General features: G+C 55.3%; 319 protein-coding genes, 1 tRNA gene and 1 pseudogene (2 of these 321 only partly in view). 158 read left to right on the top strand and 163 right to left on the bottom strand.

Annotated elements, in window-relative coordinates:
- A protein-coding gene (locus tag F5984_RS03570; protein WP_152122827.1) for an outer membrane protein assembly factor BamB family protein crosses the window boundary here: on the bottom strand, nucleotides 1-1,670 show its 5' portion. It extends 190 nt beyond the left edge of the window; only the first 1,670 of its 1,860 coding nucleotides appear in the window; its start codon is at nucleotides 1,668-1,670; its stop codon lies beyond the left edge, outside the window.
- 189 nt (nucleotides 1,671-1,859) lie between these two features.
- Between F5984_RS03570 and F5984_RS03565 the strand changes: the two genes are divergently transcribed.
- The 3 genes from F5984_RS03565 (at nucleotide 1,860) to F5984_RS03555 (ending at nucleotide 5,571) form a co-directional block, all read left to right on the top strand.
- A complete protein-coding gene (locus tag F5984_RS03565) occupies nucleotides 1,860-2,459 on the top strand; it encodes an RNA polymerase sigma-70 factor (RefSeq protein WP_152122826.1) in 600 nt (199 codons plus the stop codon).
- A gap of 94 nt (nucleotides 2,460-2,553) precedes the next feature.
- On the top strand, nucleotides 2,554-3,585 hold the full coding sequence (locus tag F5984_RS03560) for a FecR domain-containing protein (protein WP_152122824.1): 1,032 nt from the start codon (nucleotides 2,554-2,556) through the stop codon (nucleotides 3,583-3,585).
- Nucleotides 3,586-3,657: 72 nt separating this feature from the next.
- Complete coding sequence (locus F5984_RS03555) at nucleotides 3,658-5,571, top strand: STN domain-containing protein (protein ID WP_152122822.1); 1,914 nt, start codon at nucleotides 3,658-3,660, stop codon at nucleotides 5,569-5,571.
- A 3-nt stretch (nucleotides 5,572-5,574) separates the two neighbouring features.
- Here the strand turns inward: F5984_RS03555 and F5984_RS03550 are convergent, their stop codons facing one another.
- The 6 genes from F5984_RS03550 to F5984_RS03525 form a co-directional block, all read right to left on the bottom strand.
- Nucleotides 5,575-7,605: a beta-L-arabinofuranosidase domain-containing protein gene (locus F5984_RS03550; protein WP_152122820.1), complete on the bottom strand. Its 2,031-nt coding sequence runs from the start codon at nucleotides 7,603-7,605 to the stop codon at nucleotides 5,575-5,577.
- Nucleotides 7,606-7,669: 64 nt separating this feature from the next.
- Nucleotides 7,670-8,557 (bottom strand): sugar phosphate isomerase/epimerase family protein, encoded by an 888-nt coding sequence (locus F5984_RS03545; protein WP_152122818.1) that lies wholly within the window; start codon nucleotides 8,555-8,557, stop codon nucleotides 7,670-7,672.
- A 130-nt stretch (nucleotides 8,558-8,687) separates the two neighbouring features.
- Nucleotides 8,688-9,464, bottom strand: coding sequence for an SDR family NAD(P)-dependent oxidoreductase (locus F5984_RS03540; protein WP_152122816.1), 777 nt, complete (start codon nucleotides 9,462-9,464; stop codon nucleotides 8,688-8,690).
- Nucleotides 9,465-9,660: 196 nt separating this feature from the next.
- Complete coding sequence (locus F5984_RS03535) at nucleotides 9,661-10,686, bottom strand: zinc-binding dehydrogenase (RefSeq protein ID WP_152122814.1); 1,026 nt, start codon at nucleotides 10,684-10,686, stop codon at nucleotides 9,661-9,663.
- Between the two features lie 12 nt (nucleotides 10,687-10,698).
- A complete protein-coding gene (locus F5984_RS03530; RefSeq protein ID WP_019987460.1) occupies nucleotides 10,699-11,406 on the bottom strand; it encodes an orotidine 5'-phosphate decarboxylase / HUMPS family protein in 708 nt (235 codons plus the stop codon).
- 175 nt (nucleotides 11,407-11,581) lie between these two features.
- Nucleotides 11,582-12,979 carry a glycoside hydrolase family 140 protein gene (locus F5984_RS03525; RefSeq protein ID WP_152122812.1) on the bottom strand — a complete coding sequence of 466 codons (1,398 nt, stop codon included), beginning with the start codon at nucleotides 12,977-12,979 and terminating at the stop codon, nucleotides 11,582-11,584.
- 226 nt (nucleotides 12,980-13,205) lie between these two features.
- Here F5984_RS03525 and F5984_RS03520 point away from each other — a divergent pair, with 226 nt between their 5' ends.
- The 6 genes from F5984_RS03520 (at nucleotide 13,206) to F5984_RS03495 (ending at nucleotide 19,398) form a co-directional block, all read left to right on the top strand.
- Nucleotides 13,206-13,538 (top strand): hypothetical protein, encoded by a 333-nt coding sequence (locus F5984_RS03520; RefSeq protein WP_246168799.1) that lies wholly within the window; start codon nucleotides 13,206-13,208, stop codon nucleotides 13,536-13,538.
- 9 nt (nucleotides 13,539-13,547) lie between these two features.
- A complete protein-coding gene (locus F5984_RS03515) occupies nucleotides 13,548-14,366 on the top strand; it encodes a universal stress protein (RefSeq protein ID WP_152122810.1) in 819 nt (272 codons plus the stop codon).
- A 239-nt stretch (nucleotides 14,367-14,605) separates the two neighbouring features.
- Nucleotides 14,606-15,709: an aldose epimerase family protein gene (locus F5984_RS03510; protein WP_152122807.1), complete on the top strand. Its 1,104-nt coding sequence runs from the start codon at nucleotides 14,606-14,608 to the stop codon at nucleotides 15,707-15,709.
- A gap of 128 nt (nucleotides 15,710-15,837) precedes the next feature.
- On the top strand, nucleotides 15,838-16,908 hold the full coding sequence (locus F5984_RS03505; RefSeq protein WP_152122805.1) for a M42 family metallopeptidase: 1,071 nt from the start codon (nucleotides 15,838-15,840) through the stop codon (nucleotides 16,906-16,908).
- 160 nt (nucleotides 16,909-17,068) lie between these two features.
- Nucleotides 17,069-17,857: a hypothetical protein gene (locus tag F5984_RS03500; RefSeq protein ID WP_152122803.1), complete on the top strand. Its 789-nt coding sequence runs from the start codon at nucleotides 17,069-17,071 to the stop codon at nucleotides 17,855-17,857.
- Nucleotides 17,858-17,946: 89 nt separating this feature from the next.
- Nucleotides 17,947-19,398, top strand: coding sequence for an MFS transporter (locus F5984_RS03495; protein ID WP_152122801.1), 1,452 nt, complete (start codon nucleotides 17,947-17,949; stop codon nucleotides 19,396-19,398).
- A gap of 100 nt (nucleotides 19,399-19,498) precedes the next feature.
- Here F5984_RS03495 and F5984_RS03490 read toward each other — a convergent pair whose 3' ends face one another.
- From F5984_RS03490 to F5984_RS03450, 9 genes are all read right to left on the bottom strand, one after another.
- A complete protein-coding gene (locus tag F5984_RS03490; RefSeq protein WP_152123152.1) occupies nucleotides 19,499-20,566 on the bottom strand; it encodes an AAA family ATPase in 1,068 nt (355 codons plus the stop codon).
- 95 nt (nucleotides 20,567-20,661) lie between these two features.
- Nucleotides 20,662-21,585 (bottom strand): PorP/SprF family type IX secretion system membrane protein, encoded by a 924-nt coding sequence (locus F5984_RS03485; RefSeq protein WP_152122799.1) that lies wholly within the window; start codon nucleotides 21,583-21,585, stop codon nucleotides 20,662-20,664.
- 173 nt (nucleotides 21,586-21,758) lie between these two features.
- Complete coding sequence (locus F5984_RS03480) at nucleotides 21,759-24,188, bottom strand: carboxypeptidase regulatory-like domain-containing protein (protein ID WP_152122797.1); 2,430 nt, start codon at nucleotides 24,186-24,188, stop codon at nucleotides 21,759-21,761.
- Nucleotides 24,189-24,383: 195 nt separating this feature from the next.
- Nucleotides 24,384-25,361, bottom strand: a complete 978-nt coding sequence (locus F5984_RS03475) for a PorP/SprF family type IX secretion system membrane protein (RefSeq protein WP_152122795.1) — start codon at nucleotides 25,359-25,361, stop codon at nucleotides 24,384-24,386.
- Nucleotides 25,362-25,366: 5 nt separating this feature from the next.
- Nucleotides 25,367-40,660, bottom strand: a complete 15,294-nt coding sequence (locus tag F5984_RS03470) for an SdrD B-like domain-containing protein (protein ID WP_185155406.1) — start codon at nucleotides 40,658-40,660, stop codon at nucleotides 25,367-25,369.
- Nucleotides 40,661-41,617: 957 nt separating this feature from the next.
- Entirely contained in the window at nucleotides 41,618-44,881 is a 3,264-nt protein-coding gene (locus F5984_RS03465) for a hypothetical protein (protein WP_152122791.1), read from the bottom strand.
- Nucleotides 44,882-45,008: 127 nt separating this feature from the next.
- A complete protein-coding gene (locus tag F5984_RS03460) occupies nucleotides 45,009-46,076 on the bottom strand; it encodes an NAD(P)/FAD-dependent oxidoreductase (RefSeq protein ID WP_152122789.1) in 1,068 nt (355 codons plus the stop codon).
- The gene (cmk, locus tag F5984_RS03455) at nucleotides 46,073-46,819 is read right to left on the bottom strand and encodes a (d)CMP kinase (protein WP_152122788.1); all 747 of its coding nucleotides are present in this window, start codon (nucleotides 46,817-46,819) and stop codon (nucleotides 46,073-46,075) included. The genes F5984_RS03460 and cmk overlap by 4 nt, the downstream gene beginning before the upstream one ends.
- Nucleotides 46,820-46,933: 114 nt before the next feature.
- Nucleotides 46,934-47,509 carry a GNAT family N-acetyltransferase gene (locus F5984_RS03450; protein ID WP_152122785.1) on the bottom strand — a complete coding sequence of 192 codons (576 nt, stop codon included), beginning with the start codon at nucleotides 47,507-47,509 and terminating at the stop codon, nucleotides 46,934-46,936.
- 182 nt (nucleotides 47,510-47,691) lie between these two features.
- Between F5984_RS03450 and F5984_RS03445 the strand changes: the two genes are divergently transcribed.
- Entirely contained in the window at nucleotides 47,692-48,276 is a 585-nt protein-coding gene (locus tag F5984_RS03445) for a DUF4126 domain-containing protein (RefSeq protein ID WP_246168798.1), read from the top strand.
- A gap of 84 nt (nucleotides 48,277-48,360) precedes the next feature.
- Here the strand turns inward: F5984_RS03445 and F5984_RS03440 are convergent, their stop codons facing one another.
- Complete coding sequence (locus F5984_RS03440) at nucleotides 48,361-49,251, bottom strand: SDR family oxidoreductase (RefSeq protein ID WP_246168797.1); 891 nt, start codon at nucleotides 49,249-49,251, stop codon at nucleotides 48,361-48,363.
- Nucleotides 49,252-49,339: 88 nt separating this feature from the next.
- Nucleotides 49,340-50,179 carry a crotonase/enoyl-CoA hydratase family protein gene (locus F5984_RS03435; RefSeq protein WP_152122783.1) on the bottom strand — a complete coding sequence of 280 codons (840 nt, stop codon included), beginning with the start codon at nucleotides 50,177-50,179 and terminating at the stop codon, nucleotides 49,340-49,342.
- Between the two features lie 184 nt (nucleotides 50,180-50,363).
- On the opposite strand from F5984_RS03435, the gene F5984_RS03430 reads away from it, so the two are divergent.
- Entirely contained in the window at nucleotides 50,364-51,491 is a 1,128-nt protein-coding gene (locus F5984_RS03430; RefSeq protein ID WP_152122781.1) for a trans-sulfuration enzyme family protein, read from the top strand.
- Between the two features lie 33 nt (nucleotides 51,492-51,524).
- On the opposite strand, the gene F5984_RS03425 is transcribed toward F5984_RS03430, so the two are convergent.
- A complete protein-coding gene (locus F5984_RS03425; protein WP_152122779.1) occupies nucleotides 51,525-51,827 on the bottom strand; it encodes a hypothetical protein in 303 nt (100 codons plus the stop codon).
- A 153-nt stretch (nucleotides 51,828-51,980) separates the two neighbouring features.
- Between F5984_RS03425 and F5984_RS03420 the strand changes: the two genes are divergently transcribed.
- Entirely contained in the window at nucleotides 51,981-52,580 is a 600-nt protein-coding gene (locus tag F5984_RS03420) for an NADPH-dependent FMN reductase (protein WP_185155405.1), read from the top strand.
- A 77-nt stretch (nucleotides 52,581-52,657) separates the two neighbouring features.
- On the opposite strand, the gene F5984_RS03415 is transcribed toward F5984_RS03420, so the two are convergent.
- Nucleotides 52,658-53,854 carry a cysteine desulfurase family protein gene (locus tag F5984_RS03415; RefSeq protein WP_152122775.1) on the bottom strand — a complete coding sequence of 399 codons (1,197 nt, stop codon included), beginning with the start codon at nucleotides 53,852-53,854 and terminating at the stop codon, nucleotides 52,658-52,660.
- A 389-nt stretch (nucleotides 53,855-54,243) separates the two neighbouring features.
- On the opposite strand from F5984_RS03415, the gene F5984_RS03410 reads away from it, so the two are divergent.
- Nucleotides 54,244-54,618: a sugar 3,4-ketoisomerase gene (locus F5984_RS03410; RefSeq protein ID WP_246168796.1), complete on the top strand. Its 375-nt coding sequence runs from the start codon at nucleotides 54,244-54,246 to the stop codon at nucleotides 54,616-54,618.
- A gap of 14 nt (nucleotides 54,619-54,632) precedes the next feature.
- On the opposite strand, the gene hemN is transcribed toward F5984_RS03410, so the two are convergent.
- The 3 genes from hemN to F5984_RS03395 all read right to left on the bottom strand — a co-directional run bounded on the left by hemN (nucleotide 54,633) and on the right by F5984_RS03395 (nucleotide 57,076).
- A complete protein-coding gene (gene hemN / locus F5984_RS03405) occupies nucleotides 54,633-56,009 on the bottom strand; it encodes an oxygen-independent coproporphyrinogen III oxidase (protein WP_152122771.1) in 1,377 nt (458 codons plus the stop codon).
- 160 nt (nucleotides 56,010-56,169) lie between these two features.
- A complete protein-coding gene (locus tag F5984_RS03400) occupies nucleotides 56,170-56,577 on the bottom strand; it encodes a group III truncated hemoglobin (RefSeq protein ID WP_152122769.1) in 408 nt (135 codons plus the stop codon).
- A 79-nt stretch (nucleotides 56,578-56,656) separates the two neighbouring features.
- Nucleotides 56,657-57,076, bottom strand: coding sequence for a hypothetical protein (locus F5984_RS03395; protein ID WP_152122767.1), 420 nt, complete (start codon nucleotides 57,074-57,076; stop codon nucleotides 56,657-56,659).
- A 288-nt stretch (nucleotides 57,077-57,364) separates the two neighbouring features.
- On the opposite strand from F5984_RS03395, the gene F5984_RS03390 reads away from it, so the two are divergent.
- The 14 genes from F5984_RS03390 (at nucleotide 57,365) to F5984_RS03325 (ending at nucleotide 76,866) form a co-directional block, all read left to right on the top strand.
- Complete coding sequence (locus F5984_RS03390; protein ID WP_152122765.1) at nucleotides 57,365-57,751, top strand: T9SS type A sorting domain-containing protein; 387 nt, start codon at nucleotides 57,365-57,367, stop codon at nucleotides 57,749-57,751.
- Between the two features lie 232 nt (nucleotides 57,752-57,983).
- Complete coding sequence (locus F5984_RS03385) at nucleotides 57,984-61,172, top strand: SusC/RagA family TonB-linked outer membrane protein (protein WP_152122763.1); 3,189 nt, start codon at nucleotides 57,984-57,986, stop codon at nucleotides 61,170-61,172.
- Between the two features lie 14 nt (nucleotides 61,173-61,186).
- On the top strand, nucleotides 61,187-62,704 hold the full coding sequence (locus F5984_RS03380) for a RagB/SusD family nutrient uptake outer membrane protein (RefSeq protein ID WP_152122761.1): 1,518 nt from the start codon (nucleotides 61,187-61,189) through the stop codon (nucleotides 62,702-62,704).
- 235 nt (nucleotides 62,705-62,939) lie between these two features.
- On the top strand, nucleotides 62,940-65,651 hold the full coding sequence (locus F5984_RS03375; RefSeq protein ID WP_152122759.1) for a c-type cytochrome: 2,712 nt from the start codon (nucleotides 62,940-62,942) through the stop codon (nucleotides 65,649-65,651).
- Nucleotides 65,652-65,735: 84 nt separating this feature from the next.
- Complete coding sequence (locus F5984_RS03370; protein WP_152122757.1) at nucleotides 65,736-66,509, top strand: 3-keto-disaccharide hydrolase; 774 nt, start codon at nucleotides 65,736-65,738, stop codon at nucleotides 66,507-66,509.
- Complete coding sequence (locus F5984_RS03365) at nucleotides 66,506-67,567, top strand: aldose 1-epimerase family protein (protein ID WP_152122755.1); 1,062 nt, start codon at nucleotides 66,506-66,508, stop codon at nucleotides 67,565-67,567. Before F5984_RS03370 ends, F5984_RS03365 begins: the two co-directional genes overlap by 4 nt.
- Before the next feature lie 57 nt (nucleotides 67,568-67,624).
- Complete coding sequence (locus tag F5984_RS03360; protein WP_152122753.1) at nucleotides 67,625-68,848, top strand: class I mannose-6-phosphate isomerase; 1,224 nt, start codon at nucleotides 67,625-67,627, stop codon at nucleotides 68,846-68,848.
- 116 nt (nucleotides 68,849-68,964) lie between these two features.
- The gene (locus tag F5984_RS03355) at nucleotides 68,965-69,990 is read left to right on the top strand and encodes a sugar phosphate isomerase/epimerase family protein (RefSeq protein ID WP_152122751.1); all 1,026 of its coding nucleotides are present in this window, start codon (nucleotides 68,965-68,967) and stop codon (nucleotides 69,988-69,990) included.
- A 93-nt stretch (nucleotides 69,991-70,083) separates the two neighbouring features.
- Nucleotides 70,084-71,247, top strand: a complete 1,164-nt coding sequence (locus tag F5984_RS03350; protein WP_152122749.1) for a Gfo/Idh/MocA family protein — start codon at nucleotides 70,084-70,086, stop codon at nucleotides 71,245-71,247.
- 314 nt (nucleotides 71,248-71,561) lie between these two features.
- Nucleotides 71,562-73,058: a sugar ABC transporter ATP-binding protein gene (locus tag F5984_RS03345; RefSeq protein ID WP_152122747.1), complete on the top strand. Its 1,497-nt coding sequence runs from the start codon at nucleotides 71,562-71,564 to the stop codon at nucleotides 73,056-73,058.
- Nucleotides 73,059-73,067: 9 nt separating this feature from the next.
- Nucleotides 73,068-74,054 (top strand): ABC transporter permease, encoded by a 987-nt coding sequence (locus tag F5984_RS03340; RefSeq protein ID WP_152122745.1) that lies wholly within the window; start codon nucleotides 73,068-73,070, stop codon nucleotides 74,052-74,054.
- Between the two features lie 49 nt (nucleotides 74,055-74,103).
- Nucleotides 74,104-75,051: a sugar ABC transporter substrate-binding protein gene (locus F5984_RS03335; RefSeq protein ID WP_152122744.1), complete on the top strand. Its 948-nt coding sequence runs from the start codon at nucleotides 74,104-74,106 to the stop codon at nucleotides 75,049-75,051.
- 40 nt (nucleotides 75,052-75,091) lie between these two features.
- A complete protein-coding gene (locus F5984_RS03330) occupies nucleotides 75,092-75,961 on the top strand; it encodes a ThuA domain-containing protein (RefSeq protein WP_152122743.1) in 870 nt (289 codons plus the stop codon).
- A gap of 14 nt (nucleotides 75,962-75,975) precedes the next feature.
- Nucleotides 75,976-76,866 (top strand): sugar phosphate isomerase/epimerase family protein, encoded by an 891-nt coding sequence (locus F5984_RS03325; protein WP_152122742.1) that lies wholly within the window; start codon nucleotides 75,976-75,978, stop codon nucleotides 76,864-76,866.
- A 165-nt stretch (nucleotides 76,867-77,031) separates the two neighbouring features.
- Here the strand turns inward: F5984_RS03325 and F5984_RS03320 are convergent, their stop codons facing one another.
- The 11 genes from F5984_RS03320 to F5984_RS03270 all read right to left on the bottom strand — a co-directional run bounded on the left by F5984_RS03320 (nucleotide 77,032) and on the right by F5984_RS03270 (nucleotide 94,826).
- On the bottom strand, nucleotides 77,032-78,312 hold the full coding sequence (locus F5984_RS03320; protein WP_246168795.1) for a sialidase family protein: 1,281 nt from the start codon (nucleotides 78,310-78,312) through the stop codon (nucleotides 77,032-77,034).
- A 122-nt stretch (nucleotides 78,313-78,434) separates the two neighbouring features.
- Nucleotides 78,435-79,208: an SDR family NAD(P)-dependent oxidoreductase gene (locus F5984_RS03315; RefSeq protein WP_152122740.1), complete on the bottom strand. Its 774-nt coding sequence runs from the start codon at nucleotides 79,206-79,208 to the stop codon at nucleotides 78,435-78,437.
- A gap of 128 nt (nucleotides 79,209-79,336) precedes the next feature.
- Entirely contained in the window at nucleotides 79,337-80,524 is a 1,188-nt protein-coding gene (locus tag F5984_RS03310; RefSeq protein WP_185155403.1) for a DUF4861 family protein, read from the bottom strand.
- Nucleotides 80,484-81,368: a 5-dehydro-4-deoxy-D-glucuronate isomerase gene (kduI, locus tag F5984_RS03305; protein WP_152122738.1), complete on the bottom strand. Its 885-nt coding sequence runs from the start codon at nucleotides 81,366-81,368 to the stop codon at nucleotides 80,484-80,486. Before kduI ends, F5984_RS03310 begins: the two co-directional genes overlap by 41 nt.
- Before the next feature lie 118 nt (nucleotides 81,369-81,486).
- Complete coding sequence (locus F5984_RS03300; RefSeq protein WP_152122737.1) at nucleotides 81,487-83,760, bottom strand: alpha-L-rhamnosidase-related protein; 2,274 nt, start codon at nucleotides 83,758-83,760, stop codon at nucleotides 81,487-81,489.
- A gap of 12 nt (nucleotides 83,761-83,772) precedes the next feature.
- Nucleotides 83,773-85,035 carry a DUF2264 domain-containing protein gene (locus tag F5984_RS03295; protein ID WP_246168794.1) on the bottom strand — a complete coding sequence of 421 codons (1,263 nt, stop codon included), beginning with the start codon at nucleotides 85,033-85,035 and terminating at the stop codon, nucleotides 83,773-83,775.
- 22 nt (nucleotides 85,036-85,057) lie between these two features.
- Nucleotides 85,058-86,176 carry a glycoside hydrolase family 88/105 protein gene (locus F5984_RS03290; protein ID WP_152122736.1) on the bottom strand — a complete coding sequence of 373 codons (1,119 nt, stop codon included), beginning with the start codon at nucleotides 86,174-86,176 and terminating at the stop codon, nucleotides 85,058-85,060.
- 69 nt (nucleotides 86,177-86,245) lie between these two features.
- Entirely contained in the window at nucleotides 86,246-87,874 is a 1,629-nt protein-coding gene (locus F5984_RS03285; RefSeq protein WP_152122735.1) for a RagB/SusD family nutrient uptake outer membrane protein, read from the bottom strand.
- Nucleotides 87,875-87,897: 23 nt separating this feature from the next.
- Entirely contained in the window at nucleotides 87,898-90,939 is a 3,042-nt protein-coding gene (locus F5984_RS03280) for a SusC/RagA family TonB-linked outer membrane protein (protein ID WP_152122734.1), read from the bottom strand.
- Between the two features lie 286 nt (nucleotides 90,940-91,225).
- A complete protein-coding gene (locus F5984_RS03275; RefSeq protein ID WP_152122732.1) occupies nucleotides 91,226-92,071 on the bottom strand; it encodes a 3-keto-disaccharide hydrolase in 846 nt (281 codons plus the stop codon).
- Between the two features lie 28 nt (nucleotides 92,072-92,099).
- On the bottom strand, nucleotides 92,100-94,826 hold the full coding sequence (locus F5984_RS03270) for a PQQ-dependent sugar dehydrogenase (RefSeq protein WP_152122730.1): 2,727 nt from the start codon (nucleotides 94,824-94,826) through the stop codon (nucleotides 92,100-92,102).
- 176 nt (nucleotides 94,827-95,002) lie between these two features.
- Here F5984_RS03270 and F5984_RS03265 point away from each other — a divergent pair, with 176 nt between their 5' ends.
- Nucleotides 95,003-99,247, top strand: coding sequence for a hybrid sensor histidine kinase/response regulator transcription factor (locus F5984_RS03265; protein WP_152122728.1), 4,245 nt, complete (start codon nucleotides 95,003-95,005; stop codon nucleotides 99,245-99,247).
- Here the strand turns inward: F5984_RS03265 and F5984_RS03260 are convergent, their stop codons facing one another.
- The gene (locus tag F5984_RS03260; RefSeq protein WP_152122726.1) at nucleotides 99,248-99,550 is read right to left on the bottom strand and encodes a rhodanese-like domain-containing protein; all 303 of its coding nucleotides are present in this window, start codon (nucleotides 99,548-99,550) and stop codon (nucleotides 99,248-99,250) included. It abuts the gene before it with no gap.
- A 128-nt stretch (nucleotides 99,551-99,678) separates the two neighbouring features.
- Here F5984_RS03260 and F5984_RS03255 point away from each other — a divergent pair, with 128 nt between their 5' ends.
- Complete coding sequence (locus F5984_RS03255; RefSeq protein ID WP_152122724.1) at nucleotides 99,679-100,128, top strand: DinB family protein; 450 nt, start codon at nucleotides 99,679-99,681, stop codon at nucleotides 100,126-100,128.
- Nucleotides 100,129-100,150: 22 nt separating this feature from the next.
- On the opposite strand, the gene F5984_RS03250 is transcribed toward F5984_RS03255, so the two are convergent.
- From F5984_RS03250 to F5984_RS03145, 22 genes are all read right to left on the bottom strand, one after another.
- Nucleotides 100,151-101,662, bottom strand: coding sequence for a sulfatase family protein (locus tag F5984_RS03250; RefSeq protein ID WP_246168793.1), 1,512 nt, complete (start codon nucleotides 101,660-101,662; stop codon nucleotides 100,151-100,153).
- A gap of 57 nt (nucleotides 101,663-101,719) precedes the next feature.
- On the bottom strand, nucleotides 101,720-102,907 hold the full coding sequence (locus F5984_RS03245) for an MFS transporter (protein ID WP_152122722.1): 1,188 nt from the start codon (nucleotides 102,905-102,907) through the stop codon (nucleotides 101,720-101,722).
- 110 nt (nucleotides 102,908-103,017) lie between these two features.
- The gene (locus tag F5984_RS03240) at nucleotides 103,018-104,343 is read right to left on the bottom strand and encodes a Gfo/Idh/MocA family protein (RefSeq protein WP_152122720.1); all 1,326 of its coding nucleotides are present in this window, start codon (nucleotides 104,341-104,343) and stop codon (nucleotides 103,018-103,020) included.
- Nucleotides 104,344-104,428: 85 nt separating this feature from the next.
- Nucleotides 104,429-106,588, bottom strand: coding sequence for a TIM-barrel domain-containing protein (locus tag F5984_RS03235; protein WP_152122718.1), 2,160 nt, complete (start codon nucleotides 106,586-106,588; stop codon nucleotides 104,429-104,431).
- Complete coding sequence (locus F5984_RS03230; RefSeq protein WP_152122717.1) at nucleotides 106,585-108,861, bottom strand: alpha-L-rhamnosidase-related protein; 2,277 nt, start codon at nucleotides 108,859-108,861, stop codon at nucleotides 106,585-106,587. Before F5984_RS03230 ends, F5984_RS03235 begins: the two co-directional genes overlap by 4 nt.
- A 28-nt stretch (nucleotides 108,862-108,889) precedes the next feature.
- Nucleotides 108,890-110,425: a hypothetical protein gene (locus tag F5984_RS03225; RefSeq protein WP_152122715.1), complete on the bottom strand. Its 1,536-nt coding sequence runs from the start codon at nucleotides 110,423-110,425 to the stop codon at nucleotides 108,890-108,892.
- 322 nt (nucleotides 110,426-110,747) lie between these two features.
- Nucleotides 110,748-111,089, bottom strand: coding sequence for a hypothetical protein (locus F5984_RS03220; RefSeq protein ID WP_152122713.1), 342 nt, complete (start codon nucleotides 111,087-111,089; stop codon nucleotides 110,748-110,750).
- 155 nt (nucleotides 111,090-111,244) lie between these two features.
- The gene (locus F5984_RS03215) at nucleotides 111,245-113,245 is read right to left on the bottom strand and encodes an NPCBM/NEW2 domain-containing protein (RefSeq protein ID WP_152122711.1); all 2,001 of its coding nucleotides are present in this window, start codon (nucleotides 113,243-113,245) and stop codon (nucleotides 111,245-111,247) included.
- A gap of 105 nt (nucleotides 113,246-113,350) precedes the next feature.
- On the bottom strand, nucleotides 113,351-115,600 hold the full coding sequence (locus F5984_RS03210) for a DUF7133 domain-containing protein (RefSeq protein ID WP_152122709.1): 2,250 nt from the start codon (nucleotides 115,598-115,600) through the stop codon (nucleotides 113,351-113,353).
- 14 nt (nucleotides 115,601-115,614) lie between these two features.
- Nucleotides 115,615-117,621: an NPCBM/NEW2 domain-containing protein gene (locus F5984_RS03205; protein WP_152122708.1), complete on the bottom strand. Its 2,007-nt coding sequence runs from the start codon at nucleotides 117,619-117,621 to the stop codon at nucleotides 115,615-115,617.
- Between the two features lies 1 nt (nucleotide 117,622).
- Nucleotides 117,623-119,155 carry an alpha/beta hydrolase-fold protein gene (locus F5984_RS03200; protein ID WP_152122706.1) on the bottom strand — a complete coding sequence of 511 codons (1,533 nt, stop codon included), beginning with the start codon at nucleotides 119,153-119,155 and terminating at the stop codon, nucleotides 117,623-117,625.
- A complete protein-coding gene (locus F5984_RS03195) occupies nucleotides 119,152-120,792 on the bottom strand; it encodes a glycoside hydrolase family 28 protein (protein ID WP_152122704.1) in 1,641 nt (546 codons plus the stop codon). The genes F5984_RS03200 and F5984_RS03195 overlap by 4 nt, the downstream gene beginning before the upstream one ends.
- Nucleotides 120,793-120,892: 100 nt before the next feature.
- The gene (locus F5984_RS03190; RefSeq protein WP_246168792.1) at nucleotides 120,893-122,503 is read right to left on the bottom strand and encodes an arylsulfatase; all 1,611 of its coding nucleotides are present in this window, start codon (nucleotides 122,501-122,503) and stop codon (nucleotides 120,893-120,895) included.
- Nucleotides 122,504-122,537: 34 nt separating this feature from the next.
- Nucleotides 122,538-125,570 carry a DUF6797 domain-containing protein gene (locus tag F5984_RS03185; RefSeq protein ID WP_152122702.1) on the bottom strand — a complete coding sequence of 1,011 codons (3,033 nt, stop codon included), beginning with the start codon at nucleotides 125,568-125,570 and terminating at the stop codon, nucleotides 122,538-122,540.
- A 75-nt stretch (nucleotides 125,571-125,645) separates the two neighbouring features.
- Nucleotides 125,646-127,973, bottom strand: coding sequence for a GH92 family glycosyl hydrolase (locus tag F5984_RS03180; protein WP_152122700.1), 2,328 nt, complete (start codon nucleotides 127,971-127,973; stop codon nucleotides 125,646-125,648).
- 7 nt (nucleotides 127,974-127,980) lie between these two features.
- Nucleotides 127,981-130,596, bottom strand: coding sequence for a glycoside hydrolase family 95 protein (locus tag F5984_RS03175; RefSeq protein ID WP_185155402.1), 2,616 nt, complete (start codon nucleotides 130,594-130,596; stop codon nucleotides 127,981-127,983).
- A gap of 13 nt (nucleotides 130,597-130,609) precedes the next feature.
- Nucleotides 130,610-132,313, bottom strand: coding sequence for a hypothetical protein (locus F5984_RS03170; protein ID WP_152122698.1), 1,704 nt, complete (start codon nucleotides 132,311-132,313; stop codon nucleotides 130,610-130,612).
- On the bottom strand, nucleotides 132,310-133,686 hold the full coding sequence (locus tag F5984_RS03165) for a 3-keto-disaccharide hydrolase (RefSeq protein WP_152122696.1): 1,377 nt from the start codon (nucleotides 133,684-133,686) through the stop codon (nucleotides 132,310-132,312). The genes F5984_RS03170 and F5984_RS03165 overlap by 4 nt, the downstream gene beginning before the upstream one ends.
- A 185-nt stretch (nucleotides 133,687-133,871) precedes the next feature.
- The gene (locus F5984_RS03160; protein WP_152122694.1) at nucleotides 133,872-135,749 is read right to left on the bottom strand and encodes a RagB/SusD family nutrient uptake outer membrane protein; all 1,878 of its coding nucleotides are present in this window, start codon (nucleotides 135,747-135,749) and stop codon (nucleotides 133,872-133,874) included.
- 26 nt (nucleotides 135,750-135,775) lie between these two features.
- Nucleotides 135,776-139,177, bottom strand: coding sequence for a SusC/RagA family TonB-linked outer membrane protein (locus tag F5984_RS03155; RefSeq protein ID WP_246168791.1), 3,402 nt, complete (start codon nucleotides 139,175-139,177; stop codon nucleotides 135,776-135,778).
- Nucleotides 139,178-139,196: 19 nt separating this feature from the next.
- Nucleotides 139,197-140,201: a FecR family protein gene (locus F5984_RS03150; protein ID WP_152122692.1), complete on the bottom strand. Its 1,005-nt coding sequence runs from the start codon at nucleotides 140,199-140,201 to the stop codon at nucleotides 139,197-139,199.
- Between the two features lie 34 nt (nucleotides 140,202-140,235).
- The gene (locus tag F5984_RS03145) at nucleotides 140,236-140,901 is read right to left on the bottom strand and encodes an RNA polymerase sigma factor (protein WP_152122690.1); all 666 of its coding nucleotides are present in this window, start codon (nucleotides 140,899-140,901) and stop codon (nucleotides 140,236-140,238) included.
- 222 nt (nucleotides 140,902-141,123) lie between these two features.
- On the opposite strand from F5984_RS03145, the gene F5984_RS03140 reads away from it, so the two are divergent.
- Complete coding sequence (locus tag F5984_RS03140; RefSeq protein WP_152122689.1) at nucleotides 141,124-141,363, top strand: hypothetical protein; 240 nt, start codon at nucleotides 141,124-141,126, stop codon at nucleotides 141,361-141,363.
- A 54-nt stretch (nucleotides 141,364-141,417) separates the two neighbouring features.
- On the opposite strand, the gene F5984_RS03135 is transcribed toward F5984_RS03140, so the two are convergent.
- On the bottom strand, nucleotides 141,418-142,857 hold the full coding sequence (locus tag F5984_RS03135; protein ID WP_152122687.1) for a sigma 54-interacting transcriptional regulator: 1,440 nt from the start codon (nucleotides 142,855-142,857) through the stop codon (nucleotides 141,418-141,420).
- 146 nt (nucleotides 142,858-143,003) lie between these two features.
- Between F5984_RS03135 and F5984_RS26890 the strand changes: the two genes are divergently transcribed.
- Nucleotides 143,004-143,132, top strand: a complete 129-nt coding sequence (locus tag F5984_RS26890; protein WP_262884504.1) for a hypothetical protein — start codon at nucleotides 143,004-143,006, stop codon at nucleotides 143,130-143,132.
- Nucleotides 143,133-143,274: 142 nt separating this feature from the next.
- Nucleotides 143,275-143,706, top strand: coding sequence for a DUF882 domain-containing protein (locus tag F5984_RS03130; protein WP_152122684.1), 432 nt, complete (start codon nucleotides 143,275-143,277; stop codon nucleotides 143,704-143,706).
- Between the two features lie 6 nt (nucleotides 143,707-143,712).
- Here F5984_RS03130 and F5984_RS03125 read toward each other — a convergent pair whose 3' ends face one another.
- From F5984_RS03125 to F5984_RS03090, 8 genes are all read right to left on the bottom strand, one after another.
- Nucleotides 143,713-146,685, bottom strand: a complete 2,973-nt coding sequence (locus F5984_RS03125; protein ID WP_152122682.1) for a type I restriction endonuclease subunit R — start codon at nucleotides 146,683-146,685, stop codon at nucleotides 143,713-143,715.
- A 32-nt stretch (nucleotides 146,686-146,717) separates the two neighbouring features.
- Nucleotides 146,718-147,905 (bottom strand): restriction endonuclease subunit S, encoded by a 1,188-nt coding sequence (locus tag F5984_RS26500; protein ID WP_185155401.1) that lies wholly within the window; start codon nucleotides 147,903-147,905, stop codon nucleotides 146,718-146,720.
- Nucleotides 147,905-149,368, bottom strand: coding sequence for a type I restriction-modification system subunit M (locus F5984_RS03115; RefSeq protein ID WP_152122680.1), 1,464 nt, complete (start codon nucleotides 149,366-149,368; stop codon nucleotides 147,905-147,907). The genes F5984_RS26500 and F5984_RS03115 overlap by 1 nt, the downstream gene beginning before the upstream one ends.
- A gap of 103 nt (nucleotides 149,369-149,471) precedes the next feature.
- The gene (locus tag F5984_RS03110; protein ID WP_152122678.1) at nucleotides 149,472-150,971 is read right to left on the bottom strand and encodes a type I restriction-modification system subunit M; all 1,500 of its coding nucleotides are present in this window, start codon (nucleotides 150,969-150,971) and stop codon (nucleotides 149,472-149,474) included.
- 73 nt (nucleotides 150,972-151,044) lie between these two features.
- Nucleotides 151,045-151,118: transfer RNA gene (locus tag F5984_RS03105), tRNA-Asn, on the bottom strand.
- A gap of 183 nt (nucleotides 151,119-151,301) precedes the next feature.
- Nucleotides 151,302-151,610, bottom strand: coding sequence for a hypothetical protein (locus F5984_RS03100; RefSeq protein WP_019987546.1), 309 nt, complete (start codon nucleotides 151,608-151,610; stop codon nucleotides 151,302-151,304).
- A 97-nt stretch (nucleotides 151,611-151,707) separates the two neighbouring features.
- Nucleotides 151,708-152,337: a 16S rRNA (guanine(527)-N(7))-methyltransferase RsmG gene (gene rsmG, locus F5984_RS03095; RefSeq protein ID WP_152122676.1), complete on the bottom strand. Its 630-nt coding sequence runs from the start codon at nucleotides 152,335-152,337 to the stop codon at nucleotides 151,708-151,710.
- Between the two features lie 111 nt (nucleotides 152,338-152,448).
- Nucleotides 152,449-153,609, bottom strand: coding sequence for a glycosyltransferase (locus F5984_RS03090; RefSeq protein WP_246168790.1), 1,161 nt, complete (start codon nucleotides 153,607-153,609; stop codon nucleotides 152,449-152,451).
- 94 nt (nucleotides 153,610-153,703) lie between these two features.
- On the opposite strand from F5984_RS03090, the gene tgt reads away from it, so the two are divergent.
- The 5 genes from tgt (at nucleotide 153,704) to F5984_RS03065 (ending at nucleotide 160,163) form a co-directional block, all read left to right on the top strand.
- Nucleotides 153,704-154,834 carry a tRNA guanosine(34) transglycosylase Tgt gene (gene tgt, locus F5984_RS03085; RefSeq protein ID WP_152122674.1) on the top strand — a complete coding sequence of 377 codons (1,131 nt, stop codon included), beginning with the start codon at nucleotides 153,704-153,706 and terminating at the stop codon, nucleotides 154,832-154,834.
- 77 nt (nucleotides 154,835-154,911) lie between these two features.
- Nucleotides 154,912-156,357 carry an OmpA family protein gene (locus tag F5984_RS03080; RefSeq protein WP_152122672.1) on the top strand — a complete coding sequence of 482 codons (1,446 nt, stop codon included), beginning with the start codon at nucleotides 154,912-154,914 and terminating at the stop codon, nucleotides 156,355-156,357.
- Between the two features lie 106 nt (nucleotides 156,358-156,463).
- Nucleotides 156,464-157,498 (top strand): Wzz/FepE/Etk N-terminal domain-containing protein, encoded by a 1,035-nt coding sequence (locus tag F5984_RS03075; RefSeq protein WP_152122670.1) that lies wholly within the window; start codon nucleotides 156,464-156,466, stop codon nucleotides 157,496-157,498.
- A gap of 2 nt (nucleotides 157,499-157,500) precedes the next feature.
- On the top strand, nucleotides 157,501-158,775 hold the full coding sequence (locus tag F5984_RS03070) for a nucleotide sugar dehydrogenase (RefSeq protein ID WP_152122668.1): 1,275 nt from the start codon (nucleotides 157,501-157,503) through the stop codon (nucleotides 158,773-158,775).
- A gap of 443 nt (nucleotides 158,776-159,218) precedes the next feature.
- Complete coding sequence (locus F5984_RS03065; RefSeq protein ID WP_152122666.1) at nucleotides 159,219-160,163, top strand: SDR family oxidoreductase; 945 nt, start codon at nucleotides 159,219-159,221, stop codon at nucleotides 160,161-160,163.
- A 166-nt stretch (nucleotides 160,164-160,329) separates the two neighbouring features.
- Here the strand turns inward: F5984_RS03065 and F5984_RS03060 are convergent, their stop codons facing one another.
- From F5984_RS03060 to F5984_RS03030, 7 genes are all read right to left on the bottom strand, one after another.
- Entirely contained in the window at nucleotides 160,330-161,109 is a 780-nt protein-coding gene (locus F5984_RS03060) for a 3-hydroxyacyl-CoA dehydrogenase (protein ID WP_152122664.1), read from the bottom strand.
- A gap of 21 nt (nucleotides 161,110-161,130) precedes the next feature.
- Entirely contained in the window at nucleotides 161,131-163,143 is a 2,013-nt protein-coding gene (locus F5984_RS03055; RefSeq protein WP_152122662.1) for an FAD-dependent oxidoreductase, read from the bottom strand.
- Between the two features lie 36 nt (nucleotides 163,144-163,179).
- A complete protein-coding gene (locus F5984_RS03050) occupies nucleotides 163,180-163,872 on the bottom strand; it encodes a YjjG family noncanonical pyrimidine nucleotidase (protein WP_152122660.1) in 693 nt (230 codons plus the stop codon).
- Between the two features lie 72 nt (nucleotides 163,873-163,944).
- The gene (locus tag F5984_RS03045; protein WP_019987558.1) at nucleotides 163,945-164,250 is read right to left on the bottom strand and encodes a (2Fe-2S) ferredoxin domain-containing protein; all 306 of its coding nucleotides are present in this window, start codon (nucleotides 164,248-164,250) and stop codon (nucleotides 163,945-163,947) included.
- Nucleotides 164,247-166,283, bottom strand: a complete 2,037-nt coding sequence (locus F5984_RS03040; RefSeq protein ID WP_246168789.1) for a tetratricopeptide repeat protein — start codon at nucleotides 166,281-166,283, stop codon at nucleotides 164,247-164,249. The genes F5984_RS03045 and F5984_RS03040 overlap by 4 nt, the downstream gene beginning before the upstream one ends.
- 159 nt (nucleotides 166,284-166,442) lie before the next feature.
- On the bottom strand, nucleotides 166,443-167,522 hold the full coding sequence (aroC, locus tag F5984_RS03035; RefSeq protein ID WP_152122658.1) for a chorismate synthase: 1,080 nt from the start codon (nucleotides 167,520-167,522) through the stop codon (nucleotides 166,443-166,445).
- 74 nt (nucleotides 167,523-167,596) lie between these two features.
- Nucleotides 167,597-169,153 (bottom strand): BatD family protein, encoded by a 1,557-nt coding sequence (locus F5984_RS03030; protein WP_152122656.1) that lies wholly within the window; start codon nucleotides 169,151-169,153, stop codon nucleotides 167,597-167,599.
- 108 nt (nucleotides 169,154-169,261) lie between these two features.
- On the opposite strand from F5984_RS03030, the gene F5984_RS26720 reads away from it, so the two are divergent.
- Nucleotides 169,262-169,465 (top strand): hypothetical protein, encoded by a 204-nt coding sequence (locus tag F5984_RS26720; protein ID WP_019987562.1) that lies wholly within the window; start codon nucleotides 169,262-169,264, stop codon nucleotides 169,463-169,465.
- Between the two features lie 59 nt (nucleotides 169,466-169,524).
- On the opposite strand, the gene F5984_RS03020 is transcribed toward F5984_RS26720, so the two are convergent.
- The 4 genes from F5984_RS03020 to F5984_RS03005 all read right to left on the bottom strand — a co-directional run bounded on the left by F5984_RS03020 (nucleotide 169,525) and on the right by F5984_RS03005 (nucleotide 174,699).
- A complete protein-coding gene (locus F5984_RS03020) occupies nucleotides 169,525-170,859 on the bottom strand; it encodes a dihydroorotase (RefSeq protein ID WP_152122654.1) in 1,335 nt (444 codons plus the stop codon).
- Between the two features lie 94 nt (nucleotides 170,860-170,953).
- Entirely contained in the window at nucleotides 170,954-171,937 is a 984-nt protein-coding gene (gene hemB, locus F5984_RS03015; RefSeq protein WP_152122652.1) for a porphobilinogen synthase, read from the bottom strand.
- Nucleotides 171,938-172,053: 116 nt separating this feature from the next.
- A complete protein-coding gene (locus F5984_RS03010; protein ID WP_152122651.1) occupies nucleotides 172,054-172,752 on the bottom strand; it encodes a response regulator transcription factor in 699 nt (232 codons plus the stop codon).
- An 81-nt stretch (nucleotides 172,753-172,833) separates the two neighbouring features.
- Complete coding sequence (locus F5984_RS03005; RefSeq protein ID WP_152122649.1) at nucleotides 172,834-174,699, bottom strand: sensor histidine kinase; 1,866 nt, start codon at nucleotides 174,697-174,699, stop codon at nucleotides 172,834-172,836.
- Nucleotides 174,700-174,893: 194 nt separating this feature from the next.
- On the opposite strand from F5984_RS03005, the gene F5984_RS03000 reads away from it, so the two are divergent.
- Complete coding sequence (locus F5984_RS03000; RefSeq protein ID WP_152122647.1) at nucleotides 174,894-175,652, top strand: T9SS type A sorting domain-containing protein; 759 nt, start codon at nucleotides 174,894-174,896, stop codon at nucleotides 175,650-175,652.
- A 194-nt stretch (nucleotides 175,653-175,846) separates the two neighbouring features.
- A complete protein-coding gene (locus F5984_RS02995; protein ID WP_152122645.1) occupies nucleotides 175,847-176,077 on the top strand; it encodes a hypothetical protein in 231 nt (76 codons plus the stop codon).
- A gap of 26 nt (nucleotides 176,078-176,103) precedes the next feature.
- Here F5984_RS02995 and nth read toward each other — a convergent pair whose 3' ends face one another.
- The 3 genes from nth to F5984_RS02980 all read right to left on the bottom strand — a co-directional run bounded on the left by nth (nucleotide 176,104) and on the right by F5984_RS02980 (nucleotide 177,716).
- Nucleotides 176,104-176,775, bottom strand: a complete 672-nt coding sequence (nth, locus tag F5984_RS02990; protein WP_152122643.1) for an endonuclease III — start codon at nucleotides 176,773-176,775, stop codon at nucleotides 176,104-176,106.
- A gap of 118 nt (nucleotides 176,776-176,893) precedes the next feature.
- A complete protein-coding gene (locus tag F5984_RS02985; RefSeq protein ID WP_019987570.1) occupies nucleotides 176,894-177,142 on the bottom strand; it encodes a hypothetical protein in 249 nt (82 codons plus the stop codon).
- The gene (locus tag F5984_RS02980; RefSeq protein WP_019987571.1) at nucleotides 177,117-177,716 is read right to left on the bottom strand and encodes an RNA polymerase sigma factor; all 600 of its coding nucleotides are present in this window, start codon (nucleotides 177,714-177,716) and stop codon (nucleotides 177,117-177,119) included. The genes F5984_RS02985 and F5984_RS02980 overlap by 26 nt, the downstream gene beginning before the upstream one ends.
- A 367-nt stretch (nucleotides 177,717-178,083) precedes the next feature.
- On the opposite strand from F5984_RS02980, the gene F5984_RS02975 reads away from it, so the two are divergent.
- Complete coding sequence (locus F5984_RS02975; RefSeq protein ID WP_152122640.1) at nucleotides 178,084-179,109, top strand: FAD:protein FMN transferase; 1,026 nt, start codon at nucleotides 178,084-178,086, stop codon at nucleotides 179,107-179,109.
- A gap of 31 nt (nucleotides 179,110-179,140) precedes the next feature.
- Here F5984_RS02975 and F5984_RS02970 read toward each other — a convergent pair whose 3' ends face one another.
- From F5984_RS02970 to F5984_RS02925, 10 genes are all read right to left on the bottom strand, one after another.
- Entirely contained in the window at nucleotides 179,141-179,980 is an 840-nt protein-coding gene (locus F5984_RS02970; protein WP_152122638.1) for a T9SS type A sorting domain-containing protein, read from the bottom strand.
- A gap of 14 nt (nucleotides 179,981-179,994) precedes the next feature.
- Nucleotides 179,995-180,849 carry a hypothetical protein gene (locus F5984_RS02965; protein WP_152122637.1) on the bottom strand — a complete coding sequence of 285 codons (855 nt, stop codon included), beginning with the start codon at nucleotides 180,847-180,849 and terminating at the stop codon, nucleotides 179,995-179,997.
- Between the two features lie 9 nt (nucleotides 180,850-180,858).
- A complete protein-coding gene (locus F5984_RS02960) occupies nucleotides 180,859-181,422 on the bottom strand; it encodes a hypothetical protein (protein WP_246168788.1) in 564 nt (187 codons plus the stop codon).
- Between the two features lie 59 nt (nucleotides 181,423-181,481).
- Nucleotides 181,482-185,852 carry an Ig-like domain-containing protein gene (locus tag F5984_RS02955; protein WP_152122634.1) on the bottom strand — a complete coding sequence of 1,457 codons (4,371 nt, stop codon included), beginning with the start codon at nucleotides 185,850-185,852 and terminating at the stop codon, nucleotides 181,482-181,484.
- 30 nt (nucleotides 185,853-185,882) lie between these two features.
- Nucleotides 185,883-188,933, bottom strand: coding sequence for a beta strand repeat-containing protein (locus tag F5984_RS02950; RefSeq protein ID WP_152122632.1), 3,051 nt, complete (start codon nucleotides 188,931-188,933; stop codon nucleotides 185,883-185,885).
- A gap of 810 nt (nucleotides 188,934-189,743) precedes the next feature.
- Nucleotides 189,744-191,093, bottom strand: coding sequence for a Gfo/Idh/MocA family protein (locus F5984_RS02945; protein WP_152122630.1), 1,350 nt, complete (start codon nucleotides 191,091-191,093; stop codon nucleotides 189,744-189,746).
- A 241-nt stretch (nucleotides 191,094-191,334) separates the two neighbouring features.
- Complete coding sequence (locus tag F5984_RS02940; RefSeq protein WP_152122628.1) at nucleotides 191,335-192,792, bottom strand: TolC family protein; 1,458 nt, start codon at nucleotides 192,790-192,792, stop codon at nucleotides 191,335-191,337.
- A gap of 59 nt (nucleotides 192,793-192,851) precedes the next feature.
- Complete coding sequence (locus tag F5984_RS02935) at nucleotides 192,852-193,955, bottom strand: efflux RND transporter periplasmic adaptor subunit (protein ID WP_152122626.1); 1,104 nt, start codon at nucleotides 193,953-193,955, stop codon at nucleotides 192,852-192,854.
- Between the two features lie 9 nt (nucleotides 193,956-193,964).
- Nucleotides 193,965-194,264, bottom strand: a complete 300-nt coding sequence (locus F5984_RS02930) for a DUF952 domain-containing protein (RefSeq protein ID WP_019987581.1) — start codon at nucleotides 194,262-194,264, stop codon at nucleotides 193,965-193,967.
- Nucleotides 194,261-197,440, bottom strand: coding sequence for an efflux RND transporter permease subunit (locus F5984_RS02925; RefSeq protein ID WP_152122624.1), 3,180 nt, complete (start codon nucleotides 197,438-197,440; stop codon nucleotides 194,261-194,263). The genes F5984_RS02930 and F5984_RS02925 overlap by 4 nt, the downstream gene beginning before the upstream one ends.
- 618 nt (nucleotides 197,441-198,058) lie before the next feature.
- On the opposite strand from F5984_RS02925, the gene F5984_RS02920 reads away from it, so the two are divergent.
- The 4 genes from F5984_RS02920 (at nucleotide 198,059) to F5984_RS02905 (ending at nucleotide 201,501) form a co-directional block, all read left to right on the top strand.
- The gene (locus tag F5984_RS02920; protein WP_152122622.1) at nucleotides 198,059-199,006 is read left to right on the top strand and encodes an aldo/keto reductase; all 948 of its coding nucleotides are present in this window, start codon (nucleotides 198,059-198,061) and stop codon (nucleotides 199,004-199,006) included.
- A 1-nt stretch (nucleotide 199,007) separates the two neighbouring features.
- Nucleotides 199,008-200,036, top strand: a complete 1,029-nt coding sequence (locus F5984_RS02915; RefSeq protein ID WP_152122620.1) for a zinc-binding alcohol dehydrogenase family protein — start codon at nucleotides 199,008-199,010, stop codon at nucleotides 200,034-200,036.
- A gap of 6 nt (nucleotides 200,037-200,042) precedes the next feature.
- A complete protein-coding gene (locus F5984_RS02910; RefSeq protein WP_152122618.1) occupies nucleotides 200,043-200,855 on the top strand; it encodes a sugar phosphate isomerase/epimerase family protein in 813 nt (270 codons plus the stop codon).
- A gap of 304 nt (nucleotides 200,856-201,159) precedes the next feature.
- Complete coding sequence (locus F5984_RS02905; protein WP_152122617.1) at nucleotides 201,160-201,501, top strand: L-rhamnose mutarotase; 342 nt, start codon at nucleotides 201,160-201,162, stop codon at nucleotides 201,499-201,501.
- Nucleotides 201,502-201,636: 135 nt separating this feature from the next.
- On the opposite strand, the gene F5984_RS02900 is transcribed toward F5984_RS02905, so the two are convergent.
- Complete coding sequence (locus F5984_RS02900) at nucleotides 201,637-201,894, bottom strand: hypothetical protein (protein ID WP_152122615.1); 258 nt, start codon at nucleotides 201,892-201,894, stop codon at nucleotides 201,637-201,639.
- A 161-nt stretch (nucleotides 201,895-202,055) separates the two neighbouring features.
- Nucleotides 202,056-203,063: a LacI family DNA-binding transcriptional regulator gene (locus tag F5984_RS02895; RefSeq protein ID WP_152122613.1), complete on the bottom strand. Its 1,008-nt coding sequence runs from the start codon at nucleotides 203,061-203,063 to the stop codon at nucleotides 202,056-202,058.
- A 277-nt stretch (nucleotides 203,064-203,340) separates the two neighbouring features.
- Between F5984_RS02895 and F5984_RS02890 the strand changes: the two genes are divergently transcribed.
- The 10 genes from F5984_RS02890 to F5984_RS02845 all read left to right on the top strand — a co-directional run bounded on the left by F5984_RS02890 (nucleotide 203,341) and on the right by F5984_RS02845 (nucleotide 223,588).
- The gene (locus tag F5984_RS02890; protein ID WP_185155400.1) at nucleotides 203,341-206,370 is read left to right on the top strand and encodes a SusC/RagA family TonB-linked outer membrane protein; all 3,030 of its coding nucleotides are present in this window, start codon (nucleotides 203,341-203,343) and stop codon (nucleotides 206,368-206,370) included.
- Between the two features lie 124 nt (nucleotides 206,371-206,494).
- Entirely contained in the window at nucleotides 206,495-207,970 is a 1,476-nt protein-coding gene (locus F5984_RS02885) for a RagB/SusD family nutrient uptake outer membrane protein (protein WP_152122609.1), read from the top strand.
- 205 nt (nucleotides 207,971-208,175) lie between these two features.
- Nucleotides 208,176-209,312: a hypothetical protein gene (locus F5984_RS02880; RefSeq protein ID WP_152122607.1), complete on the top strand. Its 1,137-nt coding sequence runs from the start codon at nucleotides 208,176-208,178 to the stop codon at nucleotides 209,310-209,312.
- A 1-nt stretch (nucleotide 209,313) separates the two neighbouring features.
- A complete protein-coding gene (locus F5984_RS02875) occupies nucleotides 209,314-211,119 on the top strand; it encodes an FAD-dependent oxidoreductase (protein WP_152122605.1) in 1,806 nt (601 codons plus the stop codon).
- A gap of 10 nt (nucleotides 211,120-211,129) precedes the next feature.
- The gene (locus F5984_RS02870) at nucleotides 211,130-212,089 is read left to right on the top strand and encodes an FAD:protein FMN transferase (protein WP_246168787.1); all 960 of its coding nucleotides are present in this window, start codon (nucleotides 211,130-211,132) and stop codon (nucleotides 212,087-212,089) included.
- Complete coding sequence (locus F5984_RS02865) at nucleotides 212,086-214,599, top strand: glycoside hydrolase family protein (protein ID WP_152122602.1); 2,514 nt, start codon at nucleotides 212,086-212,088, stop codon at nucleotides 214,597-214,599. The genes F5984_RS02870 and F5984_RS02865 overlap by 4 nt, the downstream gene beginning before the upstream one ends.
- A gap of 156 nt (nucleotides 214,600-214,755) precedes the next feature.
- On the top strand, nucleotides 214,756-216,483 hold the full coding sequence (locus F5984_RS02860) for a sodium:solute symporter family protein (protein ID WP_152122600.1): 1,728 nt from the start codon (nucleotides 214,756-214,758) through the stop codon (nucleotides 216,481-216,483).
- 24 nt (nucleotides 216,484-216,507) lie between these two features.
- Complete coding sequence (locus F5984_RS02855; protein ID WP_152122598.1) at nucleotides 216,508-218,556, top strand: glycoside hydrolase family 2 protein; 2,049 nt, start codon at nucleotides 216,508-216,510, stop codon at nucleotides 218,554-218,556.
- Nucleotides 218,531-220,885, top strand: coding sequence for an FAD-dependent oxidoreductase (locus F5984_RS02850; RefSeq protein WP_152122596.1), 2,355 nt, complete (start codon nucleotides 218,531-218,533; stop codon nucleotides 220,883-220,885). The genes F5984_RS02855 and F5984_RS02850 overlap by 26 nt, the downstream gene beginning before the upstream one ends.
- Nucleotides 220,886-221,122: 237 nt before the next feature.
- Complete coding sequence (locus F5984_RS02845) at nucleotides 221,123-223,588, top strand: outer membrane beta-barrel family protein (RefSeq protein ID WP_152122594.1); 2,466 nt, start codon at nucleotides 221,123-221,125, stop codon at nucleotides 223,586-223,588.
- Between the two features lie 93 nt (nucleotides 223,589-223,681).
- Here the strand turns inward: F5984_RS02845 and F5984_RS02840 are convergent, their stop codons facing one another.
- On the bottom strand, nucleotides 223,682-224,071 hold the full coding sequence (locus F5984_RS02840) for a DoxX family membrane protein (protein ID WP_152122592.1): 390 nt from the start codon (nucleotides 224,069-224,071) through the stop codon (nucleotides 223,682-223,684).
- Between the two features lie 131 nt (nucleotides 224,072-224,202).
- Nucleotides 224,203-225,255, bottom strand: a complete 1,053-nt coding sequence (locus F5984_RS02835; RefSeq protein ID WP_246168785.1) for a formylglycine-generating enzyme family protein — start codon at nucleotides 225,253-225,255, stop codon at nucleotides 224,203-224,205.
- Nucleotides 225,256-225,416: 161 nt separating this feature from the next.
- Here F5984_RS02835 and F5984_RS02830 point away from each other — a divergent pair, with 161 nt between their 5' ends.
- Both F5984_RS02830 and F5984_RS02825 read left to right on the top strand, forming a co-directional pair.
- A complete protein-coding gene (locus tag F5984_RS02830; protein ID WP_152122588.1) occupies nucleotides 225,417-227,306 on the top strand; it encodes an ABC-F family ATP-binding cassette domain-containing protein in 1,890 nt (629 codons plus the stop codon).
- Between the two features lie 104 nt (nucleotides 227,307-227,410).
- Nucleotides 227,411-228,040: a DedA family protein gene (locus tag F5984_RS02825; protein WP_019987604.1), complete on the top strand. Its 630-nt coding sequence runs from the start codon at nucleotides 227,411-227,413 to the stop codon at nucleotides 228,038-228,040.
- A gap of 315 nt (nucleotides 228,041-228,355) precedes the next feature.
- On the opposite strand, the gene F5984_RS02820 is transcribed toward F5984_RS02825, so the two are convergent.
- The 6 genes from F5984_RS02820 to fmt form a co-directional block, all read right to left on the bottom strand.
- On the bottom strand, nucleotides 228,356-230,041 hold the full coding sequence (locus F5984_RS02820; RefSeq protein ID WP_152122586.1) for a patatin-like phospholipase family protein: 1,686 nt from the start codon (nucleotides 230,039-230,041) through the stop codon (nucleotides 228,356-228,358).
- Nucleotides 230,042-230,147: 106 nt separating this feature from the next.
- Complete coding sequence (locus F5984_RS02815; protein ID WP_152122584.1) at nucleotides 230,148-230,660, bottom strand: gamma carbonic anhydrase family protein; 513 nt, start codon at nucleotides 230,658-230,660, stop codon at nucleotides 230,148-230,150.
- A gap of 113 nt (nucleotides 230,661-230,773) precedes the next feature.
- Nucleotides 230,774-231,787: a sll1863 family stress response protein gene (locus tag F5984_RS02810; protein ID WP_152122582.1), complete on the bottom strand. Its 1,014-nt coding sequence runs from the start codon at nucleotides 231,785-231,787 to the stop codon at nucleotides 230,774-230,776.
- Between the two features lie 184 nt (nucleotides 231,788-231,971).
- Nucleotides 231,972-232,484, bottom strand: a complete 513-nt coding sequence (locus F5984_RS02805; protein WP_152122580.1) for a dihydrofolate reductase — start codon at nucleotides 232,482-232,484, stop codon at nucleotides 231,972-231,974.
- A gap of 54 nt (nucleotides 232,485-232,538) precedes the next feature.
- The gene (locus F5984_RS02800) at nucleotides 232,539-233,543 is read right to left on the bottom strand and encodes a polysaccharide deacetylase family protein (RefSeq protein WP_152122578.1); all 1,005 of its coding nucleotides are present in this window, start codon (nucleotides 233,541-233,543) and stop codon (nucleotides 232,539-232,541) included.
- 80 nt (nucleotides 233,544-233,623) lie between these two features.
- Nucleotides 233,624-234,586 carry a methionyl-tRNA formyltransferase gene (fmt, locus tag F5984_RS02795; protein ID WP_394367376.1) on the bottom strand — a complete coding sequence of 321 codons (963 nt, stop codon included), beginning with the start codon at nucleotides 234,584-234,586 and terminating at the stop codon, nucleotides 233,624-233,626.
- A 379-nt stretch (nucleotides 234,587-234,965) separates the two neighbouring features.
- Between fmt and greA the strand changes: the two genes are divergently transcribed.
- Nucleotides 234,966-235,439 (top strand): transcription elongation factor GreA, encoded by a 474-nt coding sequence (gene greA / locus F5984_RS02790; RefSeq protein WP_019987611.1) that lies wholly within the window; start codon nucleotides 234,966-234,968, stop codon nucleotides 235,437-235,439.
- Nucleotides 235,440-235,540: 101 nt separating this feature from the next.
- The gene (locus F5984_RS02785; protein WP_152122576.1) at nucleotides 235,541-235,930 is read left to right on the top strand and encodes an HIT family protein; all 390 of its coding nucleotides are present in this window, start codon (nucleotides 235,541-235,543) and stop codon (nucleotides 235,928-235,930) included.
- Between the two features lie 58 nt (nucleotides 235,931-235,988).
- Here the strand turns inward: F5984_RS02785 and F5984_RS02780 are convergent, their stop codons facing one another.
- A complete protein-coding gene (locus F5984_RS02780; RefSeq protein WP_152122574.1) occupies nucleotides 235,989-237,275 on the bottom strand; it encodes an acetylxylan esterase in 1,287 nt (428 codons plus the stop codon).
- Nucleotides 237,276-237,496: 221 nt separating this feature from the next.
- Here F5984_RS02780 and F5984_RS02775 point away from each other — a divergent pair, with 221 nt between their 5' ends.
- Nucleotides 237,497-241,192 carry a T9SS type A sorting domain-containing protein gene (locus F5984_RS02775; RefSeq protein WP_246168783.1) on the top strand — a complete coding sequence of 1,232 codons (3,696 nt, stop codon included), beginning with the start codon at nucleotides 237,497-237,499 and terminating at the stop codon, nucleotides 241,190-241,192.
- A 30-nt stretch (nucleotides 241,193-241,222) separates the two neighbouring features.
- On the opposite strand, the gene F5984_RS02770 is transcribed toward F5984_RS02775, so the two are convergent.
- Entirely contained in the window at nucleotides 241,223-242,227 is a 1,005-nt protein-coding gene (locus F5984_RS02770; RefSeq protein WP_152122572.1) for an NAD(P)H-dependent glycerol-3-phosphate dehydrogenase, read from the bottom strand.
- 156 nt (nucleotides 242,228-242,383) lie between these two features.
- Here F5984_RS02770 and F5984_RS02765 point away from each other — a divergent pair, with 156 nt between their 5' ends.
- Complete coding sequence (locus tag F5984_RS02765) at nucleotides 242,384-242,779, top strand: hypothetical protein (protein ID WP_152122571.1); 396 nt, start codon at nucleotides 242,384-242,386, stop codon at nucleotides 242,777-242,779.
- A 57-nt stretch (nucleotides 242,780-242,836) separates the two neighbouring features.
- Here the strand turns inward: F5984_RS02765 and F5984_RS02760 are convergent, their stop codons facing one another.
- The 4 genes from F5984_RS02760 to F5984_RS02745 all read right to left on the bottom strand — a co-directional run bounded on the left by F5984_RS02760 (nucleotide 242,837) and on the right by F5984_RS02745 (nucleotide 247,449).
- Nucleotides 242,837-244,234: an efflux RND transporter periplasmic adaptor subunit gene (locus tag F5984_RS02760; protein WP_152122569.1), complete on the bottom strand. Its 1,398-nt coding sequence runs from the start codon at nucleotides 244,232-244,234 to the stop codon at nucleotides 242,837-242,839.
- A 126-nt stretch (nucleotides 244,235-244,360) separates the two neighbouring features.
- Nucleotides 244,361-245,899 carry a TolC family protein gene (locus F5984_RS02755; protein ID WP_246168781.1) on the bottom strand — a complete coding sequence of 513 codons (1,539 nt, stop codon included), beginning with the start codon at nucleotides 245,897-245,899 and terminating at the stop codon, nucleotides 244,361-244,363.
- 153 nt (nucleotides 245,900-246,052) lie between these two features.
- Nucleotides 246,053-246,715, bottom strand: coding sequence for an ABC transporter ATP-binding protein (locus tag F5984_RS02750; RefSeq protein WP_152122567.1), 663 nt, complete (start codon nucleotides 246,713-246,715; stop codon nucleotides 246,053-246,055).
- Nucleotides 246,716-246,861: 146 nt separating this feature from the next.
- Nucleotides 246,862-247,449, bottom strand: coding sequence for a fasciclin domain-containing protein (locus F5984_RS02745; RefSeq protein WP_246168780.1), 588 nt, complete (start codon nucleotides 247,447-247,449; stop codon nucleotides 246,862-246,864).
- Between the two features lie 710 nt (nucleotides 247,450-248,159).
- Here F5984_RS02745 and F5984_RS02740 point away from each other — a divergent pair.
- Complete coding sequence (locus tag F5984_RS02740; protein ID WP_152122563.1) at nucleotides 248,160-251,462, top strand: sialate O-acetylesterase; 3,303 nt, start codon at nucleotides 248,160-248,162, stop codon at nucleotides 251,460-251,462.
- 135 nt (nucleotides 251,463-251,597) lie between these two features.
- Nucleotides 251,598-254,618 carry a glycoside hydrolase family 3 N-terminal domain-containing protein gene (locus tag F5984_RS02735; RefSeq protein ID WP_246168778.1) on the top strand — a complete coding sequence of 1,007 codons (3,021 nt, stop codon included), beginning with the start codon at nucleotides 251,598-251,600 and terminating at the stop codon, nucleotides 254,616-254,618.
- A 189-nt stretch (nucleotides 254,619-254,807) separates the two neighbouring features.
- Here the strand turns inward: F5984_RS02735 and F5984_RS02730 are convergent, their stop codons facing one another.
- The gene (locus F5984_RS02730) at nucleotides 254,808-256,076 is read right to left on the bottom strand and encodes an AGE family epimerase/isomerase (protein WP_152122561.1); all 1,269 of its coding nucleotides are present in this window, start codon (nucleotides 256,074-256,076) and stop codon (nucleotides 254,808-254,810) included.
- An 85-nt stretch (nucleotides 256,077-256,161) separates the two neighbouring features.
- Nucleotides 256,162-256,395: a CBU_0592 family membrane protein gene (locus F5984_RS02725; RefSeq protein ID WP_152122560.1), complete on the bottom strand. Its 234-nt coding sequence runs from the start codon at nucleotides 256,393-256,395 to the stop codon at nucleotides 256,162-256,164.
- 62 nt (nucleotides 256,396-256,457) lie between these two features.
- Here F5984_RS02725 and F5984_RS02720 point away from each other — a divergent pair, with 62 nt between their 5' ends.
- From F5984_RS02720 to F5984_RS02695, 6 genes are all read left to right on the top strand, one after another.
- On the top strand, nucleotides 256,458-257,102 hold the full coding sequence (locus F5984_RS02720) for a deoxyribose-phosphate aldolase (protein WP_152122557.1): 645 nt from the start codon (nucleotides 256,458-256,460) through the stop codon (nucleotides 257,100-257,102).
- Nucleotides 257,103-257,162: 60 nt separating this feature from the next.
- Entirely contained in the window at nucleotides 257,163-258,605 is a 1,443-nt protein-coding gene (locus F5984_RS02715) for an energy transducer TonB (RefSeq protein WP_152122556.1), read from the top strand.
- A gap of 62 nt (nucleotides 258,606-258,667) precedes the next feature.
- Nucleotides 258,668-260,167: an energy transducer TonB gene (locus F5984_RS02710; protein ID WP_152122554.1), complete on the top strand. Its 1,500-nt coding sequence runs from the start codon at nucleotides 258,668-258,670 to the stop codon at nucleotides 260,165-260,167.
- Between the two features lie 62 nt (nucleotides 260,168-260,229).
- Complete coding sequence (locus F5984_RS02705) at nucleotides 260,230-261,693, top strand: energy transducer TonB (protein WP_152122552.1); 1,464 nt, start codon at nucleotides 260,230-260,232, stop codon at nucleotides 261,691-261,693.
- A 272-nt stretch (nucleotides 261,694-261,965) separates the two neighbouring features.
- On the top strand, nucleotides 261,966-263,057 hold the full coding sequence (gene gcvT, locus F5984_RS02700; RefSeq protein WP_152122550.1) for a glycine cleavage system aminomethyltransferase GcvT: 1,092 nt from the start codon (nucleotides 261,966-261,968) through the stop codon (nucleotides 263,055-263,057).
- 81 nt (nucleotides 263,058-263,138) lie between these two features.
- Nucleotides 263,139-263,849, top strand: a complete 711-nt coding sequence (locus tag F5984_RS02695) for a 2-phosphosulfolactate phosphatase (protein ID WP_152122548.1) — start codon at nucleotides 263,139-263,141, stop codon at nucleotides 263,847-263,849.
- A gap of 77 nt (nucleotides 263,850-263,926) precedes the next feature.
- On the opposite strand, the gene acpP is transcribed toward F5984_RS02695, so the two are convergent.
- The 4 genes from acpP to F5984_RS02675 all read right to left on the bottom strand — a co-directional run bounded on the left by acpP (nucleotide 263,927) and on the right by F5984_RS02675 (nucleotide 268,417).
- Nucleotides 263,927-264,166: an acyl carrier protein gene (gene acpP, locus F5984_RS02690; protein WP_019987633.1), complete on the bottom strand. Its 240-nt coding sequence runs from the start codon at nucleotides 264,164-264,166 to the stop codon at nucleotides 263,927-263,929.
- A gap of 194 nt (nucleotides 264,167-264,360) precedes the next feature.
- Nucleotides 264,361-265,674: a TolC family protein gene (locus F5984_RS02685; protein WP_152122546.1), complete on the bottom strand. Its 1,314-nt coding sequence runs from the start codon at nucleotides 265,672-265,674 to the stop codon at nucleotides 264,361-264,363.
- A gap of 2 nt (nucleotides 265,675-265,676) precedes the next feature.
- Nucleotides 265,677-267,257, bottom strand: a complete 1,581-nt coding sequence (locus F5984_RS02680; protein ID WP_152122544.1) for a DHA2 family efflux MFS transporter permease subunit — start codon at nucleotides 267,255-267,257, stop codon at nucleotides 265,677-265,679.
- 74 nt (nucleotides 267,258-267,331) lie between these two features.
- Nucleotides 267,332-268,417, bottom strand: a complete 1,086-nt coding sequence (locus F5984_RS02675) for an HlyD family secretion protein (protein ID WP_019987636.1) — start codon at nucleotides 268,415-268,417, stop codon at nucleotides 267,332-267,334.
- Nucleotides 268,418-268,579: 162 nt separating this feature from the next.
- Between F5984_RS02675 and F5984_RS02670 the strand changes: the two genes are divergently transcribed.
- On the top strand, nucleotides 268,580-269,098 hold the full coding sequence (locus F5984_RS02670) for a MarR family winged helix-turn-helix transcriptional regulator (protein ID WP_019987637.1): 519 nt from the start codon (nucleotides 268,580-268,582) through the stop codon (nucleotides 269,096-269,098).
- On the opposite strand, the gene F5984_RS02665 is transcribed toward F5984_RS02670, so the two are convergent.
- From F5984_RS02665 to F5984_RS02635, 7 genes are all read right to left on the bottom strand, one after another.
- On the bottom strand, nucleotides 269,093-269,731 hold the full coding sequence (locus F5984_RS02665) for a response regulator (protein WP_152122542.1): 639 nt from the start codon (nucleotides 269,729-269,731) through the stop codon (nucleotides 269,093-269,095). The two genes, F5984_RS02670 and F5984_RS02665, sit on opposite strands and share 6 nt — an antisense overlap.
- Before the next feature lie 344 nt (nucleotides 269,732-270,075).
- Entirely contained in the window at nucleotides 270,076-271,773 is a 1,698-nt protein-coding gene (locus F5984_RS02660) for a hypothetical protein (protein ID WP_152122541.1), read from the bottom strand.
- Between the two features lie 248 nt (nucleotides 271,774-272,021).
- Nucleotides 272,022-272,750 carry a dolichyl-phosphate beta-glucosyltransferase gene (locus tag F5984_RS02655; RefSeq protein ID WP_019987640.1) on the bottom strand — a complete coding sequence of 243 codons (729 nt, stop codon included), beginning with the start codon at nucleotides 272,748-272,750 and terminating at the stop codon, nucleotides 272,022-272,024.
- A 71-nt stretch (nucleotides 272,751-272,821) separates the two neighbouring features.
- Nucleotides 272,822-274,246 carry a DUF6056 family protein gene (locus F5984_RS02650; RefSeq protein ID WP_152122539.1) on the bottom strand — a complete coding sequence of 475 codons (1,425 nt, stop codon included), beginning with the start codon at nucleotides 274,244-274,246 and terminating at the stop codon, nucleotides 272,822-272,824.
- A 107-nt stretch (nucleotides 274,247-274,353) separates the two neighbouring features.
- Nucleotides 274,354-275,253 carry a DMT family transporter gene (locus tag F5984_RS02645; RefSeq protein ID WP_152122537.1) on the bottom strand — a complete coding sequence of 300 codons (900 nt, stop codon included), beginning with the start codon at nucleotides 275,251-275,253 and terminating at the stop codon, nucleotides 274,354-274,356.
- Between the two features lie 97 nt (nucleotides 275,254-275,350).
- Complete coding sequence (locus tag F5984_RS02640) at nucleotides 275,351-276,427, bottom strand: LptF/LptG family permease (protein WP_019987643.1); 1,077 nt, start codon at nucleotides 276,425-276,427, stop codon at nucleotides 275,351-275,353.
- 48 nt (nucleotides 276,428-276,475) lie between these two features.
- Complete coding sequence (locus tag F5984_RS02635; RefSeq protein WP_152122535.1) at nucleotides 276,476-277,135, bottom strand: metal-dependent transcriptional regulator; 660 nt, start codon at nucleotides 277,133-277,135, stop codon at nucleotides 276,476-276,478.
- Nucleotides 277,136-277,342: 207 nt separating this feature from the next.
- On the opposite strand from F5984_RS02635, the gene F5984_RS02630 reads away from it, so the two are divergent.
- On the top strand, nucleotides 277,343-278,665 hold the full coding sequence (locus F5984_RS02630; RefSeq protein WP_152122533.1) for an Nramp family divalent metal transporter: 1,323 nt from the start codon (nucleotides 277,343-277,345) through the stop codon (nucleotides 278,663-278,665).
- A 7-nt stretch (nucleotides 278,666-278,672) separates the two neighbouring features.
- On the opposite strand, the gene F5984_RS02625 is transcribed toward F5984_RS02630, so the two are convergent.
- The 3 genes from F5984_RS02625 to F5984_RS02615 all read right to left on the bottom strand — a co-directional run bounded on the left by F5984_RS02625 (nucleotide 278,673) and on the right by F5984_RS02615 (nucleotide 284,578).
- Nucleotides 278,673-281,549: a TonB-dependent receptor gene (locus F5984_RS02625; protein ID WP_152122531.1), complete on the bottom strand. Its 2,877-nt coding sequence runs from the start codon at nucleotides 281,547-281,549 to the stop codon at nucleotides 278,673-278,675.
- Between the two features lie 525 nt (nucleotides 281,550-282,074).
- The gene (locus tag F5984_RS02620; protein ID WP_152122529.1) at nucleotides 282,075-283,433 is read right to left on the bottom strand and encodes a sensor histidine kinase; all 1,359 of its coding nucleotides are present in this window, start codon (nucleotides 283,431-283,433) and stop codon (nucleotides 282,075-282,077) included.
- A 200-nt stretch (nucleotides 283,434-283,633) separates the two neighbouring features.
- Complete coding sequence (locus F5984_RS02615) at nucleotides 283,634-284,578, bottom strand: acyl-ACP desaturase (protein WP_152123136.1); 945 nt, start codon at nucleotides 284,576-284,578, stop codon at nucleotides 283,634-283,636.
- A 223-nt stretch (nucleotides 284,579-284,801) separates the two neighbouring features.
- On the opposite strand from F5984_RS02615, the gene F5984_RS02610 reads away from it, so the two are divergent.
- Nucleotides 284,802-285,539, top strand: a complete 738-nt coding sequence (locus F5984_RS02610) for a lysophospholipid acyltransferase family protein (protein WP_152122527.1) — start codon at nucleotides 284,802-284,804, stop codon at nucleotides 285,537-285,539.
- A gap of 215 nt (nucleotides 285,540-285,754) precedes the next feature.
- Nucleotides 285,755-286,195 carry a cold-shock protein gene (locus F5984_RS02605; RefSeq protein WP_019987651.1) on the top strand — a complete coding sequence of 147 codons (441 nt, stop codon included), beginning with the start codon at nucleotides 285,755-285,757 and terminating at the stop codon, nucleotides 286,193-286,195.
- 24 nt (nucleotides 286,196-286,219) lie between these two features.
- On the opposite strand, the gene F5984_RS02600 is transcribed toward F5984_RS02605, so the two are convergent.
- A complete protein-coding gene (locus F5984_RS02600) occupies nucleotides 286,220-287,605 on the bottom strand; it encodes a sigma-54-dependent transcriptional regulator (protein ID WP_152122525.1) in 1,386 nt (461 codons plus the stop codon).
- 267 nt (nucleotides 287,606-287,872) lie between these two features.
- On the opposite strand from F5984_RS02600, the gene F5984_RS02595 reads away from it, so the two are divergent.
- Both F5984_RS02595 and F5984_RS02590 read left to right on the top strand, forming a co-directional pair.
- A complete protein-coding gene (locus F5984_RS02595; protein WP_152122523.1) occupies nucleotides 287,873-289,135 on the top strand; it encodes an efflux RND transporter periplasmic adaptor subunit in 1,263 nt (420 codons plus the stop codon).
- Between the two features lie 128 nt (nucleotides 289,136-289,263).
- Complete coding sequence (locus tag F5984_RS02590; protein WP_019987654.1) at nucleotides 289,264-289,941, top strand: ABC transporter ATP-binding protein; 678 nt, start codon at nucleotides 289,264-289,266, stop codon at nucleotides 289,939-289,941.
- 2 nt (nucleotides 289,942-289,943) lie between these two features.
- On the opposite strand, the gene F5984_RS02585 is transcribed toward F5984_RS02590, so the two are convergent.
- Nucleotides 289,944-290,387: a hypothetical protein gene (locus F5984_RS02585; RefSeq protein WP_152122521.1), complete on the bottom strand. Its 444-nt coding sequence runs from the start codon at nucleotides 290,385-290,387 to the stop codon at nucleotides 289,944-289,946.
- Nucleotides 290,388-290,435: 48 nt separating this feature from the next.
- Between F5984_RS02585 and F5984_RS02580 the strand changes: the two genes are divergently transcribed.
- From F5984_RS02580 to F5984_RS02555, 6 genes are all read left to right on the top strand, one after another.
- Nucleotides 290,436-292,865: an ABC transporter permease gene (locus F5984_RS02580; RefSeq protein WP_152122519.1), complete on the top strand. Its 2,430-nt coding sequence runs from the start codon at nucleotides 290,436-290,438 to the stop codon at nucleotides 292,863-292,865.
- Between the two features lie 107 nt (nucleotides 292,866-292,972).
- Nucleotides 292,973-295,375: an FtsX-like permease family protein gene (locus tag F5984_RS02575; protein ID WP_152122517.1), complete on the top strand. Its 2,403-nt coding sequence runs from the start codon at nucleotides 292,973-292,975 to the stop codon at nucleotides 295,373-295,375.
- 123 nt (nucleotides 295,376-295,498) lie between these two features.
- Nucleotides 295,499-297,970: an ABC transporter permease gene (locus tag F5984_RS02570; protein ID WP_152122515.1), complete on the top strand. Its 2,472-nt coding sequence runs from the start codon at nucleotides 295,499-295,501 to the stop codon at nucleotides 297,968-297,970.
- A 90-nt stretch (nucleotides 297,971-298,060) separates the two neighbouring features.
- On the top strand, nucleotides 298,061-300,496 hold the full coding sequence (locus tag F5984_RS02565; RefSeq protein WP_152122514.1) for an ABC transporter permease: 2,436 nt from the start codon (nucleotides 298,061-298,063) through the stop codon (nucleotides 300,494-300,496).
- 113 nt (nucleotides 300,497-300,609) lie between these two features.
- Nucleotides 300,610-303,069: an ABC transporter permease gene (locus F5984_RS02560; protein WP_152122513.1), complete on the top strand. Its 2,460-nt coding sequence runs from the start codon at nucleotides 300,610-300,612 to the stop codon at nucleotides 303,067-303,069.
- A 53-nt stretch (nucleotides 303,070-303,122) separates the two neighbouring features.
- Nucleotides 303,123-305,492: an ABC transporter permease gene (locus F5984_RS02555; RefSeq protein ID WP_152122512.1), complete on the top strand. Its 2,370-nt coding sequence runs from the start codon at nucleotides 303,123-303,125 to the stop codon at nucleotides 305,490-305,492.
- Nucleotides 305,493-305,725: 233 nt separating this feature from the next.
- Here F5984_RS02555 and F5984_RS02550 read toward each other — a convergent pair whose 3' ends face one another.
- A complete protein-coding gene (locus tag F5984_RS02550; protein ID WP_152122511.1) occupies nucleotides 305,726-306,949 on the bottom strand; it encodes an ABC transporter permease in 1,224 nt (407 codons plus the stop codon).
- Nucleotides 306,950-307,185: 236 nt separating this feature from the next.
- Between F5984_RS02550 and F5984_RS02545 the strand changes: the two genes are divergently transcribed.
- Complete coding sequence (locus F5984_RS02545) at nucleotides 307,186-307,650, top strand: CHRD domain-containing protein (RefSeq protein WP_152122510.1); 465 nt, start codon at nucleotides 307,186-307,188, stop codon at nucleotides 307,648-307,650.
- Nucleotides 307,651-307,724: 74 nt separating this feature from the next.
- Here F5984_RS02545 and F5984_RS02540 read toward each other — a convergent pair whose 3' ends face one another.
- Nucleotides 307,725-309,320, bottom strand: a complete 1,596-nt coding sequence (locus tag F5984_RS02540) for a hydrolase (RefSeq protein ID WP_152122509.1) — start codon at nucleotides 309,318-309,320, stop codon at nucleotides 307,725-307,727.
- A 320-nt stretch (nucleotides 309,321-309,640) separates the two neighbouring features.
- Here F5984_RS02540 and F5984_RS02535 point away from each other — a divergent pair, with 320 nt between their 5' ends.
- The 3 genes from F5984_RS02535 (at nucleotide 309,641) to F5984_RS02525 (ending at nucleotide 315,779) form a co-directional block, all read left to right on the top strand.
- Nucleotides 309,641-312,004, top strand: coding sequence for an ABC transporter permease (locus F5984_RS02535; RefSeq protein ID WP_152122508.1), 2,364 nt, complete (start codon nucleotides 309,641-309,643; stop codon nucleotides 312,002-312,004).
- A 26-nt stretch (nucleotides 312,005-312,030) separates the two neighbouring features.
- On the top strand, nucleotides 312,031-314,445 hold the full coding sequence (locus tag F5984_RS02530) for an ABC transporter permease (protein WP_152122506.1): 2,415 nt from the start codon (nucleotides 312,031-312,033) through the stop codon (nucleotides 314,443-314,445).
- Nucleotides 314,446-314,549: 104 nt separating this feature from the next.
- Nucleotides 314,550-315,779 (top strand): exo-beta-N-acetylmuramidase NamZ family protein, encoded by a 1,230-nt coding sequence (locus tag F5984_RS02525; RefSeq protein ID WP_152122504.1) that lies wholly within the window; start codon nucleotides 314,550-314,552, stop codon nucleotides 315,777-315,779.
- 99 nt (nucleotides 315,780-315,878) lie between these two features.
- On the opposite strand, the gene F5984_RS02520 is transcribed toward F5984_RS02525, so the two are convergent.
- The 3 genes from F5984_RS02520 to F5984_RS02510 all read right to left on the bottom strand — a co-directional run bounded on the left by F5984_RS02520 (nucleotide 315,879) and on the right by F5984_RS02510 (nucleotide 321,032).
- On the bottom strand, nucleotides 315,879-319,112 hold the full coding sequence (locus F5984_RS02520; protein ID WP_152122502.1) for a TonB-dependent receptor: 3,234 nt from the start codon (nucleotides 319,110-319,112) through the stop codon (nucleotides 315,879-315,881).
- 178 nt (nucleotides 319,113-319,290) lie between these two features.
- Nucleotides 319,291-319,872: a Crp/Fnr family transcriptional regulator gene (locus F5984_RS02515; protein WP_152122500.1), complete on the bottom strand. Its 582-nt coding sequence runs from the start codon at nucleotides 319,870-319,872 to the stop codon at nucleotides 319,291-319,293.
- 53 nt (nucleotides 319,873-319,925) lie between these two features.
- Nucleotides 319,926-321,032 carry a TlpA disulfide reductase family protein gene (locus F5984_RS02510; RefSeq protein ID WP_152122498.1) on the bottom strand — a complete coding sequence of 369 codons (1,107 nt, stop codon included), beginning with the start codon at nucleotides 321,030-321,032 and terminating at the stop codon, nucleotides 319,926-319,928.
- A gap of 250 nt (nucleotides 321,033-321,282) precedes the next feature.
- On the opposite strand from F5984_RS02510, the gene F5984_RS02505 reads away from it, so the two are divergent.
- The 4 genes from F5984_RS02505 (at nucleotide 321,283) to F5984_RS02490 (ending at nucleotide 326,999) form a co-directional block, all read left to right on the top strand.
- Nucleotides 321,283-322,305: an alkaline phosphatase D family protein gene (locus F5984_RS02505; RefSeq protein ID WP_152122496.1), complete on the top strand. Its 1,023-nt coding sequence runs from the start codon at nucleotides 321,283-321,285 to the stop codon at nucleotides 322,303-322,305.
- 431 nt (nucleotides 322,306-322,736) lie between these two features.
- The gene (locus F5984_RS02500; protein WP_152122494.1) at nucleotides 322,737-323,960 is read left to right on the top strand and encodes a hypothetical protein; all 1,224 of its coding nucleotides are present in this window, start codon (nucleotides 322,737-322,739) and stop codon (nucleotides 323,958-323,960) included.
- A gap of 113 nt (nucleotides 323,961-324,073) precedes the next feature.
- The gene (locus tag F5984_RS02495; RefSeq protein WP_152122492.1) at nucleotides 324,074-326,200 is read left to right on the top strand and encodes a M3 family metallopeptidase; all 2,127 of its coding nucleotides are present in this window, start codon (nucleotides 324,074-324,076) and stop codon (nucleotides 326,198-326,200) included.
- A 274-nt stretch (nucleotides 326,201-326,474) separates the two neighbouring features.
- The gene (locus F5984_RS02490) at nucleotides 326,475-326,999 is read left to right on the top strand and encodes a hypothetical protein (RefSeq protein ID WP_152122490.1); all 525 of its coding nucleotides are present in this window, start codon (nucleotides 326,475-326,477) and stop codon (nucleotides 326,997-326,999) included.
- An 18-nt stretch (nucleotides 327,000-327,017) separates the two neighbouring features.
- Here F5984_RS02490 and F5984_RS02485 read toward each other — a convergent pair whose 3' ends face one another.
- Nucleotides 327,018-328,760 (bottom strand): M14 family metallopeptidase, encoded by a 1,743-nt coding sequence (locus tag F5984_RS02485; protein ID WP_152122488.1) that lies wholly within the window; start codon nucleotides 328,758-328,760, stop codon nucleotides 327,018-327,020.
- A 226-nt stretch (nucleotides 328,761-328,986) separates the two neighbouring features.
- Between F5984_RS02485 and F5984_RS02480 the strand changes: the two genes are divergently transcribed.
- From F5984_RS02480 to F5984_RS02460, 5 genes are all read left to right on the top strand, one after another.
- Entirely contained in the window at nucleotides 328,987-329,394 is a 408-nt protein-coding gene (locus F5984_RS02480; protein WP_152122486.1) for a hypothetical protein, read from the top strand.
- Between the two features lie 4 nt (nucleotides 329,395-329,398).
- Nucleotides 329,399-329,845: a hypothetical protein gene (locus F5984_RS02475; RefSeq protein ID WP_152122484.1), complete on the top strand. Its 447-nt coding sequence runs from the start codon at nucleotides 329,399-329,401 to the stop codon at nucleotides 329,843-329,845.
- Nucleotides 329,846-329,852: 7 nt separating this feature from the next.
- Nucleotides 329,853-330,752, top strand: a complete 900-nt coding sequence (locus F5984_RS02470; protein ID WP_152122482.1) for a winged helix-turn-helix domain-containing protein — start codon at nucleotides 329,853-329,855, stop codon at nucleotides 330,750-330,752.
- Nucleotides 330,753-330,806: 54 nt separating this feature from the next.
- A complete protein-coding gene (locus tag F5984_RS02465) occupies nucleotides 330,807-332,219 on the top strand; it encodes a glycoside hydrolase family 88/105 protein (protein WP_152122480.1) in 1,413 nt (470 codons plus the stop codon).
- A gap of 185 nt (nucleotides 332,220-332,404) precedes the next feature.
- Complete coding sequence (locus tag F5984_RS02460) at nucleotides 332,405-333,187, top strand: 3-keto-disaccharide hydrolase (protein WP_152122478.1); 783 nt, start codon at nucleotides 332,405-332,407, stop codon at nucleotides 333,185-333,187.
- Here the strand turns inward: F5984_RS02460 and F5984_RS02455 are convergent.
- Nucleotides 333,184-335,838 (bottom strand): PAS domain-containing sensor histidine kinase, encoded by a 2,655-nt coding sequence (locus F5984_RS02455; protein ID WP_152122476.1) that lies wholly within the window; start codon nucleotides 335,836-335,838, stop codon nucleotides 333,184-333,186. The two genes, F5984_RS02460 and F5984_RS02455, sit on opposite strands and share 4 nt — an antisense overlap.
- A gap of 302 nt (nucleotides 335,839-336,140) precedes the next feature.
- Between F5984_RS02455 and F5984_RS02450 the strand changes: the two genes are divergently transcribed.
- The 4 genes from F5984_RS02450 (at nucleotide 336,141) to F5984_RS02435 (ending at nucleotide 361,967) form a co-directional block, all read left to right on the top strand.
- Nucleotides 336,141-341,036, top strand: coding sequence for a putative Ig domain-containing protein (locus tag F5984_RS02450; protein WP_152122474.1), 4,896 nt, complete (start codon nucleotides 336,141-336,143; stop codon nucleotides 341,034-341,036).
- A 729-nt stretch (nucleotides 341,037-341,765) separates the two neighbouring features.
- Nucleotides 341,766-353,783 (top strand): putative Ig domain-containing protein, encoded by a 12,018-nt coding sequence (locus F5984_RS02445; protein WP_185155398.1) that lies wholly within the window; start codon nucleotides 341,766-341,768, stop codon nucleotides 353,781-353,783.
- Nucleotides 353,784-354,055: 272 nt separating this feature from the next.
- Nucleotides 354,056-357,010, top strand: coding sequence for an alpha-amylase family glycosyl hydrolase (locus F5984_RS02440; protein ID WP_246168777.1), 2,955 nt, complete (start codon nucleotides 354,056-354,058; stop codon nucleotides 357,008-357,010).
- A 430-nt stretch (nucleotides 357,011-357,440) separates the two neighbouring features.
- Nucleotides 357,441-361,967, top strand: a complete 4,527-nt coding sequence (locus F5984_RS02435; protein WP_152122459.1) for a putative Ig domain-containing protein — start codon at nucleotides 357,441-357,443, stop codon at nucleotides 361,965-361,967.
- Between the two features lie 230 nt (nucleotides 361,968-362,197).
- On the opposite strand, the gene F5984_RS02430 is transcribed toward F5984_RS02435, so the two are convergent.
- Nucleotides 362,198-365,284, bottom strand: coding sequence for a TonB-dependent receptor plug domain-containing protein (locus F5984_RS02430; RefSeq protein ID WP_152122457.1), 3,087 nt, complete (start codon nucleotides 365,282-365,284; stop codon nucleotides 362,198-362,200).
- A gap of 393 nt (nucleotides 365,285-365,677) precedes the next feature.
- Between F5984_RS02430 and F5984_RS02425 the strand changes: the two genes are divergently transcribed.
- The 9 genes from F5984_RS02425 to F5984_RS02390 all read left to right on the top strand — a co-directional run bounded on the left by F5984_RS02425 (nucleotide 365,678) and on the right by F5984_RS02390 (nucleotide 374,942).
- On the top strand, nucleotides 365,678-367,621 hold the full coding sequence (locus tag F5984_RS02425) for a KUP/HAK/KT family potassium transporter (RefSeq protein WP_152122455.1): 1,944 nt from the start codon (nucleotides 365,678-365,680) through the stop codon (nucleotides 367,619-367,621).
- Between the two features lie 22 nt (nucleotides 367,622-367,643).
- Entirely contained in the window at nucleotides 367,644-367,970 is a 327-nt protein-coding gene (locus tag F5984_RS02420; protein ID WP_152122453.1) for a Crp/Fnr family transcriptional regulator, read from the top strand.
- 161 nt (nucleotides 367,971-368,131) lie between these two features.
- Nucleotides 368,132-368,209, top strand: coding sequence for a hypothetical protein (locus F5984_RS27000; protein WP_394367383.1), 78 nt, complete (start codon nucleotides 368,132-368,134; stop codon nucleotides 368,207-368,209).
- Between the two features lie 486 nt (nucleotides 368,210-368,695).
- Nucleotides 368,696-369,241, top strand: a complete 546-nt coding sequence (locus F5984_RS02410; RefSeq protein ID WP_152122451.1) for a hypothetical protein — start codon at nucleotides 368,696-368,698, stop codon at nucleotides 369,239-369,241.
- A 65-nt stretch (nucleotides 369,242-369,306) separates the two neighbouring features.
- A complete protein-coding gene (locus F5984_RS26495; protein WP_185155397.1) occupies nucleotides 369,307-369,471 on the top strand; it encodes a hypothetical protein in 165 nt (54 codons plus the stop codon).
- A 63-nt stretch (nucleotides 369,472-369,534) separates the two neighbouring features.
- Entirely contained in the window at nucleotides 369,535-370,596 is a 1,062-nt protein-coding gene (locus F5984_RS02405) for an NAD-dependent epimerase/dehydratase family protein (protein WP_152122449.1), read from the top strand.
- A gap of 159 nt (nucleotides 370,597-370,755) precedes the next feature.
- On the top strand, nucleotides 370,756-371,565 hold the full coding sequence (locus F5984_RS02400; protein ID WP_152122447.1) for a TerC family protein: 810 nt from the start codon (nucleotides 370,756-370,758) through the stop codon (nucleotides 371,563-371,565).
- 89 nt (nucleotides 371,566-371,654) lie between these two features.
- Nucleotides 371,655-373,136 (top strand): NADH-quinone oxidoreductase subunit N, encoded by a 1,482-nt coding sequence (locus F5984_RS02395; protein WP_152122445.1) that lies wholly within the window; start codon nucleotides 371,655-371,657, stop codon nucleotides 373,134-373,136.
- Nucleotides 373,137-373,517: 381 nt separating this feature from the next.
- Nucleotides 373,518-374,942, top strand: a complete 1,425-nt coding sequence (locus F5984_RS02390; protein ID WP_152122443.1) for a tail fiber domain-containing protein — start codon at nucleotides 373,518-373,520, stop codon at nucleotides 374,940-374,942.
- Nucleotides 374,943-375,122: 180 nt separating this feature from the next.
- On the opposite strand, the gene F5984_RS02385 is transcribed toward F5984_RS02390, so the two are convergent.
- The 3 genes from F5984_RS02385 to F5984_RS02375 all read right to left on the bottom strand — a co-directional run bounded on the left by F5984_RS02385 (nucleotide 375,123) and on the right by F5984_RS02375 (nucleotide 378,011).
- The gene (locus F5984_RS02385; protein ID WP_152122441.1) at nucleotides 375,123-375,851 is read right to left on the bottom strand and encodes a glycosyltransferase family 2 protein; all 729 of its coding nucleotides are present in this window, start codon (nucleotides 375,849-375,851) and stop codon (nucleotides 375,123-375,125) included.
- Nucleotides 375,852-376,832, bottom strand: a complete 981-nt coding sequence (locus F5984_RS02380; RefSeq protein ID WP_152122439.1) for a glycosyltransferase family 2 protein — start codon at nucleotides 376,830-376,832, stop codon at nucleotides 375,852-375,854. It lies immediately after the preceding gene.
- A 222-nt stretch (nucleotides 376,833-377,054) separates the two neighbouring features.
- Nucleotides 377,055-378,011 carry a LytTR family DNA-binding domain-containing protein gene (locus F5984_RS02375; RefSeq protein WP_152122437.1) on the bottom strand — a complete coding sequence of 319 codons (957 nt, stop codon included), beginning with the start codon at nucleotides 378,009-378,011 and terminating at the stop codon, nucleotides 377,055-377,057.
- A gap of 210 nt (nucleotides 378,012-378,221) precedes the next feature.
- On the opposite strand from F5984_RS02375, the gene F5984_RS02370 reads away from it, so the two are divergent.
- From F5984_RS02370 to F5984_RS02360, 3 genes are all read left to right on the top strand, one after another.
- The gene (locus F5984_RS02370; protein WP_152122436.1) at nucleotides 378,222-379,112 is read left to right on the top strand and encodes a carboxypeptidase-like regulatory domain-containing protein; all 891 of its coding nucleotides are present in this window, start codon (nucleotides 378,222-378,224) and stop codon (nucleotides 379,110-379,112) included.
- A 48-nt stretch (nucleotides 379,113-379,160) separates the two neighbouring features.
- Nucleotides 379,161-379,949, top strand: a complete 789-nt coding sequence (locus F5984_RS02365; protein WP_152122434.1) for a CPBP family intramembrane glutamic endopeptidase — start codon at nucleotides 379,161-379,163, stop codon at nucleotides 379,947-379,949.
- A 184-nt stretch (nucleotides 379,950-380,133) separates the two neighbouring features.
- Complete coding sequence (locus tag F5984_RS02360; RefSeq protein ID WP_152122432.1) at nucleotides 380,134-381,288, top strand: hypothetical protein; 1,155 nt, start codon at nucleotides 380,134-380,136, stop codon at nucleotides 381,286-381,288.
- Nucleotides 381,289-381,342: 54 nt separating this feature from the next.
- On the opposite strand, the pseudogene F5984_RS02355 reads toward F5984_RS02360, so the two are convergent.
- A pseudogene (locus F5984_RS02355) lies at nucleotides 381,343-381,531 on the bottom strand (gamma-glutamyltransferase); the annotation flags it as partial.
- A gap of 232 nt (nucleotides 381,532-381,763) precedes the next feature.
- On the opposite strand from F5984_RS02355, the gene F5984_RS02350 reads away from it, so the two are divergent.
- The 24 genes from F5984_RS02350 (at nucleotide 381,764) to cobA (ending at nucleotide 407,045) form a co-directional block, all read left to right on the top strand.
- Nucleotides 381,764-382,060 carry a hypothetical protein gene (locus F5984_RS02350; RefSeq protein WP_152122430.1) on the top strand — a complete coding sequence of 99 codons (297 nt, stop codon included), beginning with the start codon at nucleotides 381,764-381,766 and terminating at the stop codon, nucleotides 382,058-382,060.
- A 1-nt stretch (nucleotide 382,061) separates the two neighbouring features.
- Nucleotides 382,062-382,397: a DUF6973 domain-containing protein gene (locus F5984_RS02345; RefSeq protein ID WP_152122428.1), complete on the top strand. Its 336-nt coding sequence runs from the start codon at nucleotides 382,062-382,064 to the stop codon at nucleotides 382,395-382,397.
- A gap of 67 nt (nucleotides 382,398-382,464) precedes the next feature.
- Entirely contained in the window at nucleotides 382,465-382,995 is a 531-nt protein-coding gene (locus tag F5984_RS02340) for a hypothetical protein (protein ID WP_152122425.1), read from the top strand.
- Between the two features lie 86 nt (nucleotides 382,996-383,081).
- Complete coding sequence (locus F5984_RS02335; protein ID WP_152122423.1) at nucleotides 383,082-383,495, top strand: hypothetical protein; 414 nt, start codon at nucleotides 383,082-383,084, stop codon at nucleotides 383,493-383,495.
- A gap of 103 nt (nucleotides 383,496-383,598) precedes the next feature.
- A complete protein-coding gene (locus F5984_RS02330; protein ID WP_152122421.1) occupies nucleotides 383,599-384,126 on the top strand; it encodes a GNAT family N-acetyltransferase in 528 nt (175 codons plus the stop codon).
- 129 nt (nucleotides 384,127-384,255) lie between these two features.
- A complete protein-coding gene (locus F5984_RS02325) occupies nucleotides 384,256-386,319 on the top strand; it encodes a helix-turn-helix domain-containing protein (protein WP_246168776.1) in 2,064 nt (687 codons plus the stop codon).
- A gap of 249 nt (nucleotides 386,320-386,568) precedes the next feature.
- Nucleotides 386,569-389,622, top strand: coding sequence for a SusC/RagA family TonB-linked outer membrane protein (locus F5984_RS02320; RefSeq protein ID WP_152122419.1), 3,054 nt, complete (start codon nucleotides 386,569-386,571; stop codon nucleotides 389,620-389,622).
- A gap of 80 nt (nucleotides 389,623-389,702) precedes the next feature.
- Nucleotides 389,703-391,298 (top strand): RagB/SusD family nutrient uptake outer membrane protein, encoded by a 1,596-nt coding sequence (locus tag F5984_RS02315; protein ID WP_152122416.1) that lies wholly within the window; start codon nucleotides 389,703-389,705, stop codon nucleotides 391,296-391,298.
- A gap of 99 nt (nucleotides 391,299-391,397) precedes the next feature.
- Entirely contained in the window at nucleotides 391,398-392,444 is a 1,047-nt protein-coding gene (locus F5984_RS02310) for a SusE domain-containing protein (RefSeq protein ID WP_152122414.1), read from the top strand.
- A gap of 212 nt (nucleotides 392,445-392,656) precedes the next feature.
- A complete protein-coding gene (locus F5984_RS02305) occupies nucleotides 392,657-393,346 on the top strand; it encodes a uracil-DNA glycosylase family protein (RefSeq protein ID WP_152122412.1) in 690 nt (229 codons plus the stop codon).
- 42 nt (nucleotides 393,347-393,388) lie between these two features.
- A complete protein-coding gene (locus F5984_RS02300; protein ID WP_019987708.1) occupies nucleotides 393,389-393,889 on the top strand; it encodes a Rad52/Rad22 family DNA repair protein in 501 nt (166 codons plus the stop codon).
- A gap of 106 nt (nucleotides 393,890-393,995) precedes the next feature.
- Nucleotides 393,996-395,135, top strand: a complete 1,140-nt coding sequence (locus tag F5984_RS02295; RefSeq protein ID WP_152122410.1) for a DUF819 family protein — start codon at nucleotides 393,996-393,998, stop codon at nucleotides 395,133-395,135.
- A 38-nt stretch (nucleotides 395,136-395,173) separates the two neighbouring features.
- On the top strand, nucleotides 395,174-395,746 hold the full coding sequence (locus F5984_RS02290; protein ID WP_152122408.1) for a YdeI/OmpD-associated family protein: 573 nt from the start codon (nucleotides 395,174-395,176) through the stop codon (nucleotides 395,744-395,746).
- A 142-nt stretch (nucleotides 395,747-395,888) separates the two neighbouring features.
- The gene (locus F5984_RS02285; RefSeq protein WP_152122406.1) at nucleotides 395,889-396,956 is read left to right on the top strand and encodes a sulfite exporter TauE/SafE family protein; all 1,068 of its coding nucleotides are present in this window, start codon (nucleotides 395,889-395,891) and stop codon (nucleotides 396,954-396,956) included.
- A gap of 101 nt (nucleotides 396,957-397,057) precedes the next feature.
- Nucleotides 397,058-398,263 carry a trans-sulfuration enzyme family protein gene (locus F5984_RS02280; protein WP_152122404.1) on the top strand — a complete coding sequence of 402 codons (1,206 nt, stop codon included), beginning with the start codon at nucleotides 397,058-397,060 and terminating at the stop codon, nucleotides 398,261-398,263.
- Nucleotides 398,264-398,403: 140 nt separating this feature from the next.
- Nucleotides 398,404-399,510 (top strand): Gfo/Idh/MocA family protein, encoded by a 1,107-nt coding sequence (locus F5984_RS02275; protein WP_152122402.1) that lies wholly within the window; start codon nucleotides 398,404-398,406, stop codon nucleotides 399,508-399,510.
- 21 nt (nucleotides 399,511-399,531) lie between these two features.
- A complete protein-coding gene (locus F5984_RS02270; protein WP_152122400.1) occupies nucleotides 399,532-400,245 on the top strand; it encodes a phosphoadenylyl-sulfate reductase in 714 nt (237 codons plus the stop codon).
- A gap of 91 nt (nucleotides 400,246-400,336) precedes the next feature.
- Complete coding sequence (gene cysD, locus F5984_RS02265) at nucleotides 400,337-401,233, top strand: sulfate adenylyltransferase subunit CysD (RefSeq protein WP_152122398.1); 897 nt, start codon at nucleotides 400,337-400,339, stop codon at nucleotides 401,231-401,233.
- Between the two features lie 89 nt (nucleotides 401,234-401,322).
- On the top strand, nucleotides 401,323-402,582 hold the full coding sequence (locus F5984_RS02260; RefSeq protein ID WP_152122396.1) for a sulfate adenylyltransferase subunit 1: 1,260 nt from the start codon (nucleotides 401,323-401,325) through the stop codon (nucleotides 402,580-402,582).
- 201 nt (nucleotides 402,583-402,783) lie between these two features.
- A complete protein-coding gene (locus F5984_RS02255) occupies nucleotides 402,784-403,098 on the top strand; it encodes a hypothetical protein (RefSeq protein ID WP_152122394.1) in 315 nt (104 codons plus the stop codon).
- Between the two features lie 187 nt (nucleotides 403,099-403,285).
- On the top strand, nucleotides 403,286-403,588 hold the full coding sequence (locus F5984_RS02250) for a nucleotidyltransferase family protein (RefSeq protein ID WP_152122392.1): 303 nt from the start codon (nucleotides 403,286-403,288) through the stop codon (nucleotides 403,586-403,588).
- The gene (locus F5984_RS02245; protein ID WP_152122390.1) at nucleotides 403,578-403,916 is read left to right on the top strand and encodes a HepT-like ribonuclease domain-containing protein; all 339 of its coding nucleotides are present in this window, start codon (nucleotides 403,578-403,580) and stop codon (nucleotides 403,914-403,916) included. Before F5984_RS02250 ends, F5984_RS02245 begins: the two co-directional genes overlap by 11 nt.
- Before the next feature lie 209 nt (nucleotides 403,917-404,125).
- Nucleotides 404,126-406,270, top strand: coding sequence for a nitrite/sulfite reductase (locus F5984_RS02240; RefSeq protein ID WP_152122387.1), 2,145 nt, complete (start codon nucleotides 404,126-404,128; stop codon nucleotides 406,268-406,270).
- Nucleotides 406,271-406,280: 10 nt separating this feature from the next.
- Nucleotides 406,281-407,045 (top strand): uroporphyrinogen-III C-methyltransferase, encoded by a 765-nt coding sequence (gene cobA, locus F5984_RS02235; protein WP_152122385.1) that lies wholly within the window; start codon nucleotides 406,281-406,283, stop codon nucleotides 407,043-407,045.
- Nucleotides 407,046-407,384: 339 nt separating this feature from the next.
- On the opposite strand, the gene F5984_RS02230 is transcribed toward cobA, so the two are convergent.
- Nucleotides 407,385-408,434, bottom strand: coding sequence for an alpha/beta hydrolase (locus F5984_RS02230; RefSeq protein ID WP_246168774.1), 1,050 nt, complete (start codon nucleotides 408,432-408,434; stop codon nucleotides 407,385-407,387).
- 123 nt (nucleotides 408,435-408,557) lie between these two features.
- Here F5984_RS02230 and F5984_RS02225 point away from each other — a divergent pair, with 123 nt between their 5' ends.
- The gene (locus tag F5984_RS02225; protein ID WP_152122383.1) at nucleotides 408,558-409,289 is read left to right on the top strand and encodes a carbon-nitrogen hydrolase family protein; all 732 of its coding nucleotides are present in this window, start codon (nucleotides 408,558-408,560) and stop codon (nucleotides 409,287-409,289) included.
- 44 nt (nucleotides 409,290-409,333) lie between these two features.
- On the opposite strand, the gene hisS is transcribed toward F5984_RS02225, so the two are convergent.
- Nucleotides 409,334-410,698: a histidine--tRNA ligase gene (gene hisS / locus F5984_RS02220; protein WP_152122381.1), complete on the bottom strand. Its 1,365-nt coding sequence runs from the start codon at nucleotides 410,696-410,698 to the stop codon at nucleotides 409,334-409,336.
- Between the two features lie 204 nt (nucleotides 410,699-410,902).
- On the opposite strand from hisS, the gene F5984_RS26490 reads away from it, so the two are divergent.
- Nucleotides 410,903-411,058, top strand: a complete 156-nt coding sequence (locus F5984_RS26490) for a hypothetical protein (protein ID WP_169578031.1) — start codon at nucleotides 410,903-410,905, stop codon at nucleotides 411,056-411,058.
- Nucleotides 411,059-411,153: 95 nt separating this feature from the next.
- Here F5984_RS26490 and F5984_RS02215 read toward each other — a convergent pair whose 3' ends face one another.
- Both F5984_RS02215 and F5984_RS02210 read right to left on the bottom strand, forming a co-directional pair.
- The gene (locus F5984_RS02215; RefSeq protein WP_246168773.1) at nucleotides 411,154-411,444 is read right to left on the bottom strand and encodes a hypothetical protein; all 291 of its coding nucleotides are present in this window, start codon (nucleotides 411,442-411,444) and stop codon (nucleotides 411,154-411,156) included.
- Nucleotides 411,445-411,763: 319 nt separating this feature from the next.
- Nucleotides 411,764-412,771, bottom strand: a complete 1,008-nt coding sequence (locus F5984_RS02210; protein ID WP_152122377.1) for a glycosyltransferase — start codon at nucleotides 412,769-412,771, stop codon at nucleotides 411,764-411,766.
- Nucleotides 412,772-412,929: 158 nt separating this feature from the next.
- Between F5984_RS02210 and F5984_RS02205 the strand changes: the two genes are divergently transcribed.
- The gene (locus tag F5984_RS02205) at nucleotides 412,930-413,319 is read left to right on the top strand and encodes a GxxExxY protein (protein ID WP_152122374.1); all 390 of its coding nucleotides are present in this window, start codon (nucleotides 412,930-412,932) and stop codon (nucleotides 413,317-413,319) included.
- 81 nt (nucleotides 413,320-413,400) lie between these two features.
- On the opposite strand, the gene hemL is transcribed toward F5984_RS02205, so the two are convergent.
- The 4 genes from hemL to F5984_RS02185 all read right to left on the bottom strand — a co-directional run bounded on the left by hemL (nucleotide 413,401) and on the right by F5984_RS02185 (nucleotide 420,557).
- Nucleotides 413,401-414,690, bottom strand: a complete 1,290-nt coding sequence (hemL, locus tag F5984_RS02200; protein WP_152122372.1) for a glutamate-1-semialdehyde 2,1-aminomutase — start codon at nucleotides 414,688-414,690, stop codon at nucleotides 413,401-413,403.
- A 91-nt stretch (nucleotides 414,691-414,781) separates the two neighbouring features.
- Nucleotides 414,782-416,506, bottom strand: a complete 1,725-nt coding sequence (locus tag F5984_RS02195) for an ABC transporter substrate-binding protein (RefSeq protein ID WP_246168772.1) — start codon at nucleotides 416,504-416,506, stop codon at nucleotides 414,782-414,784.
- A gap of 151 nt (nucleotides 416,507-416,657) precedes the next feature.
- On the bottom strand, nucleotides 416,658-418,511 hold the full coding sequence (yidC, locus tag F5984_RS02190; RefSeq protein WP_152122370.1) for a membrane protein insertase YidC: 1,854 nt from the start codon (nucleotides 418,509-418,511) through the stop codon (nucleotides 416,658-416,660).
- 363 nt (nucleotides 418,512-418,874) lie between these two features.
- Nucleotides 418,875-420,557, bottom strand: coding sequence for a CTP synthase (locus F5984_RS02185; protein ID WP_152122368.1), 1,683 nt, complete (start codon nucleotides 420,555-420,557; stop codon nucleotides 418,875-418,877).
- Between the two features lie 353 nt (nucleotides 420,558-420,910).
- Here F5984_RS02185 and F5984_RS02180 point away from each other — a divergent pair, with 353 nt between their 5' ends.
- Both F5984_RS02180 and F5984_RS02175 read left to right on the top strand, forming a co-directional pair.
- Nucleotides 420,911-421,360 (top strand): DinB family protein, encoded by a 450-nt coding sequence (locus F5984_RS02180; protein ID WP_152122366.1) that lies wholly within the window; start codon nucleotides 420,911-420,913, stop codon nucleotides 421,358-421,360.
- Between the two features lie 125 nt (nucleotides 421,361-421,485).
- Nucleotides 421,486-422,076 carry a hypothetical protein gene (locus tag F5984_RS02175; protein WP_152122364.1) on the top strand — a complete coding sequence of 197 codons (591 nt, stop codon included), beginning with the start codon at nucleotides 421,486-421,488 and terminating at the stop codon, nucleotides 422,074-422,076.
- Nucleotides 422,077-422,127: 51 nt separating this feature from the next.
- Here the strand turns inward: F5984_RS02175 and F5984_RS02170 are convergent, their stop codons facing one another.
- From F5984_RS02170 to pyrR, 3 genes are all read right to left on the bottom strand, one after another.
- Entirely contained in the window at nucleotides 422,128-424,440 is a 2,313-nt protein-coding gene (locus F5984_RS02170; protein WP_152122362.1) for an FdhF/YdeP family oxidoreductase, read from the bottom strand.
- A 64-nt stretch (nucleotides 424,441-424,504) separates the two neighbouring features.
- A complete protein-coding gene (gene fdhD, locus F5984_RS02165; RefSeq protein WP_152122359.1) occupies nucleotides 424,505-425,347 on the bottom strand; it encodes a formate dehydrogenase accessory sulfurtransferase FdhD in 843 nt (280 codons plus the stop codon).
- Nucleotides 425,348-425,390: 43 nt separating this feature from the next.
- The gene (gene pyrR / locus F5984_RS02160; protein ID WP_152122357.1) at nucleotides 425,391-425,939 is read right to left on the bottom strand and encodes a bifunctional pyr operon transcriptional regulator/uracil phosphoribosyltransferase PyrR; all 549 of its coding nucleotides are present in this window, start codon (nucleotides 425,937-425,939) and stop codon (nucleotides 425,391-425,393) included.
- A gap of 204 nt (nucleotides 425,940-426,143) precedes the next feature.
- On the opposite strand from pyrR, the gene pth reads away from it, so the two are divergent.
- Together pth and F5984_RS02150 are read left to right on the top strand one after the other, a co-directional pair.
- Nucleotides 426,144-426,704, top strand: a complete 561-nt coding sequence (gene pth / locus F5984_RS02155; protein ID WP_152122355.1) for an aminoacyl-tRNA hydrolase — start codon at nucleotides 426,144-426,146, stop codon at nucleotides 426,702-426,704.
- Between the two features lie 240 nt (nucleotides 426,705-426,944).
- Entirely contained in the window at nucleotides 426,945-427,385 is a 441-nt protein-coding gene (locus F5984_RS02150) for a hypothetical protein (RefSeq protein ID WP_152122353.1), read from the top strand.
- Nucleotides 427,386-427,532: 147 nt separating this feature from the next.
- Here the strand turns inward: F5984_RS02150 and F5984_RS02145 are convergent, their stop codons facing one another.
- Nucleotides 427,533-428,720 carry a hypothetical protein gene (locus tag F5984_RS02145; protein WP_152122351.1) on the bottom strand — a complete coding sequence of 396 codons (1,188 nt, stop codon included), beginning with the start codon at nucleotides 428,718-428,720 and terminating at the stop codon, nucleotides 427,533-427,535.
- Nucleotides 428,721-428,758: 38 nt separating this feature from the next.
- Nucleotides 428,759-429,751, bottom strand: coding sequence for a DUF2157 domain-containing protein (locus F5984_RS02140; protein ID WP_152122349.1), 993 nt, complete (start codon nucleotides 429,749-429,751; stop codon nucleotides 428,759-428,761).
- 27 nt (nucleotides 429,752-429,778) lie between these two features.
- Here F5984_RS02140 and F5984_RS02135 point away from each other — a divergent pair, with 27 nt between their 5' ends.
- The gene (locus F5984_RS02135; protein ID WP_152122347.1) at nucleotides 429,779-431,467 is read left to right on the top strand and encodes a VRR-NUC domain-containing protein; all 1,689 of its coding nucleotides are present in this window, start codon (nucleotides 429,779-429,781) and stop codon (nucleotides 431,465-431,467) included.
- Between the two features lie 14 nt (nucleotides 431,468-431,481).
- Here F5984_RS02135 and F5984_RS02130 read toward each other — a convergent pair whose 3' ends face one another.
- Entirely contained in the window at nucleotides 431,482-433,341 is a 1,860-nt protein-coding gene (locus F5984_RS02130; RefSeq protein ID WP_152122345.1) for a GEVED domain-containing protein, read from the bottom strand.
- Between the two features lie 172 nt (nucleotides 433,342-433,513).
- Entirely contained in the window at nucleotides 433,514-434,254 is a 741-nt protein-coding gene (locus F5984_RS02125; RefSeq protein WP_152122343.1) for a class I SAM-dependent methyltransferase, read from the bottom strand.
- Between the two features lie 228 nt (nucleotides 434,255-434,482).
- On the opposite strand from F5984_RS02125, the gene F5984_RS02120 reads away from it, so the two are divergent.
- Nucleotides 434,483-434,845, top strand: a complete 363-nt coding sequence (locus F5984_RS02120; protein ID WP_019987744.1) for a c-type cytochrome — start codon at nucleotides 434,483-434,485, stop codon at nucleotides 434,843-434,845.
- 82 nt (nucleotides 434,846-434,927) lie between these two features.
- Here the strand turns inward: F5984_RS02120 and rlmB are convergent, their stop codons facing one another.
- Nucleotides 434,928-435,713: a 23S rRNA (guanosine(2251)-2'-O)-methyltransferase RlmB gene (rlmB, locus tag F5984_RS02115; protein WP_019987745.1), complete on the bottom strand. Its 786-nt coding sequence runs from the start codon at nucleotides 435,711-435,713 to the stop codon at nucleotides 434,928-434,930.
- 90 nt (nucleotides 435,714-435,803) lie between these two features.
- Nucleotides 435,804-437,249, bottom strand: a complete 1,446-nt coding sequence (locus tag F5984_RS02110; protein WP_152122341.1) for a GWxTD domain-containing protein — start codon at nucleotides 437,247-437,249, stop codon at nucleotides 435,804-435,806.
- A gap of 165 nt (nucleotides 437,250-437,414) precedes the next feature.
- Between F5984_RS02110 and F5984_RS02105 the strand changes: the two genes are divergently transcribed.
- The 4 genes from F5984_RS02105 (at nucleotide 437,415) to F5984_RS02090 (ending at nucleotide 442,211) form a co-directional block, all read left to right on the top strand.
- Nucleotides 437,415-438,197 carry a class I SAM-dependent methyltransferase gene (locus F5984_RS02105; protein ID WP_152122339.1) on the top strand — a complete coding sequence of 261 codons (783 nt, stop codon included), beginning with the start codon at nucleotides 437,415-437,417 and terminating at the stop codon, nucleotides 438,195-438,197.
- A 245-nt stretch (nucleotides 438,198-438,442) separates the two neighbouring features.
- Complete coding sequence (locus tag F5984_RS02100) at nucleotides 438,443-438,967, top strand: phage tail protein (RefSeq protein WP_185155395.1); 525 nt, start codon at nucleotides 438,443-438,445, stop codon at nucleotides 438,965-438,967.
- 76 nt (nucleotides 438,968-439,043) lie between these two features.
- Nucleotides 439,044-441,845: a beta strand repeat-containing protein gene (locus tag F5984_RS02095; protein WP_185155394.1), complete on the top strand. Its 2,802-nt coding sequence runs from the start codon at nucleotides 439,044-439,046 to the stop codon at nucleotides 441,843-441,845.
- A 96-nt stretch (nucleotides 441,846-441,941) separates the two neighbouring features.
- The gene (locus tag F5984_RS02090) at nucleotides 441,942-442,211 is read left to right on the top strand and encodes a rhodanese-like domain-containing protein (RefSeq protein WP_152123130.1); all 270 of its coding nucleotides are present in this window, start codon (nucleotides 441,942-441,944) and stop codon (nucleotides 442,209-442,211) included.
- A 6-nt stretch (nucleotides 442,212-442,217) separates the two neighbouring features.
- On the opposite strand, the gene F5984_RS02085 is transcribed toward F5984_RS02090, so the two are convergent.
- The 3 genes from F5984_RS02085 to rplS all read right to left on the bottom strand — a co-directional run bounded on the left by F5984_RS02085 (nucleotide 442,218) and on the right by rplS (nucleotide 444,474).
- The gene (locus F5984_RS02085; RefSeq protein WP_152122333.1) at nucleotides 442,218-443,147 is read right to left on the bottom strand and encodes a bestrophin family protein; all 930 of its coding nucleotides are present in this window, start codon (nucleotides 443,145-443,147) and stop codon (nucleotides 442,218-442,220) included.
- Between the two features lie 53 nt (nucleotides 443,148-443,200).
- Nucleotides 443,201-443,974, bottom strand: coding sequence for a diaminopimelate epimerase (gene dapF / locus F5984_RS02080; protein WP_152122331.1), 774 nt, complete (start codon nucleotides 443,972-443,974; stop codon nucleotides 443,201-443,203).
- Nucleotides 443,975-444,111: 137 nt separating this feature from the next.
- Nucleotides 444,112-444,474 carry a 50S ribosomal protein L19 gene (rplS, locus tag F5984_RS02075; protein WP_019987753.1) on the bottom strand — a complete coding sequence of 121 codons (363 nt, stop codon included), beginning with the start codon at nucleotides 444,472-444,474 and terminating at the stop codon, nucleotides 444,112-444,114.
- Between the two features lie 328 nt (nucleotides 444,475-444,802).
- On the opposite strand from rplS, the gene F5984_RS02070 reads away from it, so the two are divergent.
- Both F5984_RS02070 and F5984_RS26485 read left to right on the top strand, forming a co-directional pair.
- Nucleotides 444,803-446,305 carry an NAD(P)H-hydrate dehydratase gene (locus F5984_RS02070; protein ID WP_152122329.1) on the top strand — a complete coding sequence of 501 codons (1,503 nt, stop codon included), beginning with the start codon at nucleotides 444,803-444,805 and terminating at the stop codon, nucleotides 446,303-446,305.
- Nucleotides 446,306-446,511: 206 nt separating this feature from the next.
- On the top strand, nucleotides 446,512-446,676 hold the full coding sequence (locus F5984_RS26485; RefSeq protein ID WP_185155393.1) for a hypothetical protein: 165 nt from the start codon (nucleotides 446,512-446,514) through the stop codon (nucleotides 446,674-446,676).
- Nucleotides 446,677-446,752: 76 nt separating this feature from the next.
- On the opposite strand, the gene feoB is transcribed toward F5984_RS26485, so the two are convergent.
- Entirely contained in the window at nucleotides 446,753-448,867 is a 2,115-nt protein-coding gene (feoB, locus tag F5984_RS02065; protein WP_152122328.1) for a ferrous iron transport protein B, read from the bottom strand.
- A 102-nt stretch (nucleotides 448,868-448,969) separates the two neighbouring features.
- Entirely contained in the window at nucleotides 448,970-449,194 is a 225-nt protein-coding gene (locus tag F5984_RS02060; protein WP_019987757.1) for a FeoA family protein, read from the bottom strand.
- 254 nt (nucleotides 449,195-449,448) lie between these two features.
- Between F5984_RS02060 and F5984_RS02055 the strand changes: the two genes are divergently transcribed.
- The 9 genes from F5984_RS02055 (at nucleotide 449,449) to F5984_RS02015 (ending at nucleotide 456,459) form a co-directional block, all read left to right on the top strand.
- The gene (locus F5984_RS02055; protein ID WP_152122326.1) at nucleotides 449,449-450,123 is read left to right on the top strand and encodes a heme exporter protein CcmB; all 675 of its coding nucleotides are present in this window, start codon (nucleotides 449,449-449,451) and stop codon (nucleotides 450,121-450,123) included.
- A 135-nt stretch (nucleotides 450,124-450,258) separates the two neighbouring features.
- On the top strand, nucleotides 450,259-450,918 hold the full coding sequence (ccsA, locus tag F5984_RS02050) for a cytochrome c biogenesis protein (RefSeq protein ID WP_152122324.1): 660 nt from the start codon (nucleotides 450,259-450,261) through the stop codon (nucleotides 450,916-450,918).
- 102 nt (nucleotides 450,919-451,020) lie between these two features.
- Entirely contained in the window at nucleotides 451,021-451,254 is a 234-nt protein-coding gene (locus F5984_RS02045; protein WP_152122322.1) for a CcmD family protein, read from the top strand.
- 31 nt (nucleotides 451,255-451,285) lie between these two features.
- Nucleotides 451,286-451,726, top strand: a complete 441-nt coding sequence (locus F5984_RS02040) for a cytochrome c maturation protein CcmE domain-containing protein (RefSeq protein ID WP_019987761.1) — start codon at nucleotides 451,286-451,288, stop codon at nucleotides 451,724-451,726.
- Nucleotides 451,723-451,920, top strand: coding sequence for a hypothetical protein (locus tag F5984_RS02035; RefSeq protein ID WP_152122320.1), 198 nt, complete (start codon nucleotides 451,723-451,725; stop codon nucleotides 451,918-451,920). Before F5984_RS02040 ends, F5984_RS02035 begins: the two co-directional genes overlap by 4 nt.
- Nucleotides 451,917-452,186: a type II toxin-antitoxin system RelE family toxin gene (locus tag F5984_RS02030; RefSeq protein ID WP_152122318.1), complete on the top strand. Its 270-nt coding sequence runs from the start codon at nucleotides 451,917-451,919 to the stop codon at nucleotides 452,184-452,186. The genes F5984_RS02035 and F5984_RS02030 overlap by 4 nt, the downstream gene beginning before the upstream one ends.
- Nucleotides 452,183-454,843 (top strand): cytochrome c biogenesis protein CcsA, encoded by a 2,661-nt coding sequence (gene ccsA, locus F5984_RS02025; RefSeq protein ID WP_152122316.1) that lies wholly within the window; start codon nucleotides 452,183-452,185, stop codon nucleotides 454,841-454,843. Before F5984_RS02030 ends, ccsA (F5984_RS02025) begins: the two co-directional genes overlap by 4 nt.
- A complete protein-coding gene (locus tag F5984_RS02020) occupies nucleotides 454,840-455,070 on the top strand; it encodes a hypothetical protein (protein ID WP_152122314.1) in 231 nt (76 codons plus the stop codon). The genes ccsA (F5984_RS02025) and F5984_RS02020 overlap by 4 nt, the downstream gene beginning before the upstream one ends.
- Nucleotides 455,071-455,163: 93 nt before the next feature.
- Nucleotides 455,164-456,459, top strand: a complete 1,296-nt coding sequence (locus F5984_RS02015) for a hemolysin family protein (protein ID WP_152122312.1) — start codon at nucleotides 455,164-455,166, stop codon at nucleotides 456,457-456,459.
- Nucleotides 456,460-456,548: 89 nt separating this feature from the next.
- On the opposite strand, the gene F5984_RS02010 is transcribed toward F5984_RS02015, so the two are convergent.
- From F5984_RS02010 to F5984_RS01990, 5 genes are all read right to left on the bottom strand, one after another.
- A complete protein-coding gene (locus tag F5984_RS02010) occupies nucleotides 456,549-457,637 on the bottom strand; it encodes a M20 family metallo-hydrolase (protein ID WP_152122310.1) in 1,089 nt (362 codons plus the stop codon).
- A gap of 36 nt (nucleotides 457,638-457,673) precedes the next feature.
- Nucleotides 457,674-458,561 (bottom strand): trypsin-like peptidase domain-containing protein, encoded by an 888-nt coding sequence (locus tag F5984_RS02005; protein ID WP_152122308.1) that lies wholly within the window; start codon nucleotides 458,559-458,561, stop codon nucleotides 457,674-457,676.
- A gap of 74 nt (nucleotides 458,562-458,635) precedes the next feature.
- Complete coding sequence (locus tag F5984_RS02000; RefSeq protein WP_152122306.1) at nucleotides 458,636-460,591, bottom strand: GEVED domain-containing protein; 1,956 nt, start codon at nucleotides 460,589-460,591, stop codon at nucleotides 458,636-458,638.
- 186 nt (nucleotides 460,592-460,777) lie between these two features.
- Nucleotides 460,778-461,041, bottom strand: coding sequence for a hypothetical protein (locus F5984_RS01995; protein WP_152122304.1), 264 nt, complete (start codon nucleotides 461,039-461,041; stop codon nucleotides 460,778-460,780).
- 124 nt (nucleotides 461,042-461,165) lie between these two features.
- On the bottom strand, nucleotides 461,166-461,373 hold the 3' portion of the coding sequence (locus F5984_RS01990; RefSeq protein ID WP_152122302.1) for an OmpA family protein. 1,127 nt of this gene lie beyond the right edge of the window; only the last 208 of its 1,335 coding nucleotides appear in the window; its start codon lies off the right edge, out of view; the stop codon is at nucleotides 461,166-461,168.

The raw sequence follows: 461,373 nt of genomic DNA, 5'->3' as shown, positions 1-461,373 counted from the left end.
ACGGGCGAGGGGCTTATTTCGTAGCCGTACCGGCAGTTGACAAACCACTCAGGCTGTAGCTGCGCCGACCGCGTCGACAGGGCCCAGAGCGTGTCGTTCATACACTTGACGTACACGAGCGAGCCATCTTCCGAAAGTCCACTCGACTCAAAGCCCTTGTGCTTGTTCGATTTCCAGATTTCGCGGCCCGTTTGGGCATCGAGTGCGGTCACGGTACGGTCGGGCGTTTGCAGGAAAATCCGCCCGCCCACTATCTGAGGGGTGCCGGCCGCGGGCGAGAAATTACGGCTTTTACCGTTGGTCCAGCTCCAGTCGAGGGCGCCCGTTTGGCGGTTGAGGGCGTACAACGTCGACCCCCACGACCCTACATACACCCGGTCTTTGTCGGCTACGGGTATCGACTCAATAAACCCGTTCACCTTGTCAAACGTCCATTGCTCGGCTCCGTTTTTAAGGGCCAACGCCCGAAATTTCCCTTCCGAACTGCCAATGTACACCGTTTTCCGGTCGATGAGTGGGCTGGCTACAATCGCCTTACCGGTTTTGCGGGCCCAGCGTTGGCGACCCGTGCGGGTATCGAGGCAGTAAATCGTACCGTCGGTAGAGGCAAATACCAGTCGGTTTTTGTGCAGAGCGGGGGTTGAGTACACCTTGCCGCCGGTCTGAAAACGCCATTTCACCGAGCCATCGGCCAGCGAAAGCGCCACTAGATTACCGTTGGTATTGGGGTAAAACGCATACGTCCCATCCGACACGATGCCCGCCCCTACATCGCTGCTGTCCTGCTTTTCCCAGACGGCCTGCACCTGCGGGTATTGCTCATTCACGGCATACGAGGGGCGTGGGTACGGTTTCGATGCTTGCCCGAACCGGTGATTCTCCAGCACGATAGTCCGCCAGGGCAGAGCCGTTTGCCCGGCCTGAGCACCCACCGTGGGCGTTCTGACGGCAAACGTCATGGTATCATTCCGAATAGTCACCAGATTATAACCACCCACCGCGTCTTTAGCCCGCAGATTCGAGCGGCCCATTGTGGCCGGAATTCCCTCGTAATTCATTGCCTTATTGGCGTGTCCATGCCCACACAAAGCAGCCTGTACGTTCGTTTTCTTTAGTTCGTCGGTGAGCAGGTACCAGTTGGCGAGGGCATCGTCGAGTGGGTAGTGATTCATAAAAATAACCGGCCGGTCGGTGCCCCGGAGCTTCTCGACCTCGGCGCGTAGCCAAAGCACATCTTCGCGGGCTACCAGTCCCGGCGACATCCGCATGTTGGGGCCGCTTCCGCACCCGATAAACCGGTACTTCCCAAAATCGAACGCAAACCGTTCGGCCCCGAACACCTCCCGAAACCGGTTGCAGCCATTTTCTGACCACTTCGTGTCATGATTGCCGGGAAAGATGTACCATTTGCGGGTCAGCCCATCCATAATTCGTTTGGCGGTGGTCAACTCCTCTTCGGTGCCAAAATCGGTCACGTCGCCCGTAAACACCACAAAGTCGATGTTGGGCAGGGCGTTGATGTCGGCCACGGTCCGGCGGAGGTCTTCGGCAGCGGTCTCGGGCGCCCCCACGTGGGTGTCGGTCACAAACGCGAACCGAATGGGCTGACCCACAGCGACTGTACAGAACCAACCAAAACAAATCAGGAAAGACAAACCGCGAAAGCGCATACAAAAGAGGGGTTGAGTGGTCGATAGCGGCCAGCCGAACGGCCCCGCATCAGGGGCAAAAATACCCCTATCCGGCCTGCCAAAAGGGGTTTCACCCGTTTTGTGCAAAAAATTTAGCGAAGCCGTGGGGGTAACCGCTTACTCAGTGGTCTTTCGGCTACAACCACAAAGGCCGGAAACGGTGTAGTTTTGCAGGAGACCATTCTACCATCGGTGCAGTTGACGGATCAGCAAACTCTCGACGCCATTCGGGAGGGCAACGAGCGGGTGTTCGAAACCTTGTTTCGCGAACACTACGCGGCCCTTTGCCAGTATGCCTTTACGCTACTGCGCGACCGCGATGATGCCGAAGAAGAAGTGCAGGCCCTGTTTCTGACGTTCTGGGAACGGCGCGAAACCCTGCTCATCAGCACCTCCCTCAAAGCCTACCTGTTTCGGTCGGTGCACAACCGCTGTCTCAACCGCATCAAGCACCTGTCTATCCGCGAAGAACACCGGCAGCACGTAACACATGTTGGCGAAGCACCGAGCCTCTCGCCCGTGGATGCCCTGGCGGGGCAGGAGTTGAGCGAACGGATCGACGAAGCCATGAAACAGCTTCCCGAACAATGCCGACGGGTGTTTTACCTGAGCCGGTTTGAGGAGCTGCGCTACGGCGAAATTGCCGAACGGCTGGGTATTTCGGTTAAAACAGTTGAAAATCAAATTGGAAAAGCCTTACGAATTTTGCGGCTTGAGCTGGCCGATTTTCTGGTTTTGTGGCTCCTTCTGGGGTTAAATGGTTTTTAGTTTATCGTTTTAGATGGCCGGAAAACAACGCCTTCACTACCGGCCAACTAACCAAAAACTATAAACCAAAAACTATAAACGTTACACTGCATTCATGTCAGACGAACTGCTGGGCAAATACATAGCCGGAGAGGCCACCGCCGACGAGCAGGCTGCTGTACGCCGGTGGCTCCTGGAAAGCCCCGACCACCCCGCCGAGCTGGCCCGGCTCGAACGCATCTGGGTGGCAGCGGGCAAGCGGTCGGGGCCCGAATCGGCCCCGGCCTTCGATACCGACCGGGCCTGGCAACGGCTGCATGGGCAGATGCACCGGCAGGCCACACCAGTGGAGTCACCGGCCCAGGTACCTACCCGCCGGGGGCAGCCCGGTTGGCTACGTGTGGCCCGCGTGGCTGCGGTGGCTCTGCTCATCGGCACTGTTGCGTTTCTGACGTATCAATCCTACCAAAACCCCGACGCTATCGACCCGACGACTACGTTACTGACCCAATCGACTACCAACCGTACCCAACGGCTTACCCTGCCCGATGGCTCAACGGTACTGCTCAACCGCCAAAGTTCGTTGCGGTACCCCGCCACGTTTGACGGCGACACCCGCGAGGTTACCCTGACCGGCGAGGCTTTTTTCGACGTAAAACCAAACGCGAACCAGCCGTTTATCATCCATGCTCAGGACACCGACGTGCGGGTGGTGGGTACATCGTTTGGGGTACGGGCCTACAACCGAAACGTGGAGGTATCGGTGAAGACGGGCCGGGTGGTGGTCCGAAAGAAACGACAGGAAGTAGCCGTAACGCCCGGTCAGCAGGTACAGGTCGACTCGACGGCCGATACCCTCCGGCGGCTCCCGACATTCGACGCCAACACGCTGGCATACAGCACCCGGCGGCTTCAGTTTACCAACCAGCCGTTATCAGGCGTAGTGGGAACGCTTAGCCGCTACTACGGAACCGATATTCAACTATCAGCCACGCAGCTCCGCGACTGCCGACTGACTGCCGAGTTCGAAAACGAGTCGGTCGAAACCGTGCTGGGCATTGTGGCCGAAACGTTGCAACTCACCGTGAAATCTACCGGCAACGGGTATGTGCTTAGTGGCACGGGCTGCGGCCCCTCGGCCCAATAAACCTCTTTTTATCGCTTTATCCACCGTCCTCCCCGCCTTACGTGTCGGGTTGGCCTCACCGCTCTTTGTAGTATGGTACGCTTGGTCTTCTTCTTTTTTCTTGTCCGAATTGTCTATCCGGCCGGGGCGCAACCGGCCTCACCCCTCGACCGGCTGGTGTCGGTTGATGCCCGCAACGAACGGCTCGCCGACGTGCTGCGGGCGATGTCACAACAAGCCAATTTTGGTTTCTCGTACAACCCAGCCGTGGTCAACGATACCCGGACAGTTACCCTCCGGCTCAGCAAGCAACCGGTGCGGGTAGTATTGGGTCGGTTGTTCGACGGGCAGACGGTCAGTTGGAAAGTACGGGGCAACCATGTGCTGCTGCTGGGCGAAGGCGAAACGCGGAAGGAGCCGTCGCATTTTTTTCTGGACGGATACATCATTGACGAGCAAACGGGCAACCGCATTGGTGCCGCGAGTGTGTACGAACGCACCTCGCTGGCATCGACCGTGAGTAATCCGTACGGCTACTACCGGCTCAAACTGGCCCGTGACCTGCCCACCAACGCCCGCGTTGAAGTTCGGAAACGGCTGTACGCCGGGGAATCGGTCACGCTGGGGGCGCGGCAGTCGCGCACGGTGGATGTTCGGTTGCGGCCTCTGCCCACCCCACCGGCTCCGGCTACCGTAGCCGCCAACAACACGCCACCGCCCCCCGCTCCGATAGCCACCCGACAGCCGCCCGTTGCGGCCGACACCACCCCCACCGACCTCGCCAACCGGGCCCCGACCCTGCCACCGCCCCCCGCCGACTCGGTCAGCGATACCAACCGCCGAACGGGCTGGGACCAAACCCTGCGCTCGCTCGAACGGGCGTATGAAGTGGCCCGGCAGATTATTCACCGCCAAAACCTCGACGCCGACACGCTTTACCGACCGTTTCAGATTTCGCTCCTGCCCTATATCGGCAGTAATCATCGGCTGAGTAACCACGTCATTAACCACCTATCTATCAACCTGTTTTCGGGGACAGCACTGGGGGTTACGGGTATCGAAGTAGGCGGATTTATGAACCATATCCGGGGCAACGTACAGGGCGTGCAGCTGGCCGGCTTTGCCAACTTTGTAGGGCACAACGTGTACGGTTTTCAGAGTGCGGGCTTTCTAAACCAAACGAAAGGCGACGTAGAAGGTGGGCAGGCAGCCGGGTTCATGAACGGGGTCCGGGGCAATGTAAGCGGCCTGCAACTGGCTGGTTTTCTGAACCTTGTTCGGGGCAAAGCTACGCATAGCCTGCAAGCAGCCGGGTGGGCCAACAAAACCGAGGGCGATGCCAACCGAGTGATTCAGCTGGCCGGCTTCTCGAACCGCACCCGCGACCTGAGCAATGGCCTTCAGGTAGCCGGGTTTATCAATCACGCCCGAGTGGTCAGGCGCGGGGTTCAGATTGCCCCCATCAACGTAGCCGACTCGTCGGGCAGCGTACCGATTGGGCTGCTGAGTTTTGTCCGGCAAAATGGTTTCCGGCGGTTCGAGGTGAGTGCCAACGAAACGTTTCCGGTCAACCTCAGCTACCGAACGGGCGTTCGGCGGTTTTACAACCTGCTCACCGTGGGGGCCAAACCCATGGACCTGACCGGCTCACCAGTTTGGCAGGCTGGCTACGGCGTAGGCACGGCCTTTGGGCTGGGCCGGACCTGGCTGGTTAGTGTCGATGTTAGCAGTCATGCGGTCTGGAACAGCCGTACCGAAGTCCTTTTCGACAACTGGAAGCCCGCCCTGCTGCTGCGGGGCACCCCTACCCTCGAAAAACGCTTCGGTCGGCTGGCACTCGCGGCCGGGCCGTCGGTGGTGTTTTACCATCTTAGCAACGCCACCAACCCATTGCAAAACACCCGGTTGCTCATTTCTGACAGCCCCGCCGTTGACCAGCTGACGTTCAGCAATCGGAACTGGACAAGCTGGATTGGCTGGCAGGCTGGCCTCCGCTGGACAAACTAACCCCTACCGAACCACCGGAAACGCCACCACCCGCAACTTGGTACACCCGTACGGAATAAGCGTAATTTCTTCCTCCTGCGGGTTTACCTCGCCCCGGTAAAAGCCCTCACGCGTAGAGATCGGCTGGTGCGCAACGCCGTTGACCAGCTTCCAGCCGGGAATCTCGCGCCCTTTGGCTCGTATTTCGACGGGGGCGTTGGCTTCATTCCAGACAAACCCTGTAGGAGCCGCATTACGCACGGTGACCGTTGTATTGGCCACCGGGTCTTTGACCACATTCAGCGACAGACCCACGTTCCAGCGGGCGTCGGGTTTGGGTTTAATCTCGTAGTAGATGCCTTCTTCCTTCAGCTCTTTCTGGGTCCAGTCGGCCGGAATTTTAAGGGCGTACACCAGTGGGCCCCGTTCAACAGCCCGCGAGTTTTTGGCCCAGTTAGAGGTGGTTACGCGCATGGGTAGGGTGAGCATGAGTCGGTCGCCGGGTTTCCAACTGCGTTGTACCCGCAACATAGCCCCCCCTTTGCCCGTACTCAACGGTTGCCCATTGAGCGTCAGCGTACCCTCAGAGCACCAGCCCGGCACCCTGAATTCGAGCGGGAAAGCCGCCGGTTTCGCCATATCCATTGTGAAAGCGACCGTTTCGCCAAATGGGTAGGCGGTCTCCTGCGTGATGGTCACGAGGGTGCCCGCCACGTTCGTTTTCAGCACCGACGGCGCGTACTCGACAGCGGCCAAACCGCCGTTGGTACCGTACCAGAGGTGCGCGGCAAACTTGGTCCAGCCCTGATGCATGTTGGCCGTGCAGCAGGTATAGCCCGCATACGGCCCAAATACGTGGTTCATGCCCCGCGTAAAGGGTAACGAGAAATTATAAACACCCCGCGCTACCTCTACCTGATTGGCCGTCTGGTAATACTGTCGGCTGTTGTAGTCGTCGGTAGTTTGGGTAGGAAGAGCGTTATAGGTCATACGTTCGAGGGCGTCCATGTAGGTCACGTCGCCCGCAATGGCAATAGCCTGTTCGAGCGAAAACATGGCTTCGACAATGGCACAGAGTTCTACCCCCTGCACCGGGTCGTTACCGTGCAGGTCTTCATCGCCCGAAAACATGCCGTGGGGCAGGCCGTGCAGCAACATCAAATCCGACCAGCCCGTTTTGAACGCTTCCAACTGTTTGGTGTCGCGCTTGCCATGGTACTCAATCACGGGCAACTTGAGACCCATTCCCACGTTTACGGCATGGCGGTCCATCCATTGCTGCCCATTTTGCTGGGCTGCGGCCTGCATCACCCAGTTGCGCTCGCCAAAATAACGGGTCCAGGGGGTTGTCTGCGTGCGGAGTTGCTCACCCAAATCGAGCAGAAACTTGTCGCCGGTGCGGTTGTAGAGCCAGTACACCAGCATCAGATTGTCGCCCCCGCGAGCCTGTGCCCATTCGGTCCATTTCACCAGCGGGTTTTTAGCCAGATGCTCGTGCTGATACCGGAAATATCGGGTCATGAACGGAATCACGCGGGGGTCGGCGGTGGCGCTGTAGTACTGCTGCAACACCTTGAGCATAATCATTTTAGGCCACCAGTCGTCGCCCTGTTCCCCCGAAACAACGGGCTTGCCCGTTTCGCGTTCGTACTTGGTGGTTGGGCCAAAATAGCCACTCGGTCGCTGATTGTCGAGAGTCCAGTTGATGTACTTCAGCACCTTAGCCTTCAGCGTGGGGTCATCGAGCAGGTACGCCAGTGGCACGGCCCCATCGAGCCAGTAAGGGGTTTCTTCCCAGCCATCGCCTTTACCGCCGAGCCAGCCATTGTCATTCTTGATTTTGGGGTAATACTCGTCCAGATGCCCTGTACTGCCCTGATTCATGGTTTCGAGCTGGGTAAGGAGCCAGCCCGTCGGCCTGATAGAGCCCAGCGGGAGCTCGGTGTACGGAGTTGGGGCCAGCGGAGCCCGGTTGGCAACAGGCGTGGTTTGGGCGAGCGCGGCTATGCTAACCAGAACACTCAGCGAAAGGGTTTGTAACGGACGGAATCGCATACAAGGTGACGGGGTTTGGTAGCTTTTGGATAAATCAGACTCACTTAGCAACAGGCCTCATTCTCTATTCTGGCCAGTACTCGGCCATTTTCCGGCGCAGAAACGCGACACTCCGTTCGAGCTGGGCCATGCCTTCTACGCCATCTTCAATGCTGATCCAGCCATCGAAACCCACCCGTTTGAGTTCGGTAAAAATGGCGTCGTAATCGTTTAGTCCTTTGCCAATTTCGCCGTGCCGCAACCGCCGGGCGTACCCCGCCGAACCGCCTTCCTCCCGGCGCAAATCGTCAATGGTTCCCTCGATGAGATAGCGGTCGCTGGCGTGCATAGTCACCACCCGACCCGACACCCGGTACAGCAATTCGAGGGGATCTTCGCCGGCCAGATAGGTGTTGCTGGGGTCATAATTAACCCCGAAGCCGGGCGCCTGAATCCGGTCGACGAGTTGGCAGAATACGTCCATTTTCTGGGCAAACTCCGGGTACTCCCAGAAATCGTCTTTGTAGTGATTTTCGATAATGAGCGTGATGCCGCGCTCACGGGCGTAGGGCAAACAGGCTTCGATGCAATCGGCGGCTAATTTGACCCCTTCATCGAGGGTCAGTTCGGGTCGGCGCTGCCCCGACAGCACCCGGCAGTAGCCCCCCCCGAGGGCGGCTGTCATATCAATCCAGCGTTTTTGCTTCTCGATTTCGGTTTGCCGAAACCGGGCGTCGGGGTGCGTAAAATCGGGCGAGCAGCACATCATCGGAATCACTTTACCGTAGTCTTCGACCTGTTGGCGAAAACCCGGCCAGGCCGATTCGTCGGCCATTTCCAGAAAACCGGCGTACCACTCCAGCCCGTCAATATCGAGCCGACAAGCCAGGTCTATCCACTCCGACAGGCGCATGGTGCCGTCTTTACAAAGTTGCTGCATGAAAGCTTTCGGGAAGGCAGCTAATTGAGGCATACTATTACTATAATGAGTGAATGAGCGAATTGGTGAATTGGCGAATAAAAACTGAGTACGATACAGAGTGAAACAGTGCCTATGAGTTGATACGGGCAACTATTCGACCAGCTATCGTAATTCAATCTCTTCAGTGCTTTGGCGGATTACGCCCAATCAGCGGGTATTGCTCCAAATCGACAACCTGACCGCTAATGGGGCCACTCTCGTCGGAGAGCCAGTACACAGCGGCCGCTGCCATTTCGGCGGGCCACAAAATCCGGCCCGCAGGCGCAATCAGGGGCGAAACTGTTTCGTACCAGTTGGATGGCTGCCCCTGCTCCTGTTTGCGTTGGGCTTCATTCTCGGTCAGGACCCAACCCGGATTTATCTGGTTGACCCGCACGCCAAACTCCCGAAACAAGGTATCGCCGAGGTTACGGGTAAGGGTCATCAGCGCCCCCTTCGACACACTGTACGCCAGTAGGTTAGGCTCACCACTCCACGCATTGACCGAGCCGATATTCAGCACACAACCGTTGGTTTTGGTGAGGTGGGGCAAAGCCGCCTGAATAAGCGCGAAAGGCGCTACAGTATTCACGTCGAGCACCCGCCGGAAAAAAGCCAAATCGGTGGTTTGTATGTTAGACGATACCACCATAGCCGCATTGTTCACCACGGCATCGAGCCGCCCGAACGTTTGCAACACGAGGTCAACCAGTTGATTGGGCGTTTCGGCATGAGCCAGGTCGGCATGGGCAAATACGGCCTTGTCGGGGCCGAGTTCCTGCACCAGAGCCTCGCCCCAATCAGATTCCAGACCATGAATCAGCACGCGCGCGCCCTCAGCTACGCACCGTTGGGCAATCGCTTTTCCGATACCGGTGCAACTGCCCGTTACCAGAATTACTTTACCGGCTAATCGCATACGGGAGTACGTTTATGATTTTGGGTTTATGGCTTTTAGTTGGTATCAGATTCACAATCTAAGTAGTCAGACAGAATTAAATGTAAAATGAATAGTGTAAAATGTACAATAAGATGGCTAATTGTCAGTAGGTAATACAATTGTTCATTATACATTTTACATTATTCATTCACTTAACACCCAACCCAAAGCCCGTTTACACAGGTTTCAGCACACTTTTGACCACGGCACCCGTGTGCATTTGCTCGAAGGCTTCGTGCCAATCGGTTACGGACCAAACCCCACCGATAATGGGCCGCACGTCGAGCTGCCCGCTAGTAAGCAGGGCAAGAACCCGCTCCCAGATAGGCCAGTTATGGCTGAAACTGCCTTGTAGGGTCACGTTTTTCTGCACCAGCGGGTCAAGTGAGAAACCGAGTGGTTGCGGCCCCCACCCTACTTTGGTGATATGGCCGTTGGGCCGCACCAGTTGCAGGGCTGCTTGCAGAGTAGCACTCACCCCAGCCGCGTCGATAACCACATCGGCACCGAGGCCGTCGCGCTGCCGGGCCCAGGCCGTCGCGTCGCCTACGATAGCTTCGCAGCCGTACTGCCGGGCAATATCCAGCCGGTGCCGGTCGGCTTCGAGACCCACCACGGCTACCTCGGCCCCGCACAACCGGGCCATAGCCGCGCACAGAATCCCGATGGTGCCGGGTCCCAGCACCAGCACCCGGTCGCCGGGTTTGAGCCGGGTATTTTCAACGACGGCATTGAAAGCCACGCAACAAGGCTCGGTCAGGCAAGCCTGCTCAAACGGGAGCGAATCGGGTACGCGGTGCAGACACCGGGCCGGCACCCGCACGTACCGGGTCATGGCCCCGTTGACCCCGTAGCCAAACCCTTTGCGGGTTGGGTCGAGGTTGTACAGCCCCTGCCGCGACATGGGGTTGTTGGGGTCGATGATGGCGGCTGTTTCGCTCACCACCCGGTCGCCTTCCTGCCAGCCTACCACCCGCTTACCTAACTGAATAATGTGACCGCCAAACTCGTGCCCCAGCACAACGGGGTAATTGACCGGCCAGCTATGGTCGGCGGTCCACTGATGGAGGTCACTGCCGCAAACGCCCACAGCGGCCACTTCGAGCAATACATCGTCATCGCCAATGGTGGGGCAATCGAGTTCGCGGATTTCAACCGAACCGCGTTCGGGAGCGTAGTTAACAACTGCTGCTGATTTCATGAATCGAGAAAATTAAGCCTGACCAACCGCTACATCGCCGTAAGCGTGTATTTTTTCGCAAATGAGCCGGAGTGAGCTTTCCAGGTCCCCGTCGGCCGTTTTAAAGGCGTCGGCATCAATGGTGAGCGGTGCGCCCAGTACCACAAGCGGAGCCCCAAACTCAGGGCACCGGATGGCCTGTTCGAGGGTAAGCCCCCCCACGGCCTGTACCGGCACCCGCACGGCCTGTACCACCTCTCGGAGTTGGTCGAGCGGGCTGGGCATTCGGTGACCAGCGGCCGCTATACCGCGCCGTTCGTCGTAACCGATATGGTGAATCACATAGTCGCAGCCGAGGTCTTCGAGCCATTTGGCGCCCTCCACCATGTCGGGGCATACCATATTGTCGCCCATAACCTTCACGCCAAAATCACGCCCGGCCTGCACCACGCACTTAATGGTTTCGGCATGAGCGCGGGCCATTACCACCACGTGGGTAGCCCCCGCTTTGGCCATCATTTCGGCTTCGAGGTAGCCGCCGTCCATCGTTTTGAGGTCGGCCACAATGGGCACGCCCGGAAACGCTTCGCGTAGTTTGCGAACCCCGTGCAGGCCCTCGGCCAGAATAAGTGGGGTACCTGCTTCGAGCCAGTCGACCCCGGCCCGCATAGCCAATGCAGCCGTTTCGAGAGCCTCGTCGATGTTGGTTAAGTCCAGTGAAATTTGAACAATGGGTTTCATTAGGTAGTGAAGCAAAATTAAATGTATAATGAACAGTGAAAAATGTACAGTGAAATGGCTGATTGTCAACGCAACTCAATTATTCATTGTGCATTTTACATTCACTTACGTTAATGAGTGACTTAGTGGTTAAATCACTCCATAATGAATAGTACTCGCGATGACCCTATACGGGCTATTGGGGGCGGGGCATGGGGTAGTTCCGGGCGGCTTCGTCGAGAATCAGCACCCAGTCTTGTCCGTAGCCACTGCTGGGCGGGGTAAACTTCTGAGGGCCCTTGTTGGCAAACACGCCCGCCGGTTTGGTTTCGCCCTTGCGTGGATCGTACCAGTTGGCCACCCATTGCCCCCCCGTCAGTTTACCTGCCTGCACCGTAAACGACCGACCAGCCGCGGTGTACACAAAGGCGTAATCTTTACCGCGTGTGGCCTGAATCCGGTCGGCGGGGCCGTAGTTTGCCTCCTGAATCAGCGACTGGTCGGGCACCCGGTCGAGCACAGGGCGCGAGGCCATCAGTTGCCGTACAAACCGCATCTGGTTAGCTGCGGGTAGGTTGAGGGCCTCATCCCACGGAATCCGGGCGCCGTTGATCGCCTTCCGGTTAGGCGCATACATCTGCCATACATCATGGCAACCGTACGTATGCCCGTGTGCGCCCGCAAACAGGTCGAGGTACGCGTACTTGCGCACGTCGTAGGCGTTTGACAGGCCCAGGTCGTTGACGTTGAAGCAAACGGGATGGTCTTCGTAAATCGGTTCGGCATCCATCACCGGCTTTGCGGGCGTGCGGTTGTAGACGAACGTAATTTTGTCGTAGGTAGGGGTATCGCGGCAGTGGCCGTTCTGAAGCATGTTAAAGTCGAGCCACGGGTCGGTATGAAACCAGTGCGACGAGCCCCCCATCTCGAGGGCGTTGGGCTGCGGGTGGAAACTCACGAGCGCCTTGTCGTGCCCACCCACGCCCTCGATCAGACCATCGGCCATAGCCCGCCAAACGGCCACATCGTCGGAGTTATCGCGGGGGGTACGGTCGCCCCCCAGAATCCAGACAATGTTGGGCCGGTCTTTATACCGATTGCCAATCCAGCGACCGTAGACCCGGGCATTTTGCACATTGAATATCTCGGGGCCTACGCCCCAGCCCGCTTTAAACAGTTTGTCGCCCCAGGTTGGCAACAGACCAATCACGAGCCCATTGGCCGCAGCCCGCTCAATGAGGTAGTCAACGTGTTTGAAATAGGCTTCGTTGGGTTTGGTGGGGTCGTTATCAATCAGCGGCTTGTCGCCCAGCGCATTGGGGTCGTTCAGCCCGTCGATTTCAGCCAGAGCCACGGCCTGAATCACGGTAAAGCCCTGTTCGGCCCGGCGTTTGAAATAGCGCTCGGCCTCGTCGCGGTTGAGCCGGTGAAACAGTTCCCAGGCGGTATCGCCCAGCCAGAAAAAAGGCGTGCCATCGCGGTGAACCAGATACCGGCTATTATCAGACACCCGCAGGGGGCCGTGCGACAGGGTACTCTGTGCATAGACGTAACTATGGGCTAACAGAGCCATCAGCGTGAGCCAACGTTTCATACAGTTTTGGAGATTTGAGCAGTCACAGGTACAAAGCGACAGACGACCCAAACTACCCTTTTGCCCCCGACAATTATTACGCGTTGGCGCCGTATCGCCCAGCCACAGATACCCGCTTCATTCTGGTGATAAATCAGGTTTTGAGCTGAGAACGGTCATGTAGTGCCGACCCACCAGATGCTTGTTTTGTAGTGTCAATCAGACGCAATCACAACGCAATACAGACATGGCAACGTTATCACACTCCGTTTCGACTTCATCATCGGCTACCTCCAATGGACTGATGGCCGCCTACAACGCCTTCGTTGAAAAAGCAGAGTTCAACCGCATTGGTTGGGCGGCTTCGGCCCTGATGTTTCAGGGTTGTATTCTGACCCCGGCCCTGCTGATTACAATGTTTTATTTCAACGGCAGCGACTGGCAACTGCTGGTGGGCAATCTGAGCTTTCTGCTCGTGCTGGTTCCTATTCTGGGCGCTATGCACGTGAAGTATATCTTTCCGTCGTTCGGGGTTAGTTTACTCATTCATCTTGCTTTAATTTTGGTCAACATACTCTAAGCATAGTATATGAAGACCATTGTTCTAGCCACCGACTTTTCCGACAATGCCGAACGGGCGGCCCGGTTTGCCCTCCAGATGGCGCAGGCCCATAATGCCCAGCTGGTACTGGTGAATGCCTACCAGCTGTTTCCCGAAAACCCCATTAAAGCGGGTGATTTTCCGCTGAGTATCACGGAAGCCCGCGAAGAGAGCCTCCGCGCCCTGAAAAAGCTGGGCGAGAAGCTCCGCACCCCCGAAAACGCCCACATTCATATTCGGGCGATTGCGAAAGAAGGGGGTACCCGCGAGGCTATTCTGGCCGTCGCGCACGACGAAAAAGCCGATCTGCTGGTGCTTTCGACCGTGGGTACAGCCCCGCAATCGGCGCAGGTCATGGGCAGTGTAGCCACCGATATGGTCGGCGAAACCGATGTACCTCTGCTGCTGATTCCGCCTTCGGCTCAGTACGGTGGCATCGACAACGTTGCGCTGGCTATCGACCTGGCCGGCACCACCAATGCTATTGCGCTCGATGCAGCCCTGCGCTTTGCCCGGACGTTTGGAGCGGTGGTTAATATTTTGTGTGTCAACGACAAACCTGACGACGAGGAAACCAAAAAACGGGCCGAGCACATCCGACGCCTGACTGCCGGGCAGCCGCATACGCTCACGATTGAATCGGCCGAAAACGTGTATGAAGCCATTCTGTCGTTTGCGCGCGCTCAAAAAGCCGATCTGATCATGATGCTGCCGCAGGAACACAGCTGGTTTGCCCGGTTATTGGGTGCTGGTGAAACCCAACGCGTGGCTCGTTTGACCGACATTCCGTTGCTCGCCGTGGTGTAACAGGTTCTTAAATATCTTGTAGGAGTAGGGTCCGGTTAAGCAGGAGGGTAACACCCCGGTCTTAACCGGCTTTTTTATGTCCAGGCTATTGCCATGCGCTTCCGGCAACCTCAAACCGGTTAGAAATTACACGCGCCGGGCTTCGTTGTACAGTGGTTCCGACCTTGCCGAGCCAATTCGGCCCTGTCTCCCCTTACCTGTTTGTTATGAAAGCCCTACTGTTTTTGTCACTTGCCGCCATGAGCCTACTTCCTCCCACTCCCCCAGCCGAGGCTACCCCGCCTAAAGCCGGTATCCAGAAAACCGTTTTTGGCCAACTCCCCGACGGCCGCGATGTCCACTTGTTTACCCTCCGCAACCGAACCGGCATGGAGGTGCAGATTACGAATTACGGCGGATACATTGTGTCGGTGATGACGACCGACCGGACCGGCAAGTACGACCCCGTAACGCTCGGGGTGCCTACCTTGGCCGATTACGTGAAAGGGACACCCAGCTTTGGGCCTATCATCGGGCGTTTTGGCAACCGGATTGCCAAAGGCAAATTCACGCTCAACGGGCAGGAATACCAGTTGGCCGTGAACAGCGGGGGCAATCATATTCACGGTGGCCGGGTTGGTTTCGACAAAAAGCTGTGGGCCGCCACCCCTGTCGACGGCACCGAGCCCGCCCTGAAACTGCAATACACCTCGCCCGATGGAGAAGAAAACTACCCCGGCACGCTGGCGGTGGAGGTGACCTACACGCTGCAAAAAGACAACGCCCTCCGAATCGACTACCGGGCCACTACCGACAAGCCCACGGTAGTGAATATGACTAACCACGCGTACTTTAACCTGAGCGGCATGAAGCGCGATGTGCTGGGCCACGAGGTCGTTATCAACGCCGACAAGTTTCTGCCCACCGACAAGGCGCAGATTCCGACGGGCGAATTGCGGTCGGTGGCTGGTACTCCGTTCGATTTCCGCCAGTCGACGCCGATTGGTGCCCGCATCAACGACACCACCGATGTGCAGATTCGCAACGGGTTCGGCTACGACCACTGCTGGGTATTTACCGACCCCTCCAACAAGCTTCGGCTTGGGGCCGTGGTGTATGAGCCCGTGAGCGGACGGGTGATGGAGATGTACACGACGGAGCCGGGCGTGCAGTTGTACACGGCTAACCACCTCAACGGTAAGTTGCAGGGAAAAGAGGGAGTTCCGTACACGCGCCGGTTTGGACTCTGCCTCGAAACCCAGCATTTTCCGGACTCACCCAACCACCCCAACTTCCCGACAACAACGCTGAACCCCGGCGAGACGTACCGCTCGACCACGGTGTATAAGTTCGGCACCCGGTAACGATTTGCCGTTTTTTTCGTTCATTTGGCAACGGGTCGGCCTACCAAGGGCGGGCTCGTTGCCAATTTTGTTTACCGCTATGGAAAAGCACTTAATGCATTTTTAGACCCATATTTCAGTACCCCACAATGACCGAACAAAGCAAAGCATTCCTGTACGAGTACCTCAATAATGCCTCCCCAACCGGCTTCGAATCGTCGGGACAGCAGATCTGGCTGAACTACCTCAAGCCCTATATCGACGAGTATCTGGTGGATACCTACGGCACCGCAGTAGGTATTATAGGGCCTGGTAAGGCCTACAAAGTGGTGATTGAAGCCCACTCCGACGAGATTTCGTGGTTTGTGAATTACATCTCCGACGACGGCTATCTCTACGTTCGGCGGAATGGTGGTTCCGATGCCCTCATTGCCCCATCAATGCGCGTGAATCTGCACACCAAAAAAGGTGTCGTTCAGGGCGTTTTCGGCTGGCCGGCCATTCACGTGCGCGACCTGGCGAAAGACACCGCTCCGCAGGTAAAAGAACTCTTCATTGATGTAGGAGCTGCTACCAAGGCCGAGGTCGAAGAAATGGGCATTCACGTGGGCACCGTCTGCACGTTTGTCGATGGGCTGACCGAAATGAACAACCGCTACTACGTGGGTCGCGCCCTGGACAACCGCATGGGGGGCTTCATGATTGCCGAGGTGGCCCGGTTGCTCAAAGAAAACAACGTGGAGCTGCCCTTCACGCTGTACATTGTGAACGCGGTGCAGGAAGAAATTGGCCTGCGCGGAGCCGAAATGATTGCCCGGCGGCTCAAACCCGACCTCGCTATCTGTACCGACGTGACGCACGATACGCAGTCGCCGAAGTACGACAAAAAAGAGCAGGGTGACCTCAAATGTGGCGATGGCCCAGTGCTCTGCTACGGCCCGGCTGTTCAAAACAACGTACTCGATTTTATGATTGAGGTGGCCCAGCAGAACGAAATCAAGTTCCAGCGACAGGCCGTCAGCCGGTCGACGGGCACCGATACCGACGCCTTTGCGTATGCAGCCGAGGGCGTGGCCTCAGCGCTGATTTCGTTGCCCCTCAAGTATATGCACACCACCGTCGAAACCGTTCATAAAGACGACGTGGACAATGTTATCAAACTGATGTACGAAGTACTGCTCAGCCTGAAAGGCAACGAGGATTTCCGGTATATCAAGTAAATAGGTTTAAAGCGAATTAGGGCGTGTAGAGATGTCATCTCGTTTGGAGAGATGACATCTCTACGCAACCATCACCACCGCCCACCTTGGGCAACCAAACGGCGCAATCAGTAGAAACGAGGTAGCTACGGGGTTTTAACACGATACCAACTCCCCGACCGTGATACGCTCTACGCTCTTTCTCTTCTTTGCTATTCTGTTCGTTTCGCCCCTACTGGCCCAGAATCCGCAGGCCCCGCAAACGTACACCTACCTCATTTACCACAAGCTGGCTCCGGGCATGACCATTCAGGATGCCCTCCCGGTCGAACGCGAATGGCGGGCCATCAATCAGGCCGCCGTTGACGAGGGCAAACTCATCGGCTGGCACATGATGGTCAAGCAGATGTCGTCGAACCCCAACCCGACCGAGTACGATTATGTGACCTGTATTGTGTCGCCGGAAATGGGCATAAAAGGGGCCTCTCCCGCGGCTATGGCCAAAATTTACGGTGACAGCGTGCAAACGCGCATGGCCAGTCTGCAAAAGCGCGACCGCCAAACCGCCCCCGTTGTGAAGATTGAAGTCTGGGAAAACCTGTCGCCCTTATTTGGGTCGGGTTTCCGGCCGGATAAGCAACTCAACGTAGTGGTCGATTTTCTGAAACTACGCGATGCTCAGACCGACTGGCGGCCTTCAGTAACGGCCCTAACCCGCACCGGCACCGACCTGACAGGGCAGAAACAACTCGCAGGCTGGGGTTTGTCGGCGCTGGTGGTTCCGAGCGCGGCCGAAAAAGGGTACAATTTTGCGCAGGTTCGGGCGGCTAGCTCGCTCGGGGTTCTGGCCCGCGTAGCCGACGCCAAACAGCTCGAAAACAGCCGTCAGCTCAACCGCACGTTTGAGGTGGTGCGGCAGGAGGTGTTCCGATTCGAGGAGTTTACGGTGCGGCCGTCGGCCTCCAAATAACCGGTAGCCGTCGAATAAACTTCCCGGTTCAGTTGATATTCGCCGACATACCCCTTTTTTTTGTCGTTTTACATCCTTTTCACGCAAGCATGAACGCAATTACCGAAACGCAACGGCCGCCCGCAACGGCCGACAACCGCTCCGCCCTATACACACTGATGACCGTCTGGTTTTTCTGGAGTTTTGTGGCGGCCTCCAATGGCATTCTGATTCCCCTGTTTAAAGCCAAGTTTGGTCTGTCGCAGACTCAGGCACAGTACATCGACTTTGCGTTTTATGCGGCCTACTTTGTGGGCTCAGTGATTTACCTGCTGGTATCAGCTTCCCTCAAAACCGATATTCTGAACCGGATCGGCTACAAAAACGGGATTATCTACGGCCTGCTCATTTCGGCTGTGGGTACGCTTATGTTTTATCCGGCGGCCGAGCTGAAATCGTACGCGCTGCTGCTGTCGGGCCTGTTTATTGTGGGTTTGGGCTTCTCGCTCCAGCAAACGGCCACGCAACCGTTCATGATTGCCCTCGGCGACCCAGCCACCGGGGCTCAACGCATCAACCTCGGTGGTGCCGTTAATAACCTGGGGGGTACCATTGGCCCCACGATCGTTTCGCTCGCCATTTTTGGTTCTATTGCCGCCGATGCCGCAGCCAACGCCAGTGTTGAATCGGTTAAAGTGCCCTACCTTATTGTGGGGGCCTTGTTTTTAGCTTTGGCTCTTTTCTTCCGGGTCTCTAAACTTCCCCGCATCACCAACGACGAGGAGGTAGAGGTAGGCACGGGCGTACTCAAATACCCGCAGCTGATTCTGGGCATGATTGCTATTTTCGTGTATGTAGGCGTAGAAGTGACCATCGGCAGTAACCTCGGCGAGTATCTGGCCGAAACCCGTAACCTGACTTCGTCGCAGATTTCGCCGTTTGTGTCGCTGTTCTGGGGTAGTATGATGATTGGCCGCTGGACGGCTTCGATTCCCAACTTCGACCTGAGCCTGACCACCAAGCGGATTCTGATGTTTGTGGTGCCGTTTGTGGCTTTTGGAATTGTACTCGGCGTAACCGCCATCAGCGGCTCCGACATCAGCGTCATGTATCCCTACGCGATCTGTGTTCTGGTGGTAATCGGCGCATTTTTTGCCAGCGACGAAAAGCCCGTTCGTACCCTGCTGATCTTTACCGGCCTGGGTGGTTTGGCCATGCTTATTGGCTTGCTCACCACGGGCGACGTAGCCCTCTACGCCTTCATTAGCGGGGGTCTGTTCTGCTCGGTGCTGTGGCCCAGCATCTTCTCGTTGGGCACGGCAGGTTTGGGCAAATACACCAATCAGGGTTCGGCTTACCTTATCATGATGATTCTCGGTGGGGCTATTATTCCGGTTATTCAAGGAAAAGTGGCCGACACCATCGGTATCCACAACTCATACGCAGTGGCCCTGCTTTGCTTCGGGTATCTATTCTTCTTCGGGTTCCGGGTATCGCAGGTACTCCGTAAGCAAGGCATCGACTTTGATCAGGCCGTAAAACCGGCTAAAGGCGGTCACTAAGACCTACTTTCGACAAAGCTAAACGGGGCTGGCAGCGGAATGTAAACCGACGCCAGCCCCGTTTTTAGTGTGTAGTTTATGGTTTACCCGAAATTGTCCGTCAAAATCCCACCTTTCCTCGGTCGGTACGTTCGCCGGATACGGTCTGGGTTTCGAGGTTGAAAATATCGGCCAGTGTCATAGGCTGGCCGGTACGGTAGTCATGGCCCAAGTGAGCCAGCAAGCGGTTGGCTTTGTCTTCGGAAAGTTTTCCAAAAGCATAGTCGACCATCAAACGGCCTTTCCGCAACAGGGCTTTATCGAGCAGGCTTTTACTGGCGTTGAACGTTGCAATTACCTGGATGTGCATACAGTCGGCCAGCAATCCATCCGTCAGGTTCAGAATATTGGATACGCTATTGGTATCGCCCCCGGCCTCGCGCGATTGCAGAATCCGCTCGGCATCTTCGATAATAAGTACCGATTCGCGGTGGTCCAGCAAAAAGGGAATAAACTCGGGCGATGTGAGGAAGTTGGTCATGTAAGGCGGCAAAATGAGCATGTCCTTCTTGACCAACGAACTGAGCAGTTTTATGTACGTTGTTTTGCCAGTGCCCGGCTCGCCATGCAGCAGCACCAGCCCCTTCGATTTAGGCAGTTGCAGCAGATTAAGCAGCCGGTCGTGAACGGGGGCAAAATCGTCGTTATAGTGCAGATTTACGTCGATGTCCGGCGGCACTATATCGACACGTTCGGTGTGTAGCCCACCAAGCCCGCTTTGAATGAGGTATATGTGGGTCTGATTCTCCTCGTGCTCGTACTTAAAGCTGTACGCCCCATCGAGCAGGGCTCGCATGGTTTGTTCATCACGGTACAAACCCTGCATCCGGCAAAATCGGTCGCCCAGAAACTCCAGCTTCAGCAACACCCCATTTTCATGCTGGAATATTTGCTCAGCCACCTGCCACCCGTGTTCGTTGAGCCGCATCGACGCGTTGATCGGTGCAAACTGCCGCTCCAGCAACAACCATTCGCGCAGGGCAGGCCGAAAATCATCACTGAAATAGATATAATTCGGGTACCCCCCAAACGTCTGCACAAAGTACGGCGCAATGGGAAACTCGCGTTCTAAGTCGTTCGGGATATACAAATTATGAATCGTAGCGGGTACGGGTGAGCTATCGTTCATCCAGTGAAGAGAGTGTTGCGCTTTCAACGGTTGACAGGCGTTGGGGCCATTAGACAGCCATCGTGACCCTTACGGACCCACGACGGTCTACAAAGTTAAAATGTAAATCCTTCCAGATTGGGCGTGTACCGAAACAGTAGCTCAACCACGCCCCGTTGAAACGTATTGACCGGGGCTTCGGGCGTTTGGGTATTGTACGTAATGCCGAGCCGGATCGGGTTGGTGAGCTGGTATTCGCCCGAAATTTGCAGATAACTAAGCGGTGTAAAGCCGAGGCTGTTGCGCCGGTACGACAACCCCACCCCTACCTTCTCCCGGTACCAGGCTTTGGCATTGAAATCGGTGCCAAGTGGGCGGCCCTGCGCCTGTGTGACCAGCACCGAGGGGTACAACAACAAGTCTTCGACCGGTTCGAGCTTTGTACCCAGTTGGACAAACAGGGGGCGCGCTGACTTGAACAGAGTTCGGCCCGCCAATTGGTATTCTTTGGCGATAAACTCCGGCATAGAGACCCCACCAAAAAACGTGTCCGACTGGTAATACACCCCAAACCCGACGCTCGGGAACGCTTTATTGACTACGGTGAGCAAATCACCTACAGGCAAAAAACTAACCCCACCCGTAGCCCCAACTGATAGGCTGGCGTCGTTGGGCAGGTTCATCCAGTAAGCCGCACTGGCGTAGATTCCGGTGGTGCTGAACGTGCTCATCCGGTCGTTGAGGGCTTGCAGCCCCAAGCCAATTTTAGCATCGGCCACAGCCCCGTCAATTGCCAAGCTTTGGGTCACGGGCGATGCGCCACCGCCCCGAAAACCCTGCCCCTGCGCCAGATTAAACATCTTCCGGCGAAACATGGCCGTCAGGTGCATGGTTTCGCGGTTGCCGGCATAAGCCGGGTTAATCGCCATCGGATTGAACTGATATTGATAATATAGAACTTCTTTCTGGGCTTTAGCGGGCACGGCCAAAGTACACCCAAGCAAAAGCAGAAACGCAATACGTTGGTAAACGGAAGCCATAGTTGAGGGATGAAACGTCCTGAAAATTCGCCTATACCGGCCAACTTTCCTATTCCTACCGGCAGATTATTCACAAAAACAGCGTGCGTACTGACAGGCTACCGGCCGAAATACAGCGCCCTGACGGGCTACAGATTTGAAACCGAAAGCAAATCAATACGCACGCAACGAGTTTACTTTTTCGCTCCTTCGCTAAACGACAGAATCTTAATTTCTGTCCGACGGTTCTGCTGATGATCCTCTTCAGGGCAGTTTACGCCGTCTTTACACTTGTTTACGAGCAGGCTTTCGCCGTACCCTTTGGCCACCAGTCGGGTTGGCTTAATACCTTTCGACTTCAAATACGCCACGGCCGCTTTAGCCCGGTTGCTCGACAGTGTTTTGTTGTACTGCGCACTCGACCGGCTATCGGTATGCGAGCGCATTTCGATGGTCATGGAAGGGTACTTTTTCATCAACTCAACCAGCTTGTCGAGTTCAGCAGCCGCATCGTTGCGGATGTTAAACTTGTTTAGGTCGTAGTAGATGTTTTCTACCTTGATAACATCGCCTTTCTTAAACATCACCAGATCCGTTGAGCCAACGCCCTCTTTAGTAATCTTGCTGCCCATCGTACCCATGTTGTCCTTCATGGCTTCCAGGGTGTAGTCGCAACCAGCTTTAGTCTCAAAGCTATATGAGCCATCTTCGCCCGTGATTACCTCCTGCGTGGTACCGTCACATTCGTTGCGCAGCACTACTTTCACACCCGCAATGGGCTTCTTGTCTAATTGGGTCGTTACGCGGCCCCGCAGGGTATTTTTGGTCACCACCGGTTCGGCGGGTACAGGCTTAGCGAGCGGAATCTCGAGCCGCGTTGGTTGATCGTCCTGTAATGAGTGGCTTGAGAAACCAATTTTATTGTCCTGATACCCTTCGCTGCTGGCCAGGAACCGAAACTCATTGTCGGGGTCGAGACAAATCCGTACGTTTCCTTCGGCATCTGTTTTCAACTCACGTTTATCACTTGTGTTATCGGCGTCTTCAACCGCCAGTGAGGCATTTGCCAACGGGGCCTTGGACTGCGCATCGACAACTACAACCACCAACTCACGACAGGGAAAGGCGGAGCCCTCGCGCCGGAAACGGTAAATATCATCGTCGGCACCCCCATTTCGGCGGTTGCTGCTGAAGTAGCCTAATTTGCGCTCACCATCCGTCACAAGCCCGAAATCGTCTTTATTCGAGTTGATCGGCTCGCCCATGTTGATAACCGTTTTAGCTTTCAGGCCATCATTCGACATCGGCGCGAAGAAAATATCCAGGTCGGCCAGACCGGCGTGCCCGTCTGACGAGAAGTACAGACTGCCTTTCTCGTCCACAAACGGGAACAGTTCATTCCCTTTGGTGTTCACTTCGGGGCCCAGGTTAACGGGTTTGCCCCAGCGGTCTTTCTCCCAACGCGACACGTAGATGTCGGTTCCACCAAATCCGCCGGGCATATCCGACGCGAAATAGAGCATCTGATCGGGCTCTCCGTTGGTGCCGGGTCCCAGCGAGGGATGGCCCGTTGAGTATTCGTTACTGTTTAACTCTAATTCTTTGGCATCGCCCCATACGCCATTCTTCTGCTCGGCAGCGTACAGTTTGAGTTTGTTGATACCATCCGACGATTCACGGTATTTGCCGTCCGTATAGTTGTTGCGGGTAAAAATCACACGCGAGCCATCCTTACTGAACGTAGCCGGCCCCTCGTGGTATTTGGTATTGAGCGATTGACTAAACCGCGCCGACTCGGTAATGGGCTTATCTTCATACCCCAGCCCCTCGCTCACATTGATACCACCGAAGTGTCCGACCGTTCGCGAATCGTTTGACGTGGGGGGCGTGTACTCGTCGCGGCCCAGTGCCCTTGCGCCCTTGTTTGTCCGTGCGGTTTGGGCTGATTCTTTCGTTCCGCCCACACTGGCTGTTTTCACTGCCTTTACGCTTTTCCGCTCCGGCATGTAGTATAAATCCAGAAAAGGCGTTTCGTTCCAGCTGAAAACCCGCTTCATTAGCTTGTTATCATTCCCCTGCGATGACACAAACACAAAGCCATCTTTGTAGAGCATGGGACTAAACTCCGCCTTGTTCGTATTGATGTTGAGAAACTCAACCTTGTAGCTACCCGCATTTCGCGACAGTACAGTAACGTCGCGGTAAAGTTTTGAGAAGGTAGGTCCGCGCGAGTCGTCTTTCTGGACAGCATTGTATTTCTCATAGGCTTCCTGAGCCTCACGATACTTACCATTGCTGGCCAGAGCCTGCGCATAGTACAGATAGCACTGTGCATACTCGGTGGGTAATTCGCCATCGGCGATCAGCTCCCGATACACACGCTCGGCCGACTGCGTATCGCGCACCTGCCGGTAGCTGTAGGCCAGCTTGGCGCGGGCCGCGCGTACGTCGGCTTTCGATACGACTGTGTTGGTTTGCAGGGCCTGCTCATACAGATCAGCCGCTTTGGAATACGCCAGCATATCGAACTGGCGGTCGGCTTGTTTGACAATTGACTGCGACATAGCCGGGGTAGCCAGCAGTCCCAGCCACAGCCAGAGGGCGTGTTTAGAGGTACGTAACATACACTTTAGGTGTTGGGAGTCGGTATACCGAACCGTCGGGCAACAAAAAAGGTATATTCTCAACAGTGCCTTTGGGGCATCTATGAAGAATATACCTCTGATTAAGCAAAAACAACGCCAAAATCAGCTGTTGTACGTTTCTTATAAAACGAATGGGGCTTCCGTTACCAGAAGCCCCATTCGAAGTAAAAACTGTTAGAAGTAGCGCGGAGTCAGAATCTTGCTCTTACCGAAACCAAATTCGTAGCGGAGCATCAATTCGTGCGAGCTTGGGGCGACCTGACCCAGGCGGCTCACCGTGCGGTCGTACGCGTAACCTAACCGGAACTGATCGCTCATTTGCAGCTCAACCATACCGACAACGGCATCGTTGGTGTAATCTGTGAACGAATAGAACTGGTTTTTACGGAGCGATACACCCAGTGCCACGCGGTCGTTGATCCAGAGGTTTACGTTACCGTCGAAACCCAGCGGAGCGCCCTCAGCGTACTTCACCAGCATCGATGGCTTCAGCTTGAGCACCTGGCTCAGCCCCACCACGAAACCGGCCGCTGCGTAGGCGTGCCGACGGACAACCGCCCGGTTGATACCCGAATCATAGTCGCTCAGGCGGTTTTTGATCAGGCGCGGCACCGAAACGCTCAGGTACGAGCGGTCGTTGCTGAGGTAGATCCCCGTACCGAAGTTAGGCAGCATCTTGTTGATGTTCTGCGCAAACGCCGGGTCGGCCGACACACCCGCCGGTACCAGCTGCACCTCAGTGAGCCGGGCGGTCAGGTTGGTAACGCCCCCTTGCAGGCCCAGGGCCAGCGTAGTCCGGTTTCCCATCTTGATCCGGAAGGCGTATGAAGCCATCGCCCCCGTTTCGTTGAAGAGACCGATTCGGTCGTTATACACCTGCAAACCAACGCCAACCCGTTCGCGGTTCAGGGGCATATCGATCGTGAAGGTTCCGGTTTGCGGTGCCCCTTCCAGACCAACCCACTGGCTACGGTACAGTGCCGTTGCGCTCAGAACATCGCGGCTCCCCGCATACGCTGGGTTCAACGCCAGCATGTTAAACATGTACTGGGAGAACTGCTTGTCCTGCTGCGCCCAGGCCCGGCTGCCGCCGGCCCAGGAGGCCAGCAGCAGCACGACTGCCCAAAGTTTAGTTGAAAACTTGTTAGACATCGGTATTAGCGGTTAATCGTCATGTAACGTACGTAAGTCCGGCCGTTCTCGAGTTTCACACGGTAGAAGTACGTGCCATCTGGCAAACCGGTGTTTCCACCCGTACGGATTCCTGTGTTCGACGTACCATCCCAATCGTTTTTGTAGTCGTCATTCTTGTAGACTACGTGGCCCCAGCGGTTGAACACTTCGAGTGATACCGTCTGGTTCTGCGCGCCCCGGATCACGAACACGTCGTTGATGTTATCACCGTTCGGCGAGAAGCCTTCTGGGATAAAGATCGCCGAGTCGGTTACACGGAGTGAGAGCGGAGTAGCCTCGCCTTCCATCGAGTCGGTCGGGTTCCGATTACCGTTGACGTCAGGGTTGAGGCCATTCGTCGAGATATCCGTTACCGTCATCGTGTTCGAGAGTGCGCTGGCGTAAGCCGTGTTGAGGAACGTAGTGGTCAAACCATTCGACCGCACATTCACCACAAACCGCAGGGTATCCGTCCGACCGGCACCGAGGGTGCTGCTTTCCGGAAGTACCAGGCGCACATCCGAATCACCGTTGAACGCTGGGTTCGGCTTGAGTCCACTTGTTGCTGATACAATTGGCGTGCCAATTACTCTAAACGAAGCGCCGGTTTGCTCATTAAATACTTTAGAGAGCGTATCGGTGATCGTCACGTTCGTCAGCGTTACGGTACCGAAGTTTCTCACAACGGCTTCGTACACCACATCGTAGCTACCATCTTCCTTCAGCAGGGTGTCTTTCACAGCGAGGGCGATACCGATAAACGAGCGGTTCGGTACGCTGTTCAGGATCACCGGCGTCGGCGTATTGCTGGTGCGTGGATCGAGCGTGTTCATCGGATCGGGGTTTGCACCGGCCGTCGATGTATCAGCTACCATCTCACCAGCCTGCGTACGGGCTGTAGCCACCGCTGAGTTGTAGAACGTCAGCGAGTCAGCATTCTTCACGTTCACCCGGACTACAAAGTTCAGGCTGCGGCTAGTGCCCTTGGGCAGTGTGCTCAGGGTATCAACCAGCATCTTCGTCATCAGACCCTGACCGGTGTAGAGCGAGTCTACGGCCAGTCCAGCGTCGGCCGTTGGCCGAATCCGGTTGCTCAGGATCAGAGCGCCCCGGTTGAAGGTGTTCGCGAGGTTATCAACTACCTGTACTTTGGTCAGGTCTGCCGTACCAAGGTTCGACAGCTTGATGGTGTACGGCACATCGAATACGCCCTCTTCAACCATTACCGGCGTACCTACCGACTTAGCCACACCCAGGAGGGCGTCGGGCAGATCGAAGCGTACCGGCGTTTTGAGTTCGCCAGCCGGAGCCGGGTTCACACCGTTGTTCGAGAGGTCAGTTACCGTCAGGGTCGTGCTGGCTATGGTAGCCGAGCCAATCACCTGTGAGTAGAACGGACCATTATTGCCATTCGGCGTGACGTTGATCGTGATCATCACCGAATCCATTTCGCCTACCGCCAGCTTGCTGTCGGGGAGAATCAGATTCACGTTGGTGCTACCGTTGAAGCCTGTGTTGGCGAGCAGGTTGCTGCCGGAGCGGGTAGTTGGACCACTCACCACAGAGAATGTTGCCGGAGCAAACGACTTAGCCAGGCTATCGGTGAGCGAAACGTTCACGAGTTCTTTCTCGCCGAAGTTCTTCACCGTTACCTTGTACGTCACGTTGTACGAGTTGTCGGGCTGCTTCACTGTCGATACCGCGGCCAGGGCTACACCAATCGGTGTAACAGGCGTGGTTGGCAGGTTCTGCAACGTGAACACCGTCGCACTGGCGTTGTTGTTCGGGTTGCCGTCTCCATCCGGATCAGCGTCCGCACCGTCAACCGAAGCATCTTCCGTAATCATTCCGTTGGCCATTGCCGAAGCCATTGCCGTGTTCGAGAACGTACGGTTCGAGTTGTTCGGATCGATCTTCACCTTCGCACTCACGAAGAAGTAGGTCGTTGCCGATGCTTTCAGAGTGCCTTTACCGTCGAACACTTTCGAGTCACCCGTGCGGAAGGCCGGGTTAAACGTCAGGTTGAAGTTGTTAGCATCTGTAGTCGCTACGGATACATCCTGGATCGTGTGCGTTCCGAAGACCGCTTTCAGATCATCCGTCACCTGTACATTGGTCAGGTCCGAATCACCGTAGTTGCGCAGGCGGAACGCGTACTCTACTTCGAAAGTACTATCGGTCAGCATTTTCTGGCTCACCAGCGATTTCGCCAGACCAATCATACCCGGACGAACGGCTGAGGTATCGGCTACCGTCGCGCTCGACTTGTTGTTGGCCAAGTTCGGATCGGTCTGATCTGCGTAGGTGATCTCAGCCGTGTTCACGATAGCCCCTTTCTGCGTAGCCCGTGCCTGGATGGTGAGGGTCTGCGTAGCGTTGGCCGCCAGCACACCGTACCACTTCGTTACGGCACCATTGCTTACGTTGTAGTCGCCTGGCAGCAGCTCCAGACCTGTCGGAATTACGTCACGTACTGTAACGTTGGTTGCCGCTTTAGGTCCTTTGTTTTCTACCGTGATCGTGTACGTTACTACCTCACCCCGGTTCAGTGCCGACTTGCTGGCCACTTTCGTGATCGCGAGGTCAGCCCGGTTGGTATCAGCAGCGCAGTTGAACGTCTTCACTTCGATAGCGGCTGGGGCACTTACGCAACCAGCAGCGTTCGTCTTGAATGCGTAGTAGGTACCATCGGTAACGGCATCGGGACGCATTACCAGACCAGAGGTTACAAGCGGGCCGGTCCGGAAGGCGTAGCTTACACCCGCGGTTGCCGTTTCGCTCAGCGCCGTAGTCAGGTCGACCGTCGTAGCCGGGCAGATGTTACGCTTGTTGGTAACCAGCGGAGCAGGCAGTTGCGTGCCTACCGTTACGGATACCGACTCCGACATCAGCGAGCTACAGCCAGCCGCGTCGAACACCTGCACACTGTACACACCGCTTTGTTTTACAACAATGCGGTTGGTCGTGGCCTTGTTGCTCCAGAGGTAGCTGCTGCCGGCCGAAGCCTGCAGCACTACCGAGTCACCGTAGCAGAGGTTCGTAGAGCCCAGCACCGCGATGGTCGGAACCTCTTTCACCCCTTCAATCGTCAGCACCATGGCGTCGGTGGCGGGCACACAGGTAGAGTTACCTGTGCGCACCGTCATCGTCAGCGTTACCTTACCCGCCTGTACATCGGCCAGTGACGGCGTGTACGTGGGGGCTGCGGAGAACGGATCGCTAAACTTACCAGTACCATTGCTGGTCCACTGGATAGCGATACCGTTTCCGGTTGCTTTACCATTCAGTTTGTACGTCTTAGCCGCACAAATCTTATCGTCACGACCCGCGTCGGCAGTCAGCGGATTCTCAGCGCATGGGATCTGCTGGCCTTCGCAAGCTACGATACCCACGTTGATCACTGAGCCGAGGCTGTAGCAGCCCGCAGTCGTTTTCTCAAATGCGTAGTAGACACCTGACGTGCTCACCGCACCTGGGTTGGCTACGCGAGTAGCCGCGCTCGGTGTTGCGCTGGTGTAGAATTCGAACACACCACCTTGAGTTGATGCAGTCGAAACAACACCCTGAGCCAGATTCACCGAAGTGAACGGACACGCGTTGGTCAGATCCTTCGTGGTCGGCGGTACTACTTTGCCACCTACTGAGATCGTCACTGGGTTCGAAGCTGCGCTCTTACAGTTGTTCGAGGTGCAGCACTGAGCCGTGTAAACCACGTTGCGTGCCGGTGTTACCGTGATCGAGTTGCCAACCTGCTCGTTTGACCAGATCGCGTAGGCACCAGCCGGGCAACCCGTTGCTACCAGTGTGATTGGTGAGCCGAAGCAGATCGATGCGCTCGTTACCGTCGTCGTACCCGAAGTCTGGATGCTGATCGTCGGTGCGTTTGGTCCACCTACCGTGATGGTGCATGACGGAGACCAGTCGCTTACGCAGGCACCCCGGATACACTTCACGCGGTACACATGGTCGGTTGCTGTCGGTGTTACCACGATTGAGGCACCCTTCATACCATTCGACCACTCGTACTGACCACCGGTGCAACCCGTTGCTTCGAGCGTTGTTTGCTCACCGGCGCAGATGACCGGCTTGTTGCAGGTTACAACTGGCGGCTGTGGCACAACCACTTCCGTATCGAAGCTATGCGACTCCTTGCTTGTGCAACCGTTGATCGTGCAGGTAGCCATGAGCCATACTGTCTGAACAACTGGTGCAACAACGATGGTCTGACCTGTCATACCGTTCGACCAGGTAACCGTACCGTTTTCGCAACCGCTGGCCGTGTAGGTCACCGAAGCACCCGCACATACCGTTGTCGACGAACCGTTGATTACCGGCGGAGCTACCACTTGTACAGCAACCGGAGCACCGGCCGCATCGAGCGATGCGCAGATACGGTTCTGAGCAATCAGGCTCAGTACTTCAGCTGCCTTCGTCACACCCGGCCGTACAACCGACAGATCGAGGAAGTTAGGCGTACCTGAAGTTGCGTTGTACACCAGGGTGTGTACGCGGTAGTTGGCGTTTTCAGAAGCCACTGTGAAGCTTGGCGTTGGGCTCGTAGCCTGGATAACCAGATCCGTGCCTTTCGTCAGAACATACAGGGTTGAATAACCAGCCGGTACCACCTGATTACCGTTCGGCGTAGCAGCTACTACTACCGAGTTAGCCGTTCCGGCACATACCGTACCCGACTGAGCAGTAAGCGTACCTGCCGATGCTGCGCAAGTCTGGCTCGTTACGATCGTGATCGTGTTCGACGGATCGCTCAGACACTGACGGTACTTGCAGAAGGCCTGGTAGCTCTGCGTACCCGATGCTGATACGACGATCGACGTTGTCGTTGCGTTGTTCGACCACAGTACAGAGCCGGCCGGGCAAGATGCCGTCAGCGTTACGCTCGTGCCGGGCTGAACCGCCGTAGCAGATGCCGTAATCGTCGGTGCCGTCGGTTTCACTACCGTGATCGAGTACACTGGCGAGCTGGCGCTTACGCAGGCTCCGTTCTGGCAAGTTACTGAGTAACCCGTGGTTACCGTTGGGCTCACCGTGATGCTGGTTGTGGTTTGACCCGTGCTCCAGCGTGGTGTGCCTGCGCAATTCACTACTTCCAGTATCACCGACTCACCTGGGCAGATCACTGACTCGCTGCATACCACCGTCGGGGTTGGCATCGGCGTGATCGTGACGCGGATGGTGTTCGAGCGTGGCGTACCACAAGCCGAACCTTCGCGGCATACTGCATAGAATTCATTCATTTGAGCCATTGGCGTCACCGAGATGATGTTGCCGATCTGACCCGTTGACCAAACTACCGTACCGCTGGTGCAGCCCGTAGCCGTCAGAGAGATAGGCTCATTACCACAAGTGGTCGTCTTCGAAGCGGCAATGGTCGGCGGAGTACCGTTGTTGGTGTTCACCGTTACCATTTCACCGTTCGAGCTGGCGCTGCGGCACGTACCGATCTGGCAAGATGCCGAGTAGGTCGTGGTCGTGGTTGGCATCACTACGATGCTTGAACCTGTAGCGCCATTGCTCCAGACAATCGTACCAGCGGCACATCCATCGGCTACGAGCGTTACGCTCTCACCTGAGCAGATGATTGGCTTGCTTGGGCGACGAACAATCGGAGCCGTTGGGTTCACGATCTGGATCGTGGCCGGTGCCGAAGGCTCGCTCAGACACTCGCGTACTTTGCAGACGGCGAAGTAGCTGATGTTCGTTGTCGGGTTCACCACGATGCTGTTGCCCGTGCGCTGGTTGCTCCACTGGATAGTTCCGTTGGCACAACCTGAAGCGGTCAGCGTTACGCTGCCACCGGCGCAGACTGATGCACTTGATAACGTTACCGTTGGTACGGCTGGTGCAACAATCTGGATCGTGTAGTTATCCGACTTCGGACTGCGGCAAGCACCGTTGGTGCAGGTTACGAAGTAGGTGTTGTTACCTACCGTCGGCTGTACCGTGATTGACGCTCCGGTCTGACCCGTGCTCCAGAGTGGCGTACCGAGGCAGTTCTGTACCGTCAGCTCGAGCGATTCGCCTGGGCAAACCACTGATGTGCTGCAGATAACCGTTGGCTTCGGCAGGTCGCCACCCAGTTCGATTACTTTCTGTGCTTCTGGGCTGAGGCAGTTAGCGATGCGGCAGTTAGCCGTGATCGTAGTCCGCTCGTTGATGACCGTTGAGATCACTGAGCCCGTTGCTCCTGTACTCCACAGTACGGTACCACCTTCGCAGCCTACGGCCGTCAGGCTAACTGTACCACCGGCACATACGGTACCTGCGCTGGCCAGAATCGTCGGTGCAGTTGGGTTGTTCACCGTCACTGTGAGCGGATTCGAAGCCGAGCTGCGGCAGCTACCTACTACGCAGGTTGCGGTGTAGGTCGTCGTAGTGGTCGGGCGTACCGTGATCGATGCTCCGGTCTGACCGTTCGACCAGATCACGTTTCCGCTGCACTGGTTCGCGATGAGCGTTGTAGCCTCACCCACACAGATTTGCGTCAGAGCGCAGACAATGTGCGGTGGCTGTACGTTGCACTGGATAACCGGGATGGTTACCGTTGCCGTGTTGTTTTGCAGTTTGGTCTGATCGTCGTTCGTACCGGTGATAACCGCCGTGGCCGAGATTGGGCCCGAGCCAGTGATTACTACTTCAACGAACAGGTTGCGGCACTCGCCAACAGCCATGTTTCCAATCGACCATGAGCCCGTTGCTGGATTATAGGTACCTACCGATGGGCTGGCGCTTACGTACGATACGGAGGTCGGCAGCGGGAAGTTCACCACTGCGTTCTGACCCGTTACCGGTCCGTTGTTGCAAGCCGTCACGACGTACGTTACCGTCTGGCCCACGCTGTATGAACCACCTGGCGTCAGCGTTGCCGACACAGCCAGATCAGCCTTGCACTGACCTACTACTACGGTCAGGGCAGTACGGGTTCCGCTTACGCAACCTTCTTCGGTTACAGCTTCAGCATAGTATACCGACGTTGCCGTTGGCGTGATCGTCAGTTTACCCGCGCTGGCCGTCTGACCCAGGAAGTTATTCTGAGCGTCGTACCAGTTGATACGGGCGCCCTGTGCCGAGAAGCCGATCAGCTTCGTGCTTTGTCCCTGGCAAACCAGCGTGTCGTCGCAGGCAACGCCAACCGGTGCATCCGGCCGCTCGTTGATGTCGATTACGATGTTGGTTGAAGCCGGCAGACAAACTCCTGCTCCGTCTGGATCGTTCGTCCGGGCTGAGATAGTCACCAGACCGTTGTCAGCATCCATTGCCGACGGGGTGTAGGTGGCGCTCAGACCAGCCGTTACCAGCGTACCCGATCCAGTGGTTGTCCAGCTTACGCTGCTGGCACCGCCACCGATCGTTGCGATCAGAACCACTTTCTCACCTTCACAGATTGAGCGACCCGGTCCGAGAGCGATGGTCGGCGGGTTCGGGCATTCGCACGATACGCCTTCAACCGTCAGGATTGATGGGTTGCTGTAGCATCCGTTCAGTGACCGCTCGAACAGGTAGTACTTGCCTGGGCCTACGGCGGTCAGGTTCGTTACCAGTGTCGAGGTCATCGGATCAATACCCGTGCGCCATTCGAATACATTCGTACCCGTTGTGGTGCTTGAGTATACCTTCGTCAGGTTCACCGTACCACCGCTGGTACATACCGTGAGCCGCTCTGGGCAGGTCGGGGTCGGTGGTTTGCGCGTTACCTCGATGGCAAACGGTGTGCGTGCTGTTGGGCAGGCCGTGTTGGTCGTGCTCACGATTTCAGCATAGTACACAGTCGTTGTCGTTGGGCTCACCGTAAACGATGCGCCGTTGGCAACTGTGCCGAGGAGGCCATTTGAGCCATTTGGCGTCAGGTACCAGTTGATACCTGCAGCACCTGGAGACGAAGCGGTCAGCGTAACCACACCGCCTTCGCAGATGGTGGTGCTGCTTGCTACAACTACGGGTGCAATTGGCGTACTTGGGCAAGCTGGGATCAGACCGGCGTCAACCGTGTTGTTCACCTGACCGGCGGTCAAGCTAATCACACCCGTTGCACCCAGTTGACCTGTCAGACTGCTCACGTTCGAGTCTGTGGCGGTGTTCGTACCGGCCAATGGAGCCGTAAACGTTGAACCAACCGGAGCCGTGAAGACCACATAGTAGTTACCCGGCATCAGACCCGTGAAGCTATAGAGACCCGAAACATTGGTTGAGGTCGTTGCTACAGGGTTGGGGTTACCTGGTTGATAGAGCGTCACAACAACGTTCGGCACACCCGGCTCGCCCGGATCCTGCTGACCATTGCCATTCGTATCACTCCACACAAAGTCACCCAACGAAGCTGGCAGCGGAGTCAGACCGGCGTCAACCGTGTTGTTCACCTGACCGGCAGTCAAGCTAATCACACCCGTTGAGCCCAGCAGACCCGTCGTGCTGGCTACGTCACTATCCGTTGCATCAGAACCCGTATTCGGGGTTGCAAATGTTAATCCTTGCGGAGCCGTGAAGACCACGTAGTAGTCGCCCGGCGTCAGGCCCGTGAAGCTGTATGCACCCGTGGCCGTCGTGGTGGCACTGCCGACTGGCGTCGAGGTACCTGGCTGGTAGAGTGTTACTACAACACCCTGTACGCCCGGTTCGCCCGGATCCTGAACTCCGTTACGGTTTGTGTCTAACCATACAAAGTCACCCAACGAAGCGGGCAGCGGAATGATACCCGCGTCTACCGTCAGGTTCTGCTCACCCGCGCTCAGACTGTATACGCCCGTCGAACCGCTCTGACCCGTGAAGCTCTGCGCATCACTGTCCGTTACGTCTGAACCCACGTTCGCCGTCGTGAAAGTGAATCCACCCGGAGCCGTGAAGACCACGTAGTAATCACCCGCATCCAGGTTGGTGAACAGATACGTGCCCGAGGCCGAGGTCACCTGCGTCGCCAGCGGAGCTGCACTCAGGCTGCTGTAAAGCGTCACCGTTACGTTCGATACGCCCGTCTCGGTGGGGTCCTGCTGACCATTCTTGTTGGCGTCAAACCACACGTAGTTACCCAACGAAGCCTTCAGCGGAATCAAACCCGCGTCGATGGTCGGGTTGTTCTCCCCTGCCGTCAGGCTGACGATACCCGTCGAGCCCAGCAGACCCGTCATACTGGCCACATCACTGTCGGTCAGATCCGAGCCCGTGTTGGCCGTTGTAAAGGTGGTGCCCTGCGGAGCCGTGAAGACTACGTAGTAGCTACCCGCCGTCAAGCCCGTGAAGCTGTAGAAACCAGACGTATTGGTCGTCGTACTACCTACTGGCGTACCCGTTGCGGTGAAGAGCTGTACCGCTACATTAGGTACACCTGTCTCACCCGCATCCTGCTGGCCGTTGCCGTTGCTGTCGATCCAGACGTAGTCGCCCAGCGAAGCCAGCAGCGGTACCAGACCGGCGTCAACCGTCGGGTTGTTCTCACCAGCGGTCAAACTAATTACACCAGTCGAACCTAACAAACCGGTCGTACTGGCAACATCACTGTCTGTTGCATCCGAGCCTGTATTTGGCGTCGTGAACGTAGAACCCTGTGGAGCCGTGAAGACCACGTAGTAGTCGCCCGGCGTCAGGCCCGTGAAGCTGTATGCACCCGTGGCCGTCGTGGTGGCACTGCCGACTGGCGTCGAGGTACCTGGCTGATAGAGTGTTACTACAACACCCTGTACGCCCGGTTCACCCGGATCCTGCTGGCCGTTGCCATTCGTATCACTCCATACAAAGTCACCCAATGAGGCTGGCAGCGGAATGATACCCGCGTCTACCGTCAGGTTCTGCTCACCCGCGCTCAGGCTGTACACACCCGTCGAGCCGCTCTGACCCGTGAAGCTCTGCGCATCACTGTCGGTCACATCAGACCCTACATTCGCCGTCGTGAAGGTGAATCCACCCGGAGCCGTGAAGACCACGTAGTAGTCACCCGCATCCAGGTTGGTGAACAGATACGTGCCCGAAGCCGAGGTCACCTGCGTCGCCAGCGGAGCTGCGCTCAGGCTGCTGTACAAGGTCACCGTTACGTTCGAGACGCCCGTCTCGGTGGGGTCCTGCTGACCATTCTTGTTGGCATCAAACCACACGTAGTTGCCCAACGAAGCCTTCAGCGGAATCAGACCCGCGTCGATGGTCGGGTTGTTCTCCCCTGCCGTCAGGCTCACGATACCCGTCGAGCCCAGCAGACCCGTCATACTGGCCACATCACTGTCGGTCAGATCCGAGCCCGTGTTGGCCGTCGTAAAGGTGGTGCCCTGCGGTGCCGTGAAGACGACGTAGTAGCTACCTGCCGTCAGACCCGTGAAGCTGTAAAGACCAGATGTGTTGGTGGTCGTGCTGGCAACCGGTGTGCCGGCGGCCGTGAAGAGCTGCACCGTTACATTAGGTACACCTGTCTCACCCGCATCCTGCTGGCCGTTGCCGTTGCTGTCAATCCAGACGTAGTCGCCCAGCGAAGCCAGCAGCGGTACCAGACCGGCGTCAACCGTATTATTCACCTGACCAGCGGTCAAGCTCACGATACCCGTTGACCCTAACAGACCCGTCGTGCTGGCAACATCGCTATCCGTCAGATCCGAGCCTGTATTTGGCGTCGTGAACGTAGAACCCTGTGGAGCCGTAAAGACCACGTAGTAGTCACCCGGCGTCAGGCCCGTGAAGCTGTATGCACCCGTGGCCGTCGTGGTGGCACTGCCGACTGGCGTCGAGGTGCCTGGCTGATAGAGTGTTACTACAACACCCTGTACGCCCGGCTCACCCGGATCCTGCTGGCCGTTGCCATTCGTATCACTCCATACAAAGTCACCCAACGAAGCGGGCAGCGGAATGATACCCGCATCTACCGTCAGGTTCTGCTCACCCGCGCTCAGACTGTACACACCCGTCGAACCGCTCTGACCCGTGAAGCTCTGCGCATCACTGTCCGTTACGTCTGAACCCACGTTCGCCGTCGTGAAGGTGAACCCGCCCGGGGCCGTGAAGACCACGTAGTAATCACCCGCATCCAGGTTGGTGAACAGATACGTGCCCGAGGCCGAGGTCACCTGCGTCGCCAGCGGAGCTGCACTCAGGCTGCTGTAAAGCGTCACCGTTACGTTCGATACGCCCGTCTCGGTGGGGTCCTGCTGACCATTCTTGTTGGCGTCAAACCACACGTAGTTACCCAACGAAGCCTTCAGCGGAATCAAACCCGCGTCGATGGTCGGGTTGTTCTCCCCTGCCGTCAGGCTGACGATACCCGTCGAGCCCAGCAGACCCGTCATACTGGCCACATCACTGTCGGTCAGATCCGAGCCCGTGTTGGCCGTTGTAAAGGTGGTGCCCTGCGGAGCCGTGAAGACTACGTAGTAGCTACCCGCCGTCAAGCCCGTGAAGCTGTAGAAACCAGACGTATTGGTCGTCGTACTACCTACTGGCGTACCCGTTGCGGTGAAGAGCTGTACCGCTACATTAGGTACACCTGTCTCACCCGCATCCTGCTGGCCGTTGCCGTTGCTGTCGATCCAGACGTAGTCGCCCAGCGAAGCCAGCAGCGGTACCAGACCGGCGTCAACCGTCGGGTTGTTCTCACCAGCGGTCAAACTAATTACACCAGTCGAACCTAACAAACCGGTCGTACTGGCAACATCACTGTCTGTTGCATCCGAGCCTGTATTTGGCGTCGTGAACGTAGAACCCTGTGGAGCCGTGAAGACCACGTAGTAGTCGCCCGGCGTCAGGCCCGTGAAGCTGTATGCACCCGTGGCCGTCGTGGTGGCACTGCCGACTGGCGTCGAGGTACCTGGCTGATAGAGTGTTACTACAACACCCTGTACGCCCGGTTCACCCGGATCCTGCTGGCCGTTGCCATTCGTATCACTCCATACAAAGTCACCCAATGAGGCTGGCAGCGGAATGATACCCGCGTCTACCGTCAGGTTCTGCTCACCCGCGCTCAGGCTGTACACACCCGTCGAGCCGCTCTGACCCGTGAAGCTCTGCGCATCACTGTCGGTCACATCAGACCCTACATTCGCCGTCGTGAAGGTGAATCCACCCGGAGCCGTGAAGACCACGTAGTAGTCACCCGCATCCAGGTTGGTGAACAGATACGTGCCCGAAGCCGAGGTCACCTGCGTCGCCAGCGGAGCTGCGCTCAGGCTGCTGTACAAGGTCACCGTTACGTTCGAGACGCCCGTCTCGGTGGGGTCCTGCTGACCATTCTTGTTGGCGTCAAACCACACGTAGTTACCCAACGAAGCCTTCAGCGGAATCAAACCCGCGTCGATGGTCGGGTTGTTCTCGCCCGCCGTCAGGCTGACGATACCCGTCGAGCCCAGCAGACCCGTCGTGCTGGCCACATCACTGTCGGTCAGGTCAGAGCCCGTGTTGGCTGTCGTAAAGGTGGTGCCCTGCGGGGCTGCGAAGACCACGTAGTAGTCTCCGGCGGTGAGGCCCGTGAAGCTGTAGAAACCAGACGTGTTAGTCGTCGTGCTGCCTACCGGTGTGGGGTTACCCGGCTGGTAGAGCGTCACAACCACATTGGCGACCGGCGGTTCAACACCGGCTGGGCCTTGCTGACCATCGCCGTTGCTGTCGATCCAGACGTAGTCGCCCAGCGAAGCCAGCAGCGGTACCAGACCCGCGTCAACCGTCGGGTTGTTTTGTCCAGCTACTAATGTATACGTACCAGTACGTCCAATCAGACCACTCAGGCTCTCGATATCGCTATCCAGATTGTCGGTGGTTGCATTAGAAGTCGTAAACGTTGTTCCTTGCGGAGCCGTGAATGTTACATAGTATTCACCGGCTGGCAAATTTGTAAAGGCATACAGACCCGATGCAGACGTTACCGTGGTTGAAACGACGGTTCCGCTAATCGCATCATATAATGTCACCTCTACACCAGGGTAGCCCGGCTCACCCGGATCCTGAACTCCGTTACGGTTTGTGTCTAACCATACAAAGTCACCCAATGAGGCTGGCAGCGGAATGATACCCGCGTCTACCGTCAGGTTCTGCTCGCCTGCGCTCAGGCTGTACACACCCGTCGAGCCGCTCTGACCCGTGAAGCTCTGCGCATCACTGTCGGTCACATCAGACCCTACGTTCGCCGTCGTGAAGGTAAATCCACCCGGAGCCGTGAAGACCACGTAGTAATCACCCGCATCCAGGTTGGTAAACAGATACGTGCCCGAAGCCGAGGTCACCTGCGTCGCCAGCGGAGCTGCGCTCAGGCTGCTGTACAAGGTCACCGTTACATTCGAGACGCCCGTCTCGGTGGGGTCCTGCTGACCATTCTTGTTGGCGTCAAACCACACATAGTTACCCAACGAAGCCTTCAGCGGGATCAGACCCGCGTCGATGGTCGGGTTGTTCTCCCCTGCTGTCAGGCTGACGATACCCGCCGAGCCCAGCAGACCCGTCGTGCTGGCCACATCGCTGTCGGTCAGATCCGAGCCCGTGTTGGCTGTCGTAAAGGTGGTGCCCTGCGGAGCCGTGAAGACTACGTAGTAGCTACCTGCAGTCAGACCCGTGAAGCTGTAAAGACCAGATGTGTTGGTGGTCGTGCTGGCAACCGGTGTGCCGGCGGCCGTGAAGAGCTGCACCGTTACATTAGGTACACCCGTCTCACCCGCATCCTGCTGGCCGTTGCCGTTGCTGTCGATCCAGACGTAGTCGCCCAGCGAAGCCAGCAGCGGTACCAGACCCGCGTCAATCGTCGGGTTGTTCTCACCAGCGGTCAAACTAATTACACCCGTCGAGCCTAACAGACCTGTCGTGCTGGCGATATCGCTATCGGTCAGGTCAGAGCCTGTGTTCGAGGTGGTGAAGGTCGTTCCTTGGGGAGCCGTAAAGACCACGTAGTAGTCACCCGGCGTCAGGCCTGTGAAGCTGTAAGCACCCGTGGCTGTCGTGGTGGCACTGCCGACTGGCGTCGAGGTGCCTGGCTGGTAGAGTGTTACTACAACACCCTGTACGCCCGGTTCACCCGGATCCTGTTGGCCGTTGCCATTCGTATCGCTCCACACAAAATCACCCAACGAAGCAGGAAGTGGCAACAAGCCGGCATCAACCGTCAGATTGCTCTCTCCACCTACGAGGGTGTACGTTTGTGTTCTTCCTATTAATACATCTGCGTCGCTATCAACAGCATCGGCCCCGGTTCCACTGATCGGTGAGGTCGAGTTAGCCGTCGTAAACGTAAAGTTCGCGGGGGGAGTAAACACTACGTAGTACTCACCCGGAACCAGATTAGCAAACAAGTACGAACCATTGGCATCGGTAACTGTAGTAGATACCGCGCTGGTGCTACCCGGCTGGAACAACTGAACCGTTACACCAGCAACGGGCGGTTCCAGATTAGTGGGCCCCTGCTGACCGTCGCGGTTGTTGTCGAGCCAAACATAATTACCCAGACTCGCAAGCGGGCCGGGTTCCACAATAATATCACAACAGTTACCAGCCTGGCAACCGCTGAGCGATGCTACTAACGAATAAACACCTACACTTTTAATGAGCAGGTTTCCGTTGGCATCAACCGAAGCCAAATCGCTTGAAACGGCAGCAGTGCCAACTTCGGCACCATTCCGGAAGAAACGAACGCCCGAGAAACTCGCCGGAGCCGAAACTTCGTACTCATCACCAGCATAGAAAAGAAGAGGAATCGAGAAGCAGACATTATCGATGTCATCTTCCAGATAGCTTCCATTATTCGGAACGGAGTCTACATCCGACTGATCCGCTCCAATTACCTCAGCTGTTGTAAAGGCAACGCCCCGCTCCAGCGATGTCGCCGAAATGAGGACGGTAGCCGTGGTGTTGCCGGGCAACGATGCGATGGTCCAGTCACCGGTTGCAGCACTGAAGCTGGAAGCCCCTGTTGAAGCGGTGAATGAGTTGACCGTGATATACCCGGCGGGGATAGTGACTTTGACGCGCACATTGGATGCCGTCACAGTCGAACTATTGGCCACAGCGATGGTATACGTCAGCGGGCTGCCCACCTGAGGAGCAGCATTGCTGATGGAGGCAGAGACCGAGAGATCAACATTCCCGGACGGTGCTTGTGCGGAAGCGCCCAGCGAGGATAAAAGCCCAAACGACAACATCAATGCGCTCAAAAAAGCCCATTGCGTTGTGGTCTGCTTTCGTAGCTGAACAATCTTCGCTGGCAAGGGCACCTGCCCATCCCGATGGCTCCACCACCGGACAGCTCGCCGATCAGCACTCATGCCTAAGCCCTGGCAACAAACCAGCCAGCAGCTTTGGATAAGGTTGACCATGTTTCTTAGTAAAGGTTGCCCATTCATTAGAAAACTCTGTAAATAAAGTTGGATACGCAATTGACTATCAGGTGGGTGAGAGTTTGAATCGGGGGGGTCAACCCGCATCCCGAAGGCATACCGGCTGAACGCAGATGAAGCTCGGCGAAACCCTGAATACCAGTGCGAGGGTTCACCCTGAGTACCGGGGTGAGGAGAGGCTTTTGCAAGCCAGGCTCGCCCAACGAAGGGTATCTTTTCGATGAGTTGAGCAACCATGAGAATCCACTGGCTGAGCTGCCCCATTTGCTGGATGGCTCGCTGCCGTGTACGCTGGTTGCGCTTACGATCCGGAAACGTTTGGGTAGAGTTGACGTTCATCTGCAACTTAATTTGGGTAGGAATAGTGGTTAGCGTTTGAGCAATAGTATGAATGCACCAATTTGTTCATCATTCCATGAATACTCATTACTAGCCAATAAGCCCTTTTTACTACCTCTGAAGTATCTAAAACTATGCCAAAACACATACCCTTAATTTCAAAATCAGCCCATTAATTGCAATCATCTGAATTACAAACAATTAAGCCTTTATTCATGACACGATTTATTCAGGCTTTCATGCCGTACCTAACCTAAAAATCCGTACTTAGTATCCACCTGCATAGGCCCCGGTTTAGCTAAAACTGTGCCAAAGGAGACCCATATATGATCGCTTAGGTATAGGTTGAGGCAATTGAGTATACCAAATCTCCTGTTGGACGGGAGACCCATAAGCGAAGTAACAGGAATAGGGAGAGAGAATATGCCGAAGGCAAGTAAGTTACCTGTTCTATACTTTACCGTACTTTTAACAAGTAGACAAATATAGAAACCATGCGCTACAAAATACCATAAAAGTGCCATTTTCAGCACAAAACAAAGCCCCCTGACAGCATTTTAGCTATCAGGGGGCTGGCCCTAAACCGGCTATTTATACTTAAAAATCGTAGCCTAATGTGAGGTAAGCAACAGGCTTATTTACTACGTTATTTTCGAGTCCCCAGCCGTAATCAAACTTCACATAATACCCAAACAGCATTGTCCGTACACCCGCCCCATAGCCGATAAGGAACGGGTTTTTGAAGTTTGTGACCACTGCCCCAAATGGTGGTAACGTACCATTTGGCTGCGGATTGAAACCAATTAACTCCGTATTCAGGTTGTTTTGACGGTTGAATGGTCCCCTACCCGACCAGGCAGTACCTATATCAGAGAACGCTACCAATTGCAGATTGCGCAGGAAGTTTGACGTAATATTACCCCGATAGATATACTTTACGAGAGGTATCCGCAACTCGGCATTCAACAGCATGTGGCTATTGCCAGTAAGTTTACCCTGACGAAATCCGCGTAGATTAGTGGCAAAGTCGAGGAAGAATACATCCCGGTAATCGTCGCGGTTTTGGCTGTACTGATTAGGCACCAACAAGGGGTTTGTTGCAATCTGCTCCTGCTGACCACCGATCCAGTTTTCCATACCACCCAAGGTACTCTGCTTAGGTGCAGGCCCGCCCGATTGGCTCACCGAAAGGCGTAAAGCCAGCATCAAATCACGGTGTAGTTTCTGATATCGCCGAAAATCGAGAGTGATCCGACGGAAACTTTCCGACGCCGACCGGATGCCAGTGTAGTTCTCAAACCGCAACTTAGCCCGCGTTCCCTCAATCATATTCATCCCGTTAACCTTGCTGTCGTCATACACAAACTCGGCCCGCAAACCAGCATAGTCCGATGTCCGATCGGCCTCGGCAATGTTCAGTAACTCAATCCGGCGGGTCAGTGTGTAGAAGGGCGAAAGTGTAAATCGGCTCGTTACTGAAATAGGGTACGAGGCCGAGAAAGCAACTCGGTTAAAGCGGTATTTTTGACTAAGTAAACCATTGTCGAAGAACAACGTTTGCCGATCGACCCGCACCCCATAATCAATACGATTGGTCAGGTTCTGGTACTCAGCAAACAAGTCGCTGTTCCGAAGATTCGTTGTAATGAACAGACCAGCCTTGATGATATGGTTCTCCAGAAGGTCGTTCATGGTGACGTTTTGCGAGAATCCAAAGCCCCGGATTGGATCAATACGCCAAGCCGAAGTGGCATCGCTGGCAATGAACAGACCCCGATAATCAAATGGCCCCCGAATAGTAATATTCTCACGTCGGCGACTCCGGGGCATAGGGGCCGACGTACTCGTAGCCAGTCCCGCACTCCGACGCTGACGGTATTCGGCGGCTTTCAGCACTTCCGGGTCAAACTGGTAATTGTCGGTATCGACCTCACCCGGCTCAAGCGCTAAACGTCCGGCGACAGCCGTAGTTGATACTGCCGGTGCCGTTGCTTTAGCCGTGGTGTCACCGGGAGCAGCGGGAGTAGGTTCAGGTGCTTTAGGAGCAACGGCAGGAATCAAACCCAAGGCAACGTTTCGTTGTGTGGGTGCCAGCCGCAGGGCCGTGTTAAGTGGCAGCTGGGAACGAAAACCAATATTTAACTCGCTATTGCGCAGGAAACTGTACACGAACCCACCATTGGCCGGAATCAGGTCATACTGACGAATACTGTTCGGAAAGGCCGTAATGGGCACCACTGTCGACGCCGTTACGCTATCCCCTACCGAGAGCCGATATAGGTTTTGAATACCGTTGGCCGATCCTAAATAATAAATGGTGTTCTCACTAACCGCAATCGGCCGGACAGCGTTTGCGAGCGTATCGGTAAGCCTCCGCACCGAAGTAGCGCGTGATCCACCTTCGTGATAAAATAGCGAAAACCGGTCTTTAATAGTACGGTACGATCCTTTGTCGGCCCCCAGCGTATCAAGGGTTCGGTTGGAAGCAAACACAATCCGGCTGGTACCCCGACCCACAAAAACCGGATTCAGGTCATCATACAGGTCATTGGTTAATTGAGCATACGAGCCCCGACTGATGTTGTACACAAAGAGGTCGTTCTGTCCCCGCCGGTCGGCGCTAAGAACCAGACTTCCGCCATCATCCGACGCATCAACACCTACAATTTGCGTGAGGCCATTAATTACCCGCCGAAACCGGAGCTTAGGCCGCTTGTCGAGGTTTGTGTACACGTACAAATACGAGCGTCCATTCTCATCCGTAATCGCTACCAGATCGTTATTTCGTTGCCAGGCCAGTAAGGGCGTGCTGGTAAACGTAGCGTGACCATCGAGCCGGTACCCTCCTTGCAGCACCGAGAATCGTTTCTTTGTCGCCACGTTGTACACTTCAACACTGAACTTCCCATCATCGACCGACGAAAAGGCAAACATCTGTTTATCAGGACTTAACTTTAGATCGTTCAGGTTTTGCTCCCGGCCAGTGCCTTTCAGGCGCAGGGTTACGTCATTACTCCCAGCGCCGTCGGCCGGTACGGCTTTGGCCATGTTGAGATAATACTCGCGCCATTCGCGAATGAACCGGCTGTAAGGCACCCCGAGTGTGCTCTGAATACTGCTCTGTTCGTTACGAATAATCCGAGTCAGGTTCAGAATATTCGAAATATTGTCCCGGCCATATTTCTGAGCAATGTAATTCCAGATCGACTGCCCAATGCGTTCGGCATCACGGCCTTGCAGTAAACTGGGCTTGCGAATGGTGCGGTTCAGCGACACATCGCGCATGTAATCATCGAGGTCAATACTATATCCCTCAGCGATATACGCAGCAATACCCGGCATGAACCAGTCGGGCAACGTAAGCAAAAGGGAGCTTTGTAACGCATCTTTCAGGCTACCGCCGTAGAGCATGTCGTACACAAAAAGCATCGAAACATCGTGGATGAGCCGTTTCCGAAAGCTCACCTGATCGCCAGTAAAGGCAATTTCGACCCGCGATTTGGCCAGATCGAGCTCCCGGCTATCCAGTTCACCCACCAGATTAATACCGATGTTGCTCTGCGCCAATTCCTGGGGCGAATTATACAGGAAAATCTTGATGCGGTTGTACGGCGTGTAGCCCAACAGTTCAGTAATACGGTCGAACTCCGATTCCGCATACTGCGCTGTCAGGTTGGCCAGTTGGTTACCGTCCTGATAAAAGTAAATCTCGAAGTTGGCCGTCCGGACAATCTTCCAATTGAAGTTCCGGTACTGAATTCGGTTTTTCCCGAACTGTTCGAGAGACGGGTAGTTCTGGGCGGTAGCACCGGCTATTATTCCGGCCCAGAGGAACAACAAAATGATGTATTGCTTACGCATAAACTACTGGCTGAACCGCGAAAAAAGAAGCACTCACGAGTCGAACAATCTGCACAGAAAGGCCGAAAGGCAATCCCTAAAACAGGACCGGTTTACTAAGCCACTACCCACAAACTGAACAACTTCGCTATGTACGGTAATATAACGAAAGGCAACGTTGAATATTAACTTCAGGGTCTAATTCTTCACCTTTCAGCAGAAACTGAGCAAACTGCCGAGCCAGATAAGGGGCCAGTGAAACCCCTTTACTGCCCAAGCCACCGAAGATACCCACCGACGGATAGGCCGGGTGAAGACCCACAAACGGCCGACGGTCCTTAGTGGCCGGCCGGATACCCGCCGACTGACCAATTACCTCGTAAGGCACCCGTAGTAAGTCACGAATCTTTGCTTCTAAAAACGCACGACCGTCGGTAGTTGTTTGCCAATCGAGGTCATGCCAGCTATAGGTTGCCCCTATTTTTATCGTAGTGTCGTCGATAGGTAAAATAAAAGCTCCTTGATTGACTATATGTTTGATAGGATAATTCAAAACGCGGGCCGTCAGAACTTGCCCTTTTGCGGGATTGTACGGCAACCACGCAAATAATGGATTCTCGCGGGCCATCACACCATCACAAAATATAACTTTTTTAAACTGGCAGCCATCAAAATTAATCGACGACCCATTGATTATTAGTTCATTGCTATTTATAAACGCCGAAATAAATTGTTCTTTTTCCGCGAAATACGCACGAATTGAATCAACAAATCGATTTAAATCCAGCCAGCCAGCCTGCGTTACTTCGAGGCCACCAAAGGAATTGGTTATATATGGAGCAAAAAATTGGTTATCAGGCGATTGATTCACGTACCGAGCGACATCAGGGTCGGCGGTATACGTTTCATAATCGTTTTTTTCAGCTAACGACCGGTACGGCCGGTACACAGAGCGCGGATGAAAGAACGAAGCCGACAGCTTCGCTTCCACTTGCGTGTAGAAACGATGGAGAAACGGAAACAGATCGTCGGCCCGCCAGGTACGAACGAGTTTGCGGCCTGTCAGCGGATTCACAATACCAGCCGCTACCCGCGAGGCTGCGGGCTGTTCAGGAGCATCGGCAAGGAAAACCCGGCAACCCATCTGATCGAGAGTCCAGGCAAGCACCGAACCAGCAACGCCCTGCCCAACAATCAGATAGTCACCGTTTGTCATGAGTTAGACGTGTTGGAGTCAGCCTCCGCCGAGCGTCGCTGCGCGAAGTGACCCTCCCGATACAGTTCGGCAATTCGCCGGTCGGCTAAAGCTACCACCCAATCAATTTGCTCTTCGATGGTCATGTGCGTGGTATCCAGAGGCACTGCATCGGGTGCCTGAATCAGCGGACTCTCGGCACGACTCGTGTCAATCCGGTCGCGCTTCTCAATATTGGCCGTGATATCTTCAATGTCTACCAACTCGCCTTTCTCCAGCAACTCGCGTTGGCGCCGGAAGGCCCGCACAGCCGTATCGGCCGACATAAACACTTTCACCTCCGCGTCTGGAAATACCTTGGTGCCGATATCCCGACCATCCATAACTACGCCCCGACGACGGGCCATTTTCTGCTGCTGAGCCACCATAGCCCAGCGAACCTCCGGAATAGCACTTACCTCGCTCACGTAGTTGGAGATATACATTTTCCGGATTTCTTCTTCCACATTCAGCCCGTTCAGGCAGGTTTCGTTCCGGCCAATTCGGGGATTGAAGTTGAAGGTAATATGAATCTGATCAAGCGCGGCAGCTACTTCTTTGGGGTTAGTGAGTGCCACATGTTGCTGGATAAAAAACAGACTGACCGCCCGGTACATAGCCCCGGTGTCGATGTAGCCATAGCCCATTCGAGCTGCTACTGCTTTAGCTGTTGTACTCTTTCCGCAACTCGAATAGCCATCAATGGCAATAATGATTTTAGGCATGGGCCCCAGTGAAAAGTTGCGCAAAGTAAGCCCAAAAAGACGGCAAAATCAACGTAGGATTATTCCAGAACGATATGTATGAAGGCGGCAAACGAGTTAAAAATTAACCCCAATTTATTCGGAAGCCGAAGTAAGTTGACCGTTGGCCGGGTCTGCTCTGAGCGCCATGTACTCTTCTCGTAACAAGGCAAAAATGTGCTCGTCGAGGTACTGATTGTTCTTTACTGCGGCTTTCCGGTGAACGGCTTCCGCCCGAAAATGGGCTTTTTCGAGCACCCGCATCGACGGAGTATTCCCCTCCAACACACAGGCAAACAACCGGTTAACCTGAAACCGATCAAAAATATACCCAATCATCACGGGCAGCACTTCTGAGATAATGCCACGCCCCCAGTAGGGCTCACCCAGCCAGTAACCAATCTCGGCATTGTACCGGTAAATATCATCTTTCACCGTGAAGCCTACGTTACCCACAGCCTCTCCACCTACCTCGATGGCGAAGTTGTTAGGTTGGCTGTACGATTTGTTGGAGCGCACCCAGGCGTTGGCGTCCCGGATGGTGTACGGGTACGGAAAAAAGTCCCGAACATTGTTCCAGATCCGTCGGTTACTGGCCTGCCGAGCCAGCGATTCTTCGTCTCCTTCGCGCCAGGGTCGCAGGTGGCACGTGTTTAAAGTATAGGTAATCAATTCTGAATGGTTTAGGAGAAAACTACACCTTTCTCCCGTGCTTAACAAGGCTCCTGCTCAAATGTTACCAAAATGCTGTTGCCTGCATCAATACCCCACCGATATTTGTCGTAAACCTCTCCCCTACCCCAGTAGTTAACCAAAAGCAATCGATTTTTTCATTCTACATAAACCCCACACGTATGAATTGGGATTGGATAATGAGTGCCTGCTTGGGCGTTGGGCTGGCGGCCTGTTGCGGCTTTCGCGTTTTTGTGCCCATGCTTATTGCAGGCATAGGTACCAAGCTCGGCCTGATAGGCACTATGGGCGGTTTTGAATGGATCAGTAGTTGGCCCGCCCTGTTTCTGCTCGGCGTAGCAACGGTAGTTGAACTGGGGGCCTATTATATTCCGTGGCTCGACAATGCGCTCGACACCATCGCGGGCCCAACCGCCATTGTAGCGGGCACTTTACTCAGTACATCGTATTTACAGATCGACAGTCCGGTGCTCGACTGGGGCCTGGGGCTCATGCTTGGGGGCGGATCGGCCGGGCTGATTCAGGCGGGAACCAGCCTGCTACGGCTGGGGTCAACGGCCACTACAGGCGGTTTGGCTAACCCCATTGTATCAACCACTGAAAACGCAGCTTCATTCGGCTTTTCTATTTTGGCTATTCTACTGCCTTTGCTGACGATGGTCATTCTATTCGTCATCCTGATTTACATTGCCAGTCGACTCCTCAACAGACGGCGGGTGACCTTTACCAAGCCGGCCAAACCATAGATCGGCTACCTTTCATTCGGTAAAAAACAATCGGCACGGCTCCCCAAACCTCAGTTTCGGTAGCCGTGCCAATTAGCTAAGCAACTAGCTCTGTCCCTCTTTTTTACTGGCTCGGTTCGCCTGTTTAATCACCTCCCCGATCATATCCCACTGCTCGTTGGTGACTACTTCGAGATGGCTAAACTCACCCGCATTGAGCACCTCGCCCCCGTCAATGGTAATACACTCACCGGTGATATACCCCGAGAAGTCGGACAGTAAGTAAGCAGCCAGATTAGCCAGTTCCTGATGCTCGCCCACCCGCTTGAGCGGAATCCGGCTGGTGGGATCCATCATGCTCGCCAACGGCTCCGGAAACAACCGGTCCCAGGCTCCTTTTGTCGGGAATGGCCCGGGCGCAATGGCATTGAGCCGGATGCCGTATTTGCCCCACTCAGCCGCCAGCGACTTGGTCATAATTAAGGCTCCGCCCTTGGCCACGGCACTTGGCACCACATACCCTGAGCCCGTAGTGGCGTAGGTAGTCGAAATATTCAGCACCGTGCCTTTTATGTTGTTCTCAATCCAGTACTTACCCACCGCCAGAGTAAAGTAGTACGTCCCCCGCAAGACAATGTCAACTACGGTGTCGAAGGCTTTGTACGACAGGCGCTCGGTAGGGCTGATAAAGTTACCTGCCGAGTTGTTGAGCAAGCCATCTACCTGCCCGAACCGCTCTACGGTTTGGGCAATCACGTTTTCAATCTCGGCCGGATTCCGCACATCGCACTGCACAGCCAGAACCTGCCCGTTGGTTTCGGCCATTAGCTCCTGAGCGGTTTGGTCGATAACGGCCTGCCGACGGCTACAGATGGTGACATTGGCCCCCAATTGGAGAAAATACCGGCTCATAGACCGACCCAGCCCGGTACCGCCACCGGTTACAATAATTGTTTTGCCCTTGAGCGCGTCGTCGCGCAGCATTCCTGTTGTCATAAGTTAAAAGAGTGACGAGTGTACGAGTGAAAGAGTGGATCTGTTCGGCGCGGGGTCGCTCTTGCACACTTTCGCTCTTGCTACTCATTTAGTATCCCCGTTCCGATTTTTTATTGAACGCTGCCTTTCGTTTTTCAACTGTTGCCTGCATGGCTTCGCTAAAATCCGCTGACTGCATTTGGCTTGAGTTCCAGACCGCTACATACTGCATACCTGCTTCCAGGTCTTTGCCAATGCCGTAGTTCAGCACTTCTTTGGCCCCCTGAACGGCCGAAGCCGGCAAATCGGCAATCTGACGGGCCATCTGATCGGCTGCGTTAAAAAGAGCGTCAGGGTCGTCGTAGACATGGTTGACGAGGCCAATTTTTTGGGCAAACTGGGCGTCGAAATCTTTGGCCGTCAGAGCCAGTTCGCGGGTGTACCCCTGCCCGATAATATGCGGCAGGAATTGTAAGCCGCCAATGTCGGGCGTAATGGCCAACCGGGCTTCCCGAAGGCTAAATTTGGCATCGGCCGAACACAGGCGAATGTCGGCCGCAGCAATCATATTGACCCCACCGCCAATGCACCAGCCATGAATAGCGGCAATGACCGGGATGGGCGACTCGTGCATTTTGACAAAGCCCGACTGCATAAACCGAATTTGCGCCATCAGCCGACGGCGTTCGGCCGCCAGCGGATTACCGCTCGCCATAGCGCCAATGCGCGGTAGCATACGGGCCACATCGAGGCCATAGCTAAAATGCTCACCGGAACCCCGAAAAACCAGGCAGCGCACACCCGGCATGGCCGTTACTTCGTCCATCGCTTTGGGTAATTCATCCCAAAATTCGGGGCCCATAGCGTTGCCTTTTCCCGGACCGAGCAGCGTAACGGTCATCACGCCATCCGACAAGCTGAGCGAAAGAGATTGATAGGTTGTGGTCATAGCAATAAATAGTATGCGTGCATACAAACTTCCGTAAAGCTAATCAGAAGGGCTTGCGGTTGTACATTTCAGATAAAAATTTGATTTATGAAGGCCGGTACACGCCGAATACGTGGAAAACTGCAACCGGGAAACTACCGGGTCCGGCTGCGGGTTTACTAACCAGACAACCCGAATCAATCCTATGCATTTCGATACGCTCGCCATCCAGGCCGCCCATCAGTCGGACCCCACTGGGGCTATTATTCCGCCCATTCATTTGTCGACCAAGTTTGAGCGCGATGCCGAGACGTACGAACCCGTAGGGGGGCATATGTACTCGCGGGCCAGCAACCCTAACCGCGATGCGTTTGAGAAAGCGTTGGCCCAACTCGAAGGCGGGGCCGTGGGCATGGCCTTTGGATCGGGGCAGGCAGCTACCATGACACTCTTTCAGGCATTACGCCCCGGCGATCACGTCATTGTACCGCGCCAGGCTTATTTCAGTACCCCGCTGCTACTCGAGCAGGTGTTTCATCCCTGGGGCCTTACCTACACCCGCGTTGAAATGAGCGATCTGGACGCTGTCCAGGCCGCTATTCACGAAAATACGCGGGTGATCTGGACCGAGACCCCCTCGAACCCCCTGCTGACCATGACCGATCTGCTGTTGATTTCGCAGATGGCGCACGAAGCCGGGGCCATTGTGGTGTGCGATAACACCTGGGCTACGCCCGTATTGCAGCGCCCCCTCGACCTGAACTGCGATGTGGTGATGCACTCAACAACCAAATACCTCGGCGGGCATTCGGATGTCCTGGGTGGAGCCCTCGTTTTTAAAGACCCCAACCACGAACTGGCCCTGCGGGTGCGGCAGATCCAACAGTTGGGTGGGGCTGTTCCGTCGCCGTTTGATTGCTGGCTCCTACTGCGGGGTATCAAAACCCTCGGCGTGCGGGTGCGAGCCCAACAGGCCACGGCACAGGCGTTGGCCGAATTTCTCGACGGGCACCCCTCTGTAGAAAAGGTGTATTATCCCGGTCTGGATAGCCACCCGCAACGGGCCTTGGTGAAGCAGCAAATGAACGGGCCGGGTGCTATGCTCTCCTTTGGCGTAAAAGGCGGTACAGCCGAAGCCCTGCGCGTTTGTGGCCATCTAAAGCTGTTTATCCGGGCCACCAGCCTCGGCGGTACAGAGAGCCTCATAGAACACCGGGCCACGGTGGAAGGAATTCACACCAACGCACCCGACAACCTGCTGCGCGTGTCTGTAGGGCTCGAACATGCAGAGGATTTGATTGCCGATCTGGATCAGGCCCTCAAAAAAATATAAGATCAGCGGGTTAGAACTCTGGCCCGCCCGGTTCTACTTCTTTTTCTTCCGACGGGGCACTACCAGCTCCTCCTTAAGATATGAGCCTGCGTCATAAACGGGCATCGGTGCGGCCGATTTGTCATACCCGCGTACAGGCATATTGTCGAGCGTAGCCCGAACCACATTGGACGTATCGCCCGGACGCCGATAAAACTCATTTTTCGGCGTCCGGGTGGGTATTTGGGAATGGGCGGGAACCGAGCCGCGTCGACTGACCCGATCATTAGGTACCTGCGCCCTGACCGAAAAGCCCACTAAGAGGCAAAAGCCAATTTGGAGGTAGCGTGTTTGCATTGTGCAGGGAGAAATTTGGCAATACGACGGCCCGGAAAGACTGTGTTGAAATAGATGCACACGGGTATTCGATTGCACACGCCCTGCAAAAAAATCAGAAACCAAATGATGCTACAGACCGTTTTACGGCTGTATCGCTTCGTAATGTACTCTATGACAATAACTATTGTTGCCAGCTCTCCGCGTACGGGCAGCAACTCTCTGCGGTTCGCGCAGTACCTGAAAAATATCCTGACCGAATCTGGTCACGACGATATTCGTCTTGTTGATTTTGCCCAGTACGACATTCCATTTGTGGGTACTGGTTCGTTACAACCCAATCAGCTAACTCCTTTTCAGCAGGAGCTGATCTCTGCCTGGGAAGCCGCCGATCTGGTTTTTTTCGCTATTCCCGAATACAACTGGACCACTACCCCCCAGTTCGACAACGCTATTCACCAGTTGGGTGGGCCCGCTTTCAAGCATTTGTTCAACAACAAGGTATTTGCCGTGGCGGGGGTTTCGTCGGGGCGCGGGGGTCGTCAGCCAGCCCTCAACGCGGGTATGGTACTGAACAAGATCATCAGCTTTACCAACAGCTTTTCGGTGGTATCGCCCAAGATTTATGAGTCGCACGAGACAGCCATTAACCTCGACGAAGGAGGGCATTTCAAAGGCCATGAGGTGTACGAAAAAACAACCCGTGCCTTTGTCGACTATTCAGTAAGTGTGGCCCAGCGCTGGGCCGCTGCCAACCTGGTGGAGGCTAAATAGCTTGGATTAGCTTATCAAAAAGGCCCCGAAACTGACGTCTCGGGGCCTTTTTGTATGCATTTTATAAAGTGCCTTACTTACAGCGAGAACTCTTTGTTGTAAAGGCCCACCAGCGTATCTACAGCGTAGTCAATTTCTTCGATGGTGTTGTATTTACCAAACGAAAACCGCACATAACCCCGGTTAGGGTCAAGGCCGGGCAGAGCCGCCAGTACGTGTGAGCCAATATTGGAACCACTCGAACAGGCCGAGCCCCCCGAAGCTGATATTTTGGCAATATCCAGGTTGAACAAGAGCATATCGCTCATGTCGGACTGCGGCAGGCTCACGTTGAGCACTGTGTACAGGCTATTGTCACAGTCGGCCGAAGCCCCGTTGAACCGCACATCATCGAAACGCTCGCGCAGACGTTCAATCATTCGCTTTTTCAGCCCCTGTATATGCTGACGATGGACATCCATATCGCGGTAGGCAATTTCGAGCGCCTTCGCTAACCCGATAATTCCATACACGTTTTCGGTGCCACCCCGCTGATTTCGTTCCTGAGATCCCCCGTGAATGAAGGGATGAATAGGGCCCCGACTGGCACGGGTGTCGCCGTTGGCATACAAAAATCCTACCCCCTTAGGCCCGTGAAACTTGTGAGCTGCCCCCACGATAAAGTCGACGGGTAGCGTTTGCAGATCGTGCCGATAGTGGCCCATAGTTTGCACCGTATCAGAATGAAATACCGCCCCGTATTCCCGGCACATGGCCCCTACCTGCTCAAGCGGTAACAGATTGGCAATTTCGTTATTGCCGTGCATGAGCGATACCAGCGAGCCATTTGCGTACTCATCACGACCCTTTTTCAACAACGCTTCGAGGTGGTTCAGATCCAGCGTACCATCAGGGCCTACTTGTACCAGATCAAGGGTAATCAGGCCCTCCTTGGCTGCGTGCTCCAGGGTATGCAGTACCGCGTGATGTTCTAAGGGTGATGTGATAGCATGGGTAATGCCGTAGGTTTCAATGCTCCCCATGATAGCCGTATTATCGGCCTCAGTACCACCCGAGGTGAAGAAAATCTCCGCCGGGGAAGTATTAAGCAACGAGGCTACCGTTTTGCGGGCCTTTTCAATAGCCGAACGCACCCTACGACCATGACTGTGGATAGATGAGGGGTTCCCGAATTGCTCGGTCATCAAGGGCAGCATAGCCTCCAGCACTTCAGGGTCGAGCCGGGTGGTGGCGGCATTATCTAAATAAACAGAATCGCTTGTTGACGGGATCATGCCGACAAAAATACGGCTTTTCTGCCGTAAACAGGAGTGGTAACCGCCCCGTTCGTAAAAGGTCCGTATTGCCGAACTGATTTATTTACCGTTTGGTTAGGGCAATAGCCAGTTACAAATTTAAATACGTACACTGAACCGTACCCCACACCACCCCGGCTGTCTCTGTTAATCAGCCGTTTGATCAGTCAAAACGGCAACAATTACTCCTTAGCTTGAGTACCCTATTAGCCCTCAAGTGATAGAGCTACCTTCTTTGAGGTTGTAGGATGACGAAAAGAGTAATATCTTGCCATCGCTTGACTTATCGTAAAACTTGCGACTTACTTTTTTATAATTAATCTCCGCCTGCTCTAGACAAACCGACAGCAGGATGTGTGTCCCACTTTATGGCCCAGTTGATACACTCTTTGACTGATGAAGAACCTATTTCCTTACTGAACGCACCCCCTAAACGCTGCTTTTTTATTTATGGCTCTCAACCGGATAAACAACGTGGCCAACATCGGCATCGGCACAGTATGATGCTGATGAATTGTGTGCGTGGCTCGGTCCGGGTATATGTCCAGACGCCGAGCCATGATCAGTATTTTACCCTCGACGATTCAACCAAGTACCTGCTCCTCTCGCCCTCCGACTGGCGAATGATGTATGACTTCACGCCCGACGCTATTTTGGTTGTAACGAGCGATTACCCTTATGTGGAAGAAGACTACATTGAAGCTCCCTACCGAGAGCCGGTTTTGGTACAGCCCAACGCTTAGTAAGCCGATGGTTTTTATACGGTCGATGAAAAGACCCGGACTGACGTAGGTGTTGTTGGCAAATACCGGTCCAATACCATACATACATTCCGAATAAACGGGCGTCCTTCCTCTGCAATCCGAACCGACGTTTCGGTAAACTCGATGAGCCCATCCTCGGCCATTTGTTCCAGCCGGGGCCGCATCGCTTCCCATTCTTCCAGGGTCCATTCATCGGCGGCCCAGCTTGTTTGAAACCGACACATCAGATTCAGAATGTGTTCTCGAACGCGCCCGTCCTGCCGCGATAATACATGCCCTTTTACCACGGGTAACTCACCCGCAGCGATCAGCCCCAGGTACGCATCTACGTTTTTCTCGTTCTGCCCGAACGCCATGCCTACGTCGCTTATGGCCGAAGCCCCCAAACCCAGCAGCACCCGGGTTTGCTGGGTGGTGTAGCCCATAAAGTTACGGTGCAGGGTACCATTGTCCATAGCCCGGAACAGACCATCGTGTGGCTTGGCAAAGTGGTCAATACCAATTTCGGAGTAGCCCGCGGCCTCCAGCAGATCGCGGCCTGTTTCGTAGAGTTTACGCTTCTGATCGGCCGAGGGCAGGTCTTCGTCGCGAAACCCACGCTGCCCGGTGCCTTTTACCCAGGGCACGTGCGCATACGAGTAAAACGAAAGCCGGTCGGGCTGTAACGAGAGGGTTTGGCGGATGGTGTTCTCTATTGAGCTGAGCTGCTGAAACGGCAAGCCAAACACCAGATCGTGACTAATAGACGTGTAACCAATCTCGCGAGCCCAACGCGTGACCTGTTCTACGTGTGCAAAAGGCTGATGGCGGTGAATGGCCCGCTGTACCACTGGGTCGTAATCCTGGACACCGAAGCTCACCCGCCGAAAGCCCCAGTTGTAGAGCGTTTGCAGGTGCTCAGCAGTGGTATTGTTGGGGTGACCCTCCCACCCATAATCAGGCGATTCGGTAGAGTCGGCCCGGCGGAACAACCCCTCCATCAGGCGGTTCAGCTCAGAAGAGGCAAAAAAGCTCGGCGTGCCTCCCCCCAGGTGTAGTTCGGCAATACGGGGCCGTTGACCGGTTTGAGCAAGCGAATCACAATACAGATTCCACTCGGCCAACACGGCGTTGATGTACGGTTGCTCTACGCCGTGGTTTTTAGTAATGCGCTTATGACACCCGCAAAACGTACACAGGCTTTCGCAGTAAGGCAGGTGAATATACAAACTGATACCAGCCGATGCGTTGGTTTGGGCAAACGCTGTAAGCAACCGTTGCCCAAAGGCATCGCGGGTAAAAGCGTCGGTATTCCAGTGGGGCACTGCCGGATAACTCGTGTAGCGAGGACCAGCTACGTTGTATTTCTGAATGAGAGAGACGGGCGTCATAGTGAACGCAAAACTGCCCCTATTTGGCTACACGGCCTCTGAGGTGGGTTAGTCGCGTTGCTGACTTTGGTCAGGAGCGACCCCTGTAAGGTCTGTGAGACCTTGCAGGGTTGAAAAGAGTGGAAACCTGTAGGTCTCACAGACCTTGCAGGTTTAAACGTCAATCCTCTGTTTTTAGCAGCCCCATGCTGTAGAGCCGGCTTTGCATAACCAGCGCAATCGACTGCGCCCGGATCATGGCCTGATCGGCACATTCGCCCGCAAAACATTCGTGCATGGTTTGACCAAATAGCTCCAGCCACTGATCGAAATGGGCGGGGGTAAACGGCGTTTTGAGCGCCAGCTCAAAATGGGGCCGCATAGGGTTGCCCCGATAATTGTCGGTACCGAGCAAAATGCTTGTCCAGAAAGCAGTAATCCGGGGCATGTGCTCAGGCCAGTTGACCTGAGCCACCCCGTCGAAAATATGCCCCAAATCGGGGTTCTTCCGAACGCGCTCGTAGAATCGCTCCAGAAAAAAGGCAACGTCGGCTTCAGTGGCGATATCGCGTAACGGAGTAGCGGGCATTGTGTAAGGGATAAACCAACTGACACCTGCTCACCTATCGGGATAGACGCCGTTGTACGAACGATAAACGTTTATAACCTTATATCAGGTTCAGGCCAACCAATTTTCCGAGAAACGCCTGGCACCGCTCTTTCATGCGGTTCACCTCGGCGGAAAGGCTCGGGAACAAAGGTACCTCGGCAGGCTGCGGAGTAAACCGGACATCTGGACATTTAGCATCGGTTGTCTGCGCACTGCATCCCGCCCCGGCACACACCACGTCGACCTGCAATTGGTGAATGTGGTTCTTGAGCCGACTCAGGGCCGAGGCATATTGTACCGTTTGCTGCTGCAAATCGAGATAACCCATTTGGGCGGGCAAATCGGTCAGTAACGACAAAAGTTGGTCAATTTCCTCTTCGCTTTGGTGCAATGAGCTGGCCCACTGCTGATGCTGGCTGCGGCAGGTCAGCACAGGATGGGTTGTATCAGAAAAGGCCATCAGTCGGTTGGTAGTCATACGTAGCAGAAAATAGAGTTTCTATCCCGCAAATTGCACGCTTCCGGGCGGCACTTCCCTGACAAGCGTCAGCGCACAAACTGATCTTCGTCAGGCAGACAGTGTCCGCTCGGGTGCCTTTACCCGCACGCACTGTTCGGTATCGAACAAGCCGCTGTCCGTTTGCGTACGTACCAAAGCCCTCACCCAAAACACTTTCTTCTGATAATCAGCACATTAACCAGATTGGCATACCAATTGTAAATAGAGAGGTGAACAGTAAACAACTTTTTTAAACAACACACAACCATGTTCACTTTCCTTCAACTCGCCACAGTAGCTCAGCTGTTTAGTGCCGCCATCAGCAACACACCTGCCCCGGCCACTGAGCCCATTAAAACAGCCAAATCGCTGTCGTTTGCCGCCAGCGCCTACGTAAACCAGCATAGTCATCTTCGGGTGTCGTTGTACAAAAGCGAGCCCGGTATCGTCGCTATTCGATTATATGACCAGAATCGGCATGTGTTGTACAATACGTCAACAGGTAAAAAGCAGTTGAAAGCTGCCTGGCAACTGGACCTTAGCGAGCTGCCCAATGGTACCTATACGCTGGAATTTAACGGGCGTGAGGGCCAGTTGGTCCGCCAGATTAAGATTGGCACTCCGCACACCTCCCGAACGATCGCCGTTCAGTAATAAGTAGTAGGATTAAATTGATCTTAAAAGCCACCCTGCCCGACGGGGTGGCTTTTTTCATATTGGTAGCATACTGACAGCCAGAGAGATGCCAACTAACAATAGGTAAGTGGATGAAAGTCGGTTAGGTATGTAGGGGAAAGTGAGCGGAGCCTCGATAGTAATATTTGGGTAAGGAGTTGTCTTTAATCGAGTCAACTTTATCCGATACCAAATTCTTACCCTGCAATTTATGAAACAGCGTTATCGTATGCTTGCATTCTGTCTGACGGCCGGATGCATCAGCAGTTTTGCTCAGGAGGCCCCCGTCTCCCGATCCAAGCAGAGTTCTTCTGCCAGCGGTCCAGTTCTGGCCTTCCGCACTACAAAACCCGACAAAAGCCCCCGCCTACAGGTAGCCGATGTGGTGGTCTCGGGGAAGGTGACCGATGAGCAAGGCAATGGTTTACCCGGCGTGAGTGTCGTGGTAAAAGGCTCTACTCAGGGTACCAACACCGACGGAAATGGTAGCTTCCGGCTCTCGGTGCCCAATGCAAATGCCACGTTGGTTTTCAGTTTCGTGGGTTATGCCCGTCAGGAGGTGACAGTCGGTAGTCAGACTAACCTCACCGTGAAATTGGTGCCAACCGACGAAACCCTCAATGAAGTGGTGGTGGTCGGATACGGTAGCCAGTTGAAGAAAGAGGTAACCGGAGCCGTACAAACGCTCAGTGCCGCCGAAATCAAAGATTTACCCGTATCGCAGATCGGCCAGAAACTGCAAGGACGGCTGGCTGGTGTGCAGATCAACCAAACCACCGGTCGGCCGGGCGCGGGGATTAACATCCGAATTCGCGGGCAATTATCAGTATCGGCCGGTAGCGACCCTTTGTACGTAGTTGATGGATTCCCGATTACGGGGAACATTGCCCAGCTCAACCCCGACGAGATCGAGGACATCTCGGTTCTGAAAGATGCCGCATCGACCTCGCTCTACGGATCGCGGGCGGCCAACGGTGTGGTACTCATCACGACCAAACGGGGCAAAAGTGGCCAGACCAACGTAAGTTTCAACACGTTTGCGGGTATCCAGCAGGTGCCTGAGCGGGGCCGGGTCAAGATGCTCGATGCCCAGCAGTTTGCCCAGTTTAAGAAAGAGTTTTTTGAAGATCAGGGACGCCCCGTACCTACGGAGTTTGCTAACCCAGCCGATTGGGCCAACAAAAACAACGACTGGTACGGCGCGGTACTCCGTACGGCTCCGGTACAGAGCTATAACCTGAGTATCAACTCAAACCGCGACAAGTCGAATACGTCGGTAGTAGCCGGTTATTTCAACCAGCAGGGTGTGGTACTAAACAACGAGTACAAGCGGTTTTCGCTGCGCCTGAACTCCAACTACAACATCTCCGACAAGGTGGGAGTTGGTTTCAACGTTGCGCCCTCGTATGTATTCGACAACACACCCCGCACCGACGGCGACCGGGGTACGGGTATTCTCTTCAACGCCCTCCATACCTGGCCGGTGATGCCTATCCGCGATCAGAATGGCAACCTGACCCTGTTCAACAACTTCCCCGGCAGCACCGGCAACATTTTTAACTACCCCAACTGGGTACGTGCCGCCGAAGAACTGACCAACGAGACTCGTAACACCAACCTGCTCTCAAACGCCTACATTCAGTATCAGCCCATCAAGGGTCTGACACTCAAATCGACTATCAACGTCGAATACCTGAACTCGAAATTCTTCTTCTTCAACCCGTCGACGGCTACCAGTGCCATCAACGTACCCGTACCAACGCTGGCCGTGTCTATCCGGCAGGCCCGCGAGGATATATCGTGGCTGAACGAAAACCTGGCTACGTACGTACGTTCGTTTGGTAACCACAATTTTGAGCTTCTGGCCGGTTTTACGAACCAGCACTTCCGGCAGGAATTTTCACGTATTCAGGCTGATACCTACGCCGATGACCGTCTGCCAACGATCCAGGCAGCCCTTAATATCAACCGGGGTGGTACGCAAAACGGCGTGAACGAGTGGGCACTGACCTCGTATCTCTCGCGACTGACCTACAACTACAAAGGCAAATACCTGTTTACGGCGGCTATCCGTACCGATGGGTCAAGCCGGTTCGGGGCCAACAACCGCTGGGGTACCTTCCCATCGGTGTCGGCAGGCTGGGTTGTATCTGACGAGGAGTTCATGCAGAAACTGCCTACCATTTCGTTTGCCAAACTGCGGGCCAGCTACGGCGTCATTGGTAACAACAACATTGGTAACTATACGCAGTACGCACTGGTCAACAACACCGTGAACGCGGTATTTGGCAGCACCGTAGCTACGGGTGCTGTGGTTACCTCGCTCGCGAACCCCAATCTGGGCTGGGAAACCACCAATCAGCTCGATCTGGGCCTCGATCTGGGTCTGCTCAACGACCGGATTCAGTTCACGTACGACTACTTTAACAAGCGCACCACCAACCTGCTCTACGCGGTGCAGATTCCGCAAGAGGCCGGTTTCGGTAACTTTAACGACAACATCGGCGAGATTAAGTTCTGGGGCCACGAGTTTGCTGTAAACAGCCGCAACACTACCGGCAAATTACGCTGGACTACCAACGCCAACATTTCGTTTAACCGCAACAAGGTAGTGGCACTGGCTCCGGGTATCGACCGGGTGTATGGCTCCTTCCACATTACGCAGGTTGGGCAGCCGTTTGGGCAGTTCTACGGTCTGGTGAAGCAGGGCTTTTACATGACTGCCGACGAGGCCAAAAACCTGCCTTCGATCCCCGGCCGTTCAGCCGTGGGAACTATCAAATTTAAAGATGTCAACGGCGACGGTGTGATTACCTTCGGTGGCGACCGCGACGACCGAGCCATCATTGGTAACCCATTCCCGAAATTCATCTACGGCATCACCAACAACCTCAATTACGGCAACTGGGATCTGTCTATTGTGGGTTCGGGTTCGCACGGCAACCAGTTGTGGGTACGGCACCTGTACAGCACGGCCAACCTCGACGGCGTGTTTAACATGGTTGAAGGCGTGAAAGACCGTTTCCGGGTAGGGCCCGATGGCCGCGTGATTACGCCCGGTGCAGGCATGTTCGGTGTGACCAACGGCGGGGGTAACTTCACCGGAATTGAGCGCGACTGGCCAAGCAGCCACTTCGTAGCCGATGCCTCGTACTTCACCATCCGCAACATCACGCTCGGTTATAACATCGGGGCTGTGCGGAAATTCTTCAAGTCAGCACGGGTGTATGCCTCGGTGCAGCAAGCGTATGTGTTTACGAAATACCGGGGCGGGCCAAACCCCGAGACCAGTGCTCAAGGCGATGGGCAGGGCGACGGTGGCAACCTGAGCCCCGGTGTTGACCTCTCCAACTACCCCGTTCCACGCACGTACACGCTCGGCGTTAACCTGAACTTCTAAACACTGACCTATCCATGAAAATCAAGTTTATAACCACCGGCCTATTGGCGCTGACACTCGCGCTCACCGGTTGCGAAAAAGACTTCCTGACGGTTGTGCCCGAAACGGCCCTCAGCTCGGCCACCTTCTTCACCAAAGATACCGACTTCCAGCAGGCGGTCAATGGTGCCTACGTACCCCTCCGCCCCATGTTTAACGAGCGGGCCTGGATTCTGGGCGAAATGCACTCCGACAATACCTACTACGCCCGCAACGTCTTGTTCGGGGCCGTAGAAAACACTCAGAACGTAGCCGACTTCGCCGTACCGAAATCTAACGGCGTAACCCCCAACGACAACGTGCTCTGGATGTACCGGTTCAGCTACCAGATTATTGCCCGGACCAACGAGATTCTGTCGCGCATTGATAACGTAACCTTTACCAGTCAGGACGTTAAGAACAACGTAAAAGGGCAGGCTCACTTCCTGAGGGCGTTCGCTTACTTCCAGTTGGTACGGCATTATGGCAAGGTTCCGATGCACCTGACGCCCGTAACCGGTCGGGAAGATGCAGCCGCTCCGCTTGCCTCGGTCGATGAAGGGTTTGCGCAAGTGATCAAAGACGCCACCGAAGCCGCCAAATTGTTACCTAAGAAAGCGGCTCAGGAAGCCGGCCGGGCCACCTCAGGCGCTGCCAAGACCCTGCTGGCCGACGTGTACATGATCCAGAAAAAATGGGCCGATGCCGAAGCGCAGTTACGCGATGTGGTGAACAACGATACGTACCGGCTCATGCCCGACTACAACGATGCGTTCTCGTTTACGAGTGCCAACAAGAACAACGCGGAGTCGGTATTTGAGGTACAGTATCTGGAAGGGGCCGCTGGTTTCAACGGCAACCATATCTACCGGTTTGTACCCACACCTATTACGGCCGCCGAACTCGCACCTATTACGGGTACCTCAAACCCGCAGCCGCTATCGGGTGAGAATAACAACATTCCAACGCCCGACATCATTGCTGCCTACGAACCCGGCGATAAACGGCTCGATGCGTCGATTGGCTACGTGACCCTCAGCCAAAGCCTGCGCGACGACAAGCGGTATCCGTACATCAAGAAGTACGCCCGGCCCCATGCCCAGCACAACAATACGGGCCAAAACTGGCCGGTATATCGCTACGCGGAGGTACTGCTGCTACTGGCCGAAGCCCTCAACGAGCAAGGCAAAACCGGCGAGGCTATTCCACTGCTGAACCAGATTCGGACACGGGCCGGTTTGGCCGCGACAACGGCTACTTCTCAAACGGCTCTGCGTGAAGCCATCTTCCGCGAACGGCGCGTTGAATTAGCCTTTGAAAACAAACGCTGGTTCGATATTGTCCGGACGGGCCGGGTGAATGAAATTATTGTACCGTACGGCAACCGGATCAAGGCCAACCCACAGGCCTACTATTTCCCGGCCGGGGCGGTGCCGCCACCCAACGCCTTTACGAACTTAGACATCTACTACCCGCTACCGGCTGTAGAGTCTGATCTGACCCCGCATTTTTAGGCCTATCCTGCTCCGGCTGACTTCAAGAGCGAGGTCAGCCGGAACCTTTTCGTCTCTTTTTACCCACTATGCGATCGATGAACGGGTTGGTGGTCAGTGCCCCAGGCACTGACCACTCTTCCCGGCCCTTTTAGCAGACAGTAGAACCAGCCGCCCGTATGCCTCTTAGCACTATACAGGCAATACAATTGGATTCTATTCAGACTACCTCGTAAACATCCCTACGGACAATATTATGTTTTCAACCATCAACGTGGCCAAACTCGGCTTTGCTTTGGCAGCCATCGCGTTTACCGGGGTCTCCTGGATCACGATGCAACAGGCCAATACGGGTAAACCTCAGGACCCGTCGAAGACCGATAAACTGAAACTCTTGCCCGGCTTCAAGGCCGAGCACCTGTATAGCCCATCCGACAACAAACAGGGGTCGTGGGTTTCAATGACATTTGACGACAAAGGCCGTATGATTACCTCCGATCAGTACGGCTTTTTGTATCGGCTCGAAATGCCGCCCATTGGTGCAGGCGGCACGCCTAAAGTCGAAAAACTCGACGTTCCAGTGACTGTTCAACCCGGCGATACTACCAAAAACAAGGTGGGCATGGGATACGCACAGGGCCTGCTGTACGCTTTTAACAGCCTCTACGTGATGGTGAATCACCGGGGTAACAAAGAATTCGAAAAAACGAGTGGCCTGTACCGGTTACAGGACACCAACAACGACGATAAATTTGATAAAGTAACCCTGCTCAAGCAACTCAAAGGTGAGGGCGAACACGGGCCCCACAGCATTGTGCTGGCCCCCGATAAGCAGTCGATCTACGTGATGTGCGGTAACTTCACCGACGTACCTCAACTCGACGCGTACCGGTTGCCGCGTGTTTGGCAGGAAGACAACCTATTCCCGGCTATTAAAGACCCACGCGGCCACGCGGCCGACCGGATGGCTCCGGGCGGATGGCTCGCGAAAGTGAGCCCCGACGGTGGACGTTGGGAGTTGATGGGAGCGGGTTTCCGTAACACCTTCGACTTTGCGTTCAATGATGCGGGCGACATTTTCGGGTACGACTCCGACATGGAATGGGACTTTGGTTTGCCCTGGTACAAGCCCACCCGTATTTGCCACGTAACCAGTGGTGCCGAGTTTGGCTGGCGGACGGCGGCCTCCAATTGGTCGCCCGCGTACATGGACTGCCTGCCTGCTACGCTCAACATGGGTCAGGGCTCGCCAACGGGCGTGTTTGCCGGCCGGGGCTCGCGCTTCCCGCAAAAATACCAGAAGGCAATGTATGCCTTCGACTGGAGCTTCGGCATCATGTACGCCGTGCATATGCAACCCAAAGGGGCCTCGTACAGCGCCACCGCCGAAGAGTTTATATCGGGCTCGCCCCTACCCCTTACCGATGGCATGATCGGCCCCGACGGAGCTTTATACTTCCTGACCGGAGGCCGTCGGCTGGAGTCGGACCTGTACCGCATTACCTACACGGGTAGCGAGTCGACGGCTCCGACCTCAACAGTAGTAACCGTTACGCCAGAGCACAAACTGCGGACTCAACTGGAGCAGTACCATACCGGCCCGAATCCGGCAGCTGTAGATGCCGCGTGGCCGCACCTGAACCACCCCGACCGGTTTGTACGCCATGCCGCCCGGATCGCCGTTGAGCATCAGCCCGTAGCCCAATGGCAGGCCCGCGCCCTCGCCGAAACCGACCCAATGCGGTTAAGCCAGGCTATGTTTGCCTTATCGCACCACGGGGACAAATCGCTCAAAAGCCAAATGATCAAGGCGTTGACGGGCGTAAAACTGGGAACCCTAAATGAAGAAGGCCAACTGAACGTGCTGCGGGCACTCGAACTGGTGAGCACTCGGTTTGGCTTGCCCGAAGGCCCCGACCGCGACCGTGTGATTGCCCTGCTCAACCCGCTTTACCCGGCCAAAACTGCCGACCTCAACCGTTTTTATGTTCGCTTGCTCGTATCACTCGAAGCACCGGGCGTGGTTGAAAAAACCATGAAGCTAATGGCCTTGAAAGACGAGGGCGGTAAGAATGCCGTGGGTGGCGAAACCGTAACGGCTTCCAGCGACCTCATCATGCGCAACCCGCAGTACGGCCTCGACATTGCCCGGATGCTGGAGAAATTCCCGCCCGCCCAGCAAACTTACTATGCCACCATGCTGAGTAGCGCCAAAACTGGCTGGACACCCGCCCTGCGCGATACGTACTTCCAGTGGTTCAAAAATGCGTTTAATTTCCAGGGAGGCCGCAGCTACGTCGGCTTTATCGACAAAGCTCGCAAGCTGGCACTTGCCCACGTGCCCAAGGAGCAGTTTGAGAAATACAACAAAATGTCGGGTGCCGACCTGCTCACTAGCTCCGGCAACGACCTGGCCCTGAGCTACACCCCCAAAGGCCCCGGCCGCCGGTGGGAACTGGATGCCGCCCTGGCGGCTATCGACACGGCCATGACCAACCGCGATTTTGACCGGGGTAAGAAAATCTACTCCGCCATTTTGTGCGCCCGCTGCCACAGTATGCAGGGCGAAGGTGGTGATATTGGCCCCGACCTGACTCAGCTCGGCACCCGGTTCTCGAACAAAGACATGCTGGAGGCTATCATGATGCCTAACAAAGCTATTTCGGACCAGTACGCGGCCACCATTTTTACGCTCAAAAACGGGCAGTCGGTGGTAGGTCGATTGGTGAACGAAGACAAGGTGAACTACTCGGTTTCACAAAACCCGTTTGCCGCCGACCAACTGCGGAAAATTCCGAAGAAAGACGTCGTCAACAAGAAATACTCGACGGAGTCAATCATGTTGCCCGGCCTCATTAACAGCCTCAACCCCGACGAACTCCGCGACCTGATGGCGTACCTGAAAGCAGGCGGCAAGTCGGACCACGCCTTGTTTAAAGCCGGTAGCCCCGGCAACGGCGGCAAATAACTCTCTCAGTAACAGCGTACCGATCAACCTAACTGCTTGATCGGTACGCTCTTTTAAACCCTAACAACCTGCATCATTCTGACCATGCTCCGACGCAACACCTTACCCTGCCTGCTGCTGGCGCTGTGCCTCTCGGGCCCACTGGCCCTGCCCAGCCTGGCGCAAAAGGCCAAAAAAGAGAAAGGCTTTACCTCCATTTTCAACGGCAAGAACCTCGACGGCTGGGATGCCGACCCCAACTACTGGCGGGTAGAAGAGGGTATTCTGGTGGGCGAAATAACGCCCGACAAACTCCTCAAAACGAACAATTTCATTATCTGGAAAGGCGGTGAGCCAGGCGATTTTGAGTTTAAAGGTGAGTTCAACATCACCGAGTCGGGTAACTCAGGCATCAACTACCGCAGCGAGCGCCTGACCGACGTACCGTTTGCCCTGCGCGGCTATCAGGCCGATATCGACGGCCGCCGGATGTGGACCGGTCAGAATTACGAAGAACGTCGGCGTACTACCCTGGCCTACCGGGGCGAAAAGGCAACCATTAACACCTTCTCCGGCGATGCATCGCCCGAGGCTATCCGCAGCAAGGTGGCCCGCAATGCCTGGACCGGCCGCACCGTCACGGGCTCGTTTGGCACGTCGGACTCACTCAAAAACTTTGTCAAGCCGGGCGAGTGGAACACCATCCGTATTGTCGCCAAGGGCAACACCCTCCGGCACTATGTCAACGACATTCTGATGAGCGAAGTAGTCGACGAAGACACCGTCAACGGCAAAGCCAAAGGGTTACTCGGCATTCAGGTGCACGTAGGCCCGCCCATGAAAGTACAGTACCGTAACCTGATGATGAAAAAACTGTGACGCGCCCTCTCTGGACCGATAAAATCTCGCACCCCGCTCAGCTGGGGGGCATCGAAACCTCCGTTCTCGATAATGGCCCCGGCCGGGGTTCGCGCATTGCCTGGATCAACACGGGCACGGGTCTCCGCTTCAAAATGGTGCTCGACCGGGCCATGGACATTGTGGAGGCTTTTTACAACGAACATAGCCTGGCCTGGCTGAGTCATGGCGGCATTACGGCCCCCGAACCGGCCATCAATCACGGCATCGACTGGCTCCGCACCTTCCCTGGTGGCCTACTCACCACCTGCGGGCTATCCAACGTGGGCGGGCCCAACGAAGACGCCTACGGCCAACGAGGTCTGCACGGCCGTATCAGTAACCTCCCCGCCGAACTCGAAGGGGTGGTTCAGCCCGACCCCTTGCTCGGCGATTTGCGCTGGAGCGTAAGTGGGCGTATGCGTGAGTCGCAGGTATTTGGACCAACTTTAGAACTGAAACGCACGGTGTCGGGCGAGTTGGGCAAAGCCGTTATTTATGTGGAAGATACGGTCATCAACCGGGGCAACACACCCGCTCCGCACATGCTGCTGTACCACTTGAATTTCGGCTGGCCACTCGTCGACGAAGGTACCCGGATTCTGGCCAAAGGGAACTGGGAGGCTCGCCCCGACGATATGAGCCGTGCCCGTTTCAACCCCGATACCGACTACCGTACCTGCCCCCCTCCACTCGACGCCCATAGCGGTACGGGCGAAGGAGCCGCCTTTGTTGACCCCACGCCCAACGCCGAAGGGCTATGTACAACGGGGCTTTACAATCCCCGGCTGGGGCTGGCGGTAGCCGTTCAGTTCGAGAAAGAGCAACTCCCCTGGCTCACCAACTGGCAACACTGGGGCAAAGGTGAATACGTGACGGGCCTCGAACCCGGCACCCACCCGCCCATTGGGCAGGCCCAGGCCCGCGAGCAGGGTACGCTCATCTTTTTGGCGCCCGGCGAGCAAAAAAACTACCGTTTAAAAATCGAAATCCTGACCGATCAAGTAGCAATTGAGCATTGGCTCGCTTTGAACGAGTAAACGTCTGTTTAACCGAACAACAACCTGTTTTTTTGACTGACTAACCATACAACCTTTATGCAAACAGCAACAGCGCACAGCCTGGCCGAAAAAGCCCTCGAACAAGGTAAAGGCATTTTACGCCTGGCCCCCACCTGGGTACCCCGGTCATTTTGCGTGCCCGGCCGACGCATCAAACTTCATCCCGACGATTATTACGTACTCGGTGGCAACCGGGGCGGTATCGACGAGCGTTGGCTCTCATCCACCACACCGGCCAAAAATGGCCCCCTCACCGGCGAACACGAAGGCCTGAGCAAGGTTGTTTTCAACGATGGCGATCAGGAGGTTCAGTTTCTGCTGAAAGACGCCGTTGATGAACTGAAAGGTGCCCTTATTGGCGACCGGCTCTGGAACGGATACCAGTCGTGGCCGATGTACTCGAAGTTTTTCGACAACATGGGTCCCCTGCCCCACCACGTGCACCACAACGACGAGCAGGCGGCCCTCACCGGTCAGCTGGGTAAGCCCGAGGCCTATTATTTCCCGCCCCAACTGAACAACCACGGGGGCGATTTTCCGTACACGTTTATCGGCATTGCCCCCGGCACCAGCAAAGAGCAGATCAAGGAATGCCTGATGAATTTCACTAAGGGCGACAACAAGATCACCAATTACTCGATGGCCTACCGGCTTGAGCCGGGCACCGGCTGGGATGTGCCGCCGGGGCTGCTCCATGCCCCCGGTAGTATGTGCACCTACGAGCCCCAGAAGGCATCGGACATCTTTGCCATGTACCAATCGCTGGTCAACGAGGCTATTGTGCCAGAGGAACTACTCTGGAACGGCACCCCTCAGGACCGCATCGGTGATTACGACCTGCTGATGGATGCCATTGACTGGGACCTGAACACCGACCCCAACATGATGGCAAACCGCTACATGGTGCCCGTACCCGTGCGCGACGAAGCCGAAATGGCCGCCGAAGGCTACCGCGAGGTGTGGGTTTGCTACAAATCGGACGCGTTTAGCGCCAAAGAACTGACCGTGCTCCCCGGTCAAACCGTGACTATCCGCGATAGTGCGGCTTATGGCCTGATTATGATGCAGGGACACGGCAAAATGGGCGTATGGAATGTAGAAACTCCCGCCCTGATTCGGTACGGCCAGTTGACCAACGACGAGTTTTTTGTGAGTGAGCAGGCCGCTCAGGAAGGCGTCACGATCACCAACTACTCCTCAACCGATCCGCTCGTGATGCTCAAGCACTTTGGCCCCGAAAACCCAGACTTAACCTTGTAGTTTCCAGCTTTCTGTTTACAGTTTTCAGTGCTCAGGCTAGTCGGCATGATGAGCGAGAGCCAGTCGGCATGAACTGTAAACAGAAAACCGTAAACTGTAAACTCTAAATTAAAACCATGAATAACTACCCCAAACTTCACAACGCCACCTGGCCCGGACTCGTTGGTAAAGGCCCCGATTCTGAGCCCATTATTCCATTTGACACCATGCTCCAGATGACCGCAGCTGCCGAGGTCGACGGGGTTAAATTCGACGGTGTTGATCTGGGCCTGATCGGGCCGCACGTTGATATCGAAAGCTCCGACGATGATATTAAGCGGCTGGCCGACAAAATTGCCTCCCACAATCTGGTTGTTGGGTCGCTGGTGGCTCCCATCTGGGGAGGGCCCGTGCTGGGCAGCGATGCCGACCGCGCTCATTTCCTCGACATGGTACGCAAAGCCTGCCACTTTGGTAAAGTGCTGCGCGACATGGGGATGCGCCCCAGCGGAGTAATCCGGGTCGACTCGGCCAGTTCGCCCCAGCAGTGGGATGCCGATCCGGTGGGCAACACCAAACTGATTGCCGAGACCTTCCGGGCGGCCTGCGACATTGCCGCCGAATACGGCGAGCAGATTGCCGCTGAAGGTGAAATTTGCTGGGCAGGTATGCACAGCTGGCGTGCCATGCTCGACACGCTTCAGCAGGTCGACCGGCCCAACATGGGCTTCCAGGCCGATATGTCGCACACCTTGCTGTACACAATGGGCTACAACCGGGAACAAGACCGGATTCTGCCCGAAGGCTACGACTGGCAGGATCGGCAGGTGCTGACCGACGCCCTCAAGACCCTGACCGACGCCCTCCGCCCCTGGACCATCGACTTCCACGTGGCTCAGAACGACGGCACCGTGTTCGGGTCGGGCTCGCACGACAAAACCGGGCGTCACTGCCAGGCCCTCGACCCCAATGGTAAACTCGATGTGGCCAATGATGCCGGTTTCTGGCTGCGCGACGAAAACGGCAACCTGACCAAGAAAATGCGGCATATCTGCTGGGACGGCTGTATGTTCCCCAACGACGTGATGAACAACCAGCAGACCTGGAACGATATTCTGGCCACGATGATCAAAGTCCGTGAAAAACACGGCTGGCAAGAGTAGAGACGCAACCTATTGCGTCTCTACGAGTACCCGAACAGACCATTATCCCTGAGACGGACACACGTTGCGTCTCTACAAACACATAAACCATCAATGTCTGCCAAAAAAGACCTTCGAATTGGATTGATTGGTACCGGATTTATGGGTCGTACCCACTCAAACGGTTACCGCCGAGTACCTAATTTCTTCCCGCAACTCGCCTACAACCCGGTGCTGAAAGCCGTTTGTTCGCGCAACCGCGAGAAAGTACAGGCTTTTGCCGATCAGTGGGGGTACGAATCTGTTGAGACCGACTGGCGCGCACTCATTGCCCGCGACGATATCGACGCCGTCGACATTTGTACGCCGAACGATTCGCACGCCGAAATCGCCATTGCCGCGGCCGCAGCCGGTAAAATGATTCTGTGCGAAAAACCCCTCGCCCGTAACGTGGCCGAGGCCGAGCAGATGGTGGAGGCCGCCGAGAAAGCGGGTGTTCAAACCACCGTTTGGTACAACTACCGCCGGATTCCGGCCGTTACGCTTGCCAAGCAAATTGTGGACTCAGGTAAGCTGGGTAAAATTTTCCATTACCGGGCCAACTTTCTGCAAGACTGGACGATCAGTGCCGATGTACCACAGGGCGGCACGGGCACCTGGCGGATGGACGTTGACGCGGCTGGTTCGGGCGTAACGGGCGACTTGCTGGCGCACTGCATCGACACGGCTATGTGGCTCAACGGGGCTATCAGCGACGTGTCGGCCGTGACCGAAACCTTCGTGAAAGAGCGGATGCATCAGCTCACCGGCAAGGTGCAGCCCGTTGGTATCGACGATGCCTGTATTTTCCACTGCCACTTTGCCAATGGCTCGCTTGGCCTGTTTGAGTCGACGCGCTACGCCCGGGGTCACAAAGCCTTGTACACCTTTGAAATCAACGGTGAACACGCATCGATCCGCTGGGATTTGCACGACCTGAACCGTCTGGAGTACTTCGACCACTCCGACGAGTCGATCGTGCGGGGCTGGCGTTCGATCCACGTTACCGACGGCGACCAACCCTACATGGACAAGTGGTGGGTGCCCGGCCTCGGTATTGGCTACGAGCACAGCTTCATCCATCAGGTAGCTGACTTCCTCAAGAGCCTCGAGACGGGCGAGCCTTGCTCACCCAATTTCCGCGACGCACTGGAGACCCAAAAGGTCTGCGAAGCCGTGATCGAGTCGGCCAACACACGCAGCTGGAAAGACACCGGCGTTCAGACGTTTACGATGTAAGTAGTGAAGCAGAATTAAATGTATAATGAACAGTGTAGAATGTATAATGAAAGAGCTGATTGTCAACAGGTGATCCAATTATTCATTGTGCATTTCACATTGTTCATTCACTTAATCTGAGCGAAAACACAGTTTAAATAGCGTAGGACAGGTTTGCAGGAGACACCATCTCCACAAGCCTGTCCTACAGCTATTTGAGGGCCGAAACGGTTTTCCGGCCGCCCGTCTGACTAATTTTTTGAAAGAAATACCGACCCACTCGTTGCATTCATCCGATTCGTGCTTCTATTTGTAGGATTCGAATTCTTTTTTGTATGATTCTTTCCGTCACTAATCTTTCCAAATCATTTGCGGGCGTCAAGGCTCTAAACAACGTACAACTTACCGTGCAGACAGGCGAGGTACACGCCCTCATGGGCGAAAACGGAGCCGGTAAGTCGACGTTCATGAAAATCCTGATTGGCTTGTTACAGCCCGATGCCGGTGAGATTATTTTCGATGGAAAACCGCTACACCACAGCAACGTCAACGAGATGCTCGAACGCGGCATTTCGATGATTCATCAGGAGCTACTTACCGTACCCGAACTAACCGTAGCCCAAAACATTTTTCTGGGCCGCGAACCCCGCCGGTGGGGTATCATCGACGAGCGAAAACTAAACGAGCAGGCCACGCAGCTCCTCACGCAACTGGGCGTTGACCTCCGCCCCGATGTGTGCATGAAGTACCTGAGCGTAGCCGAACGCCAACTCGTCGACATTGCCAAGGCACTCTCCAACAAAGCGCGGGTGATTATCATGGACGAGCCCACTTCGGCCCTGTCCGACAAAGAAGTAGCCACCCTGTTTACCATTATCCGGGATTTGCAGCGGCAGGGCGTCGCTATCATCTACATCTCGCACAAGATGGAGGAGATATTTACCCTGGCCGACACCATCACCGTACTGCGCGACGGGCAGTTTATTGCTACCCGGCCCGCGTCGGAGTTTACGGCCCAAAGCCTGATTGCGATGATGGTAGGCCGCGAACTCGGCGATTTATTCCCCCCTTCGCACGCTCAGCTCGGCCCCGAAGTGCTCCGGGTAGAAGGGCTCACGCAGCCGGGCAAATTTTCAGATATTACGTTTAGTGTGCGAGCGGGCGAAGTACTCGGTTTGGCGGGCCTTATGGGAGCCGGTCGTACCGAAGTGGCGCGGGCTATTTTTGGTCTTGACCCGTACGCACGGGGCACCGTTTATTTCAACGGCCAACCCGTAACGGTGCGCTCCCCGCAGGAGGCCATCGCGCTCGGTATGGGTTTCGTGGGCGAAGACCGTAAGGGGTCGGGCTTTGTGCCGGGTATGTCGGTGAAGCACAACCTGACGCTCGCCAGTCTGGAGCAATTTGCCCGCCGGGGCCTTGTTGCCGAAGGCGCCGAAACGGCAGCGGCCACCCAGCTGGTCAAAGACCTGAACATCAAAACGGCTGGCCTGAACCAGCACGTAGTTTACCTCAGCGGGGGCAATCAGCAGAAAGTGGTTATTGGCAAAGTACTGCAATCGGCCCCAAGTCTGATTATTCTGGACGAGCCTACGCGCGGAATTGATGTAGGTGCCAAAGCCGAAATCTACAAGCTCATCAACGATCTGACAGCCAAAGGAATAGCCATCCTTCTCATCTCTTCCGAACTACCCGAACTTTTAGGTTTGAGTAATCGAATTGTGGTATTAGCTAAAGGAAAACAGACTGCCGTGCTTTTAGGGGAAGAAGCTACTCAGGAAACCATCATGCATCACGCCATGCAGACCGAGTCGCCCCTTAGCCAATTGTAACGGTTTTTCATGAACAACGTCATCGACACCCCTACTAAACCGGTCGGTCAAACCACCTACCAAACCCAGATTCGCAAGCTCGGACAATACGGCATCTTAGTGGCGTTTATCCTGATATGCCTTGGCTTGTCGGTTATCAGCCCCAAGTTTCTGACGGTGCAGAACCTTATGATTATTGTCATGCAGGTGTCTATCAACGCCCTGCTGGCCTTCGGGGTTACGTTTGTCATTATCACCGGCGGTATCGACCTCTCTATCGGCTCTATTGTGGCCGTAGCGGGTGTGGTGGCGGCATCGTTTGCCCACCCCGACACCTACCCGGTCATTGTGCCATTGGCTCTCGCCCTGGCAACGGGCGTTGCGTTTGGGGCGCTCAACGGGTTTGTGATTACCCGGAGCAAAGTACCGCCGTTTATTGTCACGCTCGGCACCATGACCATCTTGCGTGGTTTAGCCCTGATTCTGAGCAAAGGTCGGCCCATCTCCAACCTGTCCGATACGTTTAGTTTTCTGGGCGGGGGCAAGATTCTGGGCGTGCCCAACCTGATTATCGTTCTGGTGATTGCGTTCATTGTCTGCACCATTGTTCTGCGCAAGACCGTTTCGGGCCGGTATATGTACGCCGTGGGTGGCAACGAACAGGCCGCACGGGCGTCGGGTATCCGGGTAGGCAAGGTAAAAATGCAGGTTTACATCCTCAGCGGGGGCCTCGCGGCTCTGGCGGGGGTGTTGCTTACCTCACGCATCTCAACGGGCCAACCCAATGCCGGGGCTGGTTTCGAACTCGACGCCATTGCCGCAGCCATTATCGGAGGCACAAGCACCTCGGGCGGCACCGGTACCATGACGGGTACGCTCATTGGGGCCCTGCTCATTGGCGTTATCAGCAATGGGCTTGACCTGCTCAACGTCTCGTCGTACTACCAGCAGGTAGTGATGGGCGTGATTATTATTGGCGCTGTTATTCTCGACAGCATTAACCAGAAAACGAACTAAACAGGCACCCGGCAAAGGGTGTCTTTCTCCTATTCTCCTAATACCCATTATGAAACACGCGTTTAAACCCCTACTCGTAGCCCTCACTTTACTGGCCGTTGGTTGCAGCCAATCGGCATCGGACAGCAAAACCGACAGTGCCGACGGCAAGAAACTTGTTATTGGGGCCAGTATGCTCAGTATGCAGCATGAGTTTGTGGTCAATGTACACGACGAAATGACCAAAAAAGCCGAGGAAACCGGCATCGAACTGATTACGGTCGATGCTGAGCGGTCGGCGATTAAGCAGGTTGAGCAGATTGAGAGTTTCATCGCGCAGAATGTCGATGCTATTATTCTGAACCCGGCCGAGGTTGAAGCCTGTTCACCGGCGGTGAGCAAAGCATTGGCCGCTAATATTCCCATTATCAACGTCAACTCCGAAACGGGTGTGAAGCCCACCGCTTTTGTGGGCTCCGACGATGTTGAAGCGGGTCGTATTGCTATGCAGTACCTGGCCGACAAACTTGGTGGTAAGGGGAACGTGGTAATGCTCGAAGGCTACATGGGTCAGGCCGGGCAACTGAAACGGGCACAGGGCGCTATGGAAGTCCTCAAAAAATACCCGAACATGAAGATGCTCGCCAACCAGACTGCCGAGTGGGACCGCGCGAAAGGGATGGCCCTGATGGAAAACTGGATTCAGGCCTACGGAAATCAGATTAACGCGGTATTTGCCCACAACGACGAAATGGGCCTGGGAGCCGTAAAAGCCCTAGTAGATGCCGGTTTGAAAGACAAAATCATGGTGGTTAGCATCGATGCCATTCCCGATGCCCTCCAGGCCATGCAGAAAGGAACCCTCGACGCTACGGTGTTCCAGAATGCCCAGCAGCAGGGCGCCAAAGCGGTTGAAACGGCCATCAAAGCCGCCAAAAAGCAACCGTTCGACAAAGAAACGCTCATTCCGTTTCAGCTGGTCACGAAAGAAAACATGGCACAGTTCGTCAAAAAATAACCAGACACCTCTCTAACTGCTTCTTTCCCCCTTTTCCACAATGAATCGTAACACCTTCTTACAGACGTTGGCCGGAGCGCTTGGCCTGAGCACTTTGGAGGCCGGGGCTTCTGCATCGGCGGCCAAGCCGTACATCGTATTCGTTACCGGCGACCACGAATACAGTAGTGAACTGACGTTGCCTATCATCGCGGCCGAACTGGAAAAGAAGTACGGGATGCGGACCAAGGTACTTACGGCTTACCCCGACTACAATGCGGAAAAAGACATTCCGGGGCTCGAAGCCCTGGCCGATGCCGACGTAGCCGTGTTTTACCTACGCTGGCGGTTACTGCCCAAGGAGCAGCTGGCCCACATTGACAAGTACCTGAAGTCGGGCAAACCGGTAATTGGGTTCCGCACCACCACACACGCGTTCAACTACCCCGAAGGCGACGACCGCCGACCCTGGAACGCCTTTGGCGAGTTTGCGTTTGGTAGCCCTCCGGGCTGGGGCGGTGCAGCCAAGCATACGCACTACGGCCACAAAAGCACAACTGATGTGTCGGTGATTTCGGAAGCGGCCAAAAACCCCATCCTGACGGGCGTAGCACCTGCGTTTCACGCGGCTTCGTGGCTGTACCGGGTGCGGCCCGACTATCCACCCAAAGACGCTACCCTGCTGCTGATGGGCAAAGCCGTGAACCCCGACAAAGAAGCTATTGAAAACCCCGTGGCCTGGACCTGGAAAAACCAATGGGGCGGCCGGGCGTTTCTGACCACCCTGGGGCATCCCGAAGATTTTCAGGTCGAATCGTTTCAACGGCTGGTGATCAATGCCATTCACTGGGCAGCGGGCAAACCGGTTCCCAAAAACTGGAAAGGCAGCATGAACATCAACGTACCCTACGGCCACCCGGCTAAATCCTGATCTTCTGACACCTCATGACAACGGATTCAACCCAAGCTCAACCCCGATCCCTGAAAATAGGCTTCAACCTGCTCGTCTGGACCGCCACGCTGTCGGAGCAGATGAACCCCATGGCCGAGCGGCTTAAAACAATTGGTTACGATGGCATTGAGTGCTACCTCGGCGAAACCGATACGCAGGTGTACCAACGCTACGGCGACCACCTGAAACAGCTGGGGATGTCGTCGTCGGCCGTGATTACACTCGGCCCCGATGAGAACCCGGTGAGCGATTCCCCCTCGGTACGGGCCAAAGCCCTCGACCGGCTCAAGGTGGCTATCGACTGTGCACACGCCATGAATGCCGACGTTATCTGTGGGCCTTTCCATTCGGCGTTTGCCACGTTTTCGCGGCAGGCACCCACCGACGAGGAATACAACCGGAGCGCCGAAGTGCTTCATCAGGCTGGCGATTATGCCGCTCAGGCCGGCATTCTGCTCACACCCGAAGCTCTTAACCGGTTTGAGTGTTATCTCTGCAACACCATGACCCAACTGGCCGATCTGGTTCGGCGCGCCGATCACCCCAACGTGCGGGCTATGTTCGACACGCACCATGCCAACATGGAAGAGAAAAAATACCCCGACGCTATTGCTACGATTGCGCCGGTTCTGGCCCATGTGCACATCAGCGAAAACGACCGGGGCACCCCCGGCTCGGGTCATATTCCATGGGACGATGCATTCTCGGCACTGGCCAAAGCCAATTATCGGGGCTGGCTCACCATCGAAGCCTTCACCCGCAACGACCCCGATTTTGCAAACGCTATCAACGTCTGGCGCGAATACAACGAGCCCTGGAACATTGCCGAACAGGGTCTACAGTTTATCCGCCAAATGATGACCAAACACAGCTTAGGTGCATAAAAAAATCCCCTCCTTGCAGCAAGGAGGGGATTTTTTTACGTTATGTCATCTCGTTTCGAGCGATGGTAGCCACCCAGTAGTCATGCCGATTCTTACATGAAATACAGAAAAATGGCTGACACATGGAGCACAAAACAACCGTTATTCTATTTCCTAAACCCAGTCTTACAAATCAAGCTGGGCTACAGCCATCGAGTTGCGGTTGTTTGGGTTGCGCACTTCGTAGGCTACGAGCAGTTTGCCGTTGCTGACCAGACCGCTGGCGTTGGTACCGTTGACCGAACCGCTAACCATTTTGGTAGCTGGTTGCTGACCTTTCAGGATATTGCGGTAGGCAATCATCGAGGTAGCACCGGTTTCCGACACTTGGCTTTGCTCCCACAACAGCACCGACGAAGCTGGTGCAGGCACTAGATAAGCATTCTTCGCCGTGGCTTCATCAATCACAAACAACCGCTTGCCTGTTGTCTGGTCAATTACCCGGATACCAGGGGCATCGTTGGCACCCGAGAACCAGGCTACCAGGTTCGAGCCACCGCCCGCGCTTGAGGTTGGGCCTGAGTGCGGGCATCCATTTACTTTCCAGTTATCGGGCGACATAATGGCGGGCTTGCCAAACGTCAGGCCGTTATCGGTAGAGGTCATCCGGGCAATGTCGCGGATATTTTCCTGATTTTCGCGATAGTGCACATGCAACGCCCCCGCCTTGTCAACGAGCAGGCTGATGTTGCAGCAATCGCACACGAATGGGTCGAGCACTTTCTCGGCACCAAACACACCATTGGTTGAGGTAACAAGCCGCAAATCGCGCTGATGGGCCTGCCCTACAATATCGTTCAGGTATGCCACGCCAATTTCGCCGTTGGCCAGCACCGTTGCGTCGAAGAAGCCCCGCACAATGTTCGGGGTTTTGTCCTGATGCACGGGAGCTGGTTTGGTCCAGGTGTTCCCTCCATCGGTCGACTGGGCAAACACAATCTGAAGGTCGCTTGGTCGGCCACCACCCCGGTTGCTGTTGGCAGCCGGTTTCGGGGCCGGGGCACCGTGGCCCTGATGCTCATTGTGGTTGTGCTCTTCGGTTTTCGCCTGTGGAGCCGCAGCCGGTTGTTCACCGCGCAGGGCAAACACCGCTACCGCCGTACCATTGGGCCGGAACAGGAGCTTGGGGCGCATCAGGCGCGAGTTGCCAATACCCGACGAGGCAAAAATCAGCTTCTTGGCCCCGAACGTCTTTCCCCGGTCGGCCGACTCAGCCCAGTAAAAGAAAATCTGACCGTTCTGGTCTTTCTCGGTCCAGGAAAGAGCCACCGTACCTTTGGGCGTACTGGTGAGTGTAGGCACCGCAAAAGCCCGGGTGGTGTCGCTAAAAATAGTGCCGGCAAAGCTCGTTACGCTCGCTCCGAGGCAGAGACACAACAGCAACAGCAGACGAAAACGCGTTGTCATGGTAAATGCTTTAGGGTTCAAATCGGTGAAGGCCACCAACTTGTCTGAATCTGCCGTAAAGATAAAGCACGCCATGCAGAATCGCACAACTATTTAGATTTATTCTTAATAAATTCCTCAACCTACCGGCCCATCCAGCCCCCATCAACGGTCAACACGGTGCCGTGCACGTACCGGGCGGCATCGGAGGCCAGGAACACCACCGGCCCTTTGAAATCGTCGGGCTCACCCCAGCGATTAGCCGGAATTCGGCTCAGAATCGACTGCGAGCGGGCGGGGTCGGCACGGAGCGCTTCGGTATTGTCGGTTGAGATATAGCCCGGTGCAATGGCATTTACATTGACACCCTGACCAGCCCACTCGTTGGCAAACGCCTTCACCAGGCTACCCACTGCCCCTTTGCTGGCAGCGTAACCGGGCACGTTAATACCGCCCTGAAATGTCAGCAACGAAGCCGTAAAAATCACTTTACCACTACCACGGGCAATCATATCACGGCCAATTTCGCGGGTCAGAATAAACTGTGCGGTCTGGTTGATGGCAATCACCTCATCCCAGTACTCATCGGGGTGCTCGGCGGCTGGTTTCCGCAAAATAGTCCCCGCGTTATTCACCAGAATATCGATAACGGGGTGATCGTGCTTCACCTGCGTAATGAACCCATTGAGCGAATCGCGCTTGCCGAAATCGGCCTGATAGGCAAAAAACCGACGGCCTCGGGCCTCGACGGCCTGCGCCACGGCACTGCCTTCGGGTTCAAGATTGGCCGACACGCCAATGATGTCGGCACCGGCTTCGGCAAGGGCTTCGGCCATAGCCTTGCCAATACCACGCTTGCAACCCGTCACGAGGGCTACTTTACCCGCCAGCGAAAATGTATTTAAAACAGAAGTCATACAAATGGTTTATGGTTAAGAGTTTTTGGTTTTTGGTTCGATCTGACTAGGGTCCTGGAACACGCATCACATACGTTTACATATCTTGAGACCACTAAAACCGATAAACCAAAAACCATGAACCGGTCTCACCGGCCGGCTTTGCGCGGGGCCGATGTTGTTACCACCAACGGCTGCCGGAGTCGGTTGGCTTGGGCTTGCAGGTAGGCAAACCAGGCATCCGACGAGGTAATCAGGCCGGCTTTATCCCAGGCTCCTCCACTGTAATACGTGATGCCTTCGCCCGACTTGACAGCCAGCCGGGCCAAACCGTGACCGTATTTGCGCATCATACCGCCCGACTTGCCCGGAAATACGCACCCTACACCGATGGTGCCATCAGGGCCGTGTTTGGGCTCCCAGTAGCCAAGCACCCCGTTCTTATCGTCGAGCAACAATGGGCTTTCTTCGGGCCGCAGCACAATACCCGCTACCATCGGTAGCGCTCCCGGTGCGGTATGGGTTACATCGACCCGGATTTTACTCAACTGTGCCCCCGCATCGAGCGAAATCGTTTTAGCCTGGGTGACGGTCACGCCTTTGAAGGTGTACGGGTCGTACTTCACCCGAAACGTGGTACGGAGTGGGCCGTTGTCGAGCACCTCCCAGGTGGTATAATTATGAATGTACTGGATAGAGTCGTTCAGGAAAACGCCCACATCGCCCGCGCCGAGGGTCAGGCCCACCTTGTAGTAATCGAGCCCGTCGCCATTGTCTTTGTGGTAGTCGTTCTGTTTGTACCACTTGTTGATGATCAGTTCGGGAGTGCGCTTGGCCCAGATGTCGGACCCGTAGGCATTGTCGGAGCGACCGTTGAGGGCCTTCCCGTAAATACGAAACGCCACCCGGTCGTTTTCCCAGGCAAAATCGTCGTAGCGTTCGGGTACGTACCGGCCGTACGTCATGGGTTTCACGGGGGTTGGCTTGCCTTTACTCAGCACCAGCCCCACCGACCCTTTGGGAGCCACCGTAACCTGCACGAGCAGGTTCTGCACGGCCGACCCTCCTTTTTTCTCCAGCTGATAGGCTACCTCCTGCCCATTGTCGGCGCGCACCACCCGAAGCTGGGCCGTATCGACCTGCGGGTAGGCCTTCGCCACGGTAGCCCACGGTATTTCAACCACCGCCGACTCGTAGGCCGCCGTGCCTGGGTTAGAGATGTTCAGGTTGCCTTGTTGTGCCAGTACCGGCCCGGCAATAGCCAGTAAGCAAGGGAGTAAAGTCGAGAATCGCATATTATCGCAAATCAGGTATTGCACAAAAATCCATATCGCCATAGTCGAGGTTTTCGCCCGCCATGCCCCAGATAAACGTGTAGTTCGACGTGCCAGCCCCGGCATGAATCGACCAGTTGGGCGAAATAACGGCCTGTTCGTTCTGCATCCAGATATGCCGGGTTTCCTGCGGCTGTCCCATAAAATGGCACACAGCCTGCCCCTCGGGCACTTCGAAGTAAAAATAGACCTCCATACGCCGGTCGTGGGTGTGAGCGGGCATGGTGTTCCAGACACTGCCGGTTTTCAGCTCGGTCATACCCATTTGCAACTGGCAGGTAGGCAGTACCTTGTTGATCAGCATTTGATTGATAGTACGGTTATTGGCCGTTTCGAGACTCCCCATTTCGAGCTTGTTGGCCTCCTGCCGCGATACTTTCCGGGTCGGGCAGCTCGTGTGGGCGGGTGTCGAGTTGAGGTAAAAGCGGGCCGGTTTATCTTCATCGTGCGACATAAACTCCACCGATTTTGTCCCCTGCCCAATGTACAGTGCTTCTTTGTACTCAAGGTCGTAGGCAACGCCATCGGCCACCACCCGGCCCGGACCGCCTACATTGATCATCCCCAACTCCCGACGCTCCAGAAAATAAGCGGCTTTGAGCTGCTCGGGCGCTTCGAGCGATACTACCCCCGACACCGGCATGATGCCGCCCGTCAGGTAGCGATCAAAAAACGACAACGTCCAGCGAAACTCATCAGCCACAAACAGCTTTTCGATCAGAAACGCCTGCCGAAGCCCTTCGGTAGTCATGGTTTTCACCTCGTTGGGTGAGCTGGCATAGCGACTCTCAAACGCTATTTTGGCCCCGGTCGTTGTGGGGGTCAGGGAGTTTTGTTCAGACTGCATTCTTCTATAATTTCTGTTTTGAGTGTTACGCTATGCCCGCTACCAGCCTCGGCACTGAGCAACCAGTACCAAACCGGCACACGGCCTGCAAACTTACAAACGGTCGTTGCAAGATGGCTTATTCGACAATCCATTCGTAGGTACCGGCCGGTATGCCCTCCAGGCGCCAAAAGTCTCCCGCTGATACAGCTTTCACCAGAGCCCCGTTTTGCCGAACCCGTTCCTTTGAGCTTTTGCGAGGCAAATACACCACAGCATCGATATTACCCGGCAACGACGCCCGTAACTGAAACCGTCCGGGCACGTTGACAAACGACACCGCAACCGCTCCCCGAACCGTAGCAAGTTGTAGCGATGCCTGCCGCAGTGTGCCGGGTTGCGGTTTTATCTGCATGGTTTCAAAAGCAGGGGTCAGCGGTTCGATACCCATTAGTTTGCGGACAATAATGTTGGCCGGGACCGCTCCCCAGGCATGATTCCAGTCCTGATTGGGCTTGTAACGGGTGTCCCAGGCCTCGGTTGTCAGGGTCGAACCGGTCCGAATCATGTTGTACCAGCTCCGTTCTTCGGTCGATGTCAGCAATGCAAGGGCGTAGTTGCTCTCGTGGGCGTTGTACAGAGCATCGAGCAAAAACTGAGACCCGTACACGCTGCACGCCATACCCCGCGAGCGCATGTGCGCCAGCACGGCCAGCCGGTTTTTCTGGGGCACCAGGCCAAAGGCCAGCGCCATCATGTTGGCGTGTAACGACGCGTGGTCGGTACCTTCGCCATCGCGCACAAGCCCCGTTTTGGGGTCGATAAAAGCAGCCACAAATGCCAACCGCACCTGTTGGGCTCGGTTGGTGAACAAAAGTGCATCGTCGGCTTTTCCGAGCCGCGACGCCAGCTCGGCCATAAATACCAGCCCCTGATAATGAAACGCGTTAACCACCGCGTTATAATCCCGAAACACAAACCCGTCGGTCTCTCCGGCTTCTTTCTTCCCAAGTCCCAGCACTCCCTGTTGCGGCCAGTCGACAATGTCCTGCAAAATCGGCCGACCGTCGAAGGTATCGTAATGAATGGACTTTTTGAACTCGGCCGTTTGCAGTCCGGTGCGAGTACTGATGAGTCCGTCGGGCCGGGCGAGCGGTAAGAGTAGTTTGGCTTTCAGTTCGGGGTAAAGGGCCTCAGCCGTGCGTAAATCACCCGAATTGAGGTAATCGTACCAAGCAATGAGTACATTCTGCAAACTCCACTCGGTAGGCCAGGTAGCGTGATAAATGAGGTAGTTGAGCGACCGTTTGGCAATGTTGAACTCGGCATCGGTGGCGTAGTGCGACAACTGGTTGAGCAGGGCATCGGCTTCGTATGGAATCCGCTCCCGGTCGCCATCCACGTAGTAGCCCGCAAACGTAGTCGCTTTAATGGTGTGCTTGCACAGCGCCCAGATCTGGTTCAGCGTGGTGTCGGAACTAACAAACGAACTCGCGGTTTCATCGAACGGATACGTCACCGTGTGTCGCACCACCGCTCCTACCGCAACAGCTCCGCCGGGGTTTTCTACCTCAACGTACCGGAACGGAAGCACCTCACCGATGTACTCGGGCATCAGAATGGCTTTGGGTCCCGTATTCCGTTTGTCGGGCCGAAACGGCACCGCGTATCGGTGGGTTCCTTTCAGCAACGGCAGCGTTATCCGGCGGTACCGGAGTGTACCCGGTGGTTTGGTATGCACGCGGCCATCGGGGGTGAGGGCTTCGCCTACGTGCAGCACGAGCGTATCGCGACCGGCGACCGAGGTGGCCGTCAGGTACACCTGCCCGAAGGCATCGACGCCAAAATCGTACAGCTCCTGCCCAACTGCCGGTTTCCGCACCTGACGGGGCGTTTCTTCGGCTTTAACAAGCGGGTAGTAAGGCGTTTCGTACCGGTTCAACCGGGAGGCTGTTCTGAAGGCGCGCGGCTCCGAAAACGGCGTTTCTGCCAGTTGTGCACTACCAACTTTGACACGCCAGTAGTACACCCGACTCGTATCGAGGCCCGCATTGCCTAACAAAACTCCTACACTTTGCCCACTCTTTACCGTACCCGAGTCCCACACATCAGGCAATTGGGCCAGGCTGTTTTTACGGGAGGAAGAAACGATAATTCGATACGTAGTCTGACGACCCAGCCCCGGCGGCACCTCCCAGCTAAACGAAGGGTGTGTGCTGCGGATGAGGGCCCGCTGCCCCGGAAATTGCACCGAATCGGCAGTTTCGAGAGAAAGATTGGTCAGAAATCCCTCATGCCACACCCGGTCGGTATGGAGAAGCAGATCGGTACGGAGGCCGGTGGGTACCGGCTGGGGTTGAGCCATACCCCGCAGCCCCAACAGCAAAAGGGCTCCCAATACGGTACGTTGCATAGGCAAAATCGGTTAGCGCAGGTCGGCGCTTTTATCGTGCGGAAAATCATCGCCACTCCAAACGCGCAGAGCACTCCATTTAGCGGGCGGATCGGCCCAGAACGGGTCGGTATCGGGCAAACCGAGCGGCAGGAAAATAGCCGTCGCCAGGTACAGGCTGCCCTGGTTGTTGTACACATCGGCAATGTCGGGCTGGGCACCGTATAACCCAATGGTGAGCCAGCCGTTGGTGTACGTCGAAGGGCTTTCGAGCGTTTTCTTGATGACGGCCGTGAGCGCCCCGCGTACCTGAGCGGGCCTGAGGTCGGTGGGGAGTGCTTTCCGCCAGGCCATATCGGCCAGATGATGAAACGCAGCGCCCCGGTACACCAGCGAGCGTCCGGTGGGTGGAAAACTGCCGTCGGCATTAATCAACCGTTCCTGAATGATTGCGTAGCGTTCGTTACTCTTTCGAATTTTGGCAATCATGCCGTTGTAGGCATTGGTTTTCTTACCGATAATGTCGACAATACCGGCCAGATACGGGTGAATCACGTAGCTGTTGTAGTAGTCGAAAGCGTAGTGCACGCCATCGGAATACATACCATCGCCTACGTACCACTGCTCCAGCTGTTGCAAGGCATAATCGACACGCATGGGGTCCCATTCGTAGCCGTACCGGCACAGGAAAGCCTCGTTCATGGCTGAAAACAGGAGCCAGTTCGAAAATACGGGTTTAAACCGGCGCGTACTCCGAATAGCACTGGCCAGTCGGTCCTGATCCATTTTGGACAAATGCTCCCAGAGCCAGGGAGCCCGCACAAAGGCATAGGCGATAAACGAAGCATCCACAATCTGCTGACCGCCGATATCGAACCGCATGTAGTCTTTTCTGGTCGAGTCGAGCGCGTTGGCTATGCCCTTGAGCACCCATTGGCGGTATTGATTACGGAGGGCAACCTCGTTGGGTGTACCGCCTTCGCCCTGCAGCCAGGGAGCCATACCGCTCAGCACCCGCCCCAGCACCTCCACGTACTGTACCCCAATCCGCTGCTCCCGGTTATCAACGCGGTTCGACGTTACTTTAGGCATTCGGATACGCAGGCTGTCGGCAGCCAGGCTGGTGATAACCGGACGCACCATCCGATCCATTTCGGCCAGCCAGAACTGCCGGTCGCTTACCGGAACGGGGGCGGGCGACATCTTCTTTTTCGATTTCTGGGCTAAACCGGGGCTCCCCACAAACATGAGCGTGAGGCCAGTCAGCATCAGGGCAAAACACCAGTGCTTCATCATTGTCAACTTTGGCGGGCTAGATTCATTTTGATACGTACCGATGCAGCTCACACGCAGCCAGCAAAAATGCCCCTACGCCAAAATTGGTCGTGGAGTTAGCGTTGACAACCTGCCCCGGAATGGCTTTCTCGCCAATAGGCTGTACGTACCCGATACGGCCATCGGGTTGCAGGGCCACCTTCGTGAGGTATTGCCAGGCGTTCAGGACCGTGGGCCGGTACGTACGCTCGTCGAGCAGGCCGTTGTTAATACCCCACAAAAACCCGTACGTAAAAAAGGCGGTGCCGCTGGTTTCGGGGCCGGGTGCCTGCGCCGGATCAAGCAGGCTGCGGGTCCAGTAACCGTCGGGTTGCTGTGCCTTCCGAATGGCCTCGGCCATGCCCTTGAACGTGTCGATGTACTCGGCCCGGTGCGGGTCGTCGGCGGGCAGGTCGGCCAGCACTTTAGCGAGTCCGGCAAACACCCAGCCATCCCCCCGCGACCAGAAATCTTTCAGCCCATTGGCAGTTTTGTGGGCCGGGTACACATACTTGGCGTCGCGGTAGTACAACCGGGCGTCGGCATCGTACATAATGCCGTTGGCGAAGGTAAAATATTCATGCAGTTTCTGGAGGTACAGCCGATTCCCGGTCAGCTTGTAAAGCTTGGTCATCACCGGCATCACCATGTACAGGCCATCGGCCCACCACCAGTACCCATTATAAGGTGTACTCATCTGGTATTCCATCACCTCGCGGGCGCGGGCCACCTTCCGGGCGTCGGGTTGCAGGTTATACAGGTCAATGTAGGTTTGAAAGCAAATCTGCCAATCGCCAAAGAGCACGTATTCGTCTGTTTCGCCGTAGGTGTACTTCCAGTTGGCCCGGTTGTCCGATTTGGCCCCTTTCCAATCATTCTGCTCAGCCCAGGCTTCGGAGTAGCGCCGATAGGCTTCGTTTTTGGTCAGGAAATAAGCCTCCATATTGCCCGTATGGTAGGCGGCATTGTCCCAAAAGGCGTTCCCGTGCGTCGGCCTGGCTTTTTGCCAGTAATCATTAACACGCTGTACTGTTTGCAGCACCTCGGCCGGTTTCGGCACGGGCTGGGCTCCGGCCCAGGTGCAAAAGGCCAGCCAGAGAGTTAGAGTAAGGAGTTGAGGCATCGTACAGCAAAGAAACGAGTCTCCATCCGAAAAACCGGTGAAGACTCGTTGTCGGGTTGTGAGTATAAATTAATATCCGGGATTCTGGGCCAGTACGGCGTCTTTGTTCAACTGAATTTCGGTCAGCGGAATCGGCATGAGCAGGTTTTTCTCCGTCAGGCCACGAATCGGGTTTACGGGGTTGTTGGCGTTGAGTCGGGTGGCTCGGTCAACCAGCGTCTTAGTGCGCATGAGGGTCATCCGGCGGTTTTCCTCGCCAATCAGTTCGCGGGCGCGCTCATCGAGCACAAAGTCGAGCGTCATGTCAGCCGCCGACACTTTGCCCACCGCTGGGTAGCCCGGAAACGCCCGCTCGCGCAGGGTGTTGATACTAGCCGCAGCGGCTTCGAGTTTACCTTGCTTCACCTGGGCTTCGGCCAGCAGCAGGTAGGTTTCGCCCAGCCGCATCAGAATAAAATCTTTCACCATTGCGTAGCCAAACGTATCGTTCGGGTCGAACTGATACCATTTGGTGGTATGCGGAGCAATGTTGAACAGGGTATCGGTACCGGCGTACGGCACCGGCTTGCCATACGTAGCTGGCTTGGTAGGGTCGTTGTACACATACCGACGCCGGATGTTGTATTGCGAGTTACGGATGTCGCCGGGCTTGTATAAGCCATACAACACCCAGTTGCTCAGTCGCAACCGGCCCAGTGCCCGACCACCCGTCGAGTCCGACAAGGCCATGCCCTGCACATTGTGGTAAGCCGCGCCCCACACCCGGCGTTGCTGCGGGTTGTCGGTGATACCGCCCACCACAGTGCTTGGGTTTTCCTGCTCCAGCACCCAGATAGCCTCGGTGTTGCCCTGCACCCGGCGCTGGTTGCCGTACACAAACATGTCGGAATAATAGTCGCCGGGGCTACCCGCTTTGAGGCCGTAACGGCTCTTGACCAGCTTGAACTTACCACTGCTGATAATTGCTCCGAGCTGAGCCTCGGCCAGGTCGGGCTTACCCATGCGCAGGTACACTTCACCCAGCAACTGCATCGCCATAAACTTGTTGGCACGGCCGTAGAGCTTGCCTTTCGCGTTCGACTTCACATTGTCGATGTCGGGCAGATTGGCAATGGCAAACGTTAGGTCGTCGACAATCTGCTTATTTACATCCTCGACAGGCGCCCGCACAAAATCGGTTTTAGGACCGGTGAGGGCCTGTGTCAAGAGGGGCACCCCACCGAAGCAGGTCGCCAGGGTGTTGTACGCGTAGGCCCGGAAAAATTTGGCCTCGGCGCTGATCTTGTTTTTACCCCCCGCGCTGATGCTCGTCAGCGATGGCGACTCGGCTCCATTGATGATAATGTTAGACAGGTTCACCATAATGTAGCTCCGGTTCCAGGTCCGGGCGGCTGCGCCATCCGTTGAGGTCAGCTGCGCGTAGTTGTAGTACGGAATCTCGATACCCTGCTGGTTGGCCGTCGCGTTGGCTACGTCGGTACCGACCTGCCACACACTCGGCCATCCCTGCTGGTCGGCCCAGGAGAAAATGGTGCTGGTGTGGTTATAGAGGCCAACGAGTTGCGCTTCGAAACCGAGCGAATCGTTAAGCGTAACGGGCGTGTACGACGAGTAAGGTTTTTCGTCGAGAAACGTGTCTTTGCAGGCTGAAGCCAGAACCACAACCGACACGAAGAGAAGTTTAGCAATTGATTTCATGAGATCGGATGTAAGCAGTCAGGTTAACGAAGGCTAAGGTTCAGGCCCATCACAAACGAGCGGGTCAGGGGGTAGTTGTTGGCCCAGTCGCCCACCCCGCGCGATTGCTGCACGGCTTCGGGGTCCCAGCCAATCCAGTTCGTGAACGTGTATAGGTTACGGCCACTGACGTAGATGGTGGCATTGCCCAAACGGAGCTTATCCAGCACTTTAGCCCCGAACACATAGCTGAGCGTTACGTCTTTGATGCGGGTAAAGCTGGCATCCGACGCGTAGCCGTAGCCCCGTGGGTTTTTGAACGCCAGCGAGGGGCGGGTGTTGCTCTTGTTCTCGGCAGTCCAGTAACCTACGTCGATCGGCGTGTTCCGCTTACCGGTTTCGTCGGCATAGGTCAGGTCGGCGTTGTTGCGGGTGATGCCCTGCACCGTCTGAATAAACACGTTCAGGTGGAAGTTTTTGTAATGGAATGTGTTCGTCAGACCACCCGTCCACTTAGGTGCCGTTTGGCCCAGAATCATACGGTCGCCGTCGGGCGTGATTTTCTTGTCGCCGTTGAGGTCGGCAAATTTCAGATCACCCGCCACCGAGCCGGGGTCCTGCGACGAGGCATCCTCGCCAACCTGCCATACACCGGCCAGTTTGTAATCGTACACCACGCTGATGGGCTGCCCGATAAACCACCGGTTACCGAGGTCGTCTTTCTGGTCGCCATAGAGGTCGATAATCCGGTTGCGGTTCGAGGCAAACACCACCCCGCTTTCCCATTTCAGATCCCCTTTGGTCACATTACGGGTATTCAGCGTGAGTTCGATACCCGTATTCGAGGTTTCGCCGAGGTTATCAAATACGCTGGAATATCCCGTAATAATGGGCAGACTCCGTAGCAACAACAGGCCTTTGGTGTTGTTCTTGTACAGTTCAAGGCTACCGTTGATCCGGTTATTGAGGAATCCGAAGTCCAGACCAATATTGCGGCTGAGCGTGGTTTCCCATTGCAGGTTAGCATTACCGAGGTTACCCGCCAGGGCACCAATCGTACTGACACCGTTGAACGGCGACCGACCCGTGTTGTTGGTCGTAATGGTGCGGTACACGCTGATAGCCTCGTTGCCCGACTTACCGTACGACAACCGGAGTTTCAGGTTGCTCACCACCGTGGCATTCTTCATGAAGGCTTCGTTGCTGATATTCCAGCCCAGAGCCGCCGACGGGAAGAGGCCGTACTTGGTGGTATTGGCGCCAAACACCGACGAGCCATCGCGACGGGCCGTCAGGGTAAACAGGTAGCGGCTATCGTAGGAGTAGTTGACACGACCCATCTGCGAATTCAGACCGTAGCGGTCGGCAAATGAGTTGCTCGACTGAGTGGCCCCCGCCCCGAGGTTGTAGAATGAGAGTTCGTCGTTAACAAAGCCCGTAGCCGAACCGCTTGCCGTGGCATATTTACGCTGCTGGGCACTGTAGAGGCCCGTAAAGTCGAAATGGTGCTTGCCCCAGTCGCGGGTGTAGGTCAGGATGTTTTCAAGCGTGAAGCTGTTGGTTTCCGAGAAAAACGTGTTGGCCGTTCCGAGCAGGTCGTTGGCACTGCGCCCCACGTAGCTACCTGTACGGGCCGGAATGTACGAGTAACCCGCGTTCAGGCGGAACTTGAGCCCTTCAAGTGCACCGGAAAACTTCACCTCCGCGTACCCATTACCGTTCAGGTTGGTATTCCGATCGACCCGGTCGGTGGTGAGGCCAAGCATGGGGTTGGTGTACAGCTGCTCAGGAAACATCGGGTAGATTTTATACGTCCCGTTGGCGTTGTACTCCTGCCCGTAGGGGCTCATGGCCGTTGCGTTGAGCAGGTTGGCCCGGCCACCGTCGCGGTTGTTGTTGGCGATAAAAAGGGAGGTACCCACCGTCAGGAAATCCGTCACGTTGACATCCAGGTTGGAGCGGAAACTGGCCCGCTTGTACTGATAGCCTTTGATAACGCCTTTCTGATCGAGGTATTCGCCCGAGATAAAGTAACGTACATTACTGGTGCCGCCCGAAATGCTCAGATTGTGGTCTTGCAACACCCCGGTTTGGGTAGCCTCCTTAATCCAGTCGGTGGTAATCCCGGCGTTGTAGTTGCTCAACTCCTCAAAGTTCGGGACCGGATTCACCAGTTTCTGGCCCGTTTGCGTCATGTAGTCTTTGTATTTCTGCACGTACTCCTCGCCGTTGCGCGGCCGCAGGATGTGGGCGAAATTCTCGACCCCGGCGTAGTTGCTATACCGAATGGTAGGCTTGCCGGTGGTGCCGCGCTTGGTTGTGATCAGGATAACGCCGTTGGCCCCGTTGGTTCCGTAAATCGCTACCGCCGACGCATCTTTCAAAATCTCGATCGACTCAATATCGTTGGGGTTAATGTCGTTGAGTGAGCCACCCGTTTTGCTGAGCGGAATCCCGTCGACAACCACGTAGGGCCCCGAGTTGGCGTTGATCGAGTTCTGCCCCCGGATAATGGTCGAGGGCGCGGTTCCCGGCACCGACGACGACTGACTTATGTTGACCCCGGCTACAGCTCCCTGCACGGCCTGCAACACGTTGGTCACGGGCAGTTGCGACAAACGGGCTTTGGGCACCGAGGCCACAGCTCCCGTAATGTCGGAGCGTTTTTGGGTACCGTATCCCACCACCACTACTTCGTTCAGTGATTTGGCATCGGCTTTCAGTTGCACATTCACCACGGTCTGGTTGCCAACGGCTACTTCCTGAGCCGCGTAACCGATGTACGAAATCACCAGCACGGGGTTAGCAGTCCCGTCGGGAATCCGCAGTGTGTAGTTCCCCTGCGCATCGGTGTTAGCCCCAATTGTTGAGCCTTTCAGCGACACACTGGCGCCCGGCAGCCCCTCCCCTTTCTCGTCGGTCACCTGCCCGGTGATTGTGAGTACCTGCACATCGAACCGGTCGGTGGAGAAAACAGAGGGTCGAACGGCGGCATGAAGCGGACTGCCCGCGTAGGCAGTCGGTAGGGCCAACATTCCACTAACTGGAAGCAACGCCCCGCAAAAAAGTAGCCTTTTGAGATTCATAGAACGGCTGAAAGGTTTCTTGGCTATTCGGTGATTTTCTTTACTAAGTACCAGAAACGAATAAATCAAACATTTGAATAGTGCAAAACTAGGCTTCAGCCGGTGCTCAACGGGGGGCATAATTCGCCAGAAAACAGGGGGTAATTCGTCTGGGGTCACTTTTTAGAAAGACTTCGACAGCCAGGCGCGTTCTGGACCCTGCCGGGCCAATAAAAAACCGGCCCGAGCCCCAACTGCCAGCAGGCAATTCGGACTCGGGCCGGGTATCATTCTGTTTGTTGGGCGGCTACAACTTGCGGGTCTGCAACTGCCGCAACACCTTGCGCAGCGCTTCGGGCTTCTGCATATACGGCTCCAGATCGAACACGGCTACCCGCCGAAACTCAATCGGGTGGCTTTCGCTCTGCAACGAGATATACCCACCGCGCAGGGGTTGGCCGTCTTTCTTCTGGGCCGGGTCGTGGTTCGACACGGTGCCCCCGCCAATTTGTGGTTTCTGGTACGTCAGCACGGTATCGCCCTCCACAATGTGGTGAATCACCGAATCGCCCAGCACCAAAGCCTCGGCCCGCACCCAACGGTCGCCGTGGTACGTTTTCGACTTCGACTCGATGCAATGGGGCGTAAACAGCTTACCGTTCATTTCAACGTGCGTGCCGGGCGTGCAGAGGTTAGCCGTATGCCGCTCGTGCTGTCCGTCGCCCCCGAGCAGCTGCATTTCGAGCGAGATCGGAAAATCCTGCTTCAGCGTCATGGTTTCGGGAGCCTGCCCGTGGAGCATGGCCCCGCTGTTGCGAATAGCCCAACCGGGACCGGCCGGTGCCTGCTGCCCCACAAACCGGTATTCGAGCACAAGCAGATACGCCGAAAACGGCCGTTTCTTGTAGAAAATATGCCCGAACTGATTGTCGAACGAGGTGTAACCATCGTAGCTGACAGCCAGCTTGCCATCCGTTACCCGAAACGTGTTGCCGTAATTTTCGTTGAGCGGATGGCCCGATATTTTTACGGCCCAGTCTTTCAGGTCTTTGCCGTTAAACAGCTCGATCCACCCGGAACCTTTAGAGCGGCCTTGCCCAAGACTCAGGAGCGCCAGCAGGCAGAGAGGGAGTAAAAACGTAAGTCGAAGCATAAGGTTATGGGATGATTAGGTGATTGCATTATTTCTCAGCTACGGCCGTGGGCTTACCAAACAGCAGCCATTCGAGGCTGAACAAATCGCGGTTTGGGCCTTCGGGCTTCACAAACACCACGTACAAATCGTGCAGGCCGCCGGGGTCCCGAACGGGGGCACCTGCTTCCTCGTACTTGCGCCAGTCGCCCGTGGGCTTGTACGCCAGCGTGCTCACGACCGGGCCCGTGGGCGAGTCGATATGCACCTCGATGGTTGCGCCTTTATCTTTCGATGAATAGCGGTATGTGAGCTGATCGATGCCTTTCAGGTCGATGTTCTTGAGCACAAAGTACGACTGATGGTGAATATTACCCAGCCGCTTGCCCTGCCGGGTCATATTGGAGAGCACATCGGCCTCGCTACCAAGCACTTTAGTCGGGCGAAGCACCAGCACATCGGTTTTGGTGAGGGCCAGCGGGGCCTTGGGCGGCAACAGCGCGCCTTTGTCGGTGTACGAGGCCGTGAGCACATAACGCCCCTCCTGCTCCTTGCCTACGTGCTGATTGAGCGTCAGCGTACCCTGTTGCGGCAGTCGATTTTCGGTAGGCTCGGTACCCAGCGAAAGTACGTATTTAATCATCTCGGTGGCCTCCTCACGCGAGAGTTGCGGGTGCGCACTCATGGCATGCTCACCCCAAACACCGCCCCCGCCAATAATGACCTTGTTAGCCAGTTTGGCAATCGCGGTCTTGTCGTCGCGGTAGCGTTTAGCCACCTCCGTAAACGACGGCCCCACCGATTTGGCGGCTACCTGATGGCAAGCCTTGCAGTCGGAGCCAGCCACCAGCGATTTGCCCAGACTGTACGTTGATGTCAGTTGCTGATGGCCCATCATGGGCTCGCTACGGACCTTCGGAATGTAGTTGAGCACCACTTTCAGGTTCTTCTTATCGATCACCTTGTCTTCTTTGTCGGTCACGCTCACGGTATAGGCAAACGGCGTGGCCTGCGGAGAGAAAAACGTCCGGTTTTGCGGGGTCGATACGGCTACCTGCGGGGTAGTGTTACCCACCTTTACGGTCACGGTGTCGGTGCTCACCTTACCAGCCGGGTCGGTCACGGTCAGAATGGCCCGGTAAATGCCATTTTTGCGGAAGGTGTAGGTCGGATTAGCCTCCGTCGATGCTACTTTATTTCCCTCGAAGCGCCAGCTATACCGGAGCGCATCTTTATCGAAATCAACGCTTTTGCCGCCCGAAAAAGCGACCGTCAGCGGAGCCAGCCCGATGGTATCGGTGGCCGAAGCCCGCGCGACCGGAGCCCGGTTGCCCCCGTTGAAATCAATCCGAACCAGCCGGGCGTCTTCGTTGTCGATCCCGTACACCGAGCCGTATTCGAGCATGTAGATACTACCGTCGGCCCCAATTTCCATATCGACCGGCCGCCGGAAATCGCCTGTTTGGGGCATAAACGCTTCCATGTACTGGTAGTTCTGGTCGGCATCGAGCCGCACGGCGTACACCCAGTTCCGCATCCAGTCGTACACAAACAAGGCTTTGTCGTAGTAGGCGGGCAGTTTGGTGGTCGATTTGAGCGCGGGGTCGTAATGATACACCGGCCCGCCCATAGCGCACCGCCCACCCACACCCAGCTTCGGAAACTCAGCCGACGCGTTGTACGGATACCAGATCATTGCTTTCTGGGCCGGGGGCAGGGTTTTGGCCCCGGTATTATTGGGCGAATTATTGACGGGCGCCATCGGGTCGTACAATGCCCCCACGGCTTTGGTGGCAAAATCGTACTGATGGTACGCCTTGTTATCGCCCACAAAGTAGGGCCAGCCGTAGTTACCCGCTTTTTTGGCCTGATTAAACTCATCGTAACCACGTGGTCCCTGCTGCCCGTCGGTACCGGCATCGGGGCCAATTTCGCCCCAGTACAGAATCGACGTAGCCGGGTCGACCGAAATCCGGTACGGGTTACGGCAACCCATCACGTAAATTTCGGGGCGGGTGCCGGGGGTACCTTTCGGAAACAGGTTACCCTCTGGAATAGTGTACGAACCATCCGTTTTGACATTGATCCGCAGGATTTTGCCCCGTAAATCGTTCGGGTTACCCGACGACCGCTGCGCGTCGAATGTAAGCCGGCCCGACCGTGCGTCGATAGGCGCGTGTCCGTTCGATTCGAAGGGTACGGTATTATCGCCGGTCGAGATAAACAGGTTGCGGTGGGCATCCCACGCCATCGACCCACCGGTGTGGGCACTCACCTCCAGATCAATCGGAAATTCGATAATTGATTTTTCGCTGGCCACATCGAGCGAGCTATCATCGTTCACCCGAAACCGGCCGATGCGTTGCAACGTTTGCTCACCCTCCTGAATCGTGTAGAAAAAATACAGGAAATGATTCTGGCTGAAATCAGGATCGATGGTCATGCCCAGCAACCCGTTCAGGTACTTGTCGACGGCCTTAACGGGAAAATCGTGCAGCAGCCGGGTTTTCTTCTGAACCGGGTCGTAGAGGTAAAACTTACCGCCCCGTTCGACAAAAAACACCCGTCCGTCGGGGGCCACGGCCAGTTCCATCGGCTCGTTGAGGTCGTTGGAGAGTACCGTTTTGGTGAACCGGTTTTCTTCAGGCCGGTTCAGGGTATCGGCAAGGGCCGTTCGGGCCGGAGCCCGGTCTGTGCCCCGGTGGAAAGCCGGGAGCGTAGTGAGCCCCGCCAGAATCCCAAGGGGTAAGCTGTACTTGAGTAGAGAAGTGAACATAAAACGTTTGGCAACAGATTGATACAGAATGACAAACAAAACCGGCGCTATTTCTTACCGATTTGTGTCAACCTTTCTCCCCAAAAAACCTCGTAAATTGTACAAATTTAGAAGGGCGAAATCCGTTGATAAGGGTCCGTTTTCGTCAAATTAGAGGGGTAAATTGGTCCCTGATCATGAAGTGGTTTCGGCTATTTATTTTTTTGGGGGTCATTCAGGTCATAACCTGCCTTCCGGGTGCGGCTCAGCCCCCTCAGGCAGACCGGGTCTCGCCAGACCGGGTCTGGTTTGAGCACATCACCGTCGACGAGGGGCTTTCGCACAGCGACGCCATGTGCGTTACGCAAGACCGGGCCGGGTTCATCTGGGTCGGCACCAATCAGGGCATCAATCGGTACGACGGCTATGAACTCCGTAGCTACCTCCTCCCCGTAAACCCCCGCAACGGGCTGGCAGGCAACCGGCTACGGGCTTTGCATACCGACACGCGCGGACGGCTGTGGGCAGGTTCTGAGAGTGTCGGCGTCAGTTTGTACGATATGCACCGCGACCGGTTCGTCAGCCTCCGCCAACTGGCCAGCCCTACCGTTGACCGGGGCCTCCTCGACCGGCTCGATCTCGCCAATGTAGAAGCCATCACGTCGGATACACAGGGCCAGGTGTGGGTCGGTACGCGCCGGGAAGGTTTGTTTCTACTCACCCTCAATGAACACCAACAGCTTACCAGCCTTACCCGCGTTTCCGCAGGCACACAAGCCGACTTTTGGGTAACCACGCTAATTACTGATCGGTCGGGCACGGTTTGGTTTGGCACGGCGCACGAAGGGCTCTGGTGGGTAGCCCCCTCAGGGACACCCCGCGCCCGGACCGTAATTCTCCCCCACAGTGGGGCTTCCGGTTCGGTTGATTTCCCCACTGTGCGCGCCCTACACGCCGACAGTCGGGGTGGTCTCTGGATTGGCACCGACGAACGGATTTACTGGACCCACAACAGCGGAGGGCTAACAACGGGCCGGGCCGGGCTGACCCCGCTCAACGGCACGGTCGACGAAATCGAGTCGATTCATTTCGACTCCTTTGGGCATTTGTGGGTAGGCACCAACTACGGGCTGCTGTTCTGGCCCCGCTTACCGGGCGCGGCTCCGGCGGGCCAACCACCCATCGACCAGGGTCGGCAAACGACTTTTTACCCCCGCGACGACGACCCGCACAGCATCAACTCAGGACGGGTTCACCAGATTTTTGAGGATCGAAACCAGATTTTGTGGCTGGCCGCGTCGGCCGGGGGCCTCAACAAGGTTGATTTGGGCCGTAAGCCCTTCGAGAACCTGCAACGGCAGTTTTCGCAACAGCCCACCCTGCCCAACAACTACGCCAACGCCATTTACAAAGACCGCACCCGAAACTGGCTCTGGATAGGCACCCGCAACGGCTTTTCGCGGTACGACCTCACCACCCGAACGTACCAGAACTACGAGAGCCGCACCCTGCCCGGCGATGCAACGGGTGTCGATGTGGCTTCGTTTCACCAAACAACCGACGGTACGCTGTGGGTGGGCACCCGCTACGGTGGCCTCAAGATACTGCGCAAAGGCCGCCTGTCGACCCTGACCGCCTTACCGGGTGGGCTTTCGCTCGGCTCTACCAGCCTCGAAACCATGGTGGAAGACCGGTTCGGTACTATTTGGGTTGGGAGTTTCGAGAGAGGGTTGCTCCGATTCGACCGGCAGGGGCAACTTCTGGGGCATTTCAGCGCCGATAATGGCCGTTTGCCCACCAACCAGATTACGTTTTTGCTGTACGACCGGGCTACCGATGTGCTTTGGGCCAGTACACGCGGCACAGGGCTACTGAAATTACAGATTGGCCCCGACTCGCTCCGGGTACTCCGGCAGTTTCGGCACGACCCCAACAACCCGGCCAGTTTACGGGTCAATTACACCTGGCCCCTGCTGAAAGACCGGCTCGGACGGCTCTGGATCGGCACCATTGGCGGGGGGCTCCACCAACTCACCACCGACCGGCAGGGCCGCGAACACATCCGCCGGTTCGATCGGGTGATTGCCGAACCCAATATCGAGAGTATTTTACAAGACGAACAGGGTGACCTCTGGATGGGGGGCGCCGGTTTGTTACGCTTCAATCCCACAACGGGGCAGGCCATCCGGTACGACGTGGCCGACGGCCTGCAAAGCAATTCGTTTAAGGTGGGCGCGGCCTACCGCGATGCCGACGGAACCCTGTATTTTGGCGGGATCAAGGGGGTGACGTACTTCCAGCCCCGGCTGATCCGGCCCAACCCTTACCCGCCGGTCGTTCAGCTCACGAATCTTCGCATTTTCAACAAAATTGTACCGGTGGGCGACGAGGTAAACGGGCGGGTCGTGCTCTCCCAAGCGCTCAATCAGACCCAAACGCTGACCATCAAAGCCGCCGAAAACGACTTTTCGATCGAGTTTGTCGGCCTCAATTACGCCAACCCCCAAAAGCATACCTACGCCTACCGGCTTATTGGCTACAACGACGCGTGGGTGCACCCCGCACCGGGGCAGCGCACGGCCAACTTTGCCAACCTGCCCGCGGGCGACTACACGCTTGAAGTGCGGGCGGGCAACGGCGAGGGGCAATGGTCGGCCAAACCCGCTACCCTCCAGATTACGGTATTGCCGCCCTGGTGGAAAACGGGCTGGGCTTACCTGCTGTACACGGTACTGACTGTGAGCGCGTTGCTACTGTACCGACGCATCACCGTAACGCAGCAAACCCTGCAAAACGAACTGGCACTGGAGCAATACAAAGCCGAAAAAGAGAAAGAAGTGACCGACAACCGGCTCCGGTTTTTCACGAACGTTTCGCACGAGTTACGCACGCCCCTGACGCTCATCATGGGCCCACTCGACGAGCTGGTGTCGGCGGGAATGGCGGGCGGGCTGCGCGACAAGGTGTTGCTGATGCACCAGCAAACCCGCAAACTGCTCGATCTGGTCAATCAGTTGCTGGAGTTTCGGAAGGTAGAGTCGGGACATGTATCGCTGCGGGCGGAGCGGGGCAATATTCTGTCGTTTGTTACCGAGATATTCCTCATTTTCAAGCTCAAAGCCGAAGAGATGCACCTCGACTACGACATGGAAGCCCCAACGGAGCCCGTGCCGCTGTACTTCGACCGGGCAAAGCTCGAAATCGTGTTGACCAACCTGCTGTCCAACGCGTTTAAATACACGCCCGAAAACGGAAAAATTCGGGTGACTATTTCGATGGCTGGCTCCCCCGACGAAGCCGCCCTTTTTTACAACAATCAGCTCAGTAACAACTACCTGCAACTCATGGTGCAGGACTGGGGCATCGGTATGAGACCCGACGAGGTAGCCCAGATTTTCGACCCGTATTACCAGGCTTCGCACACCAACACGCTGCGGATGATGGGCACGGGCATCGGGCTGTCGCTGGTGAAGCAGTTTGTGGAGGCTCACGCGGGCGAGGTTACGGTGCAGAGTGCCCCCGGCGCAGGTACCACCTTTACCATCCGGTTGCCGTTTGGACAGGCACACCTCGCTCCTGAGTCGATTGTAGACGAAACCCCGACCGACCCCCACCCGTCGGCCGAAATCCCCCTCCTGCCCGAACGCATTGCCACCCCAACCCCGACACCTTCGGGTCGGATTTTGCTCGTGGAGGATAACGATGAGCTTCGGCAGTACCTCTCGGACCTGTTTAGCCCGGCCTACGAGGTGCACACCGCTACCGATGGCCTCGACGGTTGGGACAAGGCGCTCTCCCTCCTCCCCGACCTGGTGGTGAGCGATGTGATGATGCCCCGCAGCAACGGGCTGGAGCTTTGCCAGAGACTCAAGCAGCACCCCAAAACAATGCATATTCCGGTGGTGCTCCTGACGGCACGAGTGGCAGCCGCCCATGAACTGGAGGGCCTCGAAACCGGTGCCGACGAGTACATGGTCAAGCCGTTTAACCCCAAAATTCTGTTCACCAAGGTGTCGGTGATGCTGCAAAGCCGGGCCCGGCTCCGCGAATACTACGATCGGCAGATTCTGCTCAAACCTACCACCGTGGTAATCCCGGACGCCGAGAAACAATTGCTCGAGAAAGCGATGGGAGTAGTTGAAACACACCTCGCCGACCCTGAGTTTTCGGTGCCGACACTTGTCCGTGAAATGGGCATGAGCCAGTCGGCGTTCTACCGGCAGATTAAAGCCATTACCGGACAAACAGTGGTCGAGTTTATCCGCGACGTCCGTATGAAACGAGCCGCCCAACTGCTGACTACGGGAGGGTTGCGTGTATCCGAAGTGGCGCATCAGGTTGGTTTTGAGGACCTGAAACATTTTCGGCGGACGTTCCAGAACCTGTACAACCTCTCGCCATCCGAATACGCCCGGCAACACCGGGGCAACCCGGACGAGTAGTTACAGATTGCGCCAGCTACCGGCATCGTAGACCTCGGTAAGGCCCCGGCTGCTCAGCAACGCTTTGGCACGGGCACTCCGCATCCCCGACGCGCAGCACACAATCACGGGTTTCTTGTAGTTGCGAATGATGTTCAGCTTGGTATCGAGTACATCGAGCGGGATGTTGACCGCTCCTTTGGCGTGCCCACCTGCAAACTCGCCCGGCGACCGGACATCGATAATAACGGCTCCCTGAGCCCGTACCGCATCGAGTTCTTCATTTTTTCCTCCTCCGAGAATTGACTTGAAAAGCGAAAGCATGTGTGTGTTCGTTTTAGAATGATGGTACAAAGGTGGCGGCACAAATCATCCTATTCCGTGACATTTATCACGCATGAGTCTTATTTCTTTCACCATCTTTGACTACACAAACACCTTCATTCTGAACCATGATAACCGAACACGTACACGCCCTCTGGCAGGAAGCCCGCACCCGTTTCTCGAATCAGCTGGCCACCCTTACCGAAGCCGACCTCACCAAAAAATTAGGCGATTCGGTCAATTCGGCGGGGTTTCTGATTCGGCACATCGCCGATGTCGAACTGCTTTTTGCCCGCAATGTATTCGGCCAAACCGACCTCAAAGTGAGCGCCAAGACGGTTATAGCCCAGCGCGACACCGGCGAATGGACCAACCTCTCGGAACTGCTTGAATACCAGAATTACGCGTTTGAAAGTCTGGAAAAAGCGATTCTGGCCCAGTCTGAGACCGACTGGGATGTGATTATCGAAACCAGGGAATTTGGCCGTCGAACCAAAGCACAGGCACTGGGCCGTATCACGTCGCACACGGCTTATCACGCGGGTCAATTAGCCATTGTGGTGAAATACGGGCATTAAGCCGAACTCCCAGGGCCTAATCTTACTGCATCTTCTTCGCCTTAATCTCGGCCAGCAACGTCCGTAGCTCCTCTACTTTTTCGGGGTGTTGGGTGTACAGGTCGGTGGTTTCGGCGGGGTCGGCAGCCAGATTAAACAACTGCCCCTGTGGACCGCCCGCCGTGGGTTTAATCTCTTTGGGATCGGTGAAACCGCCGGACCCCAGGCCCTCGATCAGCTTCCAGTCGCCTTTGCGGATGGCAAAATAGCCGATAGACGAGCTGTGCACCACGGCCGGTTGGTTGGGCACCTGTTTGGCTTTCCCCGTCAGCACGGGCAGGATGCTGTAGCTGTCTTCGGGCTTAAACGCGGCCGACCGGTTGCCCAGCAAATCGGTGCAGGTAGCCATCAGGTTGGCTAAAGTGGTGGTCGCGCCACTCACCGAATTGGGTTTGACATGACCCGGCCAACGCACGATAAACGGAATCCGGTGGCCCCCTTCAAAGGCATCGCCTTTCATGCCCCGAAACTCCCCCGCCGATTTGTGGTTGAAACGCTGCACAAAATCGGGACGCCAGTACGGGCCGTTGTCGCTCGCAAAAATTACGATGGAGTTCTGCGCCAGCCCCTGCCGGTCGAGGGTTTGGAGAATCTGCCCCACAGCCGCGTCGACCTGTTGCACAAAATCGCCGTACTCACCCGCTTTCGACTTGCCGGTGTAGGTATCGGTAGGCATCCAGGGTGTGTGCGGAGCCGCCAACGGCAGGTACAGAAAAAACGGCTTCTGGGCGGTTTGGCGATTCAGAAACGCCATCGCCTTGTCGATAAACCGGGGCAAAACCCCGTGAAAATCGAAGGCCGGGGCCATTTTACCTTCGCGCCAGAACGGCCCCGAATACCCCGATTCGATCTTATTGCCCTTGGTGTACGCCGTGGGCTCGGCTTCGAGTCGGTGATTTTCGAGGTAACAATAGGGCGGCATATCGAGCGAGGCCGGCAGAATGTACGAATAGTCGAACCCAACCGTATTGGGCCCCTGCGCCACGGGTTTGGCGTAGTCGATATCGTCGGGGTTCATTTCGGTTTTGATTCCGTACTCGGCATCAGCCAGCAAGGCTTCTTTACCGGGTTTCACCACCCAATCGACGCCCAAGTGCCACTTGCCCACCACGGCGGTCTGATACCCCTCTTTTTTGAGCAACGAAGCCACCGTAGCCCGATCCTGCTCAATCAGCGTGCGGCTGTATCCCCGTAAAACGCCCACCGGCAAGCGGCTTCGCCAGGGGTAACGGCCCGTCATAATCGAGTAGCGGGTGGGTGTACACACCGACGAGGGCGAGTGCGCATCGGTGAAGCGCATTCCCTGAGCCGCCAGCCTATCGATGTTGGGCGTAGCAATGCCACCCGCCGGGTTATAAGCCGACACATCGCCGTAGCCGAGGTCGTCGGCCAGAATGTACACAATGTTGGGCCGCTGCTTCGTCTGGGTTGGAACCATGAAGGCCAGCGAAAGCAAAGCGCTCCCCAGGGCTATTATTTGTAGAAAGGGTTTCATTGTTATCAAACTCAAACGTAGTAGTGAAGGGCAAACTTGGTATGCTAAGGCATGTATTTAATGGCCTTTTATCCGGTAACTCAGTGCGACCAGCGCCAGCAGACCGGCTAAGCCGCCTAACGCAATGGTGAGCGAAAAATGATGGGCAATAAACCCCAGTAGGGCCGGTCCGGCCAGCATCCCTGTGTAGCCAATGGTCGTAATGGCCGGGATGCTTACCGTTGGCGAAATGCCGGGTAATCGGCCTGCTTCACTGAAAAAGATGGGAACCACATTGGCGACGCCTAATCCCAGCAGCACAAAACCAGTCAGTGCCCCAACCACCCAGGGGCTCAAAACGGCAATGCCCAAGCCGACGGCCCCAATCAGACTTCCCCCCACCACAACCGTTTTGCCGCTCAGGCGAGCCACCAACGTATCGCCCATCAGGCGCATGATGGCCATTGCGACCGAAAAGGCGGCATAGCCTGCCCCGGCAAACTCCAGCGATAGCCCTTTCACCTCCTGTAAAAAAATGGCACTCCAGTCGAGGATGGCCCCTTCGGCCAGAAAAACGGCAAAGCACATCAGCCCCAGAAACAAAACCCGCGCGTGCAGCCATTGGAACGGTTGCTTGTGCTCGGCTGGTTTGGCCTCCACGCCCGAGAAATGGGCAATCGCTTGTTGCTCTATCGCTACAGGAAACAAGTTTTTGTACTGCGTGAGGGTGATGACAACCATGAGCGCGGCAATGCCCACAATGGCATAAACGGGGTTAAGCCCCAGCTTGATCAGAAAGCCCAAACCCAGCGAACCGAACAGCCCTCCCACACTGAACAACCCATGCAATGACGACATGATGGGCCTACCGTACAGATTTTGCACCTGCACCCCGTGGGCATTCATGGCGACATCGATGGTTCCGATGCTTGCTCCGAACACGAATAAGGCTACCGCCATGGCCGGTGCAGAGGAGAGGATGAGTAACAGGGGTAGCACAACGGCCATGACCAGACCAGCACCGGCCATCACCATACGGCTACCCCGACGGCTTACCAACCAACCCGATATGGGCATCATCAGCATGGCACCACCCCCCAACAGCAGAAGTAGCAAGCCCAGATTCGCATCGTTTAAAGCTAACCGTTCTTTGGCGAACGGAATCATGGGCGCCCAACTGGACATGCCTAAACCGCAGACCAGAAAAATTAACTGGGTGGCCTGACGCGCTTTCAGGACCTGCCTTGCCTGGATGGCTACTTCCATAACTCACGTTAGAATAAAAGACTGGAGACGAGCACCTCTAGTGAGGTTAGGTGTACAGTGGACCGGGCTGGCACTCCACTGTACACACTACGGCTGTTTCGACCTCCTGACTAAATCTTGATGCCCCACTCCTTATTCATGTCGCGGCCGAGGAGTGCGTTGGCTTCTTTATCGCCTTTGAATTTCTCCTTTTTCGGATTCCACTGCAGCGGGCGTTTGAGCTGATAGGCAATGTTGCCGATGTTGCAAACGGAAGCCGTGCGGTGACCAATTTCCACGTCGCAAATGGGCTTGCTTCGCTTGCGCATGGCGTCGAGGAAGTCCTTGTAGTGGTTTTCGCTTTTGTATACGTGCTTCTCGGTTTCACCGATTACTTTGGTAGCGAGCGAAACGGGCGTCGTTTCGATTTTCCGGCGTTGCACCTTGATTTCGCCCTCGGTTCCGATGAAATGGATGGCGTTACTCCAGTCCCATTTTTCGTGGGTCATCACAATGCCATTGTCGTATTTGTAGGTCAGGAACGGGTGTTCCTTGCCGTCGGGAGCAATCACTTCCACGGGGCCGCTATTGTCCATATCCAGCGCCCACTGCACAATATCGAACATGTGCGCCCCCCAGTCGGTCACCATGCCTCCGCCAAACTCTTTGTAGTTGCGCCAGTTCGGAAACACGTCTTTCGAGAGCGGGGGAGCCAGTTCGGAGTTGAACGCAACAGGCATATTGGGCCCCAGCCAGGCCGACCAGTCGAGGCCGTCGGGAATGGGTTCGGCGGGGAGGTCGTAAGGTTTGGGCGGTGGTCCTACGTTCACCTTGATCTGCTTGATTTGGCCGATGTAGCCGTTCCGAACCAGCTCGGCTGTTTGGCGAAACTCCGGCCACGAGCGCTGCATGCTGCCGGTCTGGAACACGCGGTTGTATTTGCGGGCGGCCTTCACCATCGCCCGGCCTTCCTTCACGGTCAGGGCCAGCGGCTTTTCGCAGTAAATGTCCTTGCCCGCCTGAGCCGCCCGAACGGCCATAGCCGCATGCCAGTGGTCAGGAGTGGCAATCACGACAGCATCCACGTCTTTGCGACCCAGCAACTCCCGGAAATCGTTGTATACCGGAATATCGTTGTACTTACCCAATTGGGTATTTTTTTCGTAATGTGCCTTGATGCGGTCGAGGGTCAGCTGGGCTTTGGCTTTGTACACCTCGGCCAGCCCGACAATGCGCACCTCGTTGGTACCCAGAAAGGAGGTAGTGAGGCCGCGCCCCTGTTTGCCCGTACCGATGAAGCCGAGCGAAATAATGTCGCTGGGGGCGAGGTATTTGGTTCCGTCGGGACGTTTGCCGCCCAGCACAAACCGGGGGACGATCATAAAACCAGCCGCAGCGGTGGCGGCCTTGCCTAAAAAGTCCCGGCGGTTGAGGGAGGTTGATTTTTCGTTTTCCATTTTTGAAAAAGTTAAGACTAACGCAAACTTTGATATCGTTTCCTTGGTGACAGCTGACGCGTAGCCCTTCGACAGCTCTCTTAAACTACTGACCAACTGACATAAACGTCCATTTCACCGACGCGGAATAGCCAAACGGTTTGCCTTTTGGCACGGTGATCTCCTGCCCTTTTAAAGGATCGTTTGGGTCTTTTATAACACTCAACCGGGTGAATGAATAGGCACCGCGTTCGTAGTCGAACGAAACACCGTCATCGTCGTACAGCAGGAAGCTACCGGGCAGGGTGCCGTAATGACGCACCTCCAGCGGCAATACCTCGCCCGGTTTGGGGGCCTGCCGACGGGGTGGCACCATCGGAATCAGGCCACCGTCTTTCACAAAAAGCGGGATTTTGTCGAGGGATGGGTTGATCGTGATTTCCTCGTTTTCGCCCACCAGTTTGCCCGTGTAGAAATCGTACCACTTCCCGGCGGGCAGGTACACCTTGCGGCTTTTTTCGCCCGTAAACATGGGAGCTACCAGCAGGTAATCGCCCATCATGTACTGGTCTTTGATGTCTTTCCGAATGCTCATGGCATACGGATTGGCCGTAGCGTCGAACGTACCCGCAACGGTGGTCGGTTTAAAACCGAACCCCTCCACCAGATTCATAGCCCGAAACGGCGGCTTGCCCTCAAAATGGTACTGCGCAAAGGTCGAATACAGGTAAGGCAGCAGTTGCATCCGCAAATTGGCCACCTCAGTCACTGCTTTTTCAACCTCCGGGAACGTCCAGGGTTTGGTGCCGTCGGCCCAGGCGTTGAGCATGGCCATGGGCGAAAAACACACTGACTGCATCCGCCGGACCCACTCTTCGGCACTCGGCGAGGCCCGGACTTCGGGCGTCCACAGCACCCCGATAAAGCTGCTGTTGACCAGTGCCGTAATAAAATCCTTGTGGCTGTAGTAGTCGTTGTAGATCACGTACGGGAAGTTGCTCGCGCCCGCGTTGGACGCCCGCACCAGCCCGTAGGTTCGTTTGTTCAGTTCCCGGAACCAGCTCCCGGTCATGGTCTGTACCATTAGGCCGTAGGTTTGGCGCATTGGCTCGGCCTCAAGACCCGACGGGAACGTGGCCACATCGGGCCAAACCCAATTGTCGTAGCCGTCTACCTCGTCGATTTTATACCCGCCTACGCCCAGCTTCAGGTGCTGTTGCATGAAGTGACCTTTGAACGCCTGACGAGCCTGCGGCAGGGTAAAATCGGGCACAATGCCGTTCCAGACCGTGTGTGAACCTGCCAGTGGCTTGATTTTGGGGTAGAGCGAAGCCGTGGGCGAAACGTATGGATTGAGCCACAAATTAGCGCTGACTCCCCGGCGCGCCAGGCTGTCCAGAAAGCTTTTGGGGTTGGGGAACCGGGTTTTGTCCCACTCAAACGTACAAGGGTAAGCCATGCTGTGCCAGCCCGGTTCAACACCGATAAAATCGAGCGGGAAGTTGTGGGCTTCGAAGCCCTTGACCTCGTTCAGAATATCGGTTTGGGAGTACAGTGTTGGGACGCGTTGCGTAAAGCCAAGCCCCCATTTGGGCGGCAAATAACCACCGCCGTTCATCAGGTTATAGCGTTGCACCACCTGCATGGGTGTGGGGCCACCAAAAACGTAAATCGTGGCCCCATCGGCCGGTACGAGCACCTCAACGGCATCGGAATACGGCTGCGACGACCATTTCTTATCGGTGTTTCGGTCGCTCAGAACGGGCGGATTCCGGGTGTCGGTACGCACGGCCGTACCCGCGTACACGGTGAGGTAGCGAGCCGCATCAATCAGCACCCCGTACCCCCGCGACGACACATAAAATGGCACTGGTGCGTGGGTGCGGCCGTTGTCTTTACCGCCGTAGTGGTCTACGTGCAGGTTCAGAATACGCCCCCGCTGATTGACGGTCTGGAAATTCAGACCCAGGCCAAACAACTGTTCTTCGCGCTCCAGTGGAAACCGGAGGTAGGTTTTCTGGTTAACAATTTTCACCGAAATCCCGGCTTTATCGAGCGGGAAAGCTGTTTTGGGTAACTCGGCCAGCCCCCGGCGGTTGGGCGTTGCTTCGGCAGCACTCAGCAGGCTGATGCGTTGCGGCTTCCCGACGGTCAGTTTCCAGATACCCGGATGCACCTCGGTCCAATTTAGCCCCGGTTGGGCCTTGCTCCCTCCCGCAAACAGCAGCAGGCACAGCAAGCCTAAAATTCGGTTTGGTTGCTTCATTTCAGTACGAACGTGTGTTTGCCTGACGGTACCTTGTCGACCCGAAAATAACCACCCTGCGCCCCCATTACGGTCCTTTTCCCGTCAACGGTCAGTTGCGATTGGGCGGACGTGGTTGGCACGTACACCGTGGCCGTTGAGCCGCCTGGTACGCTTACTTCCATTGTTTGGGCATCAGCCGATTTTTTGATCGAAACCGTTACGGGCCCTTTGATCGTGGGGATGGTTGCAGCCGCACTGGTTAGCCGACCCAGTTGAGGTTTTATCTGGAACGTATCGAAGCCGGGGGTGAGTGGTTCAACGCCCATCAGCTTCCGGGTAATCAGGTTGGCGGGGGCGGCTCCCCAGGCGTGGCTCAAGTCGAGGTTGGGTTTGAAGGCGATGTCCCAGGCCTCCATCGAAATGGTTGAACCGACGCGAATCATGTTGTACCAGCTGCGCTGGGTAGTGGCTGTCATCAGGTCAAAAGCGTAATCGCCCATGCCTGAGTCGTACAGGGCGTCCATCAGGAACTGAGAGCCGTACACGCTGCACGCCATCCGGCGGCTTTTGATAAACTGCCCAACAGCGGGTACGTCGGCAGCGGCAACCAGTCCAAACGCCAGCGCAAACATGTTGGCGTGGAGCGAGCTGTGGTCCGTGCCGTCGCCGTCTTTAATCAGGCCGGTTTTGGGGTTGCGGAACACCGTTTGGTAGGCCGAATACACCTCCTGCGCTTTGGCTTTGTAGAAAGCGGCATCGTCGGGTTTTTTCAAGGCCTGGGCAATCTGCGCCATCAGCACCAGATTGCGGTAGTAAAAGGCGTTGATCACCGAGTTGTAGGTGGTAAACACAAAGCCGTCGGTTTCGCCTTTGTGCTCTTTTTCCGGGCTGATGTACTCGCCGTTTTGGGGCCAGTCCACAATGTCGTGCAGGCCCCGCCGACCGTCGAACGTCTTGGTAATGTGGATGGAGGTCAGGAACTCGTCGGTTTGTTTGTTCGTGCGGGTGCTGATGAGCCCGTTTTCGCCCGCCAGCGGCATCAGGATTTTTTTCTGAAGTTCGGGGTAATAGGTTTTCAGCAGCCGGTCGTCGCCCGTATAGAGGTAATCGTTCCAGGCGATCAGGACGTTCTGCAAACTCCATTCGGTAGGCCAGGTGGGGTTGTAGAGCAGGTAAGTCATGCTGCGCCGGGCCATGCTGTACTCGGCATCGACGGCGTAGTGCGAGAGCTGGTTAATGAGCGCATCGGCCTCATACGGAATCCGCTCGCGGTCGCCATCTACGTAGTAGCCTGTGAAGCTTGTGGCTTTGATGGAGTACTTGCAGAGGTCCCAAATCTGATTCAGAATGGTGTCGCTGGAGGTGAACTGAGCAGCCTGTTCGTCAAACGGGTAGTACACCATCGTCCGGCTCACCGATGCCCGGTCGAAGGGGCCCTTTACGTTGGAAACCGTCACGTAACGGAACGGGTAAACCTCGCCAATATAGTCGGGCATCTGCACCGGGTTGCGGCTGTTCCGTTTCGTGTCAACGGGCCAGTCGAGTTGGTAGTCGTGCTTGCCTTTACGAACAGCCAGCGGCATTTTGAGGTAGCGGATGCGCATACCCGCTTTGGGATTGATGGTGTACGGAGCACTTACGGCCTCGCCCACTTCCACCCAAACTGTATCATTCTCAGGACTGTCGAGGTGGAGTTGTAACTGGCAAAGGGCATCTTTCCCGAAGTCCACGAAATACGAACCGGAACCGGTTTTCTGTACCAGGCGGGGCTTCTGGGCCTCAGCCACCAGCGGGTAATATGCAAAACGTTCGACAGGATTCTGCTCGGTGTACAGAAACGAAGCGGGTTTGGCGAAGGCCGTGGACTGTCCGTTTGCGTTCCAGACCTGAACGGTCCAGTAATAAACGTTCCCGGCAACGAGCGGTTTACCCGCATAAACGGCCCGCGCTTGCCCGGACGATTGCCTATTAGAATCCCAAATATCTACTTTACCCGCTGCCAGTTGCTCAGGCTTGGTGGCCACCAAAACCCGATAGCCCGTTTGCCGGGCGATTTGGGCATCCAGCTCCCAACTGAACATAGGGTTGGTACTCGTGATGGCGGCAAACTGATATTGAGTTGGCTGTTTTCCGGCCTCGCTCAGGCTTGCCACCACCGGTTTGCCGCGTTGACTAACGGCTTGTGCATTCTTCAGTAAGTCAACGCGAAGCTGCCGGGGGGCGGGTAGCGCTTGGCCCATGGCGGTATGGACAAATACGACGAGGAAGGAGAAAAGGAGAAAGCGGAGCATGTAAGTTATCAGGAGGTTGTAAGGGAGCTTATAAGCAATTGATTTCGAGCAAAGGCATCGCATTATTCCAGTCAGTCGGCACTTCGTAAACGACACGAATCACATTTGGACAAGGTTCCGAAACCGCCCATTCATCCTCGAACCGGGCCGAGTCTACCCGTTCAACGCTCAACCTCCTGAGCGCAGTCCGAACGCCCAGCGGCATAGAAGGCAGGTTCCAGCGGGTGTCGGTAAAGGCGTCGGTTTGGACGTTGGGCACACCGATATACACCGTCAGCGTAGTGGTGGTTGGGTCAGCGCGGTACAGGCTCATGGTGGTTTTATCGACCCGAACATTGGTTTTGCCATCGCCGGGCACGAGGAGCCAGCCAATGTCGCCGTCGGCGGTTTTCCAGTGCAAGGTACCCGTTTTGATCTGCCCCCACACGCGCCGATTCCCCCACACGCCCCCCATCATCCAGTTGTCGGTTAGGGTAGCCGTGACCTGTTTGAGGCTATCGCCCTTGTAGGTATTGGGAACCGTTCGGCTAAGGTAGCGGGGGCCACTGAAGCGGGTGAGCGCGGCCAAATCCGCTTTCGGAATCGACAGCCCCAGCGCGAAAATAGGCGCCAGATTACTCATTTCGCCGTATTTGGGGCCTTTGGCGGGGGGCATAGGAGCCTGCTTTTCGTTGTCTACGGCCACGGCAATCCAGATGCCCATGATGGCGAAATACTTCCGCATGTCCATACCGTAGCCGCGGAAGTACGGCCCCGGCATGTTCTGGAGGGTCGGGTGGTAGAAGGTAGCGGCTTCGTGCCAGAACTCACGTTCAAGCGTTTGGCCCATCTGCCGCATCTCGGCCGATGGGGCCAGTTCGCGCCATAAGGCAATGGCAATCAACGTAACACCGTAGTACGTGGGTGAGTTGAACTCGCTGAACGTGTGGTGTTTCTGGTAGAGGTTGAAAATGTCGCGGGCTTTCTGCTGACCCGCGTTTCGCAGCTCGTCCAGCTTGAATTCAGTCCCGACATACGCCATCAGAAACGCGCTCATGATGGAGATATTGGTGTAATCGGGCGCGACGTTGCGTTTCAAAGCCCCTTTGGCCGCGTGAATCAGCCCCACTTCGATTTCTTTCCGCAGGTCTTCGGGGAGTAAATGACTGAAATTTTTGCGGATGATGATGAGGTCGCAGCCGATAAACTCCCGCCAGTTTTGGTCCAGCTTATCTTCGTCGATAGACGTTTTCCAGATGCCGTAGATCCGGGTGTTTTCGTCGCGGTGCTGGTTCTTCAGAATCCACCACAGGATTTGGGCCGCTTGCTCTTTGTCGCCGGGTTGGTTGCGAAACAACAGGGCTTCGGCCAGTCGGGTTTTGGTTCGCAGGCTCGTTCGATTGGTCAGAACATCGGCCACCTGCTTGCCCGCCGGTATTTCATCCGCCAGAAAGTCGTCAAACAACTGTTTTTGATAGGGTGAAAGGGTGGCGTAGGTGAATTTTCGCACCACTTCGGGTTGGGCCGAAAGCGAGCTACAAACGCCCAGTAGCAGAACTGCCAGGATAATGGATTTTAGGGACATTCATTTGGTTCGGTTAACGGTTTAGGCGCATTAGGTAATTAGATCATTAATGGTCAGTTCGTTGGTGATGGTGCTCGTTTGGGCGGATCATAACGTTTATACTTCGCCAAGTTGGCCTATTTTATGCCACATTTGGCGAAGTTCAGATTTATATTTCGCCAAGTTGACCTTTTTGGGGGTGGATTTGGCGAAGCATAGCGCAAACTTGTGTCTCTTTCGAAGGATTAGGAGAATACAGTTCATGGAAAGCGGCAACAGTGCTCCGTAAAGAGCCCTTTCGATAGTTCTCCCCCGAGATATGCAAGCGAGAACAGGATGTGTTTCAATCTTCATTATAAAGTTTTTTTTGAAACTCCTCATCCCACCAAGTTTTTATTTCGAAGCTCCCTTTGATGTTTAACGAAAACTGTGCCTTGTTCCAGAGGTTACTTGATGTCGCATTCTCTCGATTCCACTCGATTATTTTATATAAGAAGAGAAAGTCATAATTGACATCTGCGTCAATGTCAACGTTTTGCCCGCTTTTGTTTGTACAATATGCCTTATAACCAACTCCTGGTTCACGATTATAATATTCCATAACCAGTACACATGTTTCCCAATTATCAACCTTATGAAGGTTGCTTAGTACTTGTTTAAAAGTAGTCTCGATTACTTTCTCCATCTTTTTCGTCAGTGTCTAAATAAAGCATCGTCTCGTACATTGATTTGTGACAAACATTCCTGTCGAGTGATGTGATGATAAAATCCTATAAACTGCTACCCGTGTGAGGCTTAAGATTCCTCCTTCGTCGGAATGACAGAAAAAACACAAAAACCTCACTTATACAGGCGCAACATCACCACCCCATGATGCCGGATCTCGGTTTTGAAAGAACCGTCGAAAAGGCCGAGGTCCTTTTGCCGCCAGACGTCGCGGAGCTTGTATTGGCCGTTGAGACCAATGCTCGTGAAGTCAAACGTAAAGACTTTGGGTTTTTCGTTCGCCCAGTGGAAAAACGATTCCGGGGTTTTGCCGAAGTCGGCGGTGTTGAACAGGCCCACAGCGTAGGAGCCGTCTTCGAGCGGTTTTACCCAAATTTCGACGCCGTCCTGCTGGTGTTTCAGCCGGGCCGCTTTGCCCAGCGGGTCCTGATTGATGGCGATGACTTCGTCGTTGGTGAGCAGGTTGAGCGTGAAGTCGTCCAGTTGCTCAATGGGGCAGCCGATGAGCATGGGGGCCGGGAGTAAGCTGAATATACTCACGTGGCTGTACTGCTCGTCGGGTGTCAGGCGGGTGTCGTGCATCACCGGGCCGATGGATACCTTGCCCAGAATCATCATGTCGGGGTCGCCCCAGTGGCCGGGGCCGGTGTAGGGTGCCCATTTGTCCAGTGTGAAGGATGTCCAGTACAGGCTTGTCCAGCTGTCTTTGATGTCGGGGCCGGTGCGGTACATCTGGGATAGGCGCGCCCAGTCCGTCACTTTCTCAAACGGGGCATTGTTCGACAGGCTAAAGACAATATCGCGACCCGAGGCTTTCAGGGCATTAGCCATGCGTTCGGTGGAGTTCACGTCGATGCGCCAGTCGTATTTCAGGAAGTCGAAACCCCACTCGGCCATCTGTTTGGCGTCTTCGGTCTCGAACCGGTATTTGGCAATGCGGTTGAACGCCCGCCGGTTTACCATAATCGTCTCATGGGTTTCGCCCCCTTTGGCCGAATCGGACGAGGCCCCGGCATAACCGCCATAGCTGGAAATGTAGGGTGTTGAATACAACCCGGCTTTCAAACCCAGCGAATGAATATAGTCCACCATTTCCTTGAACCGGGGGAATTTGGCGTTGGGTTGGAGGGCGTTGAGCGGCCCACCGCGCTTACCTTGCCAGGCATCGTCGATGTTGACGTACACCCAGCCGTGGTCGCGCAGCCCTTTCTTAACCATCGCGTCGGCCGAGGCAATTACCTTTTCGCGGTCGATGTGCGCTTCCCACGAATTCCAGCCGTTCCAGCCGATGGGGGGCGTCAGGGCAATGGTGTCGCCAATCTTGATGGTCAGTTTTTGGGTAGCTTTTCCCAGCGCATTTTTCGCGGTCAGCGTTACCGGATACGTGCCGCGCTGCGCCACTTTTCCCGAAATAATACCGGTTTTGGCATCCAGCGAAAGTCCCACCGGAAGCGGTTCGGCAGAGTAGGTCATGGGCCGTTTTCCGGTGGCCGCGATGTAATACAGGAGCGGATTGCCGGGCGTAACGCCAATCACTTTGGCCGAGTTGATGCGGGGAGTTGGCTTGGGCGCGGGCGTCAGGATATACGGCTTATCGGGGTTCTGAATGTGCTCGGGCATGGCGTTGCCGAGCATCTCCAGCCGCGCATCCACCCAGTTGCAGTTGGTTCGCTTGTTGCCGACACCCCCTACCTTATCCGTCACCAGCAGTCCCAGCCGACCAACGCCCGTCAGGTCCACATCGACGGGGATGGGCGCGTCGCCAATTTTCATTTCGCCACTGGCAAACAACACCTTACCATCGCCCAGCACGAAAAACGAGAGGGCAATGTCTTTGTTTCCCTGATCGTCGGCCCCGACCAGCGCCCGGAACCGCCGGGCCTGCTTGTTCAGGTCAAAAGCCACCACAAAAGGCGATTGGCCGCCCAGTCCACGGGCGTACCGTTTGCCGCTAATCCGCAGGGTATCCTCGGTGTAGTTGCGTTTGGCTTTCACTGGCCGCAGCCCCTCCGAAAAAGTTTGAATGGGCAGATCATCCAGCCAAACGGTTTGGGTGGTCTGGGCGAGGGAGGTGATGGATACGAAAAGGAGAAGAAGGGTAAAGAGTTTAGGCATAGGGGGGAGTAATGGATAATGAACAATGGAGAATGAATAATGGGAAGTCATGGCCGCATTGCCCCTTCATTATACATTGTTCATTCTCCATTATTCATTAATTTTTCATTTATCAAAGTCCGTTTCCAGCAGTTGCTTTTCCGTGAAAACGCCGTTTCCAGCGGGTTTCATGGCACGCATTTTCTTTACGTCCGCTTCCGAAATGCCCTTCCCTTGTTTGGCGAAGGCGTTTTGCGTGAAGCGGATGATGTCGGCAATGTCGGCGTCGCTGATGTCTTTGTTGTTGATCAGCGCGGGCATTTCGTTGTTCAGTTGGTAGAGCTTGCCATCCACATGAATGGGGCCGCTGACGCCGTGCAGAATGATGGCCGCCAGCCGCTTCATGGAGCCGTCGATGTATTCGGAGCCTTTGAGGGGTGGGGCCAGGTCCTGAATGCCCTTGCCGTCGGCCCCGTGGCAGGTTCCGCAGATGCTCCGGTACAGTTTCAGGCCTTTGGTCCGGTTATCGGCCTCGTTTTTCTGCACCACATAAATCGGGTTCATTTCGTTTTTCTGCCGCTTGCCGATGGTGGCCGTCAGGTTGTTTTTGAGCAGGTCGCCGGGGTTCATCGACGCCAAGTATTGCTCTTCCTTGCCAGCCAGTCCACTGGTCAGAGCTTCGCCAAAAATGCGCTGGGTGGCGTATTTTTTCTCGATACTCGACAGCACGGGCAGGAACGTCGTCTCCGACACATTCACCCAGCCATTCAGCGCCATCGACAGGTAGAGGTCTATCGTTTCGTCCTTCTGCGCCAGCAGGTTCGCAACCAGCAATTTCATGGCCCCTACCCGTTCTTTCGTGGCAAATCGCTCCAGCAACCCAACCGCGTGGGCGATGGTCTGGGGCTGTTTCGATTCGTTGATGATGCCCGTCAGGCGTTCAAACGTCAGGGCGTTGATCCCTTCGAGCACATACAGCGCGTGAATAGCCGTACCCAACTCATTCTCCCCTTTGGCCAGAGCAAGCAGCGGGCTTACGGCCGTGAGGTCTTTTTTCTGAATGAGCAATTGCTGCGCCCGGTCGCGTAGCCAGCCGTTGGGGTGGCTCAGCAGAGCAATCAGGTCTTTGGTGGTGGCTTTGGCGAAGTCCGGTACGGCGTTCAGTTTGGCGGTCGTACTGGTTATTTTCAGAATCCGGCCGGCGTTTTGTAGTGTATCCAGTTTTTTGTCGGAAAGCTGCGCTGTGAGGTACTGCGAAATGTACGCTTTGTGCTGAATAATGCCCCGGTGCATATCCACCACGTACATGGCCCCATCCGGCCCATTGAACAGGTTAACCGGCCGGAAGCCCTCATCGGTGGAAGCAATAAACTCTTTACCTTCTGTGGCCTGCCGGGCTTTGGTTTGCAGCGAGCTAAAATCCAGGATATTGCGCTTGATCAGGTTGGCTTCGGGTACGCAGACGAAGGCGTTCTGGTTGTAGGCATCCGGGAAGGCCCCACCCCGGTACACCAGTGGGCCGCAGGACGCCGTTACCTCGCGTAGCATCCCTTTTTCGTCCAGCACACCCGGCTGATACCCCCGGTTTACGGATGTTTGGTGAATCGGGTACACCCGGTTACTGGCCAGTCGCTGATGCTCGGCGAAGGTGGGCTTGAAATACTTATTGCGGATGACCCGGTTGGGCAGCACGTAGTCGCCCTGGAGGTTGGTGGAGTTGTTGTTGTAATACAGTCGGCCGAAGTTGTCGTGGGTAATGCCCCACTGCCCCCGGCTGGTGGTAGGTTCTTTAATCCATTTGCCGTTGCGGAGCTGATACCGGAAGTTGTAATTGGCGTTGTAAATCCAGTTATCCACGTTCATCATCAGGCCGTTGGAGGTATGCTCTACGTTGCCGCCTTCGGCATAAATCGGGTCAACGAGGGTTTTCTTGCCCGGTTTATCGTTCACAATCTCCACGAACCAGAGCTTGGGGCCATCCACATACAGCAAGCCCCCGTACACATGCGCTACCGAACGGGGCAATACCAGTTTGTCCAGAAAAACCTTGCTGCGGTCGGCCACGCCATCTTTGTTCCCATCTTCCAGAATCACAATCCGGCCGTTGGGTTCTTCCTCGCCAACACCTTCCAGGTTGGGCATATACCCTACCATCTCGACCACCCACATCCGGCCCTTGTTGTCAAAATCAAGGCCGACGGGTGCCCTCAGCATAGGTTCGGCGGCTACCAGACTCAGTTTGAAACCCTCCTCTACCTGATAGTCGGCGAGCGAAAAGCGGGTCGAGTGCGACGGGATAAATTGAAAACCTGCCAGCAGGGCAGAAAATAAAGTTAATAAAGCGATAACGAGCTTGAATGGTCGTCTGCGGGCCATATCGATTGGTGAGTTTATTTTACCGGGAACATTCGCACCATCACAACACCGTGATGAGGAATTTCTGTTTTGAACGTTCCGTAAAATTTGCCAAGATCTTGCTGACGCCAAACATCCCGGAAGGTAAAAGCACCATTTAACCCTATTTTTACCAGGTCAAGCGTAAATGAGCGGGCGGTTTCGTCGCCCCAGCGGAAGTACGATTGGGGTGTTTTGCCGAAATCGCCCACGTTGAACAACCCCACGGCCCAGGAGCCATCTTCCAGCGGTTTTTTCCAGACCTGAAACCCATCCTGCTCCATCACCAGCCGCGCCGATTTGCCCAGCGGGTCCTGGTCAATGGCGATGACTTCGTCGTTGGTCAACAGATTGAGCGTAAACGGGTCGAGCTGTTCGAGGGGGCAACCAATGAGCAGGGGTGCCGCCAGCAAACTGAACAGGCTCACATGGCTGTATTGCTCGTCGGGCGTCAGGCGGGTGGGGTGCAGTTGGGTGCCCGTGGTCACGTTGCCCACAATCATCATGTCGGGGTCGTTCCAGTGGCCGGGACCGCCGTGGGGCGCCCATTTGTCGAGCGTGAAGGCCGATACAAACAGCGAGTTCCAGCTATCGCGGATGTCGGGGCCGGTACGGTAGCTGTTGGTGAGCCGCACCCAGTCTTTCACATTGGCAAACGGGGCCGAATTGGAAATGCTGTAGTGAATATCCCGGCCCGACTGCTTCAGAGCCACCGCCATTCGCTCGGCCGAAGGTACTTCGATGCGCCAGTCGTATTTGAGGTAGTCGATGCCCCACTCGGCAAATTGCCGGGCGTCGGCCGCTTCGAATTGGTACTTGCCCACGTACCGGTACGAGCGCTTGTTGGCAATGATCTCGTCGGTAATGTGCCCATCTTCAAAATCCGACGAGCCGCCCACGTAGCCCGCATAACTGGTAATCATGGGCGTGGAGTAAATGCCGGTTTTCAGGCCCAGCGAGTGAATGTAGTCCACCATTTCCTTGAAGCGGGGAAATTTCTCATTCGGCTGAATGGCGTTGAGCGGTCCCCCGCGTTTGCCCTGCCAGGCATCGTCGATGTTGATGTATGTCCAGCCGTGATCGCGCAGGCCCATTTTTACCAGCGCGTCGGCGGAGGCAATTACTTTTTCCTGGTCAATCAGCCGCGCCCAGGAGTTCCAGCCGTTCCAGCCGATGGGCGGGGTCAGCGAAATGGTATCGCCAATCCTGATTTTCAGGGTTTTGGTGGCCGTACCCAGCGCGTTTTTGGCCGAAAGCGTTACGGCATACGTCCCCCGCTCGGCAACGCTACCCGTAATCCTGCCCGTTTTCGGGTCCAGCACCAGCCCTTTGGGCAGGCGGTTGGCCGCAAAGGTCATGGGGCGGTCGCCGGTGGCGGCAATGGTGTACAGAAACGGATTCCCCGGCCTTGCCCCGAACACCGTCGGCGAATTGATGCGGGGTGTTTTGGGGGCGGGTGGGGTCAGGATATACCGCTCGCCATCGTTCGGGATGTTTTTGGGTAGGTGGTTATCCAGCATCACCAGTTGGGCGTTGGCCCAGTTGGAATACACTTTGGTGCGGCCTTCGTCATTGACCTTCACCAAGAGCCCCAGCCGCTTGACGCCCGTCAGGTTCACCTTTACTGGCTTGGGGGCATCGCCCAGGCGCATCTCGCCACTGTCGAACAGGATGTTGCGGTCGCCGATGACGTAGAACGTATGTGGCAGGTTGCGATTGCCTTTGTCGTCCACGCCCACCAGGGCCGAAAATTCGGTGGCTTTACCATCCAGAAAAAAGGCCAGAATGCTGGTGGCATTCACGCCCACGCCATGCTTAAAGTACCGCCCGTTGATGAGCATGGAGTCGCCGGCCGCGTTGGTTTTGCCCAGCACCGCCGGAATACCCTCCGAAAAGGATTTGATGGTAATCTCGTCCAGCCAGACCGGGCGGGTTTGCTGCGCGTAGGTAGCAGTGGTCAGGCCGCAAAATCCGGCCAGCAAAAGTTGTGTCAAACGCTTCATTCTATTTACCAGAAACTCGTTCAGCAATCATCGTTAATACGGCTTTGTCGCTCCATTCCTGCCCATGTCCGGCCATCGCCGTAAACCGGAGCGTGGCATCCGACTTCGGATTCTCGGTCTTGTCGAGGAATTTTTGCAAAAACCGGGTGGCTATGTTGGAATACAGGCCGTCCATGTCGCCCATCCAGATATAAATTTTGCCCTGTAGTTTGGGCCCGAGCGTTGTCCAATTGCGTTCGAGCACCTTTTTGAGGTCGTATTTTTCCCACTGTTTAGCAATGGCGTGGTCGATCTCGCCCGTAACCGGATCGAACATGAGCGACGGCAGACCATCCTTGCCTTTGGGGCCAAAAACGGCGTTGTAAGCGCCAAACTGCCCGCCCGAAATGAGGTAATTGCCCGTCCGACTGGCCAGGTTTTCGCCCGCAATCCAGTCTTTCATCGAGAAGGTTGGCTCCCCGTAAATCGTCCGGCGACCAGGTTGGAGGTAGCCGTAGCGGTTGTAGAAAATAGTTTTGTCTTCGTAGATGTTGATGAGACCGTAGTGCTCAAAATCGACCGGGTCGGGGCTGTACGACCAGGTGCCGTCGAAGAAGTCGGGGTAGAAGATTTGTAAGCCTAGCGACACCCAGCCGCCCGTCGAATTGCCAGTCAGGAAGCGTTTTTTTGACGCCGGATTATAGCCGACTTGCCGCTCAATTTCGGGAATCAGTTCTTCGGTCAACGCCCGGCCACAGGGGCCATTATTCTCCGAATCGACCTGGTAGGTATCGCCATACGGCCCCTGCGAATCCAGAAAAACGTAGATCACCTGCGGGGCTGTTTTGCCAAACCACCAGTCCGAAAAGTCTTTGTTGCCCAGCACCGTGTTCACCGCCGTGTAGCGACCGTTCAGGCCTGGAATCCGGTAGCAGATCGGGTAGGCTTTGCCGGGATTGTCGAAATAGCCCGAAGGCAGGAGTACAGATGCTCGCAGGCAGCTTGGACGCCCCCGGAAGGCCGTGAGCAGCGCACTTTTAATTTCGACCGTTTTTACAAACTTATTGCTGACGATGGTCCAGGGTGGAATCAGAGTGTTGAGCGTAAGGTTCAGGCTCAGCTTGGCCTCAACCTGTACCGAGTCGATGTTGCTGTAGAGGTTGCCGGGTACGTTTTCCTGTCCGTCGTCGGGGTTCTGCTTATAAACGACCTGAAAATAGTAGAGGCCCGATGGGTTGTCGTCCAGCTTATCCAGCCCAACCGAAAGCGCTTCTTTAGCCTGCGTATCCATCTGGAAAGGCGTTTTGCCGTCCCAGTTCTGCGGGGTAATGCCCACCGTGATTTCGGAGCGGGTACGGGGTTCCCGTTCTTTTTGTTTCGTCACGTGCAGCAACAGCCGCCCGCCCTTCAGAAACGACTGCCGGAGGGCAGGCGCCACCGAAACGCCCACTTTCCACGAAACCGCTACCTGTGCGGTTGCTTCGTTAGCGAACAGGTTGATGGCCAGCAGTAAGGTGACCAGCAGGCAGTGGGAATGGTAAAACGCCTTTTTCATCTGCTGTAGTTCGTTTTTAAGATCCCCTTTTCAGTCTCTACCGGCAGTTTCAGGTTGGTGGTTTTTACCTCAGCCGTATTGTTGAGCATAATCACGGGCATCTCCTGGGCGGTCAGCACCGATACGTCGGTCAGCTCAATTTGCCGGGCATCGTCGAAGATCATGGCGGGCCGGAAATCGGCTTCCACGTAACGCAGGCGTAGATTTTTGAAGCGGACACCTTCGGCATGGCGCACGTAAAAGCCCCAGGCTGGTAGTTCGCCAAACATCGAAAATTCAGGATAACCCGCTTCGTTTTCGGGCACCGAGGTGATCTTGTCGAGCGGAATATGGGCAATGCGCTTGTCGGCCCGGCCCCCGTAGCTGATTTCGATGTTTTCGAGTGTTACGTCCTGAACGGGGTAGCCCGGCAGGCCCGTAATGGAGGCTGGCACCAGGTTATAGGGCAGGTACGGATGGCCGTAAATATGGAAGCTCGACGGCCGAACGGGCATTTTGTCTTCGCCCGGCCGCAGGTGGTCGGGTGGGCCTTCGAGGGGGTATCCCTGATCGGGTTTGAGCAGCGGCACCTCAGCTTTGACGTTGGCGATGTAAATGCCTTTGAGCGACCCCACCGCGCCGGTTTTGTTCCGGTGACCGCGCCGGATAAAGATCGCGTTGCCCGTGTTGCGGGCCACCACGTCGCGAATGTCAATGGCTTCCATCATGCCCCCGTCTACCAGTTCCAGCGCAATGGCCGAGCGGTACGTATCGAAAATGGTCAGGTTGCGGGCCTTGACGTTTTTGAAGCCCCCAGCCGAGGTCGTACCGAATTTCAGACCGTTGGCACTGCTGCGGATGGTGCAGTTTTCGATGGTCACGTTCTCGCAACCCGACTTGGGGTTGTCGGATTTAAGGCAAATACCATCGTCGGCGGAGTTGATGAAGCAGTTGGTAATGCGAACGTTCCGGGTGTCGGTGAGGTCGAGGCCGTCGTTGTTCCAGTACGTGGTGCTTTGGACCGTTATACCGTCGATGATTACGCCGTCGCATTCGCGGTAGTCCTGCACCCATTCCGAGGAGTTTTTGAGCGTAATACCCGTCACGCTGACCTTTTTACAACCGGTGACGTTCAGAACCAGCGCCCGGCCGGAGGGGCGTTTTACTTTCCAGATCGTGTCCTGTTTGATCTCCCCACTGCGGAGTTTTTTGAAAATGTCGAGCATCAGTTCCTGTCCCTGCCCGTCGATTACGCCCTTGCCGCTAATGGCTACATTGGTCTGATTGTGGGCCGCTACCACGGCGATGCGCTCGTTGCCGTAATCGTTGTATTCGCCCGGCCGGGCCGATTTCATCGCCACCCGCCCCGACGAATAATCGCGGAGGTAGGGCGAACCGAGCAGCCGGGCTCCTTTTTGCAGGTGGAGTTCGACGTTGGATCTCAGAAAAATGGAGCCCGTCATGAAGTTGCCCGGCGGCACCACCACCCGGCCACCGCCCTGCGCGGAGGCTTTGTCGATCAGCTTCTGAATAACGGCCGCGTTATTCGTTTCGCCATCGGCCACGGCCCCGGAAGCCGTAATGACGTACGAGCGCGTTTGGGCGTAGCTGTTGGCGGTGAGGAGGAGGAAAATAAATGTGTTGTATAAGTATTGCATAATCAAGTGTCTAAATGTGTACAGTGGAGCGATGCTCCGCTGAGCCGAAGGCTACTTTTGGCCGCTTCGCGCCCCAGCGGAGCACCGCTCCACTGTACTCTTACTCGCTCTTACCGCTGGTCCGCTCCCGAACCCCTACTTTCTGCGCCCACGCATCGTATTCGGCCCGAAGGCTGGCCACCATTCGAGGCTCAGACGCTGCCAGATTGTTCATCTCGCAGGGGTCGGCTTTCAGGTTGTAGAGTTCCCAGTCGGCGTCATCGGTGTCTTTTTCAAGTTTCCAGTCGGCCTTCCGAATGGCTTTGTTGCCTTCGTGCTCCCAGCAATAAGTGCGGGGTGTGGCTTTTTGCTTGCCCCACAGGTATGACAGGCTTTGGCCGGGCAAATCGTTGGTTGGAAGACCCGCCAACGCAAGGCCTGTTGGCACCAGATCCATGACGTGCCCAACGCCTTCCACGTAGCCCGACTGCGGACGGATGCCCTTTGGCCATTGCATGATGCAGGGGGTAATCATGCCGCCCTCGTGCAGGAAACGCTTGTATTTGCGGAAGGGCGTGTTGGAGACGTTGGCCCAGGGCGTATCGTAGGTGACGTAGGAGCCTTTTTCGCCGATTTTTTTGGTCGGGTCGTTGAAGTTGCGGCCTTCTACGTTTTCGTTGGAACTGCCGTTGTCCGACATAAACACAATAAGCGTATTCTCGTACTGTCCGTTGGCTTTCAGCGTTTTAATCAGCCGGCCGATGTTCTGATCCATCCGGTCGATCATGGCGGCATACACGGCCATTTTACGCACCCACTGTGCCTTGTCGGTGGCCGAATTCCAGTCGGGGATGTCGGCGGGACGGGGCGTAAGCGGGTAACGTTTGTCGGCATAGCCTATCTTCTGCATCCGTTCATAACGTTTGGCCCGGATTACGTCCCAACCCGCTTCGTACAGTTTTTCGTATTTAGCAATCTCCGATTCCGGGGCGTGTAGCGGAAAGTGGGGAGCTGTGTAAGCCACATACATGAAAAACGGCTTGTCGGCCCGTTGCTGCTTCTGCTCGTTGAGGTAGCGAACGGCATAATCCGTAAAGGCGTCGGTCATGTAAAAGCCCTCAGCCGGTGGCGTAAACTCCTTATCATCCTCTACGATAAACCGCTTGCCGCGTTCGGCGGGTATCACTTCATAATAGCTCGATGCGCCCGAAATCAGCCCAAAATAATGGTCGAAGCCGCGCTTGAGTGGCCAATGCTGCCGCCGTTCGTCCACGTGCCATTTGCCCACCATATAGGTGCTGTAGCCAGCCGGTTTGAGCCGCTCGGCAAGGGTGGGATAGCGGTCGTCCAGAAACCCCTGATAGCTACCCGGCTGAATGGCTGCACTGGGGTTGGTCACCATCAGCCCCATCCCGACGGTATGCGGATATTGCCCCGTGAGCAGCGAGGCCCTGGTGGGGCAGCAGCGGGCGTTGTTATAAAAGCTCCGCAACTTGATGCCCTTAGCCGCCAACTGATCCAAATTGGGCGTGCTGACCTCGCCCCCGTAGCAGCCAATATCCGAATAGCCCATATCGTCGGCCAGAATGTACAGTATGTTTGGGCGTTGTTCAGCGACTTTTGGGGTTTGGAGGGACAAAAAGCTACCGGTGACGAGCAGAATCAGGCAGCATAATAGCCTGCCGGATGGCTGTATCGGGTTCAGCAAAGGCCGTTTTAGGAGTCTTTTCATGGTCTTGGGTATTTTGGGCTTCATACGCTATGCCTTACCGAAAAGCGGCAAAATCTTGTTGGCTGGGTTTTCGTAACGCATGAATGGTATTTTGCACCTTGCCGGTATAGGTGGTTCCCTTCGAGTCGGTCACGGTATAGGCAATGGTCATAATGTCGACGGGTTTCAGGCCGGGCAGCATCAGTTTTACGCTCTTTCGGTCCTGGCTCAGCTTTACCGCCGAAACGCTCAGGGTCTGGGTATTGTACCGCTCTGAACCGTATTTCCGGCTCCGGCGGATCTCCCAGCTTTTCACCGTAAAATTGGCCGGGTTACGGGTACTTTTTTCGGCCAGTTCGCGGGCAAAGGTCAGCGTAACACCATCCGTTTCCACGTTCAGCCGAGTGGGGAGCGGAACGGGCTTTCCGGTATAACGCAGCCGGTAAAAATCGCCCCCTTTGATGGTTTGCGAGGTGCCCCAAGCCGACATGCCGCAGGCGTATAGCTGACCATCGGCAGGGTTGAATCGTCCGCGCATGATACCCGTGCGGAATTTTACGCCCGGCAGGTCGATTACCCCGGCCTGTTTCTGCCCGTTTACCGTTTCAGGCAGCACAAGCTGAATTTTCCCGTAGCCGTACGAAAAGCTGAGCAGCGCACCGTTCAGAGGTCCCCACTGCTTGCTGTCGACCCACAACAGCTCCGAGGGCGAGCGGTCGAACTCCATATCGATCCAGACCATAGGCTGCTCCATAGCCGCTTTGGTTGAGTCGTTCGGTGGGTTGTAGCCCCACATGTTGCCGTAAAACCTCCCCTTGCCCTCAATCCAGTTGACGCGGTTCATGGGGTTCCAGTAGCCCTGCTGATCGGTCACGATAAAGCTGCCGTCGGGGTTGATGCACACGCCATTGGCGGCCCGGAAACCGGTGGCGATAATCTGCGTCCGGCTACCGTCTTTGCTGACTTTCAGCAGGGTGCCGTGTTGCGGAATCAGGGCTTCGCGGGCGTGTCGGCCACTTTTGGCATAATACAGATTGCCCTCCTTATCGGCCTGCAAGCCCATCGCAAACTCGTGGAAGTGGTCGGTTACCTGATGATCGTGGTTGAAACTTTCGTAAAAGTCCGTTTCGCCATCGCCGTTCAAATCGCGGAGCCGCACCAGCTGATCCCGGCAGGTGACGTAGATTTTTTCGTTCAGCACTTTAATGCCCAGCGGCTGAAACAGCCCCGACGCAATCCGCTTCCAGCCCAGCCGCCCGCGTGGGTCGGTCAGGCCGGTAACCCGCCACACATCCCCGTCGGTGGTGCACAAAACCGCGATGTTGGGATTCTTCATAAAGTCGATACCGCTGAGCTTCATCCGCGACTGCCAAGGATTGTCGTACGGGGGCGTCAGTTGATCGACCGCAAACAGGCCGTCGGCATTGCCGCGCAACACGTTCGTGTACAGCGTCTGCGGGTAATGCGGCATGCCACCCTGGGTGTACCGGTCAAGCGGCTCCGGCCTGGGCGACCGGGCTACAAAATCGGCTCCGATGGGGGTGCCGGGCCGGGCCATCAACAGTTTGATGGTAGTTTTGGCCGAAGCCGAAATCTGCAACACAACGTAGCCGTTTTCTTCAGTCAGCGATGCTCCTTTACCGACCAATACCACCGACGTACCAGCCCGCGCTACCCGTGTTTTAAGCAGTTGCCCGGTGGGACTGACGGTTAATGTTCGGGTAAATACCATCTGCCCATCGGCAGTTTCCAAGCCCAGTTTTTCCAGAATAGCGGCTTTCCCCACGGTATAGGCGATCACAACCGTATTGCCGTGATGGTACAGCCCTTTGTAGTTGGCCCATTCGTTGGGTAACGGACCAAACTGACGGCCATCGCGGGCGGTAAACCGGGGGTCGTCGAAGGAGCCGGTGACGGGGTTGGCCCAACCCGGTCCCACGGGCGTTTCGACGTGCAACTGCCCGATGGTGCGGGGGTAGGTTTCGTGGTTGTCGTTGAGTAGGATGCCTTCCCAGTCGATAAAGCCCCGGCCTGTCCAGGCACCGGCCACACGCATCAGGTCGTGGTCAAAGATCATCCAGGCACGCCCGGCCGAAACTCCGCCCGCGCCGGAGTCGAGCCGAACGGCTATGCCTTTGTAGGCAAAATTGTTCCGGCGGTAGTCTTCGTCGGCATAGGGCGGACGACCCGGCGAGTGAAAGCGTTTAGGCCCCGTTGCCGAATCTGCCAGCTCGTAGGTGTTGATAAAGAAATTCCCGTAGTCCATATCCGACCAGGGGTGGTAGGGCTTTACCGCCGGACCTTTCGACGAGCCTTTCGGCAGTTTGGCCAGGTAGCCCGGCGTGGGCGTGTGGTATTGGGTAGGGTTGCTCTCCCGGATAAATTGCTCGCGGATATACGTAATCACGTCGTACTTCTCCTGCGGGGTAAGCGTCATCTGGGCCGGCATGGAGCCGTACCCACGGGTGAGGGTTTGGTACATCGAAAACGGATCGTACCCGGCCTTGAACGGCTGTTTCCAGAACTTATGCGAGAGCGGAATAGAGCCCTCGATTTCCGGGTCGCCGTGGCAGTTGACGCAAATGGCGTTGTAGATGCGTTCGCCCCGCGTGTACCCCTGCCGGTCGAATCGTTCAATCAGGCCCGCGTGGTCGATGTCGCGCTCATAGGCGTTCAGGTCATTTTCCGAGAGTGTGTAAGCAACCTTGGGTGGGGTGTAAGCCGTTGGAGGCTCGCTTATCCGGCTGGCCCGCAGCGCAAAACGTTTACCCCCCGCCGACACGCTGCCCGTCAGTGAATCGCCTTTTACCTCGGCCGTCAGCGCGTACTCGACTTTTCGCAGACTGAAACGCCCCGTTAGCGTACTCCCGTCGACGGTCAGCGATTGCAACGGTATTTCACCCCGCTCGAAGGAGAAAAGCACCCCGGAGTACGCGTCATTCACCTGACTCAGTTTGAGCGTACCAGCGAGTTTTTCGTTCAGTTGAATCGAACAGTTCCAGGCACCCTCCAGCGGATTGGCGACGAATCCGGTGAACGAAACAAGCAGCGCCAGCAACACAAAGCAGGATACGGTATGTCGGGCCATAGAACGGGTTTGGTTAATGGGTCAATGGGTATTTTGGCCGGGATGCCGGAACGCCGAACGGAATGCAATTCCGTTTTACTGATTCCCCCAGGCTTTATTTGGCTGTGCGCCTAGTTGCAGGGTCAGCGTACCGCCGTTGACGAGGGTTTCGTGCTGAATCCAGGGGCTATTGAGCGGTTTGCCGTTCAGTTGCGCCGATTGGATGTACAGGTTCTTCGCAGAGTTGTTTTTAGCGTCAATCACAAACTGCTTTCCCTTGTAATACTTCGGATTGAGTTTGAACGTGATCTTGTCAAAAATCGGGCTGCTCAGTTCGTAATAGGGGTCGGGCGAGGTGCCGCCGTTGGTGGAGAACAGCCCCGTTTTCAGCAGGACCGCCAGACTGCCCATGAGCCCCTGATCTTCGTCGCCACTGTAACCCGCGTCGGGCGAGATGCCACTGTACACTTTTTCGACCACCTGCCGGGCCCAGTATTGGGTCAGCCAGGGAGCCCCGGCGTAGTTGAAGAGGTGGGCCGTTTGAATACTCGGCTGATTCCCGTAGTTGAGAAACACCCGGCGGTATTGCTCCAATGTCTCTTTGTCGTGCGATTTGCCCGATACAAAATCGTGTTGCTGCGCTTTCTCGAACGAACTGTTCAGCTTTTTGACGAACGCTTCTTTGCCGCCCATGAGATTAATCAAACCCGGCACATCGTGCGGTACAAACCAGGTGTACTGAGCCGCGTTGCCTTCTTCCCAGCCGTTGTCGTAGCGCAGAATATCTACCGGCTCCGCCCATTTACCGTCCAGGGTGCGGTTCCACATCCAGCCCAGTTCGGGATTCCAGATGTTTTTGTAATTCTGCGACCGCTTCATGAACAGCTCGTAGTCGTCCATCTTGCCCAATTTCTTGGCCATTTGGGCTAGGGTATAGTCCTGATAGGCATATTCCAGCGTTTGGGTGGAGCCGTCCTGATGGAAACCGTAGCGGGTTTTGCTCAGCGGATGCGGGATATAACCCCGTTCGATGTAGTATTCGACCCCGCCCCCTTTGACCGTGTTGTGCTCATAGCCCGCCTTGCTCATCATGCCGCCGGGGAAGTGGTTTTTCCGTAAACCCTCGTAGGCTTTTTCAATGTCGAAGCCCCGGATGCCTTTCAGGTAGGCACTCACGATAAAGGGCGTGGTGGCGGCCCCGGTCATCACGTAGGTGTAGTTGCCCCCCGCCGGGCCGCGCGGAATCAGCCCGCCGTCCTGATACATCATCACCATCGAGTTCACAAACGACTCCGTAACTTCCGGGTAAACCAGATGCCAGAGGGTGTTGAGTGTCCATTGCGCCCCCCAGAACGAGTCGGAATTGTGGTGGTTGAATTTGGGGTTGCCACTGGCGTCCAGCGGAATCTGCCGGATTCGGCGTTCGGGGCCGGTCATGTCGGAATACTTGCCGTTTACGTCCGAAATAATCCGGCGCCCTTGCAGCGCGTGCCAGAGGTCGGTGTAGAAGCGGCTGCGGACGGTATCGGAACCGCCTTCCACCTCAATGCGGCTCAGCCAGTTGTTCCAGTCGGTGCGGCTGTCCTGTACCGTTTTCTCGAAATCCCAGTGCGCCAGTTCGGCTTTGAGGTTCAGCCGGGCCTGCTCCTCGCTGACGTACGAAATGGCCACTTTCATCTTTCGCACCTCGCCGGCTTTGGTCTTAAAGCTCACATACGCGCCCACGCGTTCGCCTTCAATCTGATTATCAATTGCTTCGAGCTGCCCCTTGCGCCAGCCTTTAAACGACTCGAACGGCTTATCAAACACGGCTACGAAGTAAACAGGCAGGATTTTAGGCCGACGAATGGTAGGCGCCATGATGGCGTACCCTTCAATCTCCTGATTGCTTACTTTTTTGACGAAGCCTTTTTGCGTATCCGACGGTCCCAGGAAGGTCGAGAAATCAAACAGAATATGGCTTTGGTCAGCCGCCGGGAAGGTGTATTTGTGAAAACCAACGCGGGTGGTGGAGGTAAGTTCGGCGGTGATGTTGTAGGTATCCAGCACGACTTTATGGTAACCCGCTTTCATGACCTCTTTCCCGTGCGAAAATTTCGAACCGTATTGATCGGCGCCCAGATGTCCTTTGAAGGGGCCGGTTGTGGGTAGCACGGGCACGCCCGACAACTGCCAGCCATGAACGTGGCTGAAGCACTTGATGCTGTCCTGATGGTAGCGATAGCCCGCGCCCCAGTCGGCATTGACGGCATTGTCGGGGCTGAGGTTGACCATCCCAAACGGCCGGCTCGCCGAGTTGAAAAAGAACCAGCGCGAGTTGGCCGCATCGACAATCGGGTTCACCAGATCGACGGGTTGCTTTTGGGCCAGCGCGGGCAGTAGGCCGAGTGTTAAAAGGCCAGTAAGTATTGTTGACTTGTTCATGCGTACACTATCGAATCTCATAAACCTTTCCTTTTTCCAGCTTTACCTCCATCGTAAAACCCGGTACGGTGGGCGTCTCGCCCAGTTTTGTTTTGTCTTTGATCAGGGGCGTTCCGGCATCCACGAAGCGCAGAAGTGGGTTTGGCGATGCGACATTGCTCACGTTGGCCGCTGGCGTCATGGTCAGGCGGTCGCTGGTTCGGATGCGGAAGGTGCCGCCCTGATTGGCGTGAATCACCGCTTTGGTCAGTTTGCCCGCTTTCCACGTCATATCCACCACCAGACCACCGCGCGTTTTGAGGCCCTTCACTCGGCCCGTATGCCAGGCTTGCGGCAGGGCGGGTAGCAGGTGGATTTCGCCCGCGTGGCTTTGGACGAGCATTTCGGCAATGCCTGCCGTAGCCCCAAAATTCCCGTCGATCTGAAAAGGCGGGTGCGCGCAGAACAGGTTGGGATAGGTGCCACCGCCCGACATATGCGCCTGCTCGGTGGTGATGAGTTTGAACAGGTTAGTCAACAGTTTCAGCGCGTGGTCGCCCTCGTAGAGCCGCGCCCAGACGTTCACTTTCCAGCCCATTGACCAGCCCGTGGCTCCATCACCCCGGCGTTCCATCACCCGGCGGGCGGCTGCGGTCAGTTCGGGGGTGGTTTGGGCGTTGATCTGATTGCTGGGATGAATGGCGTAGAGGTGGGAAAAATGGCGGTGCTGCACATCGGCATCCTCAAAATCGAGCTGCCATTCCTGCAACTGACCGTATTTGCCAATCTGGTACGGCAACAGCTTCGCCAGACTTTGTTTGACCAATGCCGTGAAATCGTCCGAAATGCCCAGCAGCTCGCAAGCTTCTACGTAGCGCGAAAACGACTCCCGGATAATGGCCATGTCCATCGTTGGGCCGGGGCTGAACGTACCTTGCTTTTGCCCGTCGTACAGGAAGTTCTGTTCCGGCGAGTGGCCCACGGGCGTCACCAGATAGCCCTGCGCGTTGGGCACCAGCCAGCCCTGGTAAAACTGAACGGCTCCTTTTAGCAGGGGAAAAACCTCGTTTTTCAGGAAGGTCTTGTCGCCTGTAAACAGGTAGCGCTCCCAGAAATGGCTCGTGAGCCAACCGGCTGCCATCGGCCAGAACGAGCAGTTGCAATTGTCGATGGGCTCGGCATGACGCCAGATGTCGGTGTTGTGGTGGGCCACCCAGCCGTCGTTGCCGTAGACGTTGCGGGCTGTTTCGCGACCGTTGACTGCCAGTTCTTTAATCGCCTGGAAAAACGGCTCCTGACATTCCGACAGATTGGTCAGTTCGGCGGGCCAGTAGTTCATTTGGGCGTTGATATTGATGGTGTAGGCTCCGTTCCAGGGCGGGGTCATCAGGTCATTCCAGATGCCCTGCAAATTGAGCGGTTGACCACCCGGTCGCGAGCCCGCAATCATCAGATACCGGCCGTAGTGGAAATACAGGGCGGTAAAAGCCGGGTCTTTGCCATTGGCAAACAGGGCCACGCGTTGGTCAGTGGGGAGTTTGGACTGCTCGGTTTCGGCGGCCAGTTCCAGCTCCACCCGGCTGAACAGGTTTTGGTAGTCGCTCAGGTGTGTCCGGTACAAATCGGCGTAGGTTTTCTTCGCCAACGCGTTAAACCGTTTGTCGAGAATCGGTTTCGGGTCGAGACCTTCGGAAGCCGGGCTTTTGTCGAAGCCGTTGAAACTGGTAGCCGCCGACACCAGCAGCGTCACCTCCGACGCATCCCGAACGGTAATGGCATCCCGCTCCTGACTAATCTGACCGCCGGTATGCAGCACCCGCACCCGCGTCTCAAACGCCATACCTAACCCGTCGATCTGCTTGTCGTACAGGAAGTTCTGCGCGCCCGGCTTACGTCCGCCGGTTTTGTCGTACACCTCCGGGTACTTGTATTGGTCGCCCAGTTTCTCGACCTGTTCAAACGAACGTCGGAGCGCTAAACCGGGTACTTTGCCCTGCATGGTTAGCGTTTGGCCCTGGGCCTGATACCGGGCCGTGGGCGTGTGGGGCGTCGATACATAAAACTTGCCGTTTATCTTGCCCGGCCCGCTGGCGCTCATTTTGACCACAATAGCGTGATCAGGGTAACTGGCGAAGTACGTCCGGGTGTAGGTAGTGTTGCCAACCCGGTAGGTGGTCGTTGCGGTGGCTGTTTCCAGGTCCAGTTGGCGTTTGTAGTCGGAAATGGGCGTGTTGGCCGGAGCCGCTTCGAACCACAAATCACCCATAGGCTGGTAAAGCTGATGGTTCCGGCCGAGCCATTGGCTCGCAATCAGGGCCTGCGCTTCGGCGTATTGCCCGGCGGCCAGCAACTCACTTACCCGCTTAAAGTCCTTGCGGACGTTGACGGACTTATACGTGCCCGTAGGGTCGCCGGAGTACAGGGTTCCTTCGTTGAGTTGCAGGTGTTCTTTCTGCGGGTCGCCGAAGACCATGGCGCCCATATAGCCATTGCCGAGGGGCAGGGCTTCGTGCCAGGCCGCAGCCGGTTTGTCGTACCAGAGCGTATGGGAGGGCTTTTGGGCGACGGCAAAACCGCAGCCCGCCCATATGCTCAGGAGCACAAACGCCCAAAACTCAGCTCTGTATCGTTGTGAAATTGTCATGCGTGAAACTGTATCAACCCAACGTTAGCTTATGCCTGAAAGGCGTGTAGCCAGTCAGGTATACCGTGGGCGCATCCATGGCAGGTAAGGCTCCGCGCAGTTGCACGCCCTTGTGTTCTGCCCGGCCTGGCCCAAACCGAATCACATCAGTCCCGACCGTGTAGCTGCCCGACTCACCCGCCAGCAGGTAGGCCTTCTCCTTTTTCGGGTGCGCCACTACCCCCGACAAGGTGCCACCCGGCCGGAAAATCAGCTCCAGCGCCACCGGTACGTTATCGGTACCCGAGATGTCGAGGTCGATTTGCAGACCATTGGCGGTTTCGGTGACCGACACGGTATAGGTTAGTTTCTGAATTTCGCTTTGCGGACGCGCCGTGCGGGGCATTTTGTCCCAGTCGCCCTCGGGGTCGATTTTGTCGGTGGCAATGGGTTGGTAATAGGGCCCTTCCAGCGACTGCCGCATGATCCAGGTATCGCCCTGCTGCTCAATTTTCGGAGTCTGAAACTGCCCCTTGCCAAAGAACGACGCGGCTACGCGCATCCCCTGCAAAATGGCGTTACCCTTGTGGAAGGTCAGCCAGGTAGCGTTGTTCGACAACAGGGTGCTGTCCCAGTTGCCGCGCCGGATACGCACCACGCCCGAGTACGGGAACGCCTTGGCGTAGCTGGTGGGCAGAGGTTTGCTGCCCGGAAGTTCGCGCCAGAGGGTGGGGTCTTCCAGAAAATAATCCAGATAGCCCGCCAACTGCTCCTTGGGGCAGGTCTGTTCAATCAGCCGGCACAGGGCCGCCATTTCGCCGTTGTTATCGTGCAGGGCCATAAACCGGTAACAATAGTAGTACCGCGACATATTGCCGACGGTACCCTTATCCTGCCGGTTGGAGGCTTCGGTTACGACCTCACCGTTGGGATGCACGTAGTAGAGCGTCATCAGGAGGTTCCGGCGGACGGGTTCGAGCAGGTCGGGGCGGTTCAGGCCGCGCGCCATGATAATCAGCGAGCGATCTACAATGGGTGAATAGCTGTTGGTACTTTTCTCGTTGAACTGCCCGTCGGGGTCGAGGTCGATGTGTTCGGCCAGCCATTGGTCGATGCGCCGGACGTAGCGCGGGTCGGGGAACAGCTCGTTCAATTTGGTTAGGGCGGCAGACACCACCCAGCGGTGATTGGGCGTGTGAATACCGCCCACAATCAGCCCTTCGCCGGCCTTTTTCAGGAACGTTTTGAGCAAATCCAGCGCCTTTTCGGTGCCTTTAGCCTTCGATTCGAGCAGAAAGCGGTAGGCCGGTACGATATTTTCCAGCACAAAAGCCGTGTCGGGCGTGGAGTGGAAGTTGGTTTCGAGCAGGTCGATGGTGCCGTCGGAATGCTGAAACCGGAGCATGGCCTGAGCAGCCGCTACGATCTCGGGCAGCAGACTTTTCGATTGGTAGTAGGCCGATTCGGGGGTAGCGAACAGCATACAGGATTTCATCAGAAACCCGCTGGTCGAGTGCGGGTTGGGCATCTCCATATCGTTCAGGTACCCACCCGCGTACGGGCCGCTGCTCACTTTCAGGGGCGCGTAGTTCGGGAATCCTTTGTCGTTGATTTTGATCCAGTCGAGCAGCCAGGCCGGTTTGGCGGGCGCAAAGGGAGTAGCTACGCGGGAAAAACCACGCATAGGCAGTAGACTGAGAGAGGTAGCGGTGAGGTTTACAAAGGTTCGGCGGTTCATAACGTTCTGATTTTTATGCTTCTGAAATGCACCTCATCACCGTGGTCCTGGAACAGGATATGTCCGGCGGGCGCCTGCGCAAAATTAGGGTAGGTGTTGTATTTACTCTTGGCCACGAGGTTGCGGAAAATCTGCGAATGGCGGTCGTATTCTACCATTTTGAGGTTATTGAGCCAGTGCTCAACATGCCCGTTTTTCGACACTATCCGCAGCTTGTTCCACTTGCCGGGCGGCATCATGCGTTTGTCGGTGCCACCTTCCGAGAGGTTTTCGGCTGTAATCAGGTCGTAGAGCGAACCGGTGGTGCGGTTGCCGTTTACGCCTGCTTTGGCGTCGGGGTGGACTTTATCATCCAGAATCTGAAACTCCGGGCCCAGGCCGGTACCTGCCTTCTTTTTCGGGTCATCCACCACAAAGTATTTCACGCCCGAGTTGCCCCCGGTGGTGAGTTTAAAGTCCAGTTCCAGTTCAAAATTGCCGAACTCCTCCACCGTTTCAATATCTCCGCCCTTGCGCAGGCTGTCTTTTTTCGAGCCCAGTACGGTGAGTACCCCATCCGGCATGGCCCAGCCCGTTGCCGGAAAATTGTCGGCATTGGCCAGTTTCCAGCCCTTGGCCGTTTTACCGTCCCACAGCAGCCGCCAGCCCGCCTTTTTTTCGCGCTCGGTCAGCTGATTTTGCAGGTAACTCACCTCCTGAATAGCCTCTCCCGTTTTCCAGACGGCTTTGTCGAGGTTGTCGGTGGCGATGCGGATGTTACGCCATTGGACGGTGAGTCCGTTTTGCTTTTCCTGTTTAATCGCGTGGACCTGCAGGGCAATGAACCCACGGGCCGTCTGGTTATCCCAGACGTCGGCGCAGGGGATGCCGTTGATCCAGGTTTTCAGGTGCGGGCCAACCGCTTCGATATGGTAGCGGTTCCACTGCCCGGTTTTAAAGGCTTTCTGCCCAGTTGGATTGATGGACAACGGGTACAGCCAGCCGTTGCGGGCTTCGTCGTAGATACCTCCGCTCCAAGCCCGGTTGCCGGGGTCGATCTCCACCTGATAGCCATGCACGCGTCCGTTGTTGTAAGCTGGGTCGCTCAGGCTGCGAATCTGAATGCCCGAGTTCAGGCCCGGTTCCACCTTTACGTCCAATTCGAGCACAAAATCGCCGTAGGTTTCCTCGGTGCACAAAAAGGTGTTGGGGGTGTTGAGCTGCGAGACCCCCACAATGGCTTTGTCGACTATTTTGTACTCGGCATTGCCATTTTTCTTGGTCCAACCGGAGAGGTCTTTGCCGTTGAACAGGTCTTTCCAGCGGGCCTGACCGTAGGTATTAAGCGTCAGGAGGGTTAGTGACAGGAGAAGTGATAAGGGGAATCTTAGCATAAAAAAGTAGCTGACTTTGGGCATCCCGACCGGGCGCGTCAAAAAAAGGGGGAGAAACATGAAATCTCTCCCCTTTCCAATAATCCAACCTATACTTAGTGTGAGTTCCAGACGAAAATGAGTGTAAACAGCCGTTTTACAGACCCTTGCTACACTTCAGCAACGTTTCATAGTTCACGTCAAACTCAATAGCCCTCGTTTTGCTTCATCGTCGGGAACGAGAGGTCAATTTCCGCCTGGGGAATGGGCCGCAGGTAATGAATATCCTTGATGCTGGCACTCTTTGCGGCCCAGGGGTTGTATTTCTTTACCCGCTCAACCAGTTTACCTGTCCGCTTCAAATCGAACCAGCGGTTATACTCGCCCATCAGTTCACGGGCGCGCTCGTCCAGAATCATGTCGATGCTAATATTGGCGGCCGTAGCCCGGTACGATACCGCTTCGAGCGACTTGAGGTTTTCGGGATCTTTGGCACACTTGGGATCTGCCCCTTTCCGAACGAGTGCCCGGTCGAGCACACGGTTGTAGTACACCTCGGCACCGCCCAGCTTACCGCCTTTCGCCCCTTTCACAATAGCCTCGGCCGCAATCAGGTACGCTTCGGCCGACCGGAATACGGCTTCGTTGAACGTTCCGAACGCATCGCCGTAGGGAATACCGGGTTGCCAGAACTTCCACATCATCGGGAAATCGCCGGGGAAACCGCTCACATTAACCGCGCTTCCGTTGATGAAACCATACCCACCGCCATACTCGTCGAGGTTTACAACGGAGTAGTTTTTGCGGCCGCCGTAATCGACACCGCGTTCAGCGAGGGTAAGGGCCGGCTTGTTCCAGGGCCGGAAATACACCACCGTATCACCCGCTTTAATGTCGATGCGGAGGTTCGGATTTACCGTGGGCAAAGGCCGGAAACCGGCTACGTTTTGCAGGGCGTAGCCTACTTCCACAAAGTTGTGGTCGTAGCGCGAGTCGTTTTCGGGGTCGAACAGGCGGTACATGGCCGGGGTGGTCACGTGGAAAGGCTGATGCCGGTTATAGTCCGACGTGCGGCCTTTGGTACCGGGGTAGCCTTCGCCACTGCCGCCAAATACCGAGTGCAGGTTGTTGCCGCCAGCGGCATCCTGAACAAAAGCCGGATCAGTTTTATTCGTCAGCACATCGGCATTATACTGCACGGCAAACACAATCTCGGCATTCTTGTCGTTCTGAGCGCCGGTGTACTGTTTCAGCGGGTTCTCCGACCGAATCGGGAACAACTGATTGTAGTTCGTAGCGAGCGGGAACGCATCAATGATTTTGTCGGCATATTGCAGCGCCAGGTCAAAATCTCCCTGCGAACCACCGAGCGAGTTTTTGAAGTTCCAGCCTCGCGTGAGGTACACCCGAGCGAGCAGAAACTGAGCCGCCCCTTTGGTTGCCCGACCAACGTTAGAGGCCGTTACGGGCAGTTTAGCCTCGGCCTCAAGCAGGTCGGCAATAATCTGTTTGTACACCTCGGCCGATGCCACCCGATTAGCCTCTTTGCTGGGGCTGGTGGTTTCGGTAAGCGGCATCGGAATATCACCCCACTGCTGCACGAGGTAGAAATACGCCAACGCCCGCAGGAACTTGGCCTCGGCTACGCGCGTCTCTTTCAGAGCCGTAGCCATGGTGGTCACCTCAGCCGCCCGGCCAATAGCCGTATTGGTTCGGGCTACTTCAGCGTAGAGCAACGTCCAGAGGCTTTGCACCTCAGGAATCGTCGCGTTCAGGCGGACATCGTACTGTTCGAGCGGGCTGGTGTTGATGCCCGGCGTATTAAACTTGGGATCGCTGAAACCGGTTTGCGAAAAAATATCGGTGCCGTTCAGCACGAGCGCCCGGTTCTGGTGAATATTTCGCAGCAATGGGTAGCACGACCGCACCAGATCTTCAAAGCCCGCTTCGGTTTTGTAGTACACATCGGTGGTGAGGGTCGTAACGGGCTTTTCAACCAAAAAATCATCTTTACAAGCCGGTATCGTCAGGCAGGAAAGGGCCAGCACAACCGACGCGATTCGGGTAGGAACGAAAGATTTCATTCGCGTTTCTGTTTAAAAAAGGTGGGTTAGAAACTGATATTTACACCGAGGTTGTAGATGGCCGAGGGCACATCGTCCTGGAAAATAGCCGAGTTAAACTCTGGATCGAAGCCAACAAACTTGGTAAACACGAAGGGGTTCATGACCTGCGTATATACCCGGGCGTTCGACAGTTTCCACTTTTCCATAAGCGGCTTGGGCAGGGCGTAGCCGAGCGTGATGTCCGAAATACGCAGGAAGCTGGCATCCTGATAGTTGATGGCGCTCCGGTACGGGTTGGCCGCTACAACCCCAAAGTACGAATTTGAGGGGTTGTCGCTCCGCCAGTAGTCGAGCGACGCCAGCTTGTTGTAGCGGGTTCCCGAAATTTCGCCGAACGTACCCGACAACGTGCTGTTGTTGTACTGCACCCCGTTGCGGTAGTACGTGAAAAACGAGAAATCGAACTGCTTGTACGTAAACCGGTTGGTGATACCCAGAATCCAGTTGGGCAATTGCGTACCCAGTACCACGCGGTCGTCGATGCCTTCGGTTGAGGAAATAATGCCATCGTTGTTCTGATCCACTACGCGCACTGAACCGGGCACCTGCTTGTACTTGGCAGCCAGGTCTTTGTCGGCTGTTTGCCAGATTCCGTCGAACTTGTAATCGAAGTTGGCCCGGATCGGGTAGCCCACAAACAGGCGGTTGCCCTTGTCGGCCAGTTGGCCGTTGCCGTACAGTTCGAGCAGTTTGTTGCGGTTACGGGTGAAGGCGAAGGTGCTGTTCCAGCCAAAATTGCGACTGGCAATGTTCACGGTGTTGAGTGTCAGCTCAATGCCTTTATTTTCGATCTGCCCTACGTTGGCAATCACCTGCGAGAATCCCGTAACGGTCGGGATCTTCTGGTTCAGAATCAGGTCAACGGTTTTCCGGTTGTAGATTTCGAGCGAAGCCGCAATCCGGTTTTTAAAGAACCCGAAGTCGATACCGAGGTTACGCTCGCTGCTCCGCTCCCACCGCAGGTCTTTGTTAGCGAGGTTGGCGGGGGCAAACCCAAAGGCGGGCGTCCCGTCGAAATCGTAGCCTGTATTAATCAGACCCGCCTGCGTGCTGTAGGGGTTCACGGTTGAGTTACCCACTTCGCCGTAGCTCGCCCGCAGTTTCAGGTTCGAAAACACGTTCAGGTTACTGATAAACGGCTCATCGCCCAGACGCCAGGCGAGCGCCACCGAGGGGAAGAACGCCCATTTATTTCCCTCAGCCAGTTGCGACGCCCCGTCTGAGCGGCCCGTCAGCGTCAGCAGGTACCGGTCGTTGTACGAGTAGTTGAGACGGCCCATAAACGATAGCAGCGAGCGTTCGACCAACGAGCTGTTCATGCCCGTCAGGGTGCCGGTGTTCAGGGCGTACCAATCGGAGTTGTACGGCAGGTCGCGCACGGCAATCTGGTAAGCCTCATTGCGCTGGTAAAAGGCACTTTGCAGGGCTGTTACGCCCAGGCGGTGCTTGCCCAGATCCAGATTGTAGGTGATAATGTTGTCGAGGGTGTAATTGCCCATGATTCGGTTGTCGTACTGCGCCCGTGGCTTGGCACCAATCTGCGACTTTGACCACTGTCCCCGGAAATCACCAAACCGCTCGGCCGTGTACGAACCCGACAGCGACGACCGGATGCTCAGCCCTTTTACGGGCGTAAACTCCACATAACCGTTGGTCATGATGGTGAGGTTGGTGGTTTGCAGCTTCGAGGTTTTGGGGTCAATATCGGCCAGCGGGTTAGGCACCTGCTTGTCGTTGATACCCATCCAGTAGGCATAACCGTCGATGTCGAAATCGCTGTTTTCCGACGGGTTAGCCAGATCGCTGAAATACACCGTGCCGGTTGGGCGGGCGCGGTACGCATTCCGCAACGACTCACCCGAACCTACGTTCTGATCGCTGTAGCTGGCATACGAGGTAAAGCCCAGCTTAAACAGCCGCCCAATTTTGCTGTCGAGGCCCGCGTTGAGGTTGTAGCGTTTGAAGCCCGTATGCAGCACGTTGCCGTTCTCGTTGAGGTAGCCACCCGAAAACCGGTAAGTGGTTTTGTCGGTACCACCCGACACGCTCAGATTTTGGCTCATTTGCAGGCCGGGGTCGGTAATCAGGTCGACCCAATCAGCGGTTTTACCCGCGTCGATATTCGCTTTTTCGGCAGCCGTAAACGTAGCCCCGGTCGAGCCTTCGAGCACCCGGTCGGTGTACACCGCTTTGTAAAACTGCTCGCTCGTCATGAGCTTAGGCAGGTGAGCCGGTACTTTCAGACCCACGTAGCTGTCGTAGCTGATGCGGGGTTTGCCCGAAAGACCTTTTTTCGTCGTCACGATAATCACCCCGTTGGCACCGCGTGCCCCGTAAATAGCCGTCGACGACGCATCTTTCAGGATGTCCATCGACTGAATATCGTTGGGGTTGAGGTTGTTGAGGTTCCCCCCCATAAGGCCGTCGATCACCACGAGCGGCTCGGTCGAGTTATTAATCGTGTTCTCACCCCGAATGGTAATATTGTACCCCGCCCCCGGCTTATTGCTCGACTTGGTAACGGTTGCCCCGGCTACCTGCCCCTGAATGGCTTTGGCCGCCATCACCGGGTTGCCGCGCACAATATCTTTGGGCTGCATCGAGACCACAGCACCGGTAAGGTCGGCTTTCTTAATTTCGCCGTAACCGACCACCACCACTTCATTGAGAGACATATCGTCGGGCTTGAGCGCGATGTTCAGTACCGCCTGGTTGCCTACCACAACCTCCTGCTTTACATAGCCGATAAAGCTGAAAATGAGCGTACTGTTCGCGTTTTGCACGTCGATTTTAAACGCCCCGTTCTGGTCGGTTGTGGTGCCGCGCTGCGTCCCTTTAATGAGTACATTGACACCCGGCAGCCGCTCCCCCGACTCGCTCGACACGGTTCCGGTCACGGTGATATCGGCCGGGGCCACCGCACTTTCGGTTGAGAACGCAAGCGTCTGCATCATCGACAGCGACTGGGTCTGACTGGCTACAATGGGCTCGCCTTTCCGGGGCGCCAGCAACCCGCCCAACCGGCGTGAGGTGGCGCTGGGGGTTTGCGGCAGGATGTAATACACCTGATCGTTTACTTTCTTAATCACCAGATCGAACGGCTTGATGAGTTGCATCAGCTGCCGCTCTACCCCACCCGCTCCCCGCCGGAGGTCGGCTGAAACCGACAGGTCGCGCACGGTGGTTTCTTCAAACAAAATACTCACGCCAAACTGCTGGCTCAGGCTTTTAAGCGCATCTTTCAGCTTAAGGGGCTGGTTTCGGGTGGCCTGCAACGCCAGGTCGGGCTGAACGGTCGCCCGGGCCAGCAGTACCGACTGCCCAGCTACGGAAGCTACGTTCCCGACGCCTACCCAGAGCACCATGAGGGTAAAAATACGAGTCATACGAGTTAACGGGTTTAGATTAATTGACCTCTTTGGGATGTTCTAACTGAATATGTTTGGGGCCTTTTACAATGCTCAGATTCAGCAAACCGGCCAGCGTTTGCAGCAGATCGTCGGCGTTTTCAGCCTTGAAGTTGCCGGCAATCCGCCGGTGAGCCAATGCCGTATCGGCCACCACGACTTTAACCCCAAACCGCTCCCGAATCTGAGCCGTAATTTCGAGCAGCGAGGTGTCGTCGAAATAAAACCAGTGATCTTTCCAGGCCACGTAAGGCTGGGCGGGGGCTGCCTGCTGAAGCCGGTACTGACCCGAATTCGACACCGTAACGACGTTGCCCGGCTTCATGGTTAGCTGACGGCCCTGCGGTAAACCAAGCTTCACTTTTCCGTGCCGCAGATACACGCGCTTGCCCCGCTCACGGGCATACAGCACAAATTCAGTACCCAGAACTTCAACCTGAAAATCATCGGCAGTCCGCACGACAAACCGCTGATGAGTAGGCAAGTGCGTTACAGTAAACTCACCCTCACCTTTTAAGAATACTTCGCGGGTTTCATCCCCAAACCCAAAGCGGGGCACCCGTAAGGTCGAGTTAGCGTTGAGGGTTACACGTGTGCCGTCGGGCAATTGGTACGAACCCGTTTCGCCGTAGGCTGTCTGGTAGGTCTGATAGCGAACCTGATCGCGGAGCAGGTAGCCCCCCAGCCCTGTCACCAGTAACAGGGTGGCCGCAGCAGCCCAACCGTATCGAATAAGCCAGGGTTGTACCGGTATCCGTTTGGTTTTCTCGCCAACAACGGGGAGCGCGGGCGCAACCTGAACCCGATGCTGTAGCCTACCAAAGGCATCGTCGGTATCGAGAGCGAGCTGAGGGCGTTCGCTTTCCCACTCGTCCAGGTAGCGGTAGTAAAGCTCCTGATGGGTATGGTCGGTCAGCCAGGTTTCGAGGAAATTACGCTGAATGAGCGTGGCTTTTCCGTCGAAATGATCGAACACCATTTTTTTGATTTGCTCCTGATTCATGGGTTGTTGGCCGACCTAAGCAGTCGACCTATTTTTAAATGGCTGAAGTAAAAAACATTAGCAAGTAGCTAAGAAACCGGCCGGCCTGTAATTCCTGCCGGAGTTTCTGGAGGGCCCGGATCAGGAGTTTCTCGACGGCGCTGCTGCTGATATGCAACACCTGCGCTATCTCGTGGTATTTTTTACCCTCAATTCGGCTCAGTAAAAAGGCCCGCTGACACTGAGGAGGCAACTGCTGCACCACTACTTCGATTTTGTGTTGCAGTTCGCTGTACTGAATAATCTGATCCGGTTGCAGGTACGTGAGCGTCGGCTGATCGTCGGCTGCTTCGAGCGGATTGGCCGGGTGTAGCTCACACCGGATGTAGTTGTAAGCCCGGTACCGCACTGTCTGGTACAGATACGCCCGGAACGAGGTATGTACCGTTTTGTACAGTTCTTCCTGCCAGAAATGGGTAAACACGTCGGCCACGAGATCTTCGGCTACCTCACGCCCATATACGAACCGGAGCGCGTGGTTGACCAGATTCTTGTAATACCGCCGAAAAAGCAGCGCAAACGCCCCGGCCGCATCTTTCTCGAAATGCTGCCTAAGGAGTAATTCGTCGTCTGTAAGCTTACCCTCTCCCACCGGTCCACCAACCGAAAAGGGGAATTTATCTGCCGACGAATCGGAATTGGAAGGGTACACTTTCTGCATAAAAATTGCCGGGAAATCTTGTATAATATAAAGACAATTTCTAAGTAAGATACCTCACATAGAGCTTAAAGATTTTTTATCTATCCACTCGTATAGGCTTATCAATCATATTACTGGCATAAACACCAGAATTGTTAAAACAGGATTAATCTATATAAATACAGCAATCTGTGGTGGTGTATATGACGTAGGTATGCCTCAAGTTAGAAATACACTTACCCAATGTATAGTTATACCTTTACCTTACACCTCTCCCGAATCATCAGCGGGCTCGAATCACGGTTTACCGTCCGTAAAAGTCCTACCTACTACATCATGCTGCTTTTCGTGTGGCTGCAATTCCGGTTTACGTACAGCTGGTTTTACCGGAAAAGGTTGGTAACCGCCTATTTCAACGGCAAGGAAATTCTGAGCATGACCGGCCGCGACCTGTTTGAAAGTATCGCCGTCCGGCAGGGGTAATGGAAGCGTAGGGTTTCGGTAACCAGAAACAATGAACCCTGAACTACGTCACGTTTACATGAGCCCGTAGCCCGCAATCTTGGCCGTTAGGGTATTAATAGACCCGTACCCCAACGCCTTGCAGGCCTGCGACTTATTCCCTCCGAAGTAGGCCAATGCCTGCTGAATGAGCTGTTTCTCGTGGGCCTGCCAGTCGAACGTACTGCCCTGAGTCGATGGGGTTAGCAGCCAATCGGGCAGGTCGGCCTCTTCGGCCACTTCACCCGCAAATACATACAGTGACTCAATCAGGTTTTCGAGTTCGCGCACGTTGCCCGGAAACAGATACGCGTCCAGGTGTTTCCAGACAACGGGTGCCAGTTTGAGGGGCTTGGATCGCTTGAACGCTTTTCCTTTCGTTTTTAGAAAATACTCGACCAACGCCCGTTTGTCGGTCATGCCCCGCTCGGCTAGGGCAGGCAGATGCAACTCGGCCACAGAGAGCCGGTACAGTAAATCCCACCGAAACTGCCCCGCTTCGCAGGCCTCGCGCAGATTGCGGTGCGTAGCGGCTATGATCCGAACATCCGCTTTTCGGGCTTTGGTGGCTCCCACGGGCGTAAACTCGCCCTCCTGCAACACGCGCAGAAGGGTTTGCTGCATATAGGGCGAAATGTCGCCGATCTCGTCCAGAAACAATGTGCCTTCACGGGCGGCATCGAAAAACCCCTCCGTCTTCTTTTCAGCTCCCGTAAAAGCCCCTTTTTCGTACCCAAACAGGCGCGATTCGAGCAGAGTGTCGCCCAGGGCCGAGCAGTTGACCGCCACAAAAGGCCCCGCCGACCGATGCGACTGCTGATGAATGTACCGGGCCAAATGTTCTTTGCCACTCCCACTCGCACCGTGAATCAGCCCGGTGACCCGGTCGGTTTGGGCCAGCTTGGCCGCCCGGTCGTACACGGGCTGGAGCGCGGGTGTTATGAGGTATTCGGTGGCACTCGCTTTGGCCTCTTTAGTTTGCAATCCCTCCCGAATCACAATCGAAACGGGCACCGCCGACCGCTCGGTGTTTACCACCATCAGCTCGGGCCGTTTGGTTTTTGTGAACTGCGGAGCACGGGTTTGCAGCAAGCGCGTCGGGAGCGACAGGCTTGTGTGGCACAGGTACCAGGCCACCTGCATGGCTGGCGTACCGGGCGAAATAAAGAGGTCAATCTGATCGGCGTCCGACAAACCCAGCAACAGGGCTTCGACCTTCGTTTTGATGTCGGGCATGTCGATGGGGTCGGCAACGCGCATGCCCCTCCCCTCAATCTGACGGCCTGGAAAATCGAGCAACAACCGATTGATGAGCCGGTCGAGCCGGGGGTCTTCGTCAGGGGCGGCCGACGATAGAATCAGGTGACGGTCGTGTTCAAAAAAGTACTGGTGAAACTGGTAGGTTGGCCCATCGGTACGGACCTCGTTACCGGCAAAGTCATTACTATACGCATACCACGACACCAGAATCTTCATAGCTTATTCATCTTGAAGCCTAAAACTATCCCTTTTTGCGTCAATTATTGATATTACTTTTCAATTATAGATAAAATTGAACGAATAAAATCCCCTAAAACGGCCTTTTTGCCGTTGGCACGAAACTGGCTAATCTACTGGTGTACATGCAGGAAATGCGTCAGGCTTTCTGGCTATACCACACCGAATTCCGTAACCCATATACACGGCCCCGTGGGTCGGTCGTCATCCGCAGCGCCCGCTTTGCGGCCCGCTATATCCACACCAATACCTGACTGTTGGCGAGTGCGCGGAACGACTGGCCTACCGGGGCCGTGTTTGATGCGTTACACCGGTTAGGGTTTCGGGTTTGTTGTGGGTCATTTTCTACAAACCACCCTGAAGACCTATTTTCGCCTATCCAAGCCTTTGTTCTCCATGCGAATCGTCGTGATTATTTTCGGCCTAGTGCTTTTACTCGTGGGCGGGTATGCTGCTATCAGCTACAGTGGACTAAGTCCGCGAGTCTGGCAAAAGAAACGCCTGCTCGACCGCTACCTCACCGAGCGGGGGTATCAGACTCACTACGTATTACTATCGGGCTACCGGCCCCCGTGGCTCAACCGGCTCATGCCTTTATCGGCGCGTAAAAGTGTGCATCAGCAGGGGCAGGCCATCGACCTGTTTGTGTTCGACATCAACGGCAACGACCGTTTCGACCCGGCCGACTTGCGGATTCTGTCCGACGCGCTCGACCACCTCGACCGCCAACACCCGCGTTACCGGGGCGGGGTTGGCTTATACCGCCAATCGTTCCCGCGCATGGTGCACTTCGACGTATCGGGTCGGCACCGGCACTGGGATTATTGAGGGGGGTTAGTAATACTCTTTAATATACCCATACGCCCGCTCAAATAAAGGCTGATCCTTGTGAAGACTGTATTTCAGCAAAGCTTGCCGCAACGATTTCTGCACTTCCCGTTCGCCCGAGGCCGTGGTTTGCCAGCCATCAAATCGAACCACTTTTACAATCTGGTCAATGTCTCTAACGATTCGCTCCACTACAGCGGGGGTTTCGTCTGTTTTCAGTTCCAGGAATAGCTCTGTCAGGGCAGTTGTGGCTGATTTCTGGTTGCTGATCGGCTCTACCTCTTTCTCAGCCTGTAGCGTCTCTTTCGCCAGCTTACACAACTCTTTGATGAATTCGATGCTCGAAATGAGTCCCTTTTCAGCCTTATCACGCAAATCTTCCAACCGTTCGCTGAGGGCTTTGAAATTAGGGTTGCCCGCGTGCTTGTTCCAGCGCCGGATCAGCTCTTTTTCGAGTTGCTTGACCTTTTTTGAATTCGGGTTCTTGAACAGGTCGTCGATGACGTCGGCATCCAGGATAAATTCTTCCAGGTCGTCGATGCCGCCGACGTGGATATTTTCGTGGATGAGTTTGGTGGTCTGCGCCCCGAGCCGGAACCACAGCAGCTTGCCGATGTTGTCGGCGGTGGGCTTCACGGACTCATAAACCTGCGACAGCCACTTGTAATCAGCCTGATACGGATTGAGTACGTCGTCGGGTGAGAGCGATTCCCAAATCTTGGTCAGGTACTTGTAATCGACGGCAAAGGCGTCTTTCTGTTCGTCGGTGCGGATGGCGTTCTGGGCGGCTTCGAGCCCTTCAAAACCTACGAGCGTGCGGTCGACACCGACGAAGTGTTTGAGGCAATCCTGCATGGCTTGGGGCAGCTTGTCGCGCAGCTCCTGTAAGTTGCTCACCACTTTCTTTACCATCTCGTCGTCGAATTGCAGGGCGGCAGCGGCATCGTCGAACACGCCGAAGTAATCGACAATGCGGCCGAAGGTCTTGTTGGGAAACAGGCGGTTGGCCCGGCAAATGGCCTGCAACAAGGTGTGGTCTTTAAGCGACTTGTCGAGGTACATCGTTTGCAGAATCGGTGCGTCGAAGCCGGTCAACAGCTTGGCCGTCACGATGATGAACTTCAGCGGGGAGTTCGGGTCGTTGAACTCATCCGTAATCTTTTCCTGCTGCGCCTTGTCGGTGGCCCACTTTTGCTTGAAATCGAAGTCGTCGTTGGCCGAGGTCGAAATGACGACCCGGCTGGCTTCAGTCACGAAGTGCTTGTCGAGTTCTTCCTTGTACTGCACGCAGGCAAAGCGGTCGGGCGTGACAATCATGGCCTTGAAACCGTGCGGCATCACTTTTTCCCGGAAGTGCTTCACGATGTCTTCCACAATCTGCCGCACCCGCTCGGGCGATTTCAGAAAGGCCGACATTTGGGCGGCTTTTTTGCTCAGGGCGTCGGCTTCGTCGTCGGTCAGGGCGGCATCATCTTTCAGTTCCTTGAACAGCTTGTCGATCGTGGCTTTGTCGACGTGAACATCCACCAAGCGCGGCTCGAAGTGAAGCGGTAGCGTGGCCTTGTCGCGCAGGGAGTCCTGAAAGGTGTAGCGCGAGAGGTAGCCTTTTTCGTCTTCTTCCGACCCAAACGCCCAGAAGGTGTTCTTATCGGCTTTGTTGACGGGCGTACCCGTGAGGCCAAACAAAAACGCGTTGGGCAATGCCGCCCGCATCTTGCGCCCCAAATCGCCCTCCTGCGTGCGGTGGGCCTCGTCGACCAGCACAATGATGTTGTCACGGGCGTTCATGTCCGCCCGGGCGTCGCGGAACTTGTGGATGGTCGAAATCAGAATCTTTCGGGTGTCTTTTTCGAGCAGGTCGTGCAGCTCGCCGATGCTCTCGGTAGGTTGCACGTTGGGGACGTCGGCGGCATTGAACGTCCCCGAAATCTGGGTGTCGAGGTCGGTGCGGTCAACCAGGATAATCACCGTGGGGCTTTTCAGTTCGGGAGTTTTGCGGAGCTTCTGCGCGGCAAACACCATCAGCAGCGACTTGCCCGAGCCCTGAAAATGCCAGATAAGGCCCTTTTTGACGCGGCCTTCCCGGACGCGCTCCACAATCTTGTTGGCCCCTTCGTACTGCTGATAGCGGCACACGACCTTGATGCGCCGTTTTTTCTTGTCGGTGGAATAGAGTGTGAAGTTTTGTAGAATATCGAGCAGCCGCCGGGGATGCAGCAGGTTACTCAGTTCGTCGCCAACCTGCCCGAGCCCGAGTTGTTTGATCAGATCGCTGCGGGCTTCTTCGAGCCGCCAGGGCGACCAGAACTCCAGCGGGCAGCGCACCGAGCCGTAGTAAAACTCCTTGCCTTCGGTGGCAAACGACAGGATGTTGGGCACAAACAACTGCGGCACGGCATTCTCGTAGATGCTGTGGATTTCGTGCGCTCCATCGAGCCACGACACCGACGGGCGAATGGGCGTTTTGGCCTCGCCCACCACCACCGGAATGCCGTTGATGAGCAGCACAATGTCGGGGATCTTGGTTTCGTGGTGGTGCACGCGGTACTGATTGGTGACTACGTAGCGGTTTAGCCCGGCCTGCTCGGGTTCGAAGGCGATGAGCCGCACCGGTACGTGCCGGTTGTTGGGGCCGAAGGGCATGGTTTTCTCGCCCGTGAGCCATTTGGCAAACTCCTCGTTGGCCCGCACCAGCCCCACCTGATTGACGGAAATCAGGATGGCCCGGAGTTTATAGATTACCTCATCGGCAAAGGCCGGGTTCTGGGCGATGTCGGGGTTGAGCCGGATGAGGGCCGCCCGCAACTCAGGCTCAACCAGTACCTCGTTGACGCCCCGCCCAATGGCCGAAGCCGGTTGGTACTGCCACTCGTAGCCATAGGCGGGTTTGTCTTCGGCCCAATGGCGGCTGTTGAGGTTGAGGCCAGCAAGTTGCTGAATGATGTAATGTTCGACGGTGTTGAGTTCGTTAAAAGCCATGGTGGGTGGGATAGGTTCAGGTACGTTGGTGCTTAAAAGAACTGGTTGATTAGGGATTTTTGGAGCCTTGAAAGCTGAGTTATATTTTCAATAATAGCTTTTCGGTTCTCAATTACGCTTGCTATCTTTTCTGCTATCGTAAGCTGAGTATTGTAATCTGGTAGTGGAATCTTCAAAGCCATTATTTCGGGTTGCGAAATGTTCTTCATTGCACCTCCTGTTCCTGTTGCAACGCCTTCAATTTGTGCTCTTGTCTCAAGACTGAGAAGGGCTTCAAGTAAGAACAGTTTTGATGCTTTTTGAACCTTAATATCTAATCTTAAAGTTTTATCGCACAACATTAAGTTGGGATAATCATCTTCTACAAGACAAACTCTACCAACAAGTTCAGTTGTATTTGCTCTTGTGATTAGTAAATCATCTTTGTTGACTTTGAATCTTGGTAAAAACTCTTCTCCATTATCCAATAATTTGTTTTCCAGAGGTTCAAAACCGTTGGGCCCAACTGCGCTGACTTTCAGTACACCTTTGTTTCCATTTTCTGCGGGTGTGTTTACTCCATTTAAGCTCCTACCAGCAGTAATGCCTTGCAAAATTTCTGAAAGCGGTACTCTTTGATGAGCTTTGTCACAAACTGCATTCCGTCTTACTGCTAAGCGAACTTCATTCAAACTACATAGGGCTGTGTTAGAACTTTGTAAAGCCTCATCCCCAGCCCAAAGCAGTTCAGCGATTTGTTCTTGTTGGTCTTTGGGCGGGAGGAGGAATTCGTAATCGGCAAAGTCGTTGAATTTGGCACGGGGCGACAGCGAACCAGCGGAGTTTTTAATGGCCAATTCAAAGAATTTATCATTCTGAATTAGGAACGGTAATAGCTCCGGCAATAAGCCGCTTTTGGCTTCCAGTACAGTAATATCCCCCGAACAAATGCCGTCGAAGGTGGCCAAGGCTGCCTTTTTTAGGTACGCCCGGCGTCGGCCAAAAAGCATCTGCCCTTTACGGAATTTTTTGGTAAACGTGGTTGCATTCGCAATAGACCCCCACGCTTTTATGTGCAGGCTTTCGGGTTCCAGATGTTCCAGGCCAATAACCCGTTCCAGCCCTTCGGCTACGGGGTCTTTGGCCGTTTCGCGCACTTCGCGCACCACGTCGCCCAACTTTATTTTTTTCCAGCCTGATTTATCAATTGAAAGTGTCGTCTGTATCGGTTCCGCTACCATTATGCCAGCAAGTCAAATAATTCGTTCATGGATGTTTTCAGGGCGTTGCTGCTTTGTTGCCAGTCGCTAAATGCCTGTTCAAACGTGCGTTCCGAAGCGGTTGTTTCCTGCCCCGGCTGTACGTACAGGTTAATGGCCAGTTTGCCGCCATTCTGCAAAATATCGTCAATGTCTACGACTTTACAGAATCCATCGCTATCGGTAAAGCTCCGGTAAGCCGTCAGGATTTTCTGGATGTGGTGTTCTTCGAGCAGAGCCAGCGTTTTGTCCTGCCGCACTTCCTTCACGGCGTTGATAAACAGGATTTTGCCTTGCTGCTGCGGGGTTTTGTGGTTATTGGTCACCAGCAAACAGGCCTCCATTGGCGAGTTATAGAACAGGTTCGGCCCCAGCCCAATCACGCACTCCACAATGTCGCTTTCAATCATCTTCCGGCGCATGTCGGCTTCCGAGTCGCGGAACAGAATGCCGTGCGGCCACAGCGAGATCGACCGCCCGTTGCGCGGGTCGAGGCTTTTCTGGATATGCTGCTGAAACGCATAATCGGCGCAGCCCTGCGGGGGTGTACCCCAGAGGTTGCGGCCGTAGGGGTCGGCAGCAAAGGCGTTGCGGTTCCAGGCCTTAATGGAGTAAGGCGGGTTGGCCAGAATGACGTTGAACGTTTTGAGGGCGTCGTTTTCGAGCAGGCCCGGTTCGGCGAGGGTGTCGCCCCGGATAATCTGAAACTCCTCAATGCCGTGCATAAACATATTCATGCGGGCAATGGCCGAGGTAATCAGGTTGATTTCCTGCCCGTAGAGCTTCAGCGAGCGGTATTCCTTGCCCGCGTGTTTGAGTTGCAGGGCGCAGTTGAGCAGCAGCCCACCCGAGCCGCAGGTGGGGTCGTAGACGCTCTCGCCCGGCTGCGGGTCCATCATGAGCGTCATCAGGCGCACCACGGTCCGGTTGGTGTAAAACTCGGCGGCCGTGTGCCCGCTATCGTCGGCAAACTGCTTGATGAGGTATTCGTAGCCGTTGCCCAGTTGGTCGTCGGGTACGCTGTGCAGGTTCAGTTTGTGCTGCGAATAGTGCTCAATGAGGTTAATGAGCGTTTCGTCGCTCAGGCGGTCCTTGTTGGTCCAGTTGGCATCGCCAAAAATCCCGAACAGCGTTTCGGGGTTAGCTTTTTCGATGGCCCGCATGGCGTCCTGTAGGGCCACGCCCACGTTGGTGGTCACCTCGCGCACGTCGTTCCAGTGCGCCCCTTTCGGAATCTGGAAGCGGTGGTTTTCTTCAAAAGCCGCGTATTCGAGGTCGCCGTCGCTTTCCTGCATGGCCTGTTCAAATTCTTCGTCGTACACGTCGGATACGCGTTTGAAGAACAGCAGCGGGAAGATGTATTGTTTATAGTCGCCGGCGTCGATATGTCCCCGCAGGTACGTAGCCGCGCCCCAGAGGTATTTTTCGAGTTGTTGTTGGGTCATGGGGGGGATGGGTGAATGAGTGATTGAGTGAATGAGTGATTGAGCGGGTTAATACACCAATGCATAGGCTGAAGGTGACCCACTCAATCGCTCAATCACTCATTCACTCAATAAATTTTGATAGCTTCTCCAGAAACATCGCTTCGGCTTGCTGGCACTCGGCCCAGGCGGTTTTCAGGTCGGCGAGGGCTTCGTCGACGCTCGGCAGGTTGTCCTCCACCGACTTCTCGATATACAGCGGAATGTTCAGGTTAAAGTCGTTGGCGGCAATGTCGTTCAGCCCGACCACCTTCACGTAGTCTGTTACATCCTCGAAGGCGGCATACCAGCCAAAGAGCTGATCGACGTGTTCTTTTTCCAGAAAGTTTTGCGCCCGGCCCACGCGCATCTGCGCCGACCCGTCGATAAACAGCACCTTTTGCTGGCGGTCGGTGGCTTTGCGTCGGCGGAACACCATGATGCAGGCGGCCAATTGGGTGCCGTAGAAGATGTTCGGGGCCAGGCCAATGACCGCTTCGAGCAGATCCATGCGGATAAGCGCTTCGCGGATGCTGCCTTCGGCCCCCTTGCGGAACAGGGCCCCGTGCGGCAGCACCACCGCCATACGCCCGGTATGGTCGTTCATGGACTTTACCATGTGCTGCACCCAGGCCATATCGCCGTTGCTGTCGGGGGGCGTACCGGCGATGTTGCGGCCGTAGGGGTCATTCACCCAGTTGTCGGAACCCCATTCTTTGAGCGAGAATGGCGGATTGGCAATCACGCAGTCGAAGGTTTTCAGCGCATCGCCCGCAAAGAAAGCCGGGGTGCGGAGCGTATCGCCCCGCGCAATCTGGAAATCCTCGATGCCGTGCAGGAACATGTTCATGCGGGCAATGGACGAGGAGGTCAGGTTTTTCTCCTGTCCGTAGAGCTTCAGCGTCCGGTAGTCTTCGCCGTTTTCCTTCAGGTGGTTGATGGATTCGAGCAGCATCCCACCCGTACCGCAGGCGGGGTCATAAATGCTTTCGCCTTCGTGGGCGTCGATAATGAGGCCCATCAAATGCACCACCGAGCGGGGCGTGTAGAATTCACCGGCCTTCTTGTTGGTCAGGTCGGCAAAGTGCTTGATGAGGTATTCATACGCCTGCCCGAGTATGTCGGGGTCGACGTTGGAGTTGGCAAGGTTGTATTGCGAAAAGTGTTCGACCAGGTTGATGAGCAGGTGGTCGGAGAGCATGTTTTTGTTGCTCCACTGCGCATCGCCGAAGATACCGTACAGGTACTCCTGATTGGCCTGCTCAATCCCCCGAAACGCCCGTTCGAGCGCCAGCCCGACGTTGACGGTCGTTTCACGGACGTCTTTCCAGTGGCACCCTTCCGGTATAGTGAACCGGTGAAACTCGGGCAGCGAGGCATACTCTTCATCCCCGCCCGATTCGTCGAGCGCCAACTGATACTCTTCGTCGTATACGTCGGATATGCGCTTGAAGAACAGCATCGGGAAGATATACGCCTTGAAGTCGGACGCCCCGACAGGCCCTTTCAGAATCCAGGCGGCTTTAGCGAGGTATTGTTCAAGTTGAGAAAGGGATACTTTCGTGAGGTTAAGCTGTAGTTGCACGCTAGGTATAGCTCAGATTGTGCGAATGAAAAAGCCGCTTGCAATTACTTGCAAGCGGCTTTTCTGTTTTGGGCTCCCGAAGCTGGGCTCGAACCAGCGACCCTCTGATTAACAGTCAGATGCTCTAACCGACTGAGCTATTCGGGACTGTCACAACCGGTGCGTCTCCGTCGTATTGTGGTGCAAAAGTAGAGCGAAAATTGACGTCGCGCAAGAGCCTGACCGAAAAAAATTGCCCGCAACAGCCTAATTTCTGCTTTTACCCGGTTTCTGTCGACAACAACTAAATGACAATCAACGAGTATTGGCAGACCGGTGCGGGCAAAAAAATTATCGATTTCCGTACGGATCGGGACGGTGGCTGGGTACATTAGCCAAAATAAGCTCCTTCACCCGCCGGGCGTCACCTTTCGAGAAGTTCCGAATGACGATTTCGGGCCGCGCCCGTGGAATAACCCGGATCGTCGAAAAGAACAGGCCATTGTCGATCTCAACGCCCGAAATATCGGAGTAGAACACAAAGTTGTCCGTTCCGCCGATGAGTCGTTTCACCCGGAAGGTGACACCCTTGTCGGAAAACTCAACCACATCGCGGTTGATCGGATCTTTGAAACTGCTGGAATAGAAACGTTCGCTCATTTTTTTTCGGTTTACAGTTTGAGGTTTACAGTTTTCAGTTGGCTTACGCATTCAAACCGGTTAGCGCACTGAAAACTGTAAACCCTAAACTGTAAACTCATTTTTTAGGTACGTAAATTACTTTTTTGGTCTCGAAGAATTCGCCCTCAAAATAGTCAGAGAGGTTGAACATGCGGTACTTATCAGGGATTTCGGCCAATTCCTCGGCCAAATCGCCCCCTTTGAGGTAAAGAACGCCATTGGGCAGGTCGTTGTTACCCACCTTCCGAATTTTATAGCGGACCCAGCCCATAAACGGTTTCAGGCGCGTTACGGCCCGGCTCACCACAAAATCGTAGGTCGTGCTCAGGTGCTCAACCCGAGCCTGTTCGGCCTTCACGTTCTGAAGGCCCAGGGCCGAGGCTACCTCCTGCACCACTTTGATTTTCTTGCCGATACTATCAACCAGGTGAAAATCGACCAGCGGAAACAGAATAGCCAACGGAATACCCGGAAAACCGCCCCCCGTACCAACATCCAGAATCTCGGAGCCGGGCTTGAACTGAATCACCTTGGCAATACCCAGCGAATGCAACACGTGTCTTTCGTACAGGGCCTCAATGTCCTGCCGCGATACCACGTTGATCTGCGCATTCCAATGGGTATACAGCCCATCCAGAGCCGCAAACTGCTCGCGCTGCTTCTCGGTAAGCTTCGGAAAATGTTTATAAATCAGGTCTACAGACATCTTAGTTTGAATGAGTGATAATGTATAATGAGTAATGTAAAATGAATAATGGCTTACCAGACCTTTTGACAGCGTCAGCCCATTATGAATTACACACTATACATTAACTACCTACCACACTTGCTTTTTCTTCTTTGTGAACACCACGCGCAGGCCCATCAGGGCGTAGTAAATGGCCAGCAACAGATCCATGATCGGAATGAGCAACCAGTGCACGGTATGCCCCAACCGGTAGCTCGACCGGCCCACCACCACCCAGTACGCCAGCAAACGGAGGGCAAACAAACCCGTAGCTGCCAGCAACAATGCATCCAGTAGTCGGCCCTGTTGCTCACTCACCACCAGCCAAAGCGCAAACAAACCGGCTCCCAGACCCAGCAACCATGACAAAATATGGCTACTCGAAATAAGTCCCAACCGGATTTTGTCGCCCGTTTTGTAATAACGCCCCACGTTGAGGTGCCGCCGTTTCTGCCGACGCCATTCGGCCCAGGTCTGCTTTGGCTCCGACCACACAAAGGTATCGGGATCGAGCGAAACCGCCGTATTATGGCCGGTAGCCACTTCGTTGACAAACAGGTCGTCGTCGCCCCCGAGTACGTTCATGTGCGAGTAAAAACCCCGATTCGCGAAAAACAGATTCCGTCGGTACAGCAAATTTCGGCCAACACCCATGTACGGGCGCCCCCAGAGCGCCAGGGACAGGTACTGTACGGCCGTCGACAGGGTTTCGGACCGGATCAGAAAATTGAGCAAACCCGGATACCGGATATAGGGCGAAAAACCCAGCACCAGATCCCGGCGGTCTCCTTCGGCTTCGGCTACCATCTGCCGCAACCAGTAGTCCGAAGCCGGTCGGCAGTCGGCATCAGTGAGCAGCACAATCGGGTGCAGGGCCTTTTTGAGCGCAATGGTCAGCGCGTATTTTTTGGGCGTCACATGGTCGTATTCCTGCGTAACCCGAATGGTACGTACTTGCGGGTACTCGGCCGCCACTTCCTCCAGAAACGCGTCGGAGCCGTCGGTCGAGCGGTCGTCCATGACCAGAATTTCAAACTGGGGGTAGGCTTGTTGGAGCAGTAATGGCAGGAGTACACGCAGGTTTTCGAGTTCGTTGCGGGCACACACAACCAGCGTTACGGGTGGGAGTTGCGCGTCGGAAACGCCGGGTGGGGTATGTCGGGCGAAAGCTAATCGTCCGAAAACAAACAAAATAAACACGAGCTGAACCCCTACAACGAGCAGCCAGCCGATCAGCACTAAAGAAACCACAAACAGCGTATAACGTGATGAATACCAGAAATGAGTACGATGAACGCGCAAAGATAGATGAAACCCTAAACCATTTAGCTACGTTAGGCGGGTTATGACCTTTGATATTACCAGTACCGATCCGGCATCGGCTGCCCGCACGGGTACGCTGACCACGGATCATGGGCCTATCGAAACGCCCATTTTTATGCCTGTCGGTACGGCAGGCACCGTAAAGGCCGTTCATCAGCGCGAACTCGAAACGGACATTAACGCCGAGATCATTTTAGGCAACACGTACCATCTTTATTTGCGGCCCGGCCTCGACGTACTCGAAGGCGCCGGAGGACTCCACGGCTTCAACGGCTGGAAACGACCCATTCTGACTGATTCAGGTGGCTATCAGGTGTATTCGCTCTCCAATACCCGCAAAATCAAGGAAGAAGGCGTTACGTTCAGGTCGCATATCGACGGCTCCAAGCATCAGTTTACACCCGAGGTTGTGATGGATATTCAGCGGACCATCGGGGCCGACATTATCATGGCGTTCGACGAGTGTACGCCCTACCCTTGCGACTACGACTACGCCCGCCGGTCGATGCACATGACCCACCGCTGGCTCGACCGGTGCATTGCCCGTTTCGATGCCACACCCGATAAATACGGCTACCGGCAGTACCTCTTCCCGATTGTGCAGGGTAGCACGTACAAAGACCTGCGCCGGGAGTCGGCCGAGGTGATTGCGAGCAAAGAACGTACTGGCAACGCTATTGGCGGCCTTGCTGTGGGTGAGCCCGCCGAGGAAATGTACGAGACCATTGCGATTGTAAACGAGATTTTGCCCCGGCACAAACCTCGCTACCTGATGGGTGTTGGCACACCCGCCAATATTCTGGAAAGCATTGCCCTCGGGGTCGACATGTTCGACTGCGTAATGCCCACCCGCAACGCCCGGCACGGGATTCTGTTCACAACCGAAGGGGTCATCAACATCAAAAATGAGAAGTGGAGCCGCGATTTCAGCTCCATCGATTCGGGCCTCGATCACTACGCCAGCAACTTTTACTCGAAGGCGTATTTGCGCCATTTAATACGTTCGGAGGAAATTTTAGGTGCCCAAATCGCCAGTTTGCATAATTTGGCCTTCTATTTGTGGTTAGTCCGGCAAGCCAGACTCCATATTCGGGCGGGAGACTATGTTTCCTGGAAAAACGAAATGGTAGTCCGGCTTATGCAGCGATTGTAGGCACGCGCCAGATGGGTTGTTGCAACCTGCCTCCGGCGCACCTGCTCGCGTAAATCCGACGACGAAGCCTCAGAACTATGCGATTTTCCTCTCTTTCCCTCACAGCTTCGCTAGCCCTCCTTTCGGGCAGCTTACTCGGTCAGGGTACCCCCACGGATGCACCACCCCGGCTCAACACCTGGTCGATTTCGGTGCACGGTGGCCCCACCCAATTTTTTGGCGACCTGCGCGAGTACGACTTTTACCCGGTGGGCGTTACCAACCGCGACAGCTTCAACGAACGCGAGTCGTTTTTTGGTGGTCTGACGGTCAACAAGCAGTTGTCGCACCTATTTGGGTTGCAACTGGGAGGTAGCTACGGTACCCTACGCGGCATGAAACGGCGCATTTACTTTTCGTACTTCCAGGCCGAGTATGCCAATACCGAACTGACCGGAACCGTCAACGTAAAAAGTCTGCTGATGGGCCCCAACAAAATGAAGCGGTGGAAAATTGATGCGTACACGGGTATTGGCGTTACGTTTTTTCGGTCAACGGCCTACGAACTGGGCACCAACCGGGTTCAACGGTTCACCAAGGTCAACACCGGCGACGGCACGGTGCGCCCGGCCCGGTTTGAGCGCGACTGGTCGGTACCGATGGGGGTGGCCTTTCACTACGAGTTATCGCCCCGGTTTGATATTGGTCTCGATTTTCGTATCAACCATGTCAATACCGAGCGGCTCGATGCCACCATTGGCGGAGACAATTCGAGCGTGTTCGACCCAACCGGCAGCCGGGGCAGTTTCGATGGCACGAGTGTGAAACGGGGCGAGTCGGCCCAGGACAAGTACGGATACGGCGCGCTCATGCTCACCTACAAACTGGGAACAGGGGCCGCCCGCGTTCGAAAGAATAACGGCAAATACAACTACGATACCAAGGCGGGTACCTACCACCTCCGCTGGACTGATCCGGCTTTGCTCGTAAAACCACCCACAGTGCTATCACTGGCGCAGATTGACTCGGTAGCCAAGGCCAACCGACCCAAGGAAATTGACCCGCGGTTGATGATGGATACCGACAACGACGGGGTATCGGACTTCTTCGATAAGCAACCCAATACCCCGGCGGGCAGTGTGGTGTCGGGCTCCGGCGAATCCATTGATTTTGAGAAGTACATTACGGCGGCCCTGCCCGAAATGGCCTGTGCCGAAATTTTCGCCAATATTCAGTTCGATACCGATCAGGCAACTATCAAGCCGCAGTACCGGACCATTCTGAACCGGGTAGTAGAGCTGATGAACCGCACCCAATGCCGGTTGCAACTGTCGGGTCATGCCGACCGTCGGGCTTCTGATCGGTACAACATGGCCCTTTCGCGTCGGCGGGTCGATGCCGTTCGTCAGTACCTTGTTCGGGCGGGCCTCGACGACCCAAGCCGGATTCTGATCGACTACTTCGGGGCCTTCAAACCCATCGGCGACGACTCCAGGGTTGGGCAGGCCCGCAATCGGCGGGTTGAACTGAAACTGATACCGTAGCGAATTAAATAGCTATTAATTGTCACTGGTGGCCACTCATCAGGCGCGTTAGCCCTGCCATGAGTGGCCACAAATTGTTATTATTGGTCCGACTTGTCCCGCACACATGTTGGAAACCCCTGATTTTGAACTTGCTACTAACTCCCCGACCTTGCGGCCTGTTTGGACAACGCTCCGGCAGGAGCGCCGTTGGCTCCTGGGCGCGGGCCTCGCAGGCTTGTTGCTGAGTCTGATTCTGGCCTTTGTTCTGCCGGAACGATACACAGCCACGGTGCGGTTGCTACCCGAACTACAGGCCGCCGAAGCGATAAACTGGCAACCATTTCGGGAGTTGGCCGAGTCGTTCAATATTGATCTGGACGCCCAAACGCCCGTTGAGGCCATTCGGCCCGACCTCTACCCCGACATTCTGGAGTCGGTTCCGTTTGCGTTGTCGGCTCTTCATCAGCGCGTCCGCACGCGCTCAGGCGATTCCATCACACTATACCAGCTGCTGAACAAACCTGATTGGCTGTCAATCGGAGTAGGCGGGTCCGGGACAGGCATGGTCGAACTCCCACTACCCACCCAAACACCGTTTCGGCTCTCGACCGACCAACGGGAGCTGGTGCAGGACACCCAAAAAGCCATTACGGCCGAGTTAGACGTAAAATCGGGCATTATGACCATCTCAGCGCACATGCCCGACCCCGAGGTAGCGGCTCAGGTAGTGCAATTTGCGGCTCATTACCTGCAAACCTACGTGCGGCAGTACCGAAGCCAGAAAGCCCGTGACGACGAAGCGTTTCTCGGAAAACAGCTGACCAAGGCTCATCAACAGATGGTTCAGCTTGATAAACAGCGGCTGAACCAGCAAGATCAGACCCGCTTTTTTTCATTGCCTTCGGCCGCGTTACCCAACCGGCGGCTCGATGAGCAATACCGCCTGGCCGAATCGCTTTACCACGACCTGGCCCGCGAACACGCCAAAGCGCAAATCCGGGTGCAGACCGTGACCCCCGTATTCAAAATCCTCGAACCGGCGCAGGTGCCCGACCGCCGTAGCTGGCCCGCCCGAAAATGGATTGTATTGGCCGGCATTATGTCGGGTTTGGTGCTGGCTATCGTAGTTTTGCTGGCCCGGCACGCGTTTCGGATCTGATTATGCAGCTTTCTCCTCCACCCCATATTGGTATTATTGGCTTAGGATACGTGGGTCTGCCCCTGGCGGCCGCGTTTGGCAGGCAGTACCCGGTTGTGGGTTTCGATAGCAACCCGACCCGCATTGCCGAGCTTTATTCGGGACACGACCGAACGCACAGCCTCACCCCCACGCAGTTGGCCGAGGCTACGCACCTGACCCTTACGGCCGACCCGGCCCTCTTGCAGCCTTGTTCGGTGTACATCGTGACGGTCCCCTCGCCTATCGACGCCCACCGCCAACCCGACCTGACGCCGATTCTGACGGCGACCCGAACCGTAGGACAAGTACTCAAAACGGGCGATGTGGTGGTGTATGAGTCAACGGTTTTTCCGGGATGTACCGAGGAGGAGTGCGTTCCGATACTGGAACAGCTTTCAGGTTTGCGCTTTAACGTCGACTTTTTCTGCGGCTACTCCCCCGAACGCATCAACCCCGGCGACCAACAGCACACACTCCAGAGTATCCGCAAGATTACGTCAGGATCAACACCCGCTACCGCCCAATTTGTCGATCGGCTCTATGCATCGATTATTCCGGCGGGCACCTACCTGGCCCCGTCTATTCGGGTGGCCGAGGCCGCCAAAGTGATTGAAAATTGTCAGCGCGACATCAACATTGCGTTTATCAACGAGCTGGCGCTCATCTTCGACCGAATGGGCCTCGACACCCAGGCTGTGCTCGAAGCCGCCCGCACCAAGTGGAATTTCCTGCCGTTCAGGCCGGGGCTGGTGGGCGGGCACTGTATCGGTGTAGACCCGTACTACCTCACGTACAAAGCCGAATCGCTGGGTTACCACCCGCAGGTAATTCTGGCCGGCCGACGCATCAACGACAATATGGGTGCGTTTGTGGCGGGCAAAGTGGTCAAGCTGCTCACCCGCAACGGCTACGCCATCAACGGAGCCAAAGCCCTGATTCTGGGCATTACGTTTAAGGAAAACTGCGCCGATATTCGTAACTCACGGGTACTCGATGTGATTCAGGAGTTGAACGAGTTCGGCGTTTCGACCCATATCTACGACCCCCTCGCCGACCCCGATGCCGTGCAGGCTATGTACGGTCTGTCGTTACTACCCTCGCTTGATGGACTGGGGGATTACGATGCGGTTGTGCTCACCGTTGCACACGATGTTTTCACGGAGTCCGTCTTTCAGGATCAGGTACGGGCTTTAGGCAAAATTGTGTACGATGTAAAGGGCTGTCTGCGCGACGGTCTGGCCGATGGGCGGCTTTGATTTAGGTTTTATCCCCCCCTAACCCCCTCCTGTTTTCAGGAGGGGGAAACTTACCACACAAGTAGAGATCTCCAACAAAAACCGAAGCATCGGCAGCCCAAAACCATAAACTGGCAAGTGAATGAACAATGTATAATTCATATTCAGTACTGGACATTCGGACTTCAAACACTGGACGTTAGACTTAACGTGAATTATGGATAATGGCTGACGCGTAGGCCTTCGACAGGCTCAACCGCACGCGGTCCGGGCTGACCACACATTTGCGAGCTGCCCGTCAGCCTGAGCCTGTCGAAGGCCTATGCGTCAGCAACTATCTGTCTAACAGCTGATTGATACGCATTTTACCCTTAACTCACGTTAGACTTATTACCTTTAGAGGGAGGTCTAATGTCTGAAGTCCAAATGTCCAGTACTGAACATTTAATTCTGTCTGACCATTTATGCTATCAGCCTTTCGTATTCTGGTTACTGGCGGGGCAGGGTTCATCGGCTCGCACCTGGTAGATGCCTTACTGGCTCAAGGGGCCGAATTGGTGCGGGTGCTCGACGATTTGAGCAACGGCAGCCGGGCCAATCTGAGCGAGCACCTGAATAATCCCCGTTTTGAACTGATTGGGGGCAGCATTACCGACCCGACCGCGTGCGAGCGGGCTTGTGCCCAGATGACCCACGTAACGCATCAGGCCGCGCTGGGGTCGGTACCCCGATCGCTGAGGGAGCCCGAACGGTTTATGATGGTCAATGTGGTGGGATTCAGCAACCTGCTCGAAGCAGCCCGGCAAGCAGGGGTGCGCCGGGTGGTGTATGCCTCGTCGAGTTCAGTGTATGGCGATAACGAAACGCTGCCCAAGCAGGAAACCCGCACGGGCCGGGCGCTGTCGCCGTATGCGCTCACCAAACAGATCAACGAGCAACAAGCCGACCTTTGGGGCCGTTTGTACGGTCTGGAAACCGTTGGGTTGCGGTATTTCAATGTGTTTGGGCACCGCCAACGCCCCGATGGCCCCTATGCCTCCCTGATTCCGCGTTTGCTACAGGCAGCCCGGCAAACCGAAGCACCCGTTTTCTTCGGCGACGGGCACCAAAGCCGCGATTTTACCCACATCGATAATGTGGTCCGGGCCAATCTGCTGGCTTTGACTACCACCAATCCCGATGCTCTTGGGCAGGTGTTCAACGTAGCTACGGGCAGGCAAATTTCGCTCAACGATGCCTGGGCAGTTATCCGAAAGCAGGTCGGTTATTCCCTCTTCCCGACGTACGCAGCCGCCCGGCCCGGCGATATTCGGCACAGTTTGGCCGATATCACCAAAGCCCGGCTGCTACTCGGCTACGAACCCACAGTTGATTTTGAGAGTGGTATCCGTCTCAGTACTGGACATTAGATGTTGGACATTAGTCGTTAGATCTCCTCCATAACGGTAGTAAGTCTAACGTCTAATGTCTGAAGTCCGAATGACCAGTACTGAAGGCATTCGTCAGTTTTTAGAAACAATTAGTTAATAGTCAAGCATTCAGCTACCAAAAGTCTCTTCAACATCCAGAGTTACGCTATTTCGGTCCCATTCGGATGGCTCCGTCGAGTCGGATTACTTCGCCGTTGAGCATGGGGTTTTCCACGATGCTTTTTGCCAGCAAGGCGTACTCAGCCGGCCGACCCAACCGCGACGGAAAGGGGACTTGCTGACCCAGCGAAATCCGGGCCTCCTCGGGCAGTCCCATCAGCAAAGGCGTCTCGAACAGACCGGGCGCAATGGTCATCACCCGAATACCCGACCGCGACAAATCGCGGGCAATGGGCAAGGTCATCCCCACAATACCTCCTTTCGAGGCCGAGTAAGCCGCCTGCCCCATTTGACCATCATAGGCCGCTACCGAGGCCGTATTGATAATTACGCCCCGTTCACCTTCAGTGTTCGGCTCGTTGCGCTCCATGGCAAAAGCCGCCAGCCGGATCACGTTGAACGTACCGACCAAATTCACATTAATTACCTGCCGAAATACATCGAGCGAGTGCGGTGCGTATACACCATCGACCTTTCCGAGGGTTTTACGGGCCTCGGCAATACCCGCGCAGTTAACCGCTATATGAAGCGCCCCAAAGGTGCTCAGAGCCAGCTCAACGGCGGCCTGCACATCGGCTTCGTCGGCAACGTTGGTACGGATAAAACGAGCCCGCTCGCCGAGTTCGGTTGCCAGGGCTTCGCCCCGTTCGGTGTTCAAATCCAGAATAAGGACATTGGCGCCCTGTTGGTGAAACAGACGAACAGTGGCCTCGCCAAGGCCTGAAGCGCCCCCCGTAACGAGGGCCGTTTTGTCAATGAAGTTCATAGAAGAAGTGAAAGTAATTGCTTAGTTAATCGGCACAAACAGTACCGCATCGGCCACCACCGGGGCCGTATTGCCCGCCGTTGTGATCGTGAGCGCGGGCGGGCCACTGAGTGCGTGCTCGCCCAGGCTAATCCAGTCGTTATTTTGCACCTGCTGATCCACCGTGAGTTTCTTCTCCGTTTTACCGTCGGAGAGTAACACTGTCACGCGGTTGGCCTTGTCCGACTGCCGCCCTACCTGATCGGGGTTGCCACCCCCACCCTGCAACAACGGATTGTAGAGATACACTTTGTAACGGCCGGGCCGGGCGTTCGCTGCCTGAAACGTGACCCGCGCCGATGCGTCACTCTGACTCACCAGCATCGATGTCCCGTATTTGCCACCTTTGGTCGTTCGCTCCCAGGCGCCCGAGCGGGTCACGCGGTTGGCATCGTCGTTGTCGATTAATACTTCGGCTGCCTGTCCGCTGAGCAGAGGGTCGGTGGCGAGTCGGGCCTGTAGTTTCTTGATGTCGATGTCCTGTACGGGGCGTTGCTCATCAATAGCCTGGCAGGCTGCCACAGCCGCCGACTGAGCCAATACCATAAACACGGGTTCCATTCGGATGGAGCCGTAAGCAATATGGCTGGCCGACAGGCATACCGGTACCAGCAGATTCTGCACCTCCGCCCGTTTAGGCACCAGCGACCGATAGCTGACCGGATACGGAGGAAAGCCCCCTACCTGTACGTCACCTTCATTTTTAACCATCATCCGGCCGTCTTTTTCCACCACAACACGCTGGCAATTGTGCGAATCCATGGTGTACGCAGCCATTCCGACACCATCGGTCACGGCCGTTTTGCCCTCGCAGTTGGCCTGAGTCATTACATACTCACCCACCATTCGGCGAGCCTCCCGCACGTAGAGCTGATGCGAAAAATGCCCGTTGTCGGTGTATTCGTCTTTAGGGTAGCCCCATTGCAGCATTTCGTCGCGCAGGTGTTTGGGCATACGGGGGTCGTGCCCGATAAAGTAAAAGAACCCCTTGGTGTATTGTTCGTGTTCGCGGATGATGGCCTCCCGGCGCGCGTAACTGGCGGTTGGGTATTCAAAATTAGCCCCGATCATATCCGTCGACATGCCTCCGCAATTGTTTATGTCCGTCTTGCGGTTGGGCATCGGCACAAAATGCATCAGGTTCCAAGTGAGTACGTCGGGTACCTTTGGGCTGGCCTTTATTTGGCGGAGTAGCAGTTCGTAGCGAGTCGAGTCGTAGCCTTCAGGGCGGGTGATGGGTACGCGGTTGGCCGGGTCGTCGGTGAGGCACATACGGTAGTTGTAGGCCTGTACGGCCGCATCGCCCGTACCGTCGGGAGCCAGTTTGGTAGCGCTCACGCCATAAATCAGGCCACTTTCGGGCTTACCCGGAATTACGTAGGGGTCTACGCCATCAGGAAACTGATGCTTGTCGAGATACTGCACCCCGTTCCAGGTTTCGCCGTATTGGCGGTTCGGTTCGCGGCCAACCGTAAACGAGACTCCAGCCTGTGCCATCAGATCGCCCTCGTAGGTGCAATCCAGAAACTGCCGGGCCGCAATGGTTCGGTTCTGCCCCTTGGCCCCCGACGCAGGCTCGACGGTGATCGAGACTAAGCGGTTACCCTGCTTCTGAGCGTTTATGATGCGGTACGCCATCAGCGGCTCTATCCGGGCCTCACGCAGGTACTGTTTAAACAGATTTTCGGCAACGTGCGGCTCAAACGTCCATTGCTCAAACTTACCGTAGTGCTGTCCAATGCGTCGGTAAAAATCACGCGAGAGCCCCGTAATAGCGAATTTATTGCCAATATCGGTAGCTCCGAGCCCCCCGGCCGTAAGCCCGCCGAGGTGCTTACCCGGCTCAATCAGAATAACCGATTTACCGGCACGTTTGGCCGCAACGGCCGCCATTACCCCTGCTGAGTTGCCGCCATACACGCAGATATCGTAAGTTTGGGCAAGGCCGGGAATGGAAAAAAGAACAAAGAGGAGAACGGGCAGGATGCGTTTCATTCGGATAAGAAAGTTGGGTGATGGCCCAACAGCGACTTACAAAATCTCCATCAACTCGCGCCAGTGCCGGATGTCGTGCGTAGGTACCACATCGACCACTTCGCCTTTGGGGTTGTAGAAAACTGTATCTAAACCAACCGTTTGGGCACCGCGAATATCGGCTTCGTAATTATCGCCAATCATGAGACTTTCGGCCACATCGGCACGGGCCACACGCAGGGCATACTCAAATATGCGCGAGTCAGGCTTTTTATACCCACCCGCCTTCTCATTTGTGACAACATGCGTGAAATAATGGGCAATTTCGGAGCTGGCCAGCTTCACGGCCTGAATCTCGTCGAACCCATTGGTGATAATGTGCATTTCGTACCGGTCGTGCAGGTAATCGAGCAGGTCACGGGCGGCCTCGGTCAGGTGCGCCTTGCGGGGCAACAGGCTCAGGTAGCCCATGTTTAGTTCGGCACAGCACGATGTATCAGAAACGCCAAGCTCCTGAAAAACAAGCGGGAACCGGTGTTCGCGAATGTAGGAGTGCGTCAGTTCGTTCAGATCGAACGACCGCCAGAGTTGCCGGTTAATCCGGATAAAGGCATCACTGAACTGATCGACAGATTCGATCCCCAGTTCGTGCAGGCGATGCCGCTCGTACAACTCCGCAATCGACTCCGCCGAGTTGCGATCAAAGTCCCACAAGGTGTGGTCGAGATCAAAAAAGAGATGTTTGTACATAACGAAAGTAGAGACACAACATCTTGTTTCTCAGCCAGACAACACTGAGATACAAGATGTTGCGTCTCTACATTAAAATTTCAATTCCAGCCGTTCCACAACCTCGTTACCGACCAGGTGTTTTTCTACCAGCTCAGGTACGTCGGCGATCTGAACATTACCGTAGTAGGTTCCTTCAGGGTAAACGACCAGCGCGGGGCCAAAGGCACAGGCGTCGAGGCAACCGGCGCGTTGTGCCCGGATTTCTTTTTGCAGACCCCGGGCCGTCAGCTCCTGTTTAAAGGCTTCGACCAGTGCGAGACCATGTTCGGTGCCGCAGCTTTTCTTGGGGGCGTCTTTCTGATTTGTGCAGATGAAAACGTGTTTCTTGAACTTCATGAAGTTGTTTCTTGCGATGCTTCCGCGAAGGTAGCGGACAGCGGCAAGATAAAGAAGAACGTGGTGCCTTCTCCTACTTCCGAGTAAATCTCCAGACGCCCCTTCATGGCGTCGGTACGGGCCTGTATGTTGGGTAAGCCCATGCCATTCATCTGCGCCTGACTGTGCTGCTGGGCAACAGGCAATACCGTTTCCATACCCCGGCCATTGTCTTTCACAATCATGTTGAGCTGCTCCCCGTACTTTCGGAACTGAATACAAGCCTCAGTAGCCCCCGAATGCTTCAGAATGTTGTTGCACAGTTCCAGACAAATTGAGTACAGGTGAAACTCAGTGGCCTTGGTTAGCCGGGGCAATTGCCCAGTATCAATCGAAAACCGAATCAGTTGGTTCTGGTTGAGCTTATCGCCCAGACGACTAAGGGCATGGCCCAGACCTTGCTTTTCCAGCTCTTCGGGTTGCAAATTGTGCGACAGGTGCCGTACCTCGGCATAGGCCTCCTTGGTCATGTGTTGCAGGTTTTTGTAGACCTGCTGCTCCCGCTCCGAAAGGTGCCCCGGATTCAGGGCCGACAAGCTCAACCGAATGGCCGAAATCAGCCCTCCGAGGTTATCGTGCAGATCGGCGGCCACGCGCTTGCGTTCGAGCGTTTGCCCACGCAGCAAAGCCTCCTCAATTTCGCGGTTTTTGGCCCGGAGCTGCTCGTTGGCCCGTTCGAGCTCGGCCGTCCGTCGGCGAACTTTGTCCTCCAAGCCCACATTGAGCTGTTCGATCTGCTGCCGTTGCTGCCGAATCAGGCGGTTGCGTCGGTAAAGCACCCCCACAAACGCCAGCAGCATCACCAGCCCCCCCAGCAACACAGCCCGCAGCAGATTTTGCCGTTCAATGTTGCGGTTAAGCGTAGCAATACGAGCCTGTTGCTCAAACCGGCTCCGGGCGGCTTCGGCCCGGAGGGTTTTGGTTTCAAACTGCCGCTGCAACACCATCATCTCTTCGACCTGCTTCTGGTTGGCCAGCGAGTCACGGAGAGCCACATTGATCTCGTTCATAGCCAGTGCACGCTCGTACTGCCCACTTGCCCGGTAAGCCTGATACAGCGCCGACGAGGCAATTTGCTGGATTCGGGCGTTGCCACGTTTGCGCGCCAGTACCAATGCCTGCTCGCCCAGTTGAATGGCCTCGGGCAACCGATTGGTATAGAAATAGCCTTCGGCGAGCCGCGCCCAGACCGACGCTTTGCCCCCCTCGTCGTTCAGCTGATTCCAGATGTTCAGGGCTTCCTGATACACCTTTACCGCTGCCGGATACTGCTTGCGGCTAATCAGAAAATCACCCAGGCGCTCATCGGCATAGGCAATATTGGTTTGGCTATTGGTCTCAAACGCAATCTGACGGGAGGTTTCGTACTGTTTCCGAGCCTGATAGTACCGCCCCAGCGCTTCGTACACTTCGCCAATCTGCGTGGTTAACTGTGAATAAATAAGACGCTGATTGCGCTTTGAGAGCAGCCGGTATTTGGGCATCAGCCGAAACGCCTGCTGATAGTTGTACAGTGCGTTATCGTACTCTTTCATGAGCAGATAAATATCGCCCATGTTCATGTGGATGTGCCAGATAGGGTACACGTCGGGCCGTTGCTTCTCACACAGTGCCGACGCTTTCTGGTCAAGTGAGAGGGCTGTCAGAAAGTCGTTACGAACCATGCGGAGGTAGTACTCCTCCTGAATAAGCCCGTACACCTGATACAGATTGTTGCCGTATTGGCGAGCCTGCGCCGAGAGCCGCAGGGCGTACACGTAGCTGCTGTCGCGCTCGGCCGTACGCAATTGTTTGAACACCCGGGTTATAAACCGGATAGACTCCAGATGGAGGGTATCATTTTGGGGAGAACGGGGCGCTTGTTTCGCCTGCCGAAGCCGTTGGTGACCAACTTTCAACAGGCTGTCTACATAGGCTTTATCGCCCCGGCGGTCGTAATTAAATTCGGGGAATAGCTGTGATTGGGCCCACCCGCTGCTGGTTGCAACGAGCATAGTAATAAGTAACCCAAGAGCCCAACGCATAACCATAATAGACAGAAACTGCACATTATCACCAGTACTGCCTCAAATATAGGGAATTCCCTCGGCTCAACATCAGCACAGCTAACCCGAAATAAGCTTAATTGTTCAGGTAATTCTACACGCACCTACTTAAAGGTGTGAATTACGGCTTCGTAGCCACATATCGGCCAGTACCAGGGCGGTCATGGCTTCAACAATAGGCACCGCGCGGGGCACTACGCAGGGGTCATGCCGCCCTTTTCCTGACACCGTAACGGGCTCGCCGTTTACATCCACACTTTCCTGATCCTGCATGATCGTGGCAACGGGCTTGAATGCAACGCGGAAATAAATATCCTCTCCGTTGCTAATGCCACCCTGAATTCCGCCCGAAAAGTTGGTTCGGGTACGCACGCGGCCGTCCGTATCCGTGTACATAGCGTCGTTGTGCGCTGAGCCCGTCAGCTCCGCACCCGCAAAGCCGCTCCCGTATTCAAAGCCTTTTACCGCATTGATACTCAGCATGGCTTTGCCAAGCTCGGCGTGCAATTTGTCGAAAACAGGCTCGCCCCAACCGGCGGGCACCCCCGTAACCACGCAGCTCACCACACCCCCAATGGAATCCCCTTTTTTACGGATCTCGTCGATGTACGTAAACATCTGCTCGGCCACCACAGGGTCGGGGCAGCGTACCGCGTTTTCCTCAGCCGTTGCCAGATTGAGCGCCTGGTACGGTGTTTCGAGTTTCATGGTCCCCACGGCCGAGACATACGCCTGCACCGTTACCCCGAGCGACTCAAGCAGCATTTTGGCCACGGCTCCGGCGGCCACGCGGGCTGCCGTTTCGCGGGCCGATGAGCGCCCACCACCCCGGTAGTCGCGGGTGCCATACTTAGCCATGTATGTGTAGTCAGCGTGCGAGGGCCGAAACTGCCCGGCAATATGCCCGTAATCTTTACTGCGCTGGTCGGTGTTCCGAATCACGAGTGCAATGGGGGTTCCCTGCGTAACACCCTCAAAAACCCCCGACAGCACCTCGAACTCGTCGGCCTCGCGCCGTTGGGTTGTGATGCGCGACTGTCCCGGTTTCCGCCGATCCAGTTCCTGCTGGATAAAGTCGGTGTCGAAACGAAGACCAGCCGGGCAACCGTCGATAGTGACGCCCAGAGCCGGGCCATGCGATTCGCCGAAGGTGGTTATTTTGAAAAGGGTTCCGTAGGTACTACTCATGACAGTGAACAACGAACAACCGGTAGAGAACAGAAATTAGGTGACTATTCGCCTTTCGGGAGTTGCTGTAAAAGTTATTTTCTTAAAAACACAAAGATCATTCCGAGAATCATCAACACCAAAAGAACATTGGCAATCGCCCGCGCCAGCACCACCCAATTGAGGGGTTGCCGCGTGCTATCCATTTGGTTAAGACCCGCATATAGCGCATCAATTGAATTGGCCTGTGCCCCATTTTCGGTGGCCAGAGCAGGCGCTCCGACCGAAGCGCCCTCTCCCACTGTCAGCACCGTTACAGGCATCAGGGTATCGTAGCGGGCTGTTTGCGGGTCAAAGTAAACCAGACCAAACAGGCTCGACAAGGGGAGCTTCCCGCCCCGACGCGGCACCAGAAAATAACTAAATGTTTTACTCCCCGTCACCTGACCGTTCAGCCGGTTGATTTGTTGATTGGAACCGGCCGGCAGCGCTTCCAGCCCCGCATCAGTCGCCGGCGACATGGGCTCTACGGCCGTTAAGGCGCGCTGATTACTCAGCAAGGGCGGTTGTAAGGCGGCAATATTCCCCGTTCCCTCCACCCGAATGGTGTAGCGGGTACTTTGCCCACTCGCCACCTTGGTCCGGTCAATACTCTCCACCAACCGGTACGAGCCCACCGGCACCTGTCCCCGCAAGGGATGAGCAGGCAGAGGCTTCACGGCAATGGAGAGTGGCAAGGTGATAAACGGCACACGCTCAACCATTTCGGCCGACTTTGGGGCCGGTTGAGGCCGACGAGCACCCGGTGTTCCCGACTCACTACTGGTAGCGGTTGCCGAAGTCGACGGCGTTGGGTCAGGCAGGCGATCACTCTGCCGTACCCGTAAGAGATTCAGGCTTACCGAGGGCAACTGGATTGGCTCGGCCGACAACGGAAAGAAGGTACCCTGAAAAATGATATACTCGGTAAACTTGCGCCCATTGATAACTACGGGTTGCCCCGTCAGCTCCCGAATACCGGCATCCTCCTCCCAGGCATTGGTGGGCCGCAGCTGTTTCAGCACGGTTTGGAGCTGGGCATCAACGCCATCGAACCGTAACTCAAACGGGTAGCTATCCGATACAAACAAGGATAATTGTACGCCAAACCCCTCACCCACAAATACCCCATTTTTAGTAGACCGGAGCGATAGAAAGGCCGCCCCACTTTCGGTGGGTATTTTGAGCGGGGCCGACAGGCCACTGCTACTACCCGGAAGCGTGTTGGCGGGCCGTACCTGTAACACGGTCCCCTCCGACCGAACCGTTACCCCGTTAACTGTGATGCTAAATGGAGGCACCCGAATTGTACCCGACTGCAACGCCATGTAGGTCTGGGTAATCACCTGACTTACCACCGTTTGCCCCTCCAATTCGCTTGTTGAGATACTGGTGGCCGTGCCCCGTTTGGCCAGACCGGGGATGTCTGGAAAGGCAATGACCGGGCGCGAATCGCTGTTCCGAACGAGTACAGAAATTGTGTAAGGCCGGTCTATAGAAAAAGTAGGCGTTCCAAGTTCTATAACAGGTACATTATCAATTTGTTGTGCTTTTAGCCCCGCGACCGCACAAAAAAATAATACAAGAAATTTGGCGAATATTCTAATTTTCATTGTTACTTTGTTGCAACAATTCAGGGATTTCTGCGTTGTTTTTTTAACGAGTTTTAATCCATACGCATAAACTCATAGTCTTTTTTTAACCTTAAAATGAGTACACCCATGGCCCCAATGCTGGAGTATATTAAGACCATCCTGCAAAAGGTTAGTTTTGACAAATCCCTCTTTGAGAAAGAACTCCGTAAAGCCATTGAATCCCTGTTGCCCGACGAAGTGAAACATCTGAAGTCGTGGTGCTACGAACAGTTTGGAAAGATGTACCGCTCCGTCTTAAATCGCTGTTTCTATCGCGTCCGATTTTCCTGACGCGCTCAACTTACTGACTCAACTAATAAACTAAGCCCTCCTTTCGAGGGCTTTTTATATTACCGGGCAAACAGTACACGCTGCCCGGCCCGCTCTACCAGAAACTGCCCCCGCTCATACACTAACTCACCCGATACAATCGTGTGTGTTACGGCATTGGTGAAGGTCTGCCCAGCCAACGGAGTCCAGCCGCAATGGTAGTACACGCTCTCGTCGGTAACGGACGTCGTCTGATTCGGGTCAACCAGAACCAGGTCGGCCCAATAGCCCTCCCGCACATACCCACGCCGGTCGATCTGAAAACACTGGGCGGGCGCGTGGCACATCTTCCTGACCACCGTTTGTATGTCCAGTTTGCCCTGCCGCACGAAATCGAGCATCAGCAGGAGCGAGTGCTGAATCAGCGGTAAGCCCGACGGGGCCTGCCAGTACGACTGCGCTTTTTCGGCCCGGGTGTGGGGGGCGTGATCGGTGGCAATAATGTCGAGCCGGTCGTCCAGTAAGCCTTTGAGCAATTCAGCCCGGTGATGCGGAGCTTTAATGGCGGGGTTGCATTTGATCTGATTGCCCAGCTGCTCGTAATCGTCGGCATCGAACCAGAGGTGATGCACACACACTTCAGCCGTAATGCGCTTTTCAGTCAGCGGAATATCGTTACGGAACAGGGCCAGTTCTTCGGCCGTCGAAATGTGCAGAATATGAAGCCGGGTGTTATGCCGTTTGGCCAGCTCCACCGCCAGCGATGATGACTTAAGGCAGGCCACCTCGTCGCGAATCAGGGGGTGCAATGCCGCCGTGCCGTGGTCGCCGTACTCCGCCTTGAACCGTTCATTGTTGGCACGTACGGTGGCTTCATCTTCGCAGTGAGTGGCAATCAGCATGGGACTGTGCCGAAACAGATTGTCGAGCACCTGCTCGTTGTCAACCAGCATATTGCCCGTCGATGAACCCATGAACGCCTTAATACCACACACAGTACGGGGGTCGGTACGCAGCACCTCGTCGAGGTTATCGTTCGATGCCCCCATGAAAAAGGAGTAGTTGGCCATGGCCGTCCGGGCGGCAATGTCGTATTTATCCTGCAATAGCTCCTGCGTGAGTGCATTCGGCACCGTATTGGGCATTTCCATAAAGGTGGTAGTCCCCCCGGCCACACCCGCCATCGACTCCGTGTGGATGTTGGCTTTGTGTGTCAGGCCCGGCTCCCGAAAATGCACCTGATCGTCGATCACTCCCGGCAGCAGGTACTGCCCATTAGCATCAATGACCCGGTCGGCCGGACGCCCCGAAAGGTTGGGGCCAATCTGGGCAATAAAACCATCCTCAACCAGGAGATCGGTTTGGGTAATCTGTCCCTCGTTGACGAGGTTGGCGTTTAGAATTAGAAGTTTCATTACAGTAAGCAGTGGCAGTAGGCGGTGGCAGTAGGCGGTGGGCAGTGGCAGTAGGCAGTGGGAGTGACTACTGCTTACTGTTTACTGCCAACTGCTACTGCCTACTGTTTAGTTGTTTAGCGGCTTCTTTGGCAAAATACGTCAGAATAACATCGGCACCGGCGCGTTTGATCGACAATAGAGTCTCCATCATGGCGCGGTCGCCATCGAGCCAGCCATTACGGGCAGCGGCCTTAATCATGGCATACTCGCCACTCACATTATAGGCCGTAATGGGCAGATTCACATTTTCGCGTAGCAGCTTGATAATGTCCAGATACGCCAGGGCGGGCTTCACCATGAGCATGTCAGCGCCCTCCTGCACATCCAGCTCGGCCTCAATGAGGGCTTCGCGGCTGTTGGCAGGGTTCATCTGGTACGTTTTTTTATCGCCAAACTTGGGAGCCGAATCGAGGGCGTCGCGGAAGGGACCATAAAACGCACTGGCGTATTTGGCCGCGTACGACATAATGCCCACGTTGGTATAACCGGCCGCATCGAGTGCACTCCGAATATACCCCACCCGGCCATCCATCATGTCTGAGGGTCCCAGAATATCAGCACCGGCTTCGGCCTGCGCTACAGCCATTTTGGCCAGAATTTCGAGCGTTGGGTCGTTCAGAATCTGTCCGTTTTCAACGAGACCATCGTGACCGTCGGAACTATAGGGGTCCATGGCTACATCGGTCATAATACACACCTCCGGAAAACGGTCTTTAATAGCCCGGATGGTGCTCAGGTACAGGCCATCGGGGTTAGTACTCTCGGTTGCGTACTTGTCTTTTTTGGCCTCAGGCAAGTTGGGAAACAGATCAAACGCCCGGATACCGAGGTCGACGCACTCGGCAATTTCGTCCATGAGCAGGTCGGGCGAGTGGCGATAAATACCCGGCATCGAAGCCACTTCGGTCCGCAGGTTTTGCCCTTCCATCACAAAGATGGGCAGAATAAAATCGTGGGGGGTCAGGCGGGTTTCCTGTACCATATCCCGAATCACCGCCGAAGCGCGGTTACGCCGGGGACGTCGAATGAGGTTCATAGTGTATCGTTTTGGGTGTATGGCGTTGTTGGCCCGGCCTTTACAAACGACGCAAACGGGGGCAGGCCCCACCCAGGCCGCTGGCTATCAACCCTGAACCACAACCGACCCACCCATTACACAATCAGTTTAAATCCTTCGCCGTGCACATTAACCAGTTGCACCCGCTCGTCATCGCGCAGGTATTTGCGCAATTTGGTGATGTACACGTCCATGCTCCGGGCGTTGAAATACGAATCGTCGCCCCAGACCATCTTGAGCGCAAAGCTACGGCTTATTGGCTGATTGAGGTTCTGAGCGAACAATTTTAACAGCTCCGATTCCTTGCTGGTGAGTTTCTGGCTCGACGGTTCGTGCCCATCGGCTTGCCGGCTCAACAGCTGATGGTGATAATCGAACGAAAACGACCCGATGGTATAGACCGTGGGCTCGAGGGCATCGGCACTACCCCGCTGATACCGGCGTAAAATGGCCTGAATCCGCAGCAGCAGTTCCTCCATGCTGAAAGGCTTGGTTACATAATCATCAGCCCCGACCTTAAACCCCTGAATGGTGTCTTCTTTCATCGACTTGGCGGTCAGGAAGATGATGGGCACATCGCGGCCCGTCATGCGCACCTCGCGGGCGAGCGAGAAGCCGTCCTTTTTGGGCATCATCACATCGAAAATGCACAAATCGTACTGGCCGCGGGTGAATAATTCGAGCGCCATGCTGCCATCGGTAGCCCGGTCGGTCTGAAACCCGCGTAGAGTGAGATATTCTTGAACAAGTTGCCCCAGATTAGGGTCGTCTTCGGCCAGTAAGATTGTTGCCATCGAATAGGATGTATAATAGGTCAATGAATAATGGATAGTGGTCAATGAATAATATTGGCAAAGAAGCCTATCCATTTACCACTATCCATTATTCATTTTATATGGAATGACTACTTCAAATGCACTGCCCTGCCCCAGCTGGCTCTCAACCGTGATGCGGCCGTGGTGGGCATCCACCATTTTCCGAACGTAACTCAGACCCAGCCCGAAACCTTTCACATCGTGCAGGTTGCCCGTCGGGACCCGGTAAAACGTTTCGAAAATTCGGTTTTGCTGCTCTTTGGAGAGACCCAGCCCCTGGTCGGCTACGGTCAGGCTTACCCCGTCGGGCAGGCTTTGGGTGCGGATGGTAATATGCGGTTTACCGGGCGAGTACTTGATGGCATTGTCAACGAGGTTGTACACAATATTGGTCAAATGTACCTCATCAGCTTCGACAACCTCGTTCTCGGCCTCAAAATCGAGTTCCAGTTCGCCCCCGCGCTGCTCAATCTGCAACCCAATGGTGTTCAGCACCTTTTCGACCACATCGTGAATATTCACCGGTACGATAGCCAGCTTAACCGCCCCCCGGTCGAGTAGGGCCATCTGAAGTACTTTCTCGACGTGCGAGCCCAGCCGACGGGTTTCGTCGCGAATGATCCCGAGGTAGCGCGATAGCCGCCCGGCCTCTTCCGGGTCAGCTGCGCGTTGGGAGTCAGTTTGTTCCCGCCAACCCATGTTCTCCGCCATTTCGACCGCCAGCGAGATGGTCGAAATAGGCGTTTTGAACTCGTGGGTCATGTTATTGATAAAGTCGTTTTTGATATCGGCCATTTTTTTCTGCCGCACAATGGTGCTGATGGCGATATAAAAACAAGCCAGAATGGTCAGAATCAGCAAAGCTGATGCGGCCAGCGTAAAGCCCATCCGGCTCCAGATAAACTCCTGCCGGGTCGGGAAATAGACGTACAGGTGATTGCCCGTATCGAGCAGGTTGTTCGGAAACAGCACGGCCCGGTAGCCTGCCATTGCGATTCGGTTGGGGTCGGTATTGGAGGTGGCAAACAGAAATTGCGGCTTACCGCTACTGGTGCGGTCGCTGCGGACCCCATAGGCAAACGGCAGCGAGATACCTCGCTCGGCCAGGCTTTGCCGTAACAGCGTGTCGAGCGTAAGTCGGTCAACCCGCTCACCAATTGGCCGCTCCGACAGCAGCAGCTCTTTGAGTACACCCTTTACCATCTCGGTTTGCTCCTCGGCCCGCTTGTTTAACTGAGCTACAGCCGTCGGTTCAGGTACGGGTTTTCGGGTCGGCTCCGTCTGTTTTTTAGGACGGTTGCGCCCCACTGCCAGTTGGCGTTGGCGCAGCGAATCGGCCTTCAGGTACGACTGGGTCAGGTCGTGGTTAAACTGATTCATCTGCCCCACCAGCTCCCGATTAGCCCATTCTTCAAACTGCCGTTGCTGTTCAAGCTGAGCCTGCCACTCACCCGCAGCAGCCAGCATTTCCTGTTGTTCAAAAAACGTAGCCACCACCAGCGCTTGCTCGGGCGTGATGGGTTGGGTTTGCGGATGCAACACATCGGACTGAATCACCACCGTTGTGGGCATTTCAGAACCGGTTTGGGAAGCCCGCTGTTGCCGAAGCCGCCGGGCAATGCGGCTTTCGGTGAGGGGCTTGGGCGAAGGAGCCCGCTTCACATCAGGCTTAACCTCGGCCTTGCGCGAAATAGCCATCAGCCCCTGTTGTTGCTGCTGGGCACGAAGCCGTTGCCGGCTCAGGTCCATGATTTCCCGCCGTTCGAGTGTCCGCACAACCTCCTGTAGGGCGTCGGTCACTTTATAATCAAACTGTTCGCGCTGAAGCCGCCACGCTGAGGTAATATAGTAGCCTTGTAGACCTACCAGCCCCAGCAACCCTACCGTCATGAGGGCGACAATCCAGCGAATACGTTGTTTCGACATTTTTTTGATTCCCGTGCAACGTTGCTACCAGAACATTCATCCTTGGTAAAAACCGTTCAACAGGCCCACGGGCCGGGCGGTGTTTGTAAAACTAACGAAGGGCCACGGCCCACAGGTCCGGTTTAACAAACTTTAACAGCTCACTCACAGACCCTCTGAAAACTCATTTGTTCCTTTACACAACGACAAGCACTATGAAAACAACACGCTCTATTTACCAACGGTTCTGGATTCCAGCAGTGCTGATAGGCCTGGCCGTTACCCCTACCCTCGCTCAGCAGTCGTCGAAAAATAAAACAGCCGAGGGCGAAGATGTTACGATCAAGATTATTGAGCGCAACGGCGATCAGGTTCGCGAAACCACCCGGACGTACAAGCTCAACAGCAACGATGACCGGGATCAGATTGCCATGAAACTCGTTGACTCCATCAAGGCGGCCCGCCCCAACGAGCGTAACCGGCAAATGACCATCATCATCGACCAAATTGATGGCACCCGCGTGCGCGAGCGGCCGGGCGATGTGTACGCCCGTCGGCCTTATGTGTCGCCCAATTGGCAGTACAACTTCCGCATGAACGTTGATTCGCTGGTAACCAACACCGAGCGTTTCTTCCGGCGCGATATTGAACCCGAGCTAAACCGGGCGTTCGACGGCTGGTCGCGTACGTACAATGTTCGGAACAAGCCTTCAACCATCCGGGGTTTGAGCGCTTACCCTAACAATCCGGACAAAGACCAGCTGAACGTTCGCTTTACGGCACCGGCCAAGGGCGATATTCAGATTGTCGTCACGAACGCCAAGGGCAAAGAGGTAGCCCGGCGCGAACTGAAAGACTTTTCGGGTGAGTTTGTCGGGCAAATTGACCTGGGCAAAAAGGGTTCGGCCGGGGTGTATTTCCTCAGCGTGACGCAAAACGAAGACGGAGCCGTACAGCGGGTAGTTATCGAATAAATTAACCCAAGAGCCATTTTATGGTTGTAAGTGTGCTGGCTATCAGCCGCATTCGGATTGATTCCTACCAATGTCAGCCACTCACAACCATCAAAAAAATGGCCTTCGAAAAATATTTTTAGTACTTTGTATTGCAAGATACCAAACGTTACCTATATCTTTGTGTCAACAAGAACAACAAATCGGACGAGACAATGAAAACGAAGTTGGCAATGACGGTTCTGATCGTGGGGATGAGTCTTCAGACGTTTGGTATGGGGCACCCGCACAACTTGTTTGCTGCTCGTAAGCAGATTCGGGCAAAACGGCCGGTTGCGAGTCAACCGACTTGCCCAACGCGCACCAAAGCCACGGCTTATGCCAAGGCTACCCTGATGACATCAGCCACTGTTTGGACCTGGCTGACAAAAAAAGGAGCGAACTAATCGGTCCGCTCCTTCTGGCTACTTCGTTACACGCTCTGCCTTACTCTCCGGGGCGGAGCTGTTTGTTTTTCGTAATACTTACAAAAATCCTTCAACGCACAGATGTCGCACTTGGGTGCGCGGGCCACGCATACGTACCGCCCGTGCAGAATGAGCCAATGATGCGACTTTGGTACCAGCTCCTTCGGAATGTGAGCCACCAGGGCCTTCTCAACGGCCAAAGGAGTTGTTGCAGTTAAGGGCGCAAGCCCCAACCGGTGCGACACCCGAAACACGTGGGTATCTACGGCCATCGTGGGCTCATTGTACACAATCGACAGAATCACGTGCGCCGTTTTACGGCCAACTCCCGGCAGCGACTGCAACTCGGCCAGCGTAGCCGGTACCTCCCCCCCAAACTTCTCCACAAGCAGCCGGGCCATACCGACCAGGTGCTTTGCTTTGTTGTTGGGGTACGACACCGAGCGGATGTACGAAAACACCTCCTCGACCGACGCAGCCGCGAGCGACTCGGCCTCCGGAAACCGCGCAAACAAAGCGGGCGTGATCTGATTGATGCGTTTATCGGTACACTGAGCCGACAGAATGACGGCGACCAGCAGCTCAAACGGATTACTGAAGTTTAGCTCGGTTTGCACTTCAGCATAGTGCGTTGTGAAATAGTCTATGAAACGGCGGAAACGTTCTTTCTTCAGCATATACAAGAAAAGTCTTAGGAATGGGTTTATGAGATGTCATCTTTCTAAATAAGATGACATCTCATAAACCCATTCCTAAGACCAAAGATACGACAAACCCGACGCCCTTTTGTGTGACCTAAGCCAACAAACGAGACGCCGGGTTCGGCGGGTACGATCGTGAATATTGGAGTATCGCGTTAAGCGTATCGGGCCGGGGCTGCCGCTCAATTTTATCCATCAACGCCCGAAGCTCAAGCGTATCGAGGAACTGAGTCATCAGTTCGGGGTCCGACATCATGGCGTCTTCGATGAGCAGGTTCTCCTCTGGGGAGGTCTCCTCGTAGACATACCGGATTACATCATCGTGAGTAAAAGTTTTTATCATAGCTCGGCGAACGTTTGCTTAGTTGCTTGCGCAGATTAATCAGCGCATAACGCATACGTCCCAAAGCTGTGTTTATACTGACGCCGGTCGCATCGGCAATCTCCTGGAAACTCATTTCCTCGTAGTGCCGCATGATCAGAACCTGGCGCTGCTGTTCCGGCAAACGCTGGATCAACTCGCGCAAATGCTCATGTGTCTCCTGCCTGATCTGCATGGATTCGATAGAGTCCTCGGCAAACTCAAGCGTATTGAACACATTGCTTCCGTCTTCAAACACTACATTGGGGTAGCGTTTATCCTTCCGGAAATAGTCAATGGCCAAGTTGTGAGCAATTCGAATGATCCAGGGGAGAAACTTGCCTTCCTCGTTATATCTACCCGACTTGATTGTATCAACCGCTTTGATGAACGTATCCTGAAGGAGGTCTTCGGCTACGTACTGGTCCTTTACAATCAGGTAAATTGTTGTGTAGATCTTAGACTTATGTCGATGAACGAGTTTGGCAAAGGCACTTTCACTACCACGGATGTACAGAGAAATCAGCTCACTGTCTGTTACCTGGGCTTTTTCCATTTTCAGTAAGACAATTAGGTAACGTAGAGCGTGCTATCGATAGTGTGTGCTGGTTTAATTTTTTGTGCCGAATTGCGAGATTGTAGAATCAAAGTAACCTAATAATTAGGTATCAAGCAAGAGTTGGATTCAATTATTTTTCAAGTGGGGCGTTTAGTTCCATAAAATTTTGTATCGTGCAACGTTGTTGCTATAACCTCATTTTATGGTACAACTGCCTCATTTTGAGAAAAACTTGCACTTTATAACGACCTCACAAAAAAGCTCTCATATCTACGCCGAAACCTACGCTCTGGATGTCTCGCTGCCAATTTTTTTTTTTAGTTGGTGGCCAAAAAATAAGGTCGGGATCAGCTTATGGTACCGTATGTACATCTCAGTTTGGAGTTGGTTTATCATCTGCTTTATGCTTTTGGGTACCTGGAGCACCACACAGGCTCAGCCACTCGAGCGCTACAGCTTTCGGCGGGGGCTCATGGGCACGCAGTTTACAGTTACTTTATACGCTCCTGATAGCCTGACCGCTCAACGAGTCTACGCACAGGTATCGGCCCGAATGGATACGCTCAACACCATCCTGAGCGACTATTTGGATGGATCAGAGATAAACCGCCTGTCGCAGTCGAGCGGAAGCAAACAGGCCGTTCCCGTATCGGCCGAGCTGTTTGATATTCTACAAAAAGGGTGCCGGATTGCCCATCAGTCTGGGGGGCGCTTCGACCCGACGATTGGCCCCCTATCCCAGCTTTGGCGACGAGCCGTACGCCAACGAACGTTTCCGCCCGCTAAAGAGCGCCGACAGGCCCGCCGGGCCGTTGGCTACCGACTTATCCGGCTCGATACCGTTCGTCGCACAGTGCGCCTATTACGGCCCCGTATGCGGCTCGATGTGGGCGGTATCGGACAGGGTTTCGCCGTTGACGAAGCCGGTCGGGTGTTACGCGCAGCCAGTATTTCCCGTTTTTTGCTCGATCTGGGTGGTGATGTATTAGCGGGCGACCCTCCGCCGGAGCGACCGCAGGGCTGGCGGGTAGACATGGGGTCGGGTACCAACGCGCGACCCGACCCAGCCGACACGCTGATTATCTACCTGAAAAACGGGGCCATTACCACATCAGGCGATACGTACCGGCACCTCGACCTCAACGGTCGCCGGTATTCGCACATCATGAACCCACGTTCGGGCCTGGGACTGACCCACTTTGTCAGAACTACGGTGCTGGCTCCCGATGGATACCGGGCCGACGCCCTCACTAAAGTCTTCAGCTTATCGCGGGGCCTGCTTTCGTACTGGGGACCCAACAAGCGATTGGCACGTCGGTTTCCGGGTATTCAGGTCTGGGTAGTCGAACAAAAAAAAGGTCGATTGCTCCGATGGCAATCGACCAGGTAATGAACGGGTATCGGCTCAACAGAAGCCAGACCTACTTCACCAAAAGTTTCTGAGTGATAGCCTCCTGCTTTCCGGGTCTTGTAACCGTAACAAGCAGGTACGTACTAGCTCCACCCGGCACCGGAATGGCGCGTCCGGCAAGCGTTTCAACGGACTCATCGAACTGCTTCAGGACTTTACCGTTGAGGGTAGCCATCTGCACCTGCACGACTTCTTTATCAGGGACACCTTTCAAGTGCAAGCGAAACACGCCCGATCCACTTGGATTCGGGTAGGCAACTACACCAAACGAAGCACCCGGTTCAGCACCAGTCGACCGGACAGCCTCAACCGCCACGGGCAGCTCAGCGGGGCGGGTGTTCAGGCCCAATTTCACATCCCCTTTGTCGTTGGACGCATAGGAGCTAAAATCGCCCCCTTTCATACCCGGCGCGGCCGAGCTGGGGTCTTTGGCCGGATCAAACAGCCGTACACCCTCCAGATACCCTTTCGCTAATGTGAATTCGAACAAAAGCTGCTCTTCGCCCGCTACCAGATCGATCTTCCCCCCTTGCGTTGAAAAGGCATGAAAATCGCGGTCGGGGGCAGCTGCGGGGCTATACACCACCGACTGGTCGAGCCAAACCCCGGCCTGGCTGCTGTGCGGGCTGATGGTGATGTCGGCCAACTCTTTAGGCACCACTACCGTTACCTGCGATGGTCCCCAGGTGTAGCGTTGGGCGCTAAACGTAGGTTTCACATACACCTCGTACCGGTTTAGCTCAGTATTGAAATCGAGTCGGAGATTAAGCGGAGATTGTGACTGGGCCTGGGCCAGGTATGATAAACCCGTCAAGCCAGCGATTCCGACTAAGGCCTTTGCTGTTTTCATGATATAGCAGTTTTTTATAGACGGGTAACCGTAATTGGGACACAACGGGGAACACAGCCTCCACACAGTACCAGTGGCAGGCCCGGCGATATGGCCAGGCAGCTCGACGTCACCTGCAGGATCGAGTTGGTACCATTGGCGACCAGATTGGTAATGGTACCATCGTCATTGTAGGTTACGGCATATGCTTTGTACGTACCAGCAACCAGGCCGGTTGTGCTAAAGGTAGGCGTGGCCGAAACCTGTAGAATCTTATCGGCAGCATCGGTCAAAACGTAGCTTGTTTTGACACCCGTACCCGAACTGCCACCGGTGATCTGGAGCGTGATCGGGTTACCAATCTCGTAATCGCAGGTCGTTGACGGGGGTACACAGGCTTTGAACACGAGTGCATCGGACAAATCGAAACAGCTAGCAGTTACGGCGCTTAGCGAACCGCCCACCGTCAGGTTAGTCGCGGCCCCCTCGTACGTCAGAGCCACCGCCATGTAAGTAGCCGTACCACTCAACCCCGAAAAGGTGGCCGTGGGGCGGATCTGTAAAATGGAACCTGCCGCATCGGTCAGGACATAGGCCGTAGTCACCGACGTACCGCTACTTCCGCCTGTACTCATGAGCGAAACGGTAGAGGTGTTATAATCGCAGGTAGACAACGAAACCGGGCAGCCATACGCATTGACCGGAGTTCCTGTAGGCGTGCCGGGACAAAGATCAACGGCATCATCAACCCCATCGAGGTCGCTATCAGCCAGCCAGGGCGTTGTCAGGATGTGGGCGTCGCGGGGAGCCGTAGCCCAGGCCACCCCGCCCAACTGCCCGAACCAGACAGTCAGTCCCAGCAGCCATAGATACATTTTTTTGCTGTTCATGGCCTTGGGTTATTTACTAAGCGTAGGAGCTACCAGATTGCACGCCGTACATACAGTGCCAGTATTGGCGTAATTCTGGATGTACAGGTTGTTACTGCCCAGAATATCGTTAGCCGAGTACATGGTGTTGGCAAAATCGCCACCCTTCAACTCGGGCACACTTGAACTGGGGTCAACCCCGTTAACAAACAGCCGGATACCCGGAACACAGACACCACCCGGCAGAGTGAAGTGAAACAGCAGGGTCTCCTGATTCGCTACCAGATCGACCTTTAAGCCCGTAGAGCCAACGCCGTGAAAATCGGACCCAAATACATCATAGATCTGGGAGTTGTCGGACCAACCTCCGGCCGCAACACTATTGACTGCAAACGGCACATTGGTGAGCGAAGCAGGCGTCACGATAGACACCTGCGAGCTTCCCCAGTTGAATTGGGTTGCCGTAGCATTGGAGCGGGCATACACTTCATACCGACTCAGGGAAAGGTTATAACGAATGGTGTACTCGACTGTCTGAGCCAAAGCCGGCAGACCGATCCCCAGCATACAGAAGATAAAAAGGAGCTTTTTCATGGCAAAAATGGTAGAAAATGAGATGGAGCGTACGCGTGAACGTACGCTCCGGGTGGGTCTTATGGAATTTGCTCAAGCATGAAGTCAAAGTTGTACAACCGATCTACGTTCATCATAGTATCGGTACGGTAGTTGGTAATCACGTTGGTAAAGATGAGCGAGGTATCGTTGCTGGTACCCTGGTACTTCACTTTGCCGTCCATGTTTACGTCCCCAAAATAGTAGCCGAGCGCGTTGTCGTAATTGTAAATCGGGTTGGTGATTCCGATGCTCGTTTGCGCCTGTATGACTTCCGAGAAGATCGTAATCAGGTCGTTGGCCGAACCCTGATACTTCACTTTCACGTCGTGGTTGGCGTTGCCCGCCCACAAGGCCTGCACCCCGTTTACGTTGATCTGCTCCCAACCCTCGTAGTTGAAGGCACCAATGACCGTGTTGTACAACTGAGGCCCTGTCGCCGTCGTAAAGTCGACAAGGGTACCCGTCGTAGAGAGCGGAATGGCCGAGGCCGTCATCGCACCGAGGTGGTTCCGGTGCTTCACACTCACGTAGAAGCTCGTACCCGACAGACCCGTGAAGCTCAGGGGCGATACGCCATCGCTAGCCAGCACCACATCGCCATCGCGTTGTACCAGAGCCGCCCGCGTGGCCACAACCACCGACATGTTGGCGGGGTTACGCAGCTCGACAAATACCCAGTCGACCACCGCATTGCCCGTACCGACATTCTGCGCCGTCACACTGGCGGGCATGGTTTCGCCCCCTCCCCCATTCACATGGGTGAAGCGAGCGCCCCCAATGGCGGTGTAGGGCTCAGTGGTTGGCAGGAAGCCGCGGCTACGGAGATCGTCGCGCATGAGGCCACCCGATCCACCCACCAGAGCACCTTGTAACATCACTTTGAGTCGTAACACCAGGGCGTTGTTAACTGGCTGTTGTACCAGCACACTCACGGTGGCCTTGTCGCACAAGCCCGCCGAGTTACACACACTGTAAGTGAAACTGTCGGGACCCACAAAGCCCACCGCTGGCGTGTAGGTGTAGCTGCCCGTGGGCGACAGCACCACCGTGCCACTGCCCGGCTGACCACTCACGTACGTCAGCGGTAAACCCTGCGGATCGCTATCGTTGATCGATACGCTGCCCACGCCCGGCGTGTTCACCGACGTTACCAACGCATCGTCTACCGCCACCGGGGCCAGCGTCGTGCCCACTGGTGGGGTCGGCTGCACCAGCACCGTCACCAGGGCCGTAGCACACAAGGCTGGCGTCGCCCGGTCACAAACCTGATAGGGGAAGCTCACCACGCCCGTGAAGCCCACCGGCGGGGTGTAGGTCACCGTCCCATTGGCGTTCACCACCGCTGTGCCGGCCGAGGGCTGAGCGAGCAAGGTGGGGTTGGCCAGTTGACCGGCCAGGCTCGTGGCCGAGTCGGGGTCCGAATCGTTGGCCAGCACCGCCACCGTCACCGCCACACCCGAGCGGGTGAGCGTGTCGTCGTTGTTGGCGATGGGCGCATCGTTGGCCAGCAGACTCGGCTGGGGGTTGACGTTCACACTCACACAAGCACTGGCACTCAGCCCCGCTGTGTTGGAGGCCGCGTAGCAGAAGCTCACCGTGCCGGTGAAGCCCGTGGGGGGCGTGTAGGTAAAGCTACCCGTGGGGCTCAGCACCACCGTACCGACTGCGGGCTGGGTAAGCAGCGAGGCCGTCAGGGGGCCGCCTTGCGGGTCGGTGTCGTTGGTGAGCACGTTGCCCGAGACCGGCGTGTTCACATTCGTGTTGGCAATGTCGCCACGGGCAATCGGCGCTTGCACCAGCGGATCGCTCACAGTAATGTACACCGTGGCTGTTGTACACAGTACGGGCACCCCGTTGTCACAGACCTGGTAGGTGAAGTTGGTCGTGCCGACAAACCCAACCGGGGGCGTGTAGGTGTAGCTGCCGTTAGCCGCAAACACCACCGTGCCGTTGGCCGGGTCGGTTAGCTTGGTAAACGTCAGCGTCTGGCCCGCGTTGGGATCGCTGTCGTTGGCTGCTACCGTACCCGTTGCACTTACATTCTTGGTCGTCAGCAGTTGGTCATCAATGGCAACCGGAGCAATATTGGTCACACCAGCTGGCGGGGTTGGATCTACTGCTACGGTCACCACTGCTGTAGCACAGGCCACCGGCGTACCCGTATCGCATACCTGATAGGGGAACGTCACCACACCTGTGAAATTAGCGGGCGGGGTATATGTCACCGTGCCATTAGCGTTCACCACCGCTGTGCCCACTGTGGGCTGGCTCAGGATGGTGGGGTTGCTCAGAGACTGACCCTCGGGATCTTTGTCATTAGCCAGCACAGCAACTGTTACAGGTGTACCCACTGTAGTCCGCGTCGCATCATTCAAGGCAATCGGCGACTCGTTGGCAAGCGTCGGCGGTACCACTGGCACCAGCGTCAGCGTTGACGTAGTACAAGCCGGGGGTGTGGCGCTGTCGCACACGTTGATCACCACCGTCACCGGGGCCGTCTGGCTGAGCGGAGAGGTATAGGTGTAAGAGCCGTTGGGCGAGAGCGTGAAGCCGGCGGGGGGCGTACCCACCACTGAGGCTGTCAAGGGCGTGCCTTCGGGGTCGCGATCGTTGGTGAGCACATTGCCTGCCGTTGGGGTACCCGGAATGAACGTGTTCACGTCAGGCGTCACAATCGGAGGCTGGTTAGCCGGCTGTTGTACCAGCACACTCACGGTGGCCTTGTCGCACAGGCCCGCCGAGTTGCACACACTGTAGGTGAAACTGTCAGGACCCACAAAGCCCACCGCTGGCGTGTACGTGTAGCTCCCCGTGGGCGACAGCACCACCGTGCCACTGCCCGGCTGACCACTCACGTACGTCAGCGGTAAACCCTGCGGATCGCTATCGTTGATCGATACGCTGCCCACACCCGGTGTGTTCACCGACGTTACCAACGCATCGTCGACCGCTACCGGGGCCAACGTCGTGCCCACTGGTGGGGTCGGCTGCACCAGCACCGTCACCAGGGCCGTAGCACACAAGGCTGGCGTCGCCCCGTCACAAACCTGATAGGGGAAGCTCACCACGCCCGTGAAGCCCACCGGTGGGGTGTAGGTCACCGTCCCATTGGCGTTCACCACCGCCGTGCCGGCCAAGGGCTGAGCGAGCAAGGTGGGGTTGGCCAGTTGACCGGCCAGGCTCGTGGCCGAGTCGGGATCCGAATCGTTGGCCAGCACCGCCACCGTCACCGCCACACCCGAGCGGGTGAGCGTGTTGTCGTTGTTGGCGATGGGCGCATCATTGGCCAGCAGACTCGGCTGGGGGTTGACGTTCACACTCACACAGGCACTGGCGCTCAGCCCCGCCGTGTTGGAGGCCGCGTAGCAGAAGCTCACCGTACCGGTGAAGCCCGTGGGGGGCGTGTAGGTAAAGCTACCCGTGGGGCTCAGCACCACCGTACCGACTGCGGGCTGGGTGAGCAGCGAGGCCGTCAGGGGGCCGCCTTGCGGGTCGGTGTCGTTGGTGAGCACGTTGCCCGAGACCGGCGTGTTCACATTCGTGTTGGCAATGTCGCCACGAGCAATCGGAGGCTGCGCACACGAAACCGTCGTTGCTGTTACGGGCGTCACCGCCGTGCCACTATAGCAATTATTGATCGGGTCGAAAAAGGCAGCAAAATAGGTACCTGCCGATACGGCCGTAATGCTCAGCAACTGATTAGCCGCCGTAGCCGGTGTACCCGAATGCCAGGTCAGCGACGTGCTGGCTGGGGCATTGCTCGCCGTAATCGCGCTCAGATTAATCGTCGTAACTGGGCAGCTGTTGGTAATGGCCGTAGTCGACAGCACAGGGGTAATCCCCGTTACCAGACAGCAGTTCGTTGTGACGGCCACAATCGGGCTTGGCTGCGAGTAACAGTTCGCTACCGGGTCGAAATAAGCTACATAATACGTAGTACCCGACAGTGAGGTCGGAGCGGCAGCCACCTGAGCCGGTGTTAACTGACTTGTTCCGTCTACCGTACCGGCTCCGGTGAGGGCCGAGTGGTACGTCACCACCGATCCTGCCGGTGTAGCCGCGGCATCGACCGCCGTTTGCAGATCAACGGTTGTGGCCGGGCACACGTTGGTAATCACGCGCAGGTACGACGGCTGGCTATAACAAACCGGCGTGCCTCCGTAATTAAATACCGCGTAATAGACACCCGGTGTGGCCGACTGCGTTTGTACCGACGACAACAGATTACCGGGGCCAATGGGCAGCGCATTATGCCACTCCAGCGTGACGCCAGCCGGCAATGCTGCCGTTGGCTCGTGGGTAGTCAGGTCGATGGTGGGCGTCTGGGCCTGAACCAACTGGCTCATCAGACACAGAACTCCCAGCACGAAGCCTATTACCCAACTTGAACTTGGAAATGATCGTTTCACATCAAATACCGTTTAATTGAGTAATGACTTCTATTTCAGGCTTGGGCCCACCGTTGGAATACAATCCAGCGTCCACACATCGGTAATGGCTTTCTTGGGTGCTTTGGTCAGGTCGGCCGTGCAGCTACCGGTATTGCCTACCGTGAAGCTGAGGGTACCCAACGCAGACCCATCGTAGCGAATCGGGATAAAGAAACTCTGGATACCGGTTGTCGGTGTGCTCACTGACGTAACGCCGTTGGCGAGGCTGATACCCGAACCCGAAACCGTAATGGGGCTAAACGTACCCGCAACCGTTACGTTGACCGTAACCACCAGTACCGCCTGTCCGGGAACGCCCGCTACGGGTGCCGGAATAATCTGCGTTTTCGAGCAGTCGATGGTGCCTGCCGATGGCCCTACAGGTGCTACAGCGTTGAAGCTAACCGTTGCGGGGGTTGAGGTACCACCCGCATTTGTAGCGACGGCCGTTACCGTTTGCGGACCCGCGGGGAATGTAATTGCCGATGTTGAATAAGCGCCCGTGACCGGATTAGCCGTCACACTCACCGGACCGCCCGTTGAACCGGGACCACCCGTAATAGTCACCAGAGCCCCCGGTGTGGCCGTACCGCTAATAGTTGGTGTTGTGGTGGCGGTCGTATTATTAGCCGGGCTCAGAATAGCGACCGTCGGTGGAACGGCCACCGTAAAGCTGCTCACCGCGCTGCTGCAACCTCCCGCCGTGCAGGCTACTGCCGTTACGCTGGCGGGCTGTCCATTCACAAACGTCAGGCTTGTGCAGGTCCAGTTACCCGACCCATCGGCCGTTGTGATGCACGTTTGCCCATTGGGACCTTGCACCGTTACGCTGCTACCCGGTGTGGCCGTCCCCGAAATAGGCGGATTGAGATTGGCAATCGTCGATCCGTTGGCGGGGCTGTTGATTGCCACCGTAGCGGCAGCAATTGCTGTGACCTGCGTAGTAGCCGGGGCCGAAGTGCCACCTGCGTTATTGGCTACAGCGGTCAAGGTCTGTGAACCCGGAGCAAGTGTCACGGCGCAGCTCCACGAGCCTCCAGCCGTGGCGGTTGTCGTGCAGAGTGTCGTCCCCGTCGATGAGGTCAGTACCACCAGAGCGTTCGGGGTGGCCGTACCGCTCACTGTCACCGTTGTAGTTACAGTCGTGTTGTTGGCCGGGCTCAGAATAGCGACCGAAGGCGGGCAGGCCACGGTCGTAGCCGTCACGGGCGAAGTGGGGCTGTAGCAATCATTGGCCGGATCGTAAAACGCGACGAAGTATGTGCCAGCCGACACCGAAGTGGGTGTGCTCACCCGATTAGCCGTGGTGGCCGTTGCACTAGTGTGGTAGGTGATTGTTGTACTCGCCGGCTGGTTCGTCACCGTCCGTGAGGTTAAGTTGATGGTTGTTGTTGGGCAGCTGTTGGTTATAACCGCTGTAGACGATAACGTTGGTGCTACCACCCCTGCCGCTGAGGCAGCCCGCAGCACAGCCCCATATACCTGTGTTGTTCCAACATCTACAGATACCAGGTTACTCACCCGAATCTGTACCGTATTAAATGGTAATGTTGTTTTGAAACCGACAATCTGCCGGGTCGAGCTGAGCAGTTCTAATGCAATTAGGTTTCCTCCGCTCGATTCCTGCTGAACCCCGTTGAGGTAGGTCGTGACCGTAACACCACCCAGCAGGTTCACCCCGATCAATGATGCATTCTGTATATCGAAGCCAGCAAACGTACCCGCCGGGTATGTAGTCAGCTGGTCTTTCACGGCAATGGACCCGCTGGCCAGTACACCCGCTGTTAGTACAATCGAAGCAGCCGTGTTGGGGTCATTGTCAATTACATTTTGCGTGTTGCTCACCGAACAAAGTGCGCAGGCCACCCCGTTGATACCGGTCAGGGTACCGTCGACAATGGCTGGGAAGGCCGGAGTTACCAGGTTTGAGTTGGTACTACAACTCAGGGCAGGCCCGGCGCAGAAGCGTTGCAGCACTACGTTATAAACGTTGGTTGTGCTCAGCAACCCTAAAAGGTTACTCACTACCAAGCGTACTTCATCAAAGCTTTGGGTTGTTACGAAACCGACCGTTTGAGCCCCGTTGCCGGTCAGCACCGAGTTAACGGACAAAATAGTACCTGCCGACGAGGTTTCCCGGAGCGTACCATTCAGGTAAGTTTGAATTTGCAGCCCGGAGAGTAGGTTTACCCCGATTAACGAAGGGTTAGCGATGTTGAAGCCGGCAAACGTGCCCGCCGGGTAGTCGGTGATTTGATCCTGAACACTAATACTTCCCGTAGCGGCTACACCTGCCGTCAGGACGATCTGGGCAAAATCGCTCGTGCTGCTGTTGATCGCATTGTCAGCATTTTCAACGGAGCACCCCACACATACGCCGGTGATTCCTGTTCTGCCACTATTCACCGCAACCGGATAAGCCGGGTTGCTTACGGATGTCTGTACGTTACAATCAAGTGTAGGCCCTGCCGTGAACCGCTGAATAACGGCATGGTAAACCTGCGCAGTAAACAACAACCCCAACAGTGCATTGTATTCTATCTGAATCTCATCGAAAGCCACCGTCGAAATAAAACCGAGCGTTGCCGTGCCATCAGCCCCAAGCAAACTGGTATTAATGCCAATCAGGCCCGACACCACATCCTGTTGCTGAACCACCGACCCGTTGTTCAACAACCGAATTGTTACGGTCGAAGCTAATGTAGCGCTCAACAACCCTTCGGTACCAATTCGGAAACCCGCAAACGTCCCCACCGGATACGTATCGGCCGCATCATTATCTCTAACACTAATTGTGGCCCGGCCACCAATTCCTGTGATTGAGACGGTTGCAAAATTTCCGGTATTGGCATCGATCAAGTTTGCCTCCCCACTGATGCTTACAGACCTGAGTGGAATTATACTACTATTATCATCCGTTAGGGTAGACAGGCCCGTGTACGTACTACTTACCCAGGGCGAGCGTGTGTTGGGTGGTGCCGACGCAATCTGCGCAACGGCAGGCAATACCAGGGTTACAGCAATCAGGCTAAGCCAGACTGTTTTGAAATCAGACTGCATTAGACTCTCAGCATTTCTCTGGCGAGACTTCCATACAACCATCCCCCGTAGAAATACTTGATACAGGAGCGAGAAAAGTAAAGTCGCCCCTACTCTTTCCCTAAGAGAAGCGCGCTTGTAGTTATTCCGAATGAAGGAGATGTAGTTCATAAGCCTACAGATTGGTATTGATGGACTAAAGATTCCACTGACAATACTCACTCATTCGGCAAAATCATAGCCACCTCCCAATCCGCTAAGCCTATCAATATTGAGCACTTAACAAATCGCCCTTTGTAGTCATTATTTTTTTTCAGAACACATAACTCTAAACACGAATCAAAAGATTAAACTTTTTGTGTCTAATGAATCATTAACAGTTGATATAACAATATCTCAACATCACAATATGTTACCGATATATGAAAATTAAACTACTAAATACAATGTATCATCATGTATCTTTCAATAGTATTAAATACACTTAAGCCTTAAAAAAAATTGTAGCATCATTTTTGATAGCCATCCGAAAAAGGAAAAGTCAATAAGCCGCCCGACTTAACAAATACTATACCAACCGCCATTCAGATCACCTAACATAAGCAAAATCGGTTACAAATGACCGAATTTTGTTTATGAATGCGCAAAATCAACTGGCACCTGATAGCTTTTATTACTCAGCCATTTATACTTATCAAGTGGCAATACCATACACTATCCAAAAAAAGCAATTAATTAACTCTTAAAATCTTTCAGGCACTTACAAACAAAAAGGTGAGCCAACGATTCTGGTCGTTGGCTCACCTTAGCTAAAAGACTTTACGCTGTAACTTAAACCGTAATGGTTTTGCCGGGAACCGCCACGGGGTAATAACCATCCGGACCCGGCAGAAGCTTCGGCTTCGCATCCCAGGCCAACGTGTCGGGGAAGAGGTTGATGTCTGAATTCAACGCTTCCTCCCACTTCACCTGCTTACCTGAATAAGTCGCCATACGACCCATAATAGAGGTCATGGTACTTTTAGCCCCATTTTCGGCATCGGCAAACTTATACTGACCAGCCGCAATAGCCGCAAATAGCTCGTCGTGCTCAACCTGATACGGGTTACCATCGGGCTTTTTAGGGTCATTCGGGTGGGTGTACAGGGCCTGCCCTTTGTGCGTTTTCAGGATCGTATTCTTGCCGAATGAGTCGATGCGGCCCTTAGTACCGATAAACATCTCATCGACTTTGCTGTACGTTCCTTCGTAGTGGCGGCATTGGCTATTGATCACCGTACCGTCGGCATACGTGAAGTCAACTACGTGGTGGTCGAAAATCTCACCGTGCTCTTTGCTGTTGCGTACCTGACGACCGCCCGTTCCCTGACACGATACGGGGTAACCATTTTTCACCCAGTTGGCCACGTCGATGTTGTGTACGTGCTGCTCTACAATATGGTCGCCACAGAGCCAGTTGAAATAATACCAGTTGCGCATTTGGTACTCCAGCTCCGTTTGCTCCGGCTTACGGGGGTTCATCCAGACGCCCCCGCTAATCCAATACACGCTGCCCCCGACAATATCACCAATGGCTCCGCCGTGAATTCGTTTGATGGCTTCGCGGTAGTTTTTCTGATAATGGCGCTGTAAACCAACCACTACGTTCAGCTTCTTTTTCTTCGCTTCCTCAGCAGCGGCCAACACCCGACGGATACCGGGAGCATCGGTGGCTACGGGCTTCTCCATGAAGATGTGCTTATTCTGCCGAACAGCCTCTTCGAAATGGCCCGGCCGGAAACCCGGAGGAGTTGCCAGAATGACCACATCCGCTAACGCAATAGCCTGCTTATATGCATCGAGACCGACAAACTGACGCTCCTTCGGCAAATCCACCTTGGCGGCTGCGTCGGGGCGTTGCATCAGGCCACTGAATGCCTTGTCGACACGATCCTGAAACGCATCGGCAATGGCCACAATCTTTACATTCTGCTTTGTATTCAATGCCTGCTGTGCCGCACCGGTACCCCGGCCACCGCAACCTACGAGGGCAATTTTGATGGTATCGTCCACCGACGAATGGTACCCGGCCGCCCGGCTACCAAAGGGGAGTTGGCTCAGTATAGCCGCTCCCGTAAAAAGTCCTGATGTTTTCAAAAAATCACGTCGGTTTGCGCCTGATTCAATTAGATTCTGGGCCATATACGTAAGGGGAGGAGATTTTAAACAAGTTCATAACAGAAAGAGGTCAATAGGAGCATTTTACCCCAAAAAATCACACAATCTGGTAATTACAACGTATTTATCCCCGGTCTGGGCGCGAGACGGTGAGTGAGTTGCCCCCTTCCCAACCCCTCCCCGTCGGGTGAGGGGCTTGGGTTGATTGTTAGCCAGGTTTTCCCCGATGCGGTCGACCGCAACTATGAGATTAGAACGTCTCCGCTCAGAAATCGCCCCCAACGGCCCGCAGCAGTGCCACGGCATACTGTACTTCCTGAGTGCGTAGCTGCACCAGCGTTTGCTCGGCCGCCAGAATCGTCCGTTGGGCGTCCAGTACTTCGAGGTAGGTGGTCAGGCCGCGCACGTATCGCTCGCGGTTGTACCGTTCGGTAGTACGGGCCAACGTCAACACCTGAGTTTGGGCGGTAAGCTGCTCCCGAATGAGGGTGAGGTTGTCTACGGCCGTTTCAACTTCCCGCCCGGCAACCTGAATAGCCTGCTGGTAGGTTTGCTGGCTCGTTTGGGTTTGCTGCCGCGAGAGGTTAATCAGCTCCCGATTCCGGCGACCTTCGTACAACGGCACCGACGCGTTGACCCCCAACAGGTACGTGGCACTGCTGGGCGCGGGCCAGTATGGCAGTTGCCCCGACAACAAGCCCCCCGACCCTACGACCGTAACGCGTGGGCGGGTAGCGGCCTGCTGCAACGTAAGCTGGGCCCCGGCAATTTGAATCTGCCGCTCAAACTGCTGCAAATCAGGACGCCGACGCGCCAGGTCGGCGGTCGATACGGCACCCGGCAACGCGGGTACAGCCGCTGGTAAGTCGCCGGAGTTGAGTGTAAAAGTGGCGGGTTCCTGGGCTACCAATTGGGCCAGCCCGTTGACCAGTTCGGTGCGGGCGCGTTGCAGGCTTACCAGCTGCACCCGGAGCTGGGCCACGTCGGTTTCGGCGCGTTGGGCATCAAGAATATCGGCCAAACCCACCCGAAAACGCTCACGGGCAATGGCTACCGTAGAATCGCGGGCCTGAATATTCCGGCGAAAAACGGCCTGTTCGGCATCATTGCCCCGAATCAGAAAGTACGTGCGGGCAATCTCCGAGGCCAGCGTCAGCCGAAACGCCCGGTAATCGGCGTCGGTGGCCTGCGCCTGCAAATCGGCTACGACCACGCCCGCCCGAATTCGTTTGAACAAATCCAGTTCGTAACTGGCATCAATGGGCAGGAGCTGAAACGTATTGAGCTGAAATCGGGGCAGACGGTCGGCGGCCAACGGGATGGCCACGGGCCGGTGCTCCGACAAACTTTGGGTGGTGATGAGCGCGCTGCTCCGCACCGATGGCAACAGAAACGATTGGGCAATACGCACCCGTACGCGAGCTTCTTCTAACCGGCTCAGGGCCGCCCGCAAGTTAGGACTATTGGCAAGGCCCGCCTGAATGAGGCCATCGAGTGCAGGGTCACTGAAACGGGCAAACCCTGTTGTGGTGTAATCGGGTGTAGAGGCACTGACTCCCGAACCGGATGGCAAAGCGGCCGGGTTAGAGGCCGGTGCCGGGCTGGGCTGCACGGTACCGTTCGACGCGGGTGTGAGGGTTACGGCCCCACCCGCCGGGGTGGTTTGCGCCAGCGTTTCACCCGCGAATAAGGCAATCAGAACAAAACTGAGGCAGTTTTTCATTAATGACCTGTTCAAAATAGATTCGGCATCGGTGCGAGCCGGTTACGCACCTTGGCGGCCTACACTTTGGTTTCTTTGGCTCCCCCACTCGACTGGCGCAAGCGTACCTTCATGCCATCTTTCAGGCGGTCGTTAGGGTTGGTTATCACGCGCTCGTTACCCGTCAGGCCACTCGTCACTTCAATGGTAGTTCCGTAGTCACGCCCAAGAGTCACCGGCTGGAAACGCACTTTCATGTCAGGGTCGAGAATCACGGTAAGCGGCCCTTGCGGAGTAATCTTGAGGGCATTGGCAGGTAACAGCACGGCATTCTGACCCTGCGGGCGGGCGGCAAATTTCACCTGCGCATACAAACCCGACGGAATAGCCCGGCCCGGATTCGGAATCACCACCTCGGTGAGCAACGTACGGGTGCTGTTGTTCAGGGCCCCGGCCGTGCGGACCACGGTGCCCGTGAGCGTCCGGTTTTTCAGCTCAGGCACCACCACTGTAGCGGGCATACCAATTTGTACCTGCTGGTAGAAGTTCTGCGGCACATCGACAAACACCCGTAGCCGGTCGAGTTGTGCCAGCATATACATAGGCTGTGCGCTCGTGGGCGAAATCAGGTCACCGACTTCCACGGCCCGGCTTGTGATAATACCTGGAAACGGTGCCCGGATTTCCTGCAAGCTACGCAGGGTCTGCAACCGTTTCAGGTTGGCCTCGCTCACCTGCACAGCCGCCTGCCGGTTGTCGATGTCCTGCCGGGCCACAGCACCGGGCAGCGTTACACTTGTTACACGGCTCAGGTTAGACTGAGCCAGTTGCAGGTCGGCGCGGGCGCGGGCAATATCCTGTTCCAGTTCGGGCACATCGAGGGTAGCCAGCAGTTGCCCCTGCCCTACCGTAGCCCCAATATCAACCAGCCGTTTCCGCACAAAACCCTGCGTGCGGGCCCGGATGGGGGTTTCCATAAACGGCCGAATCTGACCGGGCAACGAAAGCCCCGCCGAATCGACACCCTGCCGGAGCGGAATGGCATTGACTACCGGTTCGCGGCTGCGCTCGGCTTCGGCAGCGGCCTGAAGCTCCTGCTGATTACGAATCCGGGGCATCACGCCAACCAGCACAAACAAGGCAATGAGCGCGAGGGGAATAAGCCAGAGTATAAAACGTTTCATGCGTTCGGTCTATAGTTTTTCGACCTCCACAATGGCCACCTTATCGATAGGCCCGTAGAGGTGCGGAAATAATTCGTTGTCCGTAGAGGGTTCGTATTTAAGTTCGGCCGTCAGCTTGTCGGGGTCAACGTGCAGCAACAGCCGGTCGGGTACGTTATGGTAATATCGGTCGAGCACCCCCGCTACCTGATGGTCCTGCGAGAGGTGAATAAAGCCCTCGGTTTCCAGACTATCGGCCCGGTAAACAGCCTCGGTAGCCTGCCGCTGCCAGTCAGGCTGCGTGGTTACGTGGTAAATGAGTGTCGTCATTGGGGTTTATGGTTCGGCGCTTTCCGGGCCAGATAACTAAACACAACCGGTACAAACAGGAGCGTGGTAAACGTAGCCAGCAACAGACCGCCAATGACGGCCCGGCCTAACGGGGCATTTTGCTCGCCCCCTTCGCCCAGCCCGAGCGACATAGGCAGCATCCCGATAATCATGGCAATGGCCGTCATCAGAATCGGGCGCAGGCGCGTGCGGCCCGCTTCGAGGGCGGCTTCGTAGGCATTGCCGCTCACGGCAGGCAGGTGGTCTTTGGCGAAGCTCACCATCAGAATGGAGTTGGCCGTAGCAACCCCCACCGACATAATGGCCCCCATCAACGACGGAATACTAAACGTGGTGTGCGTCAGGAACAGCATCCAGACCATGCCGCAAAGCGCACCAGGCAAGGCCGTAATAATAATGAACGGGTACCGAAACGACTGGAAGTTGACCACCATCAGCAGGTACACCAGCACGGCCGCAAACACAATCCCGATGCCCAACCGGCTGAAAGCACTCTCCATACTTTCGACTTGCCCCCGAATCTGAATCCGGTTGCCGGGTTTGAGCTGGCTTTCGTATTCTTTGGCAATCTTGTTCAGCTCGTTGGCTACCGAGCCCAGATCGGTGCGCTCTACAGACGCGTACACATCGTAGGCCGGCTGGGTATTTACGCGGTTGATGATGACGGGGGTCGATGTTCGTTTCATGGTGGCTACGTTGCTGAGCATCTGCGGCAACACGGCCTGTTCGGTCGAGTTGGAGACCGTGGTCACGCCCGGCGAGAGGGGTGTGCGCATCAGCTTATCGTAACTATCGAGTTTGTACGGCGGGGTTTGTACCACAATCAGGTACGGGAAACCCGTAACGGGGTCGGCCCAGAAGTTAGGCCGAACCTGTCCCGTACCACTGAGCGAAATATTCAGGTTACTGGCTACCCGCTGCTCGGTCAGGCCAAACTGACTCGCCCGTTCGCGGTCAATTTCGAGGTAAAGTTCGGGTGCGTCGAGCAGTTGGTGCAGGTGCACATCAACCGCCCCCGGAATCTGACTCACGCGCTGCACAATTTCCTTGGCAATGCGGAGGTTATTGGCCCGGTCGAAACCGCTCACCTGCACGTCGATGGGCGAGGTCAGGCCGAAGTTCAGAATCTGCCCGACAATATCGGCGGCCAGGAAAAAGTACGTCACTTCGGGCATTTCATCGCGCAGGGTTTCGCGCAGTTGCCGAATGTAGTCATCGGTAGGCCGCGAGCGTTCGTCGGTGAGCGAAATAAGCAGTTCGGCATCAGCCGAGCCGGTGGCCGAGTTGTCGGTAAATACAAAGTTGTAGCGCTCGCCCGTGAGGCCAATATTGCTGATAACCGAGCCTACTTCGGCTTCTGGAATAATGCGCCGGACCACGGCTTCGGTTTCGGCCGCAATCCGTTCGGTTTCCTCTAGTCGCGACCCGGCCGGGGCCCGCAGGTGCAGCTTAATCTGCCCGGCATCGACCTTCGGGAAAAAGTCGCGGCCGATAAACGGCAACATGGCCGCCGTTACGCCCAACACGAGCACGAATACCCCAAAAACGGCTTTACGGTGGTCCAGTGTCCAGGTCAGGGCGCGCATGTACCGGCCTTGAAACCGGTCGAAGCCCCGGTTGAAAGCCTGCAAAAAGCGGCTACCACCGGCACTCTCAGCCCCGTGGCCGTGCTTCTCTCCGCGCAGCATCAGGTCGGCCAGCATGGGTACCAGCGTCCGCGACAGCACGTACGAAGCCAGCATGGCAAACACCACGGCCATTGCCAGCGGCCCGAACAGAAACCGGGCGGGGCCTTCGAGAAACAGGACCGACACAAACACGATACAGATGGTCAGGGTAGCCACAAGCGTCGGGGTCGCAATCTGATGAGCCCCCTCCAGAATAGCCTGCCGCAGCGGTAACCCCAATTCTTCGTTGCGGTGAATATTTTCGATAGTCACCGTCGCATCGTCAACCAGAATCCCGATTGCCAGCGCCAGGCCGCCAAGGGTCATGATGTTAAGGGTTTCGCCCAACAGATACAGAATCGACAGCGACGCCAGAATCGACAACGGAATCGACACGGCCACAATGAGCGTGCTCCGCCAACTGCCCAGAAACAGGAGAATCATGGCCGCTGTGAGCAGGGCTGCAATGAGCCCTTCCACCACTACGCCCTCGATAGACGCCCGCACAAATACCGATTGGTCGAACAGCTCAACCACCCGCAGGCCCGAAGGCGCAGCCGCCCGAACCGTGGGCAGTACCCGGTTGCGCAGCTCGTCTACAATCCGCGTGGTCGATGCATTACCGGTTTTTACGATGCTCATCAATACCCCCCGGCTGCCGTCCTGCTTCACTACGTTGGTTTGCACCGCCGAGCCATCGTGCACGTTGGCAATGTCGCGCATGTGCACGGTTGTGTTACCGACCGCCTTGATGGGAATATCGTTGAGAGTCGAGATAATTTCGGGCTTCGAGTTGAGCCGCACCGCGTATTCGCGTTCGGCCAATCGGAGGTTTCCGCTGGGTAGGGTGAGGTTTTGGGCCGATACCGCGTTGACTACCTCTTCGGGCGTAACACCATGCGCCAGCAGTTGTTCGGGCTCCAGATCAACCACAATCTGTCGGCTTTTTCCGCCAAATGGCTGCGATAGTCGGCTACCCGGCACGGTCGAAATCTGGGGCCGGATTCGGGTAGCGGCATAATCGGTAATCTGGGTTTCGCTCAGGCTATCCGACGACAGACCGAGTTGCAGCACCGGTACGTCGGTAGCGTTGTAACGAACAATGAGCGGGGGCTGAGTGCCGGGCGGCATCCGGACCAGAATCGTCTGCGAAATGGCGGATACCTGCGCCAGGGCCTCCTCAATCTTGACCGTGGGCTGAAAATAAATTTTGATGACTGCTACGCCATTATACGTCTGCGATTCAACCCGCTGAATATCACCTACGTTATTAATAATTGAGGTTTCGGAGAAGTTGGTAATCATCTTCTCCATCTCGTTGGTCGACAGGCCGTTGTACCCCCACAGTACCGACACCACCGGAATATTGATCCGGGGGAAAATATCGGTGGGCATCTGAAGTACCGAAACGCCCCCCATAATGAGAATCAGGAGCGCCATCACGGCAATCGTGTACTTTTTTTCTAACGCTAAGCGGACGATCCACATAGTTACTATGGGTTAGACGAACGCCCTGAAAACGTCGTCTGGTAAATATTGAAACGTGGGTGATGCCGGTAAAAGGCGTTGATCAGAGCCGACTTACTTAGCGAGTCGTCGATAGTACCGCCGGAAGGCTCTGTGGCTGAATAGTGCTGCAAATTAGCCAAATGGTCAATACGGTAGACTATCTGATACAGAGTAAAAATTGTCTTTTTCGAGGAATCTACTGAATACTAGACAAAATGTACAATCAATCGATTGACTTAGCTAATTGAACGCGGATGACACAGATTGGGCAGATGTACACCCATGAGTATATCTGTGAAAATCTGTCCAATCCGTGTCATCCGCGTGCCAATTCTTTCGCACTGAACAAAGGTCCAGTACAGAAAGCCCCCTCCGGTGGCTAAAATATTACCTCCCAATTTGTTAGTGATCAGAGGTAAGGACTTCATCATCAGCCCGCCAGCGTCTGCACCTACCAGAAAATGCGGCCTAAATGAGTAGAAGACTTACCTCCGGGAACATTGAGAAAAGGAATGCAGGTAGTCTTTTTTGCCGCCTGCGGCCGACACACTTTGCCGCCCGCGGCCCGCACTCTTTCACACTTTACACTCTTTATACATGCAATACCGAAGGCTGGGTAAAACAGATATGGACGTTTCGGTGCTGGCGTTTGGAGCTTCTCCACTCGGCGATGTATTCGACACCACCGACGAGGCCGAAGGCATCCGGGCCGTACATACCGCCATCGACCGGGGCGTTAATTTCTTCGACGTAGCCCCTTTTTACGGCGATACCCTCGCCGAAACACGACTGGGGAAGGCCCTCCAAACCAAACGCTCGTCTATTTTTCTGGCAACCAAATGCTGCCGCTACGCCAACGGCCATTTCGATTTTTCGTACAACCGCGTATTGTCGAGCATCGACGAGTCGCTGGCCCGGCTGAAAACCGATTACGTCGACCTGTTGCAGGTACACGACATTGAATTTGGCGACCGTGAGCAGGTTCTGAACGAAGCCATTCCGGCCGCACTCAAAGCCAAAGAAATGGGCAAGGCCCGGTTCGTGGGGTTCTCGGGCTTGCCTGTGCGCTACCTCGCCCAAATTGCCCGGCAAGTTGAGGTCGACACCGTACTCTCGTGGGGGCACTACACCCTGCTCGACGATGAGATTAACGACGAACTGGTGCCGCTGTCGCAGGAAAAAGGGTTTGGCTTGCTCAATGCCGCCCCGCTTATGCAGCGTATTTTGTCGGAAGCTACCGTACCAGCCTGGCAGAACTCGCCCCAACCCGTCAAAGACCTGCAACCCCAGCTCATCAGGCTCTGCCGCGACTACGGCGTGTCATTGAGCGATGTGGCCCTGCGATTCGCCATTGACCACCCGGTAATTGCCACCACCATTGTGGGCATGTCGGAGCAACGACAGGTAGAGCAAAACGTGGCGGTTCTCGACTTTACCATCCCCGACGGCCTGCTCGACGCGATTCACGCGCTGGTGGCTCCCGTCAAAAACTGGATGTGGTTTGAAGGTCGTCCCGAAAATAATATCCCTAAACCGACCCAATAGCATGACTAAAATGAAAGCCTTAGTGCTCACCGAGCCGGGCCAAACCCAGATTTGGGAAATCGACAAACCCGCCCCTGCCGAGGGCGAAGTGCTTCTGCGGGTTAGCTGGGTGGGCTTCTGCGGGGGCGACCTCAACGGGTTCCGGGGTTTGTTTGAGTTGCAGGAATACCCGAACGTACTGGGCCACGAGGTCGGCGCTACCGTGGTCGAAACAGGGCCAAGTGTACCGGATACCTGGCAGCCCGGTATGCGCGTCACTGTAAATCCGTACCAACATTGTGGCACCTGTCTGTCGTGTCGGAAAGGCCGCACCAACGCCTGTCAGGACAACAAAACGATGGGTGTACGTCGGGCCGGTGCCATGACCCCCTATATTGTCGTCCCCTGGCAAAAACTCCATACGTCCGACAAACTCTCTCTGAAGCAACTGGCTCTGGTAGAGCCGCTTACCGTCGGGTTCCATGCCGCCGAGCGGGGGCGGGTGGCCGCTACCGATACCGTGGCTGTGATTGGCTGCGGCATTGTGGGCATGGGCGCTTTGGCCGCGTCGGCTTACCGGGGCGCTCAGGTGATTGCCGTTGATATTGACGATAGCAAACTGGCTATTGCCCGCAAAGCCGGGGCTACGCATACGATCAACTCGGCCCAGGTCGATTTGCACGAGGCACTCTCGGCCATTACCCACGGCGATGGCCCCGATGTGATTATCGAGGCCGTTGGCAACCCGGTTACCTACCGGGCTGCGGTGGATGAGGTGGCTTACACAGGCCGGGTGGTATATATCGGTTACGCCAAAAAACCGGTTGATTATCAGACCGGGACGTTTGTCAGGAAAGAGATTGAGATTCTGGGTTCGCGCAACTGTCTGGGCGAATTTCCGGAGGTGATTGCGTATCTGGAATCGGGGCGGTTTCCGGTGCAAGACGTCATCAGCCGGACGGTTTCGCTCGACGAAGCCGGGGCGGCCCTCGCCGAATGGTCAGCTAATCCCGGCCCCATCACAAAAATTATGGTTGGACTTGACGCCTGAGCCCTTATGTATTCTTGCATAACTATTGCCCTGGTCCCGGCTATTCAGGCGGGACCCTGGATTTACTGGCAAGACCTCCAAAGCGGTATGGAAAAAGCGGCCGCGCTCGGCTTCGATGCCGTCGAACTCTTCACCGAATCGGCCGAGGCTGTTCAGACCACTACGCTCCGGCAACTCATGGCCGATACCGGTCTGCGGATTGGGGCAGTCGGCACGGGGGCTGGCAAAGTACTGCACGGGCTCACCCTCACCGACCCGAACCCCGACGTGCGGGTGCAGGCCGTGGCCTTTATTCGCGATATGATTGATTTTGGGGCCTCGGTACAGGCTCCGGCCATTATCGGCTCCATGCAGGGTAATGCAGGGGCGGGAGTGACGCACACACAGGCGCTGGCGTGGCTGGCCGAGGGGCTCGAAACCCTGGGGAGTCATGCCGAAAGCCGGGGCGTCACGCTCATTTACGAGCCGCTGAACCGCTACGAAACGAACCTCATCAACCGACTTGCCGATGGGGTGCAATTCCTCGAATCGCTCCGTACCCGCAACGTGCGGCTGCTGGCCGATTTATTTCACATGAATATCGAGGAGGCTTCCTTACCCGACAGTATCCGGCAGGCCGGGGCGTGGATTGGTCACGTACATTTTGCCGATAGCAACCGGCGGCCCATCGGTGGCGGACACACGGCCATGCCCGACATTGTGCAGGCCCTCCGCGACATCGGTTACGCGCAGTGTGTATCAGCCGAAGCGTTTCCGTGGCCCGACCCCGACACAGCCGCCCGCCAAACTATCGACTCATACCGGCGGTATTTTGGGTAACGGGATAATGGTTTATTAGACTTCTCTACAGGTGTCGGACAAGTTTGCCAACCATCCTTTTAACCCCCCCCCGGCCCCCTCCTTGAACTAAGGAGGGGGAGCAGAAAAGGGGCTTTCATTGGCTCCCCCTCCTTAGTTCAAGGAGGGGGCTGGGGGGTGGTTGAAGGCGGGAAACCGGCAATGGATGGTTGGTCGGCACAAACTTGTCCGACACCCCTTCTCTACAGAATGGTAGAAAGTCTAATGTCTGAAGTCCGAATGTCCAGCACTATAAACCACAAACAACAAACCCCAATTCAAACCTATGCAACGTTTCTGTTTAGCCCTCGACCTTGTTGACGATGCCGACCTGATTGCCGAGTACGAACGCTGGCACAGCCCCGGCGCAGGTTGGCCCGAAGTCCGGCAGAACGACCTCAACGCGGGTATTCTCGACCTGCAAATCTACCGTACCGGCACCCGGATGTTTATGATTCTGGAAACCGACGACGAGTTCACGTTTGAAAAGAAGCGGGCCCTCGACGCGCAGGAACCCAAAGTAGCCGCCTGGGAAGAACTGATGTGGAAATTTCAGAAGCCCGTACCCAACGCCAAACCGGGCGAGAAATGGGTACTGATGGACAAGATTTTTCAGTTTGAGAAGTAAGGCCGTTTGAATGAGGGGATAAGATAAAAGAGGCCTTTTCATCATCCCGGCGGTAAGACCGGGCCGCCGGGATGAAAAAGCCAACATTCGATCTGACACTGCTTATCCAAACCGGCAAGCACCTCGCAGCTATACCTAAATGGTCCCTTTGCGGGCTTCGTCAAGGTCGGTTTCTGTCAAAATACCCATCTGACCGAGGGTTGTCAGTACCTCAATGGTTTCGGCCCGTTCGTCGGGCGTGTGGGTATCGGCTTCATTATCGGTGTACACCACCTGCTCAATGGCCTCCCGCAGTTGGGTAACGTTTTCGAGCGCAAACACGCCGTCGTGCCGGTTGGCTCTCGGTTTTTCGGTATCGGGTTGGAGGCTCCCCGGTCCATTCAATTCGTTCATAGTCAGTTAGAGTAGTTACCCCTATAACCCATTTGAGCGGGCATAAGTTACCCTATCCGCAACCATTGTGAACAGCCCGTGCCCCCATCACGCCCAATCCGCTAATTCACAAACGCTTACTCAGCCCTGCCCGCCATTTGCCAACCGGGCAACGGCCCCATTTAGCTTGAGCCACGCACAATAAGCCGGGTGGGCAACACCACCGTTTGCACCTCGGCAACCGGATTGGTGGCTTGTAACTGCGCGAGCAGACAGGCTGCTGCTTGCCGGCCAATTTCATCAACGGGCTGCGCCACCGTTGTGAGCCCCGGTTCAATGAGGGCCGAAATCGGGTCATCGCTAAATCCCACCACGGCTACATCCTGCGGAATCCGAAGGCCCCGTGCTTTAATCACCTGAATAGCTTCGATGGCCGTGGGGTCGTTGATGGTAAATAGGGCGTCGGGCGGTTCGGGCAGACTGAGCAGATGGTTGACGTAAATATTGGCTTTTTCGAGGGTTAAATCGTACGAGATAATTAACGACGGATCGACCGGCACCTCGTAATGGCGCAGGGCGTCCAGATATCCATTCTGGCGGCTGCGGCTGTTGGGCAGCGAGTCGGGGCCGGAGAGGTGCGCAATGCGTCGGCGGCCGGTCTGCACCAGATGCTCCACTGCCTGATACGCCCCCGTGTAATCGTCGACCACCACTTTCGACACCTCGTCGCTCTCCCAAACCCGGTTGAAAAACACCACCGGAATGCTCTTGCGGGTAAAGGTGCGAAAATGGTCGAAGTTGCGGGTCTCTTTCGTGTGCGACACAATCAGCCCATCAACCCGGCTCGCAAACAACGACCTGGCGTTGGTCACCTCAATTTCGTACGACTCATTGGAGTGGCAAATCACCACGTTATACCCCGCTTTGGCCAGTTCTTCCTGCGCCCCGATAATCACTTTCGGGAAAAAGAAGCTGATAAACTCCGGCACCATAATCCCGATGGTGCGGGTCTGATTGGTGAGCAGCGAGATAGCCAGTTGGTTGCGCTGATAATCGAGTTTTTCGGCCAGCTCAAGCACCCGCTGCCGGGTTTTCTCATTCACATTCGGATGGGCCGTGAGCGCCCGCGATACCGTCGATTTGGAGATACCGAGTTGGCGGGCAATGTCGATGATAGTTGGCTGGTGCATTTTGGATTATTCCGAAATAATAAACAGTTCAAGCGGGGAAGTTACTCCAAACAGGCCTCATTTTTGGGAACATTCCCAACCGGTTTTGGGAACATTCCCAAACAAATAATCAAATTTTTTCTTGGCATCGGTCAGCAACGGGGGTAAATTAATAAAAGAGCCGCGCAGAATCATTTGCAAATTACTGATATACAAGCGGTTACTCTAAACCCACAATACCCTATGAAAAACAGTAACAAACCCCCTAAAAATTGAATTTTTCCTATCCCACATGAGTATGACAAAGATTGTACAACGTGTAGCAGCAACCCTGCTACTGGTTATGATGACAGCACAACTGCTGCTGGCACAGAACCGCTCAGTTAGTGGGCGGGTATCCGACGATTCGGGCGATCCGCTGCCCGGCGTCAACGTAGTGGTGAAAGGTACCCAACAGGGTGCAACCACCAATGCCGACGGCCGTTACACCCTGTCGATTCCGGCTGGCAACGTGAGCCTGACCTTCTCGTATATTGGGTACGTAACGCAGGAAATTCCGGTAGGCAATCAATCGAGCCTCAACGTGACGCTCAAAGCCGACGACCGGTCGCTCTCGGAAGTAGTGGTGGTGGGCTATGGTACCCAGCGCAAGATCGAAACAACCGGCTCTATTGCGTCGGTGAAATCGGCCGAGCTGATACAAACCCCGGTGGCCAACGTAGCCCAGGGCTTGCAGGCCCGCGTGGCCGGGGTGCAGGTAAACCAGAACACGGGCGCACCGGGCGGTAACATCAGCGTCCGGATTCGGGGCACCAACTCCATCAACGGCAACTCCGAGCCGCTCTACGTAGTGGACGGAATTCAGATTTCGAACGGTGGAGGCATCAACGAAGTAAGCCCTCTCTCAACCATTAACCCCAATGATATTGAGTCGGTTGAGATTCTGAAAGACGCATCGGCGTCGGCTATTTACGGGTCGCGGGCGGCCAATGGCGTAGTGCTCATCACAACCAAGCGGGGCCGCACCGGCGCTACCCGCGTTACGCTCGACAGCTATTACGGGGTGCAAAACGCAGCCAAACAGCTGCCGGTACTCAACGCATCCGAGTTTGCACAGCTCGAAAACGAGGTGTTCCGCAACAACTACTACCCCAACCCGTCGTCGTTGGGCGAAGGCATCAACTGGCAGGACGTTATTTTCCGCGAAGCGCCCATTCAGAACCATCAGCTCTCGGTGAATGGCGGGAACGACAAAACCCAGATTGCCCTGTCGGCCAACTACTTCGACCAGAAAGGAATCATTGTCAACTCCGATTTCAAGCGGTATTCGTTCCGGCTCAACGTTGACCACCGCATTAGCGAGCGCGTCAAGATCGGAACGAGTATTCTGGGCAGCTACGCAGTCAACAACGGCATCACAACGGGGTCTACCACCATCGGCGACGGAGCCGTGGTGACGGGCTCAATTCTGGGCGCGGCCATTGGTGCACCGCCCACCCTGCTCCCCTACCGTCCCGACGGCTCCCTGTTTCCGTTTGGAGAGCAGGCCAACGGGCAGTACCGCGAGGTAACCAACCCGCTATCATTCGCCAACGTTCTGAATCGCAACGACATCCGGCGCACGCTGGCCAATGTCTATGCTGATTTCAATCTCGTGAAAGGGCTTACGTACCGGGCGTCATTCAACGTGGATATGCAAAGCCGGTTGCAGGACAATTACTCACCCCGCTCCAACGTAGCCCTCGCTGACCTGAACGACAACTCTGGTTCGGGCTCCAAAACCAACGTCAATAACCTGGCCCTGCTGCATGAGAGTATTCTGACCTACAACACGATGTTTGGCACCAACCACTCGCTCAAAGCCACGGCAGTATATGCCACGCAGGTCGAAAATGCCAATGCCAACAGCATCAGTGCCACGGGTTTCCCCAACGATGCCACCCAAAACGAGGCCCTGCAACTGGCCCTCAACCGCACGGTAAACAGCAGCCGCAGCAGCCAACGGCTCGACTCGTATCTGGCGCGGGTGAACTACGGTTTCCGGGACAAATACTTTCTGGACCTGACGGCCCGCGTGGATGGGTCGAGTAAGTTCGGGGCGAACCACAAGTACGGCTTGTTTCCGGCTATTTCAGCGGCCTGGCGCATCATCGAAGAACCCTTCCTCAAAAATGTTTCGTGGCTCTCTGACCTGAAACTGCGGGCCAGCTATGGCATCACGGGGAATGCCGCCGGTCTGAACCCCTACCAGTCGCTGGCTACGGTTTCGGCTTCGGGTAGCGATTACAACATCAACCACGCGTACATAACGGGCATCAACCCCTCAGGCATTGCCAACCCCGACCTCCGCTGGGAGCGGTCGGCACAGTCGGATATTGGTCTGGACATTGGCCTGCTCAACAACCGGTTCAGCATTGTGGTGGATGTGTACCAGAAAACCACCCGCGACCTGCTCTACGTGAAGGCCCTGCCCCTCAGCTCAGGGTACGGCACCATCACGGGCAATTTTGCCTCGTTGCAGAACCGGGGGATTGAGTTTGCCGTTAACGCCCGGCTGCTCGATGGGCCGCTCAAGTGGAGCGTATCGGGCAACATGACCGTGAACCGCAACAAGGTACTCGACCTCGACGGTGGCACCACCAAAGAGCGGTTTATCACGGCTTACTCGCTCCTTCAGGTAGGCAGCCCACTGGGTATTTTCAAAACCTACGTGTTCGACGGGGTGAACCAGACCGGCGAAACAATTTTGCCCGGTTACGACGGCCGCGTGGGGGGCCACAAAGTCCGCGACCTCAACGGCGACAACACCATCACGGCTGCCGATCAGACCATCACGGGTAACCCGAACCCCAATTTCATCTACGGTTTCTCGACCAACCTGTCGTTTAAGCGCTTCGATTTCAGCGCGTTTCTGGCTGGTTCGCAGGGCAACGACATTTACAACGCCAGCCGTTTGTCGTTCGAAATGCCGCTGGGTCAGCGCAACCAGTTTAAAGGAGTGGTTAACCGGTGGTCGGCTACCAACCCGAACAACCAGTACGTGAGCGGGTTTCAGGGCGGCCGGTTGCCTATCTCCAACTACGTGATGGAAGATGGGTCGTACCTGCGGTGCAAAAACATTACCCTCGGCTACACACTGCCCACCATCAAGGGTTTCCAGAACATTCGGGTGTATGCCAGTGCCAACAACCTGTTTACGGTGACCAACTACAGCGGTTTCGACCCGGAAGTGAACACCTATGCGGGCTCGAACACCGCCATTGGTATCGACAATCTCGTGTATCCGCAGGCGAAATCGTTCCTCGGGGGCATTCAGGTAACCTTTTAGCTTATTGAGTGAATGAGCGATTGCGTGAATAAGTGAAAATCGGAGCAGGTACGAGGCCATCTCTACCCACACTCATTCACACACGCACTCGCTCGTTCACGCTTCCGCTCTTTCACTCTTTACAATGAAAAAGAAACTCATATACCTGCTTCCGCTGCTTGCCCTGACAGGCTGCGAGCTGGAAGAAACCATTTACTCGTCGATTTACACGGAGGCCTTTTACAAAACGGCCGCCGACGCCGAAAAAGGGCTCATCGCAGCTTACGACCCCCTCGGCGATATGTACGGCGGCCCGGCGGCAACGCTCGTGCCCGACTTCAGCGACGACCAGACCTACCCGCGTGGGGTGGTGGGCCGGAACACACTCACCCTGTTTACCTACGACGTAAACTACACGGTACAGAAAAGCAACTCGCGCACCAACGAGTCGCCCCAGCAGATCTGGGCGTCGGGGTACGACGGTATCGAAAAAGCCAACTGGATTATTGCCAAGGTGCCCGACGCCGTTATGTCCGAAACCCGCAAAAAGCAGATTATCGGCGAAGCGTATTTTCTGCGGGCCTACTACCTGTGGACACTGACCAAAAATTTTGGCGATGTACCCATCAAGACCACGCCCAGCTACTCGGAAGCCGACGCGGTTGTGGGCAAAAGCCCCAAAGCCGAGGTGTACAAGCAGATTTACAGCGACCTCGACATGGCCTTTGCCGCCGGTTTGCCCTCGTACCCGGCCGTTGACAAGGGCCGTCCGAGCAAAGAAGTAGTCAATGCCCTGTACGCCAAAGCCGCGCTTTACAACGAAGACTGGGCCAAAGCCCTCGAAAAAGCACAGGCCGTAATCACGTCGGGCAAATACTCGCTCATGCCTGATGTGCGCAATGTGTACCGCTACGATGTAGAAGATGCCGCCCGGGTTGAGAACATGTGGGCCTACGAGGTGGACCCGTTTTCGCCGGGCCGCTCGCACCAGATGACCGGCCTGTGTGGCCCTCCGGGTAGCGCCGGTCCCGAATACGGCCGTACTACCTTTGGGTCGATGTTTGCGTACATGTCGTTTTTCCGCAGCTTCAACCCCCTCGACAAGCGTCGGCAGTTGCTCGACACCAACTATGTCGACAAAGCCGGGAAGGTAGTACCGCAGCGGAGCGTAACGCCCATCACGACCGACGGGGTGCTCATCAAGAAATATCAGGACCCGGTCTCGACGGTGAATATTATCCCGAATATTCCGATTCTGCGCCTTCCCGACATGTACCTGATTGCAGCCGAAGCCGAGGCCCGGCTCAACGGAGCTACAGCAACCGCCTATGCCAACATCAACGTCGTGCGCAAGCGGGCGGGCCTGCCCGACCTGGCTGCGGGCCTGAGCAAAGATGCCTTTATTGAGGCTGTCTTGCAGGAGCGGGCGTGGGAGTTCTTCGCCGAGGGTGACCGTTGGTACGATCTCACCCGCACGGGTAAGTTCCTGACGGTAATTCCGAAGGCCGTCAACAGTGTGTACCCGACCCGGAACGTACAGGCCAAACACAAGTACTTCCCGATTCCGCAGGATGAACTGAACGCCAACCCGAAACTCGAACAGAACCCAGACTGGAAATAAATGAGTGAATGAGTGATTGAGCGAATGAGTGAATTATAAACCCAATCTCAGTACTGGACATTAGCTGTTGGACATTAGACATTAGACCTCCCCCTACAGAATGGTAGTACGTCTAACGTCTAATATCTGAAGTCCGAATGTCCAGTACTGAAAAACCCAATCGCTCAATCACTCATTCACTCAATCACTCATTAATTCGCTCAATATGCAAAACGCTGGCAACTGGATTGGCTTCTGGATGGCCCTGCTACTCGGGCTGACCGGTATTTCGGAGGGTAAACCCATGCCCGCGCCGAAAACCGAGTCGGTGCGGTCGTACACCATCACCGAAAACGACACCACTGTCTACGTACTGCACCTGTCTCTCGACGGGGCTGGGCAACCCGCTTACTTTTATCGGAATGTGTTTACACCGGTTTGCCTCACGGGCGAGTGCAAACCGGTGTATATCAACTTTTACTGGGATTTGCTGGGTAACTACACCCGATTCGATTTTCCGCCCGGCGAGGAGCTCACCAAAATGGATCACAAGCCGTTTAAGCCCGAGGACTACGAGAAATTGCAGACCATTCTGGCCAACACCAACTCGCTGTTCAGGCAGGTAGCCATGGACGACCTGGTTGGTAAAGGCACCGAAAATCTGGCCGACTCGGTGGATGCCAAAGCCGGGGCTACCCTCAAAACGGTCAAAAACGAGGTTATTGAAGGGGCCGTGTACACCTGCTACACGCTCTGGCATATTGCCCACGGGAAGGTGGTGAATGAAATGCAGCGAATCACCGAATCGTACCGGAGCGAGGCCCTGCTCCACCGGTTTATGACGAGCACAAACCACCACTACCAGTACTGGGCGCTGGACCGGGTGCTGGGACCGGGCGGGCAGGTACCGCCAACGTTTGCGGCCGATGTTCAGGGGCTGATTCGCGGCAAAAACGTGTTTACGGCCCGCTACGCCCTCCAAAAAGTAGCCCCCGATTTCTGGAATACCCCTGAGCGCCAACGCTGGCTCTGGGACACCTACCTGAAAGCCGGGTACACCCTGCAACTGGCTATTCTGAAAAAACTAACCACCACCCGGCTTCTGCCCACCCTGACCGAACCAATGGCCGGGCACCTGCCCAATGCCAACCCCGAACAATTTACGTTACTGCTTAACCTACTGGCTGCGCAACCCGCCCTGTCCGAAAAAACCCAGTTGGCCATGGCCGGGCAATTGAGCGGCTCCAACCCGGACTATACCGCCCGGATTTACCAGCTACTAACGAGCCAACGACCCAAAAATCGGGCCGTACAGGCTCAGATGGCCCGTTTCCAGTCCAAACCTGTTCAACCCCAACACTAACATGAAAACTACAATCCGCCTAATTGTCCTCTTGCTGCTTGCCCTGCGGGTAGGCGCACAGGACCACGTTTTTATCGAGACCGAATCGTTTGAAAACAAAGGTGGCTGGGTCATCGACCAACAGTCGTTTGTGGTCATCGGCTCGTCGTACCTGATGGCGCACGGCATGGGTCGGCCCGTAAAAGATGCCACCACCACCGTGCGGTTTCCGAAAAAAGGCAAGTATCAGATTTGGGTACGCACCAAAGACTGGGCACCGTTTCCGAAAGGGCCGGGTAAGTTTCAGGTCGCCTTGAACGGCAAGCCCCTAAACACCGTGTTTGGCGAAAGCGGCTCCGATACCTGGAAATGGTACTACGGGGGCGAAACCGACATTCAGAGCGAGCAGGTAACGATGGCCCTGCACGACCTGACGGGTTTCAACGGCCGCTGCGACGCTATTCTGTTTACCAACGCACCCAAATTCACCCCACCCGACGGAGCCGAAGCCCTGACCGCTTTTCGGAACAAACAACTGAACCTGACGGGCAAAACAGCCGATGCCGGTCAGTTTGACCTCGTGGTTGTAGGCGGGGGTATTGCAGGCACCTGCGCGGCTATTTCGGCGGCTCGGTTGGGCCTGAAAGTAGCTCTGATTCAGGACCGGCCCGTGCTGGGTGGTAACAACAGCTCCGAAATTCGGGTGCACCTCCGGGGCGATGTTGACAAAAACCACTACCCTAAACTGGGCCGGATTGTCCGCGAAATGGACAATGGCGACCCCGGCAACGGCCACCCCGAAGGCAAAGAATACGGCGATGAGCGCAAAATTGCCATTGTTAAAGGCGAGCGCAACATCACGCTTTTCCTGAACACCCACGTTCATAAAGTTGAAAAAGAAGGCGACCGGATTGTGGCCGTGGTAGGCCGCGATATTGCCACCAATGCCGAAACCCGGTTCCGGGGCACATACTTCTCCGACTGCACTGGCGATGGCACCGTGGGGCATCTGGCCGGGGCACAATACCGGTTTGGCCGCGAGAGCAAGGCCGAAACAGGCGAGTCGCTGGCATCCGAAAAAGCCGACGATTTCACCCTCGGCACTTCTAATTTATGGGCCTCGCTCGAACGCGACACCGTGTCGTCGTTTCCCGAAACGCCCTGGGCCATTCAGTTTTCAGACGAATACCACATCGACGAAGCCCGCGCCGACTGGCAGTGGGAAACCGGCTTTGGTAATTTCAACACCATTACCGACGCCGAAAAAATCCGTGACCACAACCTGCGGGCCATTTTTGGCAACTGGTCGTACCTGAAAAACAACAAAACGGCCAAATACGGCAAGCGCGAGCTGGCCTGGGTGGCTTACATCGGTGGCAAGCGGGAGTCGCGCCGGCTCATTGGCGACCATATTCTGAACCAGATGGATATTCAGGAAGGCAAGCAGCACCCCGACGGCACCGTAACGGCCACCTGGACCATCGACCTGCATTTTCCCGACGAGCGCAACAAGAAGTATTTCGAGGGGCAGGAATTTTTTGCGGGCACCAAGCACATAAAAGTGGCTCCGTACACCATTCCGTACCGCTGCCTGTACTCCAAAAACATCAGTAACCTGTTTATGGCCGGCCGCAACATCAGCACTACCCACGTGGCCTTCGGGAGCACCCGTGTGATGCGTACCTGCGGCATGATGGGCGAAGTGGTAGGCATGGCGGCTTACCTGAGCAAAAAACACAACACCACGCCGAGAGGGGTGTACCAAACGCACCTATCTGAACTGATGGCGATTATCAAAGATGAACCAACGGCCTCCATTAAACCCTAAACGGGCCGTCATGGGTCTCCTGCCTCTGCTGTTCTGGTTCGGCACGGGGCAGGAGAGCCCGTTGGTCAGTCTGGAAGGCGAAGCGCAGGGCACTACGTACCACATCAAATACCGCGGCGACCGGCAGCGTAACCTCAAACCAGCCGTCGATTCGTTGCTGGCCGACATTGACCGGTGCCTCTCGCTTTACCGGCCCGACTCCGAGCTGTCGGTGTTTAACCGGGGGCACGAACACCGGTTTCGGTCCGAACACTTCTATCAGGTTTTGCAGAAAGCCGCCGAGGTGTTTCGGGAAACAAACGGAGCGTTCGACCCTACGGTGATGCCCTTGGTTGAAGCCTACGGTTTCGGGGCTAAGAATGTGGCCCGGACGGGCGCGGTCGATGTGGACTCGCTGCGAAAACTGGTTGGTTTCGGGCAGATTCAGTTCGACACCCGTGGTATTCGAAAGCCGAGCCCGGCCGTGCGGCTTGACCTCAACGGCATTGCGCAGGGGTACTCAGTAGACCGGGTAGCCCTCTTGCTTGAGCAACAGGGTATCAGGCAGTACCTGGTCGAGATTGGGGGCGAAATCCGCACGAAAGGGCCCAAAACCGGCTCGCAGCCGTGGACCGTGGGCCTTGAAAACCCCTTGCAACCCGACCGGCTGCATACCACGCTCAAACTGACCGACCGGGCCATGACCACCGCGGCTCACTACCGCAATCAGTACACGGTTAATGGGCAGGTGTTCAGCCACATTATCAACCCCAAAACGGGCATGATGGAAGCAGGCGACTTACTCAGTGTGACGGTGTTTGCCCCCGACGCCATTACGGCCGACGCCTACGACACCGCTTTTCTGGTGATGGGCCTGACCGAAACAAAGCGGTTTCTGACCCGCCACCCCGAACTCGACGCGTACCTTTTGTTTACCGGGCCGGATGGCCAACTAAAGTCATTTGCCACCAAAGGCATCAGTAGTTTATGAGACATCGAACGATTCTTTTCTTTTCCGCCCTTACGCTCCTAACCCATGCCGGGTCGGCACAGGCTCCGGCCACCCAACTCGCCAACGAACGGGTACGTATTAGCTGGACCAAAACAAGCCGGGGTTACGAGATCAATGGGGTTGGGGTGCGGCAAGGTGGTCGCTGGCAATCATTGGGCACACCATCGGGCGAAAACACCCTGCTCTACGCAGCCGACAAACCATCCGACAAACCGTCTGAAACGTTCAAGAGCCTCACGGGCGAAGAGTTTCCGGGGCCCAAATACCATTATCAGGCCGTGCAATGGGCCGAAAGCACCAATCCTGTCTCGCTCAACACGGCCGGGCAAGCCATCTACTTTTTTCCGACCGAAGCCCGCAAAACCGGCCCTAATAGTCTGACGTTCCGGCAGGACACCAAAGCGGCCACCATCACAACGGAGTGGACCCTCGACCCGAAGTTCCCAACCGATGTGGTGGTGAAACAAACCCTCACAGCCAAACAGAACGGCTTTTTCTCGCTGGCCACGCCCAGCCTGGCTACCGTGGCTGAGTCGCAGATGAGCTGGGCCACGGTGCCGGGCTATTTTCAAGGCAATAAACTCCAGCCTAACTTCGCACTGGCCTACGCCTACGGGCACGGCATCCCGAACCGCCCGGTGGTGTACCGCGAACGATGCGCCACCACGCTCTCGCCCATGGTAAGCACCCGTAACGGCCTTACCCTGTCGGTAGTTCCTGAACCGGGCCTCGCCCGCGACCCCTGGGCCGTGGATAAAATCACGCAGATCGACTGGCACATCGGGCTGTCGCACATGAACCGCAAAGCCCAGCTTTCGCCTACACTCTACTACCCCGTGCTGGGCGAACCCAAGTCGGCCCTTCAGCCGGGCCAAACCCTCAGCTACACGTTCCGGTACAGCCTTACCGACGGCGACTGGTTCAAGGCTCTCAATCATGCCGTGTACGACATTTACCGGTTCAATGAGTCGGTGGCGATTCGGGAGAGCAAACAGTCGCTCATGGACCGGATTCAGCAAATGCACCACTACCTCACCGACCCCAAAACGTCGCTCTGGAACGTGGAAGAGTACAACGGTCGCAAAATCGGAGCGCAGTCGTACCTCGGTGGCGTGGTTGGCTCCGACCGCGACGCTATGAAAAACTCCGACTACGGCGCCATGTGGATGCTCGCTACGGCAACCGGCGACTCCCTCCTGACCCGCAATGTGCTACCCTATGCCCAGAACTTCAAGCTGGCACAACAACAGACAAGCGACGGTTTTTTCAAGGGCGCAGCCGCCGGACAGTATTATCTGGCCAAGAAAAAGAAGTTTGTGGAAGAATGGGGCGAAGTGGTTGAACCCATCGCCCTGACGTATTACATCATGCTCGATCTGGGCAATATGCTTCTGTTCAACCCGACCGACGCCGAGCTTAAAAACCGGCTCCGGCTCGGGGCCGACCGGCTTCTGAGCTGGCAAAAACCAAACGGTAGCTGGGCCGTGGCCTACGACCGGGCTACCGAAGCCGAAACGTTCCGGGATGTGCAGGATGTACGGCCCACCTTTTACGGTCTGATGGTGGCCTACCGGCTGCTCAAAGACCCCAAATACCTCGCCGGGGCCCGCAAAGGAGCCGACTGGATCATCAAAAACGCGGTTGAAACGGGCAGTTACCTCGGCGTGTGTGGCGATGCCCGCTACGCGCCCGACTTTGCCACCGGCCAAACCGCACAGGCGTTTCTGGACCTCTACGATTTCACCCGCGACGAACGCTACAAGCAGGCCGCCATCACGGCTGCCAAGGTATACACCACCTCCATTTACACTCACCCCATTGCGAGCCATCAGCCCAAGCGAGTCAACGGCGTTCAACGTGAGGACTGGGAGATCAGCCAAACCGGCCTCAGCTTCGAACACGGCGGTATTTTTGGGTCGGCCACGCGCCACGGCCCTATTCAACTGGCGAGCCACTCAGGTCTGTTTATTCGGATGTACGGCCTCACCAAAGAGCCTATTTTTGCCGATATGGCGCGGGCAGGGGCCGTTGGCCGTCATGCCTTTGTGGATGCCAAAACGAGCGTAGCCTCGTACTACTGGCAGGCCATGAACCGGGGAGCCGGGCCGTACCCGCACCATGCGTGGTGGCAGATTGGCTGGCTCACCGATTACCTGATGGCCGAAGCGGAGCTGCGCTCAGACGGGAAGGTGAGCTTCCCGCGCGGGTTTGTGACGCCCAAAGTGGGGCCGCATCAGACCTACGGTTTTGCACCGGGTACGGTCAACGGGCAGAAAGCCAATCTCATTATCAACGAGAACCTGGTGAAACTCGACAACCCGGCCGTGGAGCATATTCTGGCCAAGGCCGTGCAGGGCAATCAAACATTTGTCATTCTGATGAACATGCACGCCAGGCCAGCCGAGGTAAAGCTAACCCTGGCCGGAAAGCCGCCCGTTTCGAAGCAGCTACCGGCTTACGGCCTCGACATCGTCACCCTCGACCAATAATCTACCAACCCATCCAACCGACCCGGTACACCGGAGCGAAATACACGACCCACGGGCCGGCGCTCCGGTTTCACTCTTTACAACCTGCACTCTTTGCCCTACGCGGCCCGACCGAACGCGGCTCGACCGCCCGCGGCCCGCACTCTTTCATCATTTATGAGCCTGACTATAGACACGCTGGTGATCCTCATTTTTTCGGCCTTTGTGCTGGGAATCGGGATGCTTTTTGTCCGCACGGGGCGCAACCTTAAATCGTTTTTTGCCGGGGGTGAAGCCGTCCCCTGGTTCATCGGTGGGTTGTCGCTGTTCATGAGTTTTTTCTCGGCGGGCACGTTTGTTGCCTGGGGTAGCATTGCCTACAAATACGGTTGGGTGGCCATCACCATTCAGTGGACCATGTGCATTGGTGCGCTGGTTACGGGGTTGTATCTGGCCCCACGCTGGAAAGCAACCGGCGCCCTTACAGCGGCCGAATTTATCCGCCAACGGCTCGGACTGACGGTGCAGAAAGCCTACATTTTCATTTTCACCCTGGTGAGCGTATTCATCAAAGGGTCGGTGCTGTACCCCGTGGCCAAACTGGTGAGCACCTCGCTCAACCTGCCTCTGGTGCCCTGTACCATCGGGCTGGGTATTTTCATGATTGCTTACACGGCCGTGGGCGGGCTCTGGGCCGTAATGGTCACGGATATTCTGCAATTCGTGGTGCTGTCAGCGGCAGTGTTCATTCTGTTACCGCTTTCGTTCGACCGGGTGGGTGGGTTCGATGCCTTTACCAACAAGGTGCCCGACGATTTTTTTAACCTCCTCAACGGCGAATACACCTTTGGTTTTGTGCTGGCGTTTGTGTTTTACCACATCGCCTACATCGGCGGCAACTGGACGTTTGTGCAACGATACACGAGTGTCGACAGCCCCAAATCGTCGCGCAAGGTGGCGTTTCTGTTTGCCGGCCTGTATCTGGTCAGCCCGATTATCTGGATGCTGCCCCCCATGATTTACAAGGCCATTGACCCCTCACTCACGGGCCTCGATACCGAAAACGCCTACCTCAAAATCTGTCAGTTGGTATTGCCACCCGGTTTGCTGGGGCTCATGCTCACGGGTATGTACTTTTCCACGTCGGCCTCGGCCAACACGGCCCTCAACGTGGTATCGGCCGTGTTTACGAACGACATTTACAAGGGGCTGATTAACCCCGGAGCATCCGACAAACAACTGATTCGGGTAGCGCGGGGATCGTCGTGGTTTTTCGGGCTGGGCATGATCGGCATTGCCCTACTGGTGCCGGCCGCCGGGGGCATTGTCGAGGTGGTACTGAGTATCTCGGCCATTTCGGGCGGGCCGCTGCTGGCTCCTCCGCTCTGGGCCCTGTTCTCAAAACGACTAACGAGCCGGGTAACGCTCTGGATTACGGGCATCGGGCTATCGGTCAATCTGTTTTTCAAGGTGCTGTCGCCCTGGCTGCTCGATTACAAGCTCACGCGCGCCACCGAAACCGTGATTGGTGTGGGCTTGCCCCTGCTGTTGCTGCTGGCGTATGAGTTGTGGGCGGCCCGGCGCACGGCCACCTCGCCCGACTACGAAAACTACGAACGGGCCCGCGACCAGAAACGCGAAGACGCCCGGCTGGCTATCGACCCTGCGGAAGCCCAGGCCATTCGGCGGCAAAATCAGTTTGGCCTGCGGGTCATTGCGGTATCGCTGGTATTTACGGCGGTTATGCTGCTGGGGCTGAGTTTTCTGACTACCGAGGGGCGCGGCATCACGGCGGGTATTGCCGTACTCGTGCTGGCCGGGGCCTTTATTCCGTGGCGAGCCTCGCAACGGACGCCTGACCAGCCAAACACAACTTCTGTCCAACAAAAGGTTACGCAATCGTAGCTTATTACCGGTTAATCGACCTGTATGCAAATTCGACTTGCTTTACTAACAGCCCTTCTATGCGTCAGCCTCAGTGCGTCGCTGGCTCAGTACACCATTCGGCAACCCAACGCCATTCCGTTACATGGCCTTTGGCACTTCGCCCTCGACCCCGCCAATCAGGGCGAAACCGGCCGCTGGTTCGCCGACGATCAGCCCCTTAGCCGCTGGGACAAAGTCACCGTGCCGCACTGCTTCACGGCCGACCCCCGGTACCTGTTTTACAACGGCAAGGTCTGGTATCGCAAAGCGTTTGCCTGGCAACCTGCTGCCAACAAACGAGTGCTACTCCATTTTGATGCTGCCTTTTACGCCAGCACCATTTACCTCAACAACCGGAAGGTGAGCACGCACGAAGGCGGCTACACGCCCTTTCACGTCGACATCACCGAGTTTTTGAAAGAAGGCACCAACACGCTGGCTGTTTCGGTCGACAACGATACCTGGAAGCCCGGCACTATTCCCGGTGCCAAAGACAATAATCAGGTCAACGACCCCTTTATGGGCTGGGTGAACTACGGCGGGTTAATCCGGCCGGTGTACCTGACCGTTGAGACACCGGTGTACCTCGAAAACATCAAGGTCGATGCCCTGCCCGACCTCGCCAAAGGAACCGCCACGCTGCGGCTGCGGGCGCGGGTACGCAACACTACCGGACAGGCCGCCCAACCCAAACTGACGGCCTCGGTAAGTGCACAGGGCCGACCGGTGACGGTGAGCTGGAAAGGAACAAACGCAAGTATTCCGGCCGGGCAAACGGGCCTGATTGACCTCGAAACTACCCTCCGGGCGGCCGACGTGAAACGCTGGAGCCCCGATACGCCCTACCTGTACGCCCTTACGGCAAGCCTGGCGGGCGACACCCTCCGCACCCGGTTTGGGATTCGGAAAGTAGAGGTGCGTAACGCTCAACTGCTGCTCAACGGGGAACCCATCAAAATGGCGGGCGGCAACCGCGTTGTCGATTACCCTGGTCTGGGCTCGCTCGAACCCGACTGGCTGATCGAGAAAGACATGCGGCTAATGAAAGAAGCGGGTATGGAACTGCACCGGCTCACGCACTACACCCCCTCCGAAGCCGTGTACGACTGGGCCGACGAGCACGGGATGCTCATTATTACCGAAGCAGGCAATTGGCAACTTACCCCCCGGCAGATGGACAACGACACCATCCGGGCCAAATTCCGGCAGCAATTTCGCGAAATGGCCGAACGCGACTGGAATCACCCCTGCGTAATTGCCTACAGCGTGGGCAACGAGTACCTCTCCGAACAACCCGCCGGGCAACGCTGGACCAAAGACATGATTGCCTTCGCCCGCGAGCTTGACCCCACCCGCCTGTACACCTTTGCGAGTATGCGGCTCAATATTCTGCCCAAAAAAGCCGAAGACGAAGCCAGCCAATACTGCGATTTTGTGTCGACCAATACGTACGGCAACCACGCCAATGTGCTTAAACACATTCATGCGCTTTACCCCGACAAACCCATTTTTGTGAGCGAATACGGCACCCGCGCCGACGGCCCCAACACCGAAGCCGGGCAGGTGGCCTATCTGGATAAGTTTCTGGCCGATATTCGGCAACTACCGTACGTAATTGGGGCCTCGTGGTGGTCGTTCAACGATTACCGGAGCCGGTACCATGCCACCAACGCCAACGGATTTCGGCCGTGGGGACTGGTGGGACCTGAGCGAAACCTGCGCCCATTGTACACGGCTCACCAAACCGGTATGGCCCCGCTCACCGTGGCCAAAGCCGACTGGAAACCCGGCCCAGAAGGCGTGCACAGCCTGACCCTGCGCATTGCGGCCCGCGCCGATTTTCCGGCCTACCCCCTCCGGGCCTATCAACTTAAACTAAACGGCACGGCCTACCCCCTACCCGACTTGCAACCCGGCCAAAGTACCGATCTGGTACTGCCCGTACGTGGTTTCGACCCGGCGGTAACGGTAGAGGTGCTTAAACCAACTGGCTTTTCGATTCTGTCACAAACCATTGATGTAACGCATGATACGCGAACAAGCAACCGATAAACGTAACCTCCGAACCGTCCGGCATGAGGGCGATTTGATTGTAGTGGGCGGAGGGCTATCCGGCGTCTGTTGTGCCATCACGGCCGCCCGGGCGGGCATTCGCGTGGTGCTGGTGCAAGACCGCCCGGTACTGGGCGGCAACTCGTCGAGCGAGGTGCGCCTGTGGGTGCTGGGGGCTACCTCGCACATGGGCAACAACAACCGCTGGGCCCGCGAAGGGGGCGTCATCGACGAGATTCTGGTGGAAAACTGGTACCGCAATCCTGAGGGCAACCCCCTCATTTACGATACCATCCTGCTCGAAAAAGTAATGCAGGAAGCCAACATTACCCTGCTGCTCAACACGGCCGTGTACGATGTCGAAAAATCGGCGACCGATACCATCAGCCTCCTGCGGGCGTTCTGCGCCCAAAACAGCACCACCTACGAGCTGGCGGCTCCGTTGTTCTGCGATGCATCAGGCGATGGTATCGTGGCGTTTCAGGCCGGGGCCGCCTTCCGGATGGGGGCCGAGTCGAAAGAAGAGTTTGGCGAAAAGTTTGCCCCTTCGGCCGATTACGGCGAGTTATTGGGTCATTCGCTGTACTTCTACACCAAAGATACCGGCCGGCCGGTGCGGTTTGTCCCCCCGGCTTACGCCCTGAACGACATCACGCAGATTCCGCGCTACCGCCGGTTCAACGCCAAAGAGTACGGCTGTCAGTTGTGGTGGATTGAGTACGGCGGGCGGCTCGATACCGTGCACGATACCGAGCGCATCAAGTGGGAACTCTGGAAAGTGGTGTACGGGGTCTGGAATTACATCAAAAATTCGGGGCAGTTTCCCGAAGCCGAAACCATGACCCTCGAATGGGTGGGGCAGATTCCGGGCAAGCGCGAAAGTCGCCGGTTTGAGGGCGATTACATGCTCACCCAGCACGATATTGTGGAACAGCGCACTCACCCCGACGCGGTGGCTTTTGGGGGCTGGAGCATCGACCTGCACCCGGCCGATGGCGTTTTTTCCGAAAAACCAGGTTGTAATCAATGGCACAGCAAGGGAATTTATCAAATCCCTTACCGCTGTCTGTACAGCCGCAACATCAGTAATCTGTTTCTGGCGGGTCGGATTATTTCGGCGACGCACGTAGCGTTTGGGTCATCGCGGGTGATGGGCACGAGTGCACACGTGGGCCAGGCTGTGGGTATGGCTGCGGCCCTGTGCACGCGAGACAAATTAACACCCCGCGATTTGGCCGGTCCGCCAGTGCGGTCTCTACAACAGGAACTGCTAAAATCCGGGCAGCACATTCCGGGCTTGACCTTGCACGACCCGAACGACCTGACCCACGCGGCTACCCTGACTGCCAGCAGCGAATTCGTCCTGAACAACCTCCCACCCGACGGCCCGCTGCAACCCCTCACCGACTCAGCGGCTCAGATGCTCCCGCTGCCCACGGGCGCCATACCGCACCTGACAGCATTTGTCACGGCCGAGGCCGAAACCACCCTCACCGTTGAGTTGCGCCGAAGCGAATCGAGGCCCGGCAGCAAACCACACAACCATACACCCGACATAACCCTGCAAACGCTCACCGTTGAGTTGCGCAAAGGTCGGCAGGAGGTACAGTTGCCGTTTGGGGTATCGCTGGACGAGGCTCAGTACGTGTTTGTCTGTTTTATGAAAAACCCGCTTGTTAGTTTGCAATACAGCGCCATGCGGGCCACGGGTGTGCTGTCGGTATTCAACAAGACCAACCCGGCCGTGTCGAACTACGGTAAGCAGGAACCAACCGAGGATATTGGCGTCGAAACCTTTGAGTTCTGGTGCCCCGACCGGCGGCCCAAAGGGCATAACGTCGCTTTGCGTATTGAGCCGGGCAACGAGAGGCCGGGCAACGAGAGGCCGGGCAACGAGAGGCCGGGCAACGAGAGGCCGGGTATCCGGTTGTTCGGGCCGGAGAATGTGCGGAATGGCCTGCAACGCCCCACCAATCAGCCCAACGCCTGGGTCGCGGGCCTCACCGACCCGAACCCGACCCTCACGCTGACCTGGCCAGCCAAACAGCGTATCAGCCGCGTGGAGTTGTCATTCGATACGGATTTTGACCACCCACTCGAAACGGTGATTATGCTCAATCCCGAAACGGTTTCGCCGTTTTGCGTGCAGGACTATGTGCTTTGTAATGATCAAAAAGAGCGTATTTATGAGAAAACGGGCAATTATCAGGCCCGCAACACCATCCGGTTCGAAACGCCCGTCCAGACCAGCAGCCTGACCCTTCACTTGAAGACTCCTTCGGGCACAGTTCCGGCAAGTTTGCTGGAGGTCCGGTGTTATGAGGAGTAAGTGTGGCTTGTAGTTTTTGGTTTTTCGTTTGTGGTTTTTGGTTTTTGGTTGGCTGCATGAGTTAGCGGACCAAAAACCAGAGCGCCGGCCGCCATAAACGAAAAACTATAAACCATAAACCTCCCAAAAACCCTTGCACGCACAATTTGATAACATGGAAGAGTATACCAGAACGAATCCCGGTATTTACAAAGAGTCGTACCTTTGTACGCCAACCTCCCGTCTCTCCGTTCTTCAATGTCTCCGCTTATCCGTACTTTACGAAATCTGTTTGTCAGTTTAGTCCTCACGTCGGGGTCCGTATTGGCCCAAACTACCGTCAACGGTCAAATTCGGGACAAAGGCACCGACCAACCCATTCCGTTTGTGAGTGTGGCCCTGTACCAACTGTCGGACTCGACCGCCGTAGGGGGTGCCATAACCGACTCAACCGGTAAGTACCTCATTGCCAACACCAAGGCAGGCAGCTACCTGCTACGAACCTTCTTTGTTGGCTACAAGCCCGTTTCGGTGCCGGTCACCGTGGTGCGGGGACAACCGCTCGACCTCGGCGTGCTTAAACTGGAGGGCGAGTCGAGAATGCTTCAGGAAGTCCGGGTGGCGGGCCAACGGTCGGATGTGGTGGTGCAGGCCGACCGGCAAACCTACCGCGCGGGGCAGTTTCAGTCGGCCGCGGGTGGTACCGCTACCGATGTGCTGCGCAACCTCCCCGGCCTCACCATCAATGCCGAAGGCGACGTCAGCCTGCGGGGAGCCAACGGGTTTCTGGTGCTACTCAACGGTAAACCCGTGCAGGCTAATCTGGGCACCCTGCTCAATCAGCTACCGGCCAACAGCATCGAGTCTATCGAAGTAATTACAACACCCAACGCCCGCTACGACCCCGACGGCAAGGCGGGCATTATTGCCATTGTCACCAAAAAGGGAGTCGATGGGGGCTGGTCGGCGCAGGTCAACGCTCTGATTGGTTTACCGAGTACGTATGCGTTTGGCAACGCCCGCAACCCGGTTCGGTACAGCCCCGACCTGACGCTCAACTTCCGGTCGGCGCGCTGGGATGTGGCTCTGAGTTCGGCCTATATCCGCAACGACATTGCCGGTCGGCGGGTGGGCGATGTGACGACCACCCTTGGCAACCGATTCACGCGGTTTCCGTCGGACGGAGAGCGTAGCTTCGACCGGCACACGTTCACCAACCGGCTCGCCATTGCCTACGTCCCGAACAAATCCAATGCCTGGAATTTGGGCCTCTACCAAAGCCAACGCACCGAAGATCGTATTGCCGACATTTTTTACAATACCACTACCACAAACCTCAACACAGGCCAACTCCTGAGCGAGCGGGCGTACTTCAACAGCAACCTGGTTCGGAAAGGAGGGCGTTTTTACACGGCCAACCTCGATTACACACACACGTTTCTGGGCAAGGCAACCCTGAGCGCGGGGGCCTTGTACGAGTACGACCTGATTGACGGATTTACGGCCAACCGCAACCTCGGCCAAACCAATTTTCGCGATACGCTTCAGTACGCTTATTCAACTACCGACCGGCCTATTCAGAACGTCCGGGCCAATCTGGACGGTAGCCTGCCCATTTGGGGCGGCAAGCTCGAAGGGGGCTACCAGTACCGGTATCAGGACGATGCGGGCAATTACCGGTTTCAACAACAGGACGGCAACCGGCAGCCGTTGCTCATAGTGCCCAGTTTTACGGGCCGCACGGCCATTACCAACCACATTCATAGCTGGTACGGGCAGTTTGGCGCGGTGCGCAAACAACTCGATTTTACACTGGGGCTTCGGTTCGAGCACGCCCAGCGCACGGTGTTGTCGCTCCCACGCAACGAGACCTACCGGCTTACCCTGAATAACCTGTTTCCGTCATTCAACCTGCTTTACAAACCGCAAACGGGGCTGGCGCTCCGGGCCGGATTCAGCCGCCGGGTGCAACGCAACAGCAACTTTGCCCTCAACCCCCTCCCCGAACGCGAACACTCCGAAACCCTCGAACAAGGCGACCCCAACCTGTTGCCGGAGTTTATCAATCTGGCCGAGGTGGGCGTAACCAAAGAAGCGGGCCGGAGTACGCTGATTGCAACGGTGTACTATCAGGGGATTCAGAACGTGGTAAACCGCGTGAACCGGGTGTTTGCCGATACGATTCTGAGCCGGATTTATACCAATGCCGGGCTGGCGCAACGGCTGGGTATCGAGCTGGCCACCGATCTGCGGCTCACCAAAACCTGGAAAGCGTATCTTGGTGGCACGGTGTACCGCTACACCCAAAGCGGGCAGCTTTTTGCCAACGAGGTGATTTTCGACCGGGCGGCCTGGGTGTACTCGGTCAATGCCAACACCACGGTGCAGCTGACCCCTACCCTCACGTTTCAGGCTAACGTAAACTACCTTTCCCGGCGCATTACGGCACAGGGCGAAGACTCCCGATTCCTGACGCCCAATCTGTCGGTGAAAAAGAGCCTGCTGGGCTCTCGGCTTACGGTTATGGCGCAGTGGCAGAATATCGGGCTGGGAATTTTGCCCACCAACGAGCAGCGAATCACCACACGGGGGCTCAATTTCTTCACCACCACCAATTACATTCAGGAGAAAGACATTTTCCTCATTAACCTCAGCTACTCGCTCCGGCAGGTAAGCAAGCGGGCCAAACTACCCGGCAACGAATTTGGGGATAAAGAGTTTTAGAAGCGATGAACGATGAGCGATAAACGATGAGTTTGCTGGCGCACGAAGCTCATCACTCATCGTTCATCGCTCATCGCTCATCGCTCATCGCTTTTAACTCCGTTGATTTGGCGTATGATTCAGGGCTAAGTAAAATGCAATGAGGTACACAACCTGCGTGGCTACCGTAGCCCAATCCATTTTGAGCGACGTGCCAAACATGAGGGCCGTCATCAGCAGGCCACCGGCAAAATACCCCCACCGGCCAAACGGCCCCCCGATCAAAATGGCCAGCCCAATCAGAATTTCGATAAAGCTCACGCTGTACAGAAACCCCTTCGTGACCATGTCGGGCAAGATTGTACCCGCAAACCCAGCCGCCATTTTCTCCACCGTAGCCGAGAGGTTGGGTAAGCGCACCGCTCCGTGCAGAAGCATATTGACACCCAACCCAATCCGCAGAATCAAGGCGGCTAACTGACCATTCGTAAGGCTGCTGTCCATAGGCATTGGCATTTTTTGGTTTGTCGCTACAACGGCCAAACCCGTTGGCTTAGGCAAAAAAAATTAGCGCATGGTATCTTCCAGGAGCATACCAATCCGGGCCTGAGTACGTTGAGAAGGCTTTTGGCGGCTTAAAATCCGAAGTCCTTGATGGGCTTAATGTCGTAATACGCCCGGATTTCTTCAGGGCTGGGCGGGGTCACAGGCCGCACAATTCGGAAGCCACAAAACGAAGCCGAAGTCATCCACCAGTCAGATTTAGGGCTTTGTGGGTCAATTACTTTCCAGGCCGGGTCGGAGCCGACGCGGGCCGCCGAGCGGAGCAGCAGGGCATCGTCGTCCCACGAGCCTCCGCGCACCGAGTTCGGATACAGCTTGGTGGTGGGTGCAAACGGTTCATTCACTTTGCCACTCGCTTTTTGGGCGTAATAGTTCGGAATGTACTGGTCTTTGGTCCACTCCATCACGTTACCGTGCATGTCGTGCAGGCCCCAGGGGTTGGGCTTCTTCGTCCCGATTTTTTTGTAGCCGCCATCGCTATTGACTTTATACACGGCATACTGGCTCAGCAGTTTCGGGTCGGCCCCGAACGAGTACGGAGTTTTGGTGTTGGCCCGGCAGGCATACTCCCACTCGGCTTCGGTGGGGAGCCGGTAAAAAATGCCGGTCTTGTCGTACAGCCACGCGCAGAATTTAATAGCCGCATACTGGGTCATGTTGATGGCCGGATACCCCGACCGGCCCATGCCAAACGACATATCTACGTACGACGGGCTGGGACGCGTGCTGGCGTCGGTCTTGCTCAGGTCGGCTCCTTCGGGGTAGCGGGCCGCCATTTCTTTCTCGATATTTTTAGTCGTGAACAGGTCGTAAATATCCCAGGTAACTTCGTACTGCCCCATCCAGAATGGCTCAATCTTCACTTTGTGTTGCGGCCCCTCGTCGGCTTTGCGGCCTTTTTCGGTGGCGGGGCTACCCATCATAAACTCACCACCCGGAATAGCCACCATCGGATACACCTGATTACTGCCACTGATGGCCTGGGTGTACGATTTATGGTCGGTAACAACCGGAGCGGCCGACGGGGCCGGGGTGGGTTTGGTTTGGGCTACACAAAAAGCGACGGTGTGAGCAAGCGAAAGCGAAAACAGAAGTTTTCGGGCAAACATAGGGGTACGAATCATGCCGTTGATATACATTCAGGTTTGTTCCCATTAAAGATAAAAGTACGACTGATTTCCTTGTTGTACCTTTGCCTAAAATACAAGGGCGCGCGGGCTATCCCCAACCAACCCCGTTTATTCGGGCGGGGTATCGGCCCAAACGGCGCGCTCATCAGTCTGTTATGAATTATCTCTCAGCCGAGAACTTAACCAAAACATACGGCGACCGTACCCTGTTTCGGAATGTCAATTTTGGCATTAACCGGGGCGATAAAGTCGCGATTGTCGGGGCCAACGGCTCCGGAAAAACCACCTTGCTCTCTGTTCTGGCCGGCGCCCTCCCCCCCGACGATGGGCTCGTGAGTGTGCGGAAAGACATCAGCGTGGGTTACCTCGACCAGCAACCGGCCCTCAACGAGGCCCTCTCCGTAATGGAGGAGGTGCTCTCGGGCGAGAGTGTGCAGCTCGAAGCCGTGCGGGCCTACGAGAAAGCCCTCAACTCGGGCGATGCCGTAGCTCTCGAACGGGCCATGGCGCAGATGGAAAAACTGGAAGCCTGGGACTATGAGTCGCAACTTCGGCAGATGCTGGGCGAACTGGGTATTCACGACGTCGACCAATCGGTGAGCACGCTCTCGGGCGGGCAGCGTAAGCGGGTGGCTCTGGCGCGGGTACTTATTCAGAACCCCGACCTGCTGATTCTCGACGAACCGACCAACCACCTCGACCTGGAAGCCATCGAATACCTCGAAGGCTACCTCAACACCAACAACGGCACGCTGCTGATGGTCTCGCACGACCGGTATTTTCTCGATGCTGTTTGCAACCAGATTGTGGAACTCGACGGGGGCCAACTGTACAGCTACAAAGGCAACTACGCGTACTTTCTGGAGAAAAAAGCTGAGCGGCAGGAGATGCAGGCGGCCGAACTCGAAAAAGACCGGAACCTGTTTCGGCGCGAGCTGGAATGGATGCGTCGGCAACCGAAGGCACGGGGCACCAAAGCCAAGTACCGCGAGGATGCCTTTGGCGAGTTGCAGGAAAAAGTGAGTGGCAAGGGGAAAGGCGGTGAGCTGGAACTGAACCTGCGCACGGCCCGGCTCGGCAGCAAGATTCTGGAGGTCGAAAACCTGAGCAAACGCTACGGCGAAAAGGTTTTGCTCGACCACTTCACGTACACCTTCAAACGGCTCGACCGGGTGGGCCTGATCGGGAAAAACGGCATGGGTAAAACCACCCTGTTGGAGATGATTACCGGCCAAACCCGGCCCGACTCGGGCAAAATCGCGACGGGCGGCACCGTGCGGTTTGGGTACTACACCCAGTCAGAAATCAGCATTCCCGAAAATCAGCGCGTGATCGACGTGGTGCAGGACGTGGCCGAAGTGATGAAACTGGCTTCGGGCGAGACCGTAACGGCCAGTCAGTTGCTCCACCATTTTCTGTTCGACCGGCAAAAGCAGTACGACTACGTAGCCAAGCTAAGCGGGGGCGAAAAACGGCGGCTTCAACTCCTGCTGGTGCTGGTGCAGAACCCGAACTTTCTCATTCTGGACGAACCCACCAACGACCTCGACATCACAACGCTCAACGTACTGGAGGAGTTTTTGCTCAATTTCCCCGGCTGTATCCTGATCGTAACACACGACCGCTACTTCATGGACCGGCTCGTCGACCACGTGTTTGTGCTGGAGGGCGAAGGCAAAGTGCGCGATTACCCCGGCAACTACACCGACTACCGCGAGTGGCGCGACAAACAGCCGCGTGTCACCAAAGTTCAGCCATCTGCCCCAAATGCGGGCCGGTCGACAAACCAAAACGCAGCCCCCGTCGTTACGCAGGCAAAGGCCCCGGAGGTCAAAAAACGGCTTTCGTTTAAAGAGCAGCGTGAATACGAAACGCTCGAAACCGAGATTGCCGAACTCGAACAACGGAAAGCCGAACTTACCGAACTGCTCAACACCGGGGGTCATCATGAACAACTGACGGCCTGGGCGAACGAAATTGGGCAGCTCGACGCATTAATTACCACCAAATCAGACCGCTGGCTCGAACTGGCGGAGTATGCTTAATCAGCGATTGAGTGAATGAGCAAATGTGTGAATGACCTGGCTAATTCAATCCCTGCCGGCCGTGTATTCACTCATTCACTCAATCGCTCATTCACTCATTCACCATGGATCAACTACTTGAATTTTTCCGCTACCTACTCAATTCCGAAGAGATCATCCGTACGGGCGGTCTGGTGCTTATCACGCTCATTATTCTAATCGAAAACGGGGTCATTTTCGGCTTTTTCCTTCCGGGCGATTACCTCCTGTTTCTCTCGGGCGTGTTTGCGGGCACCAAACTACTCGCAGTACCGCTCTGGATGCTGCTGCTCTGTATTTTCGGGGCGGCCGTAGTAGGTTCGCTCATTGGGTACGGCACGGGTTACTTTTTCGGGGCCCGGATTCAGAACCGACCCGATGGCTTACTGTTCAAGAAAAAGCATATCGACACCACCCGGCAGTACTTCGAAAAATACGGGAGCCGCACGCTCATCATTGCCCGTTTTCTGCCCGTGGTACGCACGTTTGCCCCTCTCCTGTCGGGCATCATCCACATGAATTTCAGCTATTTTATGCTGTACAACGTGCTTGGTGGAGCTATCTGGGTAGGTTCGCTGGTGGGGGGCGGCTATTACTTCGGGGAGAAATTCCCGTGGATTATCGACTACGTCCATTACATCATCCTGTTCTTCCTGGCTATCACTACGTTTACAGTGATTCGTGGGTTTATCAACGCCCGCCGGGAAATGCAGTAATTCTCAGTATTTAACGTGAATTATGCATAAATGCTGACGCCAGGGCCTTCGACAGGCTCAGGCTGACTGGGGACTTTCAAGCCGAATGTCAGCCCGGACCGCGTGCGGTTTAGCCTGTCGAAGGCCCTGGCGTCAGCAAACATTTGTTAAACAATTAGATGCAATACAAATTATCCATAATTCACGTTAGCTGATGGCTTCTGAAGGCCCTGAACAGGAGAGCCAATCAGTTAACCCAAACCCCTGGCGGTAGTCGAGAGTAGGTTTTTACTCCACTGCCGGGGTCTGCGACCACCGGCAGGGAGTAAAAACCTGTCATCCAGCGTATTGCCTGAACAGCTTTTCGGCGGCTTCCCATACCCGCCGGTCGTCGGGGTGAATGGGGTATGGCTCAGGCTTTCCATCCTTGCGGGCTTTCTGGTTCTGGCGCTCGCGCCGGGCAAAAAAACGCATGATGCGCCACGCCAGCGTAATCTCGCCACTTTCGACCAGCGCTTTGTACCGAAACTTGTCGTTCAGCCACCAGAGGGTTGTGGGCATTTTGCTCGCTGTCAGCACGGTCTCGTACACAGGGCGCAGTTGGTCCCGAAAATTAGGGTTTTCGTAGTCCCGCAAAATACTACCCACAATGCTCGGCAACACATTCGCCTGGGGCTGGGCATCGCCTTCTTCGTCGGTGTAAAGCAGATCGTAGTTGAGGCTCCGCACCCGGCGTAAAAACACCGAAAGAAGCAACGTAAAGGCCGTTTTGGCCCGAATTTTAAGCAGATACCCCAGTTGCGAAATGGTGAGCGTGAGCAGGGGCGGAATAGCCAACGCATGGATTCGAGCATCTGCGTTGCGGAATAGATCCGAAAACCACGTCCACAACCGCTGACCCAGCAAAATCAGGAGAATCCCCACCGCCGATATACCTACCAGCATTCCCGACAGAAAACTGGCTCGGCCGTACCCCAGCGGAATCAGCACGCCCACCATCAGCAACCCCACCAGGGCCCATTTGAGCGTTTCAAAGGTGCGGCCCCATTGCCCCAGCGCGTTGTCGGAGCCCCGCAGCGGAGCCGGGCCTACGCCCTCGTACAGGTCGGTTTCGGCGCTCGCAACGTCGGCAATCAAAAACACGGTGCTTGGTTCAGGCAGAGGTTTTCCGTCTTCCTGAGCCTTTTTCCCTTCTGGCGACGCACAGTAGGCCCGGTTCCGGCGGTTGGCCAGCAGTAGCCCCTCGATACCCTGATTGTCGTACACGCCCCCGTCGACAATAGCCAGCGAGGTCAGGCTGAGTGGGGCCTCGTTTTGCCCCATAAACAGCGGACTTGCAGCCGGCTGACCGGGGTAATCGGCCGGGAATTCGAGTGGCTCGAAGCCCACCGGAAAGCACGACGACGAGGCCACGATATCGGCCAACCGCAGGGCGCGGGCCCGTTGGGGCAAAATGTGTACGTTGCCGTTACCAATCAAGAAATTATCGCGCTGTTTGCCCCAGCGGTCAGTGTACTGCTCGGTAGGAAATTGAGCGTACTGAAACCGAAACGCTACGCCGGTGTACAACTCGGTGGCTCCGAATATCAAACTCTGCAACGGAAACGGCGGAGCGCCGGCGGGGTCGGGTTGCCAGAATAAATCGAAGGTTTGCTTGCCAAACAGGCTTTGGTGGTACTCATCGGCAAAGGCCCGGATTAGTTTGTAATCACGGCTCCCCGACCCAATGGTCTGTTGCCACGACTGGAGGGCATTGGGCAGGATACTGTCACTTTCGAGCAGGGCCGAAAACTCCCGATAAATGGTTTCGAAGTCGGCGCCCTGCTTCCGGCGCATAGCGTAGTACATACCCGTAAACGTACCCCCCGAAATAGTTGAGAGCATGTGTACGCGGTCGAGCAGGCCGAGTTTGTGCAGGGCGCTGAGGGTACCCAGACTGTAGGCGGCCGCCCGGAAACCGCCCCCCGACATACTGAGGGCGATTCGGGTAAAAACAGATTCGGACGAAGTTAGCGGTAGCATGGTTGTGAAGGTTTCTGCTAAATACCACTCTTTTCCGAAGAAAACCGACGGGAAAATTCCCGTTTTGGCGGGCAGCAGCACACCTTCGACCCAGACCGTCCGCGCCTTACGCTTCGTCTTTAAACCATCCGGCGTACATCACGTAGTTATTGGCCGTGCGGGCAAACACTTCGGCAGCTTCGGGGCTGACGGCCTTCAGGAACCGGGCGGGGTTGCCAGCATAAATACTGCCGGGCGGCACCACCGTATTTTGGGTCACAATAGCCCCGGCAGCCACAATACTGCCCGTACCAATCACGGCCCCATCCATCACAATGGCTCCCATACCAATCAGAACATTGTCTTCAATGGTACAGCCGTGCACAATGGCGTTGTGGGCGATAGATACCTGATTGCCGATTGTGGTGGCCGTTTTCTGGTAAGTGCAGTGAATCACGGCCCCATCCTGAATATTAACGCGGTCGCCGATACGGATGCTGTTTACATCACCCCGAACCACGGCATTGAACCACACGGTGCAGTCGCGGCCCATGACCACATCGCCAACCAGAGTTGCGTTGGGCGCTAACCAACAGTTTTCGCCAAACTGGGGCCGAATACCCCGAACAGGAAGAATCATAAAAAAAGGTGAGCAACCACCAACGAACAGTGAACAATGTGACAAAGTTAGCTAAGTCCGCTGTCTTCTGTTGGCTGGTGTTTGCCCACTGTCTGGGGAGTGCAATCAACCCTCTACTTTTTCAACTCTTTCTTCACATCAGAAGCCGCTTTCTCCAGAGCCTCTTCTATATCATCGACTACCCGGTTGGTTTCCCGGCGAATCTGCCGGAAGTCATCTTCGGTCGATTTTTGCACTTTGCTGTATTGGTCTTCAAGCTGCTTCTGCTTCTTTTCAAGCTCTTGCACCCGTTCCTCCCGGCGTTTACGCTCCTGACGGTTTTCGCCTTTTACTTCGGCTTTCATATCGCGCAGATCGCGGTCAATCCGGTCGAGTTGGTCCTGAATCCGGTTGCCTAACTGCCGCCGTTCGCTGCTGAAGCTATCACGGTTGTTACGGTCCCGGTCATTTGGGCGCTCATCGTCCCGCATCGAACGGCGGTCGCGGTCATCCCCATAGCGCGAATCCCGATCATCGGCGTAGCCACCCCGATTTTCATCGCGGTAGCGGTTATCGCTATTACGGTCATCCCGCCGGTTATCCTGATATTGGTCGCCAGACTGACCTCTGTAGCGATCATCCCCGTCCATTCGGCGGTCGTTGCTCCGGTAACTATACCGGTCATTGGACAGCCCACGCTCGCTTGACCGATCATCGCGGTAGCGCTCATCCCGATCATTGTACCGGTTACCATACCGGTCGTCGTTGTACCGGTATTCATTTCCCGAGCGGCTATCCCGGTCTCGATCGTCTGACCGATAACTGTACCGATTTTCGTCCATATCCATACGGCGATCGTACGAATCTCTATCCCGATCCTCGTAACGTCCCGCCGAGGTCGACCGTCGATCATCCCACCGGCGGTTTTCGTCCCGATCCCTATTCCGATCGGCCGAGCGGTTTTGTTGCCGCCGGTCTTCGTTCCGATCCGTCATTCGGCGGTCGTCCTGCTCATAGCGTGACACCTGCCGACCCGATGAATTCGACGACCCGGAGTCGCCGTACAACCAATTTTCGAGGGACGCACACGACGAGAGTCCGACGGTAGCGGCCAGCATTGAAACCACCACCCATGTTTTCTTGATCATAACGTTCGTATCATTTTATCCAGCTTACGGCAAAATGAAGCCCCAAAAAACATACCATGTGTTTTTTGGGGCTTCATGCACTCTCTGCCAGACAGATACGCCAATCAATCTACCATCACTGTGGATTTTATTCCCTACAATTGCCCGGCTTACTGCCCACCTCCGAGAGACAAAAACAGATTCGTTAGTGCTGAATCCGGTGGTACTCGACAAAATCAAAGGCCGCTTCGTGCCGATCGTCGGCTTCGTGTCGACGGCGGCTTACTTCGCGCCACTCGGTTTTATCGAAAGCCGGGAAATGGGCATCCCCCTCGTACGCTTTATGAATCTCGGTCAGGTACAGGGTGTTGGCCACAGGCAGTGCCAGCGCGTAAATCTCGGCCCCGCCAATGATAAACAGTTCGTCTTTCTCAACCTGCCGGGCTTCGGTCAACGCTTCCTCCAGTGTGTGCACAATGGTGGCACCGGGCATCTGAAAATCGAGGTTGCGGGTAATCACGATATTGGTGCGTCGGGGCAAGGGTTTACCCAGCGCATCCATCGATTTGCGCCCCATGATGATAGGGTGCCCACTCGTTGTGTCTTTAAAGAACTTAAAATCGTCGGGCAGATGCCAGGGCAAATCGGGTTTGCCGTTTGCATCATTCCGGCCAATAGTACCGTTTTGCGCAACGGCAGCAATCAGGCTTATTTTCATATTGAGCGATTGAGTGGATGAGCGAAAGACCGGGCCGGTCTTTCGCTCATCCACTCATTTAATTTTTTTCCGTCGTTCGGCCAGGTCGCGCCAGGTCGTGAGAATAATACCTTCCTGTTCGATGTATTGTTTCAGGCGCGGGTCAAGCATGGCCAGCATATCGCCCCGGCGCGTTGGCCCCGACGAGGTGACTTCGCTAAACGTGGGGGTGGTATCGGCCGAGTGCATAATAATATACGTCAGGCCAGGTTTTACACGCTTGAAGAGGTCGATAAACCGGTCGGTTTTCATTTTTTGCAGGTCGGCATCGCTCATACCCGGCTTGTCGGGGTTCCAGCCGTAGCTGGTGCCATCGAGATCGTCGAACACGGGCATACCAGCCGCCCAAATTTGCTGCCCAACCTGCTGGAGCATCGGTGCCAGCCGGGCCGCCAGTGGGGTAGTTTGCTTCACCAGCGTGGCATGACCACCCGGAAACAGAATCGGGATGCGCTCCGTGATACCCACCTTCACGTACCGTTCCAGAAACTTCGGGTCGAACAGCGTACCCATGTGCGAGTCGAGGTGAGTGGGTTCGAGGCCAAAAGCACGGTACCGGGCAATCTGCGCCCGCATTTCGGTCTCTACTTCGTCGGGGCTGGCGTGTTGCACTACCTGCGCCACACTGTGCCAAAACGCCCCCTGCTCGTCGTAGAGACCCGGCGCTACTGCCTTGCCTGCCAGCGGATTCCAGCGGTAATTGTCCCATTCGGAGGTCATGGTCAGGTGCACACCCACGTCGAGGGTTGGGTGGGCCTTCACGTAGCTCATGAAATGGGGCACCCAGTTGCAGGGCATCATGACGCTGGTGGAGTTGGCAATTCCCTGCTCCATCGACCGAATGGTCCCGCGGTTGGCTTCGTAGCTCATACCAGCATCATCAACGTGCAGTACGAGCACTTTTTTGCCTTTCGGAAAGCCCAGCTTCTCGGCATATGTTTGGGGTTCGGGCTGGGCCATAGCGGTATTGGCGACAAAAAGGGCAATCAGAGAAGCCACTAACGGCTTTACAGAAATCATGATACCAGGGGTTTAGGTGTTCAGGAAGGCCGTAAAATTAGAACGACCTTCCGTCGAAAAAAACCCTTCGTCACGAATACTTACAGCTGATTGCCGCGCAGGTATTCTTCGGCCGTCATCCGGCGTTTCCCCTCGGCCTGTAACACCTCAATGTTCAGCCACTCATCGGCCGCCCGAACCATAATTTTGGCTTTCTTATCGGTATACACCGCAGCCACGTCGGACAGGCTGGGCTCGTCGGTCTTGGGAAAATCGGGCGCTTCGTTAGCCGCGACGGCGGACTGCACCGAAACGGCGTAAATTTTAAAGAAACGCCCGTTGATCATTGTCCAGGCGGCCGGGTAGGGCGAGAGGCCCCGCACAAAGTTGCGCACGGCCGTTGCCGGTTGATTCCAGTTGATTTGCGTGGTTTCGCGGTGCAGCTTGGGGGCCGGTTTCAGGTCGCCGGTGTCGGGCTGTGGGGTGCGTGGATAATTGCCCGCTTCGATGGCAAGCACCGTTTTAACCACGAGCTGCGCCCCCCGCACCATCAGCCGGTCGTGCAGGGTGCCGGCCGTATCGTCGGGGTGAATGGGCTCGGTATCCTGAAAAATCATCTGGCCCGTATCAATCTCTTTCTCGATAAAGAACGTGGTGACACCGGTCTGGGTTTCGCCGTTGATAACTGCCCAGTTGATGGGGGCCGCCCCCCGGTACTGCGGCAACAGAGAACCATGCAGGTTGAACGTCCCGATGGTCGGCATAGCCCAGACTACCTCGGGTAACATACGGAAAGCCACCACCACCTGTAAATCGGCCTGATAGCTGGCCAACTGCTCCAGAAAAAGGGGGTCGCGCAGTTTTTCGGGCTGTAAGACCGGCAAGCCAGCCCGGAGGGCGGCCTGTTTGACGGGCGAGGGCGTCAGTTGCAAGCCCCGCCCCGACGGGCGGTCGGGGGCGGTGACCACCGCAACCACATTGCGACCTGCATCGAGCAGAGCCTGCAAACTGGCCACGGCGAAGTCGGGCGTCCCCATAAATATAATTCGTGCTGCTGGTGTCATATTCCGTTTCCTATGTTTTTGGACGTAGCGGGGCCGGAGACTTGATATAGGCCCGGAGAATTACTACTTTTGTAATCCCGATTTAATATTGGGAAAGCGAACTGTCTATGCGAAAAACGCGAAAACATACGCTATACCGCGGTGGTATCTGACGTGGCTGCAAAACAAATGGATTTTGCTTGCAGAACGGTCAGTAGACCGTTTTTTGTTTTATATAACGGGGGAAAACCTGTCAGAATCAGACAAACCGGGCTTTTGTTCCGGCCAGAAGGATTACGCAATAGGGAGGGTACGTATATGTCGTAACCACCTCTTGCGTAATCCTTCTGGCCTTGATGAAATCCCGGTTTTAATCCGTTGATTCCAGATTACATGCATCATGGGAAAGATTAGTTATTACACTGAGGAAGGCCTAAACCGGCTAAAAGCTGAACTGAACGACCTGAAAACCAAAGGCCGGGCTGATATTGCCCGCCAAATTGCCGAAGCCCGCGACAAAGGCGACCTGAGCGAAAATGCGGAATATGATGCCGCCAAAGACGCGCAGGGTTTGCTGGAGTTGAAGATTTCGAAGCTGGAAGACATCGTAGCCAATGCCCGCCTGCTCGACGAGTCGACGATCGACACGTCGCAGGTATCGGTACTGTCGAAAGTTCGGATCAAGAACAAAAAGACCGGTGCTGAAATGACGTACACCCTCGTGTCGGAAGAAGAAGCCGACCTGAAGCAGGGCAAAATCTCGGTAGGGTCGCCCATCGGCAAGGGCCTGCTGGGCAAAAAAGTAGGCGACTCCGCCGAAATCACCGTACCCGCCGGTAAACTTGAGTTTGAAGTGATCGAAATCGACCGATAAAAACAAGTTTACAGTTTGTAGTTTACAGTTTTCAGTTGGCTGACACGCCAGCTACTAATGCGTCAGCCAACTGAAAACTACAAACTGTAAACGATAAACCTATGCCCAGCATCTTCTCCCGCATAGTAGCCGGCGAAATTCCGGCTCATAAAATCGCTGAAACCGATCAGTTTCTGGCGTTTCTGGATGTGATGCCCACCACCACCGGGCATACACTGGTGATTCCGAAGAAAGAAGTGGATTACATTTTCGATCTGGACGATGAGCTATACACGGGCCTTATGGCCTTTGCCAAAACCGTAGCGGCCGCCGTGGAGAAAGCCATTCTGTGCAAACGCGTGGGCGTAGCGGTGGTGGGTCTGGAGGTGCCACATGCGCACGTTCACCTGATTCCGCTCAATTCGATGGCCGACATGAATTTCAACAACAAGATGAAGCCATCGGCTGAAGAACTGGCCGAAACAGCCGCCCAGATTCGGAAGTATCTGTAAGACCGTTCTGTACAAAACGAACCGGCCCCGTAGCAATGCGTTACGGGGCCGGTTCGTTTTATTTTTTCAGTTGCTCCATGAGCCAGGCGGTCATACGTTCGGTTTGTTCGGGGTAGGTCCAATGCCCGGTATCCTGGTAAAGGGCGAGCGTTTTGGGGGCCGAAATGAGGTTGTAAGCCGCATACATGGAGGTAGGTGGGCACACCTCATCGTTGAAACCCCACGAGTAGCGACCCGGCACTTTCACCCGGCGGGCGAAATTGACCACGTCGTAATACGCAACGGCCTTCACTTTTTCGGGCTTATTCATCCAGTTAGTAGCCTGTCCAGCAAACATATGGGGCCAACCACCGGCCCGGCCGTTGAGGTAGCCCGTCACATCAGACAGGGCCGGGTAATAAGCCCCAAGGTACTTCACTCGCTCGTCGAGCCCGGCCGTTACCAAGCTCAGTGCGCCCCCCTGCGAACCACCCGTTACGGCCATCCGGCCCGCATCTACCTGCGGCAAACTGGCCAGAAAATCGAGCGAGCGCACGCAACCCAGATACACCCGCTTGTAGTAGTAGCGGTCGCGGTCGTCGAGATTGAAGTTCTGATACCCGGCCAAAGGCCCGGCAGCCAGGCTTGTGTACACTGAGGGGTCGAGGTTGACCGGCACGCCGTGAATACCTACCTGAAAGGTCACAACCCCCTGTTCGGCATTGGCTACATCGCCCGCGTAGGGTCGAATCCCAGCGCCCGGCACCTGCAACAAGGCCGGAAACTTACCATCGCCCTTAGGCACACACAGGATACCATACCAGCGCGAAGGCGCCCCAATGCCCCAGTTTTGCAGGTTCACATGGTAAACGTTTACTTTTTCGGTACAGCGTTCGGGCAGGAGCGTCAGGCGGGCATCGAGCGGAATTTTGGCGAGGTCGGCCTTGGCGTTGCTCCAGAACGTATCAAAGTCAGCCGGATTTTCTACCGTGGGCTTAATGTCTGAAGGGCTAAAAGCTGCCGTTCCCACGGCCCGGTACTCTTTACCGTCGAGCTGCACTTTGGCTACGCAACGCAGAAAGCCCGGCTGCCGCATGGTGCCCCCATCCACCGTGAGCCGCCCCTGGGCAATCGAGGCTGTTTCGGTTTTGGTAGCGGGTTGTTGCTCGGGGCCGATTTCGTAGCGAACACTGGCGTTGGGCACCGGATTCCCGTGTTGCAATACCTGAATTGTAAAGCGTACCGGGTCGCCGGTTTTATACGTCCAGTCGGTGCGGTCGGGGGCTACAATCACTTTTACCAGCCGCTCGGCGGGTTGAGCCAGCAAGGTCACTGGCAAGAGAAACAAGAGCAGAAGCTTTTTCAATGAATAGGAAATAAGGAGTTGAAACGAAGCATTGAACAACAAGGGAAAAAGGCAATTAGGGGCTCGTCTTAACCATACGACCGAAACCCGTACACCCAAAAATGAACCAAACAATGACCGGAAAATAAGCCTTGTTACCGATGAATGGTCTTGGTTTGTGGCACACCCGCTATCTTCGGAACTTGGTTGGACAATCCGTGTCCGGACCAACACCTCTGTTCATGACCTTCCGTTACCTGCTGCTCCAATCGCTTTTGCTTCTGGGCCTCGTTGGGGCTACCTCGGCCCAGGATGAGCTACCCTGCGGAGTTAGCGACCGTGTTTTACCCGACAGCACCGTTCGACTCATGGGGCAGCTTCCCCGGCTGATGCAGCAACAACGCGCCCGCATGGCCGCCAGCGAGCGCAAAATCTGTCGGATTGCGCTGGAAGTTGACTCAGATACGTACGTCGAATTTGAGCGCGATACCAACCGAATCAAGCAGTTTTACCTGAACCGGGTGGAGCAGGCATCCCGGATATTCGAGCACGAAATAAACACCCAACTGGTAGTGGTGTACGTACGCATCTGGAAAGATTCCGACCCTGACCCGTACCGGGGCGAAGGCAACCTGTACACGCTGTACTCGATCATGAACGGCGTTTGGGCCCGAACGCCCGTGCCGGTACCGTACGACAAACGGGTGTATATGCCCACCAAAAGCACGTCGGGGGCTGGAGGATTAGGCGGTGGTAACCAGGCTATTGCGGCTAACCGAACGGCGGTTGCTACGCTTGCCCACGAACTCGGACATTGTTTCGACTCGCCACACACGCATCACTGCGCGTGGCCGGGTGGCCCCATCGACTTTTGCTCCACCATTGAATCGACCAACGGCGACTGTTACAGCGGTTCTATTCAGAATGCACCCGGCACACTCATGAGCTACTGCACCGACACGCGGCTCACGTTTCATCCGCTCTGCCAGGCGCTGATGACAAATGCCACCGACCGTTCGCTCGGCCGGATTACGCTCCCCTCCGCCCCTGCCCTGCCCGTCAGCACAACCCTTACTCAAACTCCCTTTCTGAGCTGGACGCCCGTCCCCTCGGCCGACCGCTACGAAATCGACGTAGCGACCGATGCCGCCTTTACCCAGAAATTCCGAAGCGACACCAGTAGTCTGAACGGGTATCTGCTGGGGTCGCTACCCTTTGGCACTACTTACTTTGTTCGGGTACGGGCCATCAACACTTTAGGGACATCGGCCTGGTCGGTCACGGGGCAGCTTCAACGACAACGGGCACCGGGCCTACAGGCACCGCTGCTGTTGCCACCGCCCGCAAGCGGCTTTTTTGCGGGTCAGGCTGCGTTTCAGGCCGCTATTCAGCCCGTCGATGGAGCTACGGCGTACCATGTTCAGGTAACAAATAGCTCCGACTTGCTATTTCGCTCCCCCAATACTCTGATAATCAGCCGACCTACCGATACCTACAACTCGCTATTATTCGGTATGGTACGGGCCAAAGTTCGGGCAGTGGTCAACAATATACCCGGCCCCTGGTCGGCAGAGGGGCTTTACGCGATCAATCCGCCCGATTATTACATCGGTCTGCCTTTTCAACCCCCGCAGTCGGCCCCGCTAACCCTCCCGATTGCTTACTACAGCGTGACCGGGCGCGAGAGTCGGGTAGTGCTCATGGTAGCTACTGACCCTTCGTTTGCCCGGCTGATGCACCGTCAGGAGCTGCAGTATGAACAGACATACTCCCTATTACTCAAAAACCTACTACCCAACACAACGTATTACGTTCGGGCCGAAGAATACAACACCACCAACCCCAATCTACCGACAGGGCTACTCACTCAGACCCAGCGGTCGTTCCAGACCGGGGCGGCCCCATTGTCGGACCGGTGGTCGTTTGTAAACAGCACAACGCACCCCGACTGGCCGCAGGGGGGCGCATACGGCCCGCTAACGGTGGGCAACAATAGTCTTTGGTACAGTACGTCGAACGGGCTCACCCGTATCAGCCTCGACAGCTTACGGCTGCGCGTGTATAACCAAAATACCACCAACGGCCGCCTGGGCAACAGTGTACTGGCCCACGGGGCCGATACCAACGGCACCGTCTGGGTAACCAACCGGGTATCGATCAATACGTTTAGAGATGGCTTCCCGGTACAGTTCAATCAGTTGGGGCGGCTCAATGAACAAACCGGCTCTCTGACCGACCGCTACAACTTCACTACCAACGGCTACAACCCGCAGTATCTGACCCATAATCCGCTGGTGCTATCGGGCTACAACCATGTTGGCGAGATAAAAGACTTTTCGCTGAACTCAGTTTACACGCCCCCATTTCCTGTTACCATCAGTCAGCTACTGATGCGGGACGGGAGTATCTGGATGCTCGTTTACAATACAAGCATGGGGCAGCATGAAGTACTCCGGCTCGACCCGGTTAGCCGGGGTGTCCAAACATTCAATTCGCAGAACACCCCACAGTTAGGCGCGATCATCAACCAAATCACCCTCGACCAACAGGGACATGTATGGGTTGCTCAGGCTACGCGCTCTGCCAAAGCACCCTTTGTCCTGTTCGATGGGCAAGCCTGGACAACGCCCCCAGCCGGGCCTATTACGTCGGCTCAATTTCTCACCAGCGACCCTTCCGGCCGGCTGTATGTATTGACGGGCAGTCCGCCCTACGCACTGTACCGGCACAACAGCCTCGGCTGGGAAAAGCTCGGCGACGAATTACCGTTCAACACCAACCTGAACAACATGACCGTTGATAGGCAGGGTAATGTGTGGTTCAGCGGGTTGTTTGGACTGATGCGGTACGCTACCTGCACCAATGTTGCCCGGCCCGAGCTGACAGCGAGTCAAACAACGATCCTGGCTGACGAAAAAATCAGCCTCACGGCCAAGGGTTGTACCAACGTGATGTGGTCCTGGACGAGTGCGTCGGATACCGTAACGAATTGGTCCACTCAAGGCAGTAACGCGCTACGGATAAACCTCACGAACACTACTACCTTCCGTAGTCGCTGTGTGGAGGGCATCTGTTCGGGCCCGGAAGCCGTCCTGACCATCACGGTTCAGCCCCAACTAGTTTTACACGATGTAAGCAAACCGGTGTTCTGCACCGGCGATACCCTCGCCCTCTCCTATCGACAGGTTGGGGAAGCGGGGGCTGGTAATCGGTTCAATCTGGTACTGAAGCGGGCGGGAGCAGCTAGTTCTGCTTACTCGCTGACCTCTACCCTGAGCACGCAAGGAAAGCTGACTGTTGCCAGTAGCCTGCTGCCGACTACTATAACACCCGGCCGGTACGTACTCCATCTGGACATGACCCAGCCGCAAATCCGCTCGCGAGACTCCCTCCTGATCGACGTAGCCGACCGCCCATCGGCCGAACTGAGCACGGACAAACTCACGTTTGTACTGGGCGACAGCACCCGCGTGAGCGTAGCCCTCACGGGTAGTCCACCCTGGCGCTTCACCCGCTGGGATAACCAAACGGTGCAGGCAAACCAAACTCCCTACCTGGCTACACTCATAGCCTCTCAGCCTACGAATTATACCCTCGCGTTGCGTAACCTGAGCGACCTCAATTGCCCCAACGGTAACATTCGCAACAATTTAGTAGTCAGCGCACTCGCTCTCAGCGCCGAACCTCTACTCAACACGGGCGTTCGGGTATTTCCTAACCCCGTAGTCGGGTGGCTGACAGTTGAAGCCGACCCCTCGGTGGCTCCGTTCACTGCCCTTCAACTCACCGATATGAACGGCCGCACAGTGCGCCAAAGAACCCTTGCGGGTCGCTCGCGCCGGGAGCAGTGGGACCTGAGCGATTTGCCCGTAGGCGTGTACCTGCTCACCCTGGAAACCACCGACGGCCACCGATTGACCTGGAAGGTGCTCAAATGAAAAAGGGCAACCGCTTGGCTGCCCTTCATGTTAGGTAAGTTTACCCTGCAAGATTTTCATCTCGGCAACCGGCGAGGCCCGTTCGTAGAGAATATTGTAAACAGCGTCGGTGATGGGCATATCAACGTTGTGCTGTCGGTTGATGGCATGAATGCTTTTCACGGCATAATACCCCTCGGCAATCATGTTCATTTCGGCCTGCGCCGACTGAATGGTGTACCCCCGCCCGATGAGCGTACCAAACGTGCGGTTACGGCTAAAGGGCGAATAAGCCGTTACGAGCAAGTCGCCGAGGTAAGCCGACGCACTCAAGTCGCGGTGTTGCGGGTACACGGCATCCACAAACCGTTTAATTTCCTGCATGGCGTTGGAGACCAGCACGGCCTGAAAGTTGTCGCCATAGCCAATACCCCGCGTAATGCCCGAAGCCAGCGCGATAATATTTTTCATGACCGCACTGTACTCAATACCGTATATATCGGCCAGGGGCGATGCCTGTACAAACCGGCACGTTAACAGCCGGGCCACCTCAGCAGCACACTCCAGATCGGTGGAGCCGATGGTGAGGTACGATTGCTTTTCGAGGGCAACTTCCTCCGCATGGCAAGGCCCGGCAATAACGGCCATCCGGCTATTGGGCACCCCAAACTGATCGGCTACCCAATCGGTCACGAGCTGGTTTTTCTCGGGAATCATGCCCTTAATGGCCGAAATGATGCATTTTCCGGTAAAGTCGCGGGTATCAAGCCCAGCGAGGGCGTCGCTCACAAACGCGGCAGGCACCGCCAGAATCACGTATTCGCTCTCCCGGAACGCATCGCGCACACGGGTGCAAACCTTTACTTTTCGTGGGTTAATCTGTACATCGCTGAGGTAGCTCTTGTTGTGATGAAATGTTTTGATGTGGTTGGCATCGGTCTTACTCCGCATCCACCACTTGATACTAACATTGTTTTCGGACAGGATTTTGATGAGCGCTGTGGCCCAACTTCCCCCGCCCACCATAGTAATACGAACCGGCGAGTCGTGTTTCATACAGCAAACTTAACAGACTTTCGGTTGGTGATAATGAGTTGACCACCCCGTATACACGGTTTCGGTTTCGAAAGTAGCCCAATGAGCTGTATACTTACCCTACGAAACCGATTCTGCCGAACCGGATTCACCCACCCACTTCACCTTCTGTTTACCATGTCTCCTTCTGTTCAACCACCCGACAATTCGGCCGGGCCGTTTGGGTCGCTGCCACCAACTGTACAAAACGAAATACTCTGGCGGCATAACCGTTGGCTCCTCCAACAGCTCACTACTACCGAAAATAGTATGAAGCAGCTTCGCGAAAACGACGAAACGTTGCGTCGGTTAGCCTACCAGCACGATTTCTACCGGCAGTTTAGCGCTGAGCTCGATCAGCTCAAAGACCGCACCACCCGCGACCTCCGACGAATCAAAGACCTGTACCAGACAAATCCGACGATTGCCGACCTGGCTGTGGATGAGTTGATCGACGCGGTGCAGGAAATGGTCAAAACCATGCGACTGGAAGCCCGCGTTCAGTTTGGGATTCCTCATCAGACCAACCCCTAAAAGCAATCAGCCCGGCCTATAATTGGCCGGGCTGATTGCTTTTAGGGGTCCTTAAGGTTAGTCCTTATTCTTTTCTTTCTTCTCCTTCTCCTTGTTCGGATCACGCTTCACAATCAGGTCGCCCTCCTTGAGCGTTTTCGAGACAGCCAGAAACGGCCCCGATACTACCTGCTCGCCGGCTTTCAGGCCCGATACAATCTGGATATTTTCGAAGTCGCTGATGCCGGTCTTCACCACCCGCTGCACAGCCTTTCCGCCCTGATTCACGAACACAATCTCTTTCACCTCCTCTTTCTTGGCGGGTTTAGCTTCGGGCGTCTGCACCGATGTATTTTCTTCGTCGCCCGATTCTTCTTTCTCCGGCATACGGGTTGTTACGGCGGCAATAGGCACAGCCAACACGTTCGACTTGCGGTCGGTGATGATCTCGACCGATGCCGTCATACCGGGCTTAAATGGAAACCCTTTGCTCTGACTGGCCAGTAGGTCGGAGTACGACGAGTTGAGGATTTTTACTTTCACTTCGAACTCAGTCACGGCATCGTTCGACATGGCCGAGGCCGCCGAGTTGGTATTCCCCGCCATGCCGTTGGCCGTATTCGAGATTTCGGTCACGATACCTTTAAACCGGCGGCCGGTAGTTGTGTACGAATCCACTTCAATGTCAGCGGTATCACCGAGGGTTACCCGCACAATATCGTTCTCGTTGACGTTTACGCGCACCTCCATATTGTTCAGGTTGGCCAACCGCATAATTTCGGTACCGGCCATCTGCGAGGTACCTACCACGCGCTCACCCGCTTCCACGTTCAACTTGGATACCGTACCATTGACAGGGGAATAAATAGTCGTTTTGCGCAGGTTTTCGCTCGCATCGCGCAGGCTGGCTTCGGCACTTTTAATGCTGAACTGAGCCGCCCGCACGTTGGCCCGCGCGGCCTCAACCTCCTGCCGGGCCACACTGTAGTTGGCCTCCGACGTTTCGAAATCGGCCGATGAGATCACCTTATCGGCCAGCAGCTTCCGGTTTCGCTCATAATCCGCTTTAGCACGCAACAGTCGGGCTTCAGCCTGTGCCACATTGGCTTTCGTCTGTTCAAACTGCGCGCGGCTCTGATCGACCGTAGCGCGGGCCCGTGCCAGAAACGACTCGTAGTTGTCGGGCCGAATCCGGCACAGCAACTGACCGGCTTTGACCGGGTCGCCTTCTTTTACGTACAGGCCAATAATTTCGCCGGACACATCGGGGCTGATTTTTACTTCAACCTCGGGTTGAACACGCCCCGAAGCGCTGACGCGTTCGATGATGTCGGTTGTCTTGACGGCGGCAAAATCAACGTCGGTCGTTTTGGGTTTGCCGATCACCCCGGCCTGTTTGGCCGCTACCAGCCCACCAGCCAGCAGCACAACCAGCCCTCCTAAAATCCACCAGATACGGTTCGACTTCTTCTTCATAATGAGCGAATGAGTGAATAAGTGAATGGGCAAATAAGTAACAAACGAATCAGCAGATAGGCACCCGACCAGGCAGGTATTCGCTCATCGAAACGTCAGACTGTCGCACAAGCACTAACTCGCTTATTAAAATGCAATTGGTTTATTCTGATAAAAATCTAAAATCTTGGTACGGAACACGTAATCGTATTTCGCCTGCACCAAACTGGCGCGGGCCCGGTCGAGGTTCGTTTTAGCAATGTTGTAATCCGTTCCGTTGAGGGCACCTGCGTTGAAACGGCTCTCGGCCACCCGTAGCGCCTGCTCCAGAGCCGTCACCTGCACCTGCGTAGCCCGGTAGCGATTGAGCGAGGCCGTCAGATTGGTATAAGCCGTTTCGATCTGCTGCCGAAGCTGCAACCGGATGTTATCAGCGTTGAGCTGCGCATTCTGCTGCTGCAACGTCGCATTCAAAACTTGGGTGCGGCTCAATCGCTGATTGAAAATTGGCACGTTGAGCGAAATCTGCAACGAGCGGTTCAGGTTATTGCCCAACTGATCGAAGAAACTGTAGTCCTCAAATCGGAAGTTGTTCTGCGAGAAGAAAATCTGTTGCGACGAGCCATCGGGCAGAATAACCGTTTGCGGAATCTGCACGGTTCCGTCGGGAATCCGGCGCTGAAGCCCTACACTCGAAAACAGCGACGACAGGGAGCCGTTGAGCGACAAGCGAGGGTACAAACCCGCCCGGGCAATGTCGATAGCCCGCCGGGCACTCTGCGTGCGTAAATCGGCACCCAGCACCTGTGGTTGCGAGGCTACGGCTATCTCGTAAATCTGCTGGGCCGTAGCCGAGTATGTTTCCACACGGGGGTCGGGCAGTTTTAGGTATTCGATTTCAAAGTTTTGCCCACCCGACAGGTTCATAGCCTGCAACAAGGCCAGTTTAGCAAGGTCGACGTTGTTTTGGGCATTCACGATAGCCAGCTCGTCGTTGGCCAATTGCGCCCGCAAATCAAACAGGTTTGCTTCGGGCAATGACCCCGCATTGACTAACCGTTGGGTCCGGTCGAGCTGGGCCTGCGTAGCCTCCAGTTGTCGACGGGCAATTTCGAGTTGCTCGGCACCCGTGAGTACGTTCAGGTATTGTTGTACCACCAGCAGGGCCACGTCATTCTGCGTAGCCGACAGCTCTTTCGAAGCAGCCTGTACGTTAGTCTGGTTCTGAAGAATCTGGTTTTTCAGCTGAAAGCCCTGAAAGATTGGGACGTTGGCACCAATCTGAAAGTTATTGGACCGAACGGCCTGATCGACAAAGGTGTTGGTACCGGGGTTAATGTTACGACCCGAGTTGAGCCCTTGCGAAATAAACCCGTTGACCGTGGGGAGCTGGTTAAACTTCGACTGCCGAAGCTGCAATTCGGAACCACGTACCTGAATCTGGCCCTGCTGAACCCGAATATTATTCTGCAAAGCCAAATCAACACACTGCTGCAACGAAAGCACCGGTGAGCCGTTGGCCGCACTCGACGTAGCGACGCCCGGCGTGGCGACGCCCGATGTAGCGACACCCGGCGAAACCGCATTGGGGGCCTGGGTATTCTGGGCCCATGTTGTACCGGCTGCAGCCTGTAAGCACAGGGCCCCGATCAAGGCAGCCTTTCTCCACTCCACTCGCATATTCATGACGTATTTTCGGTTCAATGTTAAGGATAAGCAGCAGGCAGTACCTACCGATTTGGGATAAACGGACGATTTTGGCGTATAGCCGATAACCCTTGGGCGTCAGCGGCTACTGGCGTCCGGTTGTTACTTGTTTGTGAAGGGTGATGCAACGTCTCAGACCATCCAGCCGTCTTTCAGGTTTAGCACCCGGTTTCCGTAGGCCGCGTTGCCCTCCGAATGGGTAACCTGCACAATAGTGACGCCGTCTTCCTGATTCAGTTTTCGGAATAACTCCATGATTTCGCGCGCCTGATCGGAATGCAGGTTGCCCGTAGGCTCATCGGCGAAAATGACGCGCGGCCGGGCCGCAATAGCGCGGGCGATCCCCACTAATTGCTGCTGCCCCCCCGACAGCTGGGCCGGAAACAGATCTTTTTTCGCCACTATATTAAAGCGGTCAAGCAGTTCGGCAACGCGGCTTTTTCGCTCCGAACCCGACAGCCCCTTGTAGAGCAGGGGCGTCTCGATGTTTTCGTACACAGTCAGCTCATCAATCAGGTGGTAGGCCTGAAATACAAACCCGATCTGGGTTCGGTGAAGCTCGGTCCGTTTCTTCTCCGACAGTTTCTGCACGGGTTCGTTCAGAAGCCGATATTCGCCCTCAGAGGGTTCTTCGAGTAATCCAAGAATATGCAGCAGGGTCGATTTTCCCGACCCGCTCGGCCCCATAATAGACACAAACTCGCCCTCGTTGATCGAAAGCGAGATCTGGCGCAGGACGTATGTTTTTCCGAATCCGGTCGGATAATATTTGGCGACGTTGGTTAGCTGGATCATAAAGCAAAAACAAAGCTATGCAGACCCATGCGCAACGTGTATGCCAGACACACAAAAAAGCCGCCCCCGGTATAAGGAGCGGCTTTCTGAGAGCCTACCTGTCCGTTTACGGACGTTGGCTGTTCGGCAATGGACAAGCCCGCCGTTTACTTAGCACCCGTGCTCAGAGCGCCGGGCATCAGCACTGTATCAACTGAGTGCACAATGCCGTTGGTGGCCGTAATGTCGCCCATATTAACGGTCGAGGTGTTACCAGCCGCATCGGTTATGGCGAGCGTATTACCTTCTTTTTTCACGGTCAGCTTGCCTCCCTGCACAGTGGTGAGGGTCTGGTTGTTCTTGAGCGTTGCCGAGGTGTAGCGCCCCCGCACCACATGGTAAGCCAACAATTGCGATAGTTGCTGCCGGTTGGCGGGTTGCATGAGCGACTCAAGTGTAGCTGCATCAATTTTGGCAAAAGCCGCATTGGTTGGGGCAAAAACTGTGTAGGGACCACCTTTCTGCGCCATATCGGTCAGGCTGGCCGCCTGCAATGCCTGCAATAAAGTCGAATGATCCGATGACAGGGCTGCGCTGGCTGCCAGATCGGCATTGGTCGATACACCTGTGGTTGGGGCATTGGTCGTGGTACTGCTCTGGTCGCGACCCGAATTAGCCGCGGGGCTAGTTTGGGCCTGCACACCACCCACCGTCGCTACGGCTAAGCCAAGCACGAACATCCATTGCTTCTTCATACGTTTCATCATGTTTTGAGTAAAAAGTACACGCCGTCGGTACAAACCGCCGGTACATGACCAACTGAGATAGTCGCCTAAAATTGTTTACACCCATAGAACCAATGGAATAAATGACTGAATGGCCCACTTCGCGCTTGTGCAGGCGCGAAACGAGCTAACTCTCTTTTTCGTGCGTATTCGACTAAGGGAATAGAGAATATACAATTAAAATCAAATTTTAATTTAGAGACCAAAACGGCCAATGGTGGTTATACAGGCTCATTTTTAGGAAATTTTTGTAGAAAAGACGAAACATTAAAAAAGTTTTTTAAACAATCTGAAGGGCAAAATATAATTCTACAAAGGTCTTATTGGTTACTTTTGAATCACGAAACCTAGTAATGCAATTTTGATTCTGAGCAGTTTGATCATGCGTTTTAAACTTCACATTGCCTCTCTGGAGTACCTTTTTAAGGTAAAAACTTATTTGTTGCCAGACCCTACACTGGCCCCTTACCCCCTTTTGGCCGCGTAACACGCCCCCGTCTTTTGCCCTCCTGTGATCAATAGTGCCCTTACCCCTCCTCTGGGTTGTGCCTGATCTGTCAATGGCCGTACACTCAATCTGGCCAGGCAGCACGCGAAGATCATCTACCTAACCAAACGTCATTGCCGGACACGACCACCCGGACAATCCGTTTCTACCCCTTATTGTACCCATTTAGTTCATGAATAAGTTTTCCTTGCTGTGGCTGCTGTTGTGGTGGCCCGGGATGGTATTGGCTCAGTTGAACCTTACCGCTCCCCAGTCGCGCATTGTGTATCAGCGTAACGGGGCCAACCAGGCCAATATCGTAGTAATGGGCACAGCCCCACAAAACGCAACCCGCGTAGAAGCCCGACTGGTGGCTCTGACCGGGGGCGCCACCACAGGATGGTCGCCGGTTGGGTTGCTCAACGCCAACAAAGCCTTCCGGGGTTCTATTACAGGCTCGGGCGGCTGGTACCGGCTCGAAGTCCGGGCCTGGGCCGACGGTAACCTGGCCGCCGAAACAAGCATCGACCGTGTGGGTGTAGGTGAGGTGTTTGTAATTGCCGGGCAGTCGAACGCCTTTGGTATTCAGGAGGCCGGTGGAGCCTCTGACGACCGGGTTTCGGTTGTTGATTTCCGTGATAATGATGTGAACGAGCAACTGCTGCCCATGCGGTTTAGCCACGCCGACGGCGGTGGTAACGTAGGGCCGTCGAATCCACTCTATATCTGGGGTAAACTGGGCGACCAGCTCGTGAGCCGGTTGCAGGTACCCGTACTGTTTCTGGGTGCCGCTCAACCCGGTACCACGAGCGAAGAGTGGCGCCGGTCGGCCGAGGGTGACGCCAGCCTGTCGGGTTCGCTGTTTCCGTACCGCCGGTTGGGTTCGGTGCTGTACCACTACATTGCCCGCACGGGTGTTCGGGCGGTGCTCTGGCATCAGGGCGAGGGCGATATTGACCGTAGTGGTCAGGCCTACATCGACAATATCCGCTACGTGATTGACAAAAGCCGCCAACAAGCCAATGCCGGCTCAATGGCGTGGGTGGTTTCGCGGGTTAGCTACACGCAGGGCCGCAGCAATCCAGGCATTATTCAGGCGCAGGAGCAAATCATCAACAGTGTCCCGAATGTATTTGCCGGGCCTAATACCGATGTTCTGGTGGGACCAGAAAACCGGTTCGACGATGTGCACTTCGGCGGGTCGGGTCTGATTCAACTCATCGCGTTGTGGAACCTGAGCCTATCAAACGATTTCTTCAGCCGTTCGCAACCCGTCAGCCCCTCGGCCGACGCACCCGCTACAACAGCCGGTTATGTTTTGCCCAACACGACGGCTCCCGGTCGGCAGATCTGGGTTCCGTATCTTAATAATAGCCCCGGCAACTCGTTTAAAGCACAGCTCCTCAACAGTGATGGCGGAGTCGTGACCGAATCGTCGGCGGGTAACCAGAACCCCATTGCGCTTACCCTGCCAGGCAACCTGCCCGGTGGCAATTACCGCACCCGCGTGGTGTCGGCGCAATATTCAGTACCGGGTGCCACCGGTGAGGTATTCCGGGTAGTACCCGGTGCGGCCGAAACTGGTACACAAACACCCATTCAACCCGCTACCATCAACGGCACCGCCGACGCCAGCATCAGCCGTCTGGGTTACAGCTACGACATGCCCAGCCACGGATTCCATTTACTCGTGAGCGCGTCGGGCCCGGTTGAAGTTCGGCTCGAACGCGTAGACGGTGGCTATTTTGGCGAAACCAACTGGGCATCGGCAGGCGACAATGGCGAGCATCCGGGCTTCAACAAGGTACGGTATTACAGCCCTATTTCCGGGGGTGTAGGTGGCGTAGAACCGGGCCGTTACCGGTTATCAGTACGGAAAGCTGGCGACTCGGGCAACGGTCTGCAAGTAGAAATTAACCTGCTCAATGGCCGCACCACGGTGTACACCACCTCCGACAGCACCCAGCCAACCCCTACCCCGACAACGCCTACCTCGCCCTCAGTACCAACCACCCCGACACCGCCCCCCGTTACGACCACCCCTTCGGTCGATTACGTCAGCCAGTTAGGGTATAAATACGATATGCCTTCGCACGGGTTTCAGCTGCTGGTGATGGCGCAGGGTCCCGTCGACCTCAAACTCGAACGGCTCGATGGACCTTTCGGCGAAACGAACTGGGCAAGCGGAGCCATTACGGCAAACTTTGGCGCGTTCAACTACTTCCGCAATTACTCTCCCGCAGCGCCGGGCGTAGGTGGTGTAGAACCGGGCCGCTACCGCCTTTGGGCACGCCGGGCGGGTACCGCCGGTACCGAAGTGTCGGTAGAGGTGACCTTACAGAACGGGCAGTTTCAGGCCGGAGTCGGCACTTCAACGCCCACAACTACGCCTATTCCGCAACAACCTACCGAAAATAGTGTAACCCCGCCCGCACCGACGCCCCCCCCCGTGGCAGGTGGCTCAACAAACGGACAGATTCGGCGCATTGGGTACAAATACGATATGCCTTCGCACGGGTTTCAGCTCCTGACCAATGCGACGGCCTCGGTAGAAGTTCGGCTCGAACGGCTCGACGGCGGCTTTGCTCAGACGAATTGGGGCGCAGTCACCGCGAGTGGTGAGTTTGGTGGCTACAACGCTTTCCGCAACTACGCACCGGCAGCACCGGGTGTAGGCGGAGTAGAAGCCGGTCGTTACCGGCTGTCGGCCCGGTTGGCGGGCGATACCGGCAACGGTCAGTCAATCGAAATTACGCTGGGCAATGGCCTGTTTGAAGCCTGGGCCGGTAGCGTTACAAGCTCTACTCCCGCGCCTGCCCAGCCTGCACCGCAGCCAACACAACCCGTTACAGAGGCCCAACCTACCGCTCCGACCCCGACGGCCCCCACTGGCCTCATCCAGTCAATTGGTTATAAGTACGATATGCCGACGCATGGTTTTCAGTTGTTATCGCTGGCTACCGTAGCGGTACAAATGCGGCTGGAACGCATCGACGGATCATTTTCCGACAGCAACTGGGGCAGTGCAACCAGCAGTACCCAATACAACGGCTACAACCATTTCCGCAATTACTCACCGGTAGCGCCGGGAGTAGGCGGGGTTGTGCCCGGCCGTTACCGATTGTCGGTCCGGCAGGTTGGCGACTCAGGCAACGGACAGTCGGTAGAGATTGTATTGCAAAACGGCATCTTCAGCATACCAACAGCCCCCAATGCCCGTGTGGCTGCCGTACCCTCAGCGGAGGAGATCATCTGGCAGGCCTACCCCAACCCGGCCGAAGCCGAGGTGACGGTTGCCTATCCGGCAAGCCTGCCCCTGGCCAACGTGCGTACGCAGCTCACCTCATTAGCGGGTATCAGCACCGATGTACCGGTTCAACAGGCGCAACCGGGTAAACTCCGGGTATCGCTGGGTAACGTTCCGGCAGGTCTGTACATTCTCCGCGTCCTCGACGGCCACCAACCGGTTCAGGCGCTGAAGGTGATAAAACGATAAAAGGAGAAGAAAAAAAAGGAGGAAAGGAGAAGGGAGGAAGGAAGACTGCTTGCGGTTTCCCTTCCTCCCTTTTCCCTTTCTATCACCTTTTTCTCTTTCCTCCTTATTGCCCTTTTTCCGTACTTTTGCGTATCTATGGTACTTCCATCTGCCTTCGCAACGGTTCGGCGGGCGGCTCTCGCTCTGTCTCTACTTTTTATTACGGTTTCCAGCTGGGCGCAGACCCCGGCTCCCCCACCCTCTTTCCTCGTTCCGACGCCCCGTGCCAAGCAGTGGGCCGACTCGGTGTTTAACATGCTTACGCCCGATGAGCGCATTGCCCAGCTCATTATGGTAGCCGGATACTCTAACCGCAATGGGGCGTACGAAGACTCACTCGCTACCCTTGTTCGGGTGCACCGACTGGGTGGGGTTGTGATGTTTCAGGGTGGGCCTGTTCGGCACGCCAAACTCGTCAACCGGCTACAGGCCCTGTCGGCAGTGCCGTTGCTCATTGCCATCGACGGAGAGTGGGGCCTGGGCATGCGACTCGACAGCACCGTGCGGTTTCCGTACCAGATGACCCTCGGCGGCATGGCTGGGCAAGACGACCTGATTTACCAGATGGGCGCCGATATGGCCCGGCAGTGTAAACGGCTGGGTATCCACATCAACTTTGCCCCCGTTGTCGACGTGAATAATAACCCCAACAACCCCGTAATCAACTTCCGGGCGTTTGGGGAAGATAAATACGCCGTGACCCGCAAGGGGCTGGCATACATGCGCGGCATGCAGGACAACCGCCTGATGACCAGCATCAAACACTTCCCCGGCCACGGCGATACGGGCGTCGACTCGCATTACGACCTCCCCGTGATTGCCAAGTCGCGGGCGCAACTCGACAGCCTGGAGCTGTACCCATTTCGGGAATTAATCAATGCCGGCGCAGCGGGCGTGATGGTGTCACACCTGAGTATTCCAGCCCTCGACTCGGCCCGGAATTTCCCCGCCACTCTTTCGTCAAAAATTCTGACTAACCTCCTGCGCGATGAGCTTGGCTTTCAGGGACTAACATTCTCCGACGCCATGAACATGAAGGGCCTGACCAAGTTTTATCCGGCGGGCGTTTCGGACCGGATGGCCGTAGAAGCCGGCATGGATGTGCTCGAATTTACCGAAGATGTACCCCGTGCCATTGCCGAAATCAAGCAAGCTATTACCGAAGGGCGCATTACGCAGGCCAGCATCAATGCCCGCTGTATGAAGGTGCTTCTGGCTAAAGCCTGGGTGGGTCTGGATGCTTACAAGCCTACCGTGCTCGACAATCTGGTGGCCGACCTCAACCAACCCCAGTCGGAGCTGATCAACCGCAAGCTGATCGAAGCGTCGCTGACGGTGCTCAAAAACGACGGTAACCTGCTACCCCTGCGTAACCTCGACTCACTGCGAATTGCGACCGTGGCTCTCGAAGCACCCACGCCAACGGCTTTCCAGCAAATGGCGGGCAACTACACGCAGATCGATCATTTCAACCTGACGTCGGCTATGGCCGACACGACCCTTGCCCGGATTCAGGCGCAACTGGCCAACTACAACCTCCTGCTGGTGGATGTGCACCTGAGCAACATCCGGCCGGGCGCACGGTACGGTATGCAAGCCAAAACGGCCGCCCTTGTGCAGCAACTGGCCGCGACCGACAAAGCCGTGATTACCGTTTTTGGCAATGCCTACGCCATTGACAAGCTGCCCGGCATTGATCGGGCGCGGGCGTTGGTGATGCCTTACCAGCTTACCCCCATGACCGAAGAACTCTCGGCTCAGTTGATTTTTGGAGCCATTGGCGCTTCGGGTCGGCTACCCGTTACGGTCAACAGCCAGTACAAACTGGGGGCCGGGATCACCACGTTCAGCCTCGGCCGGTTGAAATACACGATTCCTGAAGAAGTGGGTATCTCGTCGGCTTACCTGGCCCAGCAGGTCGATTCAGTGGTGAACGCCGGTTTGCAGGCAAAGGCCTACCCCGGTTGCGTCGTACAGATGGCCAAAGATGGCAAAGTGATCTACCGCAAAGCCTACGGGCAAACGGTTTTCGCCGAGCCTTTGGGTCAGCCCGCCGTGGCCATAACACCCCGCCCGGTTCGGCTCGACGATCTGTACGATATGGCTTCGGTAACTAAAATCAGCACCTCAACGCCCGCCCTGATGCGGCTCGTAGACCTCGGTCTGTTCGATGTGGATGCCACCATGAGCGCGTACCTGCCCGGTTATAAGCGGTCGAACAAGGCGAATCTGGTTTGGCGCGATGTGCTGACGCATCAGGCACGCCTACGGGCCTGGATTCCGTTCTGGCGCGAAACCAAAAACGAAGACGGTTCTTTCAAGCCGAAAACGTTTAGTAACGTCCGTTCGCGCCGGTACCCGATTGAAGTAACAGACAGCCTGTTTCTGCACCGCAGCTACCCCGACCGGATTTTTGAGGAAATCAAAGATTCTCCGCTGAATGAGAAGAAAGCGGCCGGCGAATCGGAGTACGTGTACAGCGACCTTTCGTTTTACCTCTACCCCCAGATTGTGAAGCGACTGGCGGGCGAGGACTTTGAAGAATTTCTGAAGAAGACATTTTACCGGCCACTCGGTGCCACCACGCTCACGTACAAGCCCCGGCTGTCGTATCCGCTCAACCGCATTGTACCAACCGAGTACGACTCGCTGTTCCGCAAAACGCTCATTTGGGGCCGTGTACACGACGAAGGAGCCGCTATGCTCGACGGGTTGTCGGGCCATGCGGGCCTGTTTGGATCGGCCAACGACCTGATGAAACTGATGGAGATGTACCGACAACGGGGGTCTTACGGAGGTCGTCAGTACCTGAGCCCGGCCGTACTGACGGAGTTTACCCGCTATCAGTTCCCGGAACTGGGCAACCGGCGGGGTCTCGGTTTTGAAAAGCCAGCCTACAAATACAACGCCAATGCACCCCGTTCGGCCAGTGCATCGAGCTTTGGGCACTCAGGTTTTACGGGCACCTTCACGTGGGTCGATCCGGCGTATAACCTGACCTACGTGTTTCTGTCGAACCGGGTGTACCCCACGCGGGAAAATAACAAAATCAGCTCGATGAATATCCGAACCAACGTGATGGAGGCTCTGTACAAAGCCATGAAGCGTGGTATCTAAGACAGAAAAAGGGTAGTGTATAATGCACAATGAACTGTATGCTGGCTATTAGTTGGCTCATCACGCATTTTACAATATCCATTAATTTGACCAACAACGAGGCCCGGCGGAGATTCCGCCGGGCCTCGTTGTTTTAGTCAACCGTGATGCCTTTCCCAGCAAGATAAGCTCCGATATTGAGCTTATCGGCTATTTGTCAATCAGTTTTCCAATGCGCTCGCTCATTTCGATACACGCCCGGCCGTTGTGGTAAGGGCATTTCCAGGGGCTGATTTTGGTGCTACCCCGCACCTGACCCGCCGGATCGACCCCCATAAACCACTCTCCATTTTTGAGGTCGAGCAGATGCTTTTTGGTATAAGCCCAACTCGCGGCCGATTGCTCCAGAAAACGCGGCTCCTTGGTCAGTTGGAAAGCATTCATAAACCCGACCATAGCCTCGGCCATTACCCACCACGAACGTTCGCGGTTCCAGTGGGCTGCCTTCAACTCACGGCTCTGCGTCGGCTTGTCTTCGTCGGGTCCTTCGTATTCGTAATTCATACCTCCGTCGGGGTCAACGCCCGACAAAGCCGCCCGCGCCATCAAGACCGATTCTTTACGCACTCGTGTCAGCAAATCGGCCTCGTGCAGCACCTCGGCCGCTTCGAGTAGGAGCCACGATGCTTCAATATCATGCCCATAGCTGATGCCCGGTCGGCGGGTTTCCCAATTATCACCCTGAAACAGAATCATCCGGTGGGTGCGCGGGTTAATAATCTGCCCCAGAAAATTGTTTAGCAGCCCTCGCACCTCTGTTTTCAGGCCCGCATCGGGCCACACACGCAGCAAACTCACGTAAGCCTCCAGAATATGCAGATGCGTATTCATGGTTTTTGACTCACCATTGTCTTTGCGGGAAATAGCGTACTGCCGGGCCGGCCCCCAGTCGCGGGCAAACCCCTCAAAATACCCCCCTTTGCGCGCCGGGTCCGTATCAAATGCGTGTTTGACCATAGCGCGGTACACCTCCTGAGCAAACGCCAGCGCAGGCTCATGTTTGGTAACCCGGTAATATTCGCTCAGGCCGTACACGGCAAAAGCCTGCCCATAGAGTTGTTTGCTGTCGTCGGTGCCGGGCGAAGAGCCGACCTGCCCCTTGGCGTCGACCATCCAATACACACCCCCATACTGCCGGTCGCGGAAATGGGCGTCCAGATAGTCGAAGGCCCGTTTGGCGGTAGGCAAATACTGCTCATAATGACCGGTATGCCGGGCTGCCGCCGAAAACGTCCACAGAATCCGGCTATTGAGCACCACCCCCTTCTCGGCATTGGGCCGGGGCTGATTGTCGTAGCCCACGGTTCCGTAAAAACCACCGTTGACAGGGTCGGGCGCGTAGCGTTGCCAGTACGACAAAATGGCTTTAAGCTCTTGCTCAAGTTCGTGCTGCCAAAGGCGCAGGTCGGGAGGGGTCATGGCGTCGGGTGATAAGGGCGTTCAGCAGGCAAAAGCCAGAACGGGTCTGAATCTTGATGCACACCCATCTACGCGGTCGGTATTTTTACTTTTTCCGAAGCAGGGCCGCAAACGCAATGATAACCCAAACCACGTTGACCAGCGCCGACGGGTAGGCCCCGTGATGTACGGTATTGACCACAAAAAACAGCCCGCCGACAATATTACTCCAGATATAGCGCGGGTCGCTGGCGGCCAGGGTGCCCCGCAGGTTTAGTGCATAAGAGCCTACAATCAGGACCGAAGCAATCCAGCCCAACGTTTCAATTAACAGATTCATACAACAAAAGTAGAGCATCCCGGTTGTAAAATTGCGTCTTCGATCACCGACCCCGCTCCGCCTTGAATCATTTGTTCCCCTACATCGAACGGGCCCTGCTTCGGCCCGACATCCGCATCAACGAGCAATACGAAGCCCTCGACGAGGTTACTCAGCTGGGCCTGGCGGGCCTGACGGTGGCTCCGTTCTGGGTAAAAAAATGGCGTCGGGAAATGGGTGACTCCCACCCGGCGAGCCTCTCGGCCGTGATCGGCTACCCCTACGGATACGCCCGCACCGAAGCCAAACAGCTCGAACTGGAGCTGGCCCTGCGCGATGGCGCATCGGAGGTGGAGGTTGTGCTGAATACCTCGGCTTTGTTTTCGCCGACGTCGGTATGGCTCAAAATTGAGCTGGTGAAACTGGTAGCCGTAGCCCATGCCGCCGAGAAACCCCTCACGGTGATTCTGGAGTCGGGCCTGCTGACCGACGAGGAACTGGGCCGGATGCTGAAGACAGCCGCCGATGCCGGAGCCGATTTTGTTAAAAACGCAACGGGCACCCTACCCACGTCTTTTTCGATAGAACAGGCCCTGGCGTTTCGGCAACGGACACCTACCACGCTGGGGGTCAAAATTGTAGCCGATGGCGCAACGCCCGACGAACTGGAGCAGCTTGTCGACGCGCGGGTCGACCGGATTACGTTGCATAACACCACCCCGCTGTAGGTTCGCATCGTCGGTGGTTTGTAGTAGATTTGGTCGAATTGTTTCCGGCCATTGTCTACCATGAATCGCCTGCTTGTCTTTATTCTGGGTCTGCTTTACCACACCGCTTCGGCCCAGTCGACCACTTACGAGAACTACGAAGTCGACCAGCCCGCCGAAGCGCGCGGAGGTCAGGCACTACTCGACAAGTTTATGAGTACCAACGTGCGCAAGCCGTTTCTGGCACAGGTCGCCAACATCAACGGCCTGGTAGTGGTGCAGGGTATTGTCGAGCCCAATGGACGAATCGCCGAAGTCACGGTGCTCAAATCCCTACGGCCCGACTGCGACCACGAGGCCGTGCGGGCTTTTTCGCTCTTCAACGCCTGGAAACCCGCCCTTAAAAACGGCCAACCCGTACGGCAACGCGTCACCTACCCGGTCCGGTTTGTACCGACCGGCCCCCTACAATATGCAAATGGCAGGGTCCTACGCTATTACGACCGAAACATGGTATTGGTTGAGCCATTTGATACGACCGCCTTCTACCGTGCCGAATCATTCACCGATACGCTGGGCTACCCAACCGGCCCGCTGCACCTCTGGAAACGGCACGGCAAACGGTGGCGCAAAGAGGCCGATCTGGAATTTTTCCCCGAGGCTTACAATACAGGCCAAACGTTGCTCATCTACCGAATGCCCAATTTTGCCGGTTTTGGGCCGGTATTTATCCACGACGCACAGCGCAGGCTGGTGAGTGATTACCTACAGGCTCCCGACGGCCGAATCGGGCTCCGGCTCGACCGCGACGCCAACGGTATGGTTACCCGGCGGACCGACCCTGTACATTCGTATTTTGTCTACACAGACTGGTACCCTAACGGCCAGATCAAATCAGTTTGGATACCTCCACACCGGACCGACAAACCCGTACCCGAGCAAATGCTGGCGTACTGGGACAGTACCGGACAACAGCTTGTGAGTGAAGGCAACGGCGCCATCCGCTTCCGGTACCCGAAGAGTTGGAAGTCCCTCAGGCAATACGGGCAGTTGGTCGATCAAACCAATGAAAACCGCTACGAGCGCGGGTTCAGGGAGGGTCTCACTACCGGTATCCTGGCCGATAGCTCGTACTGGATAGGCGAGGTATATAAGGCCGGGGTGTTGCAAAGCTGGATGGTTGTGCTAACCGGTAGCCCTGATACACTCCGGTACACCGAGACCGACAAGTCACCTCAATTCATGGGCGGACTAGACCGCCTGAGTCAGGTACTGGCTGATCGGATGCAATACCCGACCGCTTTGGTGGGAAGTTCGGTAGAGGGCTACGCACTGGTCGGGTTTACCGTACTGATTGACGGAAAAATCAGCGACGTTGCGCTCGTAAAAGGGCTTCACCCTGCCGCCGACGCCGAAGCTCTGCGCGTGGTGCAACGTACCAACGGCGACTGGCAAGCTGCTCAACAGCAGGGCCGACCGGTCGCGAGCCGGTTTATACTACCTGTTTTCTTCCCTAAAAAGTAAGCATATGATCTACAGAGAAATAAGAAATTGTTTACTTTTAAAGAAACGATTATAAGCCACCCGTGACCTCACGTCTTATTCTTACCCTTTGTTTTTGCCTCATTCGGCTGACGGTATCCGCTCAGTCGACCGCTTATGCCGATTATGAAGTCGACCAGCCTGCCGAGCCGGGCGGAGGGCAAACTTGGCTCGACAAGTTTATGAGTACCAACGTGCGCAAGCCGTTTCTGGCGCAGGTCGCCAATGTCAAAGGCCTGGTAGTGGTGCAGGGTGTTGTCGAGCCCAATGGACGCATCACCGAAGTCACGGTGCTCAAATCCCTACGGCCCGACTGCGACCGCGAGGCCGTGCGGGCTTTTTCGCTCTTCAACGCCTGGAAACCCGCCCTTAAAAAGGGCCAACCCGTACGGCAACGCGTCACGGCCCCCGTATATTTCCACCCAAACGAGCCCGTTGATTACCAAAACGGTCTGGCTACCTGGCATTTTGATACCAACCTGAACCGGGTAGCCCCCACCGACCCGGAGGCCCTCTACCGCTCCCAAATCCCCACCGACACGTTGGGGCTGCCCACCGGCGACCTACAGCTTTTCAAACGAAAAGAGGGCCAATGGAAGACGGAAACCACCATTGCCTTATCCACGGAACCGTTTCGGGGTGGTACGCTGCTCATTCATCGGATGCCCAACCAATCGGGGTTTGGGCCGGTGTATCAGTTGAGCAAAGACGGACGTATTCTGGCCGAGTACGTGCAGGGCCCCGACGGAACGGTAGGCCTCCGGCTCGACCGCGACGAGCGGGGAATGGTGGTCAAAAGCACCGAACAACTGAATGGATATTATATCGTTACGGAATGGTATCCGAGTGGGCAAATCAAACAGATGTGGTCGCACGCGGGGCTCGTCGGCAATGTCCGGATTGTTTATGCCTCAAAGACGGCTATACTGCCTTCACAAGCGGAGCAACCGTCGCAACTGCTGGCTTTGTGGGATAGCACTGGCCATCAGCAGATTATGGAAGGCCGGGGAAAATTCAGCCGACAACTTAAGGTCAATTCGGGGATTCGTTACCGGCAGCAGGTTGAGCTTATTGAAGAAGGTGAGTACGAAAATGGCCGTATGCAGGGCTACTGGCAAACGGCCTATGCCGATGGCTCCTGCTGGAACAGGCAGTATTACGACAAGGGTGTGCTTCAGCACGAACGTTTCTGGACTGCGGGTTATCCCGACACCCTTACGTTCCACCCAACTGACCATCCGCCCATGCCCATGGGGGGGTTCGGCCGACTTAACGGGTTTCTGGCGCACGAGCTTCGGCCCCTGACCCGCGAGCAACTGGGAGGTGTGCAGGGGTACGTACTGGTCAGCTTTCAGGTGAACACCTACGGCCGGGCCACCGACATTCGGGTAGCGAAAAGCCTCCACCCGGCCGCCGACCGCGAAGCCCTGCGGGTAGTCAGGCTCATGAACCGGCAGCGAGTGCCGTTCTGGCTAACGGCTTATCAAAACGGCCTACCGGTTAAAGCCGCTTCTACACTCCCGATTCACTTTGTAGCCGATTAGGCTTTTGTATCACTACTTTTTCATTTATTTGTCTCCTAAATTATCCAAACCAATACGCTATTATGAACCGTGTCCTGTTGCTTTGTTTCTGTCTGCTGGCGGGTATCTCCGCTCAGGCCCAACAAACGGCCTACCGTGATTTTGAAGTCGAACGCCCGGCCGTGCCCAAAGGCGGAGCCTCTATGCTCAACGAGTTCATGGCAGCTAACGTGCGCAAGCCGTTTATGGCACAGGTAGCCAACGTGAAAGGCATGGTGGTGGTGCAAGGCGTCGTAGAGCCTGATGGGCGCATTGCCGAGGTTACGGTGATCAAACCCCTACGCCCCGACTGCGACCGGGAAGCCCTGCGCGCATTCCGGCTTTTCAACGCCTGGCAACCTGCTCTGAAAGACGGCAAGCCCGTGCGGCAAATTATCACCCAACCCGTATTCTTCCGGGCATCAACGCCGTTGCAGTACGAAAACGGGGTTGTTATTCAGTACTACGATCGCAAGTTTCGCTCCATTGCCCCGTCGGATACAGCCACGATCCGTTCGGAGGTTCCGACCGACACGCTGGGCCTACCTACGGGTAACCTCGTGTTTTACGTCCGTTCGGGCAGCCGGTGGAAAAAAGAAGCCGAAATGACGTACTACCGCGAACCCGTCAAAAACGCTCCGGCCTCGAACTTGGCGTTTCGGGTGGGCCACCGCGATGTGAACGAGCGCCCGTTTGGGTATCTGTACGAGATCACCAACGATGGACAGGCATTCGAGAGATCCTTCCACGATCTGGACCGGAACCTGGTGCGCCAAACCGACCGGATGCCCAACGGGGCCGTACTCCGACAGGATGCCTTCGACGGGGCGCGTTTTGTCCAGAAGGCCTGGTATCCCGATGGGCAGTTGCAGCAGATCCGGACGCGTCCTAGAGAACGAGGTATGATAAGCATCGCCCCTGAATCGGAGCAGATGCTTGCTTATTGGGACAGCACCGGCACCCAACTTGTCAGCGAAGGTACCGGCACCGTGGCCCTCTCCGAATCGGCCACTTCCTATGCTGACACTAGTCGGCGCACGCAGTTTATCGAGCGCGGCACCTTTGAAAAGGGTATGAAAGTTGGCCGTTGGACAGGTCAGTTTGCCGATGGCTCGTTTAGCTATGTTGAAGACTACGACAAAGGCAAGCTGACACTCGGCAAGGCTGCCTTTGCCAACCAACCCGACACCCTGCGGTACACAGTAGCCAATCAGCAGCCCGAATTTAAGGGCGGTATGCCGGGGCTTTCGCAGTTTTTAGCCTCTACGCTCCGCTACCCTGCCGATGCCCAGCGGGCCGGTGCCCAGGGCCAGGTATTTGTGAGCTTCGTGGTCTGCACGGATGGCACATTATGCGATTTTGAAGTAGTCAAAGGCGTTCACCCGGCTGTCGACGCCGAAGCCCTACGGGTGGTGAAGGCGATGAATGGTAACTGGAAACCGGGTATTCAGCGGGGTATGCCGGTACGGGTGAAGTACAGTCTGCCGATCAACTTTGCTTTGCGGTAATACGTAATAGGGGTTAGCACGCGGATGACGCGGATTGAACAGATTTTCGCGGATTAATAACTAAAAGACCAATCTCCGTCCATCTGCCTGATCTGTGTCATCCGCGTGCCATTTAATTCAAAACGGATTGGCACGCAGATGACGCGGATTGAACGGATTTTCGCGGATTAGGAATCAGAAAAGCCATTCGCGCGCATCGGCCTGATCTGTGTCATCCGCGTTCCTGTTCAATCGTGCTATCAAACCCCTAATTTCCGTACTTTTGCGGCACTATGACCGTCAAACAAATACCGCTCCATCCCCTTCATCAACAGCTTGGAGCCAAGATAATCCCGTTCGCGGGCTTCGACATGCCCGTTCGTTACACGTCTGACCTCGATGAACACCACACCGTCCGCAACGGCGTGGGTATTTTCGATGTCTCGCACATGGGTGAGTTTATTGTCAAAGGCGACGATGCCTGCGCGCTCATCAGCCGCGTATCGGCCAACGACCCCACCCTGCTCTTCGACGGAAAAGTGCAGTACAGCTACCTGCCCAACGGCAAAGGCGGCATCGTCGACGACCTGCTCGTGTACCAAATCAGCCCTGTGGAGTTCATGCTCGTGGTCAATGCCTCGAACATCGACAAAGACTGGGCCTGGATCAACAGCCACGTGGGCGACCTGAACGTGGAGCTGGTGAATGTTTCAGATGGTATGTGTCTGTTTGCGGTGCAGGGCCCGTTGGCGGCTCAGGCGCTACAGCCGCTCACCAATGCCAGGCTCGACGCCATGTCGTACTACACGTTTGAGAAAACCGACTTTGCCGGTCAGGCCAACGTGATTGTATCGGCTACGGGCTACACGGGCGCGGGTGGCTTCGAGATTTATGTCTCCAACCATCAGGCCGAGGCCGTCTGGAATGCCATTATGGAAGCCGGTGCCCCCCACGGTATCAAGCCCATCGGGCTGGGAGCCCGCGACACCCTGCGGCTCGAAATGGGTTACTGCCTGTACGGCAACGACATCAGCGACGAGACCTCGCCTATCGAAGCGGGCCTCGGCTGGGTCACTAAATTCTCGCATGATTTTATCGACGCCGACGTGCTCAAAGCCCAGAAAGAGCAGGGCGTAACCCGCAAACTGGTGGGATTCGAGTTGCTCGACCGGGGCATTCCGCGGGCGCACTACCCCCTCTGTACGGCCGACGGCACGGTGGTGGGTGAGGTTACTTCGGGCACACAGTCGCCCACGCTCGGCAAGGGCATTGGCATGGGCTACGTACCCGCCGAACTCGCCAAACCCGGCACCGAACTCTTTGTGCAGGTACGCGACCGCCTGCTGAAAGCTCAGGTTGTTAAACTGCCATTTATTAAGAAATAAAGGGAATGGGAAGAAGGGAACAAGGAGGAGGGTTATGTACTCTTCACACCTTTTTCCCTTCTCCGGTTTTCCTTCTCCCCTATGAAAAACATTGACGTTTGTATTACCCCCGAACTACTCCACCTGCACAAGATCGACAACACGATTGTGGTGGTAGCCGATGTGTTCCGGGCCACTTCGTGCATGGTTACGGCCTTTGCGTACGGTGTTGAGAGTATTATCCCCGTAGCAACGGTGGATGAGTGCCGCGACCTGCAAAGCCGGGGGTTTCTGGCCGCAGCCGAGCGCAACGCCCAGAAAGTAGAAGGCTTCGACCTCGACAATTCGCCGTTTAGCTACATGGACGACCACATTCGGGGGGCGCAGGTAGCCATGACCACCACCAACGGCACGCTGGCCATTACCAAGTCGCGGTCGGCGGTGAAAGTGCTGGTGGGGTCATTTCTGAATCTGGATGCCATTGTGCGCTACCTCAAATCGCAACCGTACGACGTACTGGTGCTTTGCGCGGGCTGGAAAGGCCGGTTCAATCTGGAAGATACCCTCTTTGCCGGGGCTTTGGTGGAGCGGCTCAAAGACACGTACATGATGGCAGAAGACAGCACCATTATGGCCTGGCGGCTGTACTGTCAGGGGCAGGACAACCTCATTCAGTACCTCGCCAACTCGTCGCACATCCGGCGGCTGCAACGTCTGGGTATTCAGAAAGACATTGCCTACTGCCTGCAACACGACCTGTACGACGTAGTACCCGTACTGCGCGGCAATGCCCTGGTCAATATGAGACGGTAAGGGGTAAGCTACTTATAAACAACGGCCCGGTTCCTGTGCAGGAACCGGGCCGTTGTCGTATAGTCTCAAGACCGGATTTAAACGGGCTGTTCGACCTGTTGTTCGGCTTCGAGGTAGTTGATAACCCCACTCAGGGTGGTGAGTTTCGAATAATCTTCGTCGGGAATTCGGATGCCAAACTCTTGTTCGAGTTGCATGATCAGATCAACCGTGTCGAGACTGTCGAGTCCGAGGTCACGCGTGAAGTGAACGTCGTCCGTGATGGCTGTTCGCTCCACCCCGAAACCGTTTAATATATCGATAATCTTCTCTTTCATACCTGTTGTCGGGGTTTGTAATTTGTCGTGGTGTTATCTGGTTAAGTAACTGCCAGACAAGCTCATTTGTTGTTTTGAATTAGGAATTTTTATGAAACGAATGACCACCGGTTGCCAGGCGGGGATGAGTGGTTCAGAAGCCTCCGGCAACGGTTTTTTGGGCCATTCAGTCACCTACTTGCTTCGCACAAAGCTTATAAATTCTCGCCCAACAGTCGTTTTAATTCTAACTGATTCAGCAATAATTGATACTGAAACGACAATTGGGCCAGGCGAGCCTCTTCAACGCCCGTTTCGGCGGCCTGCAACTCAACCGGCGTAATCACCCCATTACGCAGGCGGGTCTGAGCCAGCGCGAGGGCCTTGTCGGCCTGGGCGACGGCGGTGCTCAGGTTCTGCAAACGAGCCGCGTTGGCCCGCATATCGGCCAGAGTTTGCTCAATATTCTGCCGCAGTTGGGCGTTGGCCGTTTCAACGGCATACCGGCTGGCCGTCAGGTTCACCTGCGCAGCCTGCTCCTGTAGTTTGTACCGCTTGCCCGCATAGAGCGGCACCGACAGGTTTACCCCGGCCACCTCGTTGAACCGTAGCCGGTTGATCTCAGGCAAATACCCATTGCGGTAGCCCGCAGCCCCCGAAAACGAAAGGCTGGGTCGGGCAGCCAACTGTGTCGACCGAATGTCGGCCTCGGCCTGCCGTACCCGATCCAGCACCAGCACCAGTTCCCGGTTGGCTCCCTGCGCGGTTTGCGCGAGAGCATCGGTCTGGTCGGTTGCGGGCAGTGCCCCAAACCCGTCGAAACGGCGGGCGGCTTCGCCAATTGTCTGGGCCGCCGTGGGCACACCGGTCAGGTAAGTAAGCAGGGCGCGTTGCCGGTCGAGCTGGTTCTGAATATCAATTTTGCGGTTTTTGGCCGTTTCGAGCCGCACCTGCTGTGTCAGCACGTCGAACTCGAGCGCATCCCCGTTGCGGAGCCGGTTTGCAATCACCTGAATATTGCCCGTTGCCGTTTTGATGACTGAGTCCTGCACGGCCAGGCTACGTTGCAGAAACCCGATACCGTAGTAAGCCCCGGCCACCTGATACGCCAGATTGAAGCGGGTAAGTTCGAGGTTGTCTTTGGCCAGTTGCACATCGTCCTGCGCGCGGGCCACGTTGGCACGGGTGCGCCCCCAGTCATAGATCGGTACAGCCACGTTGAGCGACGCATTGCCGTTATGATTGGGCTGAAATTGCACCGACACATCGCGGCCATTCACCGGCAGGTTTGCCTTGGGCACGGGGTTGATGTACTGGTACGACGCGTTGGCCGAAACGACCGGCTGTAAGGCCGTACGGGCAATATCGGTGCGCAGCTCACCAGCCTGAATCAGGGCCTGCTGCTCTTTGAGCCGGGGAAAATGGGTATTGGCCTGCCCAATCAGCGCCCGCAAGTCGTCGGGCAGGGCGGGCTGCGCCCAAACTGGCGCGTTCAGAAACAGAAAACAGATGAGTGAGGTGTATTTCATGATCAATGGGCGGCATCGGCGGCTGCTTTGGCGGCTACCGGGTCCATTTTTTTCTTTTTGAGCAAAAACAAAAGCGGAAACGACAAAGCGAAAAACAACCCGGCCAGCCGGAACGTGTCGAGATACGAAATCATCAGGGCCTGTTTCTGAATAATCAGGTCCATGTTGCGCAGAGCGGCCGTACCGGCATCTACGGCGTTCATGCCCCGGGCCACCAGACCCTGGGTCATGGCGTTGAAACGCTCGGTCCAGAGGGGATTATCGGGCGAGATATGGGTAATCAGATCGCCCCGGTGCACCGCCGACCGCTGTGTCACGTAGGTGTTCGTAATGGCCACGCCAAATGCCCCGCCCAGTTGCCGCATCATGTTGACAATGGCAATGCCCGTGGGCATCTGACGCGGCTCCAGCCCCGATACCGACTGGTTGATTAGGGGTACGTTGACAAACGCCAGCCCAATACCCCGAATCACGAGCGCAAACACAAAATCGCCGTTGGAGGTATCGGCGTTGTACGTCGACATGATAAAGCAAAAGGAGGCAAAGGCCACGTATCCTATGATAGCCACCGTTCGGGGCGAAACCCCTTTGGCCAGCAGCCGCCCGGTCAGGATAAACATGGGCAGGGTAGCTAACCCGCCCGGAATCAGCAAAACCCCCGTTTGGGTAGCGGTAAGGCCCACAATCCGTTGCGCAAACAACGGAAACAGGAGCACCGAGGTAAACAGGCCATAGCCCACTACCACCACCAGAATAGACCCAATGGCGAGGTTCCGGTTTTTGAGCGCCCGCAAGTCGACCACCGGTTCGGGTGTGCCGCGCAGCTCCCACCAGATAAAAAATGGTATCGCCACCACGGCCAATACGGTCAGGTACAGAATTACCCGGCTGTCAAACCAGTCGTCGGCCTCGCCCCGCTCCAGCACATACTGCAACGCACCTACGCCAACAGCCAGCAACAGAATCCCCATTGTGTCGATCCGAATGGCCCGCCGGTCGATGTTCAGTTCATCGGCTTTCTTGTCGATGAAAAGTACGCTCATCAGCACCGCCACAATTCCAATCGGCACGTTGATGTAAAACATCCAGCTCCAGTGGTAATTGTCGATGATGTAGCCCCCCAGCGTGGGGCCGAGCGTAGGGCCGAGTACAATGCCCATTCCGAACAGGGCCGAAGCCGTTGCGCGTTGGGAGGGCGGAAACGAGTCGTACATAAGCCCCTGCGAGGTCGATAGCAGGGCCCCGCCCCCGATCCCCTGCAAAAACCGAAAGGCTACCAACACCCAGAGATTATCGGCAAAACCGCACCCCCAAGACGCTACAGTAAACAGAATGATAGAGCCGATGTAGTAGTTTTTGCGACCAAAATACCGCTGCAAAAAGCTCGTCATCGGAATCACAATCACGTTGGCAATGGCGTAGGCCGTCACCACCCACGACACATCTTCGATAGTAACGCCGAGGTTGCCCGCAATATCAGTCAGGCCCACGTTTACAATCGAGGTATCGATCAGTTCAATAATGGCTGCCGTAATGGCCGTAATGACCACCACCCACCGGCGAAATCCCGTTTTTTGTTCCATAATTTTTCAGTGAACAATGAGCAGCGAACAACGAACAGTTAACTGCCTACCGCTAACTGTTAGCTGTTCATTATTCACTGCACTTTAACGGCCACGTCGGTGCTCAGGCCGGCCCGGAGTTGCTCGCGGTATGTTTCGGGATTCAGGATTTCAATTTTCACGGGCACCCGCTGGGTGATCTTCACAAAGTTGCCCGATGCATTGTCGGGCGGCAGCAGGGCAAACCGGGCTCCGGTAGCTTCCGACAACGAGGCCACACGGCCTTTTACGGTCAGGTTCGGGTACGCGTCGATCTTGATGTCGACCTCCTGCCCTACCCGCATGTGTTCGAGCTGGGTCTCTTTGAAATTGGCGACTACCCAAAACGTAGAGTCGGCAATGACGGTCATCAGGTTCTGACCGGGTTGCACGTATTGCCCCACCACCACACTCTTCCGGCCAATTTTGCCCGCAATCGGGGCCGACACCTGCGCGTAGCTCAACCGCAGCCGGGCGTTATCGATAGCCGTTTGCTTTACCTTTAGCACGGCCTCCATTTTCTTTATCGTCGCCTGCGCGCGGGCAATAGCCGCCCCAGCCACACCCTGCCCCGTACGGGCAAGGGCTACCTGCTCCTGACTGGTCTGGAGCTGCCGCTCCTGCACGTCGGCATTATTGCGCGAATCGTCGAGCTGCCGCCGGGTCAGCGACTGATCGTTGAACAGATTCTGGTCGCGCTGCAAATCCTGCCGGGCTTTGTCGCGCCGGAGGGCCTGTACCCCGGCTGATGCCTGTGCTACGTTCAGATTCTGCGCTACGTTGCGGGCGTTGGCTTGTGCGGTTTGCAGATCAGCCCGGGCGGTTTGCAGGTCGGCTTCGGTTTGCAGATAATCGGCTTCGGCCTGTTGCAACGCCAACTGGTATTCCTGCGGGTCGATGGTCAGCAACGGCACCCCTTTTTGTACACTCGCGTAGTCGCTCACATTCACGGCCTGCACGTACCCGGCCACCCGCGCCAATACCGGTGCCGAGCTTGTTTCGATCTGCGCATTGTCGGTTGTTTCATACTGCTGGTTGTGCCGATACGCATTGAACCCGTAAAAACCACCGGTAGCCACTACCACCACCCCCAGCAGGGGCGCTACCAACCGCTTGCCCCAATTTGATGAATCCGTTGCCATCCCTCTTCGTAACCGTTCTAAAGTTTCCTACAACAAAGCTTATAGTCAACTCGTTTGACTATAGAAGGCAAATGTAAACCCGGTTGACTATTAAAGTCAAGCAAGTTGACTATCTTTCGGGAAATATTTTTGAATGCCCTCCGAAACGGCTATTTTTAGGACATGGTCACCCAATCAGACAACGTAACTTTTGATTTTAACCGCTTCCATACGATTCGGATGCGGTCATTAGGCCGGATTTCGTGGCGTCTGAAACGATTCATTGACGGCTTTTTGGAACCGCGTATTCAGGCCCGGGGATTTGCCGATTTTAAGCTGAGCTATCTGGGCGTACTGGCCAATATTGAAGAGGCCGGCACCACCAACAACGAATTGGCCAAGCGGGCGTGCGTTACCAAGCAGATGATGAGCAAAACGGTCAGTCTGCTGGAAAAAGAAGGATATATCTATCTGGAAAAAAACGCCAGCGACTCGCGGTCCAATGTCATCTATCTCAACAAACGCGGCAAGGAGCTGTTTCTGAACCTGCACGAGTGCGTCACCGAAATGAACGAACACTTCCGGCAAATTCTGGGCACCGACCGGCTGGAAGAGCTAATCGACACGATGAAATTTCTGGTCGATGAACTCGACAAGCTACCCACCGCCTTCCCCGGCTGCCCCGGTACAGAAGGGTCATAGCTGCACCAAACCAAGCCGCAGGGCTTCGAGCACCATACCGGTCCGGCTTTTGACGTTGAGCTTCTGAAAAAGCGATTCACGGTAGCCATCTACGGTACGGGTACTGACACACATACGGTCGGCAATTTCGGCGTAGGTCAGGTCGCTGCAAGCCAGTTTGAGAAATTCCTGTTCGCGGGCATTCAGCTGAACGGCGGGCGGTGTGGCTGGCTTCCGCAGCGATTGCAACAGGTATCGGGTGAGGTACTCAGAATAGTAGAAGCCTTTGGTACGTACCTCGTCGAGGGCGTTTCGCAGCTCCGACGGGCGGCACCCTTTGAGCAAATAACCCCGCACGCCGTAGCGTACCATCTGCGCGATATGGTCTTCCCGATCCATCATGGAGAGGGTCAGAATTTTCAGATCGGCATAGTGCTGCTGCAGGTAGGCCGCCGTTTCGAACCCATCCATCTCAGGCATATTCACATCGAGAAGCAAAATATCGGGAATATTCTGTCGTTCCAGCTGATCGATCAGCTCCCGCCCATTACCCACCGTGTACAGCACCTGATAGCCCTCAAATTTATGAATGAGTTCGGCCAGGGCTTGCGCTAATAACTGATGATCATCGGCGATGGCAATCGTGGTATTCATGGAAAGAGTTTCTTTACCGGGAAAGATAAGCGGAAGCGAAAATCATCCCAAAACTTTGTCAGTTCCAGTCCTTCATTTTTACGTAACTGGTCATAAAAAAACCGGCCGCCTTGTGGGCAACCGGTTTTGAGGGTTGGTTTACCCCCCCCTGAAAACAGGAGGGGGTATCTTACCAGATCAATAACTAACCTCTGGATAACCAACTTAATAGGGTATTTGAAAGAGATGCAATGGAAGAGACTTAGCAGCTCAACAACTGTCTTTGAAAGCCTTCTGCTATTTATCAGGATAGACGTTTTGTTCCCCTCCTGTTTTTCAGGAGGGGGTTAGGGGGTGGTACCCCACTACTTCGCCAATACTGTGGCCGTCTGATCGGTGCGCACCAGACGCGAGCCAGCGGGTGTCGTTTCGAACAGGCCAATGTCGTAGCGGCCGGGGGGCAGCAGACCTTTAGGCATCGACGTAAGCCAGCCATTCGGCCGGGCAAACGGGTTTTTACCGGTTGGCTTGCGGGGCTCGGCAAACATCACGTAGGCCGCCTTGCGCCCGTCTGAGGGCCAAAACACCACGTAGGTGCCCTCGTTCATACCTACCCGATAACCGGGCGCATCGCTTTCGAGATTAAAATACCCCGGTTGGTCGAGCAAACGAAACGACGTGGCAATCCGGGGGCCAAGCTGCGCCCGCCCGACTGAATCGAGCAGCAAACGGGTTTCGTCGGGCGTAATGGCCGGATTAGGCAGGGTGTGCCAATTTCGTACCCGCATGGTGCTGTCGAGTTCGATAATCCAGCGAGCCAAGGGCGAGTTGTGCGTACCACCGAGGCCAATCTGATTGTGCTGCTGATTGAACGTAAGCCCCTGCATATGTTTCCGGCGCACTACGGCCTCAGGTACGTACGTCACGTAGGTCAACACATTGACAAACAGGAAAAGCCCCCACAGAACCGGCACCAGACGTTGCCGGGTTTGGGGTTTCAGCAGGCTCAGCAACGCCAGATAGCCTACGGCCCAAAGTACCATTGAGTAGGTCCGGTACGAACTGTGCAGTACCATACCGAAGTAAAACCGTATCCGGAAAAACGCAATCAGGGCCATATTGGCCAGCAAAAACAAAGCTACCCCGGTCAAAAACGTCTCGAAATGCGAGCGGTTGGCTTCTTTCCGAAACACCACCCGAACGAGCCACCAGGCCAGTACACCTACCACCGCCAGACCGGCCAGTAATGGAAGGGCCGACCGCCGTTCGACGGTCCAGGCCGGAAAAAAATCGAACAGACTCCCCGCGAAGATGAAGAAACCCGCCAGGGTCTGAATCGGGTGAGCCAGTACATAGGCAAACCCCTCAGCATTGCCCTGTTGCACGGGGTAATTCAGAAAATACAGCCAGATACACACCGCCCCGAATACCAGCCAGATACCGAGCCATAACCACCGCCGACGAATCAGGAGCATGGCCGCCCCGGCAGGCCAGAGCAAAATACCATTGCCCATGCTAAACGTAGCCAGCGCCCCCAGCCCCAATGCCCCCGCAAACGAACCGGGCCGGTCGTAAGCCAGCACAAAAAACGTAAGCAGCACCAGCACAATAATGGCTAAGTATTGCAGGGTGTAAATAGCCGTGAACGTGAGCAGGTAGTTTTGCGCCACAAAGAGCATCAAGGGTACAGGCAGCAGCCAGAACCGCGAATTAGCCCCCTCCAGCGAACTCGTACTGCGGTAAAGAAGCCCGAAAATGAGCACTAGGCCCAGGTTTCCCCACAGCATCAGCCCCGAAAACGAAAGCCCGCCCGTGAGCAGGTATTGCGCGTACACCACCAGCCGGGCGTACAACACCCGGTGCTCGTTGTTGGGCTTCAGCAGGGCGTCGAGGCCTTCGGAAACCGAACGGGCATCGACAAACCGCTGGAGAAAATACGGGATATTCTCGTACTCATCGAACCACGGAATGTTGTACCGCAGCGCGAAGAAATACACAAAGAAAACGGCAATGGGAAGAATCAGTAAGGCCGTTTGGAGGTATCGGTTCGTGAATAGTTTCAAATCATAAAGGTTTTTGTTCGATACATGGGGCGGATTCGTTCGCGGCTAATCAGGGAAGATGTGGCCACGAGCCTTTACCGCCCTTTAGAAGCTGTTTGAGTTAGCGATTTGAGACCGTAGGGAGCGAATTTTGGTTGCTGACAAGCCAGTTTTTGCCGGTCGTAGCGGTTGCTACGACCCAAAAAAGTGGCGCAGACAGCGACCAAAAGCTGCCCTTACGGGCCAAAGGGACTAACTCAAACAGCTTCTCACTTATATGCCTGCCCGATTCGGTACAACTCGAACCAGAGCTTGAGGTAATACGACATTTTGATCCGCGACTCATCTTTTTCGATCCACTGCCGCAGGGGCATCTCAACCACCCGCGCGCGGATACCATCGCGGCCGTACTGCCGGATCAGCCGGGCCAGAATCTCGACATCGAATAGCCACGGGCTCAGAAAAGGCTCACCAAAAAGACCCGCAATGGTTTCGCGCCGAAAGAGCTTGGCCCCGCACTGGGTGTCGTACACGCCCAGTTTCAGAATATTACTGATAAACGTAGCCACCACCCGCCCGGCGTAGTGCCGAAAGGGGTTCCGGCGGATGTCGGTACCCAAAAACTTGATTCGCGACCCCATCACCAGATCCAGTTCCGGCTGTGGACTCATCCGGGCTTCCAGATCCTGAATAGCCGCCAGGGGCGTAGCCAGATCGGCATCCAGAAACCCCACAAAATCGGCTTGGCCCTGTTCCGCTACGTGCAGCATACCCGCCCGCACCGCCCCGGCTTTACCCCGATTTTGCGGTAAAATCAGGGCCTCAACCTGCGCCGGATGCTCGGCTTGTAGCCGTTCGAGCAGGGCGCGGGTTTGGTCGGTGCTGCCATCGTCGACAAAGCAAAAGCGCACCTCGGGGTACTGCTGCCAATACGCTTCAAAATCGGCAACCGGCAACCGTGTGGCTTCGTTGTAACAGGGGATAATGATGGCGGTCATGATTATGAATTGAGTGATGAACGATAAGTGATGAGTGATGAACGTGGCTTACGCGTTAGCAAGCTCATCAATCATCGTTTATCATTCATCATTAGCAAAATGGTTTTGTGCTTGTAATACCCCGCCTGACACTTATTCCAGAGGTGCTGTGGATTGGGGTTGATGTCTTCGACAAACAGACTCGGCGGGTACACGCTGATTGGCCGAATACGCAGCGACTCGCCCGAGGCCAGCAACTGCTCGCGCCGGGCGTTCATTTCGCGGTTATAGGTAGCCGCGTGGCCTCGCAGCAGATCGTTGTACACCAGCCGAATAGGTCGGCTAAAGTACAGGCTCGTCAGCATCCAGACACCCGCCAGCGCGGGTGCCCACACGGGTACCTGCAACCGCTCGGAATGAATCACCCCCTGCCGCGCCAACGTATTCACCCAAACGGTGAGGGTGAACAACCACCCCACCAGGGCCATGTCGTAAAACACGTTCATGGTTCGGAAAGCCGGGGGTAGTCCGATGCCGTAGTACGACGGAAAAATCATGGCAGCCAGCAGACCCACATATGCTATCGACACCAGCCAGGCCGGTAACTGAAACAGATGCCGCACGGGGCTCCCCGACCGGGTGAGCCGCAAAGCCACGGGCACAAACAACAGTGACAACGGAATCAGGGGCGACTTGAGCAGCAACGTTCCGACCGACTGGGCCAGCCAGCCAAACGAACCCAGAAACGAAGCCACAAAATCGCCACTGTGCGGATTGCCGCCCATCCGGACGGCATTGCCCGGTGCCCGGAACAGAAGCCAGCTCGATATCAGGGCAGCCAGCACCAGCCCCGCCAGAAACGGATCAAACGTGCGCTGAAACAGCAATCGATACCCCGCAATAGCCAGCAGTAATAAAACGAGTAAAATAAGGTTGGTTTCGCCCGAGCCGACGATAGCAAACACCAGAAACGACGCCCAGACAACCGTCAGCGGCCGAATGAGACCGGCAGCCGGTAGCCGGTACCAGCGGATCATCACAGCCAGCAGGTAAAACGTCAGGGCTGTCGGAACGGTGTACGAGGCCACGGCCGCTGTCCAGAAAAACGCTTCGACGGTGCTTTGTTGCGCCACCATCATCGAGAAAAACAGCAGGGCCGTTGTGAGCAGAATCGTCGTGATTCGCTGCCCGCGCAAGAGCTCGCTCATCAGACTGAATACCGACCCCAGCAAGCCCAGTATCGACAGGGCCGGAATGAGCCGAAAGCCATCGTACCAGCCCCATACCAGCGGGTTGCCGTGTACCAGAAAGTTAGAAAAGTACCGGCCCGTCCACCAGTCGTAGTAGTAGACCTGTGCCTGCCAGAACCCTTCACGTACGGCGGTATCGGCAAAACAGTAGTCGTCGGCAGCCGAGGGATGGTTAAAAAACGACAGAATGAACAGGGGCACGAACACCGCCAAAAAGAAACCGAATCCGGCCAGTTTGGTGGCGATTGGAATGATGGGTGACTTCATACAGAGAATAGACCGAAACGAGGCAACTCACTCGTACTGAACAAGCTACTCTCGCCTATCCGGTCGGCAAGAAACCGAATCGTCGGCCGCTATAAACTAAAAACCACTTATTTTTCTTTGTTTGCCAGAAACGGAAACCCGATCACCGCAACCAGAATAACCAGTGTACCCAGGTAAAACCCAGTGGTCATGCGCTCGGTATCCCCGAAAATGAGTACGGCAAGCAAGATTCCATAAACTGGCTCCAAATTTACAGTTAATATGGCCAGATACGCCGAAAACTTACGCAACAGTCGGACACCCGCCGTGTAGGCATATACGGTACACACCCAGGCAAGCAGCAAAAGCCACCCCCACTGCGCCCCCGACTGCGGCCAGAACACATCGGTCGGTTGGCCCCAAATAAGGCTGTACAGCCCCACCAGCGGCACCGATGTCAGAAAAGCCCCGGCCATCTCGTGCGTCGAAATAACCAGAGCCTCGTACCGGTGCGTAAACTGACTGTTGATGATCGTGAACAGGGCGCCCAGCATAGCCGACAGTATGGCGGCCAGCAACCCGCCCACCTTATCGAACTCAAACCGAAAAATCAGGTACAGACCACCCATCACCACAGCCCCCAGCAGCACCTCAACCGGTCGCACCCGTCGGCGCAACAGCAGCGGCTCCAGCACGCTCGCCCAGAGCGAACTCGTGGCCATGCCCGCCAGACATACCGAAACATTGGCCAGCCGGGCGGCCGCAAAAAACGCCATCCAATGCACGGCAATAATAGCCCCCACACCCAGCAAACGCCAGCGGTCGCGGCTCGACACGGGCGCCACCGGGTTCTCGTTCCGGTGTCCATACCACAGCACCGCGCCCATGCCGATCACGGCCAGCAAGGTCCGATACAGCACCACCGCCAGGGGCGACAGTGGATCCAGCAGCTTACCCAGAATAGCCGTAAAGCCCCAGATCAGTACAATAAAATGGAGATGTAAATAATCGGCAGTACGGGTTTGCATAGTGAAGGCGTAAGGGAGGAGCGATGAGTGATGAGTGATGAGCGATGAGTTTTTCTGTTCATCGTTCATCACTCATCATTCATCACTCTTTCTACCCCTACCTCGGGATCGTATGGTACAAAATTACGCCAATACCGGCAAAGAGAATGTTGGGCATCCAGACGGCCAGCAGAGGGTTGAGGTTACCCGATTCGGCAATGCCTTTGCCGAGCATGAAAAACAAGAGGTACGTAAACGCCAGAAAGAAACCCAGTGCGACCTGCCAGCCTACCCCCCGCCGACTTTTACGGGCCGACACAATCACCCCGATAACCGTCAGAATGATAATGGCAAACGGGCGGGTATCGCGTGAATATTTCTCAAGCAGGTACACCTCTATGCCATCGGCTCCCCGGCTACGGAGCAGGTCGATGTAATTGTTCAGTTCGGGGAGGGTAAAGGTTTCAAACAGATTGAAATCACTCTCAAAATCGGAGGGCTTCATGTTGAGCGTCGTATCGATCCGGGTGCCGGGCTGCAACGTCTCATTCTGTCCATTGATCGTCCGAATTTTATAGTCAACAATAGCCCATTTACGGCGGGTGCTGTCCCACTCAATCCGGTCGGCCGAGAGTTTCTGCTGCAACTGATTGCCCTGCATACGCTCCAGGGTAAACTTATAGCCGGTACGGGTCGTGTTGTTATAGCTTTCGAGGTAAGCGTACACATCGGGCGCAATTTTGAGGTGTACGTTACGCCCGTTGAACGTGTAGGCGTCTTTGGTGTATTTCAGCTCAAAAGCAATGCGGGTTTTGTTGGCCCGTGGAATGATGTAATTCACCATGAAATACGTGAACACGGCCAGAATACCCGCCCCAACGGCATAGGGCAACAGAAGCCGCATAAAACTGACCCCGCTGCTCAGAATGGCGATAATCTCGGTACGGGCCGCCAGCCGCGATGTCAGAAACACCGTGGCAATAAACACCATAAGCGGGCTGATGTAGTTGGCCCAGTACGGAATAAAGTTGAGGTAGTAATCGAACAGAACCGCGTTGGTGGGCGCGTTGTGTTTTCTGAAATCTTCGATTTTTTCGGTGTAGTCGATCATCACGACCACCAGCACGATTACGGCTACGACAAAGACGTAGGTTTGCAGAAATCGCTTGAGAATATACCAGTCTAAAAGTTTCATAGAATAGGCGAAAGACCTACAAGCCGGGGCAGAGCGTTTAATTTCTTATTATTCTCCCTCTACGAGCAGGTTACGGGCCACGTCGTGACTTACAAACAACGTGCTTTCGGGTTGAATCTGCACCAGCAGCGACTTATCAAACGCGTTAATTTCTCTTAACGTTATAGAACAACCGAGCGTGAGCCCTGTCCGGTTCAGGTGTTGCAGAAATTCGGGGGAGTGTTCGAGCACGCCCATCACACAAACCGACTCCCCGGCCGCCACCTCCGACAGCTTGCGGTAGCCCGTTTGCGGCATGGCCCCCGCCGTGGTCGGAATGGGGTCGCCGTGGGGGTCAAACTGCGGATGCTCCAGAAACTTATCGAGCCGCTCCACCAGCTCGTCGGACCGGATGTGTTCCAGTTCCTCGGCCATGTCGTGCACTTCGTCCCAGCCGAAGCCCAGTTTATCAACCAGAAAAACCTCCCAGAGCCGGTGCCGCCGGATAATTTTCAGGGCCAGCCGCTCGCCTTCGCTTGTAAGCCGCACGCCCTGATACTTGCGGTAATGAATCAACTGTTTGTCGGCCAGCTTACGCAGCATGTCTGTTACCGAAGCCGCCTTAGTGGCCGTCATTTCGGCTAAGGCATTGGTCGTCACCTCGCCCTGTTGCCGGGTAGCGAGGTAATAGATGGTCTTGAGATAATTTTCTTCGGTGAACGAATGCATAAGCGAAACCAGAATGCCCCTCTCCCCCCGAACATTTCAGTGGTTGAGCGCGAACATTTGCTCCGTAAAAATAGTTTTTAATCATGACGAACAAAAAATTTAGGCAAGTCTAAATTTTAGACGTATACTTGTCGTAAATCTGAATTTGGCGAACAAAAACCCTATTCAAACCCTGTACTCAACCAAAACTCTATCGTTTACTCACCTATGAAAGCCTGGCGACAGCCCAACCTGACCAACTCACTGCCCGAAGTACATGGTAGCATCCATGTGCCGCTCAACAAAGGGTTTTGGCGCACACTGGCTGCGTATGCGGGGCCGGGCCTGCTGGTAGCCGTGGGGTACATGGACCCCGGCAACTGGGCTACCGATATTGCAGGGGGCTCACAGTTTGGCTACAAGCTGCTGTCGGTCATACTGATTTCCAATCTGTTTGCCATGCTTTTGCAGCACCTGTCGCTCAAGCTGGGCATTGCCACCGGTCGCGACCTGGCTCAGGCCTGCCGCGACAGTTACTCGCGCCCGGTGTCGCTGGTGTTGTGGGCACTGGCCGAAATTGCCATTGCCGCTACCGACCTGGCCGAGGTCATCGGGTCGGCCATTGCACTCAACCTGCTGTTTGGCCTGCCCTTGCCCGTTGGCGTGGCCCTGACGGTGCTCGATGTGTTTGTACTGCTATACCTGCAACAGCGGGGCTTCCGCCTGATCGAAAGTATTGTGGGGAGCCTGATTCTGATTATTGTGGTTTGTTTCGCCTACGAACTGCTACTGGCCCAACCCGACGTATCGGCTTTGCTGGGTGGATTGGTTCCCCGCGCCGAGGTGGTCACCACACCGGGTATGCTCTACGTAGCCATCGGGATTCTGGGCGCTACCGTGATGCCGCACAACCTGTACCTGCACTCCAGCATTGTACAGACCCGCAACTACGCCCGCAACGACGAAGGGCGCACGCAGGCTATCCGGTTTGCCACCATCGACTCAACGGCCTCGCTCTTTCTCGCTTTCTTTATCAATGCGGCTATACTTATTCTGGCGGCCGCCACATTCCACTACTCCGGCAACCAACAAGTGGCCGATATTAACGATGCCTACAAACTGCTGACTCCCCTGCTCGGCTCCACCGTTGCCAGTATTGTGTTTGGAGTGGCCTTGCTGGCATCTGGCCAAAACTCGACCCTTACGGGCACGATTGCCGGCCAGATTGTGATGGAAGGCTTTCTGAATCTGAAGCTCAAACCGTGGGTTCGGCGGTTGGTAACGCGGTTGCTGGCGGTGGTCCCGGCCATGATCGTTGCCATCTTGTACGGCGAGCGCGGTACGGCCGAGTTGCTGGTGCTGAGCCAGGTGATTTTGTCCCTGCAACTAAGCTTTGCGGTGGTGCCACTGGTGCGGTTCACCAGTAATCGGCTCAAGATGGGCCGTTTTGTGAACCCCCGCTGGGTGACCATTACGGCCTGGCTTGTAGCGGTTATTATTATCGCCCTGAATGCGTACCTGCTCTGGAGTACGTTTAACTGGCTGGGGTAGGCACAACCTACGATTTAAACTGCCGCAGGTTGTAGGTGAAGGTCAGCATAAAATAGCGGTTGAGCACCAATGAGCGGGTATCTTCGAGGTAGGTCTCCGAAAACGTCCGGCTGATGCTGTTGTTCTGATTCAGCAAATCGAAAACCGAGAGTCGAATTTCGCCATTCTGGTTTTTGAACACCCGCTGGGCGATACTCGCGTTCCACAGAGCAAACTGCTGGTTGAACCCACCCGACAACCCCGCGTATTGCTGGTAGTTGAGGTCAGAGCGAATGACCAGCCCTTTCCAGGGGTTCCAGGTCAGGTTGGCCCCCGCCGACTGCGTACTGTAGTCATTGTCGAGCTGCGGCCGTAACGTGTTGGTGACCCGGTTATAGCCGAAGGTGTACGAGAGGGCAAAGTCGATTTTTTCGCTGATGTTACTGCTCAGCACCACACCCTGACTCAGCCCGTAGGCGTGGGCCCGGTTCACCGCGTTGTTGATCAGGCTCGGCGTGCGGTTGTACGTGAGCGAGGTATTCAGGTTCAGGTTGCTTTTGATAAACGAGACCGGTGTGCCGAACGAAATAAACGCCCGCCCGTTCACAGCATCTTCGGTATTAATGGGCCGCGTGAGTTGGGTGCCTTTTTGCAGAAACACGCCCTGCCCCGTCGACGCGACCACGCCCGGTACAAACTGGGCACTGTCGGCAATGAACAACGACGAGCCGATGGGGTCGTTGAGGTAGCCAAAATTGAGCAGCGCCACCAGATTATTCGCTTTTTCGACCGAGGTATGGGTCAGGCGGGTGGTAAGTGTATGGGTATAGCTCTGTTTCAGACCGGGATTCCCGATAGATTGTTGCAGGGGATTCGTGTTGTCGAGTACATTTTGCAACTGGTTGATACCCGGTGCCTGCGTACCGGTGCGGTAGGTCAGGCGCAGACGCAGGTCGTCGGTAAATCGGTAATCGGCCGTCAGTGAAGGCAGCACATTGGTAAACACCCGGCGCACTTCGCCCACGCGCGGAAACAACTGCTGGCTGAGCAGATCGGCCCGTTGCAGGTCGAGCCCGACCGAAATCCGCACCGTTTTGTTCGCCAGATTGTAGCCAAGGCCAGCCCGCTGCGTAAGGTAATCGTTGTCGAATCGGTTGCTCAGCAGGGAGTCGAGCCGGTCGTAGCGGTCAGAGGCTGGATTGAGCCGGTACGTATATCGATCAGCGTTACTCCGGTTGATACCCGCATTGTACGAAACCTGCAGGATTCCTTTGCCAATGGGCTCAGTATAGGTCGCATTGGCCGACACCTGATAACTGTTTGAGCGGTTGGTAGTTTGCTGGTTCTGAAGCTGCCGCACGGTTGTATCGATCTCGAAAAACTCGTTGCGTGATGCCAGCATACTCAGCCCGTCGCGGTCGTTGAGCGCCGTGTTTAGGTTAATGGAAAACGTCCGGCCGCGTTTGTCGAACCGGTGCCGAAACAGGAGCCCGTTGTTAAACGAATACCCGTTGTTGCGGGCCGAAAAGGTATTGTCCGACCTATTGAGCAAGCTACTACCAAGCCGGGTTTCGCTGTTGGTGAGCGAGTTAGCCGTGTTGGTCTGAAAGCTCAGCCGGGGCGTCAGAATCAGCGAATTCTTTTTGTCGATGGTATATTCGAGCCGGGCGTTGAGCCGGTGATTCAGGTTGGAGCCATTATCGCCCGATTGTTCACGGTACCGCTGCGTCGAGTCGCCGATGTTCTGGTAATACTCCCGCAGTTGCGACTGCTCATTTCGGTTGCGGCTCTGATTCAGAAAATAACTCCCGCGAATGGCCAGCTTCGTCCCCCATGTATCGGTGTAGTTGATACCAAAAGCGTTAGTGGTGTTGATACCACTTTGTTGACCCACCAGAAAATTATCGGTGCTGCCGCCCCCGTTACTGCCACCGCCACCACCGTTGCCACGGCCACCCCGGCCTCCACCATTGCCACGGCCACCCCGCCGGGCATTGCCACCACCACCGCCCCCACCCAGCACTCCGAGCAGATCCTGATTGGAGAAGTTTTGCTGGTTGATGTTGTTGCTTTGCCCGATAATCGAGATACGTCGGTCGCCGTTGAACAGGTTCACACTCCCCCCAGCCGCGTAGGTCTCGTTGGTACCTGCTCCGGCGTACACCTTACCAAATTGACCGTTCCGGCGGTCGGGGCGGGTAACGATATTGATGGTTTTTAGCGTGTTGCCATCGTTGACGCCCGTAAACTGCGACTGATCGCTCAACCGGTCGAACACTTCAATTTTGTCGATTACCTCGGCCGGCAGATTCCGAAGGGCCACGGTCGGGTCGTCACCAAAAAACGGTTTGCCATCTACCAGCACCTCCCGCACGTTTTCACCCTGTACTTTTAGCTGTCCCCCGCTCATATCAATGCCCGGCAGTTTGCGCACAAGGTCTTCGGCCTGGGCATCGCGGTTTACCTTAAAGGCATTCGCATTGAACTGAAGCGTATCCCCTTTCTGCTCGGCCGTCAGGGTTTTGCCCTTCACTACCACCTCCTTCAGCTCGCGGGCGGTTTCGCTCAGCTGGATTGTTGGCAGTTGCACCCGCCCCGAATCGACCTGTACGGTTTGCGAAACGGGCGTAAACCCAATAAAGGTAGCCAGCAGCCGATACGCACCCGTCGGCACGTTTTCGACCAAAAACTGACCACTCACGTCGGTTACGGCCCCGCGTTGCAGGCTACTGTCGGTTTGGGCCACCAGGCGGACAGTCACCCCGATAAGAGCTTCCCCCTTGGGGTCGGTGACGGTGCCACTCACCGACCCGGTTTGCTGGGCCAGGCTCAGGCCCGTGGTCAGTAGCATAAAAAGAAAACCGTAGCCCCATTGGCAACCGGCGCGAATCAGGAAGGTGTGCATACGTCAGGATCGAGAAGGCGGTGAACAACAACCCAACGGGTTGGTGGTGTTGGTGTATGGACTAATAATCATTCCGAAGGTTTATTTATACCCAACGGATTTGTCCCGATCCTCTTTTGCGGTCTTTTATCGATGAAGTGAGGAGAGTCATTAGCGTAAACGTTAGTGTGTCACCCCGACCGCGGGAGGAGGCTTTCTAAACCGTCGACCATAAGGCCCCTTCGAACGTCGGGGCGACTTCAGTACTGGATATTCGGACTTCAGACATTAGACGTTAGATGTATTGAGTGATAAGGTTGTTCTCCTTTTGGCTGTCCTGTACAACCACTGCCAGGGTCTTCGACCACTGGCAGGGTTTGGGTTGCTCACTCCCTGCCAGTGGTCGAAGACCCTGGCAGTGGTTCCTTGCGAGAACAACCTTATCACCCAATACAGTTAGACGTTAGACTTACTACCATTCTGTAGGGAGGTCTAACGTCTAATGTCCAACATCTAATGTCCAGTACCGAACGGGGAAGCCCTCCCCTAAAATATCAGCCGAAATGTACTGCCTTTACCCGGCTCCGAGGCTACCGTAAGCGAACCACCGTGCTGCTGCATGATCTGACGCGATAAACTGAGCCCAATACCCGACCCGGTTTTCTTGGTGGTGTAAAACGGAATGAAAATCTGTTCGATGGCCTCGGGCTCGATACCGGGTCCGTTGTCGATCACGGCCAGTATGGGACGGGTGTCCACCAGCGAGGCTTCGAGCAGGATGGCCGCGCCGGGCGTGGGTTTAACAAACGATTCGAGCGCGTTGCGTAGCAGATTGAGCAGAATCATCTCAATCTGTCCCGCGTCGGCCAGCAGCATGGGCGCGGGCGAGGGCACTACCACGGTGAGTTTGACGCCCTCCCGGTTCAGGTCGGGCTGAGCCAGGTTAGCCACGCCCATGAGCAACTCCCGGGCCGACACTTCCGTTAATTTCGGCTGTGGTATCGACGTAAAACTCCGGTAGGCATCCACAAACCGCATGATGCTTTGGCCCCGGTTTTCGATGGTGCTGAGGGCGTCGCGCAGGTCGTTGAGCGCACCCAACGCCGTGGGCGACAGGTCCTCGGCCGGGTCGTTGTCCTTACCCAGCAAATCAACCTCAATAATATCGCGCATGGTGCCCGTGAGCGATACAATCGGCGTAATGGAATTCATGATTTCGTGCCGGAGCACCTTGGTCAGGTTCTGCCACGATTCGAGCTCTTTCTGTTGCAACTCGCCCCGGATATTCTGCAACGACACCACCGACACCAACCGGCCCCGCAGGCGCACACTCGTGCAACGCACAGTCAGCTCACCCTGAGGCCCGCCCTGATAGGTAGCTACAGCCGCCCCGGCATTGGCCTGAAGCCACGCGTGCAAGTCGGGCTGAGTAGCCTGCAAATCGGCGAGGGTGCGGAGCCGGTACACCCCCAGCAATCGCAGGGCCGTTTGATTGACCAGCTCGACCCGACCGCTACTTTCAAACGACAGCAGCCCCACATTCACGTGCTGAACCAGCGTATTGAGATAATGCAGATTGGCCTCTTTCTCGGCCCGTGCCTGCCGAAAAGCCTCCAGCACGGTGTTGAATTGCCCGTTGAGGTCGCGGAAGGTTGGACCCAGCGTGTTGTCGGACCGAAACGAGATGGCAAAATCAGAATACTGCACCGACTCCAGAAACCGAATCAGCTTGCGGTTGGTGTTGGTGCAGTAGAAGTACAGATTAGCAGCCAGCAGAAGCCCTCCTAACCCGCCAAGCAAGGGCAACAGCCGGGGGTATGGCCCCCAAATGGCATACCCAGTGGCCAGCGCTACCAGCAGCAGCACCACCACCCGCCAGCCAATGCCAATTACAAAGCGGTTCATGCGGTAAGGGTTTAGAGTTTATAGTTCTTGGTTTATGGTTTTTAAAGGGCGGCCGACGACCCGGCTTCGGACTCGAGCGGAAATAATTATAAACCACTCACTATCAAAAATGTCCTCTGTCCGAAACCGGAACACCAGCCACAAAACCAAACCATAAACGATAAACCCAAAACCGGAACGCCGACCGTCATAAACCTCCCTTAAGCAATCCAGCTAAACTCGTAGGCCAGATTAGGCACCTTGGTCCGTTCGGCTACCCGGCGCAGGCGGTCGGGCAGCGCCATCAGGTAATCGCGGGCGCGCTGACCAGCATCATTAAGGTCAGTAACGGCCCCAATGTTCCAGTCTTCGAGCAGCGAATCGAGCAGCGTAATGTAGTCCTGAGTGGTGTACACGCCGAGCCGCTGGGCCGCATCGGAGAAGTGGCTAAACGTTTGCCCGATTTTCACGCCGGTTTCGCGCAGGAAATGAGCTGGCATCACGATTTTCTTCTTCATCATGTCCTCAAAGGCGAGCATCATCTCCGACGGGTCAACCGCCATAATGTTGCTTACAAACGCCTTGTAGGCTTTAGCGTGGCGCATCTCGTCGGCGGCAATCACCCCGCAGATTTTCGACAGCTGTGTACAACCCGCCTGCTTGGCAAGGGTAGCCGTCCGGCGGTGCGACAGGTTAGTGGCCAACTCCTGAAACGACGTGTAAATAAAGTTGCGGTAAGGGTCTTTGCCCGTACCAATATCAAACCCGTCGGCAATCAGGTACTGAGTCGATACTTCCATGGCGCGCATGTTGACCCGGCCCGAGAGGTACAGGAACTTGTTCAGCAGGTCGCCATGACGGTTTTCTTCGGCGGTCCAGGCCCGAATCCAACGCATCCAGCCGTCGGCTTTTTCCTGTTCCACCCCGATCATATCCACCAGCCACGACTCGTAGGTGGGCAGGGCTTCTTCGGTAATGGTGTCGCCAACGAGTACGGCCATGTAGTCGTACGAGAGCTCGCGGGTGCTTTCCTGCAACTGCTTCACCTCGTCGAAAAACGTTTCGCGCGTTGCGTCGGGCAGCAGGTCAGAGGGTTGCCAGTTTGTATCAATGGGCTTCAGATATTCTTCCAGAAATGAGTCCATTTTTTCGCCGACGAAGCGCATTACATCCAAACGTGAACCAGAAAGTGTCATAATCAACCAGCAGATAAAGACCTTATTGTTTGAACCAAAACCAGGTGAACGTGTGTCACGAGCGGATTGCGTGTTCAGACAGACAAAGTGTGTTTCCAAATAAATACAAAAGAACGAAGATTTTAGGGGGCTTACCACACATTCCGGGCTTTTTCTGCCGAACAAATCGGAAGGACGTTAATTTTGCACCCCAATGAAACGACTGCTCGATTACGTACTAAGCGGTGTGTACCTGCTTTATTTCTTTCTGCTGCTTCTGGTCTTCCATGTCCTGCAAGTGCTCTCATTCCGCCTGCTGGGCCGACCGGCTCACAAAAAAGTAGTCGACTGGATGAATGCAAGCATTGCCTACGGCTGGTACCTGACCGGCAGCAGTATCCGATTTAAGCAGGAGGCTCCCCTCCCCACCGACCGGCCGCTTATTTTTGTCGCCAACCACCAGAGCATGTTCGACATTTCGCCCATTATCTGGTTTCTGCGGGCCCACACGCCCACGTTTGTTTCTAAAATTGAGCTGGCCCACGGCACCCCGGCCATTTCGTACAATTTGCGAAAAAGCGGAGCTGCCCTCATTGACCGAAGCAACCCCAAACAAGCCGTTGTCGAGATCGCCCGGCTGGGTAAACAGATAAGCGACCGTAACGAGTCGGCGGTGATTTTTCCCGAAGGCACCCGGTCAGCGTCGGGCAAGCTCAAACCATTTGCTACGGCTGGTGTGGGAGTACTCCTCAAAAAGGCCCCCAGAGCACTGGTAGTTCCGATTGTGATCCGGCACACGGGGCGGTTCAACCCGAAAAGTATTTTTCCGCTGCGGTCGTTCACACCGATGTCGTGGACGGTTCTCCCCCCCATCGACCCCGCCGGGCAACCCGCCGAAACAGTCGTTAAACAGGCCGAAGACGCCATTCGGGAACGGCTAACCAACCCTTAATAAGACTTTTTCCGGGTCTTCTGGAGACAAAAAAGGGTATGTAAAAACTAATTTGGCCAACCATCAACTTATTTTAGTTATATACGGTTCTTTATCTAAAGGACCGGTATATTCTCTGTGACCATCCGGTCGTTTTAGCCGTAAAGGGGTATCACTCTCGAACCAAAATCATGCTGTACGCATCCATGATCCACCCGCGAGAAAAAACAGTTATCATGGAAACCTTCAGCAAAAAGGAAAAAGAAAAACAACGCCAGAAACGGCAAAAAGACAAGCAGGAGAAACGAGAAAACCGGAAAGCCAACGCGCAGAAAGGCCAGTCGCTGGACCAGATGATGGCGTATGTTGACGAGAACGGTAACATTACCTCCACCCCACCCGACCCCACCAAGAAGCGGCAAATCAACGAAGCCGATATTCAGATTGGGGTACCCAAGCAAACCGAAGCTGATGCCCAACCAACCACCCGTCAGGGCGTGGTGACGTTCTTCAACGCATCGAAAGGATACGGCTTCATTCGGGACAAACAAACGCAGGAAAGCATTTTTGTGCACATCAACGCGTTGGCCGGTCCACTCAATGAAAATGACAAAGTAAGCTTTATGACCACCATGACCCCCAAAGGGCTCAACGCGGTGAACGTCGAAAAGCTGTAGTCTACTCCGGGGCGTTCCGCCCATCTACATTCCGTATTTTTCAAGCCGCCGGTACAGGGCCTGTCGTGACAGGCCCAGTTCACGGGCGACGTCGGTGATGTTGCCGCCGTATTTCTGCATAGCCTGCTGAATCATGCGCCGTTCCATATCGTCGAGCTGCATAGATTCGGTGGCGGCACTGACGGGCGACACCAGCCCCGACGCGCCCCCGCCCAACCCACCGAAAAAGTCGCCCGGTTCCAGCACCGACTCCCCGGTCAGAATAACAGCCCGTTCTACGGCATGTTGCAACTCGCGCACGTTGCCCGGCCACCGGTGTTGTTTCAGGTGCCGCACCAGGGCCGGACTCAGGCCCGTAACGGCCCGCCCGTACTGTTTGCGGTAGATATTCAGAAAATGCTCCGCCAGCGGCACAATATCGTCGGGGCGGTCGCGGAGGGGCGGCAGATGCACCTCAATGGTATTGATCCGGTACAACAAATCCTGCCGAAACTCGCGGTTGGTAATGCGCTCGCTCAGGTTGGCGTTGGTGGCGCAAATAAGCCGGACGTCGATGGGTCGGGGTTTGTTGCTACCCAGCCGGGTCACCTGCCGCTGTTGCAGCACCGTGAGCAACCGGGCCTGCTGAGGCAGCGTGATGTTCCCAATTTCGTCCAGAAAAATAGTACCGCCCTGTGCTTCTTCAAACCGGCCGCTTCGGTCATCGCGGGCATCGGTAAAGGCCCCTTTTACGTAGCCAAACAGCTCACTCTCAAACAGTGACTCGCTCAGCGCGCCCACATCGACCGAGACAAACGGGGCCGCTTTTCGGCCCGACTGCTCGTGAATCATGCGGGCAATGAGGTCTTTACCCGTTCCGTTCTCACCCAGAATAAGCACGTTGGCGTCGGTATTGGCCACACGGCTTACCGTGTCGAGCACCTGCCGCATGGCCGGGCTTTGGGCTATAAACGAGGAAGCAGTCCCGGAAACCGGTGCTTTTGCCCGTCCACCCCGGCTTGCAGTGCCGCTCTTATCCACCGTTTCGGTGTCTTCCTTTCCGCCCACACTACTCCGTATGGTAGCCAGCAGTTTATCGTTCTGCCAGGGTTTGAGCACAAAGTCTTTGGCCCCTACTTTCATGGCCCGCACAGCCATTTCAACGTCGCCGTAGGCCGTAATCAGCACCACCGAAGCCGAGGGGTCGATGTCGAGGATTCGGTCGAGCCAGAAAAACCCTTCGCGGCCACTACTCAGGTCGCGCTGAAAATTCATGTCGAGCAGAATCGCATCGTAACGGCCGTTGGTGACCAGAAACGGAATCCGTTCGGGGTTTTTCTCAATGTCGACATGGCCAAAATGTCGCTTGAGTAGCAACTTGGCAGCCATGAGCACATCGGGGTCGTCGTCGATTATCAGGATACGGGCCATAACGAATACAGGATGCGTAATGCGTAATGACCATCGCTGAGGCTATCGGTAAATACGCGTTATCAGTTGTTGTTTACGATTGCAATATACACCCGTTGTCAAGGCTGTCCGCTTTCGGACGAAACCTTGTCCGTGGCCGGACGTAAAACGAAGCCCAACCTAATACCATACTACTGATATACAACAGGTTATATAACTTGGCACGACACTTGAAACGTACCGTACAACGAACGAACAACTCGTTTTCTGTTTCATTCTTTTGCCATTATGGATCGCGCCTTACCTAAACGTTTCTGGACTCAACAGCGCCTGGCGCTGGCTGTGGGGGGTACGTTGTTACTTGGACTCATCGCCTATACCCTGCTCTTCGCCGATCACCGCTCGCGGCTAAACGTTGACCGGCAAAAACTGACCGTTTCCCCCGTTTCGACGGGCTCGTTTGAGGAGTTTATCGTGGTGACGGGGGTCGTACAACCGCTCAAAACTATCCGGCTCGACGCCATCGAGGGCGGCTACGTGACCGAGAAGCTGGTTGAGGGTGGGGTTCAGGTGAACAAGGGACAGGTACTGCTGAAACTGGAAAACCAGAACCTGAAACTGAGTTTTCTGCAATCGGAAACAGAGGCTAACCGGCTGGTCAACGAACTGCAAAACACCCGGCAGCGGTTGCGCGTAGAGCGGTTCGCCCTCCGCAAAACCCTCGCCGACCTCGACGCGCAGATTGAGCAGGCCAAAGACACCTACGACCGTCAAACGAAACTGATTAAAGACAAAGTGGTGTCGGAAGAGGATTTTCTGAAAGCCAAGCGCGCTTACGAGCGACTGCTCAAACAACGCGAGATTGAAGCCGAGTCGCAGCGGTATCAGGAAGAAAACGCCAAACTCCAGATTCAGCAACTGGAGGGAACCCTCAACCGCACTCAGCGCAACGTGACACTCTGGCAACAAACGCTCGATAATCTGGTGGTGAAAGCCCCTGTGTCGGGCCAATTGTCGAGTATCGATGTGGAGGTGGGCAGCAACATCAACCGGGGGCAGAACATCGGTCAGATCGACGACCTGAACGGGTTCAAGATGCGCGTTGGGGTCGATGAGCACTACATCAGCCGGGTGTATGCCGGCCTGAACGGCTCGTTTGAGTTTAACGGCAAAGCGTACCCGCTCACCATCAGCCGGGTGTACCCGGAGGTGCGCAACGGCCGGTTCGAGATTGACATGACGTTTGTGAAAGGGGCCGACAACGACGGGTGGCCGCAGGGCATCAAGCGGGGGCAATCGTCGCCTATCCGGCTGGAGCTGGGCAAAGCCGCCAAGGCGACCTTACTGCCGGTGGGTGGATTCTTCTCCGACACGGGCGGCAACTGGGTGTACGTGCTCGACAATACGGGCAAACGGGCCAGCAAACGCACCATTGTGCTCGGCCGCAAGAATCCCGAATATTACGAAGTGCTGGAAGGGCTCCAACCCGGCGAGCAGGTGATCACCAGCAGCTACGAGAACTTCGGGGATAACGAGGTGTTGGAATTTTAGAAAAATTGGTACGCAGAGATGCCCTGAGGGAAAAGAGATACGCAGAGAACTACTGAAAACCTCTCTGTGAATCTCCTTTATTCTCCGCGAATCTCTGTGTAATAAACCAGTGACTCAACCAAAAAATCATGATCCAAACCATCAACCTACAAAAACTCTTCGCGACGGAAGAGGTTGAAACCACCGCCCTCAATGGGATTACGATGGATGTCCGCGACGGGGAGTTCGTCGCCATTATGGGGCCGTCGGGTTGCGGCAAGTCGACCCTGCTCAACATTCTGGGCCTGCTCGACAACCCCACCGATGGGGAGTACAATTTCTACGGCACCCCCGTAGCCCGCATGACCGAGCGGCAGCGGGCCCAGCTCCGCAAAGGCTCTATCGGGTTTGTATTTCAGAGCTTTAACCTGATCGACGAGCTGACCGTGTACGAGAATGTGGAGCTACCTTTGCTGTATCTCAAAACGCCCGCCGACGAGCGCAAAGTCCGGGTGGAAGAAGCCCTCACCCGCATGAACATCATGCACCGGCGCAACCACTTTCCGCAGCAACTTTCGGGCGGTCAGCAGCAGCGCACGGCCATTGCCCGCGCCGTAGTGGCCCGACCCAAACTGATTCTGGCCGACGAACCTACCGGTAATCTCGACTCGACCAACGGCGAAGAAGTGATGAAACTACTGAGCGAACTGAACGACGAAGGCACCACGATTATCATGGTGACGCACTCCCCCTACGACGCCGGGTTTGCCCACCGGATTGTGAACCTGTTCGACGGCCGGGTGGTGACGGAGAACTTCCACGTGTAGGACTACAAAAACCCGTTCAGGTCCAGATTCAGGACGTCGGAGAAGGAGGTTTCGGTAGTGAGGCCCCCATCGCCAAGGCGGTAACGGAGCCATTGACCAGTTTTATAATTATAGACGAACCCCTCCAGAATACCATACAGCTCACCATCGGTCAATTTTACAACCTTACTGATGTCGTGCTTTAGACCGGTATTCTTACAAACCTCAATAATGATTCGGGCTTGTTCTGTTTGGTGGTCGTACAAAACTACGTCTGGAACCGGGGCCGCATATTCCTCCGCCAACATCGTTTCGGGCAAAGGTTCATAAGGGATTCGCCCCGACCGATACAAAGGATACAAGCCTGCTGTCAGCCTGGCAATCACGCTTTGATGTAGAATTGGGCCATAAACGCCATCTTCTTCAAGAATTAACCGAGATGCCGATGGATGTGGATACTGCTCCATGACCAGAGTGATTTTGTTTATCCAAAGATACCCAAAACCCAACAACGAATGCTAACGAACTTCCTCAAAATCGCCCTCCGCACTCTGTGGCGTAGCCGGGGGTATGCCGCTATTCACATGCTGGGGTTAGCCGTGGCTTTTTGTATCAGCCTGTTTCTGATTCTGATTGCTTATCAGCAATTTACCTTCGACTCGTTTCACGCCGACAGCGACCGGATTTATCAGACCTACCTGTTTGCCAACGACCCCGAAAAGCCGGTCAGAACCGGCGCTATGCCTATGCCCGTTGTGCCGGCCCTTAAAGCCGACTTCCCCGAAGCAGAGGCCGTTACCCGCGTCATGACCGGGCGCAAAAGTCTGGTTGAATCGGGAGGCACGTATTACGAAAAACTCATCAACTATACCGACGCCGACTTTCTGAACGTGTTTTCGTTCCCGCTGCGGGCGGGGCACCGGGCCTCGGCCCTGCGCGACCCCGGCAGTGTGGTCATCAGCGAGAATATGGCGCAGGATGTATTCGGAACAACGAACCCGCTTGGGAAACGCCTGCGCCTTGGGCAAGATGGCCAACTAACCGACTTCACCGTGACGGGCGTTTTGGCCGATGCCCCGACCAACTCAACCATTCAGTACGATGCCCTGGTTCGGATTGAGCGCTCACCCAATTACACCGCCCGCCTGAACAACTGGAACGACGGTGGGCCGATGGTTTTTGTGAAACTCCCGGACCATGTCGACAAGGCGGGCTTTGAAGCCCGGCTAAAACCCTTTACGCTGAAGTATTTTACCGACCGGCTCGACGGGTTAATTCAGAAAAAAGCCCAACCCGACGAGCGAGGTGATAAACTGGCGCTTCGGCTACAACCGCTCCGCGATGTCCATTTCAACCGCGAAATAAACGACGGTAAAGGCACGCCTATCGCCATTGTTTACGTGTTGCTGGGACTGGCGTTTTTTATCCTGCTTATTGCCTGCATCAACTTCATTAACCTGAGCATTGCCCGCTCGGTGACGCGGGCGCGGGAGGTGGGCGTTCGGAAATCGCTCGGTGCGCCTTCGCGGAGTTTGTTTGCGCAGTTGTGGGGCGAATCGGCGCTGCTGTGCGGGCTCGGTTTCGTAGTCGGCCTGACACTCGCTGTCATACTTCTGCCAACGTTCAACGCCACCTTCGGAGCGCGACTGACGCTCGCCCAGGCGTATCAGCCCGGTTTTATTGGCCTTATTCTGGCCCTCTTTCTGCTCGTAACACTCATGGCAGGTGGCTATCCAGCCTGGCAGATGACCCGCTTACAAACCGTTCAGGTGCTGAAGGGCAACCTCAAGGCCGGGCGACCCAGTCGCCTGCGCAACGCCCTGCTCATCACCCAGTTTACGCTCTCGTGCCTGCTCACCTGTTGTACACTCATTGCCTTTGAGCAGGTCGATTTTTTGCGACAAATGCCGCTCGGTTTCGACAAAGAGCAGGTTATCAGCATCCCGGTCGGAACGCAGGTCGACGGACGGCAGGTGCTGGGGCGGCTACGTCAGGTGCTGGCCCACGACCCCACCATTCTGTCGCTGACGGGAGCGAGCGTGAACTTAGGCAAGGGTAGAGACCGGGTTACCTCACGGAGTACGTTTGGGTTTACCAGCAACGGCAAAGAGATTACGTCGGATGTATTGTTTGTCGACTACGACTATCTCCAGACCTTACGCATCAAACCCACGGCGGGCCGCGACTTTAGCCGGGCCTTCGCCACCGACTCTGCCAACCGGGTACTCATCACCGAGAGCATGGCCCGGCAACTGGGTAAGCCCAACCCGGTGGGGATGCTGCTCGGCGACGATGCCGACACCACCGGCAATAAAGCCCAAATTATTGGCGTAGTGCCCAATTTTCAGCTGTATTCCGTGGCCGACGAAACGCGCCCTATCATACTCTATTTGTCTAATAACCAGCCGCTACATTACATTTTTGTACGTGTGTTGCCGCAACACCTACCGGGCGCGATGGACAAACTGAAGGCTACCTGGGCAACCGTAGCTCCGCAGTCGCCGTTTATGGGCTCGTTTCTGGACGAGAACGTGGATGCCTGGTACCAGAACGAAGCCGTTTTCTCGCAGGTACTGAGTCTGGCGTCGGGGGTGGCCGTGGTTCTGTCGTGCATCGGTCTGTTCGCCATTGCGTTGCTCACAGTTGAACAGCGCACCAAAGAAATAGGCATTCGCAAGGTGATGGGAGCCACCGTGCCCGGTATTGTTCTGTTGCTCTCGCGGCATTTCATCCGGCTGGTGCTCATGGGGCTTTGTTTGGCCGTACCCATCGCGTGGTTTGGTATGCATCAGTGGCTCGAAAAGTACGCGTACCGGATCGAAATCAGCCCGTGGCTCTTCGTGACGGTCGGTACGGGGGCCCTGCTGATTACCCTATTCACAGTCAGCTACCAAAGCATCCGGGCCGCCCTGATGAACCCCGCTAAAAGTTTACGAACGGAATAAAAAGAAACAGGGAAAAGAAAAAAGGAGAAAGGAAACGCAAGCGCGGCCATTCCTTCTGCCTTCTCCACCTCCCCCTTTGCTCCATCCTCCTTTCCTCCCTTCTTCCCATGTTAACGAATTATCTGAAAATCGCCCTCCGCACCCTGTGGCAGAATCGTCTGTTCACAGCCATCAATATGCTGGGGCTGATCGTAGGCGTGGCGGGTGGACTACTCATTTACCTGTTTCTTCGCCACCACCTCAGCACCGACCGGCATCACGTACATTATGAGCGGATCGTTCGGATCAGCACCGACTTACATCTGGACGACGGCACTGTAGAGCATAACCCTGAAGCCCCACCTCCAATGGCCCAAGCACTGCGAACGCGCTACCCGCAGGTAGAACAGGCGGGTTTTCTGGCAGGCTTCTCCGACATGAACGTGAGTTTTCGTCGGCCCGGCAGTTCACAGGTTTTTCGGTTTCTCGAACATACCGGCGTTGGGTTTGCCGAACCCGAATGGCTCGATGTGCTCACGTATACATTCCTGTACGGTCATCCCCAAAAAGCCCTTCGGGCACCCAATCAGGCCATTCTGACCGAGTCTTGGGCTAAACGTTATTTTGGTAGTACGGCAGGGGCCTTCGGGCAAACCGTCACGCTCAACCACAAGGCCGTGGTTACCGTGGTGGGCATTGTAGCCGACCCTCCGGGGCCCACAGATACGGAACAGGGGCTATTAGTATCGTTATCAACCATCAATCAGGTAGGTGTTGGGCAGGGAATGACCAATGACTGGTATAGCCTTAACAGCACGAACCGGGTTTATGCTCGGCTAAAAAATCCCGAAACCCTACCCCATTTACAACAGGCCATGCCTGCGCTCACCAAACGCGAATACGGCAAGTCGGCACGATTTTTTCGCTTTGTGGTGCAGCCTTTGTCCGAACTTCATTTCGATGTAGCCCGCGACCCCGCTCATAGTATCCGTCCGTCGTTGCTGTGGTCAATTGGCGCTATTGGTGTGTTGATCATCTTGGCGGCCTGCATCAACTTCGTGAATCTGGCTACCGCGCAGGCCGTCGGGCGAGGTAAGGAGGTAGGGGTCCGCAAGGCACTCGGTAGTTCAAAACGGCAAGTAGCAGGGCAGTTTTTCATCGAAACGGGTCTTATTTCGTTTGTCGCTACAGGCATGGCTGTACTCCTGGTAGTGGCTCTGCTACCTCACTTCAACGAGTGGTTACAACTCCAGTTATCCCTGTCGGCCGACCGGCTCACTGTAGGCATTGTGGCCGGGATATTCATAAGCATAACGTTCCTGTCAGGTGCTTATCCGGCCGGTATTTTATCTGGATTTTCGCCCTGGGAAGCCTTAAGAGGGAAACTCTCGACACCTACAGGTAGCCTATCTGCCCGGAAAGCATTGGTAATTGGGCAGTTTGCCGTTTGCCAGTTATTGTTGCTTAGTGCGTTGGTTGTGGCCCGGCAGGTACAGTACCTACAACAGGCAGATCTTGGCTATAAGAAAGAGAATGTGCTACTGGTTTCGCTCCCTTTCGACCAGGCAGCCCGGCATAGTGCTTTCAAACAAACGCTGGCAAACTCTGCCGATGTTCGGTCGGTAAGCCTATCGGCACTACCTCCATCCAGTTCAAGCATGTTTGGCGGGCAAATTAAGTTCAATGGCCGGGCCGACTGGGAGAAATTCGCCATCCGCGACCGGCTGGCCGATGCCGATTACCTGCGCACCTATAATCTGCACCTGTTGGCTGGCCGCAACATTACCCCCGGCGATACCATATGGGAGTTTGTGATCAACGAGACGTTGTTACACAAACTTGGCTACCAAAACCCGGAACAGGTGTTGGGCAAGCGTATTTGGCACTACCTCGTGCCGGCCTGGCTACCGGTTGTGGGCGTCGTGAAAGATTTCAACCTAAAATCGCTGCGCGACGAAGTAGCTCCCTGTATTATTGCCAACTGGTCGCCCTGGTATCGGTGGGCAGGTGTACGCATAACTGGGCAAGACCCTACCCAGACAATTCAGCATATTCGGCAGATCTACCAACAGATTTTCCCTGACGAAGTGTTTGAATACCAGTTTCTGGATGATCAGGTAGCCAGCTTTTATGAAACAGAGCGGCTCATTACCCGGCTTGTCAATACGTTCACGTTGTTGGCGGTGTTAATTTGTTGCTTAGGTCTCTACGGCCTTGTACTGCATATGGTTCAGCAACGCACCAAAGAAATTGGCGTGCGAAAAGTACTAGGAGCCAGCGTACTAAGTCTGGTAATACTATTGAATAAAGATTTCCTGAAACTGGTGGTTGTGGCCATTGTGGTGGCCTCGCCTGTTGCGTGGTATCTGATGCAGAGCTGGCTCGAAAATTACACCTACCGCGTCCAGATCGAGTGGTGGGGACTTGCCCTATCGGGGCTGCTGTCGGTGAGTATTGCACTACTGACAGTCAGCTACCAAAGCATCCGGGCCGCCCTGATGAACCCCGCTAAAAGTTTACGAACGGAATAAAAAGAAACAGGGAAAAGAAAAAAGGAGAAAGGAAACGCAAGCGCGGCCGTTCCCTTCCCCTTCCTCCCCTCCTCCTTTCCTCCATCCTCCTTTCCTCCATCCTCCACTTCCTCCTTTCTTCCCATGTTAACGAACTATCTGAAAATCGCCTGGCGGAACCTTGTCAATAACAAGGCTTTTTCGTTTATCAACATTGTCGGGCTGTCGGCGGGGCTGTCGTGCTGCATGCTCATCTGCCTGTACATCTACGACGAACTTAGCTACGACACCCAACACCCCGACGTAGAACAGCTTTATCAGGTGGGTACGGCATTTATCAACCCTGACGGTGAGCGGAAAACAGCCGCAACGCCCTACCGCCTGGCCGACGCCATGCAACAGGAGTATCCCGAAGTAGGTAGCACTACCCGGCTGGTTGGCTTATTCGGCGATGACAAAACGCTGCTTCGCGCTAATCCCACAGGAAACGCAATGAACAGTAAACTAGCCGTTTTCTATGAATCTAAAGGCTATCTGGCCGACTCTTCCTTTTTCTCTTTTTTCCGGTACAACTTCGTAGAGGGCGATGGCAGCAAGGCATTGGCAAACCCCAACTCCATTGTCTTATCCGAAACAATTGCCCGTAACCTGTTCGGTGGGCAGCCGGCGCTGAATCGGACTATTCATGTCGAGAGTAATACCAACGGTAAAGGTGACTACACCGTAACGGGGGTATTCCGGTCTGGTACGGTGCCAACACACATCGACGCGCGTTTTTTCCTCTCTTATGCCGGGGGCGGACTGTCGCAGTATATCAATGGTACCACGGGCATGGCGAGCAACAATATGTTCTTCACCTACCTGAAACTAAAGCCCGGCACAGATGCCCGCAAGCTGGAAGCCAAGTTGCCCACCTTTGTGGAGAAGTATATGCGGAAAGATTTAGCGGTGGCGGGACTCGACAAAAAGCAGTTTCTGATGGCTGTGCGCGACATTCACCTGCACACCGACCTGACGCACAACGTTACACCTAACGGCAGCCTAACCTACCTCTATATCCTGGGCTCTATCGCGCTGTTTACGCTGCTCATTGCCTGCATTAACTTCATGAACCTGAGCACGGCGCGGTCGGGCAAACGAGCCGCCGAGGTAGGCGTCCGGAAGGTGCTGGGGGCCGGGCAAACATCGCTGGTGCGGCAGTTTCTGAGCGAAGCGCTGCTGCTTAGCCTGTTTGCCTTTGTGCTGGCGGTGGGGCTGGTTTGGCTGATGACACCCGTTTTTGAAAGGGTGTCGGGCAAGACCTTACACTTCTCTGTGACCCAACGGCTGGAGTTGCTCGCTTCGTTCTTCGGTATCAGCTTGTTCACAGGCTTACTGGCGGGGAGTTACCCGGCGTTTTATCTGTCGTCGTTCAAACCCATTGCGGTGCTGAAAGGCGGAGTTGGTCGGGTTGGTGGTTCGCTGGCAGCCGTATCATTGCGGAAAAGTCTGGTGGTGGTGCAGTTTACGCTATCGGTAGTGCTGATGATTGCGTTGGTCGTGATTTCTCAGCAGATGCGTTACCTGCGGTCGGCCGACCTGGGTTTCGCTAAAGAGCAACAGCTAATCATCCCTCTACGCAGTGAAACAGCCAAAGCAGCCTACCCGGCCCTGAAACAGGCATTGATCGGCACGGCGCAGGTGAAATCGGTAGGTGCATCGGCCTATTATCCGGGTATTTTCAACCCCGAAGACGCCCAATTTTATGGCGAGGGTCAAACTAAAAGCGATGCTGAAGTGACAAAAATCAATCGCGTTGACCCGGATTATCTACAAACAATGGAAATTAACCTTGTGGCAGGCAGGTTGTTTTCGGCGGCTTTTCCGGGCGACACCAACAACCGAATCATCCTGAACGAAAAGAGCGTCAAAGAGATGGGCTTTGCCTCGGCGCAGGCTGCTATTGGCAAACAGGCTATTTCTGACTGGGGGCAAGACGGCCATCGCTTCACGATTGTGGGCGTAGTAAAGGATTTCCATTTTGAAGACCTGCACGTACCCATTACGCCTTTCGGCTTTATGCTCAACCCAAGAGGTAACTACAATTATGCGGTAATAAACCTCAAAGCGGGCAACACCCAGACTATGTTGCAGACTCTGGAAAGTGTGTGGCAACGGCTCAACCCGGCCGAGCCATTTGAATACAGCTTTCTTGATGCAGATTTCCAAAAGAATTACGAAGCCGAAAACCGGCTTTCGACGCTGGTAAGCTACTTCACCTTTATCGCTATTCTGATCTCCTGCCTGGGGCTATTTGGGCTGGCGTCATTCAACGTAGAGCAGCGGGTCAAAGAAATTGGTGTGCGGAAAGTGCTGGGCGCAACGGTCGGCAGTGTGATGGTTCTGCTGTCTAAAGATTTCCTCAAACTCGTGCTGATTGCTGTTGTGTTAGCCTCTCCGCTGGCGTGGTACGCCATGGACCGCTGGCTACAAGGCTTTGCCTACAAAATCACTATCGAGTGGTGGGTGTTTGCCCTGGCGGGTGCGCTGGCGGTCGGCATCGCGCTATTTACGGTGAGTTTCCAAAGCGTAAAAGCGGCCCTGATGAATCCGGTCAAATCACTAAGAAGCGAATAAAAGCAGGAAAGGAGGAAGGGGAGGAAACGCAAGCGCGGCCATTCCTTTCCTTCCTCCTTTCCTCCATCCTCCTTTCTTCCCTTTTCTCCCATGCTAACGAACTATCTGAAAATCGCCTGGCGGAATCTGATGCGCCACAAGGGTATATCGGCCATCAATCTGGTAGGGCTGGCCTTTGGTCTGGCTACCTGCCTGCTCATCAGCCTGTTTGTGTTCGATGAGCTGAGCTACGACCGGTTCAATACCAAAGCAGACCGGATTGTACGGGTCATTTTCCGGGCCTCCATCAACAACGAGAAAATTCGGGAGGCCACTGTGATGCCCCCGGTGGCCCAAACTCTCAAAGCCCAATACCCGGAGGTGCTCGAAGCCACCCGGATTCGCGATGCCGGTACGCCGGTTGTGGCCTATGCCGACAAAGCGTTTCGGGAAGAGAACATAGCCTACGTTGACTCCAATTTCTTTGAGGTGTTTACCCTGCCCTTCCGGCAAGGCAATTCGCAAACGGCCCTCAACGCGCCCAACACAGCCGTGATTACCACCACCATGGCGCAGAAATACTTCGGCACCGCTAACCCAATGGGTCAGGTACTTACGTTTAAAGGCTGGAACCGCGCCTTTCGGATTACAGGCGTCATGGAGCCCATCCCGACCAACGCCCATTTTCATTTCGATATGCTCGTTTCGATGGCGGGCCTCGACGAAGCCCGGCAGCCTACCTGGATGGCCAGCAATTTCTTTACCTACCTCGTACTCCCCGAAGGATACAACTACCGCCAACTGGAGGCCAAACTCCCGCAGGTGATTGAGAAATACATGGGTCCGCAACTGAAACAGTCGATGGGTATGAGCCTGAGCCAATTTCGGCAAAAAGGCAACGAGGTCGGGCTATTTCTGCAACCCCTCACCGACATTCACCTGCGGTCCGACATTCCGTTTGACCTTGAGCCGGGCAGTGATATTCGGTACGTGTACATGTTCGGGGCCATTGCGCTCTTTATGCTCCTGATTGCCTGCATCAACTTCATGAACCTGAGCACAGCGGGTTCGTCGAAACGAGCGCGGGAGGTGGGTATCCGCAAAGTGATGGGCTCCCTGAAGCAGGAACTGGTCGGTCAGTTTTTGTGCGAATCGATTCTGCTGACGCTGCTGGCGCTGACGCTTGGACTGGTGTTGGCTTATGCGGCCCTCCCCTATTTCAACGCGCTATCGGGCAAAACGCTAACGCTCTCGTTCCAATCAACGCCCTGGCTGATGCCGGGTCTACTGGCGTTTGGGCTGCTGGTGGGCCTGCTGGCGGGCAGCTATCCGGCCTTTTTCCTGTCGGCATTCCGGCCGATCAACGTACTGAAGGGCGGTTCCTCGGCCGGAAAACTGACTGGGGGTGGCCAAAGCATCGGGCTGCGCCGGGGGCTGGTTGTGTTTCAGTTTTTCGTTTCTATCTGCCTCATTATGTGCACCACGGTGGTGTACCAGCAACTTCAGTTTATCCAGCACAAAAAACTCGGCTACGACAAAGAGCAGGTGCTGGTCATGCGCGAAACATGGCGACTGGGGGCCAAAGAAGAACAGTTTCGGCAAGAGCTTCTACGCGATGCCCGCGTCATCAACGCAACGGTGTCGGGGTATGTACCCGCCGGGCCTTCCAACTCCAACAACTTTACGGTTTACCCCGACAACAGTCCCATGCAACTGTTCAAAACACTGGCCTACGAGGTCGATGAGCGGTACATCCCGACATTGGGGATGCAAATTCGGCAGGGGCGCAACTTTTCGCGGGCGTTCGGTACCGATTCAACGGCCGTTATTCTGAACCAAACGGCCGCCCGGGTGCTGGGCTGGGGCGACACAGCGCTTGGTCATACGCTTTCGCGCACCGACAACAACGGCCGCAAAGCCACTTACCACGTGATCGGTATTGTCAACGATTTTCATTTCCGGTCGCTACACGAGCCCATTTCGCCCCTGGTGATGCTCTACGGGCACAATGGCGGCTCGGTGATTGCCAAGGTAAAAACCCCGGAGGTGACGGCCCTGCTCGCCAGTCTGCAAAAACAGTGGACCGCCTACGGCACCGAAGCGCCCTTCCTGTACACCTTTCTGAACGAAAGCTACAACAACACCTACCGCGCCGAGCAAAAAACCGGGCAGATTCTGGGCCTGTTTGCGGGGCTAACCATTTTTGTGGCTTGTCTGGGTCTGTTTGGGCTGGCCATGTTCACCGCCGAGCAGCGTACCAAGGAAATTGGCGTACGGAAAGTGCTGGGGGCGTCGGTACTCGGTATTGTGGCCCTGCTCTCGCGCGATTTCCTCAAGCTCGTAGCCATCGCCATTCTGCTGGCCTCCCCCATTGCCTGGTGGGTCATGCAACAGTGGTTGCAGGGGTTCGCCTACAAAATCGACATGAGTATCGGGGTGTTTGTGGGGGCAGGCGGCCTGGCCATTCTCATCGCCCTGCTCACGGTCAGTTACCAAAGCATCCGGGCAGCCCGAGTAAACCCGGTGAAGAGTTTGCGAAGTGAGTAAAAAGGGGGGGAGGAATGGGCGAAAGGCGAAGGAACACAAGCGTAGCCACTCCTCCCCTCACTTCCTCCCTTTTCCATTCTGCCTTCTCCCCCATTATCCCCCCCTTTCTTCCCATGCTAACGAATTACCTCAAAATCGCCCTTCGCAACCTGCGAAAACAGCCCGGATTAACGTTCATCAACGTCTTTGGGCTGGCCCTCGGGTTGGCCTGCTGTCTGCTCATTATGCTCTATGTGACAGACGAGCTGAGCTACGACCGGTTTCATACCAAAGCCGACCGCATGTACCGGTTGGGCATTGATGTTAAGTTCAACGGTATTGACGCCCAAATGGCTACCGTTCCCGACCCACTCGGGCCTACATTGAAACAGGATTACCCACAGGTAGAGCAGTTTGTACGACTCCACCCACGGGGAACCTGGCAGGTGAAGCGTCCCGAATCCGCAGTGGCTATCCGTGAACAGAATATCCTTTTTGCCGACTCCACGGTGTTCGACGTTTTTACGCTGCCACTATTATCGGGCAACCCCAAAGAGGCACTGAATCAGGCCAATACAATCGTTATCAGCGAGACAGCCGCCCGGCGGCACTTTGGCGATGCCGACCCCATGGGTAAAACGCTTAGCCTCGACAACCGATTCACGTTCACCATCACGGGCGTGATGCGCGACGTGCCCTCGAACAGCCATTTCAAAGCCGATTTCCTCGCCACCATGCTCAGCGATGGGTCGCCGGTTGGCGAGTGGCTGGGCAATAACTACTATACCTACATTGTGCTGAAAGAAGGACGCGCCGGCGAACCGGCCAACCCCGCTACCTTCGTTAAAAACCTCGACGCCGTCACGGAGAAATACGTTGGGCCTCAGTTGCAGAGCGTGCTGGGTTTGTCGCTGGCGAAACTCCGGGCGGGTGGCAACCGGCTTCGGTACACGATGATGCCCGTAACCGACATTCATCTGTACTCCAAACACCAAAATGAGCTACTGCCGAGTGGCGACATTCAGTATATCTACATTTTCTCGGCCGTAGCGTTGTTTATTCTCATCATTGCCTGCATCAACTTCATGAATCTGGCGACGGCCCGCTCGGCTAAACGGGCGCGCGAAGTGGGCGTCAGAAAAGTGCTGGGTTCAGAACGGGGGCAGTTGGTGGGGCAGTTCATGGCCGAATCGGTGCTCACTACGCTGTTGGCTATGGGGCTGGCCCTGCTGCTGGTGAGCCTCGCATTGCCGGTGTTTAACAAGCTGGCCGCCAAAGAAATTGGTTTGGGGCAGTTATTCAGCCCGCAATGGTTGCTCGTGCTAACGGTGTTCCCGATTGTTGTGGGCCTGCTGGCCGGTAGTTACCCCGCTTTTTTTCTGTCGGGTTTCCGGCCCATCAGCGTGCTCAAGGGCGGAATCCCCACCATCGGGAAAGATGGTTTTCAACTGGGTAGGCTAAGCCTGCGCAGTGGGCTGGTAGTGTTTCAGTTCATGATGTCGGTAGTGCTCATGGTAAGCACTATTGTGGTCTATCGGCAGATTACGTTCATCCAGACCAAGAACCTCGGTTTTCAACGCGATCAGGTCTTAATTATCAACGACACCTACGCGCTGGATAGACAGACCGAAGCATTCCGGCAGGAGGTGCTAAAGCTACCGGGCGTGGTGAGCGGGTCGGTATCGGGGTATCTGCCTACCCCCTCCGACCGCTCCAACACGATATTTTTTGCGGAAGGCGAGGTGAATAAAAACAAAAGTGTAACCATGCAAAACTGGGGTGTAGATCATGATTACCTGAAAACAATGGGCATGCAGATGGTGGCCGGGCGCGATTTTTCACGAACGTTTGGCACCGATTCGCTCGGCATTATTTTGAACGAAACCGCAGCCAAACTCTTTGGCGGACCGAGTGTGCTGGGCAAACGTATTGTCCGGCTCAACGACGCTTCCATGGGGTCCTCAAAGGTGTACACGGTGATCGGGATTGTGAAGAATTTCCACTACGAATCGCTACGTTCATCCATTGGTGCCCTATCGCTCTCCCTCGACCGAAACGTAACGGCCACCACCTTCCGGTTGCACGATGCAAATATCCCCACGCTGGTGAGTCAGATCGAAGCCAAATGGAAGCAAATGGCACCCGGTATGCCGTTCAACTACGAGTTCATGAACGCGAGTTTCGAGCAGACATACCGCGCTGAGCAACGCATTGCCAATCTGGCCCTGACGTTTGCGGGCCTGGCTATTTTCATTGCCTGCTTAGGGCTATTCGGGCTGGCAGCCTTCACCGCCGAGCAGCGTACGAAGGAAATTGGCGTACGGAAAGTGCTGGGGGCCAGTGTTACCAGCATCGTGGCGCTGCTGTCGAAAGACTTTCTCAAACTGGTGCTGATTGCCATTATTATGGCCTCACCCGTGGCCTGGTACATCATGCAGCGCTGGCTACAGGATTTCGCCTACAAAATCGACATCGAGTGGTGGGTATTCGCCGGGGCGGGTGTATTGGCGGTAGGTATTGCACTTTTGACGGTGAGTTTCCAGAGCATCAAAGCGGCACTTGTTAATCCGGTGAAATCGCTAAAAACGGAGTAAAGGGACGAAAGGCCCCCTACTCCGTTTTCTCCCCTTTCTCCCTTTCTCCCACTATGTTAAAGTCCTACTTCCTCCTCGCGTGGCGAAACCTGCTCGCCAACAAACTGGCTTCCACCATCAACATAGTGGGGCTGTCCATTGCGGTGGCATGTAGCATCACGGTGTTTCTGGTACTAAGAAACTTCTGGACACTCGATGATTTCCATGTCAATGGCGACCGGATATACATGCTTGAGTATGTACAGAAACATCAGGACGAAACCCGCACCTTCGGCGATGCCCCCGCGCTCATGGCCGACGCGCTCAAAACAAACTTCCCGCAAGTGAAGCAAACCGTGCGGATCAAGCGCGAAAATGTGACGGTCTATCGGAACGAGAGCGTCATTGGCGAGATGATTACCTATACCGACTCTACCTTCTTCGATGTCTTTACGTTTCCGCTCGCACAGGGTAGCCCGGCCGCCCTCCGCGACCCATCAGCCCTGATTCTGAGTTATGACATAGCCCGGAAATACTTTCCCGGTCAGAATCCCATCGGGCAACCGTTCACCGTTCTGACCAGCAACCGTGAGCAGAAACAGTTTGTGGTGCGGGGTGTAGCCGCGAAGTTCCCGGATAATGTTGGTTTTAAGTTCGACCTGCTGACGGGCTACCACCCCGTTCATGCCGCCCTGAAAAATCAGGACTGGAGCAGTCATATCAGTGGAATTTTTGTGGAGTTGCATCCGCAGGCTACCATCGCCACGCTGTCCAGACAGATGAAGCCCTATATAGCCCGTTACAACGCCCGCAACCCCGAAAAACCCATCGAGTCGTTTGTGTTCGACAACCTCCGGCACCCACCCGCCGATGCCTACGACGTGTATCGCCGACCCGCCGAAGCCAACCACCCGCTCATCTCGTTGGTATTTGTAGCTATTGCGCTGGTCATGATGGCCATTTCGTGTGTCAACTACGTCAACATTTCGCTGGGGAGCGTTACGCGTCGGCTCAAAGAAATCGGGATGCGGAAGGTGCTGGGCAGCACCCGGCAGCAACTGATTGGGCAGTTCATGGTCGAAAACCTACTGTTGTGTGCGTTCGCGCTGGCGTTCGGGCTGGTGATCACCGAACTGTTCCTGATTCCCCTGTTCAACGACCTAATGACCATGACCATCTCGCTGACGTTTGGCCAAAACATGGGGCTTTGGGTATTTCTGGCCGGTTTACTGGTGTTTACGGCGATAGTTTCGGGAGCCTATCCGGCCCTGTATGTGTCGGCGTTTCGGCCCACGGTGGTCTTTACCGGCAAGCTGAAGTTCAGCAACCGGCGTACTGTGGCGCGAGTGTTGCTGGTGGGGCAGTTCGCGCTGGCGTTCATTGCCGTCATCATCGGCGTAGCCTTCACCGACGCCGGCAAACAGTGGCAGAACATGGGCTGGGGTTACACGCCCGACAACACGCTGGTGCTGCGCCTGACCGACAGCACGCAGTACACCATCCTGAAAAACGAGTTGGGGCAACTGCCCAACGTGCGGGCTGTGTCAGGGGCGAGCAACCACGTGGGCGAATCGATGAATATTCAGTCGGTTTGGATTGGTGGCGAGGAGAAGCAGTCGCTGGTGTTCGAGGTTGGACCCGACTACCCGCAAACACTCGGTCTGAAGCTGGCGCAGGGCCGGTTTTTCGATGCCCAACGCCGGGCCGAAAACGCACAGTCGGTGCTGGTAAATCAGACGTTTGTAGATCGACATGGCCTCAAACAACCCGTTGTGGGTCAGGCCCTTCGACTCGACAGTCAGTTGGTGACCGTGGCCGGCGTGGTGCAGAATTTCAAGTGGTTTGGCGCCGGTTCAGAACGCCCGGCTATATTCAGAACCGCACCCGAACCCCGTTTTACGTATCTGATCGCCGAATTTGAATCGGGCAGCGGAGCGCAGGTGGCCGCAGCCGTTGAGCGCATCTGGAAGGCAAAGGTGCCAACCATGCCCCCTTCCTGGTTCTATCAGAAAGATGTCTTCGAACACTTCAACACAACGACCGGCAGGCTCTCGGCGGGGTTCGGGGTGCTGTCGGCACTGGCGTTGCTGATTGCCTGCATGGGGTTATATGGGCTGTCCACACAGCATTTTGTACGTCGGATCAAAGAAGTAAGCGTCCGCAAAGTGCTGGGGGCCACGGTCTCGGAGGTCATTTTTCTGGTGAACCGGGAATTCATCACGCTGTTACTGATGGCTGGTGTGCTGGCCAACGTTCTGTGTTTTAGCGGAATCCAGTTGCTGTTAGCGCAAACGCAGCAGTTTACGGGTGGTTTGCGGTTGGGCTTATCACCCTACGCGGTGTCGAATCTGGTGGTGTTGCTCACAGCGGCCATAGCCGTGAGTGTACAGAGTTGGAAAATAGCCCACGTAAAATTGGCCAAGTCATTGAAAAATTCGGAATAGTCAGAGCAACACAAGTTCGGATAAACGTACTCATTCCGGAGCTTTCAGAGCATCAAAGCGGCACTTGTCTATCCGGTGAAGAGTTTGCGATCGGAATAAGGAGTAAGGGAGTAAGGGAGTAAGGGAGTAAGGGAGTAAGGGAGTAAGGGAGTAAGGGAGTAAGGGAGACGCAAGCGTTGCCACTTTTCTTCCTCTTACCCTTTCCTCCCTTCCTCCTCTCCTCCTTTTTTCCCCTACTCCCTCCGAATAGCCTCAACCGGGTCGAGACGGGCGGCTCGCATGGCAGGGTACGTACCGAACACAATGCCAATAACCATAGCTACCACCAAAATCACCAGAAACGTGGTGGGGGTGTAGGCCGCCTGAAAAGGCACTTCGGTAAAGGCTTTGATAACCGGAACAAACACGAGTGTAGCGCCTACGCCTAAGAGCAAACCGAGCAAGCTCCCCAGCGTTGAAATGGTGATGGATTCCGACAGAAACTGCCACAGTATATCGCGCTTTTTGGCTCCTAACGCCTTGCGCACCCCGATCTCGACGGTGCGCTCGGTTACCGAGATGAGCAGCACGTTCATCACCCCAATACCGCCCACCAGCACCGATATACCTACAATAAGCCCCATTACGAGCCGGAACAGCAAAAACCCTCTGGCGGCCTGTTCCACCCGTTGCTCATTGGTGGCAACAGAAAAATCTTCGATGCCGTTGGGCACCTTTGTTTTGAGCCACGTTTCGACCTCGGTTTTCAGTGCGGGGACGTCTTCCACCCGGTCGGCTTCGATGACGCACATGGGTGGGGAGGATTTCAGGATGCTATCGGATAAGAGGGTGATCGGTATGATTAACTGCCCCGCTTTGGCTTCTTTATCGGCCGTAACCCCCAGCACCGTTAGCACCTTGTCTCCATACACCAGTTGCTTACCTATTGCCGATTGCTCAGGCTGTTTGCCCACGAGTTGCCGGGCAAGGTGTGGGTTAACAAAGGCTACCGGTTGGGCTGCGTTCAGCTCGGTCGGGGTAAACGCGCGGCCGTATTGCAAACTTACATTGGGATGCAGCGGTAGGCTTGTTCCCATGACAACCGCCCCGATGGCCCGATTGCCGACCGAAGTGCGCAACTCCTGACTTTGCCGCCAGATCAGGTACGCCGTGGCCGGTTTGGTGAGCGACGCCCGCAGACTATCGAAGCGACTGGGACGTAGGTAGGCCAAGGCTGTTTTACGTACCTCCACCCCATTGACCTGTTTAAACAGCCGGGGGTTTACCCCAATGGCTTTGATAGAGGTCGTTTTGGTGATTTGCTCACGGGCGTACTGCTCCATCCCATCGATTAGGGACAAAATCGCGACCAAAGCCGCCACCCCAATCACAATCCCCAGAATTGACAGAACCGTGTGAAAAAACCGGCCGCGAATGTTTTGCAGGGCCGTAGCAAACGAAACGAGAATCTTTTTCATCGGGGAAGCACCCAGATTGGGGGAGCACTCGACAAGGTAAGCCTACTCAACAGGTCTCTCCAAACGCTATTTGACAAACGGCAACGCATCGGATAGGCGATCTACAATAGCTTGTTTTTAACGTTGAATCAACATTGTATACTAAAACAGCAACAAAAGACAATTAACAAAATACAAACCTGAGCGGTTTGTATATCAGGCGTTGCATAACGCCATTTATCTTTAAACAGTACGTCATGAAATCAATGCAAGCATTAGCGTTTGGCTCCCTGCTGGGGCTGGCGGTTTTGGGGTTCTCCTGTAAGGACGATGATGATACGGCCACACCCGTCAACAATGTCGATACATTTGGAGCCACACTGAACGGAGCGCAGGAAGTACCGGCTGTGAGCACCACGGCAACAGGTAACTACACTGGTCGCTTCGACAAAAACTCCAAAGTACTGAGCTACACCGTTACGTATCAGGGGCTGACACCCACCATGGGGCATATCCACTCAGTAACGGCCGCAACCGCCGAAGGCAACAACGGCCCCGTGAGTATCCCGTTTGGCAACGTTCTTACCTCGCCTATCACCGGGCAAACCACCCTGACACAGACTCAGCAAGACGAGATGTACGCCAACCGGACGTACGCCAACCTGCACACTACCCGTGCTCCGGGAGGAGAAATTCGCGGAAACATTCGCAAGACCAACTAAGGCTGACTCAAAACAACAGCGGGGAGGTTCCAGATGGAGCCTCCCCGCTGTTGTTTTAATGCAGGCCAGATTTGTTACTGCAACTTAGCCAGCCATAGCGAAGCATTGATGTGCAGAGCCGGGTGCGAGGTGTAGCCCGAAGGGGCATCGCCCGACCAGCCATTAAACAACGTATCGTTCGTATCGCCGGTGCCATCGTCGGCCGGTGAGCTGTCGCCAACAAACACAATACGGCCACTGCCGTAGGTCGAGAGCAACGCCATTACCCCCGTGGTGCCATTGAGCGTACTGCTCATTCGCCAGAAAAGACCCTGCACGGTCGCGTTGTTGCTGGGGTATAACGTGGCCGACGTGCCAGCATAAAACGCCAGTTTAGAAGCGGTTCCGGCTACGCCGTTCAGTACTTTCTGGGCATTGGTGTTCGTGCCGGTATACACCTTGGTAGTCGGTTTTTCGTCAATGTCAATATAATCGACCCGGAAACCGAAAGGGTTATTGTTATTGATGCCGTTATTGGTCATCAGATCGTTCAGAACCCGGGGTGAGTCGGCCCCGTCGCCATCGCGGTCGGAGGGCAGGTACCCGTTGGGGTCGGTACCCGTGAGCGAAGGAGCCGTATGGTCTGCAATGAGCATGAGACCACCACCATTAGCCACAAAGTTCATGATAGCCGTTTTCTCCGAAGCCGTAAAGAGCCGGTTCGGCTCCACCACCACATACACATCATAGTTGCTCAAATCCTGCGCGTTGGCGGTGTTTCCATAGGTGATGGCCGTACCGGCGGGTAGCGTTTCGACCAGGTTACCGCGCTTCACCAACTCAACCGCCCAGGCCGAGATACCGCCTTTCCAGTACGTTTCGGTGGTGCTGGCCGTAATCCCCGTGTACGAAGGCGTTGGGTACCGCTGTGCTTTGCTCTCGATTGTGGTACCACCGGTGTATGTTGGTACGCTTTCGGTTCCATCGGCATCGATCAACCAGTCGGCATTGCCCGCATTTTCGTACTTACTCGCGTCGAACAGAAACTTCTTGCCCGTTGGCGTTGGGGTGCCGCCACCCGCATAATCGTTGATAACAATATCGTCAATGTTGATCCGGTTGGTGGAACCCGTCAGTTTTCGGATTTCGAGCCGCACCGTACCCGACACGTTCAGCGTAAATGTCTGCGTTTGCAGCGTCGTGGTGGTGGTCACGTTCGATCCCGTTTGAGTCCAGGTACTGCCGCTATTGGTTGAATACCAGAGCCCCCACTGACTGGCGGCATCGGTGCCGTACGTGGCGTGTTTAACCGTCACGGTGCTGATGCCCGAGGCTGTGTTGAACAACATCGTGATTTTGCCCGTATTTCGGATGCGGGCCGACCAGCTACCCGCCCGCCGGTCGCCACTCAAATTCCCGATCAGGGCGTCGTACAGATTCCACGACCCCGACGGTAAGGTTACGTTATCGCCACTGGCCGAACCGGTGGGGCTGATGTCGTACGAGCCTTTGGGACTGGTAGTGCCCACTTCAAACCCTTCGGTCAGCGATACGGCCAGCAGTTTGGCCGACCCCGCCGACGGTGTGGGCTGGAGCGTTGGCGTGAGCCCATCGAACGAGTGGCAGCCTACCAGTAAAACACCCAGCACAGCTGTGACCAGCACCCGGGCCTTTAGGTTAACGAATTGCATAAAATTTGATTTGAGAGGTTTCGGCACCTAAAATCGCCTTTTCAATCCAAATATGCAGCAAACGACATATTATTCTTTTGTTACCACCGCGTTTGTAGCACACGTTGTGGTAACTGCTCAGAAGTTGGGAAGGCAAAGCAGAGAGCTTGCCACTCCACATTCCTGATAGTGTCCGGGGCCGAACGTATGGCGTCCGCAAACGGACAATCAGCCTACCCACTCAAAATCAATAAACTAACAATCAGGTATTTACATTTTTCGGCATACCGTTTGGTCGTTTATTGAGCAAGAATATCCGCTATCGCTTCCGGGCCACGACTATGTTCAGAAACTACCTCAAAATTGCCGTTCGGAACCTGTGGAAACACAAGCTGTTTTCGCTCATCAATGTGTTTGGGCTGGCTTCGGGGCTGACGGTTTGCCTGCTCGCTATTGCCCACATCCGGGGAGCCTTCACGTACGACACTTTTCACCCAAACCGCGACCGCACGTACCGGATTCTGACCGACGTGGTGTCGCGGACGAACGATACGCACCCCTACGCCACCTCGCCCATGCCGTTGGCCGAGGTGCTCAAACGTGATTACCCGTTTGTAGCAGCCGCCACCCGGGCCGTACGCACCTACGGTGATGTTTCGGGCAACGGGCGGGTACTGTCGCTGCTGACCTTCGCGGTTGATCCCGACTTTTTTCAGCTTTTCAGCTACCCTCTGGCGGAGGGCCGCCCGGCCACCGAACCCGGCACCGCCGTATTGACCCGCCAAACCGCCGAACGGTTTTTCGGGACGGCAAACCCAATTGGCAAAACCCTGCAACAGGGCGATAACGGCCCGATGCTGATTACAGGCGTGCTGGCCGAGAGCCCGGCCCCGTCGCACCTCCGGTTCGATATACTGATTTCGCTCGCCACCTCAGCCCAAGCCAAATTGCCGGGTGTTTTTTACGACTGGCGCGAGTACCACAACGGCTACACCTACGTGCTACTAAAACCGGGCACCCGCCCCGAGCAACTCGAACATGTGCTGCCTTCGCTCGCCCGGCGGGTAACGCGGGGCCTGGCGTTTGCGCACGAAAAAGGCTACAGCTTTCGCACGCAGGCCCTCACGAGCCTCTCACCCTCGCGGCAGGACCTGATGTTTACGACCTACGAGCCGCAAATTGGCGGGCTCCTGGCCGAGTTGGGCATCGGGCTGATTACCTTGCTGATGGCCGGTTTCAACTACATCAACCTAACCCTGGCCCGCTCGCTCGGCCGCGCCCGCGAGGTAGGCATTCGCAAAGTAGCCGGGGCCTTACGCTGGCAAGTGCAGGCACAGTTCATGGCCGAATCGGTGGTGGTGGCCCTGCTGGCGCTCGGGCTGGCGGTGGTTATGCTCGAACTGGTCAGGCCCATGGCTTTTGTGCAGCAATGGATGCTCGGCAGTATGACCTGGGACGCCCCGTTGTGGGCCATGTGCTTTGGTTTCAGCATCGTGGCCGGCCTGCTGGCGGGGCTGGTACCGGCCCGGATCTTGTCGGGGTTTGAGCCCGCACAGGTACTGCGTAGCCAAACTGGTCTCCGGGTACTGCGGGGATTATCGCTGCGCAAGTCGCTGATTGTGGCTCAGTTTGCCATTTCGCTCGTAGCCATGATTACGCTGCTGACCCTCATGCGGCAGATGAACTACATGGCCACGGCCGACTACGGTTTCCGGCGGGCAAACGTACTCACCCTGCCGCTGGCCGACCTTCCCGCCGACCGGCTGGCCCCCCAAATAGAGCAGTTGGCGGGTGTAGAGAGCGTAGGAGCTACCTCGGCCTTGTTTGGCTCCCACGGCGACACGCGCATGGCCCGGCGGCAGCGCAACGCCCCCGACTCCACCCCCGCCTTTACGTTTGCCGTAGGCCGTCAGTTTCTGCAAACCCTCCACCTCAACCTCATAGCCGGTACTGACCCGTTCTCATCCGCGGCCGACTCAAGCGGCCACCGGATCGTGATCAACGAAGAAGCCGTACGGAAACTCCGGCTCGGTAGCCCCTCTGAGGCTATTGGGCAAACGATCTGGTTCGACGGGGCCGAGCTACAGGTAGCCGGGGTGGTAGCCGATTTTCGGTTTACGAGCTTTGCCTGGGCCATTATGCCCCTTGTGCTGCGCCAACAACCGGGCCAATTTCGGTACCTCAACATAGCCGTAGCCGAGGGGGCTACCGATAACGTCCGCGCCGAGGTAGCTCGTATCTGGAAAGGTCTCAAACCCTACGACCCGTTTGCCGGAATGTGGTACGACAACCACCTGCGGGAGCGGCATACCCATACCGACGACACCGATTTTATGGGTTTGCTGGTTGGGCTGGCCTTTTCGATTGCCTGCCTGGGTCTGCTGGGTATGGTTACGTATTCCACCCAAACCCGCACCAAAGAAGTAGGCATCCGAAAAGTGATGGGCGCTGAAGTGGGGCAAATTGTCTGGCTCCTATCGAAAGGGTTCGTGTGGCTGCTACTGCTGGCTGCGGCCATTGCCCTGCCACTCGGATTTCTGGCAGGCTACGCCATTCTGTTTCATTTTGCGTACCACGTTTCTATCGGGCTCGAAACGCTCGGTGCCTGCTTTGGCGTGCTGCTGCTACTGGGTAGCATAACCATCAGTTTCCAAACCTACCGGGCCGCCCTGGCCGACCCGGTCAAATCGATTCAAACCGACTAACCGACTTCCCTTTTTCTCCAATCGCCATGTTCCGCAACTATCTAAAAATCGCTTTCCGAACGCTCTCCAAACACAAAACCCACTCGCTCATCAACCTGATTGGGTTATCGGTAGCGTTTGCCTCAGCTACGCTGCTGTTTATGACGGCGTGGTTTGAGTGGAGCTACGACCGGTTTCATACCGACTCTGAGCGGATTTACCGGCTCTACATTCAGGAGTCGTCGGGCGAGTCGACGAGTATTATGCCGTACCCACTCACGCCCGCCCTCCAAACCGAACTGACCGACGCCGAGGCCGTAACTCGGTTCATGTGGTCGCAAACCGAGTTTGTGGGCGAGAAACGGGTAGCCAAAGACATCCGGTTTGTCGATCCGGCCGTTTTCAAAACCTTTTCGTTTCCGTTTATTCAGGGCGACCCCAACACGGCCCTGAACGAATTGAGCAGCATGGTCCTGACCGAAGACATGGCACAGGACCTTTTTGGCACCGAGAACCCAATCGGTAAAACCCTTCGCACCGACGGTCTCAATACAGGCCGCGATTTTGTGGTGACGGGCGTGATTGCCAACCCGCGTTCCAATTCCTCGTTTCAGTTCGACGCGCTGGTACGGCCCGAGGTACGCGCCGACTACCAACCCAACAAGGCCGAGTGGGGCAATCGGAACCACGAGATCTTTGTCAAGCTCAAGCCCGGCATTGACGCCCAAACGGCCGAACGGCGGCTGAGTGCGCTGAGTCAGAAATACTGGCAGGCCGACATTGCCGAGGCCAAACGCCGGGGCGATAAACCCGACGAGCGGGGCGAATACATCAGCCTGCGGTTGCAGCCCCTCACCGATATTCATTTCGACACCAAAGGCGTAATGGGCGGGGGTATCAGCCGCACCTACGTGTATGCGCTGGCGCTCATTGGGCTGTTTATCCTGCTGATTGCGGGCATCAACTACGTAAACCTGTCGCTGGCCCGGTCGGTAACGCGGGCGCGGGAGGTGGGCGTCCGAAAATCGCTGGGCGCGCAACCGGGGCAGCTGCTGGGGCAATTCTGGGCGGAGTCGCTGGTGGTGTGTGTGCTGGCGCTCGGTATCGGGTTCGGGCTGGTACTGTGGCTACGCCCCTCGTTCAACCGGCTGTTTGGCACCCGGCTCAGTACCGACCTCCTGTTTCAACCCGGCACGCTCGTTGCCATCGGGCTGGGCTTTGGCCTGATCAGCCTGCTCACGGGTGGCTACCCGGCTTGGCTAATGGCTCGTTTCGAGGCCGTTACGGTACTCAAAGGTAAGCTCAAAGGCCCCAAAGCGGGCGGGTTACGCAGCGTGCTGATTGTAGCTCAATTTGCCCTGGCGAGCCTGCTTATCACCTGCACTCTGCTCATTGGGCAGCAACTCCGCTTCCTGCGCGAACGGCCGCTCGGCTTCAACGAAGAGCAGGTGATTAGTTTGCCCCTTCGTAATCAGGATAACCTGAGTGGCAACCGGGCTGTACGGCTCCTGCGCGACCGGCTCCGCAACAACCCCGATGTGGTGAGCGTGTCGGGTACGGCAAGCAACGTGGGCGAAGGCATAGACGGCGGTATGTCGCGGAGTATGAGCGGCTGGACGCATAACAACCGCGAGGTACAAACCGACTGGCTCCGGGTCGATTTCGACTACCTGAAAACATTGGACATGAACCTGCTGGCGGGCCGCGATTTCAGCCCTGCCTTTAGCACCGACACGGCCTCGGCGGTTATTATCACCCAAAGCATGGCCAAACAACTGGGCGAAACGAATCCGGTGGGCGTATTTATCCACCCCGACACCACCGGCCCGAAGTACCAGATTGTCGGCGTCATTCCCGATTTCAACCTGTATTCACTACGGCAAAAAGCCACCCCCATCACCATGCATCTGGACGCGTCGACGGAACTGGCGTATGCGCTCATCCGCACCACGCCGGGCGGTATGATTCGGGTGATGGATCAATTAAAAGGCCTCTGGCGCGAGATGGCCCCGACGGCTTCATTTCAGGCTTCGTTTGTGAACGAAAACACGAACCGCTGGTACGTGCGCGAAGAACGGTTTGCCACTATTTTTCAACTGGCCGCCGGGCTTACCATACTGCTGTCGTGCATGGGGCTGTTTGCCATTGCGTTGCTGTCCATTGAGCAACGCACCAAAGAGATTGGCGTGCGTAAAGTGTTGGGGGCCTCGGTGCCGGGGTTGGTGGCGCTCATCAGTAAGGATTTCCTGAAACTGGTCTTGATTGCGGTACTCATTGCCTCGCCCGTGGCCTGGTACGCCATGAACGCCTGGTTGCAGGATTTCGCCTACAAAATCGACATTGAGTGGTGGGTGTTTGCCGGGGCGGGATTGCTGGCGTTGGCCATTGCGTTTGTCACGGTGAGTTTTCAGAGCGTAAAAGCCGCCCTGATGAACCCGGTCAGGAGCCTTCGGGCCGAGTGAAGCGAGGACAACTCATCGCCCGGTTTGGATGCCCCGGCTTTTCTGGGCAACTTGCCGGCGGATGGTCCATCACTCATCGCTCATCGTTCATTACTCCCCTTCCTATGAAACTCGCTTCGCTCTCCCTGTTGCTGGGACTACTGGCCCCGGCAGTGTTTTCGCCGGTCTCACAGCCCCGGCCGGTGTCGGTCGCTACCCGCCCCGCGCCTGTGTTGCAAACCGGTGCCGATCAGGTAAGCCGCTACCTGCCCTACCTGAAAGGCAAACGCATCGGGATGGTGGTCAATCAGACGTCAGTGATCGGGGGTAAACCGAGTGTGGATAGTCTGGTGAGTCTGGGCGTCAACATCGTGTCGATTTTTGGGCCTGAACACGGCTTCCGGGGCAACGCCAGCAACGGTGCCAAAGTTGATGACAGCGTAGACCCCAAAACGGGTATCCCGATTATTTCGCTGTACGGCAAAAACAAGAAGCCCTCCAAAGAGCAGTTAGACAAAATTGACCTGCTGGTGTACGACATTCAAGACGTGGGATGCCGGTTTTATACCTACATCAACACCCTCGACCACGTGATGGAGGCCTGCGCCGAAAACGGGAAAGAGCTGCTTATTCTGGACCGCCCCAACCCCAACGGCTACCTCGTTGATGGGCCTATGCTGGAAGACCACCTGCACTCGGGCATCGGGATGCACCGCATACCCATTGCGCACGGCATGACCATCGGCGAATTTGCCCGGATGATCAACGGCGAAGGCTGGCTACCCAACAAGATGCAGTGCAAGCTGAACATCATCAAGGTAGCCAACTACACGCACGATACGCCCTACGTGCTGCCGGTAGCGCCCTCGCCCAACCTCAACACACCTCAGTCGATCCTGCTGTACCCGAGCGTTTGTTTGTTCGAAGGCACCATTATCAGTCAGGGACGCGGCACGTACATTCCATTTACGGTGCTGGGCGCACCGGCCCTCAAGGGGCAATACTCGTTTTCGTTCAAGCCGGTGAGCATCAAGGGTATGAAAGAAGCCCCGCTGCATCAGGACACCGAATGCTACGGCCTCGATCTACGGCAGTACGACACGGCTCAGCTACGCCGGTCGAAACAACTGAACCTGCAATGGCTCATGGAGATGTACAAAGCCTACCCCGACAAAGCCCGGTTCTTCGACATGAGCCAAAGCCGCGAAATTGGTAATTTCGACAAGCTGGCCGGCACCGAAAACCTGAAAAAACAAATCATTGCCGGAACGCCCGAAGCCGAAATCCGAAAAAGCTGGGAGCCGGGGCTGTCGGCCTACAAAACCATGCGGAAGAAATACCTGCTGTATAAGTAGGGTTTGGTAGCGATCCACGCTTCACACAGAAACAACGCGCCCCTCCGGCACCGCTCCTGGAAGCGGTGCCGGAGGGGCGCGTTGCATTGCGACTATTTTTTAGAACGTATAGCGGGCACCCAACTGCACCGAGTACGGGGTACCGTTTTTCTGGGTTACACCCACGTTTTCGTTCACGCGGTAGCTGTACTGCCGGGTTGTGGGGTTAAAGCCCGAGGGCGTCAGCAGGGTCTGGTTGCCCAGGTTGTAATTGCCACCCCAGTTCCGGCGCGAGGTGGCTTCGTTGCCTTTCAGCGTCACCCCATCAAGGGCCTGCCCCAGCAGGTTAGCGAAGTTGAACACATCGACGCTGACTTCGAGTTTCTGGGTTCCAAACGTTTTGAACGCTTTGGCCAGCCGCACATCGAACGTACCGAAGAACGGATTTTCGCCCCCGTTCCGGTTCGAGATAGTTCCCAGGCTGTTGCGGATAAACGAAGCCGCCCGATTGTCGGGGTTGTCGAGTACCCGTTGCATCGACGTCCGAATGCTCTGCGCCACTTCGGGGTTGTTCGGGTCGAACACAAAAGCCAGGTCGTTGTCGTTGCCGGGGCCACCCACAAAGTCGCCGTTAATGTCGCCATCTACCACCAGCGAGTAGCGGGTTCCGCCCACGCCCGTAAACCGAACGCTGAGTACCACCCCACCGACCGAGGGCGTTGAGCCGAAAGCTACAATCTTATGCCGGAACTGGTTGTCGGAGTAGTTGATCTCGTCGAGGCTGCGCGGGTCGCTCTTGATGGGCCGGAATGTAGAGGTGTTGGCTACGTTTCCGTTGTACGAGGTGTTGTCTTTGGCATCGTTCCAGGTATAGCTAAACGCCAGCGAGCCGTTCCGGGGCAGGCGCACCTCCCCATCGAACACAAACGTCAGGGTTTGCAGCTTGGCCCCGTTGGTCAGCATGAGCGTACGGCCCACAGCCTGCGTTTTCCGGCCGAGTACGTTGTTGGTCTGTCCGCTGTTGGTTGCAATGGTGTTGGCGGGTACAAATACCGCCCGGTTGGCTTCGTTGCTCAGCCGGAAATAGGGCTGATCCACCAGGTTCTGGTCAATGTACACGTAGTTGTTCACGGTGCGGGCGTACAGCAGGTTGGCCCCTAGGCGTACCCGGTCGCCGAAAAACCGGCTGTACGACAGGTTAGCCTTGTAAATGGTTGGCACCTGAAACTTCGGGTCGTTGAGGTTGATGGTCGACACGTAGCTGGCCCCGGCAGGTACGCCCGGTGCGGTGCTCGGGTCATTGCGGTAGGCCACAAAATCGGGGGGCGGCACCAGGTTAGGCTGGCTCACGTTGGCCGGGCGCGTCACATCAATCGACGCTACTTTGGTACCGCTGTTCTGGATATTGTTGACCTGCGCGTAGTTGATCACGTAGGCAGAGAAAGCCCCCGCTCCGAACCGGACCACATCCCGATTTTTGCCGCCCGGATTCCAGGTGAGCTGTAAACGAGGCTGAATGTTGTTCCAGTCGGTCGGGTTGGCGTCGGTACGCAGGCCCAGCTCCCGATCAACAACGGGGTTATAATCGCCTTTGGTCAGGTAACTGGTGAGGTCCCAGCGGAGACCCGCCTGCACAGCTACATCTGGGTGAGGGTTAAACTGCATCTGCCCGAACAACGACGCATTGAGTACGTACTGCTGCACCGACGGTACTCCGTTGATGGGTACCTCACGGGCATAACGCGACGGGTTCAGGTTATTGAACTCCTGCATGTTGTTGAAGATAAACCGGCCGTTCTGCTCGTTGGAAATATACGTATCCAAGTAGGTAAGGGTATTGTCGGTACCGAACGTGAAATTATACCGGCCTTTGTTCCAATAGAGCGTATTGACCAGTTGTATCTGGTTTTCGAGGTTCCGCTCGGGCGTGAACCGTTGCCCGCCAAACTGCACCGATGTGTTGCTGGTGCGCCCATTCGGTAACAATGACCGAACCGTAACAATAGCCCGTGGAATGTTGGCCGAGGGCAAGAGGCTGTTGGGCTCGTAGTTGCGGGTTGCGTGCTGGTATTGGAGTTTCAACTCGTTGACAAGGGTCGGTTTGATGGTTGAGCGGAGCGATACCAGCGTACTGTTTTCGAGCGACTTGAAACCGCCGTACACCTCAAACAGGTTGATGGCCGAGTTGTCGTTGTTGCTATTGGGGTTATTCCAGTTGCTGAAGTTGTTGCGCAGCGTGAGGGTGTTTTTAGCGTTGATCTGCCAGTCGAGCCGGGTAAACACCGTATTGGCTACTGTTTGGCGATTAAACTCCCCTACCTGCTGGGTTTGGCTCAACCCGTATTTCTGTTGGGCAATCGTAATCACGCTATCCAGCACAGCCTTGCTGATGCCCAGCGCGTTGGCATCGGCATCACTCCGAATATCGGCAATGTAAAACGGGGCCGACTCGGTCTGCCGGTCGAGGGCCACAAAATAATGGAGCTTGTCTTTGATGATAGGCCCACCGAGGCTAAACCCGTATTGGAACCGGCTAAAGTCGACCGTACGGACGTTGCCCCGCATATCGCGCGGGCTGGCCAGCGCGTCGGCGTTGTAGTACGTAAAAGCCGTACCCATCACCTTATTGGTACCCGACTTGGTTACGGCACTCACCGTACCGCCCCCCTGCCGACCTTTGGTAACGTCGTACTCGTTGGCAACAATCTCAAACTCCCGGATAGCTTCGAGCGAGAGCGAAAACGGCCCGCTGCCCAACTGCCCACTGGTGAGGTTGTTGCGGGCACTGGCCCCGTCGATCAGGTAATTGGTTGATGACGGGAGCTGCCCCCCGATACTGATACCGTTACTCAGGGGCGACAGGGCCAGCAAGTTGGTAAAACTCCGGTTGAATACCGGCAACCGGGCAATGTTGCCCGCCGTGATTGCGGTAGAGGCACCCAACCGATCCACGCGGCTTTTCAGGCCTGTTTCGGTAACGATCACTTCCTGCAAATCCTGGTTCGTTTCGGTCATGGCTGTGTTAATCGTGACCAGATCACCCTGATTCATCTGGTAACCCGTACGCACAACCTGCGCAAACCCCACGAACGTGAACGTGACGGTATACGGCCCGCCCAATGGCAACTGTTTAAGGGTAAACCGGCCATCGACCCCGGTTTGGGTACCGGTCTGGAAACCGGTCGATTCGTTTTTCACCGAGACGGTGGCACCGGGCAACACGGCCCCGGCGGCATCTTTCACAATACCCGCAATGGTGGCATCGGTAGCCTGCCCCCAAACAGATGTAGACAGCAAAAGCAGCCCGACCAGAACAGAGGCTACATACTTCACTAACAAGGAGTTGTTTCTCATAAAATGCAATGACTGTATAGCAAGTCATCGCAAAACTCCCCTCTGCCTCCGGTTAAGGCATGTTAAAAATTAACAATCCCGACACTCTTAACGAATTGGTTAAACACCCCCGCCCGCAACGCCAAAAACGTAGCATTAGCATAACATTGTACACACATTCGGGTAACAAACACGGGCATCAGCGCCGGATAACCTGCTTGAGTTTTTTCGAGACCGTTTGCCGGGTGGCCCCCACCAAATCGGCCATTTCCTGATGCGACAGCAGTTCGAAGGGCAGGTGTAGCCCGTGGTCGGCATCGCGCACGGGTGCGCCATACTGCCGGGACAGATGCAGCAGCCGATTTTCGACGGTTTCGCGGGCGCGCTGCAACAGCCTCACCTCAGCCTTGTACCATCGGCGTACCACGGCCTGCCCAAACCATTCGGCCACCACCGGGTCGTGAACGGTGCGGTGACGAAACATCGAGCGATCTACCGCCAGCACCACCGCACTCGTAGCGGCCTGGGCAAACTCAAAAAACTCTACCTCGTCGAGGTAATCCAGATCCCCGAACGTCTCGCCCGGTTGCAGCACATCGTAAACCACCCGCTCGCCCTGCGGGCCCAGGCTACCCGTTTTGACCACACCCCGTTCAATGAGATAGATAAAGGGACGATTATCGCCCGCTTTGTAAACGTACTCTCCCCGCTCCACCCGACAGCGAGTGCAGGCATCGGGCACTTGATCCAGGAAGTAATCCGAAATAGACGCCAAATTCATGTAGCTACTCCCCTTTGTTCTATGTGTCGACACGTTTGGGAGCGAGCGTAAAATTAACCCCTGCTAACCGCCATTTCTATTTCTTTCAAGCCGCCCGCTTCAAACCCCACTACCTTTTTAACCAGTCTACCCTCCCGGTCAATCAACAACATTGTTGGAATACTGCCATCGAACCGGAACAACCTGTTTACATGCTGCCGGGCGGCTCCTGAAACCAGCAACTGACTCCAGGGCATCTGCTCTTTCGTGAGCGCCTTTTGCCAGGCATCGGAATCCTCATCTACCGACACCGATACAATACGAAGTTTCTGACCTTTTTGGGTGCTGGTGTACAACTGCTTCAAGTCGGGTATCTCCTGACGGCAGGGGCCGCACCAGGATGCCCACAGCACCACCAGATTGTAGGAGTATTGCTTGTCGAGCACTGCCCCCTGCCCACCCGAAGGAGTTTCCAGTTGGGTAGCGAACGACAGCGACACATTCTTATGACCCTCTATCCGATTCAGCAACTTTTGCCCCGTTTCACTTTGCTGTACAGCTGGATCGAAGCGCTCGAAAGCAGTCAGCAGCTCCTCCGAAGAAAAGTTTGGTATAAGCTGGGGTAAATTATACAGATAGTAGTACGAGTAGGGATGGTTTGAGATAGCCTGTTCTATCTTATCAAGCTGGTTTAGGCTCCCAAAGTCAAGGGTATCGTTGTAGGCAACCTGTGTTTGCCTGCCAACTACGAGAGGGCGATCTAATGAAACTAATTTTATACCCTTGTTTGGTGTAAATCCTTTGAATGTCATCTCGGTTACCTTACCGTTGACCTGTATTCCATCTTCCAGATAAAAGTGGTCAGAACCCAATGGCGCCCCCCGATACTTTAGGTTTGTTTTGAAGCTAAAAACCCGCTTTATTCCTGTTTTCGGTTCTCTATGATTTAGGAATACCCAGATAGCCTCGGGGTATTCCTCTTTTGAAAAGACCATCTCAAACCGGCCGTTTTTCAGCTGACACGAGTCCATGTCAATTACCTTTCCGGTTTGTCGGCTGCGGGTGTAGAAAATCATGTGGCCATCAGGCACGTTTTCCAGGTTTCCGGTTATGCGGATTTTTGGTGCATCTCTACACGAGAAAAGCTGCAGTGTCAGAAGCAGAAGAAGGTAGTTTTTCATGAGTGCCCTTGTGGTTAAAGGAATACAACTACGAGGAAATTCTTGATAACTCAGTACCCCCTCGTAGTTGACTTATCCCGTTGATGCACTCTGTTACCTAAATGCATAAATCACAGGCGGTTTAGCTTCGTTTTGAATACCCTCTACTGAAGCAACGGCCCCCTTTCGCTGTGTTAACAAATTTTGAAAAGTATATAAAAAAGGCCGGGTCGTTTTAATATTGCCAGAATTACAAAACTACTTTGCTTTCATGAAGAACCTGTTCACACTCGGCCTGCTCGGGTGCGTTTTTGCTACCGGCTGCCGGACTACCACGCCCAACACCTCGGCGTCAGGTGGACAACAGCCCGTTTCGGTCATTGCGTTTGGTTCGTGCAGCGACCAGAAACGCCCCCAACCCCTCTGGGACGATATTCTGGCTCAAAAGCCGAACGTCTGGATCTGGCTCGGCGATAACATCTACGGCGATTCGGAAAACCTCGACACCCTGCGCAATAAGTACGCCCGGCAAAAAAGTAACCCGGTTTACACCCAGTTGCGGCAGTCGACCTCGGTTATTGGCGTTTGGGACGATCACGACTATGGCGTCAATGACGGCGGCAAAGAGTACCCACGTCGGCGCGAGAGTCAGCAACTGATGCTCGATTTCTTCGACGTGCCCGCCAACAGCCCCCGGCGTACCCAGGAGGGCGCGTACTCGGTACACACGTATGGACCCAAAGGGCAGCGCGTAAAGGTGATTCTGCTCGACGGCCGGTACTTCCGCGACCCGCTCAAGAAAGAGGGCCGCAACAACGTTCCCGATCCATCGGGCGATGTACTGGGCGAAACCCAGTGGAAATGGCTCGAAACCCAGCTCACCAACTCCGACGCCGAGGTGCACATCATCGGCTCCGGCATTCAGTTCATCGCCGACGAGCACCCTTACGAGAAGTGGGCTAACTTCCCCACCGCCCGCCAGCGGTTGTTCGATTTGCTGGCTAAAACCAAACCCAAAGGAGCCATGCTCATCAGTGGCGACCGGCACATTGCCGAGGTGGCCAAAGTGAGTATTCCGGGGCTGGGTTACGACCTGTACGACATTACCAGCAGCGGCCTCACCCACGTATCGAAGCCACACGTAGAGCCCAACCGCCACCGCGTAGGCGAGATGGTAGCCAAACTGAACTACGGCCACATTACAGTCAACTGGGGCCAGAAACCCCTGTCGGCCACGGTACGCATCAAAGGCGACGCCGATAGCACACACCTGACCCAGACGATTCAGTTTTAGGGTTTATGGTTTTTAGTTTAACGTGAATTATGCATAATTGCTGACGCCAGGGCCTTCGACAGGCTCAGGCTGACATTCGGCTTGAGAGTCCCCAGTCAGCCTGAGCCTGTCGAAGGCCCTGGCGTCAGCAAACATTTGTTAAACAACTAAGTACAATACAAATTATCCATAATTTACGTTAGCTTATCGTTTTTGGTCGAGGTGGTGTGGGCCTGATCCCCCTGAGTGGCTACCCAACCAAAAACGATAAACAATAAACCAGAACGCCCCCCGGCCGCTAAAACCCACCCCTCCCAACTCATCAGAATAAAACGGCATTTCTGGAAGTCGTTCTGACAACTCAGGCGGGTTTGAAATGGCCCTGCGCAGCGGGCAAGACAATTTTGAGCAACAGCGACCAACGCTGATGCAACAAATACATGTCTCTGCCCATGAAAACTCTACTTTACCTTCTCCTGTCGGTTTGGCTGTGCCTGAGCGCCTGCCGCACCGAACCCAACCCCATTGCAGAGCCTGACCCAACGGGCGAAGTCACTGACATGGGCGAACCCGATGGAGTGGCCCTCACTCAGACGATTAGCACCCAAGGCGGTACCCTCACTACTCCCGATGGACGTGTACGGCTCTCGATTCCGGCCGGGGCTCTCGATAAACCAACCGCTATTTCGATTCAGCCCATCACCAACAATACCCCCAACGGCGTAGGGCAAGCCTACCGGTTTTTACCCGACGGGCTTCAGTTCAAGAAGCCGGCGACGCTCACCCTCGCCTACACCGAATCGGACGTGGCCGACAGCGACCCCGAAGCCCTCGGTATTGCCTACCAGCGCGCCAACCGGGTGTGGTATGCCGTACCCGGCAAACAGATGAACCCGCAAAAACGGGAAATTTCGGTGCCCATGCCCCACTTCAGCGACTGGAGTCTGTTTGAGAGTTTTCATCTCGTAAGCGTATCGGGCGGTGAAGGGATGTTCCTGGACTTCGGCGAGTCGATGACGCTGGAAGTAGTTGAGATAGCCCCGCTGACAGGCCACACCGAAGAACCACTCGCGATTAAAACCGGGGGATCGGGCCCCAAATGGTCGCTTATTGGCGAGGGGACACTGCGACCGGGCGGCTACACTGCCACTTACACCGCCCCGCGCACCGAACCCAAACAAAACCCCGTGACGCTATCGGTTGAACTGACGTTTGGCAACAGCCCCGCCAAAGTGATTTTATTGCGGCAGGTGCACATCGGGCGGGGGTACGTGAAGGTCAAGTTTTTGGGCAAAGAGCGCGTATACAACCTGGGTGTGTACCTCAACGACGACGAACCTGAATACGCAGCCATTGTGGGCGGCAACGCTACCGAGATGTTGAGCATCAATTTCGCCAACGGCACCGAAGGCAACGTGCTCCCATTCAACAATGTAAGCGAAGCGGGCAAGTGCCGGGTTGTATTTGCGTTCAACGACGGTGCCCAGTACGACTCAGGCCACCATAACTGCAACGGACAGGACGTGTATGCCGTGGGGCAGGTCGTGTTTGAAACCTACAAACCGGGCCAGTACGTAAAAGGAAAACTCTCGGGCAACCTGATCGAGTATCTGCCCAATTGCAGCGTAAGTGGCCGGCCCATCAGTGCCGAGTTTTTTGTACGCGCCATGAAGTAGAGCAGCCGCACTGGCAGGATACCCACAACGGGGTTAGTGCTATCAACTGACCCCGTTGTTTCGTAAATTTGGCCTTTGCAAGTCTACGAAAACTGACCAGTTAACTTCATCGAATGAAACTCGCATCAACCCTATTAGCACTGACTATTGCCATGACGGGCTTCACCCTCCCGGCCGATCCGCCGACTACCAACCCGTTTTTTAGCGCCTACAACACGCCCTTTGGCGTTCCTCCGTTCGATCAGATCAAGCCTGAGCATTTTGAACCGGCCATCGACGAGGGTATCCGGCAGCAAACCACCGAAATTACGGCCATCACGAGCCAGAAAGCCGCCCCTACATTTGCCAACACTGTAGAGGCTCTGGAAGCCAGCGGAGAGTTGCTCCGGCGGGTCAACACGGTTTTGGGTAACCTCAACGGGGCCAACACCAACGATCAACTCCAGAAAATTGCCCAGACTGTAGCCCCCAAACTGGCCAAGCATTCCGACGACATTATGCTCAACCCCGTGCTGTTTGGCCGGGTGAAAGCCGTGTACGAGAACCGCAGCAAGCTCAAACTGTCGGGCGATGCCGGGCGACTGCTCGAAAAAATGTACAAAAACTTTGTGCGGAGCGGGGCGGCCCTGCCCGCCGAGAAGCAGGAGCGTCTGCGTCAGATCAACGGTGAATTGTCGGTGCTCACGCTCAAGTTTGGCCAGAACCTGCTGGGCGAAAACAACTCGTACACCCTCGTCATCGACAAAGCCGACGACCTCAAGGGCTTGCCCGAATCGGTCGTTGCAACTGCCGCCGACGATGCCAAAAAGCGCAAGCTGGACGGCAAATGGGTGTTTACGTTGCAGAACCCAAGCATCATGCCGTTTTTACAGTATGCCGACAACCGGGCGCTGCGCGAGAAAATCTTCCGGGCGTATCTGGAGCGTGGCAACCATAACGACGCCCGCGACAACAAAGCCATCATGGCTAATATGGTAGCTCTGCGGGCCGAAAAAGCGCAGTTACTCGGCTACGAAAACCACGCGGCCTACGTGCTAGAAGAGAGCATGGCCCAAACACCCGCCAAAGTAGCCGAACTCCTCAACCAGCTCTGGACAGCCACCGTACCCGTGACTAAGCAGGAGGCCGCCGACCTTCAGGCTATGATGGACAAAGACCCATCCGTCGGGAAAGGCCAGAAACTGGCGGGTTGGGACTGGCGCTACTATGCCGAGAAGCTACGGAAAGAGAAGTACGCCCTCGACGAAGAAGAACTCCGCCCCTACTTCTCGCTCGAAGGCGTGCGCGAGGGTATCTTTACCCTCACCAACCGGCTCTACGGCCTGCGGTTTGAGCGCCTTACCAACGTACCCCTCTACCACGAAGAGGCCACGGTGTACGAGGTGAAAGAAGCCGACGGCAAACACGTTGGCCTTATTTACATGGATTTTCACCCACGGGCGAGCAAGCGCGGTGGAGCCTGGATGACCAGCTACCGGCGCCAGGAGATCGACAATGGCAAGAAAATCACCCCCGTGGTTTCCATTGTCTGCAACTTCTCTAAGCCAACCGGAAACGCCCCCGCCCTGCTTACCCTCGACGAGGTGAGCACATTCTTCCACGAGTTTGGCCACGCCCTGCACGGTTTACTGTCCAATGTTCGGTACGGGAGTCAGTCGGGAACGTCGGTACCGCGCGACTTTGTGGAGCTACCTTCGCAGATCATGGAGAACTGGGCCGTAGAACCCGAAATGCTCAAACTCTTCGCGAAGCACTACAAAACCGGCGAGGTGATTCCCGACGCCCTGGTAGAGAAAATCAAGCGGAGCAGCCTGTTCAATCAGGGGTTTGCCACGAGCGAATACCTGGCGGCCTCGCTACTCGATATGGCGTACCATACCCTGAAGCCGGGTCAGACCCCAACCGATGTGCTGGCGTTTGAGAAACAGGCGATGGATAAAATCGGGCTGATCGACCAGATTCCGCCCCGCTACCGGAGCACGTACTTCCAGCACATTTTTGCGGGTGGCTATTCGGCCGGTTACTACAGCTACATCTGGTCGGCGGTGCTCGATGCCGATGCCTTCGAGGTATTCAAGCAAAAGGGTTTATTCGACCAGAAATCGGCACAATCGTTTCGGAAAAACGTACTCGAACGGGGCGGTACCGAAGACCCCATGGCCTTGTACCGTAAGTTCCGGGGTGCCGAGCCTGACATTAAGCCTTTACTGCGTCGGCGCGGGTTGCTGAAGGAGATATAACCGATACCGGATGTAAGACACGTTTCTTTTTCTGACAAGATTACAGGATAAACAGGATTTGTCAGTCCCAAAGAAATTCTGTTTATCCGATACGTCGGCCCGGCTGTAAATCCTCCGGGCCGACGGGCGGTCAGAAAGCTTTTTGGGCAAACCTACCGTAATAAAAAAACTTAACGCCCCCAAAAACCTAAACCTGTAAACCCAGCGGCTTGCAGGTTTTTTATTTATATTGAACCAGTGTCAGACTATCTGCAACCTACAAAACCCCAGCCTCATGCTACACCTGCTCTGGACACTGCTAAACACGGCGGTGTTTGTCGTTTTCCTGATTACTTGCTTTCGGGCTACCAAACTGTTGCGACAGGAGCTGGGGCTGTCCACAACACTGTTTCTGGTTTTTGGGATTCTCTCGTTCGTTTCGCGGTCAACCGATAGCCCGACGGCCGGTCGGGGTGCGCCCAATACCAACGCTCAAACGTGGACGCTCAACCCCGTCGACAGCCTGCAACAGGGTACAATGCAGATGGTAAACGTTGAGCTGGAAAAAACCCTTTTATCCACCTATGGGCTCACTATCCGATACCAGCAAGGCCCCCAAACCAACCACCCGATAGATGCCTACTCGGTGCTGACCGGGCTGGTTGGCGGCATCAAGTGGAAACCGTCGGATGTGTCGGTCGTGGAGACCCGCAAAGGGCAGTTTAGGTACACGGTTATGGGCACCGTCGAGTGGCAATTGCTGGGCACCACGCTCTACACCGAGCCAAAACAGTACCAAGGAACCGTTTCGGTGCCTTGACTTACAGCCGGGCCACGATTATGGCCGAGCCGCTTCGAGCCGGTACACCGGGTAGCGGTTGAAGGTCTTTTCGAAATAGGGCGTCTGTCGGTAAATGAAGTCGAGCTGGGCGTTGGCGTTTTCGGCAAAGGCTTTGTCGGCCGCCCGTTTTTCGGCCAGTTTTTGCCGCAGGGCCGGGTCAGTACGGAGCAACTCGGCAGCCGTGTCCTCAAAAATATAGTCGGAGAAATATTCCTTCTGGTCGAGGATGCTATCGAAGAAATTCCAGGCAAAAAACGAATCGGCGGCCTGTGGCTCCAGCGTTTCAATGAGATAGCGGTTGGTGGGGCCATTGACCGGAATCAGGTAATCGCCTTTGTAAAACGGCAGCGTAACGGTTTCGGTCCGAACCTTCACCCCTGTGTGCAGATAATGCCCCTCGTAGGGCCGGGGGCTGGTCTTGTAATCGTCCAGATAATAGGCCGACACCTGCATGAGCGTATCGCGCGTGAGTGTCTGCATTGGCACGCCATTGCGCCGGAGCAGAGCAATCACTTCCTGCCAGCCCTGCGGAATGAGGTAAGCCTGCGGGCGGGTCAACCGAAGGTCGGGCACAAAGGTGTTCAGGTATGGAATCCGTTTGGTAAACGGCCTGGTACGGTCGTAATAAAGCCGTTGCAGACCCGACACCTCGCTCGGTTTGTAGCCAGCTTCGTAACCCAGAAACGTCACCGAATCGACCCGATTCCGATCGAGTTTATAATTCAAATCAAAGGTTGTCTGGCGGCTCACGGCGGCATCGGCCCGTTGTTTATTGGCCAGAATGGTACGGGCGTCGCGCTCGCACAGGCGCAAAACAGCCTCGTCGAAGGCATAACTTCCCTTAACCCGCGCCGGGTAGTCTTTCCACATGTGGGTTTCGAGCGTAAACCCGAAACAGTTGAACAAAGCCGCGTAGCCCGTGGAGTACCGGGGCGAATCATTGAAGCCAAGCAAACCACTTTCGGGCGTGTCTTTGGGGTGATTCACGTAGGGGGCCGTCGGGAAACCGGCACTGGCCAGCATCCGGTCGAGGTCGGGCTGAAAGGTCCGGGTCATGTACCCCGACACGTCGGGGTGGAGCTTGTCTTTCTGCGTAGCGAAATACGTGACAACGTACTGATAATCGGCCCCGTTGCTGGTGTGATTATCCACAAACACCTGCGGTTTGAGCCGTTGGAACATAGCCTGAAACGCCCGTGTATTTTCGGCATCGGCCTTGATAAAATCGCGGTTCAGGTTCAGGTTGCGGGCGTTTCCCCGAAAACCGTACAGTTCAGGGCCATTCTGATTCACCCGCGACAGCCCCCGGTTGAGCGCCCCATCGACGTTGAGCACCGGCACAATGGCCAGCAGCACATTTTTGGGCAGCTTATTAGCCACCAGCAGGTCGCGGGCCAGCATCATGCAGGCATCAATTCCCTCCGGTTCGCCGGGGTGAATGCCGTTGTTGATGAGTAGCGTCACCCGGTCGGGGCGGGCCGTAAATACCTTATCGGCCGCCAGCAGAAACAGGTGCAGGGGTTTGCCTACATCAGTTTTACCAATTTCGACCAGTTTAGCCTGTTCAAACTGCCGGTCGAGCCGCCCGTAATAATCGATGATTTCGGCGTAGGTAGCCGTTTGGCGGCCGCCACTCCGTTCGTAGGGGGTTACGAGTTGGGGCTTTTGCTGCGCCCAACCGGTTGTTGCCAACAGCACAGGCAACAGAAAAATAAGGATATTCAGGGTAGCATATTTCACGCCCCGAAGTTAGCCCCGGAGATGTTATCTCGTTTCAGAGAGATGACATCTCTTTTCGAGAAAAGCGAGTTCCAACCTGCAACCGTTCATCGCTTCGAAACGAGATAACATACCTTACAAGGCACCAAAACCACTTTTTACATTTCGTTAACAACGTTTTACAGCCGCTTGACGCCCCTTGCCGACGGGCCATTTAGATTTGTTCCGAACCAAACAGACAAATCCAATGACCATCGCACGACACCTTTTCGCCCTCCTGATGGCAAGCCTTTGGGGCACCATCAGCCTCGCCCAAACACCCCATGCCTGCTCGGCCGCGTTTGTGGGTGACAAAATGGTGGTTGACCAATACACCCCTGAGGGTAAATGCACCCTCGCGACCTCGGCCACCGGTGAGCTGACGGTGCAGACTGTCGAGCTGTCGGCCACTTCGTCAAGAGCCGTAGAGCCCATTGACTTTAAAGTAGCCATCCGCGACAAGGCCACGGGCACCCTGCGCCTATTTGCCGACAAGTCGTTTCGGCGGGTACCTGTTCAGCAAGTGCTGGCACAATGTACCAAAGGCGACCGGATTGTATTGCTGACCCTCGACGCTCGCTATGCCCTGCCTCACAATGAAATCTTTATCCGATAAAACCATGACAAAGCAACTAACCCGATTCGGCCTCCTTTTGCTCGCCCTTTGCCTGCTCACTACACTGAGCCAGGCGCAACGCACCCCGGTGGTAGTCCACATCAATGGCCACCCAATTGACTTTAGGCTGTTCTCACTCAGTAGTCGGGGCGTTTTAGCCCTGTATGAGCTTGGCTCTGAATCGAAAAAGCGACAACCAATTCCGTTTAAAGCGTATCTTCGTCGGGGCGACACAGACATCCTGCCCATGTCGGGAGCTGAGTCGGGGCAGCAATACGCGTTGCCGCTGAACGAATTACTGCCTCTGGCCCGCTACGGCGATTTGCTGATTCTCGAACCGACCCAGCCCAAACACACGGCCGGGGACCGAAACAGGTCGGGTAAGCAGGTGATTCCGCTGAAGCCGTTTAATTTTTTCGGATTTGCCTTCGCCAAAAACGACGGCTGCTAACCATGGTATGAAACAGACACGCCTTTTCGGTTTACTGGCACTTGGGCTCGCGTTGATGCTGGCGGGCTGGTTTACGATCCGGTCGGTGGAGGCTACCCCCTCCGCCGACCGGAACCGGGCCGATGCGGTTAATCTGGCCCTCCGCCGAACGGCCCATCATCTGCTGCGCCACGCGGGAGACTCCACCTCGCGCATTGCGCCCGTGAGCCAGCCCGACGCGCAAACCTTCCGGCTGGCACTGTCGCGCTCGTTCAACTACGATCAGCTCCCCCGGTTGCTCCAAACTTCGTTTGAGCAGTACCAGATCCGGGGTACGTACGACGTGGCCGTTCTTGACTGTGACACCCAGACCCTCCAACTCGGCTACACAGCCAGCGACCTCCTCGCTAATGAAACGGTACCTTGTGGAGGCCGCGATCAGCAGGCGGGTTGCCTTACGCTACAGGTCACATTTCGGGAAACGGCCCCGGCTACCTCGTCGGCCGCTGTCGGGTGGGGGCTCGCCAGTCTGGCTTTGTTCCTGGGCTTTGTGTACACGGCCTGGCCCCGGCCCACCCCCGAACCATTGGCCCCAACCGCACCCCAACCGCAAGTCCAGGCTCCGGTTGGGCTTACTATTGGTTCGGTGTATTTCGACCCCAACAACCAAACCGTTCGGATTGGCGAGGTAAGCCATACGCTTACTTACCGGGAAGCCAAACTACTCCGACTCTTTGCCGAACATCCCAATGAACTGCTCACCCGCGAGGCTATTCTGGGTGCCGTTTGGGAAGATGAGGGCGTCACGGTAGGCCGCAGCGTGGATGTGTTTGTGTCGCGGCTACGGAAATTGCTTCAGCCCGACCCGACCCTGAAACTGGTGGCGGTGCACGGTGTTGGTTACCGACTTACTGTAGCGAATTGGTAGAAATACGTAAGGGGTTTGCTTTATCAGGGCAACGCAATACCCCGTTTGTCACCTATGAAGTTGCTCTTGCCCCGGCTCACCCTGAGCCTGCTCCTTACCACCGGACTACCAGCGGTTTTACTGGCCCAAAAAAAGACACCCCCTAAAGCCAACGACACCACCACGCCCCTGCACGCGCTACAGCCCGACTACCCGGTGCCGTACGAGGCCCCCAAGCCAGCGCAGGTGAAGGCGGTGCTCGACCGGGTCTTTTCGTATCTGGATGCCAACACGCCCGCCCAACTGATCGATAAAACCACTGAGAAACCCATTACCGACCTGAGTCGACTATCGGACGCATCGGTGCGGGCCAACGCGATTATTAAACCCGGTGATTTTCGACTGACCAGCTACGAGTGGGGCGTCACCTACGCCGGTATGTTGCTGGCAGGCGAGGCCACCGGCGACCCGCGCTACACCCAATACACCCACTCGCGGCTCCGGTTTCTGACAAGCCTCCGCGCGCCGTTTCTGGTTCAGGCCCGAACCGAAGGAGCCCCACTCGACCGCTCGCTCCGTCAAATGCTGGCCCCCCACGCCCTCGACGATGCCGGTGCTATGTGCGCGGCCTTAATCAAAGCCAGCCGCGCAGGTGGGCTGGATACCGAGGCCCAACCGAGCGCGGCCCGACCGAACGCGGCCCGACCCCAGATTGATGCCTACATGGACTACATCATGAACAAGGAGTTTCGGCTCGCCGACGGGACACTGGCCCGCAACCGACCTTTGCCCCGCACCCTCTGGCTCGACGACCTGTTTATGAGCGTACCCGCCATGGCTCAAATGGGCAAACTCACCGGCGAAACCCGCTATTATGATGAAGCCGTGAAACAGGTGACGTTGTTCTCCGGGCGGATGTTTAACCCTCAGAAAGGGCTGTACATGCACGGTTGGGTTGAGGGGATGACCGCCCACCCTGATTTTCACTGGGCCCGCGCCAACGGCTGGGCTATTCTGACCAAAATTGAATTGCTCGATGTATTGCCCGAAAACCACCCTGGCCGGGCGGCCCTGCTCGATTTGCTGCGGGCGCACGTACGGGGACTCACGGCCCAGCAGTCGGGCTCGGGTTTCTGGCATCAGCTCCTCGACCGGCACGACTCCTACCTCGAAACATCAGCCACGGCCATTTACGCCTACTGCCTCGCCCGGGCCATCAACCGGGGCTGGATCGACGCCCGGGCGTATTCACCGGCTGCCCTGCTTGCCTGGAATGCAGTAGCCACCAAGGTAAACGCGCAAGGGCAGGTAGAAGGCACCTGCGTGGGTACGGGCATGGCGTTCGATCCGGCGTTTTATTACCACCGCCCCATCAATGTGTACGCGGCCCACGGGTACGGCCCGGTATTGCTGGCCGGTGCCGAAGTAATCAATCTGCTCAAAAACCAGTCGTTTAACATGAACGACAGCGCCCTGATGATGAAATAGACGAATAACTACCCCCTGTCCAATACGTGCCCAGTCGATATTGGACATTAGATGTTGGACATTAGACGTTAGACCTCCCTCTATAAAGGTAGTAAGTCTAACGTCTGGTGTCTGAAGTCCGAATGTCCAGCACCCATTGTGCATTATTCATTGTACATTCTCTTATCTCAAATCCTGTTTATACCATGCGACTTCTTACCACTCTGACCTTATTTGCCGCTCTGCTGACCCTGAGCCTCACCCGACCAACCCTCCGTAAAGAGCCCGTGGGCGTTGGCACCAAAGCTCCAGACGGGGCCGAGGTGTTTTTCGACGGCACCCGTGCCATGCTCGACCAAAAATGGACCTATTGGGCAGGTCCCCGGCTCGCGGCTACGTTACCCATCAAGTGGTTTTTGCAGCCCAACCCCACCAACCCGGCCGAGCAGGTACTCAACACCAACGACCCGGCCGGTGCCGGTGGCAAGTATGGTGCGGCTGATATTGTCACGAAAAAAGAGTTTCGTGACGCCCGCATTCACATCGAATTTCTGATTCCCGAAAAAGGGGGCAACAGTGGGGTCTACCTGCAAAACCGGTACGAAATTCAGGTGCTCGACGGCGATACTACCAGCCACGGCATGGCGGCTGTCATTAACGAATCGCCCTCACCTTACTACGCCTACAATGGTCTCGGCAAGTGGAATGCCTACGACATTACGTTCCGGGCGGCCCGATTCAGCGGGGGCAAACGCGTAGAGCCCGCGATGGTCACCCTATATTTCAACGGCAAGAAGGTGCACGTCAACCGCCCGATTCAGCAGGTGTGGGGTGGTCCTAACTCCGGTATCGACGGCGGGAATGACGGCGGCAAAGGCATCACCGACACGCCGGGGGGCCTCAAGCTACAGGCTGAAGGCCATAACGTGCTTTACCGCAACATCTGGATTAAGCCGCTGGACCTGAAAAAAGCCGACACCGATTTTTAATACGGCAGATATACCACGAAGGTGGCCCCTTCATCCATCGTACTGAATGCCGTGATGGCACCGCCGTGGTTATCGACTACTTTTTGCACAATAGCCAGCCCGATACCCGTACCAGGGTACTGAAGTTTACTGTGCAACCGCTGAAATACCTGGAAAATACGCTCCCGGTACCGCTCGTCGAACCCGATTCCATTGTCGGATACGGTGATCATGTGGTACCGGGACGCTTTCCGTACAGGGCTGACATCAGCAGGCAACTCGGCGGCTACCACCGTCCGTGCCCGAACCGTAACGACCGGTTGGGTGTCTGGCTTGCGGAATTTGAGCGCATTGGAAATGAGATTCTGAAACAGCTGCCGCAGCTGCGACTCTTCGCCCCGTACCGTAGGCAGGTCAGCGTACTCAATAGATGCATGGGTTTCACCAATCGGCACGTCCAGATCCTCAAGTACCAGACCCACTACATCGTTTAGAGCGACTGGGCCCATAGGCATCGCCTGGGTTGACAGGCGCGAGTATTCGAGCAAGTCTCGGATAAGCGTGGACATACGCATGGCCGATGCCTGCATCCGGGCAATAATATCGGCCCCCTCACCCAGCAGCGGAGCATAATTCAGCTTCAGTACATCGCCAAATGCCTGAATTTTGCGCAGCGGTTCCTGAAGGTCGTGTGAAGCTACGTAGGCAAACTGCTGAAGATTATCGTTGGACCGCTGCAAATCGGCAACAGACCCTTCAAGTTGCTGTTGCAGGCGTTTGAGGGTAGTATAGTCAACCAGCGTCACCAGCACATCGTCGCCCATTTTCGTGCTGATGATGTCGAACCAGAAGCTCATTTCACTGTCCTCGTAGTTAAAATCGAAGTGCAGCGTTTCGCCCGTGTGGTATGTCTGACAGTACTGCGCAAACAGGCCCTCGTTCTTGTAGTTGGGAAACCACTCACTGGCAAGGGCACCCACCATATCTTCGGGCTCCATTCTCATGTAACCAGCAATTTGCCGGTTGGCCCGCCGGATTCGAAAATCAACCAGCTCACCCTGCTCGCTTTTGACAGGCTCGTACAGAATAATGCCCGTTTGCGACGAGTTGATGATGGTTTGCAACTCCATCGCCGATTGCTCCACAATGCGCGTCGCCCGTTTCAGAGCCGACACATCGGAAAAGGTCACCACAAACCCATCGCCAAGCTTGTGCGTCGAAATGGTCAGCCAAAAATCAAGCCCGTCGTAATTGTAGTACACCTCAGTGCGGTACGGCTCACCGGTTTCGGTGGTGTGTACGTACCCATCAAACAGGCCCGAATCGGCATTGCCCGGAAATACCCGTAACAAGGTTCGCCCGATAACGCTGGCCGGCGGGCGGCCGGTGATGTTTGAGCTGGCCTGATTAGCCATCAGGAACCTGAAATCAACAATTTTATTCCCATCCTCGGGCGAGCGAATGGCTTCGAACGCCATAATGCCATTATCGGAGCTATCGAGAATACTATTGAGCAAACCTGCCTGCTCGCGGTTGCGGCTCAACTGCCATTCGAGGGTCTGTTGGGTCTTTTTTAGGGCCGTAATGTCGGTGAAGGTCACCAGAACCTCGTCGTCCTGCCGCGTGCACTGCACATTGAACCAGACATCGAAACCGTCGAGGTTATAGTTGGTTTCGAAGCGTACGTTTTCACCTGTGTGATACGTATGTCGGTAGCGCTCCATCAGGGCTGGCTCCCGAATAATATTCGCCCACCGTTCTACAAGCACTTGCCGAAGTACTTCGGGTTGTTGCCCCACAAAAGCTTCGGTGAGCCGACTAGACCGGGTAAACTGGAAATCGATTAACTCACCCGTTTCGTTGTGTACTGGCTTAAGTACCAGAATACCCGTTTGCGACGAGTCGATAATACGCTGTAAGTAGGTATTCGTTTCTTCGAGGGCTTTTTTATACTGGCGAGCCTCGGTACTGTTGGAGAACGTGAGTACCAATCCGTTACCGTGTCGGACAGCGGCCACCTCAAACCATCCCTGTAACTGTTCATCGCTGTAGTACGACTCTACCCGACGCGGCTGCCCGTCGGTGTACGTAGCGCAAAACTGCCCGAAGAACCCATCGGCCCGGTACTGCGGGAACACCTCACTATGAAGCCGCCCAATGGCCTCAGCCGGTGTAACATGCGTCATCACACTCAGCGCTGAATTAGCTCCCAAAATTCGAAAGTCGACAATCGCATCGTCGGCAAAGACCGGTTCGAGCAACATGATGCCCTGCGTTGTGCCCTCAATCATTGCCCGGCTCCGACTGCCCGGGTTTGCCTCAACGGGCGAGGGCTTCATCAGGCGCAGCACCCCGTCGGCCATCGCGCGGTATTCTCCGGTCAGGTGCCCTTGTGTTATCTGATAGGGTTGCCCCGTTTGCAGAACATTCACTAACTGCCGAAAGTGAGCCTGTTCGGTGGTAGAGGGAGACTCCCCACTCAGGAGTAAGGTTTCGGGAGAGGAAACGCCGAACGTATCAGCAAGTTTACCCGCTTGTTCGCTGACGAATCGCACCCGGAAGTTAATCGGCTCGCCTTGATTGTTGCGGATGCACTGCATCCAGACCACGGCACCGGGAAGGGTGTCGAGAAGTTCAAAAAACTGACTCTCAGGAAGCTGAACCGACAGCATACAAATTTAAATTCAACGGCTACGCACAAGGAGTTACGAGCGGGCAAGTTACAGTACGAACGAGGTTATTCCTACCAAGATGAAAGATTAAAGGCACAGAACTGAGCCTTCATGAATACATTGTTTGTCAGTATTTTACCCGACTCCTCCACCCTTTTGTACTACTTAACAACAACACAAATGGGACTTTTTCTTTCAAGTGTCCCAAATTCACAATTCGTAAAAATAAGTTAATCTTAGGGTGACGTGAGAAACCAACCGCATGTCTTACTTTTGTTATTATTTAATCTCTAATTCATTTCATGACAAAACATCTATTAACACGACCGCTGACCTGGCTGTGGCTTATGCTACTGGCCTTGTCGGCACAAAGTGCCTGGGCACAGGTGAGCCTGACTTCAGGTAGCCTCACTTATACGCAGGACTTTAATAGTCTGTCTAGCTCATCAAACATGACCTGGACTAATAATTCGACATTGCCTGGTTGGTATGCAGTAAACAGTACAGGAGCCCCACTGACTTCACTTAGTGTAAGTACTGGTTCATCAAATGCTGGGGCATTTTTCAATTTTGGTTCCTCTGCTTCAACTGACCGGGCGCTGGGCTCAGCCGCGTCTGGCGCAGCGGGATTAGGCTCGCCAGGTTCGGGCGTGGTTGCCCTTCGCTATGGTGTGCTTTTCACGAACAATACAGGGTCGGCAATAACGTCTCTGAGCGTTACCTACACGGGGGAACAATGGAGAAACGGCGGAAATACAACGGCGCAAGTACTTGCTTTTGAGTACGCCACCGGAAGTACCTTATCACTTTCGGCAACAAGTGGATACACCTCGGTTTCTAATCTATCGTTTACGACTCTTGTAAACACGGCTACTGCGGCAGCACTCGACGGTAACGCTTCAGCTAACCGCACTACGTTATCGCAGCTCATTACTTTTACAACACCTGTTGCCAATGGAGAATCAATTATTCTTCGGTGGAATGATCTGAATGATTCAGGTAACGATCATGGCTTTGGCATTGATGATTTAAGCGTAACAGCAACGCTTGAGGTCACCGGCCCACAGCCGCCGACGGTAGCCAACGCTATTCCGGCCCAAACGGGTACAGTAGGTGTACCATTTACCTTTACTATTCCGGCCAATACGTTCTCAGACCCTAACAACGACGCCCTGACGTACACCGTGAGCGGCCTGCCCAATGGGTTGAGTTTTTCATCGTCGACCTCGGCCATTACGGGTACGCCTGCCACGGCAGGAAGTAGCTCAGTAACGGTGGTAGCCGCCGACCCCGGTAGCCTATCGGTAGCCACCACCTTTACGCTGACGGTCAATCCGGCCAACAGCCCCTCATTGGCTGTTAGCCCCAACGCCCTGACCGGTTTCACCACCTCACTGGGTACGGCATCGGGCGAGCAGTCGTACACGCTCACAACCGCTAACCTGACGAGCGACGTCACGGTAACAGCTTCGAGCAATGTCCAGATTTCGACTACCTCAGGCAGTGCCTACACCGGCTCGCTGACGATTCCAGCCTCAGCTACCTCGACCGTTATTTTCGTTCGTTTGTCGGACGGAGCCCCCGTAGGCCCCTTCTCAGGCAACATTACGCACACGAGCGGTGTACTGACGGCTACCGTGAGCGTAAGCGGTACCGTGAGCGTTCCGGCAGGCGTTCCGATCTCGATTGCCACGGCACGTACGCTGAGCGGCAACACCGTCACCGTGGAAGGTCGGGTAACGGTAAGCTCGCAGTTCGGCGGTCGGTTGTTCTACATTCAGGATGCCACGGCAGGTATGGCCGTTTTCAGCGGAGCCTCTCCGGCTGTCGCCATTGGCAGCGTGGCCGAACTGGGTGATCTGGTTCGCGTGACGGGCCTCGTGAAGGTATTCAACGGATACCTTGAAATTGATGCCCCCACGGGGTACACCATCACCAAGGGTACCTCCCTCGACGTACCGGCCCCGGTCGTGATTACGTCAATTGATCAACTGTCGGCCAATCAGGGTCGACTGGTGCAACTTGCCGACGCTACCTTTACAAGTGGTGGTACAACGTTTGCAACTACCTCAAGTAACTACTCTATCACGGCTGGTGGCCAAAACGGTATTTTCCGGGTCAATGCCAGCTCAGAACTCGCCGGGGCTACCAAGCCTACTGCCGCTACGCTGACCGGTATTGCCGAACGCTTTGTGAACGGCTCAACCGTAGCTGGTAACGACAACATGCAGTTGCAGGGCCGGATTCTGCGCGACGTATCGGGCGCGGCTACGGGTGGTGCTTCAGGTTCATTCTGCGCCGGCGACGGTACCACCTCAGGCAACGATACCAGCTTCGATCTGGTAACCTGGAACGTGGAATGGTTTGGACACCCGACCAACGGTCCTTCGAACAACGATCAGCAGGCCACCAACGTCCGGACGGTTCTGCAAAACCTGAATGCCGATATTTACGCCATCCAGGAAATCAGCGACCTGCCCCGTTTTGCGGCTACCGTTAGCCAGTTGGGCAGCTACTCGTATATCTGCTCTGACCGGTACTCGTACAGCTTCTCAAACCCACCCGATGCCTTTGGACAGCGGGTGTGCGTGGTGTACAAAACAAGCACGGTAACACCGGTACTCGGCGAAACGCGTGCGTACCTGACCGACTTCCCGGTAAGCAACTACCCAACCGGAAACAACAGCAGTTTCTGGGCTTCGGGCCGCTTCCCATTCCTGTTTACGGCTGACGTAAATATCAACGGAGCTACACGCCGGGTGCGGGTAATCAACATCCACGCCAAGTCAGGCTCGGCCGTTGAAGATCTGGCCCGCCGGGTATATGACCTCAACGCCCTGAAGCAGCGGATGGATGCTGACTTCCCGAATGATGCCGTTATTCTGACAGGTGACTACAACGACGACGTTGATGTTTCGATTGCGGTAGGCAACCCATCGCCCTACAAACCGTTTGTAGATGATGCGAACAACTACCGGGTGGTAACAAGCGTATTCAACCAGAGTGCCTGCTCAACCACGGGCGGCTACCCCGACGCCATCGACCACATCATGGTATCGAACGAACTGTTTGCCAACACGATCACCAACGCCACAACGTCGGTTCGCCCGATCGTTGCCAACTACCTGAACTCAACGTCGGATCACTATCCGTCGCTGACTCGTTTCGCTTTTGCAGCACCGGTAACGGCCCTGACACTGACCGCTTCGGCCTCGCCAAGCGCCATCACCACTTCGGGTACCACCACGCTGTCGGCCACGGTAACCGGTGGTACGTCGCCCTACACCTACTCGTTTAGCGGCCCCGGCACCATCACGCCAAGTGGCAATACCGCTTCGGTATCTGGTCTGTCGGCTGGTGTACAAACGTTTACGGTAACGGCCGTGGATGCTACGTCGCCTACTGCCCAAACGACCAGCACAACGGTTAGCGTGACAGTTAGCCAGCAGAACCTGGCTCCGGTAGCGCCTTCAGTAGCTCCACAGTCAGCAACGGTAGGGGTGGCTTTCAGCTTCACCGTTCCGGCGTTCACTGATCCTAACAACGACGCCCTTACCTACGCGGCCACAGGCTTACCCGCCAACGGGCTGAGCTTCGACGCAACTTCGCGTGCGATCACGGGTACGCCTTCGACAACGGGTACAATCAACGTAACCGTTACGGCCACCGACCCCGGTAGCCTCTCGGCGTCGGTAACGTTTGCCATCACGGTTAGCCCGGCTCCCCAGCAGAACCTGGCTCCGATAGCGCCTTCGGTAGCACCGCAATCAGCTACAGTAGGTACTGCCTACAGTTTCACGGTTCCGGCATTCACAGACCCCAACAACGACGCCCTTACCTATGCAGCTACGGGCTTGCCCGCCAACGGGCTGAGCTTCGATGCAACTTCGCGGGTTATCACAGGTACGCCTTCGATGTCGGGGACAGTCAACGTAACCGTTACGGCCACCGACCCCGGTAGCCTCTCGGCGTCGGTAACGTTTGCCATCACGGTTAGCCCAGTTGCCAGCACCACCACAGCTCCGCCTTCAGGCTCGGCGCTAACTCTGCTGACACCGACATACAACTGCTCGACAGGTGATATTACCTTCAACACCACAGGTGGCGATGGAACCACTATCACCTATATGGCTATTGGTGTGCAGCGGGCTTCGGCCACCAGCAACACCGGTGTGGTAGAAGCGGGTCTGCGGGCCGATGCTAAACCGTTGACCATCTCGGCAACGCAAAGCGGTGTTACCGTAAGCATCACGTTCGACTTTGCCGCTTTCTGCGCTAACCCTGGCTCAGGTACTACCACCACCCCACCGTCGGGTTCGGCGCTGGCTCTGCTGCCGCCAACCTACAACTGTGCTACGGGCGACATTACCTTCAACACCAAAGGTGGCGACGGTACGACCATCACCTACTCAGCAGTCGGTGTGCAGCGGGCTTCGGCTACCAGCAACACCGGTGTAGTAGAAGCGGGTCTACGGGCCGATGCCAAACCATTGACCATCTCGGCAACCCAAAGCGGTGTTACCGTAAGCATCACGTTTGATTTCGGTGCTTTCTGCGCCAACCCTGGCTCAGGTACCACCACGACCCCACCAACGGGCACAACCACCTGCGGCAGCTCGGCCAGCACTATTGGTCAGTCGCTCCAGGTAACAGGTGTAGCGGATGTAAATTGTCAGACGGGTACGTTCCGGATTCTGACCAGCGGTGGCGACGGTAGTGCCATCAGCTATGCAAACATTGTCGGTCTGAGCAATGCCGACCCCAACAACTGTCTGCGTGGTGTCGACGGTCCTGATCTGTTGCGGGCTATCAACACGGCTTCGTCAGATATTGGTCCGTTTGGTCTGCGAGTTAGCCAGGGTGGTGTACAGAGCAACACCTTTAGCTTTAACTTCAAGCAGTACTGTACAGCTGCTCCGGCGCGGATCGCCCGCGAAGCAGCCGGTGAGCTGAACGTTACGGTACTGGGTAATCCTACCACGAGCGAGGATGTTGAAGTCGACGTACGCGGAGCCGGTCAGGAAGCCGTTCGTTTCATGCTGACTACGGCCGGGGGACGCGTAATTAACCAACACACGGCCCAACCGGTACAAGGCACGCTGCGTCAGCGCATTGAGTTGGGTAACGCTATGGGTATTTATCTACTCCAGGTTACTACCGGTACGCAGAAGCAGACGGTGAAAATTGTGAAGCAGTAATCTTCGTTTTTTGCGTAAAAACGAGAAAAGGCCCCTCAAATCGAGGGGCTTTTTTCTTGCTATTTACTTAAGGATAAATACGGATTTTTTGTATACTACCCTTATAATTCTATCAATTTAATCAACACCCTATTGGGATTGAAAATATTGACAATCAGCCATATATATTATTCCAACCGACTACCAGAAAAAGTTTCCGTTCAGGCTTTAATTGTTTTATAATATCGCGTCTTCTACGCAATATTGCGAGAACAAATACATCTGTATTCCACATTCAATTTGTCTAAATTTTACTACCGTTTTATGTCTCACCTACTACGACCGCCAACCGGCCGTCTTCTGACGTGCCTGTTGGTACTGCTCTCCTTATGCTTGGCGCGCAGTGGTCAAGCACAAACCCCCGTACCTTTAGCCTCTCAACCTGGGTTATCTTACACAGCTACCTTTGCAGATATCGCTAACTGGACGAACGACTTTGCGACTGGCATAGAAGCCAACCGATTCAAAGGAGTCCCCATAGGCGGTTCGGCATCAGTTCCTGACCCAACTCGTACCACATTTACCAGTACATCCTTTACGACTGGTTCTTCGGGGGGCTTACAGAGGGGGACAGGAACATTAGTCTTACTATCCACTGGTACCGGTGATAACACGACAAGTATAGCCGTTGACTTCTACGTAAGCTTTACTGGCCTTAAAGCCGGAACGCTATCGTTCGATGCGTCAACGGTGTTTAACACTGCCGGGGATCGTAAAGGCACGTTGAAAGTGTATGGGTCAACCGACAACGGTGCCAGCTTTACAGACCTGAACGCCGACTACACGGCAACCAACAATGTCGCTGGCTCTGCAAACGTATCGGTGCAGTTACCAGCAGCATTTAATAATGCTGCCCAGGCAATCTTCCGGCTTTATTATTACAACGGAGGAACGCCAGTAGGCTCTACGGGTAGCCGTCCGAAGATCGCGATTGATAACCTGACAGTCACAGGTTTCGAGAACACCGTTACGCTCGCCAGCAGCAACTCGCTTAACTGCGAGCTGACTTCGGCAACCATCACGGCGGCTGCTTCAGCAACTGACGCATCAACAACGTACGCATTTAGCGCGGGTGCTACGCCCGTTGCCCAGAATAGCAATCAGGCTGTCGTCAATACGGCGGGGCCACACTCGGTCGTGGTGAATACGACCGGTTACGTATCGAGTTCGGCGACCATCACCATTACGGTTGATCAGAACCCGCCGGTGGTTACCGTTTCGCCCTCGGCCACGGCCATTTGTAACGGGTCCAGTGTGGGCCTTACGGCAAGCGGTGCGGTATCGTACACCTGGAGCACAGGGGCTAATACCGCTTCGATTACCGTAAACCCGACCAGCACCACCACGTATACGGTGACGGGAGCTAACGCGGGCGGCTGTACCAGCTTCACCACGGTCACGGTTACCGTGAACTCGTTTGGTACTGCGCCTACGCTCACGCCGAGCGGAACACTGGGCTGCGGAGCGCCAACCATTACACTGACCGCTACCCCAGCCGGGGCGGCCAATTATGTGTTTACCGGTCCGGCAGCTGTTACCGCAAGCGGAGCCACGGCTACCGTAAATACACCCGGCACGTACACAGTTACAGTAACTGACGCCAACGGTTGCTCGGCTACGGCCACCGCTACCGTAACGGGTACAGGGGGCGGCTGCCCGGTACAGAACGTGACCAAGAATCTGTTCTACGCTACGATTCAGGCCGCCGTTTCGGCAGCGAGCCCCAATGACCTCATCTATGTACCCGCCGGTACCTACGACGAGATGGTGATAATCGACAAGCCGCTTTCGCTCAGCGGTCAGGGCACCAGCACCAATGTGACCTTTACGGGTACGGTGCCGGTTTCAGCGTTGGCCTCACTCTTCACGGTAGCCTCAGCCGATGTGACCATTCAGAACTTCGGTTTCACCGTTGACCTGAGCAAGACGCACTCGGCTATCCACACCACCGGCAACGACCGCTCGAACCTGCGCGTACTGAACAACACCATCACGCCAGTAGGTACGCCCATCAGCGGGCAGTACGGTCGCCGGAACGCCATTGCTATCAACCCCAATATAGGGTTATCTACTGCAACCCTCGACAACGACGGGTTTGGGGGCGTAGTGGTGCAGGGGAACCGGGTCAATGCACACAGCACACTTGGCAACTCGTTCCGGGCCGCTGTCCAGATTGACCTGTCTTCGGGAATCATTGGTGGCAGCGGTGCTGGTCAGGGCAACTCGTTTACGGCTATCAACCACGATGTAGTCGCCCGGTTTACCAACCAGGGAGACATTACCATCGAGGGTAACACAGCTGGTGGCGGTGGTATTCAGATTTCGGACCCCAATCCGGGAGCAGGTAATATCACTGTATCAAACAACACCTTCAACGGAACATTTGCACAACCCACTACGGGTGTGCTACCTAGTGGCGCTCTGTTGCGGATTCAGAACAACGGTATTTCGGGCACGAAAACCCTGCTGGTACAGAACAACACGTTCTCGAACCACCGCTGGGCTATCAGCGCCGAAAACAACGCGGGCTTCACCATCACGGGCAATACCTTTACGCCCAATGCAGCCGCTACCGACTACCGGCATATCTCGGTCAACACCAAGCTGATTGCCTCGAACAGCGCTACGCTGACCGACACGCAAATGCAGACATTGGGCGGAACGATTTCGGGTAATACGTTCAACGGCTCGTCGACGCCCAACAGCGGCACGGCCATTGCGTTCCTGAACCACCGCACGGCCGGGGCCAAGTTTGGCGCGTTTACTATTGGTTCGTCAGGTTCTGAGAACCAGTTCAACGCGGCAATCGGCACGTTTGTGATGCTCGACAACAGCACCGGTGCCAGCTCAGGCTATGGCTCGCCGTTCGGTGATTACGCGGGCGTCTCATCAGCAATTACGACCATGGGCCCCTGGGCTACCGACCTCGACATTCGGAATAACCGGTTCGACATTGGTGGTGGTCTAACGCTTCCCTCAGCCTTCGACGCTTCGCAGCGTGCTACGCTCGAAACCCGTCTGTTCCACAAGCCCGACGACGCGGCTGTGGGCCGACTGCTGTATTTCGATCCGGTGCGTAACCTCACGCAGAACACGTTCTTCCCCACCATCCAGTCGGCAGTCAATGCTGCTAACGCGGGCGACGTGATTCAGGCAGCGGAGGCCACCTTTAACGAGCGAGTGACCATCGACAAGTCGCTCACCCTGCAAGGAGCCAGCAAAACCGCCACCATCCTCGATGGTACAGGACTGAGCGGTACCGGCAGCGGTATCTCGATCAATAGCGGAGTCACCAACGTGACCATCCGCAACCTGACGGTGCAGAAGTATGTGGGCAACGGCCCCAACAGCAGCGCTGGTATCTACGCAGCGCAGGGCAACAACAACCTGGTCGTTTCCGACGTACAGTCGCTGAGCAACTCAGGCGGAGCTGGCTTCTACGCCAACGGTCCGGTGCAGAGCGTGACGGTAACGAGCTCAACCTTCTCGGGCCACGACAACTCGAAAGGGGCAGCCCGGGGTATCGTGATCTGGAACGGCTTCAAGCAGAACATCTACATTGTCAACAACACGGTCACCAACAACAATTGTTGTGGTATCGAGTTGCAGGACGGTACGGCATCGGGCGTCACCATCACGGGGAACACCATTACCGACAACGGCGACAATGGTATCGGCGTCACCGGCTTACAGTCGGGAGCCGGGGCAAACCTGATTGCCAACAACACAATCACGAACAACGGCCGTTTTGGTATTGAGGTGAAACTCCCGAACGGTACCGGTGCTACTTCGGGCGATGGCAGCATCGTCGTAGAAAACAACACGGTAACCCGGTCTACGGCCATCACCGATGCCCGCGACATTGGCGGTATTGTGGTGATTCGCCGGGGTTTTGTGATCGGTAACAACAACGTCGATATTCCGACGGGGGTTGTGGTTCGGAACAACACGGTATCGGGCTATCAGCAACCGTCAACCAGCGATGGCTTCGGTATTGTGGTTGAAGGTATCGGTCATACGGTACAGAACAACTCGGTACAGAACAACGATGTAGGTATTCAGCAGCAGGCTGGTCATGGCCCCTATGCGGCTAATGCCATAACAGACGGTGACCAGTCAAACCTGGCCGATTCGTATTTCGGACGGGGCAACTCACCCGCTACCTGTGGCAACACGGTTTCGGGCAACACCTTCAGCGGTAACGGCGTCGACGCCCGCAATGTCGGCAACGTATTGGGTGTAGAGTTGGTCACCAACACGAACACTGGCCAGAAATTCTGCTCAATTCAATCTGCCATCGACGCTGCCGGTACTCAGACTGGTCACACCTTGCAGGTGAGCCCAGGTACTTACAGCGAGCAGGTGCTGGTGAACAAAGGGGTACGGATTGTCGGCTCAGGCACGCCTTCGCCGGTTCTGAACTTTACAGGAACCGTAACGGGCAAGCCCACTATTTTTGATGTATCGGCCGACGGTGTCAGCATCGAGGGTCTGACGTTCTCAGTGGATCTGGCGAAACTGAAAAGTGCGATCATCGCCAGCGGAGCCAGCATTGATAATATTGCCATCAAAAACAATACGATCAACGGCTACGGAACGCCTGCCTCAGGAACGTACACCGACCGGAATGCGGTCAGCGTAAACTTCAATGGTAACACGGCGTACCGCGTAGCAACCGGGGGCGTAAACAGCGTAACCTTTACGGGTAACACCGTGACGGGTACGGCACCCGCCAGCTACTTCCGGTCGGGCATCTCGGCCGATGAGGTAAGTGGTACGTTCACCGGTAATACCCTGACGTCAATCAATCAGGATATTCAAATACGGTTTAACAGTGTAGGTGCGGTAACTATTTCGAACAACACCCTCAACGGGGGCGGTGTAGAATTTGCCGAGCCGAATGCCGGCAGCGGTCAGATCACCATTGCGAGCAACACCTTCAACGCGGCTTTCGCGAATGCAGCGGCTCCTAACACGGCGGTACTACGTCTGAAAAACAATCAGGCAGGCCGTACGGTGGTGGTTGAAGGCAACACCTTCTCGCAACACCAGTGGGGTATCAGCCAGGAGAACTTTAACACGGTAACGTACAACAACAACACGTTTACCCCGTTGGCGAACTCGACCACGTTCCGTCACCTGACGGTCAACACGAAGTCGATCAGTTCGAACTCGCCTGACATTGTGCTGGGCAACCAGTCGGCAACCCTGACCAACAATACCTTCAATGGTTCGGGGACACCGGGCGGTACGGGCGTGGCTTTCTACAACCACGATACCGACAACCCAACGTTCGGAACCATCACGTTCGGAACTACGGGCAACGCCAACACGTTCAACGCGGGCATTAGCACGTTTATCCGTGTCGACAATTCAACCGGGCCATCAGCTACGGGGGCATCGTCGCCGTTTACGGGTGCTGCGGGCTTCCCTGAGTACGGTGGCTCAATTCGGCCAACGAACATGGGCCCCTGGACGCCAAACATCGACATCCGCAACAACCGGTTCGATTTGGGTTCAGGCGCACAGCTGCCGTCAACGTTCAACGCTTCGCAGCGTGCTACCCTCGAAACCCTGCTGTTCCACAAGCCCGACGACGCGGCCGTGGGTCAGCTGATCTACTTCGATCCGGTACGTAACCTCACGCAGAATACGTTCTTCCCCACCATTCAGGCGGCAGTCAATGCTGCCAATGTGGGCGACGTCATCGAAGCGGCTGAGTACACCTTCAACGAGCGAGTGACCATCGACAAGTCGCTCACTCTGCAAGGAGCCAGCAAAACCGCCACCATCCTCGATGGTACAGGACTGAGCGGTACCGGCAGCGGTATCTCGATCAATAGCGGAGTCACCAACGTGACCATCCGCAACCTGACCGTGCAGAAGTATGTGGGTAACGGCCCCAACAGCAGTGCCGGTATCTACGCAGCACAGGGCAACAACAACCTGGTCGTTTCCGACGTACAGTCGCTGAGCAACTCAGGCGGAGCTGGCTTCTACGCCAACGGTCCCGTGCAGAGCGTGACGGTAACAAGCTCGACCTTCTCGGGCCACGACAACTCGAAAGGGGCAGCCCGGGGTATCGTGATCTGGAACGGCTTCAAGCAGAACATCTACATTGTCAACAACACGGTCACCAACAACAACTGTTGTGGTATCGAGTTGCAGGACGGTACGGCATCGGGCGTTACCATCACGGGGAACACCGTAACGGGTAACGGCGACAGCGGTATCGGCCTAACGGGATTGAAAGGTGGAGCCGGTGCTAACCTCATCGCCGGAAACACCATTTCGAACAACGGCCGTTTCGGTATTGAAATCAAGAATCCGAACGGAACGGGGACTACCTCGGGCGACGGCAGCATCGTGGTTGAAAACAACACGGTAAGCTTTGCCGCCAGCCCATCGATGAACAACCGCGACCATGCGGGTATTTCGGTGTACCGGCGGGGCATGCTGCCGAACAACACGGAAGGCTACCCGGATGTACCCACAGGCGTGGTGATTCGGAACAACACCGTGACGGGCTTCCAGCACCAGAATCAGGTGTCGGCACCGACCGAGAGCGAAGGGTTCGGTATCGTGATCGAAGGCCGGAACCATACCGTTACGGGCAACACGCTGAACAACAATAACATTGGTATTCAGCAGCAGGGCGGTTTGCACCCCGCGGCCAACTACGTTGCCAACAACGCGGGCGATGGTCTCCAGGATGCGGGCGCTTCACCCGCTTACTTCGGCCGGGGTAACTCACCGACCGTATGTAACAACACGGTGGATGCCAACAACTTTAGCGGTAACACAACGGATGTTCGGTACAGTGGCCCAGCCGCCTTTACGGTAACGGCCCTGGCCGCGTCGGCAACGGCGTGCATTGGCCAACCCGTCGAGCTATCGGCCCAAACCCTCAACGGTACGGCTCCGTATAGCTTCACGTGGGCAGCCCCAGCTGGTGCTACCGTTAACGCTACTAACCTGAGCGCCGTAACCGGCACCCTGTCGGCATCGGGCACGCAAACGTTCACGGTGAACGTACAGGATACGTACGGTTGTGCTACGTCGGCAACGGTAGTAGTAACAGGCAAGCCTCTGCCGGTAGCTACGCTGGTAGGTCCGGCCGAAATCTGCACGGGCAACAGCCTGACGCTGACCGCCGGTGGTGGAGTCAGCTACGTGTTCTCGCCCAATGTGGTGAGCAGCACGGGCAACACGGCCGTGATTAATACAGCCGGGGTGTACTCAGTAACCGCAACAAATAGCGACGGTTGTACGGCCAGCAAGAGCCTGACGGTAACCGAATCAGCTGCCGCTACGGCCACCCTCTCATCGGCTACGTTGACCTGCGCGCAAACCAGCGTAACGCTGACCGCCACGGGTGGTAACAGCTATACCCTGAGCGACGGCCAAACTAACACGACGGGTATTTTCAGCGTATCAACAGCAGGCAGCTACACCGTAACGGTGACCAACGCGGGTGGATGTACGGCTACGGCCTCCTCGTCAGTAACGCTGAACAACACGCAGCCAACCCTGACCATCAGCCCCTCGGCCACCACAATCTGTGCCGGTACGAGTGCAAACCTGACGGCCAGCGGTGCGGTATCGTACACCTGGAGCACGGGCGTGTCAACGGCCGCCATCAGCGTCTCGCCAACGGCCACTACGGTCTACTCGGTAACGGGTACCAACGCCATTGGTTGTACAGGTACGGCATCGGTCACAGTAACGGTGAACTCGATTCCAGATGTGACCGTGGCCGTGAGCCCCTCGCAAACGGTTTGCGCAGGTACGTCGGTTACGCTGACAGCAAACGCACCAGCAGGTAGCACCTACCGCTGGGCACCGGGTCTGATCAACAATACCTCAGCCTCGTTTGCTCCGCTACTTCCGCTCAACACGACTACCACGTACAGTGTAACGGTAACCAACGCCGGTTGCCGCACCACCATCAGTACGCAGGTAACCGTAAACCCACGGCCAACGGTATCGGTATCGCCAGCCGCAGCTTCGATTTGCTCAGGTCAGTCGGTAACGCTGACGGCCAATGCAACGGGTACAGGTCCGTTCAGCTACACCTGGACTAACGCGCCAGCGGGCCAGCAGAACAATCCGTTTATCGTGGTTGAAGCAACCGGTACCTACTCGGTTCGGGTAACGGATGCCAACGGATGTACACCATTGCTCCCCGGTGTTTCAGGCATTGTCACGATTGGTTTGCCAGCCGCTCCGGTGGTCAGCAGCACCAATAACTTTACAGCCTGCGAGGGTACGCCGGTTAGCCTGTCGGCCAGCTGCGTAACGAACACCACCGCTCGCTGGCGTGCAAGCGATGGTACCATTACCAACGCATCGACACTCAGCAGCCCAACCACAGCCGGTACGTATAACTACACGGTGGTTTGCGTAGCTTCTGGCATCGGCTACTGCGAAAGCACGTCGATACTGGCTACGGCTACTGTATCGGCTGCGCCGGTGGTTAGCCTGGCAGGTCCGGCTCTGGTATGCTCAGGTAGCAGCGCCACACTGACGGCTTCGGCCACAACGCCGGGTACCACGTATGTGTTCTCGTCGAATGTAGTGAGCAGTGCCGGTAACACGGCGGTGATCAACGCGGCAGGTACGTACTCAGTAACGGCTACCGCCAGCGGTTGCTCATCGACCACCAGCCTCACGGTAGGTGCAGGTACAACCCCGACGGCTTCGCTCACCAACAGCGGTGTACTGAGCTGCTCGAACACGACTGTTACGCTGACGGCAACAGGTGGTACCAGCTACAGCCTGAGCAATGGTCAGAGCAACACGACGGGTATCTTCACCGTATCAACGGCCGGTACCTACACCGTAACGGTTGGTAACGGCGACGGTTGCACCTCAACGGCAACCACTACGGTCACGAGCACCACCAACGCCATCACGGCCACACTGGTTGCGAGCGGAACCATCTCTTGTGCCAACCCAAGCGTAACGCTCACGGCTAGCCCATCGGGTCTCGCTTCGTATGTGTTCAGCGCGGGGGCCACGCAAATTGGCGGCAGCACGGGCAATACCGCTACCGTAACCACGGCAGGTACGTACTCCGTTACGATTACCGACGCGGGTGGTTGCTCAGCAGTAGCTCAGGTTACCGTAATGGGTAGCTCAACATCGCCGGTGGCTTCTCTCACCGCCAGTGGTGTACTCAGCTGCTCAACCACGTTTGTTGCGCTGACGGCTTCACCAGCGGGTGCTGTCTCGTACGCATTCAGCGCGGGCGCTACCCAGATCGGCGGCAGCGCGGGTAATACGGCTACGGTAACTACGCCGGGTATCTACTCAGTAGTCATCACGGGCGCGAATGGTTGCACCACGTCGGCTTCGGTTACGGTGATGGGTAGCACAACAGCCCCCACAGTTAGCCTGGCCAACAACGGCACCATTACCTGCAACAACACCAGCGTAACACTGACGGCTACACCAGCTGGCCAGGGCACGTATGTGTTCAGCGCAGGAGCTACGCAGATTGGTGGTAGCACGGGTAACACCGCTACCGTATCGGCAGGTGGTACCTACACGGTAGTTGTAACGGCGGCTAACGGTTGTACCGCTTCGGCCACAACCACGGTCGAAAGCGCAACCAACGCCGTCAACGCAACACTGGCCGCTTCGGGTACACTCACCTGTGCCCAAACGAGCGTGACCCTGACCGCTACGGGCGGTACCAGCTACAGCCTGAGCAATGGTCAGAGCAACACGACGGGTATCTTCACCGTATCAACCGCCGGTACCTACACCGTAACGGTCAGCAATGCTGGCAACTGCACGGCGACTGCTACGGCAACCGTGATGAGCAGCACCGCCGGACCAGCCGTAACCATTGCGGCTATGCCGGGTACTGCAGTAACGATGGGCCAGGCCCTGACGCTGACGGCCTCGGGTGCAACGGGCTACACCTGGAGCACCGGTGCCACGACGGCGAGCATCAACCCGCCCACCTCAGCAACAGGAACCTTCACCTACTCGGTAACGGGTACAGCGGGTAACGGCTGCTCAGGCACCGCGACCATCTCGATTACGGTATCGAACACGGTAGCACCGGCCTGCGGTAGCCCAGCGGGCACCATTGGTCAGCCACTGGCGCTGATGGAGCCGATCTACAACTGTCAGACAGGGCAGATTCAGTTTATCACCGTGGGTGGTAACGGTAGCCCGATTACGTTCTCGGCAGTGGGTATCACCGGCCCAACCATAAGCTGCACAGCGATGGTTGATGGTCAGGTAGCGGTAGACATCCGCAACCAGAGCCCCAACGTTCAGCCGTTCGTTCTGTTTGCAACGCAAAACGGCGTAACGGTGAGCTATACCTGGAACGCGCTCGCGGCCTGCGCGGGTGGTATGGGTAACAACTCGCCAACGGTAGTCAACCCAGTTGGCCCGCAGTCGGCCACGGTAGGTGTACCGTTTACGCTCAATATTGGTAATGTGTTTAGCGATATGGAGACGCCGAACAGCCTGGTGCTGTCGGTAAGTGGCCTGCCTGCCGGTCTGACCTTCAGCGGTACGACCATCAGCGGTACGCCATCGTTCTCAGGTATAAGCACCGTAACGCTGCGCGCCACCGATCCGGGTAGCCTCTCAACCGGCGCTACTTTCACGCTGACCGTTAGCCCGGCCAGCAGCACCACGGTGGCTCCGCCTGCCAACACGGCCCCCACGGTGGCCAACGCAGTAGGTCCCCAGTCGGCAACGGTGGGCACAGCCTACTCGCTCAACGTGGGTAGCGTCTTCACCGACGCTCAGACGCCGGGTAGCTTAGTGCTCGCAGCCAGCGGCCTGCCTGCTGGTCTGTCTCTGGCTGGCACCACCATCAGCGGTACCCCATCGGTATCGGGTGTGGTTACAGTTACGCTGACGGCCACCGACCCGGGTAGCCTCTCGGCCAGCACCAGCTTCCAGCTCACGGTAAGCCCAGCCGCCAGCACCACGACCAACCCACCTGTGGGCGGTCCGTTGGCGGCAACAGTGGTGAGCTACAACTGCCAGACCGGTGCGATTGTCTTCGGCTCGACAGGGGGTAACGGTTCAGCGGTTGAGTATCTGGCCATCGGTATCACCGGCTGGACAACCAACACCAACCACGTGATCGAGGCTGGCCTGCGGGCCGATCCTAAGCCGGTAACGGTGCGGGTACGCCAGAACGGTGTGGAAGGAACGGCCTTTGTCTTCGACTTTGGTGCCTTCTGCTCAGGCAACCCACAGCCACCCACCAACACGGCCCCCACGGTGGCCAACGCGGTAGGTCCCCAGTCGGCAACGGTGGGCACAGCCTACTCGCTCAACGTGGGTAGCGTCTTCACCGACGCTCAGACGCCGGGTAGCTTAGTGCTCGCAGCCAGCGGTCTGCCTGCTGGTCTGTCACTGGCTGGCACCACCATCAGCGGTACCCCATCGGTATCGGGCGTGGTAACAGTAACCCTGACAGCCACCGACCCGGGTAGCCTATCGGCCAGCACCAGCTTCCAGCTCACGGTAAGCCCAGCCGCCAGCACCACGACCAACCCACCTGTGGGCGGTCCGTTGGCGGCAACGGTGGTGAGCTACAACTGTCAGACTGGTGCGATTGTCTTCGGCTCGACAGGGGGTAACGGTTCAGCGGTTGAGTATCTGGCCATCGGTATCACCGGCTGGACAACCAACACCAACCACGTGATCGAGGCTGGTCTGCGGGCCGATCCTAAGCCGGTGACGGTGCGGGTACGCCAGAACGGTGTGGAAGGAACGGCCTTTGTCTTCGACTTTGGTGCCTTCTGCTCAGGCAACCCACAGCCACCCACCAACACGGCCCCCACGGTGGCCAACGCGGTAGGTCCTCAGTCGGCAACGGTGGGCACAGCCTACTCGCTCAACGTGGGTAGCGTCTTCACCGACGCTCAGACGCCGGGTAGCTTAGTGCTCGCAGCCAGCGGCCTGCCTGCTGGTCTGTCACTGGCTGGCACCACCATCAGCGGTACCCCATCGGTATCGGGCGTGGTTACAGTTACGCTGACAGCTACGGATCCGGGTAACCTGTCGGGAAGCACCAGCTTCCAGCTCACGGTAAGCCCGGCAACGAGCGGCACAACAACTCCGCCTGCCCCGGCAAGCTGTGGTAGCCCAGCCAATACGTTGGGTGGTGCACTCCAGATCACGGGTGTAGCGGATGTAAACTGCCAGACGGGTACGTTCCGGATTCTGACCAGCGGTGGCGACGGTAGCGCAATCAGCTACGCCAACATCGTCGGTCTGAAAAATGCCGATCCGAACAACTGTCTGCGGTCACTGGATAACCAGGATCTGATTAATGCGGTGAACAACCCATCGTCCGACATCAATCCGTTCCAGTTGCGCGTGACTCAGGGTGCTACCATCAGCAATACGTTTAGCTTCAACTTCAAAGGAGTCTGCACAGGCGGAGCCCGGGTTGCCAGCGAGACGGCTGCTGAACTGGAAGTTACGGTAATGGGCAACCCAACGTCGGCCGAGTCAGTTGAGGTCGAAGTACGCGGAGTAGGCAGCGAAGCTGTCACCCTGCGCGTGGTTGCGCTGCAAGGTCAGTCGGTAAGCAACCAGTTAGTAACTCCTGCTTCGGGCGTAGCTCGTGGTCGGGTGAAACTGGGCGAATCGGCGGGCACGTACCTCTTGCAGGTAAGCACACCGACCCGGACTAAAACCGTGAAGGTGGTTCGGCAGTAACAGGATCTGCTTTGAACGAGAGCCCCCGACCTGACCGTCGGGGGCTCTTTGTTTATATAGACGCTGAACACGCACTATGTCAGCACAAACTGTCTAATGAATAGTGTACAGTGTATAATGAGCTATTGTGCTGACTGTACATTATACCCTATTCATGGTACATTCATGTAGTGGTCATATTTGTCACCCCACTGAGAACAAACTCGCCGATGAATTATATTTGTCAGTTCATCTATCCTATTTTGAAACTACTGTTCATCTAACAACTGTCCATGCGAAACCATTTACTCAGCCTTTGTTGCCTGCTCGCATTCGCCCTTCAGGCCGTCGCGCAGTCGACACCGCAGATTATGTTTCAGGGTTGGTACTGGGACTATCCCAAAACGGGTCAGAGTACCACCGGCCCATCGGGCGTTTCGTTTAACTGGTCGGATACACTCCGGCTCAAAGCCCCCGCCCTGAGTCAGGCCGGCTTCACCCACGTATGGTACCCGCCCTTTGCAGGCAACGGCAACCGGAGTGGTGGCTACGACCCGCGCGACCTGTTTGTGGGCCCCTCGCAAACCTCCCTCGGCACCCTTCCCGAAATCAAAAGTATGGTCAACTCCCTGACAGCCGTGGGTATTACGCCCGTAGCCGACATGGTGTACAACCACCGCGACGCGGGCGATCTGGAAACCAACCCCGCCGTAAAAGACTACATCACCACCTTTGCGAGCGGCAACAATCCCAGTTGCGGGTTCAAACGGCCTTTTCCGTCGGATCGGTACCGAATGGTCATTCCGATAGGCGGCTCGGCCGCCGAGGGCGCCGGTACGTATTACATCAAGATGCGGTCGCGGGGAAATATTTTCAACGGCGCCAAGTACGCGTTTCATGCCACGACCAACAAAATCGGCGGATCGCGGTGGAGTCCGGTTGTGACACCCGACATTGACCTGACCACCTCGGCCGACGTGTTTCAGTACACAGCTCAGCTGGGTCGGAACTACCTCAACCGCATCGACGGAAACGGCGACCTCGATGAATTTGCCGTGACCGTGACTGCTAACGACTTCAATGCGACCGGCGATTTTCTCATTATTCAGGCCATCAACTACGACAGCGAGTACTCCGACCACCTGCCCATTGATATTTTCTACGTGCCAGCCAACGGTGGAGGGGCCTACAACGTAGCCGATTTCACTAATCCGTTTGGGGCGGGGTATAAACTCCAGTTTCAGACCTACACCAACTTTACAAATATGCCCAGCGGGCGCGGGGCGCTCGACTGGAACGGTTTCCGGCCACACTTCACCAGCAGCAGTCCGGCGGGTTGGTCGCAAACTACCTGCCTGGGCCCGCAGTGGTCGATGCAGAGTCTGGATTATTTCTACGATTACGACCACAACATTCCGGCTACCAAAGACCTGCTGGTCGACTGGACAAAATGGGCCTTCGACGATTTAGGGTCAAAGGGACTCCGTGTGGATGCGGTCAAACATTTTGAGCCTTCGTTCATGCGTACCATGCTCGAAGAAATGCGCGCCAGCGGCCGCACGCCCAACCTTGTTGTGGGTGAGTGGTACGGCAATAACCGGGCTGAACTGAAAGGCTGGGTTGATGCGGTGTATAGCGGCATGAACACCGATACCCGCAACAATGTGCAGGTACGGGTATTCGACTTTGCCCTGCGCGATGCGCTCAAACAGGCGCTCGACAACGGAGCCGACCCACGCAATGCCTATTTCAACAGCCTTCGGTTTGCCACCGATGGGAATAGCTTTGGGTCGGGCAACAACATCGTGACGTTTTTGAACAACCACGATTTCCGCAGCGACAACCCCACGTTTGGTGACGCCCTGGTGCACAACAACCCCGACCTGGGCTACGCCTGGATTCTGACCAATAACCAGTTAGGCGTACCGGCCGTTTTCTACCCTGATTATTACGGTTACCCGGCCCGCAACACCACCTACGGGAACGATGTGATTGGGTTTAATTACCACCCCGTTGGGCTACCGGCTCTCAAACCCGCCATCGATAAACTGATTCAGGTCCACAAAAAATACATTACCGGCTCCACGAGCATGGACCTGCTCAACCATTTTGGCGGCAGCAACACAGCCCCGGCACCGAACAACTACATTCAGAGCAGCCCCAACAAGGTGTTGGTTTACCAGTTGAATGCCGCAGGTTCTGTAGGCGGTAAAGAAGTGCTCGTGGCCATTAACTTCGACAATCAGCCGCTGCGGGTCGACCATCAGATTACCACCCGCAACGGCATTCAAACCGGCACCCGTTTTGGCGACGTGCTGGGCCGCTCGGCCTTCCCGTTTGCCGTAGTCGACGGGCAGAACCGGGTTTACCTGGAACTACCTGCCAAAAGTTATTCGGTTTGGGTGCAGGATGCCGCCCCGCTATCGATAACGTTGGCCAGCACCACGGTCTGCGCGGGCGAATCGAATACGCTGACTGCATCGGTTTCGGGCGGAACAGCCCCTTATCAGTACCAATTTTCGGCGGGTGCGGTAGCCGTTCCGGGCAATAACAGCGTAGCTACTGCCAGCACAGCCGGGGTGTACTCGGTTACGGTTACCGACGCCCTCGGCCTATCGGCAACAGCAACCGTGAGCACCACGGTTTTGCAACCAACGTTTGCGGGTGCCCCTACCCTATCGCAAACGCTGGTGTCGGGTGGGCAATCACTCACCCTGTCATATATGGCTAATAGTGCGCCGGGGAATTGCTCGTTTGCAGCCAACGGGCCATTCTGGGCTGAGATAGCTTCGGATTCGGGCTTCCCGACCTCCACTACGCTTACCCCCACCACGGCCAACCCCACGCAGATGGTGGTTACGCTGCCAGCTTCGCTCAACGCCGGGCAGCTGTACTACCTGCGGGTGGGCTACGCCAATGCGGTTTACAGCCCGGTAGCCTCCTTTGTGGTTAGTACAACGCTCACTATTGTCGCCAACCAGACAGCCGTTTGCCCCGGTGGGCAGGTGCAACTCGACGCCAGCGGCTGTCCAGCCCCGAATGTAGTAGTCTGGAGTACCGGGCAAACCGGACCAAGCATTATTGTTAACCCCGCGACCACTACCACCATCTCGGCCTCGTGCGTCAGTGCTGCCAATGCCCGAATGGCATCACCCAACACGGTTGATGGGCAATTGCCCGTTGGTAACCAGCAACCCGTTGAACAGCTGCTCCCAACGAAGTCCTCTACACCATCGGGCAACAGGTAGAGCTAACCTGAATAAGTAATCTTAACACGCGAAAAGGGCGACCGTAGAAAGTACATCTACGGTCGCCCTTTTCGCGTATGTATTTACTATAAGTACTCCTCAAGCACTACTCGGCAGTCAATAGAACTGTTAAACTACCTATCAAGCAAATAATACCATATCTATTTATTAAGATACATAGGAACAAGTTGCTCCATTTTTGCTTAGTCGGAATACTTATACTTTTAAAAACAATACCACTTCTTCAAAAACTGTACCAATTAATAAAAAACTTTCCCCTCTAAGCCTAAATGTTTACTATGAATATAGAATTGAATGTCTATTTGAGGCAACGGGACAGTTTCTACACAAATATATTTATTATCATATAACAATTATAAGAAATTGGAATCAAAATTGCCTATAAGAATAAATAAAAACCCCCGTATGTATGCTTAAAAAATTTACTCTTCCGTTATTAGTGTTCACTTGCCTATCGGTTACATGTAGCTATGTTTTTTCTCAAGACATACCGGCACAAACGGCCCTGATTCCGTCGCCCCGAAAAGCGTTTACGCCGACCCCGCAATCGGTACGGGGGTATTGGAATATCGATGTGGTCGATGATTTTACGCTGCCCAAGAGTAAACACCTCACCTTTAGTGGGGCCGGGCGCAACCTGCACGTTAAAGACAGTTGGGACAAACTGTTCCGACGGGGCTTTTCGGCTATTGAACGGTCGCGGATGACCGATGACGAACTTGGGTATTCGCCATTATCCAACGCCAAGTATGACCGGGGGTCAAAATTCACGCAGTCGAGCACCTGGACCAGCCGGTTACTCCCCGAGCAACGTTCGCTCATTCTGTACCAGAACTACTTTACAGATTTACCCTTTAATCTGCCCTGGGCCCGCAACAGCGACCTGGCCAAGGACACGTACTTTTTGCGGCCACCCGGCTCCATCAACGAGCGCGAGAGTCTGGGGCAGGCCATGTCTGAGCTGAGCGGGGGTTGTGTTGGTTTCGGCGACTGCCCTCCTTCGGGGCAGGTGAGTACGTTCGGCAAAATTTTCTTCGACATTGAGAACGAAGGCACCAGCCCTGGTAACGAGCAGGAACACGCTAACCTGTACGTATACAAGATGTGGATGCTTCGGCAACGGATTAGCCCTTACACCGAAATTGGCGGGATTGGCCCGGTACCACACAACAGTTATGGGTACTCACGTTCGTCAGACTTTGCCAATTTCAGCTCGCCCGACTGGCTCTGGCGCATGCCCGCCAAACAGATTGACGCCACCAATACCCGAGGCCGGGGTATGCCCGATGCAATTGTGGGTAAAACCTTTGGCGAACTGGCTCATTTTCAGATGCCCGGCACGTATTTTCTATCGTCAGACTTCGACTACGCAGCCCGGCATACTGGTGATGAAGACCGGCATTGGCTGGCCAGCGTACTGGGCGAGCAGGAAGTAAACATGAAGCTGTCGCCCAAAAAGCGAATTGCCTGGCAGTGGCTGTTCAATACCCAGAGTTCGGAGCCGGGACAGGCTGCGCGGGCTGAGTACCCGGCCCCACCGGCCATTGCAGAAGGTTTAGGCATTTTTTACTGGTTCACGGGCGCACACGGGGCTATTCTGTGGGACGACTGGAATATTCTGACGCCTAATGCCCCCGTAGTGCCGGGCCGCGAAAACCTCGACAATAACCGGAACTACAGCGTGTACGAACATTACCTCCACGGCTTGTGGCGGCTATTTAAGCATCACGGTGACTTGTTCAACGGGCAGGAAACCTACCTCAACGAAGCCACCGAATGCTCGTACGATAACGGCAAGACCTGGTACCGGCTGAACTCGAACGCGCAGAAGCGGAGCGGTAAGCCATTTGCGCGGGCCATTGTTAACGGCAACCAGATTCTGATTGCCGCTACGCAACCATACGCGTCGGCGAGTCAGGAAACGCAGCTGATGGTACGGTACGTGCAGGGGAGCTACCGGTTCTATACGACGATCAACCTGAAAGGCGACGAGATTTTCCTCGGCCGGGGTACCATGCCTACCGGTACAAGCCCATTCTCGCCCGCCCTGACCACGATGGACCCACCGGCTCCCAAGCCGTTGGCAGCTACTGTCTCGACGTACAATTGCTCAACGGGGGCCATTGTGTTCGGGTTTACGGGCGGCAGCACTACCTCGCCGATCGAATACAAAGCGTTGGGTATTACCGACTGGACCACCAACGCCAATCAAACGATTGAAGCCGGTTTGCGGGCCGACCCAAAGACCATCACGATCTACATTCGGCAAAATGGCGTGGAGGGGGCTTCGTACAACTTCGACATGAAAGCGTACTGTTCGGGTAACCCACTGCCGCCCGCCAATACCGCGCCGGTGGTAGCCAAGGCTCTGTCCCCTGAGTCGGGTACGGTAGGTGTAGGGTACAGCCTGAACCTGAGTACAGTATTCACCGATGCTGAAACACCAACCGGGCTGGTGCTGTCGGTGGCTGGTTTGCCCGCGGGCCTTCAGTTTTCGGGAGGCACCATTTCGGGAACACCTTCGGTATCGGGCGTGAGCACCATTACAATTACGGCTACCGATCCGGGTAACCTATCGGCACAGACAACCTTTGTGCTGACGATTAACCCGGCCTCTGCCCCACCCACTCCCACCCCTCCGCCCCCAATAACCGGCGGGCCGCTGGCAGCCACGGTGGTTACGTACAACTGTACGACAGGGGCCATTCTATTTGGCTTTACCGGCGGCAATGGCTCTACGGTCGAGTACGCGGCTATCGGTATCACGGGCTGGACTACTAACCCCTCGCATATTCTGGATGCTGGCTTACGCTCCGACCCCAAGACCATTTCGGTCATGGTTCGGCAGGGTGGTGTACAGGGGCTGTCGTTCTCGTTCGACATGAAAGCGTATTGTAGCGCCCCGCAGCCTGTAACCAACACGGCCCCTACGGTAGTGAACATCGTTGGACCACAATCGGCCACGGTTGGTACAGCCTATGCGCTCAATATTGGCTCGGTGTTTACCGATGCACAGACACCCGGTAGCCTGGCCTTGTCGGCAACGGGCCTGCCCGCAGGCTTGACCCTCACAGGAACCGCCATTACCGGCACCCCGTCGGCATCGGGCGTGAGCACCATTACGCTCAAGGCCACCGATCCCGGTAACCTGACCGTAAGCACCAGTTTCCAACTGACGGTGAGTCCCGTACCCAGTGTGACTACCGTGACCAACACGGCTCCTACCATAGTCAACCTCGTCGGGCCACAATCGGCCACAGTTGGTACGGCTTACTCGCTCAACATTGGCAACGTCTTCACCGACGCCCAAACACCCAACAGTCTGACGTTGTCGACGCTGGGCCTACCGACCGGCCTGACCCTAAACGGTAGCCTTATTACCGGTACGCCGTCGACTTCGGGGGTAAGCAATGTAGCTCTTATAGCCACCGACCCCGGCAGTCTCTCCACCGTTACTCTTTTTGTGCTGACGGTGAACCCGGCTCCGAGCGTGACGGTAGTGACCAACACGGCCCCTACCGTGGTGAACCTCATCGGCGCACAAACGGGTACTGTCGGTACGGCTTACTCGCTGAATATTGGCTCAGTGTTTACCGATGCCCAGACGCCCGGTAGCCTGACCCTGTCGGCAACGGGCCTGCCTGCAGGCCTGACCCTCACGGGAACGGCCATCACCGGCACCCCCTCGGCGACAGGCGTGAGCACCATTACGCTAAAGGCCACCGACCCCGGTAACCTGACCGTAAGCACCAGTTTCCAACTGACAGTCCGTTCGGGTAACACGCCCCCGGTTGTTGTGAATCCCGTTGGCCCGCAATCGGGGACAACCGGTGTGAGCTACAGCCTGAATGTAAGCGCCATTTTTACGGATGCCGAAACTCCTACGCAACTTCTGATGTCGATCAGCGGACTACCCGCCGGGCTCCAACTGTCAGGCTCCAATCTGGTTGGTACGCCAACCGTAGCCGGTAGCAGTACGATAGTCATTACCGTGACTGATCCGGGCGGACTTTCAACAACGTTCCGGATTCCGATCACAATTGCGCAGGGCAACACACGGCCCGTTATTGCCAATCTTGTTGGTCCGCAGACGGCTACACAAGGAGTAAACTACTCGCTCAATGTTGGGTCGGTGTTTACGGATATGGAAACGCCGAATAGTCTGACTTTATCGGTTGTAGGACTACCTGCCGGGTTAACCCTGACCGGTACCACGATCACCGGAACGCCCTCGGTCACTGGTCAGAGCAATGTAGCCCTCGTAGCTACCGATCCCGGCAGCCTCACCACCGCTACTATTTTTATCCTGACGGTGAATGCACCCGTGAGTACTACCGGTTGCGGAAGTCCGGCCAATACCATTGGGCAAACGCTACGAATTATGGGCGTTACAGACGTGAATTGCCAAACGGGAACGTTCCGCATCAGCACACGCGGGGGTAACGGGACCACCATTTTCTACGACAACAACGTAGGCTTGAAAAATACCGACCCGACCAACTGTTTGCGGATACTCGATAACCCGGATATGGTGAAGGCAATCAATAACCCGAACTCCGACATTGGGGCTTTCCAGCTGAAAGTTCGGCAGGGCAACGTGACGAGCAACACGTTTACGTTCAACTTCAAACAGTACTGTACCGGTGCCGGTGCTACCTCCCGCATGGCTTACGAAAGCCCCGGCGAACTCACGGTACTGGTGCTGGGGAACCCCACACCCGACGAATGGGCCCGGCTCGAAATCCAGTCGGTTGGCAACGAACCCGTTTCGCTACAGGTTCTGAACGTACAGGGACAGGTACTGAGCACCCGGCAGGTTGAGCCCTCGGGCGACACGGTTCGGCAGCAGGTATGGGTGGGTAAAACGCCCGGCGTATTTGTGGTGCAGGTTAGTACCCCTACGCGCAGCCAAAGCGTGAAAGTGGTGAAGCAGTAACGAATTCAAACCCAAAAGAGCGGGCCGCCCGAAGAAGTCTACCTTCTCTGGGCGGCCCGCTCTTTTAGGTTTATCGTTCTTGGTTTTTGGTCAATGTCGGTCACCAAAAACGATAAGCTCAAGCACTTAAGTGAATGTATAATGAATAATGCGCAATGGACAATGGCTGATTATCAACAGACAACCCAACTGTACGTTATACATTTTACATTGTACATTCATTTATAAACTTAGAACAGGTACCGAACACCAAACTGGAACTGGCGGGGCGGAGCGGCATTCCGCTGCACAATACCGCTACCCCGTAGGCCTACCTGAATCTGGTTGCTTTGGGTTGCATTGTTCGAATAACCGCTCAAATTGTTGGTGTTAAGCACGTTGAACACATCGGCCCGAATCTCAACCCGACGGGTAGTACCCTCACTATTTCCTAACATCCGACCCAGCGGAATCTGGTACTGTAAGCTCAGGTCTACCACCTTCGACCAGGGTAAGCGGTCAGAGTTGCGAGTTTCGCCCGGCTGACGGTCGGAGTTACCCACGTACGCATCGCCAAAAGCACCACCGTCGCCGTTCAGGTCGTTTGTTGTCAGGGGCTGACCATTAGCACCCAGCAAAGGCTGTCCGTTGGCACCCACAATCCGGTACATAGCGCCGTTGGGAATTCGGTTAATGGGCTGTCCACTCTGCACCAGCGCAGCCGCCGTTGCCACAAAATTTCGGCCAATGTAGTAATTGAAAATACCGTTGATGATGTGCGTCCGATCGTTGATGCTTGGCCCCCATTCGGCCGCGAAATTGTTGGCATCCATCGCCCGGAAGTTGATGTCTTCGGTATCATTTTTCAGCGACGACAAGGTGTAAATCAAGCGGTAGCTGTACGCATCGTCCATTCGCTCCTTCTGCATGTTCAGGCTCAGAGCCACATAGCGCGAGCGGCCTTCGGTTTCGGTCACAACCACGCTCCGGGCCGCACCAGGAATATTCGTAGCGCCACTTACCCCAGCTCCCGACGCCAGAATCGGCAATGGGCGGGTCAGGTCGGCAACGGCCGTGGACCGGGCAATGCCCTGCTGCGCGCTCAGGTTATAATCCCAGGCTGCCGGGGCGTTGAGGTTACGCGTACGGAAGAGGTTATACGACTCATTATACACCACATCGGCATACAACAACAGCTTGTCGCTAGCCTGGTATTGGTAGCCAAGCGTGGTTTGCAGTGTGTAGGGATTGTGGTACCCGTTGGGGTTCAGAATCCGGCGCTCGCCCGTAGGAAGGTTACGCTGATTGGCAAAGGTGCTGGCGGCCGGGCCCTGCAAGTACCGGAACGGCAAGCCTGCATTGTTGCTCGTGCCTACGCCGAGGTTTCCGTCAAACGTAACCCGGTCGATGTCGGTATTGGCTGGCAGAATGCCCCGCTCCTTGAAGTACTGCAACTGCCGCTTAAAGTCGGCGCTCGTGCTGTTTTGCTGGAGGGCGTCGGAGTAAATGGTGTACAGAATTTTATCGTAGAACAAGCCAATACCACCCCGCAGAGCCGAGCGGCCCGTGAGTTTGTAGTTGAAGCTCGCACGGGGGGCCACGTTGTTGAAGTCGCCCCGCGAGTCGCCCCCTTTGCTGAGGTTATCGTAATCCCAGCGCAGGCCGAGGGTCAGGTTCAGGCGCGAGGTAGCCGCAATTTGGTCTTCGGCGTACAGGCTCACAATGTTCTGGGTTGTCCCGAATGAATTAGGGCGCAGCTCAACCGAATACCCCGTTACGCGGGCATCGGCGGGTACATCGTTCACACCAAAGTTGCTGCCCAGATTCCGGGCCTGCAAGGCCGTTAGCTGACCGGCCGTTAGCTGCACGGTATAGCTACCGTTGGGGTTACCTCCGCCAAACAACCGGTGACGGCTGCTGATCAGCTCGGCTCCCGCCCGGAACGTATGGTTACCCCGGTAGAACGAGAATTTTTGCTGAAACTGCATCGTGCTCTCGTGCGAATCGAAGAGGTAGCCAGGATGCCCAAGCACCGCTACGGTTTGACCCGTGGGGTCGAGCACGGTTACGTTGGGGCTGTTTGGGTCGACAGGGCGGGCGTAATTCCAGCGGAAGCGGGCGTACTGCACGTTGGTTTCCGACGCAAACCGCTCGGTATTATACGTATTGCGCGACGCAATCAGCACCGAGTTCCGATCCTGCGCGTTGGCCGCCGACGGAAACGCCAAACCACCGGTAAGCCCACCCGCCTGACGGCCAATGGCTACCTGACCCACGTTGAAACGCAACGACGATTTGAAGCGATCGGTCCAGAACTGATCGAGCTTACCCGATACGTACGTGAAGCGGTTGGTACCCCGTACGGTCTCGTTTACACCCAACAGGGGGGCCGTCAGCAGGTTATCCTTTATATCGGTGGTGTGCTCGGCGTTGAGGTAGTAGAAGGTTTTGTTTTTGACAAGGGCTCCACCCACGCCAAAACCACCCTGATACCGCTGAAAACCGTCGCGCACCTGATTACCCGATAAATCGCGGAGGGGATACTCCGTTTGGGCGTCGATTACGGCACCGGGGCGGGTCAGGAAAAAGGCCTCACCCGTTGCCTGATTGCTCCCTGAGCGAGTCGTGAGGTTGATGATGCCGTTGCCCGTATTACCAAACTCAACGGAGTAGTTGTTGGTCAGGACGTTTACGTTGCGTACAAACCCAATCGGCATGGCAAATTTTTGTCCTCCCAGAAACCGCTCGTTGTTATCCATACCGTCAATGAGGTAGTTGTTAAACAAGGCGTTGGCCCCGTTGATACTCACGTTGGGGGCTTCGGGGAAGAAACCCGTTGCCTGGCTCACATTGGGCAGACGGTACAGCACCCGCGTAATGTCGCGACCTTCAACGGGCAGTTCTTCTACCTTCCGAACGTCGATCTGCGACGCCACTTCGGCGTTGATGGTATTGATGCGTGACGTACTCCGGCCCCGGACTTGCACCTCGGTCAGATTCACCTCGCGCCGGGAGGGTAGCAAGAGTGTCACCGACTGCCGGGCGTTGGCCCGGAGCACAATACCTTCGGCCGCACTTTCGAGGTAAGTGTCGGTTTCGTTCGCAAAAACGCGGTACACACCGTTGAGGGGCAACGCCCGAAACTGCACTTGTCCGTTGGGACCCGACGTTGCTGACAAGCTGAGGCCAATAGACGGATTGGCCAGATACACCACCTGCCCCGACAGGGGTTGCTGGCGGGCGAGTTCGCGCACACTTACGGTAAGGTCCGTAGTCTGTGCAAAGGCAGTAAACGATAAAAGGCTGAATAACAGCCAACTGATTGTAAATTTTCGCATTGCGAAGCTGTATAGATTAGTGAGAGGCAGACATCAGAAAGCTACTTCTGCATGGAACAACAAGTCTGGTTCGCATTTGTCCACCGATTTGAAGAAAACTTACGCGAAAAATCCATTCACGGACTTTTGTACTGGACATTTGGACTTCAGACACTAGACGTTAGACTTCTCTACAGAATGGTAGTACGTCTGATGTCTGGTGGCCAGCATTGAATGTTCAGTTCTGATTTCACCGACTTTTAACCCTGTCTATGTCTCGCAAAATCAGGCTGATAGCTGCTGATACACAACTTTGTGAGCTTACAGAAAAAATAAATTCAAACAACATCTATCTTTGCCCCGTTTTGCAGCAGCCCCTCCGCTTTTCCATTGCGCGGGGGCCTTCTCTTTCTCATGGAAGATAAAAAGCACTTAGATACCGTATCGGCCGCTGGTTTGCTGGTAGCCCTCGGTATCATCTACGGCGACATTGGCACCTCGCCTTTGTACGTACTCAAAGCCATTCTTGGCGAAACCACTCCCATTCATCCAGAAGTAGTACGCGGGGCGTTATCCTGTATTTTCTGGACCATCACTCTCCAGACTACAGCCAAGTATGTCATCCTGATTCTACGGGCCGATAACCGGGGCGAAGGCGGTATTTTTGCCTTGTACGCACTGGTTCGTCGGCATGCCCCCTGGCTCACGATACCGGCTATTATCGGTGGAAGCTCGTTGCTGGCCGATAGTATCATTACCCCGCCTATCTCGGTTTCATCAGCCGTAGAAGGGTTGCGGATTATCTACCCCGAAATCGACACCATCCCAATTGTGATTGGTATTTTGTCGTTATTGTTTCTGATCCAGTCGTTCGGAACGGGGGTAGTAGGTACCGCATTCGGGCCCATCATGTTTGTCTGGTTCACGATGCTGGGCGTACTGGGAATCGTGAATGTATCGAGCGATTTGAGCATTCTGAGCTCGATCAGCCCCACGTATGCGTACAATTTTCTGATGGACTACCCCGGTGCCTTCTGGTTGTTAGGTGCCGTGTTTCTGTCGACAACGGGTGCCGAGGCCCTGTACTCCGACATGGGCCATTGTGGCCGGGGTAACATCCGGGTGAGCTGGGTATACGTAAAAACATGCCTGTTGTTCAACTACTTTGGGCAGGGTGCTTACGTCGAATCGCTGGCAGGTCAGGCACTGGGTGAGCGCAATCCGTTTTATGAGCTTATGCCCGAGTGGTTTCTCATTATCGGTATCAGCATTGCCACTGCGGCTACGGTTATTGCGAGTCAGGCTATGCTGAGCGGGGCCTTTACGCTCATCAGCGAGGCTATCCGGCTCAACCTCTGGCCTAAAGTGCGGCTCCGGTACCCGAGCGTGCAGAAAGGGCAATTGTATGTGCCGAGCATCAACTGGCTCTTGTACGCGGGTTGTATTGCTGTAGTACTGTACTTTCAGGAGTCGAAACGAATGGAAGCCGCTTACGGTCTGGCTATTACGCTGACCATGATGATGAGCACCATTCTGTTCAGCTATTACATGTACTCGAAAAAGTACAACGCCTGGCTCGTTATCTTCTTCCTGGTGTTCTACCTGAGTCTGGAAAGCTGCTTCCTGGTGGCCAACCTGATCAAGTTCACCCACGGCGGCTGGGTGTCGGTACTCATTGCGGGGCTCATGGCCTGCATCATGATTATCTGGCTACAGGCGTTTAAGATCAAGCTTCGCCTGACCGAGTACGTCCGCATTGATACGTATTTACAGGCTATCAAAGAACTTAGCCGCGACATCAGCATCCCGAAATACGCTACGCACCTCGTATTCATGAGCAATGCGGCCCGGCAGTCGGAGATTGAGTCGAAGATTATTTACTCCATTTTCCAGAAACGCCCCAAACGGGCCGACATCTACTGGTTTGTACACGTGGATACCACCGACGACCCGTACACGATGGAGTACAAGGTGAACACCATTGCCCCCGACGATGCTTACAAGGTGACATTCAAGCTGGGATTCCGGGTGGAGCAGCGCATCAACCTGTTTTTCAGGAAGGTAATCGAAGACTTGGTACGTAACAAAGAGGTAGACATTACAAGCCGGTACGAGTCGTTGAACCGGCAGAACGTAATCGGTGATTTCCGGTTTGTAGTGCTCGAGAAGTTCCTGTCGTTTGAAAACGATTTGCCCTTCCGCGAGCGGGTGATCATGAACATCTACTTCTTTATCAAGACCTTAACGACCACCGAAGACCGTTGGTTTGGCCTCGACAGCAGCTCGGTGAAAATCGAGAAAGTGCCGCTCGTGATCCGGCCGGTCGAGAATGTGAAGTTGAAACGCATACCAAGCTAAAGGTACTCGGAGCCGTTTGGGCATGGACGAATTAATCCATTTGATCGGGCGTCTGCACCCGGTCAGCGATGAATTTTTACAGGCGTTAACGGCTCAACTTAAGCGAATTGATTTACCAAAGCGTAGTCTGTTACTGTCGCCCGGCGAGGTTTCGTCTGAACTGTACTTTCTGGAAGCCGGGCTGGTACGGGGCTACTATCTGAGCGATGGGAAAGAGTTTTCGACCGGGTTCATGGCCGAAGGCTCTTTCATCATTTCTCCACTCAGCTTTTTTACCCAGACGCCCTCCTACGAGTACCTTGAGTTGCTGGAAGAAGCCGGTTATGGGCGCTCAGTAAAGGTCAATTAGAGCAATTATACACTCGCTTTATCGAGTTCAACGTTGTTGGCCGACTCATCACCGAACAATACTACACCCGGAGCGAATGGCGGGCTCATCAACTCCGAACTCTCAGCGCCGACGAGCTTTATCAGGCCTTTACAACCGAGTATGCTCCCATACTCAACCGGGTGAGTAATCGACACATCGCTTCGTTTTTGGGTCTCACCCCCGAGACCGTGAGCCGGATTCGGGCTAAGAAGCGATAAATGCTACCAACAGCGGGTATCCTCCCCCGTGTTTACTTTCTTTTCAGTACTGGACATTCGGACTTCAGACACTGGACGTTAGACTTACTACCTTTATAGATGGAGGTCTAACGTCTAATGTCCAACATCTAATGTCCAGTACTGAGGCTTTCTTGATATAGATCAAGTTTTTAGGCGTGCTGTGTCCTCATCTTTACGACGTTATCAGATGCCGACACACCCATGAACCGTTGTTTACTCACGCTGCTTATCGGCCTTATCTTCTTTTCGGCCTGCGCCCAGTCAGTCACCATTACGCGCCGTAACCCAACCGAGGTAATTTATGGTGTTGACTCAGCCAGTATAAGCCAACTCAGGGCTGAGGTACAATCGCATTATGGAACACCTGATCGAAATACAGGTGGTTGTGACTAGTACTTCTTACTCAACTCTGTGGTCAGTTTACCCACAGAGTTGAGTAGTCTATAACCATTTATCCCAATAACAATGAGACTCTTACTCCTTTCTTTTCTACTCTACATAAGTAGCTCAAACTTATTGATAGCCCAATCTAAACGAGTTAGTCTTGACTCGTATGAGAGGGTTCGCCAAAATCTATTACTTCAATTCATTCAGCAGTTAGGTGGCCCCGATAGTCTGGGTTTGCGAGATAAAGATGTTTATTACTCGTTCTATTTTGAGAAGTCTACTCGCGTTACAGACGCAAGTCAGGCACAACAGGAAGAAGGCAGGCTCCGCGAAATTCAAACTTTCAAGAACGTGACCATTGGTTATGCGCAACAATATTGCTCTTGTCAGTCAGTGCTGGACATCAAAACCCTACCAGTACGTTATTTCAAACGTACCCATCCACAAGTTTATAACTTAGTTACAAAGCCCACTAATATGCTTGGCCTAGCTATTGATTCAACCCTTTTTCTGATATACTGCCCAGCCAAAAATGGCAAAAAGAATGAGGTAATTGCAGCAGCATACTTCTGGCCTAATGCCAAGATATGCCACATCAGTGGGGCTCGGCCTGAAACTCACTGAAAGGAAATAAAGTACGGCCACTGGGGCGGCTGGGCGATACAGGAGCCATTGATGCCATCATTGCCGTGAGTCGGCGCGAGCGGGTCGGCAGCGACGGCAATGCACAGCCGTATGTGGTAGCTTTGGCTATGCTCAAGGGCGACAAGGCCCGGCAGGAGATCGAAACATACCGCAACAGCCCCGAAGCAACCCTGCGCGAACTGGCCCGTAAACTCTTGAACGATTGGTAAGCTATCTGACGGCAGGCGGTTTTTAGTGCTTTTGTGTAGTTTTGCAATCATAACGACTGCAGCATGAAAATCCTCATTACCGGCGGGGCCGGATTTGTCGGCTCCTCGCTGGCTATTGCGTTGAAGAAGAACTACCCCCAGTACACCATTTTTGCACTAGACAACCTCAAACGGCGCGGTTCGGAACTGAGCCTGGCCCGGCTCAAAGCAGCGGGTATTGAGTTTGTGCATGGCGATATTCGGAGTAAGGAAGACTTCGACAACATTCCCGCCGTAGATACCGTGATCGAAGCTTCGGCAGAGCCTTCGGTACTGGCTGGCCTCGATGGTACGCCCGATTACCTGATCAATACCAACCTGTTTGGTACGGTCAACTGCCTCAACTACGCGCTGAAGCACAAGGCGAGCTTTATCTTCCTGTCGACGAGCCGAGTGTACCCGATCAAAACCATTGAAACGCTCAATTTTGAGGAAGCCGATACCCGGTTTGTTCTGACCGACGATCAGCCGGTAGCCGGTGTTTCGAGCCGGGGTATTGCCGAGAACTTCCCGCTCGACGGTGCCCGGTCGCTGTACGGAACCACCAAGCTGGCTTCGGAGCTGCTGATTCAGGAATACAACGAGTTTTACGGCCTCAAAACGGTGATTAACCGCTGCGGGGTACTTACCGGCCCCTGGCAAATGGGCAAAGTAGATCAAGGCGTGATGGTGCTCTGGATTGCCAAACACTACTTTGAGCAGCAACTGGCGTATATCGGTTACGGGGGCACGGGCAAGCAAACCCGCGATATGCTCCATATCGACGATCTGTACCGCCTGATCGACTGGCAGTTGCACAACCTCGACGCCGTGAACGGCGAAATTCTGAACGCCGGAGGGAGCACAGAAAGCAGTGCCTCGTTGCAGGAGCTGACCCAGATTTGTCAGGAGGTAACGGGCAAAACCATCCCGATCAAAGCCGTGACCGAAAACCGGGCCGCCGACATTCGGCTCTACATCACCGACAACACGAAGGTGACGCAAATGACTGGCTGGAAACCCGAAAAAGGGATTCGGGAAATTGTGACCGACATTCACGCCTGGCTCGACGAAAACCGGGCCGCGCTGGAGCCTATTCTCAAATAAGGTAACGCATTGGCGTTAACCCAATGAAATAGCAGGGCGGTACAAAGTGCCGCCCTGCCTTTATTTTATCCCGATTTGGACCCACTTAACCCTTTTTCTTGCACTCCAAGGGTTTTCTTCGGAAGTTTGCGACCCTAAAACGTTTGTTTCGACACGCCAATGGATGGACTTTTTACCGCCCAAAACCTTATTAGCCTGCTCACGCTGACCTTTCTGGAAATCGTTCTGGGCATCGACAACATTATCTTTATCTCGATTGCGGCCAACAAGCTCGCCAAGCAGGATCAGCCGAAAGCCCGCAACATCGGTCTGGTACTCGCCATGATCTTCCGGGTATTGCTGCTGTTCGGTATTTCGCTGCTGATTGCCCTTTCGGAGCCATTTACCCACATTGATCTGGGTTGGTTCAAAGCCGCCTTTACCGGGCAGGCCGTTATTTTGATTGTGGGGGGCTTGTTTCTGCTCTACAAAGCCACCACCGAAATTCACCACAAGCTGGAAGGCATGTCGGAAAACGAATCGATGCCAACAGCCGGAAAGGCAACCATATCGAGTGTGGTTACCCAAATCGCCATTATCAACATTGTTTTTTCTATCGACTCGATTCTGACGGCGGTGGGGCTTACCCAAAACGTACCCGTCATGATTGCGGCCGTCGTGCTGTCGGTACTGGTGATGATGTTTTTCTCAGGCCCAGTCGGTAAGTTTGTCAACGAGCACCCTAGTATTCAGATGCTGGGCCTGGCCTTCCTGATCATGATTGGTTTCATGCTGGTGGCCGAAGGCGCTCACTTGTCGGAGTTTGTGATTTTCGACTCTCACATTGGCACTGTGCCCAAAGGATACCTGTACTTTGCCATTGCATTCTCACTGCTGGTTGAGTTCCTGAACATGCAGCTTCGGAAGAAAGCCCCACCGGTTCAGTTGCACGGATACGGCGAAGAAGCGCACAAAGAAGGTATGATTTAATTCTGGAGAAGGGAGAAGGGAAAAGGAAAAAAGCAATAAAGCCCTTTAGTCCTTTCCCCTTCTCCTTTTTCCCTTCTCCTTTTCCCCACTTGTCTCTAACGGATCAACTTCAGGACATTCTCAATAGCCTTGGCGGTTTTGGACCGGTACTCTGGCTCTGCCTTGCTTTTTCGGTAGGGCTGGTACTCGATCTGGTCATGTCACACCGGGTGGGTGCTGTACAGGCCCGGCGTTGGTTAGCTGGTCTCTCGGCCCTGAGCCTGCTGGTAGCAGCCGGCTGGACGTTGCTGACACCCGTTCGGGGATACTTGTTTTTGCACCTGTTGTTTCTCGACAATCAGGCGGTTTTTATTCAGATTGTAGTAGCCTTGACGGGCGCTCTGGTCATTGTCTACGACGCCTTTACTCGCCCCCCAACGCCCGAAGCCACCTACTCGCCCCTGCACCACCTGCTCATGGGGCTGATAATCGGGCTGTTTCTGCTGAGTACGTCGGTCAATCTGCTGGCTATGTACCTCAGCCTCGAACTGGTATCTATCAGCTCATACCTGCTGACTGCCCTAAGCCGCACACGCCGGGCGTCGGAAGGAGGCATTAAATACATGCTGTTCGGGGCTATCAGCTCGGCCGTCATGCTGTATGGTATGTCGCTTCTGTACGGCCTAACAGGCACCCTCGAAATCACCAGTACGGTTTTCACCGTAGAACTGGCCAAAAACAGCGGTTTTGTTATTGCCGTCGCGAGTCTGCTTACCCTTTCGGGTTTTCTGTTCAAGCTCTCGCTGGTGCCGTTTCACGTCTGGACGCCCGACGCGTACGACGCGGCTCCCCTACCCGTAGCAGCCTTCTTTTCCATTGCTCCCAAGGCTGGGGCTCTGCTGGCCCTTATGCGTTTGCTCACGGCTCTGCCGTTGGGTCAGTTTGTTGATATGCAAACCCCGCTGGCGGTGGTGGCGCTAGCCAGTATTACACTCGGCAACCTGTCGGCCTTGCGGCAAACCGACGCCAAACGGCTGCTGGCTTACTCGACCATTGCACACGCGGGGTTTCTGCTGGTGGGCGTAGTAGCACTGAGCGAAGCCGGTTTCGAAGCCGCTTTCTTTTACATGGCCACCTACCTGCCGATCAATCTGGCCGCCTTTTTCCTGATCGACCTGCTGGCCCGGCACCACGGTGGTAGCCTTCAGATTGGGCAGTTGGCAGGGCTTGGAGCCCGGTTGCCAGTATTGTCCATAGCCCTTACGGTGGTGATGCTCGCGCTGGTCGGTTTACCGCCAACCGTCGGGTTTACGGCCAAGCTGCTGGCGTTTTCGGCCCTGTACAATGCCTACGAGACTACCGGCAACGGCTGGTTACTGGCCCTGTTTACGGTTGGGCTGCTCAACGCCGTCGTATCGCTGGCATATTACCTGAAAATTCCATTTCTGCTCTTCTTCCGGCCATCTCAGGACTCATCGGTTACTAAACCTCTTCCGCAAACGGCCGTCTGGCTGGCTGTATCGCTCGCGGCATTGGTGGTCATTCTGTTCATTAACCCCGACCGGTTACTCAACCTGATTGCCGTTTTCTAAGGGACAATCAGTCAACTTGTATCACCACAAACGCAGGCCCATTTTCACTCATCAATTCGTGAGAATGAGTCTAATCCGTGTCATCCGCGTGCCCATTCGGTCACTTTAGCCAATTGAACGCGAATGGCGCGAATCAGACAGATGCACGCAATTCGCTGTGTCTCACAGTCAGGTACAGCTCTCGTCAGGAAAATAAGTATTAAATCACAGAAAAGCCCTCCCGGACAAATACAGGGGGGCTTTTTCTACGTATATACGGCCTAAACTATCAAAAGTGTAAGTAGTTATGCTTAACCAGCTTGTCCACCGAATAAGTCAACACTACCCGCACTCTGATTTTTTTATAAATTCACATTCACCTTTATAAACATCCTATCCACTATGAATAAACTTCTCCGTATCAGTTACTTATTGGGATTATCGGCTAGCGTTTCACTGCCAGCGGTCGCACAAATGGGTTTCAACTCGCCTTCGGGTGTGCGCCCAACGCAGGATCTGGAAATATATAGCCGGAATGGATTTGCCGTTCAACGCCGGTACCAGTACGCCAATGCCGATCCCAACGCCAGCATCAACAATCTGAGCTGTGCCAGCCCCGCGCCCGACCTGACCACTGCGGCAGGTACCCTGAAAGATCCGGCAGGCGACGGGAATTATTCAGCAAGTATCAATTGTGCTCAGAAAATAAGCGTACCAACTACCATCAATGGTGTGCCAACGGTTGGTATCGAGCTGATTTTCGACGACCTGGACACGGAACCGCTGGCCGATTACATCTCTATTCGGGATGCCAACGGGTTTGAGCAGTTATTTTCGGGCAATACGCCAACTCGCTACATTGTGTTGTCGTCAGAAGCCACAATCCGTTTCGTCACCAACAGCAATGCTACCGTTGGGCGTGGGTTTCGCCTACGGTGGCGAGCCCTGCTCGATGAGCCCTCTACCAGCCCGGCGCCCATTACGTTCGGAGCCGCCATGCAGTTCGATGTATTCCGTAGCTCGTTTAAGGCCGGTTTTGCCAATGTGAGCAGTGGATTCAACTCGTTGGCCCTTGGTTATTTCAACGTAGCCAGCGGAGCCAACGCATCGGTATTGGGTAGCAACAACATTGCCAGCGGATACGGCACCACCGTGATGGGTAGCGGCAACTCGGCCAACGGGTTTCTGGCCTCTACGATGGGCACACAGAACGTAGCCAGTGGCGATTACTCGTCGGCTATGGGTCGGCTCGTGTCGACTAATAGCCAAACGGGCTCGTTTATCCTTGGTGATGCCGACCCCAACAATAGCGGCCTGACTACCAGCACGGCGGCCAATCAGTTTACGGCGCGCTTTGCGGGTGGCTACCGGCTACTTACCACCAGCGGCACGAGCGCCAACGGAGCGGTATTGGCCCCTAATGCATCGTCGTGGGCTACTATTTCAGACTCGACCAAGAAAGAAAATTTCCGCCCGGTTGATGGAACCGGCCTACTCCAGAAAATCGGGGCTATGCGGGTAGGGACCTGGAATTACAAAGGGCAGGCGGGTATCAGGCACTATGGGCCAATGGCGCAGGATTTCTTCGCGGCCTTTGGGCATGACGGGCTCGGCACCATTGGGTGCGACACCCTGCTCGAAAACCACGATTTTACGGCCGTAACCTTTACAGCAGTACAGGCATTGATCAAGGAAAATGAGCAGTTGAAAGCCGAAATTGTCCGCCTAAAAGCCGATGCTGCCCGGGCCGACAGTCGGCTCAATGCACTCGAAAACGTACTGCTCAACAAAAAAGAGCGGGTGAGTGCCGTCCGGCGGAAGCGGTAATGGATAGTTTTTAACGGAGTAGGGGCACACCGGATTACCGGTGTGCCCCTATTTAAGTATTTAGGCGGAAGAAATGTAGAATGTAGAATGTAGAATGTAGAATGTAGAATGTAGAATGAAATAGCTGTTTGTCAGAAGATAAGCTACTTATTCATTGTGCATTTTACAGTATCCATTCACTTAGTTAAGTCCCTGTTTGAGCCGCCGGAGGTGCAGCATGAGATATTTCCAGCCCAACACCACACTATACAGGCTGGCTTGTGCCTGCCCCATGTGTTTGGCGCGGATCTGGTGCGACTCGGTCAGCGAACGCCACAGCCCCGAGCTGATGCCATTCATGTCGCATAGGCCCATATCCATGTCAACTACCTTCACGTTTTTCTTCTCTAAATACAGCATCAGGTTCAGCTCGTAGTCAGAGATAGCCCGCAGCGAGGTATCGTACCGGAAAGAATCGAAGAGCCGCCGGTTGTAGAAAGCCGCCTGATGGTGAATGAGGTTACTCACGAGCATAGCCTCCGAAAATGTCCCCATAAAGCGCCCCCCGTCGGTTTGGCGGATATTCCCCACCAGCACGTCGAGGTTGGGCATGAGCAGGGGCCCAACGCGCTCAAAAACACCGGGCAGCACCCGATCGCCCCCACTCAAGAAATAAATCCACTCGCCCCGTACTCGGTCAATTCCTTTGTTCATGGCGTCGTAGATCCCTTTGTCGGGCTCACTAATCCAGCGAACGCAGGGGTGATTATCCTGCCGGAGCCATTCGACCGAGCCGTCGGTGCTACCGCCATCAATTACGATGTGCTCATAGGCAACGCCCGTCTGCTCCCGCACGCTCATAATCGAGCGAACGAGGTCATCGCGGGCGTTCATCGCGATGGTTATAACAGATATGCGCGGTTTGTCCATTTATACCTTATAAAAGCCTTTGCGGTCGAATACCGTAGGCCAGAAAAAACGAAGAAATACCCCTAACTGTTTGGCAAACTTAGTCTGGTTATCAAGCTGATACAAAGGGGGTCGCCCCTGCCGCAGGTTCACCACCATTTTCCAGCCGAAGATGATCGGCACGAGCGAAATGTAGTGAAACATAACCAGCAGATAAGCCACTAAGCCGTACTGCTTGCGATACCAGAGCAGATTGGAAACGTGCATCTGCGTCCGAAACCGGTTGATATGCGACAGATCGGGCTGCCGGTAATCGTCCTGACTACCGTATTCAAGGTGAATGATGAAGGCATCGTGCAGGGTAAGCAGTTTGCCGGCCTTGCCGAGCCGGTTGCTCCACTCACTATCTTCACCATACATGAAAAAGCTCTCTTCCAGAGCGCCCACTTTGGCAATTACCGAGGGCCGGGTCATGAGACAGGCCCCCGACAACCACTGTACTTCGTCGGGCTCACTGTACACGGGATCGGGTATGAGCCGATGCACCAGTTTGAGCATAAAGGGGGTGTGGGGAAAAATAAAGAAATGCCGACGTAACTGCGAAAACGACGTAAAGATGGCGTGATGCACCTGCCGGTCGCGGTTAATCTGCATGGGGCAAACGGCCGCTACCTCCGGTCGGTTGTCCAGCACGTTCACTAACTGAGCCAGCACATCGTTGATGAGCAGGGTATCCGAATTGAGCAAAAAAACGTACCGACCTCGTGCATTCTCGATTCCGCGGTTGCTGGCCCGGCTGAATCCCGAATTATACCCCATATTAAACCAGCGTACTTCCGGAAATTCCGTTAAAACCTGGCTCTCACTATCATCGCCCGAGTCGTTGTCGACCACGAGCACTTCAAACGTGACCGCTTTGGTGTATTGGTAGAGCGTCTGCAGGCAATCACAAATCAGGCGCGGGGTTTTATAATTAACAATGATGACCGATACGTCTATCAAAACAAGTAGAGTTGACTGGTAAGACGACAAAGCTACAGCGGAATCTTTTTCGGCAATAATGACCGTTTGCTAAAAAGGCCCTAGCGCAACAGGCAGGGCTTTTTCGGTCTCATTTTTTTTGTTTACGGCCTCAACTAAGGTCCCTGATCCCTCCGCTTTTGGGCCAGTAGCACCTGTAAGTACCTGTTGGGCAGGACAACGTAAATATGCTCCCGGCCAGCATCAGGGATGTGGGGCAGGCAACCGGCTCAACCGTTCTTTCAGCTCGCGCAGGCGGGCCCGCTGCATGACAAACTCGGTTTTGCCGTCGGTCAGCCGAACAATGTACTTATCGTTCTCCCAGAATGAATAGTTTTTGAGGTATGCCAGATTGAGCAGCACCGACCGGTTGATCCGGTAAAACTGCTGCGGATCGAGTTCGGCTTCCAGTTCGCTGAGGGTTTTCCGAAGCTGGTATGTGCGCCCAGCCGTATAGGCCAGATAATTCTTGTTTTCGACTTCAATGTACCAAATGCCCCCTACCGGTACGAGGGTTTCGCCTTCATCGTCAGAGGCTTCCACAACAGATGGGTAAGCTGGTTGCGGACTGGTCGGTTCCATCGATTCAAGCGGTTCGCTCGCTGCCTGCCTACGTAGTCTGTCCAACTGCTCTTTCTGGTATTCGTTGTAGTCCAGAAACAGGTTCAGATTCACGAACCCGTACCCCACCAGCAGAAACGGCAACAGGTAGTTAGCATACATCCGCCCCGTGAAAAAGTACTCTGGGAAATACTGTGCCCAGCTATACACCGGAAAGAACACGGCTACGTACCGTAATGTGTTGGTGATAGGTCCAAACACCAGAATACCGCCCAGAAAGACCGGCAGTAGAGTTAGCTCGTACCGAAGCACCCCACCGAGCGTTGGTTCGATGCTCCGAATCCCGAGCACCCGCACGTACCAGAGCGTAAGCCGCACAAAAATAAAGACGGACACCAGCTCGAACAGATAATAGTAGCCCAGCAGCATTTTCAGGTAATGCCCCACATTACCCCGGCGAAGGGGTGCAAAGTCGCTTCCTTCGCTGCGCTGAAGCGTCATAAGCTGATAGAGCAAGATACCGATCAGCGTAAACAGCAGAAATACCTTCCACTGGCGCCGGGTGCGGAATGTTATCGGAATGCGGTTCGGCTCGGTCATTTCCAAAGGTAAAAATACAGCCGTATTTCGGGCAACTTTGACGGCATTTCACGCCAATTCAGGCGTACGAAAGCCTTATTTCGGGCGCTAAAGGCCGTATCTGACTCCAGGCCACTTGCCCTCCCGGCGGCTGGGCGCTTAGGTTTGCATCGTCGGCGGAGAAAGACAATCTACCCCGAAACAGCACAAACCAGCCATAAATCAACAGCCATGAGCCTCCTTAAATTTACCCTGCTTACACTCGTTGCGTACTGCCTCAGCCTTTTTTTCGCCCTCGCCCAAACCGGCCCCGCCCCTGAGCCGGTATCCGGGCGCGTTCAAACTGCCGACGGGCAACCGCTGGCATACGTTAGCGTCGGGATTCCGGGCACGCCCGTTGGCACGGTCTCAAACGAACAGGGGCTGTTTACACTCACGTTGAAACCGGGCAACAACCCAACCGATTCGGTCCGTTTTAGTCTCTTAGGCTATCATACGCTGAGCCTCCCACTGTCCGCTCTGCGGGGGCAGCGAACCCTCGTTCTGACCGAAAAAGCCGAGCAACTCGCCGAAGTCCGTGTACTGGCCACCACCAACAAAACCATTGGCAACCGTCGGATCCAGACTAATATGAAGACCAACCTGATGATTGAAGGCCAACCGAGCCAGAACCTAGGCTCCGAAGTAGGCCGACGGTTTAACCTGCCCAACAAAACCCATCTGATTACCCAATACCGGGCGTACATCCTGAGCAATTTTACGTCGGTTACGATGCGGATTAACCTGTACGAAGCCCGCACCATGCGGCCTCTCCTGACCCGGAATGTGTACGTAACGCTGCCTGCCAAACACAACGGCTGGGTGGACGTCGATCTGGAGCCGTATCGGATTGTAGCCAAAGGCGATGTGGTAGCAAGCGTACAATGGGTGGGCAGCGAAGGGAAAGGCACCTACCTGGCCCTGCCTATTTTGATGCCTGCTATGGCCACGCACCACTATCGGTATGGTAGCCAAAACCGCTGGAAAACCTTCCGGGGCATGAGCACCGCCATGACCCTCGAATTTTCCCGTATCAACGATGCCAACACGGCTCCCGAGTCCAACACGGTAGCCCGGCAATAGCCAAACGCATCTCCACCTGGTCGCACCAGACAACTAGCCTTATCAGCCATGAAAAAGCCCTTCACCGTTACCCTCGTGATCATCGGCACGGCAGCACTGATTCATTTCGGACGCCAGCCAATTATGACCGCCCTCGGCTACGATACCGCCCGTACTTACACACTGCTCGAATACACGGTTTACCGGTTGGTCTGGAACATCCTGATTCCAGCTCTGGCTCTCTCCATCTTACACGGCCCCCGCAAGGTTCTGGCCGAATTGGGCTGGCAGGCGAATCTACCCAAAGGGCTCGCCATGGGCGCTTTGTTCACGTTACCCATGCTTGTGGGTTTCGGGCTGGCCTTTACCCCCGTCGACCGGCCCGCTACCGACTTGCTGCTCAAGTTTTACACCGGTTCATTCTGGGCGGGGCTGGCGGAAGAGACCTTTTACCGGGCCTTTCTGTTCGGGCAACTATACCGCCACGGCCGCTGGCCATTCTGGCTGGCAGCCATGGCACAGGGAGTCTTTTTCGGGTTAACCCACCTGTATCAGGCAAGCGAGCCGGTGCAGGCTCTGGGCATCTTCGGCGTTACGGCATTAGGGGGCATCTGGTTCGCGTGGCTATGGACCAGCTGGCGCAACCTGTGGGTTCCGGTGGCAACCCATATCCTGATGAACGCCTGGTGGGGGTTCTTTGCCGTCGACAATACAGCGCTGGGTGGCTGGGTAGCCAATGGCTGTCGGGTGGCTACCATTGCCCTTTCAATCTGGATCACGGTCAGGATGTTGCGCCAACAGGGGCGCACGCTCCGGGTGGGGCAACGCGAGCCAGAAACCGGAGCCGTTGGGGTGTAGGTAAAGCATAATGGAATGAGTACTGTACTTGACCACACAGCGCCACCTGGATTAGCGAATTGAAATAAAGCCCAGGAAGGGGGTAGCCATTCCCTTTGACGAAACAACCCGGCTAAAACGAACCAAAAAACAAGTACATTATGGGCGATTTCTTGAACTCATCCCTACACTAAATCCCAACGCCATGAACCGCATTTTACTGGCCCTGATTATCTTCCAGGGAAGGCAAGCTTTTGCCCAGCAGCTCTGTGAAGTAACACAGGACGAAACCGGTCGAATCATCTCCACCTGCACAATCTACAATCAATCGCAGGTCTCGGGAGCTGTACCTTTCCCCAGTCATGCCCAGCGAAAGTATCTGGGCACCCGATACCTCACTTATCCGACCTGGGGCAAGGGAAAGATCCAAATCGATCCGGGAAGTCCCGAAATTCCCTGCGAGCTGGCTTTCGATATGGTTTCGAGCGATTTGCTTTGCAAACTTAACGGTGAGCTAACCGCCAATCACATTGCCCCTTACATGTTTGAGGTAGACGGCATGCGCTACTACCGGCAGAACACCTTACTGGCAGGACAAAAAGCCGCTCATATCTACACAAACCTATTACATACAGGCCCCACCCAGTTGTTGTTGAGTATGCAAAAAGTGCTGCTCGTAGAAAGCGTGCCTACCAATGGCTACACCAAAGTGAATGAGTTTGCCGGTACGTTTGCTCTCAAAAAAAACTATTTCGTTCAGAAAGGAGATGCCCGCCCTGAACTGATTGCCTTGACCAAAAGCGCTCTGCTGAAAGTCCTTTTCGAACAGGCCGATGCCCTTGCGAAATTTATCAGAACAGAAACCCTCACCGTTGATGAAGTAGCCCGCGTAATCATGTATTACGACGAACTAAATGCCGAAGCGAATAAAACAAAACCGGCCCTGAACGCCGAGCCGGTTTTTACCCAGTTTCTGCACGATAACATCGTTTACCCAAGTCAGGGCTGGCAAAACCAGTTGTACGCCCGCGTGTACGTAGGCTTCGACGTAAATTCGGCCGGGCGTCTGAAAAACATCACGCTGCTGAGCCCAACAAATGTTGGCTATGGCTTTGATTTGGCCGTTACGCAGGGGCTTGGAAAATACCTCAAGCTCAAACCTACCTATGCTGGCAGCTATGTTTTGCCAGTAGCGTTTACGCTCACCAACCTCAAAGACAGGCAGGCAGCCTACACGCCTATCAACAAACTGGACGAAAGTCGTTTGGGAAACCGTACCGTGCTGGAGGAGTTAGTGGTTCCGGTCACGATCAAAAAGTCCGTTGAAAAACCTCGGGAAATCTGGGGGTATTATAACTAATCGGCCAGAGGCAGTGTGGAGGGGTAGCCGAAAGCCAACCCCTCCACATGTATCTCAGTAACCAGCCGCTTGCCCGTCTTTGCGCGACTCGGTAGCCCCGTGGTAGACCTTGTTCTTCACATCGAGCATAATGGCCTGATACCCGCCGTAGCTACCCAACCCGTAACCGATTTTGTGGCCTTTACGCATCAGTTCGCGGATGGTTTCGTACGGGTACCCCGACTCCAGGGTAATCTCGCCCGCCTATCACACCAATACTCATAAACGACTACACCGCTTTGGATCGGCTACGGTCAGTTAAATAGTCAGGTTTGTGCCCAACAAGCCAAACACTTTATAGGAGAGACTTTTTAGTAAGACGGGTCTCGTCTGACAAGGCATAAATACCCCTGTTAAGTGGGTTGCGTAAAAATAAATTTTTCGTTATATATTATGTAACTATCTTTGTCTAATCAAACATTAACATCCTTTCACCGTGCACAAGCATCTATTTGCTTTCTGTTTGTTAAGCAGTCTTGTCTTATCATGCCAGCAGGACTCCCTAACCCCATCGCAGGACTCTACCAAACCTGAGCCTTATCTTGTTTTTCAAGGCTTCAACGTAGTAAAACCAGCCAATGTTCCTCTTGAAGTTTTGACTTTTAAGACTAACAAAGAAGTTGCACAGTTTCTGGGAACCATCCCCAAAAATTCGCCAAATGGGCGTGAAGCAGTTGCTTCTAAAGTTTACGACCCTGAATTATTCTACAGAGTAGTAGAAAAGGTAGTATGATTTGACAAAGCAGTTTGCAACAGCACATGAAAGAGACCCAAACGTTAACAATGGAAATCTTGACCCCAATAATATTGATACAGCGATGGACTTGCACAATAACGCGCAGGGAAGAAGCTACATGAAAAACAATATCAGTTGGGGGGTATTTGGACTGAGAAGTATGCCAAGTGAGAGTAGCATTAAAAACGACATGGCCAACCATTGTAATGATGATGTTAACCAGATTAGATACCTGACATCAGCGAGTGCCATTCTTGCTTTGACCTATGGCGATGTAAACGCTTTAGCTGACGCTAACTATGTGAGTTATCCAAACGCTGTAAGAATTCAGTAGTCGCAAAAGAGAGGAACTTATTAAAGTGCCCTCTCTTTTGTATTCATTTATCTACCATAAATAGACTATGAAAACCTACCTCCTGGGGCTAATCTACAGCCTAACTTTTATCGTCTCGTACGCTCAGGCACAATCCCCTTCATCAACTCGCTTTTGGGTTAGTCCTGGGATTGGAAAAGCGACTTATCCGAGCATGATGATAGCAATGGCAATCGAACCGGCTAATACAAAAACCATCCTGTCAGGGCGTTTCTCTGTAAACGGAGAATGGATAATGCACGATACTCCGGGAATCAGAACAGCAGAATGGGGCCTTCTATACGGACGACGATTAAATAATATACTCGTTTCAGCAGGGGTATCTTATTTGTCTGGTGCCGCTCGTGGCAACTATTTATACACAGATCCTAATCCTTATTTGGGGACTGGTAAAGTCTATGAAAAGATTAATTACAAGACTATTGGCATACCTATGGAAGTACGGTATATAGCAGCTCTTAAGCATGTAGGAATTGGACTTACAGCCTTTGGAAATGTTAATACTAAACGCTCGTTTATTGGTCTGAACGTATCGCTTTACGCAGGAAAAATGAAATAAGCTATACGGCCCCGGTTAAACCCTACGCGGGCGTTTACATCCAAGAGCCAGATTCGTCACTAAACCGGATCTGTAAACACATGCCTATGAATCCCATCCTGCTGGCAGCTACCCTCCTGCTTTCGGCGAGTGCCTTCGCCCAGACCCAGCAAACCCCTGAGGTACACCTGAACCGCCCCGACCGTTCGCCCAGGACCGCGCCCGAACTGGGAGCCGACCATAAAGCCCACCTCGACGCGATGACGCCGGAGGAACGCCAGGCTTTCCGGGAAAAACAACAGGCCCGGCTCAAGGCCATGACCCCCGAAGAGCGGAAGGCCTTTAGGGAGCAACAAAAAGCCCGGCTGGCCGCCATGACGCCCGAAGAACGAAAGGCGTTTATGGCCGAACGCAAAAAGATGCGGGAGGAACGAATGGCGAAAATGACGCCCGAAGAGCGCGAAAAACTAAAACAACAACACCGCCCCCACAAAGAGGGTCGCCGGAAAAAGCAAGGCTAAGTACCCACCCTTGTCAGGAAGCGCAGCAGGAGCACCGAATGGTAGCCCTTGCTGCGCTTCCTGCGTTCAAATGGTTATATTCGCCACAACACCTGTTGGCCTTATGCTTCCCGATTTAACCTGCCTCAAACTCGACACCGACCGGCTGAGGCTCGAATCTATTTCTGACGCCTACACCGACGCTATTTTTGGGGAGTTCACCCCCACCATTGCCACGTATATGTACCCCGCCCCGGCTCAGGAGCGCACCGATACCGAACAGTTTGTAACCGAAGCTGTGCGGAACAACAGGCAGGGCCGCGACCTGACGATGGTGATTCTGGACCGCCAAACGGGGGAGTTTCTGGGCTGTATTGGCCTGCACAACCTGACCGAACCACGCCCGGCGTTCGGTATCTGGGTGAAAGAGTCGGCGCACATGCACGGCTACGGCCGCGAAGCCGTCCGGGCGCTCAAACGATGGGCCGACCATTACCTCAATTATGAATACCTGACGTATCCGGTCGATTCGCGCAACATGGCCAGTCGTAAAATTCCCGAATCGCTGGGGGCCTGTATTGTCAATCAATACGATGGCACCGGCGGCATGGGGCAGCCGCTCACCCTGATTACGTACCGGATTGATCGTTAACGAAGCTAAATAGGTACGTCGGGCAAGACAGATACCCCATCCAATCGTTATATTACCAGACTATCCGCCCGTTCTGGGTTTAAGATTTGCGGGTTGTAACGAAACAGACAGACTAACAAGCATCTCACAATGAGACACTTGCGGCTGTTTTACCTCAACCTACAAACCCAAAACCAGAACGATAAACTATTCAAGTTCAACACGTTGGGGACTATTACATCCTTTACTTCCGCTTTGGGCCCGGGCGCCCTGCTCCGACTGGTTCTGACCCTGTGGCTAACCGGCCTGGGGTCATGGACGATGGCGCAGGTGCGGGTCGAGGTAGTGGCGTACCCGCCCATGCCCGACTCGGTGCAGCGGCTGTTTATGGCCTGCGACTTTAACAACTGGACGCCCGGCGACCCCCGGTTTGAGCTTCGGCGGCAACCCAACGGCCATTACGTGCTCAACCTGCCCCAAACGCCCCCCCGGTTTGAATACAAATTTACGCGGGGCTACTGGGCCCTGGCCGAAGGGACAGCTACGGGTGGCAACCGCCCCAACCGCACCTACAACATAGCTACGGCCAACCCGCCCGGTCAGATTATGGCGCAGATTGCCGGGTGGGAAGCTACCCCAACGTATCAGTTTGTCATTACCGATATTCCGCCCAATACCCCGCACGATGCGGCCCTCTACATCTCGGGCAACTTTAACAACTGGAACTCCGGCGACGAGCTGTTTCGGCTCCGGCGGCACATCGACGGGTCGTACCGGGTAACGGTCGCCACCGACCTCGACCGGATTGAGTACAAGTTTACGCGCGGAACCTGGCCCAGTGTGGAGGGCACCGGCAGCGGGCGGGCCCGGCCCAACCGGGTGCTGTTTCGCAGTAGTCAGAACACCTCAGAGCCTATTCGGTTGCAGATTGCCAGTTGGGAAGACTTGTCGGGTTCGTTCAATTTTTTCTCCATCTACGACCTGCTGCTCCTGTTTTCGGCCTTCCAGAGCGTGTTGCTGATTATTGCCCTTGTTTCGTTGCAGAACTACAACCGGGAGGCCAACCGCTGGCTCATTCTGGCCCTGGCCTCGGCCGCCCTGCTGCTGCTCATTCGGGTGGTGAGCGCCTACCCCAACATAGCCCAGACCTACACGCACCTGCTGCTGGTGCCCGATTTTGTGATGCTGCTCTACGCGCCGATGTTCTATTTCTACATCCGTCGGCTGCTGTTTCGGCCACCCCGCCTGCCGCGCCGGTGGTGGCTGCATTTTGTACCGGCTGGTATTCAGCTGATTGTGTACCTGCCGTTTTTCTTCATGGAGCTGAAGCCATTGCAGCTACGGATTGTGAACCACGACCCAGCCCTGCAATGGGTGTTTCAGGGCGTAGGGGCTGTGGCCTGGGGTATCAATCTGGTGTACTGGATTGTGTGCTGGCGGGCCTTGCGCAGTTATGAGCGCCGGTTTACCACCGAGGCCTCGCACGACCAGAATTTACGGTACCTCAACACCGTGATGGCGATTCAGGCGGTTTGCCTGTTGCTCTGGTTTGTGGTGGGGCTGTTTATTGCGGCAGGAAGCTGGTTTCCGCTCGAACTGAGCCTGATCTGGCGGCAGAGCATCGACCTGATCTGGCTGGCGTTCTCCACCATTCCGTATTTTCTGGGCTACTTTGCCATTCAGCAACCCGAAATTTTCAAGATGCCCGCAGCCGGGTCTATTCCGTTGTTCGAAGCCCAACCCGAGCCCGAACCGACGGGGGGCATTCTCCCCGATCCGGTGGTGCAACGGCCGCTGACCCCGCCCATTATCCGGCAGGTACAGCCCGAAGCAGTCAAAATAGCGTTGGCGGCTCCGGCCGAAAACCTCCTGCCCTACCGCGAACAACTCGATGCGCTGATGGCGGAGAAGAAGCCGTACATCAACGCGGGGCTGACCCTCAACGAGCTGGCCGCCATGCTCCATATCTCTCCGCATTTGCTCTCGCGGGTAATCAACGAAAGCTACGGCAGGAACTTCTTCGACTTTGTGAACTCCCACCGCATTGAGGAGTTTAAACGCCGGTACGACGACGCCCAGAACCGCCACTACACCCTGCTCGGGTTGGCGTTCGATGTAGGCTTCAACTCCAAAACAGCGTTTAACCGGGCCTTCAAAAAAATCACCAACCAAACCCCGCGCGACTACTTTCAGGAGCCGCGTCTGGAGGAATAAAATAGAACTAAGCCAAGACACCGAGTCGGCCAATACGTACCATTTTATAAAGTGGACCACCAAATACGACCAATTTCACCTGATAGTCAATTAGTTATACAGTAGATATAAAAAACAGAAAATAGCACCTATACAGGGCAAAGTGGAACGACAGACGTACGGGACTTTATCACTTTTGTGAGAAAATGTATTAATCCACAGGATTCGACATAAGCACCTAATTACCAGTCTATTTACTCCAACTAATTTATGAAAGCGTTTTACAAGACGTTTGGCCCGCCAGCCGTGGGTTGGCAGGCACGCCTATCGGTTCTCCGAACTGGGCTCGGCGTGTTTGGCTTCGTACTGGCACTACTGTTCTCGGTACAAACGGCCTTTGGCCAGGGAGCAACCATCAGCGGTACGGTTAAAGAAGCCGACGGCACCACCCTTCCCGGTGTTACGGTACAAGTGAAAGGCTCTACAAGGGGCACCAATACCGACATCGACGGGCGGTATCAGCTCACCAACGTACAGCCCGGTGCTACGCTCGTGTTTAGCTTCATCGGAAAAACCCCGCAGGAAGCCGTTGTCGGCAATCAATCGGTTATCGACGTTACCCTGGCCGACGACTCCAAGTCATTGCAGGAAGTTGTGGTGGTCGGGTACGGCACCCAGCGCCGGAAAGACCTGACCGGCTCAATCGCGTCGATTTCGGCGGATGAGTTTCAGAAAGGAAACATTGTGAACCCCGAGCAACTGGTGGCCGGTAAGCTGGCCGGGGTGCAAATTACGCCCCCCTCGGGTCAGCCGGGCGGAGGCAGCACCATTCGGATTCGGGGGGGCTCGTCGCTCAACGCCAGCAATGACCCGCTCGTGGTTATCGACGGTGTTCCGCTCGACAACCGCGAAATCACGGGGGCCTCAAACGCCCTGAGCCTTATCAACCCGAACGATATTGAAACATTTACGGTGTTGAAAGACGCTTCGGCCGCAGCTATTTACGGCTCACGGGCCGCCAACGGCGTTATCCTGATTACGACCAAAAAAGGCCGCACCGGCGACCAAACGCGTATCAGCTTCAGCACGCTCGGTTCGGTATCGGTCAACGGTAAGCAACTCTCAACGCTCAATGCAACCCAGTTCCGGGAATTGATTAACCGCATCGGCAACGAAGATCAGAAAGCCTTACTCAATGTGGGCACCACGCCCGAAACAAGCACCAACTGGCAGGATCAGATTTTCCGGCCTGCTTTCAGCACCGACAATAACCTGAGCATCACCGGCTCCACTAAGTCGATGCCGTACCGTGCGTCGGTAGGGTACATTTCGCAAAACGGTACCCTCAAAACATCAAATTTTCAGCGGGTTTCTGGCTCGCTGGGTCTGAGCCCGCGCTTCTTCAACAACACACTCCGGGTTGACATCAACCTGAAGGGCTCGATCATTAACAACCGCTTTGCCGACGTGGGCGCTATTGGCGCGGCCGTGGCATTCGACCCCACCAAGCCCGTTTACAGCGGTAACGAAAACTTCGGCGGTTTCTACGAATGGCTGACGCCCACGGGTATTCCGAACCCACAGGCTACCCGCAACCCACTCGGTATGCTCTACAACCGCGACGACCGCACCGAGATTGCCCGGAGCATTGGTAACGTGCAGTTCGACTATCAGTTGCCGTTTGTGCAGGGGCTACGCGCTAACCTGAACCTCGGCTACGATATTTCGAAGTCGGAAGGTCTGAATTTCACCCCGGCCTACGCCGGTGCACAGTTTGTGCAGGGCGGCAACGGGGGCCAATCGCAGAAGTCGACCGGCTCACGGAACAACAAAACGCTGGAGTTCTACCTCAACTACGTGAAGCAACTGAACCCGAGCAACCGTATTGACGCTACGGCGGGTTATTCGTACCAGGACTTCATCCGCGATGTGCCAAGCTACCCCAACCTGCGGGCCAATGGTCGCGATACGATTGCGGCTGCCGGTATTCCATTCCGCACCCAATACACGCTGCTGGCGTTTTTTGGCCGGATCAACTACTCGCTCAAAGACCGCTACGTACTTACAGCCACCGTGCGTCGGGATGCCACCTCGCGTTTCGGCCCCGACAGCCGCTGGGGTACCTTCCCCTCGCTGGGCTTCTCGTGGAGCATTAAAGACGAGCCGTTCCTGAAATCAGCCAATGCCCTGTCGGCCTTGAAGCTGCGACTGGGTTACGGGGTTACGGGTCAGCAAGACCTCACCGGGCTGGCCTCCGACTATGCCTACCTGCCGCGCTACACCATCAGCGACCCCACAGCGCAGTACCAGTTTGGCAACACCTTTATCCGCACCCTGCGGGCTGAAGGCTACGACGCCAACCTGAAGTGGGAACAAACCGAGGCTATCAACGCGGCCGTTGATGTGGCTTTCTTCGACGGTCGTTTGGGCGGTAGCCTGGATGTGTACCAGAAAAACACCCGCGACCTGCTGGCCGTGATTCCGGTACCCGCGGGCACCAACCTCACCAATCAGGTGCTGACCAACGTGGGTAGCCTCCGCAACCGGGGTATCGAACTGGCTATCAACACCAACCCGATCCGGCGCGATGGCATGAACCTCGACGTGAATTTCAACGTGACCTACAACGAGAACAAAATCACGAATCTGACCCGCGTGCCCGTTCCCAACGATCCGGGCGTGCAGGTAGGGGGTATCTCAGGCGGTACGGGCAACTTCATTCAAATTCAGACGGTAGGTTACCCCATCAATACCTTCTACGTGCTGCGTCAGGTATACAATCAGAGCGGTTTGCCGGTTGAAGGCGTGTACGAAGACCGCAACGGCGACGGACAGATCACGGTGGATGACCGGGTGCGGTATCAGGCCTCGAACCCCAACTGGCTCATGGGCTTTACCACCCAGTTTACCTACGGCCGGTTCAACGCCGGGCTCGTGCTGCGCGGCACGGTGGGCAACTATGTGTACAACAACACCCGCTCGAACGGCAGTGCGTACAACAACTTTGTCAACGCCCTCGGCTTCCTGTCGAATGGTCTCGACAATGTGCTCACCACCAATTTTACCCGTAGCCAGTACTTCTCGGATTACTACGTGGAAAATGCCTCGTTTGTGCGGCTCGACAACCTGAATCTGGGGTACAACTTCGGCAGTATCTGGGGTAAGGGCGATCGTAAGGCCAACCTGCGGGGTACGCTCACGGCACAGAACCTGTTCGTTATCACGAAGTACTCAGGGCTCGACCCCGAAATTGATAACGGCCGCGACAACAACTTCTATCCACGCCCCCGGATTGTTTCGGCGGGTCTGAACCTCGACTTTTAAACAAGCCTCACCCCTGCCCCTCTCGGCCACGGCAAACTGCTTTCTGCAGAGAGGGACAGAGGGCGAGGTAGCTCAAACTCATGAAACCAATACATAAAATAGCCACTCTCTTCGCGCTCACCACCGCCCTGACGGTGTCGTCGTGCGTGAATGATCTGGACCGGGAACCCAAATTTGATGTGACCTCGGCGTCGGTTTACGCCGATCCGGCCAACTACAAAGCCGTACTGGCCAAGCTCTACGCCGTTATGTCGGTGAGCGGGCAGCAGGGGCCGTCGGGCAAACCCGATATTTCGGGTATCGACGAGGGAACCTCCAACTACATGCGTTTGCTGTGGAAACTCCAGGAGCTACCCACCGACGAAGCCGTGATTGGCTGGAATGACCAGACTATTCAGGATTTCCACGCTATGCGCTGGACTTCTTCGGACGGTTTTGTAACGGCCATGTACAACCGGATTTTTTATCTGGTAGCCGCCTGCAACGAGTTTATCCGCGAAACCGGCGACGACCGGCTGGCCACGCGCAACATCACGGGCGATGCCGCCACCAATGCCCGCACCTACCGGGCCGAAGCCCGTTTTCTGCGCGCTCTGGCGTACTACCACGCCATTGATATGTTTGGCAACGTACCGTTTGTGACCGAAGCCGACGCACCGGGCTCGTTTTTGCCCCGGCAGGCCACCCGGCAGGAGTTGTTCAACTACGTGGAGTCGGAACTGAAGGCCCTCGAAACCGAACTGAGCGCCCCCCGGCAAGCAGAATATGGCCGCGCCGATCAGGCGGCCGTCTGGACGTTGCTCGCTAAACTGTACCTCAACGCTCAGGTTTATACCGGCACCGCCCGTTGGAACGACGTGATTACGTACACCAGCAAGGTAATTGGGGCTAATGCCTACACCCTGGAGTCGACCTACGGCAACCTGTTTCTGGCCGACAACAACACCTCACGCGAAACCATTCTGCCGGTTACGTTCGATGGCCTGAACACCAAGACCTACGGCGGTATGACGTTCCTGATTCATGCCTCTATTGGTGGCTCTATGCCTGTGCGCGAGTTTGGGGTAAACAGTGGCTGGGCCGGGTTGCGCACCACGAGCGCCCTGGTAGGTCAGTTCACCGACCCGTCGGGCCGAACCGACAAGCGGGCCATGTTCTACAGTCAGGGGCAAACCCTCGAAATTGCCGACATCACCCGGTTTACCGATGGCTACGCCGTCACGAAGTACAAAAACGTAACCCGGGCTGGTCAGGCGGGGAAAGACCCGGCGGGCGATTTTGTCGACACCGATTTCCCACTCTTCCGGCTGGCCGATGTGTACCTGATGTACGCCGAAGCGGTGGTTCGGGGCGGTACGGGTGGCAGTGCCGCCAACGCGCTCAACTACGTTAACCTGCTGCGGCAACGGGCCTACGGTGGCACTACGGGTAACATCATCACTGCCCAGCTCACTACCGACTTTATTCTGGCCGAGCGGGCCCGCGAACTGTACTGGGAAGGCACCCGCCGGACCGATCTGATCCGGTTCAACCGCTTTACCGAAGGCACGTATCTGTGGCCCTGGAAAGGCGGAATTGCCCCCGGCCGGGCCGTAGAAGCGTTCCGCACGCTCTACCCGATTCCGGCAACGGATCTGGTGGCCAACCCGAATCTGAAGCAAAACACAGGCTATTAAGACGTTTATGGTTTTGGGTGTCTGGTAGATGGTTTAGTACCGCCCAGCGACTGCTAACTAACGCACAAACACCCAAAACCACTTATCATTCAACTAATTATGCAACGCATCACTCTATACAGTGTGTTCTCCCTGCTGGCTCTTTGCCTGCTGTGGGGTTGTGAAAACGAGGGCGATCGGCTGGTTATGCAGGAACCGGGGACAGTTGCCCTCACGCCCAGTGCCTCAACCGTAACGCTCACCAGCTCAGGTTCGGCATCGAACGCGCTCACCCTCAACTGGACACCCGTTAACTACGGGGTGGCTGTACCGGTCAACTACACCGTTCAGTTCGACAAAAAAGGCAACGAATTCAAAGCCCCTATCGAAGTAACGGCCGGTCAATCGACCACGTTGGCGCTGTCGAACCCCGACCTCAACCACACCCTGCTGCGGCTTGGCGTATCGCCCGGTATGAGCGGGCAAATTGAGATGCGGGTTCGGTCGGCCATTAACCGCCCCAACGACCAACCGGGTCAGCTGACCTACTCAGCCCCCGTAACGCTCACGGGCACGCCTTACCTTGTCATTGTCAACTACCCGTCGTTGTACGTACCGGGTGGATACCAGGGCTGGGCACCCGATGTTGCCCCCAAGATTTCGTCGGTGAAAAGCGATGGCAGCTACGAAGGCTACATCTATTTCCCGGCCGCATCGGAATTCAAAATTACCTCGGCCCCCAACTGGAACAGCACCAACTACGGTATTGGAACCGCCCCCGACAAAATATCGTCAACGGGCGACAACCTTAAACTCGCTGCGGGTGGGTATTATCTGTTCCGGGTCAATACGGGCACACTTACCTGGAGTGCTACGCCAACAACATGGGGGGTTATCGGCGCGGCTACGCCTAAAGGCTGGGATGCCAGCACGCCCATGACCTACGACGCTAAGTCGGGCACCTGGAAAGCCGAACTGAGCCTGAAGCAGGACGAACTGAAATTCCGCGCCAACGATGCCTGGACCCTCAACTTCGGCGATAACGGCGCCGATGGCTTCCTGGAGTACGACGGACAGAACATCAAAGTGCCCTCAGCTGACACCTACACCATTGAACTTGACCTTCGGATGCCGGGCTACTATGCCTACAAGCTGACGAAGAAATAAGAGGCCGTTTGGGTATCACTTTGAGCTGAAACGTGCAGCCAACGTGATTCACTGAAATGGCTTACAAGAGCCCGCGTTCGGGCAGACAGCTATCGTAAAGTAGGGTTTTGGATCGATGCAGGGGTTACATCGGTTCAAAACCCTTTTTTGCGTTTATTTGGGTAAACGGAGCTCCCGAACCTCCACGTTCTCGCTCAATCACTCGATTTGTTATGTCCTTTGCTCAACGCGCTATTTCCTTTTACGAACGTCTCTCTGAGCCAACCAACCTACCACCCGGCGTATCGGCCCTGAACCCCCACCGCACCCCCGAGGTGCAGCGCATCGGCCGGGAGTTTTACGGAAAGTTCTTCAACGACGAGCACCCCCGTGTGTATGTATTGGGAATCAATCCGGGCCGGTTTGGAGCAGGTGTTACGGGCATTTCGTTTACCACACCCCAGAATCTGCAACGCTACTGCGGTATCGACAACAACCTGCCCCCGACGTCAGAGCTGTCGAGCCGCTTCATTTATCAGATTGTGGAGGCCTTTGGCGGAGCGTCTTCGTTTTACAGTCACTTTTTTCTGTCGGCCCTATACCCACTCGCCCTGGTTAAAGACAACCGGAACGCCGGACCGGTCAACTACAATTTTTACGACGACCGCGCTACCACCGAAGCTCTTTGGCCCGCCATCACCGACTCTGTACGACAGCAGCTTCAGTTTGGTGCCCGGCGCGATGTAGTCATCTGTCTGGGCCGGAAAAACGAGCAGTTCTTAAAGCGGCTCAACGCCGAAAATAGCTTTTTCGAGCGGGTACTCACCCTCGATCATCCCCGGTATATTTTACAGTACAAATCAAAGGCCATAGATAGTTATATCAATCAGTATATCAGCACCTTAGGCGATCAAATTAAGTAGACATAAACGAACGAAACAGGGGTTATTTTTCGTTATAAAAACATGGAAGACACGAAGTACCCATTGGACATTTTGAGCAGCCCCATTCAGCCCGACGAGATTGAATGGCGTGTACAGCAACAGACCAAAACCGGCAAGCTGATTGTGGTCCCGTACATCACCAACCGCTGCGTGATGGAGCGCTTCGACCGGCAGTTCGGGTGGCATGGCTGGCAAAACGACATTACCGAAATTCAGGACGGGTTTCTGTGCCGAATTACGGTAACGCTGCCCGATGGGACGCGCCTGACCAAAACCGATGGCGCTAACCGAACCGATATTGAGCCAATCAAAGGTGGAATTTCGGATGCCATGAAACGTTGCGCCGTTCAGTTTGGCGTGGGCCGGAATCTGTACACCTACCCCCGTGTGTTCATCGAAACCCCCGATAAATATATTCCCGACTGGGCTACGCCCCAGCTCGACGCGCTCGTGAAAAAAATCAATGATGGCTCGTATAAGGGCGGAGAGTTTGTGACCCTTAAAGAGTCGTATCGCAAATAAACAGGCTTACGCCCAACAGGCGGCCATCCCGACCCTAAAGCACGGCTGAGGTCTGGATGGCCGCTTTTGTTATTTGTGTATCTTCCAACCCTCAAACTGCCTGCCCATGACCGAACCACTACCTATTCTGTGTTTGCTCTTTCTGAACATCTTTGTCTGCGAGTGGCTGAGTACCAAGCCCGGATTCCGACACCTGGGTACCGCCCTGCTGGTTATTATCCTGACCGCTATTGAAGCTAATGTCGGGCTCGTACCCACCACCGATACCCCACTTTACGACGCCATCTTCGGCTACGTCACGCCGTTTGCCCTGTTTGTCCTTCTGCTCAATGTCAACCTGCAGGATTTGCGCCGGGCGGGCCTGCCTATGTTGACCCTGTTTCTGATCGGGTCAGCCGGAACAATCGTAGGAGTCGTTGTCAGTATGTGGCTGTTTAATGGCCCCCAAAGCGTTGGTTCTCAGTTTTATGCTTTGGCGGGTATGTTTACCGGCACATACATTGGCGGAGCACTCAATTTCCATGCGGTGGCCCTGCATTACGGAGTTGCCAAGTCAGGCAATCTGTTCGTGGCTGCCACGGCCGCCGACAATATTCTGACGGCCGTCTGGATGGTAGCAACGCTGGCGATTCCGCAACTCATGCAACGCTTGCGGCCCGTAGACCGGCTGCAAACGGCTTCTTCGAGCGAATCGCTTTCAGCAACTGATCTGACCAACGATGCGGAAACAGTCAGCCCCCGCGATCTGGCCCTGCTCATTACGCTGGGTTTGGGAGCCATGTGGCTCGCGCAGTGGCTGGGCACGTTTGTCTCTTCATTACCGTTTGTTCTGATCCTGACCACCCTGGCCCTGGTACTGGCTCAGTTTCGGGCCGTGAACCGGCTACAGGGCGCGCGTGTACTGGGCCTGAGCGCTATTTACCTGTTTCTCGCCGTTATTGGCGCTTATTGCGACGTGGGCGCGCTCCTTCGCGACGGGCAATTGGCCGTGGTTCTGTTTGGCATGATTTGCACCCTCGTGCTTATTCACGCCCTGATCGTTTTTGGAATTGGCGCTTTGTTTCGGCAGGATTGGGATGTGCTGGGCATTGCTTCGCAAGCCAATATTGGCGGGGCAACCTCAGCCCTTGCTTTAGCACGCAGCCTCAACCGACCCGACTTGCAGCTTCCGGCTGTACTGGTTGGCTCGCTAGGCAACGCCATCGGCACGTACCTCGGTATTCTGGTAGCCGAGTGGCTCCGCTAACCGGCTATTAAGCAACAACTCACTCATCAGACAAAACAATGCCCGTAGAACTCGACTTTTTTTACTCCGCCGACCGCCAACAGTGGCGGCAATGGCTGGCCGACAACTACACAACCGCACCGGGTATCTGGTTCGTATTTTATAAAAAGAAAACCGGCCACCCCACGCTCACCTATGCCGAAGCGGTGGAAGAAGCTCTCTGTTTTGGCTGGATTGACAGCCTACCCCGCAAGATGGACGATAACCGGCATGCACTCAAGTTTTCGCCCCGCAAGCCTCGAAGTGTGTGGTCGCAACCCAATAAAGAGCGTATTGAGCGCCTGATGGACAATGGACAAATGACGGCCGCCGGGCTCGCCAAAATAGAACAGGCTAAACAGGATGGCTCCTGGGATGCCCTCACCGACAGCGATAACCTCCTTGTGCCCGACGAGCTGGAAACGGCCCTGTTGGCCAACTCCGTAGCGCGAGCTAATTTTTACGGGTTTCCGCCCGGTACCCGCAAAATTATCCTCGCCTGGATCGGTGGCGCCAAACGGCCTGAAACCCGAACAGCACGTATTACCCAAACCGTTCGGCAGGCCGCCGAGGGCAAACGAGCCTATCCGTGAGGCCGACGAAGTAGCTCTGGATTTGGTTTTCTGCACTTTACCTACGACCTTTGTGTTACACTTCCCAGCAAATGAGCGCCACTTCAGTGTGGCGTTTTTCATTCAAGAATTAATCTATTAAGTCGATATAGTTAGACTATTTATGCAGGCGGAACACGCGGCCTCCAGCGACACGGAATCGGTTGACCCCTCGTCAGCCTCGCTCCCATTTGATCTTAACGGTCTGACAATCACGGTACAGGGCCAAAACGCCGAGACTCAGGCCCAAGCGCTCCGCACAGCCTTTCCATCGGCCCGCATTGCTACCGACCTCCCCGAACCGCTGCTACGTCGGCGTAATCGGAAGGAAATAATCATCTACGCAACATCAGCACTGGCTTTGATGGTGGTAGGCCACATGCTGTTCAGCTATTTCACCTGGGAAAAGGTGACTGTGCTGGCCAGTTCGGTGGAGATCGGCCCCGAGATTTTTTACTTTCTGATGGCGGGCTTTGTGGCTCAGATGATCGACGGGGCCCTAGGTATGGCCTACGGGGTTACGGCCACTACGTTTCTGATGAGTGTGGGCATCAGCCCGCTACACGCCACGGCGAGCGTGCACAGCTCCGAAATTTTCACATCGGGGGTATCGGGGTATATGCACCTCAAGTTTGGCAACATCAACAGCAAGCTGTTCCGGGCAGTGCTGATTCCGGGCGTAATCGGGGCCGCGCTGGGGGCCTGGGTTATTTCGGAACTGACATCACTGGAAGAATACGCCAAAGTGCTGCAACCCATTATTTCGGTGTACACGGCCATTCTGGGCTTTCTGATCATCAAAAAAGCCCTGACCAAGCGGGTGAAGAAAAAGCCCGTGCGCAACATCGGGATTCTGGCCTGGTCGGGCGGTTTTCTGGACGCCATTGGCGGGGGCGGCTGGGGCCCCATTGTCAACTCGACACTGATTGCCAGCGGTCGGCACCCCCGGTACACGATTGGCTCCGTCAACCTGGCCGAGTTTTTTATCTCGTTTGCCTCATCGGTGGTGTTCGCCCTGTATGTAGGTTTAGCGCAGTATGGTTTGGTAATTATCGGCCTTATCCTGGGCGGGAGCATTGCCGCACCCATTGCCGCTCACCTCTCGCGCCGGTTGCCCGTGAAAACCATGATGGTGATGGTTGGCATCGTAGTCATTATCGTAAGTTTGCGGAAAATTATTATGTTTTTCTGACAGCCTAATTTAGGACAGGATTCACAGGATTACAGGGTTCTGATCGGCCAATGGGCAGATTTCCCCCCGATACCAATCCTGTGAACCATGGCTAAAACACTATGAAAAAACAGACCAAAGCGATTCGCACCCAAACGCGGAAAACGCAATACCGGGAACACTCAACGCCTTTGTTTCTGACGTCGAGTTTTACATTCGAGAGTGCCGAGCAGGGCAAAGCCTTGTTTGAGGAAACCGAAGAGGGTAATATTTACAGCCGGTTTTCGAACCCCAACGTCACCGAGTTTGTCGACAAAGTATGCATGCTCGAAGGGGCCGAAGAAGGCATTGCTACCGGTACGGGCATGGCGGCCGTGTTTGCCAGTATGGCCGCGTTGCTTAAATCAGGCGACCATATTGTGGCCTGCCGGGCCTTGTTTGGGTCGGCCCACCAGATTATCACCCAGATTCTGAGTAAGTGGGGCATTACCCACACCTACGTCGATGCCACGGCCACCGAGGCCGAGTGGGAAGCAGCCATCCAACCGAGTGCCGACAAGCCAGCCGCCAAAATGGTGTATCTGGAAACGCCCTCGAACCCCGGTCTTGAACTGGTCGATCTGGCGATGCTGGGCCGGCTGAAAGAAAAATACGGCTTCATTCTGAACGTCGACAACTGCTTTGCTACCCCACTCCTGCAAACCCCCATCGATTTCGGGGCTGATTTGTCGGTGCACTCGGCTACCAAGTTTATGGACGGTCAGGGTCGCGTACTGGGAGGCATCGTCGTTGGGCGGGCCGATCTGATGCAACAGATTCGGTTCTTTGCCCGGCATACCGGCCCGTCGATGTCACCGTTTAACGCCTGGATTTTGTCGAAAAGCCTCGAAACGCTCGACCTGCGGATGGAGCGGCATTGCCGCAACGCCCTCATTCTGGCCGAGGCCCTCGAAAAGCACCCCGACGTAGCCACGGTGAAATACCCATTCCTGCCCTCGCACCCGCAGTACGACTTGGCCAAGGCGCAGATGTCGGCCGGTGGAGCGGTGGTCACGATTGAGCTGGAAGGTGGTTTTGAGCGTGTACAGGCCTTTTATGATGCTCTCCAGATTCCAACGCTCTCGTCGAACCTCGGCGATGCACGGACCATTGTCACGAACCCCAACACCACGACTCACGCCAAACTGAAGCCCGACGAGAAGGCACTGCTGGGCATCACGCCGGGGCTGGTTCGGATTTCGGTAGGGCTCGAAGACATCGACGATCTCGTGGCCGACTTTGAACAGGCGGCCACGGTCAGCGCCGAGGCCCTCCGCCAAAGTGTGTAGGAACTCATTGGTGCTGAGTAGGTTTATCCTGTAAAAAAAGAGTTTTGTCCGTTTTTATTGATCTAAATCTCGCTCGTGCCTTTGTCCGGGATTATGTAGTTACCACGGTAATTTTCGGAGCTATTCAAACAACCTGAATTATGACGTTGCGCCTGGTCATATTCTTCGTTATGCTGGTCTATGTTGCCAACGCCCAAACCCCCGCCCGCCAACCGGTTCGGGTTGGGGTGGTCGGGCTGGTGCATACGCACGTACACGGGGTTTTTCATAAAGCCTACCGCGAGAAAGGCCAAACGGACATCCAGATTGTGGGCATTGCCGAGCCCGACCGCCAATTGGCTGAGCGCTATGCTAAGCAATACGGCTTCCCGATGAGTTTGGTTTACCCCACCATCGAGGCTATGCTCGACGCGACCAAACCCGAAGCCGTAACCGACTTTGGCAAGATCATCGACCACCTGAAAACCGTTCGGCTGGCGGCTCCGCGGGGTATTCATGTCATGGTTGAGAAACCCCTGGCGGTGAGCCTCGATCACGCCCGGCAGATGGCCGACCTGGCGCAGAAGCACAAGATTCAGTTGCTGACGAATTACGAAACTACCTGGTACGGCAGCAACCACCGGGCCTACGCCATGACCATCGGCGAGAAGGCCATTGGCGATGTTCGGAAGCTGGTCATTCACGACGGGCATCAGGGCCCTCAGGAAATTGGTTGTACACCCGAGTTTCTGACGTGGCTCACCGATCCGGTCGAGAACGGGGCCGGGGCTCTGTTCGATTTTGGTTGTTACGGGGCTAATCTGGCAACGTGGCTCATGCAGGGCCAACGACCCACGAGCGTAATGGCCGTGACCGCGCAAATCAAGCCCGATATTTACCCCAAGGTCGACGACGAGGCTACCATTATTGTGACGTACCCCAAGGCACAGGCTGTTATTCAGGCCTCGTGGAATTGGCCCTACGCCCGCAAAGACATGGAAGTGTACGGACAAACGGGCTCGATTATGGCCCTCGACGCCAAACGAATGCGGGTTCGGCTGAACGAACGCGAACCGGAACGGATACAGGAAGCGACCTCGGCCGATGCCCCCGCCCCCGATCCGTTTGCGTATCTGGCCCGAGTGGTACGCGGTGACGAAAAAGAGATCGACAACCTAACGTCACTGCCTAATAACCTGGTTGTAATGGAGATTCTGGAAGCCGCCCGTACCTCGGCGAAAACAGGAAAGACAATAAAGATTCGTTAGATTTTGTCATTACGGCAACACATGATAGCAGAACCCACATACACGCTCGAAAGCCTGTCGGCGCAACTCGCCGGTCTCTCCGAGATCGACGCCATGCGCAAACTGGCCGAGCTTTTTCCCGGTCAGGTGGTTTTCTCCACCAGCCTGGGTTATGAAGATCAGGTCATTACCGACCTGATTGTCCAGAATAATCTGCCCATCCGAATTTTCACCCTCGACACAGGCCGGATGTTCGGTGAAACCTACTCGGTCTGGAACAAAACCCTCAGCCGGTACGGGATTCCCATTGAAACCATGTACCCGAAGCAGGAAGCTGTGGAGGCCTTAATGACGGGCAAAGGGCCGTTTAGCATGTATGAGTCGGTCGAAAACCGTAAAGAGTGCTGCTTTATCCGAAAGGTAGAGCCCCTCAACCGCGCCCTGGCCGGTCAGAAAATCTGGATTACGGGCATTCGGGCCGAGCAGTCGGCCAACCGCACGAGCATGCCCCAACTGGAATGGGACGAAGCCCACGGACTTTTTAAGTTCCACCCGCTTATGGACTGGACCTTTGAGCAAGTGAAAGAGTATGTACGGGCCAACAATGTCCCCTACAACCCGCTTCACGACCGGGGCTTTGTGAGCATTGGCTGTCAGCCCTGCACCCGCGCCATTCAACCCGGCGAAGACTTCCGCGCCGGCCGCTGGTGGTGGGAAGACAACTCGAAAAAGGAATGTGGACTACATAGTAAATGAGTGAATGAGTGATTGAGTGAATTAGCGAATGACGCAAGCGCGACAGCCAACGATTCACTCATTCACTCATTCGCCAATTCACTCATTAAAAATGGATTACCTCGATCAACTTGAATCGGAAGCGATTCACATCATGCGCGAAGTAGCCGGGCAGTTTGAACGGCCCGCGCTCCTGTTTTCGGGCGGGAAAGACTCTATCACGCTGGTGCACCTGGCGCGCAAAGCGTTTCGGCCCGGCAAATTTCCGTTCCCGCTTGTACACATCGATACCGGTCATAACTTTCAGGAGGCCCTCGATTTCCGCGATTGGCTCGCCAACAGCCTCGGCGAACGCCTGATTGTGCGGTACGTAGAAGATACCATCCGCGAGAAAAACCTGAAGGAGCCCACCGGCCGCAATGCCAGCCGCAATGCGCTGCAAACGTTCACCCTGCTCGATACCATCGAAGAGTTTGAGTTTGACGCCTGTATTGGTGGAGCCCGGCGCGACGAAGAGAAAGCGCGCGCCAAAGAACGGGTGTTTTCGGTGCGCGACGAATTTGGCTCGTGGGACCCCAAACGGCAGCGACCCGAACTCTGGAACCTCTATAACGGCCGTATTCATAAAGGCGAAAACGTGCGGGTATTCCCGATTTCGAACTGGACCGAACTCGACGTCTGGAACTACATTCAACGCGAAAAAATTGCCTTGCCCAGCCTCTACTTTGCCCACGAACGCGAACTCCTCGTACGCGATGGCAAGCTGATGGCTACAGCGGGCGGAGTTATCAAGCCCGAGCCTGACGATCAGATTGTGACCCGGACGGTCCGGTTCCGCACTGTGGGTGATATTTCCTGCACGGCCGCTTCCGAATCGCAGGCCAACACGCTCGACGCGGTAATCGCCGAAATTCAGGCAACCCGTATCTCCGAGCGGGGCGAAACCCGCATGGACGACCAAATGTCGGAGGCCGCCATGGAAGACCGGAAAAAGGGAGGATATTTTTAATTGAGTGATTGAGTGATTGAGTGATGGAGTGATGGATTTAGGCCCCACTTGTTCGCTCAATCACTCATTCGCTCATTCACTCAATGAGCATGGACTTACTACGTTTTATAACCTGCGGTAGCGTGGATGATGGGAAAAGTACCCTCATCGGACGGCTGCTGTACGATTCCAAATCCATTCTGGTCGATCAGCTCGAAGCCATTGAGCGGGCCAGCAAAACCAAAAATCAGGGCGATGGCGGGGGTATCGACCTCGCCCTGCTGACCGATGGTCTGCGCTCAGAACGTGAGCAGGGCATCACCATCGACGTAGCGTACCGGTATTTCCAGACGCCGGTGCGCAAGTTTATCATTGTCGATGCGCCGGGGCATATTCAGTACACCCGCAACATGGTAACGGGCGCGTCGAACTGCCAATTGGCCATTGTGCTCATCGACGCCCGCAATGGTGTAGTGGAGCAAACCCGGCGTCACTCGCTCATTGCCAGCCTATTGGGCATTCCGCACATTGTGGTTGCTATCAACAAAATGGATCTGGTCGATTACGCCCAGGATGCATTTTCGGATATCTGCATCCAGTATGCCGAACTGGCTAAAAAGCTCAATGTCAGCCAGGTAAGCTTTATCCCGATGAGCGCGCTCAACGGCGACAACGTAGTCGACCGGTCGGCCAATATGCCGTGGTACGAGGGCCCTACCCTGCTCGAACACCTCGAAACAGTTGAACTGAGCAACGATACCAACTTGACGCTACCCCGTTTTCCGGTGCAGTACGTTATTCGGCCACAAACCACCGAACTGCACGATTACCGGGGCTATGCGGGCAAAATCAACAGTGGTGCGTTCCGCGTAGGCGATGCCGTAACGGTACTGCCGTCGGCTCAAACCTCAACCATCAGCCGCATTGAGTTCAACGAGCAGGACCTGACCGAAGCCGAAGCCGGACAGTCGGTGATCCTGCATCTGTTCGACGACATCGACATCAGCCGGGGTGACCTCATTGTTCGCAGCGATACCCAGCCGATTGTGGCCCAGAACGTAGAAGGGATGCTTTGCTGGATGGACACGAAAGAGCTTAAAGTGGGTAGCAAGTACGTGTTGCAGGTAGGCACGGCCCGCACCCGCTGCTCGATCCGCGAGATTCCGTACCGGCTCAACATTGAGACGTACGAACATGTCGAAGAGGTAGAAAGCCTTAAGCTGAACGACCTCGCCAAAGTGGTTTTACGAACCGCTCAGCCGGTAGCATTCGATACCTACGCCCTGAACCGGACCAACGGCGGGGCTATTCTGATCGACGAGACCAGCAACGTAACCGTCGGGGCCGTCATGCTCGAAGGAGAAACCTAAAAGCTCAGGGCTAATCCGTAGCGAATACGCGCATTTTGTGTTGTTCTCTCCTGGGGCAATGCGAAATGCGCGTATTTAGTTTTTAGGGATCAGTGCAAGATTTATGGAACTCTATCGTTTGTCTGTTTCCAGTCAACGCACCGAGTTACAGTGGTGAAGTATTTATATATTTGTTAGTTGTGACATATCACCGCCCCTAAATTGTTTGAGATGATAAGAGCTCAGGTTTTTATTGATAAGGACAGAATCGGTGAGGCAAATTTGAATGTTATAGACGAATATATGGGAGTATTGGGTGGTAGCATGACTGCCTCTCCAGAATACAAGAAATACCGAATGCGTGTTCAAGCGATAACTATATCTAAAGGCGGAGCTAATAGTGAAGTTTTTCCATTTAGTATTGTTATTGAAAATGGCGTAGTTCTGCAATCTATTGGAGGGGTCACATTAATTGACTCACCTCAGTTTGGCGAGTTCTACGTTGAAATTGCAGGTGTTGACCTTTTGAACCTTTAGCATCGAGTGAACTGGAAGACGCAGGAACTATCAGTTACGCAGAACCATGCCTCGCTAGAAATCATTGGTGTGACTGACCGAATGCACCCCACAAAATGTAAGCAGACGAATCACGGAACAGCCGCACTGCGGCAGGCACTTAACTGCCGTTAGGCAAAATACTATCTCGACAATTTGCTTTTAACCCATGAAAATTGAAAAACTCAAAATAGATCAAATTCAAGAGCTTTGTAGGGCGAACAAGGTAAAATCGTTGTTTGCTTTTGGCTCTGTGACCAGAGATGATTTTAACGAGGACTCTGACATTGATTTGGTCGTCGACATTGACGAGAAAGACCCATTTAGGTATACGGACTTGTATTTCAATTTAAAATCAAAATTAGAAGCCATTTTTAATAGACAAGTTGATCTACTGGAAGAAAGAGCTATAAAGAACAGGATCTTCAGACATGAACTTGACAACACTAAAGTGAAAATTTATGGATACTAAAATTCAGGTATGGCTTTTAGATATACATGCTTGCATTGACGAAATATTCGAATTTTTAGGCGATCGCAGAGATTTTATGGAGTACAAAAGCGATCTAAAAACAAAGAAAGCTGTCGAAAGAAACATCGAAATTATTGGTGAAGCAATGAGCCGAATTTTGAAACTCGATAGCAACTTCCCAATTGATAATGCGAAAAAGATAATCGGAACGCGTAACCGTATTATTCATGCGTATGACAACATTTCAGATGAAATAATCTGGACAATAGTTATACGAGATCTACCACTCCTGAAAAAACAAATCGAGGACCTAAATGCAGGACTTTGATACACTAATCCTAACAGCTCATTATCACCAATTGCCACAATACGCAAGCCATCCTAACCCCGCAAACCCATAATTTCACCCCCTTTAGCGAACTATTCCACACCAGAAATCCTTACTTTTGCATCTACACTTCTTCTTCAAAAAGCCGGACCGACCTCCGGCCTTTGTTTTTATTAGATAGTATATTTACTCTATAGAGAATTACTATTATGTCAATTGCCTTTTCGGACAACGTCAGTGCAGCCGCTCAACGCGACATTCTTGACCTCCAGAAGAAGATCAGTACCTTTTACAGCGGTCAGATGACCGACGAGCAGTTCCGTAAGTTCCGACTGGCTCGGGGCGTGTATGGACAACGGCAGCCCGGTGTGCAAATGATCCGCATTAAGCTCCCGTACGGACGCATCACGGCCGATCAGTTGATCCGCATCGCCGATGTTTCAGACCGGTACGCGACGGGCAACCTCCACGCTACTACCCGGCAGGATATTCAGTTGCACTTTGTCAAATTGGCGGACTCACCCCTGCTTTGGGCCGAACTCGAAGACGCAGGCATCACCCTGAAAGAAGCTTGCGGTAATACCGTACGGAACGTAACGGGATCGGCCCGCGCCGGTGTCGACCCTGAGGAGCCGTTCGATATTTCGCCCTACGCACAGGCTATTTTTGAGTACTTCCTCCGCAACCCGATTTGCCAGGAGATGGGCCGTAAATTCAAGATTTCGGTTTCGTCGTCGGAGAAAGATTCGGCCTATGGCTACATGCACGATATTGGCCTGATTGCGCGCGTACAAAATGGAGAGCGGGGCTTCAAAGTCCTGCTCGGTGGTGGCTTGGGGGCGCAGCCTTTCGCGGCCCAAACCGTTACCGAATTTATCGAAGAAGACCGCGCCATCCCGTTCATCGAAGCGGTTATCCGGGTATTCGACCGGTACGGCGAACGCACCAAGCGGCACAAGGCCCGGATGAAGTACCTGCTCAACGACATTGGTCTCGACGAGTTTCGGAACCGCATTGCCGAAGAGTGGCCCGCTCTCAAAAACAAAACGCTGGCGGTAGATACCACGGCCCCATCGAGCAGCGACCAGTACGCACCCCGCCCCGAGGTTTCGGGGTATCAGCTCGAAACCGAAGACACCCAACTGAAGCACTGGTTCCGTACCAACGTGTTTGAGCAGAAACAGGTCGGCTGGTACGGCGTGCAACTGCGCGTACAGGTAGGCGATATGTCGTCGGATACAGCACGGGCCTTAGCCGAATTGGTCAAAACCTACGCGGCCGACGATATTCGGGTGACCGTTAATCAGGGGTATCTGCTCCGGTTTGTGCGCCCCGAAGACCTACCAGCACTGTACGCCGGACTCGACGCCCTCGGGCTGGCAACACCCGGCTTTGATACTACGGCCGACATCACCACCTGCCCCGGTACCGATACCTGTAATCTGGCAATTTCGAGCAGCTACGGCATCACGCGGGCCCTCGAAACGATGATGCACGCCGAGTTTCCCGACATTATTTACAACAACGATATTAAGATCAAAATCAGCGGGTGCATGAACGGCTGCGGGCAGCACTCGGTGGCAAATATTGGTTTTCACGGCTCATCGGTGAAAAACGGCGCGGCCGTTATGCCCGCTTTGCAGGTGTTGCTCGGCGGTGGATTCAACGGAGCGGGCGAAGGCCAAATTGGCGATAAAGTCGTGAAGATTCCGACCAAACGCGGCCCCGACGCCCTGCGGCTTCTGTTGCAGGACTACGAGGCTAACAGCTTCGAGGGTGAGTACTTCAACGATTACTACGGACGGCAGGGTAAAAGTTATTTCTACGCCCTGCTCAAACCCCTGGCCGATCTGAAACTGGTTACAGCCAACGATTTCATCGACTGGGATCATACCGAACAATTCACCACCGAAGTAGGTGTGGGTGAGTGTGCCGGTGTGATGATCGACCTGGTAGCTACCACCCTGGAAGAAGCCGCTGAAAAGCTGACATGGGCCCATGAGGCACAAGCCGGAAACCGCCCGGCCGATGCTATCTATCATGCATACAACGTGTTTATCACGGGGGCCAAAGCCGCCCTGATGAGCCGCGACGTAAACACGAATACCCAACACGGTATTGTGGCCGACTTTGACCGGACGTTTGTTGGCGAAGACGGTTTCCACACGCTCGAAGGCGAGTTCAAAGCGTTGGTTTTCAGTATTAATAAGCAGGAACCCTCCGAAGCATTTGCCGCCGATTTTATTGCCAAAGCTGAACAATTCCGGGAGGCTGTGTTAGCGTATCGCGAGCGTCAGATTGCCCTCGAAGGCATGCCGCAGTTGCAGGAGCTGGTACAGGCGCAGGATAGTTAATTCGCTCATGATGAAATTGACACTCGTAGGCGCTGGACCCGGCGACCCCGAACTGATTACATTAAAAGCCGTGCGGGCTTTGCAGGAAGCCGATGTCGTGATGTACGATGCACTGGTAGCCCCCGAACTGCTCGATTATTGCCGCCCCGATGCCCTTCAGGTGTACGTGGGTAAGCGCAAGGGGGCTTACTCGTGTATGCAGGAAGACATCAACCCGCTTATCGTGCATTATGCCCAGCGATACGGTCATGTGGTTCGGCTCAAAGGGGGCGACCCGTTTGTGTTCGGGCGCGGCTACGAAGAAGCGCAGTTTGCCCGGCAACACGGGCTGGAGGTGGCGTTGGTGCCCGGAATTTCGAGTAGCTACGCCGTGCCCTCGTCGGCAGGAGTACCGCTCACAAGCCGGGGTGTATCTGAAAGCTTTTGGGTCGTAACGGGGACTACGAAGGATGGTCAACTTTCGCGCGATCTGCACCTGGCAGCTCAGTCATCGGCTACGGTTGTTGTGCTGATGGGTATGCATCAGCTCCCCAAAATCACCGAACTGTTTACGAGCGTTGGCAAAAGCGATTTGCCCGTAGCCATTATCCAGAACGGCACTACCGCCGACGAGCGGGTTGTACTGGGGCGGGTTTCGACCATTCGCGAGCGGGTCGAAGCGGCCGGTGTTGGTAATCCTGCCGTTATTGTGCTGGGCGAGGTAGCCGGGCTTCCGCTCGCCGACTGGCAAAACCGAATCGAGACGCTGAGCGTACCGGGTGATCAGCCCGCGTAGAAGAACTTCTAACTCTCCATACAATAACGTGAGTTATGGATAATGCGCACTGTACAACCCCTGTCATACAAGTAGTTGCTGACGCAAGGGCCTTCGACAGGCTCAGGCTGACTGGGGGCTCTCAAGACGAATGTCAGCCTGAGCTTGTCGAAGGCCCTTGCGTCAGCCATTATGCATAATTCACGTTAAAATAAAGCCCTGTAGCACGCTGCTACAGGGCTTCTTCTATTCTAGACCCTTTCAGGACATTCGGACGTTAGACTTACTACCTTTATAGAGGGAGGTCTAACGTCTAGTGTCCAACATCTAATGTCCAGTACTGAGCTACACCCTGATAGGTTAATAAAAAATCTTGTTCAGGTAATTGATCATTTTGTCGAGCGCGGGCGGGGCGTCTTTAGCGAAACTGATACCCAGAAACTGATTCGAGCCTGAGTCCAGAAATGCGTGTGGGCGTCCTTCGTGCACCCAATACTCCAGATTGGTATGGCCTGCTTCCTTCAGTTTACCCATAAACGCTTCAATCGAGGCCGGGGTAGTCAGGTTATCGTTCGAACCCACCGTAAACAGCATGGGCGGTAATTTGCGCTCACTCGCTTTCGGAATCAGGTACAGGGGCGACACCTGCTTGTACAACGCCGGTTGGGCGCTGGCATCGACGCCCTCGCCAAACATACCTCTGGCTTTAGCCTTGGCCATGGCCCAGAACATATTCCCCTCTTTTTCGAAACCTCCCAGGGCGCTGCCGTACAGATCGAACGCGCCGTAGCTGATTAGGGCGGCCTGTACGGCCAATCCGTTGGCTTTGGCTACCTGCTCGGCTGTTTTGCCTTTGGGCAGGTACGTCGGTCGGAAACCGAGCGTTGACCCCGCAAACCCGTCGGATTCGAGATTATGGCCCTGCATCACAACCATGGTTGCCAAATGCCCCCCGGCGCTATCGCCCGTTACAATCAGTTGACCCGGATTGCCTTTATACTGCCCGATGTTGTCTTTCACCCACAGAACCGCCCCAAACACATCCTCCACAATCTCGTTCATCTTTACGGTATTGCTCCCATCAGGCAGCAACCGGTAGTTCACATTACACACCACGTATTCCGAATGGCTCGCCAGGTAGGCCGCAGCTTCGTTCATGATGCTTTTGTTGTTAATGAGCCAGCCCCCGCCATGAATCATTACAATGACCGGGTAGCTTTTCTTACCCGTGTTGGGGGTGTAGATGTCCATGGTCAGGTCGAAACCTTTGGGCGAGGCCCATACCACGTCGCTCGCTTTGGTGAAGCGTTCCTGAACACTAACTTGCTGGCTGGGTTTTGTCTCCACCGGTCCCCCACCGTCCACCGATAGCAACGAAGCGGCCATGAGGGAGCAAAGAAGTAATTTCATGTATCTGACAAATAAAGAGTTATAGATGCGGAGTTGCCCCAGTAAACTTATGGAAGGCACCGGGCAAACCCTTTACGTCAAAAGTACGTAAAGATTCGCGTAAACCAGAACGATTACCCATTCATGAAAATTGGTATTGCTCAACTTAGCCCGCTCCGGGGCGATGTAGCCTACAACCTACAGGTTCATCAAAGCCTGACCGAGCAGGCCGTAGCGGCTGGCGTTTCGGCCCTATTTTTCCCCGAATTGTCGCTCACAGGCTACGAACCCGAATTGGCTCATTTGCTGGCTACCTCGCCCCAGGACTCCCTGTTTGACCCATTACAAACCCTTAGCGACCGGGGTCAAATAACGCTTGGCGTGGGTATGCCGCTCCGAACCGGGGCAGGCGTTCAGATTGGCATGATTTTACTCAGTCCGGGCGAGCCGAGGCAGGTTTACGCCAAACAGTACCTTCACCCCGACGAGTACCCTTACTTCGTGGCCGGTACCGAGCCGGGTTTACTCAACGTACAGGGCACCAACATTGCCTTAGCCATTTGCTACGAACTATCAATTCCGGGGCACCCACAACGTGCTTATCAGGACGGAGCCAACTTGTACGTGGCCAGCGTAGCCAAATCGGCTGAAGGCGCTGAAAAGGCCGCGATGGCCCTCTCGGCCATTGCCAATGCCTACGCCATGCCCGTGCTGATGGCCAACAGCGTAGGCCCCTGCGACAATTTCGTAGCCGCCGGGCAATCGGGCGTATGGAATGCGGAGGGCACGCTGTTGGCCCAACTGGATACCACCACCGAGGGGATTTTGATCTACGATACCCAGAGTGAGACCGCCTACGCAAACAAAAACCCCTGAAGACGATGAGTCCTCAGGGGCCATACAGAGTGAGTCGGGATGCATTATCCCTGCACGAACGAGATTACAGCCTCTGCTGTCATTTTCTGTTGCTCACCCGTCAGCATATTTTTCACGGCCAGTTGACCGGTCTGCACTTCTTCTGACCCAATCAGGACCACGTACGGAATCCGTTTGGCGTTGGCATAATCGAGCATCTTCTTCACCTTAGCCAAATCCGGGTACATTTCGGCAGATACCCCAGCCCGACGAAGCGCATTGAGCAGCGGCAACGCCACCGAACGGCCCTCGGCATCGAAAGGCACGAGTAATACGGTTGTGCCCTGTCCGGCATCGGCAGGAAAGAGGCTTAGCTCTTCCATCACGTCGTAGATCCGGTCGACACCGAACGAAATGCCCACGCCCGACAGCCGCTCCGAGGTACCGAACGCACTCGTGAGGTTATCATAACGCCCTCCCCCACTGATGCTACCAATGCTAACCCCCAGTGCCTTTACTTCAAAAATGGCCCCGGTATAGTATGACAACCCACGCGCCAAGGTCACGTCGAGTTCGATTTGCGGATTTTCCAGACCATACTGCGCTACCAACCGAAGGGTCTCTTCGAGTTCGGCAATACCTTTCTGAGCCGTTTCGGACTGGGTGAGCCAGCTTTTGAGCTTATTCAGCACTTCTTCGGTGGTGCCCTGCATGGTAAACATGGGCAGCAAGGCCGTTATGGCACTTTCGGCAAAGCCCCGGTCGCGGAGCTCGTCGAGTACTTTTTCCTGCCCAATTTTATCCAGCTTGTCGATGGCTACGGCCAGGGCACCTTCCATACCCGGTGCGCCAATGGCCTCGGCAATACCGGTCAGAATCTTGCGGTTGTTTACTTTCAGGGCGAAGTTCTGAATACCGAGGTTTCGCATCACCTCATGCACCATCAGCACAATTTCGGCCTCACAGAGCAACGAGTCGGTACCCACCACATCGGCATCGCACTGGTAAAACTCCCGGTAGCGGCCTTTCTGCGGGCGGTCGGCGCGCCATACGGGCTGCATCTGATACCGCTTGAAGGGCAGTGCCAGCGCGTGACGGTTCATCACCACGTAGCGAGCAAAAGGTACCGTAAGATCATACCGAAGCCCTTTTTCGGCTATTTTAGGCAGCACGGCTTTGGAGCCGGTTGCGAGTACTTCGGGCGCAATCGAGGCCGCAAAATCGCCCGAATTCAGAATTTTAAACAACAGTTGGTCGCCCTCGTCGCCGTACTTCCCTGTCAGCGTCGACAGGTTTTCCATAGCGGGGGTTTCGAGCGGCAAAAAACCGAATCGCTTGAACGTAGCCCGGATGGTATCGAATATAAACAGCCGTTTGCTCATCTGCTCCGGCCCAAAGTCGCGTGTTCCTTTGACAAGTGATGGTTTCATGCCGCAAAGGTACAACAGGATTCTTACCTACCTTGGCCAGAGAAGGCTTCAAACGCCAACAGGACTCAACTTCGTTTGCACTCCCGAAGGGCCTACCTTCCTCATAACCAAACAAAATCCCCCGGAGGCTGTCATGCTATCTAAAAAATGCTTACTTTTGCGCTCTATTTTCAGAAACTGACAAAATATAATTTATACGCGATCATGGCAGTAACGGAATTAAAGCGTAAGGACCGCAAGAACAAGGCCCGCGCTAACAACAAGGTGGCAAAGATCAAAGAATTGCTGCGTCGGCCCGAAATCCGCAACGTGGACGTAGAGGCTATCAAGGCTTCATTTGCTGAGAAGAAAGCTGCGTAAGCCCTTCTTAATCAATACGAGCACAAAAAAGACGACCTCAATGGGGTCGTCTTTTTTGTGCTTGTGCTACAACGGGGACTGGTTCAAACAGATGTCTACGCACCTGACGGACTCTTACGCTTAGGGCGAAGCGAACGGGCCTTTTTCTTGATTTCCCGGCGTACAATCCGGCGGGTGTCCATCATGACCCGGAACCGGATAGCCTGCCCCAGCAAACATAAGCCGCCGTTGATCAGGATGAGGCTGTACGTCCCCAGCAATACCCATTGTCCCGTAGGCTGCCCCGAGTGTTTGAGATGAGCTGCTTCACTAAAAATACACAAGCCAGCCCCGATCAAGAGTAAGCTCACCACCGATAGCAACAGCCATTTGGTGCGCGTACTCATTCGCTTTATCACTCGCTTGCCGGGCGGTTTTACGGGGCCACTGATTGTCATTGCCTATTTATGTTAAAGGAATGTATAATGAACAGTGCACAATGGATAATGGCTCGTCCTATTGATTATCAATCGGTTCACTATTCATTTTACATTGTTCATTTCATTTTGACTCAGTACTTAAGTAAATATACAACGTAAAACGCAGAATGAGTAATTAGGTTACCTGCTAACAGTCAGCCCTTTCGTTGTACATTTTACACTGTTCATTATACATTTAATTCTGCTCTACTACTTACAAACTCAAAACTACAAACTGCTTGCCAAATCAGGAGGGATATTCTACATCCACCCCTGTCTCGCGAAAATCTTTGGGTTCCCGCCAACGCTTCCAGCCTTCCTGAAGGAACCCGGTGCCGTAGCCCGTAAGTTGCACAAAGGCCGCTACTACACTAAGCAATCCCACATTGAGGCTACCCGCCTGCCGCGCTCCATCAATGCCTATCAGTACGGAATATACAACCAAAAAGGCGATGGCGCAAACAAAGAGCACCGGGCTCACCAACGCCCACACGGGAACCGAGACCAGAAACAAGGTAAACAAAGCCGGAAATGTATGTACCAGTTTCAGCTCGGCGGGGTAGAACCGGGAGATATTGATCCGCGACCGACCGAAAAACTGGAGTTGCCGGAAAAACTGCCGAAAACTTGTCCGCCGTTTGTGGTAGATGAAGGCATCGGCGATAAGGCCCGTCCGAAAACCCGTTTCGATAATTCGGATGGCAAACTCAATGTCCTCCCCCATTCGGCTGATTTTGTAGCCTCCAATTTTCTCCCAAACCCGGCGCGACAGCCCCATGTTGAAGCTACGTGGGTGAAACGTACCTCCCAGATTTTTTTTGCTTCCCCGAATCCCGCCCGTCGTGAAAGGCGATGTCATCGAGTAGCTGATAGCTTTCTGCACATCGGTAAAGTCGGGGTGGGCCGCATCGGGGCCACCGTAGGCATCGAGCGGGTCTTTCTGCAGATGGGCTTCAACCGTTTCGAAGTAATGCGGGGGAATGATGGCGTCGGAGTCGAAAATAACGAAATAATCACCCGTGGCCCGCTCAAACCCGTAATTCCGGGCAAACCCCTGACCGGAGTTCGGTTTGTAGAAATACCGAACCGGCAAGCGGTCTGCAAACTCGGCGACCACCCCATCCGACCGATTCGTCGACCCGTCTTCTACCACCAATACCTCATCGGGTAACCGGGTCTGTTGGGTCAGACTGTCCAACAGTTCACGTAACTCGTCGGGGCGGTTGTAGATGGGAACGATGACAGAGAATAACATGGGAAGGAGAACGGGATCAGAAATGGCACGCGAATGACACAGATGGCACAGATCTACGCAGATATAGATTAAACAACAGGCTACTCCGTAACCGAAAACTACTTGTAAGTCAATTAAACTATTCTGTACTATTGCACTACAACAACCCCACAAGAAGCATGAATATAGCTGTGCAAACACCCACCGATCAGCTTATTAGGTGTTTTTATAAAGTCTACAATGCTCTCGGTTATGGCTTTCTGGAGCGTGTTTATGAAAAAGCCCTGATACTTGAGCTTCAACGATCGGGGTTCGTCTGCATTAGTCAGGCTCCCATCAGCGTGTATTATGAACAAGAGTTAGTGGGCGAATATTTTGCCGATATTCTGGTCAATGACGAAATCATTTTGGAATTGAAAGCTGTGTCGACACTCACGAATGAGCACGAAGCACAGCTTATCAATTACCTAAAAGCAACACCGATTGAACTTGGCTTCCTTTTCAATTTTGGCCCTAAACCCGAATTCAAGCGAAAAGTCTTTTCAAACCTGAACAAGAATTTATTTTAGCTGAACCTCCAAAATTCCACACGGTTCAGCGGAAATCAAAATCCGTGTTCATCAGCCCGATCAGCGGCATCCGCGTTCCATTTACATCTCTGCTGCTTCTATCAGGCTTTCTTCATTGGCCTGGATAACCTGCTCAATCAGTTCGTCGGTAAGGGCTACCGATACAAACAGACTCTCGAACTGCGACGGGGCCAGATAAACACCCCGCTTCAGCATGGCGTGGAAATAACGGCCAAACCGGGGAACGTCGCAGGTTTTAGCCGTTTCGAAGTCCGTCACGGTTTTATCGGTCATAAACTGCGTAAACATTGACCCAATCTGATTGATCGTGTACGGCAGCCCAAGCTTGGTCAGGCTGGCCTGGAAGCCGGTTGCCAGCTTATTACCAATTTCATCCAGCCGCGTGTACACTTCGGGGTGATCGTTGAGGTAGTGCAACATGGCCAAGCCCGCCGACATAGCAATGGGGTTGCCCGAGAGCGTACCGGCCTGATACACCGGCCCGGCTGGCGATACCATATTCATGATGTCGGCCCGACCACCGTATGCACCCACGGGCATACCACCCCCGATGATTTTACCCATCGTGGTCAGGTCGGGTGTAATACCAAACCGCTGCTGCGCCCCGCCCGGTGCCAACCGGAAACCAGTCATCACCTCATCGAAGATAAGGACAATCTCATGCTTGGTACACAGCTCACGTAGCCCTTCGAGGAAACCTGGCTCGGGCAATACGCAGCCCATATTACCCACCACCGGCTCCAGAATCAGAGCCGCAATCTGGTTGGTGTTGTTCTCAATGAGAGCCTCAACAGCAGCCAGATCGTTGTAGGGAGCCGTAAGGGTGTCAAGTGCGGTGGCTTTGGTCACACCGGGGCTGTCGGGAGTGCCCATGGTCATGGCCCCACTACCAGCCGCAATCAGGAACGAGTCGCCGTGGCCGTGGTAGCACCCTTCAAACTTGATGATCTTGTCGCGGCCTGTAAATCCACGCGCCACCCGAATAGCGGCCATGGTGGCTTCTGTACCCGAATTTACCATCCGAACCTTCTCGACCGACGGTACCATCGACACAATCAGTTCGGCCATTTCGACCTCTTTACGGGTAGGAGCCCCGAACGAGAACGAATGACCAATGGCATCGCGCACGGCTTTCTCAACCGGCTCGAAGGCATGCCCCAGCACCATCGGGCCCCAGGAATTGATGAGTTCTATATACTGACGGTCGTCTTCGTCGTAGATGTACGGCCCTTTTGCCGACTTGATGAATAACGGATGGCCACCTACGGCCCGAAACGCCCGCACCGGTGAGTTGACCCCACCCGGAATTACGGTCTTAGCCTGTTCAAAAAGTTGTTCGCTGATAGTCATAATGGGTATTCTACGTAGAAACGCAATATGTTGCGTCTCTGCTCAACAATAGGTTGCACAAGAGTGAGACGCAAAATGTTGCGTCTCTACGCTAATTAATTTTCGTAAACCGGCCCCCAACGTATTTAACAATCGGGACAATCTGATTTTCGTTGTTCTTGGTGTAGTCGAAACCCGACATCACATAATCTTCACCGGGCTCAGTGCGGAGAGTTGCCCAGTTTTTGAGCGGAAGCCCCCGGCGGGCAATCTGCCGCCCGAAGAATAGCAATTGATCGTATCCCTGACAGGCATAAACCGATGGGATAATGTTGCGCTCGGCGAGGTACTTTTTCTGAAACTCCTCAGCAGCCGGGCGATCAGGGTCAATAAACTCAGGGTAAATGAGGTACGTTTCCCGCCGGGCAAACACTGCACTGGAGCTTTTGTAAAAGTCAAACGCCGAGGCTGTAGCCAGCAAAGGGCTACTTACTTTCCGTCGGCTCAGCGCATCGGACAGGTTCGAGCCATCCTCATCGTTGCTACTTACGAAAAACACATGACCCGGCTTATTCACGTCCGAAATGGTCATACCGGCCGCCATAGCCACCCCGTTACCCGTTAATTTTCGGAATTCCATAACCTGATAGCCCGCTTTTTTGGCATCGGTCTGGTATGTAGCCGCCAGAGTTGAATCCCGACGGGAGGCCCCGTAATAAATGGCCACTTTTTTAGGCACCCCCAGCGACTTTACAAACGCCAGTGCCTGCTCGGCCTGTTGCCCCAACGAAGCCTGCGCCAGAAACGCCGAGGGCTGATTGGTCACCAGCTCGCTACTGGTGGCAATCGGGTTGACCAGCACAAGCCCGTTCTGATTCGTAAAATCGCGAACCAGCCGGTTAGGCTCGGCGTAGAGCGGACCAAACACCAGATCAGTCTGGGCAAATGTGGGGTTGTTGAGTAATTCGAGGGTCTTATCCTCGTTGTTGTCAATATCGTAGGCAAACAGATTCACGGTTACGCCTTCCGATTGCAGCTTGGCTTTCGCCATTTTCATGCCATCGTACAGATCGTACACGTACTGATTGGCCCGTAGTCGTTTTTCGGCATCGAACCCATCTACCCGAAACGGAAACAGAACCGCCACATTGTAATACCCTTTGGCCTTGCCTGTACGGGTGGGCGTGGCTCTGACAGGTGCAGCCGACCCGGCCGACTGCCCCGGCGTGGGCGCGGGAACGCCAAACCGATTCGAAAGCCGGTCGGACAGTTCGAGGTCGTTTTTATCGGTCGATTTTTGCTGAATTAGTTCAACCAGTGCCAGGCCCAGGTTCCGGTTATCGGGGTACTGCCGTTGTAAGACTTTAAGCCGGTTCAGGTCGGTAATCTGGCTATAGAAATGCCGTTCCAGCTGGTCAACATCAGCGCGAAGTTCAGGGGTATTGGCTTTCCGAACCGTCTGAATAGCTTCATCGAGTTTACCGGTTTCAAACAGAGCAGACGCCAGCAGATAGTTGGCATCTTCTTTCTTGCGCCAGTCAGGAAATTTATCGAGCAACTGCCGTACCGTGAGAACCGTAGCGCCAAAATTCCGCTGCCGAAACGAGGCAATCGCGTGGTGATAGTACGCAAACGGCGACAGCGCCGTGCCACGCTGCATAATGGGTTGCAACTCTGTTTTGGCTTTTTCGTAATCGCCTAACTGCACCATTTTAACAGCCGCCCGGTATCGGCGCTCAACCTCGGGGTTAAGCTGCGCCCACAGATTGGCGTGTGTAAGCAACAAAGCCAGTATCAGGGGTAGTACCGGGCTTTTTATCCTTCTAACATCCTTCATTGTTTTATAACCAGTACGTTACTTATGGGTTTTGCTTCAACAAAGAACTTATCTCCTGAACAAATAAAAGCAACGCCTGTCAATGACGTTGCTTTTATTTTAGAGTACGGGGCCTCAACGTACGCTTTTCGAATTGGCCAACGCGCCAGTTTTACTTTTTCTTACCGCGTTTTTCCAGATTCCGCTGAGCCTCTTCAGCCTGCTTGCGGGCTTCTTCGGCGGCTGCCAGTTGCTTCTGGATGTACGACTGGAATTTCGATTTCTTGCCTTCACCCGACGCAAATTTCTTCTTGTTCTCGTCGAGCACCAGCCGGATTTTGTCTTCATCGACAAACCGCCGAATCAGCTGCTGCTGGGCAATGGTCACCACATTCGATACAAAGTAGTACCAGGTCAGACCCGCCGGGAACGAGTTCAGCACGAACATAAACATCACCGGGAAAATGTAGCTCAGCGCCTTCATGTTTACAGGGCCGGGCTGCTGCGGGGTTGTCTGGTTGTTGTAGTACGCGTAGGCAATCGACGAGATCGTCATCAGCACCGTAAACAAGCTCAGGTGGTTGCCGAGGAACGGAATAGCCAACGGGAACTGGAGGAACGCATCGTAGGTCGACAGGTCAGGAGCCCACAGAAACGACTTACCGCGCAACTCAATCAGGTTCGGGAACAACTGGAACAGGGCCAGCAGAATAGGCATAGTAGCCAACACCGGCACACAGCCACTCAACGGGCTTACACCGACCTGTTGGTACAGCTTCATCTGCTCCTGTTGTTGCTTGGCCATATCGTCGCCTACTTTTTCCCGAATCTCAGCCAGTTCAGGAGCCAATACGCGCATTTTTGCCATGCTCACGTACGACTTGTACGTCAGGGGCGTGAGCAACAGTTTTACAAACACCACCAGCAACACAATCAGAATACCGTAGTTGCTGATGAACTTCTCGAGCAGGTTGAATACCGGCACAAAGAAGTACTGGTTAATAGGCTTCAGAATCGAGTAGCCGAGGTACACGTTGCGGTCGAACTCGGGCGCGATGCCTTCTTTAATCACCTGAAAATCGTTGGGGCCGTAGTAGAACCGGTACTGCCCTTTACCACTCTTCAGATCCGCCATCGGCAGCGATACATCAGCTACGGCCGTTTTCACGGTCAGGCTGTCGGCCGGGTCAACAAGGGTCCGGAAGTTGGCTTTGTTGAGTGGAGCGTTTTTCGTGATGAAGCTCGCCAGAAAATACTTGTGCTTGATAGAGAACCACTTCACAGGCTCCTCCACCGTCACCTCGTCGCTGCTTTCGGTTTCGGCCAGGTGGTCAAACTCTTCGCCCGCCGTCAGGTAATTGACCGTAGCGGCCAACCGGTTGTTTTTGAGGTCGTTTTCGAACTGCTCCATCCGGTCCTGCCAGAAAAACCGCACATCGCCGTTACCCACGTTGGTGAGGCCGTTCAGGCGTAGGTCGTAATCAATGGTGAAGCCTTCGGCCGGCAGGCTGTACACCTGCTCCACGGCCTGACCCGGTGCCACCTCGGCCCGGAACGCCACCTGCGTTGCCCCACCGTTCACAGAACCGCTCTGAGCCCCGGTCTGGTAGTACAGCTTGTGCAGATCGACTTTGCCCCGGTTGGTGGGTAGTTCAAGGACCGTCTGATTCCGGCGGCTATCGATCAGCAGCAACGGCTTACCATCAAATGTCTTGTAGTTTTTCAGGAGTACCTCTTTCACGCGGCCCCCGAGGGTACTAAAGGTAACTTTAACGTCTTTGTTTTCGAGAACAATATCGCGTTCCTGACCGGTGCTCACACCGGCAAAATCGCCGTAGAGCGCGCGGGCAGCGGCCGAGTCGAGCGTTTGGGGACGGGCGGCCGACGTTGCCGATGAAGCAGAAGGCTTGGTTACTTTCGTTGTTTGAGCGGGCTGTTCGGTCTGCTCTGGTTTTGGCACCAGAAACTGATACCCGACCAACATCGCCAGAATCAGCAGAATACCAATAAGTTGATTACGATCCATTTGGAGAGTTTGTAGTTTTCAGTTTGCCGTTTTGCCGTTTGCAGTTGCTGACACACAAACACCGCGGATGCATCGCCAACTGAAAACTGTAGACAGTAAACTGTAAACTCATTTTTTGCGCAAAATTACGCCTTTCGGGCGGGGTGTCCAAACCGTCTGTCCATCAAAGCGGCCCACCAGCCCTTGTAAAAACCCGCGCCAGTGCCGGTTTACCACCTGAGGGGTTGGGTTAGCCCTTTTGAGACAACTATAAATATCAACCAAGACCCACTCCCTAAGACACCGCAAGGCCCAAAACGCCCAAAGCCCCAGCAGTTGGGGCTTTGGATTACAGGGTATAAACAACAGCACGCTGCTGGTTGCTTAGTTCGACAGTGTTTCGGTTTCTTCGGCCAGAGTTATCGTACCCGAACGCCGGTTTTGGGCGTGGGCCAGAGCCGCCCGCACAAAATGCACAAAAATTGGCTGGGGGCTCATTACCGTACTTTTCAGCTCGGGGTGAAACTGCACACCCATAAACCAGGGATGCGACGGCAATTCGATAATCTCGACCAGACCTGTATCGGGGTTAATACCCGACGCCCGCATACCACCTTTTTCGAGTGCTGCGAGGTACGCATTGTTGAATTCGTACCGGTGCCGGTGGCGCTCGCTGATGAGCGTTTTGCCGTACACGCGGTAGGCCAGCGAGTCTTTCTTGATTTTACAGTCGTACGCACCAAGCCGCATAGTACCACCCTTGTTCGTCACGTCTTTCTGGTCTTCCATGAGCCCAATCACGGGGTTCTTGGTGTCAGGCTCCATCTCCGACGAGTGGGCATCGTCAATGTGCAGCACGTTGCGGGCGTACTCGATTACGGCCATCTGCATGCCAAGGCAGATTCCGAAGAAAGGCACCCCGTTTTCGCGGGCGTACCGCACAGCGTTGATTTTCCCCTCGATACCCCGCTCACCGAAGCCGGGCGCTACCAGAATCCCGTCGAGCTGACTCAGCGTGTGGGCGCAATAGTCGACATCGACAAGGGTTTCTGACTGAATCCACTCGATTTTGACTTTGCACTCATTGGCCGCACCGGCATGAATAAACGACTCGGCAATAGACTTATAGGCATCGTGTAGTTCCACGTATTTGCCCACCAGACCAATCGTAACGGTATCGGTCGGGTTTTTGAGCCGCCCCAGAAACGCCTTCCAGGCATCCAGGTCGGCATCCTGATCGTTGTACAGATCGAGCATGTACAGCGCCCGCTGATCGAGTTTTTCTTTCCGCATCAGCAGCGGCACGTCGTAAATCGTTTCGGCGTCGATGGCCTCAATCACCGAGTTAACCTGCACGTTACAGAACAGGGCAATTTTCCGCCGAATCTCCGGGGGCAACGGATGTTCGGTCCGGCACACGATAATGTCGGGTTGTACCCCGGTTTCGAGCAACTGACGCACTGAGTGCTGCGTCGGTTTGGTTTTCAGCTCACCCGCCGACTGTAGATACGGAATGAGCGTCAGGTGAATCACGAGGGTATCTTTCTCGCCCAGCTCAAATTTGAGCTGCCGAACGGCTTCTACAAACGGCAACGACTCAATATCGCCCACGCAACCGCCGATTTCGGTGATTACAATGTCGTACTCGCCCGTATCGCCCAGGAGCCGGATGTTGCGCTTGATTTCGTCGGTGATATGTGGCACCACCTGCACGGTTTTACCCAGAAAATCGCCCCGGCGTTCGCGGGTGATTACGTTGTTGTAAATCCGGCCGGTTGTGATGTTGTTAGCCTGCGAAGTTGGCCGGTTCAGAAACCGCTCGTAGTGCCCCAGATCAAGGTCCGTTTCGGCCCCGTCGTCGGTAACGTAGCACTCGCCATGTTCGTAAGGATTGAGTGTGCCGGGGTCGATGTTGATGTACGGATCGAACTTTTGAATCGTAACCGTCAGCCCCCGCGACTGCAATAATTTGGCCAGTGAAGAGGCTATGATGCCCTTGCCAAGTGATGAAGTGACCCCGCCCGTCACGAAGATGTATTTTGCGGATTTTTGCCCCGTAGCCGCCATGTCTGTATAGTACGTTTGTGTCGTTACGGGATGTAAAAGTACGGAAAGTTTAGGGGAAAGGCGCAGGTCCTTCGGTAAAAAAGTTAGCCAAAGGGGGGCATTCAGTTGATGGCGTGTGAGTTAAGGAGCGCATTATTTTTTTCAGCTCATCCGCTTTCCTGGTCCGTTTAGAAACCATTCGACACAGATCCATTTACCGCAAATTGAGTTACCGACGGCGCTGCGTTTCCCTTTCAGCGTACCTTTACCGGGCTGTATCGGCCCCTTTCGCGCCACCATACCGCACCGCTGCCACAACAAGTAACCCGTTGCCGAGTACCTTCTCAAACCGAAACGTACGCTTACTAACGCCCATGATTCTCAAAACACTCACCGATCTTTTCATCCGCGATCTAAACCGGGTTCGCACCGAGTTGAGCCTGTACCGGCACGAAGCCAACATCTGGGCCGTTCTGCCGGGTATTAGCAATTCGGCCGGTAACCTTAGCCTGCATCTGGTTGGGAACCTAAATACATACATCGGGGCCGAACTGGGACAAACCGGCTATATACGTCACCGCGACCTGGAATTTTCACGCCGGGATGTGCCCCGGACTGAACTCATCCAACAGCTTGACCAGACAATCGAGGTAATTGAACGAACGCTCGCCAACGTCGACCCGGCTCGTTTAGCAGACGAATACCCGTTGCTGGTCCTGGGCGAAAAGACATCGACCGAATACTTTCTTGTGCATCTGGCTACCCACTTAAGCTATCATCTCGGGCAAATCAACTACCATCGTCGGCTGGTAGAGGGGGTGTAAGACACCCATATTTATGTTCCAATCAGCTCACCTGCGTACTCATTTCCCGAAGCCACCGAGATGAAAAATCCGGTTATCTTTGGACCAATCGTATTTTCAATCAGTCAATTCTATTCCTATTCAGTATGAAACCCTCCTTATTTCTGGCTTCGCTCAGTTTGCTGGCGGCTCCGGCCTTGGCCCAAACGGTTATTCCGGCACCCGATATTCAGATTAAAACGGCCGTGTTAGCGGCTCCGACCGACAAAAAAGACGGGGCTACCGTGATTGGCTACGACACCGACGGCAAGTATATCACCCTGCGCAAAGGCACCAACGACCTGGTTTGCCTCACCGACGACCCCAACCAGAAAGGCTTCAGCGCGGCCTGCTACCACGAATCGCTCGAACCGTTTATGGCCTGGGGCCGTAAGCTGCGGATGGAAGGAAAAAAAGGCCCCGAAATGAATGAGCAACGCGACAAAGACGCCAAAGCGGGAAAGTTTAAGATGCCCAAGCAACCGGCTACGTTGTTTGTGTTCTCGGCCCCCTCGGAACGGTACGATGCCACCACCGGCACCGTGACCGATGGCAACCTGCGTTACGTGGTTTACATTGCCAATGCTACAGCCCAAAGCACCGGTCTACCCACCAAAGCTGAAGTGCCGGGTATGCCCTGGATTATGGATGCCGGCACCTACCGGGCACACATTATGATTACACCCCCAGCTAAGTAAGTAACCCAAACCTGTAAGGTCTCCAAGACCTTACAGGTTTTCATAGCCATCTCATAAAGAAGGTGTTACCGTAATCACAATGGACTTGGATGTGGGCGTGTGGCTTTTATCAGCGATGCTGTCGATAGGAACAAGCACATTGGTTTCGGGGAAGTAAGCCGCCACATTACCGCGTGGAATATCATACGACACCACGATGAACCGGTGCGCCGTTCGCTGCTGAACCACCCCGTCGGTACCGGCATAATGACTATGCAGGTCCACAACCTGCCGGTCTCGCAAACCCTGCTCAGCTATGTCGTTAGGGTGCATAAACAGCACTCGCCGTTCGTTGTAAATACCCCGGTAGCGGTCGTCGTTGCCGTACACCGTGGTATTGAACTGATCGTGGCTACGGACCGTCATCAGCAACAGCTCGCCGGGGCGTAGCGTGTGGACAATGGGCGTATTGACCGTAAAATGCGCCTTGCCGTCGGGGGTTGTAAACTGGCGTTTACGGGGGCCGTTGGGCAGGTAAAAGCCACCCCTATGCCGCACTTTGGCGTTGTAGTCGGCACAGCCCTCAATGGTTTCGGCAATCAGGTCGCGGATGGTATCGTAGTTTGACACGCACGCATCCCAGTCGAAATTAGGCCGCAGTCGTTTACCAATACCTGCCACAATAGCGGGCTCGCTGAGCATCAGATTTGAGATAGGCTCTACCACCCCTTTTGACATTTGCACCACGCCGGTTGTGTTTTCCATCGTTACAAACTGCTCACCCGACGCCTGCCGATCGATATCGGAATGCCCCAAACAAGGCAATATCAGAGCCGTTTGACCGTGCGTCAGGTGGCTCCGGTTTAGTTTCGTAGATACATGCACCGTCAGTCGGCATTTCTGAAGGGCTTCGGCGCAGTAATTCGTGTCTGAGGTGGCCAAAGCAAAATTGCCCCCCATCCCAAAAAACACCTTCGCCCGACCTTCGTGCATGGCTTTCACGGCCGCCACCACATCGTAACCCGGTTTGCGCGGGGCCGTAAACCCAAACACCCGCTCCAGAGCATCGAGAAATTGCGGCTTGGGCTTTTCGTAAATACCCATCGTGCGGTCGCCCTGTACGTTACTGTGTCCACGAATCGGGGCCACGCCACCGCCTTCAATCCCGATACTGCCTTTGAGCAGCAACAGGTTGATTACCTCACGGATGGTCTCGACGGCATTTTTGTGCTGGGTCAGGCCCATAGCCCAACAGATAATGATTCGCTTTTTGAACCGAATAGCCTCGACCAGAGTCATTACCTGCTCAATGGCCAGGCCGGTTTGCCGGATGAGGTCGTCGAGTTCGTAGCCATTCAGCGCCTGTACAAATGCATCGTAGCCCGCCGTGTGTGCGTCGATAAACGCCCGGTCAAGCACCCGGCCTAGATGTTTGGTTTCTTCCTGCAACAGCAGTTTGCACACGGCCTTCATCAGAGCTAAGTCGGTATTGATCCGAATTTGCAGATACAGGTCGGTGAGGGTTTGCCCGCCCAGCACTACATCGCGTACTTTTTGCGGGTGTTTGAACGCCAGCAGACCCGTTTCGACCAACGGATTCACAGCGACAATCTGGGCTCCGTTGCGTTTGGCTTCTTCGAGGGCGGTCAGCATCCGGGGGGCATTGGTGCCGGGGTTTTGCCCCATAATGATAATCACCTCCGCCTTAGCAAAATCGTCGTACACAATCGATGCCTTGCCCAAGCCAATGGTTTCGCCCAGAGCCACTCCCGTCGACTCGTGGCACATATTCGAGCAATCGGGCAGGTTGTTGGTGCCGTACATCCGCACCAGCAACTGATACAAAAAGGCCGTTTCGTTGGCTGTACGGCCGGAGGTGTAGAAAATCGCTTCGTCGGGCGAAGGCAGGGCTTTCAGTTCCGTAGCAATCAGATCGAAAGCCTCGTCCCAGCTGATAGGCTCGTAGTGCAACGCGTGGGGTGCGGCCGATTTACCCGCCGTCCGCAGCACCATCGGGTGCGTCAGCCGCCCCTGCTGCCCCAGCCAGTGATCTGTTTTTTGCAACAAATCGGCCACCGAATACCGCTGAAACAGTACCGGCGAGGCCGTGTGCCGGGTCATTACCTCATCGGCAATCGCTTTAGCACCGTTCTCGCAATACTCCGCAATAGCCGAGCGGCCGTGGTCAGGATCGGGCCAGGCGCACGAGGGGCAGTCGTACCCATCCGTTTGATTAACCTTATAGAGGGCCGTCCAGCCGCGTCCTAAATCGGTACGGCTAAACACATGCTCGACCGATTTGATAACCGCCGTAATACCGGCGGCTTCGGTTTGGGGTTGGCGAACTTCGAGTTGGCCGCTTAGCTCTTCGGGAGGTACAGACATGGGTAGAACGTTGAAAAAGTCGATTTGAATAGTCCGGGGGCGTCGGGTGAGCGTAACGGGTTTATCAGTACGTATCGGTACAAACCCGCTCGGGGCTTGTGTAGATGTTGAAGCCGTCGTTTCGGGCAAATCCAATCAGTGTCAGGTTGGCTTCGCGGGCCAGCTCTACCGCCAGGCTCGACGGAGCCCCGACAGCCACAATAAGCGGGATACCGGCCATCCAGGCTTTCTGCACCAACTCAAAACTGATGCGTCCGCTCAAAAACAGGCCATAGCCCGACAGTGCACCGCCTTCTTCGAGCCAGGTTGCGCCAATCACTTTGTCGAGCGCATTATGTCGGCCAATATCTTCGCGCACCCGCACCACCGCCCCCTCAGCCGTGAAAAGTGCCGACGCATGAATACCGCCCGTGTGCCGAAACGCGGTTTGGAACGGACGTATTTTTTCGGAAAGGGTTGGTATAACCGAAGCCGCCAATGTAAAACCAGCCCCCAGCGGCTCCACACCCCGTTGGCGAATACCGTCGATGGTCGATTTACCGCAGAGCCCGCAGCTTGCCGATACGTAGCTGAATCGGTCGAGGGTGGCCCAGTCGAGCGCAACGGTCGGGGCCAGCTCAATGCGCAGTACGTTCCCTTCTTTGTGGGCGTCCTGCACGCAATGACGGCACGAGAGCACATCGGACCGGTGCCGAATCAGGCCCTCACCCAGCAAATACCCCAGGGCCAATTCGGGATCGTGGCCGGGTGTGCGCATGGTTACGGCGAGGGTACGCTGCTGCCGGTCGGCTACGGGGCCATAGCCCAACCGAATTTCGAGGGGTTCCTCCACCGCCAGCAAGTCGGGCTGGTCGCTGCGTACAGCCGCCCGGATTCGCTGAATAGAAACGGGAGCTACGGATGGCATAAGGCAGTAACGTCCAATGGTAAAGCGGGACAGCGCAGGCGGGTTAATCCATCAACCAGATTCGGTCGGCTTCAGAGCCCTGCTCGGTCCATTCAACCAAAACACGCTGTGATTCGAGAGTGTTTACGCGCATACCGGTATAATCGGCACGCACGGGCAAGTCGCGGTTGTAGCGCCGGTCGATCAGCACCAGCAGCTCCACTTTGCGGGGCCGCCCAAACGCGGTCATGGCATCGAGAGCGGCCCGAACCATGCGGCCGGTAGCCAGCACATCATCGATCAGGATCACTTTTTTACCCTCGATTAAAAACGGCACGTGGGTGGTGTTGGGCCGCAGGGGGCTATCCCGCCGACGAAAATCGTCGCGGTAAAACGTCGCGTCAAGATACCCAAGCGGCACACCCGTTTGGGCCGAGGTACGTCCGAGGGCTCGGTTGAGTTCGCGGGCTACACGTTCGGCAAAATAGATGCCCCGCGGCTGCATACCCATCAGTACGGTATCGGTAAAGTCCTGATGGCGCTCAATCAGCTCCTGACACAGACGGCTAATAACGATTTCGAGTAATGGGCTACTCAGGATTAGGCGTTTCATTGGGTAAAGTTAGGCATAGTCGTTGGTCATTTCTCATCAGCCCCTTTTGGATAGGACAGAAAACACGAACTTTGCGGCCAGATACAGTTCAGCGTTTATCGTTTTTAGTTTATTGTTTACAGTTTTCAGCCTACAGCTTGAACTGCACGACGCAACTAAAAACAATAAACCAAAAACTATGAACCATTTCCCAACTACATACCTATGAAATTTCTGATTGTTGGTCTGGGCAATATTGGCCCCGAATACGCGCTTACCCGTCATAACGCTGGTTTTATGGTGCTCGACCGTATGGCTGCCCAACACGGGTTTAGTTTTTCGATGACTCGTCTGGCCTACACCGCCAAATGGTCTTACAAAGGAAAACAGCTGTTTTTCATCAAGCCAACCACGTATATGAACCTGAGCGGCAAGGCCGTACAGTATTACCTGAAGAGCGAAAATATCCCGGTCGAGAATCTGCTTGTCATTACCGACGACAAAGACCTTCCGTTTGGCAAGCTGCGCATGAAACCGAAAGGTTCGGCCGGGGGGCACAACGGTCTGCGCCATATTGATGAGGTGCTGGCCACGCAGGAATACGCCCGATTGCGGTTCGGAATCGGAAATAATTATTCGAAAGGTCGACAGGTTGATTACGTGCTGGGGCAATTTCCCGACGATGAATTAGACCAATTGCCGACCGTCCTTGACAAAACAACCGATGCCGTGCTCAGTTTTTGTACTATGGGCATACAACAAGCCATGAATAATTTTAACCAATGATATAACTTTATAAAGAATTTTCATTTTTCGCAAAATATTATTTTCTCCATATGAACTAAGTCTGAAGTAAAATAAAATTTTGCCTTTAAGTTTCTAACAGCGAGTCAATTAAGATAAACGCCGATTTGCAGGATATTATTCAGAATATTATTCCGTATTGAGCACATGCAGTTTTTGCAAAATGAAAACTTCGAGGGACATTTGTGTGTTCTCAATACGAAACCAAAATAGAACAAAACAATGAAATCGCGTGTTACCTTTGCATCATTGATTCTTGGATTAGGATTAATGATTAGTGAGTCAAGCGCGGCTACCACCATATTTGATGATAGCCCGGCTTCAACTAAGCCGGCAAACGCACTACTCGTAAATGGTTCTGAAAAGCAATTCGCTCTTTTTGTGGAGCAAAAGCTGAACAATTTCACGAAAAAGTCGAGCTGGCAAAACTTTATGAGCGTAGTCTCGTTGTATAATCAGAACCCGGTTGCTGTTCTGTCTCTCGACGAAGCAAGCCGTAAAAAGTTCAACGAAGCAAACGTTCAACTGAGTAACGAATTAGCTAAGAGCAACGGAAACCTGGAGGTGACCCGTTGGGCTAATCAGGCAAACCAAACTGCACGGATGATTAATCTGCTGTGGAATGTAGAAGCCGAAGCCAGCAAAACTCCTGACGCTGAGTAGATTAAATTATCTACCAATTTTGTCAGGTTTCTGGAACAGAAAAGGGTAAAAGTTAGTTTTTCATGTAGAAAAGGTTAAGGGTTTAGGAATAGTCAGTATAAGGCCATCTGCACGATCAGGTGGCCTTATCTTTTTTATATCCTATTTCTAGTAATTTTTACCAGCCCCGCCCCCACCAAATTCACCACCGCCGTAGCGCAGGTCGGGTTGCCGGTCGAGCGTAGCCCCGGTTGTTGAAATAAGGCTCAACGTCTCGGCGTTCAGGAAAAACTGCCGGGGCGATTCTTCATCCGGTACATCGGTGAAACCCCGGCGTGGCTGCCGCAGATACCGAATCAGCCATACGGCTACCGCTATCATCACAAGGCCAATTAGGGTCAGGTAAATTGACAACGGCCCCACCGGATAATAATACCGAACCGTACTGACGGCGGCTGCTATACCCAGAATTGACAGAATAATCAGGAGCCGGTTTTTCTGCTGGATACCTAGCCAAGCGTAAAGCCCCGGAAAAAAGAAGGTCAAGCCCCAAAACAACGCGCCCCACCGAACAGGAGGAGCTTCAGTATCGCCATAAACACCCGGCACCGGATCGGCGAGTAAGCCATTCAGCTCGCGCACCACAAAGTAATTCCCGGCAGCAGCCAATACTCCTAACAATACCCAATCGGCAATGCCAAACGCGTCAGCGTAGTAATCGGAGTTCGGAATAGCGCGTTTGAGCCGACGCAGCACAAACCACAGCGCACCCGAAACCGCCATCAGCACAAACGGCAAGGCCAACCGGCCCCACGGAAACTCAAGCAACCCCGCGAACATAGCCCCGTAAAACGCCAGCAGGGCAATAAATAGTAGAATCACATCGCCGTAATACCACACAAAGCCCAATAAAAGTGGCACGGCCAGCAAACACCGTAGCCAAAAGGGAACATCGCCCGGCAGCACCACATTGAGGGCGGCCAGCAAAAAAGCTGCCCCCATCACAATCAGGGCATTGTCGGGGCCGCTCCGGTAAAAATGATACCGGCCAATGAGCCAACGGGCCAGCAGCAACACTCCAGCCCCCACCACCGCATTGAACAGACCGAAGGCATCAGCCTGATCGACCAGGCCGCTCAGGAAAAGCATCATCAGGGCATAAGCACCCCCTACGGCAATACCCGTGAAAATAAAGGCTCCGATCTCCGAGAAAACGTTGTTTTCCCGAAACGATACCGGATAGGCCTGCCGGACAGCAGCCAGTTGTTCGGGCTTCAGGAGCCCTTCGCGTTGCCAGCGTTCGGCCTGTTGGCGTACCAGACGGTTACGAACGTGTTGGGGGTTGTATGCTTTCAATAGTGGAGTAGAAAACGATCAGCCACGCCACCGGCGCGTTAACGGCTTATTGGGCCGGTCGGTGGAGCATCAGGGTCGATCTTTTGTTTTTTATACGTCAGCAAATACGCTACGAGTACCCCGCCCGACAACAACAGGTAGAACGTCGACACATACTCGTCGGGGCGCAGGTAATGGAATAGCAAATAGCTCAGGCCAATGTACCCATAAATAGCGGCCATCAGCCCAAACAGAAATGACTGTTCCCGGCGGGCGTAGCGATCAAACAGCATACAGGCCAGGGCCAGGCCGACCGCAAACAGCAGCCGTAAGTCAGGTACATTGAACATGCCTGCCAGCAAGGCTACCAGCATCAGGTTGCCAATCACGAGCAAGTACGAGAACGTAAAATGGGGTTTTATCCCCCGTCGTTGAAGCAGCATTGCAGCCCCAATCAGGACTCCGCTCAACATCAGGGCAGAATAAATGACTCGCTCGTCGAAGAAGTTAGTTTTCAGGTACAGATCCAACGGGCGAACCGTAACTCCCACCCAGGCCATAAGCGCCGTGAGACCCATACCCAGCACGCCCCGGTGATCAAACCGGTAGGCCAGCGCCAGAAACAGAATAGCGGGCAAAAACGTCACGAGTCCGTACCGGTCGCCGAACAGATTGTATTCGTACTGAGCGTAGCCTTCGAGCGACAGAAACAGCAAACACCCCAGCACCAGCGCATAATCGCCAAACGGTGACTGCGACTGCGTGAGGGCGGGGGTCCAGGGCGGTCGCACGGACCAGGCGTAGGCAAAGGCCGCCACGCACAACAGGCCAATACCGGCCAGAATAGTCACGTGACCAAGTGCGTCGTAGTTTTCGTAGATCAGCAGGCCCAGTCCTGAGCTCATGAACAGAATTCCGACGTACAGCACCGAGCGCAATTCCCAATGCAGCGAAAACGGCCGTTCGCGCTCAACGCGGTCGATTAGTGCGTGTTGGCCGGTTGGTAAAAGCCCCCGCTCATGCAGTTGGTCCAGGATCTCTTTAGGGGACATATTCGCCTGATTTGGTGTTATACAAGTATGCTCGGTCGCCAGAAAACGCCCCTTACACCCCGGTATTATCTGCACAATTTCCGCTACGTCCTCGACTTTGTCAAGCGGCTTTACGGCTCGTTACTTAACGAAGCCGAAACGGATTTCGTGGCTCGGTTCAGCGCTCTGAGTGAGGATGCGCAATGTCTGTTTGTGCGGTTCAGCAACCGCAAAGGACTGTTTTTTCGGGTAAACAAACTACAGTATACCGAGATAACTGACCTACCGGCTGCCCTGACCGAGTTACTGCAAACCGGCTTTGTAGAACGTCTGTCGACCCACCACGAGGTTATGGGGCAGGAAGCTCTAAGCGTTTTCACGAAGCCCGAACTACTCTCGCTCCTGCCACTCGAACCCGAAGAGCTGAAACCCCTCCGGGCGCAGAAAAAAGAAGAGGTAACGGCCTATGCCCTGCACGAACTGAACTTTGGCGAGGTAGTGACCAGCCTGACCACGTTTGAGACGGTGGTTAAAATGCGGTTTGAGGCCGAGGTGACTATGTTTAAGTACCTGTTCTTTGGGAATCGCAGCTCCGATATGACCGAGTTTGTAATTCGCGATTTGGGCATGGTCAACTTTGAGCGGTACGACGAGAGCAAGCTCACCGCCCGGTTTCGGTCGCGGAAAGAGGTAGAAGATAAGCTCTTGATTTCGCTCACGGGTGAGGCTTTTTACGACCTCAAACAAGCCGAAACACCCGCCGAAGATATTTACAACTGGTTTTTGAACTGGAACGAAACCCGGCCCGAGCTCTCCGAAATTGCCATTCCGGGCTACCAACGGCTGGTGTGCAAAGTGGGCGGATTTCTGGAACGGCATAAGCTACCCGATCAGGCGTTGGCCGTGTATGAGCTCTCCGACCGGGTGCCCGCCCGTGAACGTCGGGTACGGCTTCTGTTTCGGAATGGGCTAATGGACGAGGCCCTCGCCCTCTGCGACGAGATTGCCGTGACTCCGCAAAACGCCGAGGAACGATACTTTGCCAACGATTTCCGCGACAAGATTCTCGGACTGAGCGAGAAAAAGCGGAGCCGCAAAACAACCACCCGCTTCTTGTCGGATGCCGAGAGCGTATCGGTGCCGGCTGCGTACCGGCACCACGTCGAAAATGGCGTGATGAACTACTACCTAGAGCAAGATTTCGACGCGGCCTTTACCGAGAACTACCCCTGGCGGGGTCTGTTTGGGCTTGTGTTCTGGGACATTATTTACGACGCCAACGTGTCGGCTATTCACCACCCGCTACAACGCGCCCCGTCGGATTTTTACCTGCCCGATTTCTACCTCCGCCGGGCCGAACTCCTCCGCAAGCGCCTGACCGAACTCGAAACCCCCGACGACTGGCGTCGGCACGTAGGCCGGATGTTCAACGCTAAATACGGCATCACCAACGTGCTGGTCGACTGGAACGACGAATTACTTCATCTGGTCAATCAGATCATTACCGTGCTCGATGTCGAGCAGTTGCGGCTCATTCTGCTCGAAATGGCTCGCAACGTGCGCGAACACACGCGCGGTTTTCCCGACCTGCTGATCTGGAACGAGGCCGGGCAGTACGAATTTGTCGAAGTAAAATCACCCACCGACCACCTCGGTCCGCAGCAGTTACACTGGCTTCAGTTTTTTCAGACCATCGGCGTGCGGGCCAAGGTGGTGCGGGTTATCTGGGAAGCGTAGTGGAGCCAGGTGGTTTATTGCCCTACCCTCAACTTACTATTAGTTTGATATAACAGTTTCCCATTCAACTGTAGCCTTTTAACATTAGCTGCAGGGGTATCCACCGTAACCGTATGCCCCGCATTGATCGTCACATCAACCGCTGCGGTCGGTACCTGTCCTGACGACCAAATCCCACTGTTTGTCCAGGCGCCCGAGGCAACGCTCGTAGCGGTGGAGGGCAAAATAACCACTGTGTAATCTTCTGTTTCGCCGTAGACATACGAATTACAGGACAAGGTAGGCACCGGGCTGCTATCATCACTTTGCCGAACTCGGAGCCGCGTAGTTCCTGCCAGAGCGCTGAGCGATAGGGTAAACGTAGCCGTCTGAACAGCCGTTCGGGAGTGCGTTGCGGATGTAAATACCCGCTCTGAGTCAGCAAACGTTTTGTCCCCGTTGAAATCAATCCAAACCGCAAATCCTTCGGGGTATTGAGCCCGGTTGGTAACCGCTATGGTATAGCTCTGACCGGGTGTCAGCGTTGCCGAGGACACGGAACTGTAATCTGAATACCCGTTTGTTCCGCATCCAGAGGCCTGATTAAGCAGCGTGGCGCTCTCCGAGCGCAAGGCGAAATTGATAATATCGTCACCTAAAGTACAATTGGTCACGCCCGGCACACAGTAACAAATGTTGTTTGGCGCAACGGTTACGCTAACAGTGTTTCCAACTGTCCCACTGCTGTTTGCTGCCACAACTCGGTAGTAGGTAGCCATACCTGCAACCGGGCTGGTATCTGTAAAGGATGTCACATTGGAAGTCACCGTCCCAACAGCAATAAACCCGCTGCTGGGGCTTAGCGAGCGTTCCACAATAAACCCGTTCTCATTGGTACTGTTGTCAGTCCAGTTCAAACGTACCGAGCACGTGCCTTCCTGAGCGGAGAGATTAGTCGGGGCCGCTACAACCGGGCAAGCCGTGTTGTACACATACGCTCCAGACGTTTGCATGAGCGAAGTACGATAGAGATACCCGTCGGCAATACGACTGTACTGACCCGGCGTAAACTGAGTCCGGCAACCACCGTAGTACGACATAATATTACTCACCAGGGGCGTGTACGAATTGGCCTGGGTATCCACCGCCGTACCGGTGTAGGTGCAGGTTGATACATTATAGAAGTAACAGCAAGGATCAGCGGGGGTATCACAAACCAAATCACCGGCGGTTGTACAGTTGGCACCACTTCCGCGAGTTACCAGCTCCTTGCCTTTTGCCGTTTCATGGGTATGATACAAGTTCAGGTAATGACCCATTTCGTGCGCAAGGGTTTCGCCGTTGCTTAACGCAGCCGTGCTCAGAATCATCTGGTTTGAGCTGGCCGCACCACTCGGAAAATAAGCGACCCCGTTCAGCCCACTCCCATCGGCTACCAGAGTGCCAGTCACGTACAAATTGATTGCATCGTTAACGTTATTGAGCACCAGAGAGGGCTGATCCAAATTAAGATCGCACGCAAAAAAATTATCATTATCGATGTAATGAATAGGGCCACATTGCGTGAACTGAATGTCGACGGGTTGGTACTTGGCATTCAACAGTGTGAGTGCTGCATTTAGGGCCGTTACGGTAGCCCCGCCCGATCCGTTTGTCTGACGTACGATATGTACCTTAATGGGTAAGCTTACCGGCCCCGGCAGAGCCTTATTGCCCAGCTTTTTTTTGAGGTCGAAAATAGCCTGTTCGGCCGCGTCAATTGCCTCTTTACTGGGAGAAACGGTACCGCATTCGCCCAGAGGGCCAGCAGCCTTTTGGCCCTTTTGCGCCAGTGTTACCAGCGTACTACAAGCCCATATAAACAGAACCAGACATCCGTAAGTAAAAATCCGCATAAAAGTTAGCTCAGATTAAAGGATACCAAGCTAACAGGCTCACTTCAGATTAAAAACGAATAAAGGCCATTTTCAATTATTAGGTCTGTTTTATATTCATCACGCGCCCTTTCTATATTGTTTTACCAAGATAGACACAAAGAAAAGACACTTACCTCAAGTACCCGTATAACTACTTATTTCGCCCCAGGCGCAGAAATACCGGAAACTGTACCAAGGCTTCGCCTGCTCCCCAGGCTGCCTCTACCGGCCCGGCAAGCGCATCGACCGGGTCATGGCCGTTTCTTTGGATAAATTTCCGCACCGCCGACCAGGTACGCAGGTAGTTCAGGAACCACTCGGCCGTCCAGCGTCGGTCAACCGTGAAGCTGGCGTGCTGCACATCAGCAAAATCAAACGGCAACTGCGCGTATCGGTCCTCTACATGCCGACGCATGGTGTCCCAGTACGGGCCAATCACATCGGTGTAAAAATCCCGCACCAGCCCGTCGACCGCCGGGTTGACGGTGCACAGGCCATACCCCCACTCGGCCACTACGCCCTCCGACCGGAGTACCCGCCGGACTTCGCGGTGAAACGCATCCACATCGAACCAATGCAGGGCCTGCCCCACCGTGACCAGATCGAATTGCCCATCGGCAAAAGGCGTATGCTCGGCTGGGCTCACCCGATACCGCACGTTGGGCCGGGTGGGGGCTTCGGTAAGTTGCTGCTGACTGATGTCGGTGGCTTCTACCTGCTCAAAATACGTGGCAAGAGCCGTGGCAACCTGCCCGTTGCCGGTGGCGCAGTCCCAGGCCTGATTTCGGGCGGGCACAGCGGCCAGAACATACGTAAACAACTCGGCCGGGTAGTCGATCCGGTACCGGGCGTAACTGGCAGCGTGGGCCGAAAATCGATCAAGAATTGCCATCGATTAAACCTTTTTGGGTAAAACAGATCAAAGAATCGTTTTATGGGATAAAGTTAGGTTTTAATTGGCCTAAGACGCTAAAGACCGTATTTTTGCCCAATACAACCTGTTGCTTACAGATGTCCAACTTTGGTCTACAGTTGTTTGACGGAATCCGTCGAGTTACCGTTTCCACCGTTGGGGGTCTATCCCTTCTATTAACCAGTTCTTTTTACTAACGATTGCCCCATGAAGAAAACGTTTGGCTTATTGTTCGCAACGGCAGCTATGGCCGTTGGTTCATTCAATGCGCAGGCTCAGGACAACATTCCTGAGGACATGAAAGCCCTGATGACGAAGCATACCTGTATTGCCTGCCACCGGGTAGACCAGCGGCTGGTTGGTCCGGCTTATAAAGATGTGGCGAAGAAAAATTATACGGACGCTCAGATTGTTGAGCTGATCTATAACCCCAAGCCATCAAACTGGCCGGGTTATCCGCCGATGGCTCCGATGAAGCAGGTGCCGAAGGAAGATGCGCTGAAACTGGCGAAGTGGATCAATACGCTCGACGGTACCGCTAAAAAGGCTCCATCGAAAAAGAAAGCGTAGTAACGCGTAACGAAAAATGGGTAATGCGTAATGGATGTTCAGACCCGTTACACATTACCCATTTTTCGTTATACAGTATTCATTATTTACTCCGTTGCCGCACCACTTCGTACAGCACCACGCCGGTTGCTACCGATACGTTGAGCGAGCCCACCGACCCCAGCAGCGGAATTTTAACGTGGGTATCTACCAGCTTCAGAATCTCCGGCGAAATACCGTCTTCTTCGGAGCCCATCACAATAGCGAGCGGCCCGGTCATATCGGTTGGTGTCTCGTACAAATCACGGGGTGACTTTTCGGTACAGGCTACCACCTGAACACCCGATTTCTGCAAATACGCTACGGTATCTTCGAGGTTGTACTCCCGGCATACCGAAATATGGTTCAGCGCCCCCGACGAGGTTTTCATGGCATCGGACCCGATTGCAGCGGCTCCCCGGCCCGGAATCACAATGCACTGAACCCCGGCACACTCGGCCGTGCGGGCAATAGCCCCAAAGTTGCGTACATCGGTAATCCGGTCGAGCAGAAGCAGAAACGGCGTTTCGCCCCGTTCGTGCACATCGGCCAGTACGTTGGAGAGTTTCACGTACTGTACGGCTGCTACCAGGCAAACCACGCCCTGATGGTTTTTGCGCGTCAGGCGGTCCAGTTTCTCTACCGGCACCCGCTGAATGGTCACGCGGTTCTGGAAAGCCAGCTGCTGAATTTCGGGGTGACTCATCCCCTTTTCCATGTATAGCTTGTCGATCTGCTGATCGGACCGCAGGGTTTCCAGCACCGACTGGATTCCGAATACCATATCGTCAGAGCTGGGTTCCGGGCGGAAATTGGGGCGCTGCCGATTGGGTCTGTTGTTATAACTCATATGCTTTTTCTAATCGCCAAAGGGCGACGAATACCGCAAAGGTCGCAAACTCTTCGCGTTATTCGTCGCCCCCGACCGATTGTACCCAAATTAGTCCCGAATTGCACCGGTACGCCAGGCCTCCACAATGGGGTACCATACCGGCTGGTACTCCGCAAAACGCACCAGTTCGTAATGATCGTCGACAAACTGATTGGGCTTGCGGTTGAAGGTAAAATTGATCTCCGACACGTTGGCCCGCCGGTTGTACACCCACACCTCGCGGTCGCGGCTACGCTGCACCCGGTCGGGAGGGCCGAGCACAATGTAAATCATGCCTTTGTCGGTTTTCCAGCCCTCTTTGTAAGTTGTAAAAAGCCGGTTGGCTTCCTCCACCCGGTTGTAATACGCCCGAATGGTACGCCGGGCTACATCTTCGTTGCCCGACATAAGGCCCAGCCAGTACTTGTCGAGGGCTTTTTTAGCGTCCGACGCGCCCCCCAGCTCGTTCATTTCCGAACTGGTGCTCACGTACATTACCGGTTTAGCCAGCTTCTCAGGGCGGGTCAGTTTGGGAAACCGGTTGTCGGTCACCATCAGGCCCAGTCCATAGGTATCGGTGGTGTCTTCCAGAAAGAAATACAAACCTTCTTTAGGCAGTTGAAAGGGCTGGTTGGTCATGACGGTGAGCGTTGAGTCGACCGCCAATGTTTTCGGAACGGGCCGGTTACCGGTGTTCATCGGCGACGAGGCCGCGTCGAACTCGTGCTTGTATCGGAAACCATACAAGGGCTTGCTCGTACCGTTGACATCCCGAATCACAACGGTATCGTTACGGCTCACAAAATTGCGCAACCGGGGCAATCGTCCCTGTGCATCGAACAGGGTAAACCGATCGGTGACACGCGGAGCCTGAAACCGAAGCTGCAAATCGTTAAGAGCTTTGCGGCCCGAGTTCACCTCGGTAATCTCAGTGAGCATAATGGCCGAAACAGCATCTTTAGGGCGTTTCACCTCGAAGTTTAGCACCAGATAATCGCCCAACACAGTCATGGTTTCGGCATTGATTGGCACATTGCCGTAGCCCAACCGCTCCCGGTTGTTATAGTCGGGGTACAACACGTAATTGACCAGAAACCGAGTCGCAAAATCGTCGATATTCCGAATGGGCTTCCCATCCGGCTGACGGGTGTAGATGTGCAGATACACGCGGGTGGCCGTACTGTCGACGGTCAGAAACTTGCCTTTGATAGCCGTAACCGCGTAATCAGACGCCGAATTGCCACCACCGGTAAGAGGGGTTCCCGAGGCTGGCGTGGTAGGCCGGGCATTGGGGCTGCCAGCCGGGCGCGCCGATGCTCCGGGAGCCGACGCTCCGGGGTCGGCATTGAGCGAACCGGCAGTCCGGGGGCGGTTGCTCATGTCACTCGGCCGGTTAGGGGTTTCAGCCCGCGACGGTGTGGGTCGATTCGAGTCGTAGGCCGTCGGCTGGGTCTTTTTTGACGAAGCACAGGCCGACACAAGCAGGGTTAGTGTGATCGCGGAAAGTAGGCGCATACACCACAGATAAGTAACGTTCTGAATAAGATACGGTAAAATAACGAAAAAGAGGTGCCTTATGGCCTGTAAACTCCTATTTTTCTTTGCAAACACAAACGAGTAATTTTGTAGAATAGTCGACAGGCGCCCTGTTTTGTCGGCTACCGACTATCGACTTTACGCATGTACAAAACCACCGAGATTACCTCCGCCGAAATTACCTCCGACAACCCGGTTCATCAGCGGCTGCTTTTTCCGTATGTCGAAGCCGCGGAAATGGTAAGCGGCCAAGTGCTCGAAATTGGGTGCGGCTGGGGCCGCGGGCTGGAGTTGCTCACGCAGGCGGCAACCCACTACACGGGTATCGACAAAAACGCCGACCTGATTGGCTCCCTTCAGCTGGCCTACCCCAAGGCTACCTTCGTAGCGGCTAATATCCCCCCCCTCACCGACGGCACCGGGCAACCTCTGCCCGACAATACGTTTGATTTCGTGGTGACGTTTCAGGTAATTGAACACATCGAAAACGACGACCTGTTTGTGAAGGAAGCCTACCGGGTACTCAAGCCGGGGGGTAAACTGTTGCTCACAACGGTCAACAAGTCGTACTCTCTGACGCGCAACCCCTGGCACGTGCGCGAGTACGTAGCCGACGAGCTTCGGGCACTCATGGGCCGCTATTTCCCAGTTGTCGAAACGCGCGGTATCCACGGCAACGACAAGGTGATGACGTATTACGAGCAAAACAAGAAGTCGGTTGAACGATTTACGCGCTGGGACATTTTCAACCTCCAATACCGGTTGCCCCGCCGACTACTTCAGGTGCCTTACGATATTGCCAACCGCATGAATCGCAACAGGCTGCTGAAGCAGGATGGTCTGGCCGCCGAAATCCGGCACACCGATTATGTACTGAGCGACTCCCCTGCCCAAAGCCTCGATTTTTTCTACGTTGCCACAAAGTAATTAGTAGCCATCCACCCATACAGCCACTCCCAACCGAGTGGCTTTTTTTGTGCCCATCGCCTGTAACCAAAAACACAACACCCTAAAAATCAACTACCAAATACCAGAAAGTCCTACCGAATACCAGAAAATATAAATGCATCTAAATACTAATATAATCAACCTATATACATTAGGCAGGCAATCCATACGGTTGTACTGAACCATTCTATTCTACCAACATTTTCTAACTACTTTTTCAAATCATGGAAGTTTTCATTGGCATGATTGGCCTGTTTGGCTTCAATTTCCCCCCCAAAGACTGGGCATTCTGCAACGGGCAACTATTATCTATTTCGCAAAACTCAGCCTTATTTGCCTTGTTGGGAACCACGTACGGCGGTAACGGACAAACTACGTTTGCTCTTCCCGATTTGCGTGGCCGTACTCCTATCGGTATGGGCAATGGTCCAGGCCTGACACCGCGCGTTATTGGTGAGATGTCGGGCACAGAGAACGTCACGCTCTTATACAACGAAATGCCTCAACACGTGCATACACTCAATGTATCGAACCAGGCAGGCACGAGCCCTACGCCAGGCGGGAATGTTCCGGCAGTATCATCGTCAGGTGGTGAACCACTTTCGGGATATGGTGCTACAATCGACGCCACGGCCAGTCAGCAGGCCATAGGAGCAGCCGGTGGCAACCAGCCCCACAACAACATGCAGCCTTACCTGGCAATGAACTACTGCATTGCGCTGTATGGCATTTTCCCAAGCCGTAACTAAGGCATTTGTGGGTCTAAACCCGGCTTTGTCTGATTACAAAGCCGGGTTTAGACCTGTTCCCTTCCTCTATCCAACCATGACGAATCGCTACGCTCCATCAGCCCAGATGGCTTTTCTGGGCCTTTTGCTCCATTGCTTATTTACGTTTTCTATCCAGGCGGCCACTTCACCAACTGACCCACCCAAAGCCACTGCTCATGCCCTGTTGGCTCCAGTGGCTTATTCAGAACCCGGCAGTCCGTTTCCAGCTCTGGCAGGCTTTCAACGGCGGCTTTTTTTTGATGCCGATAACGATGGAGATATTGATATTCTATACCAAACCACCACAACCTTAGGCTCCGGAATTGGCTTAAATCTCAATGACGGTAGTGGAGGATTTAACACTACACATACAGCTACTGAAGGAACTGGGCTCTTCACATCTGGGCCACTCAACGGAATTGCTCTACGCGAGGTGAGTAACCCAAACAGTACTACCGGCTTAGTAGCACTGGATTATGATAACGACGGAGATACAGACCTGTACGAGACGACATCCTCTTCTACCGGGCGGATTCTGCGTAACAACAACGGGAGTTTTAGTGTCCAGACCAGCCCGTTCCCCGCCTTAGCCAGCTTTGCCCGCCGACTTTTCTTTGATGCAGATAACGATGGGGATGTAGACATTCTGTACCAGTCCACTACAGTAGCAACTAACAGCATTGCCCTGAGGCTGAACAATGGTAGTGGCGATTTCGGTACGCTTTTCTCAGCTTCCGATGGAACCGGCTTATTTTCATCGGGTCCACTCAATGGGATCACCATACGAGAAGTCAACGGCCCTACCAGCAACACAGCTCTGGTTGCTGTTGATTATGATAATGATGGGGATACCGACCTGTATGAGACAGTAGCAGGTGGTGCCGGACGGGTGCTTCGCAACAACAACGGTAGCTTTAGTGTCCAGACCAGCCCATTTCCGACGATAGCCGCCTTCAGACGTCAGGTTTTCTTCGATGTAGACAGTGATGGCGACATTGATATCCTCTATCAGACGGGCACGACAGCAGGCAACGACATTGGTTTAAGGCTTAATAATGGTAGTGGCGATTTTAGCAACATCATTAGTGCGACAAACGGAAGTGGTTCATTTCCATCGGGCCCACTCAGTGGCATTTCATTTCAGACGATTGGTAGCACCAATAGTGCAGCGCTGTACGCTATCGACTACGACAACGATGGCGATACAGACCTATTCGAGGGTACAGCAAGCTCAGCAGGGCGGATTATCCGGCAGAATGAATCCCCACCCGTTATTAGCTCAACTAACCCCGCCAATAATGCCACCAACGTGTCAATCACAGCCAATCTGGTACTGACATTTAACCGGAGCATGGCCAAAGGAACAGGCAACCTATATCTGGTACGCACCTCCAATAATAGCATTGTAGAAACGATCCCGGTCACCAGCGCGCAGGTAACTGGGTCAGGAACCACCTGGACAGTTAACCCTAACAGTACGCTAGCCAGCCTGACCAACTACGCACTGCGAGCCGACGAGGGGACTTTTTTCGATGCCGATGGTCGTATTTTCCGGGGTATCCTTACGAATACCATCTTTAATTTTACCACCGGCTGTACCCCACCGAGTGTAAGCATTAACCCCAATAGTGCGGTACTCACCTGTACTCAGCCTACCCAAACGCTAACCGCTATTGGTACAGGTACCTTCCGCTGGTCGACAACGGCTACCACGCCCACCATCACAGTCAACACAACGGGTACGTTTTCGGTCACCCTTACCGACGCCAACGGCTGTACAGCTACCGCATCCAGCAACATCACGAGCAACACCACCGCCCCCGGCGCTACCCTTGCAGCAAGTGGCCCACTTAATTGTACGGCTACCAGCGTGACCCTCACGGCGGGCACTACATCAGGGACTTCGTTTGCGTTTAGCAGCGGGGCCGTGCAGGTGGGGGGGGCTTCGGGCCCAACGGCTACCGTAAGTAGTGCCGGACTTTACTCAGTTACTGTAACCGGCACCAACGGCTGTACCAGCGTAGCCAGCACCAACGTCGCCCAAAACAACACCATTACGGGCTTTACCGTGAGTGGTAGCGGTTCTGCCTGCTCAGGCAGTACGGTGCTACTCACGGCCAATGGTTGTACGGGTGGTACAGTAGCCTGGCCCGGCGGTGTAGTAGGCAGTACGTTCTCGGCCAGCCTGACGGGCAGCTACACAGCCACCTGTACCATTGGTACTTGTACTACAACCGCCACTGGCACGGCTACCATCAATACGCCTGCTTTTGCGGCTGCCCCTACCCTCTCGACCAACACGCCATTGCCGGGGCAGGCCCTGAGCCTGAGCTATGCGGCCACGCAATGTCCCTTTAACAATGCTGGCCCCTTCAGCGTCGAACTGTCAACGGATAATTTTGCCAGCCAAACAGCCCTGACCCCAACTACCAGCACCAGTACCGAGCTGACCGTCGATTTGCCCGGTACGCTTCTTGCCGGTACAGCATACCAGTTGCGGGTAGTATATCAAACCAATACGTTCAGCCCACCGGCCAGCCTCACCGTTCAGGCTCCGGTTGCCCTCAGCATTAGCGCCAGCCAAACGAGCGTGTGTATCGGCAACACCATTCAACTGACAGCCACCGGCTGCCCCGATGGCGAGGTACATTGGTCGACGGGTGAAACGGGCGCGTCGATTGTCGTAAGCCTGACGGCTACGAGCACCATCTCAGCCAGCTGCGTAGTAGCGCCCCCCCCTACGCGCGATGCGTTCGCTCCGGGAAAAGCCCAAACGTCGGTACAGCCACAGACTCTTCCCAAACGGAGTAGCCAACCCGCCGAAGCCATTGATCGACGGCGGTTCCCGAACCGATAAAACCTTTCGGGATGTTATGGGGTCGAAGGTGGTTATACACCCACCTTCGACCCCATTTTGCAACCAACAGGCTATACCGATATTGATCTGAATACGATGGAGCAACTCCGGCAGCAGCCGGGCACACTGCTCATTGATGTTCGGGATGAGTGGGAATTTGAGGAGTTTAATCTGGGCGGCATCAATATTCCACTGGCCGACATTCGGGCCCGCAAAGCCGAAATTGAGCCGTTCGACTCGTTGATTGTCGTTTGCACCAACGGCGTTCGAAGCCGGGTAGCTGCCAAAGATTTTCTGCGACAGCCTGAGCTACAGCACAAAACCATTTATCACCTCCACGGCGGCCTCATTGGCGATCTGAGTTGAACAGGCTTACGTCACAATCACGAAGCCCAGCTTGGCCGCGTCTTTCTCGATATTGGGCAGATTGTAGCCGAAAATTTCATGCACATTGACCCGAATCACCTGTGAGAGCTGCGTCAGAGGCAGGTTGTTGCGCTCGAGCCCAAACGGCTCTTCGATCTCGACACCGATCATTTCCAGCCCCACGAGCACATACGACACCAGCATAACCGCCGGAATCGTGAGGTAACCATAGTCCTCAACTACCATAAACGGCATGATGCCAATGTAGCAGGTAATAAATAGCTTGATAAAAAAGCTGTACGAAAATGGAATCGGTGTGCTTTTGATTCGCTCGCAGATACCCGCCACATCGAGCAAAACGGTGAGTAAATCGTGCAGATTGATAAGTTGCCCCTCCGAAATAACGCCTTCTTTGTACAACAGCTCAGTTCGGTTACGCAACTGCGACACCACGCCGTTGGGCACGTGGTCGAAACGCTGCAACATGGCGAGTGTTCCGGGTACAGTTTCGTCGAGGTCGTTCAGGTTACGGGCATCGCGCAGGTGATTTTTGAGCGCAAACGGAAAGTTCGAAATCACCTTGGTGAAAAAGAGCTTCTCGGCCGGGCGGCCTTCGCCCAGCACCGCGTTGTAGTACACGGCCAGATTTCGGCAGGTGTTTACCAGTACTCCCCAGGTCCGCCGACCTTCGTAGAAACGGTCGTAGGCGGTATTGGTCCGAAAAATAATAAGCAGGCTCAACAGAATTCCCATAGTCGACAGGAACTCCGTAGGGGTGTTTTTGAGCTTAAAATCGAGGAAGTTGAGTTCGACCACAATCACAACGACGACGTAAACAAACACGAACGCCAGTCGTTTGAGGAGGGATAGTACCGTTGAGCCGGTATGGAATTTCCAGATGGCCTGTAGCCAATCGTGCGTTTTATAAACAATCATATACCGTTGAGTAAGGCAAGTAACTGTTTATAAACCGCCAAACGGTCAAACTGTTAGAGCACAATATCGCCCTCAAAAACCCGCACTGCCGGGCCAATCAGATCAATGCGCTCGTAGCCGCCCGATTCTGACTCGACAAAAGCAACTTGCAAAGGCCCACCCAACGTCCGGATAGCCACTGGCGAGGATACTCCCGACTGCCGATTTGCCACCAAAGCAGCCGCCGTCACGCCCGTACCGCAGGAGTACGTTTCGTCTTCGACCCCGCGCTCATACGTCCGCACGAAAAGCGTTCCGTCCTCGTCGGTTTGTACAAAGTTGACGTTGGTGCCTTTGGGCGCAAAGGCATCGCTGTACCGAAGCCGCCGACCTACGCCAACCACATCGTACTGCGCCAGCCCATCAACAGTCATGACCACGTGCGGGGATCCCGTGTTGGTAAAGCTATATTCGCCCCCCAGATCAATACCGGCTACGTTGGTCATCCGCAACGACACCAGCCCCTCGGTTACGGTGGCTTCGTGCTCACCATCCACGGCCATGAAGCGGGTGTGCTCCGTAAACAGGCCCAGGTCGTGCGCAAACCGGACAATGCACCGCCCGCCATTGCCACACATGCTCCCTTCGGCCCCGTCGGCATTGAAATAAACCATTCTGAAATCCAGTTCAGGATGATTTTGGAGCAAAATCAGGCCATCACCACCGATCCCAAACCGGCGGTCGCACAAGCGGGCCACCAGAGCCTGATCGTGACGCGGGAAGGTTTCGGCCCGGTCGTCGATCAAGACAAAGTCGTTGCCGGTACCCTGATATTTAAAGAAATGCATGGCTTCTGAACGAGGTTAGCACCGGGTTACCGAGGGGCAACCGGCAGGAGGGAAAAAGACAAAAGTCTCAGCTTGCCTACGCCGAAAATTAAGGGCGGAAGCACGCTGAGACCTTTGCTCAAATGCAGGGGGCGTAATTACGCTTTTGCTTTCCGCTCTTTCACGCGGGCAGCCTTACCCTGGCGACCACGGAGGTAGAACAGACGAGCACGACGTACTTTACCCAGACGCAGAACTTCTACTTTGTCGATGTTTGGCGACAGTACGGGGAAGATACGCTCTACACCGATGCCGTTTGAGATTTTACGAACGGTGAACGTTTCGCCGTTGGTGTTTGGGTTACGGCGTTGAATGACCGTACCCTGGAACACCTGAATACGCTCTTTATTACCCTCGCGGATTTTAACGTGCACATTGACCGTGTCGCCTGCCCGGAAGGTAGGCATATCAGCCCGACGCTGTGCGTTGTCGGCTTCCACTAATTTGATCAGGTCATTCATGACTGTAGTGTATCGTCAGCTAAGTTAATGCGAACACAAGGTTGCGAGCACCACGCTTGCAGCGCCTTGATGTTGTAAAATGAGCCGCAAAGATAAGGAGAAATTAAGCAAGGTGAAAGCTTCTTTCACTAATTTGTTGAGCAACTGCTTCATAAGCCGCCATTGAGTCGGAATGATTGGGCGATTACAGAGTTTTTGCCTAATTCGCGTTGCAAGAATAAATAGGAACACGGAGTAAACGGACAAAGCAAATCATGACCGATTGCCCTTTATTGTCCGTTTTAGTCTGTTCAATCCATTTAACCCGTGTTCCTATTCCAAGCCAACTATGAAAATCCTGAACGTTAACCAAATCCGCGAACTCGATCAGTACACCATTCAGCACGAGCCCATTGCCCCCATCAATCTGATGGAACGCGCTTCAGAAGCGTTTGCCGACTGGTTTGTGGCGAAGTTCCCGGCCACGCGCCCCGTTAAGATTTTCTGCGGTTTGGGTAACAACGGGGGCGATGGCATGGCCGTAGCCCGTATGCTGCTTCAGCTCGACTATAACGTGGAGGTAAACGTAGTTCGGTACGCGCCCCGCGAATCCGACGACTGCGCCCACAATCACCGCCGTCTTAAGCTGCTCACCAATCCGAACTACATCGAGAAACCACAGGATATGCCGGCACTACGGCATAACGAGATTGTGATCGACGCCATTCTCGGTTCGGGGTTATCGCGGCCCACGGAAGGAATCGTTAAGACCGTGATTGAGGCCATTAACCGGTCGCCAGCCATGGTAATCTCCATCGACATTGCCAGTGGTTTATACGCCGATCGGCCTAATCAGCCCGGTGATGTAATTGTCGAGCCTGATTATACGCTGACATTTCAGCTGCCCAAGCTAGCGTTTTTGCTCCCCAAAAACAGCCGGTACGTGGGCAATTGGCAGGTGCTTGATATTCGGCTCAGCCGACGCTACATTGACCAGACACGTACGTTATACTACTACACCAACCCTGAGGAAGCCCGACTGCTCCTGCGCACCCGCGACCGATTTTCGCACAAAGGGACGTTCGGGCACGCTCTGCTTCTGGCCGGGAGCTACGGTAAAATTGGAGCCGCCCTGCTGGCGAGCCGGGCCTGTTTGCGGTCGGGTGTAGGGTTACTCACGGTTCAGACACCCCGTTGCGGTTACGATATTCTACAAACGAACGTCCCCGAGGCTATGTGCCGCCCCGATCAGCATGAGCACGTTCTGACGGGTATGAGCGACATTTCAGGACCCGATTTTAGTGAGTACTCAGCCGTGGGTGTGGGGCCGGGCATTGGGCAAAGTCCCGAAACGGTTTCGATGCTTCGGGGGCTGTTACAATCGCTCCGCAAACCGGCCGTTTTCGATGCTGACGCTCTGAACATTCTGGCTAAAAACCGGGATCTACTGGGCCTACTACCCGAACGTAGTATTCTGACTCCGCACCCCAAAGAGTTTGAACGGCTCACCCAACGTTGGGAAAACGACTACGACAAACTCGAAATTTTGCAGGACTTTGCCCGTCGGTATGACGTAGTGGTGGTTCTGAAAGGAGCCCATACGGCCATTGCCACCCCCGAAGGCGAGGTGCATTTCAACTCAACGGGTAATCCGGGGTTGAGCACCGGTGGCACGGGCGATGTGCTGACGGGCGTGATTACGGCCCTGCTGGCGCAAGGGTACGACCCGGTTGAAGCTTCGGTATTGGGTGTGTACAGCCACGGTTTGGCGGGCGATATTGCAGCGGCCAACCGCGGACAAATTGGACTCACGGCCACCGATGTGATCGAACATCTGCGCTGGAATATGTAGAAAAGTGTGGGCAAAAACTGCACAAAAGTGTGGATTTTTATACCCAATCCAAGTTGACTGCCGATAAACAGAACCGTGAAATTCAACCGCAGGATACGTAGTAATACGTATTCCGTAAAACCCGTACTAATGCGCTAAAAGTCTTCACGAGATGGTATGAAATTTGTGACATCCATAACATACTCATCTTAAAATAGACAGTGCATATGGCAAACCTCACCACTAAACCACTACGTACCAATCGTTCTACGCGTAAAATGCAAACGGGTATGGACCAGACCATGGCGCTGGGAGGCCTGACCTTCGCTTTGTTCACCTACATCGTTTATCACTTTGTTTACCCCCTGATTTCGAAGGGGTTGCTTTGGTAATACTCCCTTCTATCTATACACCCATGAAAAAGCCCGCTTTTGCGGGCTTTTTTGATTTGGAGAACACTATCCGGCTTTACGAAAGAGCCTGATACGTCAGATAGGCGGCTCCGTAAGCCAGTAGCATCATGTATACCAGTTGTATGGCAGGCCACTTCCAGCTTTTGGTCTCGTGCAGGGTTGCGGCCAGCGTACTCATGCACATCATGGCAAACACGTAAAAAATAAGCAGCGACCACGCCAGCGCTTCGGTGTACATGGGCCCGCCGGTGGTTGGGTTTCGCTCGGCTTTGAGCCGTTCCCGAATCGTGACCCCTTCTTCATCCGCTCCATCGCCAATGCTGTAGATGGTCGCCATGGTGCCTACAAACACCTCACGGGCAGCAAACGAACTGAGCAGGGCAATCCCGATTTTCCAGTCGTAACCCAACGGCCGGATAGCGGGCTCGATAAAGTGCCCAAACCGGCCCGCATACGAGGCTTCGAGCCGTTCAGAGGCCACCCGGTTGTCAAGTTCAGCAGCTTCTACACCCACCGACTGCGCCCGCACCCGGTCTTCAGCCTGCTGCATCGAGTCGCCGGGGCCATAGTTAGCCAGCACCCAGAGTACAATCGAGATAGCCAGAATGACGCGACCGGCCTCCCACACAAACGAGCGTACGCTCTCCCAAACCGTCAGGCCCACATTGTTCCATCGGGGCAGCTTAAACGTGGGCAGTTCCATGATAAAAAAGCTACGCTCTTTTGTTTTCAGAACCAGCTTGAGCACATAAGCCGCTATGAGAGCACTCAACAATCCGAGCAGGTACAGGCCCATGAGTGCCAGCCCTTGCAGATTAAACAGCCCCAGAACCCGCTCATTGGGCACAACGAGGGCAATCAGAATGGTGTAAATAGGCAGTCGCGCCGAACAACTCATGAGGGGCGTTACCAGAATAGTAATGAGCCGGTCGCGCCGGGTGCCAATACTGCGCGTGGCCATAATGGCTGGTACTGCACAGGCCACCCCCGAAATAAGAGGCACCACACTCCGGCCGTTGAGCCCGAACTTGCGCATAATTCGGTCCATGATAACCATGACCCGCGCCATGTAACCCGATTCTTCGAGCAGGGCCACCAGCAAAAACAAAAAACCGATTTGCGGAATAAATACCAGAATACCGCCGATACCTGCCAGAATCCCATCGGTAAGCAGATCGGTGAGCGGACCGGGCGGCAAAGTTTCTTTCAGCGTACCGTTGAGCCAGGCAACACCTTCATCAATAAAGTCCTGCAAGGGAGTTGCCCAGGCAAAAATAGCCTGAAAAATAAGGAGCATAATCAGCCCAAATAGCGCATAGCCCCAGAGCGGATGTAGCAACACCCGGTCGAGCTTCTGGCTCCAGGTCAGTTGACCATCGGTTTTCTGCTGGGTAACGGCCTCTGTCAGCAGAGCTGCAATGCGTTTGTAGCGCGTGATGGTTTCGTTGGCCTGAAACTTAATCTCACTAAAGTCGTGCCGGGCGATGAGTGTGTCAAGGCCCTGCCGCTGTTCGGCACCAAGAAACGAAAACCCGTCGTGCTGAATCAGGTACTGCAACGCCAGATAATTGTTATCGAGCTTGTACTGCTCACGCGTTTCGCCAATCAGTTCCGGGATTTCTTCGGCCGGATCATAGAAGAGTTTGGCCGGCAACGTCGGTTGTAGCAATTGCCCCTGAACCGCCTTCCGTACCTGATCGAGGCCTTCGCCGGTACGGGCGTTGATCCGAATTACGGGTACGCCCAATCGCATGGCGAGCCGGGCGCCGTTGACCTCTTTGCCCTCGTCACGGGCCACATCGAGCATGTTCAGCGCCAGAATGGTCGGGACGCCCAAATCAGCAATCTGGGTAAACAGGAGCAGATTCCGGTGCAGGTTCGAGGCATCAACCACAACAATAGCAACATCCGGGTAATCAGGATGCGCCGGATTAGCCAGAATATCAGTTACGAGTTGCTCGTCTAACGACTTGGGGTAGATGGAGTAAACACCCGGCAGATCGACAATGGTTGCCGTAGTCTGGGCATCAAGGGGCCAGGTACCGGATTTTTTATCGACGGTAACACCGGGAAAGTTTCCGGTTTTCTGGCGCAGGCCGGTCAACTGATTAAACAGCGACGACTTACCGGCATTGGGGTTGCCCACAAGGGCTATTACGGGGGCAGACAAAACAGTTACAGTTTACAGTTTCCAGCTTGCAGTTCACAGTTTGCAGTTCTGACTTTGCTATCGGGTATCTACAACTGTAAACTGAAAACAGTACACTGAAAACTATTCAACAAGGATAGTAGCGGCCTCGGATCGACGCATAGACAAGCAGTACCCGGCTACGTTGAGGCAGATCGGATCGCCCAGTGGAGCTTTGCAGTGCAGACACACCTCAGCACCGGGCAGGCAACCCATTTCGAGGAGTTTGAGCGACATCAACTGGTCATTGAACGACTGGATGGTGGCCCGCTCGCCAATTTTCAGGTCAGCAACACTACGCTTGCTCATAACGGTGGTGCCGCATCGAAACGGCCAAAACTATTTAGATTCAGTTTAATTAACGCAAGTTTACAACGGAAAGTTTGTCTGTGCAAGCCACAACTCAAAGTTTAGGTTCGCTGCACCGGGTAGTCGGGTTGGCAGGCCGCTAGTCCATACCGGGTGGGTCGTAGGCGAGGCTACCATTTACCCCCGAAACATTGTCTACTTTACCCTGCAACTTCACCGTCTAAGCCGTAACTTTGCAACCCGATTGTTTAGGTATGTCAGAATCGATGCGGCAGATAGGTGCCCTGATGCGTAAAGAGTTTGTGCTGGAGTGGCGGCAACGCTACGCTCTCAATGGTATGCTTTTGTACATTGTGGGGGCCGTATTTGTGTGCTACCTCAGCTTCAACGCCCGCCGGGGGCAGCTGACGCCCATTGTCTGGAACACCGTTTTCTGGATTATTCTGCTGTTTTCGGCCATCAATGCAGTGGCCAAAAGCTTTGTGCAGGAACGCGCCGGTCGGCTGCTGTACTACTACACCGTGGCCAGTCCGCTCCAGATCATTGTTTCCAAGATTCTGTACAACACGGTGCTGATGCTGGTGCTGGCCGGGCTGGGGTTTGTGACCTACGCCTTTGTGCTCGGTAATCCGGTGCAGGATATTCCGCTGTACCTGCTGAGTCTGGTGCTGGGGGCCGTAGGCTTTGCCGGTTCACTCACACTCGTAGCGGGTATTGCTTCGAAAGCCGAGAACTCGGCCACTCTGATGGCCATTCTGAGCTTTCCGGTTATTCTGCCCCTGTTGCTGATGCTGCTGCGGATTTCGAAAAGTGCCCTCGACGGGCTCGACCGGAGCTTGAGCAGCGACGAGATTATCACCCTGCTGGCCATCGACGCCATTGTGCTGGTGCTTTCGGGCTTGTTGTTTCCGTTTATATGGCGGAGCTGAAACGGGTTTTGAGTTTATTGTTTATGGTTGTCGACGAGCCAGTTTTAGGATAAACAGCGCCCCTTATTGCAGTTGTGTTTACCCGTTGTGCTTTACAACCAAAAACGAAAGACCAAAAACCAAAAACTATAAACGATGAAAAAGAACTGGTGGAAGGGCGTTGCTGTCCTGCTTCTAACGTACGTAGTGTTCTGGGGATTACTCGGCCCGACTCCGCGTCAGCCGATTCTGAATGAAAGTATCCGGAATGTGTATTTCCACGTTCCGCTCTGGTTTGGCATGGTCATTCTGCTCTTAACGGCGGCTATTTTCTCCGGGCGTTACCTGCGCTCGGGCAACCCCGAGCACGACCGCGTAGCCGTCGAGTTTACCAATACGGCACTGGTATTTGGCCTGCTGGGCTGCCTGACCGGCTCTATCTGGGCTAACTTTACCTGGGGCGAGCCCTGGCCTAACGACCCTAAACTCAACAGTGTAGCCGTGGGTATGCTGCTGTATCTGGCCTACGTGATTCTGCGCGGCTCGTTTGATGATGAGCAGCGCCGGGCCCGCATCTCGTCGGTGTACAACATCTTTGCGTTTGCGGTATTCATTCCGCTTATTTTCATTGTACCCCGCCTGACCGATTCGCTGCACCCCGGCAACGGAGGTAACCCCGCTTTTGGGCAGTACGATATGGACAATCAGATGCGGATGGTGTTTTATCCGGCCGTGATTGGGTTTACGCTGCTCGGCGTCTGGATTACCGAAATACGGGTTCGCACCTGGCGAATTGAGGCCTACATCGAGGAATGATTCAGCCGGTTTTGCTGTTATAAAGCCGACCCACGTTTATCTCAATTTTTGCTTAGTTAAGTCAATGTTCCGGCCCGCCCGGAACTCCCAAAACATACTTTCATGAATGTACTTCTTTCGCTTTCGCTGGCGTTGACTAGTTGGTTCCAACAGCCCGAATCGGTTGAAATGGCCGATCAGCTCCGGGCCGATGGCAAAATCTGGGTGGTTGTACTCGTTATAGCCGTCGTGTTTGCCGGGCTGATTACGTATCTGATTCGGCTGGATCGGCAATTGGGCCGTGTAGAAAAAGAAGTACAACGCAAAAGGCTGGACAAGAAGCCGCTTGATGCTTAATTTTATCTCCGTAACACACTGAATTGCAAACATGAAACTGACACATATTCTCGGAATCATTGTGATTGCCATTGCCATTGGCATCATCGTTTCAACAGCCGGTGACGCCAGTGTCTATACCACCTTCACCAAGGCAGAAGCCATGGCCAAAGAAGGTAACGGCGACATGGTACACGTGGTTGGTAAGCTGCCCAAGGACGGTAGCGGCCGTATCACGGATATGCTGTACAATCCCCAGATTGACCCGAATCATTTTGAGTTTACCCTCGTGGATAACGAGAATAATGCCCGCCGGGTAGTGTACAACAGTCCCAAACCGCAGGACTTTGACCGCTCGGAGCAGATTGTGGTGATCGGCGCTGTAGAAGGTAATCACTTCCAGTGCAACAAGATCCTGCTGAAATGCCCCTCGAAGTATCAGGATGGAAAGTTGGAAACAACAGAACACGAGGCAAAAACGGCAAAGCTATGAGCGTTCAGGAAATCGAGATCGCGATTAGCCAACTAAGCGATCAGGAAAAGTGGCAGCTGTCGGATTGGTTCACTGAATACATGAATCAGCAGTGGGATAAGCAGCTTGAAGAAGACGCCGTAACGGGTCGTCTGGACCATTTAATCCGTGACGCTAAGGAAGAAATTCGTAAAGGTGATTTTAAGCCTTTATGAACCACAGGGCGACGGGTAAATTCTGGAAATGCTATTTCGATTTACCAGAAGCTATTCAGGAGTTAGCTGATAAGAACTTTGCGTTAGTAAAAGCTGACCCAGAGCACCCTTCTTTGCACTTTAAGGAAATAAAAGGCCGTGATGGTTTATGGTCAGCCCGGGTGGGCGATCACTACCGGGCACTTGGGCTTTTAGAGGGTGATGATATGTATTGGTTCTGGATTGGTCATCACTCAACGTATAACAACCTCATTAAGCGGTTATGATTCACGAAACCATCGGCCAGGTTGGCCACTTTTTTGTAATTCTGTCGTTTGTGACGGCGTTGGTGGCTACGGTCGCCTATCTGCTTTCAGCACTCGGTAAAGGGCAGGCGCTTCAGGCCGAAGCCGTATCTGAACCCGAACTGGCCTATGCCGGCGAAACAAGCCGGGGTAGCGTGGCTACCAAACGGCCTAAACAGGCAAATACGGGCAAGGCTACCCTACCCGCCCGCGACGATTGGCGTTCGCTGGCCCGCTGGGCCTTCTATGTACACGGTGCGGCTATTGTAGGGGTCATTGTGTGCCTGTACTACATTGTTTACAACCACTATTTTGAATACCACTACGCCTGGAGTCACTCATCGCTGGCGTTGCCGGTGCAGTACATGATCTCGTGTTTTTGGGAAGGGCAGGAAGGTAGCTTTTTGCTGTGGCTGTTCTGGAATGCCTTCCTGGGCGTTATCCTGATCAACACCAACAAACAGTGGGAAGCCCCCATGATGACGGTATTTGCGTTGGTACAGGCGTTTTTGGCATCCATGATTCTGGGTGTGGTGTTTGGCGGTACGTTTAAGATTGGTAGCTCGCCGTTTCTATTGCTGCGCGAAGCCATGCCCGATACCCCCATCTTCGCTACTGACCCTAACTTCGTTCCGAAAGATGGTAACGGCCTGAACCCCCTGCTCCAGAACTACTGGATGGTGATTCACCCGCCCACCCTGTTTCTGGGTTATGCACTCACGCTGGTACCCTTCGCCTACTGTATTGCCGGCTTGTGGCGCAACCAGCCCCTTGAATGGATTCGGCCGGCACTGCCCTGGACGCTCGTAGGCGGCCTGATTCTCGGCGTTGGTATCATGATGGGTGGCTACTGGGCCTACGAAACCCTCAACTTTGGGGGCTACTGGAACTGGGACCCCGTCGAAAACTCGGTGTATGTGCCGTGGCTCGTACTCGTGGCCAGTCTGCACACCATGCTTATTGCCCGCAAAAGCTCGATTGGTCTGAAAACAACCGTGATTCTGACCATCTCGACGTTCCTGCTCATTTTGTACTCAACATTCCTTACCCGGAGTGGTATTCTGGGCAATGCCTCGGTACACTCGTTTACCGACCTCGGCCTGTCGGGGCAGTTGCTCGTGTACATGCTGGTGTTTGTGGTGGGGGCGGTGCTGATTATGGCCCGGAAATGGAAAGTAATACCCACCGATGCCGAAGAAGCCTCTATTTACACCAAGGAATTCTGGCTGTTCATTGGGGCGACCACACTTACACTGGCGGCTTTTCAGGTGATTGCCACCACGTCGATTCCGGTGTACAACAAAATCATGGAAGGATTCGGGATCATCTCGAACCTGGCTCTTCCTGCCGATCAGATTGCCCACTACAACAAGTTTCAGGTTTGGTTCTTTATCATCATTGCCATCCTTACCGGTGTGGGGCAGTACCTCTGGTGGCGTAAAGTAGAAGGTCGCAACTGGACGGCGCTAACCACGCCCGGTATCATCACATTATTGCTGAGTGCCGGGATCATTGTCGTCGCCAAGATGTCGAACCCGATTTACATTGTTCTGACGGTGGCCTCAGTGTTTGCGCTGGTCACTAACGGCACCGTTCTCTGGGGCATTATCCGGGGCAACTACCGCCTGTCGGGCGGGGCGGTGGCGCACATCGGTATGGCGCTTATGCTTATCGGGATACTGTTCTCAGCGGGCTACTCGAAAGTCATTTCGATTAACAATAGCGGCATCCCGATCTCGAAGCGCGACGAGTTTACGAAGAACAATAACCAGGAAAACAAAGAGAACGTACTGCTCTGGATCAATCAGCCGGAGCGTATGGACAAGTTTCAGATGACCTACCGGGGGCAGCGCATCGAAATTCGGGATGTGCCGGGCTACGTGCCCCGCTCCTGGGTAACGGTTATCGAAGGCGACTTCCACGGCATTGCCCAGCGTGATATTGAGCAAAACGGAAAGGTTTACCACAAGAAAGGCGATACGCTGGCGCTTTACCCCGAAAACGTGTACTACGAGGTAGAGTACCGCGAGCCCGACGGCAAAATCTTCACGCTTTTCCCACGCGCACAGGCTAACCCCCGTATGGGCCTGCTGGTATCGCCTGATATTAAGCGCAACGCCGGCCGGGATTTGTACACGCACGTGTCGTCGGTGCCGGACCCGAACGCCGATAACGAGTGGAGCCGTACCGAAACATTCAGTGTAGCCGTGCGCGACACATTCTTTGTGAACGATTACGTGGCCATTCTGGACAACGTGACGCGGGTTGATAAAGTCGATGGCGTTACGCTCGGCCCCGGCGATGCCGCCGTGCAGGCGCAGGTTCGGGTGCTCGACAAAAATGGGGAGTACATGCTGACTCCTTCGTTCATCATCCGCGACAAAATGGTGGCACGCCCGGCGTTTGTAAGCGACGAACTCGGTGTTCGGATGCAACTGATGGAGATCGACCCACGCACGGGCAATTTCACCTTCGGGGTCAACACCACACAGCGCGACTACATTGTGATGAAAGCCTACGAAAAGCCACTGATCAACGTCTTGTGGATCGGAACGCTGATAGTAGCCCTTGGCTTTGGTATGTCGACCGTACGGCGGTATCGGGAGTTCAGTAAAATGCGCGATAAAGGATTGGCATGAAACTAAACGAAACACTTCTGCTGGCCGGAGCCGCCGGGGCCCTGCTTATCTGGCTACTGGAATTGCAGCGGACCAGTTTTGCCGAAAGCTACATTTATCTGATGCTCTGTCTGGCGCTGTTGTTCACGCTCCAGTTTGTGAGAAACAAGCGGATTCAGCGCGAAAAACAGGTGTCGCCAACGATTAAGCAGATGGCCGCCGATCAGAAGAAAAAGAAACAAAAGTAGTGAGCAGTGAACAGTGAGCAACGATCAACGAACAGTAACCCGTTGATCGTTGCTCACTGTTCATTGTTCATTGTTCATTGTTCATTGTAAACGATGCTCCTTCTCCTTGGTGCTTTTCTGGCGTTGGTTCTGGCCGGCTTCTTCTCGGCCGTCGAAACGGCGTACCTATCCGTGAACCGGGTATACTTCGAATTGCACAGCAAGCAGGGGCCTCTGGCCGAAAAACTGGTGTCGCAGTTTCTTAAGAAGCCTATTCTGTTTGTGGGGACTACACTGGTTGGTAATACGTTGTTTCTGGTGCTGTACGCCGTGCTGGGTGTAACAGCCTTACATCCCCTGCTCCTCCAGACGCTCCCCGATCAGTACGACAACCCGTTTGTGGTGATTACCCTCGAAACGGTTATCCTGACGGTGGTTTTCATGCCCGTTGCCGATTACCTGCCCAAGAGCCTTGCCCTGATTCACCCCGACGCGTTTCTTGAGCGATTGGCCGTACCACTTTGGGTTATTTATCAGGCCATTGCTCCTATCGTGCGAATTCTGGTGAGTACGGCCCGTTTTTTCAACCGGTACGTGCTTCGGCAAAAACAGGATGAAATTCGTCCGGTTTTTGGGCTCACTGACCTCAATCAGTACCTGCAACAGGCCCACCACCGCACTTCTGAACGAACCCCGAATGAAGACGAGGTCGATGTAGATACCCGGATTTTCAACAATGCCATTGAGTTTCGGGATGTGCGGGTGCGGGATTGCCTCATCCCGCGTCGGGAAATAACGGCCGTTGAGGTCGATGATAGTATCGACGATCTGCGCCGGGCGTTTCAGGACAGCGGCCACTCCAAAATTCTGGTGTACCGCGAGAGTATCGACGATGTGATTGGGTATTGCCACGCGCTTGCCTTATTTGGCAAACCCGCTACCATTGAGAGCATTCTGACGCCTATTGTGACGGTGCCCGAAACCATGCCTGCTCAGGATCTGCTCCTGCGGTTTACGAGCGAACGGAAAAGCCTTGCCTTAGTGGTGGATGAATTTGGCGGAACGGCCGGTCTGATCACCATCGAAGATATTGTCGAGCAGATTTTTGGCGAGATTCAGGATGAGTTTGACACCAATGAAGACTGGACCGAACGGCAGATTGACGAAAATACGTATCTGCTCAGCGCCCGCCATGAGATTGCGTACCTCAACGAGCAATACGGCTGGGATATACCGGAGGGCGATCAGCCCTCGGCCCGGTACGACACGCTCGGCGGCCTGATTCTGGCGCTTAACGAAGACCTCCCAAGCGTAGGCGAGCGCATCGAAATGTCGCCCTTCATATTCACCGTCGAATCGATGGACGGCACCCGTATCGACACCGTGCGGGTAGAAGTGCGGGAAGAGTAGGTTTTTGATGGATAATGAATAGTGAATAATGGATAATGGCCTGCCGGGTACATACCTGCGCCAGCCCATTATCCATTATTCACTATTCATTATCCATTACTCACCACCTGCTCCAACATAGCGATGTATCCCTTCACGCCCTCTTCAATTTCGCGCAGGTAGATAAACTCGTTGGCGGTATGCGAACGGCCCGAATGACCGGGTCCGCACTTGAGCGAAGGGCAGTTAAGCAACGCCTGGTCAGAGGTAGTCGGTGAGCCGTAGGTCGTCCGGCCCATAGCCAGCCCGGCCTGAACAATCGGGTGCTCAACCGGGATGCTCGACGGTTTCAACCGAATGGAGCGCGGTTTCACCTCGGAGCTGATATGCTGCCGAATGGTTTCAATGATTTCTTCGAGCGTGTACTGCTCGGTCACGCGGATGTCGACAGTGAACGTACAGGCATCGGGCACCACGTTGTGCTGCGTACCGGCATTGATAATCGTCACCGACATTTTGATGGGCCCCAACGTGGGCGACACCTTCGGAAACTGGTATGTGGTGAGCCAGTTAATATCCTGAATCGCCTTGTAGATGGCGTTTTCCCCTTCGTTGCGAGCCGCATGCCCCGAACGTCCGTGGGCCGTGCAGTCGATCACGAGCAGGCCCTTTTCGGCCACGGCTAATTGCATTTCGGTAGGCTCGCCCACAATGGCAAAGCTGATGGGCGGCAGATCGTCAACAATCATTTCCAGCCCTTCCCGACCCGAAATTTCTTCTTCGGCCGTAGCCGCCATGACTATATTGTATTGCAGATCGGAGTGGTCGTAGAAATAGCAGAACGTAGCCAGCAACGACACCAGACAGCCGCCCGCATCGTTAGAACCCAAACCATACAGTTTTTCATCCTGCACGAGCGGCTCAAACGGGTCGAGTGTCCACGACGGATTGGGTTTTACGGTATCGTGATGGGAGTTGAGCAGCAGCGTTGGTTTTGCCGGATCGAAGTAGCGATTGTAAGCCCAGATATTGTTTTTCTTCCGACGAAACGGAATCGACTGATCGGTCAGAAACTGCTCAATCAGCAGGGCCGTTTTGTCTTCCTCCCGGCTAAACGAAGGAGTAGCAATCAGCTGTTTGAGCAGCGAGATGGCTGACTCGGTCAGGGCTTGCTGTCGGGAGGTAGTTTGGCTAATCATGCAGTTAGTTCAATAGTACGGTTAGTCAAAGATACGTTAAGCCTCATAAAATCGTACGCCCTTCTCGCGCAAAAACCGCTTGATCACGTCCGCATGAACACACAGGCCCACATTCAGAAAGGGGTAGTTTGAGACTTTCGTTTTGCGGTTATTAACCAGTACCTCACGGTCTTCGATGTCGAAACCAAGGTGCAGGTGCCGGGTTGCCGACTGCATACCGCAGATAAGCCCGCGCACATCGAAAAGTGGCCCTCCACTTTGCCCACGCAGGCCGGGCGTACTCATTTCAACCCCCGAAATGGTACCGTCGGGGTCGGCAATCAACCGTGTCACAATGCCGTCGATCGGGAAGCGTACTGATTCCGTCCGGCCGCTCTCGGTCCACTCAATATCATCGAGTTGGGGGTTGTAGCGGAAATTGGTAAAGTCGGGAAACGGAAAGCCCAACCGGCACAAACTACGGCCGGGTTTAATGTACGAGGTGTCTTTGGCAAACACCGCGTGCGACTGATACAGGGTTTGGGTGTATCCCTCAAACCGAATCAAGGCCAGGTCGTACACCGGGTGCATATCGATATGGATCTTTTGCATCCGGTCAACACAGCCGTGGAAGTTGTTGCGCAGTCGCACAATAGTCTCGGCCTGTAGCTTGTAGCGTTCTTCCAGCAAGCGCAGGTGTTCGGGGTAGTGCCGGTCGCGCGGCAACTTGCGCCGGTCTGCCTGGAAATTGAGATAGTGTTTGTAGATATCGTCGGCGCGTACAATCAGCTCAGCAACGTGCTTACAGGTAACGGCACACCCGTCTTCATTCACAAAAAAAAGGGTCGCGCTACCGGGCACCACTTCGCTGTGTCCATACAGCCGAATGATGGATTGTAACGGGCGGGTAAACGGTTCGACACGCTCAATGGCGTCAACAAACATAGCAACCAGGTTAAAAAAGTAAGCGACAAAGATAGCACGCAAGGGGCAAAGACATGGCCCCGGCGGGCATCGTGTCAGCTTTCGGGTGGGCGGGGTGCCAATTGGAGTCGGCTGCCGGCAGTCATAACCAGTTTACCACCCGCCGAATACTGTATTTTCTGTCCCAGCACCAGGGCGTTAGCCGGTACAGTTACAGTATGACGAATATCGACGGCATCCCCCGCTACCGGCACCCGGTTGCACGACCAAACCGAGGGGTCGTTCCAGTTTCCATTTTTGATGGATATGAGCGTTGTGCAAACCGGGGCCGTCACAGTAATTACGTAATCTTCGGCTTCGCCGTACTGATACGTGCCACAGGGGTCGGCGGGGATGTCGGCATAGGTGACCATCACGCGCAACGTCAGCGGGCCTGCCGATGTGCTCGCCGGAATGGTTAGACTACCCGAAAAACCCGAGGTTACGGTCTGTGGGGTAGCGTACACGACTTCAGTGGAGTCAAACACGGCATTCCGGTTGAGGTCCGCCCATATCTTCACTCCTTCAAAAAACGTATTTCCCAAAAACTGACCTGCCACACTCACCGCCTGACCCACCGTTATGACCGGAGCGGGCCCCGGAAATGACGTTACCCCCGTGGGCGAACACCCTGAATTACTGCTCATGGTTACACCATTGAGTGTAAAACTGTTAAGGCCGTCCTCATCGGTACAGCCAACACTAAACGTTGGCTGGCAGTATGTAGCCCCCGCGGTTGTCGATACCACCACCGAAATGCCCCCAGTGGTGCTGTTGGATGGGCGAATCCGGTACCAATAGGCCGAATTTGTACTGACAGCCATGTCACGATACGAGGTACTGTTGGGGGCCACCCCGCCAATAGGCACAAACAGCCCATCGGCACTGGCCGAGCGTTCAATGATATAGCCCAGCTCATTGGTACCATTGTCTTGCCAACCCAACAGAATACCACCCGTAGCCAGGGGGCTGGCACTCACGCTCGACGGGGCAGCTACTACCGTCGGGGCACAGTTGAGGTTGTATGTTGTGGCCGTTTGCCGGGTTGCCAGCCCACCCTGAATCCGCGCATACTGGTCGCCCGTGAAAAACACGTTGCAGCCTTCGTAGTACGACATGATGTTGCTTGTCTGGGGCGAATAAGTTTCTCCATTCGCGTCGGTTGCGGTACCCGTGTACACCTCGCATCCGTTCACAAAATCACTCGCCGAGCCGGGCAGGTTGAGCGGATCGGCGGGAGTATCGCACAAAAAATCACCCGCTGTGCTACAGTTAGCTCCTGTGCTCCGGGTAACCAATTCGGTACCGTACGTGCGCTCAAACGTGTGGTAGAGGTTAAACGTGTGCCCCAGCTCGTGGTTTAGAATGTAATCGCTGATGTAGCGGTCGGCAAGCCCCCCGGTCCGAATAAAAGCACGGGTCGACTGTAACGTGTTTTCCGGGAAATAAGCATACCCCAGCAAACGCGACTCGTCGAAGAGATTAATGAAATACACGTTGAGGGCATTGGTCGCATCGCGACCATTCACGCCCGACTCGTTGGCCCGTGGAAAGCCATTGTATAGCGTTGTGTTCTGAATGTAATCCGGGGTGGTTCCGCAGAAATAAAACTGGATGCCGCTACCGTTGTTGAGGTAAAACCGGTTCGTACGAGCCAACACATTGTTCAGGCTGCTCAGACTCATCCCACCGGCCCCGTTGGTCTGCTGAAAAATATGGGGCTTAATGGGCACGTACGTAATGCCTGTATTGGCCTGCCCAGAGGCTTTTTTGATCGCCAGTGCAAACTGAACCTGCCGTTCGAGAGCCTGCCGTTGGTCGTCGGGGAGCGAAGGGGTTCCGCAAAACGGCAGTTCATCCGCTCGGGGGCTTTTTTTGGGTGGGTTTCCGGCCGACTGAGCCAGGCCGGGCTGTGCACCTACGCAGACCCAAACTCCCAGCAACCCTGCCAGCCACGCCAGTCGACAACTCCTAATAACACGAATAAAGCAACTTGAGTACAGTTTACGCATATGCGTTGAGTAAGAGTATGAACAGAAAAACAAATTCAAATGTACATTAATAGCCCATTAAGAAATATTAAAACGTATACACCTTCATCAGTTTGGTTAGTCTATTTCGCCCCTAAACGGCTTAAACAATAAAAAGCCCTGTACGAGAACTGGTGTACAGGGCTTTTTATTGTTTAAGAATTCGATTTACTCTTTTCTTACATTGACGTTAGCGGGCACAATAGCCCCGCCATCGGCGCTGTCGGGCGGAGCCTGCGTAGGCCCCGTTGTGCTGCTGTTGGCGGTGTCGCCCTGCATCCCCATAACGGGCGTATTGCCCTGCTCAACCGCCGACATGGAATCCGAATTGGCCGTTGCACTGCCACTTTCCGTTTTCCTTTCTCCACAACTCGCCATCACAACTACGGTCATCAGCGTCAGGGCCCAAACCGATCCATTTCTCTTCTTCATAATCAGGTTGTTTTACGTGGATGTACAATGAATAATGTGCAATGAATAACTGGATTACCTGTTGACAATCAGCTCTTTCATCATACACTTTACATTATACATTTTATTTCAACTCAGCATTTAATTACACTTTTGTTACAATAACATCGATTCGGCGGTTTTGCCCGCGTCCTTCTTCGGTGTTGTTGGTAGTAATGGGCTTGCTCGACCCGAACCCCTGTGTCACAATCCGGGTGGCCTCAATACCAGCCTCGGTCAGGGCTGCCCGAACGGCATTGGCCCGGTCGAGCGACAGTTTTTGATTAGCCTGTCCGTTGCCGGTATTATCGGTA

Origin of the sequence: Rudanella paleaurantiibacter, from assembly GCF_009184635.1 — a bacterium.
Lineage (GTDB): Bacteria > Bacteroidota > Bacteroidia > Cytophagales > Spirosomataceae > Rudanella > Rudanella paleaurantiibacter.
The sequence above is the reverse complement of the archived record's forward strand: the minus strand, read 5'-3'. Positions and strand labels throughout refer to the sequence as shown.

What these genes read in the sequence shown, in the direction of transcription:
- F5984_RS03560 (WP_152122824.1), top strand. Translation starts at nt 2,554, where the DNA reads ATGTCAGACGAACTGCTGGGCAAATACATAGCCGGAGAGGCCACCGCC.
- F5984_RS03555 (WP_152122822.1), top strand. Translation starts at nt 3,658, where the DNA reads ATGGTACGCTTGGTCTTCTTCTTTTTTCTTGTCCGAATTGTCTATCCG.
- F5984_RS03550 (WP_152122820.1), bottom strand. Translation starts at nt 7,605, where the DNA reads ATGCGATTCCGTCCGTTACAAACCCTTTCGCTGAGTGTTCTGGTTAGC.
- F5984_RS03545 (WP_152122818.1), bottom strand. Translation starts at nt 8,557, where the DNA reads ATGCCTCAATTAGCTGCCTTCCCGAAAGCTTTCATGCAGCAACTTTGT.
- F5984_RS03540 (WP_152122816.1), bottom strand. Translation starts at nt 9,464, where the DNA reads ATGCGATTAGCCGGTAAAGTAATTCTGGTAACGGGCAGTTGCACCGGT.
- F5984_RS03535 (WP_152122814.1), bottom strand. Translation starts at nt 10,686, where the DNA reads ATGAAATCAGCAGCAGTTGTTAACTACGCTCCCGAACGCGGTTCGGTT.
- F5984_RS03530 (WP_019987460.1), bottom strand. Translation starts at nt 11,406, where the DNA reads ATGAAACCCATTGTTCAAATTTCACTGGACTTAACCAACATCGACGAG.
- F5984_RS03525 (WP_152122812.1), bottom strand. Translation starts at nt 12,979, where the DNA reads ATGAAACGTTGGCTCACGCTGATGGCTCTGTTAGCCCATAGTTACGTC.
- F5984_RS03520 (WP_246168799.1), top strand. Translation starts at nt 13,206, where the DNA reads ATGGCAACGTTATCACACTCCGTTTCGACTTCATCATCGGCTACCTCC.
- F5984_RS03515 (WP_152122810.1), top strand. Translation starts at nt 13,548, where the DNA reads ATGAAGACCATTGTTCTAGCCACCGACTTTTCCGACAATGCCGAACGG.
- F5984_RS03510 (WP_152122807.1), top strand. Translation starts at nt 14,606, where the DNA reads ATGAGCCTACTTCCTCCCACTCCCCCAGCCGAGGCTACCCCGCCTAAA.
- F5984_RS03505 (WP_152122805.1), top strand. Translation starts at nt 15,838, where the DNA reads ATGACCGAACAAAGCAAAGCATTCCTGTACGAGTACCTCAATAATGCC.
- F5984_RS03495 (WP_152122801.1), top strand. Translation starts at nt 17,947, where the DNA reads ATGAACGCAATTACCGAAACGCAACGGCCGCCCGCAACGGCCGACAAC.
- F5984_RS03490 (WP_152123152.1), bottom strand. Translation starts at nt 20,566, where the DNA reads ATGAACGATAGCTCACCCGTACCCGCTACGATTCATAATTTGTATATC.
- F5984_RS03485 (WP_152122799.1), bottom strand. Translation starts at nt 21,585, where the DNA reads ATGGCTTCCGTTTACCAACGTATTGCGTTTCTGCTTTTGCTTGGGTGT.
- F5984_RS03480 (WP_152122797.1), bottom strand. Translation starts at nt 24,188, where the DNA reads ATGTTACGTACCTCTAAACACGCCCTCTGGCTGTGGCTGGGACTGCTG.
- F5984_RS03475 (WP_152122795.1), bottom strand. Translation starts at nt 25,361, where the DNA reads ATGTCTAACAAGTTTTCAACTAAACTTTGGGCAGTCGTGCTGCTGCTG.
- F5984_RS03470 (WP_185155406.1), bottom strand. Translation starts at nt 40,660, where the DNA reads ATGGTCAACCTTATCCAAAGCTGCTGGCTGGTTTGTTGCCAGGGCTTA.
- F5984_RS03465 (WP_152122791.1), bottom strand. Translation starts at nt 44,881, where the DNA reads ATGCGTAAGCAATACATCATTTTGTTGTTCCTCTGGGCCGGAATAATA.
- F5984_RS03460 (WP_152122789.1), bottom strand. Translation starts at nt 46,076, where the DNA reads ATGACAAACGGTGACTATCTGATTGTTGGGCAGGGCGTTGCTGGTTCG.
- cmk (WP_152122788.1), bottom strand. Translation starts at nt 46,819, where the DNA reads ATGCCTAAAATCATTATTGCCATTGATGGCTATTCGAGTTGCGGAAAG.
- F5984_RS03445 (WP_246168798.1), top strand. Translation starts at nt 47,692, where the DNA reads ATGAATTGGGATTGGATAATGAGTGCCTGCTTGGGCGTTGGGCTGGCG.
- F5984_RS03440 (WP_246168797.1), bottom strand. Translation starts at nt 49,251, where the DNA reads ATGACAACAGGAATGCTGCGCGACGACGCGCTCAAGGGCAAAACAATT.
- F5984_RS03435 (WP_152122783.1), bottom strand. Translation starts at nt 50,179, where the DNA reads ATGACCACAACCTATCAATCTCTTTCGCTCAGCTTGTCGGATGGCGTG.
- F5984_RS03430 (WP_152122781.1), top strand. Translation starts at nt 50,364, where the DNA reads ATGCATTTCGATACGCTCGCCATCCAGGCCGCCCATCAGTCGGACCCC.
- F5984_RS03425 (WP_152122779.1), bottom strand. Translation starts at nt 51,827, where the DNA reads ATGCAAACACGCTACCTCCAAATTGGCTTTTGCCTCTTAGTGGGCTTT.
- F5984_RS03420 (WP_185155405.1), top strand. Translation starts at nt 51,981, where the DNA reads ATGACAATAACTATTGTTGCCAGCTCTCCGCGTACGGGCAGCAACTCT.
- F5984_RS03415 (WP_152122775.1), bottom strand. Translation starts at nt 53,854, where the DNA reads ATGATCCCGTCAACAAGCGATTCTGTTTATTTAGATAATGCCGCCACC.
- F5984_RS03410 (WP_246168796.1), top strand. Translation starts at nt 54,244, where the DNA reads ATGGCCCAGTTGATACACTCTTTGACTGATGAAGAACCTATTTCCTTA.
- hemN (WP_152122771.1), bottom strand. Translation starts at nt 56,009, where the DNA reads ATGACGCCCGTCTCTCTCATTCAGAAATACAACGTAGCTGGTCCTCGC.
- F5984_RS03400 (WP_152122769.1), bottom strand. Translation starts at nt 56,577, where the DNA reads ATGCCCGCTACTCCGTTACGCGATATCGCCACTGAAGCCGACGTTGCC.
- F5984_RS03395 (WP_152122767.1), bottom strand. Translation starts at nt 57,076, where the DNA reads ATGACTACCAACCGACTGATGGCCTTTTCTGATACAACCCATCCTGTG.
- F5984_RS03390 (WP_152122765.1), top strand. Translation starts at nt 57,365, where the DNA reads ATGTTCACTTTCCTTCAACTCGCCACAGTAGCTCAGCTGTTTAGTGCC.
- F5984_RS03385 (WP_152122763.1), top strand. Translation starts at nt 57,984, where the DNA reads ATGAAACAGCGTTATCGTATGCTTGCATTCTGTCTGACGGCCGGATGC.
- F5984_RS03380 (WP_152122761.1), top strand. Translation starts at nt 61,187, where the DNA reads ATGAAAATCAAGTTTATAACCACCGGCCTATTGGCGCTGACACTCGCG.
- F5984_RS03375 (WP_152122759.1), top strand. Translation starts at nt 62,940, where the DNA reads ATGTTTTCAACCATCAACGTGGCCAAACTCGGCTTTGCTTTGGCAGCC.
- F5984_RS03370 (WP_152122757.1), top strand. Translation starts at nt 65,736, where the DNA reads ATGCTCCGACGCAACACCTTACCCTGCCTGCTGCTGGCGCTGTGCCTC.
- F5984_RS03360 (WP_152122753.1), top strand. Translation starts at nt 67,625, where the DNA reads ATGCAAACAGCAACAGCGCACAGCCTGGCCGAAAAAGCCCTCGAACAA.
- F5984_RS03355 (WP_152122751.1), top strand. Translation starts at nt 68,965, where the DNA reads ATGAATAACTACCCCAAACTTCACAACGCCACCTGGCCCGGACTCGTT.
- F5984_RS03350 (WP_152122749.1), top strand. Translation starts at nt 70,084, where the DNA reads ATGTCTGCCAAAAAAGACCTTCGAATTGGATTGATTGGTACCGGATTT.
- F5984_RS03345 (WP_152122747.1), top strand. Translation starts at nt 71,562, where the DNA reads ATGATTCTTTCCGTCACTAATCTTTCCAAATCATTTGCGGGCGTCAAG.
- F5984_RS03340 (WP_152122745.1), top strand. Translation starts at nt 73,068, where the DNA reads ATGAACAACGTCATCGACACCCCTACTAAACCGGTCGGTCAAACCACC.
- F5984_RS03335 (WP_152122744.1), top strand. Translation starts at nt 74,104, where the DNA reads ATGAAACACGCGTTTAAACCCCTACTCGTAGCCCTCACTTTACTGGCC.
- F5984_RS03330 (WP_152122743.1), top strand. Translation starts at nt 75,092, where the DNA reads ATGAATCGTAACACCTTCTTACAGACGTTGGCCGGAGCGCTTGGCCTG.
- F5984_RS03325 (WP_152122742.1), top strand. Translation starts at nt 75,976, where the DNA reads ATGACAACGGATTCAACCCAAGCTCAACCCCGATCCCTGAAAATAGGC.
- F5984_RS03320 (WP_246168795.1), bottom strand. Translation starts at nt 78,312, where the DNA reads ATGACAACGCGTTTTCGTCTGCTGTTGCTGTTGTGTCTCTGCCTCGGA.
- F5984_RS03315 (WP_152122740.1), bottom strand. Translation starts at nt 79,208, where the DNA reads ATGACTTCTGTTTTAAATACATTTTCGCTGGCGGGTAAAGTAGCCCTC.
- F5984_RS03310 (WP_185155403.1), bottom strand. Translation starts at nt 80,524, where the DNA reads ATGGCGATATGGATTTTTGTGCAATACCTGATTTGCGATAATATGCGA.
- kduI (WP_152122738.1), bottom strand. Translation starts at nt 81,368, where the DNA reads ATGCAGTCTGAACAAAACTCCCTGACCCCCACAACGACCGGGGCCAAA.
- F5984_RS03300 (WP_152122737.1), bottom strand. Translation starts at nt 83,760, where the DNA reads ATGCAACGTACCGTATTGGGAGCCCTTTTGCTGTTGGGGCTGCGGGGT.
- F5984_RS03295 (WP_246168794.1), bottom strand. Translation starts at nt 85,035, where the DNA reads ATGATGAAGCACTGGTGTTTTGCCCTGATGCTGACTGGCCTCACGCTC.
- F5984_RS03290 (WP_152122736.1), bottom strand. Translation starts at nt 86,176, where the DNA reads ATGCCTCAACTCCTTACTCTAACTCTCTGGCTGGCCTTTTGCACCTGG.
- F5984_RS03285 (WP_152122735.1), bottom strand. Translation starts at nt 87,874, where the DNA reads ATGAAATCAATTGCTAAACTTCTCTTCGTGTCGGTTGTGGTTCTGGCT.
- F5984_RS03280 (WP_152122734.1), bottom strand. Translation starts at nt 90,939, where the DNA reads ATGAATCTCAAAAGGCTACTTTTTTGCGGGGCGTTGCTTCCAGTTAGT.
- F5984_RS03275 (WP_152122732.1), bottom strand. Translation starts at nt 92,071, where the DNA reads ATGCTTCGACTTACGTTTTTACTCCCTCTCTGCCTGCTGGCGCTCCTG.
- F5984_RS03270 (WP_152122730.1), bottom strand. Translation starts at nt 94,826, where the DNA reads ATGTTCACTTCTCTACTCAAGTACAGCTTACCCCTTGGGATTCTGGCG.
- F5984_RS03265 (WP_152122728.1), top strand. Translation starts at nt 95,003, where the DNA reads ATGAAGTGGTTTCGGCTATTTATTTTTTTGGGGGTCATTCAGGTCATA.
- F5984_RS03260 (WP_152122726.1), bottom strand. Translation starts at nt 99,550, where the DNA reads ATGCTTTCGCTTTTCAAGTCAATTCTCGGAGGAGGAAAAAATGAAGAA.
- F5984_RS03255 (WP_152122724.1), top strand. Translation starts at nt 99,679, where the DNA reads ATGATAACCGAACACGTACACGCCCTCTGGCAGGAAGCCCGCACCCGT.
- F5984_RS03250 (WP_246168793.1), bottom strand. Translation starts at nt 101,662, where the DNA reads ATGAAACCCTTTCTACAAATAATAGCCCTGGGGAGCGCTTTGCTTTCG.
- F5984_RS03245 (WP_152122722.1), bottom strand. Translation starts at nt 102,907, where the DNA reads ATGGAAGTAGCCATCCAGGCAAGGCAGGTCCTGAAAGCGCGTCAGGCC.
- F5984_RS03240 (WP_152122720.1), bottom strand. Translation starts at nt 104,343, where the DNA reads ATGGAAAACGAAAAATCAACCTCCCTCAACCGCCGGGACTTTTTAGGC.
- F5984_RS03235 (WP_152122718.1), bottom strand. Translation starts at nt 106,588, where the DNA reads ATGAAGCAACCAAACCGAATTTTAGGCTTGCTGTGCCTGCTGCTGTTT.
- F5984_RS03230 (WP_152122717.1), bottom strand. Translation starts at nt 108,861, where the DNA reads ATGCTCCGCTTTCTCCTTTTCTCCTTCCTCGTCGTATTTGTCCATACC.
- F5984_RS03225 (WP_152122715.1), bottom strand. Translation starts at nt 110,425, where the DNA reads ATGTCCCTAAAATCCATTATCCTGGCAGTTCTGCTACTGGGCGTTTGT.
- F5984_RS03220 (WP_152122713.1), bottom strand. Translation starts at nt 111,089, where the DNA reads ATGGAGAAAGTAATCGAGACTACTTTTAAACAAGTACTAAGCAACCTT.
- F5984_RS03215 (WP_152122711.1), bottom strand. Translation starts at nt 113,245, where the DNA reads ATGCCTAAACTCTTTACCCTTCTTCTCCTTTTCGTATCCATCACCTCC.
- F5984_RS03210 (WP_152122709.1), bottom strand. Translation starts at nt 115,600, where the DNA reads ATGGCCCGCAGACGACCATTCAAGCTCGTTATCGCTTTATTAACTTTA.
- F5984_RS03205 (WP_152122708.1), bottom strand. Translation starts at nt 117,621, where the DNA reads ATGAAGCGTTTGACACAACTTTTGCTGGCCGGATTTTGCGGCCTGACC.
- F5984_RS03200 (WP_152122706.1), bottom strand. Translation starts at nt 119,155, where the DNA reads ATGAAAAAGGCGTTTTACCATTCCCACTGCCTGCTGGTCACCTTACTG.
- F5984_RS03195 (WP_152122704.1), bottom strand. Translation starts at nt 120,792, where the DNA reads ATGCAATACTTATACAACACATTTATTTTCCTCCTCCTCACCGCCAAC.
- F5984_RS03190 (WP_246168792.1), bottom strand. Translation starts at nt 122,503, where the DNA reads ATGAAAAGACTCCTAAAACGGCCTTTGCTGAACCCGATACAGCCATCC.
- F5984_RS03185 (WP_152122702.1), bottom strand. Translation starts at nt 125,570, where the DNA reads ATGGCCCGACATACCGTATCCTGCTTTGTGTTGCTGGCGCTGCTTGTT.
- F5984_RS03180 (WP_152122700.1), bottom strand. Translation starts at nt 127,973, where the DNA reads ATGAACAAGTCAACAATACTTACTGGCCTTTTAACACTCGGCCTACTG.
- F5984_RS03175 (WP_185155402.1), bottom strand. Translation starts at nt 130,596, where the DNA reads ATGACAATTTCACAACGATACAGAGCTGAGTTTTGGGCGTTTGTGCTC.
- F5984_RS03170 (WP_152122698.1), bottom strand. Translation starts at nt 132,313, where the DNA reads ATGAACCGCCGAACCTTTGTAAACCTCACCGCTACCTCTCTCAGTCTA.
- F5984_RS03165 (WP_152122696.1), bottom strand. Translation starts at nt 133,686, where the DNA reads ATGCTAAGATTCCCCTTATCACTTCTCCTGTCACTAACCCTCCTGACG.
- F5984_RS03160 (WP_152122694.1), bottom strand. Translation starts at nt 135,749, where the DNA reads ATGAAATCTTTCGTTCCTACCCGAATCGCGTCGGTTGTGCTGGCCCTT.
- F5984_RS03155 (WP_246168791.1), bottom strand. Translation starts at nt 139,177, where the DNA reads ATGACTCGTATTTTTACCCTCATGGTGCTCTGGGTAGGCGTCGGGAAC.
- F5984_RS03150 (WP_152122692.1), bottom strand. Translation starts at nt 140,201, where the DNA reads ATGAATCAGGAGCAAATCAAAAAAATGGTGTTCGATCATTTCGACGGA.
- F5984_RS03145 (WP_152122690.1), bottom strand. Translation starts at nt 140,901, where the DNA reads ATGCAGAAAGTGTACCCTTCCAATTCCGATTCGTCGGCAGATAAATTC.
- F5984_RS03140 (WP_152122689.1), top strand. Translation starts at nt 141,124, where the DNA reads ATGTATAGTTATACCTTTACCTTACACCTCTCCCGAATCATCAGCGGG.
- F5984_RS03135 (WP_152122687.1), bottom strand. Translation starts at nt 142,857, where the DNA reads ATGAAGATTCTGGTGTCGTGGTATGCGTATAGTAATGACTTTGCCGGT.
- F5984_RS26890 (WP_262884504.1), top strand. Translation starts at nt 143,004, where the DNA reads ATGCAGGAAATGCGTCAGGCTTTCTGGCTATACCACACCGAATTCCGT.
- F5984_RS03130 (WP_152122684.1), top strand. Translation starts at nt 143,275, where the DNA reads ATGCGAATCGTCGTGATTATTTTCGGCCTAGTGCTTTTACTCGTGGGC.
- F5984_RS03125 (WP_152122682.1), bottom strand. Translation starts at nt 146,685, where the DNA reads ATGGCTTTTAACGAACTCAACACCGTCGAACATTACATCATTCAGCAA.
- F5984_RS26500 (WP_185155401.1), bottom strand. Translation starts at nt 147,905, where the DNA reads ATGGTAGCGGAACCGATACAGACGACACTTTCAATTGATAAATCAGGC.
- F5984_RS03115 (WP_152122680.1), bottom strand. Translation starts at nt 149,368, where the DNA reads ATGACCCAACAACAACTCGAAAAATACCTCTGGGGCGCGGCTACGTAC.
- F5984_RS03100 (WP_019987546.1), bottom strand. Translation starts at nt 151,610, where the DNA reads ATGAGCGAACGTTTCTATTCCAGCAGTTTCAAAGATCCGATCAACCGC.
- rsmG (WP_152122676.1), bottom strand. Translation starts at nt 152,337, where the DNA reads ATGTCTGTAGACCTGATTTATAAACATTTTCCGAAGCTTACCGAGAAG.
- tgt (WP_152122674.1), top strand. Translation starts at nt 153,704, where the DNA reads ATGACCTTTGATATTACCAGTACCGATCCGGCATCGGCTGCCCGCACG.
- F5984_RS03080 (WP_152122672.1), top strand. Translation starts at nt 154,912, where the DNA reads ATGCGATTTTCCTCTCTTTCCCTCACAGCTTCGCTAGCCCTCCTTTCG.
- F5984_RS03075 (WP_152122670.1), top strand. Translation starts at nt 156,464, where the DNA reads ATGTTGGAAACCCCTGATTTTGAACTTGCTACTAACTCCCCGACCTTG.
- F5984_RS03070 (WP_152122668.1), top strand. Translation starts at nt 157,501, where the DNA reads ATGCAGCTTTCTCCTCCACCCCATATTGGTATTATTGGCTTAGGATAC.
- F5984_RS03065 (WP_152122666.1), top strand. Translation starts at nt 159,219, where the DNA reads ATGCTATCAGCCTTTCGTATTCTGGTTACTGGCGGGGCAGGGTTCATC.
- F5984_RS03060 (WP_152122664.1), bottom strand. Translation starts at nt 161,109, where the DNA reads ATGAACTTCATTGACAAAACGGCCCTCGTTACGGGGGGCGCTTCAGGC.
- F5984_RS03055 (WP_152122662.1), bottom strand. Translation starts at nt 163,143, where the DNA reads ATGAAACGCATCCTGCCCGTTCTCCTCTTTGTTCTTTTTTCCATTCCC.
- F5984_RS03050 (WP_152122660.1), bottom strand. Translation starts at nt 163,872, where the DNA reads ATGTACAAACATCTCTTTTTTGATCTCGACCACACCTTGTGGGACTTT.
- F5984_RS03045 (WP_019987558.1), bottom strand. Translation starts at nt 164,250, where the DNA reads ATGAAGTTCAAGAAACACGTTTTCATCTGCACAAATCAGAAAGACGCC.
- F5984_RS03040 (WP_246168789.1), bottom strand. Translation starts at nt 166,283, where the DNA reads ATGCTCGTTGCAACCAGCAGCGGGTGGGCCCAATCACAGCTATTCCCC.
- aroC (WP_152122658.1), bottom strand. Translation starts at nt 167,522, where the DNA reads ATGAGTAGTACCTACGGAACCCTTTTCAAAATAACCACCTTCGGCGAA.
- F5984_RS03030 (WP_152122656.1), bottom strand. Translation starts at nt 169,153, where the DNA reads ATGAAAATTAGAATATTCGCCAAATTTCTTGTATTATTTTTTTGTGCG.
- F5984_RS26720 (WP_019987562.1), top strand. Translation starts at nt 169,262, where the DNA reads ATGGCCCCAATGCTGGAGTATATTAAGACCATCCTGCAAAAGGTTAGT.
- F5984_RS03020 (WP_152122654.1), bottom strand. Translation starts at nt 170,859, where the DNA reads ATGAAACTTCTAATTCTAAACGCCAACCTCGTCAACGAGGGACAGATT.
- hemB (WP_152122652.1), bottom strand. Translation starts at nt 171,937, where the DNA reads ATGAACCTCATTCGACGTCCCCGGCGTAACCGCGCTTCGGCGGTGATT.
- F5984_RS03010 (WP_152122651.1), bottom strand. Translation starts at nt 172,752, where the DNA reads ATGGCAACAATCTTACTGGCCGAAGACGACCCTAATCTGGGGCAACTT.
- F5984_RS03005 (WP_152122649.1), bottom strand. Translation starts at nt 174,699, where the DNA reads ATGTCGAAACAACGTATTCGCTGGATTGTCGCCCTCATGACGGTAGGG.
- F5984_RS03000 (WP_152122647.1), top strand. Translation starts at nt 174,894, where the DNA reads ATGAAAACAACACGCTCTATTTACCAACGGTTCTGGATTCCAGCAGTG.
- F5984_RS02995 (WP_152122645.1), top strand. Translation starts at nt 175,847, where the DNA reads ATGAAAACGAAGTTGGCAATGACGGTTCTGATCGTGGGGATGAGTCTT.
- nth (WP_152122643.1), bottom strand. Translation starts at nt 176,775, where the DNA reads ATGCTGAAGAAAGAACGTTTCCGCCGTTTCATAGACTATTTCACAACG.
- F5984_RS02985 (WP_019987570.1), bottom strand. Translation starts at nt 177,142, where the DNA reads ATGATAAAAACTTTTACTCACGATGATGTAATCCGGTATGTCTACGAG.
- F5984_RS02980 (WP_019987571.1), bottom strand. Translation starts at nt 177,716, where the DNA reads ATGGAAAAAGCCCAGGTAACAGACAGTGAGCTGATTTCTCTGTACATC.
- F5984_RS02975 (WP_152122640.1), top strand. Translation starts at nt 178,084, where the DNA reads ATGTACATCTCAGTTTGGAGTTGGTTTATCATCTGCTTTATGCTTTTG.
- F5984_RS02970 (WP_152122638.1), bottom strand. Translation starts at nt 179,980, where the DNA reads ATGAAAACAGCAAAGGCCTTAGTCGGAATCGCTGGCTTGACGGGTTTA.
- F5984_RS02965 (WP_152122637.1), bottom strand. Translation starts at nt 180,849, where the DNA reads ATGAACAGCAAAAAAATGTATCTATGGCTGCTGGGACTGACTGTCTGG.
- F5984_RS02960 (WP_246168788.1), bottom strand. Translation starts at nt 181,422, where the DNA reads ATGAAAAAGCTCCTTTTTATCTTCTGTATGCTGGGGATCGGTCTGCCG.
- F5984_RS02950 (WP_152122632.1), bottom strand. Translation starts at nt 188,933, where the DNA reads ATGCAGTCTGATTTCAAAACAGTCTGGCTTAGCCTGATTGCTGTAACC.
- F5984_RS02945 (WP_152122630.1), bottom strand. Translation starts at nt 191,093, where the DNA reads ATGGCCCAGAATCTAATTGAATCAGGCGCAAACCGACGTGATTTTTTG.
- F5984_RS02940 (WP_152122628.1), bottom strand. Translation starts at nt 192,792, where the DNA reads ATGAAAAACTGCCTCAGTTTTGTTCTGATTGCCTTATTCGCGGGTGAA.
- F5984_RS02935 (WP_152122626.1), bottom strand. Translation starts at nt 193,955, where the DNA reads ATGAAACGTTTTATACTCTGGCTTATTCCCCTCGCGCTCATTGCCTTG.
- F5984_RS02930 (WP_019987581.1), bottom strand. Translation starts at nt 194,264, where the DNA reads ATGACGACACTCATTTACCACGTAACCACGCAGCCTGACTGGCAGCGG.
- F5984_RS02925 (WP_152122624.1), bottom strand. Translation starts at nt 197,440, where the DNA reads ATGTGGATCGTCCGCTTAGCGTTAGAAAAAAAGTACACGATTGCCGTG.
- F5984_RS02920 (WP_152122622.1), top strand. Translation starts at nt 198,059, where the DNA reads ATGCAATACCGAAGGCTGGGTAAAACAGATATGGACGTTTCGGTGCTG.
- F5984_RS02915 (WP_152122620.1), top strand. Translation starts at nt 199,008, where the DNA reads ATGACTAAAATGAAAGCCTTAGTGCTCACCGAGCCGGGCCAAACCCAG.
- F5984_RS02910 (WP_152122618.1), top strand. Translation starts at nt 200,043, where the DNA reads ATGTATTCTTGCATAACTATTGCCCTGGTCCCGGCTATTCAGGCGGGA.
- F5984_RS02905 (WP_152122617.1), top strand. Translation starts at nt 201,160, where the DNA reads ATGCAACGTTTCTGTTTAGCCCTCGACCTTGTTGACGATGCCGACCTG.
- F5984_RS02900 (WP_152122615.1), bottom strand. Translation starts at nt 201,894, where the DNA reads ATGAACGAATTGAATGGACCGGGGAGCCTCCAACCCGATACCGAAAAA.
- F5984_RS02895 (WP_152122613.1), bottom strand. Translation starts at nt 203,063, where the DNA reads ATGCACCAGCCAACTATCATCGACATTGCCCGCCAACTCGGTATCTCC.
- F5984_RS02890 (WP_185155400.1), top strand. Translation starts at nt 203,341, where the DNA reads ATGACAAAGATTGTACAACGTGTAGCAGCAACCCTGCTACTGGTTATG.
- F5984_RS02885 (WP_152122609.1), top strand. Translation starts at nt 206,495, where the DNA reads ATGAAAAAGAAACTCATATACCTGCTTCCGCTGCTTGCCCTGACAGGC.
- F5984_RS02880 (WP_152122607.1), top strand. Translation starts at nt 208,176, where the DNA reads ATGCAAAACGCTGGCAACTGGATTGGCTTCTGGATGGCCCTGCTACTC.
- F5984_RS02875 (WP_152122605.1), top strand. Translation starts at nt 209,314, where the DNA reads ATGAAAACTACAATCCGCCTAATTGTCCTCTTGCTGCTTGCCCTGCGG.
- F5984_RS02870 (WP_246168787.1), top strand. Translation starts at nt 211,130, where the DNA reads ATGGGTCTCCTGCCTCTGCTGTTCTGGTTCGGCACGGGGCAGGAGAGC.
- F5984_RS02865 (WP_152122602.1), top strand. Translation starts at nt 212,086, where the DNA reads ATGAGACATCGAACGATTCTTTTCTTTTCCGCCCTTACGCTCCTAACC.
- F5984_RS02860 (WP_152122600.1), top strand. Translation starts at nt 214,756, where the DNA reads ATGAGCCTGACTATAGACACGCTGGTGATCCTCATTTTTTCGGCCTTT.
- F5984_RS02855 (WP_152122598.1), top strand. Translation starts at nt 216,508, where the DNA reads ATGCAAATTCGACTTGCTTTACTAACAGCCCTTCTATGCGTCAGCCTC.
- F5984_RS02850 (WP_152122596.1), top strand. Translation starts at nt 218,531, where the DNA reads ATGATACGCGAACAAGCAACCGATAAACGTAACCTCCGAACCGTCCGG.
- F5984_RS02845 (WP_152122594.1), top strand. Translation starts at nt 221,123, where the DNA reads ATGTCTCCGCTTATCCGTACTTTACGAAATCTGTTTGTCAGTTTAGTC.
- F5984_RS02840 (WP_152122592.1), bottom strand. Translation starts at nt 224,071, where the DNA reads ATGGACAGCAGCCTTACGAATGGTCAGTTAGCCGCCTTGATTCTGCGG.
- F5984_RS02835 (WP_246168785.1), bottom strand. Translation starts at nt 225,255, where the DNA reads ATGATTCGTACCCCTATGTTTGCCCGAAAACTTCTGTTTTCGCTTTCG.
- F5984_RS02830 (WP_152122588.1), top strand. Translation starts at nt 225,417, where the DNA reads ATGAATTATCTCTCAGCCGAGAACTTAACCAAAACATACGGCGACCGT.
- F5984_RS02825 (WP_019987604.1), top strand. Translation starts at nt 227,411, where the DNA reads ATGGATCAACTACTTGAATTTTTCCGCTACCTACTCAATTCCGAAGAG.
- F5984_RS02820 (WP_152122586.1), bottom strand. Translation starts at nt 230,041, where the DNA reads ATGCTACCGCTAACTTCGTCCGAATCTGTTTTTACCCGAATCGCCCTC.
- F5984_RS02815 (WP_152122584.1), bottom strand. Translation starts at nt 230,660, where the DNA reads ATGATTCTTCCTGTTCGGGGTATTCGGCCCCAGTTTGGCGAAAACTGT.
- F5984_RS02810 (WP_152122582.1), bottom strand. Translation starts at nt 231,787, where the DNA reads ATGATCAAGAAAACATGGGTGGTGGTTTCAATGCTGGCCGCTACCGTC.
- F5984_RS02805 (WP_152122580.1), bottom strand. Translation starts at nt 232,484, where the DNA reads ATGAAAATAAGCCTGATTGCTGCCGTTGCGCAAAACGGTACTATTGGC.
- F5984_RS02800 (WP_152122578.1), bottom strand. Translation starts at nt 233,543, where the DNA reads ATGATTTCTGTAAAGCCGTTAGTGGCTTCTCTGATTGCCCTTTTTGTC.
- fmt (WP_394367376.1), bottom strand. Translation starts at nt 234,586, where the DNA reads ATGACACCAGCAGCACGAATTATATTTATGGGGACGCCCGACTTCGCC.
- greA (WP_019987611.1), top strand. Translation starts at nt 234,966, where the DNA reads ATGGGAAAGATTAGTTATTACACTGAGGAAGGCCTAAACCGGCTAAAA.
- F5984_RS02785 (WP_152122576.1), top strand. Translation starts at nt 235,541, where the DNA reads ATGCCCAGCATCTTCTCCCGCATAGTAGCCGGCGAAATTCCGGCTCAT.
- F5984_RS02775 (WP_246168783.1), top strand. Translation starts at nt 237,497, where the DNA reads ATGACCTTCCGTTACCTGCTGCTCCAATCGCTTTTGCTTCTGGGCCTC.
- F5984_RS02770 (WP_152122572.1), bottom strand. Translation starts at nt 242,227, where the DNA reads ATGAAACACGACTCGCCGGTTCGTATTACTATGGTGGGCGGGGGAAGT.
- F5984_RS02765 (WP_152122571.1), top strand. Translation starts at nt 242,384, where the DNA reads ATGTCTCCTTCTGTTCAACCACCCGACAATTCGGCCGGGCCGTTTGGG.
- F5984_RS02760 (WP_152122569.1), bottom strand. Translation starts at nt 244,234, where the DNA reads ATGAAGAAGAAGTCGAACCGTATCTGGTGGATTTTAGGAGGGCTGGTT.
- F5984_RS02755 (WP_246168781.1), bottom strand. Translation starts at nt 245,899, where the DNA reads ATGAATATGCGAGTGGAGTGGAGAAAGGCTGCCTTGATCGGGGCCCTG.
- F5984_RS02750 (WP_152122567.1), bottom strand. Translation starts at nt 246,715, where the DNA reads ATGATCCAGCTAACCAACGTCGCCAAATATTATCCGACCGGATTCGGA.
- F5984_RS02745 (WP_246168780.1), bottom strand. Translation starts at nt 247,449, where the DNA reads ATGAAGAAGCAATGGATGTTCGTGCTTGGCTTAGCCGTAGCGACGGTG.
- F5984_RS02740 (WP_152122563.1), top strand. Translation starts at nt 248,160, where the DNA reads ATGAATAAGTTTTCCTTGCTGTGGCTGCTGTTGTGGTGGCCCGGGATG.
- F5984_RS02735 (WP_246168778.1), top strand. Translation starts at nt 251,598, where the DNA reads ATGGTACTTCCATCTGCCTTCGCAACGGTTCGGCGGGCGGCTCTCGCT.
- F5984_RS02730 (WP_152122561.1), bottom strand. Translation starts at nt 256,076, where the DNA reads ATGACCCCTCCCGACCTGCGCCTTTGGCAGCACGAACTTGAGCAAGAG.
- F5984_RS02725 (WP_152122560.1), bottom strand. Translation starts at nt 256,395, where the DNA reads ATGAATCTGTTAATTGAAACGTTGGGCTGGATTGCTTCGGTCCTGATT.
- F5984_RS02715 (WP_152122556.1), top strand. Translation starts at nt 257,163, where the DNA reads ATGAATCGCCTGCTTGTCTTTATTCTGGGTCTGCTTTACCACACCGCT.
- F5984_RS02705 (WP_152122552.1), top strand. Translation starts at nt 260,230, where the DNA reads ATGAACCGTGTCCTGTTGCTTTGTTTCTGTCTGCTGGCGGGTATCTCC.
- gcvT (WP_152122550.1), top strand. Translation starts at nt 261,966, where the DNA reads ATGACCGTCAAACAAATACCGCTCCATCCCCTTCATCAACAGCTTGGA.
- F5984_RS02695 (WP_152122548.1), top strand. Translation starts at nt 263,139, where the DNA reads ATGAAAAACATTGACGTTTGTATTACCCCCGAACTACTCCACCTGCAC.
- acpP (WP_019987633.1), bottom strand. Translation starts at nt 264,166, where the DNA reads ATGAAAGAGAAGATTATCGATATATTAAACGGTTTCGGGGTGGAGCGA.
- F5984_RS02685 (WP_152122546.1), bottom strand. Translation starts at nt 265,674, where the DNA reads ATGAAATACACCTCACTCATCTGTTTTCTGTTTCTGAACGCGCCAGTT.
- F5984_RS02680 (WP_152122544.1), bottom strand. Translation starts at nt 267,257, where the DNA reads ATGGAACAAAAAACGGGATTTCGCCGGTGGGTGGTGGTCATTACGGCC.
- F5984_RS02675 (WP_019987636.1), bottom strand. Translation starts at nt 268,417, where the DNA reads ATGGCAACGGATTCATCAAATTGGGGCAAGCGGTTGGTAGCGCCCCTG.
- F5984_RS02670 (WP_019987637.1), top strand. Translation starts at nt 268,580, where the DNA reads ATGGTCACCCAATCAGACAACGTAACTTTTGATTTTAACCGCTTCCAT.
- F5984_RS02665 (WP_152122542.1), bottom strand. Translation starts at nt 269,731, where the DNA reads ATGAATACCACGATTGCCATCGCCGATGATCATCAGTTATTAGCGCAA.
- F5984_RS02655 (WP_019987640.1), bottom strand. Translation starts at nt 272,750, where the DNA reads ATGACCGCCATCATTATCCCCTGTTACAACGAAGCCACACGGTTGCCG.
- F5984_RS02650 (WP_152122539.1), bottom strand. Translation starts at nt 274,246, where the DNA reads ATGAAGTCACCCATCATTCCAATCGCCACCAAACTGGCCGGATTCGGT.
- F5984_RS02645 (WP_152122537.1), bottom strand. Translation starts at nt 275,253, where the DNA reads ATGCAAACCCGTACTGCCGATTATTTACATCTCCATTTTATTGTACTG.
- F5984_RS02640 (WP_019987643.1), bottom strand. Translation starts at nt 276,427, where the DNA reads ATGAAACTTTTAGACTGGTATATTCTCAAGCGATTTCTGCAAACCTAC.
- F5984_RS02635 (WP_152122535.1), bottom strand. Translation starts at nt 277,135, where the DNA reads ATGCATTCGTTCACCGAAGAAAATTATCTCAAGACCATCTATTACCTC.
- F5984_RS02630 (WP_152122533.1), top strand. Translation starts at nt 277,343, where the DNA reads ATGAAAGCCTGGCGACAGCCCAACCTGACCAACTCACTGCCCGAAGTA.
- F5984_RS02625 (WP_152122531.1), bottom strand. Translation starts at nt 281,549, where the DNA reads ATGCACACCTTCCTGATTCGCGCCGGTTGCCAATGGGGCTACGGTTTT.
- F5984_RS02620 (WP_152122529.1), bottom strand. Translation starts at nt 283,433, where the DNA reads ATGAACCGCTTTGTAATTGGCATTGGCTGGCGGGTGGTGGTGCTGCTG.
- F5984_RS02615 (WP_152123136.1), bottom strand. Translation starts at nt 284,578, where the DNA reads ATGCGCTTCGTCGGCGAAAAAATGGACTCATTTCTGGAAGAATATCTG.
- F5984_RS02610 (WP_152122527.1), top strand. Translation starts at nt 284,802, where the DNA reads ATGAAACGACTGCTCGATTACGTACTAAGCGGTGTGTACCTGCTTTAT.
- F5984_RS02605 (WP_019987651.1), top strand. Translation starts at nt 285,755, where the DNA reads ATGGAAACCTTCAGCAAAAAGGAAAAAGAAAAACAACGCCAGAAACGG.
- F5984_RS02600 (WP_152122525.1), bottom strand. Translation starts at nt 287,605, where the DNA reads ATGGCCCGTATCCTGATAATCGACGACGACCCCGATGTGCTCATGGCT.
- F5984_RS02595 (WP_152122523.1), top strand. Translation starts at nt 287,873, where the DNA reads ATGGATCGCGCCTTACCTAAACGTTTCTGGACTCAACAGCGCCTGGCG.
- F5984_RS02590 (WP_019987654.1), top strand. Translation starts at nt 289,264, where the DNA reads ATGATCCAAACCATCAACCTACAAAAACTCTTCGCGACGGAAGAGGTT.
- F5984_RS02585 (WP_152122521.1), bottom strand. Translation starts at nt 290,387, where the DNA reads ATGGAGCAGTATCCACATCCATCGGCATCTCGGTTAATTCTTGAAGAA.
- F5984_RS02580 (WP_152122519.1), top strand. Translation starts at nt 290,436, where the DNA reads ATGCTAACGAACTTCCTCAAAATCGCCCTCCGCACTCTGTGGCGTAGC.
- F5984_RS02575 (WP_152122517.1), top strand. Translation starts at nt 292,973, where the DNA reads ATGTTAACGAATTATCTGAAAATCGCCCTCCGCACCCTGTGGCAGAAT.
- F5984_RS02570 (WP_152122515.1), top strand. Translation starts at nt 295,499, where the DNA reads ATGTTAACGAACTATCTGAAAATCGCCTGGCGGAACCTTGTCAATAAC.
- F5984_RS02565 (WP_152122514.1), top strand. Translation starts at nt 298,061, where the DNA reads ATGCTAACGAACTATCTGAAAATCGCCTGGCGGAATCTGATGCGCCAC.
- F5984_RS02560 (WP_152122513.1), top strand. Translation starts at nt 300,610, where the DNA reads ATGCTAACGAATTACCTCAAAATCGCCCTTCGCAACCTGCGAAAACAG.
- F5984_RS02555 (WP_152122512.1), top strand. Translation starts at nt 303,123, where the DNA reads ATGTTAAAGTCCTACTTCCTCCTCGCGTGGCGAAACCTGCTCGCCAAC.
- F5984_RS02550 (WP_152122511.1), bottom strand. Translation starts at nt 306,949, where the DNA reads ATGAAAAAGATTCTCGTTTCGTTTGCTACGGCCCTGCAAAACATTCGC.
- F5984_RS02545 (WP_152122510.1), top strand. Translation starts at nt 307,186, where the DNA reads ATGAAATCAATGCAAGCATTAGCGTTTGGCTCCCTGCTGGGGCTGGCG.
- F5984_RS02540 (WP_152122509.1), bottom strand. Translation starts at nt 309,320, where the DNA reads ATGCAATTCGTTAACCTAAAGGCCCGGGTGCTGGTCACAGCTGTGCTG.
- F5984_RS02535 (WP_152122508.1), top strand. Translation starts at nt 309,641, where the DNA reads ATGTTCAGAAACTACCTCAAAATTGCCGTTCGGAACCTGTGGAAACAC.
- F5984_RS02530 (WP_152122506.1), top strand. Translation starts at nt 312,031, where the DNA reads ATGTTCCGCAACTATCTAAAAATCGCTTTCCGAACGCTCTCCAAACAC.
- F5984_RS02525 (WP_152122504.1), top strand. Translation starts at nt 314,550, where the DNA reads ATGAAACTCGCTTCGCTCTCCCTGTTGCTGGGACTACTGGCCCCGGCA.
- F5984_RS02520 (WP_152122502.1), bottom strand. Translation starts at nt 319,112, where the DNA reads ATGAGAAACAACTCCTTGTTAGTGAAGTATGTAGCCTCTGTTCTGGTC.
- F5984_RS02515 (WP_152122500.1), bottom strand. Translation starts at nt 319,872, where the DNA reads ATGAATTTGGCGTCTATTTCGGATTACTTCCTGGATCAAGTGCCCGAT.
- F5984_RS02510 (WP_152122498.1), bottom strand. Translation starts at nt 321,032, where the DNA reads ATGAAAAACTACCTTCTTCTGCTTCTGACACTGCAGCTTTTCTCGTGT.
- F5984_RS02505 (WP_152122496.1), top strand. Translation starts at nt 321,283, where the DNA reads ATGAAGAACCTGTTCACACTCGGCCTGCTCGGGTGCGTTTTTGCTACC.
- F5984_RS02500 (WP_152122494.1), top strand. Translation starts at nt 322,737, where the DNA reads ATGAAAACTCTACTTTACCTTCTCCTGTCGGTTTGGCTGTGCCTGAGC.
- F5984_RS02495 (WP_152122492.1), top strand. Translation starts at nt 324,074, where the DNA reads ATGAAACTCGCATCAACCCTATTAGCACTGACTATTGCCATGACGGGC.
- F5984_RS02490 (WP_152122490.1), top strand. Translation starts at nt 326,475, where the DNA reads ATGCTACACCTGCTCTGGACACTGCTAAACACGGCGGTGTTTGTCGTT.
- F5984_RS02480 (WP_152122486.1), top strand. Translation starts at nt 328,987, where the DNA reads ATGACCATCGCACGACACCTTTTCGCCCTCCTGATGGCAAGCCTTTGG.
- F5984_RS02475 (WP_152122484.1), top strand. Translation starts at nt 329,399, where the DNA reads ATGACAAAGCAACTAACCCGATTCGGCCTCCTTTTGCTCGCCCTTTGC.
- F5984_RS02470 (WP_152122482.1), top strand. Translation starts at nt 329,853, where the DNA reads ATGAAACAGACACGCCTTTTCGGTTTACTGGCACTTGGGCTCGCGTTG.
- F5984_RS02465 (WP_152122480.1), top strand. Translation starts at nt 330,807, where the DNA reads ATGAAGTTGCTCTTGCCCCGGCTCACCCTGAGCCTGCTCCTTACCACC.
- F5984_RS02460 (WP_152122478.1), top strand. Translation starts at nt 332,405, where the DNA reads ATGCGACTTCTTACCACTCTGACCTTATTTGCCGCTCTGCTGACCCTG.
- F5984_RS02455 (WP_152122476.1), bottom strand. Translation starts at nt 335,838, where the DNA reads ATGCTGTCGGTTCAGCTTCCTGAGAGTCAGTTTTTTGAACTTCTCGAC.
- F5984_RS02450 (WP_152122474.1), top strand. Translation starts at nt 336,141, where the DNA reads ATGACAAAACATCTATTAACACGACCGCTGACCTGGCTGTGGCTTATG.
- F5984_RS02440 (WP_246168777.1), top strand. Translation starts at nt 354,056, where the DNA reads ATGCGAAACCATTTACTCAGCCTTTGTTGCCTGCTCGCATTCGCCCTT.
- F5984_RS02435 (WP_152122459.1), top strand. Translation starts at nt 357,441, where the DNA reads ATGCTTAAAAAATTTACTCTTCCGTTATTAGTGTTCACTTGCCTATCG.
- F5984_RS02430 (WP_152122457.1), bottom strand. Translation starts at nt 365,284, where the DNA reads ATGCGAAAATTTACAATCAGTTGGCTGTTATTCAGCCTTTTATCGTTT.
- F5984_RS02425 (WP_152122455.1), top strand. Translation starts at nt 365,678, where the DNA reads ATGGAAGATAAAAAGCACTTAGATACCGTATCGGCCGCTGGTTTGCTG.
- F5984_RS02420 (WP_152122453.1), top strand. Translation starts at nt 367,644, where the DNA reads ATGGACGAATTAATCCATTTGATCGGGCGTCTGCACCCGGTCAGCGAT.
- F5984_RS02410 (WP_152122451.1), top strand. Translation starts at nt 368,696, where the DNA reads ATGAGACTCTTACTCCTTTCTTTTCTACTCTACATAAGTAGCTCAAAC.
- F5984_RS02405 (WP_152122449.1), top strand. Translation starts at nt 369,535, where the DNA reads ATGAAAATCCTCATTACCGGCGGGGCCGGATTTGTCGGCTCCTCGCTG.
- F5984_RS02400 (WP_152122447.1), top strand. Translation starts at nt 370,756, where the DNA reads ATGGATGGACTTTTTACCGCCCAAAACCTTATTAGCCTGCTCACGCTG.
- F5984_RS02390 (WP_152122443.1), top strand. Translation starts at nt 373,518, where the DNA reads ATGAATAAACTTCTCCGTATCAGTTACTTATTGGGATTATCGGCTAGC.
- F5984_RS02385 (WP_152122441.1), bottom strand. Translation starts at nt 375,851, where the DNA reads ATGGACAAACCGCGCATATCTGTTATAACCATCGCGATGAACGCCCGC.
- F5984_RS02375 (WP_152122437.1), bottom strand. Translation starts at nt 378,011, where the DNA reads ATGACCGAGCCGAACCGCATTCCGATAACATTCCGCACCCGGCGCCAG.
- F5984_RS02370 (WP_152122436.1), top strand. Translation starts at nt 378,222, where the DNA reads ATGAGCCTCCTTAAATTTACCCTGCTTACACTCGTTGCGTACTGCCTC.
- F5984_RS02365 (WP_152122434.1), top strand. Translation starts at nt 379,161, where the DNA reads ATGAAAAAGCCCTTCACCGTTACCCTCGTGATCATCGGCACGGCAGCA.
- F5984_RS02360 (WP_152122432.1), top strand. Translation starts at nt 380,134, where the DNA reads ATGAACCGCATTTTACTGGCCCTGATTATCTTCCAGGGAAGGCAAGCT.
- F5984_RS02340 (WP_152122425.1), top strand. Translation starts at nt 382,465, where the DNA reads ATGAAAACCTACCTCCTGGGGCTAATCTACAGCCTAACTTTTATCGTC.
- F5984_RS02335 (WP_152122423.1), top strand. Translation starts at nt 383,082, where the DNA reads ATGAATCCCATCCTGCTGGCAGCTACCCTCCTGCTTTCGGCGAGTGCC.
- F5984_RS02330 (WP_152122421.1), top strand. Translation starts at nt 383,599, where the DNA reads ATGCTTCCCGATTTAACCTGCCTCAAACTCGACACCGACCGGCTGAGG.
- F5984_RS02325 (WP_246168776.1), top strand. Translation starts at nt 384,256, where the DNA reads ATGAGACACTTGCGGCTGTTTTACCTCAACCTACAAACCCAAAACCAG.
- F5984_RS02320 (WP_152122419.1), top strand. Translation starts at nt 386,569, where the DNA reads ATGAAAGCGTTTTACAAGACGTTTGGCCCGCCAGCCGTGGGTTGGCAG.
- F5984_RS02315 (WP_152122416.1), top strand. Translation starts at nt 389,703, where the DNA reads ATGAAACCAATACATAAAATAGCCACTCTCTTCGCGCTCACCACCGCC.
- F5984_RS02310 (WP_152122414.1), top strand. Translation starts at nt 391,398, where the DNA reads ATGCAACGCATCACTCTATACAGTGTGTTCTCCCTGCTGGCTCTTTGC.
- F5984_RS02305 (WP_152122412.1), top strand. Translation starts at nt 392,657, where the DNA reads ATGTCCTTTGCTCAACGCGCTATTTCCTTTTACGAACGTCTCTCTGAG.
- F5984_RS02300 (WP_019987708.1), top strand. Translation starts at nt 393,389, where the DNA reads ATGGAAGACACGAAGTACCCATTGGACATTTTGAGCAGCCCCATTCAG.
- F5984_RS02295 (WP_152122410.1), top strand. Translation starts at nt 393,996, where the DNA reads ATGACCGAACCACTACCTATTCTGTGTTTGCTCTTTCTGAACATCTTT.
- F5984_RS02290 (WP_152122408.1), top strand. Translation starts at nt 395,174, where the DNA reads ATGCCCGTAGAACTCGACTTTTTTTACTCCGCCGACCGCCAACAGTGG.
- F5984_RS02285 (WP_152122406.1), top strand. Translation starts at nt 395,889, where the DNA reads ATGCAGGCGGAACACGCGGCCTCCAGCGACACGGAATCGGTTGACCCC.
- F5984_RS02280 (WP_152122404.1), top strand. Translation starts at nt 397,058, where the DNA reads ATGAAAAAACAGACCAAAGCGATTCGCACCCAAACGCGGAAAACGCAA.
- F5984_RS02275 (WP_152122402.1), top strand. Translation starts at nt 398,404, where the DNA reads ATGACGTTGCGCCTGGTCATATTCTTCGTTATGCTGGTCTATGTTGCC.
- F5984_RS02270 (WP_152122400.1), top strand. Translation starts at nt 399,532, where the DNA reads ATGATAGCAGAACCCACATACACGCTCGAAAGCCTGTCGGCGCAACTC.
- cysD (WP_152122398.1), top strand. Translation starts at nt 400,337, where the DNA reads ATGGATTACCTCGATCAACTTGAATCGGAAGCGATTCACATCATGCGC.
- F5984_RS02260 (WP_152122396.1), top strand. Translation starts at nt 401,323, where the DNA reads ATGGACTTACTACGTTTTATAACCTGCGGTAGCGTGGATGATGGGAAA.
- F5984_RS02250 (WP_152122392.1), top strand. Translation starts at nt 403,286, where the DNA reads ATGAAAATTGAAAAACTCAAAATAGATCAAATTCAAGAGCTTTGTAGG.
- F5984_RS02245 (WP_152122390.1), top strand. Translation starts at nt 403,578, where the DNA reads ATGGATACTAAAATTCAGGTATGGCTTTTAGATATACATGCTTGCATT.
- F5984_RS02240 (WP_152122387.1), top strand. Translation starts at nt 404,126, where the DNA reads ATGTCAATTGCCTTTTCGGACAACGTCAGTGCAGCCGCTCAACGCGAC.
- cobA (WP_152122385.1), top strand. Translation starts at nt 406,281, where the DNA reads ATGAAATTGACACTCGTAGGCGCTGGACCCGGCGACCCCGAACTGATT.
- F5984_RS02230 (WP_246168774.1), bottom strand. Translation starts at nt 408,434, where the DNA reads ATGAAATTACTTCTTTGCTCCCTCATGGCCGCTTCGTTGCTATCGGTG.
- F5984_RS02225 (WP_152122383.1), top strand. Translation starts at nt 408,558, where the DNA reads ATGAAAATTGGTATTGCTCAACTTAGCCCGCTCCGGGGCGATGTAGCC.
- hisS (WP_152122381.1), bottom strand. Translation starts at nt 410,698, where the DNA reads ATGAAACCATCACTTGTCAAAGGAACACGCGACTTTGGGCCGGAGCAG.
- F5984_RS26490 (WP_169578031.1), top strand. Translation starts at nt 410,903, where the DNA reads ATGGCAGTAACGGAATTAAAGCGTAAGGACCGCAAGAACAAGGCCCGC.
- F5984_RS02215 (WP_246168773.1), bottom strand. Translation starts at nt 411,444, where the DNA reads ATGAGTACGCGCACCAAATGGCTGTTGCTATCGGTGGTGAGCTTACTC.
- F5984_RS02210 (WP_152122377.1), bottom strand. Translation starts at nt 412,771, where the DNA reads ATGTTATTCTCTGTCATCGTTCCCATCTACAACCGCCCCGACGAGTTA.
- F5984_RS02205 (WP_152122374.1), top strand. Translation starts at nt 412,930, where the DNA reads ATGAATATAGCTGTGCAAACACCCACCGATCAGCTTATTAGGTGTTTT.
- hemL (WP_152122372.1), bottom strand. Translation starts at nt 414,690, where the DNA reads ATGACTATCAGCGAACAACTTTTTGAACAGGCTAAGACCGTAATTCCG.
- F5984_RS02195 (WP_246168772.1), bottom strand. Translation starts at nt 416,506, where the DNA reads ATGAAGGATGTTAGAAGGATAAAAAGCCCGGTACTACCCCTGATACTG.
- yidC (WP_152122370.1), bottom strand. Translation starts at nt 418,511, where the DNA reads ATGGATCGTAATCAACTTATTGGTATTCTGCTGATTCTGGCGATGTTG.
- F5984_RS02185 (WP_152122368.1), bottom strand. Translation starts at nt 420,557, where the DNA reads ATGGCGGCTACGGGGCAAAAATCCGCAAAATACATCTTCGTGACGGGC.
- F5984_RS02180 (WP_152122366.1), top strand. Translation starts at nt 420,911, where the DNA reads ATGATTCTCAAAACACTCACCGATCTTTTCATCCGCGATCTAAACCGG.
- F5984_RS02175 (WP_152122364.1), top strand. Translation starts at nt 421,486, where the DNA reads ATGAAACCCTCCTTATTTCTGGCTTCGCTCAGTTTGCTGGCGGCTCCG.
- F5984_RS02170 (WP_152122362.1), bottom strand. Translation starts at nt 424,440, where the DNA reads ATGTCTGTACCTCCCGAAGAGCTAAGCGGCCAACTCGAAGTTCGCCAA.
- fdhD (WP_152122359.1), bottom strand. Translation starts at nt 425,347, where the DNA reads ATGCCATCCGTAGCTCCCGTTTCTATTCAGCGAATCCGGGCGGCTGTA.
- pyrR (WP_152122357.1), bottom strand. Translation starts at nt 425,939, where the DNA reads ATGAAACGCCTAATCCTGAGTAGCCCATTACTCGAAATCGTTATTAGC.
- pth (WP_152122355.1), top strand. Translation starts at nt 426,144, where the DNA reads ATGAAATTTCTGATTGTTGGTCTGGGCAATATTGGCCCCGAATACGCG.
- F5984_RS02150 (WP_152122353.1), top strand. Translation starts at nt 426,945, where the DNA reads ATGAAATCGCGTGTTACCTTTGCATCATTGATTCTTGGATTAGGATTA.
- F5984_RS02140 (WP_152122349.1), bottom strand. Translation starts at nt 429,751, where the DNA reads ATGTCCCCTAAAGAGATCCTGGACCAACTGCATGAGCGGGGGCTTTTA.
- F5984_RS02135 (WP_152122347.1), top strand. Translation starts at nt 429,779, where the DNA reads ATGCTCGGTCGCCAGAAAACGCCCCTTACACCCCGGTATTATCTGCAC.
- F5984_RS02130 (WP_152122345.1), bottom strand. Translation starts at nt 433,341, where the DNA reads ATGCGGATTTTTACTTACGGATGTCTGGTTCTGTTTATATGGGCTTGT.
- F5984_RS02125 (WP_152122343.1), bottom strand. Translation starts at nt 434,254, where the DNA reads ATGGCAATTCTTGATCGATTTTCGGCCCACGCTGCCAGTTACGCCCGG.
- F5984_RS02120 (WP_019987744.1), top strand. Translation starts at nt 434,483, where the DNA reads ATGAAGAAAACGTTTGGCTTATTGTTCGCAACGGCAGCTATGGCCGTT.
- rlmB (WP_019987745.1), bottom strand. Translation starts at nt 435,713, where the DNA reads ATGAGTTATAACAACAGACCCAATCGGCAGCGCCCCAATTTCCGCCCG.
- F5984_RS02110 (WP_152122341.1), bottom strand. Translation starts at nt 437,249, where the DNA reads ATGCGCCTACTTTCCGCGATCACACTAACCCTGCTTGTGTCGGCCTGT.
- F5984_RS02105 (WP_152122339.1), top strand. Translation starts at nt 437,415, where the DNA reads ATGTACAAAACCACCGAGATTACCTCCGCCGAAATTACCTCCGACAAC.
- F5984_RS02100 (WP_185155395.1), top strand. Translation starts at nt 438,443, where the DNA reads ATGGAAGTTTTCATTGGCATGATTGGCCTGTTTGGCTTCAATTTCCCC.
- F5984_RS02095 (WP_185155394.1), top strand. Translation starts at nt 439,044, where the DNA reads ATGACGAATCGCTACGCTCCATCAGCCCAGATGGCTTTTCTGGGCCTT.
- F5984_RS02090 (WP_152123130.1), top strand. Translation starts at nt 441,942, where the DNA reads ATGGAGCAACTCCGGCAGCAGCCGGGCACACTGCTCATTGATGTTCGG.
- F5984_RS02085 (WP_152122333.1), bottom strand. Translation starts at nt 443,147, where the DNA reads ATGATTGTTTATAAAACGCACGATTGGCTACAGGCCATCTGGAAATTC.
- dapF (WP_152122331.1), bottom strand. Translation starts at nt 443,974, where the DNA reads ATGCATTTCTTTAAATATCAGGGTACCGGCAACGACTTTGTCTTGATC.
- rplS (WP_019987753.1), bottom strand. Translation starts at nt 444,474, where the DNA reads ATGAATGACCTGATCAAATTAGTGGAAGCCGACAACGCACAGCGTCGG.
- F5984_RS02070 (WP_152122329.1), top strand. Translation starts at nt 444,803, where the DNA reads ATGAAAATCCTGAACGTTAACCAAATCCGCGAACTCGATCAGTACACC.
- F5984_RS26485 (WP_185155393.1), top strand. Translation starts at nt 446,512, where the DNA reads ATGGCAAACCTCACCACTAAACCACTACGTACCAATCGTTCTACGCGT.
- F5984_RS02060 (WP_019987757.1), bottom strand. Translation starts at nt 449,194, where the DNA reads ATGAGCAAGCGTAGTGTTGCTGACCTGAAAATTGGCGAGCGGGCCACC.
- F5984_RS02055 (WP_152122326.1), top strand. Translation starts at nt 449,449, where the DNA reads ATGTCAGAATCGATGCGGCAGATAGGTGCCCTGATGCGTAAAGAGTTT.
- ccsA (WP_152122324.1), top strand. Translation starts at nt 450,259, where the DNA reads ATGAAAAAGAACTGGTGGAAGGGCGTTGCTGTCCTGCTTCTAACGTAC.
- F5984_RS02045 (WP_152122322.1), top strand. Translation starts at nt 451,021, where the DNA reads ATGAATGTACTTCTTTCGCTTTCGCTGGCGTTGACTAGTTGGTTCCAA.
- F5984_RS02040 (WP_019987761.1), top strand. Translation starts at nt 451,286, where the DNA reads ATGAAACTGACACATATTCTCGGAATCATTGTGATTGCCATTGCCATT.
- F5984_RS02035 (WP_152122320.1), top strand. Translation starts at nt 451,723, where the DNA reads ATGAGCGTTCAGGAAATCGAGATCGCGATTAGCCAACTAAGCGATCAG.
- F5984_RS02030 (WP_152122318.1), top strand. Translation starts at nt 451,917, where the DNA reads ATGAACCACAGGGCGACGGGTAAATTCTGGAAATGCTATTTCGATTTA.
- ccsA (WP_152122316.1), top strand. Translation starts at nt 452,183, where the DNA reads ATGATTCACGAAACCATCGGCCAGGTTGGCCACTTTTTTGTAATTCTG.
- F5984_RS02020 (WP_152122314.1), top strand. Translation starts at nt 454,840, where the DNA reads ATGAAACTAAACGAAACACTTCTGCTGGCCGGAGCCGCCGGGGCCCTG.
- F5984_RS02015 (WP_152122312.1), top strand. Translation starts at nt 455,164, where the DNA reads ATGCTCCTTCTCCTTGGTGCTTTTCTGGCGTTGGTTCTGGCCGGCTTC.
- F5984_RS02010 (WP_152122310.1), bottom strand. Translation starts at nt 457,637, where the DNA reads ATGATTAGCCAAACTACCTCCCGACAGCAAGCCCTGACCGAGTCAGCC.
- F5984_RS02005 (WP_152122308.1), bottom strand. Translation starts at nt 458,561, where the DNA reads ATGTTTGTTGACGCCATTGAGCGTGTCGAACCGTTTACCCGCCCGTTA.
- F5984_RS02000 (WP_152122306.1), bottom strand. Translation starts at nt 460,591, where the DNA reads ATGCGTAAACTGTACTCAAGTTGCTTTATTCGTGTTATTAGGAGTTGT.
- F5984_RS01995 (WP_152122304.1), bottom strand. Translation starts at nt 461,041, where the DNA reads ATGAAGAAGAGAAATGGATCGGTTTGGGCCCTGACGCTGATGACCGTA.